Origin of the sequence: Brevibacillus sp. FSL K6-6036 (assembly GCF_037964015.1) — a bacterium.
In the GTDB taxonomy this organism is placed as follows: domain Bacteria; phylum Bacillota; class Bacilli; order Brevibacillales; family Brevibacillaceae; genus Brevibacillus; species Brevibacillus borstelensis.
Genome location: NZ_CP150173.1, coordinates 1528871 through 1930000, shown reverse-complemented (window position 1 = coordinate 1930000; position 401130 = coordinate 1528871). Strand labels below are relative to the sequence as shown.

The following is a 401130-nucleotide window of genomic DNA, read 5'->3' as shown; positions in this document are numbered from 1 at the left end:
GCGGAGGGGGGCAGCTTTCAACAATTATTACCTTCCAAAGGCGTATAGACTATATCTTCGCGTCGCCTCACTGGAAAATCCATCAATATGAGACGATCCCGGTAAAATGGTCCGACCACCTGCCCATTCTTACTGCTTTGGAATTGCCACTCCAAGCTCCTGAAGAATAAAATCTTTTACATCGACCAAACGGGCCGGGGACAAAAAGTAGCGAGACGCTCCGGCAATTAAAAGCGGCACCAGAGAGTCACGCTTGTGCAGGGAACCGTGGCTTCCTCCTCCAAGATGCGTGGGTGCAGCTTCTGAAACAAATTCATACCCCTGTGCTGCTGTCAAGACAATAACAGGGATGCTTTGCGAAAAAAGCGAGCCATACAAACGCGAAAAGGCATCCGGGTATTCGTCAAAAAGGAGCCGATCCCCGTCAAGTTTGACATCCAGCACTTGCAGGTCTCCCTCAAAAGACCAGCTCTGTCCATAGATATCCTGGTACATTCCGCCCTTCCAGAAGGACAAGCTTTTGTCTGTCCCTCCCCGTCGGACTTTTACCCTGTCCCCTTCTTTCCAGGAAATCAGATCAATCCGCACATCCGAAGAGACAGCCTCGACAATCTTCATCAAGTCGTTTTCCCGCAGCGGGTACAAATACGTCATTCGTTCATTATTGCAAAGGACGATTTCGTCGTTTGCGGACACATTTGCTCCCAGCCGATGAATGGAAAAGGTGGACAACAGACTCATCAAATCGACGTTATGGTCAGTGCTTTCTCCGATCAATGTCTGTCCGTGGTCACTGATGAAAATACAGACGTTTTCCTCCAGAACTTGCTCCCAGGACGGGTAGGAATCAAGGAATCGCACCAGTTCCGCATCCACTTCACTCAAATGCTGAACAGCCTCATGCGGGGCACGATGAAGCTTGTGATCATTTTCAGGCAGATAGACCAAAGTAAAATCGGGCTGCTTGCCGCTCAATACAACTTCGATCAAAACATCGATTGCATGCGTATCATTTATTCCATACCCCCTCGCAGCAGATTGGGACCAATTCCACATGATCGGCCGAAACAAGCTGGGTCTTACCAGGGTACCGAGGCTCATGATAGTAGGACCGCTCACTTTTTCCCGCAAAGAAAAACCGGTTGCAGCATCAAGGGCGGGAGGCAAATAAAGCTTATGCCGTTTGTGACCGCGATGCGCAATTACATTGATGGAACCTGAGACAAAGCCCGCTTCTTCCAATTCCTCATGGATGGTTTTTACCTTTCGGCTTAAATGCCTGTCATTCAGGTCGTATAGAACATTCGTTGCGCATTGTTCCAACCCTATTTTACTAACCGGTACTGTGCCGTTAATGTAGTTGATCATTTTTTTGCTGTCGGGGTCGTACCAGACCAGACCGGGGATCTTGTGCTGATCCGGATATACTCCTGTTATCAATGAGCAGTCAATCGAGGCAGTCATTGTCGGAAACACGGTTACGCAATCCGGGATGTACTGTCCTCGTTCCATGAAGAACTTCAGTCCCGGCGCTTTTTCCGCGGCGATGCATTGCTCCAACACGTCAGGCATCATGGAGTCGATTAAAAAGAGGAGTACTTTCTTCATCCGTATGCCTTCCTTTTCCAAAGTTGTAGTCGTACTTGTTATTGTTTGCCGTTCCCATTCCGCTATGCGTCAAAAGAAAAAAGCCTCCCCTCTCTGGCAGAGAGCAGGAGACTTGGAATCTGTTTACCTTCCCGACACTTGATACGTTAATACAGGAGCATCCTTGTCAGTCGCCAACCGCAAAGTCGGATACTTTTGCAGATATGGCGTGATGTCTACGTAATCGTTTGCACCTAGCGACTCATCGCCGATTACACTGGAGAGAACTTTTGCACGGATAAGCCATTTTCCCTGTTCATCTTTCTTAAACAGAGGGTCAACAGCAGCAAAAGCAATCCCATTCACAACAGTGTCTCCATCCTCTGCTTCCAGCTGAAAGCTGTTTACGCCGATCGAGTGGAGAGCTCTTACGACTTGTGCCGCATAGTCTTCCTCTTTGACATCCGGTTCCAGCCCGACGTGATTCACCTTTGTATGCTTCGGCGTAAAATACTCATGCAAAGTGATTTTCAGCGCATCTCCCTCTGAAAGGGGAATAATCTGCTGAGCGCTGCCCTTTCCGAACGTCTTGGTGCCGACCAGCTTGGCGATGCCGTTATCCCGCAGAGCCCCGGCGAGCAGCTCTGAAGCGGAAGCAGTCCCTTCATTGACGAGAATGCGGACAGGATAGTTGACATCCCGGCCATTTCGCACCCACGTCTGCACTTCTACGCCATTGCGATTGGTCGTATACATCAAGAGTCCTTCTTCCATAAACAAGCTGGCAATATCCCGAGCGCTCGACAAGTATCCGCCGCCATTGTCGCGCAAATCTACCAGCAAGCCTTTTAATGAAGGCGATTGCTTCGTAAGCTGGTCGAGTTTGTCACGGAATTGGACGGCTGCTTCCGAACCGAATGTCTCCAGACCGATATAGCCAATCCTCCCGTCTTGGAAGAGACCCCCTTCCACTTCAGGAACAGTAATCGCCGCGCGCTTGAGCTTCACCTGAAGCTCCCGATTTTCTCCTGGCCGAAACACTGTCAAAACCGCTTCTGTGCCTTCTTCCCCTCTGAGCATCAGATATGCTTCTTCGGCGTTTTTGCCTTTCAGCGAAGCTCCGTCTACTGCCAATAGCTGATCTCCTTTTTTCAACCCGGAGGCTGCGGCAGGCGAATTCGGAATGATCTCTCTGATCAGCATCAACCCATTCTGAAAACGCATACGGAAGCCAAAGCCGACTAGCTGATTTTCAACACCTGCTTGAAAAAGCTCCAGATCATCTTTTGTAAAAAACATCGTGTGAGGGTCGTCCAGGGTTGACAGCATCCCCTCGATTGCCAAACGGTTTAACGTGGAAGCATCGAGCTTCGCCTTATCCTTCCACTCCGACAGGCGCCGCTCCAATTCTGCTAGCGTGTCGTCCTCAGCAGAATACTGCAAAGACAAGTTGCTCTCTTTTTCCGCCAGCTTCTTAATTCCCTCAAGAGCGCCTTGGACAAGCTGCTTTTCGCTAGGCCTGCTCAAATGATTGTCCAGCACTTGATGGTAGACCTCTGCTGTTTCCGCAAACGGTCCATCGGCAGCATGGACTGAAGAAACTCCAAATACGAGTAAAGCTGCTATTACCCACGAGAAGATCCGCTTCATCGCGCTGCCCCTTTCACGACCTCTCGCGGAATGGAAACCCGTACATCGACCTGGGTCTTGTACGTTTCCTCTCCCGCGTAGGCGACGTATTCTTGCGTATCATACACTTCTTCATAACGCCAAACGTGCTTCACCAACAGATCGGAGTCACTATCAATGTAGTACTTGTTCATGTAGACCGGTACGCTCTTGATCTTCCCGTGATTGAGCGATACGTTTTGGGCAGCCTCCACGATTTTGTCGCCTGGTATCCATTCGGTGATGATGTCGTATTCTCCAAATGATTGCTTGTAATATCTGGCCCCGAGGATACGAGCCCGGTCCTTGACACTCATACCGGCCACATAATCTGACATGAATTCCTGCTGGTCAACCCTGGAAGGCTCCCAGCTTTCGGAATCAAAATTGCGTTCATACTTGATGTTCTTTTCTGTATCCGTATAACTTTCCCATTTGTCGAGCACCAGCTTTTGCGGTGATTGATAAATTCCCGTCGCATGTCTAGCTTTGCTCAGACGGTCTACCTCTTCCGTATATTTCACCAGAAAGCCCCTCAGAACAGCTTCGCCTTCCGCCTTGTATCCCTTCAAATTCTCCATGCGGCCCATCGTAAAGCTCAGATCCCGCACAATGGATGCTTGCTCCAAGTCGATAGCCAATTCCTGCTGGAGGAGACGAGTAAGCTGGATGATTTCCACTTCTGTCTTTTTGGGTTGCAGTCCTGCAAGAAACGCCTCCGCTTCTGACAACTGCTCGTTTTGAACGAGATAGTAGACCAGGTTTTTCAAAGCTTCCTGGTGATGAGGAGCGAACGCACGATATATCTCCAGGGCTTTGTCCATATGGCCAACCTTCACTTCCAACGCCGCTTGGTAGATAGCCAGCGCTTCCGACTCTTTCGTATTTTTCCTGATTTTCTGCTCGTAGCCGTTGAGGCGTTCGAGAATCTTCTCGTACATTTTCGGGTCTGTCGAACCTGTCTGCAAAGCCATGTCATATACATTGGCGACTAACAGCTGAAGGGTGTCAGGCAAAACGATCCGATCATCGAAGTAGGCGTCGATCGCCTTGAAGGCATGCTCCAGATTATCTGCAATCTCGGTGTCAGGGTCCCAGCTAAGGTAATAGTGCACACCCACTTTATTGTCAAAGGTCCCTTCCGCCAGCTTGCGCAAAGCGCGGAAGGTCTCCTCGGAATCTTCATGAAACCGGATCGCTTCCGCAGCGTTGACGTATATTTGATCGTCCCCCGTCACCTGATCCGTGTAAGGGGCAAACAGCGGGAACATATCCTGAACCTCCGGAACCATCGGAAACTTCTGGCCGTCATAATCGAGCAGCGGCAGCATTACATCTCTCTGCAAGAACTGCACCAGACGGTCAAAAACAACCGCTGCCTCTCCACGTTTTAATTTGTCTGACGGTCTGCCTGTGAGCCATCCCCACTCATTGACCATGTTCCACGCCTTCTGTTGGTCCGTCTCCATTGTATAAATGGCGAGCAGTTTGGCCGCTTCTTCACGGGTGATTGGCTGATTAGGCGAAAAAAGCTGGCCCGGGAAAATCTCCTGGATCGCACCAGGACCATACAAGCGCTCCAACAGAACCGACATTCGCAATGTCGGGCCGTACATCCATGTCAGCCGGTCGACGTCCTTATATGGAAGATACGGCTCGTCAAAACCCTCTCCCTTTCCAAACTCATCATGCTCCGACAGAAAAGTGAGCGGGTACAAATGCTGCTGTCCGACAACGAAAACCCTGTCCATCAAGGCGACAAACTCTGCCCGCGTCAGCTCGCGGTTGGGATAAAACCGCTCGATCGAACCACCGGAAGCAAAAAGGCCGTACTGCGCCCCTCTGATAATCGACGATTTCGCCCAGTGCTTGCTGATATCTGAATACGGCATGTACGAGCTTGCAGCACTTGCAGCCGAGGGTACGAGCAAGCTGCAGACAAGCAGTGCGCAGGTTAATACTTTACTCTTTTTTTGCACGAAAATCCCCCTACACCAGTTTGGCTTGCATAGGCTTGTATGAGCAACGAGACCGCCGCTGCGCCATCTAGCCAGGGAGCAAGTCGGGCCCCCTGATGGGATCGGTATTTATCTCCACATCGAATTTTTATAAAAACTGATACGGATCTGTATGTACACGAGAAGCAATAACCTCTGTCCCGTATCCATTTTCCTGAAGCCGATCACGCAAAAAGGCTGCCAGCTTCTCTTTCATGATTTTTTCAATGTTGTGGCCGGCGTCGATAATGAACAAGCCCTCTGCCAGCGCATCATGGGCCGTATGATATCCGATGTCCCCTGTCACAAAGACGTCCGCACCGCGAAAAACAGCCTTGGAGACATACGAGCTGCCGTCTCCTCCTACAACGACTACTTTTCTGACAGGCGCATGCAAATCGCCAATGACGCGAAGCCCCTGCAACGAAAAGCGCTCTTTGATTTGCAGCGCCAGCTCCTGCAGCGTAACCGTTTCGGGCAGCTTTCCGATGCGTCCGATTCCCAGGGCCTGGCCGGTGTTGTCCAAAGGAATCAGATCATAGGCGACCTCTTCATACGGATGGGCAGCCAGCATCGCTTTGATCACGCTGGTTTGCCTTGAGGACGACACGACCGTTTCGATCCGAACCTCTTCCACTTTCTCCAGTTCGCCCTGTTTGCCGATATGCGGATCGGTGCCCTCTCTCGGCAGGAACGTTCCCGTGCCTTCTGCCTGGAAGGTGCAGTGGCTGTAATTGCCGACCCAGCCTGCACCAGCCTCGGTAATGGCCTGGAATACCGCATCCCGATGGGACTGTGGAACGTAGACGACCAGCTTTTTCAGCGTCTCGCGATAGTTCACGTCAAGCATCTCCACATTTTCGAGTCCGATGGCTTCTGCCAGCCAGTCATTCATGCCTCCTGCGGCTACATCCAGATTCGTATGGGCGGTATAAACGGCGATATCGTGCTTGAGCAGTTTTTCATACAATTTTCCGGCAGCCATATCCGTCCTCAGATGCTTCAGCGGCCGGTAGATGACTGCGTGGTGGGCGACGATCAGGTCTACACCCTCTGCGATGGCCTCATCTACGACAGATTCCAAAACATCCAGCGCCACCATTACCTTTTTTACCTGCTTTTGCAAGGTCCCTACATGCAGTCCAATCTTGTCACCCTCCAGAGCCATCGCTTTGGGTGCGAGCTTTTCCACATATTGAATTACGGTTTGTCCGTGGGCAAACATGCTATCACCTCATTGATCCATTCGAGTTCTTCTTTAATCTGCGCCGCACGTACGGCCGCCTCTTGTTTGTCCGAGCGACTGAGCTGCTCCAGCACCTTCGTCCACTTCTCACGTTCGCTCATCCACTTTTTTGCCAGGACGGGCGACTTTTCTTCCCAAAGAAAGGGACCGATGCGCAGCAATTCCTCAGGTGAACGGTCCTTGTTTCGATATGGGATCATTCCGTCTCCCTTGTCTGCTACCAGAATTTCATAAATGATCCCGTCTTCCTCCATGATTGTTTCCGCAGAGAGCTGCCAATTGTTTTCCACAAACCAGCGGCGCACATGCTCCTCCCCGACATTCGGCTGGAGAATCAGTCGGCTGACGCCCTCAAGCTTGTCTGCACCCGCAGATAGAATGGAAACGATCAGCTGTCCGCCCATTCCGGCGATGCAGACGACATCCACTTCACCCGGTTTCAGGACAGACAGGCCGTCGCCTTTGCGGACTGATGCCTTGTCCTCGGCTTGTATCGTATGTATTTGTTTCAGCGCTGCCTGGTAGGGACCTTCATTCAGCTCGCCTGCCACGACAAACGAAGCAATTTCTTCCCTAATCAAATAAGAAGCCAATAACGCGTGGTCCGATCCGATGTCGGCAACGCGGGCTCCCTTCGGGCAAAAACGGGCAATCGTTTGCAATCGCCTGGATATCATCCATGTTGTCATAAGCTCTTTCTCCTTCCAATGCCTTTATTCTACCCTATTTGTTCCTATTTTCCCAATGCAAAAAAACGCGAAAAGCCCCGTCTTTTGTCAAGACGAGGCAAAATTTTTGCGTGTTAACAGCCGATTTCACGTGCAATGACATTGCGGAGAATTTCAGACGTTCCTTCCCCGATCTCAAGCAAACGGGCGTCGCGGAAAAAGCGCTCGACCTGATACTCCTTCATATAGCCGTATCCGCCGTGAATCTGGATGGACTGATGGGTCGCGGACATGGCGACTTCCGAAGCATACAGCTTGGCCATGGCCGCCTCTTTGGTGAACTTGCGCTGGTTATCCTTCAGCCAGGCTGCTTTGTAAACCATGTTCCGAGCCAGCTCAATCTGCATGGCCATGTCTGCCAGCTTGTGCTGAATCGCCTGAAAACGGGAAATCGATTGGCCAAATGCAGTGCGCTGATTTGCGTATTGAAGCGCTTTTTCATAGGCTGCCTGCGCAATTCCGACCGCCATCGCACCTATACCGATGCGTCCGCCATCCAATGTAATCAGGAATTGCTTGAAGCCTTCCCCTTCACGTCCGAGCACATGGTCTTTCGGTATCCGCACATTTTCCAAAATGAGCTCGGTCGTGTTGGAGCTGTTCAAGCCCAGCTTCTCGTAATTGTTCAATACGGTGAAGCCCGGTGCGTCAGTGGGAACGATAAACGCCGTGATCCCCCGTGTTCCCTTTGCTTTATCCGTTACAGCAGTCAATGCGAGAAACTTGGCATAGGAAGCATTCGTAATAAAGCATTTGGCGCCGTTTATGATCCACTCGTTTCCATCCAGAACGGCCGTGGTTTTCGTCCCGCCAGCATCCGATCCCGCATTCGGCTCCGTCAAACCAAATGCGCCCAGGCTTTCACCGCTGCATATTTTTGTCAGGTACTCCTGCTTTTGCTGCTCGCTCCCGAACATGGCGAGCGGCGCACCACCCAAGGAAATATGAGCGGAGTAGGTGATACCGGTCGAAGCGCAAACCCGGCTCAGCTCTTCCACGACAATCGCAAAACTGATGCTGTCAGCCCCTGCACCGCCGTATTCTTCGGGGAAAGGAAGGCCCATCAGGCTCAAGTCCGCCATTTTCTCGAAAATATCAGTTGGGAAAGCCTTCGTCCGATCGCGTTCATCTGCCCCCGGCGCAACCACTTCCTCGGCAAATGACCGAACCATGTCTCTCAGCATCAGCTGTTCGGTATTCAAATCAAAATTCATCATTGATCCGCCCCCTTGAAAGCGTTTTTTCATTTGCTTGGACATAGATGGATAATTCCGACTGAGCGTTTGTTCAGTTTGCAATTCCATTATACACCATATTCCTTTGCTCTGTGTACGCCTTTTCAAAAAAATACGACAACTTCTTAAATAAGAAAGCACGCCTATTCATTGCGTGCTCCCATCAATATCGCTCCAAAGAATGAAGCTCCTCCCAGTATGTAACCTATGTTGTATGTCTTCATGCTTACGACCATCGCGAATGCTTCAAATCCGAAGAAAACCGCCGCCAGAAGAATCCCTGTCAGCACCCACATTTTTTTATTCAAAACTCTCACCCCGATGATTTACTCCACTCCACGTCTATTGTAGCAAGAATGCGCAGAAAAGGGAAAAGGCCCCTGCAGGAGCCCTCTATAAACGAAGCCATTGATACCAGTACCCGCGGGTAAAAAAGAAGAAAGCGGAGCTGAGAAATACCTTGATAAACAACAGCAATTGGATCAGATCCTGCCGGGCTGTCGGAATATAAAGAGATTGCACCTCTGCTCCAAAGAAAGCAATCATGCCGCAAATCGCAAAAACGCCTGCCCATTTTGGGTAGTTCTGGTGTACGAGGAAGCCTAATCCGACCATCAGACCGGCGATCGGTACCCAATACAGCTCTGATCTCCACCATGTATACCCGTCCCCTACCCGGTCCACCGTCGCTACTCCATATACGAGAGCCAGGGCCAAAACCCCGCAGTACAGAAGATAGGGAAACCCGAACAAAAATGCGCTGATGCACAGCAGTATGGAAATAATTGACAAATAGATCAGCATGACCGATAGCGGGCCGCCCAACTCGTGAATCATATAAAAACCGCCTAAAAGCAGTACTACAAAGGATAGTCCCAATAGCAAATGCGTGACAAGTGGCGATGATTTCCTAAAAGCGAATGCCAGTATATAGCAAATTAACGAGAAACAGGCAAAGATGGCAATTTGCATTAGGGGGGTAAAACGGTTAAAATGAAAAGCAAGTAAGATGATCCCAGCGATCAAAAAAGCGCCAATCAGCCAGGACAGAATCATTTTACCTGATATGGGAGCAGCACTTCCTGATACATACGGGGCCGTTGCTTTCGTCCCTCTTGCTACAGCTCCCTGTGACGTCGCTGCAACTTGCCCATAGCCAGAGGCAATACTTCCGCCGCTGCCCTTTCTTGCCATCTCTGACGATTGCGGCCTGTCTCCTTCCGTATACAAATTTAACAAGAAAATGCAGTAATGTTCGGGCAGCAAATGATTGCGCCGCCAGTTTTCGATTTCGGAAATGATGACACGCTTGCGCTGGTCGTCCAACGCGAGACCCTCCTTTGTCTTGACGGGTTGGCCTGAGATCGGAAAAAGAAAAGCCTACGCAGGCTAACGTAGGCCACATATTTCCTATATCGGTTATTCCAGAAAATCTTTTAAGCGTTTGCTGCGACTCGGATGACGAAGTTTGCGAAGTGCCTTTGCCTCAATTTGTCTGATGCGCTCACGCGTAACGCCGAACACTTTCCCTACTTCTTCCAGTGTCCGCGTACGCCCGTCATCAAGACCAAAGCGCAGGCGCAGTACGTTTTCTTCCCGATCCGTCAGCGTATCCAATACATCCTCAAGCTGCTCTTTCAACAGCTCATAGGCAGCTGCATCGGAAGGCTCCAGCGCGTCCTGATCTTCGATAAAATCACCCAAATGGGAATCGTCTTCCTCACCAATCGGTGTTTCCAACGATACCGGCTCCTGAGCAATTTTCATGATTTCACGTACCTTTTCAGGCGTCAAATCCATTTTTTCCGCGATTTCTTCCGGCATTGGCTCACGTCCCAGCTCCTGCAGCAACTGGCGGGAAACGCGAATCAGTTTGTTGATCGTTTCTACCATGTGCACCGGAATGCGAATGGTTCTTGCCTGATCGGCAATAGCGCGGGTAATCGCTTGACGAATCCACCAGGTCGCATACGTACTGAACTTGAAGCCTTTTCGATAATCAAACTTTTCCACGGCTTTGATCAAGCCCATGTTGCCTTCCTGGATCAAGTCGAGGAACAGCATGCCTCTTCCAACATAACGCTTGGCAATGGATACCACCAGACGCAGGTTGGCCTCAGCCAGACGACGTTTTGCTTCTTCATCACCCTGTTCAATGCGATTTGCCAGCTTAATCTCCTCTTCAGCGGAGAGTAGAGGAACACGGCCAATTTCCTTCAAATACATTCGCACAGGGTCGTTGATCTTGATACCGGGCGGCACGGAGAGATCGTCGAATTCGAACTCCTCGTTTTCCTCATCCTTCATGATCATATCGTCCACTTCTTCGTCGTCCTCGCTGTCATTGTTGACCTCGATTCCTTGATCGCCCAGATATTCAAAGAACTCATCCATCTGGTCGGAATCCTGCTCAAATCCCGAAATGCGATCAATGATTTCTTTATACGACAGCGCACCGCGTTTCTTGCCTAATTCGACCAGTTGTTCCTTCACTTGTTCAATGGACGCTGCTTCCATGTCTGAAGTGATGTTTTGTTTGTTCATCTACTATCCCTCCTTCCCCGGGAATGATCTGATGCTACCCTTCTTTTAAAGCATTTTCCAATTCAAGAATCTTCATCCCTACGACGGCAGCTTGAATTTCCAGTTCTCTACGCGCTTCCTCGCTGTCCGCTGCAGATGCCTTCATGTGAAGAGTTCGTAGTTCTTCACGCAGCTGCTCCAGCTCGGTGCGCTTCGGGTAGTGATTTACTTGCTTGATGTAGTCCCCGATCTCTTGATCAGATACGTCGTCTCTGCACTCCATCATGGCCAATCCCGAGGCTAATTGCTTTAACGGTTCGTCTTGCAGGTAATGTATAAACTGTCCAGGATCTTCCTGATGTCCTTCTGCGAAATATGCGTATAAATAGGCTGCCAATGCATCGTGTTCATCTACTTGGAACGAACCGGTACACTCAGCCTGAACCCGATCCGCGATATGCCGATTGCGCATCATATAGCCCAGCAGCATGCGTTCGGCTGTATGGTAAGCGGGGGGCAGTGTTTTTGCGAGCGTAACTTTGCCATTATTTATACTATTATTCCATGCTGGCGTTACTTTATCCCTTTGTCTGTCACTTTTTTGCTGTTTGTAAAGCCTTCGTGACTCCCACTTGATCGCTTCAAGGGTCAGGGAGTGTTCTTCCGCCAATTGCCGCAAATACAAGTCCCGTTCAACCGGACTGTCCAGCTCGTTTACGAGTTCAATCGCCTTTTCGATGAATTGCTTCTGATCGGTCTCATCCTGTATTACGTGCTTGTCACGCAAATGTTTCAGACGAAAAGCCGTGACAGGCATCGCCTGAAGTAATACCTGCTGAGAAAATGCTTCTGCTCCGTGCTGTCGAATGTAATCGTCAGGATCTGTACCGGGCGGCAAGGGAGCGATGCGGACAACGACCCCCGCTTCCTGCAGAATGTTGATCGCTTTCGCTGTCGCCTCTTGACCGGCAGCGTCTCCATCAAAGAGAAGCACAACCGACTCAGCATTGCGCCGGATCATTCTCGCCTGCTGCTCGGTCAAAGCCGTTCCCAAAGTAGCAATCCCTTGGGGAAAGCCTGCTTGCCATACTGAAATCACATCCACATATCCTTCGAAGAGCAACGCTTGTTTTCGCTTCCGGATATATGGGCGAGCGCGATGAAGGTTGAATAGTGTTGTACTCTTGCTGAAGAGTGGACTTTCCGGACTGTTTAGGTACTTGGCAGGCGCTGATGGGTCCAATGCTCTCCCACCAAAAGCGATTACTTTTCCCTGTGAATCGTGGATCGGAAAAATAACGCGCCCGCGAAACCGGTCGAAAATCTTGCCGGCTTCACTTTTTGCAAGCAACCCTGCTTCAACCATCAGGTCCAACGAGAAACGTCGATTTTGCAAAAATGAAGTGACGAAGTTCCAAGAGTCCGGGGCAAAACCGATCCCGTATTCATCGATCGTCTGCCGTGATATTCCCCGCTTTTGCAAATACTTCATCGCCTCATGGCCATACGGCGTTTCCGTAAGGACGTAATGGTAGAGCTTAGCTACGAGCTGATGGGCCTCGAGCATAATCTGCTTGGCCTTTTTTTCCGGAGCCGCTTCTTCCTCCTCTTGCGCCTGGGGCACCGCGATCCCGGCACGTTCAGCAAGCCTGTGGACGGCTTCGGGAAATGTCAATTGCTCCAGCTTCATTAAAAAGGAAAAGACATCTCCGCCTGCCCCACAACCAAAGCAATGAAAAAATTGTCGCTCCGCATTGACATTAAAGGAGGGTGTCTTTTCCGAGTGGAACGGACACAAGCCTAGAAAAGCGCGACCGCTTTTTCGCAGTTGTACATACTCTCCTACTACATCTACGATGTCAACAGCGGCACGGACTTGGTTCACAAAATCAGCTGAATTGGGACCAGCCATGTCTTTCCACCTTTTTTATAAATTACGCAATGAGGTTATTTAGTTCGTCAAAATTCGTCATTTTCCTTCTTGAAAACGCTACTCTTTTCTTCTTTTCTACTTTTCCACATTTTCGCAGGCGGTAAACGCCTTCCGAGCGCTCCTTTGAAAAGGAGGCAATTCTCTTTTATTCTACAAAAAACGTCAAAACCCTTCTTAAGACCTATGTTCTTTTCGAAGATTATTCTTGCGGATGATTTCCAAAATGATATTGGCTGTTTCCTCTACCGCTTTGTTGGAGACATCGATGACAGGGCAGCCGACACGTTGAATGATTTTCTGCGAATACGCCAGTTCTTCGTTGATTCTGTCCAGATTGGCGTAATTGGCTTGTGCGGTAAGACCGAGAGCCTTCAGCCTCTCCGTGCGGATGCCGTTCAACTGCTCGGGATTGATGGTAAGTCCGATGCAGCGTTCGGGCGGGAGCTGAAACAGCTCTTCCGGCGGTTCCACTTCTGGAACCAACGGCACATTTGCCACCTTCAAGCGCTTGTTCGCCAAATACATCGAGAGCGGTGTCTTGGACGTACGGGACACCCCGATCAGCACGACATCCGCACGCAGCAGCCCGCGGGGATCGCGGCCGTCATCGTATTTGACCGCGAACTCGATAGCGTCCACCTTGCGGAAATACTCTTCGTCCAGCCGCCTGACCAAACCCGGTTTTCCGGTAGGCGGTTCATGCAGCATCTCCTGCAGCGTTGTCAGCAGCGGTCCCATTACATCAATCGTACGGATGCCGTGCTTTTGCGCCTGCTCGACGATATACGTTTTCAGCTCTGGCACGACGAGGGTAAACACGACCATCGCATTCATCTCTTTTGCAGAGGCGATAATTTCATCGATTGATTCTTTGTCCTCTATGTATGGATACTTGTGTACATCGATGGAAAAGCGGTCAAACTGGCTGGCTACTGCGCGCACGACCAGTTCCGCCGTTTCGCCGATAGAGTCTGAAACCACATAAATAAGCTGTCCTCTTTGATCCATTGTATCGCTTCTCCTCCTACACTTTCGGCTCGCTGCCCAATTCGACAAATGCCTTGGCAATCGTCGTTTTCGTCACTCTTCCCAATAGCTCCCAATGCTTGCTGTCCTCTCCCTGTCCGGGACGAACTACTGGCAGCGAGTCGATTTGGAAGTCGATCAGTTTCTTCGCCGCCGCGTAAAGCGTCTCTTCAGGCCCGCAGGTGACAATATTGGGCATCCTGGTCATGATGATCCCGACGGGCACATCCTCAAGGGTCTTGTTTCCGAGCGAGGCTCGAAGCAGGTCCTTGCGCGAGAGTACACCGGCCAGGAAGCCTTTTTGGTTGACCACAAAAAGAGTGCCTACGTCCTCCAGAAAAAGGGTCACGATTGCATCGTAGGCAGAAGCCGATTCAGATACGACGATGGGCATCGCCTTGTAGTCTTTGACGAGAAGCTTGTGAAGCCGTTCACTAATGATCGAGCCAGCCGGTCTGCCCGCATAAAAATAACCGACGCGAGGTCTGGCTTCTAAATAACCTGACATCGTTAGGATGGATAAGTCTGGGCGAAGAGTAGCCCGGGTCAGATTCAGCCGCTCCGCGATCTGCTCACCGGTAATCGGCCCCTCATCCTTCACGATCTGTATGATGTGCTCTTGTCGTTTGGTAAGCTCGATGACCAATCACCCCGGTTCTGTCTGGTTACTACCCCTAGTATTACTCTATTCGACGAGATATTCCTTCTTTCCAAGGGAAAAAAGGTCGCCCCCGCGAGTGCTGGCGGAGGCGAATCTGTATGGTTATAATCAGGCAAACACAAGCTTGGAGAAATCAGCGTACCCGTAAATCAGGCGGGACAGGCGCAGCAACAGGCCCAAACGGTTTTGGCGAACCGCCTGATCTTCCGCCATGACCATCACCTTGTCAAAAAATGCCTGGATCGGTTCACGGAGAGTAGACAGTGTCTCCAGTACGCGCTTTTGATCATCCAGCCCGCTTACTTCCTGAGCTACGGACACGTACGTTTGATGCAGAGCCCGTTCTACGTCTTCTGCAAATAGGCTCTCGGAAACCGCGTCCGCTTCTGCCTTTTGGGCCAGATTGTTTACGCGGTTAAACTGCTCCACGGTAAACTTGAACGCTTCGGACTGCACGGCGTTCATCAGTGCTTTTGCTTTTTGCAAAAGTACAGGCAGCACATTCAAATCTGCGGACAGAACAGCATCGATCACGTCGTAACGGACGCCTTCTTCCTGCAGTACATTTTTCAGGCGCAGTGCGAAGAAGTCCTTGAGGTCCTGTTTCACTTCGTCACTCGTGCGTTTGGACACGCCTTGTTCGTTGTACGAAGAAAGCGCAGCATCCCACAGCTCATCGAGTGAGAGGGTCCAGTTCCGATCAAGCAGAATGGCCACGATACCGGCAGCCATCCGGCGCAATCCGTACGGGTCTTGGGAACCGGTCGGGACAATGCCGATCGAGAAGCAGCCGACGATCGTATCCAGCTTGTCGGCAATACTCGCAATCGCTCCGGGTGCGGACACGGGCAGCTGGTCTCCGGAGAAACGCGGGAGATAGTGCTCAAACACACCGTGCGCTACCGTTTCGCTTTCGCCAGCCTTGCGGGCGTAATCCTCACCCATCACGCCTTGCAGTTCAGGGAATTCGCCGACCATATTGGTGACGAGGTCAAACTTGGCAATCTCGGCGATACGGTCCACCTGGCGAGCTTCCTCTGCGGTGATGCCCAGCTTTTCAGCGATCAGGGCTGCTGTCTTGCGGACGCGGCGCACTTTGTCGCCGATGGTCCCCAGCTCTTCATGGAAAACAATCGTCTCCAAACGCTTCAGACAACTGTCAATCGAGAGCTTCTGGTCTTCCTCGTAAAAGAAGCGCGCATCGGACAGACGGGCCCGGAGAACTTTTTCATTTCCTTTGGCCACATTCTCCAGCGCATGGCTGTCGCCGTTGCGAACCGTAACAAAGTGATTCAGCAGCTGGCCGCTGGCATCCTCCACCGGGAAATAGCGCTGATGCTCCCGCATGGATGTAACCAATACCTCGCGCGGTATAGAGAGAAAATCCCGTTCAAAGGTACCGAACAGAGCTGTCGGATATTCGACGAGATGCACAACCTCGTCCAGCAGTCCTTCGTCCATCGGAATCCGCCAGCCGTTTTCTTTTTCCAAACGGCGGATTTGTTCGACGATCAGAGAGCGGCGCTCTTCTGCACTGACAATGACATGCTCCTCCGCCAATCGGCTCGCATATTCGGCAGGCGCTTGCAGGCTCACTGCCTGGCTGCCCAGGAAACGATGGCCACGGGTCACATTGCCTGTCTTTACGCCGGCAATTTCCATCTCAACCAGCTCTGCACCAAAAAGGGCAACGAGCCAGCGGATCGGCCGAACGAACTTCAGGTCATGGGCACCCCAGCGCATGTTCTTTGGAAAGTTCATGGACGTAATGACATCCGCAAGCGCTGGCAGCAGGCTGACCGTTTCTTTTCCTGCTTCCAATCTCCGTGCATGGACGTACTCTGCACCGTTTACTTCCTTGAAGTACAGCTGCTCTGTATCGACACCGTTGCTGCGTGCGAAGCCCTGTGCCGCTTTGGTCCAGTTGCCCGCTTCATCTACAGCGATCTTTTTTGCCGGCCCTTTTGCTTCCTCGTCTTTATCCGGCTGCTTTTCTGCAAGGCCGTGGATCAACAAAGCGAGGCGGCGAGGCGTTTCATAAGAATCGATCTTGTCGTACGGGATGCGCTGGCCCTCCAGCCAATTCTCGACTTTTTCGCGCAATTGCGCCGCTGCTCCGGCAATAAAGCGGGCAGGCATCTCTTCCGTACCAATCTCCAAAAGAAAATCTCGTTTACTCATTTGTGCTCACTCCTTCCTTGCTGTCAGCCGCGTGTTTCAGCATAGGGAAACCGAGGCGCTCGCGCTCAGCCAGGTAGGTCTGGGCTACTTCACGGGACAAATTGCGCACCCTGGCAATGTAACCGGTTCTCTCCGTCACGCTGATGGCGCCTCTGGCATCGAGCAGGTTAAAGGTGTGGGAGCATTTCAGCACGTAGTCATACGCAGGGAATACAAGATGTTCTTTCATCAACCGTTTGGCTTCGGCTTCGTACGTATTGTACAGGTTGAACAGCATGTCCACGTCAGACAGCTCGAACGTGTATTTGGAATGCTCATACTCCGGCTGCAGGAACACGTCACCGTAGGTAACGCCGTTCACCCATTCCAGGTCAAAGACGTTCTCCTTCTCCTGGATGTAGGAGGCAAGGCGTTCCAGGCCGTACGTAAGCTCGACTGCGACTGGCTTGCACTCCAGTCCGCCTACTTGCTGGAAGTACGTGAACTGGGTAATCTCCATACCGTCCAGCCACACTTCCCAGCCCAGTCCCCACGCACCGAGACCCGGGTGCTCCCAGTTGTCCTCGACAAAGCGGATGTCGTGCTCGAGCGGGTTGATTCCCAACTGGCGAAGGCTCTCCAGATACAGCTCCTGAATGTTGTCCGGAGACGGCTTCATAATCACTTGAAATTGATGATGCTGGTACAAGCGGTTCGGGTTTTCCCCGTAGCGGCCGTCAGCCGGGCGACGGGATGGCTCTACGTACGCCACATTCCACGGCTCCGGGCCGATCGAGCGCAGGAATGTCATCGGATTCAGTGTGCCCGCCCCTTTTTCCACATCATACGGTTGAACGACCAGGCAGTTTTGCTTTGCCCAATAATTCTGCAGTGTCAAAATGATGTCTTGAAACGTCATGCTCATGGACTTGTACCTCCCTGTTTTTTTCGGGCCAGCCTGTAGGGACAAAATAAAAAACCTCCCGCCGCCTACACTGTTGCCCAACAGTGTAGGGACGAGAGGATTTCCCGCGGTTCCACCCTACTTGACGACACGCCGACGCATCGTCCTCTTTCCGAAAAAAGCGTTGCTCCAGAATGCCCTTCGTCAGCTTGGTTACCGGGCTTTCACCCTCCCCGGTTCGCTTTGTCAGACCACCCGCACATCCCTTTTGCAGGTCCATCCGAAAAAACCAGCGGCCGACTACTCCTTTCTTTCACCGCAACGTATTTGAATTGGTTTTTATGATAGCGAAAAGTGTTCGGAATGTCAATCGCTCCCGGCGAGCGGCATTCGTTCCATCTGATCCAGGAAGGCTCTGCTCTTGAGCCGCAAATCAAGGTGCTCATCCATGAAGCTTCTGAGCACATGCTTGAGCTGGCTTCTGGTCGTCGGCTTTACCTCGATGTCCCCCAGACGCTCCAGATCAAAAACCTGGAACAGCCTGAGCAGCTTCCAGACCGACGGAGTCACAGCAATCGCATAGGCATCGCCGGCTGCACAAGCAGGGCACAGCAAGCCTCCCTGCGAGACGCTGATGACATAAGGCTCACGCTGCTCGCCGCAGTTGGCGCAAGCTGTCAAGCGTGGAGTGATTCCGGCTACCTGAAGCATTTTGGTTTCGAATATGCGGCAAAGAATCTCCGGGTCCCGTCCTTCGTCGAGGTGGCGAAAGAGCTGGTGCAACAACTGAAACAAAAAAGGATTTCCTTCTCCGTCTTCTGTCAGCCGGTCCAACAGTTCTGCTATGTAAGCGGCATAAGCCGTAGACATCAAATCCTGCCGCAGATCCCGAAACGAGTCAACGATCTCTCCCTGCGAGAGATCGGCCATACCGCTTCCGGGTCCCGTTTTACAGAGATAGTATCCGTGGGTAAAGAGCTGGGAGACGGCGCTCAACCGGCTCTTGGCCTTCTTGGCGCCTCGAGCCATGATCGCTACCTTGCCGCGCTCCCGGGTAAACAGGGTCACCACTTTGCTGGACTCGCCATAGTCCACGCTTCGGATGACGATACCTTCCCATTTTACAAGCATGCGTGTGTGTCACCCAATTCATCCTGGGCGAGATCAAACGGGGCCTCCTCACTGGCTCCTGACGTTTGAAGGTGCTCTCTGTAGAGGAGATAAGCATGGATATCACCGGTTGAAGCGAAATAACTCCAAGAAAACTCGTTGAGCATGGAGCAACATCCTTTCTGTTTTCGGCTAAATCCACTTCCTTACTTAGATTCACCTGTGCCCGTTATTCTATGCCTTGGAAAAATTACCTTCGATCGCCAAGCCGCTTGCCGCAAGCAAAAACGTCTTATTCCTCGTTGTAGAAGCCAAAGTTTCGCAGCATTCTTTCCTGGTTGCGCCAATCCTTTTTGACCTTGATCCACAATTCCAAAAACACCTTGTCACCCAGCAGCCGCTCGATATCCACCCGTGCGCGTTTGCCGATTTCCTTGAGCATCTTGCCTTTTTCGCCGATCAAAATGCCCTTCTGCGAATCGCGCTCTACATAGATTGCTGCATAGATATACAGCGTTTTGCCGTTTTCTCCCCGCTTCACTTCTTCGATCGTGACGGCAATCGAATGGGGAATCTCTTCGCGCGTCAGATGGAGCACTTTTTCGCGAATCAATTCAGCCATGACGAATCGCTCAGGATGGTCCGTCACCTGGTCGGCCGGGTAAAACATCGGTCCCTCTTCCATTTCATCAAAGATGGCCTGTACGAGAGATCCCGTATTATTCCCCTCCATTGCGGAGATCGGAATGATCGCTTTGAACTCGTACAACTGCCGGTACTCGTCAATAATCGGCAGCAGGGCTTCCGGATGGACCTTGTCAATTTTGTTGATGACTAAAAAAACCGGTGTCTTCACCTGTTTGAGGCGATCGATAATGTACTCGTCGCCCGCCCCGCGTTTTTCTGTCGCGTCAATCACAAAGAGCACCAGGTCGACTTCATTCAAGGTGTTTTCCGCCACCGAGACCATGTAGTCGCCCAGCTTTGATTTCGGCTTGTGAATGCCCGGGGTATCCAGGAAGATGACTTGGCCTTCTTCTGTCGTATATACGGCCGTAATTTTATTGCGCGTCGTTTGCGGCTTGTTTGACATGATGGCAATTTTTTGGCCAACAATGTGATTGAGCAAGGTTGACTTGCCGACGTTTGGTCTGCCCACGATCGAGACAAACCCCGATTTGAACGATGATTTGGTCTTGCGGTTATCCACGTAAATCCTCCTTGGTGAACGCCCCTGGCAGCAGGGCTGATACGGTTGTCTCCAAGACATCTCCATTCAGATTGGACAGAATGACAGGCATGTCAGGCGGGCATAATTCGGCCATGACCTGGCGGCAGGCACCGCACGGCGAGACGGGATCCGGCGTATCGGCTACGACGGCAATCGCCTTGTATTGTTTGTCTCCCTCGGAAAAAGCCTTGAACAAAGCTGTTCTCTCCGCACAGTTGCAGAGGGGAAACGCCGCGTTTTCAATGTTGCAGCCGAGATATACCTTGCCGCTTTCCGCTAGGAGCGCTGCGCCCACAGGAAACTTGGAATAAGGTACATAGGCCCGTTGTCTAGCTTCTTTTGCCTGCGCCAAAAGCGCTTGTTTATCCATATTCATCACTCTCTGTTCTGTGAAAAACGCTGAGGCGTTTTTCTTATTTTCGACTTCAAACACATACTTCTTGCACCGTTTTACGACTCCTCTGGTTGAATCAATGCGGTGGGCTCGCTAAGCCGCTCTTTTGGCGGAACAACACCGCCCGAGATGACAAATTTTAACCCATCTTCGATCGACATGTCCAGAAATGTTACCTCACTTCGCGGAACCAGGGCAAGCCAGCCATTGGTCGGATTGGGCGATTTGGGCAAAAACACGTTTACGTATTCCTTGCCCGTAAACTCCAAGGCCCCGCCCTGCGACTCTCCTGTTAAAAATCCGACCGTGTACACTCCCTTACGCGGATATTCCACCAGCACCACCTGCTTGAAGCTGGAGCGTTCATGCACCAGCGCTTGGGACACCTGCTGAACCGTAGAATACACGCCTCGTGCGACCGGAATGAACCCGAACAGCCGCTCCACCATGGAAAAGACATGCCTTCCGACCGGTGTACGGGCAATCCCCCCGATCAATAGCAGGATCAATAGCAGCAGCAAAACCCCGATGACCGGGATGTGGCCATGAAAAGGGACGCCAAGAAACCAGACGAGCTCCCCCTGCCTGGAGGCCAGTCCGGTTGTCAGCATCAGTTCTGTCAGCCATCCCCCGACAGCGCGATCCACCATGAAAAAAACCAACTGCAACAAGTAGACGGTTACAAACAACGGAAGCAATACCATGAAGCCAGCGAATACTCGTTGCCACACTGCAGTCATGCTCCTTTCACGCTGGTAGCCATGCGGACAATTTTTGTAGGATAGGAGGACCAAAGACGTACAATCCGACGATGACAGACAATACGGCCGCAACCAGTACAGATCCGGCAGCCGCATCCTTGGCTGCTTTTGCCTTTTCGTGTCTCTCGGGTGAAGCGAGATCCACTGTTGCCTCGATTGCCGTGTTCATCAGCTCTAATGAAAAGACGAGCGCGATAGAAAAAAAGACCAGCAAAACATCGTTGCGGGAAATCTCCAACCACCACGCCATCACCAGCGCCACGATGGCTGCTGCGACGTGAATGCGCATGTTTCGCTGAGTCTTCACGGTATGGGCAATTCCTGCAAAGGCGTACGAAAAGCTGCGAATAAAGCTGCTCCATGCACGCAAGGTATATCGCCTACCTCGTCAAGCCAATTTTCTGCAGTACTTCCTCTTGACGGGAAAACATTTCTTTTTCTTCCTGCTCGGTTTGATGGTCATACCCGAGGAGATGGAGAAAGCCATGGACGGCCAAAAAGCCCAGCTCCCGCTCCAGTGAATGACCGTAATCCCGGGCTTGCTCCTCAGCCTTTGGCAACGAAATGATGATGTCGCCAAGCATGTTGGGAAATTGGTCAAGCTCTTCTTCGTCGATAAAAATGTCCATTTCGCCTTCTCCCGCCTCGTTCATGGCGAAAGACAGAACATCTGTTGGACGATCGACATTCCTGTACTCGCGGTTCAGCTCGTGTATGCGTTCATTGTTAACCAATGTGACGACCACTTCTCCGCTGACTTCTTCCCGCTCTGCTGCTTCCTGCAGACAGCGGACGATAAGGGCTTCGAGCTGCTCGCCAATCGGTTCGATTTCTTCGTGAAGGACTTCTACAGATAACACGAATGCTTGTCTCCTTTACCTGGTGCTGTGTTCTACTTCGTCTTTGGCGTACGCCTCGATAATTTTTTGAACCAGGCTGTGACGTACGACATCCGCCTCCTGGAAGCGGATAAAGGCGACGTCCGGGATAGGGCCGAGAATCCGCTCAGCCTCTCGCAATCCGGACTTTTTGCCCTTCGGCAGGTCGATCTGTGTCACGTCACCCGTAATCACCATCTTGGAGCCGAATCCAAGACGGGTCAAAAACATTTTCATCTGCTCCGGAGTGGTGTTCTGGGCCTCATCGAGAATGACAAAGCTGTCCTCCAGCGTGCGGCCGCGCATATACGCAAGAGGCGCCACCTCGATCAGTCCCCGCTCCATCATTTTTGCCACCTGCTCTACACCCAGCATGTCGTACAGTGCATCGTACAGCGGACGCAGATAAGGATCTACCTTTTCCTGCAGGTCGCCAGGCAAAAAACCGAGACTTTCCCCTGCTTCTACCGCAGGCCGTGTCAGGACGATCCGTTTGACTCGTCCATTTTTAAGAGCGCTGACTGCCATCACAACCGCCAGATACGTTTTTCCGGTACCCGCCGGTCCGATGCCAAACACGATATCATGCCGTTTCATTTCGGATAAATAATGACGCTGTCCCAGTGTCTTGGCGCGAATCAGTTTTCCTTTCTGCGTCCGAGCCACTTCCTCCTCGTAGACATGGAGCAGCTGTTCAACCTCTCCATTTTCGAGAAATTGCAGCGCGTACGATACGTCACGCTCAGAAAGGGGGATGCCTCTGCGGATCAGCTGAAGCAAAACGGAAAACAAGCGAGACAGCTTATCCACCTCTGCCTTGTCACCAGCGATGAGGACCTCACCACTTCGGGAAATGATTTTTGCAGTTGTTTTTTCTTCAATGATTTTTAGATACGCATCGTGGGGTCCAAACAACAGTAGTGCTTCAGATGCATCAGCAAACGGGATTTTTACCTCTTCTTGTACGTGCAACAGGCTTCCATCTCCTTGCAGCAGTAATCATATGTTAGGGAGCTGGATCAGGCGAGGGCGGCGAGGCCACAATCGGCTGTTCCTCAGCAATATCTTCGATGACAGAAAAATGAATGCTCAAGTAAACTTTACCATTCTCTCTCTTGACGTGCAAAACTTTTTCGTCTCGAATGGCCGCATCCGCTCCCGCTTTTTGCAAGATATCCTCGCGTGCGATCTGTTGGGCCAAAGCGATTGCCTCCTCTTGGCTGAGCTCCTGCGCGACCGGCTCTACCTCCGCATGCGTAACGGTCTTCCAGCCGATGGGAATCGAGAACCCGGCTATCGAAGGCGAATATCTTTCTTCGGAGGACTCCGCTTTTGCAAATGGCTCGATTTGCCACGGCCAAATCTGCAGCGCGTATGGCCCGACCAGCAAGTACTGGTGTTCTTGCTTTTCCCCCGTGTAGCGGTATTGGGAACGGGTTAGCGGAACGGAGACGTTGCTGATATACCAGACTTCTCCTTTTACAGTCCCTTTGGCTGCCACTGCCTTTTGCCGTTGATCATTCCCGATGATCCCTGAAATGAGGATTTGTCCTTTATTGACAACCTGATTGACCGTCACCGCTTTCTTGCCTGCCTCTGGCAAAATGGTGGAAATGACCGCCCGCTTCTTTGCCACCAGATGGCGTGGCCCGATCGGATCAGGCAACTCCTGTTCCTCCTTCTCGACCACCTGGATGATCGCCTTCGTTCCCTGGATGTTCACCCATATCCAGGAGGCTTGCGGAATCAGCTTCATCATCTCCCGCCGTATTTCCTGCGGTTCTTTTAGTTTGGCCTTCCATACCCCTTCTTTAATCCCTACTTGTTCTGCTGCCTTGGCCACCATTTCCGGATGGAGCTTTTTGGTCCCCACTACCTCTATTTGCCAAACGAATGAGGAGAGCATGTACAATCCGAAGAAAAACAAAGCGACACCCGTGATAAAACCCGCTTTTTTCCGCAAACGAAACAGCCAAAACGGAAATCCCTCCCGCTTTTGCACATGCACCCGGCAGCCCGTCTCCTTTAAAAGCGGCCGCAAGCGAAAGTAATCCTGAAGCAGGATATCACAACTGCTGACCTCTGTACCGACCCTGCGAATGTTCCATACCTGTATTCCCTGTCGCACTGCCATGTTGAGGAACCTTTCAAAACGTTTGCCACGGACCGTAATCGTGATATGTCCGTTCATCCATTCCTGCAGTCCATTGCGCATGCTAGTCCCCACTTTCCTCGCGTATTCACCCTCATCCCCGCCGGGAATGGCAGACCACTGGCTCATCGGTGGCCCCCCATCCTTCCTGCGAGTCCGACTTACGTTTTCTCGAGAAATTTCACCCCGCCGATCCTGCCTTCCAATAGCACTTCTTCGGGTAAAATGGCGCGGATGACCAGTTGCTCTCCCGTCACAATCAGTTGACCGTTGGTTAACAGTAAACGGAGCTCCTTCTCACTGAAGTGGAGAACTCCGCGGTGGTTTTCAATATACATCTGCAAATGACCAATCATGGTGATGCGCGGGACTTCGAGAACCACATCCTGCGGCAAATCCAGCACTCCTACTGCCAGATTACGCAACCGGCGGCTCCATCGCCTCATGAGTAAGCCCCCCCCTTTCGCTGACGCATCTATGGAGTATGGAGAAAGAAAATCGTCAAAGACAAGACAGCATCGTGCCCGCAATTCTTCTCTTATAACCGTATGCGGCATAGCCGGAGGAACATGCAGAAAACTTCATGTCACAAACGAAACGATAGGCGAGAGGACCAAAAGGCAGCCAAAATAAAAAAAGCCCGTCACTCCATGCGAGGAGGAGCAGGCTAGTTCTATCATCCTTGATGAACGGGTTGTTTGGAACCCTTCGAGGATCGCGAGGCCGCTTTCCACTTTTTCAGTACACGCTTTACTTTTTCAGCCGTACAACCGCAGGCGATTGCTGTCTCGTAGATGGATTTTTTTTCATAAATCACCAGCCGAATCACTTTCTGTCGAAATCGGCTCATCCCTTCCAATGCCTGTGGATTCATCCTTTTCTACCCCTTATCTTTTCTAAATATTGTAATTCTTTTCCTTCTTTAAGAATAGGAGATGGATGCAATCGACACAAGTAGTGTTATTCGATATCTTTCGACAGCGAAATCTACCAAAGGGAAGCCTTCTATGGAAAAAAGAAGAGCTGCCCTGCATGCAGTCTCTTCTGCTTTACAGGACAGCCCCTGCGGCCAAAATAGGTTTACAAGCTTCTTCTCGCTGGAAGATGGGGAGTGCGCGCTCGAGGTGGGCCATAAATCATCGCCCACTTCATCCCTTCCCGAGGATCGAACGTATCGTGCTGCTCTTCCTCACGCGAAACTGCAGGAGCGCTTGCAGACTCTTTTCTCTCCAGCGGACGTTCTGCCTCAGCAGCGGTTTCCAGCGTCACCAAATGCTCCGACTCTTGCCACCCCTCAGTCTGTACGCTGCTTTCCATAGCAGGTGCCGCTTCAGGTCGAGGCTCAAGCGATGTGACGGTCCGCCTTTCTTCCTGCTCTTGCTCCCACGGCCATCCGCCGCCATCCGCTGGTGTAAGCACCGGGCGGGGAGCGGGTTTTTGATTCGGCTTTTTATTTCCTTTCAGACCTAACAGCTTATAGCCCAAGTAGCCCAGTATGACAAACCAGAACTTGCCGATCAGCGGAATTGCCCAACCCAGCAGATCAAATAAGAGCTCCAGGAGATCGTCCATGATCCCGGCCTCTACTTCTTGTCATCCGGCGGGGTAATCGGTTTCTGTTTTTCACCCGCATGACCGAATGATTGACGCATCTGGGTATCCGCTGAAATATTTTGCAGGTTGTAGTAATCCATTACGCCCATTTTGCCGCTTTTCAAAGCCTCGGACAAAGCGAGTGGCACTTGCGCCTCCGCTTCCACTACTTTTGCTTTCATCTCTTCTACGCGGGCTTTCATTTCCTGTTCGGTTGCGACAGCCATCGCGCGGCGCTCTTCGGCTTTTGCCTGGGCAATGCGTTTGTCCGCCTCTGCCTGATCGGTCTGAAGCTGTGCCCCGATGTTTTTCCCTACATCTACATCTGCAATGTCGATGGACAGGATTTCAAAAGCGGTACCAGCGTCCAACCCTTTGTTCAATACCGTTTGGGAAATTCTGTCCGGATTCTCCAGCACGTCTTTATGCGCCTCGGAAGAACCGATTGTCGTCACAATTCCTTCTCCTACACGAGCAATGATCGTCTCTTCGCCTGCACCCCCGACGAGTCGGTCGATATTGGCACGCACGGTTACCTTTGCTTTCGCTTTCACTTCAATACCGTTCTTGGCCATCGCAGCTACGATTGGCGTTTCGATTACCTTCGGATTGACGCTCATTTGGACCGCTTGAAGCACGTCGCGGCCAGCCAGGTCAATCGCGGCCGCACGCTCGAAGCCGAGCGGAATATCCGCACGCTGCGCGGCAACCAGGGCATCAACAACGCGGTCTACGTTACCGCCGGCAAGATAGTGGCTCTCCAGTTGATTGGTGTCCAGCTCAAGCCCTGCTTTTCTTGCCTTGATCAACGGATTGACGATCCGCGACGGGATAACCCGGCGCAGGCGCATAGCCACCAGTGTAATGATCCCGATCCGAACGCCGGACGCCAATGCAGATATCCAGAGCATGACCGGGACGAACGAGAAGAAGATGGACAGGACAACAATTGCCACTGCCACCATAAAAATAAGAGGAATTAATCCGCTTTCCAACATGTACAATCTACTCCTTTTGATCGATTTCCTGAACGACTACCCGAGTTCCCTCAACTTGGCTCACGACTATTTGCGAACCAGCGGCGATAAATCCGCCTGCGCTGACTGCGTCAATCCGCTTGCCATCAATCTTCACGACACCGGCCGGACGAAGCGGCGTCAGTGCCACACCGTTTTTGTTCAACAAATCGCGCTGGTCTTTCGGGGCGACGTATCCCGCTTCGTTTCGCTGAACCTCACCTAGGATAAACTTGCTGAAAAGGCCTTTTATCCCATACTTCTTGATGAGAATGAGCATGACGATAACCGTGACCAGAACGGCAATACCCAAAGACGCAAGCCCTTGCTGCGTGTCGTAAGCCGCCATGATCAAACCGGTGACGATACTGATAAAACCAATGGCTCCCACAATTCCGCCCGGCAAAAAGATTTCCATGATCATCAGCAAAATACCGAGGACGAACAGGGCGATGTGCAGCCAGGTGGCAAAACCTGCCACGTAATGCCCGAAGAAGTACAGGCCAAAGGCACACAGCGATATCGTCCCCGCCACACCAAAGCCTGGCGCAAACAATTCAACGACGATTCCGACCAGGCCGACAATCAGCAGCAGACTCATGACGACCGGACTTGTAACGACACGGGCGACACGCTCTCCCACTGTAGGCTCGATGGTCTGCAGGCTGTCCGCCTGAACACCCAGGTACGAAAGCAATTCTGCTTTGCCCGACACCACCTGATCGGCATATCCGAGCTCTTTGGCCCGTTCTGCCCCGAGCGAGAGGACGGTCCCCTTGCCTTTCAGCCCGGGATACTCTTTGTCGATCTCTACCATTGCACGGGCTACCTCTTCGTTTCGCCCGTTCAGCGCTGCTGCTTGGGCCATTTTTTCAGACCAGCCGGAAATGAGCTTCACGTCCGCCGCATTTCCTGCCAGATCGATTGGAGTGGCTGCCCCGATGCTGCTGCCGGGCGTCATCACAATCTCGTTTGCATTCAGGGCTATATAGGTTCCCGCAGAGAAAGCCTGATTGTCGATATAGGCGACTACGTGAACCGGGGATTGCCTGATCAGCTGCCCGATCGAATCGGCAGCTCCGATCTCGCCGCCCGGCGTGTTGATGTGCAGGACAATCAGGTCGGCCTGCTGGCTTTCCGCTTCGGCGAACGCTCTTTTTAGGAAACTTCCCAAGCCTTGCTCGATCTCATGCTCCACAGGGACCCAGTAAGCCTTGTGATAAGTTTTGGCATCGGCCAAATGTCCGGTGGTAAAACCCAAAATCGCTACAGCAATGCAAATGACTGACAGTAATAGCCGCAGAGGGTTCACCGTACGCCTCATTGAACGCATCCCATATACCTCCTTTCTTCGATTGCCTCAGATGTCAGCTACTAAGGGTATACGGAATACATCCCTAATCGTTTCATTTTTCCTTTGTTCATTGTCAGGATCGGCATTTTCACGCAAAATATCCCGCTTCTGGAAGCTTTTCGCTGCAAAAAAAGAAAAACCCAGTCGTTTGAAGACTGAGTTTTTCTGTCGTATCTATATGAGGTTGTTCCTTTTTTACGTTGGTAGTTCCTCAGATACTATCTTTTGCACGAGTGTACCGTCAGCTTTTCCCTTTACTTTTGGCATGATGACGCCCATTACCTTGCCCATCTCCTTTTTGGAAGAGGCACCGGTGGAAGCAATCGCTTCCCGGACAATCTCACGAACTTCGTTTTCACTCAGTTGTACAGGCAAATAAGCTGAAAGCACTTCAATTTCTTCTCGTGTTTTTTCGGCCAGATCCAAACGGCCGCCTTTTTCAAACTCATGGAGGGATTCACGGCGCTGTTTTAACTCACGGGTCAAGATGGTCAGCTCTTCGTCTTCAGACAACTGTCTACCTTTGTTAATCTCTTCGTTCTGGAACGCAGCTTTCACCATGCGAATAACAGAGAGTTTTAGCGCAGCTTTGTCCTTCATCGCTTGCTTCATATCTTGATTGAGTCGCTCCATTACACTCATGATGGGCCCTCCGTCAATTAATACTTGCGCTTACGAGCTGCTTCGGATTTTTTCTTGCGCTTAATGCTTGGCTTTTCAAAGTGGCGACGTTTACGCAGTTCCGCCATCACCCCAGATTTGGCGCTCTCACGCTTGAAGCGGCGAAGTGCGCTATCCAAAGACTCGTTTTTCTTGACTCGAATTTCTGCCATCTGTCTTCCCTCCCTCCGCTAAAACCGTGGGACACCTGTTACCAACAGACTGTCACACTTCATTATAGGACAGAAAACCAAGGCAGGTCAACCTTTCTTTCCAACTTATTCTTGGAAACCTGCCATAAAGTGATAGTGAATATGGAAAACTTCCTGTCCGGCTGATTTTCCGCAGTTGTTTACGAGACGGAATCCGTCCAGCTTCAATTTTTCCGCAAGATGCTGTGCAACCTTGTGAATATGAGCAATCAGCGGCAAATCCTCTTCCTTTGCATCCATCAACGTAGGAATCGGCTTTCTCGGAATGATCAGGAGGTGGACCTTCGCTTTGGGTGCGATGTCGTGAATCACGATCACCCTGTCATCTTCATATTCAAACCTGGCTGGAATTTCTTTATCCATGATACGCGAAAAAATGCTTTTTTCCATCGGGGAAATCTCCTCCTGCCCGCACATATTCTCATTTCAGAAGCTGTATGTATTGGTAAGATGCCGAGGCCTTCCTCCAAACTAGTATTATGATAGCCGAGTTCCTCCGGGAAATGCAATGTCCGCCCGCCAAAAGGTCGTTTATGCGGACAAAAAAGCCTTGCGGTGTCAGGACAGGAATGGTAGCATGGCTTCGTAGTTTTCCCCGGTATAGTCCGCATCTTTTTTCTATACCGTCCGTGGTCAACAGCGAACGCTGCGCTGCCATGAATTTCTCATCAGAGACAAACGTATCATCAAAGCGTGCGGTCGCCGTTGAGCACGGGAAAAATGTCGAGGCGTTTCGATCCCCGCGGAAATGGGGACATTATGCACGCAAAAAGGAGATTGTTTACATGAAGCCAATGAAACTGGAACAGATCGCCGTCATGGCAGAAGGTCTGGTTTTGTCAGGTGATCCCGCCCTCGCTCTGACCTCTGTTCATTTTGACACGCGGCAGTTGGATGCTGGCGCACTGTTTGTAGCGATTCAAGGTGTACGAGACGGACACGATTACCTCCTGCAAGCGGTTGAAAGGGGAGCACAGGCTGCCATCATCTCCAATCAGCAAAAAATCCCGGAGAATCTGCCGGAAGGCTTTGGACTGATCCTGGTCAACGATACGCTTCGCGCCTTTCAGAAGCTGGCCAAAAATTATCGCAGGCTCTTTCCGATTCCGATGGTTGCCGTTACAGGCAGCATAGGCAAAACGACGACAAAGGATATCGTCTCGCACGTTCTGGAAAGCAAGCTCTCGATCCATAAAACGTATAAAAATCTGAACAACCACCTGGGTGTGCCGTATTCCCTGCTGCAGCTTGCGGACAGCCATCAGGCCGCCGTTCTGGAGCTCGGCATGAATCATGCCGGAGAGATTGATCTGCTCGCCTCTTTAGTAAAGCCTCGCATCAGTGTCATCACGTACATCGGTGAATCCCATCTGGAATTTTTCGGTTCCCGGGAAAAAATCGCGCTGGCCAAGGCAGAGCTGCTGCCCCATACGGATCCCGACGGCTTTGTTCTGTTAAACGGCGACAATGAATACTTGCGCAAAATCGCTCATTTGTACCCTGGCAAGGTTCTCACCTACTCGGTCGAGGGTCCGGCGGATATTTGGGCGGAACGCATAACGGCGGAAGAGAACGGCATGGCATTTGACGTCTGTTTTCGGGGAGGAGACCGTTTTTCCGCATTCCTCCCGCTTTTCGGAAGCCACAATGTGTTGAACGCGCTGCCTGCTGTAGCGATCGCACGCCATTTTGGAATGACCGACGAGGAGATTATCCGGGCTTTGGCCGCTGTAAAGCTGTCCGCCATGCGCTTTGAACGGAAAAATTCCGTCACCGGCGCGGTTTATATCAGCGATGCCTACAATGCCAGCCCCACATCGATGGAAGCGGCTGTCTCCACCTTTGCTGACATCCTGCCAGATCGCACGAAAGTATTGGTATTGGGGGAAATGTACGAGCTTGGTCCGGACAGCGGAGAGATGCATGCACAGGTTGGCCGTTTTGCCAGCAAGCTGCGCGACCGGTTCTCGCTGCTGGTAGCCATCGGAGAGCTGGCCCGTCCCCTGTACGAGGCATACGAAGGCGAGAAGCGCTTCTTCGCTGCGAAGGAAGAAGCTGCGGATTTGCTGGCTTCCCTCTGCGACAGCTCGCATGCCTTTTTGTTCAAGGCCTCGCGCGGAATGGAGCTGTGGACGCTCCTGGAGGAAATCGAGAAGCGACAAGGATAAAAAAAGCCCCGGAATGGGGCTTTTTCTGTATCAACTATACAACTCTACTGTTCGACAACATGTCGGTATTCATTGAGTTTGTCAGGCGAAAACGCGGAGTAATACATAGAGGCCAGGTCAGCAACATAGACAGATTTTCCGTCTTGCGACCATCCGATTACCCGGATATTGTCAATGGCAGACAAGTAGGGACTCCATTTATTCTCTCCGATTCCTCCGAAAGGATAGAGAAAGCTGCTCGGCTCCTTTTGATAGCGGATCATCATGTAGCTGTCCTGGGCATTGGAGGGGCGGAAAAACCATTCCGCTGCGAAAGCATGCCCTTTCGGCGACCAGACAATCTTGTCGATGAATTGCTCCATGATCGGCAGATGGGACTGTTTTTGCTGCATTACTTTTTTGCCTGTTTGAAGATCAAGGAAATACTCCTCGTTCTGTGTTCTGACATACTTGTACTTCATGTCACTGGAATACGACGGAAAAGCACTTAGCTTGTGCTCGTATTTGAGCCCGGTCGGAAGGTCGAGCTCCTTGTAGGCGGCGTTCGTTTTATAAAACAGCTTGCGCGATGTCGGCATCCAGTACAGGCTTTGAACATCCCGGCTGTAGCTGGGAGTCATCGCAAACCGGTCATTTATTTTCATTTTCAGAGTGGGAACATGCTGCAGATACAAGTGATACCGCACCTGCTCATCTGTGCCTTTCAGGTCCTTTCGGATAAAAGCGAGATATTCTTCATCAGGTGCAACCAGGAAGTCTGTGATCGGATACGCAGCGGATGCGTGCACCAGAACCTTCTTTTTCCCTGTTGCAGGCTCGAACAGCACCAACTGTTCGTTTTCCAGCATATACAACAGATCTTTGCGGGGAGACCACTTGGCGAAGCCGGGGAGCTTCACCAGCTTTTTTGTCTGCAAGTCGTAGAGATACGGGACGGTTGCATCCTGTTTCGAAAAGCCGATTTTCTCCCCGTAAACGTAGCGGCCCGATGGGGAAATAGCGGCTCTGTGCATCGCCGGCATCTGACCTACAGCCTTGATTGCTCTGCCGTCACCGCTTATTTTGTAAATTTCTGTTGGCGGCTCCTGGGGTTTGGGGGATGGCTGAACGGCCGAGGCCGCGGGAATCGAACCGCCGAGCAGTAATGCCATTGTCAAATAAGTAAGCAATAATCGCTTCATGGCAGAGTGACTTCCTTTCTCGTTATGTGTATCGTTTTCCAGCTCTTTTATAGACGCCCTACTTCCCTGTTTGTTTCACTTCCACTGCAAAAAGATCTGGCAACGGCCTTCTCTGGTCGGCAGAACATAAAAAGAGCGCCTGTAGAGCTCTTTTTCATGCTTGTCTATTGATGTGACTGCCTGCTATTCCAATTCTTCGGCATCCACGATATTTCGTTGTTTGTCCGCATGCCGCTCCAGACCGAGCGTGACCAGTCTGTCGATCAGTTCGCTGTAGCTGATACCGGACTCCTGGAACAGCAACGGATACATGCTGAATGGCGTAAATCCGGGCATTGTGTTCACTTCGTTGATGTACAGGCGATCATTGGCTTCGTCCCAGAAGAAGTCAACCCGGGATAGGCCCGAACCGTCCAAGGCGCGGAATGCCGTTTTCGCCATTTCTGCCATCCGCTCGGCCACATGAGCGGGCACCTCCGCCGGTATCTGAAGTTCTGTACCCGCACCCTTGTATTTTGCTTCGTAATCGTAAAATTCTTTGGCTGCAATGACTTCACCTACCGCAGAGGTAAGCAGCTCCTCATTGCCGAGCACGCCGATCTCCAGTTCGCGTGCCTTTACAGCCTCCTCCACGACCAGACGGCGGTCAAACCTGGCTGCCAGGTTCATCGCTTCGATCAGTTGATCGCGGTCCTTCGCTTTGCTGACTCCCACACTGGAACCCATATTGGCCGGCTTCACAAAACAAGGGTAGCCCAGCTTCTCTTCGATCTGCCTGATAGTCTCTTCCTGCTTTTGTTCCCACTCGGAACGCAGCACGCCAACATAGTTTACTTGAGGCAAACCGGCCTGGGCAAACACGTTTTTCATCATCCATTTGTCCATCCCTACCGCAGATGCCATCACTCCGGCACCTACATAAGGGATATTTGCCAGCTCAAGCAACCCCTGAATCGTCCCGTCTTCCCCGTTTGGTCCATGTACGACGGGAAAAATCACGTCAATTTCCTGCCCGATCGAAAAGACGGATGCTGGACGAACGGCGGCTACAAGCTGCCCTTCCGCTGAATCTTCTGGCTGCTGACTGCCTCCGTCCGACAAGCGCAGCGAATCAACCGCTTCCGGCAATTGTCCGGACAGCGTCGCTCCTTTTACCCAGCTGCCGTCCAATTGTACGTAGACCGGCATGATCTCATATTTATCAGCATCAACCGCCTTCATAATAGACATGGCGGTTCGCAGCGAAACTTCATGTTCCGAGGACTTTCCTCCGTAGATGATTCCAAGTCGTATTTTGTTCCCCATGAACCTTTGCTCCTTTCGCCTCTGCGCGGGCAGAGAGCCTACCCGTATCTCATTCTCTCCCATGGTATGCAAACGCCCTATTTTCTTCTACTCACAAGGCTAATCCATCATCCAGCATACACAATCCCCCTCTCAAATACAAGGGACGTCACGAAAGCACCGCCTGACATTGCGCCTCATATTCTGTAACCAAACAGACATGGAGAATCCTTTACGGGAGGTATGTCCATGAGGGATTATCTGCTTTTTTGCAACTACTGCCGCATGTTTACGCTGCTCCACAGCTACAATCGGGAGACGGGCATGTTTTTAGGCGAGTACTCCCTTTTGCACAACGAGTACACCCGCAACAGCATCGTTCTGAATCGATTTTTACTGGCTCATGTCGGGCATGTGATGCGAGTGATCCCCTCCAAAACAGAGGAATTCCAGGAGATTATTTGCACGGCCGCCCATTTTCTGCAGGACGATATCGACAAGTTCGTCGAGGAAAGTCTGGCGCTTGAAAAATACAAGGAGAGAGATCGGCGAAGCGAACGGGAAATCGGGTTGGTCCAGTTGTATATACTGGAGCATCTGCTCGTACACGAACTGGAAAATATCACGGAGATTCGCGCTTCAACCCCGGCAGAAGGACAAGTTCTGCTCGGCAGGGAGCTCGGTCTGAAACGCGCCCTCGAGCTTCTCAGGAGCGCACTGGCGGAAAAACAGGCACTGGAGTAGGCACTCTTGCAACTTTGCCAGCTAGAGATACGTATAGATTGATAGAGAAATAGCCGCAGGGAGGTCGTGCCATGTTTGAATACAAGTTCGTCCGCGTCGAGTTGTCCCCTTTCCGCCGCCGTCCCAAGCAGGATTATCAGGCGATTGTAGCCGAGCACGCCAGACAGGGCTGGAGATTAGTACAGATTTTCGCTCCGGCAACAGGCGGCGAGGGTGCCGCCATGTACTTTGAACTTATCTTTGAAAAGCAAGCTTCCTCGTCTTGAGGTTCCGCTTTTAACGCTAAAAAGAGCGGGACATACGCTCCCGCTCAGGCTGTCGAGAAACCCCACAATATGTTGGAGTTTCTTCTTTCATAACAATAAAATTGAGCACGAAGTGCTGGAAGTCTTAGATAGCACCACACCTAACATGCCTTTGCAAGGTGGAGTGCTATCTTTTTTATATTTTGAACGGTTGCTGTCAGCAACGCTTGCTCTTGGACATTTTCACGTCCGCGCAACCTACAATAGCGAAGTCCATGCAGTTCTTTGGCATCTGCAAAACTTCGCTCTATCGTTTGGTATCTCAACCTGTATAGGTATTTTCCTGACTTACTTAAGCGGTTCTGTCGAACCCATTCTTTACTCTCTTCCCATACATGCCTGGTTATCACCTTTTGGTGATTTTTTGACCGTGTACACATAGTGAGCATCGGACATGCCTTACATATTTCTTTATTTGACTTATACATTCTGTATCCGTTACGGTCAGTTGTCGAATAAGCAAGCTCATGTTTTTGGGGGCAAATATAGACATTCTTTTCGGGATCATATTTAAACCGCCATTTGGCGATAAGGCCTTTAACAGGTGAAAAAGCTCGATGGCCAATGACGGCAAAGATATTTAGATCGTGCAGAGCCTTGCAGATTGGAGTAGTTAAATAGCCAGCATCCAATGCAACGGCTTCAATGGTATCTGTAAACCCAAACTTCTCAATTTGGTGTTGTAGCCGATCTACATAAGGAACAGAATCATGAACGTTACCCGCAGTCACGTGTACATCAGTTATGATATTGTACTTATGATCGACTGTCCGATGATCGAGATAGAAAAAGCCTTCAGGCTTTCCGTCACGAACCATGTAACCACTGTCCGGATCAGTAGTACTCACCTTGATTTCCTTTTCTTCCTTCACATCCTCTCTAGGCTTCAATCCTTTTTTCCGTGTGCTTCACGGTCTTCATTAATGGCTGCTTCTAAATCACTAAGGTAGGCTCGACTAGATTTTTCAATAACATGCTTCTTAAATTTACGTTTGTTCGCATTTGCTTTCAGATGAGTGGAATCACTTATCAAAACACGTCCGCCAACCATGCGATGTTGGATAGCAAGGCGAACGATTTCATCAAAAATCTCTTGGAAAACATTTGTGTTTTTAAAACGAGTTCGACGATTCCAACTGATGGTAGTGTGGTCTGGAACTCGATCTGTTAGTGAAAGGCCAAGAAACCAGCGGTAAGCGATATTCGTCTGAATTTCCTTTTCGAGTTGTCTTTCTGACCGGATACCGTAAAGGTATCCAATGAAAATCATTTTAAATAAAACCACCGGATCAATGGCTGGTCTACCGTTATCTTCACAATAGTATTGGCGTACTTTTTCTCGGATGAAAGAGAAGTCTACATGCTTTTGAATAACTCGTAGCAAATGGTCCTCCGGGACCAACTCATCAAGGCATACAAATTCATATTGCATTTGTTGCTTTTTTTCATTAGAGGAAAGCACAATAATCACCCGCCAGTAAATGTAATTACAAGAATATTATAACACATTAACGCGGTGTCGTCATAAAATACAGGGAAATAAAAATGGCTGTCGACTTTCTCGACAGCCTGAGCGGGACATACGCTCCCGCTCTTTTTTGTTGCCTACCGCATGGCTATTTTCGATCGCGCACTTCAAAAATGGCGAATTTCAAGTAATGGGCTTCTTCTGCGCCGCTGATTTGCGGATGGTCTTTTCCCGCTCCCCGCCATTCGATCAGCCGCAAAATTTTCTTCGCATCCACCGCCGCTTCTTGAATCGTTTCCAAAAAGAGCTCGGGAGACATGTGATAGGAGCACGATGCGGTCACCAGAAACCCTCCCGGCCTCACCAGCTTCATCCCATGCAGATTGATGTCTTTGTACCCGCGGCAGGCACCCTTAACCGCTCCCCGTGACTTCGCAAACGCTGGCGGGTCCAAAATTACGACGTCCCATGAACGCTTGGCCTCTACGCTCTCCCGCAAATAGTCGAAGGCATTGGCTGTGACAAAATCGACACGATGCAGGAAACCGTTCAATGCGACATTCCGTCTGGCTGTCTCAATCGCAAGTTCGGAAATATCGAGGGCCGTCACTTTTTTCGCACCGTGCTTGCAGGCGTTCAACGTAAAGGAACCGGTATGGGTAAAGCACTCCAGCACTTCCGCTCCATCCCAAAACGGATTTTTGACGATTTTCCCCCTGCGGTCTACAGGGATAAGCATCTTTTCCCCATCTACGTCCACTTCCTGCATCGTAATTCCGTGAGCCTCTCCCCAGCCTTTCATCAGAGGAGCGATTGCCGCACGATTTTCCCGTTGGTCGTAGAAAAATCCGGTTTTTTGTCCCTCTACGATATCGACTACATACTTTAATCCATTCTCTTCGATCGTCACTTCCCGCGGACATTTGCCATACATCACTTCTTTGCTTTGGGTCAGGCCCTCCAGCTCACGGACAGGCACGTCATTTCGCAAATAGATGCCCGTCGGCGCAAATACCTCAACCAATGCATCCCGAATCCATTCCCGGCGCATTTCCATCCCGAGCGAAAGAATTTGGACGACCAAAATGTCTTCGTAGCGATCGACGATCAATCCTGGCAAAAAGTCTGCTTCTCCATAAATCACCCGGCAGGCCCGCGGATTATCCACAAATCGGGTACGAAACTCGGCAGCTTGTCTGATCCGGCGCAGGAAAAAAGAATAGTCGATCGTTTCCTGCGGGTCGTAGCTGAGAATGCGCACGATCATTTGCGAGGAGGGGTTGATATATCCTTTTGCCAAAAAGTGACCTTTGTGGTTCGTCACTTCTACTATATCCCCCGGTTCGACCTCTCCTGCAATTTCCATTACCTCTGACTGAAAAATCCACGGATGTCCCGTTTCCAGCCGTTTTTTCCTGTGTTGATGAAGCTTCACTTGTGCCACTTGGTGATCCTCCTTGTCATGCTCGTCTCGGTACAGGCATAGCGTAATATATAACCCGACAGGTAAGGAGGATCGCTTGTGATCGGTGCTGTCCTCGCTCCCTTTACGTTTGGACTGAGCTTTTTTCTATTGGGTATGTACGCCATGCGAACCGGCTTTCAGAATCTGGCCGGCAAACGCATGGCTGATTGGCTAGCCCGTTTTACCCGTACTCCTGTGCACAGCTTTTGGGTGGGGCTGCTCTCCACCTTTGTCCTGCAGAGCTCCAGCGCGGTAACGGTCTTGACCATCGGACTTACGCACGCAGGCATGATCGGCTTCGCCCAGACGGTGGGAATCATTCTCGGAACAAACGTTGGGACGACCGTAACGACTGAATTGATTGCCCTTCGCCTCGAGTCTTTTGCCGTGCCGATGCTGCTGGTAGGCGTCGCCATGTGGCTTCTGCCGCGCCGGCTGCCGCGCTGTATCGGGCTGGTCGTAGCGGGCTTTGGCTTGATCTTTCTCGGCATTGACACGATGCAGGTCATGGCCGGACCGCTCCAACAGTCCGATACGTTTCGCGCCTTGTTTCTGGAAAGCAGCCATTCCATCTGGCTCGGTTTACTCACGGGTACGATTTTTACGGCGTTGATCCACAGCAGCTCGGCTACCACCGCAATTACAATGGGGCTGATGTCCCATCACATTCTCTCGATGGAGACGGCCTTGGCGATTGTGCTTGGGGCCAACATCGGCACGTGCTTTACCGCCGTGATCGCGAGCTTTGGAACGAATGCTGCGTCCAGACAGGTGGCGTGGTGCCATACCTTGTTCAACGTTGCCGGTGCTCTCCTGTTTTTGCCGTTTCTTTCTCAGCTTGCCCTGGTCAGCGCATTTTTAACGGACAGTCCCTCGATGCAGATCGCTCATTCGCAGACGATCTTCAATGTCATCTGCTCGCTGGCTGCCCTGCCCTTTACTCGTCAAATTGCTGCGTTCGTCAGGTGGATGGTCCCTGACAAAAAAAGGACGTAAACGCGTTTCTGGCGTAAAATCAGAGTGAGAAAGGAATTAAATAAATGGCGGTGACAACTCCGGCCATAATCATCGCTACACTGGAGGCAGCGGTCTGGACTTGGGAAACGCGGTTCAGACTTGCCGTTCCGATCGCATGTGCGCTCGTTCCGACGGCAATACCGATCGCCCAGTCATCTTTCACCCCGACTAGCGCAAGCAGCGGACGGGCAAAAGCGATGCCGACAATCCCGGTCAGCGCTGTAAAGAATGCGGCCAATGCGGGGACTCCGCCGATGTTTTTGCTCAGCTCAACCGCGATCGGTGTCGTGACCGATTTGGTCAGCATGCTTTTTGTCAGCACATCATCCGTTCCAAACAGCAAGCCCACTCCAAAGACAGTGAGTATCGCGACTGCGCAGCCAGCCCCGACGCCAAGCAGCACGCCCCGCCAGATGTGGGCAAATTCGCGTATCTGTTTGGCCAGGGGAACAGCAAGCGCCACTGTGGCCGGGCCTACCCAGAAGGAAATCCAGTCTCCCCCCAGCCGATAAGCATCCCAGTCGCCATTGATGACCCACCAGATAAACCAGGCGCAAACCGATGCCACCAAAACGGGCTGGATAATAGGAAAACGCGCAGCGGCATACATCGCCATCTTATAGGCCGCCAGCGTTACGATTATCGCAAGCAATGGACTAAGCATCCAGCGACCTCCTCTCTGCTTCTGCCGGGGTCGGAGCAGCCGTCTTTTCCCGTTTCCGATCCAGATACCATTGGATCACCTTCCCGGATACAATCATGACAAAAGCGGGCCCCAGCACCATCGCCAAAATCAGCGGCAGCGGATTTTGCGCTACTGTCTGTAAATAGGATGCGACTCCTACCAGAATCGGCACAAAAAACAGCATCATATGGCGAATCAGCAAATGACTTGCTTCTTCTACCCAATCCAGCTTGACAACCCCGGTGATCAGGGCAAGCGTCAGCAGGAGCATTCCCAGAAGGTTTCCCGGCAGTGGAATGTGAAGCCACTGGCTCGCCATCGTTCCGATCCCATAAAAGGCGAGCAGCAAAATGATGCCTTTGATGGTCTTCACGAAAACTCGCTCTCCTCTCTCCTTATCTAATCTCCCTATGACAAACAACTGTGCCCGGCTTAGGGCAAACACGCCTTGCCGGGCTGAAATTCCGTTAGATGGTGACATCTGTTGCAAAAGTATAACAGAAAACAGACTGCAGCAGCCTCGTAAAAGAATAAAAAAAGCCTGACCATCAAACGGTCAGGCTTTCCGTTGTTTAGTAGCCGCTTCCCGCTGCTTCCCCACCGTTTACAATCGCGATACCGGAGCTGGCGCCGATGCGAGTGGCTCCTGCTTCGATCATGGCAAGTGCTGCAGCACGATCACGGACACCGCCGGAAGCTTTTACACCTACTTCGGGCCCGACCGTTTTCCGCATAAGTGCGATATCTTCGACAGTCGCGCCGCCCGGACCAAAACCGGTAGAAGTCTTTACGTAATCTGCTCCTGCTTCGACGCACAGTTTGCAAGCCGTTACTTTTTCTTCCTCGGTCAAAAGCCCCGTTTCCAGGATCACTTTCAGGAGTACATCGCCACAAGCCTCCTTCACGGCGGCTACATCCTGCTTGACGGCCTCAAGATCACCTGATTTGAGTGCACCGATATTCAGGACCATGTCAACTTCCGTCGCACCGTTCGCAATCGCATCGCGGGTTTCCGCTGCCTTGGCTGCCGTCGAGTTTGCCCCGAGAGGGAATCCGATGACCGTGCACACCTTTACATCCGTTCCCGCCAGCAGTTCGGCAGAGCGTTTGACCCAGTAAGGATTTACGCAAACCGAGGCAAAATCATGTTCTCTTGCTTCCGCGCACAGCTTGTCAATCATCGCAGCGGTCGCATCAGGCTTTAACAGGGTATGGTCGATATACTTGTTCAATTTCATATTCCTACACCTCAATCCCGAAATGGTGCAAAGCTAGGCGAAGCACATTATCGTTGTTCCGGTACCCGCGCTTTTGCTGCAGCGCCCACGCCTCATCCGGAGAATGCCAATGGACAGCGTTGATCTCTTCCTCCTGAACAACGATCTCGGTAGAATACGCTTCTACCAGATAATAGTGGACCTCTTTATTGACCAGTTCTCCCGTGACAGGATGATGGTAGTCGTAATAGATGGTGTCCAGCTTTTCTCCCAGACGCCCTCTCACCCCAGTCTCCTCCAGTACCTCGCGGAGAGCTGTTTCCTCAATCGTTTCCCCTAGTTCCTGCTTCCCTTTGGCGAGTGTAACTTTTCCGTAGCGATCTTCTATCAGCATGATCAGCAGGTTGCTGTCTGTTGCTTGGTAGACGACGCCGCCAGCAGAGATTTCCTTCATCCCACGTGTTCCTTCAACTGCATCGGGATCGGTGTGTCCAGAACGCGGACAAACGTGCCTTTGCAGTATTCAGAGCCTGCTTCATCCAGCCGTACCTTGCAAATCTTGCCGATCATGGATTCATCGCCAGGGAAAACGAGATTGAGATAATTGTCCGAATACCCCATCAAGAGGCCGCTTTCGGGCGCTTCTTTGTAAGGACGCTCAGGAATAACCTCCAGGACCTCTCCGACAAATTGCTGGGCGTATTGAAGCGTCAGCTCTCGGTTCAGCCCCAGAAGCTGGGTTACGCGCTCGTGCTTGATTTCTTCCGGAATTTGATCGGTCATCCGTGCCGCTGGAGTACCTGTCCGCATCGAGTACGGGAACACATGCAGCTCGGCAAAGCCGATCTTTTGAATGAACTCGTATCCATTGCGGAATTGCTCGTCCGTCTCACCTGGGAAGCCGACAATCACGTCTGTTGTCAAAGCAACGCCAGGCAGCGCCTCGCGAACCTTGACCATTTTTTCATAAAACTCTGCCGTGGTGTATTTCCGGCGCATCCGTTTCAACACGTCATCGTCGCCGGCCTGAAGCGGTACGTGCAGATGGCGCACGACGCGGTCTGAATGATTGATTACGTCGATCACTTCATCCGTGATTTGGCTCGCTTCAATCGAACTGATGCGGATGCGCTTCAAGCCTTCTACCTGATGCAGGTCGACAAGCAGCTTGGCCAGGTTGTAATCTTCCAGATCTTCCCCGTAGCCGCCTGTGTGGATACCGGTCAAAACGATCTCCAGGTACCCCGCCGCAACCAGCTGTCTCGCTTGCTCAAGGACACTTTCCGGTTTGCGGGAACGCATCAGGCCCCGCGCCCATGGAATAATGCAGAAGGTGCAAAAGTTGTTGCAGCCCTCCTGAATTTTCAGCGAAGCCCGCGTGCGGTCGGTAAAGTTGGGTACGTCCAACTCCTCGAATTCGCGCGCTTTCATGATGTTTGCTACTGCGTTGATCGGCTTGCGCTCAGAACGGATCTGATCCACATACTCGATCAGCTTCTCGCGCCCCTGAGTTCCGACAATGATGTCTACTCCCGGAATTTGAGCGATTTCGCTCGGGGAGGTTTGCGCATAGCAACCGGTAACAGCGACAATGGCGTCAGGATTGCGGCGGATCGCACGGCGAATGACCTGACGGCTCTTCTTGTCTCCGGTGTTGGTAACTGTACATGTATTGATAACGTAAACGTCTGCCTCATCCTGTTCAAAATCAACCCGCTCGTAGCCACTGTTTTTAAACAGCTGCCAGATCGCTTCCGTCTCGTAGCTGTTCACTTTACAACCCAATGTGTGGAAAGCAACCGTAGACATTGCGCCTCCTCCTTTCACTCTATCCATAAACGATTGAAATTTTTTATGATTGGCCCAAGGTACGCTCAAACTGATAAGATGCCGCCGCCAGCACGTATTGGCAAGCTGTTTCCGTCCGCAAGATACGGGGACCAAGGGAAATGGACCGGATTCCGGCAGCTTCAGCCGCTGCTACTTCCTCCGGGGAAAAACCTCCCTCCGGTCCGATCAGGACCAGCAGCGAGTCGCCCGGCATCAGTGCCGGCAAAACCTCATGCAGTGTTGTACCGCCTTCTTTTTCGTATGCAATCACCGCACGGGTGTAGCGCGATGATTCCTCCACGATCTGTCTGAACGTGACTGGTGCCAGCAGCTCCGGCAAGATACTGCGATGCGACTGTTCCGCCGCTTCCTTGACAATCTTGCGCCAGCGGTCCAGCTTCTTCGCCTCTTTCTTGGCGTCCAGCTTGACGATGGTCCGCTCGGAGGAAAAAGGAAAAAAAGCGAACGCTCCCAATTCCGTTCCCTTTTGCAGGACCCACTCCATCTTTTCACCTTTTGGCAAACCCTGTCCAATCGTGATCTGCACCGGGAGCTCCCGCTGTTCGCGAAGCAGCTCCACAACAGTTGCCACTACTTCCTTGCCGGACAAGGAATCGATGCGAACAATCGCGGAACGTCCTGCTCCATCGCTGACGATGATCTCCTCGCCGCTTTTTGCCCGCATCACATTTACGATATGATGAACGTCATCGCCTGTAATGGTGACCTCTCGTTCGGAGAACAGGTGCGGCTCGACAAAATATCTTTGCATCCCGCTAACCTCACTATTTTATCTTTTTTTTGCTGTAATGGCTACCCAATCATCAATGAAAATGGTTTCCACGATCTCCAAACCGGATGCAGCCATCGCGTTTTTCACTTCTTGCGCTTTGGCTTCGATGATGCCTGAGGCAATGAACGTTCCCTCCGGCTTGAGTACGCGGTAGACGTCATCTGTAAAACGAACGATGATCTCAGCCAAAATGTTGGCGACGACGAGGTCTACCGGTCCATCGACGCCTTCCAGCAGGTTGTTCTGTCTGACCGTAATTTTCTCATCGACTCCGTTCAGCTCCGTATTTGCCTGTGCGGAACGGACAGCCACCTCATCCCAGTCCATAGCCAAAACGTGCTCAGCACCCAATTTGACCGCTGCGATGCTGAGAATAGCCGTACCGGTCCCGACGTCAAATACGCGGTCCCCCGGCTGCAGATATTTTTCCAAGGCCCGCAGGCAAAGAATGGTGGTAGGGTGTGTACCCGTTCCAAAAGCCATTCCCGGGTCCATCTCGATGATGACTTCATCCGGACTCTTTTGCTGATACTCTTCCCAAACCGGCTTGATCGTCATGCGATCGGAAACATGCACCGGCTTATAGTACTTTTTCCAGGCGTGGGCCCACTCGTCTTCGTGAACATCGTTTACGGCAATCGTGCCCTTTCCGATATCCAAGCCATAACCTGTCAACTCGTCCAGCTGCTGTTTCAACTCGCTCAGCATATCTCCGAGCGTACTGCTGTCTGCCGCCAGATACGCTTTGACGAATACGCCCTCGGCCGGAAAATCATCCGGGGATAGCTGGTAGATCTCACCAAATGGGGTATCCCAATCGCGATGCAGCACCTCCGGGTCTTCGATCACAACCCCGTTGGCTCCCATCTCGTATAGAAGATTGGACACTGCATCTACTGCCTCCGCTGTAGTATGGATACTAACTTCAGACCATTTCATGAACTACCAACTCCCCATTTACTCTTTTCCTTGGGCAAAACTACTCTCCGCGAAATGCGCGTTTCATTCTTTCAAAAAAGCTCTCGTTGTCTTCCGATGCCGGATGTCCAGGCGACTCGCCCGACAGCTCCGCAAACTCCCGGAGCAGTTCTTTTTGCCTGTCTGTCAGCTTTTTTGGCGTGACGACGCGCGCCTTTACATGCTGATCCCCGCGGCCGTTTCCGCGCAAGAACGGCACACCCTTCCCGCGCAGGCGGAAAAAGGTCTCCGATTGTGTACCAGCCGGGATCTTCAGCTTGACACGACCGTCAACAGTCGGTACCTCGATCTCGTCTCCCAGTGCCGCTTGGGCAAAGGTAATCGGCACCTCGCAGTAAATATCGTTCCCTTCACGTTCAAAAAACTCGTGCGCTTTTACCCGCAAGACGACGTACAAGTCTCCCGGAGGCCCCCCGTTGAAGCCAGGCTCTCCCTCGCCGGAAACGCGAAGCTGGGCACCGTCATCCACACCGGCCGGTATGTTGAGGTGAATTTTGCGGCGAATCTTGACCCGACCTGCGCCTTTGCAGGAGGTGCATTTCTCTTTGACGACCTTCCCTTTGCCCTCGCAGGTCGGACAAACGCGCCGGTTGACGATCCGTCCAAACGGCGTATTCGCGGCCACTTCCTGCTGACCCGTCCCCTTGCACGTATGGCAGGTTTCAACGCCGGAACCCGGTTTGGCTCCGGAGCCGTGACAAGTATCGCACTCGGCTTCTTTCGGAATCTCAACATCTGTCTCTTTTCCGAAAACGGCCTCCGTAAAATCGATGGACAGCCCAAACTGCAGGTCCGAGCCTTTGCGCGGAGCATTTGGATTGGCACGTCTGCCGCCGCCAAAGAACATGTCGAAGATGTCGCCAAAGCCGCCCATATTGTTCGCGTCGAAGCCGCCAAATCCACCGCCGCCGAAGCCCTGATTCGGGTCCTGGTGGCCAAAGCGGTCATACTGGGCGCGAGCTTGCGAATCGGACAGAACGTCGTACGCTTCCTTTACTTCCTTGAACTTCGCTTCGGCATCCGCCTCTTTATTCACATCGGGGTGGTACTTGCGAGCCAGTTTGCGGTACGCCTTCTTGATTTCCTCGGTATCCGCATCCTTGGAGACTCCCAGTACCTCGTAATAATCCCGTTTCATCTCCTGAATCACTCCCATGACAGTCAACTGTTATCATAGCATGTGACAGACTCGAAAAAAAGTCAAAGTCAGCGTTCCGTGACTTTGACTTCTTTTCTCGCTATCATTCGCTTACTTCTTGTCGTCGACAACCTCGTAGTCAGCGTCTACGACATTCTCTTTTTTCGCATCGCCGGATGCATCCTGGGCATTGGCTCCCTGTGCGGCCTGAGCTGCTTGTGCAGCCTGCTCATACAGTTTCACGGAGATTTGCTGAATGATCTGGGACAGTTCGTCCTTGGCTGTCTTGATCTCGTCCAGGTTTCCACCTTCGAGTGCCTTTTTCACCTTATCCTTGGCTTCATTCGCTTTATCGATTTCAGCCTGATCTACCTTGCCTTCTACTTCCTTCAAGGTTTTCTCGGTAGTGAACACGAGCTGGTCGGCTTCATTGCGGACTTCTACCGCTTCTTTGCGCTGTTTGTCGGCCTCGGCGTTCAATTCGGCCTCTTTTACCATGCGTTCAATCTCTTCATCGGACAGACCGGAGTTGGAGGTGATCGTAATGCGCTGCTCTTTGCCGGTACCCATATCCTTCGCGCGAACGTTTACGATGCCGTTGGCGTCGATATCGAAGGATACTTCGATTTGCGGGATGCCGCGAGGAGCCGGCGGGATATCGGAGAGCGTGAAGCGGCCGAGTGTTTTGTTGTCTGCCGCCATTTGGCGCTCCCCTTGCAGCACGTGGATTTCCACGGATGTCTGGTTGTCGGCAGCCGTAGAGAACACCTGCGATTTGCTGGTCGGAATCGTCGTATTGCGCTCAATCAGCTTCGTAAATACGCCGCCCAGCGTTTCAATACCGAGAGACAGCGGGGTTACGTCAAGCAGAACAACGTCTGTCACGTCACCGGTCAGAACGCCCGCTTGCACGGCAGCACCCAGTGCGACGACTTCATCCGGGTTGACACCTTTGTGCGGTTCTTTGCCGGTAAACTTCTTGATCGCTTCCTGTACGGCCGGAATCCGGGTAGAGCCCCCTACGAGGATAACGCGGTCAATTTCGTTTGCGGAAAGACCCGCATCCTGCAGCGCCTGACGGGTTGGGCCCATCGTGCGTTCCACGAGGTGAGCGGAAAGCTCTTCGAATTTCGCACGGGTCAGGTTGAGTTCCAAGTGTTTCGGACCAGTTGCGTCTGCTGTGATGAACGGCAGAGAGATCGTGGTCGTCAAAACGCCGGAGAGGTCCTTTTTCGCTTTTTCCGCAGCATCCTTCAGACGTTGCAGAGCCATGCGGTCTTTGGACAGATCGATACCGTGCTCCTTCTTGAACTCGCTCACGAGGTAATCGATAATCACCTGGTCAAAATCGTCACCACCGAGCTTGTTGTCGCCGGAAGTTGCTTTTACTTCGAAGAAGCCCTCTGAAAGCTCAAGAATCGAAACGTCAAACGTACCGCCGCCCAGGTCGTATACGAGGACAGTCTGGTCTTCCGTCTTTTCCATTCCGTATGCCAGTGCAGCCGCAGTCGGCTCGTTCACGATCCGCAGAACTTCCAAACCGGCGATTTTGCCGGCGTCCTTGGTCGCTTGGCGCTGGCTGTCGTTGAAGTAGGCTGGAACCGTAATAACTGCCTTGGTGACCGTTTCACCGAGGTACGCTTCCGCGTCGGCTTTCAGCTTTTGCAAAATCATCGCCGATACTTCCTGCGGCGTATACTCTTTTCCTTCCAGTGTCACCTTGTGGTTTGTCCCCATGTAACGCTTGACTGACATGACGGTGTTGTCTGGATTGGTGATCGCCTGGCGTTTCGCCGCTTCACCTACGATACGCTCGCCATTTTTGAAAGCAACTACGGAAGGTGTGGTACGGTTGCCTTCGGGATTGGGGATAACGACAGGCTCGCCGCCCTCCATAACTGCTACGCAAGAGTTTGTTGTTCCCAAGTCAATACCGATTACACGACTCATACTGTAAAATCCTCCTCACGACTTCACTCACTAGTTATTCATGCTTGCTGTATGACGCTAAAAAAAGAAAATCGGCTAGGCGTTCACTTTCACCATGGCAGGACGAATGACACGGTCCTTGAATTGATAGCCTTTTTGCAGCTCTTCAACAACCACGCCGGATCCGTACTCAGGATCCTCCGTTTGCATGACCGCCTGGTGAACATGGGGATCAAAAGGCTGTCCCTTCGCCGGAATGGGTGCAAGTCCTTCCTTTTCAAATACTTGAACCATCTGGCGGTACACCATATCGACACCAGTCAAAAGCGATTCGACAGTCATCGCCTCTTTGTCGGCAGAAAGCGCCCTTTCAAAGTTGTCCAGTACAGGCAGCAGCTCCTCCACCACTTTTTGCGAGGCGTACTTCGCCAGATCCTCTTGTTCTTTTCTCAGGCGGCGCCGCATGTTTTCCATGTCTGCCATCGCTCTCAACAGGCGGTTGTTGTTCTCTTCTGCCTGCGCTCTCCAGCGCTCCGCTTCCTGCTGCCAATCGATCTGTTCCGCTTGCTCGGAAGCAGGATCGACGGTTTGCTCCGCTTTGTCAGTCGTCTCTTCTGCTGCGTTGTCTGGTGAAACATCCTGGGTCATTTTTTCATCGTTCAAGATTCAAATACCTCCTGTGACCGCCGAGGCACTACGGCCGAGACGTTCCCATATTCCTATTTCTCAAATTCTGATGTCAGCATTTGCGAGAGACCTTCCGCCAGGTAATTCAACACGGTGATGACTTTGCTGTATTCCATTCGGGTAGGCCCAAGTATTCCAACCATCCCCACAGGCTTTCCGCCCAAAGAATAGGATGTCGTAATGATGCTGCACTGCTTGATGGCATCCAACTGATTTTCCTGCCCGATCCGGACAGTCAGCCCTTCCGCGGGCGCTCCGAACAAATGAATCAGCTGGTCATTTCGCTCCAGAAGCTCAAGAATATCCTTCACCTTATCGACATCGCGAAACTCCGGCTGGTTCATGATCTTGGTCGCTCCGCGCAAATAGACGCGTTCTTTTTCTTCCCGGGTCAAAGAGTCTTCCAGGATATGCAGCATCTCTTCGTACTGCTCTACGTGACGTCTCATCTCGCCTGCTATTTCCTGATAAAGGCGCTGCCGCAGCTGCCACAGCGGAACATCAGACAGCTTGGTGTTCAAGATGTTGACCAGCTTTTCAATCTCCTGCGGCCGGACGCCCTTTGGCAGATCGATCAGCTTGTTTTCCACACGACCAGTATTGGTCACCACGATGGCTACTGCCTGTTCTTCGTTCAAGGGAACGATTTGAATATGTTTCAGCCGATGCTCAAAGATCTCCGGACCGAGCACGATAGCCGTGTAGTTGGTCACATGAGAAAGAATTTGAGCGGTGTATTCGATCACCTGTTCAAAGTGATGAATACGCTCGGCAAACAGCTGCTTCAGCTTTCCCAATTCCAGGTCGTTCAATAAATGCGGCTGGATCAGGTTGTCTACGTAAAAGCGATACCCTTTGGTGGAGGGCACCCTTCCCGCCGAGGTATGCGGCTGTTCCAGATACCCCAGCTCTTCCAAGTCGGCCATTTCGTTGCGAATCGTCGCCGAACTAAAGCCGATGCCATCTTTTTTGGAAATGGTTCGGGAGCCTACAGGTTCGGCCGAATGAATGTAATTATCGACAATCGCATTGAGAATCAATCGTTGGCGGTCCGATAACATGCTGCCTTCGCCTCCCTGTTGTTAGCACTCAGATGTATCGAGTGCTAAATCTATTTATTAAGTTATCAATACGGGAGGAATTTGTCAATGTTTTCCCAAAAACGACTTCCCTTTTTCCTGTCTGCCTAATCGCCCAAAAAGCGGGCGAATACCTCATTCCCAAGCGGCAATGCCGTGCGAGTCAGGCGCAGCCGCCCGTCACTCCATTCGAGCATTCCTTTTGCTACTTCTTCTTCTATGATACGGCCGTATTCTTCCATGATGGTCTTTCCGAAACGGCGGCTGAACTGTTCCGCATCGATGCCCTCGCGCAGCCTGAGCCCCATGATCATGTGGTCCTCCATCGCTTCTTTCGGCGAAACCGCGAACTGTTCGACACGCGGCAACCCTTCCCGGCACATTTGCAAATAGATCGCCAGCGGCCCTGCATTGACATGCCGTTCATGATCGACATAGCCGTGCGCGCCCGCTCCCAAACCGTAATACTCCTCATTAAGCCAGTATGTCTTGTTGTGCCTGCTTTCAAATCCTGGCTTGGCAAAGTTGCTGATCTCGTATTGATGATAGCCGTGGCGTTCCATTTCCTCGATCAGCAGCAGGTACATATTCAGCTCTGTCTCTTCGGATGGAAGCGGCAGCTGATCCTTTTGGTACAAGGTATGAAAGAGCGTATTCTCCTCCACTTTCAGACTATATGCAGAGAAGTGGGTTGTGGGCAATTGAAATGCTTTTTGCAGGGTGTCCCTGAATATCTCTTCTGTTTGATCAGGCAAGCCGAACATCAGATCAATCGTCAAATTGTCAAACCCTGCCGCAACGGCATTATCGATGCTCTGATACACCTGCCCCACGTCGTGAATCCGTCCCAAACGCTTCAACAGGCTTTCATCAAACGATTGCACCCCGAAGCTGAGCCGATTCACTCCCAGCTCCCGCATCAACCGCAGCTTCTCTTTGTCCGTCGTCCCTGGATTTGCTTCCATCGAAAATTCCAGTTCCGGCGCTGCATACCGTCCCAGATGCTTCTCAACCATCTCGAGGAATCTGCGCATTTGCGCCTGATCGAGAAACGTCGGGGTCCCGCCTCCGACGAAAATCGTTTTTACTTGTTGGACTGGCCATTTGGCAAAGGTCAGCTCCATCTCTTTTTCCAGTGCGTCCAGATAGTCCCAAATCAACTGCGGATTGTTGGTGACAAACGAGTTGAAATCGCAGTAATAGCATTTATTCGTGCAAAAGGGAATGTGGATATAAACAGATTGGGGCGCCAAGATTCTTCCCCTCCTTTATTGGAAAAGTCAAAAGACCTGACATCACCGTCAGGTCTAGTATTCTGCAACATCTGCAAACTGCAGACCGGTTTGTTTCGGCCTATTTCTTGTCGTCCATCCGGAGAACAGCCATGAACGCTTCTTGCGGCACCTCGACGGAACCGACGGATTTCATGCGCTTTTTCCCTTCTTTTTGCTTTTCCAGGAGTTTGCGCTTCCGGCTGATGTCCCCGCCGTAGCATTTGGCCAGGACGTTTTTGCGCAGGGCGCTGATCGTCTCCCGCGCGACAACCTTGTGTCCGATCGCAGCCTGGATCGGCACCTCGAATTGCTGTCTCGGGATCAATTCCTTCAGCTTTTCGCAGATGATGCGGCCACGGTTGTAGGCGCTGTCGCGGTGGACGATAAACGACAGGGCATCCACGACTTCTCCGTTCAACAGAATGTCCATTTTCACAAGCTTGGACGGCTTGTAGCCTGCCAATTCATAGTCAAAGGAGGCGTAGCCTTTGGTTCCTGACTTCAGCAGATCAAAGAAGTCGTACACGATCTCCGAGAGCGGCATGTCGTACTTCAGCTGCACGCGATTTTCTCCCATGTACTGCATGTCGAGAAATTCTCCGCGCTTGCCCTGGCACAACTGCATGACATCGCCCACGTAATCCTTCGGCACCATTACGGTAGCCGACACATACGGCTCTTCGATCATTTCGATCTTCTGCACTTCCGGCATTTTCGACGGGTTGTCGATCTCGATGACCTCGCCATTGGTCATGGTCACCCGGTAAATTACGCTCGGTGCGGTCGTGATCAGATCGATGTTGAATTCCCGCTCAATCCGCTCCTGAATGATCTCCATATGCAAGAGACCGAGGAATCCGCAACGGAATCCGAAGCCAAGCGCCTGGGATGTCTCCGGCTCGAACTGCAGGGACGCGTCGTTTAGCTGAAGCTTTTCCAAAGCCTCGCGCAAGTCATTGTAATCGCTGGTGTCGATCGGGTACAGACCGCAGAACACCATTGGATTGATTTTCCGGTAGCCTGGCAGCGGTTCTGCCGTCGGGCGAGCTGCGTCGGTAATCGTATCACCGACCCTCGTGTCTCCTACCGTTTTGATCGAAGCGGCGACATACCCTACATCACCCACAGTCAGTTCGTCGACCGGGGTCTGACGCGGCATCGATGCTCCCACTTCGGTTACATCGAAGGTTTTGCCTGTCGCCATCATTTTGATTTTCATGCCTTTGCGCAGCGTACCGTTTACAACCCTCACGGAAGCGATTACGCCGCGGTACGGATCAAAGTAAGAGTCAAAAATCAAAGCTTGCAGAGGTGCGTCGGGGTCCCCTTCCGGAGCCGGCACCTTTTGCACGACAGCCTCCAGCACGCCTTTGATCCCGATCCCTGCTTTTGCCGAAGTCAGACAGGCTTCGCTTGCATCCAGGCCAATGACGTCCTCTACTTCCTGTTTGACCCGCTCTGGTTCCGCGCTCGGCAGGTCAATCTTGTTGATTACCGGAATAATCTCCAGATTGTTGTCCAGCGCCAGATAGACGTTGGCCAATGTCTGCGCTTCGATGCCTTGGGCAGCGTCGACGACCAAGAGGGCGCCTTCGCAAGCGGCAAGGCTGCGGGATACTTCATAGGTAAAGTCGACGTGTCCGGGGGTGTCGATCAAATGCAAAATATACTCTTCCCCGTCGTCTGCTTTATACTTTAACTGCACGGCATTCAGCTTGATCGTAATGCCGCGCTCTCTTTCCAGATCCATCGAGTCCAGAAACTGCGCTTCCATCTCCCGTTCTGACAATGCTCCTGTCAATTCCAGGATGCGGTCAGCCAAGGTTGACTTCCCGTGGTCGATATGGGCGATAATGGAAAAATTGCGAATGCGTTTTTGTCTTTCACGGCGATCCATGTGTTGTCAGTTCCCTCCCACGCCATCTGAACGTCGCCTGTTGGTCCACCTTCAGACCGCGTTCCGAAAAAATACACTAACGTCAATTATATCAAAGCGCGGTTATGCGAGCAACAATTGAGAATAAGGCGGTTCCCACGATTTTTCGAGGACCGATCCGAACCAGGATTTGAAGCAGGTGCGGCGTATAATGCTAAGGCTTCTTCCCTTCACTTAACCGCTGCAAATATTTCTCGGGAAACAGCTTCTTTAGACTTGGTTGATAGCGGCTTCCGTCCTCTGGCATACTGTGGCTGATTACCCGGTAGGCGCCGCCTTTGCCGTTCTTCTGTTCGTAGGCGATGTCCAGGACCATCGGGCAGCTTAATCCCGGAGACCCCTCCTCTGCCTTGCCTTCAATCCTTACCCAAGCATAGACACGCCGCTTTTCCGGAGCTTGCGTTTCTACCCCGATCAGTTCAATATGGACATCGCGATCTGCTCCCAGCCAGCTCAGGTTTCCCTGGGCCGTTTGCAAATACGCGGTGATCAGCGGAGTGACAAACTCCCGATTTTCGGGGGAGACACCTTTTTCGACCTGAACAAACACTTGCCCAAAATGCTCGCTGCCCGAGAGCACCTGCAGCTTCCAGACACCCGGATCGGGAAGGGCAATGCTGGACGAAAAATGGCCATCCGCATCATACTCGGGTCCCAGAACTTCATAAGAACCAAGCTTGATCCGCTTGCCCTCCGTACTGTAGGCGACCAGCTCCACCTCTTTTCCAAATGAACCGTTCAACAGAAATGAAATCCGCTGTGCCTGATCCTCGTACAGCCCAAATTCATCTGTCATGATGCGGACAGGCTTCTCCCCGAGGTAGCTGAAAACCTGATTTTCGCTGTGTATATCTGAACGTGGCGACGGTTTCCACAAATCGGGCGGATTCACAATAGTAGCGGGTAGCCAAGGCTTCTCTTGAACGGGTTGCCGGGCGTGTTCTCCCGGCCCTACACCGGTTATCGCAGTGCCTACGAGAGCAAGCAGCAGGACAGCGGCTGCTGCCGAGGCCCAAAGGCCCCATCGCCCCGGGGAAAAGGTCCTTTTTTTTCGCCCTGCCTCCTGCTTGATCGTTCGCCGTATATTCTCTTCCATTTCCGGGGAGAACACGACGTCATGGAGTACGCTGCGATCGGCTCGCTCTTTCAATCCTTTCAGCCATTGGTCTCGTTCCATTCCCATCCCTCCCCGGTATTCATTTCCTTTTTCAACAGCTGTCTCGCCCGATGAAGCCTCGTCCGAACAGTCCCTTCGGTCACACCTAGCACCTCAGCCACTTCCGCAATGGACATTTCCCCATAATAGTGGAGAGCTACCGCCTGGCGATAGAGTGGCGGAAGCAGCAAGACAAGCCGGACCAGCTCATCCCGGGCAGCTCGCTGCAGCACGATATTTTCGGTCGACGCTTCGCCATTTTTTTGTATCCACGCTTGCGGAAACAAATTTCGAAACGTCCACGACCGCAAATAGCCCTTGCATTCGTTGACGGCGATCCGGTAGATCCAGGTATGGATGCTGCTCTCTCCGCGAAAGCCGGAAAGGTTGCGGTAGACCTTCAAAAATACGTCCTGCGTAATGTCTTCGGCCAGGTCACGGTCCTTCACCATCAAGGTGACCAGTCGCAGGACACGCGTCCCGTATTCCTGCATGAGCCGATCCAAAGAAGCCTCTGGCGTCTGCTGAAGCTTATCCACGAAGACGCGCCCTCCTTCCTGTTTCACCTTGTTAGATGCAAGAAGCCGCTATTTGTTACAGGTTTTTTTCCGAGCAAACAGAGTCATTCGCGAGACATCCGCGTTGGTCCTCCCGTTTAAGCCCGCAAATGGGTACCCGCCCTCCGTCCACTTTTCCAAATCATAGTCGCCTCTCGCCGGCGATGATGGAACAGTATGGACGAGAGACAGACCTTCAACCGAATGGATATAGCCTGCCGGGTAGTCGATGATGTAGTTTTCGTGCATCGCCGTTACCTCCAATTGCTCCGACTCCAGCAGCAAGACCAGCTCCCCCGGGAGCATCAGCGCCATTTCCCGGTCCACCCGGTAGCGCGGCTGCTCCACGCTGTCGATAAAGGTCTCATAGGCAAGAGAGTAGCGGAATCGCTGGCGTGCGTAAGACGTTTCTCCCCGAACCTGTTGGTAGACCATCTTGTCGGGAAACACCCATTTTCGCTGTTCCGTTTGCCAATTTTCACCTGCAGGGGGCAAGAGGAGGTCAATCGCTACCAGACCGTCCTCGGTTAGATGCTCCTTGATCAACTGTAGAAGCCGCCTTTGTTCCGAGCGGAGCGTAAAGTGCTGGAGAAACCCCTCGGTCAAAAGCACATGAGTAAAGGTGCGATCCAGTTGCAAATGAAGCGCTTCTTGTTCCATGAGCTCCAGCAGGTGTTCTCTGCCTTTCCCCAACCGCCGCTTCTTCTTTTCCGCTAGCCCGAGCATGTCGGGACTGTTATCGATCCCGCAGACAGAAATACCCTGCCTGGCCAATTCCAGGGCGATTCTTCCCGTTCCTACTCCCAGCTCCAGAACTGCGGGCTGACGGTCGAAGGCTTGTATCCAGCCGCGGTAGAAAAGTATGCCCGCCTTTCCCGCAAACTGGTCGTAGTACGCTGCTTCCAGCCCTTTGTAAGGTGGACTGGGGAGCCGCTCGTGCCTTCCGCCCGACAGGCCGCAGGTAGAGCAAACCGAGCCTGTCAAACGCTGAAAAGGAATCCCCGGCGGCACGCCATTTTTACTGTCGCCGAGCCACTCATCATAGCGAAAACCGCATACTTTGCAGGAATAAACACTCATAGGGCCGTTGACACCTCCGCATCCTTCCGCTGTTCGCTCATTTCCATACCGGAGAAAAATACGATGTGCTTCTTTCCTGTCTTCGGATGAACATACACTTCTGTTTCGACACCGAACACTTCCCGGAGCATTTCGGGATTCAGCACTTGTTCCGGTGTGCCGGCGGCTGCAATCCGCCCTTCTTGGATCACATAGATCCGGTCGCAGTATGTCGCCGCAATATTCAGGTCATGCAGCGCTGCGAGGACGGTCAGACGGAGCGATTTCAGGAGGTCCATAATTTGCAGCTGGTAGCGAATGTCGAGATGGTTCGTCGGCTCGTCCAAAACAAGAAGCTTCGCCTCTTGCACCAATGCCCGCGCGATTAATACCCTCTGTTTTTCGCCGCCGGACAAGGACAAAAAGCTGCGCTCTGCGAAGGCTTGCATACCCGTTCGAGCCAGCGCCCTTTCCACGAGCGAAAAGTCTTCTTCCGTATCTGACTGAAATAATCGTTTATGTGCAGAACGGCCCATCAAAACAATTTCTCTAACGGTGAAATCGAATTCAACTGTGCCTTCCTGACGAACAACTGCCATTCGCTGCGCTGTTTGCCGAGGCGACAGTTGATAGATGTCTTCTCCATCTACTGTAACAAGACCCGCATCCGGCTTCCTGACCCGGTAAATGCTCTTTAGCAAAGTCGACTTTCCGCTTCCATTCGGACCGATCAGGCCGACGAATGTTCCCGGCTTAGCCTGCAGGTCGACGTGATCAAGGATTTCCTTTCCATCCAACATGACGGATACTTGCTCGGCGATGAGATTCATCTTCCGCCACCCCCAAACGAATACGAGCTTCGAAGCATGAGCCAAATAAAGAATGGCCCTCCGCACAGCGATGTAATGATACCGATGGGCAATTCCTCAGGAGCGAATGCCAGTCTGGCCACGACATCGGCCCAGATCAGAAAGCTTGCTCCCAGCAGCGCACTGACTGGAAGCACGCGGCGGTGATCGGTGCCGACAATGATGCGGACAATATGCGGCATCATCAGTCCGACAAAGCCGATTGCCCCGCTGATCGAGACGATGACCCCTGTGAGCAGCGCGGTCATAACGAGCAGCATTTTTCGGAAATGTTCGGTATTCACTCCCAGCGTCCTCGCGGTTTCCTCTCCCATCATGATCGCATTGAGCGAGCGATAATAAGTCATCAGCACGAACATCCCGGCCACTACCACAACGCCCGGAATGGTCAGGTACTCCCATTTGGCTCCCGCGAGGCTACCTTGCATCCAGAACAAAACTGTACGGATGCCATGCTCGTTAGGAGCTGAAAAGATAATCAGGCTGGTGATCGCCGAGAGTACAGCCGAAACAGCAATGCCGGACATCAACAAGCGCACGGTCGAGTTTTGCCCTCCAAGCCGCGAAAGCGCAAAAACAAGGACAATCGCCAGGAGCGATCCGGTAAAAGCCCCAATGGTCAGGGAATACTGTCCGTATAGACTGAATGCTCCGAAAAGAATTGTCAGTGTCGCTCCTACCGATGCACCTGAGGAAACCCCGAGCAAATACGGATCCGCCAACGAATTTCTTACAAGTGCCTGTATGGTCACCCCGACCACTGACAAGCCCGCGCCAACGATTGCCGCAAGCAAGACACGCGGAAAGCGAATCTGCCAAATAATCGTTTCTTCCGATTTTGACCAATCCGCCTGTATCCATTCTCCTATCAACGGAATATGGGAAAAAGCAATTTTCCAGATCGTGCCGGGCCGAATCGACACTGAGCCCAGCATGACTGCCAGGGTCGCACTGGCGATCAACACCAGAATCAACACGAACAGAACTGAGGCAAACCAGCCCCTGAAACTCCTGATATCTCTCTTGGCGATTTTCATCACCCTTCGTCCGGGGCTATCCGTGGCGGCCGAGCTCTCCAGTATCGTACGTTTCACAACTCTCACTCCTTCGGAAAAATCGACCGGTCTGACCAACGTGGAATGAATTGGTCCTGCCGTTAAAATTTCTCCGGATAAAGTCCTTCCGCGAGAGTTTTTAGTGCGAACGGCGCCCGAATTCCTTCAGCCGCTGCGGAGAGCGGCAGCACGACGATACGCTTGTTTTTAATGGCCGGCAGATCAGCCAATTCGTTTTTTGTCAAAAGCAGATTTCGTTTTTGTTCAACGGTTTTGTCTCCGTAATCAACGATGACGATCACTTCCGGCTTGCGGGCGACTACCTCTTCCCAGCTTACGCTTGTCCATCCTTTCGGGACATCGTCGAAAATGTTCTTGCCTCCTGCCAGCGCAATCAACCTGGTCATGTAGTTATTGGCAGCTGTGTACGGCTTGTCCTCTCCGCTGTCATAGACAAACACAGGAATCGGCCGTGCCACGTCTTTGATGTGATCGGTGATTTGCCTGATCTCCGTTTTCATCTTCTCGATCAGTTCATTCGCTTTTGGTTCGACTCGGAAAATGCGCCCGATATTTTGGATGTCGGCGTACACATCCTCAAGACCCGGTGCTGTCATATTGGAAGATTGCTGCAAATAAGCGTGAACGCCCATTTTCTCCAAATCCTCGACAGTCCCGACCGCTTTGTCGGTAAAGGCGCTCTTCCAGCCAGCGTACACAAAGTCCGGTTCAGCGGCAAGGAGGACTTCCTTTGATGGGTACTGCTTGGACAGCACCGGAATCTTCGCATATGCCTCCTGAAGCTCAGGCAAAATCTGATCATCAAGATAAGCAGTCCCGACCATTTTGTCTTCCAGTCCCAGAGCGAGCATGATTTCGGTAGTATGCTGACTGAGTGATACGGCTCTCCTCGGCGCTTCAGCAAAGGTGAGGGTTCTTCCATTGTTTTCGATTGTTACAGGAGACAAGGAACTTGTCGAATTCGCCGCATTTGCAGATTCTCCGCCTCCTGCTGATTGCGTTGAGCCATTTGTCGGGGCAACAGTGTTTGCAGCCGAATTCGACTCGGCTCCCCCGCATCCGGATAGTGCCAGGACAACTGCAACCCCGGCGAAAAACAAAAAGCCAAGACGTTTGTTGAAAGCTCTCATCCTTATTTCCTCCTTTTGTCATTCGCGTTTCATCGCACTTGCTTACCCCTGTATTTCAAAAAGAAAAGACATCCTCCGATCTTGCCGGGGGATGCCTTTGCGGGCAGCGGACAAAAGAAACACGGCAAAAGGATAGACCAATAGCGTCTGGCGCCGTTTCTTCGTCACACTGTCCCCATCCTCGTGGGTCGATCGTGTATGCTTTCTGGCAGGTCTCCTGGCTTGGGATCATCACGCCTTGCTCCCTTCCCATCTCGCGTTTAGACCGCGAAACAGTGGATACCAGCAAGGACACTCCCCTTTACAGTGGCGGGACCGCGTCGGGTTTTCACCGAACTTCCCTTTTAAGTGGCCGGGTACAAGAGACTACCCGGTTCACACCATAAAGCGTATGTATTCAGTTGATCGGCGATTGCGTGAGATCCTCCCGATCGTATCGGGATTCCGCCGTTGCATCAGCCTTTTCCGATTACCGTTAATTCTTTCGGATAGCGGGTCAGCACTTCGCATCCATCCTCCGTGACGAGCACGTCGTCTTCAATGCGTACGCCGCCTACCCCGGGAACATAGACACCCGGTTCGATGGTAAAGACCATGCCTGGACGCAGCTCCTCCTGGTTTTGCCCATGGACGGACGGGTACTCATGAACATCCATGCCGAGTCCGTGGCCAAGACGGTGCATAAAGTACTCTCCGTATCCTTTGGCTTCAATCACACCGCGCGCCGTTTGATCGAGATGGGCGAAGGTTACGCCCGGACGGACCTCTGCGATAGCCGCTTCGTTCGCTGCCAGAACGGTCGCGTAGATGTCCCGAAGCTGATCGCTGATATCTCCAACCGCAAAAGTGCGGGTAATATCAGATACGTAGCCATCAGCGGAAACGCCAATATCAAACAGCAGCAGTTCGCCTTCCCGTACGTCCCGGTCTCCCGGATTGCCATGAGGAAGCGCCGACTTTTCACCGGCCAACACCATCGAAGCGAAAGAAGGTCCCTCCGCTCCGAGGCGCTTCATCTGGTATTCCAGCTCGGCAACTAACTCCGTCTCGGTCACACCCGGCTTTACTTTTTTCACAGTTTCATCAAGAGCGTCTTCGACCAGCTTGACTGCGTGTTTGATCCTTGCCACTTCATCGGCTGTCTTGATCAGGCGCATCTCTCTGAGAGGCTCTTCGATATCGACATAGCTTCCGGCAGAGACGAGTGCACTCATCGCTTCGAAACGATCTAGGGTCATATGGCTTTTTTCCAGCCCGAGCTTGTTTAATCCGGAAGGAAGCGCTTGTTTCAACACTTCATACGGGTTATCGGTATCCGTATGGGTCAAGATTTGTTTGATGCCTGACGCTTCTGCGGCTGCTTCCCGGTCCAGTGCCGGAACGATCAAGGAAGGTTCTCCAGCGGCCGGAATAACCAGGCCCATGAAACGTTCGTGCGGCTCGGTTAAAAAGCCTGTCAGGTAGTAAACGTGCTTAGGCAGTGTAATCAAAGCAGCGTCTATCCCTTGCTTTTGCAAATAAGCAAGAATGCGCTGAATGCGTTCTTGATACAAACGGGTCAACCGCCTTTCTTTGGGTATCATACTGCGAGGATACCATTTCCTTGCCAAAAAAAGAAGCGAACGGACGAAAAAACTATGCACAGGTAAGGACAGGATAAAGGGGAGGTGAATGAAAAATGAGCGAAAATACAATCGTTCCAACTGCAAATAGCTCCAGGCTGGCTGTTCAGCTTTACGGCAGCGGCCAGCCGCTTGTATGTATCCATGCACCTGGCATCGGGATGATCAACTTTTCCCGTTTGCACGGGTTGGCCGAGCACTTTCAACTCATCCTGCCTGATCTTCCCGGTCACGGAGCGAGTCAACCGCTCTTTGTCCCCTTTACGATGGCCGATCTTAGCGAGACGCTGGAGGAGATGATTCATGCTCTTGGACATAAACGAGTCGTCGTAATGGGCTATTCCCAAGGTGCTTCTCTCGCACTGGATTGGTGCCTGCGCCATCCAGATTCCATCGCGGGCCTTGTACTTATCAGCGGTTTTTCCGAGGTGAATGAGCTGTACCTGCACTCCCGCTTTTATTTGGCCGAAGCCATTGCCAAGCTGGGAGGAGTGAGCTTGCTAGCCCGCTCGACGGCTTCCTCACACCTGGACAAGCAGGCAGATAAAGAACAGTGGATAAAGCATGCCAGCCGTACGGACGCCAAAACTCTTCATCACCTGTACAGGATCGGACATCACTATCGCTGTACAGAGCGGTTGCATGAGATCAAGCAGCCTGTGCTGCTCGTATACGGCCAGCAGGACAAGCACATGCATCCGTACGGCGAGCTTCTGGAAAAACATCTGCCCAAAGCCAAACTGGTTGCTGTCCCTGGCGTAAAGCACCAGATCGTGACTCGCACTGCCTCGTCTTTGAGTCGCCTTTGCAGAGAATTTATCGGTTCTCTCCCCGGTTCTTCGGTCTGATTGTCCTACGGGATAACATAACAATGATACGGGATTACACAAACCGGTATGGCTCCCTGCCCTTGATCACCGTCGCCGGCGTCTGTATACTGAGTCAACGCTTATCCGGGCCTAAGCGTCAGGTTCGCCGATAGGAAAAAACCCCGAATCAAGCCTCGCTTATTTCGGGGTTTTTCGTTACCGTGCTCATGGTAGCATCGTCTGCCAACCACAAAAACGATTGCTGCTCCTAGTTTTTCATCCGCGGATCCAGCGCATCGCGCAGCCCGTCTCCGATCAGGTTAAAGCCAAGTACAGTCAGCATGATGGACAAGCCCGGGAAAATAACTGTCCACGGCGCTTTTTGAATATACTGGCGGGAGTCGGAGAGCATCAACCCCCACTCCGGCTGAGGCGCTTGCGCTCCCAAGCCGAGAAAGCCCAAGGCTGCCGCTTCAATGATCGCGGTCGCAATTCCAAGTGTTCCCGTCACGATGATCGGAGCCAAACTGTTAGGGAGAATATGCTGAACGATAATATGTGAATGCTTTGATCCGATCGCCCTGGCGGCCATCACGTATTCTTCTTCCTTCAGACTAAGCACCCGCGAACGGACAAGACGTCCATAGGTGGGCACATTCACGATCGCAATCGCAAGCAAGGCATTCTCCAGAGATGGACCGAGTATAGCTACAATCGCAATCGCCAACAGAATGCTGGGAAACGCAAGCATAATATCAAACAACCGCGAAATGAGCGTATCGATCCATTTGCCGTAGTAGCCGGCTAACAGGCCGAGGAATGTCCCGGCAACGATGGACCCGATCACGGCAAACAGCCCTACTCGCAGTGAGATCTGCGCGCCGTAAATCACACGGGTAAAGACGTCCCGCCCGTTGTAGTCCGTACCAAACCAGTGTTCAGCAGAGGGAGGCAGGTTTTTATCAACCAGTTCTCCTTTGTCGTATTCGTACGGGGTGATAAACGGTGCCAGGATTGCGAGCAAGACGAAGAAAAGAATGATGCAGAATCCGAGAATGGCCATCTTGTTCTTGCGCAGGATCCTCCAAGCATCGCGCCACGGAGAGGAGATCGGCTCATTTATCTGCTTGACTGGTACCGTTTGCACATGGGTTTCTGCCATCTTACTGCCTCCTCAGCGATATTTGATGCGCGGATCGACGTAAGCGTACAGGAGGTCGACCACCAGGTTAATCAGAACAAAAATCGTTGCGATGACCAAAATTCCTGACTGAATAACGGGATAATCGCGGTTTCCGATTGCCGTATAGATGTATCTCCCAACACCCGGCCACCCGAAAATCGTCTCGGTTAATACCGCCCCCCCGATCAGGAGGCCTACTTGCACCCCCACAATCGTCAGTACGGGAATCAACGCATTTTTCAGGGCGTGCTTGTACACGACAAAAAACTGGCCAAGCCCTTTTGCCCTTGCCGTCCGAATATAGTCGGACCGCATTACTTCGAGCATGCTGGAACGGGTTATCCGTGCAATAATCGCCATCGGAATCGTTCCCAGCGCGATTCCCGGAAGAATCAAGTGCTCCACCACATCTCGAAAATGATCCCAACGACCTGCAAGAATCGAATCAATTATATAAAAATGCGTAATCTCAGCTACTGGATCACGCGGATTGTCACGTCCAATAGAAGGCAGCCACTTCAATTCCTGGGCAAATACCCATTGTTCCATCAAGCCCAGCCAAAATACCGGCATGGAAACTCCAATTAAAGCGATCAGCATGCAAGTGTAGTCAAACCACGAGTTCTGTTTCCAGGCAGAGATGATTCCCGCATTCACTCCGATAAAAACTGCGAACAGCATACTCACCAAAGTCAACTCAATCGTCGCCGCCAAGTATGGGCCCATTTCTACGGTAATTGGCGCTTTGGAGTGCAAGGAGACTCCCAAATCCCCTTTTAGAAGATTCCCCAAGTAATGAAAGTATTGCATATACCAAGGGTTGTTCAGCCCCAGCTGTTCCCGCAAATCCGCAAGAGCCTGCGGACTTGCCTTCTCTCCCAAAATCGTCAGTGCCGGGTCCCCCGGGATGGCGTGAATAATAGCAAAAACAATTAGCGACATTCCTAGTAACACTGGGATCAGCATCAACAATCTTCTAATGGTGTAGGCCAGCAATGCCATCTCCTCGCTTTCCTTGCGTCGTCCATCGTTGAACATAAAAGAGAAGGGCAAGAAGAAAGGGTTCTTCTTACCCTTGCCACACTTACTGAATGTCTACTTTTTCTACGCTCTCGCTGCCTTTTGGATGCGGCTGATAGCCGGTAACACCCGCTTTGGCCGCAATCGGCGGTGTAGAGTGAGCGATCGGAACGAGAGGCGCGTCGTTAAAGATCAGCTCCTGCGCCTTTTTGTACAGGGTTTCACGCTCTTTCTGGTCAGACGTGGACTGCGCTTTCAAAAGAAGCTGATGAACCTCTTCATTGGAGTAGCGAGGAATATTGTTTCCGTTAATGGTATTCTTGTCGAGCAGCGTGTACAGGAAGTTGTCCGGGTCGCCGTTGTCGCCGTTCCAGCCAAGCAGACACATCTCGTACTCGCCTAACCTTGTCTTTTCGAGATACGTAGCCCACTCCATCGTCACGATTTCCGTTTCGATGCCGATTTTCTTTAAATCCTGCTGAATCGCTTCTGCCATCTTTTTGCCGTCCGGGATATACGGACGAGGAACAGGCATGGCCATGAACTGCACCTTGAAGCCATTCGGGTATCCAGCTTCCGCTAACAGCTTTTTCGCTTGATCCAGGTTGTATTCGCGGTCCTTGATCTGGTCGTTGTAACCCCAAAGACTTGGCGGCATCGGGTTGGTAGCCGGTTCGCCAAGGCCGCTGTAGAATGCTTTCACCATCTCGGGCTTGTTGATCGCGTGGCTGATCGCTTGACGCACCTTTGGATTGTCAAACGGCTTTTTCTCCGTATTGAACGCGAGGTAACCGACGTTCATCGATGGACGCAGGAGCAGCTGCAGGTCCTTGTTTTCTTTTACCGCTTCCGCATCGTCCGGATTCAGTCCATCCATCAGATCGATCTCTCCGGACGTCAGCGCTGTCAGACGCGCTGTATTTTCCGGAATGACCTTGAAGATGACTTTGTCCAGCTTCGGATACCCCTTGTTCCAGTAGTCCGGGTTTTTCTCCAGGGTGATGATGTCATTGCGCTTCCAACCCGCAAACTTGAATGGCCCGGTACCTACAGGCTCATCTCCCAGCTTGCCTCCTTCAATCGCTTTTGGCGAAGCGATGGCAAACGGCGACATGCCCAGGTTTGCCAGGAACGGGGCTTGGGTCCTGTTCAAAACGAATTGAATCGTGTGTGCGTCCACAACCTTGATCTCTTTGATTACGTGATCAGGATCGCCTTTGTATCCCCCAAACATGTCATTATAGTAGGGGAATCCCTCTGGATTGTGGTATTTGTTGCTCTTGTCCATCCAGCGGTCGAAGTTGAACTTGACTGCTTCCGCATTGAAGTCCGTACCATCATGGAACTTTACGCCCTGGCGAAGCTTGAAGGTGTAGGTCAAGCCGTCCTCGGAAATTTCCCAGCTCTCGGCCAGTCCGGGTATAACCGTCGTGTTTGTATCCTCATAGCTCACGAGCGTTTCATAAATGTTTTCAGTCACCCTGAATGTTTCTCCATCCGTTTCCCGGATCGGATCCAGACTTTTCGTGTCAGCCCCACGTCCAATAATCAGCTGCTTCGGCTCGTTCTTTGCGGGCTCTGCTGGCGGCGTCTGCTGCTGAGCTTGTCCCTGGTCGCTCGGCTGTTGAGCCGGTTGCGAGCTTGAGCACCCTGCAAGGACCATGGAGAGTGCGAGCAGGCTCGTCATCGCTGCAGTAAGAACCTTCTTCTTCATGGATGAATTCCCCCTTTTCCATTTTCCGCACATCTCTTCTCTGCTTTTCTCACTCAACGTTGTCTTGCATCCCCCCTTTGAAAGGAATTCGCGAGGCAGCGTCATGCGTTGTACAGATGGCACGCTACGAAGCGGCCACCGCCGACGTCCCGAAAGTCCGGACGAACCTGTCGGCATTCGTCTGTTACATGCGGGCATCGCGTGTGGAAGGTGCATCCTGTCGGGGGGTTGGACGGACTGGGTACATCTCCCTGCAGGATGATACGCTCCCGTACCGCATCCGGATCGGGAGAAGGTACTGCTGAAAGAAGCGCTCGGGTGTACGGATGCAGCGGCTGGCGGTAAAGCTCCTCGCTCCGGCTAAGCTCTACCAGCCTGCCCAAATACATGACTCCGACACGGTCGCTGATATGCCGGACGACACTCAGGTCGTGGGCGATAAACAAATAGGTCAACCCCAAGTCTCTCTGCAAATCTTGCATGAGATTGAGCACCTGGGACTGAATCGAAACATCCAGGGCTGAAACGGGCTCGTCTGCCACGATCAGCTTGGGATTGAGCATCAGAGCCCGGGCGATACCGATCCGCTGCCGCTGGCCGCCGCTGAACTGATGGGGATATCGCGTCGCATGGTAGCTGGAGAGACCAACCACTTCAAGCAGCTCCCTGACGCGCTCTTTTCGTTCAGCCGGAGAACCGATCCCGTGCACCCGCAAAGGCTCCTCCAGAATCTTTTCAATATTATGACGAGGGTTGAGAGAAGCGAACGGATCCTGAAAAACAATTTGCATATTGCGCCGCATCTTGCGCAGCGCTTCTCCCTGCAAGCCGATGATGTCGGTCCCGTCGAACACCACTTCTCCAGAGGTGGGCTCGATCAGCCGCAAAAGGGAACGGCCCGTCGTCGATTTCCCGCATCCGCTCTCTCCTACCAGCCCAAACGTCTCCCCTCTCTTCACGGTAAACGAGACGTCATCTACGGCTTTGACGACGCCTACCTCTTTCCCGAATACGCCGCCTGTGATCGGGTAGTATTTCTTCAGATTCTTGACGATGAGCAGATCTTCAGCCACATGCATGCTCCTTTCGGGATTTATTTACGTCATCCAGCAGCGGGCACGATGATTGGCTCCCACTGTCTTCAGCTCCGGCATCTGCGTCCGGCACTTGTCGTCTGCCTGTTCGCACCGCGGCGAGAACCTGCACCCCATCTGTATCGAGCCGGGTATCGGGACGTTTCCGGGGATGGAATAAAGCCGTTCCTGCGATACTTCCAGCTTGGGCAAGGAGTTCAGCAGGCCGATGGTGTATGGATGCTTCGGTTCTTTCAGGATCGTCCGAACATCGCCCTCCTCCACCACATTGCCCGCGTACATGACGACAACGCGATGACACATTTCCGCTACCACGCCCAGGTCATGTGTAATCAGCAAAATAGCCGTTCCCGACTCTTTATTCACATGCCTCATCAAATCGAGGATCTGAGCCTGGATCGTCACGTCAAGCGCTGTCGTTGGTTCGTCCGCGATCAAAAGCTCCGGATTGCAGGCCATCGCCATCGCGATCATGACCCTCTGGCGCATCCCGCCCGAAAGCTGGTGCGGATATTCGCGGACAATTCCTTCCGCCCTCGGAATGCCTACTTTTTTCAGCATCTCTACAGCGCGCCCGAGCGCTTCTTTTTTGCCCACCTTCATATGCAAGCGAATGGCTTCCCCGATCTGGTCGCCTATCGTATAAACAGGGTTGAGCGAGGTCATCGGCTCCTGAAAAATCATCGCGATTTCGTTTCCGCGAATCTCTCTCATCCGCTTTTCGCTGGCCAACACGAGGTCCTCCCCTTTAAATTTGATGAAGCCTCCGACAATCTTTCCCGGGGGGTTGGGAACCAGTTTCATGACAGACAGGGAGGTTACGCTTTTTCCGCACCCGGACTCGCCGACGATCCCGAGCACTTCTCCCTTGTTTACGGTAATGGTGACACCATCGACCGCCGGTATTTGCCCGCGGTCTGTAAAAAAGTGCGTTTGCAAGTTTTCGATTTCCAATACTGGCTGTGACATGCAGGTGCACCTCTCTAACCTTTATATTCCATGGGACAAGATGACTAACTGTCAACATTATGCCATTAATCCAATTTTTTGGCAACATATTAAATTTAGAAAATTACAATTAGGCTAAACATATTAAATATTACCTATAACGGAACCAAATGAAGAAAAGCCCGCATGGCGGGCTTGTTTGCATCCTCTTGCTTTTTCGCCAATCTGTTTGTCCATAAACTACTCTTATGGGTCAAAAATACTGGCTAGCCACTCGATTGCGACCCTGGCGCCGTCTTTTACGATCTGCCCCAAGGATTGCCCTGCATTGCTCATGTAGTTGACCACCTGACCGGGCGCTGTCTGGACTTGCTTGCCCATTACGGCGATTTCCATTTTCCCGTTATCTATCTTTTTGATGGAAAAAGTCTGCGGCGGCTGCTCCGGCATTCCGCTCACCTTCTGGATGCCGCGCTCCGCCGTTTGCAAGCCCAGCACCACTCCGATCAGCAGGACGAATAAAAGTCCTGTCAGCTTTACCGTCACATTCATTCCCACTCACCCTTTCGCGGGCGGCCCTGTTTCGGGCTTCGTTACCTTCTCCGCCTGCCAATAGTACTCCGCGAATACGTCTGCGATCGCTTCTGCCGTATTGAGCGACTCCTGCAGCGTATTTTCCGTGCCTCCGATCTCTATTAACAGACTTCCCGGTGAAATGGACTGATTATACTCGCCGTGATCAGTTTTTGCCCCTTTTTCCAGCTTGCCGCGCGACAATCCCGGATACTTCTTCTCCATAATCTGATGAAGAGCGTCGGCAAAGGCTTCGTTTTTCTCGTAGTTTTTGTTGCGTTTGCCGACGACGAACAGCGTTCTTGCATACGTTTTTCCCTTGATGGTGACGGTCGTTTCCTTTCGCGGAAGCGTATCGCGATGAAGGTCGAAGAAATAGTGGAGCTCCCGGTTTTTTTCGGTTGCTGTCCGTATCGCTTGCAGGGATTCTGCGTAAGAATGCGTATAGTCTCTGCCTTTGTCCAGCAAACGCTGATAAATGTCATCCCGATTTACATCTGCCCCGATCCCGAGGTCGTTCAGCTTTTCGGCGAGATGCTCTCCTACCAGTGAAATATTTCGTTTTGGATGATTGACGGATGTCCCGACCTGCTTTGTCTCGCTTAGCCATGACTCGCGGTTGTGGGAGTGGTACACATAGACGATTTTTTTGTTGCCTGTCGTAGGTCTTGCTGCAGGATCTTTTTTATTGTCTTCTGCTGCCGGGGCAGTCGCTTCTACGGCCGGCTCCCCGTTGGCAGCGGGAGGAGATGCATCGATCACCTGCTTTGGAGCAGGCGGGTACTCGGCATAATGTTCGGCGAGCGCCGTTCCCTCTCCCGCATTGCCAAAACGCGGAGCTTCCCCTGTCAACAATCCGGGGATCTCTCGGCCCAGCAAGCTGCGCAAATCGCCCGGATTGATGCTTGTCGCAAGCTGAAACATGAAGCCAGTCACGCTGTTTGCCCCTCTGTCTGTCGAGGCGTGTACAGTATCAGTCAGGGCAGGAATCTCCTGGCCCATCCATTTCAGCATGTGCAAGCTGGACACGTGGGCGGCTGCCTGTTGAACCGCAGTCGAGACGATCATGACGCGATTTCCGCCGAGGGACATCAGTCCAGTCACTACAAAGAGAAAGGCGGTAAGTATGGAAAGGATAATAAATTGACGTTGTATCAGGGGTGCCATCTGTCTCCTCCTCATGCTGCGGCGTTGACAATCCAAGACGACCTGCTCGTCGACCGCTTGTCTATGCTTTAGCCTATGAGCGTCATAGAGACGATAGAACCCCTTCCTAGCTTTTCTCTCAATTGTGTTTTGCTTGCGTTTTTTTGCGGAGGTTGGGACTTGTCTGCTCCGCTTGTGTTCGCCGTTTACGCTCCCTCAATGCGTATATGCGGCACTGTTTTGACCGTCCACAGCACGGTGAAGAGCACGATTCAAACCGGTCGCGATCACGTTGGCGACCCCCTCGATAAAATCGTCTACCTCTTTTGGCGTAACTACCAAATCCTGACCAAGCGGGCGCAGAACTTCATGGATCAGTTGCTGCTTCTCTTGTTCGGGAAGCGAGCCTACCAATCCCATAAAGGTCTTCCTCGACTCCATGTCCGGCAGGTCCTCCTCGGTGTACGGTTCCTTCCGCTCGGGGAGCGAGCTCATCGCCAGCTTGTTGAATGCCCGGCTGCTCTCCTTCATGGATTGACCGAAATGGCCGAGCAGATACGTAATCGCATCGTTCACAATCGTCGAGGCAAAAACAACTGTCGGAACGCCGATCGCGATTACCGGAACACCAAGCGTCTGTTTGTCGATTGCCTTCCGCTTGTTGCCGACGCCTGATCCCGGATGAATACCGGTATCGGAGATCTGGATCGTGGTATTTACCCGATGGAGCGCCCGCGAGGCCAAGGCGTCAATGCATATGACGAAGTCAGGCTTGCTCTTTTCCACCACGCCGAAAACAATTTCACTCGTCTCGATGCCGGTAATGCCGAGTACCCCTGGGGACAAGGCGCTTACCTCCCGATACCCTTCCTCTACCGACTCTGGTGCAAGCGTAAACAGATGGCGAGTCACCAGGAGGTTCTCCACGACCATTGGTCCCAGAGCGTCCGGCGTCACATTCCAGTTTCCCAAACCGACGACGAGCGCCTTTTTGTCCTCCGTAATCCCCAGGCGTTCAAGAAAAGCGGCAAACTCTTTTGTAAAGCGCCGCGCGACCTGCTCTTCGACCGCTGTATCGTTGTCCCGCAGCTTTGGCACTTCGATGGTGATATAGTGGCCTGGCAGTTTCCCGATAGTTCTCCCCGCCTCCTCGGTTTCCACCTGCAGACGGGTAACCTTGATTCCCCGCTCGCTGTCATCCGTTTCAATCCGCACTCCCGGCATGACATCGGAAGCGCTCTGCTGCTCTTGTACCAGCTCATGTGCCTCCAGAGCAAGGTCTGTTCGTATAGCGTACCTTGACAAGTCGATATTGTGTTCCATCACCGTGACACTTCCTTTCCCCATTTTGTTCCTGCTACTAGCTTGCTTGAATCATCATTTTTTATTCCGAATCCTTTCTTGCAAATGGGTGAACTGCATGCTAGAATATGTTTTGTTGTATGTATTGCACGCCCATGGTCGTCTAAGGAGGTGACACACATGCCAAACATTAAATCCGCGATTAAACGCACCAAGCAAATCGAAAAGCGCCGCGCACAACGTGCTTCTCAAAAGTCCGATCTGCGTACTGCTGTGAAAAACTTTGAGAAAGCGGTAGCTGCTCAAGATGTAGATTTGGCGAAATCCACTCTTCTGGTGGCTGTGAAAAAGCTGGACAAGGCCGCTACGAAAGGTCTCATTCATAAAAACGCAGCAAACCGTCAAAAGTCTCGCTTGATGAAAAAGCTCAACGTTCTGTCTGCTCCTGTAGCGTAACGTTGAACCGGAAAAACCCGCGAACATTTCGTTCACGGGTTTTTTGTTTGAAAAAATTTGTCGCATCGCTGTTCTGAAGCTCGTTTTTTCTTCTGAAGCGACGCCTTTCTCTAGCAAACAGAAAGGCAGCGTCCTGGACGGACAAAAAGCCAAACGGTCAGGACCGCTTGGCTTTCATCCTTTCCTCAAATACGCGCGTCATAAACAGCTCCAGAGCCAGCCGCTTGTCCACCTGTCCCGACTTCATCCGGAAATCCTCTTCCGCCAAAATGGCAAGAAGCTTGCGAAGCGCCTCTTCTGAAAAATAGCGGGCCTGTTCTCCCGCCTTTTTCACTGCATATGGATGAACCTTCAGCATCCCGGCCAACTGCTGTTGCGAATAGCCCTTGGGCGCCCATTGCCGGACGTGCAGCAACAGACGAAATTGTCTGGCCATCAGCGCGAGCAGACGAATCGGCTCTTCTCCCGTCTTCAAACAGTCGTACAGCATGCGCAGCCCCTTGTCCAGCCTGCCTGCGGCGATCTGTTCGATCAGGGCAAAAACGTCTTGCTCCAATGTCCGAGAGGCCAGCTTCTCGATCACTTCGTCTGTAATCACGCCGCCCTTCCCGCCAACGTACAAAGACATTTTTTCCAGCTCTTTGTCAAGCAGGCGCAAATCTCCGCCGATCCGCTCCGCCAGCTTGGCTGCGAGCGATCTCTCCATACTGGTTTCGTATTTCTGGGCTTGACGCTCGATCCATGCGTACAAATCCGAATCTCGCAGGTGCGGAAACGGGATTACCCTCGCTTTTTGCTGCAAGCTTTTCACCAGTTTTTTTCGTTCGTCCAGTTTATCTGCATCCGTGTACAGGATCAGTGTCGTGTATGACGGCGGTTGCTCCAGATAAGGAATCAGGACATTCGGATCGCTCTCGTGCTTCGTCTGCGGCTTGCTGCCTGTCAAAAAATACGCTTGCTTGGCGATAACCAGGCGATGCTCCCCCAGAAAAGGCAGCGTCTCCGCATCCTGCAATATGTGAGACAGCGGGGTTTCCGTACAGTCGTACACGCTCAGGTTCAAATCCGCGTATGCCGGATCGATCATTTCCCGCTTTGCTAGAGTCATGAATTCCTCAGCGAGAAAGGACTCGGGTCCGTAAAGTACATAAATCGGAGCGAACTGTTTTTGTCTGATCTCCCGAATTGCCGAAAGAAGCGGCATGATGTCCCCCCCCTAAGGTCGTATTCGGTGTAATTATAGCATAGACGTGCACCTGCAAACGAAAAAACCGCAACCCATCAGGTCACGGTTTTCTTCCGTTGGCACCTCTATGTAAACGTTTTGGGGAGAAGCCCCGGGATACCTCCTCCCGAAACGGTAAGCAGGGGGTGCTTGATACTTTACTATACGCATCCCTTGCCGGATCGGTGCCAGTACACTTGTCATCATTTGCTTTCGACACGAGGGATTCCTAGTCAATCCTCATCGTCTTTGTCCTTGTCTTGACGATCATCTTGATCATAGTCGTCATCTTTCTTCTTGTCCTGCTTTTCCTTTTCTTTTTCCTTTTTTTCTTTTTCCTTCTTCTTCTCTTCTTCATCCGGTACTGCTACACCGTACGGAAAGGCAGGCTTCTCGTCCTGACCTTTCACGGCCGGCTTCGGTGGGGGCTTGGGCACGTTTGGATCAGGCTTTTGCGTTTTTGCTGGAACCTGTTGCTGCTGTTGTTTTACTGGCGTTGTCTTTTGTTTTGGAGTCTGTCGTTTAACCGGTTGTTCTTTCTGGGACTGCTCCTTCTCCTCCTCAGGTACGATAGGTTGAGATGGATTATTGCTGGGAGGGGGAGTGGGCGGCCCCACTACAGCCGGTTGGACCTCTTCTGGAGGCTGGACCGACGTTCCTTGCCGGTATTCGTCTTCATCCGGGGAACTTGCGGGATTCCCCATTACTACAAGGCCGATCAACAAACTGGCAGCAACAACACCGCTTCCGATCCGCGCCGTCCACAGGGTGACGCGGTTCCACTTTCGCCGCTCATGCACGGGTGATGTTTTCGCTGTCAACTGCTTTGGCTCCAGCTTCGGCAAAATCTCCTTTTCCGAGCCGGCTGCGGCAGCTGGCCGGACCTTCTCGGACTCCAGCTGCGGCAAAATCGTGTCGACAATACTAAACCTCGGTGTCACAGGGGGAAGCTGTTCCAACTGCTCGGATACTTTTTTCAAACGGTCATACATGAGCTGCATGCTTGGCTTCTTTAGGAGTAAGTCATGAAGCTGCCGCTTCTCTTCCGGTGAGAGATCTCCATCCAGATCCCGCTGCATGCATTCCCAAATTTCTTCGTCGGTCATCAACCTATCCCCCCTTTCTCGTAGTCGTGCAACAGCTCTTGAAGCTGTTGTCTGGCCCGAAACAAGTACGACTTGACAGTGTTTAGCGGCAATTCCAGCGCTTCGGCAATCTCCTGATAAGAGAAGTCCTCCAGATAGCGCAGGACGACTACCATGCGATACTGCTTTGGCAATTTTCCAATTGCCGCTTTTATATCTTGCGACAAACTGTTGAGAAGGATTTCGTCTTCCACGTTGTTACGATCAGGAATGATTAACTCGTGCTCGTCAATCGAGACCGTCTCTTTCTTCGCGCGAAATTTATCCATGCAGACATTGCTCACGACCCGCTGTACCCATGTGGAAAATTTCGCCTTCTCCTGGTACGTATCTATTTTACGATAAATCCTGATCAATGCTTCTTGTGCGGCATCGAGAGCATCCTGTTCATTGCCAAGGATGTAAAAGGCGCTACGGTAGACAGAGGTCTCAATTGTGCGGAGGAGCTCTACAAGCGCTTCATGATCCCCGGATTGCGCTTTCCTGATTAACTCTGCTTCTCCCATATTCTCCTCTCCCTCCTACAGACGGGGCGCTGTTAAAAAAGGTTGCAAGTATTTATGTATCGGAAATTTGCGTCTCCCAATAGATGGAGTCTTTCCGGATCACGAGTGTGATCGCTCCCTGCAAATCGGTTCGAAATACCTTTGCACCCGCTTCATGTAATCTTGTTAGTACCGCAGGCGAGGGATGCCCGTAGCGGTTTTTTTGTCCGGCAGAAATGACGGCGTTTTTCGGTTGTATGGCAGCCAGAAAATCGGCAGTAGTGGATGTGCGACTGCCGTGATGGCCTACTTTCAAAACATCTACAGACGGAGACAGCTTCCCCGCCAGCAGTTGATTTTCCCCTCTTTCCTCCAGATCACCGGTGAAGAGTACGGTCTTACCGTACGCGGTAAGCTGGAGCACAACAGATGCATCGTTGCCCGTCTGTGTGCCGCTCCCATCAGGATGAAGCCAAACCCACTCCACCCCCGGACCATCCGTCCAGGCTAGATCAGGCCTCCCTGTCAGTACCGGGATACGGCGCTCGCGGAAACGCGCAATCAGGCTCTCTTCTTCTTCACGGGGAGATGAGCCATTTACTAGTACGGCACCAATCGAAAAGCGCGATACGAGTGCTCCCATCCCTCCGATGTGGTCGTGATCCCCGTGCGTCATCACCACATAGTCGATCCGTTCTATTCCCCTTGCCCGTAAAAACGGGGCTACGATATCTTTACCTACCTCAAACGGATCGCGTTTTTTCCTCCAGGAGTCCCTGTTCCGGTACACAGGTGTCCCTCCCGCATCAATTAAGTATACCTTCTTTTTACCAATCTCGACAACGATAGAATCCCCTTGCCCTACATCCAGGAAGGTAATTCGTACTTCTTCAGTCCCTGAAAACGGCTGCCTGGCTAGGATGAGCAAGAGAAAATAGACCGCTACGTAGAGCCAAAAATCCCTGCGCCGATGGTAGCCGTTTTTCCATAATATCGGGAGCAAAACCAAAAAGACGGCATAGGCAATCATCCACCACAAATCCGGATGCGGCCAATAAGAAAACGGAACATTTGTCTGATGGAGTCGAAATAAGGGATCGTGCAGCCACTCCAGTATCCACGATGCCAAACCTGATGGCAGCACGGCCAGAGCAGGATGAAGCAAGCTGACGAGCAATGCTGCATACCCTGCGGGAAGCACTACGAGGGATAGGATCGGGACGGCGACGAGATTGACCAGCCAGGATACAGAGTGTGACTGATGAAAGTGATAGAGCAGGAAAGGAAACGAAACAGCTTGTGCGGCAAAGGTGACGCCTAGACTTGCCCGCAGCCAGGAAGGTCCAAACCGTATGCACGCCAGGCTGATCGGGACGTAAACGAGCAAGCCGAGCGTGACGGCAAAGGAAAGTTGAAAGCCGATATGCCACAGTTGATACGGATTGACAGTCAGCATACCGATCAAGGCCCAGCCCCACAGTTCTTTTCCATCCATTTTCCGGCTCATCGCCTGGTACAACAGGCCGATGCCTCCCATGATCCCGGCACGCACGGCAGAAGCGCTGGCTCCGACCAGAAGCACATACCCTGCGAGCATCCCGATCGTGCAAACAAGCGCTGTTTTTCGCGGAACGCCAAGACGTTCGATCCCCCACAGGAACATGCCGCTGACGAGCGTAACATGCAGGCCGGAAATCGCCAGAACATGGCTGATCCCCAGATTGGCGTACATTTCCTGCGTCTCCGGGGAAACGCCGTCAGTTACCCCCAGCAATAGCGAGCTCATATAGCCGGACGTTTCGTCGTCTCTGAATACGCGGTCCAGCCGTTCCTTGGCATCGTTTTGCCATTGATGGAACAGCCTCATCACCCCGGTCCTGGCCTCTCCCCTGACGAGCTCCCCATATTCCGCCTCACCTGTGACGTAAACTCCCTGCCATCTCAGGTAGCGCGCGTAGTCAAATGCGTGCGGATTGCGGGCTCCTGCGGGCAAGCTCAACAGCATCTTGCCCGCAATCCGGTCACCCGGAAGCCATTGCTCGATGGCCATTGCCTCCTGCTCTTGCTCTAATCCAACCCGAAACGCAATCCGCTCTGCGCCGGGCAAATCCTCCATTTGTTCCCTGCTGACCCCGACGCTCTCAACCAGAAGAAAAAAACGTGCCGAATCGCCGTCACGCTTGACAGGTGTCGCAATCTCTCCGCGAAAATGGATCAGCGATTCCTCCGCAGCCGGGACACGCAAATAGGATTGATGCATGCTATCATAGACATGAAAATAAAATCCGCTGCCAATACAGATCAGACTGACGAGGCTCAGCTTCTTTCCAGCTTCCTTGGGAATAAACACGCACACTGCAGCAAGCAGCCCTGCAAAGAGAAACAGCCAGGCAATCGACAAATAAGCTCCGGCAAGTACCCCTGCCAGATACGATAGACTAGCCCCAAAAGCAGTCAAGATATCCCCCTCCCGGATCAAGCATCGGAGCAACCAGTGTACACCGCTTCTCCGGGACAAAAAAAAGACCCTGCTTTTTGTGAGGGCAAAAGCTGCCTGACTGTCGCCCTTCCTTTCATAGAAAAGCGTCTGTTGCCACGGCTGGCACAGCTTCTTGGGCAATTGGAAAGATTGCTTTGACCGTCAATCCGTGATAGAGTTAGCTAGAGCAATCTGAGTGAGAGGAAGAGTCATTTCATATGTGTGGAATCGTATCACTCTACAACAAGCGGCAAGCGCCCGTCCTGCAAGAGACGATTGGCGCCATGACCCGTGTTATCCTGCACCGCGGTCCAGACGATGACGGTTTTCATCTGGAAGACAACATCGCACTGGGCTTTCGTCGTTTAAGCATCATTGACGTGGAAGGCGGCCATCAGCCGCTGTTTAACGAAACACGAGACATTTGGATCATCGGCAACGGCGAAATCTACAACTACAAAGAATTGCAGCAATGGTTGAAGGAGTGCGGTCACGTATTCCATACGGATTCCGACATCGAAACGATCCTGCATCTGTACGAGGAAGTCGGAACCGACGCGCCCAAGCATTTGCGGGGCATGTTTGGCTTCACGATTTATGATTCACGCAATAAACGCCTGTTCGGAGCGCGCGATCAATTCGGGATCAAGCCTCTCTATTATGTTGAGACAGAGGATTCGATTGCTGTTGCAAGCGAAATCAAAAGTCTGTTGGAGCTCCCCGGTGTCAAAAGAGAAGTAAATCCAACCGGCTTTTACCATTATTTGACATTCCAATACGTACCTGACCCGGAAACGATGTACCAGGGCATCTACCGCATCCCGCCTGCTCATTTCTTCATCATCCAGAACGACCGGATTCAGTTGGAACGTTATTGGGACGTGGAATTCAAGCCAGATGAGAGCAAGCCTTTTTCTTACTTTGTCGAAGGCACCCGCAGCATCATGCTGGAGTCTGTTGACAAACACCGGATCAGTGAAGTACCCCGCGGCGCGTTTTTGTCCAGCGGAGTGGATTCCAGCAGTATCGTCGCCATGCTGCGGACTTTCGAGGATGTCAAAACCTTTTCTGTCGGTTCCGACATCCCTGGATACAGCGAGCTGGACTACGCCCGCAGGACCGCACAATTTTTGGGAACCGAACACCACGAGCTGGTGGTAAACGCCCAGCGCTACATGGACGAGTTGCCCAGACTCGTCTGGCATCAGGATGAGCCCGTAGCCGATCCTTCGGCGATCCTGCTTTATTTCGTAGCTCAAATGGCCAGCGAACACGTGACAGTCGTTCTCTCCGGCGAAGGGGCAGACGAGTTTTTCGGGGGTTACAACATCTACCGGGAGCCACATTCCCTGCGCATGTTCTCTCATATGCCCGACTGGATGAGAAGCTCCGTCCGTTTTTTGGCAGAGAAACTGCCTGATCAGGTGAAAGGGAAAAACTTCCTGATCCGCGGCTCCAAAACGGTAGAAGAACGCTTTTTTGGAAATGCCCTGATCTTCAGTGAAGAAATGAAGGAACGCGTGGTCACACAGGATATCCTGCACTCGGAGTCATATCGGACCCCATGGTCGGTCACGGAGGAAATTTACAAGCGTGCGCAATCACTTGACGATGTGACCAAGATGCAGTATCTGGACATCCATACCTGGCTGCGCGGCAACATTTTGATGAAGGCAGACAAGATGACAATGGCCAACTCATTGGAGCTGCGCGTGCCTTTCATCGATACAAAAGTATTTGAATTTGCGGCTACCATCCCGACCAAATACAAAATTGCCAACGGCACGACGAAGCATGTTCTTCGCGAAGCCATGAAAGACTTCCTGCCTCCGGAAATCAAGACGAGGAAGAAGCTGGGCTTCCCAGTCCCTACCCGTCACTGGCTGAAAAATGAATTCTACAAATGGGCCAAGGAGCTTATTTTTGAGTCCAAGGTAGATCATCTGATCAACAAGGCGTACGTTCTCTATATGCTCGATGAACATCGCGAGGGCCATGCCGACTACAGCCGAAAAATCTGGACCATCCTGATCTTCATGCTGTGGCATCAGATCTTTATTGAGCAAAAGCATCAGTTTGGCCCTTACGTCAGTCCGAGTGTGGAGATTCGCCGAAAAAAGGACTCTCTGGAGAGGATCGGCTAACAGACTGAGGCGGATTGGCTAAGCGAAAGGCTTGCAAGTAACACCCGCTTTCGCTGCTGCAGTCGCAGCGTATTCAAAATCATTACAGGCTTCGCTCGTCGTATGACGGGCGGGCCTTTTTCTTTTTCCCGGGAATTCTCCCTTAGCTTTCCTATACTCGCAGCATTTTTCCTATAATCGCTCCAATTTTCCGATACTCGCTTCATTTTTCCGATACTGGCTGCATTTTTCGAAAAATTTGCGTACTCCCGCTGTCATTTCGTAGGATGCCTGTAGATGCAGGCAGTCCATCAAATATGCCTGCATATCACGGAGGTGTTTACATGCTGTATGACTTGTGGGAGCGCTATCGCCGGTACATACTCATAAGTCTCGCGGTTATCTTTGCAGGAGTAAGTTTTTGGATCTACAGAGCACAACAAAATACGGTGCACGCGGGCAGTCCGTTTCAGGAGGTGGCGTCGGCCAACGAATCGGATATAACGCTTGCTTCATCCGAGTCGTTACTGCCTGCTGCCGTCTCCAATCCCCAACAGCAAGGCGGAGTTGTATCAGAAATGGGGGTGAACCGGGCAGGCAGTCCATACACGGCGTTATCGGGTGCTGGTGCTTCGTCAGAAGGTGTCTCTTTAGGCGGCACCTCTTCAGGGAGCGTTTCTTCTGGCGGTGCTTCTTCTGGCAGTGCTTCCTCCAACGTCAGCGGGAGGACTGGCGCTTCCCCTCCTCTCCTCTATGTAGATGTCAAAGGAAAAGTAAAGCACCCCGGGCTTTATGCTTTGGAGCCGGGAGCAAGAGTGGCGGACGCGATCGAAAAAGCAGGAGGAACACTTCCCGACGGAGACGTGGAACGAATCAATCTTGCGGAAAAATTGACTGACGGAAGCGCCATTCTCATTCCTGTAAAAGGAGCCGCCTCTGCTTGTTCACAACAAGATGTGGCTTCCGCCGTCTCCCCCTCTGCCTCCGCTTCCGCTTCGGGCTCAGGCTCCGGAAGCGCCTCTCCTTCCGCCGCCGGCAAGGGGGTCAATGTGAATACGGCCACCCTGGAGGAATTGATGACGCTGCCAGGTGTCGGTGAATCTCGCGCAAAGGCCATTTTGGAATACAGAACAAAAAAGGGAGGATTCCGCTCTCCGGATGAGCTCAAGCAAATCAGCGGGATCGGGGCGAAAATCTACGAGCGGATGAAGGATCAGATCCGCATCCAGTAAGAAGGAGCATGAACGGGCTCGTCATCTCATAGAATGGGGGGAGAATGAGTAGAGGGAGGAAATTCCTATGGAAAGGATCGGCGTTGTTGGAACGGGCAGCATGGGCAGTCTATTGATCGATGCCCTGATTGCGGCCAAAGCCTTGTCTCCCAGCCAATTTATCGCTTACAACCGGACGGTCGCCAAAGCAGAAAAAATTGCCGACCGTCACCCCGGTCTGGTCGTCGCCACGAGCAATGCCCAAGTGGCAAAGGAAGCCGCCGTGCTGCTGCTGTGCATCAAGCCGTCTGAATACAGCAAGGTCCTTGTTGAACTCCGCGATTGGTTGACTTCGGATCATCTTTTAATCACCATCACGAGCCCTGTTTCATTGGAGCATTTGGAGTCGCTCGTTCCCTGCCCGGTTGCCAGAGTGGTCCCCAGCATTACCAATGCCGCAGGCAGCGGCGTCAGTTTATGCGAATTCGGCATGCGCATTACCCCCGAGTGGCGTGACAAGATCCTTCATCTCTTTTCTAGCATCAGTCAACCGGTAGAGGTGCCAGAGCCATTTTTGCGGGTGGCCTCCGATATTACCAGCTGCGGCCCGGCTTTTGTCAGCTACATTCTTCGCCATATGATTAATGACGCTATGGAAGAGACCGGCATTTCGGAAGAAGCTGCCTCCCATTTGGCCATGCAAATGATCATTGGAATGGGGGAGTTGTTTAAAAAGGAGATGTTCTCCTTCCAGGCTCTCGAAAAGCGTGTTTGTGTACCCGGAGGGATTACAGGCGAAGGTCTTATAGCCCTTCAGAACGGCATTCCCGGCGTTTTTCGCGAGGTATTCCGACGCACCCATTCCAAATTTGCAGAAGACGTGGAAATGGTGAAAATCCAGTTGCGAACAGTACCGCCAGCCAATGGCAACGGCCTCCCTTCGTCTTGAAGCATAGAAAAAGGAACGAAGCCTTTTGAATGGCTCCGTTCCTCTTCCTTGGCACTTTCTTAACGAACGACGATATTTACCAGTTTTCCTGGTACTGCAATTACTTTGACGATTGTCTTGCCTTCGATCAGCTCTTTGATCGTCTCATTGTTTCCAGCCATTTCTTCCATTTGCTCTTTGGTCGCATCAGCTGGAATGAGCAGTTTTTCCCGGTTTTTACCGTTAATTTGCAGGACGATCTCCACTTCATCCTCTACCAGCTTGGACTCATCATATTCTGGCCATGGCTCGTAGGACAGTGTTTCCTTGTGGCCCAGTTTTTCCCACAGCTCTTCACAAATGTGAGGAGCAATCGGAGCCAACATCTTCACGAAGCCTTCCATATAGGTTTTTGGCAGAGCTTCAGCGCGGTACGCTTCATTGATGAAGACCATTAGCTGCGAAATACCGGTATTGAAACGAAGGTTCTCGTAATCCTCCGTCACTTTTTTCACAGTCTGATGATACACCCGCTCAAGCGGTTGCAGGTCAGCCTTTGGAGAGATTTTCGTGTTCAGCGCGCCATTGTCATCTACGTACAATCTCCAGACGCGGTCAAGGAAGCGGCGTGCGCCGTCGAGCCCTTTTGTCGACCAAGCGATAGAGGCGTCGAGCGGACCCATGAACATTTCGTACAGGCGCAATGTGTCGGCACCGTGGCTGTGAACGATTTCGTCCGGGTTGACGACATTGCCTTTGGATTTGCTCATCTTCTCGTTGTTTTCACCCAGAATCATGCCCTGGTTGAACAGCTTCTGGAACGGCTCCTTCGTCGGCACAACGCCGATATCGTAGAGGAATTTGTGCCAGAAACGAGCATACAGCAGATGAAGAACCGCGTGTTCCGCACCGCCGATGTAAATGTCGATCGGGAGCCATTCCTTCAGCTTTTCCGGATCGGCAAATGCCTTGTCGTTGTGTGGGTCGATAAAGCGCAGGAAGTACCAGCAGCTTCCTGCCCACTGTGGCATCGTATTGGTTTCCCGACGGGCTTTCATCCCCGTTTCCGGATCGACGATGTTCACCCACTCGCTGATGTTGGCCAGCGGCGACTCGCCTGTTCCGGAAGGCTTGATTTCCTTCGTCTTCGGCAGGACGACCGGCAGCTCTGCTTCCGGCACTACCTTCATCGTTCCGTCCTCCAGGTGGATGATCGGAATCGGCTCTCCCCAATAACGCTGGCGGCTAAACAGCCAATCGCGCAGGCGGAAGGTTACTTTTCGGTTTCCTTTGTTGTTCTCCTCCAGCCATTCAATCATTTTACTGATTGCCTGTTCCTTGTTCAATCCATCCAGGAAGCCGGAGTTGATGTGCTCCCCATCGCCCGTATACGCTTGCTTGGATACATCTCCGCCGCGGATTACTTCCTTGATCGGCAGATTGTATGCTTGCGCAAATTCATAGTCGCGCTCATCGTGAGCGGGAACAGCCATTACAGAACCGGTACCGTAACTGATCAGGACGTAGTCGGCAATCCAGATCGGCAGTTTTTCTCCATTTACCGGATTGATTGCGTACGCACCTGTAAACACGCCCGTTTTTTCCTTGGCCAGGTCTGTACGCTCCAAATCGCTTTTCCGTTTGGCTTGCTCCAGGTAGTCTTCAACTGCCTGCTTTTGTTCCGGTGTTGTAATTTTCTCCACCAGCTTGTGCTCCGGAGCAAGCACTGCGAAGGTAGCGCCGTACAAAGTGTCCGGGCGGGTCGTGAAGACAGTGAAGGTCTCGTCGTGGCCGTCAACGGAAAAGACAACCTCAGCGCCTTCAGAGCGGCCAATCCAGTTGCGCTGCATTTCTTTGATGCTTTCCGGCCAATCAAGCTCCTCCAAATCTTCCAGCAGACGATCAGCATACTTGGTGATTTTCAGTACCCACTGTTTCATCGGACGGCGTTCTACCGGATGTCCTCCGCGCTCACTTTTCCCGTCAATTACCTCTTCGTTGGCCAGAACTGTTCCCAATGCTGGGCACCAGTTCACGGCAACTTCGTCGATATACGCCAGGCCATGCTCATACAGCTTGGTAAAAATCCACTGTGTCCATTTGTAATAAGCAGGATCGGTTGTATTGATTTCACGGTCCCAATCGTAAGAAAAACCAAGAGATTTAATTTGACGGCGGAACGTATTGATGTTGCGCTCCGTAAACTCTGCCGGGTCGTTGCCCGTGTCCAGCGCATATTGCTCAGCAGGCAGCCCGAACGCATCCCATCCCATCGGGTGCAGGACATTGTAGCCTTGCATCCGTTTCATCCGGGACAAAATATCCGTCGCGGTATAGCCTTCCGGGTGTCCTACGTGAAGGCCTGCTCCGGATGGATACGGGAACATGTCGAGAGCATAAAACTTCTTCTTGCTCGGATCATCCAGCGTTTTAAAGGTTTTATTCTCTTCCCAATACGTCTGCCATTTCTTTTCGATTTCCTGATGATTGTAAGCCATGATTTGCACTCCTATCGTAGATTCATGAAAACAAACAAATGCTTCGCCCATTAAGAAGAAGAGGGCCACTTCAATAAAAAATAAAAACCTCCCGCCCCCAATCGCGAAACGAAAAGGGACGAGAGGATTATATACGCTCCCGCGGTACCACCCACATTGGTGAACAGACGGCACACCGATCATCGCTTTGCTTCACAGAAAGCAGAAGTCCTGATGCTTGCAATCATAAGCTCACCCGCTTGAAAAATCCGTATCGTGGATAGACGCTCCCCCTTACGCAACCGCTCCTACTGGACGGTCTTCAGGCAGAGTGCTTCGAGGCGAGTTCGGAAAGGGACGGGTTGACTTTCACCTGCCGTCAACTCTCTTTTGCCGTTTCACTTTCGTACTACTCCTCATCAACGCATTCCTTGTTTGTGGTTGTACTTTCGATTATAGACAATCAATGCCAATGCTGTCAATCTCGCGGACGGCAAGCCGAGAAAAACAAACGCTCACTCGTCTCTTGCGGTGGCTGGCCGCTAAAATCGGCCGTTATTTCCACATCGACAAAGCCGGTCTCCATCAGCCAGCGAGCAAGCTCATATGGCTGATACGCCCTCTGCTCATGCACTTCCTCGATACGTTCGTACAAGCCGTTTTCCTGCCGCAGAAAAAAGGTCAGTTCATGCGCTACCTCGAGCCGCAGCGGATCGCAGAAACATTGCCAAATGTACGAAACTTCCTCTTCGGCCAGAGTAAAGGTCTGGTCTCCAAAACCGTGCAGGATTTTGTATGGACTGTGCACGTCGAACAAAAAGGTCCCGCCTGGATGCAGATGCTCGAAGACGAGAGAAAATGTCCGTTTCACGTCCTCTTCTTCCGTCAAGTAGCTGAGCGAGTCGCAAAAGGACAAGACACTGTCTGTCTTGGGCAATGCCAGTTCGCGCATGTCCTGTTCGACCCATTTGACTTGGGCCTGCTCCCGCCTCATCTTGTCGTACGCTACTGCAAGCATGTCAGCAGACAGATCAACTCCTGTCACCTGATACCCTCTTTTTGCCAGGGGAATGGCGATGCTTCCGGTCCCGCAGCCGAGGTCAATGACTTGACGCGGCTTCCCTTTCCTGGTCCAGACACCCTCTGCCCAATCGAGCCACTGATCGTAAGGGGAGTCGGTCATCAGCCTGTCGTAGACAGCCGCCATTTGCCCGTACGCCATTTACCTCAGCCTTCCTCTCCAAATTGGACGATAGGGGCTTCGGCCCACAGCCGCTCGAGATTGTAAAACTCGCGGTCTTCGCGATGGAATACGTGGATGACGACATCCTCCAGGTCGACAAGCACCCAGCGTCCTTCGTCTGCTCCCTCAATGCCGCGTACCTTGTAACCGTTCTTGTGAGCCTGATCACGGATCTCGGAAACGATTGCTTGTACTTGCCGTTCATTGTTCCCGTGGCAAATCATGAAATAATCCGCAATGACGGACAGCTTGCTGATGTCCATGATGATCAGATTTTCCGCCTTCTTGTCCTCTGCCGCCTTTGCCACCAGTCTTGCCAGGGCTTCTACTGTTTTAACCATGAAACTCCTCCTTATGTATCCAGTCCGGATACGAGATCGTTATATGCCAACAGTGTCAATGGATACACCGTTTTTTTCTGCTGGATCAAATGTTGAATCGTACTGCCGAGAGCTTGCGCCAAAGCTTTATCCAGATCTTGCGACGCCAAGCTGCGAATCGTTTCAACACCGGGAAAGATTCGGTTTGGTTCTATATAGTCTGCCACACAAACGATTTTTTCTAACAGCGTCATCCCGTCCCGGCCCGTTGTATGGTAGCGAACGGCCTGGATGATGTCCGGGTCGGAGACATTCATCTCCGTCTGGATGACGATTGCTCCGGCAAATGAATGCCACAGCTCCTTGTCCCCGTTCAAAAGGTCGGCGGGGAGATCGTGACGAATGAGAACGTCACGCATCCTTTCAACCGGCCAGCATTTGCAGTAGTCGTGCAAAAAACCCGCCAGTTCGGCCTTATCGGGGTCTGCCCCATACTGAAGCGCCAGCTGTCTGGCAGTTTCGGCCACGCCCAGCGTATGCTGATACCGCTTCTCGTGCATTTGGGCGCGGACTTGGCTGAGAAGCGCTTCCCGATCATTCAACCAACTCATATAGTCCGTACTCCTTTATATAACGCTCGACAGCCGGGGGTACGAGGTAACGAATGCTCTTGCCCCGGGCTGCTTTTTCCCGGATCAGTGTCGAAGACAAATCCCACGCCGGCATCTCCACCAAGGTCACAAAATCGCGATATTCACTTTCTATCAGCTCGGCCCCTGGACGCGAAAGACCGATGAACCGCACCATTTTGACCAAGTCGTCTATCCGATACCATTGCCGTAGTGTTTTTACCATATCTCCGCCAATGATAAAAGAAAACTGGCAATCCGGATACATCTCAACGAGACTTCGCATCGTGTCGTAGGTATAGGATGGACCGCCACGTTTGAGCTCTATGTCGATTGCCCGAAAGGCAGGGTGATCCGCCACAGCAAGCTCTACCATCCGCAGCCGATCGCCGGCTGGGGTCAATCCTGCCCGTTCCTTGTGCGGCGGAATATGTGCCGGCATAAACCAGACCTCATCCAGCCCCGCTTGTTCCCTTGCTTGCTCAGCGGCCAGAAGGTGACCGGCATGGATGGGATCAAATGTGCCTCCCATGATTCCGATTTGGATTTTTGACTGTCCCATCGGTTATGGCAGTTTGATTGTTTTGTTCTCCCTGGACTCCTTGTACAGCACGACCGTATGGCCAATGAGCTGCACCAGCTCCGCTTCTGCTCCCGCCGCCAGAGCTTCGGCTACTTCATGCTTGTCGTCCAGATTGTTTTGCAGAATGGCCACCTTGATGAGTTCGCGGACCTCCAGCGCCTCTTTGATTTGATTCGTCATGTTTTCATTGACGCCGCCTTTGCCCACCTGAAAAATCGGGGTAAGGTGATGGGCTTGTGCCCGTAAAAACCGTTTTTGCTTGCCGGTCAGCATGTACATATCTCCTTTTGTGTATATCTGTTGTTCTTGAAGTGCGCTTTCTTTATTTTAACTCATTTGCAGACGCACGACTGATTCTTCCATCATTTATCTGTGCAGCGTGCTTCAGGTCGCTTTGCTTAGCTGCTGCAGGACAATTTCCCGCATCGTCTCAGTTGGAGCCGCTTCTCCTGTCCATAATTCGAAAGCGAGTGCGCCCTGATTGACAAACATGCCGATACCGGAATGAACCTGAGCGCCTCGGGAGCTCGCCGCTTTTAACAGACGCGTCTCCAGAGGGTTGTAGATCAGGTCGCTTACGATCAGTCCGGCATGGAGCCATTCCTCTTGCACCGGCATCTCATCCACTTGCGGATACATGCCGATGGACGTGGTGTTGATCAGCAGGCTCGCATCCTCAATGGCTTCCTTGCCTTCGGCCGGGTCGATGACAGCCGTAGGGACAATCGTTCCTACGTGTTCCGCCAAAAGCGTCGCCCTTTCGCGGGAACGGTTGATAATCCGGATCTCCTTCACCCCTCGCTCCGCCAGCGTAAAAGCGACTGCACGGGCAGCGCCGCCAGCTCCGAGCATGGTCACTGTCTGTTGTTCCAGCGTAATCCCTGTCGTTTCCACCAGTGAGCGTACGTACCCCAGACCATCTGTGTTGTAGCCGACCAAATAGCCATCGCGGTTTACTACTGTGTTCACGGCACCAATGCGCGCTGCAAGCGGATCGATTTCATCAAGCATGGGCATGATCGCCACCTTGTGCGGGATCGTCACATTTACACCCTTTATTCCAAGTGATCGAATCCCTGCCACCGCTTCAGACAGACGCTCGGGAGCCACATCAAAAGCCATGTATACATAGTCCAATCCCGCTTCTGCAAAAGCGGCGTTGTGCATGAGCGGCGATTGCGAATGCGAGACCGGATGACCGAACAAACCAACCAGATGTGTTTTGCTTGTTATCATGAAGCCGTTCCTTCCCCTCTGCTCTCTCTATCTAGCTTATGGCAAGACAGCCAAAACGCGTCAGATCAACGCTTTTCGCATGCCTACACTGACGCCCTTCGGAGCGTGTACGACGACGGATGCCTCTTCTTTACCCTGAAGGCTCACCCAGCCCAAACCCGAAATGACCAGGTCCGTTGTGCCCGTTGGACGAATTTTAAACGAATGTTTGACAAAAGCGGGCAGCTGTTCTGCGGCTTCACGGCCTGTCGGCGGAGCGAGCATTTCCCCGTGGTGCTTCTGAAACACTTCATCGGCATTCTCCAGCTTCGTGCGGTGGATGTATATATCGTTCGTTACATACACAACAAACGGCTGTCGCGTGCCGCGTACAAAATCAATCCGGGCCAAACCGCCGAGGAAGAGGGACTGGCCATCGTTTAATTGATACACTTTTGGATTGATTCGAGAGGTCGGCGTAATTTTCCGCAAGTCTTGCGGTGTCACCATATGGCCGATCTGATCCCGGTTGATAATTCCTGGCGTATCGAAAATAGAACGGCCGTCCTCCAATGGAATCTCAATCTTGTCCAGTGTCGTCCCCGGAAACGGTGATGTCGTAATTTCCAGATCAGCCGATCCGTAATCGTGCAGAATGCGGTTGATCAACGTGGATTTGCCGACATTCGTCACACCGACGATGTAGACGTCCCGTCCCTTGCGCAGTTCCCCGATACGTCCCAAAAGCTCATCGATGTGCAATCCTTTTTGGGCACTTACCAATACGACATCGGCCGGCCTGAGTCCGCGTTCCTTGGCTTCGTGCTGCATCCAGTTGCGGACGCGATTCAAATTGATATTTTGGGGCAAAAGATCCACTTTGTTGCCCACCAGCAATATCGGGTTGTTCCCGACAAAACGAGGCAATCCCCGCAGCCAGGAGCCATGGAAATCAAAAATGTCGACAACCATGACGACGAGACTTTGCGTCGATCCGATCCCATCCAGGATTCGGAGAAAATCGTCATCTCCCATTCCTACAGGAGCTACTTCATTATAATGTTTAATCCGGAAACAGCGTTGGCAAATCACTGTCTCGCGCTTGAGCGCGGAAGCAGGAGCGTATCCCGGCCGCTTTTGATCCTCTGTCTGGATCGCGATGCCGCATCCTGCACATGTCCCCAAGCTTTGCTCCATCATGCTTTTGTCTTCCACGAAATCATTCCCTTTCTACGCATCCAATAAAGAGCCATACGCTCCATCCTGCGGTTGAACCGCGTCCAAAAACCATCCGTCTGGGCTACCGGAACGACGAGGATCGTATGAAATCCAAGCCGGTTGCCGCCCAGCACATCGGTAAACAACTGATCACCGATGACGACCGTCTCCTGAATCTTTACGTTCATCTCGGCAATCGCTTGCATAAATGCCCGGTTGGTCGGTTTGCGGGCCGCAGAGATAAATCGCACACCCAGAGGCGTGCAAAACTTGTCTACCCTCTCGCGGTTATTATTGGATACAACGGTTACCTGAATCCCTTCATCGCGCAAACGCTTCAACCATTGTTCCACTTCCGGCGTTGCATACGGCCTGTCCCACTCCACCAGAGTGTTGTCCAGATCCGTAATGACAGCCTTGATTTTCTTCTCCCGCAGTTGATCTATATCAATATGGTGGATCGACTCCACGTACTGATCTGGCATCAGCTTTTCAAGAAACACGGGGCACCTCCAAGCAGTGTGTACGAGAACCGCGATTTCGGCACCTACTATACCATAATCAGCCACTCCCTTGCAAAAGAAAAAGAAGAGGCCCGCGGCCCCTTCTCGTTTTGCTGCTGCGAATTGGTCAAACCCGGTTGTTGCGCCGTTTTTTTGCAAGAATGGTGACATCGGCCTGATTCGCCGCCAAAGCATTTCCCGTACGTGATTTTGCTGTTGCCGCCTGCGTGATTTTGACAACAATGACGGTATTCTTGCCCACTTTGTACGAGTACGTCCTGACATTGTTCCGTTGCATAGGTAAGCACCTCCTTCAGGAATAGATGTACCGGTACGAATCTACTTCCTACTCCTTACAGAGGGCCATTCGCCGCTCCCTTGACCTTGATGTGGAAAATGCTTGCATCCGCCTGGTTTATCGCTGCTGCATTTCCGAATTGGGATTTGGCTTTTGCAGCTTGCGCGATGAAAACCTTGCTTTTCCCTTTTTTCGGCCACTTTCCGAAGTTATATGCCGCTTTTGCCATGTCTCGTACCCCCTTTCAATCAAAGGATGGTACATACTATGGCGAACCTGTCTGACCCGAAGCCACGTTTCTCCCCTATCATTCGCGTATTTTGCTAGAAACTCAGGCTCTCGTTTCTCTTTGTATCAACCGCTGTACCTGCTCTTTCGGCTCCCAGCATTGAAATTGATAGGTAGGTTTGGTCTCGTAGGTGAGTCGAGAGCATCGATAGACAATGCCGCCTGCTTCCTTTTCCACGCGAAAGTGAACGCAGGTGGCGCAGCAATGAAACCGGTTTACGCCTGTCATTTTGTATTCTCCTCTCGACTGAACCTCACCATTGCATATTCCATGAAAACAGGCTGAGTTGCTCGTACCTTTCTTCATCGGGCGATGCAAAATTGGAAAAACCGACGCCGACCAGCCGGACACCCGGGCTATAATCAAAGGCATCCAGGAGTTCTTCCAACAGATCTCTCCATGCTGCACCGTACTCTTTTTTCCGCTGCTTGCTTCTGATCGTAAAATCAGCAAACTTGATTTTCAGCGTGATCGTCCGGGGGATGACACCCTCATCTTGTATATCCTGCTCAACCTCCTGCAAAAGCGAGAAGGCTACCGAGGCGATCTCGTCACGCTGGTACAAATCATAGGCGAGTGTCGTCTCCCTGCTTAAAGACTTGGGCGAGCGCTCTGTTACGATTTCCCTGTCGTCCTCTCCGCGTGCTCGAAAATACAAAGCATGACCAAGTTTCCCCAGCATATTCACAGCTTCCTCCAAGGAAAGCCGCCAAAAATCCTCAACCGTGCGAATTTCTTTTTTCGCAAGAAGCTCCTGCGTTTTTTTACCGACACCGTGCAGTGTTCCGATCGGCAAATTCCGGAGAACATCAAGCGATTGCTCGGGACGAATCACCACGAATGCATCCGGCTTCTTCAGATCACTGGCAATTTTGGCGAGTGACATATTATAGGAAAGACCGACACTGCAAGTAAGACCGGTTTCCCGGCGAATCCGCCGTTTGATCTCCTTGGCGATCGGAACGGCATTTTCATATCCGGATACGTCGAGATACGCTTCGTCGAGCCCAACTGTCTGATAGCGGTCCGTAAAGGAGGAAAAGATGGCACGAATCTCTGCCGACTTCTCCACGTACCGCTCGTAGCGGACAGGCAGAAAAATCCCCTGAGGACATTTTTTCCGCGCCAATGCGACCGGCATCGCCGAACGAACACCATATTTTCTGGCTTCATAGCTGCACGTCGAGACAACTCCCCGATTGCTCATGCCGCCTACAATAACCGGCAGGCCGCGATATTCGGGCCTGTCGAGCTGTTCTACACTGGCAAAAAACGCATCGATATCGACATGTAAAATTTTTTTCATCGATATGACCACCAAACATACATTCTCATCCCTATTATCGCCGCTTCTTTGACCGGTTGCAAGCATGCGTTCCTTCCTGCCTGCCTCGCTCCTTTATTGCCAGCGTCTCGGCGTTCCCTCTATCCTCGTTACTATTCAAGGTGCCCATAGTCACTGTGGTCGATTACGAGATATGGTTCATAACCTGGAGCAGTTCCGTTACTGCAGGATTTCCTTTTCTCGCATAGGCAATCATTCCGTGCTTATCAATGATGTATACAATCCGTTGTTGGAATAAAAATCCGAGAACCTTTCCTACCCCGTATGCTTTTCGTATGGCATGGTCCCCGTCGGCAATCAAGGGAAAATCGTATCCGAACTTGCCTGAAAAAGCCCGGTGGCTCGTCAGGTCGGCCGGATTGATTCCGATAACAACCGCATCAGCCGCTTCCAGATCACTGTACCGATCGCGGATCGCGCATAGCTGCTTTGTGCAGACAGGCGTGTCATCTCCCGGATAAAAAATGAGGACTATTTTTTTCTTTCCGATAAACGTTTGAAGGTCGATCCGCCCCTTTGTGCTCTCGGCAGCAAACAAAGGCGCTTTCGTTCCGACTGTCAGCATCGCGACACCCCCACTCCAGTATACCAGAATCGAGTAGGAGGGGGCGACTAACCCCCGTCCTCTCACACCACCGTACGTACCGTTCGGTATACGGCGGTTCACCAAGCTTGACGAATTTGAGAATATCGTTGCACTAAGCTTTTCAGCCCTTGTTGTTGCCAGTAGGCAATGCCGAGGGCTTTGTGTATATGCGGAGATTTTGTGGTACGCCATGCACCCTTGCGGGTATTTGCAATTTCAATGGCTTTTACGTGAGATATGCCAAGAGAGCGAAGTTCTCGATATCTGGTTCTCACGCGTTTCCACTGCATCCACAAACAAAGACGGAGCCTGCGCCTTGTCCATTCCTCAATGGATTGTAGAATGCCCTTCGCGTCTGCAAGGGCGAAATATCCAATCCAGCCCATGAGGTACTGATTTATTCTTTCAATCCGCTTCTCCATCGAGATGCTCCACACCGGATTCGTGATCGTGCGGATTTTCTCTTTTAGCTTGAGGAGGGATTTGGGGTGGATGCGAATCCTTGTCTGTTTTGCAAAGGTAAAACTAAAGCCCAAGAATTTTCGTTTCCATGGTCGGTCTATCGCGCTTTTCTCCTCATTTACTTTTAGCCTTAGTACCTTCTCCAAGTGGTTTTGAATACTCTTCTTTACTCGTTCCCCTGCCCGTTTTGTTTTCACGTAGATATTACAATCGTCTGCGTAGCGGCAGAAACGGTGGCCTCTCTTTTCGAGTTCCTTGTCCAAATCATCAAGTAGGATATTTGCCAAAAGTGGGCTTAACGGCCCACCTTGCGGTGTTCCTTCACTTGATGTTGTACAGACGCCATTTATCATGATCCCCGCATTCAAGTAGGAACGAATCAGTCTTAAAATTCTCTTGTCCTGAACTTTTCGAGCCACACGGCTCATTAGAATATCATGATTTACGCGATCAAAGAATTTCTCTAGATCGATGTCCACCACGAAACGATATCCTTCGGAGATATACGCTTGCGCTTTCCTTACTGCCATGTGAGCGCTACGTTTTGGACGGAACCCATAGCTAGATTCCGAGAAGGTGGGGTCGAAGATCGGCGTTAACACTTGGAGGATGGCCTGCTGAATAAAGCGGTCTACCACGGTGGGAATGCCTAATAACCTTACACCACCGTCAGGTTTCGGGATTTCGACTCTGCGAACAGGTGAAGGTCTATAGGTTCCCCTTTCCATCTTCTCGCGGATGGCTTGCCAGTGTTCACGTAGATAATCGCGTAGTTGTTCGGTTGAAACACCATCGACTCCACCGACACCTTTGTTTTCCTCCACTCGTTGGAGTGCCATCCGTAAGTTTTCCCGTGATAAGACTTTTTCCAGCAAATCCATAATGATGTTCCTTCCTTCGCACATGCGGACTCCGTGCTTGCTGTACGATACTCAGCCCTCTTTTGTACCCTCGGGGCTTCACCCCTGCTCTTCAAAAGTAGTTCCTTGACAGAATTCTGCTTCGACGTACCGTATCAAAAGACATGGATCGCATGCTGACTTGATGTTCGGCCCTTCCCCATTCAAGCGTCCTCTACTCGGGTACTATGGCCTCTGCTGACTTCTGCATGTTCAGCGTCTCCTTACGGAGACGGTTACCAACAGTTGAAGGCGTTTCATGCAGACCTCCCCAGGTAAGAACGATAACTTTCATCCCATGTACCTGCCCAAGTTTACTACTGTATCCCTTGGCTGTATGGGGCTTTGTCTTGTTTGGCAGACTCGCCCGGATACAACAGCCTCAAATTGGGTTCGTGTACCTCAGGTCGGGATTTTGCCGCCGGCTTCCTTCAGATTCGACCTCGCGGTCGACACCCTTGCCTTGAGCTAACGGTTGGTACAGCCAACCCCCGTTCGGGACTTTCACCCTATAGCTATCGCCCATGCTGGGCGCACCAAAAAGACCGCCCCCCATAAAATGGGAGAGCGGTCCTTTTTTACAGCGATTGCATTTTCAATTGCTTGCATTTGCCCACAAAGGCTTCCGCTATTTTCAGCATATTGTCATCATGGGCCCACATCCGCTCTGGATGCCATTGCAGCCCTACATGCAGCCCGTCGAGGCTCTCGATAGCCTCAATCACCCCGTCAGCCGCGACTCCTGTCGCCCGAAACCCGGGAGCTACGTCTTTCACCGCCTGATGGTGGGAAGTATTGACGAGAATCTCTGTTTTGCCCAGCGCCTCTGCGACGACGCCTGGTTGCAGTGTCACTTTGTGCGCTCCGTATTGGCGGGAACCTTTTTGAGCGTGCTGGAACGCGCCCGGCACCTGACTCGGAATATCCTGTATCAAAGTTCCGCCTGCGGCCACATTGAGAATCTGCATGCCGCGGCAAATACCGAGGATAGGCTTTTTCATTTCCAGCGCCAGTCTGATCACTTCCAGCTCTGCCAGGTCCCTCTCGTACTCTACCTCACCCAAACCTTGCAACGGCTCTTCCCCGTACAAATGCGGTGCCGGATCATCTCCACCCGTCAGGATCAAACCGTCCAGCGATTCAATCATGGCCCGAAAAGGAGCATCCTTCACTGTCAAGAGCGGAAAAATGTACGGAACGCCGCCAGTACGGGCTACGCCGTCCACATATCCGGAGCCGACATAGAAATACTGATCAAGGTTGTTGTTTGGAAAGAACATCTTGGTACACGCCACGCCAATAATCGGTTGCACGAAAGTCACTCCCTGCTATTTCTTTTCATTCGATGCGTATTTGAAGTCGATGAAGCCCAATGCGTCAATGACGACATCTTTTACACTGTCCTGCTTTACCCATGTGTACGTGAAGTAGTAGATCGGCAAGGCGGGCATTTCATCCATTACAATGGCATCGGCCCTCTTCAGGCTCACGTTGCGTTTGGCTTCGTCTCCTTCTGTGGCGGACTTAGCCAGCATATCAAGGAACTCCTTGTGTTCCCATTTGGACGTGTTCAGACCGCCTTTGAACACTTCCAGGAAGTTGATCGGATCGTTAAAGTCGCCAATCCAGCTCGCCCGGCCGATATCGAAGTTGCCCGCTTTCATCTGTTCACGGTGAACCTTGTTCTCTTTGTTTACCAGCTTCACTTCGATGCCGAACGCTTTTCTCCACTGATCCTGAATAACCGTCGCAATGCGTTGGTTCACTTCTGTCGTATTGTAGGCGAGGGTCAACTCAGGCAGCTCGCTGATACCGAGCTCCTTCATGCCCTGTGCCAACAGTTCTTTTGCCTTTTCAACATCGTTGTCCTTAAAGTAGCCTTCCGGTTTGAAGGCCATCGTCGGAGGCAGGATGCCCAGGGCAGGCGTGCTCTTGTACGGAACGACGCTGTCGGCAATTTCCTGGCGGTTAACGGCGTAAGCGAACGCCTGACGAATGTGCTTGTTGTTGAACGGAGGCTTCGTCGTGTTGAAGATGTACCAGTACGTTCCAGCGGTCGCCTGCGACTGCATTTTGCCGGAGTCCTTCAAGGAATCGAGCGCGTCGAGCGGCAGGTCGCCCAGCGGAGAACCCGCCCAGTCGAGCTCGCCCTTTTCAAACATCGCCAGTTCGGTATTGGCGTCCTCGATCATGTTGACGGTCAGCTTGGACAGCTTCACACGATCTTTATCCCAATAGTTTTCATTTTTTTCCAATTCGATCAAAGATTTGTGCTCCCACTTCTTGAGGACGAACGGCCCATTCCCTATGTAGGTTTCAGGTTTTGCCGCCCAATCCTTGTTGCCCTCGACAACTTTTTTGTTTACAGGAAAGTAGGTGACGGAGGCCACAAGCTGCGGGAAAAACGGAGCCGGGTTTTCCAGGGTGACTACCAATGTTTTCTCATCCGCAGCTTTGACGCCAACATCCTCCGCTTTTGCCTTTTTGGCATTGTACGCCTCGCCGTTTTTCAGGTAGTACATCTGATAGGCGTAGCCGGATGCTGTCTCGGGGTTGAGAACGCGCTTCCAGGCGTACTCGAAGTCATGGGCCGTCACAGGGTCGCCGTTGGACCATTTTGAATCACGCAGATGGAAGGTGTAGGTCAGGCCATCCGGGGAAACCTCGTATTTTTCCGCGACCGATTCCTTGATCTTGCCGTCTACGTCAAGACGAAGCAAACCGTCAAAAGCGGCGCGGGTAATCGACATGGAAGGAATGTCCTCAGCCAAGCCCGGATCGATTGTATTTGGTTCTCCCGTATTCAGGTTGATCCGCATCTCCTGTGGTGCTGCTGCTTGTTCTTGTGCTGCCGGTGTCTCCGCAGGCTTTTGTTCTGCAGGCTGACTCGCTTGTCCCCCACAGCCCGCAAAGGCCAGACTGCTTAGCATCACAAAACAGAGCGACATCTTTTGAAGCGCTTTCATGGAAAACCCCCTCTTGAAACTTTTTTTCTTGATTATACGATGCATGATTAAATAATATTATCTTACGAAAATTTTGTCTACAACTATGTAAAGTGATAAAGGAGCTGGTCATGATGTTAGCGTCATTGGAAAATGCTCTCAGCACATTGCTTGAGAAGAGTGGCGGGCAGTGGGGAATCTACCTCGAAGATTTACAGACAAACGAAATCTGGGGCAAGGGTCATGATGACCGCTTTTACGCCGCCAGCGTAATCAAAGTCCCGATCATGGCCGCTGTGTTTGCTGAAGCCTACGCAGGCAAGTTTGCTCTCGAAGACAAACTGACTCTCAGACAAGAGGATCAGGTCGGCGGAGCAGGCATTCTGCAGCATATGACGCCAGGCACAAAGTGGAGCATTTACGATCTGACAACCCTGATGATCATTCAGAGTGACAACACGGCAACCAATATGCTCATCGATCTTGTCGGGGCTGAGGCGATCCGTTCTGTCATGAACAAAACAGGAATGGTCAACAGCCAGTTTCACAACAAGCTGATGATCGTCCCTGCGGAGCTGGAAGGCTACAATGAGGTGACCGCGGCAGATCTTGGCAGCCACCTTCGCCATTTGGCTACAGGAAAAATCATCTCGTACAACAGTTGCCTCCACATGATCAACATCATGAAAAGACAGCAGCATCGCGACCGCATCCCCTATCACCTGCCTGATCCGGACGGCGATGTGATCGGCATGCTGCCGAAATGGGAGCTGGCCAATAAAACAGGGACAGTCACTCGAACGACTCATGACATCGGAGTGATGTACATCGGCAACCGGGCAGTGACGATCTGCTTGTTATCCAAAAATATCGAGACCGTCGCAGCCAATGACGTGATGGCGCAAATCGGCCGGATGGTATACGATCTGTATACGAAGTAGAAAAAAGGCCTGTCCGTTGTTTTGGACGGGCCTTGCTCATACAGTCGGGTCCTGTACGTTCGGGTCCCATACCTAGGGTCCATGCATTCGGTCCCTTATGAGCTCCATTCACCCGTTTGCACTGAAGTTCGCTGCCTTCCGCTTGACGATTGCAGTGACGATCGGAAGACCCATCAACACGATCCAAAGTGAATTGACTCCTGCAGGTACAACTGCCCAGTAAAAAATAGAGACATCCGGTTTCCCTGTCAGGATGTCCATTCCTGCAGCTCCGACGAGACCGATCAGATTGCCCGCGATTCCCCACAATGCCATCCAGACGTAATGGCTTAGCGAAACTTTTCCATTCCTCAGATCAAATTCCTTATGTAAATAGGCAAAGCCCGAGAACAGCCCGATGACGCCATTGCCAATAATCCAGCTCATCCACAATTGCCCGGAGAGAACATCTGACAGGAGAGTTCCCAAGGCACCGAACAGGAAGCCTGTCAGCGGGCCAAAGCAGGCTCCTATAATCGTAAGAATGACGATGGCCGGCCGCAAACTGCTGCCTGCTATCGGAATATAGTCGGTGATATAACTGAGGAAGCCGTAAAGTACAACTCCCATTCCGATTACTCTGACTTTTTCGCCCTTTCTTGCGGCGGCAGGACAGATGTCCATCTTGGTGGCTCCTTTTTGTAGTCTCTGGACATCCTCAACATAGCATCCGAAAGCCCCGCTGTCAAAACGGAATATTCTGGATATGCTTATTCTATATAGACAAAGGAAAAGGCGTCCTTCCTTTGCAGGAAAAACGCCTTAATGGGCATCGATGCTGTCTCTATTTGGAAAGGATCAGCTTGCTTACTTCGTACGCGCTGGAGAAAGACAGCTCGGACAATTGTCCTTGGCCTTCACACCAGTCACCCGCAAAAAACAGGTTGCGGTAATCTGGCAAGCTGATTGGCAGCGCCTCCTGGTTCATCGTCCACTTGATTTCCTGGACGACGGCACGGGTGGAAACGCGGGGCACCACGAGTTCCTCCCGCCAGCCTGGGAAGTGCTTGTCGTACAGTTGTTCAATCTCTTGCTTGCGCTGCTCGACGACTTCTTTCACGCCGACTTCGGACTGACGCAGATAGGCGGTCGCCTGCAGTAGCTGTCCGCCCTCTGGGACGCAGGTCTTGTCGTAATACGAAATATCCGTAATAAAAATGTTGTTTTGCTTGTCATAAATATAGGTGTAAGGGACATCGATACGCTGCTTGAGACCGATATCATACACGACGACAACCGTCGGCTCGTATGTTGCATACTGTGCGATAGCATGCTCCAGCTTTGTATCCTTAAACACCTTTGTCATTTCTTTTGGAGGGATGCAGCTGATGAATTCATCTCCGGTAAATTCAGCTTCCGGTGTGACAGCGGCAACCACTTTGTCATTTTCGACACGGAAGGATTCGACCTTTGTTTTGGTCATGATCGTGCCGTTGTTGGCTTCGATGACACGGACAAATTCCTCGATCAACGCCTGCCACCCGCCTCCGATGTAGGCAACCGGCTTATTCGTCGTAAAGATCCGACGATAGTAGGTGAAGAACACATCAGACGGAATTTTTTCCGGCTCACGGGTAAAGAAGTTGGAGGATGCCAATGTCAGCATCATTTCCTTTACTTCCTCACTTACATTTTGCTTCTCCATCCACTTCTGGATCGACAGGTGCGGGTGACCCGTCTCCATTTTCAACATGGTTTTCAAGATTTCAAAGGTAAACAGAACTTTGTCAAATCCCTTGACCAGCTTCGTACGGAACAATCCCTGCACATTTGCGGGAACCGCTGTCAAATCGTCCCCCAAATCATAACGGGCTTTATTCGGATTGAAATCCTGCCAATCAATGTTCAAACCCAATTCTTTTTCAAACGTTTTCAAAACCGATGTGTCACGCCCGTAAATGGCATGTGCACCGAAGTTAAAGTTAAAGCCTTTGATCTTCAGCGTGACGGCACGGCCGCCCAGGGCTCCGCGCTCGAGAAGCACTACCTTTTTGCCCTTGGAAGACAGATAGGCTGCAGCAGAAAGACCGGCGAGCCCCCCGCCAACGATGACGACGTCATAGTGGTTCGTTGTCATAACAATCTCCCTTACATACTCACGATGTATGAAACCTCAATCATCCTATAGGATAAGGGATGTACAAGGTAGAAGTCAACCATAAATGAACTGTGTCTATTGTTATACTGATGATACCATTTTTTGGCTTTTCCGTTTCCCCTCGCTCTTCCTTCTGTTTCCTGTCAACCTATCTTATTATGACCATAAAAGCATGACAATTACCCCTGCCTGCACTCATCGTTCCGTAGTGATCGACAGGGGTAAAAATTCAAGTTCTCGTCTCAGGAGCCTTGTTGTTCGTTTCTTCTCGTCATCTGCTGCCAAACTGTACCGCTCGCCGCTTCTCCGCGCTCGATGCGCTCAACAGCCATTTGAATTTGCAGACGAACCTCAAATTCCGGATCGTCCTGGGCCGCCCGCAGAGCTTCCAGCGCCGAGTCGTCGCCTACCTCGTACAGGAAACGGGCTGCACGCCAGCGTACGAGCTTGTTCGGGTCCTTCAGGGCTTCGCACATCGCTTCACTTGCTCTCGGGTCCCCCAGATCGGACAAAGTATCTCCTGCCGTCCTGCGAACAGATACAGAGGGGTCACGGAGCGCTTCGTAGAGCAAAGGAAACACCTCATCGCCTCCCACCATTCCCAGGTAGACGACTGCCAGCCGACGGATGGAGCCCTTTTCGTCATGAAGCGCCTTTCTCAGAACAGGCAAATCTTCGGCAGTCGGCTCCATGCGATCCAGCGCAGCATACCGCTTTTGCCAATCAGGATCATCGAGCATCTCCAGCGTGACGACTTTCTTGACCCGCTCGGGCTGGGGCGGGGCTTCTCCCACTCCAAGCTGCAGCGCCTGTTGAACAAGCTCTTCCACCCGTTCTGGCGGATACGCCGCATCCACCTCGCTGGCCACTTCTTCCCCGATCTCGCGCAAATCGCCGTAGCGAACGTCTTGCTCTACCCATTTGCGCTCCATGATTACATTCGGTGAAGCGGAACCCGCCTTCATGGCCGCCGCTCCGAATCGTTCGGGCAAGGCGGCGCGTATCTGCTCGGTTCCCATCGTTACTTTTACCTGCATGGGAATGCCGCGGAACATCTGGATGTACACCTGCGCTTCTCCCCACGCTTCCCCGGACTCTTCATTCGTCCAGGCTGGCATGGAGGTCTCCGCCCCCGCTCCGAAAACCTCCCGGGCATGGGTCAAAATTTGCTGCCAGTCTGCTTGCGATTTTCGTTCCAAGGCATAGAAATCAGCCGTATGAAAAATCGAGGTCACGCCTTCAATCGCCAGTAGCTGCTTCACCAATTCCGGCATTTGCGCCCCGGACTGCTTGTTGTATACCCGCTGAACGCCGTCAGGCAAGCGCTCGTCCACATTCAGCTTCATGACATTTGGACTGGGTGTCGGTTCTATCGACAACAGTTTCATGCCGAGTCACTCCTTTTGTTGCCTATTCTCTCGTACCGCTATGGTACCATGTCCGCGGCGTCCATGCCATTTTTGAAGTGCAGCGGGAACCTGTAGTAATCATTGGCCGATTTGACCCGGAATCCGCAAGACTCATAGAGAGACAGGGCATTGCTGTTTTCCGTGGCTACCTCCAGGATCATTTTGGGAAAGCCCTCGTCAGACAACAGGGCAATTGTTTTTGCCAACGCTTCTTTACCATACCCTTTTCGCTGATGATCAGGGTGAACGGCAAACCCGTAGATAAAAGCATGCTTCGGCTGACGGGAAACGCTAATCCTGCCAATCGGCTCGTTTTGGTCATGCGTGATCAAATAATTGGTCTGGGCAGGGTCTTGTCCCATATGCTCGAACATCTCTCTGGCGAGTGTCTCCTCCAACTGAAACCCTGCCATGCTAAGTTGAATCAAAATCTCCTTATCGTCTGGGGTTGAAGCCCTGAGCTGAATTCGCCCATCCTGTTTCGGCAATTCTTCGCCTGACTCCTCCCGCTCCATCCAATACTCGGAATACTCATACCGCGCAGCCACTTTCTCCATATACCCTTTTCCTGTTTTGGACCCGCGCTGGACAATAAACAACAGCTCTGGAATTTTGCGCAACCGGCATTCTTCTTCCATCAGCCACTGCAAATGCCGGAATATCCCCTTTCCCCGGTAATCGGGGTGCACCATGCCGGTTGCCTCCGCTTCTCCCTGATGGAAAACGTGCAGCCCTCCGTATCCGACGAGCTTCCCGCGGTCATAGCAAAAAAAATCGTTGGTGTCGGTACCCGGACGCTTTTCCAGCATGTCGAAATTCAGCTTCAGATTGATCTGTTCGAAGCCATTGCAGACTGCTGCCAATCCCCGGATATGGTCCAATTCCTCGGCTGTCGGTTTTGCTTTGGTGACATATGTAAAGGCTGTCATTCATACTCTCCCTTTCGTTCCTAAAAATAGTGGCGCCGCAGCTCCTGCACGACCTCCTCCAGATTGTTTCCCACCTGAGGAATGCCATAGCCGACATAGAGCGGCGAAGCGACAAAGCGCGGGACAACCTTGACGATTATCTGCCCGTCCCATTGGTAAAAAAACAAATTGTAGCTTTGGCAGATGCGGTTTACGTGATGAAGGATCCAATGTGTCAAAATTTGGATATAGTCCGCCATCCTGTTTAAGCTTCCCGACTCAGACAAAATCACATTGTATTCAAAAAATCCCGCGCGCGGCTTCGTCGAGAGATTGCACGTAACCCCCGCATCCCGATCGATGACAATCCCCTCGAAATGCTCTCCCTCCACATCTTTCAGGTAATCGTAATGTTTCAACCCGACGATTTGCATATGCGGGTGGCGGATGCTCCCCCCGGAATAAGGGCCATGGTTTTTAAAAAACAGTACAGAGCGATAGGAGCCGCTCTCCGTCATCTCCAGCCATTTTTCCACGCCAAATGCAAACAGGGCATACAGGTGGTCCTTTTCATAGACGGACAGTTCGCTGTCACATTGACTCGTCTCGATCACCAGCGTTTGAGTGGCATCCTGCAAAACCGGGTATTTGTTTTTTAGCCAGATCATTTCTCCTCTTTGCTCCAGAATACCGTCCAGCTCATCCGGAAAGCAGAAGGGACAAGCCGCCTGCCGGTTCCTGATGTTCTCCGGCTTTTGTCGGCCGATGTGCATATCAAAATGCAGATGCGTCTGCGACATTTACTCGGGTCCTCCTTCAACGATTTGTCCTTCCTGAACAATTCCCTATCGAAAAAGTCCATTCCTTCTTTGCCGGACACTTGCCCTCACTCTACAAAAGTAATTAACTCACTCTACTCTATACGTATTCCAGGTGAGGACCACCGCGCATTCAACGGATAGTATGAAAAGGCAAGGACAACTGCAACTAAACGAAGAGGCCACACTCCAGAAGCGAGATCCAGCCAGACTAACCGAGACGCCCAAGCTTTCACTCACAGCACCTGCGGATACTTTCTTTATGCTCATTGATTTGCCGTAGCCGAACCAGCTTGCAATCTCATTCAGGGAGCAACCCCTTCAAAACAGAAAAAAGGATCACTTTCCCTCAAAAATGGGTGCAGTGATCTTTTTTTATCTCATTTTAATCCGTTACACTTACGGAAGTGACTTCGAAAAAGGAGTTGGCCGTTCATGGAGAAAGCGCAGTTCATGGAAAAATCGTTTTACTACCCGGTCAGTTGGCTCGAAGCCCAGCAGTATAAATATCAACTGGATCAAGAGGGGATTCCCTACTCGATACAGTCCCCGCTTGACCTTCCTGTGCTCGAGGAAGGCAAACTGGCAATTGTCTTTCCCTCCATTCCTCTGCGGGTTTACGTTTGGGTACGCTCATTGTTTTACCGGGATGGTCTCCGCTATCCAGACTTTTCGTGAAGGCATGGTTTGAGCATCCATACAGAAGCGTGACAGCCCGCCTTGATTTTTTTATGATAGTGGTATGCAGTAAAGGTGGTGAATCCTTTGAAAAGTATAAAACCCGGCCGCGGCCCTTCCGCCATGGGGGCAGCTGGAAGCATTTTCGCCGTAATCTTCGGTATATTTTGGACCATCATGGCATTTGTCATCACGCAGGACTCCCCTTTTCCCGTAGTGGGCATAATCTTCCCTGCCTTTGGCCTTTTATTTATCGGGATGGGAATCGCACAAGCCGTCTACCATTACAAAAACGCGACAGGCAAAGAGCGAATGTCCTTGTTTGACATTACGGATTCCAGAGAAGAAGGCGACCCGTTACACCGCCATTTCAGCTCTACATCCTCTGTATCGGAGCAGAATACTGGACGATTTTGCCCCTACTGCGGAGAACCAGTCGAAGCCGAGTACCGCTTTTGTCCCAAATGCGGGAAAAGCATGCCTTCCTCCGGTTAATCTTTAGCCCTCTTCCTGATTCCCGAATAACCCCTCTTCCTTCTTGTCATTCTAAGGAAGAAGGAGGGAGCATCCATGGATTCTCACAAGACCCGTCCGGAAGTGGAGCCATCCGTCGCTCCGGGAATGAACACACATGATCAGTTGGAAGAAAAAGCATCTGAGCAGGAGGTAAACAGCGGCGACTCTACCACTGTTACCCGTCTCTTCCTCGACCGAACACCGGATGAATAGATGCGATATATGCTGGAATGCGACATGTTCGCCCATCAGATTTCGCTTCGCGATCTGCTGTGCTATAATGGATGCGGCGAAGTCTTGGCTCCCTCACGCAGGGAGCTATTTTTTTGAGGAATGGATGGTTTCCTCTCTTTTACAAAACAATTATAATGTAACGGATAACCTGTCTTCTTCGTCCTATAGTGACAACAGATTTTTCAACGACACAACTGGAGGGTAAGCATGAAGAAACTTCTGTCAATCCTACTGATAGCCGTGTTGCTGCAAGGCTGCACTTCTTCCAAAGAGACGCCTTCGACTGGCACACCGGCGCAACCCCCTGCCACAGAACAACCGGCACAGCAGCCTTCTGACTCCGTTCAACCGGAAACGCCGCAGCCTGGCACTTCGACTCAGCCAACAGACGATCAAGATAAAAATGACGAGACGTACAAAAACGATATTTTTCAAGTGGCCTCTGTAGAAAAAACGGGCGAAGACACCTTTACGATAAAAGGCAAGGCTCGCGTGTTCGAAGGCAACTTTCAATATGTAGTAGAGGATGGTCACAACGAGCTGACCAAAGGAAACGTCCAAACCTCGGCAGGGGCTCCTGAATGGGGAGATTTCGAATTCACAGTCAAGGTAAAGAAAGACCAGCCCAATTCGACCTTGACTCTGGTTTTGTTTGAATCCAGCCCCAAGGACGGGAGCCGGAGAATGGAATTGCCCATTGCCCTGCCCTAAAGAAGTGACCGGATACGGCATGATCTGACCCAATGAAACCCGCCGCGAAATCAACGGCGGGTTTTCGCTTACGTTTATCTATTTTTCCCGCTCACCGTGAAACCGTGTCCCTCACGGAAACCGTTGTGTTTTTCCGCGAAACGGCAACTTAATAGTTGCTCCCCTCTCCGGCATATACTAGCGTTGAGGAGTGTGATGATGTTGGAAAACAAATCCGTCTACTACGTAACCAGTTGGGATGATGCCGCTGTCTATACACGGGCATTGGAAGCCATGAATATTCCGCACGCTGTGGAATCTCCCGGCAGCCCGCTCGATCTCAGTGAAGGCCAGCTGGCGATTGTCTTGCCACATTTGCCTGCCAGGACCCATTCCAAGGTTCGCGAGCTGTTCCAGGGCGAGGGCGAGAGGTATCCGGATTAAGAAGATGACTGGTGTACTCATCGCCGCGGGCATCATCGGCTCATTTCTTTTGTCCGGTTATTTCATGACCAAATGGGAAAACGAGGTGTTCCCGGGCAATCAAGACACACAAGCAGACAACGAAGAAAAGTCCGTCAAATGACAGAAAGCATGGTCACATACGAGACTGCTTCGGACCGAAGTCCTTGCAGACGGCATGCGGACCATGCTTTCCTGTTTCTTGATATTGGCGCAGCTTTGCTACTTGCATTCGCTTCTCTTGCTGCGGTCAGGAAGCCGCGCTTTTTTCGGCGGAGGTGAGATACACATTCTTGCCAGCCCCCAAGCCGACCAGGAATAGCAAGAAGGCTACGATGAGCAGCAGGAAGAGCGGCATCGTCCAGCCTTGTGTCACGTCATGGATAAAGCCAAAAAGAGTCGGGCCGAGCGCAGCCAGCAGGTACCCGACCGATTGGGCCATCCCGGACAGCTCAGCCGCTTCGGCCGCACTGCGTGTACGCAGCGAGAAAAACATGACTGCCAAGCTGAAGCTGCAGCCGCCAGCGATACCGATCAGAATAATCCAGAGCGGCATGAGCACCGTATTTCCAGCCAGCAAACCCGCGTACCCTATGAACATGCATCCTGTCGTTATGGCCACGAGCAGACGCTGATTGGATACTCTCCCTGCAAGCACTGGCATCAGGAAGCTGCCAGGCAGACTGGCGAATTGCATCAGGAACAGCATCCACCCCGCAGCAGAAGGACTTACACCTTGATCCTGAAGAATCTGCGGAATCCATGCTATCCCCACATAAAACACCAAGGACTGCAGCCCCATAAACAGTGTCACTTTCCACGCAAGCGGAGATTTCCAAATTGCCCCTGCAGTCGAACCCGCTCTAACCGAAACTGCCGTTTGTGCGTTTTTGCGCAGCTGTGGCACCCATACGGCCAATGCGATAAAAGCCAAAATGGCCCAGCAGATGAGCGAGCCTTGCCACCCGAACGAAAGACCGTGAGCAATCGGGATGCTCACCCCCGAAGCGATGGCAGCGAACAAATTCATCGCCATGGAGTAAGCACCGGTCATCACTCCTACCTTTTGCGGAAAATCCCGCTTGATCAAGCTTGGGATCAGCACATTGCCGAGAGCGATAGCCAAGCCGAGCAAGGCGGTCCCGATAAAAAGCAGCCAGACCGAGTGGAGGGAGCGGAGAACGATTCCTGTCAGCAGGACAAGCAGGCTGTACATAATCGTCTGTTCCATCCCGAACCGCCGCGATATTTTCGGGGCGAGCGGTGAAAGCAGGGCAAACGCGAGCAGCGGCAGGGTGGTCAGCAGACCGGCGACTGTATTGCTAATGCCGGTATGATCGCGTATCTCCCCAATGATAGGACCGACAGCCGTTATCGGTGCCCGCAGATTGGTGGCAACAAGTATAATCCCGAAGGCGAGCAGCCATATGCCGGCCCGTGCTCCTTCACGGGATAAAGCTTGATCTGTATTCATTTTGCATCTCCCCGTTCTTGATCCTCGAAAGCCTGCTGCGCTGCTTCAATATGAGCCCGGACAGCGAGTATTGCCTCTTCCGGTCTGCCCGCGACAATCGCATCTATCAGCTCTCTGTGGATTTTTTTATGCAGGGCGAGTCGCTTGGACGCAGCCGAGAAAACCACTTTGTCTACCGTCTCTCCAATGGACTGCTGGATCGACTCAGTCATGTGCTCATAAAGCTCCAACAGGATGCTGTTGTGCGCTGCTTTTACGATAGACATGTGAAGCTGCACGTCTGCTTCAATATAGGTCTGGGCGTTATCGGCTACCTCGCTTGCAGTCAACCAGGTCTTCATGGCTTCCACGTCTTCCGGCGTTCTCCTGAGCGCAGCAAGGCGGGCGGCATCCTGCTCCAGTGCAGAACGCACCTCCAGCGTTTCTGTCAAGGCAGAGCGCTGAAACCGACGCTGCAGAGCAGCACCCAGTTCACTGGAAGAGCAAACATAGGTGCCGTCTCCCTGTCTTGTTTCCAGCATACCTGTATGCACCAAGGCCCTGACGGCTTCCCGTACCGTGTTGCGGCTGACCCCCAACTGATTGACCAGCTCCGGCTCTGGCGGAATTCGCGTGCCAACCGGCCAGTCCCCTGACTGGATCAGGGAATAGATCTGTGCTACAACCTGCTCCACCAGTGTCATTCTCCCTGCCTGTTTTAATTTCATAATTCTCACTCACCACCAAACGTAGGATGATTGGATGTTTTTGATTATAACATAGGCGAATGGTGTGTCAACCCATCAACTCTTTTGAAAATAGGATTATAGACCCTTGCTCCCGTTATTAAAGATGGGCTTTTTTAAAATTTTTTACAAAAGTTACAGGAAAACAGTAAAAAAGACCTACCCTTCTGACGATAAAGGTAGTAGACGCTTTTTCATTTTTCACCTGACCAATGATTGGTCAGGCTTTTTTTCTGTTCCACAAAAAATCCCCCGTCCATGCATTCGTCCGGGGGCCTATACCTATTCCTTTTAGCTCCTGCTACAAACCAATTCGCGGTTATATCATGCACTCGTTTTCTGATATCACCAAAGGGATTCCGTTCTCCCCAAAAATACGTACTACGCGGATATATTGATGTACAGGGAGGTCCGGGAACATAAATGCAATTTCGCCGCTCGGAAAAGACGTGACGATGTGCGGGATGGAATCGGGTATCTTGGCCAGCTCGCGCCGAAAAGCAGCGGCCTTTCTCCACGGTACTTTAAAATAGAAGGAAGGACGAATCACGGGCAAACACGCTCCTTATTTGTTTCATTTCTGTATCGGAGAGTGCCGGGGCATCGAATATATGAAAAAAGCTGCGATATCGAGCTATAGGCATGATAATTTTGACGGGACTTTTGTATTACTTTTGCTCTCTGTTTCATTCATGAATAGCTTCTTACACCAATGCTCTGTATCTTCCGTTTACTTTGCAATACCTACAAAATGAGACTCCTCTTTTCCGTTGCGGACCAATTCACAAACGATCGCACTATGATTGGACAAAATTTTCCATGCCAGTAGCAACTCATTTTCGTTTGTCCTGTTGTGGCATTTTTTACATGCCGATCAACCCTTCGATCAGAGGCCAAATTAACACTATTTGCGTTTCCCTGCCAATGAAATAGAAAAAGCCCCTTCCATTTGCCCGTAAAAGACAATGAAAGAGGCGATTATGTATCGGATAAAAACGTCGATATGGCGAGCATTTGATGAAAAATGATGCCCCCACGCGGAATCGAACCACGAACTGATCATTACGAGTGATCTGTTATACCGTTTAACTATAGGGGCAGGTTCAAGACAGTTTCTCTTTTTCTGCCTGGTAAAATAATACCCAGCCGTTTTACAAAAATTATTCTAGTAAAAAGAAGGCTAAAAATCAAGAGGAAATTTTAATGTTTCCACTCGATTTCAGCCTTCCGCAAAACGTCGCCAATCGGCGCATCTTGTATCAACAGATCGGCAATACCGTCGAGATGGGTAGCATCCCGATTGATAATGACCAGCTTCGCCCCTCTTGCTTTCGCCTGCTCTGGAAACCAGTTGGCCGGACTTACGGCAAGCGATGAGCCCAGTACAAGGAACAGGTCTGCCCGCTCTGTCCATTCCACCGCTTGTGCAAAGGCGGCTTCCGGAAGCGATTCTCCAAACAGCACGACAGAAGGACGCAAAAACCCGCCGCACTCGCACGCAGTCCCCCCCTGATCCAAATAGCGGGCAGACTCGTATTTGTTTGTACAGCGCATGCAGGTAAGCGTGGCTAGTGTCCCGTGGAGCTCCGCAACACGCCGGCTGCCGGCACGCTGATGAAAGCCGTCCACATTTTGCGTAATGATCCCCTTGATCTGTCCCCGCCGTTCCCATTCGGCCAAAATCACATGCCCCTGGTGAGGCTTACACGACAGAAGCCCTTCCACTCTCATCCGGTAAAAGGAGACAAATTCCTCCCGATTGTTGCGAAGAGCATCTGTGCTGGCGAGTCTTGCCGGGTCTTTTCCCTGCCACCATCCCGTCCGTGCAGAACGGAAATCAGGCAGTCCGCTTTCCGTTGACATCCCGGCTCCCGTGAAAACGATGGCGTGGCGGGCATCCTTGAGCAGCTTGTTCAATTCGTCCAAAGCCTTCCCCTCCTCTCACGAATGCATACAATTGTTCATATTTTATAGGAAGTCAACGACAAAGTACACGGGGAGGAGCAGTCAAGATGAACATCTATCTCGTCTCAGACATCCACGGTCAGTATCAAGCGCTTCGCGAAGCCTTGCAGCGGGTTTCCTTTTCCCCGGAACGCCAAGACAGCCTCTACGTAATCGGAGACATGGTCGACCGCGGCCCCCAATCAAAAGAGGTACTGGAGTATTTGCTCAGTCTGAAGAATGCTTATCCGGAGCAGATTTTCTTGCTCAAGGGAAATCATGAGCAGATGTTCGAGGACTGGCTGAAGGGGAATATGGATCCCACTTTGTATTTGCTGATGAATGGCGGAGATGCCACCGTGCGCTCGTTTTTGGGGCGACAGGCATTGCGCCGCGCCTTTCTTGGCGAAGTCCCCCCCGTCGAAACGCAAAACGCAGCGCGCGAAGATATTCTTGCCCGTTACACGTACTTGCTCCCCACTCTCGAATCGCTGCCTCTCTACCAAATGCTGCCTGCCAATGAATCCACCGGAGGGCAGCCGCCGCTGCTCGTGCACGCAGGCATTCGGCCGGGCATCCCCCTTTCCAAACAACGTCCCGAGGACCTCCTCTGGATTCGAGAGCCGTTCTACGATCATTACAGGGGAGAAGAAATGGTTATCTTCGGTCACACGCCCGTCCCCAGGCTTCCCGGGTATACCGGACAGGGCCCTTGGCACCACGGGAACCTGATCGGCATCGACGGCGGAGCGGCGTCCCCGCAAGGCGGCATTCTCCTCGTCAACTGGCCTTCCCTCCGGTATGTTTATGTTCCGCTCAGAGGTCTGCAATCGGCTCCCCGGGTACGCCTCACTTAACGAATGATCGGCGGGGGAGTTGCCGAGAGCAGACCCGCCAATATCAAGGCCGCCAAGACAATGATGAGCTCAAGGCGCAGCGTCCAGGACAGCTTCTTCGCCAAGCGGAGAGCGTCTTTTTCCTGCAATCCGGAAAGCACGGTCAGTCTGGGCATTACCCGTCCGCGATGGAATGCGGCGATGAGTAGCGCCAGCAAAAACGCGCCGATCTTGGCGGTCAGGATGAGCCCGTACGAAGTGGTCGCCAGCTGCTGGAGCTGTGAGAAGCGGAGCAGCCCGAGGACAATGCCTGTCCCGGAAATGACTGCGACCGAATACAGTGCCAACTGGGCGAATTGGCTCATCAATTTGTGCATGGCAATCAGCCCATCGGGATTCATGGCGAGCCGGAATGACAATACCGTCAATCCAGACAAGCCCCCCATCCAGATGACTGCCGCCGCCATATGGAGAACGTCAGAGGTCATCGAAGCAAATCTCTCCTGTCCTGCCATGGCGTGACCCGTCAATGGGAACGTGCAAAACAGGGCGATGACTGCTATCGTACTTCCCCACCGGAAATGAGCCGTATAGCGCACTGCCAGAAGAAGCAGGAAGCAGAGCAGGGGCCGAATCCATCCGATCGTGCCTGTCATCGTTTCACGAAGCAGCGTCAGCATGTTTTCCCCAAAGCCTCCCGGCAAGCGAAGCATGTCAGCCAAAAGGCAGATTCTTACGGCACCGCTCACCGCAAAAAAGAGCATGGCCAGCCAGATGATCAGCTTGACCTTTCTGCTGTGGAGCCACTTGGTGTCGATGGCCCGGACAAACCCTTCCCACCTGGAGAGAAACACCAAAATGCCTAAGCCTCCCGCAACAAGCACATCTGCCATCCGCAGCCATCTGTTCCATGCCTCATGAGCCTCGTGGTTATGGTCTTCCGGGGAGGCAAACTTGTCGGCGACAATTTCTACGCCGCTTTCCCCTTTTGTAACCTGGGCATCCGAGGAGCCATTTCCTTTTCCAACGGTTACGGAAGGCTGCTGTCCGTTATTTGCCTGAACCCCCGAAATGGACACCGATGGGGCTTGACCGGCTTCGTCGGCGGGAGATGTCTGTTCCGCTTTTACGGAGTTTTTATCCGCTTCCGCTGAAGAGGACTGCCCTGCTGTACCCGGGGCTGCAAGCTGTGAAGATCCTGTATTTTGCGATTGCCTGGCATCTTGGCTGTCAACAGGAGCTTTTTTCACTTCTTGTTGCGGGCTGGCAGCCTTTGGATCGGCGTAAGGAGCGGCCTTCTCTTCACTTTTTGAGCCTTTTGTTTTTTCCGTCGCTGCCGAAGCGCTCTCGTTTTGTTTAGCCGGTCCGTTTTTTGACTGATTCAAAGCTTCCTGTTCCTGTGCCGGAAGAGCAGTGGGCGGCGGAACAGCAGCTTCAGTCGTCTCGTCCCCGTCCAGGGAGACCGTATCAGCCGGACGATGTTTGGGCAGCGGTACTCCTACAGCGAATCGGAACGAGCCTTCCGTAACATGAGTATCTACCGACAACACTTGCCATTCCACACGGTATATACCGTTTTTCAAGGAAGAGACCGGCATCACGAGCGTCTTTTTTCCCTCTGCCCGAAACGTACCCGGTACGACCTCTCCCTGCTCTGTTTTCAAAACGAGCGAGCTCACATTTGCATTGATTTCCTCCGTGAAGGATATCCGTATCTCCTTCGGCGAGGTTTGCAGCTCTGACTCCTGCTGTGGCGAGGATTGATCCACATTGGCATGAGCGTACACAAATGACGGAACACTGCACACCATGCATACACACAGACAGAAGTAAAGGAGCCATCTTTTCATACGTTGTTCCCCTTTCCATTTGCCAAGCCCTTTCGCCGCCGAGAAATAGCTTCCGGCAGAGAAGACGACTAGAAAGCCGCCGAAAAACTTTCGACGGCTTTTTCCGATTGGCTATCGCTGCTTATTTCTTCGTGATGACAATCGCTTCCGGCAAAGTGCCGATCGGTGCCAATACTTCGACTGTCGCTCCTGCTTCCATTGCGGCTTTCCGCAAATCCACCTGGCCGGTTCCCTGATAAGCAGGATTCAAAGCCGTTTTCACGAATGTAGCTGGTACAGTCGTCTTCCCGTCAGCCGATGTCAGCCCGGACACGTCAGTCAGCTTGCCGTTGATATAGACGAGCGGCTGCGCACCCTTCGCCTTTTGCGCCGGGAGGGAAAACTTCCCGTTCTGGACGGAAAAGGTCATGGTTGCCTCGTAATTGGTTGTATCGTATTGACCTGCCACTTTTTCATCGGTAGCCGGTTTCGCCCGGAGCAGATAATAGTCAGCCGGGCCAGTCGTAAAGGCAATCGTGCCATTTGCATCTGTCTTGTAGATGGCCGCATCACTGGTGCTGCGGCGGATCAGGGTAATTTCCGAGTTTGCAAGCGGCTTCCCTTTTAGCAGCAGTTGAACAGACACCTTCTGATCAGGTGTAACCGCTGCCGGGTTGAACTGCGGCACCAGCTCCGCCCGATCCAGGCTGACCGGACGGCTGAAGCCCTTCAGCTCTTTTACTCTTTCCAAAGAAGGGATATCGCTGACGGCGACGAAGGATTTAGCACTGCGCAATGTCCGGCTGGAGACCTCGGCATTTTGAAAGAGACTGTCTCCTTCCACGGACACGATGTATGCACCCGGGGTGGAAGCGGAAAAAGAAGCTACGTAATAGTTGTTTTTCCCCGGCTCTGTCACTTCTTTCTCTTCTCCCGTATAAAAGAGAGTCGTGGTAATATCTGCTTTGCTTCCATTCGGAGAGGTAACGTATACTTTGGTAGAATCGGTACTCCACTTGCCCTCGATGCGATAGCTGCCATGATGGTTGGAGTGGTTTCCGAACAGCAACTCTACGTACGAAACCTCGCCAGCCGAGACAATCGGTGTATTGGTTTGCGACCAGCCGTCATGTGCCGATGCCGGTACAGCGAGCAGGCACGCCAAAGCGAGAGCAGGAATAAGCGTCATTCGTTTTTTCATGGTTGAGTTCCTCCCGATCGATTGTTTTTCCTTTGATATCCAGTCTCAGTATATGGCTCGTCCGCTGGATTGAGTATGACTCAACAGGGCTATCTTTGAGGGGCCAGGGTTGAACGATATGTGAACGTGGGTGAAAACAGGCAAGTTCAAACAGCGTTCACAAGTTGTTACTTAACATAAGTCACTTCCTTTATGTAATTATGGTAAGATAATGGGCGAGGTGTTGATATGAGACGAGAGAGTATAGTGGAGCAAGCGCTCTTTGCAGCCTGGGTGGTTTCCCTGGTCGCAACCGGGGGCAGCTTGTTCTTCTCGGAAGTGCTGAAGTACATTCCGTGCGAACTGTGCTGGTACCAACGAATTTTTATGTATCCGCTGGTCCTTTTGCTCGGGATCGCTTCCGCAAAAAAAGATTACGGAATTGCGCGATATGCCCTGCCTCTGTCTATTATCGGGGGAGCCATTTCACTCTATCACTATCTGGTACAGAAGGTCCCCGCTCTGCATGAGCTCGGCAACGCGTGCGGAATCATCCCGTGCAACACGGACTACATCAACTGGCTAGGCTTTATCACCATTCCGTTCCTGGCGCTCATCGCTTTTCTTTTGATTACCGTACTGCTTATTTTCATTCGTACCAATGGGAAGGAGAAGTAAAGCATGAAAAAGATCATTATCCTATCCGTCATCGCTGCTGTATTTCTGATCGGAGCCGTCGTGTATTCGGATATGGCCAACAAGCAAGCTGCAGAAGGAAATCCTTTCGGCAAAACAAATCTGAATCCGGCTACGATCGCTCAATTGGATGACCCCAATTACGGAAATCAAATTCTCCCTGACGAATTGAAAGCAAAGCTGGAAGGGAAAGAAGAGCTGTTCATTTACTACTACAGTCCGACTTGCGAACACTGCCAGCGAACGACACCCGTCCTGGTTCCGGTTGCCGATGAGCTGAAAGTGGATGTCAAGAAGCACAACCTGCTCGAATTTGCATCCAGCTGGGATGCGTTTGCCATTGAGTACACCCCTACTCTCGTCCACTACAAAGATGGAAAAGAAGTATCTCGTCTGGTCGGCGAACAGACAGCCGATGAATTGAAACAATGGTTTCAGGAACAGAAAAAATGACTTGCTGCCTCCCAATTTACGGGAGGCTTTCCTGTTCTGGCATAAAAAAGGTGGCGTTTATGTGAACACTCTTGTAAATCAACAGGGAAATAGCCCGTTTGAGTCATCTTTTTCTCCCCCTTTTTGCCTATAATGTTGTGGGAGCAGGAAAAGACTTTTCACACCGCCGGGCAGGATACTTGCCCCAGCGAAAAGAAACCGTCCGCTTTTTGATGCAATTTGACAAAAGCAGGGGTTTCTCGTAATTGTGATGACAGAAAGTGAGGATGTACAAGTGAAACGACATATATGGACAGTGATTGCCTCGCTCGCCCTGATCGTGGGCGCGGGCTGCAGCAAAGAAGAGAATGCCCTCCCCTCTGGGTCTCCTATTGAGGTAGCCTTGACGATTGAGCCGCAGGAGGTCGTAGCCAATGAAGCGGTAACCTTCTCGATAAAAGTGACCCAAGACGGTGCTCCTGTCGACGATGCCAGGGAAACGGAATTCGAAATCTGGAAGGATGGACAGGAACAGCACGAAACCATCCCGGCGACACTCCAAAAAGAAGGAGTCTACACCGCCCAAAAAACGTTTGCCGAGCCAGGAGCATACAACGTGATGTACCACGTGACAGCCCGCGATTTTCACAATATGCAAACACAGACCTTTACGGTAAAAGGCGCCGCTGATCAAGCTGACGGCTCTCATGCAGCGCACGAGCACGATCAGGCTTCCCAGCCGGAACATTCGGCTGCGCATGAACACGGCAGCTCTCACGGGTCAGAGGAACACCATCACGGTGCCGTTGTCAATATGCACTTTCAGCCGGCTGAGTCAATCAAAGCAAATGAAGCTGCTTCCTTGACGGTTCATGTGCAAAAGGACAACCAGGCTTTGACGGAAGCTGCGGTCAAATTTGAAATCTGGCGCGAAGGCGAAGAGAAGCACCAGTATGTGGATGCCAGCGAAAAACAGCCTGGCGAATACACGACGGCAAACGCCACTTTCCCTGCTTCGGGTACGTACACCGTCAAGGTGCATGTGGAAAAGGGAGAGATCCATGACCATAAGGAATTCTCGGTAACCGTACAATAAGCCTTGCCATTCGAATGTTTGCGACAAGCCCCGCCCACTAGTATGAGCGGGGTTTTTTACGGCTTGGGCAGCCCGGCCGCTTTTCCGGTTTTCTTAATATTTTTACATATCCACAGAAACTTTCATCTTGCAGAAATGTCCATGGACTGATATAAGAATCGAGTAGAGAGAAGTTGGGAGAGGATACGATGAAAAAGAACAAACGATCATTTTTGCTTGCACTCGCCTGTTTTGGCATGTTGAACGGACTGGTACCTTCTGCCGAAGCCGCGACAGCTCCGTCCGCCCCCACGATATTGCTGGATGGGTATCCGCTGACCTTTGCCGCTGAACCCAGACTTGTTGAGGGCAGAACCATGGTTCCTTTCCGTGTAATCGCGCAAGCGTTGGGAATTGACGTACAGTGGGACGGCAAAACGCGAACGATTACGGCGGACAAGGACGGGAAGCACATACAAATGCAGCTGGATAATCCGCAGGTTATGGTGAACGGCGTGGCCACGCAGCTCCCCGTCGCCCCCTTTGAGCAAAACGGGCACACCTTGATCCCCCTGCAGTTTTTCAGCACGCAATTCGGTGCCCAGGTAAACTGGGAGCCTGCCACACGGACCGTTTCGATTGCTTCACCGCGCCAGAAGCTGCATACCACGGCGTTTTACGCGATTTCATCTTATTCGCAGCGGCAGTATATCCCGGCGTTTGATGCAGTCGCGTTTGGTTGGGCCCGGATCGACGGCAATGCTCAGCTTACCCTTGAGGGGAAGGATTTTTATTGGCCGAAGCCGGCAAATGACATCACTCCCGAGAAGATCATCGAAGCCACCAAAGAACAAGGGACGGCTCCCTCTCTCATGGTGTTTGCCACAGACGGCACCGGAGAGCTGACGCGCCTGCTGTCTGAACCCGGTCTGCGTGAGCGTGCGATAGCTGAAATTGTCTCGCTTGCCAAGGAAAAAGGGTTTGCCGGTGTGTCACTAGACTTCGAAGGTCTTGGACTGAGCGGCGATATCGCATTGGCCCGCCAGCAATTTACCGAGTTCGTTCAGTTGTTGGCGAAACCTTTGCATGAGTCAGGCATTTCGCTTTCGCTCGTGCTTCATCCCCTCAACAGCTCCTATCAGGGGTATGACTACGCCTCTCTTGGCAAGGTGGCCGATGAGCTCGTATTGATGGCCTACGCGTACGAGGACGAAAAGCGTCCCGAGCCGATGGGTAAAGTAAATGAAGCAATCACGATGGCACTGGCACACGTGCCAAAGGAAAAGCTGCTGCTCGGAATTTCAGCAGCCAGCGAAGACGAGCAGTCAATTGACAGCAAGGTCGGTCTGGCCAAACGCCATGGATTGAAGGGCATCGCTCTATGGCGCCTCGGACTCATCACCGAGGCCGAAAAGGCTCGCTTGGCGCAATCCATCGAAATGAAAGAAGCTGCTCCAGCCTTTCTTCAATAATCCCATGACGATAGCAACGCGAGCTCCATAGACTCATTGGAATCCCCCGTATCCGCCAAGGACACCGGGGGATATTTTGTTGTGTCTGCTTTTTCAAGGAGCCTGTGCCAACTGGAAACGATGTTGTTTTTTTCTAGGATTTAGGTAAAATGAAAGTATGGTCCCCTGCATATGGAGCAAGGGGCCACCTTTTATTATATGGGGGGATTATGCATGAAAATGAGGCGAACACCGTGGCGACTCGCAGACTTTGCTGACCGTTGGTTCATTCCAATACGAACAGGAGATGAATACGATGAACCGTAGTACCCTGCCTAATTCCATGCACCGCCGTTTGGTGGAGCAGTTGGTTTTCTTTGACGAACAACGCATTCCTTTTTTAGATCTTCATTTTGCCGGTAAACACAACGAACGCCAAAAAGCCAATCAGTGGCTGGACCAATATGTTTCTACTGTGGAAACACTGCTGAAGGAAACGAAAGATCAAGAGACTTCCCTATTGCCCAAAGTGGTGATCGGATCGCAAGTTGCTTTGCAATACGTGGATGACGGGTTGGAAGAGTCCCTGACGATCTGCTTTCCGGAACATACTGACCCCGATCTGGGACGAATCTCGTTCCTATCGCCTATAGGTCGACAACTGCTGATGAATCCTGTCAATGAGCCGGTCCGTCTGGAAATGCCCATGGGGACGCAGGAGGTCATTGTCCGCTCGATTCGTTTTGTCGACTGGTAACGTTGAAAATAACAGCAATCCCTTTTCCGTACTGTGCGATTGCCTTCACAATACACGACAGAACCGCGGCCACCCGACAGGGAAGGACCGCGGTTTATGGTTTTCCCCTAAAAAAAGAGCCGCTTTCGCAGCGGCTCTCAGGCTGTCGAGAAAGTCGACAGCCATTTTTATTTCCCTGTATTTTATGACGACACCGCGTTAATGTGTTATAATATTCTTGTAATTACATTTACTGGCGGGTGATTATTGTGCTTTCCTCTAATGAAAAAAAGCAACAAATGCAATATGAATTTGTATGCCTTGATGAGTTGGTCCCGGAGGACCATTTGCTACGAGTTATTCAAAAGCATGTAGACTTCTCTTTCATCCGAGAAAAAGTACGCCAATACTATTGTGAAGATAACGGTAGACCAGCCATTGATCCGGTGGTTTTATTTAAAATGATTTTCATTGGATACCTTTACGGTATCCGGTCAGAAAGACAACTCGAAAAGGAAATTCAGACGAATATCGCTTACCGCTGGTTTCTTGGCCTTTCACTAACAGATCGAGTTCCAGACCACACTACCATCAGTTGGAATCGTCGAACTCGTTTTAAAAACACAAATGTTTTCCAAGAGATTTTTGATGAAATCGTTCGCCTTGCTATCCAACATCGCATGGTTGGCGGACGTGTTTTGATAAGTGATTCCACTCATCTGAAAGCAAATGCGAACAAACGTAAATTTAAGAAGCATGTTATTGAAAAATCTAGTCGAGCCTACCTTAGTGATTTAGAAGCAGCCATTAATGAAGACCGTGAAGCACACGGAAAAAAGGATTGAAGCCTAGAGAGGATGTGAAGGAAGAAAAGGAAATCAAGGTGAGTACTACTGATCCGGACAGTGGTTACATGGTTCGTGACGGAAAGCCTGAAGGCTTTTTCTATCTCGATCATCGGACAGTCGATCATAAGTACAATATCATAACTGATGTACACGTGACTGCGGGTAACGTTCATGATTCTGTTCCTTATGTAGATCGGCTACAACACCAAATTGAGAAGTTTGGGTTTACAGATACCATTGAAGCCGTTGCATTGGATGCTGGCTATTTAACTACTCCAATCTGCAAGGCTCTGCACGATCTAAATATCTTTGCCGTCATTGGCCATCGAGCTTTTTCACCTGTTAAAGGCCTTATCGCCAAATGGCGGTTTAAATATGATCCCGAAAAGAATGTCTATATTTGCCCCCAAAAACATGAGCTTGCTTATTCGACAACTGACCGTAACGGATACAGAATGTATAAGTCAAATAAAGAAATATGTAAGGCATGTCCGATGCTCACTATGTGTACACGGTCAAAAAATCACCAAAAGGTGATAACCAGGCATGTATGGGAAGAGAGTAAAGAATGGGTTCGACAGAACCGCTTAAGTAAGTCAGGAAAATACCTATACAGGTTGAGATACCAAACGATAGAGCGAAGTTTTGCAGATGCCAAAGAACTGCATGGACTTCGCTATTGTAGGTTGCGCGGACGTGAAAATGTCCAAGAGCAAGCGTTGCTGACAGCAACCGTTCAAAATATAAAAAAGATAGCACTCCACCTTGCAAAGGCATGTTAGGTGTGGTGCTATCTAAGACTTCCAGCACTTCGTGCTCAATTTTATTGTTATGAAAGAAGAAACTCCAACATATTGTGGGGTTTCTCGACAGCCTGAGAGCCGCTTTCGCAGCGGCTCTCATGTTCTCATTTTAAAAGCAAGTAAAGGATACAATCCGATTTAAAGCTAAGCCGAAGTATTGCCATGTGAAGCCGTTCCATCGATAGCCTGCAACTGTGGTGCGGCTGACGAAAACGGGATAAAACCAGAACGACCGGCCGTTGCGCAGCCAGACGAACGTAAAGCGGAACAAGCATCCTCGGAACGATCCGCGGTCTACGCGGAACTGCTGCCCGAAGGAACGAGGAGCGCTCGGTATCCTGCTAGGCGGCGGTACAGATGGCGGGGGCGGGAAGCCTCCGGGAGGGAATGCGCTGCTTCCAGGCGGCTGACTGCTGCTGCCGGGGGGAAAACCACCACTGCCAGGGGGAAACGGAAAACTCATGATCGTTACACCTCCTACAAGTTTCCCTATATAGAAATGCAGAAAAAGGCAGAAAGGCATGTGCGAATGCCGCTGGTCAATCATCCATTTTTCCGCGACTGCCGTCTGGCTCATGTCCTTGCTTTCTGTTTTAAGGGGAAATAAAAAGAGCGGTTGCACTGCAACCGCCCTGGTGATGGCTATTTCGGATGTTCATTTGATGCTTGCTCTGACTTACTCGACGTGCGATTAATACGGACGCCCGCCCATGATAAAGCGGTATTCCCAGTGGGTATCAGAAAAGTTGGTTATTTTCACACCGCCCGATTCTTTGGAAAACGTTTGCAACAGCTTGTCATCTCCCATGTAGATGCCTACGTGGGTAATGCTTTGCTTGAGGGGATCGACTCCTTTGTAATCCGACTCTTTCCAGCCGCGATAGCTCATGAAAAAGACGAGATCCCCTTTCTTCAACTGTTTCATGTCATAGGTATAGTGACCGTGCTGCTTCACATAATTCGCTTGCGAACGGGCACCGCCTCGTCCCATGTCGATTCCCAGACCATCCCGGTACGCCCACATCGTAAATTCTGAGCAGTCCATCGTATCTTTATTGGAGCGGGTAGAGCCGTATTGATACGGTGTCCCCAAATATTTTTTTCCAGCCTCGATCACCTTGTCTCCTTTGGACTCGGCATCATTGTTCACTGGTGGTTTCACAGGGGCTGGATTACTTGTGCCTGTCCCATCCGTCAAAAAGGAACGCACCCCAACCAGTTTGCCTGTATAGGCGGACAGACGTTTTTCCACGACCTCGTCTTCGCCTTGCGAGGAATAGATGAACCGGTCATTCCCGACATAGATCCCCATAAAATTGGGATTGCCGGTCCCCTTGCTGGAGAAAAACAGCAGGTCGCCCGCTTTTACCTGATCCTTGCTCACTGTTTTTCCGGAACGATACAATTCAGCGATGGTGTCCTCAATGGTTACGCCTACTTTTCCAAATATGTACGTGGCCAAACCTGCAGAACCGAACTGAGTCGGGCCTTCCGCTCCATATTTGTAATCCTTTCCCAAAAGCGATTGGGCCAAGGCCGCTACCTGCTCCGCTTTGCCGGAAAGTTGCGAATCATCAGACGCTGCGGCTGCTTGTCCATTTTCTGCGAACATCAGCAGGGATGTACCAAGCATGACGGCAACCGTAGACTTCTGTATCCAATCTCGTTTCGTCACTCGCATTCTCCTCCTAGCTGTGTTTTCCCAACAGATTGGGTACGCAACCAGTTTAAAGCAAAAAGGGCGCAGCCGATAAGGCTGTAAATCTTTCCAACAGTGGATTTGATTACATAGTCCGAGGACAATAGCCCTATTTTTCCTGTATATATAGCAACACACAAAACAAAGCGAACCAGCCTCGAGCAACATTCGAGGGGGAGTGGTTCGCGCAGCTATTCTTATCCGTTTTGCTCGGAAATCGCGGAGGCTTTTCTGCACAAAAAATCGACCGTCCGGTTCATTCGCAGGCGGTGAGAGCCTTTCACCAAAAAAGAAGTATCCGGACGAATGTGCTCATGCAGCATTCGATGCAGCTGTTTTTTGCTTCTGCAAAGGATTACCCTCTCGGGCGGAAAACCTGCCCGAATCGCACCTGCAGCGATATAACGGGCATGCTTGCCTAAAGCATACAAATAATCTACTTGTTTTCTGCAAGCATACTTCCCGACAAAAGAATGTCCTGGAACTGTGTACCTGCCCATTTCCAGCATACTGCCAAGGATCGCGATCCTGGTGCCGGTTTCAAGCTCCTCCAAAACATCCAATGCCGCTTTTACCGCCTGTGGATTGGAACTGTATGTGTCGTCGATCACATTGACATTGGGTCCGACATTCATGGTTGTCAATCTTCGGTTCTGCGTCTGGAATTGCCGCAACCCTTTTTCGATCCCTGAGACGGGAACTCCCAGTTGATGACTGACTGCGATGGCAAGCAGCGCATTGGAGACATTATGCTCACCTCTGACCGGGACAAAAAACGGAAATCGCTCTCCATCGATCGAACAATGAAAGCGGATGCCGTCCCCCTCCCGCTTGAGGCCGCTCGCCTGATAATCCGCTTGGTGCTTGATACCGATGGTGAAAAATTCCCCCTGGAACCTTCCACGAAAAGGCTGCTGTGTGAATTCGCGAGAATACGAGCAGTCCACATTGAGAAACACTTTTCCCTTTGGATCCATCGCACGTATCAATTCGGACTTTGCCATCGCCAGCGCGCGTATATCGCTCCCGACATTGCCGACATGCGCAGAACCGATGTTCGTAATCACAGCGTACCCAGGCTGAATGATTCGGCAATGGCGGGTGAGATCGCCTTTGTACAGCAACCCGTATTCGAGAACTGCGACCTGATGCTCGGGTCCAATCTGCTGGGCATGAGCCTTCAAGTTCCCCAAATAATTTCGGTTCCCTCTAGACTTGTAGATCGTAAATTGCGTACTCAGGATGGATGCGATCATCTCTTTGGTCGTGGTTTTGCCAGCACTCCCTGTAACCGCGACGACTGGCAGATGAAGCTGCACAGGCTGTTTGGCTTTTGCCCTTTTTCCACCCAAACGCCTCAATGGGCATCTCTCCTTTGGTTTCCAGGTCCACTTCCGCGTAACTATCCTATGAGCGTTCGGGACAGCCCGTATAGACCTCTAACCAGCCAAGCAGTTCCGCAGTCGGCTATTCTCTACCATTTCCTCTGGATCTGGATCAAGGAGAGAACAAATGACTTTATTTCTACTTGGCGCTCCGGCAACGAGGGAAGCCTGCCCTTCCCCGTCACGATCATCGGGGCCAGAGAGTCTTCGCGGTGCAAAGAACCGTGATTGCCTCCGCCCGGATGATTCGGGGACCGGTTCACATGAAGCTCCGTTCCCGGCATTGCAGTAGCTACGAGAAATTCTCCCTGGTGAGAATCGAGCGAACCCTTCAACGCATCCGGGTATTCTGGCGACCCGATTCTCCGCTCTTTTCCGTGGACCGCAAGACCGAGCACGGACCAATCGCCCTCCACATCCCACAACTTCCCGAATTCGTCCCGGTACGCCTGCCCCTCCCTGTAGCGAAGCCACCGCTCCGAACCTCCCCGCCTCACATAAATCCACCCTTGCTCCTTCCACGCGACCAAATCAATCCGCGGATCGCTTGCAAACAGAGACACCAGCGCTGCAAGCGGGGCACGCTGGGACAAGGAGTAGACGTAGCACATCCGCCCGTTCACCGCAATTGCCACATCATCGTCAGGAGCGGCTGTCCTCCCCAGCGGTGTGTTGCGGTAACCTCGGGCCTGCATCAGCTCGTCCAGATCGATAACTGCCGTTTTTTTCTCCGCCACTGTCGCGGTAACGCCGCTGTCCCCCAGCAAAATAAATACGTGATCACGGAGCGCACGTTCCCAATCGCCGAATGCGTTCAGCAGCCGCTGCAGCCGTTCGTCCACCTCCAGCACCCCTGATACATCCGCCGGGCCTTTTTTATGCAGTTTTCCGTCCAAATCCGGAAAGTAGGCAAAAGTCACATCAGGAAGTGTTCCTTCTTTTATGAGCTGAAGAAGGCTTTGAAGCGTGTATTCGTCATGAAATCCATAAGCATGGGCGGGCCCCGTCGGCAACGGTGCCGGACTCACCTTTGACAAGGCGCCAAATCCAAGCAGATTCGGTCCCATCACATTCACCCGGCTGCTGCCCATCACCAAGCGAAGCAATTCGTTCGGGAAGACAAGCTGATGGGGAACATTCCCCCGATAAATCAAGCCGTTAATGGAAGCGGAAGTAAATCCGGCCTGGTGCAGCTCCTCGTGGAGAGTGCGAACGCGCTTTGAGAGATGAACCTGGTTTAAGTTCATCAAGGTGTCTGTCAGCAAATTAACTGGCCCCTGCTGCCATACCGCTCTTTGCCCGTCACCGTAGTTGACGATCCTTCTCTCAGAAGGGTGAAACCATAGTAGGCCAGGGATATTGTGCTCATCCGGATACGTTCCGGTCAACATGGAACTGTCTATGGTGACGGACATCGTCGGGAATGAGCTGATTACATCTCGCTTGTACACCCGTTCTTGATCAAAAAGCCGATTGCCGGCAGCTTGTTTGCTTGCATCAATCGGTCTATCGCTGCCGATTGGAGCGAATCGACGAGCAGCATGATCACCTTGGGACGGCTGGCAGCAGACCGATTTTCTCCAGACAAAGGCAATTCTTGTTGGATGTGCGGCTTGGCGCATGCAGCTATCGCGCTGAGCATCAGTACGAAGCTGAGCGCTAGCAATAGAGACTTTCGTTTTACCGGCACGTTGTGTTCCCCTCCGCGATGTTTCGATCAGGCAGTATTTGTGTATGGTTAACATTTACACTCCCCAGCCGGAAACAACATTATCCCATCTGTCCCACGACGCCTGTCCCTTTAAATCAAAACAGCCCTGCTAAGCAGAGCCGCAACTTGTGCCGGGGAAGCCACGCCGTCCGGTTCGCGGAGGCGCAAAAATCTGTGTAAATGTTCATTGCTTGAGAAAACTGTTACAAACAATACTTGTTTGCGTTACAATAAAAGATGGTTGGCTTTTCCACTTTGCCGCCGAAAAGCAACTCTCCAAGCCAGGCGTCAGGCCAGCCCCTCCCAGGACGAATCCAGCTCTTTTACATAGACAGTCTTCCAGATTCTCAGAAAGTAGGTGGCTCTTTGGAATTTACGACAGACAGCATTATTTTGCTCTTTGCCATCCTTTTGGTTGTCGGTGTTCTGACCACGAAGTTTTCCTCCCGGATCGGCTTGCCCTCTCTCGTATTCTTTATCGCCGTCGGCATGTTCCTCAATCAAATCATTTATTTTGACAACGCCGCCCTGACCCAGCTCTTCGGCATAATGGCGCTGATCGTCATTCTTTTTGAGGGCGGCATGCAGACAAAGTGGAGCAAAGTGCGCCCCGTGATTGCTCCGTCTTTATCGCTGGCTACGCTGGGAGTTGTCTTGACCACGCTGGTTATTGGCGTATTTGCCGTATTCATTCTCCAGCTCTCCTGGCTCGAGGGGCTGCTGTTTGGCGCTATCGTCGGTTCTACGGACGCCGCCGCCGTATTTGCCGTGCTTGGAAACAAGAACATCAAAGAGCGGATTACCTCGCTTTTGGAGGCAGAGTCGGGAACAAACGATCCGATGGCCGTTTTTTTGACCGTCTCGTTCATCCAAATGATCCAGGAGCCCGAAGCCAGCTTCTTTACGATGATCCTTTCCCTGATCTGGCAAATGGGCTTTGGCCTCGTGATGGGATTGCTCCTGGGAAAAATCTCGGTCTGGGCGATCAACCGGATCAATCTGGATTCGTCAGGGCTTTATCCCGTGCTCGCCTTATCCCTCGCCGTGCTTACTTACAGCGGAACTGCCCTGCTTCACGGCAGCGGCCTGCTCGCGGTGTACGTCATGGCTATGGTTGTGGGCAATTCCGATTTGACCTATCGCCATTCGATCTTCCGCTTTAACGAAGGCTTCGCCTGGATGATGCAAATCCTGATGTTTATTCTGCTGGGGTTACTCAGCTTCCCGGACGATCTGCTGGTGATCGCGTGGCAGGGGCTTGCTCTCTCTGCACTGCTCATGTTTGTTGCCAGACCGATCGGCGTTTTCATCAGTACCGCCCTCACTCGCTATTCGCTAAAAGAAAAGATGTTTATATCCTGGGCGGGCTTGCGTGGAGCCGTTCCGATCGTTCTGGCCACGTACCCGTTGCTCGCTGGACTGGACAATGGGATTCTCTTCTTTAACGTCGTCTTCTTCGTCGTGTTGACATCGGCTCTGATTCAAGGTGCGACGCTCTCCCCGCTCGCTCAGAGATGGGGGCTCACCAGTGCACAAAAGCCGGTGATTCCGCACAGCCTGGAGCTGGTCTCGATCGGCAAGACAAACTCGGAAATGATGGAAATCGAGGTAAAGGCCGGTACCCGTGCCGAAGGACAGGACCTGCAGTCTCTCACACTTCCGGAGAACACCTTGATCACAGCCGTCATTCGCCAAACAAAGTTGATCACTCCGCAAGGCTCGACTACACTTAAAGCAGGAGACATTTTGTACGTGCTCTGCGAAAAGAAAATGCGCGAGAGCGTGAAATCGGTCTTCCTGGAGCAGATGCCGGGCAAAGAAAGTGAGCAGTAGCACGGTCAGCGGAACCGTCCAAATTCCATCTCCACACTCAATCGCGAGATCTTCGGAAAGCGGTGTATGAAAGCCTTTTGTCCGAAGATCTTTTTTACTTCCCTCTTTACAGACCGACCATCGGTTTGTATACTTTAACATGTAACACTTCCAGGGAATTTTTTCTTCCCCTCGAAAGGATGATCTGTTGATGATATCGCGAGCCAACGATTCCCCCAGCTTTCGTCTCCTGCTGGAAACGACCGCAGCGTGCATTCGGGAAAAAGGCTGCAAAAAAACAACGCTGCAGGAGATTATGAACCGGTCCGGGCTCTCCAAGGGAGCCATTTACCACTATGTGCGAAGCAAGGATGAGCTGTTCGGTCTCATCCTCAAGAACAAGCTGGAATCATTGAGCGACAGCTTTTATCAAACGGCGTACGCGAAAAAAGATTTGCATCATCCGATGGAAGTCATCGCTGCCAGTGTCCGGCCTTTTGCCAATCCGGATGACGTGACTACTCCTATTTTGTTGTATTTGCTCAGTCAACAGGACCAAGCATCTGTAAGAAGCATCCTGGAGGACGTGTACCGTCATTCAGAGGAGAACTCGATCAAGTGGATCGAGCTTGGAAAAGAGGCTGGTGTCATCCCTGAACACATCGACGCTCGCAAAGCAGTCCGGCGGTTTATCACGTATTCGTATGGACTTCGCGTCAGAAGCGTCATCAGTCCGGATGAAATGGAAGAAGCGATTGCGGACTACTATGAGCTGATGAAGCGCGAACTGACGAAGCCCAACACCTAAGGGAGGATTCATTATGGCGGGATTTGAATTATTCAGGATTATTCATATCATTGCAGGCTTTCTTGCGTTAGTTGTCTTCTGGATTCCGATCGTTACGAAAAAAGGAGGAAAGGCGCATAACCGCGTCGGCTGGGTGTACGTCATCTCCATGGCCGCCGTCGCTGTGTCCGCCCTCTATATGGGGGTGTGGCGCATCGGCTTTGACCCGGACCGGACCTTGGCTTCGGTCTCTTTTGCCTGGTTTTTGATCTATATCTCCCTGCTCAGCTCGGCGACGGCCTGGTACGGCATGCGGGTGCTGCGATTTAAAAAACGCGTTTCTGCTCACCGCAACCCGTGGGATTTGCTGTTTCCCGGCCTGCTTTTCATCTCCAGCTTTTTTATCGGGGGCTACGGCTATCTGATCGACTCGCCGCTGCTCAACTGGTTTCCGCTCGTCGGCGTATTTCTCGGCGGCACTCAGCTCAAGTATTGGCTTCGCCCGCCTGCTACAAAAATGCACTGGTTTTTTCAGCACATGTCGGGCATGATGGGCTGTTGTATCGCAACGATTACCGCCTTCACCGTGTTTGGAGCGCCCCGTCTGCTTCATCTGGAGAGTGTAAATCCGATCATCTGGTTTTTCCCTACAATCGTGATAACCCCGGTTATTGTCGGCATGAGTGTCTATTATCAAAAGAAGTTCTCGAAAAAACCGATATCGCCAGGCAAGTAAACAGCCAAAGGAAGGCAGAATGGGATGCCTTCCTCTGTTGCCGTCTTCAGCCTACTTTTTCTCAGCCATTTCGCCAAATCGCTTAACCAGCTTTTCCTGATGCGCTTTCATGATCTCCTCTGGCCCCACACCGTACTGCTCGGCAAGCAGCACCAGATTCCCCAGTACATCACCCATCTCCTCGATCAGCTCGGCACGAATTTCTTCAACAGAACGATCCCCTTCATCCGGCCGGTCTCTTCCGATCTCCGTCGTCCGTACAGCACGTGCCAGTTCGCCCACTTCTTCCATTAAAAAACCGACCCGGATAAAGGGCCCGTACTTTGTCCAGCCGCGTTCTCCGTAAAAATCATTGACCCATTTTTGAAAATGATCCAGATTCATCGATCTATCCTTCCTTCTTCCAAGATTCACCTGTATACTATACCTTGGCAAAAGTCCGGTCAACTGCCGTCTTTAGCGAAGGAGGAAGAGCAATGAAACGAATTTGTGTCTATGCTGGCTCCAATCCCGGCACCAAACCCGTTTATACCGAGAAGGCAAAGGAATTGGGAATGGAATTGGCCAAACGGGGTTTGGAGCTCGTATACGGCGGGTCCAACATGGGTCTGATGGGAAGCACAGCAAACGCCGTCCTGGAAGCCGGAGGAGCCGCGATCGGGGTCATGCCTCGCGGGTTGTTCCGCGGAGAAATGGCCCACAGCGGGTTGACCCAATTTTATCAAGTGGAAAATATGCATGAGCGTAAGGCAAAAATGTCTGAGCTCTCTGATGCGTTCATCGCCCTGCCCGGCGGCTATGGAACCTTTGAGGAGCTGTTCGAAGCGCTCTGCTGGGGACAAATAGGCATTCATGAAAAGCCGGTAGGCGTCTTGAACGTCGATGATTACTACTCCCCGCTGATTCAGCTCGTCGAGACTGCCGTCGCAGCCGGCTTCATGCCTGCTACCCATAAGGAATTGCTGATCGTCGACAGCGAGCCTGTAAAACTTCTTGACAAGCTCGCTACGTACAAGCGTCCGAATCTGACAAATAAATGGAACGAACCGGATCAGTCATAATCAGACAGGGGCATTTGACACGCTTCTACAGACAATCCGTTTCGCCCAGCCCAGCCAGGAAAATCCTGCAAGCGGTTCCCAGACTTTCTAGCATCTTGGGCCTTCCTCCTGTATAATAGGGGCAACTTACGTACAAAAAAGGAGGTTGCCATTTTGAACATTTGGGAATCCGATTTGCCAGGAATCGGACGTAAATTTCAAATGGAGACCCGAATGGGAGAAAAGCTGGTTGTTGTCATCCATGACAGCGGCAGAAGAGAATTGTACTTCTTCGATGCCGGTGATCCGGATGAGTGCACATCAACCATTACGCTTGAAGACGATGAAGCCATGCAGGCAGCGGGAATTCTCGGCGGCATGAGCTACAAGCCGAAAGCGCTGGAGACCGTGAATCTCTCCCTGAACGATCTGGTTATCGAATGGTTCAAAATTCCTTCTGGGGCTGCATGCATCGGCAAAACGATAGGAGAAGTAGATGTCCGGCAAAAGACCGGTGTCACGATTATCGCCGTCATTGATCGGGAAAAGAAAAAACAGATCAACCCGGGTCCCGAGCACGTATTCATGGCGGATACGCAGCTCGTTGTGGCCGGCGAACGGGATCATTTGAAAAAACTGAAGGAATTGCTGCAACACGGCTAAGCTTTTTTACGAAAATAAAAGGGGCAGGTATCGATCATACAGATACCTGCCCCTTGCTTTTTTCAACCCAATGGTACGATCAACCTGTTCCATCGCCCTGCTGTTTTCGCCTGCTGAAATTCCCCGACACTTTTTCCCAGAAGTTGTAGATGGTTTTTGATTCTTTGGTCAATAGTGGTCCCAGAACAGCCAGGATCAGAACATACAGCACAGCGAAGGACTGAACGACCGGGTCCAGGCCTCCTGCCTTCCCGATGTTTGCCATGATAATGGAAAACTCGCCGCGTGATGCGAGCGTAAACCCGATATTGAAGGAAGCCCGCTTGGATATACCTGCCGAGCGTCCCCCCATCATGCCTGCGAAAATATTTGCCACAAGCGTGAGGACAACAGCCACGATCGTGATCCACACTGCTCCTCCAAGCGACATCGGATCAATTGTCAGCCCGAAGCCAAAGAAGAAGATCGCACCGAAAAAATCCCGGAACGGCAAAACCAGATGCTCGATTCGCTTGACATGCTTGGAATCCGCCAGCACAAGCCCCACCAAAAGCGCCCCGATCGCCTCTGCCACGTGTAGCGTTTCGGAAAAACCCGCCACCAGGAACAGAGCCGTAAACACAAGGATGAGGAACAGTTCGGTCGATTTGATGTCGAACAAGCGATCTACATACTTGATAACGTATCTTCCCGCGATCAGGAAGAACAAAATGAAGAGCAGCGCCGATAACGAAGTCATCAAAACACCTGTAAATGAGGTAGCTCCGCTCAAGACCAGGCCGGACAATATGGACATGTGTACGGCGATGAACAGATCGTCAAACATGATCATGCCCATGATAATCTCCGTCTCCGGGTTGGCTGTCCGTTTCAGATCAACGAGAACCTTGGCTACGATCGCTGTGGAAGAGCTGGTCATGATTCCCGCGACCACCAGCGTTTCCTTTAACGGCAAGTCCATCATCCATCCAAGCAGCAAGCCAGATACAAAATTGAGCGCGACGTAAAAAATACCGCCGACGAGGATTGATTTTCCCGACTTGATCAGGCGACTTACGGAAAACTCCAGGCCCAGGTAAAACAACAGGAAGAGCACGCCAAGACGGCCCATGAACTCGATAAACTCCGAGCTTTCAATAAATCGCAAATCAAGGATTCCAAAATGAGGTGCGTGCGGTCCTACCGCCATCCCTATCAAAATGTAAAATGGTATGACCGAGAAGCGCAGCTTTGTGGAGATCAAGCCGACGATTGAAATTAAAGCAAGGGCAAGCCCTATCTCAAATATTACGGTATCCATATGTTCCTCCTTTTTCAGTCTTTTTCATGAGTTGCTGATGCACAGCTTCCATCTTTTTTGCATCCGAAAATCAGTGGAATGCATGCAAATGGAATTTCTCTTGATTGCTTTCCAGACTGGGAAAAGGAGTACGCTAATCGCGTCCACCGAGCAAATACGCCTTTAAAGCTTTGAGATGCTGCCTCTCCCCTGCGACGATGAGCGTCGAGTTGGCAGTGAAGACATAATCGGGTCCTGGATTGATATGCTTCGTATGGTCTTTTTCTACGACAGCGATGATGGAGGCTCCCGTTTTCTGGCGAATCTCCAGTTCTCCGATCTTTTTCCCGATGCACTTTGCGCTGGCTTCGATTTTGTGCCACTCGATCACCAGATCGTCAAGGCTGATGTCAATCGACTCGAGCGCCTTCGGTTTATACGCCATCCCGCCAATAATGCCGGCAACCTGTCGCGCCTCTTCGTCATCGAGCGCCACCATCGAGACGCTGCTCTCAGGATCATCCTGGTCAAAATGGTACAGTTCGCGCCTTCCGTTATCGTGAATCACAACTACAAGCTTATCTCCGCTTTGGGTATCCAGTTGAAATTTTTTCCCGATTCCCGGCAAATGAGTTTCACGTACATTCATGAAAAATACCTCCAAGTTCGTTTTTGGCCATAACAAAGAAATCCCATCTGTACACTTAGTATTTTGGCAATCGCAACTCCCTTATCTGTTTTTCGTGAACAACAAAGCCGACTGTGCACGCTTTCGCGTCGTTTTTCCATTCAGGCTAACGCAGTGTTCTGCCTCCGAGTAAGTTCTTGTATCATCGTTTTGTTCTGCCGAGTAAGTTCCTCATTGTTGTCCACAACAAAAATAGGAGTCGCTTCCTTTTTGCCAACAACATTCCTGTCAACTACATTGTGATTTATTTCACAATCGTGAGAATTTATTTACTAAACGACCTTGGCAAAATTTATTTTCATCCTTTATTCGAACGATTCAGGGATTTTTATACAATTTTTATTCAATGGTGTGGTCCGTGCCAGACAGGCTAAAAAAATCATAGCTGTCGAGCTATCGGGAGGTGTTTGGGAGAAAAAACGTCGAGGTGAATTTAATAGGCATCAGAAAGAGACTTTTCATTTTAATGGGAATGAAAGTCCGATACGTAAACCGAGGTATAGGAGTAGCGCGAAGGAAAAGCAGCGGCAGCACAAGGATCAACAATGCTTCTCTGATAGGCGCATATTGAAACTTGATCGGAGATGCCTTGCGGAAATGAACGAAATGCTTTTCGTACGGATTCGCGGAAATTTGCGGAGAATCTTCTTCCATGGACTGAGCGTCTGCATTATACAAGGGAGCGGATGCAAAGACGATAAGGATTAGCACGCTAAAAATGAAAAACGGGATGCCCCTGCGACTCGCTTTTCTATTCAATGCGTGCACCTCCTTTCCAGATTTTTGTTCAGTGTCCCTGTCCTTGCGACGTTTGCCTCGCTCTCATCATCCAGGATTAAAAAACAAATAAACGCATAATAATTTTCTTATATTATGTATACATAAAAAGGGTATCATTTTGAAACAATTAAGTCAAATCAGATGCTTGTCTGCTTAGCTTGAAAACGCTCTCACTCGTTATTAAAAGGAATGCTCAAAATCCACTTTATGGTAAATCATCATTGAAAAGAACATAAAAAAAGCGGCCCTTTTCGCTGTGAAAAGAGAGCGCTGTCTGATAAATGATTGCTTTCTCTACCCTTTCATCTCTTTCTCAATTTGCTTGAGCTTTTTCTTTTGCTTGCAGGCTTTCTCCTGTTCACTGGACCATGGGGTGTCACTCAGTTTCTGCAATTCATCGATAAGCTTCTTGTCTGAGGTAACATGGATCGCAGAATCGGGAAACTCCTTTTTTAATTTCTCCCCAACTTCTTTTTCGATCGACTCCAATCGGAAGCGATTAAAGTTGCTTACTCCAATGGCGACGTCCAGCTCCTTGTCGATGTGAACAGCGACAGCTTTATCGATTCCATGTACTTGTTCCGTAATGGACTTGGCTTTCTGTTCCTTGTCAAAGAAACGAACCGGCGTCGGCTTGCACAGAGGATCTTCTGCCGCGGATTTTGTTTTTGCCTGTTGATTTTGATTGGCTTGCGGATTGCAGCCTGTGGCGAAAAGAACCAGAGACACGACTAGTACTATGGTACGCAAAAGAAAACCTCCCACTAAATAGCGTACCTTTAGCGTTTCCTAACATGGGTTTTCTATGATATGTAATTTGTTCTGTCGCCAGTACGGATGTTCTGAATTTGTATAGAAATCAAAAAACGCGAGAAGGACACTTTCTTAAAATGTCCTTCTCGCGGATGACAGCACATACCTGACACACGGTAAGTGCTATCTATTCTGTGCCTGTTTTGTCCGGTAAAACTCATTAAACAGCTTCATCAGCGCCCGCTTTTCGATCCGGGAGACGTAAGAACGGGAAATGCCAAGCTCGCGTGCGATTTCCCTTTGCGTTTTTTCTTTGTCCTGATCCAGGCCAAACCTGCCGATTATCACTTCTTTTTCGCGTTCATCGAGAATGTGAATGTGCTGGTAAATCTTATTCGACTCCAGCTTTAGCTGGACAGCATCCACGACCTCGTCTGTTTCCGTGCCCAGGACGTCGATCAGCGTGATCTCGTTGCCCTCTTTGTCCGTACCGATCGGATCGTGCAAAGAGACATCTTTCTTGGTTTTTTTCAGGCTGCGAAGATGCATGAGGATTTCGATTCTAATGTCAATAGTGGCGCATCAGAAGGTGTAGAGCTCGATGTTATTTTCGTATACCCGTATCTCTCTTACTACATGACGAATGAGTTCTCGCTTATCCTCAAATGTAAGTTCATCCGGTTTTTTGGACAGATAATACTTTGCCGCTTCTTGGAGTAAATCTCGGTTGTAGCCACTTTCCTTCATACGCTGGGCTTGCTCTTCGAGTTCTGTGAGCTGTTGAAGCAGCCTTTCTTCCCTCGCTTTTAGATCACGCAGCTCTTGACGGATCTCCTCTTCGCCCAAGTCCTCTTCGCCTGAAGAAAACAGTTTTAATAACCGCTTTCGGCCATTCCTCGTTTTCTCCAGCTCCTTTTGCAGCCGTTCTACCTCTGCCAATTCGTAAGGTGCCTCGCTTCTTTCTTCGACGGCAGCAGCAATCTCATCTGGATTGTCCAGCCAAGATCGAACCGTTTCCCAGACTTCTTCATCCAGTTCCTCACACTTAATTTTTCGGCCACATCCATGATTTTGGGCACCAGCGGTGTTTTTTACATCGGTGTATTCGAAGACATGCTTCCCCCAATTTTTAGATTTCCGGCCGGTCATCGTGTTGCCGCAGTCTCCGCAACGAAGCAATCCACTCAGCAAATACTGATTTAGACTCCTGCCCGCCCAACGCCTTCTTGACTCTTTCAAAAGCTTTTGTGCATGCTCAAACTTTACTTCATCGATAATGGCAGGGCAGCTCAGTTGTATCCACTCTTCTTGCGGACGTTGACGCATCCGAACTTTTTCTTCGGAATTCCGGAATTTGTTTCCGAGCATGCCTTCCGTATTCCAACGATTCTGATAAAACCTCCCGATATACGCTTCGTTCATCAGCAATTGACGGACAACCTGGCGATGCCACACTCTGGCCCCGCGTTTGGTTGGAATGCCTTTTTCCGTTAGATACTTGGCAATCCCATTCATACCTTGTACCAATTCGTTTGGCTGCGTAAACAGGTCAAAAATCAATCTGACAACTGCCGCTTCCCCTTCATTTACAATCATTTGTTCTTTTTCCGGGTCATAGCTGTATCCATATATCTGAAAATCACGCAGGACACGACCTTGCCTTGCCTTCTCTCTTCTGCCACGGCTCATCCGTTCATTTATTTTTGCTTTTTCAAACTCCGCGATCGCTCCACGCATGCTATAAAATAGTTGTCCCTCAGGTGTCTTGGCATATTCCCCGTTTACAAAAACGAGCTCAATCCCACGCTTATCGAATTCGTCAGTAATAAGCAGCTGGTTCATGAGTTTTCGTGATAATCTGTCTGGATCGAGGCAGATGATTTTTGTTATAACGCCATCTTTTACATCTTGTCGTAATTTCGTGAGAGCGGGACGGTCCAGAAATTCACCTGACATATCGTCTACATACTCAACAACGTCAAGCGTTCCCGCCTTCTTCCGACATTCCCTGATCTGGTCATCAAGGCTGAAGCCGCTTTTTGCTTGTTCCTCGGTGCTTACTCGCGCGTAAATCCCGACCATCCAGCTTCTCCTTTCTGTACTTTCTCAGCAGATATCGGTAGCAGTCAGAACGAGCCTTGTCAGTCGTACTTCCGGGTATGATTCTTACATGCATCGTTCATCCCTCCCTGATCAGAGGGTATGCATATACTGCTTGTCAAAAGTCGTCATATAGAAAAAAGCCCCCAGTAAATAAAAGAGGCTTTATCGAAGAGCGTCCGGGTTTACATCGAGAAGGGAACGGCGACGGAGCCAATTGAAATCAAAGGATTCGGGGGTGCGTTTGATTGATACCTCTACCTCGGTGGCTCCCTGCTCGTGGACAAGGATTTTGAACTGTTGATGACCTCCAACGAGATTCCCGGTTCGTTCATTCCACACGATCGGTTCTACATACCCAAATTCTTCGATGGAGTATTTCAGTTTTTCATATTCCAGGTCGCCCGGCTGCAGTTCAATCCTTGGATTGTACGGGTTCAGGTTGATCATCGAAACAGGTATTTTTCGTAAGTCCAAGCTGGATTTCTCTTCTTAGTGGCGATAGATATAAGAATAAAGAATATTGCCAGCGCCAAAATCGCTGTAAGCCTTGATACAGGTGGGCTGGTGGCAACTTTTTGAGTGATGCGAAACGACTACTATTTACCTGAAAAAGTATACGTTTTGTATCACCGCAAAAAACAACGGTTGTGCTTAGAGCGTCAAGGCTTTAAGGCCTGTCTGCTTCTGGCGACCCCCTATTCGGAATTCGGGTCCTCCCCAGCTTCCGTGATCTCCCATTTGAAGAGTTGCAGGAGCGATGTTTCAGCTGACTTGCCGTTGAACGAATAAAGTGGATTGATCGCAAGCGCTGTCCTGCCGTCGCTCTCCACGCGCCGAAGAATTCGCTCAGCGATGAACGCCCGGACGATCTTGCGGGCGGTCGGATAGGAACAGTCTGCGATGCAGGCAAGGTCCTTTACCGTAAGCGGTACACCTCTCTGGCCGCGCTCGTTATCGCCCTCAAGGAGATTGGTTCCCTCACTAGCATACGGCGTGATCTTCAACAAAAAGCCAGCCTCGGCGAGTGACAGCTTCCTGAGCCGTCGCTTTGCCTTCTGGCTGGCTTTGATCTTTACGAATTTTGAGCTGCGGCCGACTGGACGAAATACTTTTACTATCTCATCCGAAAACCGCAGCACTTCCTCGGTGTAAAATATTTCTCACGTATCTGAGTCAACAAACTGGCGCATTACATGATCATCACCATTGCTTCAATTGATGTGCGGAAATGTATAATCTAATTTGAAATTGTTACTTTCTTTATTTAAATTTCAATGATAAAAAAGGACAGCATATCGCTGTCCCTTTTCTTTCTTATTTTCCTCCCCCTAGCGAGTCATCGTCAGAGACATCCTCGTCGCTAGAGTTTAGCCCATCGTTGATACTTTCAAGAACTTGTTCAGAACTGTACTTGGTTCCGGGACTAAGATCAAGTAGCTTCGCTGCTCGTTCTTCGAGCCATATACCTTCATTTCCATTTGGATCAACCGCTACAAAAATAAAACCACCTGCGTAGTCCAAATATTTCACTTGAACATCTTTACCATACTCCTGAATGATATCCTTGTACATTTCATACAATTCCGGCCCTGTTTTTTCGAGACCTGCTTGAATTGGCTCAGTATCCGTTGCTATAACTATGCCTTTAGCTTTATCTCCCTCCATAATAAACCACAGTTTTTCATCTGAAGGTACTAGTAAATCAGTAATACTAGAGCCTTTAAAAGATTTTATTGCTTCTGAATCAGGTAAACGAGCACTGTCGATTGAATAATCAGACAAATGAGATTCGTTCACATTATTTTTTTGGGGTGTTTTAGTTTTATTATTGCCTGCTGACTCGAATTTTTTATATGCATTAAAGGCATCCTTTTTCCCTTCATTAATTGCCCCGACAGCAGAAAACGAAAACATTACAGCAAGAGTTGCTATTCCCAAAACCGCAAATGTAATCTTCTTCATGTTTTACCTCCTCAATTAATTTTCCTCGAATCCATATATGGTATGGGTCCACTCTTGACCCGAGCTATCTACAAATCTGTCATAAGTCATAATAGAATATTCACCTTTATCAGGATCCATATACCTTAGATATTTAGTTGAGCTGTTTGTGTAGCCATCAATAACAACCATATGACCAATAGCTGTATTTCCCGTTTTCCATTTTATGCGTGCTAATACAGGTATATCATTGTTTATTTCCCTTACCGTCTCCTTAAAAGTTAATGAGTTATTCTCTCGATAACTTTGAAGCCCATAATGATCGAGTCCATCCATGACTTCACTAATATTTCCCGATTTATTCGAAACCTCACCTTTTACATATTCAACAAAATCGGATTGAGTAACTTTAATACCAAAATAATCTAATACAGATACTGAAGATGCTGCCCAGCACCATAACTCTGCTGCTTGAGTGACTTTTTTTACTCCTAAAGTTACAGTTGTTGAAGCAGCGTGTGATGGACTACTTACAGTTGCCAAAATTGACAAAGAAACTGCTGCAACCCCTAGTACAAAAAATTTTTTCATGCTTTTTTTATACACAGCAAGTCCTCCTACAACAAATATTATTGTGTACTGTCCACATTATAATGAAAATTACCATATTTTTGAATTAATGTCAACCTATTTCTAGAAACAATTCATATAATTGGAATTTCACTTCTTTCAATAATCTAACTTTTACTTCAAAAAGATGAGTGATACTGGACAGGGGGCGAGGGGCAGGAGCCGTCTCTCGCATTTAGCTCTGGTTCCTTGCTCTTAATTCAAGGTTACCGATCCCGTATGGAAAAAACGTCCATGATTTTTTTGTCCCTATTTTGTCCTGCTTTTTGTCGGGTTTTTGTCGGGAAAATAAGAAACGGCACTCAAATGATGCGGAGTGCCGTCGCGATTTGAAATATTGCTTCATTCTTTTTAATGTAATACTGATCCTTTGTCAGCCCTAAGTCCAGGTATACGTTGATGTCATTTACTCTGACCGGACTAGGTACTTTTCTTTAATGATTTTTCTTTCTGTTTCATCCAGTGAATACTGTAAAGCCCGCTCGATCTGCCTTGCTTTCAATTCGTTTTTTGTCTCTGAATGCTATAGCCGTGGAAAGAGTTGATCAATTCCCTCTTCCGCTTGCTCTTGTTTATTTTGAACAGCGACTCGGCGTTGTTAAGCCAGTTGTACCATACTAGAATCGTCTCTATACCACAGTTGGCAACCCCAACTCTCTGCCCCTGAATTTAAGTCTGTTGTGACTTCTGAGCACCATTTTTCCCCGTTTCTAAACCACGGCCCTGGAGTAGCTAGGTCACACATCTGTAGGTCCTTTTCTGCATCTCGTTCCATCACTTCCCCACCTCCAGCAGCTCCGGGTTTTCATAGATGTTGCCGATGACTACGTATTCAAACATACTCGGGATTCCCCCCCAACCAATCCCGTATCCAGTTTCATCTTCGCCGATCCATTCAACAACCACCGGCTCTTCCCCAAACAGATCGCTACCTTTGTTGAACAGCAGACATACATCTCCCTCATAAATCTCCTTGCCGTTCTTGTCGCACCAGCCGGTGAATTGCATCAAGGTCGAATAATGACCATCTTCTACGTTGTGGATCAGAAACTCTGACAGATCAGGAGCATTCACCAGATGCTTCCACTGCAGCATGAGATTGTTAATTTTATCCTATATCCGTAACTTGATCTCACGTCCTTGCATCCCGTTCCCCTCCTGTTATTCGATCACGTCTTCTGGAATTTTCACTTTGCATTTTTCGCACGTTACCCGTGACCTACCCGACCAAGCAAAGTTCCCTTTCATTCCGTGCCTATAACCACACAACGCTTTTGGCGATCTTTTGTCCGTAACCGCGTGAACCGTACCAGAGCCACTTTTAATAATGCCGATCAGCTTGGACATTTCTCCACCTCTTTCCACAAGTAATGTTACTGTAGTGTTTTGATTAGTTTTGTTCTTTGATCAAAGGACTACATGCTTTTACGCGTAAGTCTTTAATTCATTGTGCAGACACTCCTTTTAGGCGGGTATTTTGGAGGGCGTAGCCCACACGGGAGGTGTCGCAGGTAGATTGCGAAGCAATCTACCGAGAAAATCTTTTCATATCTTTTCCACAGAATTAAACTAAATGATACCGATGTATCTCTGAACAAAACGTGGGCACATCCTCGGTTGTAGCTCTGCGTAATGTTTGGGAACATCGGCCTTTGCAGGAATAACTCTATTTCCTAACGAATCTTTTACGTTGCCAATGTATTCCTGAACACAATGTGGGCACTCCTGATGGATAGAGCTCTACTAACTATTTGGGAACATTGGTCTTGCAGGAGTACACTCGCTCACTAGCGAATCATATATATTGTGCAGTGACCTTTCATGGTTTTACCTACCATATTAGGATTGGGGCTGATAGATTTCAGACCTCTGATATAACACTGGGGCACTCCACGTGTATTGGCACTGCACCCATGTCAGCGTTTAACCCGTCCTTTGGCGGGTTTTTTTGTTTTCCAAAATTAACTAAACCAGAGCAGGAATTTTCTCAGAGGTAACGTATAAGTTTTTTAAAGTCTATATAACGGAAAATTGTACTCCATATAAAGTAAAGCAATTGAAACCCTTCAACGTTTGGGGCTAACTTGCGTTAGACCTCTTGAGACAATTTGGGTACAGATCACCTGGCGCTATAATCCTGACATGCTACATTGGGCAAATGAAGCTCTCACAGTAACTTGGATAGTCAGGTGTATTACATATTGCTTAATAAAAGGAGAACATAACTTATGAAGGAAGATCAGTTAATGACTTTTAGTGTCACTCAAACCGATGGGCAAAAAGAATTCGTAAGACTCTTTTATCCAATATACGTTGGTGTCGATATTGGAGCTGATTTTCATGTGGCTACCTGCATTACTCCCGAACAGTTTCGTGATGGAAAATGGAAAAGGGCCAAAACAATGAAATTCGATGCCGATAGTTTGGGTATCTCTGATTTCTTGAAGGCCCTTCAAGATGTACAGGAGCATCTAGGATTAAAACCAATCGACTTTTTCGTATTAATGGAGCCGACAGGTGGGCATTATTCCTTTCTTCTTCAACAGGTATTATTAAAAGCTGGTTACTCACTTCATATGGTTGAAAATGCCTCTGTTAAAAAATTTCGGGAAGAGACTCTTGGTATTCAAGAGAAATCCGATGCTATTGATGCTAGAACGATGGCCTATATGGGATGGCATAAATCGCTCCACCCCGATATGAAAGCTGTACGACTAGCGAGTCCAGCCTCAATGTCACAGTCTATCGTCCGTACTCTCATGCGTGATCGCTGGTTACTTACCACTACCCTGACACGCAGGAAAAACCAGGTGCAACAGTTATTTCAAATCACTCACCCTGACCTTAAAAGAGCATTTAAGAAGCTTTCAAGCCCTTCTGTGTTACGCCTAGCGTTAATGTATCCAACTGCTTTGGATATGAAGGGTCTCTCCGAGATTGAACTTCGAGAAGCAATAACCAAATGCGGTGCTAAAGCTATTGCAAAGAAGGCAGCCAGCGAATTAGCTCATGTTTTACCTAACACCGTTGCTCTGCCATTGGTCCATGTTGTCGATCGACAAAGTTGGCTTATCCAAGAAGCCTTGCGCATTGAAGAAAGTTTAAGCAGTATTGACGCAAGCATCCATGAGTTATTACATGGTAATGCTGAAAAAGGAACTTCCCCACACCCATATACCAATTTGCTCTTTTCTTTACCTGTCATGAGTGATAATTGGGCTTGTACTCTCATTGCTGTAATAGGGGGTAGTACCAGCGTAGCTGACACCACCCGCAAATGTATGGGTTAAACTGGAAAATTGTTAATAACCTCGTTATACTCAAACTGCGCATCAGTGATCGCCAGCTTTGAATATACCTCAAGTGATTTACGACTTTCGTGACCGGAATAGGGCTGAATCAACGCATCGTCAATGCCTTGCTTTTTCAACCAAGTCAGCAGAAAATGCCGAAGCTTGTGCGGCGATAAATTTTGAGCGAGTCCGGCTTCCTCGGAATACTTGGCCAAAATCTTACGAATTCCCCGATCTGTGTATTTTTTCTTCCAGGAGGATTCAAATACATAGACAGCCTGCTTCTTTTTCATCGAATCCGCGTGCATGGCCAGCAGCTCTTTAAAGGTCTGTGGGAAAGGAACAATCCGATCCTTGCTGCCCTTTCCTTTGTTGATCCGGATTTGGCAGTAGTGAAAGTCGATATCCGTCAGCTTGATGTTGATTAACTCGCTAACGCGGACGCCAGTATACATCAGCGTTTTCACGATCATCATGTCCTGAAAATTCTTTGTCTTCCAGACTACTTCGTAGTATCGTTTTAACTCTTCTTCAGTCGGGACATAGGGTAATTTTTTTGATACTTTCGGTACCTCTATTTCAAGCTCATCCCTTAGGTGCTGAAACAATCTTTTTAGGTAAGCATAGTCCGGACGTTCAGCCCGCAGGTATTTTGCCAGCTCGCGGGCTTTCTTTTTTGCAGATACACGTTTTTCACTCATGCCAATTCACCTTCTAGTGGAAGTCGTTCCTTCATGTCCAAACGGAATGTACCATACGGATTCACGTGGGTATAGATTAACGGGGTTAAAGCCCGGAAATCTTCCGGGGTCATAAGGTCAAACCATTTTTTCTCAGATAAAATATTTTGAAACATGATGGTGTTGATGTACACCAGGCAGTTTTGTAACAAATGCAGGGATAAAACGGCCATTTCCTGATCTTCCATGCGATTCGTGGCAATTTCTCCGCCTTTGCCATAGAAGATAAAGCTGTTGGCTGAGTTCCAGTTCTCTACGACATTCAATCCTTCGTTAATTTCGAGGCGCAGCTCCTCGGAGTGCAAATAGTTACAGAGGAAAATGGTTTTTACTGCCTTTCCCAGCTCTCCTAAAGCTTGATATGGAGGATGCTTAAGGTTATTCCGAGTGAAGCGTTTCAGGATGGCTTCGGTTTCTGCGGTACCCAAGCGTAGAGCTGTCGCATATTTCACCATTTGGTCATACTGCTGCCGGATTAGCTCCCAGTTTATCGGACGTGTCAGTACCGGTTGTAGATGAGGATAAGCATCTGTCATTCCTGGCTCCGGACGATACAGTTTTTGTGAGTGGATTGCTTTTAGTCGCGGCATGAGCTGAAAGCCCAGCAGATGACAAAAAGCAAAGGCGACTTCGCTTTGGCCGTGAGAATCCACATAGTTTTTCTCTACTTCCATATCAGTACAATGCCGGAGCAGCCCTTCGATCATGGCGGCAATCTCAGATGAAGAACATGATTTGAGTTGTGAATAGATGCACGTTGAATTTTTCTCCACATGCCAGTAAATCATCACGCCGCGGCCACGGTAACGGATATGCCACTCTGTCATAAGATTCTGATCCCAGGCCCCGAACTTTTTCGAGTCGGAGGCACAAGAAGTTGTTCCTTCTCCCCATATTTCCTGCATCCGCACCCGAAAGATCGCATTTACTACTTCTGCAATGGCATTACGTAGGTTGTCTTTGTGAATGAATTTACGCCGCACATAAAGAAGATCCTTATAGCTTTCGATATGATCACCAGCACTGACCCGTTTTAAGCCGGTATTGGTTCCAAGACCGTAAAGGGAAAGAATCAATCGTTTTTGCAGCGTCTCCCGATCTAAAATCTCGCGGTTAGCTACCGTTTTAAATTGTTCTGTAAATGAAATGCGCAAGTCCGTCTCCTTCAAAATGTCCAGCAGGCTGGTCATCGGCCAGCGGCGTGCGATTTCGGCTTTCACCCGAACCAAATTTAATGGCTCTGGCTGTGGTTCCAATGGAGAGACGGAGATCCAGCCGTTGCCTCTTTCCGTAATCCGTACTTTAGGGTTTTTTGGCATACCAGCGTGCAGCTTTTCTAGTCCTTGGATCATCTCTTGTTTAAGTGCAGCAATAAACGAATCCGCATCTAAGGGCTGATTCAATGCCTTATAGTTTTCTTCTCGTCGTTCCTCAAAATCAGACGGGAGGTCCTCGTCCGGATTCCGGTACCGGTTAGACCCAGGTACCCAGATTTCTTTGCAACGCAATTTATCCCGTAGCATCTGCAAGGCGCTGATCTCGTAATTGATTCGGTTAATCCGTTCCTGTCCTTTGTCATCTTTTTCGATAATAATTTCTTTGTACGCGGTACGAATGACACCATCGATCGGAATGTCATTGGCTAAAGGGAAATAATGCAGTCCAGTGTTCGCGTATTTTTTGATCAATTCCAATGCCCGGATCACTGGCCGATGAACCTCGTTATTGGAACGAAAATCTAGAATGCTGAGAATTTCCGGAACCATCCGCCGGTAATGGCTTCCATAGGAGGCACGAATGACGGTATGGACTTTTTCACGGTAAGCTGGGCCGGTATGTTTAAATTCTTTGACGAGATCCTTCAAGGTTTGTTCGTTGACCACTGGGTATAATACCTCTTTAATGATTCCATCTGGATGGTTGATAGCTGTTTGGGCTAGGTTGAACAAGCTTCCGTACTTGTTGCTGACTCGCCGTAAATCCTTCAGGATTTCCTTTTCTACCTTGCGTTCTGCTCGAACCCCAATGCGATGAATGATCTGAATAAGAAGATCGACCAGGTTGTCCGATATTTCCATGCTGCGAAGCCAGAAAAAAGCAGACAGCAACGTATACCGAATCGGCGCAGGATGGCGGCGCAACTCCCGAATATCCTCTGTAGCCACACGCTGCCGATATTTCTTCAGCACCTTCTGGGGGATATCTTTAAACAGATCGTCCGGAAGTTCCAAATTTCGAATCGTGCGCAACTTATTGATTTCTTTTAACACACTCTCAAGCCCTGCTCGTCCAGGATCGGCTTTCAATTCATGAAACGATAACTGACCATTCTCTTCTCCGGAAACTTCTTCGTCATCTATTTCCAAATAGGCGATGCTATTAATCAAGGAATCTATCTTGGCTAAGGTTGAGGAAGGTAGCTTTTGATATGCAGTTTGGAAAAAATTCTCTTCGTAGGTGTGAATGGCGGAACGAATGAGCCGTTCGATGCGGTCTGGGGTGGGAGGTACGATTTTCAGCTCACGAAATCGACTGTACACGTGTTCCTTTAGGTGCTCGACATCATGATCATGATACAGGACATGTTGGCATAACCATTCTGTCATTTCATGTGCGTCCTCTAGCGTATCCTCGCGGAAACCAAAGAACTCACGGATCTGTGTTCGATGGTAAGTGATTGAACGACCAGTCCAATCGTATCTGGCATACAGTTCCGGATCGGAAAAAATCTGTTTGGCAATGTAGGCAATCACAGCTTTGGGTACCTCGAACTTATGCGTTGGAAAACGAGCCTCGTTTTGGAAAAACTTGAATAGCACCGCAAATCCAATTCTGGTTTCTCCCGTTTTATTTTCGATCAACTTCATTTCGTTCGGGAGTATTGTAAAATGCTCAATCAACTCATCCAGTTCCCAATTTCGCTTCACATGATCCCCTCCAGATAAAGTTCCTATTATGGTGAGAGTCGGCACTTTGTATCCTTTTGAGTATAACAATAGACCGATCATTGTATGAATAAATGCGCAAAAATACTTGAAGTTCTAATACCAAAACAAAAATCGGAACTTTTAAGCGCACCATATCCAAATTAGATTTATCTGCACTTAGCATATTAAATATTACTTACCGAAAAGCATGGCAGAATGAAATGTAGTAATCCCCCTTTTCTTCGAATTGACAATGAGTACATTGAGGCGTACTATTTATGTATCTTCAAATAATCAAATATTCAAAAAGAAGAAGGGTTAAAAACATGAAGTGGATAGGAAGATTTGAAGACTACAACGTGAAATCATTCCAGAAAGATTGCATTTCAGGATTGATTGTTGGGATCATTGCCATTCCTTTAGGGATGGCATTTGCCATTGCATCGGGCGTAAAACCGGAATATGGCATCTACACCACGATTATTGCAGGTATTTTGATTTCCTTGTTTGGAGGCTCCAGATTTCAGATTGGAGGGCCAACTGGTGCTTTTATTCCCATTCTGTTCGGGATTGTCATGCAATACGGCTATGAAAACTTACTCATTGCTGGTTTAATAGCTGGAATTATGCTCGTCTTGATGGGGATTTTTAAGTTGGGCGCACTGATTAAGTTTATTCCTCGACCAGTCACCATCGGATTCACCGCAGGGATTGCCATTATAATCTTCTCCGGACAGATTGGTAATTTTCTTGGTCTTAGCGGTCTTCAAAAACATGAGGATTTTCTTTCCAATATGAAGGAAATTTGGGTGCACATTTCTACAACAAATCTTTATAGCGTAATTACGGCTTGTATTTGCCTGTTCATTATTTTGGTTACACCACGAGTGTTGCCAAAAGTACCAGGTTCACTGATCGGACTTGTGATATCAAGTATTGTAGCTTCGTTGTTGTTCGAAGGTAAAGTTGCCACAATTGGCTCTACGTTCGGCACGATACCTAGCACTCTACCCAGCTTTCATTTCCCTGAAATAACGTTGCAACGGGTTCAACAATTGCTAACCCCTGCATTTATCATTGCAATGCTTGGCGGCATTGAATCTCTTTTATCTGCAGTGGTTGCAGACGGGATGACCGGGCATAGGCATAACAGCAATCGGGAATTGATTGGTCAAGGAATTGCAAATATCATAACCCCTTTATTCGGGGGAATACCGGCAACCGGAGCAATAGCGCGGACAGCTACCAATATTAAAAATGGTGCGGTATCTCCTATTTCCGGTATCATACACGGACTTGTGGTGTTACTCGTATTGATACTGCTTGCTCCTTATGCATCACATATACCGTTGGCAAGCATGGCTCCCATTTTGATGGTTGTAGCCTGGAACATGAGTGAACGTAAAGAATTTGCTCATGTTCTCAGGACTAAGACGAGCGATTCAGCCGTGTTATTGATTACTTTTCTTCTAACAGTTTTTACGAACTTGACAACTGCTGTAGAGGTCGGTTTGATTCTTGCGGTGATTCTGTTCGTGAAACGAATGAGTGACATCTTGACTGTAGCCAAAGTGCTTCCCGATCCTTCGGTTAAACATGGGAAGGTAAAACCTCAAATGGTCACGGAGGGCCACGATTGTCCTCAAATCAGTATTTTTACCGTTGAAGGAGCTTTATTTTTCGGAGCAGCTGCCATGTTTGAACAGTCCATTATGAACACGATTCAATACCGTCCCAAAATATTGATCCTACGAATGGGGAAGGTTCCTTTCATGGATACCACAGGTGAGTCTAATCTGGCGAGTGTGGTTCAAGATTTTAAAAATCATGGTGGGCTTGTACTCATTTCCGGCATTCAACCTCAGCCCAATGAAGTACTAAGACGTACCGGACTTTATAAATACATTGGGCATCAACATTTCTTTGAACATACGGGAGAAGCGATTGATTTCGCCCTTACCCAATTGGAACATAACAAATGTTTAGGTTGTAAGAACTTTGCCTTCCGGGAATGTGCTCATTTGTCGGCTCCAGATCAATCAAAAATGCAAACGAAACCTGAGTTAAGTCCAGCTCATAGAGCATAGCAAGTGAACAGCCGTATAGGTTTTTACTGTTTATGTTTCTTGATTACGGTCACATCAAGAAATCGTAGATGTTGGTTTTACACGATTCATGAAGAATGGGGGATTTTTGTTGAATCTTGAGTTGCAACAATTCAAAGCAGATTTTTTTAAGGCATTGGGCCATCCTTTACGGATTCGAATTCTAGAGTTGCTATCTGATGGTGACAAAAACGTCAATGAGTTGCAGGTGTTAATAGGAAGCGAAGGCTCCGCTGTTTCCCAGCAACTTGCAATCTTACGGAACAAAAACATTGTGTACGGAACCAAGGATGGAAATAAAGTCACATACTCGCTTCGTGATCCTATGATCATCGAACTCTTAGCAGTCGCTCGACAAATCTTTAATAATCATTTGATTGATACGATCTCAATGCTCGATCGATTTAATGAGGAATAACAAGAAATGTCCGTAGGAAAGGAGAATCTATGTCTGGCACACGTAAAACATGTAGAAAAGCTAATCATCCCACAATTTCAAGTGAAAAAAAGGTAGAGTTTGAAAATCGTAAAGATGGGAAGTGTGTCACAACAAGAGAAGATGTGATTCAGTTTGGGATTAAGTACCTTGAAGGAATCGGTTCATCATATATTTGTCAAGTCTGTATCTCACATGGAGGGTCTTGTTGTTTGGATTGTCGCCATTTGAAATACGGGAAAGGATGCCAGCAGCGTAATACCAGTTGTACGGCGTGGTTATGCGGTTTTTTAAAGTTTATTTTCTACGAAGCAGGACTTCTTCAAGAATGGAATCAGTTTTGGGATCAAATACCGGGACAAGATTTCAGAAAGGACCATACTCCGCCTGTTTTTGTCATACAAACATGGTTAGAGGTACCCAATGTCCAGCTATTAAGCCAAGCATTTGCACAAGATTTAACTGACTTAGTTAAGAAAAATGATAACCCGTATTATATCAGTGAATTGAATAACGAAATTGACTGGTACGTAACGAGGTCGTTTTCTTATCACGATCCTGAAGTATTACGAGTCGTAAGGAAAAAATTGAAGAAAATAACAAGGGATTTTTGCCATTTTCAATCTGCAAAAGAAAGATAGAGAAAGGATAGTATCTTACCCTGCATGAAACCAGCCCCTGTGTCCACCTATCGGCAGCAGGGGCTTTTAAAGCAACTCCAAAAAATCTCATTGTGGTCGACAGAAGGGCTGCAAAAGTTTGGAGGGATTAGTGGAATATGGTCATTCAGTCATTTCAATTAGCAGATTATGCAGGAGTGTCAAGACTATTAACGAGTATTCTACCTGCGGAGTGTTTCGAGGAAACAAGGAGGGCTTTTGTCAACCAATTGTCACTCGATCACCATTTAATCCTTGTAGCATCGAAGAATGGGGAGATGATGGGCGTTGTCATTGGAACAATTGCTCAACACCGCGGCATTATTTATAGAGTCGTAGTCAAGCCAATTTATCGACATCAAGGCATTGGAACATCGTTGTTACATACTTTACATGCGCGCTTTACCCTTCGTCAGATCACGGAAATTGTAGTTGCAATTGACACTTATAATGTAAGCATCATGAGCTTTTTCGAATCAGTTGGTTTTAAAGACAAGACCATCATTACTTCTATAGACTCAAGGTAACTACAAGATCGTCCAGATCATAACTGGCAGTCATGACTCATCTTGTTCAAAAGGTGCAATTGATCACCGAACGAATTGATTGTTTACAGAATCATACACAGGAAAAATAATCACTTTCGTCCCTAGAGCAAGAAAAAGGAGTTAGAGGACATGGATAGACGTGTATGGAGTAATATTTTCCACTAATTTACATACGTTTGCGGATGGTGACAGCTACGCTGGTATTGGGCCAATAGGTGACATTCATCGGTTTAGTACCTATAAAGAATTTAAAAAATACCTTGGTGTATCTGCCGAAAATAAGCAGTCTGGGACTTCTGTAAAAGGCACTCGCCAGACGTTCAGTGGTGTTCGCGATACACGCAGGGTCATGTTTCAGATGGCTCTAATACTTATTGCCCAAAGAGGTGGTCCTAATGTGTTTGCGGCATATTACGAGCGCCTATTGGCACGTCAAATGCCAAAAATGAAAGCTATAGGACATATGTCTGGAAAAGTTGCAAAGATTATCTACAGTGTTCTAAAAACAGGTGTCCCCTACGATCCCAAAAGACACGCAGCAGCCTGTGGTGTTCCATGGAATGAGCAGTATAAGGAAAAGTCTTTAGATATCGATATAGAGCCATTTGAAACTGAAGCTAAAATGCTTGCCGGAATCTCAGATGAATCAGTCGACATTGAGATTGATGAAGAATAGTGCAACCTATGTGCTATTCTTCATTTCCATTCACTGTCTCAATGCTTTAATTCTGCCAAAATAGCGCGTTTTTATCGGAAAATGAAGCAATTTGTTATAAAAGACCTTACGGTTTTTTTCTGTTAAGCACTACGCTACATTTTGTTAAATATCATGGTTGGGGAAACTTTTTTCGAGGTGATCGTTCATGTTAGTTCTGAGCAGTATTATCCTGGCACTCATTTTCCCCAATAAAGTTGCACCTGACCAAATAGTTACATTTCAAAAGCATGCTGAAATATTACACGTCTCAACTGATTTACCTAAGATAGGTAACTGGTGGAGAGTGCCAAAAGGCGTTGATGAGATGACCATTTTTGTTAAAGCCAACAATACTGAAACAGTGCTGTTCTGGTTGATCCCAACCGGTACCCAAACATGGGGTCAAAGAGAACTAATCGGTTATGACAAGGACGGAAGTGATGGATGGACATTGACATGGAAGTTTGGAAATCGCGTTCTTCATGATCATATCCACGTACAAGCACTTGGTGATCAAACATTGTCTAACTCCTCCATTAACATAACAACAAGCTTTCCTTAATTACCGATTTTTTTAAATCAGCCTTTCAATCCACGCTTAACAATTAGACAATGATCGTATTTCGCCCAGTGAAATGACTTCCCATCTTCCCCAAATCATCGAACATACACCGACTTTCCCGATAACGAGATATCATCGACAATTCCATGATTCAAGTGCTTCCACTTGCTCCGATGGCAATTTGATTTGCGTGCTCGACTATATCGCCTTTTTTCAGACCATTTAGTGCTTCAGTTCGCATGCTGCTGTCCCTCCTCATTCGGGTTCATGTCCGCCAAGCGCGGAGCGTAGTAGTCGCTCAAGGTACTTCTCCCGCTTCGCGGAACCTCGACCAGCGAGCGCCGGTTAAGGCTGGTTCGTTGTCCCTTCAACCGGCTTTTCGGAAGTTCCGCCGGTAGGAAATCGGTGGCGTCATCATCCGGTCCCAAGAATGCAATCAAAATGCCACGCTTTTCTTTCCAGCTCCCCTTGGCCATCGGAATTAATTGAGAACGCTGTCGATCCAGATTACAGCCAGATAAATTTCTCCAAGTGGAAAAAAGGAACAAAAGCTGAACTCGTTTTTTGTGAGAAAGGCGAAGAAATTCTCACCACATATCATTTTGACGAAAAAGAATATCTACAGAAAGTTGTTATGTTGGAGTTGGTCGTGAAAGCATCATCTACGACAGAGAAAAAGAGATTGCTTCAATTATGGAGGAACTCACAGAGGCAGTGCGTAATGAATAGTTCCCAAAGATTCAAAGCACATAACAAACAAAGGAGAGCTTAGGCTCTCCTTTGACATTAATATCTCGTTTTCAATGCACCGCGCTGCATACGTCGCCAGCTTTGTCCCCTTATCCACCTGGTAGCTCTCGATGGCCTTGATCAGCCCAATCGTTCCGATGGAAATGAGGTCTTCGCTGTCCTCGCCGGTGTTTTCAAATTTTTTCACAATGTGGGCAACCAGCCGCAGGTTGTGCTCAATGAGCTTATTCCGGGCGATCGGGTCGCCTTTGGCCATCAGCCGGAGGTACTTTTCCTCTTCCGTGTCAGGCAGCGGTTGGGGAAAAGCATTGTTTTTGACGTAGGCCACGAACAGCATGATTTCCTTGATAAACAGAGAAAGCGCCGCAAAGATGCTGGACACGCTTGCCACCTCCCACGAAGGATATGCGCTTATTTCTATCCTTATGTGGGCGATTGCCTACTCGTGCATGTACAGGGAAACCGCAGGGAAAAATGATCGTTTCCACTTTGCTTGCACCTACGACACTTTCTTCGCCAAGCACTGATGAGTCACTGTGCAAAGGAGGATACGCATGTTCAGACATGGTGAGAATATCATCATCATCGAGAATATATGGTTTATTTTGGTTCCCTTGCTACTTGGGATTATCGGTTTGTCTTGTCTTCTTGTCGGAATCGTAAGGAAAGACAAAATAAGCCTGCTTGTCAGTACTGTCTGCTTTCTGTGTCTCTTCCTTTTTGCCACTGCTTGTCATTTCTTAATTCCACCGATAACCGGTTAATCCATAGAGCTGACGTCTCTTTCTGGATCGAATGCGTCAATTCGCCGTCGCCTTGCGGTAGTATCCCTCGGCCTTGCTCTTGTAGCCGTTTAAGATTTTATTCGCTGCCGCCAGCTCCTGTTTTGCTTTCCCGAGCGCTTCCTTTCCGGCTTGAGCCACTTCGTTGTACTTTTTCGTGCGGTTTTCTTTGTCGGCGATCTGCTCTTTTACCTGACTCCACAATACCTCAGCCTGATTCAAATCGCCTTGCATAATTTCGATAATATTGCTGATCGACTTGGCCTTTTGCCCTATGCTTGCATCGAGCACATGGATACCATCCATAACTGCGCTCATGCTGGCCACCATGGATGACTTTACCTCTGACATGCCTGTGTCTTGACCCAAAGCCGCTATTTCCTCCGAGAGCGCCTGCAAATCTGCGAGGTGCTGTTCGTAAATGGCCTGATCCTCGGAAACGTTCAAATCGGACAAATACTTCACATTTTCAGCGATATCCGCCTCCAGCTTTGTCAGCTGCTCCACTTTTTTTGCCAATTCCGCCGCTTCCTTCGCTTTTTGCTCGGCCCGCTGCTTTTTGATATCCTCCGCTCTCTCGCTGACCCGCTGATTCAAAGCCACAAGTTTTTCATTGTAGGCCGTTGTTTGTGTCGCCACAAGCTTCGTTTCCGGTTCATACTGCTCCAGCCATTGCCCATGGAAGACGAGCTCGTCCGGCGTCACTGCTGCGGCAACGGCTTGCCCCTGTTGTGTAGTCAGTGACAATTTCCCCTCTTCCAAAGAGCCTGTAAAAATATAGGTGGTGTTTGTCACTGCCGGGAGATCGTCGATCGTCTCAACCTTCGCTTCCTGTAGTTCTACGGTTACGTTCTCTTTTCCCGGAATGACCTTGGCGTGCAGGACCCGGTTCTCCTCTTCGTACACGTACCCCTCCGCGAGCCGAACCGCGGTAAAAGACCATACGGCAAAGCCGGCCGCTATCAGTATCAGTAAAGCAGCGATGATGACCACATGTTTCTTTTTCACTTGTACGGCGACCCCTTTACTTCCTTTTTTATTCGCGTCGGCACATCTATGACATATGCCGCAGCGCGCTTCTATCATTCTACCATATCCTGCCTCTGTGCCTCCTCATAGATCCCCAGGTTCGTTCCATACTACCAGGTCTTGTGAGGGAGTTTCTTCTCATTGTGGGGCCTACCGACTAGTTCTTCTTTTCACCAATGTCCCTCAGTTCGGTTACCTGTTCTGGATGGACATTTTGGGCCGGCTGTGAAATTCAGTTATGAACGATGGATGCGGCTGAACAAAAAGAGAGGACCCTTCGCGCGTATCGCAAGTGTCCTCTCCTGGTGGTACTCTATATACGCCTTCAGGCTTTTCGCTTAGCCTGATGCGGCCTTCTGCCTTTGAATGCTACGACACCCGAAACCTCGAGACCAGCGTTCGCAGCTCCTCTGCCATTTTCTCCAACGCCCCGGCAGACGCCGCAATTTCCTGCATGGAGGCGAGCTGTTCTTCGGAAACGGATGCGACATTTTGCGAATTGGCTGCCGACTCCTCCGCAATTCGGGCCATCTCCTCGATAGACGCCTTGATTTGTTCGGAGCTGGCGGTCATCTCCTCGGCGACTGCGGTCACTTCCTGAATTTGCGCAGAGGTTTGCTCGACTGCGTGGAAAATGCGCTGGAAGCCTGCTCCTGTCTCTTCGACAATCTCCCTGCCTGCGGCTACTTCCTTCTGTCCTTGTTCCATGGCAGCAACGGCATGGGACGTATCAGATTGAATCTCACGGATCAGATTGGCGATTTGCTCGGCAGAGTTCTTGGACTGCTCGGCCAGTTTGCGCACTTCATCTGCCACGACTGCAAAGCCTCTACCGTGCTCTCCCGCCCGTGCCGCTTCAATCGCGGCGTTCAGAGCAAGCAGGTTGGTCTGATCGGAGATGCCGGTAATGACCTGGATGATCTCATCGATTTGCTTGGATCTTTGCTCCAGCCGCTTGACCACTTGGTCAGTTTGCCCGACGGCATCGCTGATCGTCTGCATCTGGTCGATAACCCTGTGAATCATTTCATTGCCGCGCTCGGTTTCTTTCGACGTCTCGACGGAAACCTCGGCTACGTTCGCTGCTGTTTGTGCTACCCGCTGGACGCCCAAATTCATCTCGGTAATGAGACGGACACTGTCTTCTACGCTGCGGCCCTGTACCTCGGCTCCATGAGCGACTCCCTGAATAGCAGACGCGATCTGGTTGGTCGCCTGAGTGGTCTGCTCTGCACTGGCAGTAAGCTGCTCGGATGAAGCGGCGACCTGCTGCGCATTGCCGACTACTTCCGTCACCAGCGTGCGGAGATTTTTCACCATCTGCCCAAAGGCCTGCGCCAGTTTGCCCAATTCGTCACGATTTTTGACGCGCCCGATCGCAACTGTCAAATCGCCGGCTGCGACCCGCTCTGCCGCAGCGGTCAACTGAACGATCGGCTTGGAAATATGGCGGGAGAGCCAAAAGCCGACGACGATCGCTGAGGCAATGGCGACCAAGCTGATGATCTTGATTGTATTGCGTATCTGCTCAACCAGCTCGCTGTTTTGCAAGGTCTCCGCTTCCATCAGCTTCTTTTCATTGTCCACGAGCAAATTTGCCAAATTTCTGATTTCGCGGGAGACTGGCATGGCATCGTTGAGAGCGACCCGCTTTGCGTTCTCCCAATCATTGGTGCCGATCAGCTTTTCGACTTGGACAGCCTTTTCCTTATACTGGTCATTCAAACGCTGCAGGCTTTCCAAAAGTGTTTTTTCTTCCTCCGTAGAAACCAATTCAACAGTCGATTTGATCGTGGCATCCAGAGTTTCAATCGCTTCGTCCATAGTACCGGCCGAATTCGCTTCGGCCAACAGAACGGCCCGTAGTGTGGAAATTTCCCGTGAAGCACTGTTTTGGATTTCTTTTGCATTTTCCAAAACCTGGACCCGTTTGCCAAGCAGTTCCGCATAGGAATCATTGAGCTGCTTGATAAATAAATAAGCAACGCCATTTGTAATCCCAAACATGAGCACGATACCCAAGAATCCCAGCAATAACTTGTTGCGAATAGACAGCGACAAATTCATCATCCTCCGTATATCATGCAAGATAAACCCCTACTCCATAGTACCCAATTATCATAATTTTCACAAGGAAGATAGTACCAATATATTGATAGATAAAACAAAGCCCCCGTGATCCTGCAGGAAAATCGGGGGCCACGTCCTTTGCATGAACGTCCTAGATCGGGACTGCCAGCATTTTGACCATATGATCGTACAAATGCCCGCTGACCATCAACGAGCCATCCGTCTGATACCCGATATGCTCGTATAACTGGCGTGCGCGAACATTGTCTTTTTCCACCAGCAGGGCTGTCCGTTCATACCCCTGCCGTATCGCTTCCTCTTCAAAACTGGCCAAAAGCCGCGTGCCAATGCCTTTTCCCCGATAATTCGGGTCGACGACAAGCGTATCGAGATAATATTCGTCTGAGCGTGCTTCTTTGACGATGATGGGAGCTGTTCCGGTTAGTTGTTCCAAGCGCTTGGCAAATGGCCTGTCCAGCTCCTCGGTTCTGCTCCCGTGATAGCTGATCAAAAGGCCTGCCGGTTTCCCTTCGGCTACGGCGATCATGCAATTTTCATGGCTGATCCGGTTCTGTTTTTCCCGGAAAAACTGCTCCATGACTTTAATGGCCTCATCCTGTTTATCCGCTCCGGTCAATGTGTGGGCAATATCCCCGATTGCTTCATAGATCAGAGGGGCCGCCCAACTTGCGTCCTCTGGTGCCGCGTATCGTATCATGTTTGCCTCCTTGCATTCCCCTGTCAGAACTCTGTGTTCTGTCTACGTATAGACATACTATACCATTTTGCCATAACAATGAAAAAAGGTCGATCCCATAGAAAAAAGACGCTCTTTCAAAAAGAGCGCCTCCTTGCTGGCGAATGCCTATACAATCATTTTTTCAATGGTGAGCGAACGGTGGTTTCGCAGATCAACAAATTCCTTTTTCCTGCGGACCAACGGCCTCATCGGTTCATCTTGATGAATGAGAATGATTTCGACCTCTTCCCCGTCATTCAGCCTTGCCCTGGCCCCGACGTACAGCTGCGCAATGTAGCGGACAAACACGGTAACAATTTCAATGTTGAGCAGCCCCTCACAGGCCGATTTCCACAGAAGTTGGGCCGCTTCAAAGGGCGATGTGCGGGTCTTGTACACACGGTCTGAACAGATCGCGTCAAACATGTCGGCAACGGCAAGCACCTGGCATTCAATCGGAATATTCTCCTTGGTCCTTCCTTCCGGATAGCCGGAGCCGTCCAGCCGCTCATGGTGAAGCAGAGCACAAAGCAAGAGAGTTTCACAGCATCCTTCCATCTCGTTGATCAGCTCATAGCCATAGACGGTGTGCTGCTTCATCTGGGCAAATTCTTCGTCCGTCAATTTCCCCGGCTTGAGCAAAATCTCTTTGGGAACCTTCATTTTTCCGATATCGTGCAAAAAGCCAGCAGCTCCCATGATCTTGACGCGCTCGTCGTCCCACTTGAGGAGCTGGGCTATCAAGGTTGAGAGAATGCCGACGTTTATGGAATGGCGGTATGTATAGCTGTCAGCTCCCTCAAGTACATACAGGGAGCGAAACAGTCCCATTCGCTTTTTGGTGCAATTGGCGACTTTGTGAAATGCTTCTGTAAATTCCTCCAGCCGAGGCATTCGCTCCAGCTCAACGCTTTCGAACAAGCGGCGCGTATCTTCCATCGCTTCCAAATAAAATGCCACGCTTTCCTGATCCGTCCCTAAATCCATCAGCTGATTAGAAATTTCTTCACCGTTCCCCTCGGACCAGGTGCGATCCGTAATATGCACATGATTGATCCGCTGTTTGCGAAAAAGCTGTACATGCGTTTCCGTGAGAACCGTTCCTTTTTGCAGCAGGAGGATCCCGCTATGCGAATACAAATCCTTTTCGAGGACGCGTCCAACCAACAAGAGATTAACAGAAGCCAATGGCATAGGATCAAAACCTTTCCTGCAACACTCTTTTCCTAAATTATAGGAAAAGCGCCTTTTGACTTACAACCCTTTTTTTGCCTTACATGGGTAATTGACCCGGGTCACCTGACTTGATCTCGTCATATGATAGGAGGCGGCCTTTATAAAAAGCATCGGATTTGCAGCGAAGGAGGTTTTCCTGCGATGGCTTCATTGTATCTCACACCAAAGGTATGGCGGCAGATTGAGCAAGCCGTACGAAAAAACCCCTATCTGGAGACGGGCGGCGTCCTGATGGGGTATCCGATAAGCGAGGATAGAGAAGAATGGCTTGTGACCTATGCCAGCGGACCTGGTCCCAAAGCCATTCATCAGCCCCACTCGATCATGTTTGACGACCAGCATTTGCGCAACCTGGTGAGAAAACAGCGAAGACGCAGACCGTGGCAATACATTGGAGATTGGCACAGCCATACGGTTCGCCGATTGTCCCCGAGCAAAGAGGATCGACGGACCATTTGGGAAAAGGCATCACAGTCTGTATACATGTCCACTTCCCCTTTCATGCTGATCGTCGGTCTAAACAAGCGCAATCAGTTGCAGGGCAGAGCCTACAGTCTTGGCGATACCCTTTCCGAGGTAAAGGATCTCAGAGTGATCGACCGGCAATTTCTTCAACAACGTCTTGAAAAATCTCCATAGCCCTGTTTCCGGTCGACACCGGCTGATTTTCGGCAACAACACAAATGGCATAGCGCGGGTTGTCAGCCGGAGCGTAGCCAGCAAACCACAAATGGTTTCTCTCGTTATGCCCGGCTCCCGTCTGAGCCGTTCCGCTTTTGCCGGCAATCGGCCATGAGCTGTTGTTCAAAAGCTTCCCCGTACCGCTCGTGACCACAAGTCTCAATAACGTTCTCAGCTTTTTGGCAGTCACATAATCAATTCCCGCTTCGTCCAGGGACTGAACGGGAAACCGAAAAAACGATTGGCCGTTTTTATACGTGATTTCCTGTACAAGCCTTGCCTGGCCCGGCTGTCCCCCACGGGCGATCGTCGCCATCATATTGGCAATCTGCAGCGGGGTCATTCGGACATCTCGCTGTCCGATTGCTGTCTGAATCAATACGCCTTCGTCTTTTCGCGACACGTCATCCAAATAGACCCGCCCTTTTTCCTCGCCGTCTATTTGGCGAAAGCCTTCCAGTTTGAACAGATGAGCTGTACGATGCCCAACCTGTGTCAGCAATCCCAATCGCCGGGCATACTCCTCCAGCTTTTCCCCGCCTACCCGCTTGGCGATCTCTGCAAACGCGATATTGCAAGAGTGGGCAAATGCCTCGTCCATTGTCAGCGATCCGTGACCTTCCTTTTTCCAGCAGGAAAATCCGTATTTGCCGTAGCTGCCGCTGCAGTGAAACCGTTCCGTCGGCGAGATGATCCCCTCCGAAAGAGCGGCGGCAGCCACTACGGTTTTAAAAACCGAGCCCGGCGGAAGCTGCTTGACCGCACGATTTTGCCAATCCCCTTTCTCTGCCTCCACCCTGGACTGATCGTAGGCGGGGCGGCTCGCCATCGCCAGAACATCGCCAGTGGAGACGTCCAGAACGACTACTGAACCTACGTTCAGGCCTCGCTGGTCGATAATCCGCTCCACGCTCCGCTGCATCTGGGCATCCAGTGTCGAAAGCAGCGAAAGCGGGTAGTACTCGTTTTGCTGACTCGTATAGCGGATATCCAGACCTCGCAGCGGGTTCCCTTCTCCATCCACGTAATAAGACAGGACAGATGGCTCGATTCCTTGCAAAAACCTGTCAAAGCTCCTTTCAAGACCCGATGCCCCTACCGTAGTCTCGGCATTTTTCTTCCCTTGCTTCCATTCATCCGGGTAGAGCGATTGGACCAGCTCCGGGTTCCGGTGGATATATCCGATCACATGTTTGGCAACCTCTTCGCTCCGATACCGTTCCGTTACTGCCAATGAGACAATCCCGGGGATCGCCAGCTTGTTGATCCTCTCCGCCTGCTTTTCCGAAAGCGCCACCAGGCGTTTGGACGTATCTCTCAGCATCACAGGAGCCTTTGCATTTTTCATCAGGTCATTCAGCTGCTCTTCGCTCACACCTGCAATCGAAGCGACCTGTTTTAATCCGTCGGTCCCTTTCAAGCTGCCGCGGGCCAGTGGAAACAGGATCAGCGCCAGCTGCTCTTCTCCTGTGAACCGGTAGCCGTTTCGATCCAGGATATCTCCCCTGCCGCTGTGAAGGACGATGCTCTGTTGCCTCTGTTTCACCGCGTTTTTCACCAGATCGATGCCTCTCTTTGTAAAGCGGTGAGCCGCCCCCACCTGAATCCACCACAGCCTCGCGACGAGGCCGAGCCATAGAACAGTCATTCCCAGCAACAAAATGAATTGTCTTCTTTTCATCCTCCGCTCCAGCTGCATCCCTCATCCCTCCAGCCTTTTCCATCCAGTATGTCCCGAATGAAGGCGGCGGAAACAAAAAACACGCCTCATGATGGGCGTGTTCTGCACGTCGTTTTCGTTTCCGACATTCGTTTTCAGCGATTTGCCACCTGCTGCTTTTCCAGCAGGATATCGCGTATTTTCGTCGACAATAAATCAAGGGCTACCCGGTTGTATCCGCCTTCAGGGACGATCACATCAGCGTACCGCTTTGTAGGCTCGATAAATTGCAGATGCATCGGGCGGACAACCTCCAGATACTGGCTCACGACAGACTCGAGAGAGCGGCCCCTCTCTTCGATATCCCGTACGATTCTGCGGACAATCCGCACATCGGCATCCGTATCGACAAATACCTTGATGTCCATCAGCTCGCGAATCCGGGGGTCCTCCAAAATCAGCATGCCTTCCAAAATGATGACATCCTTCGGTTCGACCCGTACCGTTTCCTGCTTGCGGTTGTGCACCTTGAAGTCGTAGATGGGCTTTTCGATTGCTCTGCCTTCGATCAACTCTTGCAACTGGGCCAGCAGGAGGTCATTGTCAAACGCAAACGGATGGTCATAATTGGTGAGCACCCGCTCCTCCAGGCTCAAGTGGCTCTGATCCTTGTAGTACGAATCCTGCTCAATCATCGTGACGCTGTCATTTTGAAATTGTCGGTACAATTCTCTTGCTACTGTAGTTTTGCCGGAACCGCTGCCCCCAGCTACCCCAATCACAACGGGGTGACCCATGATTCATATCCCCTTCCTCATGCAGCCCTCTTCAACAGTTTTGTTCGAGGTTATCTTTGTCGCTTGTTATCTTTTTTTAAAACTGACAGCCAGACCGTCTCCGACAGGGATAAACGCAGTTTCCAGGTCGGGATGCTGGGCCAGATAGTGATTAAAGCCAATCAGCTTGTCCACCATGGGACGCAGTCTTTTCCCGGCTTCCTCCGGAGTGGCAACAAGACCGCGGAACAAGACATTGTCTGTCAGCACCATGCCGCCCGGCCGCAGCAGCGGCAGATACAGGTCCAGAAACGCACGGTACTGTCCCTTTGCCGCATCGATAAACAGACAATCGAAATGATACGAATCCGGAAGGCCGGTCGTAGCGTCTTTGAGAAGAACCTCTACCCGGTCTGCAACGCCTGCCTCGCTCAAGTTTGCTCTCGCTCTATGCAGTCTTTCCTCGTCGATGTCCATCGTCACAATCCGCGCTTGCGGTGCCGCTTCGGCCATCCAGATCGTCGAATACCCGATCGCCGTTCCGACTTCGAGGATTTGCTCCGGGCGGTGAAGCTGCAGATAAGACCGCATCACCTGGGCAGTAGGCAACTGCACAATCGGTATGCCTTCTGCCTGCGCCTCTGCTTCCATGCGCTGCAGCAATGGAGAACGCGGGGGAACCAGTCCCGATACATATTCGTCGATCGCAGGATTGGTTATCATCACGTCACCCCCTTTTTTACAACCGAATTATTATATCACAAAGCCATTGCAATAGCAGAATACGCTGCTATTTTCCCCGGCTCTTTTTATCCAGTGCGTTGTGCTCTGCCAGCGTTTTGGAGAAGTAATGCTCCGAGGTGCCGTCCTTTTTCGTGACATAGAAAAAGTAATCATGGCTCTCCGGCGATACGGCAGCAGCGAGCGACGCTCTGCCCGGATTGGCGATCGGACCGGGAGGCAGGCCTGGGTGCAGATACGTATTGTACGGACTTTCTACCTTCAAGTCGTCATACGTAATTCTGTCCCGCTGCTTTCCGAGCACGAATTGGACAGTGGCGTCCGCCTGCAGAAGCCAGCCTTCCCGCATCCGGTTGTAGTATACGCCGGCTACGATCGGACGCTCCTTGTCGACGACGACCTCTCTTTCAATAATGGAAGCGAGGGTAACCGCCTCATCGATGGTCATTTTCCGCTTCGTGAGCTGCTGTGTCCATTCCGGCTTCCACTCTTTCTGGAACTGGGCCAGCATCCTGGAAATAATCTCGTGCTCATCGGCTTCCTTCTTGATCTCATAGGTTTCCGGAAACAGGTACCCCTCCAGGCGATGCTTGCGCCCTTCCTTTTGCGGTATCGCAGCGACGAACGGAAACTCGGGGAAGCTGCCCTGGTTTACCTCCTGCAGAAACTTTGCTTTGTCTACCAAGCCTTTCTCGGCCAGGTGATCAGCGATCTGTTCTACATTCCAGCCTTCCGGGATCGTAAAGCGCATCGCATTGACGACGGTTTTTCCCTCTTCCATCGCTTGCAGCATCTGATCGATCGTTTGCCCTGTCTGGAACTGATAGTCTCCGGCCTGCAAGCGGGAGCCTGTCCCTTTGTACTTGACATAGTATGCGAAAAGATCGGGATTCCGTATCAATCCATTCTCATGCAAAATGCGGCCAATCTGTTTTACGGATGAACCGGACGGAATTTGCACTTCTTTTATAACGGCTTCTCCGGCCACTGGCTGCAAGCCCTGATACACGTAGTAGATCAACCCTGCTGTACCGAGCAGCACCAGCAGGAATAAGATGACGACTGTACGGAAAAAACGGCCTCCCCTTCTCCGCTTTTGCACCGGCGGCCAATTCGATTGGTCGTCGTGTTTGATTGACATAGGATTCACTAAAAGAGTCCTCCTTCTTGGTGGCGCCTTTCTCCATTTTGCGGCAAGCCACACTCGGGCGATCGGGTAAAAGGTAACCGCCCATTATCTGTTTCATTATACCGAAGGCATGTCTACCTTGTCATCAACTCCTGAGCAGAAGCATTTTCCGGGAAAAAAGCAGGATTTCCCCTAATAAGAATGGAAGAAATAAACAAATAATTAGGAAGGAATTTTGCAGGATGAAACGCTTTTTCACCTTTCTGGAATGGTTCTTGGTTATTTGTCTCGGGGGGCAAGTCCTTCTTCTCTTGATCGCCTCGTTCACGGTGCTGTTTGCCAACGCAGATGAAATACGTTCTGCCAAAAAGGAGGGCACGTTCTATCCAGGTCCCGGCATCTCCCAAACGTATTATAACCGGGAATTGACGGTGGACGGAGTCAGGTACGACGGGAGCACGCTGAAGGTTTATATGACGAGCCGCGGTTCTGGATCGGCCAGTCTTCCCAGCTTTGTAAATATTGCTTCCGATACGGGTCAAGATCTAGACGTTAGATCAGGGGGACAATCGATCAGTTGGTTTGTTTCCAAAGGGTACTACCTGATAAAAGAAGCTCCATCCGATCTGCAATCCATCCGCATATATGCCGAAAGCTACGGCCAATCCTTCTCCTTTACCGTTCCCCTGGCCAAAGGAGGGATGGAATAATGCAAGAGCGCTTGCTAATGCGGGAACGCAGAAACCGCTTGATCCGCTGGTTGATTATTGCCGTATCCGTGATGATCCTGTTTCCGCTTTACTACCCAAGCCCGTGGTCGCCAAAAACCGCTGTTCGGCAGACCCTTGAAGGAATGGCCTTACCTTCCGATACCATCGAGGTGGTATCCATGATTCAAACAGGAAGCATGCACTCTGTCCTTTTTTACGATGAAGAGCATGAGCTTTACCACCATTTTTTCATGGACCGGCCGTTCGGCGTTCTCTGGCGAAACAGCGGCGGAGGCGGTGGGTATACCTTTGACCCGAACGAAATCCTAAAAATGAGCTGGGGCGGACAGCGGGAGGATGACAACTGGTACAGCTACGCTGTCGACCAAGTCAATGACCCGCGAATCCGCACGCTAACCGTCGAATGGAGTGACGGGGTCAAGCAATCGATGCAGCCGATCAAAGGCTTGTATCACTTTGCCCGTGTATTTGGAAAGGACGAGAAAGCAGCCGCCGTTCTTCTGGCCTATGATGCAGAGGGCAGGCTGATCTACCGTTTGGATGAGAACCAGCCGGCAATTCGCAAACAATAGATATGGTTTCATAAAAAAACGAGAGGGAAATTATCCCTCTCGTCTTCTCTCCTGGAGCTTTTCAGATTTCCTACAGATCTTCCTTCTCCAGATCGGTGATCAGGGTCTCGAATGTCGCTTCTACCTGCTCCCACTCTTCGTCGTCTTCGATCGGCTGGAGCATATCCGTGCCTTCGTAGCGGAGGAAGTGAACCTCGTACTCTTCTTCTTCCTCTTGATCGACAGGGACCAGGACCAGATACGAACGATCCTCGATGTCAAAGATATACATAATGCGGAAATCGCGAGGATCGTCGCTTCCTTCCTCGGTCAGCGCAATCACATCGCCTACTTCAAACTCCTCAAACAACTCTTCACTCATGCTCGTCACCTCGATTTCGCGTCCAAATAACCCTGCAGGATTAATACGGCCGCCATTTTGTCGATTACTTTTTTTCTTTTTTGCCGGCTGACATCGGCGGAAATCAGCATGCGCTCAGCGGCCATGGTCGTCAGACGCTCATCCCACAGGTGGACGGGCAAAGACGTATGTGCTTCGAGCTTGCTGGCAAAAGCTTGGCAAATCTCGCCTCGCGGGCCAATGGTGCCATTCATGTTCTTTGGCAAACCTACGACGATTTCACCCACGTCATACTGGGCGATCCACTCATCGAGGCGGGCAAAGTCCTTCTCTCTTGACTGCCGTCTGATCGTTTCCACGCCTTGGGCCGTCCAGCCCAGCTCATCACTGACGGCGACCCCGATCGTTTTGTCCCCGACATCCAAACCCATAATCCGTTTCATCCGACTCGCCTACTTACGCTGTTCTGATTAGATAACTCCGGCTTCGCCCGCATGTGGGCGAAGCCAATTGTACGACACACGGGATATGCGAATACCGCGGTACAACGGGGTGTTGCGTTTTTACCGACCACCTTTTGGCAACAGGGATGATTACTTATCCCGATCGACCAAATAAACGGTTACCAGCTCTTCGATAATCCGGTCACGCTCAATTTTTCCGATCAAACTTCTAGCATTGTTATGGCGGGGGATGAAAGCCGGGTCTCCGGACAGCAGGTAGCCGACAATCTGTGTAATCGGGTTGTACCCCTTTTCCTGCAGGGCCTGATACACCTCCGTCAAGGTTTCCCGCACTTCCTCTGACTTATTCTCTTTGGGCACCGTGAACTTCATGGTTTTATCCATCGAACTCACGATCAACACCTCGATTCATTGAGACTCTTCCGCTGGTTGCTTTGCCATTCCTTGTGTACTTCGCTTCGAACACACTCATTTCCTTGTTGTTTCTGCACTTTTCCACAAAAGTTGGCGAAAGTTGACGGACAGAGGCGGTATTACTTCGCCGCCAACTGTCCTTTTACCAGCTCATATACCAACTCAAGCGCTTCCTGCAGCTTGGACGGGTCTTTGCCGCCAGCCTGGGCCATATCTGGACGTCCGCCGCCGCCGCCACCGCAACGAGTCGCTACTTCTTTAATAATTTTGCCGGCATGCAAGCCTTGATCCATCAGGTCCTTGGTCACCCCTGTAACGAGGTTGACCTTTTCTCCATCGACGGAACCGAGCACGATTACGGCTGACCCGAGCTTGTTTTTCAGCTCATCGACCATACCGCGCAGGTTATCCATATCGGATGCAGATACACGTGCCGCCAGCACCTGCACGCCGTTTACCTGCTGGAGCTTGTCGGTCAAGGAAGCCGCTTCGATGTTTCCAAGCTTGGCGCGGAGGGATTCATTTTCGCGTTGTACGTCCTTGAGTTGCTGCTGGAGACTCTCTACACGGGCAGGTGCTTCTGCCAGCAGCGGGGCCTTCAGTGTTTGCGCCACTTCCTTCAAAATGCCGAGCTGTTCGTTCAGGAATTGGTAAGCGCCGCGTCCGGTCACCGCTTCGATCCGGCGCGTACCCGCTCCGATGCCGCTTTCGCTCAAAATCTTGAACAGACCGATCTCTGCCGTGTTGGCAACATGGCATCCGCCGCACAGCTCAAGGCTGTACTCGCCCACTTTGACGACACGAACGATATCGCCGTATTTTTCGCCGAACAAGGCCATTGCACCCATTGCCTTCGCTTCGGTCAACGAGCGATTCGAAATCTCGACAGCCAGATTGGCCCAAACTTTTTCGTTGACGATCTTTTCGATCTGCTCGAGCTCCTCAGGGGTGATCGCGCTGATGTGTGTAAAGTCGAAACGAAGCCGTTCCGGAGCCACCAGCGAGCCTGCCTGATTGACATGCGTTCCCAATACGTCTTTCAGCGCCTGATGGAGCAGGTGAGTAGCAGTATGGTTCTTCGTGATGTCGAGACGGGCTTCACGGTTTACCTCGGCCCGGACCTCGTCACCAACGCGAAGTGTGCCCGCTTCCACCGTCACCGTATGGATGTTTTGACCCATCGGCCCTTTTTGCACGTCGCTGACTCGTGCTTTGACGCTGTCGGAGATGAGTTCGCCTTCATCGTTGACCTGACCGCCGCTTTCCGCATAGAAAGGAGTGCGACTCAGGATGACCTGAACTGTTTGTCCTTCCTCCGCTTGATCAACCAATTGATTTGCTGACACAATCGCTTCGACTTTACCAGTCGCTACCAATTCAGTATACCCAACAAATTCGCTCGTAACCGTCAAATCGGAAAGCGGACCTCCCTGGATCTGCATGCTGTCCACGTCCTGACGGGCATCGCGGGCGCGCTGGCGCTGTTCCTCCATCGCTTGTTCAAAGCCGTCGCGGTCCACGGACAGACCTTGCTCACCCGCGAAATCTTCGGTGAGGTCGACCGGGAAGCCATACGTATCGTACATCTTGAACACTTCAGGCCCGGAAAGCTGGCTTTTGCCTTCTGCTTTCGCGGCTTTTACCATCTCGGACAAGATAGCAAGTCCATCGTTCAAGGTTTCGTGGAAACGCTCTTCCTCGGCGCGAATAACTTTTTCGATGAAAGCGCGCTTCTCCACCACTTCCGGATAAAACTCGCCCATCATGCTGCCGACTGTTTCCGTCAGGCGGTACAGGAACGGCTGCTCGATGCCCAGCTTTTTGCCCATCCGTACTGCACGGCGAAGCAAGCGGCGGATGACATAGCCGCGGCCCTCGTTGGACGGCAGGGCGCCGTCGCCGATAGCGAATGTGACCGTACGCGAATGGTCGGCGATGACTTTCAGGGCCACATCCAGTTCAGGGTCTTGTTTATAGGCTACGCCGGAAATGCGGCTGGCTGCTTCAATCAGCGGGAACAGCAGGTCTGTCTCGTAGTTGTTGTCCACTTCCTGAATGATCGAAGCCATCCGCTCCAGGCCCATGCCGGTATCGATGTTTTTCTTCGGCAGTGGCGTGTAGGTGCCGTCCGGATTGTGGTTGAACTGGGAGAATACGAGGTTCCACACCTCCAGGTAGCGCTCGTTTTCGCCGCCCGGGTACAGCTCCGGATCATTCGGGTCATTGCCGAAGCGCTCGCCCCGATCGTAGAAAATCTCTGTGTTGGGACCACTCGGGCCTTCCCCGATATCCCAGAAGTTTCCTTCCAGCCGGATAATCCGCTCTGCAGGAATGCCGATCTGCTTGTGCCAGATTTCGTACGCTTCCTCGTCCTCCGGGTGAATGGTGACGGAGAGCTTCTCCGGATCAAAGCCGATCCATTCCTTGCTTGTGAGGAACTCCCATGCCCAGTGAATCGATTCTTCCTTGAAGTAATCGCCGATGGAGAAGTTCCCCATCATTTCAAAGAAGGTATGGTGGCGCGCAGTGCGTCCTACGTTTTCGATGTCGTTGGTGCGAATCGATTTTTGCGCGTTGGTGATGCGTGGATTCTCAGGAATGATGCGGCCGTCAAAATATTTTTTGAGTGTGGCTACGCCGCTGTTGATCCAAAGCAGGGATGGATCGTCCACCGGCACCAGGGGCGCACTCGGTTCGATGCGATGGCCCTTTTGCACGAAAAAATCAAGAAACATTTTGCGAATTTGATTACCTGTCAGCTTCTTCATAAAAACTGCCCTCCTATTATGATGAAGTATGAAAATAAAAAAGTCCCCATCCCCTCAGGGACGAGAACTTGTCTCGCGGTACCACCCTGCTTACAGGCATCGTGATTCTGCGCATCCATGCCTGTCGCTCGATTAAGGCCGTAACGGTGCCTGGCCGCCGGTTTTTTCCCGGTCTTGGGAGTAGCCTTCCGTCGCTCTTCTTCTGGCCACTCTCTCAACCTGCGGAGTGTCCTCTCTGTAGAAGGGCTGCAACGTACTCGTTCCTTCATCGATCTGCGGGGTTATCCCCGTTACTCTTCATTGTCCGTATTATAAATTTTTTTACCGATTGCTGTCAACTTTCATGCATGATCAGAGCGATCCGGCTTATGACCACCTTGCAGACTGCCAAGACCGGGACAGCCACGATCAAGCCGATAATCCCGCCGATTGCCTCCCCGGTTAGTAGTGCGAGGATGATAAGCAGCGGATGCAATTGCAGGGAGCGGCCGACGACATTGGGCGAAAGAATATTTCCCTCCAGAATCTGGATGACCCCATTTACGGCCAAGACCAGCAAGGTCATCTTGAACGATATGGTCAGCGAAACGACGACGGCAGGGGCTGCGCCGATGATCGGGCCGATATAGGGAATGACGTTGGTCAGGCAGACGAAAGAGGCCAGCACGAACGGATACGGCATTCCGATAATCCAGTACCCGATATACGCGCACAGTCCCACGATGAGCGCGACGATCATCTGACCGTGTATGTAATTCCCCAATGACTCGTTGACATCTCGCAATACGGCAAGCACCTGTTTGCGGTAGCGGGCCGGTATGATCGCGATTCCCGTCCGGTGAAGATCTTTCATGTCCTTCAACAAATAAAAAGCGATAAACGGCACGACCGCATAGGCAAGCAGCTTTCCGAGCGTATTGCGGGCGTTGTTCACAAACTGCGTAATCGAGTGGGACATTTTCTCCTGTGACTGGATGATGACCCGGTCCACGCCATGTGAAATGCTGTCCGGCAAAAAGTATTTGTGCGACTCCCATTCACTCATCCATTTGTGATACCATTCGGTCAGTCTGGGAATATCGTCGGAGAGCTCGATCAACTGCGTCGTAAAAATGGGGATGGCGTTGACGACTGCGATAGCGATGATCAGTACGAACGAAGCATAGATCAACAGCACTGCCATCAGCCTCGGTACCCTGCGCCTCTCCAGCAACTGGACGATAGGATGCAGCAAATAAGCGATCAACAGCCCTACGATAAAAGGCAGGAGAATTTCTGTCAGCAGATGGTACCAGGCGCTAATCACAGGGCGCAGCAGCCAGAGCAAGTTGCCGATGATCAGCAGTACGATCAGCCAAATCGCAGCGGCAAACAGGCGGCTGTTGCGAAGTCCTTCCACGGCTGTGACCTCCTCTACGCAAATTTCGTATGGATTAGCATGTGTCAATTTGAAAAAAACATGTACATGGGTGACAGTTGCTTATTGACACATCTTGAGTAGCAGGTGTACGATATAAACACAAATGGATATTCTCCAAAGGGGAGTAGCTTTTTCGCAGCAAAGTCGTCATTACGGGAATTTTTTCCCCGGCTTTGTTGGCAACGTCACGTTCGTTGTAAGCAAGACCTTTGCCTGATTAGGTAAGGGTCTTTTCTGTTTTTTTCGACCTTTGCCTGTTAGGGTAAAGGTCGTTTTGTTTTCCTCATCGTGACACAGACTACATAAAAAGTGTCAAGCAGATTTGGAGCAGCGGCCTTTAGAGACATCCACAAAAAAGGAGGTTGGAGAAACATGGAGATGTTGTTTACACCTGCATTCTGGTCTGCGCTGCTTGCCATCATTGTCATCGATCTTGTGCTGGCGGGAGATAACGCTATCGTTATCGGGATGGCTGCTCGCAATTTGCCTGCCCATCAGCAAAAGAAAGCGATCATCTGGGGAACCGTCGGGGCGGTTGTCATTCGGGCAGCGGCGACTCTGGCTGTGGTCTGGCTGTTACAAATTCCGGGTCTTTTGCTCGTCGGCGGTTTGATGCTGATCTGGATCGCCATGAAGCTGCTTGTACAAGACGGAGGACATGAAACAGTCAAAGCAGGCTCCAGCCTGGGTGCGGCCATTTGGACGATTGTCGTCGCTGACGCTGTCATGGGACTGGACAATGTGATTGCAGTTGCCGGGGCAGCACACGGAAGCTTTCTGTTGGTGGTACTGGGCTTGATCATCAGTGTTCCCGTCATGGTCTGGGGCAGCACACTCGTGCTGAAGGTCATGGACCGCTACCCTGCCGTGATTTACATCGGATCAGCCGTACTTGCCTACACTGCGGGAAGCATGATTACAGGCGAGCCATTCCTGAAGGGCTTCTTTGTCGAATACCCGATCCTGAAATGGGCATTGATTGCCGTAATCGTTGTTGGCGTCCTGCTGATTGGCCGGATGAAAAATCAGGCGCAAAAACGGATGGCCGAACAATCGTAAACAAGAAACAGGCTTCGCCAGTTGGCGAAGCCTTCTTTGTTTGGTCATATCCCGTCGTTTACTTGCCCTCAGTCTTTCATCATCTATGAAGTCTCAAAAAACGGATAAAACTGCTGGATGCTCTCGTCGTACTGCTTGATTCGCCGCTGTACGTTGTTCCGGTCTGCCTGGACAACGCCGCTGACCAATACGTTCAACAAAGAAAAAATCGTAGCCATTCCTTTTAACGCTGTAGGCGAAGGAGTGCTTGCTTTGATCAGCACATCAGCAATCGGTCCGATCGGAGACAGCTCATCGTCGGTAATCGCCAGTATTTTTGCTCCCTTGTCCTTGGCTGCCGTGGAAAAAATGATCGTCTCTGACGTATAGCGGGGGAATGAAAAAGCAATCACCAGACTTTTGGCATCCACTTCCGTGATCAAGTAATTGGCATCATCAATCTGCCCTCGATACAGGTATGTGTTTCCCTTTACCACGTTTAGCGTGGAAGCAAGCCAGGTAGCGGGTCCGTGTGAGCTGCGGAACCCGACGACAATCAGCTTTTTCGCTTTCACAATCAGCTCCACCGCTCGCTGAAACTGCCCCGGATCCAAGGCGTTCATAGTCTTTCGAATATAGGCGATGTCCTGCTCCATATGGTAGGCGACCAGATCAGTCTCTCCTGCCACGTCTGTTGAGTACTGCTCCAACAGCTTGTCTTGTTTGCCCGAAAGCAGCATCAACTCGCGAATCTCATTTTGCAAAGCGGTATATCCGGAGTAGCCTAATGTATAGCAAAGTCGGATGACAGTGGTTTCGCTCGTTCCCGTAAGCGAGCCGATTACCCTTGCCGGATGGAGCGCGACTTGCTTTGGCTCGTCCAGGATAAGCTTGGCAACCAATTTTTGCTGGTTGGTCAAAGTGTGGTAGTGCTTGCGGATCTGTTCGTTTACAGTGTCCATCTTTTCCTCCTCAACGCATTCTGACAGATCATCTTCTGTTCCGGCTGGCGGCAAAATTCGTCCCGCTCCCCGTCTCATCCATCTATCGATAAATGGGTATAGATTTTTGAAGAGAAAACTGCTCAATTATAAAATTTACGAAGCATAAGCACTGGCGTAGCCATTATATGGGACTAATCGTTATTTTACCAATACTTTTAAAATAATCTTTATTCCATTATGTGTATGCAAAAAAACCGGACGCACCTTGATCGCGTCCGGCTGATAGCTTGCCTAGCATGCTAACGAGCAAAAACTCGCATCAGCTTCTGGCTTGTTTTCATCATTTTTCTTACATCCCGCATGGAGACCGGCCAACGATTGATGTTCAACGCAAAACGTTTGCGGCGGCGCGGAGCCATCATATATCCGACAGCAGCCACGATGCCGCCTGCAGCTATAATGCCAAGCAGGTTTCGAGCAATCATTCGCGACACACCTCCGGTTTTGGATGTCTACATGCTTAACTGAGTCGGTACGATCTGTTCTTCGATAAACAGATCATTGAGCGAATGCAGTGAGCCGTCTTCTTCCACCTGGTAAACGGAAGCGATCTGCTCATTGGCTACGCTCATTTCAATAAAGCAGTTCCAGCAATAGTATTGATTGGTACCAATTTTGCCTATGTCTTTGGAACTGCAGTTCGGGCAAATCACACGCATCTATCTTTTCCTCCCTTTCACGCCTGGCTGCGAACCTTAATCCGGCACGATCAGGTTTTCTTCCCCAATAATGACGGACGGAGGAACGGACAGGCGTTTACGTCCTTCAGTAACGTCCGCCAGCCAACCGTTCGATAATTCGTACCCTACAATTTTCTCCCAGTCCGCAGAGAAGTAAACATCTTCCAATCGCCCGAGCAAGTTCCCCGAAGCGGAAATCACGGATTTCCCCTTCAGTTTCAGCTTCCCTGTCAGGACACCTGTGGGTTCCGAAGCGGCCAGTTGATCCAAGGAGGTAATTGCGTCTTTGCCCGAAACAGTGAGACAGGACTCTCCTACCGCATGAATGCGGCCCAGGGGAATATAGGTGCCGGATTGCAGCCAGCCCTGTTCGCTCAGCAAGACTCCTGCGACCTGCCAATTGTCGGAGTCAAAGAGAATGTCACGGATAACACCGATCTCTTCGCCTGTATCCAGGCAGACGACCGGCATGCCCACTACATCCAATGCCTTGCGCATAATGGGATTTCCCCCTTCCGCCTCTTTAGTATCGGGCGGATGGAATCGTTCCATACAGCGACAAAACAGGTTCCAACATCATCCTTGTTTCAGGCGTTCCTCCAGGTAGCTGTATCGTACGCCCTCTTCGTCTGTCTGGACGGCGATACGAAACGCTTCCGGCTCTCCACACATGATGAGAAATGATTTACTGCGCGTTATTCCTGTATACACCAGCTTCCGTCGCAGCATCCTGTGGTAATTTTTTACAAATGGCATGACGACGATTGGAAACTCGCTGCCTTGCGACTTATGAACGGAGCAGCAGTAGGCCAGCGTCAGCTGATGGTATGCAGACCGCTTGTACATCACTTCACGGCCATCAAAGGAGACGACGATCATTTCTTCATTCTCTGCGTTTTCATTTGGGTAAAAAATGGCGACAATCTCACCCATATCACCGTTGAACACGTGTTCTTCGGCGTTGTTTACAAGTTGAAGCACTTTGTCCCCCGTCCGAAATACGGTGTCGCCAAACGTCACTTCCCGTTTTTGGCCGGTCTTTGGATTAAACAGCTCCTGGAGCTCTTCATTCAACCGGTTTACACCCGCATTTCCTTTGTACATGGGCGCGAGGACTTGTACATCTTTTGCTGTATATCCTTTCTTTACGGCTCCCGAGCAAATTTGTTTCACAGCTTCGTTTACATCTTGTGGCGAACTTGTGAAAAATCTGCGATCAGGGGAGGAATCCAGCAGATCGGACGGGACAATTCCTTTCCGCACATCATGGGCGAGGCGAATAATCGACGATTCTTCCGCTTGCCGATAAATCTCCGTAAGCTGTACGCGCGGCAATAGCCCGGAACGAATCATGTCCTGCAAAACGTTCCCCGGGCCGACAGACGGAAGCTGGTCCGGATCGCCAACCATGATGATTTGCATGTCGCTTGGCAGCGCTCTGAACAATTGATTCGCAAGCCAAATGTCCACCATCGACATCTCATCTACGATCAACAGCTTTCCACGGATCTGGTGTTCGGCATCATGTTCAAAGCTGTCGCCTTTCCAGCCAAGCAGCCGGTGAAGCGTCATGGCGGGCAGCCCGGTCGTCTCCGCCATTCTCTTTGCCGCTCTGCCCGTAGGCGCGGCCAGCAGGATGGGAAAAGGATTGCTTTCGTCATATTTTTTCAGATCGAAGGAAATTCCATGCAGATGTGCAAATACACGACATATCCCCCGGATGACAGTAGTTTTCCCTGTACCCGGCCCACCTGTCAGCAGCATCAAGCCAGAAGTGATCGCCTGTTCGATCGCATCCCGCTGCGTCTGTGCATACGTAATATCCAGCTCTTCTTCGACTGCACCCATGGCCTGGTACAGCTCAGACACCGGAAAGGAAGCAAAGTCATCGCGGTCGGCAAAAAAACGAAGCCGCTTGGCCAAGCCGACCTCGGCAAAAAAGAGGCTTGGCAAGTAAACCCGCTCCTCGTCCCACATCACTTTGGAGGCGACAAACAGCGCTTCAATCGCCAGTCTGACCTCTTCCGGCGTAAAGGCATGTCCGCCGCACTCATGAAGCAAGCGCAGCGTTTTTTCACACAGCTCTTCGATCGGGAGAAAAACGTGGCCTTCGGCATAAGAAGCTTCCTGCAGCGTAAAAATAGCTGCTGCCTGGACCCGCTCCTCCGAGGATGCCGCGATCCCGGTTGAACGAGCGATCTCGTCCGCACGTTTGAAACCGATCCCCTGCACATCCTCGATCAGCCGGTACGGCTCCTCCGAAAGCACCTTCAAGGTCTCCAGCTTGTATGTCTGGTAGATGCGCAATGCGAGCTGCACTCCGATCCCGAACTCGTACAAAAACACCATAGCCTGTTCCAAAGAACGATGTTCCATCACCGATTCATAAATCTGCTTGGCACGTGCTTCCGATATCCCAGGCACCTCCGCCAACGACTCGGGACGGTCAGCGATAATCGACAACGCGTCGACTCCCAGATGCTCTACGATTCGTTTGGCCATCTTTTTGCCAATTCCCTGGAACAGGCCACTGGCCAGATACTTTTCTACGCCAGCCACCGTTTTCGGCGTTTCGCGCTCATAACGGGAAGCCGCGAATTGCTGCCCAAACCGGGGGTGTGTTTTCCATTCTCCGTAAAATGTGTACAGCTCTTCCGGATGAGGACGGGGGAAGTTTCCCACGACAACGACGTCATTCTCCTTGATCGCTTCCGAGGTCTCCTCTACTTTAAGACGAATAACTCCATACCACGTTTCTTCATTGTAAAAAATTTCTTGTTCCACATAGCCGCGAACGAATGGTTCAGCAAACAAAGGGAGTGTTTCCTGCGACATCATAGCGCCCCCTCGAAAGACATACTGGTTTTACACCTGCTGATACAGAAAAGAAACCCACCCGCAGCAGGAGCATCGCGGGCGGGGTCTACGCAATTCAGGAACCGTTCGTCAACGGGTCGACAAAACGGTCTGCCGATACTGATGTTTAGATTGTAAAACGATTTACTTGTTCTGACAACCGCTCCGCCATTTGAGCCAATTTCTCCGCAGCTGCTTTCATTTCCTCTGTCGTGGCCGTCTGCTGCTCGGAAGCGGCGGCAACCTCTTGGGTGTCAGGCGGAAACATGGCATGAAAAGCAGTTCTAGTGCCCTATTCTACATGTTTGTCCGCTGCCAATCCATCCACAATTTGGTGAAGAAGAGAAACAATGAAATCATTTGCCGGATATTGACAATGCAAATGGCTGATCGGCCTTGGGCTGTTTTCCGTGATGGTCAGCAGCATTCCGACTCTTTTTGTCTATCTCCTGGGTTGGCTTCTCACTTTTCTGGGAGAAGCCGCGCTGCTTCTCCTCCTGCGGCGGCAGCGTGGAAAGCTGCGGGAAGCGCTGATGTACACTGCCGGCATCGGTCTTGTTGTTCTTTGGTCTGTCCTGTAAATGAAAAGAAACTCAAGAGAGCATGCAAAAAACCAACGGATACACGCACCGTTGGTTTTTATCGTCTGTTCAACTCTTCGTTTCAGTTGAGCCACACTCGTTCGTAAACGGTTACCGTTTCAGCCGATGTACGATCTGGGCCACCTTCCGGGCAGCCCGCTCTGCTTCCTCAACCGTATTGGTGATTCCGAAGCTGAACCGAATCGCCGATTGGGCTACAGGGTCATCCAGGCACATCGCTTCGAGCACATGCGACAGCTCCAGCGAGCCGGACGTACAGGCGGAGCCGCTCGCGGCTGCCACTCCCTCCAGATCGAGGTTCATCAGCATCGTTTCGGTATGGACACCGGGAAAGCTTACGTTCAGAATATGCGGGAGGTGTTTTTCCGGATGCCCGTTTACCTCAAAAGAGATGCCTTCCTGCTGCCAGCACTGGAGCATTGTGGTGCGCATCTGCCGGTACTTGGCTACGCGCTCCTCCATTTCCTCCTGTGCGATCCTGGCCGCTTCGGCAAATCCGATGATACTCGCCAGATTTTCCGTACCCGCCCTGCGTTTGCGCTCCTGCGAGCCGCCGTGCAGGTAAGGGGTAAACGGCACCTTACGTCCCAAGAACAGCGCCCCGACTCCTTTGGGGCCATTGATTTTATGGGCGGAAACAGACAGCATGTCGACAGGCAGCTTGCTGACGCTGATCGGCAAAACGCCCACGGCCTGCACGGCATCCGTGTGAAAAACGATTTCGCGCTCGCGTAGATAGCTTCCCATTTCTTCGATCGGCTGAATCGTTCCGACCTCATTGTTGCCGTACATGATCGATACGAGGATTGTATCCGGCCGTACTGCTTTTTTCAGCTCGTCTGTGCTGATCAAGCCCGTTTTGTCCGCAGGGAGATACGTTACTTCAAAGCCGAGCTGTTCCAGATGCTCGCAAGCATGCAGAACGGCATGGTGTTCGATGCTGGACGTGATCACGTGGCGGCCACGCTCGCGCTGGGCCATCGCTCCGCCAATGATCGCCATATTGTCCGCTTCCGTGCCGCCGCTCGTAAAGACCAGGGTCTGCGGATCGGCATCGAGGAAGCGTGCGATCGTATCGCGGGCTCCTTCCAGAGCTTGTCTCGCTTCACGTCCAAAGCCGTGGACACTCGAGGGATTTCCGTACACTTCTGTCAAAAATGGATGCATCGCTTCCACCACACGGGGATGTACCGGTGTCGTGGCAGCGTGGTCCAGATAGATTCGCTCTCGCACTAATGTCACCTTCTATATATAGAACATGTAGCCGTCAGAATGGCCTTCATCCTTATAACTGATCAAATCCTGCAAGGATGTGGAATCGAGTACTGCGGAAATGCTGTCGCGGATACGCAGCCAGAGGTAGCGCTTGGCCGGGTCTTCCTCCTCGGCAAACTCGACCGGGCTGATCGGTCCCTCCAAAACGCGGATGATGTCTCCCGCAGAGATTTCCTCGGGCTGTTTCGCCAAGACGTAGCCGCCGTACGCTCCGCGAATGCTTTTTACCAATCCTGCGTTGCGCAGCGGCGCGACGAGCTGCTCCAGATAATGCTCAGACAAATCGTGGCGCTGGGCGATACTTCTCAGCGAAACCGGCCCCTCTCCAAAGCGGTTGGCCAGCTCCATCATGATCGTGAGGCCGTAACGTCCTTTCGTAGATATTTTCACAGTAACAACTCTCCTCTATCTGCAGTATTCCCCGCAAACCAGTTTCCCCGTCTCTTACATTTCTCGGCTCGTCGGGGACACACTAGCTTCCAGGGGGTGAATGCACGATGGCAACGAACAAACGCTCGGAGAGAGGGCGCAACCATCCCTCCGACACGCTTTACGACCAGCCGGCCGGTACCATTGCCCACAAAGCTCGTTTTGGCGCCAGCGAACAGAGCAAGCAGCCAAATGAAAACGGCGATCTGCCCAACAAACCGGGCGGAAATGTGCGAACCTAAGCGATGCTCCCCCGTACCTTGGGGGAGTTTTTTATACGATATCAGCTTTGCGAATCGTCTGTTACCTTGTTTCGCTCATTTTGCAGGCGGCCGATTTCCTGTTCGTAGCCGATCGGCTTCGGCCGGTAAAATGCATAGTCCACCCCGTCCGGCAAATATTGCTGCTCAACATAGCCGCCAGGGTAGTTGTGCGGATACAAATATCCTTTTCCATGACCGAGGCGGGAAGCCCCTTTGTATGCGGAGTCGCGCAGATGGATCGGAACCGGCTTGTGGCCGTCTGTCCGAATCGTCTCTAGCGCCTGATTAATCCCGTTGTACGCCGCATTGCTCTTTGGAGCTGTCGCCAGATAGGTCGTCGCTTGGGCCAAAGGAATCCGTCCCTCCGGCATGCCGACCAGCTCCAGCGCCTGGAAGCAGGATACGGCCACGGTAATTGCTTGCGGATCGGCATTTCCGATGTCTTCGGAAGCCGATATAATCAGGCGGCGGGCGATAAACCGCGGGTCTTCCCCAGCGTCGATCATCCGGGCAAGCCAATACAGGGCCGCGTCCGGATCAGAGCCGCGGATGGATTTGATGAAAGCAGAAGCCGTGTCGTAATGGTTGTCACCGCTTTTGTCGTAACGAACAGCACGCCGCTGGATCGACTCCACGGCCACATCGAGCGTGATGACGATGCGTCCGTCCGGTCCGGGAGGCGTTGTCGTTGCAGCCAGCTCCAGCGCGTTGAGCAGTCTGCGCGCATCGCCCTCGGCGTATTGGATCAAGTGATCCCTCGCCTCCGGCTCAACCTCCACATACAGCTCCGCCAAGCCGTTCTCTTCATCTGTCAAAGCCCGCTGTATCACCTGTTCAAGGTGTTCATGCGTCAATGGCTGGAGTTGGAAAATTTGCGACCGCGAAAGCAGTGCCGGATTTACCTCGAAAAACGGATTCTCCGTCGTCGCTCCAATTAGCGTAATGGTGCCCTCCTCCACATACGGAAGCAAGGCATCCTGCTGCGATTTATTGAAGCGATGGATCTCATCCACGAACAGCGTTGTCCGCTGGCCGCCCATAACCAGCCGTTCCTTCGCCTCGTCGACGACTTTGCGAATGTCAGCCACCCCTGCCGTTACGGCATTCAGCTCGGCAAAATGCGTCCGTGTCGTGCGGGCAATCACCTTGGCCAAGGTCGTTTTGCCTGTTCCCGGCGGCCCGTAAAAAATCAGCGAAGAAACCTGGTCAGCCTCAATCGCCCGGCGCAACAGCTTCCCTTCTCCAAGAATATGTTCCTGGCCGATCACATCGCGGATCGTCTGCGGTCGCATCCGGGCAGCAAGCGGCTTGCTTTGTCCCTTGTCGTTTGCTTCATGGGCAAATGAAAACAGATCCATGTCGCTCTACCCTTTTGCCGGCTGCCAGTCCAACAGATCGCGGACGACAACACTCGCTAGAATAAGTCCTGCTACGGAAGGGACAAATGCATTGCTGGCCGGGGGCTGACGCACTTTGCTGATCGGCGAATTCGGATCGGTTACGATCTGTTCGCGGACATCGGTGCGTATGGTCACCGGGATCTCCTTGGAGTACACCACTTTTACACCCTTGTAAATGCCGCTTTTTCTCAGTTCGCGGCGGATTACCTTGGCAATCGGATCGTAGCTGGTCTGGGAAATATCGGCCACTTCAAACTTTGTCGGGTCCATTTTGTTGGCCGCTCCCATGCTGGAGATGATCGGAATGTTGCGTCGTTTCGCTTCCAGTATCAGGTGCAGCTTGGCCGACATCGTATCCATCGCATCGACGATGTAATCAAGCTCATGGGCAAACAGCTGATCGGCCGTTTCCGCATTGTAAAACATGTTCAGCGTGACAACCTCGCAAGCCGGGTTGATGGCGGCAATCCGCTCTTTCATCAGTTCGGCTTTCTTTTGACCGATCGTATTGAGCGTAGCATGAATTTGGCGATTGATATTGGTAATGTCGACGACGTCCTTGTCCACCAGTACCAGCTTGCCTACGCCGGTGCGGGCCAAAGCTTCGACCGTGAAGGAACCGACACCCCCTACACCGAGTACCGCTACTGTGCTGTTTTTCATTTTTTCCAAACCTTCGGGACCGAAGGCCAATTCGCAACGAGAAAATTGATGAAGCATCCACCGTCAACCTTTCTGATCAAAGCATGACAATTCTTGAGGAACAAATCCAATCCGTTTATCGACTGGAAGGAGCATAAACGATATGCAATCGGAAAAGTAGGAATGTCAGACAAAAAAGGAGCCCCAAAATGCCGTGCTGCTCCTACAGTTTTGAACCTGCTCATCGCAGGTGGGTGTCTTGCCCAACCGTCCCGGACGTCCACTCGATGGAGGCATGTCCTCGCGATTGCGGACGAAAAACTCCCTAAAAAGACTTTGTGGCTCAAAACTATCGGAAGTCACGTACATCGCAGGGCTATTTATCAGTATTACCAATGTATCAAACGCTCATGCGACTGTGCAAGCCCGCTTATTCGGCTTCTTCGTCTTTTACCGTCGTCATGATGTTCAGCTCAGCCAGCTGCTTGTCGTCCACCGGACCTGGCGCATCTACCATCAGATCGCTTGCGCTCGCTGTTTTCGGGAACGCGATCACTTCACGCAGGTTGCTGCGGCCGGCCAGCAGCATGATCAAGCGGTCCAGACCGAGTGCGATCCCGCCGTGAGGAGGCGTACCGAAGTCGAATGCGTCAAGCAGGAAGCCGAACTTTTGTTTTGCTTCTTCTTCGGTCAGGCCGAGTGTACGGAACATTTTTTCCTGTACGTCGCGCTTGTAAATCCGCATCGAACCGCCGCCCAGCTCGTAGCCGTTGAGCACCATGTCGTAGGCCTGCGCCCGGACTTGGCCAGGATCGCTTTCCAACAGGTGCAAATCTTCGTCTTTTGGACGGGTGAACGGATGGTGCAGAGCCAGATAGCGCTGCGATTCCTCATCCCACTCGACCAGCGGGAAGTCGACGACCCAGAGGAAGGCGAACTGGCTGTGGTCGATCAGGCCAAGCTCGGCACCCAGCTTGGAGCGAAGCGCGCCCAAGGCATCGGCCACGACTTTCGGCTTGTCGGCCACAAACAGGAGCAGGTCTCCCTCTTCTACGGCCAGTCGTTCTTTCAGGCTGTTGATTTCTGCTTCGCCAAAGAACTTGGCGATCGGCCCTTTGACTTCGCCGTCCTTGAAGCCCATCCACGCCAGGCCTTTTGCACCGTAGCGGGACGCGAACTTGCCGAGATCATCCGCTTCTTTGCGGGAGTAATGTCCGCAGCCTTTCGCGTTGATCGCCTTTACCTGGCCACCGCCAGAGACGACGCTGGCAAACACTTTGAAATCGCTGGTTGCGACGAGGTCGGACACATCGGTCAGCTCCATGCCGAAGCGTACGTCCGGTTTGTCGGAACCGTAACGGGCCATCGCCTCCGCATACGTCAGACGCGGGAATGGTCTCGGCACGTCTACGCCGATCGTCGTTTTGAATACATGGGCAATCATTTCTTCCATCATCGGCAGCAGCTCTTCCATAGACAGGAACGAGGTCTCGATGTCCACCTGGGTGAATTCAGGCTGGCGGTCCGCACGCAAGTCTTCGTCACGGAAGCAGCGGGCGATCTGGTAGTAGCGCTCCATGCCGGATACCATCAGTAATTGCTTGAACAACTGCGGAGATTGCGGAAGCACGAAGAATTCGCCTGGATGCACGCGGGACGGCACCAGATACTCACGCGCTCCTTCCGGCGTGCTCTTGGTCAGCATCGGTGTTTCTACTTCGACAAAGCCCTTCTCGTCGAGGAAATCGCGGAATGCTTTGGCTGCCTTGCTGCGGAGAATCAGGGAGCGCTGCATTTCCGGTCGGCGAAGGTCCAGGTAACGGTATTTCAGGCGGACCTGCTCATCTACGTCGATGTCATCCTCGATTTGGAACGGAGGCGTTTTGGCGTCGTTCAGGATGATGATTTCGCTCACGATCACTTCGACTTCGCCCGTTTTCAGCTTCGGATTGACAGCCTCCGGTGCGCGCTTGACGACGGTCCCCTTTACAGCCAGCACGTACTCGCTGCGTACTTTGTCTGCCACTTCCCATGCGTTCTTGTTGTGCTCCGGATTAAAAACGATCTGGAGGATACCTGTTCTGTCGCGGAAGTCGATAAAGATAACGCCGCCGAGGTCGCGACGCTTTTGCACCCATCCGTTCAGGATGACTTCCTGTCCTACCTGTTCAAGTCCAACCTCTCCACATTGCACGGTACGATATTGCCAACTCATTTTTGATTTCCTCCACTCATTTTTCTGATGTCGATCTTGTATTTATCCCAAGCGGCTTGCGATGACAGCCGGCAGCTCATCCAGCTTGATCTCCTGCTGCTCCCCAGTGGCCATTTCTTTCAGAACCGCTGTTCCGCTGGCCAGCTCGGACTCGCCAATAATGACGGTAAATCTCGCAGCCAGCCGGTCCGCTTGTTTCAACTGCGCTTTCATCTTGCGGTCGAGATAGTCCAGCTCAGCCGCCACACCTGCGCTGCGCAGACGGTCGACGAGGCGGAAGGCTGCCGACTTCGCATCCGGCGTCTGAATCGCCACGAAGCAGTCGATGCCGACGGACACCGGCAGTTGGACCCCCTGCTTCTCGAGAGCGAGCAGAAGCCGCTCGATACTGAGGGCAAAGCCGATTCCCGGCATGTCGTCGCCGCCGAGCTCTGCCACCAGCCCGTTGTAGCGTCCGCCGCCGCAGAGCGTTTCTACGGCACCGATTTCTGCCATTTTGATCTCGAAGGCAGTCTGGGTGTAGTAGTCGAGACCGCGAACCATGCGCGGGTTTACCGTGTAGGCGATTCCCAGCTCGGTCAGGTACGCTTTGACCGCTTCAAAATGCGCGGCAGACTCATCGCTCAAATACTCCAAAATAGAAGGAGCATCTTTTGTCAGCGTTTTGCAGGTTTCGTTTTTGCAGTCGAGCACACGCAGCGGATTGCGGTCAATCCGGGATTGACAGTCTGGGCAAAGCTGATCGCGCACGCCGTTCAGATGTTCGAGCAGGTGCTTGCGGTGGTTCGCCCGGTCCTCCAGCGTGCCCACGCTGTTGAGCTCGACACTCAGTCCTGTCAGCCCAAGCTCTTGATAGAGCCGCATCGCCAAAGCGATCACTTCCGCGTCAATCGCCGGATCGCTGGAGCCGATCGCTTCCGCTCCGAACTGGACGAACTGCCGGTAGCGTCCAGCTTGCGGGCGCTCGTGGCGGAACATCGGCCCGAGGTAGTACATCTTGACCGGCTGATTGGGCGAGCCGTACAGCTTGTTCTCCACGTAGGAGCGGACTACGCCAGCCGTTCCCTCCGGGCGAAGCGTCAAGGCGTCCTCGCTGCGCGGATTGGAGACGTTGTACATTTCCTTCTCGACGATGTCCGTCGTTTCTCCGACACCGCGCTGGAACAGCTCTGTGCTTTCAAACAGCGGTGTGCGGATCTCGTGATAGTTGAACCGTCTGCACAAGTCGCGCGCTTTGGCCTCGATGTAATGCCACAGTTCAACCGTACCTGGCATAATATCCTGCGTGCCGCGAGGAATTTGAATCTTTGCCATCTGTTAACCCTCCATCTTTGCTTCCTGCCGGAAACTAGTTCAAACCAAAACAAAAAATCTCCCGCCTCTGACATGCCGCTTGATGCAAACATGTCAGGGACGAGAGATCGGTTTTGCTCCCGTGGTGCCACCCTGCTTGGACTCCATTTCTCATACCGGAGCCCCACTTTTCCAGTCGTTAACGCCGACTTACGCCTGCCAGTTACTAAAAAGGGCAAAAAGCCGCTTCGTTCACTGCGGTCTTCGGGGATGTCATTCACCAAGTCGTCATAGGGAAATGCTCTCAGCCGCGGCAATTCCTCTCTGGCTATCCGTTTCCTGGGTACTTGTTCCCGTCATTAGATCGTTGTAAAAAAGGTCCTTTGAAAATCTTAATGCAAATCATAGCAAACGGCGAATCAGGCGTCAACAGGCACCGGATAAAACTTTTTTGACTGCGCCAAATTGACCAGCCGCACCTTACTTGCCTGCTCCGGCCTTTTCCACTGATGCTTGCGTGGACATTCCCCCGTACACCTGGTCGAGATCGCGGAGCTTCTCTTCGGTCAAAGTCCGGTACGTCTCGTTATACGTCTTCGGGTCCTTTGGATTCGGCCACCTGACAAGCTTGCCGCTGCCGGGGGCCATCAGCTTGGAGACGGCTCCGCAGCCGAGTCCGAGGATGGTCTGCGCCTCTTCCATGATCATGATGTTGTAGATGCTCTCCTGTCCTTCGAGAGCGTAGCCGACATTTTCCAGATTGCCCAGGATGTTTTTCTGGCGGTAAAGGTAGTAGGGATGATAGCCTTTTTCCCTCGTCCAACGGGAAGCAAGCTCCATCATCCGGCTCACTTCCTCCCGGCTGGCCACCTGGTAGCGCTCCTTGTTCTGCGTCATTTCGGAGGCCCGCTTGAATGAGAGGGTGTGAACCGTCAAGGAAGTAGGCATCAGCTTTTCTACTTCCCGCAGGCTGTGCTCCCATTCCTTCAGCCCTTCACCCGGCAAACCGATGATCAAATCCATATTGATGTTGGTCAAACCCATTTCCATCGCCAAATGGTATTTCTCAATCGTTTCCTCCACCGTATGATGACGTCCGATCGCCCGCAGCGTTTCCTGGGTGAACGATTGCGGATTGATGCTGATGCGGTCAACCTCCCACCGCTTCATCACGTCCAGCTTTTCACGGGTAATCGTGTCGGGCCTGCCTGCCTCCACTGTCAGCTCGCGTACGCCATCCATATGCGGAAAGGTCCGATGCATCGTCTGAAACAACTGATCCATGTCATCTGCCGTAATGCTCGTCGGCGTCCCTCCGCCAAAATAAATCGAGGTGATCCGCATATCCCGTTCCGTGAGCCATTGGCCCATTCGTTCGATCTCGTAGTGCAGCCCTTCCAGAAAAGGATTCACTGACGCTGTATGGCTGCGGATGGCGTATGCCGGAAAGGTGCAGTACGCACACTTGGTCGGGCAAAACGGAATCCCGATGTATACAGAAAGCTCCCGGTCGATCTGGTAAAAATCAGGAACGACTTTCAACTGCCTGTCGACGATCTCCTGAAGCAAGGAAAGCTTGTGGGGCCGAACCATGTAGTCCTTTTGCAAGCGGCGGTGAACGGCTTCCCGCTCCGCTCCTGACGAAAGCAGGCTATGCATCAGCTTGGTAGGCCGGATGCCGGTGAGCACGCCCCAGCCTTGCTCGATGCCCGTCAGTTCTTCCAGAAGTTGGAGCAAAACATAGCTGACAGCACGCTTGGCGATTTTCCGCTGTTCCTTTTCCTCCAGGACCGTGTACGGACGCTCCACCATCCGCTTTTCATGCCGGTCTCCTGCATGCAATTCTCCTGTGGCACAGACGCCATCTCCACGCTCCTCCAGGGAAAGCCGGATGCGAAGGCTGTCTGAGCCTTTCCATTCCGATACATATACAATTTCCGGGTCTTCATAAAACAAGGCGAGAATCAAACCGATTTCCCGCTCGAATTGATGTCCTTCACACTTCACCTGAATCATGGGTTCACCTGCTTTTCAGTCTGCCCCTTCATCTTATCCGACAAAAAAAGCGTGGTCAACCTGGCGAAAGCACCCGGAATTTCGTTCACCGGCGCAGCTTTCTTCTGAGCTCCTGCACATCTCTGATGCTGATGTGAAACTCCCTGGACATCTCCACGTCGTTCAATGTCGATTCCTTTTCCAGAAAGTCGTGAAAATCGACGGAGAACAACCGTCTGTTTGCCTCTTGCGCAAATGCTTCCTTGTTGGACTGCCTCATCTGCGTGCCTCCTTCTCTCATCCGTGCTGGTTGTATCCTAGTATGGCCCGCAGTGCAAAAAAGCATAAGGGACGCCCGGTCATCACGGAAATGGCTATCGCTGACGATGCTGTTTCCGGTTATGAAGAAAGCAATTTCAACCATAAAAATTTGGTATTTTATAAAGAAGTTTGTCGGAAAAAGCAGGAAAAGAAGAATGAGAGGACGAAAGAGTACTTTTGGTAAATTCCACTAAAATTCGGTACTTCACATCTATAAAACTGGAAAGGGTGTCAAATTCGTGCGTTTTCGTCAACATCTCCTGCGGACACTCCTTGCTGTCGCCTGTGCCGTTACCTTGCCTGTCACTGCCGCCTTTGCAGCTGGAACCATCCAGGTTACGGTCGATAATCTCAACGTTCGTTCCGGTCCCAGCACACAGGATCAGGTAGTCACTACCCTGCCGATCAAAACGGTACTGCCTGTCATCTCTGAAAAGGGCGATTGGATCCATGTGCGTCTGCCAAACGGGAAAACCGGTTGGGTGGCCAATTGGCTGGTCACAAAGTCGGGCACAAGCACAAAACCGGCCCCACAGAGTGGCGCTCAATCAACAGCACCGCAGGTAGAGAGCACTACCGACAATGTAAACGTTCGCTCGGGTCCGGGACAAAACTATTCTGTCGTCCAAAAGATTAATCCCGGCAAAAAATACACGGTTACGCAGCGCAGCGGCGAATGGGTCCAAATTCAGCTGTCTGCAAGCGCCAAGGGCTGGGTCGCAGGTTGGCTCGTTACTGAGCACAATGCCGGAAAGCCAGCCGGTCAGCCGAGCACAACTCCTGCCGGAGGAAATCCGCCTGCGGCGCCAGCCCATTCTGGCGGCTCTGCCGGGGCTGGACAAGCAGGATCACAGGGCAATTCTTTGACGCTTGAATACAATCCGTACATTTACCCGTCACCGGATTTTTCATTGCCCGCCATCGGACAGCTTCATTCCGGGTACACCATTACCGTCACGAAAAAGCAGAATGGCTGGATCCAGTTTCCATACGATGGCATACAGGCGTGGATTCCCGAGGAAGGAACCACCCAGCCTGGCACCGGACAGGCTAACGCAGGCAGCGGAGCAGCCAACCAGAACCAGCAGCCACCTGATGTACAGCCTCCGGCAAACAACGGAAGCACGAATACACAGCAGCCTGCCAAGCAGACAGCAACCGTACAGACCGACGGGTTAAATCTCCGGGCCGAGTCGAGCACAGCCAGCGCTGTCCTCGGTACGCTGAAGGCGGGCAGTACCCTGACGGTGCTGGAGAAAAAAGAAGACTGGTACCGGGTGCAAACGCCGGACGGCAAAATTGGCTGGGTCGCAGGCTGGCTCGTAACTGTCCAACAGCCTGTCATGCCCGCTCCCCCGGGACCGCATGTCACTGTCCTCAACCCGGATACGAATGTCCGTTCTGGCCCTGGAACGAATCACCCCATCCTCAAGCAGATACAGCCGGGTGAAAAATACTCGATCATCAAGCGCGAGGGCGACTGGTTCGAGCTCAAATTCACGGATGGTTCCACAGGCTTTGTAGCCGGCTGGCTGGTATCCGCGACAGGAACGCCGGCAGTTGTAAAAACAAATGCGCTGGTCGGCAAGGTGATCGTTGTCGACCCGGGACATGGCGGCAATGACAACGGCGCTACCGGCTCCAGCTTCTCCACTTTGGAAAAAACCGTGAACCTTCAGGTCGCCCTGCTATTGCGGAATAAATTGGAGGCTGCCGGGGCCAAAGTGATCATGACCCGCAGCGACGATCGGAAGCTGACGCTCCAGCAGCGTGTTGATGTGGCGATTCAGAACAACGCGGACATATTTGTCAGCATCCATCACAACACGCATCCGAATTCAACGACGAACGGAACGATCATTTTCCATTACAACAAAGGGAATTCAAGCAAGCTGGCCTCCCTTGTGCAAGCAGAAGTCGTGAAAGCGACGTCCTACAAAGACTTGCAGTCCCGCTTCGGCAACTACTACGTTCTGAGAGAAAATCCTGTAACCTCGATTTTGGCGGAGATCGGTTTCCTCTCCAACTACAATGAAGAGCTCCGGCTTCGCTCTGAGAAACAGCAGGATTTAGCTGCAGAAGGCCTCTTTAACGGGATTTTGCAGTACTTCTCATCGCAGAGCGTACAAGAAGGATAACCGTCAAACCCTTGTCTTCCAATGTGAAGACAAGGGTTCGTTTATTTTATAGGCTTGACGTTGCATTTTTGGAATCATATACTATTCGCATACTATTTGGTATGTAATCCGCATTATATTTCGTTATACTGAGGTGCAAGCAATGAAATCGAGTCAGCAAATACGGGCAGCGGCTTTACATCTGAGTGAGAAACGTCCTTTCGACAAGATCAGCTTTGCCGATGTGGCGAAAGCTGCAGGCGTACATTGGACGGCAGTACGACGCCATTTCGGCTCCAAGCAGGAAATGAGGAAGTGGCTGGAGGCGCAGCAAGCTGCCAGCGGATCTTCACTTGCGGATACGCGGACGAAAATTTTGGATGCCGCAGCCCGCGTATTCTCCAAGCACGGGTTTTCCGGGACGTCTCTGGACCTGGTAGCAGCAGACGCTGGCATGACCAAGGGCGCTGTATACTGGCACTTCTCAAGTAAAAGCGACTTGTTTGCGGCTCTTTGCGAACACCAGTTAAGCCAACAGTTGAAAGTCCTGCCGCAAACAGGTCGGATGGCGTTTGGCAACGGAAACAGCATAGCCGCAGTGAAGGGTCTGGCAGCTATGTTAGCAGCCCAATTCGAATGCTTCGAGCCGGATTCCCACGCACCCATGCTCTTTTTTGATTTCGTCACTGCTTCCCGTGATCCACTCGTGGCCGATGCGCTTCGTTCCGCCTACGGCCAGATTATTGAGGGGACTGCCGCGATGATAATAGAGTGGCAGAAGGAACAACTGCTTGCTGATGACGTTGACCCGCAAGCAATCGCCATTCTGTTTCAATCATTGATCAACGGTCTGCTTCTCGGGTTGCTTATCGATCCAAAGCGTGTCCAATTGCCTTCGATCACATCACAGCTTGCTCAACTTCTCTGGCAAGGGATTCAGCATAAAGGCAAATAGAAGAAAAACCCGTCCTTGCAAAAAGACGGGATCATTAATGCCATCAACATACCAATCAGTACGTGATTAACACACTAGATAGAATTCATATAAGGAGGTTGGTTTTCATCTATGAGCTTCCATATGAACCTGATGTTTATTCTGACCGCTTTTACTTTTGTTTTACTCTTGCTCCTCTGTTTGTATGTGCACAACCGAAGACTCGACCGCACCACAAGGAAAGCTTTCCCGCCGGCCGGAGAATACGTAGAGGCAGAACATATCCGGCTCCATTTCACCTCAAAAGGAACCGGTCGCCCGATCGTTTTTCTCCATGGAGGCATCTTGTCTTCCCGCGATTTTTCTAACGTTGTCAGCGAAGCGGCTTCCCGCGGGTTCCGGGCGATTGCCTTTGATCGTCCAGGATACGGGTACAGCGAACGGCCAAAGACCGAATGGGCGACCCCCCGCGTACAGGCGCGACTGCTCAAGGAAGCCTTGCGCAAACTGGACGCAAAACAGCCTATTTTGGTCGGGCATTCCTGGAGCGCCTCGCTCGTTCTCGCCTACATGCTGGACTACCCCGGCGAGCTTGCTGGAGCGGTTCTGGTCGCTCCCGGCGCATATGGTGGAAAAGCATATCCCGCTGGAGCGATAGACCTGTTCCTCGGCCGACTGCTGCGCGTACCCTTTTTGGGCAGCCTGGCCGCTCATACAGTACTGCCTCCCCTGGCGAGAAAGCTGACCTCAACCATGCTGCAATCTACGTTCTCGCCGGACAAAGTTCCAGACGGCTATCAGAAAATAGCGAATGCTCTATGGTCTCGTCCAAGTCAATTGCGTGCCAATCGCGAGGATATTCTCGCATTTGCGCAAACTATTCCCGCCATGGAACAGCATTATTCCCGGATACAGACCCCGACAGTCATTGTTTGCGGCGAAAAGGATCCATTTAGGCCCGACCTGCATGCGTACCGGCTCCATCGCGAGATTAGCCATTCGCGCTTGATCGTTTTGCCGGATACCGGACATATGATCCCGGCCTTGAGGCCAGCAGCAGTTGTCGACGCTGTTGAGCTTCTGATCCGCGAAATGGAGGATTCACTCCATGTAAAATAAAAACGGTGTCCGCCATGGTTCCTTTCTGCTACTAGAGGCGGCTAATAAAATACGAAAAGGAGCCGAGATGTCTCGACTCCTTTTTCTCTGTCAAGTGGATAGGGCCATCCACGAAAGCGACCTGATGTTTATGTTTCCACGATCAGCGTAACGGGACCGTCGTTGACGAGACGCACGTCCATCATCGCTCCGAATCGGCCTGTTTCTACTATCAAGCCTTTTTCCCGCAGCTTGGCATTGAGCAGATCGTACAGCGGCTCGGCCTTTTCGGGACGGGCGGCAGCCATGAAATTGGGGCGCCTGCCTTTGCGGCAATCGCCATACAGGGTGAACTGGGAGACGGACAGGATTTGACCGCCTGTATCCAGCACCGAATGGTTCATTTTTTCTTCGCTGTCTTCAAAAATGCGCAGGTTGGCAATCTTGTCGGCAATGAACTCTACGTCTTTCTCTGTATCCTCATGCGTAATCCCGACCAAAAGCACAAGGCCGTGGTCAATACGGCCGACCACTTCGCCTGCCACGGTGACACTTGCTTCGCGGGAACGTTGGACTACTACTCGCACAGCAGCAAAAACTCCTTCCAGATCATTCATCTTGCAGTACCAAAGGCTTGTCTCGATGGTATCTTTCTAAATTGCTCGCCCGTAGCGCTGGGTACTGTCCTTTGCTTACACCAGAACGAAACAAGAACACCCGATCTTGTGGGATCAGGTGCTGAGAATCCGTCGGACGGAATAAATGTCCTTGATGCGCTTGATGCGCTCGACCACTTTGTGCAGGTGATCGATATTGCTGATAGAAATCGTCATGTGAATGGTGGCTACCCGATTTTTGTCTGCTTTGCCGCTGACCGCAGAGATATTCGTTTTCGTCTCTGCCACGACCTGCAAAACATCGTTCAGCAGGCCGCTTCGATCCTGACCGGTAATCTCGATATCCACATGGTAGTTATGCTTGAAGTCGGTATCCCACTCCACATCGATCAACCGTTCCATGCACTCTTCCGTCAGGACGTTGGGACAGTCCTTGCGGTGAACGGAAACGCCTCTGCCCCTGGTGATAAACCCGATGATCTGATCCCCAGGGACCGGCGTACAGCAGCGGGAAATCCGCACCAGCAGATTGTCGACGCCCTTTACCTTGACGCCCGACTCGCTGCGGCCTGTTGACTGCGCAGGAGCTGGCTTGTATTCCGGCACAGGCGGATTTTGTTCCTCCCGCTCTTTGCGCAGCTTGTCGATCAGCCTGGTGACGATCTGGGAGGCTGTGATTCCGCCATAGCCCACAGCGGCGAACATGTCCTCATGGCCCTGAAAGTTGAAGCGGGTTGCAGCTTCCTTCAAATTCGCATCGGTCATCGCATCCTTGAGATCGTAGCCTCTGGCCTTGATTTCGGCCTCGACCATCTGCTGTCCTTTGGCTACATTCTCTTCCCGCTTTTCCTTTTTAAACCACTGCTTGATTTTGTTTCGGGCGTGAGCCGATTTGGCGATCTTCAGCCAGTCCTGGCTCGGGCCGTACGAGTGCTTGGACGTCAAAATTTCCACGATGTCGCCCGTCTTCAGCGAATAGTCGAGCGGCACAATTTTGCCGTTTACCTTCGCCCCGATCGTCCGGTTGCCGACGGCGGAGTGGATGCGGTAAGCGAAATCGAGCGGCACAGAGCCTTTCGGAAGCTCGACCACGTCCCCTTTTGGAGTAAAGACAAACACCGTGTCGGAGAAGAGATCCTGTTTCAAGGACTCCATAAACTCCTGGGCGTTTGGAGCCTCCTCGGAGCCCCCTTCAATAATCTCCCGCAGGTTCCCGAGCTTCTCGGCAAAGGAGCCCTGGACGACACTTCTGCCTTCCTTGTAGGCCCAGTGCGCTGCGATCCCGATCTCCGCCGTCTGGTGCATATCCCATGTGCGAATCTGCACTTCCAGCGGCTCGCCTTTCGGACCGATGACAGTCGTGTGCAGCGACTGGTACATGTTTGCTTTCGGCATTGCGATATAATCCTTGAAACGGCCGGGCATCGGCTTCCAGAGCGTGTGGACGATCCCCAGAACCGCGTAGCAGTCGCGAATGTCATTGACGATGATGCGAAGCGCGAGAAGATCGTAAATCTCGTTGAACTGCTTGTTTTGCTTCGTCATCTTCTTGTAGATGCTGTAAATGTGCTTGGGACGGCCGGATATTTCGGCTTCGATGTTCAGTTCCTTCAGCTTATCCTTGATTGTGTCTGCAGCTTCGTTGATGTAGGCTTCCCGTTCGGTCCGCTTTTTCTGCATCAAATTGACAATGCGGTAGTATTGCTGTGGATTGAGATAGCGGAGCGATGTGTCTTCCAATTCCCATTTCACGGAAGCGATCCCCAGGCGGTGAGCCAGTGGAGCAAAAATCTCCAGTGTTTCATCTGAAATTTCCCGCTGCTTCTCCTCTGACATATGGCGGAGGGTCCGCATGTTGTGGAGGCGGTCAGCCAGCTTGATCATGATCACACGGATGTCCTGGGCCATCGCGACCAGCATCTTGCGGTGATTCTCGGCCAGCTGCTCCTCCTTTGACTTGTATTTGATTTTATCGAGCTTGGTCACGCCGTCAACCAACAAAGCTACTTCTTGGCCAAATTCGCCCTGAAGATGTTCGAGCGAAACCTCGGTGTCTTCCACTACATCATGCAAAAAGCCGGCAGCAATCGTTACCGCATCCATGTGCAGCTCTGCCAAAATGCCAGCAACCGCAATGGGATGCATGATGTAAGGAACGCCCGATTTGCGCACCTGGCCTTCATGGGCTTTCTCTGCCAGCTGGTACGCGCGCGTAATCAGATCCAGGTCCGCTTTGGACAAGTAACTGCCTGCTTTTGTGAGTACTTCATTAATGCCGGTGCTCATAGTTCCTTCCCTTATCCTCTCATTAGAAAACCTGGCTGAGCCAAGCTTTTTTTGCGAAGCCTTAGCCTGCGAAGTACGGGACGTGCGGGTGTACGGCATAGGGCAGGAGTGCGCTCTTTTTCGCTGCTCATGCCGATAACCGGTAACAATCTTGATACGTCCGATCGTATAAAAAAAGCTTCATCGGAAGCTCACGGAGAAGCTGACGTTATTACGTGCCGCTTGTGCTCCCTCACTGTTGCACAGAGGGGAAAAGATGAAAACTGTCTATTTATCCTATTATCTTGTATGTCCATTGTAATGTAAAGGTGATTCTCAAGGGAAAGTTTGCAGGATGGCCAAAAAACAAAAAAACGGGCATTGCGCCCGTCTTTGCTTAATACTGTACAAGGGTTTTGACTGGAATGTCACCCAGTTTTTGGCGGCCATCCAGATAGGAAAGCTCGATGAAGAAGGCTGCACCTACCACGATTCCTCCCAGCTGCTCAATCAGTTGAATCGTCGAGGTGATCGTTCCTCCTGTCGCCAGCAAATCGTCGGCAATCAGCACGCGCTGCCCGGGCTGGATCGCATCCACGTGAACGGCGAGCGCATCCTTTCCATACTCCAGGTTATACTCTGCCTTGATCGATTCGTACGGCAATTTGCCCGATTTGCGGACCGGCACAAAGCCGACACCAAGCGCATACGACAGCGGAGCACCGACGACAAAACCACGTGCTTCCGGACCCGCGATCACTTCGGCATTCACTTCCTTGGCAAAAGTGGTCAATTCCTCAATCGCCGCTTTATAGGCTGGGCCGTCCTTTAACAACGTAGTGATATCCTTGAAGCGAATACCCGGTTGTGGATAATCAGGAATCACGCGAATGTACGATTTAAAATCCATGAAAAAATTCCTCCTACGCGGTGGTCGCTGCCACCTGCTGTTGAAAATGAGTTACCAGTGAATCGTACGAAGAGAGCAGCAGTTCCGTTACCAATTCGCTTTCTTCTTTCCACTCCATATACAGGCGGGAGCTGTCGAGCGGACGCTTCGCTGCTTGGGCGTTGAGCCTGATGGCCTCTTCCTCCATTGTAATGAAGTCCAGCTCTGCGAATACGGCGAGCATCCCTTCCAGTACATCCCGCTTCAGCTTCAACCTGCGTGCCATCGCATCCAGATGAATTCGCTGCACCAGGGGAACCTGCATGAAAAATTGATAGACGAGTTTAAATTGTTCGCGGCCCGGACAGGAGATCCGCTCAAGTCCGAGGTCAGGGTCCCCGAACAAACAGTAAATCCGCTCCGCCCGCTCCAGATACGCCACCGCACCAGCGAGATCGCTGCGGGTCTTGGGCAGATCGTAGAGAATCACATTCGATCTGGCGGCGGGATTGGCAGCGTGGTTCGGCGAGAGGTACAACAAGCTGTCTGTGCTGCCTCCGAGCGCAGCGACGGGGAACAGCTCCTCGTAGCTTTCCTGCCGAAACATGATCGTCAATGTCTCGCTGCTCTCCTGCAGCTTCCGCCACTTGTCGAGCTTATCTCTGCAGCCGCGCCAATCAAAAATTTGACGGTGAGGCACAGCGATATCCCGGATGGTGATTTGCGGCTTCCGGTTTCCGTTCCATTCATTTACCGACATCTCGCCTAGCACCTGGTAACGTGCTTTCGGCGTCACCTGGGAAACAATATGGGCCCAGTTGAAGCCGATCGCATCGATCTGGCAGGCATCCTTCACCAGCGAGCACTTCAAGTGGGTATCGTCCCGCCCGATCGTGCGCATGCCCGAGGCCTCCACATCGTTTACCAGCACCAGCGGCGTCGGATTGCCCATCCCGAACGGGGCCAGCAGCTCCAATTGTTCGGCAGTCTCCAGTGTGATTTCCGGCATTTCCAGGGCGACATCCACTTTCGTCAACGGAATCAAATCTTCGTCCGTCAGCCATTCGAATGCCAGTTTATTTAGCTGTTTGCGAAAAGCCTCCAGGTTATCCACAGGCAGTGTCATCCCTGCTGCCATGGTGTGCCCGCCGTAATGGGGAAGCCACTCTTTGCAGGCTGTCAAAGCCTCATACATGTCAAAGCCGGCAATGCTTCTCGCCGAGCCCTTTGCCGTCCCTTTTTCCGGATCGATCCCGAGGACGATTGTCGGTCGGTAAAATTTTTCTACCAGTCGTGAAGCCACAATCCCGACTACCCCTACATTCCAGCCTTCCTTGGCGACGACCAGCACCCTGTTTTCATCCAAAGGGTACTTTTCCAAGACCATACTGATGGCTTCATCGGTCATTTTCTGGACAAGCTCCTGCCGCTCCCGGTTCAACTCATCCAGCTGCTGGGCTGCCTCTTCCGCTTCCTGACCATCCTCTGTAGTCAAGAGCTTCACGGCCGCTTCTGCCGTCTCCAGACGTCCTCCCGCATTCAGTCTCGGTCCCAAGGCAAAGCCGACATGGCCGGCTGTGAGCTTTTCGGCATCCGCCAAGCCGCTTACTTTAATCAATGCCTGCAAACCCGGATTGCGGGTATGATTCAAGCGCTGCAGACCGAGTCTTGCCAAAATCCGGTTCTCATCCACCAGCGGCACCAGGTCGGCAATCGTCCCGAGCGCAGCCAGATCAACCAGATCGAGCGGCGGCTCCTCCAGCAATGCATGGGCCAGCTTGAAAGCGACGCCCACGCCTGCGAGCATGTCAAACGGATAAGTGCATGCAGGCTGCTTCGGATTGATCACGGCAAATGCCTCCGGGATAACCTCCGGAGGTTCATGGTGGTCCGTCACAATGACGTCCAGACCGAGTTGTTTGGCAAAGTCGACTTGCTCCACGGCACTAATACCGGTATCGACGGTAATGATCAGCTTGAAGCCCCTCTCGTGAATCTGAGACATGGCCTCCTTATGTAAGCCGTATCCTTCCGTGAAGCGGTTGGGAATATAGTAATCAAACACGGCGCCCATCCGTCTCATCAAATGAACCATGAGCGATGTCGAGCTGACCCCGTCTGCATCGTAATCTCCGTAAATACAGATCGGTTCCTTGCGCTCGATGGCCTGACGGATTCGATACACGCTGCTCTCCATCCCGTACAGGGCAAACGGATCGTGGAAGAGCTCGGGGCCCGCTTGCAGAAATTCTTTCGCACGCTGGGGAGAATCGATTCCACGAATCGCGAGAAGCTTGGCTACCAGCGGAGCCAAACCACACTCACGGGCGATCAACTCTGCCAGCTCATTATCGTACGCAGCCAGTTGCCAGCGTGTTTTCGCTCTCAGCATAGGCCTTCCTCCAATCCTCATTCATTATAGAGGAAAGTGTGGGAGGCTGACAACAACAGAAAGCGCTTTATTCTCTCATGCCTACCGTACGGTCTGCGGGCTCGGGATCGTATGGATTTACATGAATGAATACATCACGGACATCGGGAAAGCGGGAGAGCAGTGATTGCTTCACTTCTTTCCCAATCCTGTGTCCTTCTTCCACCGTGATGTGAGGGTCGACACCGATCTTTACATCGACAATCTGATAATGGCCGTGCTCTCTGGCGCGGAGCGAGTCAATCCGCATCACTCCCTCGACCGCTTCGATGGCGTGGCGCAGCTCGACGGTCTGGTCTTCGTGGAGAACGTGATCCAGCGCGTTGTGAATAGACTCGCGCATGATCTCGTAGGCCATTTTCAAAACGAGGATGGAAACAAAAATACCGGCAATCGGATCGAGATACAGCAGCCAGGGAAGATCGAAGCGTCCACCCAGTATCGCTCCTCCGATGCCGACCAATGCAGCAAAAGATGAAAACACATCGGATCGGTGCTCAAAGGCATTGGCAATCAAGGAGGGGCTGTTCAATTCTTTTCCCAGCTTGTATTTGTAGCGGAACATCCATTCCTTAACCAGCATAGAGCCTGCCGCCGCCCAGACTGCGATGAAGCCAGGGGGCTCCAATGGCGAAAAAAGCGACTTGACCGATGCAGACCCGATTTCAAAGCCGACCACTGCAAGCAGCACCGAAACGATAATCGCGGCGATCGATTCCGCTTTTCCGTGTCCGTACGGGTGATCCTCGTCAGGCGGGCGTTCTGCCGCCTTCAGGCCGATCAGAACAGCCACCGAACCGACGACGTCAGATGCAGAGTGTACAGCGTCAGCGACGAGAGCTTGCGACTTGGCAGCCATGCCGATGACCAATTTGGCAGCAGCTAATGCAATGTTGCCGATGATTCCGACCCACGCGCCAAACTGGGCTTTCGCCAAACGATTGTCCATTCCCTACTGCCTCCCGTTATGGGGATTTGTCTTGAGAGTAAAAAACCGCGGGGGGATTCCCCGCGGTATCATTCAATCAGCTCTCTGTTGGAGCCGGAGAAAGACGTTTTTTTGCCAATTCCCGTTTTTTCAAGGTAACCCATACTTGTGCAGCCACGAAGATGGAGGAGTACGTACCGCTCACCAGACCGAAGATCAAGGCCAGGGAGAAGTTGCGAATGCTCTCGCTACCCAATACGGCAATGGCGACTGCAGTCAAGAAAACTGTCCCTACCGTAAAGACGGAGCGGCGCATCGTCTGCCACAGGGAGACGTTGACCAGATGCTCCAGATCCTCAACCGTTTTGGACTTCATTGTTCTTAGGTTTTCCCGAATCCGGTCAAAAATTACGATCGTATCGTTAATCGAGTAACCGACGATCGTCAAAATCGCCGCGATAAACGTCAAGTCCACTTCCAGACGGAATACCGAAAACAGCGCGATCGGGATGAAAACGTCGTGGATCAGACCGATGATGCAGGCGATCCCAAAGAGAAACTGGAACCGGATCGCGATGTAAATGATAATGCCGATCCCGGCGACGGCGACGGCAATCGCCGCTTTTTGCACCAGCTCTCTGGCGATGCTCGGGTCAACGGTAGCCTCTTGCTTGGATACCTGGTCGCCGTATTTCGCTTTCAATGCGCTCTCCAGCTTCTGCAATTGATCGGCCGGAATCGTGTGGTCAAAACGCGTTTGCGCCTGATCCTGCTTGTCTCCGTATTTGGTTACTGGAGTAAATACGGTGTTGGGCACGTTTTCTTTAATAAGCGTTTCGATGTCGGCAGTCTGGAATTCCTTACCAACGTAAATATCCAGACGTGTACCGGATTTGAAGTCTACGCCGAGGTTCAATCCCATAACCAGCATGCAAATCAAACCGACGATCAAAATCGTTGCGGAAAGCATGTAAAATTTGCGTCTATTCTTTACGATGTCAAACTTGATGACATCCTCGTGTTGTCGTTTAGAGCTCACCGATTTCACTCTCCTTTACACCGAACCAAACAGGCTTTTTAATCAAGTTGGCTCGGACGAGCAGCCCCAGAAGCAAACGGGAGCCAAATACGTTGGTCAGCAGGCTGACGATAATCGTCATCGCAAGCACGACCGCGAAGCCTTGGATGGAGCTTGTACCAAAGTAGAAAAGAACACCGGTAGCGATCAGCGTCGTAACGTGTCCATCGAGAATGGTAATCAATGAACGGCGTTCACCCGCACGGAATGCAGACAAAATCGTCTTGCCAGTGCGAATCTCCTCTTGAATACGCTCGTAGGTAATGATGTTGGCGTCGACCGCCATCCCTACGGACAAAATAAAGCCGGCAATACCAGGCAAGGTGAGCGTGGCATCCATCCAGTCGAGCACGACGATACTCAAATAGGTAAACGTCGCCAGCATGATATTGGCAACCAAGCCAGGAAGGCGATACACCACAAGCATAAAGACAAAGATCAAAGCCGCGCCTACATAGCCGGCGTTAATTGTTTTTTGCAAAGCGAGCTTACCGAGAGACGCACCTACAGAAGTAACCTGCTTTTCAACCAGTTTCGCAGGCATTGCGCCGGAGTTCAGCAAATCTGCCATTTCCTGTGCCGATTCCACTGTGTAGTCGCCGGAGATTTGTGCACTGCCGCCTGTAATGACGGTTTGAATAACCGGATTGGTCATCATCGTCTCATCCAGGTAAATCGCCATATGTTTATGCAGATTTTCCCGTGAGATTTGTTCCAGCTTTTTCGGATCGGAGATCTTCAGGGTGACGACTGGACGTTTCAGTTCATCATAGCCAACCCCTGCACCGCCGGGAGCCAGGTCGCTACCCTTCAAAATAATCTTGCCCTGCTCATCGCGGAACGTCAGTACTGCCGGTTTTCCGATCAATTCACGAAGCTTGTCCTGATCGGCAGCCTGTGACGCGATCTTTACGCGAAGGCGGTTGGGAAGCTCGGTTTCAATGACGGGTTCCGCCACTCCCCCGATGTTGATCCGCTTCTCGACCATACGCGCGGTCGCTTTCAACAGCTCGATATCCACCTTTTGGTTAGCCTCCATCGGCTCTACCACGTAGAGGATCTCAAAGCCGCCCTGCAAGTCCAAACCAAGTGTGATCTTGCCTGCCACCTGTGTAGTTGTCGTGGTCATCAATGTTGCCAATACCCCCACGATAACCAGGAACAGGAGGAATCTTCCCCATTTAATCATGTAGTAATACCCCTCTTTCCTTCCAGGGTTCCGTCGGTTGACGCGAAACCAATATGCCCATTATAGCGAAGTAAGAAAAAACGTGTCAATTTTTGTAGGAAAGCGGAACCATGGTAACCAACCCCTCGTTTAGCAAATAGGTTCCTATTTGCACATCCGCAATGAAGGGTTCGCCGAACGGACTGCCGTGTCAGGACCTGTTACACATTGCTTTCTCCCTCTACGAATAGACAGCAAAAAAGTTTCATTAGGAATTTTTGTACATCTGCACCATCAGGTAATTCATGTATTTATTCGGCTTTAAAGACAAAATGTCATTTACCAGCTGATGCAGCGGCGGCTCCTGCTTGTACGTGCTGACTACACACTCCCAGATGTCCTTTGGCCCTACATTTTCATACCCCAGAAGTCCGAATTCCTCTGCCTTGCTCTCGCATAGGCTGGCTACCTGCGCATACCAGTGATGCATCTCCATCTGCAATCCCCCTTTAAAGTAGTCATGCCGCTGGCGGCACGTCCATATTCTTATAGTGCACACTGTTCTTGAAATTTCGGCGGTAAAGGAGCCTGCCATGAGACAGTCTTTCTTATACGGAACCATTATCCTGATCATTGCCGGCGGCGTCACCAAATTGCTCGGTTTCGCCAACAGAATCGTGCTCTCCCGCATAATCGGGGCGGAAGGGATGGGGCTGTACCAGATGGTCGTCCCGCTGCTCTACTTCTTGATCACCTTGACGACCTTCGGCATGCCGGTTGCTATCGCAAAGCATGTGGCCGAGACGGAGGCGGCGAGCGACTCCCGCCAATCCAGGCGCTTTCTCATGCTTGCACTCGGTGTAACCGGAGCGATCAGCCTGGTGTTGTGCATCATTCTGTTCGCCTTTTCCGGCCCGATCGCCCGCCTCTTTTTTACGGATCCGCGAGCACATGTAGTCTTGCTGGCTGCCATACCGGTCATTCCCATCTCAAGCATCTCCATGGTATTGCGCGGCTATTTTCAAGGGAAGCACAACATGACGCCTACAGCTGTCTCCCAATTGGTCGAACAAATTTGCCGCATGGCGCTGGTCGTCGTCATGACCATCTCTTTTATGCCGCTGGGGATTCAGTATGCTGCCGCTGGTGCGGTAGGAAGCATCGTCTTTGGCGAGGCAGCAGGCTTTTTGTACATCCTCTGGCAGTATCGGCGGGCTACACAGAAAACGGCCGCACAGGTATGGGAACGCCCTCTCCTGGCAGCCATGGTTAACAGCCGAAACAGTTTGCGCCAACTGTTGCACGTTTCGTTTCCTGTTACGATGAGCAAGCTGATCGGCTCGATCGCCTATGTGATGGAGCCGATGATCGTCCCGTTTGCCCTCGTCTTGGCCGGGCTCTCTACCTCAGCCGCCACCGGCTTGTACGGACAGTTTGCAGGAATGGCTGTGCCGCTGCTGCTGTTTCCCACTTTTCTTACCTATTCCTTGTCCGTGTCGCTCGTTCCTGCTGTCGCAGAGGCCGCCTATCAAAAAAATGCTCCGCTCGTGCATCGCCGCATCTACCAAGCGATGCGGATTTCACTGGTGATCGGAGCACCTTGTACTGTCTTGCTGTTTATTTTTGCCGAACCTCTTTCCGGACTGCTCTACGGTAAACATCAATCGGAGGTTGGCATCTTGCTGAAGGAATTGGCCCCGTTTTCCGTGTTTCTCTTCTTTCAGGCGCCTCTGGCCGCCGCCCTGCAAGGACTTGATTTTGCCCACGTCGTGTTTCGCAATACACTGATCGGAGCTGTCGTCAAGACCGTGGCGATGTTTGTCTTTACAGCCAGACCCGAGTTTGGAATTCATGGCGCTGTCATTGCGACTAATATCGGCATTACACTAGTGACATTTCTGCACATTGCCAGCCTGGTAAAGAAAATCGGGTTTACGGTAGACATTGTAGAGATGGGCAAAATCGTCACGGCTATGTTTGCGATGGGCTACGCCGGCTCCTACATGGCTTCGCACTGGTTTGCCGACGTTTCCGTTGGCCGCCTGCTGTTGATCTGTTCAGTGGCCAGTATGCTTTTATACCTTTTGCTGCTTGTCGCTTTCCGGATTTTGGGGAAGCAGGACGTACGCCGCATTCCGTGGATCGGGGAACAACTGGCCGTCTTTTTTCCACGCCGCTGACACACGCGTTGGCGGCTACTGTTTTTTCTGCTTGTCTTTTTTATCCAGGTACATGATGCCCCGCTCGTCGATACTGCAAAATGAGACATCCCGGATATCCTTGATCCCGTATTTGCGAATCTCCCGCTTCAGCCAGAGCTCGTTTTGTCCGATTTTACGCAGAGCTTCCACACGTACTTTGCCGTCCAAAATAAGCGGTATCGGCAGTCCGGTGAAGGTTACGGGGCCTTTTGGCGGCGGATCGGGCAAGTTCAGGTCCTCGCGGGTCAACGGGTGCTTGGACTGCTTGGGAAAAACGCTCATTTGGCCGGTCGGCTCCATCACAGCAAACTCGACATCCGCCAGATTCTTGATATTTTTTTGCCGCAGATGCACCATCAGATCGTCAAAGTTGAGCCGATTTCTCCTCATGGCATCCTCGCGAATTTCTCCGTTCTCGATAATCAGATCGGCAGAGCCGTCTATGACATCCCGGACTTTTTTGCTCTTCAGTGAAAGCCAGGAGATTACGATCTCCAGCAAGCAAATCAACAGCATCGGTATATAGAACAAACTGGCCTGTTTGTCAATCTGTTCAATAGACAAGACAGCCATCTCCGCCAGCATGATGGAGATGACCACATCGAATACGGAGAGCTTCCCCAGTTCCCGTTTTCCCATCAGGCGAAGCAGAACCAAAATGAAAAAATACGAGAACATGGTGCGCATGAGCGCCGTTGGCAATTCTTCCATGGAAGTCGACCCCCTCACGCAGAGATTTGTCTATAGTCTCCGCGGGAGGTTCATCAACTATAAGCTCCAAATTTGGCTAATGCCCTACAGCCACTTTCGCTTGCGGAAAATGTGCAGCATGACAAAGGTCATCGCAATCATGACAGTCAAAGCTACAATCAGCATGTACGGCTCGGCCGCTTCACCAAGCCAACTGAACGTATTCATTCCGAAAAGGCCGGTAATAAAGGTCAGCGGCAGGATGATGGTCGAGATAATGGTCAAAACCCGCATCGTCTCGGTTGTTTTTGCGCTAATGATGGTGTAATAGGTATCGAGTGCACCATTTACCAAATCGCGAAATGTCTCGGTAGAGTCTGCGATCCGCTCCAGGTGGTCAGTCAGGTCAGTGTAGAACGGAACGTTTTCCTCGGAGATGTCAAACGAATAGCGCCCATTGACATTGGCAAAAATTCGTTTCTGCGGCAGAATCACACGGCGGATCAAAATAATTGTCCGCTTCAGCGCCAGGAACTCCTCCGTGATCTCCTCCATCTGGTGGTCAAAAATTTCGTCTTCCAACTCGTCAATACGCACGCTGATACGATCCATAATCGGGAAATATTCATCGGTAATCCCGTCGACAATGGCATACAGCAAATAATCCGGACCGCGATTCAAATAGGAAATATTGCGGTGACAGATCGAAGCGATCCTTCCAATCGTATTCATCGGCGACTTGTGGATCGTGACGATATAGTTGGGCCCGAGAAACACGTTCAGTTCTACCGTTGTAATTTCGTCGTCGCTTTCTTCATTGTATCGCAGAGCGTGAAACACGAAGAAGTAATAATCATCGTATTTATCCACCTTTGCACGTGGGCTTACGTGCAGGCAATCCTCAATAGCCAGCGGGTGAAACTCAAAAATTTTGGCGATATACTGCAGCTCGTTGTTTCCCACATCGTACAGATCGATCCAGAGCAGATCCTCCGGCGATTTCAGGAATTGGTCTTTCTGGCTGAGGTCCACATCATGAAACATCTTCTGTTCCGAGTGGTTGTAGAAATAAGTTTTGATCATGTTTTCTCACCCCCGTCTGGTTCCTCATCCATTCTACGAAAATTCTTCATGATGTTCAACGCGAAGATGAATACCCGGGTCAAGCCTTTCATATAGATAATACAAACGTGACGAGTAAGGAGGGTTATCCTTGCGGAGTGCTTCCACTTCAGTCTTTGCTGGTCTTTTGTACACGCTTGGTCTGGTCTTGCTGGGCGCCTTGATGGCTGCCTTACTTCTCTCTTTCACATCCATACGCGAAAGCTCCCTGCCCTATTTCACTTATGTGATCAATGCGATCGGGCTTTTGGTCGGCGGATACGTCACCGGACGCCGTTGCGGCGGCAAAGGCTGGTATTATGGCGGTCTGACAGGACTCTTTTATTTCCTGCTGGTGATCCTGATCGGATTTCTCGGTTTTGATGCCCCGATGCAATGGGGGACCTTTTTCTACCTGATTGGCGCTTTTCTGCTGGCATCCTTTGGCGGGATCATGGGGGTCAACTCCACCTCGAAGCGGTAAAATGGCTTGCATGCATAAAATGGCTTGCATGCAAACGAAGGCGCAAAAAAGAGGGCAGCTCCACGTCTTGTACGGACTTGGAGTACCCTCTTTTTCCTTTGCCATCTATGCTTTCGACTCTTCCTTCGCTTCCTTGGACTCGGAAGCCGGCTCATTGCTGCTGGATACCACGTTGTTTACGGCGCCGCGGTCAAAAGTGACATGTACGTTGTGCGCGATACGCAGTGTAACGGTGTCGTCAGAGATATCCTGAATCGTTCCGTGCACACCGCCGATTGTCACAACCTTGTCCCCTTTTTTGATGGAAGCAAGCATCGCATTACGCTGTTTTTGCCGCTTCTGCTGCGGACGAATCAGCAGGAAATAAAAAATCACAAACATGATGATAAGGGGTAAAAATTGTTGTAAACCTTCCATGGGAGTCCTCCTTAAAAAGATCTATCTTCACTCAATCCATATTGAGCGAAAAACTGGTCTCGAAAATCGCCGAGGCGGTCTTCGGCAATCGCCTGGCGAACCTCTTTCATCAGGTTCACCAAGAAGTGCAGATTGTGATACGTAGTCAGCCTGATGCCAAACGTCTCTTCTGCCTTCACCAAATGACGGATATAGGCGCGGGTGTAGTTCTTGCAGGTGTAGCAGCTGCAATTCGGATCGAGTGGCCCGAAGTCCCGGGCATACTTGGCATTGCGGATCACAAGCCGTCCCTGGCTCGTCATGCATGTCCCATTTCGCGCAATCCGCGTAGGCAGAACGCAGTCGAACATGTCAATGCCTCGCATCGCTCCCTCGATCAGGGCATCAGGTGAGCCTACCCCCATCAGATAGCGAGCCTTGCCAGTCGGCAGCAGCGGAACCGTATGCTCGAGAATCTCATACATCAACGGGAACGGCTCACCGACACTCAGTCCCCCGATCGCGTACCCGGGAAAGTCCATCGATACGAGATCGCGAGCGCTTATCTCCCTCAGATCCTTGAACATGCCGCCTTGCACAATCCCGAACAGGGCTTGCTCATTTGGGCGGGTATGCGCTTTCAGACAACGCTCAGCCCAGCGGCTCGTTCGTTCCATTGATTTTTTCACGTAATCGTACTCGGCCGGATACGGGGCACATTCGTCAAATGCCATGAAGATGTCGGCACCCAGGGCATTTTGAATCTGCGTGGCCTCCTCCGGACCGATAAACAGCTTTTCTCCGTTCAGATGGGAACGGAAGGAGACGCCTTCCTCCGTAATCTTGCGCAAATTGCTCAGACTAAAGACCTGAAAACCGCCCGAATCGGTCAATATGGCGCGATCCCAGTTCATAAAGCCGTGCAATCCTCCTGCTTCCCTGACAATTTCATGTCCGGGACGCAAGAAAAGATGGTATGTATTGCTGAGAATAATACCGGCCCCGAGCTCTTTCAGTTCCTCGGGACTCATGGTTTTTACGGTCGCTTGTGTACCCACCGGCATAAATACAGGAGTGTCGATGGTCCCATGCGGCGTATGCAGCTTCCCGAGGCGGGCCCCCGTTTGCTTGCAGGTTTTGATTAGTTCGTAGCGGACAGCCAAATTATGTACACTCCTCAAGAATGTAATTCCTTCCTATTATATAGAAACTGGCTCCTGAGCACAAGAAAAACCGGGCTTTCCCCGGTTTTAAATCAGCAGCATGGCATCGCCGAAGCTGAAGAAGCGATACTCCTCTTTGACAGCGGCCCGGTAGGCGTTCATGATATGATCCCGTCCTGCCAAAGCGCTGACCAGCATGACAAGGCTTGATTTGGGCAAATGGAAGTTGGTCAAAAGACCGTCGATGATTCGGAAGCGGTAGCCCGGGTAAATAAAAATGTCCGTCCATCCCGATTCGGCAGCAAGCTTGCCGTCATGAGCCTGTCCGACCGTCTCGAGCGTCCGGCAGGATGTCGTTCCGACCGCGATCACCCGCCTTCCTTCCGCCTTGGCGGCATTGACGATTTCAGCAGTTTTTTGCGGAATCTCGTAGTACTCGCTATGCATGACGTGTTCTTCCACGAGATCGGCTGTCACCGGACGAAAAGTGCCTAAACCGACATGAAGCGTAATGTATGCGATTTGCACTCCCTTTTCTTCCAGCCGTTTTAGATACGCTTCCGTAAAATGCAGCCCTGCTGTCGGAGCCGCTGCCGAGCCCCGCTCCTTGGCATAGACTGTCTGGTACCGCTCCTGGTCGTCCAGTTGGGCGTGGATGTATGGCGGGAGCGGCATCGAACCGAGCTGATCCAGGATCTCGTAAAAGATTCCCTCGTAATGAAACCGGACGATTCTGCCTCCCGTCTCTGTCACGTCCTCGCACACACAGCGCAATTGCCCGTTGCCGAACACAACCTCCGTGCCCGGTTTCACCCGCTTGCCCGGCTTGACCAGCGTTTCCCAGCGGTCTTCTCCAAGCGATTTGAGCAGCAGGACCTCTATTTTTGCACCTGTGTCAGCCTTCTCCCCGATCAGGCGCGCAGGGAGGACACGACTGTCGTTCAAAACGAGCACGTCTCCCGGATTCAGGTAGTCGATCAATTGGGTGAATTGACGGTGAGCCAGCTCTCCTGTTCGCTTGTTCATGACGAGCAGGCGCGAAGCAGTTCGATCCTCCAGCGGATGCTGGGCAATTAATCGTTCAGGCAACTCAAAGTCAAATTGTTGTACGTCCACAAGCTCTTACTCCTCGTTTGTCAGTTGTCGTATCTATTCTAGTACTGTTCAATCGAAATGTCTTGGTAGTAGTGTTGCAAGATTTGCCGATAGTCATACCCGCTCTCGGCCATCGCTTTGGCACCGTATTGGGACACGCCCAGACCGTGTCCATAACCGGTCCCGCGGAACAGGAACATCTGCTGCTTTGTCGCGACCCGCCACTCATTTGAACCGTTTAAAATGAGGAACTGGTCATTGTATCCATTGGCAGACGAAGCGTAGCCATCGGCTCCAATCGCCATGACGCTCCCGTATTTGGGATAGGCAGTAGTTTTGCCGCCAGCGCCCAACACTGTAAATGTCCCCGTCTCTTCCACGTCGAACTTTGTGCTTCTCAATGCCGCTCCGCCTTGCTGGAAAATGGAACGGTGGGCATCCGGGGAAGAGACCTTCAGCGGGCGGCCGTTGGCTTCCATTTCCAGCACCCTGCCGGATGGTCCGCGCTCTGTAACACGCAAGGTCTGTACGACACCGCTTATGCGCGGCCCTTTGTTTTTGTCCTGGCTGGCATTGATCATTGCGGTCACCTCTTCAGCCGTGTAAGGCCCCCGTGTCCAGCTGTAGGCATTTTCCTCCGGTTCTTCTGTTACGATTGTAACGCTTGTCCCTGCGGACAGGGAGGTCAACACCCGGTGATAAGCGGTACTCGGGCCGGAGCGCAGGTTGATGCCGTCACCAGTCACGACAGCCTCTTTCAGCCCCAGTGCGTTGGTTAAGCCGGTTTCCCGGACGAGATCGCTGCGGATAAACCCGAAGGTCCCGTCACCGAGCGAAACCTGGTACCATAATGCCGCCTTTTCCAACGGTTCCGTATCATCGCTCATGACCGAACGAATGTAAGGAACCTCATTTCCCCATACTTCCGTGCCGTCAGCGGTCAAACCTCCGGCATTGGAATAAAAGAGCGATTCGGCCACCTTGCCTTTATAGGTAATGACCTCTCCTTCGGTTTCGTCCACAGCTTTGCGGATGTCTTTGGACTCTTTGTCAAATCCGTAATACGCCTGCTCAAAGACTGTATCAGAAAGGTTCGCAATTCCGTACTTGTTCCCCTGGCCGACCGCTCTCGTCCGAGCCAGGACGGCCTGTGTTTTCAAAGCCTCCAACGGCCAGCCCGGCGCCATCTCCGAGCCAACTACGCCGTATAGATATTGCTCCAGAGGCAGTTCGTTGACAACCGCCATATTGCCTTTGTATTCCGAGAGTTCAATTTTCCCGCGATACTTTCGGCCATCCCGCTCCTCCACCTCGATTAGCGATTGGGAGCCCCCTTTCTCCGGCTTTACAGTCAGTGACGCCTGCGGAGAAAAAGCGTATTTCCAGACTGCTTCCGAGCCAAGCATGTCTTTTTTCAGAACGACATAGGACTTGCTGGCCGCCTCTTGATAGGAAAACCCGGGAAATGCGGATGCGGCTTTATTCGCCAGCTTTTGCACCGCATCTTTGCTTACCTCGTCCCCCAACCAAACGGCGTAGGACAGCTTGCCGCCATCGAGCAAAATGACCGGATAGGCGGATATCCCGGTAGAGGACAGGGCGGTTTGCCAGTCCTGCGCTTCTTTCAAACTGCCGAATCTCCCTGCTTCCACTCGCATCGGCCCTTTTACCACCGGCTGCTGACCGGTAGCTTGCGCGATTGACTTGGCTTGCGCCGAGGCCGCTTGCAAGGTGTCGTAGGTGCCGCTGACTACTTGGTACATCCGTTTGCCGCCTTGCTCGCTTTGCTGGATGGCGGCGTCTATCTTTCGCTGACTCAGTTGCTGAGCAACCTGCTGAGCCCGGTTGAGATCGCTTGTTTCGATTGCCTGCACATGATATTCATCTACCCGTACCCTGGCTGTATCTCCTGTCAAGGCCGGCAGTTTTGCAGCCCCGTCTTTTGTTCTCATGGATACTTCCAACCCGCCAGCCGCTGTCAATGTCACCGAAGGAACCACTCCCCGGTATCCCTGTCCATTATCAATAAACAGCGCAACCCGTATCGTATCCCCGGCTGCATCGGCCGGTATCTGCACCGCCAGTAGCGAAACCGATAACAGGCCCGCTGAAAGGACTTTTCCAATCTTCCGCTTCCACATGACGTCTTGTCCTTCCTCTCACCTGAATTGTTGAAAAGTCGAATTTTGGCATGAACTCCCATGTTTTTCGACAAAAACAGGCCATTTCCTGCCCAGACTGTACAATTTAGGTCCTCGGATGCAAGTCATGCGTGCATCTGCACATAGCAATGAACCCGCGTCAACGAGAACGCGGGCTTTTCGCATCTATTCCTCATTTAAACAAGCGAAACAAATAGGAAGCCAATGTTAGCACGATACTGATCACAATGCAGGTGACGACCGGAAAGTAGAACTTGAAATTCTCTTTTTCGACCACGATGTCTCCAGGCAGACGGCCCAAAGGCAAAAATCGTCCCCCGATTTGCCACAAAAGGCCAACAACAATCAGTACAGCCCCTCCGATGATGAGCAGTTTGGCTACCGGATTCATGTTTTTTTCATCTCCCGACCGAAATGTTCATAGGCGGCTGGTGTGGCGACGCGCCCTCTCGGCGTTCGCTGCATGAAGCCGATCTGGAGCAGGTAGGGCTCGCAGACGTCTTCAATCGTTTGGCTTTCTTCCCCGATCGTAGCGGCGATCGTGTCAAGGCCGACCGGTCCTCCATCAAATCTGTCGATGATGGCGAGCAGCAGCTTGTGATCGATATGATCCAGCCCGCAGGCGTCCACCTGCAGCCGCTCCAGCGCTTCCATGGCGATCTGGGCCGTCACGACGCCGTCGCCTTGTACTTGTGCAAAGTCCCGGACACGTTTTAACAGGCGATTGGCCACACGCGGGGTTCCACGTGAGCGCTTGGCAATCTCGGCGGCCCCCTCCTCGCGAATCCCGATCTGCAGGATATCGGCGGCCCGGCTGACGATAAACGTCAATTCCGGCACTGTGTAAAATTCCAGGCGGTTTACCACCCCGAAACGGTCGCGCAGCGGTGAGGAAAGCATCCCGGCACGTGTGGTCGCACCCACGAGCGTAAACGGAGGCAGATCCAGGCGGACACTGCGGGCACTCGGCCCCTTCCCGATAATAATATCGAGCGCAAAGTCCTCCATCGCCGGGTACAATACCTCCTCCACGCTTCTGTTGAGGCGGTGGATCTCATCGATAAACAGCACGTCGCCTTCCTGAAGATTGGTCAGGATTGCCGCCAAGTCTCCTGGCCGTTCAATCGCCGGTCCTGACGTTGTCCGGATGCTGACACCCAGCTCGTTGGCGATAATCTGTGACAACGTCGTTTTCCCCAAGCCCGGCGGCCCGTAGAGCAATACGTGGTCAAGCGCTTCTTTGCGCATCTTGGCCGCTTCGATAAACACCTTCAGATTATCTTTCGCTTGTTGTTGACCAATATATTCATGCAAATAACGAGGGCGAAGACTGAGCTCTGCCGCATCCTCCTCCCAGTTCATTTGTGTCGTAATGATGCGCTGGTCCACTTCGCTACCCCCTCATAAACAAGGCAAGCCCCTGTTTGATTAATTGCTCGACCCCTGCGCCATTTTTGGCCGCTTCCGATAGCGTTCCGCGCACTTTTTGGATTTCCAGGTCTGAATAGCCCAACGCCTCAAGCGCATCCACTGCCTCCTGCAGAGCAGAAGCGGCTGTTTCCCCGGCCTTGAGCTCTGTCGCAGCTACTGTCTGGAAGGCGGAAGGTGTAAAGGCGGTGAGCTTATCCTTCAGATCGAGGATGAGCCGCTGGGCGGTTTTCTTCCCAATCCCCGGGAATTTCGTCAAATAAGCGACATTTTCCTGTTGGACTGCCATGACGATTTGTTCAGGAGTCGCTGCGGCCAGAATCGCAAGGCCGCCCTTGGGACCGATCCCGGAGACATCCAGCAGCTTGCGGAACAGGTCCCGTTCCTCCCTCGTAGGAAAGCCGTACAGCAGGATGGCATCCTCACGAACATGATGATGGGTGTAAAGCTTGGTCCTCGCCCCCTCGAACCGAACAAAATGATAGGGGTTTGGACAAAACAGGCGGTAACCGATCCCCCCCGCTTCCACCACGACAAAGTCAGTATCCAGATAGGCAAGCGTGCCCTCCACAAAATCAATCATTTCCGTACTCCTTCCGCAAGGGAAATAAATGTTCGAAATTGCGCATGGGTAATGGCAATTCCCAAAGCATCGGCCACGTCGTCCGGTTTTGGCGTTTCCTTCAATCGAAGCAGCATTTTGGTCATCTCCTGTATCTGCTTCTTCTCTGCTCCTCCGTATCCGGTAACAGCCTGCTTTACCTGCATCGGCGTATATTCGTATACCGGGATACCCGCCAACTCGGCCGCAAGCAGGATGACTCCCCGCGCCTGGCCTACTGTAAAGGCCGTCGTGACATTTTTGTTGAAGAACAGTTTTTCTACTGCCATCTCATCCGGTTTGTATGTATCGAGCAAGGTTTGCATGGCCTCAAAGATTTGCCTGAGTCTGAGCGGAACCGACAAGCCCGCCTCTGTCTGGATGCTGCCGTATTGAACAGGCTTCAACTGATTGCCTTGTTTATCTATCACCCCAAAGCCGACAATCGCAATTCCGGGGTCAATCCCGATGATGTGCATGGCTCACAACTCCATGTAGTTTTGATTTCTGTCTTTTACTGTACCATAAAGGACGGAAAAAGCGAACGTGCATTTCCATCTTGGTCTGCATTCGTCACACGAAAAAATCCGCCCCGGTCTGGGGCGGACTTTGCGGCGGCAGCTAGTGTTTGTTCATTCCAAGCGCATCAGCCTCGTCATGCTGCATGTGTGCATATTCATCCACATCATTTCGCATCTGTTCCTGGATCTGGTTGATCTGACGATAGTTCAGCTTGTTGTGCCCCTGGTTTAATTGAACGTACAAACGCTGATGGAACTGGTCTTTGTAGCTTCCTCTCGGCATCGAAGACATGCTGAAAGACTCCTCCTTGACCGCCGCTTGACATCAGTATGGGGAAAGATGCCTCTTGTTATGATGGCAAAAATTTGTCCCTGCCTCGCTTGCAATGGATGCACACTCTTATCCTCTCTGGCGCAAACTAAGACAAGAAAAGGAAAAGCTTCTCGCCTGGAGGTGGCCAACCTGCTTCGTTCTCTGCTGTTTTTGCTTTTATCCCTAGCTTTATCCTTTACTCAGCCTGCCGCAGCTGCTGCCAAAAAACGCAACGAAATGACCATCAGCGTCAGCGTCTCGCCAAACGCCGCTTTTGTTTCCCGGCTCGACGTTGAACAGAAGAGCGGGTTGGCTCGGGCAATCACGCATAGTCCGACAGGCAATCCTGCCCAGGAGCCTTATCCTGTACGGGCTACTGTGCAAATTGGCGCGGATTCGTACCTGCTTGGCTTCGACGGCCTGTTCTACGATCGGAAGCGAAAAAGGGCTGTGCGTCTCTCCCCGAAAACGTTCGGGCAACTCGATTCATATGTATCCCTGCTGGAAGCCAGGCACTATGGAAGACCGACGCCCTGGAGCGAGGCTCGCCAAGAATTCAAGCGCATGAGCTATGCGACTGTGATTGATCTGGAGACCGGCAAGAGCTTTCGCGTACAGCGGCGGGCAGGAAGCAGGCATGCCGATGTGCAGCCCCTTACCCGTGAAGACACACTGATCATGAAACAGATTTATCAAGGGAAGTGGAGCTGGAAGAGACGGGCCATTCTGGTCCGGGTCAACGGAAAGCACTACGCGGCTTCCATGCACGGCATGCCTCACGGAGCAGGAGGGATCCCGGGAAACCAGTTTCCTGGCCATTTCTGCATCCATTTTCAAGGAAGCTCCACCCATCGAAAAACCGAACCGGATCCGGGTCACAGCTTGATGATACTGAAAGCGTCCGGAAAGCTGTACGAAGCCATTCAAACAGCCGACCCGCGGCAATTGGTCGATTATTTTCTGACCTCCTTGCACGAGCACGACTTCTTTTCCCTCAAAGTAGCGGCTGGTCCATACCCGCTGCCTCCTTTTTTGGAGAACATCGACTCCATCAAGCGGCAAAATGAGCTTGATCAGTGGCATGACGATGCCTCGCTTACTGCCGAAATCCCTGTTCGCGTCTCCTTTTTTTACCGGCAAGGACCTGAACAAAAAGAACTGTGGACCTTTTCGCTGGTCCGCTTGTCTCCGCTTGACCCGTGGCGAATCTGCAGCATAACAGCAGAATAAGCTTCCCGCATTTCCTCCCAGAAGAAAAAGAAGGCTCCCCTTGTTGCAAGGGAAAGCCTTCTACTCATTTCCTGCACCGATCTGGAACTCGCCAAAAGTGGACAGGACGCTGTTGTACTCAGCCAGGTCGCGGACGCGGATGCCTTTTTTGAGTGAAGCCACTTGTTCTTTCGACAGCCTTGCCTCCATCTTTTCCGTATTAATCCGGTAAAACGTCTGGACGACTTCCGCCTCCTCTGGCAAGCCGTTGAACAGCGTTAGCATCCCGTCCTTGGATATTCCGAAGTGGCCGTTCTCCTTGCACTCGGGCGCAATATCGTTCTCGCGCTTGTACAAAATCAGCTTGTCCGCCTCGGCCGCCACGATCTCCGAGCCATTATGCGCAGCCAAGGTTTGCGCCAGCTCGTTTCGCGGAATCTGGGAGACTTCTTCTTTTTTGACACCGCACAGATACGTTTTCGCCAGAACGACCTGATAGCTGTTGCTCATCGCCCCTACGCTTTCGGACGATTTGAGAAAAAGCAGTCCGTCCTGCTGTTTTCCAAACATATTGTCAAGCAAAACGCCTCCTGCCAAACCAGCTGCCAGAGCAGCAGCCCACGACGTGTAGATCATCCACTGCCGTCTCATTTTTCCATAGAACCCCTTCTGCCTCGTTTTCCTACCATTTTGGCCGAAATGGAAGAAAAGCATACCCTCATTCCCCAACATTCCCATCTTTACGACAAATTCACAAAGGAATTTCTACCATTTCCTTTCATTCGATGATAAACTGGCTGTGATTGTCATATTTTTCTTTATTAATGGAGGAATGCTAATTTATGAAAAAGGTGAGCACAGGCAAGCTTGTCGGTTGTTTACTGACTGCATCTCTAGCTGTCGGCGTACTGTCCTTCCCGTACAATACGGTAAGCGCAAATGCGGAAGCTACGCTTAAACTGCGTCTCCTGGAAACGACTGACCTTCATACCAACATCGTCAACTACGACTACTACCAGGACAAGCTGACGGATGAATTCGGACTGGCAAAAACCGCAACACTGATCAAAGCAGCTCGTGACGAAGCAAAGAACTCCATGCTTTTCGACAACGGCGACCTGATCCAGGGCAATCCTCTTGGTGATTATGTAGCCAAGATTGAGCCGCTGAAAGATGGACAAACCCACCCTGTATACAAAGCCATGAATCTGTTGAACTACGATGCGGGGAATATCGGAAACCATGAGTTCAACTTCGGGCTTGAACACCTCCAGCGCAGCCTGAAGGGCTCCAAATTCCCGTATGTAAATGCAAACGTTTACGTAGATGACAAGGACAAAAATCCTGACAACGACAAAAACTACTTTACGCCTTACCTGATCCTGGACCGCACCTTCAAGGATGAGGCCGGCAAAGACGTGAAGCTCAAGGTCGGCGTGATCGGTTTCGTGCCTCCGCAAATCATGAACTGGGATAAAGAGAACCTGCAAGGCAAAGTGATTGCCAAGGACATCGTGGAAACTGCGAAAAAATTTGTTCCGGAAATGAAGAAAAAGGGTGCCGATCTGATCGTCGCGATCCCTCACTCGGGCATCGGACCGGTAGAAGCGGGCCCTGACCTGGAGAACGCCAGCTACCAATTGACCAAAGTAGACGGCATTGACGCCGTTCTGTTCGGCCACTCCCACTCTGTATTCCCGGGAGCCGGCTTTGAAAACATCCCTGGCGTAGACAACGAAAAAGGGCTGATCAACGGAAAACCGGCAGTCATGCCCGGATTCTGGGGCAGCCATCTCGGTGTGATCGATCTCACGTTGAAAAAGGAAAATGGCAAATGGACTGTAGCTGAAGCTACTACCAAAGCGGTGCCTATCTATGACAAAACAGAGAAAAAATCGCTTGCTGATGCAGACCAGAAGATCGTCGAAGCGGTGAAGGAAGATCACGATCACACGGTCGCATGGGTGCGCTCTTCGGTAGGTACCACAACCTCCCCCATCTTCAGCTATTTCGCTTTGGTACAGGATGATCCGTCCATCCAGATCGTGACCAATGCACAGAAATGGTTCGTAGAGAAAAATATCAAAGGAACGGAATACGAAAACATCCCTGTCCTGTCTGCGGGTGCACCGTTTAAAGCAGGCGGCCGCAACGGAGCCGCTTACTACACGAACATCCCTGCTGGTACGATCGCGATCAAAAACGTGTCCGACCTGTACATTTATCCGAACACGCTGAAAGGCGTACTGGTCAACGGTGCCCAATTGAAGGATTGGCTGGAGCGCTCCGCCGGTCAGTTCAACCAGATTGACGTGAAGAAAACAGAAGAGCAACCGCTCATCAATGAAGCATTCCCGACTTACAACTTTGATGTGATCGACGGCGTAACCTATCAAATCGATGTAACCCAGCCGTCCAAGTTCGACCTTGAAGGAAAAGTGGTCAATCCGAATGCAAACCGCATTAAAAACCTGCAATACGAAGGAAAGCCAGTCAAACCGGAGGATAAATTCATCATCGTCACCAACAACTACCGCGCGAATAACGGCGGGAAATTCCCGGGCGCTGATGGTACCACCATTGTCATCGACTCTCCTGACGAAAATCGTCAAATCGTGATCGACTATATCCTTAGCCAAAAAGAAATCAACCCGGCTGCGGACAACAACTGGTCCTTCGCTCCGGTGAAAGAAAAGGTAAACGTAACCTTTACCACCTCTCCGGATGCAAAACCATTTGCGGAAAAAATGCCTCATCTGAAATACCTGAACACCTTGGAAAGCGGATTTGCGAAGTTCAGCATCGATCTTTCCAAAGCAGGCTCCAAATAAGCAGGAGCGGCTTTTATACGGCACCTTCGACATGAAAAAAGCTGATGGCATAGACCATCAGCTTTTTTCTTTACCCGACAAAATGATACTCCCCCCATGGAGAATGACGGAAGAGATGTTCCCCCGATTGCAGGAAGCTTTGACGCGCCTCGCGGAGTCTGGCTTCCATCTGTACCAACTGCAGTACTCCTCGTACATGATAACCTGGGCGATTGCCGTAAACACCCGTTACTTCACGCAGCAAGTTGTCCGGGTAACCGAGCAGCTGGTGGATCATCCAGATTTGCGTGTCGCTCAAATACTGAATGCGGCAGTAGGCCTCAATCGCTTCAATAAAGGAAGACATTCGGTATTCTTGAAGAAGCAGCATTCTCCCCATGAATTGGACGAGGTCAACAAGCTGCATATCCTGCCCGACTGTATCGAGGTCGATTAAGTAGCAGCTGCCGCGGGGAGTCAGCAAAAAATTGTGGCTGGCCACATCCCGGTGTGCTAGCGTGCCTTGTTCCATAGACGCGTAGAGCTCCGCTGTCAGCGGCAATTTGTAAGCAGCCTGGAGAGTGCCTCGCCCTTCGCGAATTGCATCTTCCGCCATTTCTGAAATCAGCTGTTCGAGCCGATTTTGCGGTTCTTTCTGCTCGATATGCCAGGTGATCTTTTCGAAATGCTCCAGTCTGCTTTCCCATTTATCGATCAGCGCTGGCTTTCCATCAAACGGAAATGGCTCCGCCAGCGGAAAATCACGAGCGGCCTGGTGAAATCTGGCGAGGGTCATCGCCGCTCTCTTGACATCGGAAAGAGAAGCGTTATCCGATTCACGTCCATCGATCATATTCATAATCGTATAGTACTTCCCCTGAAAGGGAAAAATCTTTTCTCCCTCATAGTCAGACACGTACTTAACGGTATGGGTAAATCCTTTATCCCGGAGTATCTCTGAAAGCTTTGTCACCCACTCTGCTTTCTCTCGCTGTTTATACCCTTTCAAAATCCAATGGCCCCGATCCGTTTTCAGGTAATTCACGTTCCGACGAGGTTTTACCCCGTAAATACGGCAGCGGAATGCTTTTTCAAGAGACGGAACAATGGATTTGTTCATGTCCGGGGAATCAGGAAGAAGATTCGTCATATCCCGTTTCCCAATCAGGCCACACTTCCGGTGCTGGGAGAGCCGGCTTCTCTTTGGAATCTGGATATGACTCTTGGTAAGCTATATGCTGGTATCCGCGGCCGCAATCATCGGAATCGGGCGTTATGTGATGACTCTCCCCCCTGCGTCTTCTGTGACCAGATGAGCTGGAAGAGGATTCAACATACGTTCTTCTTCTTCTCTGTTTACGAGAACGGGGATAACTTCCATACGGTTCCTCTGGCGAGTGATAATAAGGGTAAGCAGGCGGCATCATGTTCGGCAAGTGGTCCGGCATAAAGTCCGGCATTGCGTGTGGCATCATATTCGGCATGAAGTCCGGCATCGTATGTGGCATCATATTCGGCATAAAGTCTGGCATCGCATTTGGCATCATATTCGGCATAAAGTCTGGCATCGCATTTGGCATCATATTCGGCATAAAGTCTGGCATCGCATCTGGCATCATATTCGGCATAAAGTCTGGCATTACATGCGGGATCATTGGCGGCATCATATTCGGATACGGCATGGGTGGACAAAACGGCATCATTTCCGGGAGTACCTCTGCCTGCACTTGCGGCATTGGGATAATCGGTGGCTGGCCGCACGGCGGGCATGGTCTCACAAAATCATGGTAAGGCTGCGGCGGCTGATATGGGTAGTAAGGCTGCTGCGGTATCGCTGGGCTCACCTGGGTTGGCGGTTGCATTGGTCTTCTTGGAGTGGGACGGAACGGCTGCTGTTGGCCTTTTAGTGTCGGCGGCACGGTCGGCTGCAGCGGGCTGACTTGTGTCCTCGGCATTGGCGGCTGCACTGGTCTTACCTGTGTCTTCGGCAGCGGCGGCTGCAATGGACTTGCTTGTGTCCTCGGCAGCGGCGGTTGCAGCGGACTCACTTGTGTCTTCGGCTCCGGCTGCTGCAGCGGATTCACTTGTGTCTTCGGCTCGGGCTGCTGCAGCGGGCTTACCTGCGTCTTCGGCCTAGGTGTTGGCAGTGGACTGGTCTTTTTCGGCGTAGGCGGCATGATCGGACGTGGAAGGACAGGAGCTTCGGCCAATGGTGAGACTCGCTGCGGCGGACGAGGCTGTGCAGGCGGCAGTGGCGGGAGGGCAGGTGGCATATTATTATCTGGGATAAAGGGGAGTGCCTGAGGTGTTTCGATCTCGGATTCGATCTCCATGCTTTCTTCCCTGTCGAAGTCTTCTTCCGATTCAATATCAATGTCCTCAGGTATATCCTCTTCCATCTCCGGCTCTTCCTCCGTGGGCTCCATCGGGCGTGTCTCAATCCGCTCCGGCACTTCCGGCACCGGCTGCGGTGCTGGCTGCGGTGCTGGCTGTGGTTCCGGCTGCGGCAGCGGAGCCTCCTTTTGCTCTTGGATTGGCCGTTCCTTTACCAGGGGAGATTCGGCTGGCTGCTGGATCGGGCGCTCTTTTACCCGGGGAGATTCCGTTTCCCCAAAGATTTGACTTTCACTTGCCTGAGGAGATTCACTTGATGAAAATGGTCTGCTTTGCTGCGGACGGACTGGAATCCCCATTGACGGGATTTTAACCCTCAAGCCGGGGTAGATGAGATCGGGATTTTTAATTTGACTGTTCAGGCGAAGCAGTTCTTTAAAGTCCACTCCATATTTTTTTGCGATTTTCCACATGGTATCGCCTTTTTGAACTACATGGATTCTCACTGTTTCTCCTCCCTCTCGGAAACTCCCTACCATGGTATGCACCCATGGGCGTTTTGCTCACCCGGTTAAAAAAGGGTTGACGCCCATCTTTGTCACCCGGTTTTTGGACAATAAAAAAGCCACCTGCTCAGGTGGCTTTGTACATGTAAAACGGATACGTGCCAAGCTGTCTGACTTGACAGCCCAGCGCCTCAATTTCTGCAAAGGCTCCAGGCAGCAGCACATCATCCATTTTTTGTTCGATATCGATTACAAAATAGTAGCTGCCCAACCCTTTTTTCGTCGGACGCGATTCAATCTTTGACAAGTTGATCTTGCGCCACGCAAAGGCAGCCAAAACCTGATAAAGCGCTCCGGGAAAATCCTCTGGCAGTGTCACCAGGATGGTAGTCTTCTCTTTGGAGGAGGAGGGCAGATCCAACGGCTCTTTGCCGATGAGCAGGAATCGGGTATAGTTGTTGGAATAGTCTTGAATCTCCTGCCACGCGAAAGAAAGTGGGTAAATTTCCGGATTTAAACGGGTTCCAATCGCAGCCCATGGCTCTTCCGGATGCTCACTGACAGTCTGCGCAGCTTTTGCCGTGCTGTTCGTATACTCGATCACAGCCTGGGGCAGATGCTCCCGAATAAAATTATGGCATTGGGCGATCGCATGCGGGTGTGACAATATTCGTTCAATTGCGGACAATTCCAGCTGCTCTTCCCGCTTGGCTACCAATAGATGCTGGGAAATAGGCAGCGCCAGCTCCCCCATGATCGGCAGGTCCACTTCGTGAATCAACCAGTCCAATGCTGTATTCACGGTGCCCTCAATCGTGTTTTCAATCGGAACGACACCGTAGTCGACTTCGCCTTTGTCAACAGCGACGATCACGTCAATAATGCTTGGATACGGCAGACGTTGAATCTGCAGCCCGGCGGTCAATGCCAACGCGGCTTCCTCGCTGAAGGTTCCGTGCGGCCCAAGAAAAGCAAGTTTCTTCTCCATGGCAGTACTCCTATCCGTATTTATCTCTCTTCGAATACCACCTGTGCGCCATGCTTATCCGGTTTCAGCTGCATCGCTCGATAAGAAACGCCATGTTTGCTCATGACAGATTCTATAAATCCGCTGAGGTTGTGCAAATCCTCCTCTGTTTGATAAAAGCAGAGGATAGTGGGGCCGGCACCGCTAAGAGTAGCACCCAGAGCACCGCTTTCAGCCGCTCCTTCCAGTATTTCAGACAAGCCGGGTACCAGTTCGGCGCGATACGGCTGATGCATCCGATCCTTCATCGCCTGGCTCAACAGGTCAAGTCTGCCTTGCGCCAATGCGGCCACAAGCAAACTGCTATGACCAACATTATATATGACATCCTGCTTGCTGTACATCTGGGGCAGGACATTTCGCGCTTTTTCCGTGGAGAGCGGAAAATCCGGGATGATCGCCAACGTTTTGAGCTCGTCGGGCGGATCGAGCCGAACATACGGAATGGCTTGATGCTTCTCTTCAGGCATGGTAGCAACTACCACTCCGCCAAACAAAGACGCCCCTATATTGTCCGGGTGTCCCTCCAGCAAAGTCCCCATCCGGAACAGCTCGTCACGCGTATACGGCTCGCCTAAAAGGTGGTTGGCAGCCACCAGTGCACCAGCGATGGCTGCCGCACTGCTCCCTAAGCCCCTGGTCAACGGAGCATCGCTCGCGGTCCGGATATACAGCTCCGGGGCGGACTGTCCTGCTTCGCGAAACAGCCCGGCAGCTACTTCATACAGCAGATTGCTCTTGTCGGCAGGCAGCCCTTGCATGTCAGGTCCGATCAGTTCGATTGCGGTCGTTTCAGCTACCGCCATTTCCACCGAGGAGTACAATTGAAAGGCCATGCCGATCGTATCAAAGCCTGGGCCCATATTGGCCGTACTCGCGGGTACATTCACCCGAACTTGCGAACGACTTTCCATCATGCCATCCCTGCTTTCTCGGCAATGAACGACATCACCGCTTCACGGGTGGCCGGGATCGACCGCGGCTCTTCGCCGACCAGCTTCAAAGCAATGTTGGGATCCTTCAAACCGTTTCCGGTCAAGACACAGGCAATCTGTGCGCCATCCGACAGCTTCCCTTGCCTGCGCAGCTTGATGATACCCGCGAGCGACGCAGCCGAAGCCGGTTCGCAAAAGATGCCTTCATGCTTGGCCAGCATTTGGTACGCTTCCAGAATCTCGTCGTCCGTCACGCTGTCCACCAGACCGTTTGACTCGGAAACGGCCTGCAGCGCTCCTTCCTTGCTCGCCGGGTTGCCGATACGGATGGCCGTAGCGATGGTTTCCGGATTGGATACGGTTTCCCCCAGTACGAGCGGAGCCGCTCCGGCCGCTTGAAAACCGTACATGTTTGGCAGGCTGTCGATCAAGCCGAAATCACGATATTCTTTGAAGCCTTTCCAGTAAGCGGTTATATTTCCTGCATTCCCGACAGGGATAGCGAGAATGTCCGGCGCTTTTCCCAGCGCGTCGCATATTTCAAACGCCGCGGTTTTTTGTCCTTCGATCCGGTACGGATTGACGGAGTTCACCAGCGTAATCGGCTGTGACGCGGTAATTTCGCGGACGATTTGCAGAGCTTCGTCAAAGTTGCCGTCGATCGCGATAACCTCCGCCCCATACGCGATGGCCTGAGCCAGCTTTCCGAGGGCGATATTGCCATTTGGTATCAATACGATGCAGCGAAGTCCAGCGCGGGCTGCATAAGCAGCGGCAGCGGCAGACGTATTTCCCGTGGAAGCACACATGATGGTGCGGCTGCCTTCTTCTACAGCCTTGGCTACTGCCATGACCATGCCCCGATCCTTGAATGAGCCTGTAGGATTGAGACCTTCATACTTAAAGTGAAGCTCAACGGCCAGTCTCTCGCTCAGGTTCGGTGCATGAATGAGCGGCGTGCTTCCCTCGTGAAGACTGATCAGCGGGGTGTTTTCCGTCACTGGCAAAAAGCTGCGGTACCTCTCCAGGATGCCGGTGTGCCGTTTGATCATGTTCGGTGATGGTGCCTGGTCCATGTTTATTCTCCTCCCTCTACCCGGTAGCAGCTTTTGATTTCATGAACGATGTCCATTTCTTCCATGTAGGTGAGTACCGCGTCCATGTCGCCTTTGGCCGCCGAGTGAGTCACCAGGATGATTTCAGCCTGCTGACCGTTGTTGTACGGCTGCTGAACGACTTGCTCGAGAGATATATTTTTCTCCGCTAAAAGCTGTGTGATCTGAGCAAGTACACCCCGCTTGTCTGCCACTACCATGCGGAGGAAGTACTTGGACAGCTTTTGACTGTCTTCCTTCAGGATTTTCTCCTTGTATGGAGCTACCATGCCGCGGCCGTTTACGCCGAGCTTCATGTTTTTCACCACTGTCACGAGGTCGGAAACTACCGCTGTTGCCGTCGGCAGCTCGCCTGCACCCGGTCCGTAAAACATCGTCTCGCCAACCGCTTCCCCGTGCACGTAAACCGCGTTGAACACACCGTTTACCGATGCCAGCGGATGACTTTTGGCCACCATGGTAGGCTGTACGCTTACTTCGATGGCTTCTCCGTCGCGACGGGCCAAACCGAGCAATTTCACCTCGTAGCCGAGTTTTTTTCCGTAGGCGATGTCCTCTTTGGATACGCGGCTGATCCCTTTTACATCTACGTCTTCGAGCTTCATCGGAACGCGGAAGCCGAGCGTTGCCAAAATCGCCATTTTACGGGCGGCGTCAAAGCCTTCCACATCGGAGGTGGGGTCTGCTTCCGCATAGCCCAAAGCTTGGGCCTCCTTGAGCACTTCCGCGTAATCGGCCCCTTCCTGGCTCATTTTGCTCAGGATGTAATTCGTCGTTCCATTTACAATTCCCATCATTTTGGTAATTCGGTCGGATGAGAAGCCTTCCACCAATGCGCGCAAGATTGGAATGCCGCCCGCGACGCTTGCTTCGTAAAAGACATCACAGCCTTTTTCCTCAGCCTTTTGCAGGATTTCCCCTCCGTGCAGCGCCATCAAATCCTTATTGGCCGTGACCACGTGCTTGCCACGATCCAATGCAGCCAATATGTAATCTTTAGCCTGCGAGATGCCGCCAATGACTTCCACCACGACATCAATGCCTTCGTCATCCAATATATCGTGAACATCGGTGGTAACGATTTTTTCCATCGAAGGGATGCTGCGGGATTTTTCCGCATTCTGCACGAGAATTTTGCTGATTTCAATGCCAAGCCCAGTCTGCTTTTGCAGATCCTCCTGGTGGGCTTGAATAATCCGGACTACCCCTGTTCCAACCGTTCCAAACCCCATCAATCCTACGCGTACCGTTTGCTTCTCCATGTGAACTCCTCCCAAATTCGGCGACTTATCCGCGACCTACAATCATCGCTCTTCGCACGCCGTTTATCTCTTGCAACCCTTCCAGAAACTCTGTGCTCGGCACCTTCAGGTTCGCCATATCGACGGACAAGGTGATATTGGCAATTCCCTGCAGCGGAATCGTTTGGTTAATCGTCAGTACATTGCCGCCCAAGTCTGCGACGAATTGCAGGACTTTTGACAATAAGCCGGATCGGTGCTCCAACGCGAAGGTGATCGTCATAATTTTTTCACTCATCATCGCGTTGAACGGAAAAATACTGTCCTTGTACTTGTAAAAGGCGCTCCGGCTCAGTCCGACCCGTTCTACTGCCTCATTGACCGTATCGACTTCGCCAGAATCCAGCAATTTTTTCGCTTCAATCGTCTTGGCGATTGACTCGGGCAGGATGTCCGACCGTATCAGATAGAACTTTTCTTCCCGCTTCACTTGCTATGTCCTCCTGAGAAAAACAGTTGTTTTTACATAGAGGACATTATAGCCCATATCTTTTGATCTGACAATCCTTATCCGACATTTTTCTCATTCCAGCGGTTCTCGGGTTCACAGGTACATGCAGACTAGCCCCTTGGCGCAGACTAAAACGGATCACGTACGAAGCGAGGTGAAGCAGGATGGCAGGACGAGGCAAAACGGACAAGTCGGAACGTCGCAATAACCACCCCGCTGGCAAGCCAAGCTCCTTGGATCAATTCGGGGATAACCTCCGTGGGAAAAAGATGGCGCAATCGCCGCATATTACAGAAGATCCGAGCGGCAATGGATAGTACAGACAGCGCTTGAGCGAAATCATCTAAACGCAAAAAAAGTATGCCCTTGTCCCGGGCATACTTTTCTCTTCACTATGACGGTTTGCAAGACTCTGCGGCTAAATGTACAAAGGACCGCTATACGCGTAATTCCCTTTGGTTTCGGCTCAAAAAAATACCGCTCCTCAGGAGGAAGCGGTTTGTGCCAGTTGGTGATAGTAATCGCGAATGACCTTGTGGTATTTTTCATCGATATCGGTAAAGATCAGCTTCACGACGGCTTTTCCATCTTGAAACGTTTTTTCCACGACTTTGGCCATCGCCACCAGCTCCTGCTTGACCGAGGGGATCTCAAAGGATAGGTGCAGAAACTCCCCGACCGCGACATATCCTTCCGTACTCATGACGAGCCTGGTAGGTGAGAAGTATAGCAGAACCCCTTCTGCCTTCTCTTCGATAGGGCGGGCCCCCATTACTTTATACGGAATCTTTACCGTAACGTTGGGCTGGAGTAATTTCAATTCACCTTTTGTGGAAATTTCAATCCCGACCGGAAGCAGTCGAGCCATTTTCACCGGCCAGATTGTCTCTTCCTGAATGACTTCCAGATCCAGCGAAGTAACGGTCGCATCTGTTTCCCAGCGCAGTCGAACCCGGGAGCCGACAAGCGGCGGGCGCTGCTCTTTTTCCTGCGAATAAGACACAATAAGGTATCCTGCTTGAACGTGCTCGACCATCACTGTCAGAGACCCTTGCGGCTGCTTGGCAAGGATCATCTGCAGGACGGCACCGCGATGCAATCGATTGTCAGCGAGAAAAGACGCCAGGGAAACTACGTCAGCCATACCATTCATCACTCCACGAATTCAAACTCAAAATCTCCGATCCGAACGGTATCTTTATCCCGCGCCCCATGCTTGCGCAAAGCGTCATCAACACCCATATTCCGCATCATGCGGGCAAAACGCTGGACCGAATCATAGCTGTTCAGGTTCGTCATGCGCACCAGCTTTTCGATTTTCTCTCCACTGACCACAAATACGTCTTCTTCCTTGGTAATGAAGAATGGATCAGGTTCTTTCTCGGCACGAAATACGACGCGCTCCTCGACCTCTGCCACCTCTTCGACTGTCAGCTTGTCCGGCAGCGTATCCAGCAAGTCCGCCACGGCGTACATCAATTCCCGAACGCCTTGACGAGTCGCTGCCGAGATTTCGAAAACTGTCACATCAGGAAGTTTTTCCTTGAAGCGCTTCAGGTTTTCCTTTGCCTCTGGCAAATCCATCTTGTTCGCTGCGACGATCTGATGACGCTCTTCCAGCCGCAGGTTGTACAGCTTTAATTCCTTGTTGATCTGAATGTAATCCTCATAAGGGTCCCTGCCGTCCACTCCGGCCATGTCAATGACATGAACGATCAATCGGGTACGCTCGACATGCCGCAGGAATTGATGGCCTAGTCCCACACCCTGGTGGGCTCCTTCAATCAGACCGGGCAAATCGGCCATGACAAAGCTGCGTTCACCCAAGTCCACGACACCCAAATTGGGCGTAATGGTCGTGAAGTGATATTCGGCAATTTTCGGTTTCGCTGCCGTCACAGAAGAAAGCAGGGTGGATTTCCCTACAGAAGGGTACCCAACCAGCCCGACATCGGCCATTACCTTTAGTTCCAGCGTAATGTAGCGTTCCTGTCCCGGTTCGCCGTTTTCGGAGATATGCGGTGCCGGATTGGCTGGCGTAGAAAAACGCATGTTTCCGCGGCCTCCACGTCCTCCTTTGGCGATTACAGCCCTTTGGCCGTGCTCCACCAGATCCGCAATGACCTCTCCCGTATCATCGTCCACCACCGTTGTTCCCGGGGGTACACGGACGATCAAATCCTCGGCACCAGCTCCATGCTGCGCCTTGTTGCGGCCATGCTCGCCGCGCGGCGCCTTGAAATGCCGCTGGTATTTGAAATCGACCAGTGTACGCAGTCCTTCGTCAACGACAAAGACGACGTCACCGCCACGCCCTCCATCACCGCCAGCCGGTCCGCCGAGCGGCACGTATTTTTCCCGGCGGAAAGAGACGGCTCCGTTTCCACCGTCCCCCCCTTTTACAAACACTTTCGCTTGATCGACAAACATGATGTCACCTCTATCCTTCCGCAACCGGAACTACCAGCTCCAGTATCCAATCCTCATCTGTATGTATCCATTCGGTGACGATCACCGGGCCCTGCATTCCTTCACGTACCAGTTTTTCCAGTTCGACCATTCCGGATGCACGAATTTTCCCTGCCAGATCGAACCGGAAGTGAATCCCCCGCTCGCCTTTAAACAAGGATATTTGCATGCTGGCTGGTTCGAACATATTTTTTTCCAAATGCTTATTCACTGTACATACAATACCTGACACCGTGTCAAACAAAGCCTTTTCATCCAGGACCGTCAACGCCAAATCTACATGGCTGCACACGTCCACTTCCATGAGCATGTCTTTGTTCAGCGCGTTAAAGGTCAAGAAGAAGACGGACAACATCGAGCTGTTTAGCCGGGCCAGCATACTTTCCTGCATCGCGAGTTCAGAGACGCGCTTCAGGTATGCTTCCCCTTCCTCAGGGCGGCCCAAACGCAGATAGCCAAGCAGTACCTGAACATGATTCAGCCAGTCATGACGCTGCCGATTTAATACGGTCAGCAGTTCGTCTGTTTGCTCTGTAAACAGCTTCCGCTCGTCTATCATTTTTCCCACCCAAACCGATAAGAATTTCTTTCTTGTACCTATTGTAACACATGAAAACGTAGACATAAAGAAAACCCAGCAACAAGGCTGGGTTTTTCGTTTCCGTATTTACGCTTGGGAAGCGACCGGCTCGATCACCACTTGTTTGCGATCGCGGCCCAGACGCTTGAAGCGAACAACACCGTCTGCTGTTGCAAACAGAGTATCGTCGCCGCCTTTCATCACGTTTTCACCTGGGTAAATTTTCGTACCACGTTGGCGAACGAGGATGTTACCGGCTTTTACGAATTGACCATCGCCGCGTTTCACGCCAAGGCGCTTGGAGATGGAATCGCGACCGTTCTTGGTAGAACCTACCCCTTTTTTGGAGGCGAAGAACTGAAGGTCTACAGTAAACAGCATTTTCATTGTGAGGCACCTCCTTGCCATTTGTCATCTTGTACCGAAACGTATGATCCGTACTGCTCCGCAACCGCCAGCAAGGATATGACCATGCTCTCCGCCAGTAGCTGCTGTTTCTCGTGGAGCTCTGCATCCTCCAAGGATGAAATGCTCCAGCGGAGAAACCCGCCGTCTTTTGGAGCCTGCGAAACTTGAGGAACGATGCCGAGCAGAGGGTGAATTGCATTCAAAATGCCAAAACTGATCGCTGATACAGCAGAACATACAATGTCCGAGCCATAGGCAGCCGCATTGGCATGTCCGGAAATGCACACCTCTTTAATCCCGTACGGCGCTCGATTCACGATCACTTCAATCATGGCCGATCACTTACGCGTTGATCTTTTCGATCACAACTTTGGTGAACGGTTGACGGTGACCTTGCTTGCGACGGTAGTTTTTCTTGGATTTGTATTTGTACACGATAATTTTTTGGCCTTTACCGTGTTTTTCTACTTTACCAGTTACCGTTGCGCCAGCTACAGTAGGAGCTCCTGCTGTAACCTTGCCGTCTTTGCTTACAAACAGTACTTTGTCGAAAGTAACTACGTCACCTTCAGTAGCAGCCAGTTTCTCGATGAAGAGAACTGCTCCTTCTTCTACTTTGTACTGTTTTCCACCGGTTTCGATAATAGCGTACATTGTGTGCACCTCCTATACTCAGACTCGCCTGTGCAGGTGCGCCGCGAAGGGCGACTTGAGAACCTGATCCGAGCGGTTACAGTATGCCGAGGCATAACTGTATGACAACCACTAGGATACCATATGGTGATTCGCCCAGTCAAGAATTTTTCGCATGAGAAAGCCAGAGCCGCTCCGCTTCTTGCCGACTTCCGGCATATAAAATCCGATAGCGCCCGCCCGACAGCTCTTCTGCCTTGCGGACGTACAGAGTGACCGGCCATGCCGATCCGTCTGCCTGTCCATTCTGCCAGTATTCAAACAGCCGATCGGACAGCTCCACGAGAGCAGCCTCCGCATCCTGGACTTTGGCCAGAGCTTCAAGATCTTCCCTGAGGTATCGGAAGCACTCCTCTATTTTCAGCATGCGTCCGCCGCCTTCACAGCACGGACACGGCTCTGTCAAACGTTCAGCCAGACTTGCTCTCGTCCGCTTTCTCGTCATCTCCACCAGACCGAGGGACGTCATGCCCAGCACGGACACCGGTACCGGATCGGCTTTTAGTGCACTCTCCAAAGCCTTGAAAACGCGCTCCCGGTTTTTTTCCTCGCGCATGTTGATAAAATCAACGATGATCATTCCTCCGATGTCCCGCAAGCGAAGCTGGCGGGCAATCTCATCGGCCGCTTCCAGATTCGCCGCGGTGACTGCCTGTTCGCGCTGCTGTCCGCCTCTGCCCGAAAAAGCTCCGGTATTGACATCAATCACGGTCAGCGCTTCGGTCCGGTCGATCACGATATTGCCGCCGCCTGCGAGAGGCACTTGCCTTTGAAGCGCTAGAGCGAGCTGCTCTCTGACACCCCACTGCGCAAACAGCGGCTCCTTTTGCCGATGCCAGCGAAGCTTTGGCAGCTCTTCAGGGAACATGGCTTCCATCAGCTTGCCAACCTTGCGAAAAAGAGCCGCGTCCTCAACGATCACTTCCTCTGCGCCATCGGCCAAAAAGTCCCGCAGCGCCGCTTCGATGAGACTGTCGTCCAGCAATAAACGGCACGGGGCCTTCTTGCCTTGCACCGCTTGCCAAGCGTCCCGCCAACGGCCGCGCAAATACGCCCATTCCCGCCTGAGCTGCTCTTCATCCGCTTCGGCCGCTTCGGTACGGACAATCACGCCCTCCTCCTTTTCCAAAAGCGAGGACATGAGCGTGGTCAACCGCTCCCGTGCGTGTTCGTTCCTGATTTTGCGGGAAACGGACACCGGCTCCTCACCCGCGCCCAGTCCTTCCGCCGGCAAATAGACGAGCAGCCGCCCCTGCAGGCTGACCCGCGCTGTCACTCGGGGAGCTTTCGTTTCCGTCCCTTCCTTGATCACCTGAACGAGCAGAGACTCGCCTTCACGCACATAGGCACTAATGGAACGCCCTGCTTTTTTGCCAGAGATCGGAGCTGCTTCGTCCACATACAAAAACGCTTGTTGATCATACCCGATATCGATAAATGCCGATTGAATGCCCGGCACTACCTTGGCCACTTTTCCGTAATAAATATCCCCTGACAGCGCCTCGCTCGCTTCCGCCTGGGTTCGCCATTCCACCAGCTTGCCCTTGTTCATGAGCGCTATGCGCAGCTGTCCACCAGCATTACTGATCCCCGCGCTTTTCAACAGACTGCCTCCTTGCCGATGCCCTTGATTATTCCCCCGTCCGGCCTGCTCATTTTGAGCAAAACACTTTCCGGCTTGCCGGCAGGATAATCATGCAGCGATCGAGTAATCTTTCATGATCCGTCCAAGACAGCTCCTTCAGAAGTAATCTAGCATAGCTGCGCGGGAATGAAAAGGGAAGGAGGATCGTCCAGGATGGTATCACATTCAGCAAAATAGGAGGGCCCCTGATGAGAGAAGAGAGGCAGCTGGGCATTCGCAAGCTTGCCCCGGAAGATGCCGTTCACTTGCGCGTGTGGCTGAATGACGAGCGTGTGCTGACTTATTATGAAGGGCGGGATCGGCCACATGACGACGCGATGATCCGTGCGAATTTTTTTCCGGAAGACGATGAAGGTGTCAGCCGTTTTCTTGTACTTTTCGGAGAGGAGCCAATCGGCTACGTACAATACTACCCCGTCGATAGCCAGGACAAGCTGGCATACGGGTACTCCCCCGATGAAGCCATCTACGGCATGGACCAGTTTATTGGCGAGCCGGTGTATTGGAACAAGGGACTTGGAAGCCGTCTCGTCTCAAGCGTAGTGCAAGCGCTCAGCACGGAAAAGCATGCTACCCGGGTGATCATGGACCCGCAAGCATGGAACAGGCGAGCCATCCGCTGCTACGAGAAGTGCGGATTTCGCAAGGTGAAGCTGCTTCCCCGGCATGAATGGCACGAGGGGAAAAAACGCAATTGCTGGCTGATGGAATGGCGTGCAGAAGACTGATCAGACGGCAGAAACGCCCGCTTGCTCAAAGCAGCTTGCCAACAGCTGTGTCGTGCTTCTTTTCAAACAGCATCGCATGCAGTAGCTGCTGCTCCGGCAACAGCCCCGTCCCTTTGACGTAGACCAGATGGGTATAGCCGCGGCATAACAAGTAGGATACCTCGATTACTGTCGCGGTCGGGGGTACTGTCAAAGCACGCACAGCCTGCTCTTCTGCAGAGCGGACGTATTTCTCCATCAAGAAACGGATGAACTGATAGGGGAAGCGCAAAAATGTCTGAATGTTGATGGCCAGAAGATAGACCGCGACAATGGCAACATTCAGTTGCAGCGAGAGGCTGGCCATTCCCAGCATGAAGGCAGCAAGCAATGTGCTTGCCGCTATTGAGGAAACTGCCGCTTTCCGGTACGGAAGATACCAGCATAGCAATGCCTGGAGTATCCGTCCTCCGTCCAAAGGCCAGATCGGCAAGAGGTTAAAGCCGGCGATGATCAGATTGCTCGTCAGAAAAAAGCGGGCCCACTCCTCTGTCCATAGGCCCAGTGTCCAACAGCCCCAAGAAAACGCCATCATAACGACATTGAGAAAAGGGCCGGCAAGAGCCACAACGATTTCATCCAAGGGATCGGTCGCATACGCCTCTTCCATCGTTGCCACGCCGCCAAACGGCAGCAGCTGCACCTCCGTAACCCTCCATCCCAGCTCTCTGGCAACAGCCACATGTCCCATCTCATGAATGCAGACAATGATAAATAAAGAGAGTACTTCTGTGAACAAGCCCATGACCACTGAAAGGCCGATCACGAACCAAAAGAGCAGATGGATGCGAATACGGATGCCAAAGAGGCGCCAATCATTCAAAGGTGATCACTTCCAGCGGGTTGCTCGGTTGCTCCTGCACCTGCAGTCCTACGTATAGATGCCGTACTGTTTCATTGACCGCTCTCGGGACACCCACCACCTGCCCTGCCCCGAGAAAATCGTCGACCGCTACCTGGACCGTCTCCATGTTGCCAAACCAAAGCTCCCTCCCCTTCGCCAACCGAACAACCACTGTCTTTCCGTACCCAGGCTTGTCGCCGATGAAAGTCACCCAGCCTGTCTCTCCCATCACAACATTCCCGTCCCCTTCGGTGCTCAGGACGACCTTTGTGCTTTTCGGGTCGAAGGGCTTAGCCACTCTCCAGTCCGCTGACCATTTCCAGACGTTCAAGGTCTGCGGCGTGCTTGCGGGAACGGCTTTTGTACCGGATAACGACGGCAAAAGGGTCGGCAGGGAGCCAAACCGGGCCTCGTACCAACCCGCCACACCGGAAAAATTAAAATCGCGCGTCATGACTTCGCGCGCTTGGTTTTTCCAGGAAGATGGCAGCAGCGATGATTGAAACAAAACATAGGCCAGACCAATCAACAGCAGGGACGCAACAATCTGCATGCTCCATTTTTCTTGTGGCGGCAGCGAGGGAAAGCTTCCTTTTTCTCCGCGGGATGTCGTCGGAAACAAATCGGAATCCGTCTCGATCGGGTCCTTCCAGTCATCCACAAACGGGGCGAAGCTGTCTCTTGATTGGGTGCGAATCCGTTCTACCCGCTCTCGTCTTCTCTCTTTCACACCATCTACTTTATCGAACATGTACATCCCTCCGAAGGCCAAGCTTTGGTACATCTTATGACTTGTCTCCTGGCAATATTCGCAGGCTTCAGAGGGTCCATATACATGCAAAAAAGCAGTCCCTCAAACGAGAGACTGCTTTTCGTATCTGCCAATATTTACAGTTTTGCAACGTTGGCAGCTTGAGGACCACGGCTACCTTGAACGATTTCGAATTCTACTTTTTGGCCTTCTTCCAGGGTTTTGAAGCCTTCTGTCTGGATTGCGCTGTAGTGTACGAATACGTCATCTCCGCCTTCTACTTGGATGAAGCCGTATCCTTTCTCCGCGTTGAACCATTTTACGATACCTTGTTGCATGAAACAAACCTCCCTAAACATTGCGCCCATGAGGCGAGAAAGTGTACCGTTAACCTGTTTTTACAGAGAAGTTTTCTTCAGTATGGAAAAAAGTCATACCCTGGCGAGATTTGACCACATGGTGGTGTCTTCTCTTCGAAGGTACGACCCACAACCAATCCATCAAATCACTACAGCTAGTAAAAATGGTTAACTTAGGTTGAGTGTATCACATTCGGATGAAATTGTCACGCATTTTGAAATGTGTGTGAACAACTCTTTTTAATCAAATCTGAGCTTGTCTTTGCGCATCCCGATATTGAGCACGACTCCCATAATCAGAAAATTCGTGAGCAGTGAGCTCCCTCCGTAGCTGATAAATGGCAACGGAAGACCGGTAATCGGCATAAGCTGAATCGTCATTCCGATGTTTTCAAAGACCTGAAAGGTAAGCATGCCTACAACGCCCGCGACGACGTACGAACCAAACGGATCTTTGGCCTCCATGGCGATCCGGATCATCCGGTAAATCAGGAAAAAGAACAGGATCATCAGCAGACCCGCTCCGACAAAGCCCAGCTTCTCGGCGATGACGGTGAAAATAAAGTCGCTTTCCCCTACTGGCACCCAGCCGAAGCTTGCCTGCGTCGGCGTGTTTACTCCTTTGCCCAGCAATTGACCGGAACCGATGGCAATCAATGACTGTTTCAGTTGAAAGCCTTTTCCCATCGCTTCCAGATCGGGATCCAGCCAAAAGACGATCCTGTCCCACTGGTACGGCTTGATGATCTTGAAGAAAAGCGGCTGCTTGTACATATAAATAAGCGCCATCGCTCCGAAAAAGCTGACGACCAGCGTACCCAAGTACAGGACGTGCTTGAGCCGGATTCCGCCTACGATCAGCATGGTGACCAGAATTCCGCAGTAGACAAGCGCACTTCCGAGGTCGGGCTGCACGAGAATGAGCAGCAAAGGTACGGCCACGATCAAGCCTACGGGAATGAGCTGATAAAAGTAATAGAACCGATTGTTGTCTTCCGCATGTTTGGCCAAAAGCCTGGCCACCGCGAGAATCGTAAATAATTTCATCGGTTCGGAAGGCTGAAATAGGATGACCCCCAAATTGTACCAGCTGGTCGCATTGTTGATCGGCTTCGTCTCAAAGACACCAATCAGCAGAATAATTCCGATCGCATAAAAAACGTATGCCAAAGAATGATACAGCCGATAATCGAACAGCAGTGTAACGGCGAGGACAACAAAGCCGATCGAGTACCAAAGCACTTGTTTCATGGCAGCATCCACGCCCTTGGCGGACCCGCTTATCCCGATGTAGCTGAATGCGCACAAGCCAAGCAAAATGACGAGAATAGCCCAGTCTATCTGTTTTAAATGTCGTTTTTCCAGGTCCATGGTTATCCTCCTAGAAAACCTTTCTCCCCTGTCAACAGACGGGGCTTTTGCCTCTGTTCATGATGTGTAGACGAAAGGAAAGAACAGGAGTGCTCCTGTTCTTTATCTATGTGCCATCATCGGTTTATTTAAAACCAAAGAATTTCCGGACTTTTTGAAACACCCCTGCTTTTTGTTCCAAAGGCTGCAATGGAACCGCTTCACCCAGCAGGCGGCGAGCAATGTTGCGGTAGGCAATGGCAGCACGCGACTCATGATTCATAACCGCCGGCTCACCTTGGTTGGCAGATTTGATGACATGATCATCATCTGGCACAACGCCCACCAAGTCAATGGCTAGCAAATCCAGAATATCTTCCACATCCAGCATATCGCCATTTTTCACCAAATGAGGGCGCACGCGATTGATGACCAGCTTGGGCATCCCCATTTTTTCCCGCTCCAAAAGCCCAATAATACGGTCCGCATCGCGTACAGCGGCTTTTTCCGGAGTGGTAACCACAATCGCCTGGTCAGCCCCGGCGACCGCATTGCGGAAGCCCTGTTCAATGCCTGCCGGACAATCAATGACCACATAATCGAATTCACGCTTTAGCTGGGTTACAATTTCCTCCATCTGCTCGGGGGAAACTGCCGATTTGTCTTTTGTCTGTGCAGCCGGCAGCAAGGACAGATTTTCGAACCGTTTGTCTTTGATCAAGGCTTGCTGCAAACGGCAGGACCCTTCCGCGACATCAACCAAGTCGTAAATGATCCGGTTCTCCAGACCCATCACCACATCCAGGTTGCGCAGCCCGATATCGGTATCCACCATGCATACCTTTTGGCCCAAAAGTGCAAGAGCCGTTCCCAGATTGGCGGAGGTGGTCGTCTTTCCCACGCCGCCTTTTCCTGATGTTACGACAATTCCAATACCCACATCCGTTCCTCCTTCAACTACGTCGAGTACCACATTTCACATCTGTATCCCGAATCGGCAAATTCTCTCCTAGTCGTCTCAATGTTTCCGTTCTCCCAGCTCTGGACGAATGCGGGGCAAATAGTTCATCTTGGCTACTAGCATCGTCCCATCTTCCAGGTACGCGAACTCGGTGCCGCCCGAACTACTGGCCCACTCTTCTCCCGGCTTGCTAATGACATCCGCAATCCTCAGTTGGGTAGGAGCCATGACCGCAGCGGCAATGATGGCCTGTGTATCTCCTTTGAATCCCGCGTGTACATAGCCGCGAAGATTGCCCAGAATGTAAATGTTACCGGTAGCACGAACAGTACCACCGGGATTGACATCACCCAACAGCAGCAGGTCTCCTTCAAACTCCAGCACCTGTCCGGAGCGAACCGTATGCACCTGAATGGAGAACGTTGATTTGAGGCGCTCGGCAAACGCTTCTTCTTTGCTAATGACATCCGCATCGATCGTATGGATGACAAGGTTCCCTTTTTGCCGAATGATATCCGTCAACTGCTCCTGCTGTTCAGGAGAGCAGTACCGCTTCCCCAGCTTGAGAGAAACGCGAATAAGCGGGCCTGACAGGATTTGTTGATGGCTGTGCTCTATTTTTTCACGCAAGTCGGTCAGCAGTTCTTCAAAGGAACAGGTATCGTCCATGAAAAAAACGAGTCCCTCTTTTGTCCCCTTGATCGTGACCTTGCTTTTTGCAGTCGTCACCTGTTTCACCTCGACCGATACCATTCGCCATGATGACAAAAGATTCCTGCTCTGCGTGAAAAAAATGCCGAATCGGGTCGGCAGCCCGGCAGCCCGTCTACCTGGTGGTAGACTGTTGGGATCCAGTAGCTGCCGTTGCCGTTGTTTGTGAACGCTCGGTTGTAGTAGTCGCAGTTCCAGATGGTGGTGCCGGAGTCAAAACTCCTGGATTCAACTCGTTATAGGCTTCAAGCAAACGACGGGCAACAGGTCCGGTAGCATCGGAACTCGAAGTCCCGTCACGCAAGCTGTTTGGCGCAACGACGACAAATACGACTTGGGGATTTTCATAAGGTGCATAGCCGACGAGAACGGCGTTTTCTGCTCTTTGGCCTGTTTGTGCGGTACCGGTCTTGGCCGCGACCGTAAACGGCAGGCCTGCAAACGTGCGATAAGCCGTACCTCCCGGCTGGGTTACCATTCGCATCCCTTCTTGCGCCACTTTAATGTACTTGGGATCGATTTCCACCCGGTTCAGAACCTGTGGCTCAATTACAGTCAGCGTTTGGCCGGGTTGTTTCGGATCAGTCGTACCGCTGCGGATTTCTTTTACCAGATGAGGACGCATCCGATAGCCGCCGTTGGCAATAGTTGAGACGTATTGTCCGATTTGCATCGGCGTGAACAGGTCGTACTGGCCGATCATGGCGTCTGCAAGGTTTCCGTAGAACAAGTTGGAGTTTTCCACTCCCTTTCGCTCTCCCGGCAGATCGATTCCTGTTTTCACGCCCAAGCCAAATTGGGCATTGTAGTAATCGAGAATGGAGAATTGCTCGGACCAGTGTGTCTTCGCCCGATTGGCCAAACGAATGGCCATTTCGTACATGTACGTGTTATTTGATACTTGCAGGGCACGCCGGGCGTTGACAATCCCATGGCCTCCCGGCTTCCAGTTCCGCTTGTACGACGTTCCGACCTTTAATCCGCCTCGGTCGTTAATCGATTCAGTTGGCGTGGTCAGCCCTTCCTGCAGCGCAATCATCACCGACAGCGGCTTATACGTAGAAGCCGGGGGATAAGCTGCATAAATGAAGCGATTTGATTCATTCGGGAGAATTTCTGTCGCGTATCTCTTGTTGAACTCTTTCCGGTCATAGTAAAGGTTCAAATCGTAATCAGGATAGCTGGCCATCGCCAGCACTTCGCCTGTATTCGGATTCATCACCAGCACATGGGCATCCTTGAATTCCTTCGGCGTGCTCGGTTTTTTCTTGAATGCCTCTACTTCTTCCTTCAAAATCGCCTCTACCTTGCTTTGGAAACGCCAGTCCAGCGACAGAACGAGATCGTCACCGGGCTCTGCGGGACGCCGGGGATTTCTCTCCACGGTTTCCGAATTTTTATTGACGTGCACCTCTTCAACGCCGTCTTTTCCCCGCAAGTAGCGTTCGTAGTAGCTCTCCAGACCCGTCACGCCTACCCGGTCGAATGGATTGTAGCCCTGTGCCTGGTATTCCTTTAGCTGTTCCGGCTTGATCGCGTTGGTGTAGCCGAGAATATGCGTAGCAAAGCCAGTACCGTCGGGATCCCGGAAAATTTCCCGGACCGGCTCGAGAACGACGGAGATTCCCGGCAGTTCAGACAGCCTTTCTTCAATCTTGAACCGCTCGTTGTCCGTGATATTTACCTTTACACGGCGGGGAATGTAGCTTGGCAGGTGGGACGAGCGCATCTCTTTCAACAGAGACAGCTTGTGCCATTGAAACTGGCGTTGCTGGTCATTCAGCTTCAAATTGATTTCCAGGCCAAACAGCGAAGCATACCGCAGTAAATCCATGTCGGATTTCGTGCCCAGCTCTGCCGGAGACGGCAGCTTCTCCAGCTGGTATTTTGTCTCTTTGACCAGATCGCTGCGGTCGTCCTTGTCCAGCGTCAGCTTCAACGGTACATTGGCAGCAATGGCGCTCTTCAATAGCTCCGTATCCGACATCCCGTCAAACGCGGACGACTGTCCTGGAGCACTCATCTTTGCTTTCAGCGCGTTCTGAACCGTCTTCCGCTCCTGATCGGTGAACGGAGATCGTACGCGCAAGCCCACGTAAAGCGCTGTTTTTACCAGATCCACATCGGACATTCCTTCCACTTCGCTTACCTTTGGCAGCTTTTGAAGCTTGGGAATGAGCTTGTTGATCAGCTCTTCCGTTTCTTTCGGCCCGAAGGCAACCGGCAATGTGGAATTCAGCTCGATCGTTTTTTTCAGCAATTCCTCATCCGTGCCCATCTTTTCCGCGTCTACAGTCAGGATTCGGGCCAAACGGTCGGCTACCTGTTCCTCATCAATGTCCTTTCCTTCCTCTTCCACATACGTAACGGTGTATACCGGTTTATTGGAAACGAGCACGGCTCCGTTCGTATCCAGAATTCGACCGCGGGGCGCAGGAATAGGCAGCTCTCGAATGCTGAACTTCTCCAATTCGTGCCGGTACTGTTCCCCTTCAACCAGCTGAACGTAGGCCAGTCGGAGGATGACAGCTGCAAAGAGCAGAAACACGATGATAAACAAGATGTTTAGCCGTACCGGAATATGCGATTTCTGTTCCTGGGTTTCACCCACGATCCTTCTCCTCCTCTCAGGGTGAATCGTCATACCAATGATTTATTCCAGCGGCACTTCCCGTTTGGAGATGACAGCCTTGCAGATGGTCTTCATCGGGAGATAAATCAATAGTCCAAACAGGATATTGAGAACCGTTGTCGGTATGATTTGCCAATTTAACATCCAGCGAACATCCAGCGGTGCAGTCGCAAATAACCGATGAGTGCTGTACAAAAGCCATTCGTGGCCAAACAGGATCAGGCTGCATGTGATGAAGACCATCGCAAAGCCGCGCTGAAACAAGACGACGATCAGCCCTGCGAAATAGCTGGCTACCATCATCGTCATCATGTACAGTCCTACAACCTGTCCATAAAGAACATCGTGGAGCAATCCGATGGCCAGGCCGTAGTACAATCCCTCACGCCTTCCCAGAAACATGGACACGAGCAAGGTACCTACAAGCGCAAATCGGGGTACTGTCATCCAGGACAGACCCCATGCGGAAGGCGACACAAACTGTATAACCGTTCCCTCAAGAACAAACAACAGCAGCAGCGTCAACGTCAGCAATAACCGAGACATTATTGTCCACCCCCGGCAGCCGGCGGAGCGGGTGGTGTCTGTGTCTGCTGGTTGGGAACCAATTCGCCTGTAGGCGTGAAGGTAAAGCTCCGTTCTACCACCATCACTTCATTTAATTGGGAGAAGTCTGCGCTGGGCTGGATGTAGGCCGTCTGCGTCAAACCGTAATCATCCGGCTCTACCCGGACAATATACCCGATCGGCAGATTTCGCGGTATCACCCCGCCCAGGCCGGAAGACACCACCTGCTGTTTTGCTTCAATTTTCTGTCCCCAAGGAATTTTTCGCATGATCAACAGACGCTCCTGAGGATCGTATTCTTCAATGACGCCGCTTACGGTTTGATAGGACGTCGTGCCGTTGGCCGCCTGCAGCTTCACCTGGATATAGGCAGATATGTGGTTTCGCCGCTCGTAGCTGGTCAACAGCTCGACTGTCGAAGAGAAATTGGCTACGCTCTGTACTCGTCCGATCAAGCCTTTGGCTGTCATCACTGCCATATCTTTTTTGATTCCGTGCTTTAATCCTTTGTCAATCGTAATCGTATTGTTCCAAGTGTCTGGATTTCGCGCCACTACCTCTGCGAAGCGGAGATCGTATGATTTTACCAGATTATCCTTCGCCTGCAGGGCGGACCGCAAACGTTCATTTTCCGCTTGCAGGTCGTGCAATTCGGCTGTCATTCTCGCGTATTGGTCCATACCAGCTTTCAGTGCACGATTCTCCTCGTAAACATCATACGCATCGCCAATTCCCTGAAAAAAGCCGGAAACAGCCTGGGCAGGGCGATAAAAAAAGCCCTGCACCACGCTGAATGTATCCTTCAAAAACATTTCCGGCCAGCTGAGTTTAGACCGTTCCCGGGAAGTGAAACCCACGATCGTAATGAGCAAAACCAGGCCCACAAGGACAATGATCAGTCGCTTATTCCCGAAAAACGACATGCCGCAACCTCCGTTTATCTACCGCGTTTTTGTCGGGAAGAGGTTATACCGTGCTTTGACTTGAACAAGTGCAGGTTCTCCAACGCACGGCCGGTTCCGATCGCTACACAATCCAGTGCGTTTTCCGCAACGTGAACCGGCATGCCGGTTTCTTTGCTCAGAAGACGATCCAAATTGCGGAGCAAGGCCCCGCCACCGGTCAGTACAATCCCTCTGTCCATAATGTCCGCAGCAAGCTCCGGCGGACTTTTTTCCAACGTAACTTTTACAGCTTCCACAATCGCCGCTACCGTCTCGGCCAGGGCTTCGGCGATCTCCGTACTGCTGACGCTCAGCGTCTTCGGCAATCCCGTTACGAGGTCGCGTCCGCGGATTTCTACCGACTCTACTACTTCCGGCGGAATGGCAGAACCGATCTCCAGCTTCAGTGTCTCCGAGCTGCGCTCCCCAATCATCAGATTGTACTTCCGTTTGATGTATTGAACGATCGCCTCGTCCATCTCGTCCCCTGCTACACGAATCGAGCGGGCAGTGACAATTCCGCCTAGCGAAATGATGGCAACCTCAGTCGTACCGCCGCCGATGTCCACAACCATGCTGCCAGTCGGCTCCCATACAGGCAGATCAGCCCCGATGGCAGCGGCAAAAGGTTCTTCGATCGTGAATGCTGCTTTTGCACCTGCTTGGGTAGTCGCATCTTCCACAGCGCGCTTTTCAACCGCTGTGATCCCGGATGGAACACACACCATCACATTTGGACGGCGGCTGAACAGCCCTTTGTTCTTTTGCGCCTGATTAATAAAGTATCGCATCATAGTGGCGGTTGTTTCAAAATCGGCGATGACACCGTCCTTCATCGGACGAACGGCGACGATATTGCCCGGTGTACGGCCGATCATGTTTTTCGCCGCGTTACCGACGGCCTCAATGGTATTCGTATCGGTACGGATCGCCACGACAGACGGCTCACGAACGACGATTCCTTTCCCTTTTGCATAAACGAGTGTATTGGCAGTGCCAAGGTCAATCCCCATGTCACGAGAAAATCCACCAAACATAGAAAAACTCCTTCCGCTAAGTTCCAAATGCTAGTAAGTATTGTAAGTCATTAGCGAAACAGGGGGATTACAAATATCCCTGCTCCTTTAGGCTGACAAAGCTGCCGTCACCGATGATGATATGATCGAGCAATGAAATGCCGATCAGTTCACCGGCCTCCTGCAGTGTCCGCGTAACGGCAATATCCTCCCTGCTGGGTGTAGGATCGCCGCTCGGATGATTATGCAAGCAGATGACCGAAGCACTGCTGCGCCTGATCGCTTCTTTGAAGACTTCTCTGGGGTGCACGATCGAAGCGTCGAGACTCCCGACAAAAATAGTCTGTTTTCCGATCACGTGATTTTTTGTGTTTAGAAACAAGCAAACAAAATGCTCTTGGGTCAAGTGCCTCATTTCCGGAAGCATCAGCTTGGCGACGTCACGCGGCAAGCGAATCGTTGTGCGCTTTTCGGGGGAAGAAAGGGCAACCCTTCTGCCCAGCTCGAACGCAGCCTGCAATTCCACCGCCTTGACGGTGCCTACTCCCTTGATCCTTGTCAGCTCAGCATGAGAGGCTTGGGCCAATTCGCCGATGTCGCCGAAGGTGGCCAACAAGCGCTGCGCCAGTTGAAAAACCGTCTCTTGTTCTCTTCCCGTACGGAGCATAATGGCAATCAGCTCGGTGTCCGAAAGGTAAGCCGCTCCCTCCCGAAGCAGTCTTTCCCTTGGACGGTCATAGTAAGGGACGTTTTTCATGTGCATTTTGTTACACTCTTTTTGCGCCAATTTTTACCGCCTCCAGCTTCCATAGGAAGGTTGTGCGAGTAACGGCTGGCGATGAAGGCGTTTCAAGTGCTGTGTGGCCGTTGCCGCGTTTTCTTACGTTACAACAAGGAAATCCCGAAACGGGAAAGCATGTTGGCCGTCAGACAAAGAGGCAGGCCAACTACAGTAAAATAGTCGCCTGTAATGCTTTCTACCATGGTTGCACCTATACCTTGAATGGCGTAGGAACCAGCCTTGTCCATCGGTTCTTTGGTACGAATGTATGCGTGAATCTCGCGATCGGTCAGCGCTCGAAACCGCACTTGTGTCTTGCTGTGCTTTACTTCGGAGCGACCGGTTTCGGCATCGATCAGAGCAACCCCGCTGTATACGACGTGCTCCCGTCCTTGAAGAGAAGAAAGCATCTGAAACGCCTCCTCTTCGTCAGCAGGCTTGCCCAAAATGATGTCATCCAAAACCACAACCGTATCGGAGCCCAAGACAATACCCTTCTCTACTCTGTCTGCCACAGCCCTGGCTTTTCGGTATGCCAATTGTTCGACTACTTCGTGGGGGAGCAGCCCCTCCTGCGTGGATTCATCTACGTCACTGGTCATGACCGTGAAGTCGAAGCCCACTGTCTTCAGGAGTTCGCGACGGCGAGGAGATGAGGATGCCAAAATGAGAGATGTACTGGTTTTCATGTCGTCTCTACCTACTTCATTCTTCGATATATCCAGAACGCGAGGGCAAGCCCTCCAATACTAGCCAGATTTAGTTTTACCTGAAGGTTCAAGTCGTACTTCAAAATTTCTAAATCGGCTGCTGGTGACCATGTTATCTCTTTGCTCTTCGTCAGAAAAGGGACCCATGGCCCCAAAACTTCTCCCAGGATGCTTCCACATAACAACCCGGAAATTAAAAGAAAAACAAGTGTAAGCGTTTCTTTCCCCTTCATCAATTCTCCACTCCCTTTTTAGCAAGGGAATCTATTTTTGCCAACCATAAGTGTAGCAAATGGGACCACTCGAAACAATCCCTGATTGCTCCTGGTACTTACTGTATAAAAAGAAAAGACTTCCAGCAAGAATATATGCCGCAAGTCCCGTGTCCATTTGTCTATCTTTTGATGTTTTATGTCGGAGCAATAATCTGCCGCAAAGGGAGCGTCATGAGGCGTATGAGCGATAAGCAGGCTTCGTTAGGCTAGCTGTTTTTTTGAAGCTGGGCTACCCAGTCGGAATAGGATTCCCAGAAGGAGAGCACGCCAGTCTGTACTTGCCAGGCATATGATTCTGCGCTGGCCTGTTTCTTTGCCGCCGCTGCTTCTGCCATTTTCCCCTGTGCGGTCATCGCCTGATTAATCCCGTTCACCATGCCGTTGATCATGGGCTGCCATTGCTCAGAGGACTGCAGCAATCGACTCTCCTCCAAAAACTGACGGTGCTGCTCTTTTAGCTGAGCCTCCTCTTCCTTTGACAAAGGCGGCTGGGCCGTGCTGACAACCGCACCGGATTGAAGAGACAGAGTCTTGGCTATTTTCCATCCGTTCTGCAAAAACCCGTTTACATCCGGCAGCTTCTCGCCAGTTGTCGCCGCTTGCAGGGAGACTGCCTTGTCAATTCCCGGGAAGGTCATTTCCTTTACATACACATCGATGCCCTTTTGCTTCAATATGCTGGCAAAGCCCAGTACAGCATCCCTGTTGGGAGAACCTGCTGCAAACAAGTACTGCTTATCGCTCCCCTTGTACAGAAGATGCGGAAGTCCCGCATCCTTGAGCGGCATGACTACGTCCTCTCTTGGCACGTTAGGCTGAAATGCACCGGCCTGAGCGACAAACAGCTTTTCATCGGGCAGCTTCAATTTTACCTCTTGTCCCGGGGCCTGTGTCTGGGATGAGACGGGCTTCGTCAAAGCTGCTCCCGGGTCTGTCGCTGATTTCGGCTCCGGCTCCTGTGCAGTCAATGTATGAACGGTATCGCTCAAAACGGCTTGGTACGATTGCGTTACCTGCTCCTGGTTGAATACAGTCAAAACCAGCAAGCCAAACAGCAAGCCGATGGCTACTGCTCCTCCTGTGCTCAGCAAGGTTTTCGCCCACCCTTGATCACGCACCCAATCTGGCACAATGATGGGCCTTCTGCCACCTGGAGTGTGGTGCTCATTTCCACCTTCATCCACTGGCAGAATCACGTCTTGTCGCGGCTCTTTCGGCTCCGTCTGCGACGTGGCGCGAAGCTGGGCCAGCCGTGACCAAGCATCCTCGTTTCGGACCGGCTTTGCCACAGGCGCCTGGCTTTGAACCGAATTCCAACGCATCGGCTGCTCTGCTTTTTTCTCCTTTTCCGCTCTCTTTCCGTTCCACCGCTCCCCGTTCAGCCTCACCGTAACCTTGCTCTTGTCTCTTTCCCCGTTCACGATAAACGCCTCCTCCACCCAGGCTACTTTGTATCAGCATACGTCTGGGAGGGACAGGTTATGACTCTCGGGGCGGACGTGTTTACGGGTTCCAGGAAAGCAGCAGCCCGGCGTGCACCAGCCCTCCGCCGAAGCCGTACAGCAAAAGCGTATCTCCCGGTTTCACCCGCCCGTCCCGGATGCCCAGATGCAAGGCTAGCGGGATCGTTGCTGCAGAAGTATTGCCATAATATTTCAGGCTGTAGAGCGTCTTTTCCATCGGAAACCCGCTCTTCTCACAAATCGACTCGATCATCCGCAAATTGGCACTGTGCGGGATAAACCAATCCACATCATCCAGGCTTTTGCCTGCCTTCTCCACGACAGCCTGCATTCCTTTGGGAACGGTGGTTACGGCCCATTTGTACACCTCTCTGCCGTTTTGCACGATCAAGCCGTTCCCGGCAAGCTCGTGGTCACCCATCCGGCTAGACAGTCCTGATCGATAGACGTGAATGCCCCCTTCTCCTTTTGCCCCCACGTTTGCGGAGAGGAACGAACCGTGGCCCGGGGCCGCTTCCACCAGCATAGCGCCCGCACCATCCCCAAACAGAATGCAGGTGGTGCGATCCGTGTAGTCTGTAACTTTCGACATCGTTTCTGCTGCCACGACAAGGATGCGGCGGTGCAAACCCGCGCTGATCATGCCATCAGCCAGATGCAGGGCATAAGTAAACCCGGCACATGTCGCATTCAGGTCGAGCGCTCCCGCATGAGTCATCCCGAAATGAGCCTGCAGTTTGCTCGCTACACTGGGAAACGGATAATCCGGCGTCGTCGTCGACACCAGGACCAGATCGACATCGGAGACGTCCTTGCCCCAGGTCTGCATCAGGTTTTCTACCGCAGCAATCGCCAAATCGCTCGTGTATTGATCTTCCGCTGCAATTCTTCGCTCATGGATTCCTGTGCGCTGCACAATCCATTCATTGGATGTATCCACCATTTCCTCCAGATCGGAATTGGTCATAATCCGCTGAGGCACATACGTCCCGATTGCCGTTATTCTCGCTGAGGATTTTCTTTCCAAAGACATATTGCAGCCACCCCTTTATCACTTAGTATTAGTACCTGGTACTAATTATATGGATTTTTGCTCCTTTTGACAAGAAAAAAAGCCCGGACTGTCGTCCAGGCTCCCATGAATATCTGTCTTGCTTTCATTTGCACGCGTTATTTCACCAGTTTTTCCGCCAGCCAGTGCGCCGATTTCCAGATGTCCCCGGCTCCCATTGTCAGCACGAGGTCGCCCGGTTTGAGCGATCGCGCGAGATGATCCTGCACGAGCTCCTTGGTCGGAATGTACTGGGCGCGCGGATGGCTGTTGGTGCGGATTTTTTCAACCAGCACCTCTGCCGTGACGCCTTCGATCCGCGCTTCTCCCGCAGGTGAATAGATGTCTGTAATAATGACTTCATCTGCTTCCCCGAAGGCTTTGCTAAACTCATCCATCAAAAAGTACGTTCGGGTATAGCGCTGCGGCTGAAACACCGCAATTACGCGACGGCCCGATGCCCGCGCGCCATTCAAGGTCGCCATAATCTCTGTCGGATGATGGGCGTAGTCATCTACCACCAAAATGTCCTGTGCATCCCCGATGATCTGGAAACGCCTTTTGGCTCCGCTGAATGAGGTAAAGGCGGCTGCGATCTGTTCAAACGCAAGACCAGCCTCGAGGCATACGACAACTGCCGCCAATGCGTTGGCGATGTTGTGTTTACCCGGCACAAACAGCACGAGCTCTCCCAGCAAGACATCCTTGCGGTAAATTTTGCAGTTGGTCCGCCTGTCTCCGCAAACGATCTCCCTGGCACTGAAATCTGCCTGATCCACATATGCAGGCTGAATGGAGTACGTGATTGCCTCTCCCGTCATGTCTGCCATCAGTTCCCGGATATGCGGGTCATCCAAACAGAGGACAGCCTTTCCTCCCGGCTTCAAGTGGCTCAGGAATTTGGCATAGGCACGCTTCAGGTTGGCAAAATCGCCGTCAAAATGCTCCAGATGATCCGGTTCGATATTGGTTACAACTTCATAAACCGGCCGGTATTCCAGAAATGAGCCATCGCTTTCATCGGCTTCGGCAATGACGAGGTCGCTTTTGCCTGCTTTCGCGTTGGTTCCTGCGCTCATCAGCTCGCCGCCAATGATGAACGTCGGATCAACACCGCATTCCTCGAGCACATGGGCAATCATCGAGGTCGTCGTCGTTTTACCGTGTGCGCCAGCTACAGCCACACCCGTACGCTCATTCAAAATACTGGCCAGCATTTGGGAACGGTGCAAAACCGGAATCCCTCTTTCCGCCGCCGCAACCACCTCCGGATTGTCCGGGGAGATGCTGGTGGAATATACAACCTTATCGCATCCTGCAACGTGACTGGCGTCGTGTCCAATATGCACGACAGCCCCACGCTGTACTAGTTTTTTGGCCAAGTCGTTCATTGCGACATCGGAGCCGGTTACCTTGTAGCCAAGGTCGATCAAGACGCGGGCGATGGCGCTCATGCCATATCCGCCTATGCCCACAAAGTGGACGTGTTGGGCCTGATCCACCCTATTCACCTGCCTCTTCTACAGTAGTGGGAAAGAATGTGCGCACTTGGGCGATGAAATAGAGCGAACCGCAGACAACCAACCAGTCGTCGCCGTTTGCTGCTCGGTTGTCCTTCACCCAAGAAGCGAGAAACTGGCGCCAATCGGAGACAATATCCAAGCGTGCAGCTTCCCAGCCTCCCGCAAGAAATGCCTCTTGCAATTGACCAGTCTCCGCGGCGCGGGGGAAGTCAAACTTCGTCAGTCGAACGGTTTCTACGTTTGTCTGCAATCCTCTCAGCGCTTCGGCCATCCTTTTCAGCGGCTTATCCGCCAACCCGGAGAACAGCAAATGCAGCCGGGTATTTGGCGTCGTCAACCGGTTCAAGCTGGCAACCAGCGCCTCGATTCCTTCCTGATTGTGAGCCCCATCCAACATGACCATTGGTCTTGGCGAGACTACCTCTAGACGCCCAGGCCAGCGAGTTTGTTGCAGTCCGCGCACAATTTCTTCTTCCTCCAGGAGATAAGACAGGTAATTGCGCAGAACGTCGATGGTCATCAGCGATACCGCGGCGTTTTCTGCCTGATGGGGGCCATTCATTGCCAGCCGGTATTCTGACTCGGCCCGCCGGAAAATGCTCCGGTAGCGGATCTGTTGTTCACCGATCCGCTCCTGCAGCTGCTCTGCATCAAAATGGGAACCGATGCGATACAGCGTACTTCGCGACCTGTCTGCGGCCTCCTGCAGGACCGCGAGCACTTCTGCCCGCCTTTCACCAGTGATGACGGGTACCCCCGGCTTGATGATCCCCGCCTTTTCCCGGGCAATCTCGGGAAGGCTGTTTCCGAGTACGTCCATGTGATCCATGCCTATGTTCGTAATGACGGTTGCGATCGGGAAAACGACATTGGTCGAGTCCAGTCGTCCGCCCAAGCCCGTTTCCCAGACCACGACTGCCGGTCTTGTCACGTTGGCAAAATAGAGGATGGCAATGAGTGTAATCACTTCAAATTCGGTAGGAGAGCCAAATCCTGATTCTGCTTCGCAGCGCTCCACAAGAACCCTTGCCTGTTCCACCAATTCGACCAAATCGGCTTGCGGAATCATCGCCCCGTTGTATCGAATCCTTTCCCGGAAATCGATCAGGTACGGGGAAGTGAACATCCCTACACTGTATCCGGCCTCCATCAGCATATGGCTCAGATAAGAGCAGGTAGAGCCTTTCCCGTTCGTACCGGCGACGTGAATAAAAGCAAGCCGTCTCTCGGGATTCCCCAATTGCCCCAGCATCCACTGCATTCTTTCCAGTCCCGGCTTTTGGCCAAACCGAAGCAGTCCGTGCAGCCAGTCTAGCGCTTTTGTGTATCCTTCCAATCCTTCAGCATTCATGCCGCATTGCTCCATTCTCAAAAATATGCGAAGGTACGGCGGTTCATTCGCCTTTTAGCTCAGATAGGCGGGCCATTACTTTCTCGCGTTTTTCCATGTAACCGGCCATCTTCGCCCGTTCCTCTTCGACTACTTTTTCCGGAGCCTTAGCCATGAAGCCCGGATTGTTCAGCTTTTTCTCGATTCGCTCGACTTCTCCGTGCAGCGTCGCCAGTTCTTTTTCCAGACGCTTCACTTCTTGGTCCAGATCAATCAATCCCGCCAGCGGCAAGAAAAGCTCCGCGCCTGACACGACTGCGGACATCGCTTTGTCCGGTGTCTTCAGCTGCTCGCTGATCTCCAGGCGCTCCGGATTGCAGAAACGGACCAGGTACTCTTCACCGCGTTGGAGACGTTCCAGCGTGAGAGAATCGCCCGGCTTGATCAAGAGCTCGATTTTCTTGGACATCGGCACATTCACTTCGGCCCGGATGTTGCGGACACTGCGAATGACTTCCACGAGCAGATTCATTTCTGCCTCTGCGTCCGGGAAAATCAATTGCTCATTTACTGTCGGCCAGGCTGCAACCGTGATGCTTTCTCCCTGATGCGGCAGTGCTTGCCAAATTTCCTCGGTCATGTAAGGCATGAACGGATGCAAGAGACGCAAGGTCTGATCGAGTACAGTGACCAGGACGGATTGGGTCGTCTTTTTCGCTGCCTCGTCATTGCCGTACAGCGGCAGCTTCGCCATTTCGATGTACCAGTCGCAAAGGTCATCCCAGATGAAGTTGTACAGGACGCGGCCAGCTTCGCCGAATTCAAACGCATCCATGAGACGGGTAACGTCTTTGATCGTCGCCTGCAGGCGGGACAGAACCCATTTGTCCGGTGTGGACAGGTTTCCACTAAGATCGATGTCCTCGTAGCCAAACCCTGTCAGATTCATCAAAGCAAAGCGGGACGCATTCCAAATCTTGTTGGCGAAGTTGCGGTTCGCCTCTACTTTTTCCCAGTAGAAACGCTGGTCGTTACCCGGCGAATTTCCCGTTGCGAGCGTAAAGCGCAGGGCGTCCGCTCCGTACTTCTCGATTACTTCCATCGGGTCAACCCCGTTGCCCAGCGACTTGGACATTTTCCGTCCTTCGGAGTCCCGAATAATGCCGTGAATCAAAACGGTGTCAAACGGATTTTTACCGGTAAATTCGAGTCCGCTGAAAATCATCCGCGCTACCCAGAAGAAGATGATATCGTAGCCGGTAACCAGTACATTGGTCGGATAGAAGTACTTCATATCCTCTGTCTCTTCCGGCCAGCCCAGCGTCGAGAATGGCCAGAGCGCCGAGGAGAACCAGGTGTCGAGAACGTCCTGATCCTGCACTAGCTGATGGCTGTGGCAGTGCGGGCACTCACCTGCATCTTCGCGGGAAACGATGGTCTCGCCGCAATCCTGGCAGTACCAGGCCGGAATCCGGTGGCCCCACCAGAGCTGGCGGGAGATGCACCAATCGCGGATATTCTCGATCCAGCGCAGGTAGTTTGTCTTGAAGCGCTCCGGCACGAATTTGACACTGTCCTCGCTGTACGCGTTGGCAATCGCCGCATCTGCCAGGGGCTGCATTTTGACAAACCACTGGGTGGACAGATACGGTTCAACCACGGCATCGCTGCGTTCACTGTGTCCAACCTGATGGATGTGCTCCTCGATCTTGAACATGACGCCTTGTTCGGTCAAGTCCTTGATGATTTGCTTGCGGCACTCAAAACGGTCCAGCCCTTTATAGCCAGCCGCATTTTCGTTCATCGTCCCTGATTCGTCCATGACGACGATTTGCGGAAGCTGATGTCTTTGACCGAGCTCAAAGTCGTTCGGGTCATGGGCCGGTGTAATTTTTACGGCACCGGAACCAAACTCAGGGTCTACATAGTCATCTGCCACGATCGGAATTTCCCGGCCAACGATCGGCAGAATGACGGTTTTGCCGATCAGATGCTTGTAACGCTCGTCTTCGGGATGAACGGCTACTGCCGTATCACCAAGCATGGTTTCCGGACGCGTCGTCGCCACTTCGATGTAGCCGCTTCCGTCTGCCAATGGGTAGCGCATGTGATGCAGGGCGCCCTTTACTTCTTTATAGATGACCTCGATATCGGACAGGGCCGTGCGGGCAGCAGGGTCCCAGTTGATAATCCGATTGCCGCGGTAAATGAGTCCTTTTTCATACAGACGTACAAATACCTCGCGAACGGCACGGGAAAGTCCTTCGTCCATCGTAAAGCGCTCGCGCGAGTAATCAAGGGCAAGACCGAGCTTTTCCCACTGCTCGCGAATATGCTCGGCGTAGATGTGCTTCCATTCCCACACCTTCTCGAGGAATTTTTCACGTCCCAGATCGTGACGGGAGATGCCTTCCTCGCGCAGCGTCGCTTCTACACGAGCTTGCGTCGCGATACCGGCGTGGTCCATTCCCGGCAAAAACAGCGCACTGTATCCCTGCATGCGCTTGGTTCGGGTGATGATGTCCTGCAGTGTCGTGTCCAGGGCATGGCCCAGGTGCAGCTTTCCCGTTACGTTTGGCGGCGGGATAACGATTGTAAACGGACGTTTCTGGGGGTCTCTCTCTGCTTTGAAAAAGCCTTTTTCGATCCAGTACGGATACCATTTGGATTCGGCTGCCTTTGGATCGTAGTTTTTCGGCAGCAGCTGATCAATGTCATTGGTCGCTTGTTGATTCGACATGGCAATGCCTCCTTAAGAAAATAAAAAAACCTTCCATCCCAAAGGACGAAAGGATTGTTTCGCGGTACCACCTTTGTTAATGCAAGCCTTCGCATCCATTGCCGAAGTGCCGCATTCACTCTGACAAGATAACGGTTGTTAGCCGGTCGCGGCTACAGCACAAAATATGTGCATTCACCGAAACAACTCCCGGGCGACCTTCGACCAATCCCTTCCTTAGAGAATCTCGCAGCTACTGATTCTCCTCTCTGCCAAGGCGTCCTGGTCTACTCTTCCCGTTCACAGCAATCACTTTGTTTCATTTCATGTCAATCGTATTATATACAATCCAGGTGCAGCCCGTCAAACCCGGTTTCACCTGGCTAATTCACGGTGATTCCGAGCGCTTCCGCAAATCCAAGGACGTGCAGGATGTCCATTATTTCTTCGCGTACATTGATGATCTCTACCCGCTTTCCCAAAGCGAGCAAATCTTTCGTCGTAAAAAACAGATTGCCGATGCCGGAAGAATCGACGAACGTCACATCCCGAAAATCAACCGTAACCGAGCCGTTTCTTTCTCCGTATTCGCGCAATAGATTGCCGACCTTGTCGCCTACAGCCATGTCCAATTCACCGGCAAAGTAAAGGGTAGCCTGTCCGTTCGTTTCTGTTGCCTGGAAGTCCATGCACACATACTCCTCTCACGCTTTCATTCTTTATTTATGTAACGAATTACCCCGTTATCAAGTTACCCAAGTTTTTCTATTTCCAAACATCGGAATTAACCGATCATACACTCTAAAATCAACCTCGTACCAGATGGAGAGGTGCCCAGACATACCCGGTCGCAAAACTGGAGCATGGCGTGAAAGCCAACCCCCAGCGAATGCTTGCTCGAGTAGCCTTGTCGCAGTGTCGCTCTCGGCAGCTCCTCCAGGAGAATTCCGTTCCCGTGATCATGTACAATGACACGTACTGTATTTTCCGCAGATGCGAGGTGGATGGTCACGGTCCCGCCGGTGCCATGCTTCAACGTATTCGTCGCCGCTTCATTGACAGCCACGACATACTGGAACTTCCGCTTTTCCTCTACCTGGAGCGCATCCATGATCCGCCTGCACTCCGTTCTGAGGAATGCCAGGTCTTCCGCCGACTGGATCAACACCGTTGCCAGCTTCAGTCCGTCTTCGGCCAGTACCGTCAACTCCGCATCTGTCAATAAAACAAGCTTGTCCTGGGTGACTGCCCCCAAGACCTGCTTGTACATGTCCCATTCTTTTTGCTGGCGCCGACGCTCTTCGGCAATGGCCTCTGTCACATCGATCAACGCCAGTCCACAGGTCTGATCCGGCAGAGGGGAGGCATACATTTCGTACATCTTGCTGCCATCGGACGAGACCAGCTGCTCCCTTACAGAAGTGCCGCTCTTTATGGCCTCTAGAGCTACTCGCCTCATGTCCCCTTCCATCAATTCTTCTGTCCGCTGGGCTCCAATCGGTCTTATGTCTCCATTCTCCATTACGTACAAGTAAATGCTCTGCACCTGACGCAAGATAGAGAGCTTTTGCAGCTCTTCCTTGATGAGGCGGTGCCGTTCATCCTCTGGCTCTTTCAACTCGGCCAGCATGTCTGTCGGTTGCTTTTCCGCACTATGATGCCATTGCAGGAATTCCTCCATGAGCAATCGCCCCAAAACCTCTTCCCGGCGAAGCACTTTTTCGATATCCAGCACATAGTAGGGAACATCGTGAATTCCTTGGAAAGCGTTCCCAATAATCCGGAAGTCGGACGCCAATTCTACTTCGACCCGATCTGACAGCTTTTGTTCATGACAGAACAGACCGATTGCGGTCCGGCAGATAGCGCGGAGTTCAGCCGATGCGACTTCGCCGGAATCCAGCTTCACCCTGACTGTGCGGGCAGGTATCACTTTTTGTCCTGCTCCTGCCCGCAATGCAGCTAGACAGTTCTGACACGCAGGATTCTGCGGGCACTCCTCACACAACATCATCGTTTCCTTTCCTCCTGTTCCGTACCTGATTGAAACCGCAGGATTAACAGGGATATATCATCGGACTGCAGACCCTCTTTCGTCCTCGCCCAGACATAGTTCTCCACCAACGCAATACTGTCGGTTTCACCCGACCGCTTTTCCTCGCTTAGCAAGCTCGAAAATCCTTTCAACCACGTTTGCAAGCATTGCTGGGAGTCTTTTCTGCTCATCTCCAGCAAACCGTCTGTATAGGCTAGCAGCATGCCGTCTTGGTCCAGGGGTACTTCGTCTGAAACGTAGACGCTATTCGGGAGCAACCCCAGACCCAGGCCGCCGCTGCATGGAAGGAGCCTTGCCCCGGAGCCGTCCAATATGAACGGCTGCGGGTGCCCGGCACGACTGATCGATAATGTGTGGTCTACCGAATCGTAGACTGCGATCAGCATCGTAATAAACGAGCGTGTTTTGCTCAAATCTTCGTAGAGCAATTTGTTCAGTTGATGCAAAATCAGTTCAGGTTTCCAATAGGTTTGCGTCACGGCCCGGACAGCGCTGCGGATTCCTGTCGTCATCAGGCTGGCTGGCAGGCCGTGGCCCGAAACGTCGGCCACCACAAAGCAAGTAAAGCGCTCATCGAGCATCAGGTAGTCCACATAATCTCCGCCCACATAGGTATAAGGGAGGAACACAGCCTTGGCTTGAAGACCGGGCAGGACAAGCCGTTCTCGGGGAATCAGCAAAAACTGGATTTTTTGCGCCAGTTCCATCTCCTGCTCCATCAAGCGCAGCTCCAGCAGCTGATTTTCCTGCAAGCATCTGAGGATCAGTCCGCGCACGTTTACGACCAGCAATTGAAAAAAGGATTGCTCCAGTTCAAGTTCTTCCACGCTCTCTGTAGTGCTTTTCGCCAGCATGACTACATACCTGGGTGCCAGCGGCGTATCCCTCTGTTCATCTACCACAATTTGTTCCGATATGTCTCTCTGGATATAGGGATGGTTGGGATCTCCCCTGACCACTTCATAATAAACTACACCTTCCTGCGATTCCAGAGAAATGCGCAAGTAAACGAGGTTGTCCATTTTGGAAAACCAGGCATCCACCAGCTCTTCGATCACCTGCTGCAGATTTTCATAGCTGACCTCGCGCAAGCTTTGTTCATTGCTAGCCAGCAAAATTTTTTCATAGGTTTGCTTGATGGCAAGGATTTGCGAGAGTTGATCATTCTTTCGTTGAATCTGATCCATATGTTCGGTAAATTTTTTCTCCAGACTGCTTGCTGTGTCCATCATCTGACGGACCAAGGATTGATTCCAACCTTTTGTCAGGAATAATCTGAAAACAGTGATAAGGGCACCAATTCCAATCCCGATTATATGGATGCGGGAATCGGGCCAGGTAAACATCGCGACTACCTCTACAAACAGCAATACCTGCATGGAATTCGAGTCAAGAAAGCTGAACCTCAACTGTTCATGCAAATAGCCATATTCGTTCATCAGTCGCCCTTTTGAAGGGTTGCGTGGAAAACGAATGTGAGCCCACAGCAAGATGCCAAGCGACAGTGAACCCATGATCATAAAAAGCGCCGTGGGCATGATCGGTTGAAACATGACAGCCACCGTAAACAGCAAAGTCGCAACCAACAATTTCGATTCTTTTTCTTGTTTACCGTGTACCAGCCCGTTTGCCAGAAAAACGGTTGTCCACGGAGCCAGCAGCAGAATGCCGCTCAGGATGTGCAGCAGGACAATCATCATACCCGCATCCTCTTGGTACAGCCATGAGCAAAGGGCCATCGCGCCGTAAACCGCTACAAATGCCATTGCATCCAGAATACTCTTCCACCGGTCATAGTAGATATGCGGCGCCAATGGGTACGCATGTATAGACATGAGAAAAAACAGGTAATACAGCATATCAAAGGGGAGGCTTAGTTGCTGGATGAGAATGTCGGGATGGTTTACCATCAGATGTGACAATCCCCAGGCGATCAAGCCGGCACCTTGTAAAAACGAAAGGTCGTACCAACGCTTTATCGATACCAATTGACGGGAGAGAAGCATGATGTATACGCCTGCCCCTATGCCGCTCGCGTAAAGCAACGCTTTCCATACCATTACGGATCACCTTTTTGCATTTGCATGTCTCTGCTACCCCTCTGCATTCTGTTCCCCGGTAAGGGCAGGTCCAAACGTCGGTTTTTTCATTATACAGCATCCGGCTCCGTTTCGAGCAGGGGGTTTCGAGAAAGCAGACACTGGCCTTTCGTCTTGTGCATATACTGGAGCTGAGAGGTGATCGCGATGTCTCGCTGGAAATACCACCCCACTTACTTGCGGATCAAATTCGGCTGCAGGCAAATTCTCCTTCCGTTGATTGTGTTTCAATTTATTCGCACGATATTCGTTCCTACATCCTTTGATGTCATCCTGCTGGGACTGCTGGCTATCCTGTACGTCGCCATTCTTCTTGAATGGCTCTGATAGCTGGTGCATGTACGCAAAAAAACGCCCCACCTGGTGAGACGTCTTTTGTGTCTAAAAAGCTTGCTGCACCCAGCGTTGCAGGCGTATCAAACGGTCCATATCCTTCTCCAGTCGTTTGACCGCGTACAATTCGCTCCACTCATTTTTCTCGCTGTAATAGGTACTGATATCTCGCATGATTCTTTCCGGATAAGTCAGAAAAGCGGCAAGCAAATTCGTTTCTTCCGGCCGCAGCGGAAAGATCTCTGAATAGTGCCGGTAAAGCTGACTGGCACCCGCCTCATCTCCGGCCAGGTAAAAATACGTCCGGTAGAACATGGCCAAGTCTCGGGTCGGGGTATCGAACACAGCCCGGTCAAAGTTCAGCATCCGTACTTTTCCGTTACGATCAGGCAAAAAGTGGGCTGGCTGTGGCGAACCGTGGATGAACGACAAGCGAAAATGAGCATGAGTCCGATGCCTTTCACGCCAGTCCCGCAGCAAGCCGATCGCACTTTGAGCCATCTCCTTGACGTAAGCGTGGTTGGCCAAAAAAACGACATCGAACGGGGAAGGATAGAGACGATGTCCTGCCGCCTCAGCCGCTCTTTCCGTCATATGCAGCATCGAGTCCCACCTGCGGAGCAAGGAATCGATCAATGGCTCCACTTGTCTCGGATCATCGAAACGAAAGTTCTGGGTCAGGTGATGAAGCTCTGCCAGGCGCTCTACAGCTGGCTTCGCCCAGGCTAACGGCTCTTCCTCCCACTTCTCTGCCCCCGGTTGCCAGGCGGTTAGATAATACGTATCTTCACCATGCAGAACATACGGTTCGTCGTATTTTGTATGAAAAAATGGGACAGCCCCATCCCACCCCTTTTGCTCCAGGTGACGGAGAACTCCGCTGACCAAATGCAAGCGCTGGGGAGCGGCTTGTGTCCTTTTGCAAATAAACGATCCATACGGAGTGATCGCTTTGTACACATTCGGGGCCTTCACCACGTCAACGGTCTGTGCGAACATGTCATATTCCTGAAACAGCGGAAAGATATCGTCAAAGCGACTCATGCTTTTGACTCACTCCTCGTTTCCTCGGCCCGTTCGGCTATATATTTCAAGAGCTGATCAACCATCTGCTGGCGGTTGACAGCCTGCTCGATTCGCGCCAAACGCGCCTCTCCCGGCTCGCGATACACCTCAATGCTAGACTGCACCATATGCGATATTTCCTCTGGATAGGCCATGAAAGCCAACAGGAGCGTGTAGTCGGTTTGACCAAGCGGCCGAATTTCCTCGTAACCACTTAAAAACGCTTCGATCAGTGACAAATCCTCGTGGCGGACAAACAGATCTCTCAGGTACCCGGCTGTATCCCGCTGAGCGACCGATAAAACCGGCTGGAAAAAACCGCGCAAAAACAGCTTGTCGTTTACCAGCCCCCAATTGTCCGGGCGCAAAGTGCCGTGGGAGACAAAGAGCTCTTTCTGATCGATCCTGGTACTCAAAAGCATGTCGGTGCAGCGCTCCATTCTCTCCAAAAGGGGCGGAAATAGCCAGCTATAAAAACGATGATCCCTGCCTGATTGTCTGCCGCGATAACGGAGAGATTCCCAAAAATCTTTTACCCTTCTCGTTGTCGCAGCCATTCTCGCCTGTTCTCGTTCCCAAAAATCGGCGGGGTGAAAGATACTGCCGTCCCGCTGGGATTCATGCATCATCGCAACGATCTTGCCGCATTGACGCATGGTATCCGTTCCCAGTGGTATCGATTCGATGCGGCGAAGATGATCTGTGAGCGTAATTCCGCGTTGGCCTACCACCAAATACGGCTTTGAATCCTTCGTCCGAATAAATCTCTCCAAATCGCGGAAACCTTGGCGAACCATTCGTTCACGCCATGCAAACGACCAACGCATGATGTCTACCCGTGGCCATATGCGCAGCTCTTTCGGACCGCGGTTTGTCTCCAACAGATGGCAATCGTTCAGCGGGGTGATGTGGATTACCCTTGCCCGATACCGTTGACACACTTCGGACAGATTGATTTTCTCCACGGCCCCCCGCTCCTCACTGTGGAATATAGAGTATTTGCCCGGCCACGATCTGGTCTGAACGCAGGTTGTTTACCTCCAGAATCCGAGACTGAGGAATGGCATAACGCTGACAGATCGTTTCCAGCGTCTCGTCGCGTTGAATGATGCACAACTTTAGCCGGCTTTGCTTTTCCTCTTTGCTGCGGACAAAGGAAGTGAGATTGTGCATCGTCTCGATCGAAGCCGAATCTGCTTCAAAGGAACCTTTTCGCGACGCCTGTGAAGAAGACTCTTCTTCCATTTTGGCCTCTTGCTGCACCCGGGTCGCTTGCGAAAAGATCGACGTGAGATTTACCTTGCCGCCTTCTTCACGCGCCGGTTTGCCCGATATCGCTACACGCACTTCCTTCTCTTCCACTGCCTCCTGAGGCTGCTGGGCAATGACCTCTACCGCCTCCTCGTCTGCTGTCTCCTGTGCTGCTGCTTCTACAGCGGCTTCATCCGCATCCGCTGTGGCCGGCTCAGCTTGCGCTTCCTCCCTGCTTTCATCGGAGACTCCCGTCGCGACGGTTTCTTCTTGCACAGCCTCCGGTTGGGTGCGAGGAGTCTCGGTCGACTGTGAGTCTGCCACCTCCCGCAACTCCAAAGGCGGTGCGGGCAGCGTCTCTTCGGATTGCTTTTCCGGTCGGGAATGAACCGGTTCAGCCGCCTGTGACTCTGCCACTTTGCCCACTTCCAAGGACGGCTCGGGAGCTATATCCCCGAATTTTCTTTCCGGTTGGAAGCGAACCGGTTGGGCCGCCTGCGACTCTGCCACCTTCCGCAGCTCCAAGGACGGCTCGGAAGCCGTTTCCTCGGATTGCCTCTCGACATGCGATACGAACTTCTTCTCGGGGGCCATCCCTTCGTAGAGCGCCGGATTCGCTTCAGGCTCATTCCATGACACCTGTTCGATAGAGGGGCTGCTATCGCGATCGGAGCCTTTTCCTTGTTCTTTGACCGTGAGCGCCTCGGTTACATCCCCAAATCCTAGACTTTCATTTTCTGTCCGGTTTGAAGTCCCCTTGTGCTGAGAAGCTTCAAACATCGCTGCAAACCCGCTCGGGCTTTGCTGTGCGGCTGGGGTCTGTTGCATCGCGTGGGTCTGTTGCATCGCGTGGGTCTGTTGCACCCCGTGGGTCTGTTGCACTGCGTGGGTCTGTTGCACTGCGTGAGTCTGCTGTGCTTCCTCCAGCGGGATTTGCCGATGCAATTCACTTTCCAGCTCCGCCAGCTTCCGCTCGATGTCCTCTAGCGAGATAGGCTGTGCAAGTTCTTCTGACTGATCTTGCGAAGCATGGGCAAATTGCCACTCTCCGCTAGAGGGAACTTCTCCATAGGAGACTGGTTCAGGATTGCCCGCAGGTTGTCCTGTCTGATAATTGGTCTCGGCAAACTTGATGCCCGCGATTTTCAGATCAGCCTCTATCATCACCTGATGGGGAGAATCAAGCTGGTAATCAAAGCTGTCGACAACTGCGTAAATATCCTCTATTTCAGCGATTCGATTCAAAGGAATCGTGATGTTTAGCGGAATCCTGTGGTGCAGTTGTTCCTCCTGGCCGTACAGCTGCCCGTCTGACCCGCCCGGCCGAAAAGGTGAAAAGGTCACCGCCTCAACCAAGGATTCCGTACCGCCTCCAGCTGTCTCAGAGGTGTCCTTGATCGGCTTGTATTTCCCGAATAATTGCAGGCAACCGGTGATGGAGATCGCTGACTCTGTTTCCAGCACCTCGACATTAGGAAACAACTCCAATTCTCTCCACTCGTCTATTCCGGCTTTATCCGATGAGAGGAAAATGGTTTCCTTGATGGCAAACGAAAGCAGTCCATCCTGTAGCGCCATCCGTGCTCCTCCTTTCAAGTGCAGGACATTTCTTTACACTATATGGGGCAGACGAGCCTTTTAGCACCGGAAAATTGGGTTTGGAAGAAGTCGCCTTGATTTTCAACCGAGAGTAGTAGGCAGTTACGTTGGAATACCCCCCCGTTTAAAGCTGCTGTAGCGGAGAGAAGCCTGTTTCCATTCTCCGCTCCGGTCTACGCTCCGCATGGAAGCGAACACTGTCCGCTCCGCAATGCTCCCGAGGGAATCGCAAAACGGCGCGCAGCTTTGAAGTGTAGTCATAGGTTGCGATTCTGTTTCCTCGGGATCATTGCGGAGCTGGGTGGGACTTCGCTAGTCGCTCCGACTGGAAACAGGCTTCTCTGGCGATCTGATCTGCTTCTGCGAGCTTTACAAAGCATGTGGGAGGGTTCAGGTTGTCTGTAGTTTTTCGCAGCCTTTATCAGTAGCTGTAGAGATGAAAAAGGAGAAAACGGCGAAGGTCTTTGGGACACTACCCAGGCGGAATGGAAAAAGCAAAACACGTTTTCAGCGTCCAACTCTGAGACGCTGCCTTGAGCAGACTGCTTTTGGACGCGGTTTTGCTTTTGGAATGGAGCCGGACAGTACAGCCCCCAGCAGTGTCCCACCGAACCTGTAGCCGTTTTCTCCTTTTTCATCTCCTCCACCAAAGCCTGTCCAACCGCTAAAATAGAAAAGCTGCGGCGGAAGAAAATCTCGGTTCTTCGTCATAAGGAGCAAGGGCAGCACTTATCAGAACCAATCCGAGGGAATCGTACAACGTAAAAAAACCAGGGTATCAGCTCCCTGGTTTTTGCGTCCAATATTCCAATAATTCCTGTACAGTCTGTTTTGCCTGGTCAATACAGTCCGGCACCCCGACACCTCCGTAGGAACCGCCGGTCAGCCATACACCGGGCAGATGCTCCTTCATCTTGGCGGTGGCCCCTTTGAGCCATTGCTTGTGGCCAACCAAGTACGGCAAGCCCCTGTTCCAACGGGTAACCTTGTAAAATTCGGGATGGTCATCGATCTGCATGACTTTCTGGAGATCGCGGACGACCACGTCGACGATTTCTTCATCAGAACGGTCTACAATCTCTTCGGCGCCCGGCTTGCCCACGTAGCAGCGTACAAGCGCCTTGCCTTTCGGCGTCGTATGCGGCCACTTTCGCTGAGTCCACGTGCACGCCGTGATCGTAAACTTTTCCTTGCGAGGGACGACAAAGCCTGTCCCTTCTTTATCGATCCTTACGCCTTGCTCGGGATAGGCGAGAGCGACTGTCGCCATAATCGTAGGCGTGGCGCCGCTGATCGGCGGTATATCGACATGCTCCTTGACAACTTCCCTGGCCAAATGATGAGGGATCGCTAAAATAACAGCGTCGGTATCAAAAACCTCACCATGAGCCAGTTCGACGCTATATCCGTCCTGGCGCTTTTCCAAGCGCTTGACAGCCGTGCTTTTCCGGACCGAGTCAGCAGGCAGCAGTTCTTCCAGTCGATCAGCGAGTGATTGCAAGCCGCTGGTCAAGCTCACGAACATTCCCTTTGACTTTGGCTGTCCCTCGGACTGTTTGCTCTGCTTAGGGCGAGAATTCCTCATCGCCATAATGAGGCTGCGGTGCTTCTGTTCCATCTGGGCGTATTGCGGAAAGGTGGAGAGAAGACTCAATTTGTCGATATCGCCACCGTAAACGCCGGAGATCAAAGGCTCGATTACATTCTCGATGACTTCATCTCCAAGCCGGCGACGGAAAAAATTCCCAACAGACTCGTCTTCGCCAGTTTGCGCCCCCGGCAATATCAAATCTGCCGCCGCTCTGAGCTTGCCCAACGGAGAGATAAGCGGTGTCATGGCAAAAGGCATCAGCTTGGTCGGTACACCCATCACGGCTCCCTCTGGAATCGTGTACAAACCGTTTTTATGCAGAATATACGCCTGACCCGCGTTGTTGTTTACCAGCCGATCACCCAGGCCGACATCTTTGATGAGCTCGGTTGCGCTCGTTTTTCGTTCCAAAAAGGAGTCTGCTCCCAACTCAATGGTAAATCCCTCGTGCTTCCAGGTCTGAACCTTCCCGCCGGTCCTGTCGCTTGCTTCCAGCAATGTGAACCGGACTGGCAATCCTTGTTCCCGCGTCCATTTCTGCAGGTAGTAGGCAGCCGTAAGTCCAGTCATACCGCCGCCTACGATCGTGACATGCAGCTGTTTTTCGCTCATTTGCTATTTCCCCATTGCCGGCAGCTTTTTCCCGATTACATCAGCCAGACAGGAGATAAAAGCAGGTCTGGCATTCGGCATCGGGGGCCGGTAGTAATTGGCTCCGAGTTCATCGGTTACCGCTTTGCATTCGATGTCATTGTCGTAGAGCACTTCCAGATGCTCTGCGACGAAGCCGACCGGGCAGTACACGAAGGTTTGGTATCCATGAGCGTTGTGCAGGTCGCGGGTCAAATCCTGCACGTCCGGTCCGAGCCATGGCTCGGGTGTATTGCCTGCACTCTGCCAGCCGATAGCGTAGTGCGAAATGCCCGCTTCTTTTGCGATCAATGCAGCCGTTTCCTCCAGCTGATGGGGATACGGATCACCCGATTGGAGGATTTTTTCCGGGAGACTGTGGGCAGAGAAAATCACCACGGCTTTGTCTCGTTGCGCTTCCGGCATCGATCTGAACGTATCCTTGATCGCATCGCTCCAATAGGAAATAAACCCGGGCTCCGTATACCAGCTCTCCACTGAATGGATTTCAGGGCCGCCGATGCTCGCTGCGTGTTCCTTTGCCCTGCCGTTGTATTCTTTTACACTGTAGCTGGAATAGTGGGGAGCCAGCACCAAGCTGATCGCCTTTTCGATGCCATCGCGATGCATTGCCTCGACTGCATCCTCCACGAAAGGAGCGATGTGCTTTAGACCAAGATAGCCGACAAATTCCTTATCCGGAAAACGGCGGTTCATCTCCTGTTCAAGCTGGCGTACCTGCTCGTCCGTAATTTCGGCAAAGCGATTGACGCCACCCACCGCTTCATAGCGGGCTGTCAGATCGTCCAGCAATTCCTGCGAAGGCTTGCGGCCCCGGCGAATATGCGTGTAATAGGGTTCAATCTCTTCCTTCTTGCGCGGTGTTCCGTACGCCATCAGGAGTAATCCGATCTTTTGCTTGGACATAAGTAGCACCTCCGTATTACGCGTTCCGGCGATAACTGTGAATGAAGCTGGTCAGCTTTTGCAAGGTTTCTACTTTGGCGTCTGGGAACACTCCATGACCCAGGTTAAAGATATAGCCGGGCTGCTGCGTGCCCTCGTCAAGTATTTCCTTTGCTTTCGCCTCCAATTTTTCCCAAGGAGCCAAAAGCAGTGTAGGATCCAGATTTCCTTGCAAGGTTTTGGTGACGCCCAGCTCACGCGCTTTTGTGATCGAAGTCCGCCAGTCGAGGCCGACCACATCGACCGGCAGCTTGTTCCACTCCTCAAGCAGGTGACCACAGCCTACGCCGAAATAGATTGTCGGCACGCCCGTCTCCCGCAGCGACAGCAAGATGCGGTTCATGACCGGAGCGATAAATGTCCGGTAGTCTTCATCGTTCAGGGCGCCTACCCAGGAGTCAAATACTTGGACAGCTTGCGCGCCTGCGGCAATTTGCGCTTTCAGATATGTAATGGTCAACGTGCCCAGCTTCTCCATCAGCTTTTCCCAAGCTGCCGGCTGCGTGTACATGAACGATTTGGTTTTGTGATAATGCTTGGAAGGACCTCCCTCGATCATGTAGCTGGCAAGGGTAAACGGAGCTCCTGCAAAACCGATCAGCGGTACAGAGAGCTGCTGGCGCAAAATTTTGATCGCTTCCATGATGTATGGCACGTGCGTATCCGGGTCGAGCTCGCCCAGGCGATGGACATCTTCGAGCGATCCAATCGGGTTGGCAATGACAGGTCCGATCCCCGATTCAATGTTTACATCGACCCCGATCGGCTTGAGTGGAGTCATAATGTCAGCAAAAAGAATCGCAGCATCCACCCCGAGCTGCTCAACCGGCAGACGGGTTACTTCCGCGCAAACTTCGGGTATATAGTTCATTTCAAAAAATGTGTGCTTGGCACGGATAGCCCGGTATTCGGGTTGATAACGCCCCGCCTGGCGCATGTACCATACCGGCACATGATCTGTCGGTTCCTGGCGACAAGCTTTTAAAAACGTATCGTTAAACGGTTTTGCAGTCATGAATAAACCTCGCTTTACACGGTAATATTCCTTATCCTTATGATACCACTCGGCAATCGACAAAAAATGCATTGATTGTGTCAAAATCGTTATCGTTTCAACCGCTGTTCTCCTGGTACCATTGTTTCCCAAAAGCTCAGTGACGAATACGAATATCCCCTGTTGAGCTGCTGACAGTCAGCGCCGGACCTTCCGTGCCTACCGATCCCGCTACTCTCTGCTCCCCTTTTTCCGAGTAAGACATTTCCGGCCAATCGGCTTTTATATCTCCCGTATCCGTAGCCAGTTCCATCTTTACTGCTTCGGGCAGTTTTAACAAGGATACCGTGATGTCTCCTGTATCCGTTCGGACATTTACGTCGTGCTTCATGTCTTTCAGTTGCAGCGAATCGATATCACCTGTACTGCTGAAGGCATCCACTTTTGCACTGACGGAGGATATGTCCATGTCGCCTGTATCTGTTCTCAGGGTGAGTGTTTCTCCTTCAAACCCCGCCAACTCGATATCGCCCGTGCTCGTTTTCAGCGTTCCTTCCTTTGCTTTGATCGCATTGATACGGAAGTCTCCCGTGCCGCTGTTCACGGCTATTTTTTCGTAGACCGCTTCCGGAATCATCACCTGGAGCTCCAGGTCTACCCGTTGATGAAAGAAAAAGCCGAACTGCATTTCAGTTGGTTCCTTTATCCTTACCTGCAGAATTCCGTCAGGGGTGACTTCCGTCGTAAACTTGATTTTGTCCAATCGCTTTCTATCAACCTCCCCGACCATTCTTGCAGTCGCACTGGACAAATTGCTCGTAGTCAACACGACGTCAGCGATGTCCGTTTCCACTTCGACACCCTTGATAGGCTGGTCGATTGTACGCAGTTCACTGACTGTCTCCGTGTCTCCCTTAAAGTCGGGGTTCAGTTTGAACTGCCAGACAAATCCGATCGCTCCAACGAGAAACAACAGACAGAAAAAGACGAACAAGACATTTATCATTCTTCTCATGCTATTTCCCCCTAATCATGCGGACATTAAAGTTCAGATAACGCAAAAATTGCCGATACAGCCATCGGCTCAAGCGGGCCAACCCGATCGCAAGCATTCCGCCCAAACCAAATGATGCCATCCCCGAGAAGAGAACCAGATATTGCTCATCTGCGTTTCCCGGAATTCCGTACTTCAAAAACAAGCCAATCGGTGTAAGCAGCAATGCCAGAGCGACGGCAAACAAACCGATAAGGACAGCAATCAGTCCGACAAATGGGCCCAATACGAAAACAAGGTTAAAAAAGCCCAAACTGACGGTCGCCAAAACAGCTCTCGTCATATTACTGATGGATGCGTTCGATTGTGCCTGATGAATGCGGTATCCGGCTAATATCTCGCGGGCAAGAACCCTTGGACTGCCCAGACTGTCGGCAATCTCCTGTTCGCTTTTCCCCCTGTCCACTCCGATCAAGAAATGTTCGGTATAGTCTGCCAATATGTCCAGGCGATCCTTGTCGGGCAATTCGCGGAGAAGCCCGTCAAGCTCATCCATAAATTCGCGTCTCGTCATAAACCGATTCCCTCCTCGATAATCTGGTTGACCCCGCGCGTAAATATTTTCCATTCCAGCACGAGGTCGTTCATATATCTGCGCCCTTTATCGGTGAGCTGATAGTACTTGCGCGGCGGGCCTTCCTGCGATTCGGCCAAGTAAGTAATAAAAAAGCCTTCCGTGGTCAACCTGCGAAGCAGGGGATAAACGGTTCCTTCTGCGATGTGAAATTTCTCTGAGATGCTGGCCACCAGTTCGTACCCATATCTGTCTTTTTGGGCAACAAGCACCAGTACGCAAAGTTCCAGTACGCCTTTTTTAAATTGAACGTTCACTTAGCATCACCATGTTAGATCTTACCAGAGCACTATTATACAATGCAAGGTACTTTATAAAAATAGATAAATGCACACGGGTAAAAATTGTGCAAAAAGGGCCCTCTTCCCTCAAAGGGAACAGGGCCCGAATGATCCGCTTTCCTTATATGCCGGAATGCAATGATCAAATCCTATTCGTTTACTTCGACGATGCGACCTTCTACTTTCGGATTAACCGTCTTGCGTTTGATCAGCTCTTCTTCCACAATGCTGTAGAAAGTCAGACCTGTATTGAACGCAGGTTTGTTAAAGCTCTCATATCCGTCTCCGCCTGTTGCCAGGAAGTCATTGGTTGCGACCTTGTACGTCTTCTTCAGGTCGAGCGGCTGACCGCCTACCTTTACCTCGACAACGCGCTGACCCGCAGGCTTGCTTGGATTGTAGGTAAAAGACATGCCGCTGATTTGCGGGAAGCGTCCCTCTCCCGTCTCCACCTTGCTTACACCGCTTTCCAGCGCTTGACGCAGCTCTTCGCCGGTCACCTCGATCACGACCAGGGTATTCGGGAATGGCAGCAGGGTGTACAGATTTTTCTTCGTGATGTCGCCCGCCTTTAGCTGTGTACGGATACCGCCTGCGTTGGTCAGCGCAACGTCTGCTTCATGCCCCGGGATGGATTTCGTGCGCTCCAGCATGATGTCGGCGATCAGGTTTCCTACGTTTGTCTCCTTTTTGCGAACCAGCGCTCTGTCGCCATCAAGGTCTACCTCAGACTTGGCGATGACCACGTCCATGACTTCGTCGATTTTCTTGACGATCTCTTGAACCATTTTCTCTACCTCAGGATCAGCTTGAACGGTTTCGTCATACGCTTTCAAACCGCCGCTGAACGCAACCAGCTCCTTGCCGAGGTAGTACAGGTCTGCGCGTCCGAGAGACTTGCCGTACTCCCAGTCCTGTACGATGTACGTGCCGTTCACCAGCTCCGGCTTTTCCAGCGGCGTATGGGAATGTCCGCCGACGATCAGATCGATGCCCGGTACGTTTTTCGCGATCTCACGGTCAACATCCACGCCGACGTGGGAAACGACGATTACATGGTCAACCTCTTTTTTCAGCTGTGGCACGACGGTCTTCGCCACTTCTACAGGGTTTTTGAAGGTAAGGCCTTTCACGTTGTTCGGGTGGGTGAGGATCGGTGTATCCTCCGCTACAAAACCGACGAAGGCAAACTTTTTGCCGCCGATTTCCGCCTTGAAGGTAGGTACGAGCAGTTCTTTTCCATCCGCTTTGAACACGTTTGCGGAAATAACCGGGTGCTTCAGCATGTCGCGCAGCTTCAGCAGCTGTTCATAGCCAAAGTCAAACTCGTGGTTCCCTGCCGCCATTACGTTGTAGCCCAAGTAATTGAGGATCGGTACGACAGACTCCCCTTGGAATTGGTTGACGTAGACGGTGCCCTGGAAGGTATCACCCGCATCAAGCAGGAGGAAGTTGTCGTTCTCCTCACGCCAGTCCTTCAGCAGCGTGGCGATCTTGGCGTAACCGAATTCCTTCAAGTTTTTATCTTCTGTAATATGTCCGTGCGTATCATTGGTATGCGCGATCGTAATGTGTGTAGTAGCCGCATCCCCGAGCGCCTGGAAGAAATCGCCGCGGGTCACTTGCGCCTTGTTTTCCATTTCAATGGTGTAGCCCAGCTTTTTGGCGACCTCTGTCAATTTTGCCGAAGAAAGAACTTGTGTCGGGTTTTTGAAGTCATCCTGCATAATTGCTCCCTTGGTTTTTGCCCAAGCGAGGTAAGGCGCAGACCAATGCGCCCCTTTGTCAGGAGCAGAAATTTTGCTTCCGCCCAGTTTGGCAAAAACGACAACTGCTTCCGCCAAAGTCACGTTGCGCTCAAGGGCAAGATCACCGTTTGCTCCCGGAGATACGATGGATTTCTTTACCATCCAGTCTACGTGCTGAACCGGATGCAGCGGTGCTGCCAGGACCGATCCGGCCATCAGGGACGAACAGATGGCAGCTGCCAGAGCGGCCAGGGTAATGCGACGTGCTTTTTTCATTCGCGCTTCTCCTCCCGTTATGTAAAAAATAAAAAATAGGACATCTCTGATTATAGCAAATATTTCTGGATAGATGTTCAGCTTCCTGCTAGATATTGGACAGGAATTGCTTGATCGCATCAGCCATTTTCTCGGGGGTTTCCAGCATTCCCATGTGACCAGCCTCCGCAAGCAGTACCCGAGTGACATTCGCCCCATCTGCTGTAAAGGTTTTGTCTGCCGGAATGATCTGGTCTTGTTCCCCTGCGATAAGCAGGACGGGACAAGCAAGCTTTCTGAGGACATGCTGCCGGTCTGCTCTTTCCCGCATCGCTTCCAATGTCCGGATCGCGCCGTCTGGCGGTGTTTGCAGGCCGACCTGTTTGACCCGCTCCCATTCTTCCGGATAACGGGATAAAGCGCCAGGGGCGAACAGCTTGGGAACCAGCGCCTTGATAAAGGGCTCTATCCCGTTTTGACGGATGCTCTCCATTCCTTTGGTCCGGTTTTCCTTTGCCTGCTCATCATCGGGAAACGCGGTAGAATGGATCAGCCCCATCGCACTCAGCCTGTCGGGGTAGCGCTCGGCAAAAGCCAAGGCGACATAACCGCCCAAGGAATGTCCGAGGAGCGTCATCTTTTCAATCCCGGTCTCATCCATGAAAAAGGCAAGATCCTCTGCCATTCTCTCCACGGTGTACGTTTCATCCGGAACCGAACTGCCTCCGTGGCCGCGCAAGTCGGGAGCAAGCACCCTGCTTGATTGCTCCAGTCTCGGGATGAGCTTTTTCCAATATGCCGAGCTTCCGCAAAAGCCGTGCACGAGACAGACGGCGTCTCCCGTCCCCCTGTCTTCGTAAGCCAGTTCGACTCCATTTTGCAATACCGCTTTTTTCATCTACTTCTCCTCCTTTTTCTATAGTCTCGCCATTTTTTCCAACATTTTTTCCCAACCAGGTTTACAATACAGGTAGAATTCTGGAGCCTGCCTCCCCGCAAAAGAGGGACGTTGATGCTCCAGGACGTACAGGCCGTCGTCCGGCATGTGCTGGCGGATCAGCCCCGCAAGCAGCTTCTGTTTATCGGCAAATCGATCGGCACGCTCCCCATTGTCAGCGGATTTGGCGAGTCCATGCTTCCCTCCGAGGCCTCCGCTATCCTGCTCACGCCGCTATTGAATCAGGAAGGATTTGCAGAGAGCTTGCTGGCCTGCAAGCAGAACATGTATCTGGTGACCGGCACGGCGGACCATTATTACCACAGCGAGACGATCGAACAGATTCGCGACAAACACGCCAACATCGAGTTGGACATCGTGCCGAACGCCGATCATTCACTGGAGATTCCTTTTGATACGACAGTGTCTTTGGAGACACTGCAGCAAGTTTTCTCCGGCATCAGCCGTTTTACGTCGGACACGCTTCGCTCGGACAATTCCCGCTAAGCGAGCGGGATCAGGATGTCATAGGCGTTTTCTTCCCGCTCTGCAGCATGACGGGGCGGGAGATATCGCTCATCGTACCGCTCAAGGCGAAGCGCCTTTTCCTCTACCGCAAGCCCCTGGCGCTTTATCCAGTCAAAAGCGCGATGATACGTTGACTGAACTTGGTCCATGGGGCCCTGATGAGTGAACAGGGCGTAGCTTCTTGCCGGAATCGTAAATCCGACCATTCCTTCCGGGACGCGGTCAAATTTTGCTACTTCAACGGAAATGTACTCCGTGAACAATTGATAGGAACCGACTTTGCGTTCATCACTGACACCGTAAAAGCATAGCGGGTATTTCAGATTGCCAATTTCGTTCACCCTCTGCGAAAAAACGTCCCACAGCTTCGGCATTTCCACTCCCAAGCTTTGAAAGGGACCGGTAAAGCTTGCGCCTACCATCCACATTTCCGGCAATTGAACGATCGCTCCCTGCATCGCACACAGCTCCTTTTCTATCAATTTGGCTGGCATTTCCCTTTTTGCTATCTTAGCATGAAAGGCAGCTATTTTTATCTGCATGACATCCTCTTTTTGGAACAAACTATCATTAAACTTCTATCTCGATGCCTGCAGGGCGTCTCCCTTTCCTTTTACCCAGATCTGTCCCCCGCCCCATTCACGGTCCTGGTCAATTCGACCCCTTTTTGCCTGGAAACCTTCTTCGCTATTATCAACTCTTCCAGCCCTACCGATATGAGTAAGGTATATCGTTATTGAGGGCAGTGCTCAATGACATCAGGAGGATACACGATGAAGCAGTTTTCGCGTACGGCACTTTTCTTTCTCATGTTCCCCGCTTTATTTCTGACCGGCTTTTCGTCGGGAGAAAAACCGGTAAAAGCTACTTGGCTGTGGCAAACATACCAGACTGCGTCAGCCCCTGATCAGATCGTTGCGTTTGCAGCGGCAAAAGGGGTAAACCTGCTGTATCTGAAGATCGACACTTCGCTGAGACCTTCCTATTACCACACTTTTATCCAGAAAGCCCGCGCCAACGGAATGGAAGTACACGCACTTGGCGGCAAATCCGGCTGGGGACTGGAGCGAAACCGCCCGGAAATTTTGTCTCTCGTAGACTGGGTAGGCCGCTACAACCAGACGGTGGAGACGGATGCAGCCATAACCGGTATCCATCTCGATATCGAGCCGTATACACTCCCCGAGTGGAAAAGCGATCAAAATGAAGTGATCCGGCAGTGGATGGGCAATGTGAATGCTTACGTGACGAAGGCAAAAGAGCTGGACCCGTCCCTCCAGGTTGGCTGTGACATTCCTTTTTGGCTGGACAAGACGGCCTTGCCCGATCAGCCTGTTGTCTCGATTAGCGAGTGGCTCATCTCCAGGCACGATCATGTTACAGTCATGGCATACCGCGATCGGGCGGAAGGCCCAAACAGCATTTCGGCCCTCGTCACGCAAGAGCTGGAGATGGCGGACCGACTTGGTAAAAAAGTAATCGTCGCTGTAGAGACAAAGGAGAGCAATGAAGGCAATTTTGTCAGCTTTTATGAGGAGGGAACCGCTCGGATGGAAGACGAGCTAAGCAAGCTGAGTGAACTGTTGGCAAGCCATCCTTCTTTTGCTGGAGTCGCAATTCATTCCTATGAGTATTGGAGTGTATTAAAAGAGTAGTTCAAAAGAATAGTTTCAGAGAGCAGCGAAAACTCTTTTAGCCGCGGGCAGTAAAAACTCCGCCGTCGACTTGGCGGAGTTTTCGTGCTTTCATTCGACTGTTCCGGCGAGCTCGCTGGCCATGGAGATAAGCAGCTTCGTTCCCTCGCGAAGCTGCTTTTCACTGATATACGAGTAGCTAAGACGAAGCCACGACTTTGTCTCCTTTAATGGATCGCATATAGAGCCCGGTACAAACGAGATCGACTGCTCGATGCTTTTGGCAAGCAGCGCCTCCATGGAAAGGGATTCCGGCAGCTTGACCCAAAGGTTCAGACCGCCGGCAGGACTGTTCCATCTCCAGGCAGTAGCGGAGAGCTCCTCTTCCATAATTGTTTTTCGCACATTCAGGGCGGTTCGCAGCTTTTCAATATGCTGCTGCATGCGGCTGGAGGAAAAGTAATGGAGGAAGATTTTCTGATTGAGCAGCGGGCTCCCATTATCCGCCAGCGACTTGACCGTAAAGAAATGGCTCACCAGCGAAGGATGAAGGCAAACAGCGGCAATCCTCAATCCGGGCGCCACGTATTTGCTGAAGCTGCGGATATACACGACGTAGCCTTCCACGCTGTAAGAAAAGAGAGGCGGGGGCGGTTCGCTCTCAAAATACATGTCACGGAACGGGTCGTCTTCGATCACAAAACAGCGATACCGCTCGGCAAGCTCTACAAGCTGCTTTCTCTGCTCGGCCGGTACGGTGTAGCCCGTCGGGTTGTGATAGGTCGGGTTCAGGTAAAACAGACGCGGCTTGTACCGCTTCATATAAGCTTCAACCTGATCCAGATCATAGCCGTTCGGATGAATCTCGACGGGGATAAGCTGGGCGCCAAGCTGCCTGAAAATATCAATAGCCGCACTGTATGTCGGACGCTCAATCAACACAGCGTCCCTCGGCTGGACAAGCATCCGCGCGAGCAAGTCTATGGCTTGCTGGGAGCCGGACGTAATCATGATGTCCTCTGGCGAGAGGTGAAACCGGTGCTTGTGCATGAAGTATCGGCAAAGCGCCTCCCGCAGCTCCTCATCTCCTTGCACAGTGGAATAGGAGCTGAGCACCTTTGGATACAAGTCAAAAATCTCTTTTACGTATTCGGAAAAAAACCGGTTCGGCAACAGGTTGGGGTCGATCAGCGCATAGGAAAACTGATAAGTGACCGGCACTTTGTGAATTTCGGATAAATGGCTTTTTTGAACATAGGAGGAGACAATCGGCGAATCCAGATTGTCCAATGGCATCGCACCGCCGGGATGCACATAGTAGCCCGACTTGTCTTTGACATAGACTTTCTTTTCTTCCTTGAGCAACTGATACGCCTTGAATACGGTCAGGCGGTGGACGTTCAGCTCGGCTGCCAGCAGGCGGACGGACGGGAGCTTTTCATGCTCCTTCCACTCTCCGCGCTGGATTCGCGTCCAGATGTATTCATACACTTGTGCAAACAGCGTTTGGGTACTTGCTCTTGAAGAAAAACGGACGTCCATGCTTGCCTGCCTCCTTTGCCCTTATGTTTATCTTATACAACCATTTCAGAATCTGTTCTGTTGTTTGAAAACTGTTCTATTCACCTCTTTTTATGATGATACCAAGGAGGCGTTACTATGGTCATCATCAATTATGTCGTGATGTGCTTGGTGTTTGGAACAACGTTTTTGGCGATCAAAATCGGGATCGATGCGGGAGCACCTCCCTTTTTCTCGGCTGGCCTGCGTTTTTTGGCCGCAGGTCTCCTGCTTTTCATTTGGATGGTCTTGAAAAAGCAAGCCCGTTTTTCTTTGCTTTTGCACAAGGAAATGTGGATTACCGGCCTTTGTCTGACATTTGGAACGTTTTCCACGCTGTATTGGGCGGAGCAGCATGTCACGTCAGGAGCGGCAGCGATTCTTTCCGCGACCGGTCCGATCATGATATTGCTGCTTCAGGCGACTGTCCTGCGAGAGCGGGTAACGGGCAAAGCGCTGCTTGGCTGCCTGCTTGGCTTTGCCGGTGTCGTACTCCTCGTCTTCCCGCAGGTTTCGATCACGGTCAGTCTGTTCTGGCTGCTCGGGTGTGTCGCTATTTTGATCGGAGAGCTGTTTTATTCCAGTGGCGCCCTGTATTCGAAACGCGTCATCCAGCGTTTTGCAGACGCATCGCCGATCGCCCTGAATGCAGCCCAAATGATTTACGGCGGTACCGCTCTGCTTGTACTTTCGCTTTTTACGGAGAAGATTCACCCCGAGACAATGCTTGCCCCAAGCGCCATCGGTTCGCTCTTGTATTTGATCGTGTTCGGCTCGATGGTCGGACATACGATTTTTTACTGGCTGGTCGCCAAAACCAATCCGGTGTTTCCCTCCACCTGGCTCTACATTTCACCGATCATCGCCATGGCCCTGGGGGCGATCCTGTACCGGGAAGCTGTATCCTGGCCGATGGCCGCAGGGGCCGCTACGACAATTTTGGGGATTGTTTTCATCAACGCTGATACGCTGCGGCAGATGATGAAAAGACCTGAAAAAGCCAAAGAGCTTGTTTGCCCCGTCCAATCCCGAACATAAACAAAAAAGTCCCCAACCGGGGACTTTCTTTGTTATTTACAGCCTTTTCATCGCTTTGTAGCTGGCGTCGATTGTCCGCTCGATATCCTCTTCCGTATGAGCAAGGGAAACGAACATTCCCTCGAATTGGGACGGCGGAATCATCACGCCTTCCTCCAGCAAATAGCGGAAGTAGGCAGAGAATTTGTCCAGATCGGCAGTCTTGGCCGTGTCGTAATTGACGACAGGCGTATCGGTAAAGAACAGGCAAACCATGGAGCCAACGCGGTTCAGCGTATGCGGAATACCGAGTTTGCGGGCATTTTCCGCAAGTCCCTCCGCCAGGCGGGCAGAGAGCGCCTCCAGTTTTTCATAGGCTCCCGGCTGTCCCAGCTCCTGCAGGGTGGTCAGTCCGGCCGCCATTGCCAGCGGGTTGCCCGAAAGCGTACCTGCCTGATAGATCGGTCCTGCCGGCGCGATTTGCTGCATGATCTCCCGTTTGCCGCCATAAGCGCCGACCGGAAGTCCGCCGCCAATTACCTTGCCCATGGTCGTCAGATCCGGAGTGATGCCGTACAGCTCCTGTGCCCCGCCACGGGATACACGGAAGCCGGTCATGACTTCATCAAAAATCAGCAGTGTGCCGTGTTGCTGCGTAATTTCACGCAGCGCCTCCAAAAAGCCCGGCTGCGGCGGCACAACACCCATGTTTCCGGCGATCGGTTCCACGATCACGGCAGCCAGGTCAGCGCCGAAGTTTTCAAATGCCAGCTTGACGCTTTCCAGATCGTTGTACGGGACCGTAATGGTGTTGACTGCTGTCGCTTCCGGCACACCTGGGCTGTCAGGCAAGCCGAGCGTAGCTACCCCGGAGCCGGCCTTGATGAGCAGGCTGTCGGCATGACCATGATAGCAGCCTTCAAACTTCATGATTTTATTGCGCTTCGTATAACCGCGGGCGAGTCGCAGAGCGCTCATCGTCGCTTCCGTTCCGGAGTTGACCATGCGAACAACCTCGACAGACGGTACGATTTCACAAACCAGCTTGGCCATTTCCGTTTCCCGTTCGGTTGGAGCGCCGAAGCTTGTTCCCAGCACAGCCGCTTCCTGAATGGCCGCCAGCACCTTTGGATGAGCGTGGCCCAAAATCAACGGACCCCAAGAGCCGATGAAATCGATGTAGCTGTTGCCGTCGACGTCTGTAATCCGCGAGCCTTCGCCTTTCGCGATGTAGACAGGGTTTCCGCCGACACTTTTAAAAGCGCGCACCGGGCTGTTTACGCCGCCCGGTATGTAGCGCTGGGCTTCTTCAAACATGCGGGACGAATTGTCCATTTTCATTGTCTACTCACCTCGCAGCCATTTTGCCACGTCTTTGGCATGATAGGTAATGATCAGATCGGCCCCGGCGCGTTTGAAGCCGAGGAGCGTTTCCATCACGATCTGCTGTTCGTTGATCCAGCCGTTGGCAGAAGCTGCTTTGACCATGGAATACTCTGCGCTGACGTTGTACACCACGAGAGGCAAATCGAAGCTTTCCCGCAGTCTCAGCACCATGTCCATAAAAGCGAGGCCTGGCTTCACCATCAAAAAGTCTGCTCCTTCGGCTACGTCGGAAGCCGCTTCCCGCAGCCCCTCCCGCGCATTGGCCGGGTCCATCTGATAGGTTTTGCGATCACCCGATTTCGGCGTGGAGTGAGCTGCATCGCGGAATGGACCGTAAAAGCTGGAGGCGTATTTGACTGAGTAGGACATGATCGGAACATGAACGAAGCCAGCCTCGTCCAAACCTTCGCGAATCGCTGCGACAAACCCGTCCATCATGTTGGAAGGCGCGATTATATCGGCTCCCGCCTTCGCTTGAGACACAGCTGTGGCTACCAGAAGCTTCAGAGACTCGTCGTTGTCGATCTCTCCCTCGTGCAAAACGCCGCAATGCCCGTGATCGGTATACTGGCACAGGCACGTATCGGCGATCACGACCATATCCGGGTAGGCTTCCTTGATCTGGCGGATCGCCTGCTGTGTGATCGCGTTGTCATTGTAAGCCTCGGAACCACAGGCATCCTTGTGCTCGGGCACCCCGAACATCATCAGCGATTTGATCCCCAGCGAAGCGATTTCGTCCAGCTCTTCGCGCAGCCTGTCGAGAGAAAAGTGATACACGCCAGGCATGGACGGAATCTCTTCTTTTACATTCGTTCCTTCCACCACAAACAGCGGGTAAATCAAATCTTCCAGACGAACATGGTTTTCGCGAACAAGATCGCGCATACCCGCGCTTGTACGCAATCTGCGATGACGATCAAATGAAATGGCCATTTCCATTCCCTCCCCAATATGCTTTCAATGCTTCCAGCAAGCCTTCGACGGTGTACTCGCGGGCGACGACATCTGCCTGCAAGCCGTGCGCTCTTGCCGTATCGGCCGTGATCGGGCCGATGCAGGCAATGGATACGCCCTCCAGCAGTTGTTTCCCCCCATAAGGGGCCATCGCTTCCATAAAATACGAAACGGTCGAAGAGCTCGTAAATGCGATAACGTCAATCAAGCCGTTCCGCAGGCGCTCCGCCGCTTCCGGAGCGTCCTTTGCATCGATCACGGTATGGTACACATCCACCTCCGTGACATCCAGGCCCATGCGGCGCAGCTCCTCCGGCAAGGTTTTGCGGGCAATGTCAGCCCGCGGCAGCAGCACGCGCTCGCCGGGCTGAAGCCGATCTTTCAGACTGGCGAGCATGCCCTCCGCCACATAATCGGAAGGTATCACCTCTGCTTTCAGCCCGTGCAAGGCGAGCTCTGCCGCTGTCTTGGGACCGACCGCAGCGAGGTGCCCCGTCAGCCTGTCGATCCCGATTCCGAGCTGCCGCATCCGATCAAGAAAAAAGCGAACCCCGTTTACGCTGGTAAACATGACCCAGTCAAAGCTGCCGATGCGGGATAAGGCTTCATCCAAACGGCTGCTGTCTTGCGGAGGCACCATTTTCAATAGCGGAAACGCATACGCTTCCCCGCCCAGAGCTTCCAACTGACTGATCAGCTCCCTCGCCTGCCCCCGCGATCTGGTCACCATCATGCGTATGCCGGCAAGCGGCCCCACATGCCCGCCTTCAACCGAGTGAATCATGCCTGGCTCTCCCTTTTCACCTGCTCCAGAACCTCTTGTGCCCCTTCTGCCGCCAGGACGTCAGCCACTTCGCGTCCGAGAGCAAGCGGGTCAACACCCGTAGCCGTCCGCTTGAACACACGCTTGCCATCCGGCGTAGCGACGAGACCGGTCAATGTAATGACAGGCTGCTTGCCACCCGCGTCGGAGACGGTCGCGTAGGCGCCGATCGGCACCTGGCAGCCGCCCTCCAGGCGATGCAAGAAGCTCCGCTCTGCCGTCACGGCAAGACGAGTTTCAGGATGATCAAACTTGCTCAGCAGCGCCAATGTCTCTTCGTCATCAGCTCGGCACTCGATCGCGAGCGCCCCTTGCCCGACGGCAGGAAGGCTGATCTCCACCGGCAAAAATTGGCTGATCGTACCATCCCAGTTCACCCGCTCCAACCCGGCTGCCGCGAGAACGATGGCATCGAAGTTTCCTTCGTTCAGCTTGCGGATGCGCGTATCGATATTGCCGCGCAAGGATTCGATCTGGATGTCGGGCCGGTACGCCAGCAGCTGAGCCGAACGGCGCAAGCTGCTCGTTCCTACCAAAGCCCCATGCGGAAGCTCGTCAAGCGTCTTTCCGTCTTTGGAAAGAAGCACGTCACGAGGATCGACACGTTTCGGAATCGCTCCGATGACCAGCCCCTCCGGCAGCTCGGCCGGCATATCCTTCAGGCTGTGGACGGCCAGATCCGTTTCTTTGTCCAGCAGAGACTGCTCGATCTCTTTTACGAACAGTCCCTTGCCCCCGACCTTGGATAAAGTGACGTCCAGGATGCGATCCCCTTTCGTCACGATTTCGTGAAGCTCAAATGACGCGCTTTGATCAAGCTGTTTCAATTGGTCGACGACCCAGTTCGTCTGCGTGAGCGCCAGCATGCTGCGGCGCGTTCCTACTTTCCATGTTCTCATGGTAGCCTCCTAACATAGCCACTCGATTATAGCCAGTTATGAAATTTCGAAAAATCGGTAGCCAGAAAATTGATCAACACCAGCCCGAAGCTCGCCAGATTAAACAGCGCCAGACTGCGCATTTGCCATGTGTCGCTGTACCGTTTGTAGAGCCCGAACGAGTACACGCCCAGGACGACGAGCGACCATACAACCTTGGCATCCAGCCAAAACTTTTCGGGCAGTACCAGTTTTCCCCAAATGATGCCGACCAAAATGGCCAGCAGCAGCATAGGGACGCCCAGCATGTTCATTCGGTACGCGTACCCCTCCAACACATCCAGACTTGGCAGCCGGCGAAGCATCGGCGTCCAGCGCTTCGCTTTCAGCATGTTGTGCTGCAGCAGATACATGGCCGAGAAAACCATGGAAAGCGAGAAAGCCCCATAGCTGAACATCGCCAGCGTGATGTGAACCAGAAGCAGCTCCGACGTCAATGGACCGGATACGGCGTTCAGCGGCGTCTCAGGCAAGAACATGGACAGAACCAGCACGACAAACCCGATCACATTGGTAAAAAACACCAGCAAATCTATGCGAAAAAAATAGTTGATCACAAGCGATAACGTAACCAGCACCCACGAATAAAAGAACAAAGTCTCAAATAAAGTAATGACGGGGAAGTATGCCTTTTCCGCCATTTGCGAGACAAAAAAAGCAGTTTGCAAGGCCCAAACGACAGCAAGCAACCCGAAAGCCAGTCGATTGACTTTCCGGTTGCTTTGCAAGAAGTCGTTGAAATAGAAGAGAACACTTGCAGCGTAGAGAAAGATCGTCAAATCATAGATCCATCTCGCATCGGCCATGTACTCTCTCCTCTCTTTCCGTATCGGTATCTACTCAGGGATCCGGGATGCGAGCACCTGTTCACGCGCGGAAGTCTGCTTTGCTTTTTCTTTTTCCCAGTTCGCTTCCCGCTCGGCCCGCTCCAGAATCTCTTCGAGTGCAAAAATCGTAGAGAACATGTCCAACACATCGGGGCCATCCTTCTTGGCTGCCAGCTCCTTTAGGCGAACGACCGGATCGTGCAATAACTGATTAATCATTCCTTTGGTCGTCTTGCGGATGATGTGCAGCTCTTTTTCTGTCAGGCCGCTTAGCTTGTTCTCCATCTTGCGCATGCCTTCGCTGTGAATATCAAACGCTTTTTCACGCAAGGCTGCAATCAGAGGAGAAACGCCCAATGTCTGGTACCAGGTCGTAAAGGCGACAATCTCCTCGGCAATCATGCCTTCCAGTCGTTCCGCTTCTCTGGAACGCTCTTCCAGGTTGCTGGCGACAATGCCTTCGAGATCGTCGATGTCGTACAGGTATACGTTGTCGAGATCGTGCAGGCTCGGGTCCAGATCCCGCGGTACCGCAATGTCGATCATAAACAGCGGGCGATGCCTGCGCTGCTTCATGATCGGCTGCAGCTGCTCCTTGGTGATGACGTATCCCGTCGCCCCCGTCGAGCTGATGACGATGTCTGCTGTGAGCAGTGCCGATGACAACTGCTCCATCGTACAGGCGTCCCCTTGGAATTTCTCGGCAAGCAGCTGTGCCCGCTCCAGTGTCCGGTTGGCTACACGAACATGTCCCGAACCATTGGCATGCAGATGTTTGGCAGTCAGCTCGCTCATTTTTCCCGCTCCGACGATCAGCACTTCTTTGCCGGAAAACGATCCGAAAATCTTTTTCCCCAGCTCGATCGCCGCGTAGCTGACAGACACAGCATTCTGTCCGATGGCCGTCTCTGTATGCGCCCTTTTCGCAAAGGTGATCGCCTGCTTAAACAGCATATTGAATACGGTTCCGGTCGTCTCCTGCTGCTGCGCTTGTGTAAAAGCATCGCGCACTTGACCGAGTATCTGCGTTTCTCCCACCACCATCGAATCCATGCCGCAGGAGACGCGGAACAGGTGCTCGATGGCTTGTTCGTTCCCTTTTATATAGAGATGTTCCTTAAAAGATTCCTTGCTCACACCAAACCATTCCGCCAAAAATCGAAGCGTGTAATCGCGACCGACGTTCAACTGATCGCAAACCACGTAAATTTCCGTGCGGTTGCAAGTCCCGAGGATCACGCATTCCGCGATGCTCTTCGTCTGGGAGAGGAGATAAAGAGCCCGAGACGTGCCGTCGTCGCTGAAAGTAAACTTCTCGCGAATTTCGACAGGTGCCGTTTTGTAGTTAAGACCCAGCAAAAGAATATCCATAGCGTCCTCCCGGTCATACATGCCAGTCAATTCTCTAATAAATGCACTATCATTATATCATTATGTCCTGAACGGGTCAGTTGTAATTGTGAAAAGTTTATTAACGGCCGACACTTTGGCGACAGAGCGCGCGATATTCGTCGAAAGGCAGCCCCATACGAAACCGTTTTGCAATCCGCTTCAGGGTGTTCGGTAAGCTTCTGACGACAATGTCCCTTCTCTATCCCCATCCTCTAACCGGATAAGCCAAGTCCGGGTTTTCTTTATTTTCAGACACCTTGTCAAAAAGGCAAGGCACAGGCAAAGTTTTTCCCTTGCTTTCCCGCTTTCTATCCCTTATCATGCTTGCAAGATCATTTGAACGTTTTGAATCATCTGATGATGGTGGAAGGAGAGAAGATGCCTTTGAAAAAACCGTGGATGGCGGATGTGACCCTGTTTTTGATCGCATTTGTCTGGGGAGCGACGTTTCTCGTCGTCCAACAAGCGATCTCAGCGCTGCCGCCGAACGCTTTCAATGCCATTCGCTTTACGATCGCCGCCCTGTTCCTGCTCGTGATACAACTCCTGTTCTTTCGCAGCCAGTGGAGGGCATGGAGCGGCGCCTTGCTCAAAGCCGGCTGTATCATCGGGTTTTGGCTTTGCCTCGGGTATGGGCTGCAAACAGTAGGGCTGTTGTATACAACGCCGTCCAAAGCCGGATTTATCACCGGCCTGTCCGTTGTGCTGGTCCCTCTTTTCGCTTTTCTGATCCTGCGCAGCCGCATCAAACCCGCGGCAATCGTCGGCGTCTTGCTGGCCGCGATTGGTCTGTATTTATTGACCCTGAACCAGACGCTCAGCTTCAACATCGGGGACCTCCTTGTATTTGGATGCGCGATCTGCTTTGCGCTGCAAATCGTCGTCACCGGCAAGTACGCGCCGCAATTTTCGGCTTTGCCGCTCGCCATCGTGCAGCTGGCAACAGTAGCGGTTCTCAGTTGGGTCTATACCTTCTTGTTTGAAGACTGGAGCAGGGCATTTAATCTGGAGATTCTTTTGATTCCGGAAGTCGCACGAGGACTGCTCATCACCTCGATATTTGCGACTGCGCTTGCCTTTCTCGCACAGACGGCTCTGCAAAAGCAGACCAGTTCTACCCGTGTCGCACTCATTTTTGCTCTCGAACCCGTATTTGCCGCCCTTACCTCTTATCTGTGGATCAATGAGGTGCTTACCGGTCGTCAAATCCTGGGGGGCTTGCTCATTTTCTTCGGAATGATCCTGGCTGAGCTTCCGATTGGCCAATGGCTAAAACTATCGCGAAGCCGACGCGAGAGCGAGGAAGAAAACAGAAGTTCGGCTTGAGAAAGTTCGGAAAGCGTGAGATCGGCATTTGATGATTGGAACGAAGACTGAAACGAACTATCGAACAAAAAAAGGAGCGGGTCTGTCTCGTACGTACGAGAGCCCCGCTCCTTTTCATTTCTATGTCGCCTTTTTTACTTCCTGCAATAGCGCTTCGACAAAGATGGGCATCACCTGACCGCAAACCTTTTGCGGCAGTCTTTCGGTCCGCTTCAGCCATCTTTTCAGGCGGAGCAAATGATAGGCCGCTTGTGGCACCCTGCCACTGCTGCCAGCATCGATCAAGGCAATTGCCGTCTGTCCTACCTTGGCCCAGTGCCAATACTTTTCGACCCATGGGCGTATTTCTGCAGACAGCTTCTGATTCTGCATACCCGTCAGCAGATGATTGGCTGTTTCCTCCATCTCGGCGAACAATCGCCTGAGCTCCTCGGTACCCTGCCTTTTGTCTCCATACAGAAAATGGAAACGAAACTGCATAAATGTCTCCATCAGAGCTGGGGACTCTGTTTCGTTCAAAAATGAGCTTTGCACATTGTCGGCAAAACGGAGAAAAGCTTCCGCATCGTCGGCTCCAGCCACTTCCTCCACTGCCCGCCTCCACGACTGAACGGGATCGTAGCCCTCCGGGTCGTTCAAGTAATCCGCTACCGTGATCAGCGGTATCTTGGAGCTCTCCGCCCACTCCATCGCATTCGCCACATAGCCTGCGGAAAGCCGGCCCAAACCCGGATCTCTGTGCCGCAACGGACCGATATGGAGCTCGTTTGCCATTGCAAGGTCATTTACAGGGTAGTTGTCCCAGTACAACGGGCGATGTCCTGTGTATTCCCGGAAGCGGACAGCGTCCCCTTCTGTAAGAAAAGGGGAACAGACGAATCTTCCTGTCCAAAACAGATCGATCTCATCAGGCAAGAGCTGCCCCAGTGTCGTAATGTATGGTTCATTTCCCATGCCGGAATACTGCGTCGGACACAGCACCAATTTGACAGGCTCCGGCCAGCTTGCCATCTGCTTGTACAGCTGCAACGCCGTTTCCGCATGAGCCTCCGCCAATGTGCCAAACTTCCTCGTATCCACTTCATGCAAGAGAGCCAGCGGAATATCGTCAAACTGGAGAGCGAAGTGCCTGACTCCCCTCTTGTACATAAACCGGTATTTATCCAGCAGTTGATCGGCATGAGCGCGGTTCGCGTACTCCATGTTCAAGCCGGGACTCAAACAGTAATAGAATGACAGCTTCGCCTTATGTGCTGCAGCGATGAGTTGATCGATTTGCTCCCGTTCAACTGGAGGATGGTACTCCTGCCACCTCTCACGGAGAAACGGATCGTCCTTGGGAGCGTAAAAGTACGCATTAAACTGATGCTTGCCTAAAAAATCAATCATGTCCAAGCGCTCTTCATGGGTCCATGGCTTGCCATAGAACCCTTCGATGACACCCCGTATGGGAAAGCGTTCGTGACACGTCACAAAATGGCCTCCTCTCCCGTCCGGCGTATACCAGCTTGCTATTGCGCCTTGCCTTCTGCCTGTTCGGCAGAGGAGGGAACCTTCTCTTCTTTCGCCTGTTCTCGCTTGGCCTCTTCGTATTCATAGAGGCGCCGCTTGATCTCAGACCATAATTCGTCCCGTCCTTGTCCCGTCTCGGACGAGAAAATGAGGATCGTATCGTCTCCGCGCATATTCAGATGCTGGCGGATCACTTTTGTATGCTGCAGCCAGCGGCCACGGGCAATTTTATCTCCCTTGGTGGCGACGACAACGGTCGGAATGCCGATCTCCTTGCACCATTCATACATGGCGATATCGTCCTTGCTTGGCGCATGGCGAATATCGACCAGCTGGATGATGAACCGCAGCTCCTTCCGCTGCTTCAGATACGTCTCGATCATTTTTCCCCATTGGCCTTTGATCGATTTGGCTACTTTGGCATAGCCGTAGCCGGGAAAATCGACAAAGTAAAGCTGCTTGTTGACTTGAAAATAGTTAAGGGTTTGCGTTTTACCCGGTTTTTGACTGGTTCTGGCAAGCCCTTTGCGATTCATCATTTTGTTCAGCAGCGAGGATTTGCCGACATTGGATCGACCTACCAGAGCAATCTCCGGTAGGCCGTCAGTCGGATATTGATTGGGGCCGACAGCGCTGGTGATAAATTCGGCAGAGGTAATCTTCATTCGTGATCACCAACCGTCTTTTTAACGAGCGCGTGGCGAAGCACTTCATCCAGGTGCTCGACAGGGATAAACTTCAAATCCTTCCGTACGCTCTCTGGAATATCGTCAATGTCTTTTTCGTTTTCTTTTGGCAAAATGACAGTCGTCAAACCTGCGCGATGTGCAGAAAGCGACTTTTCCTTCAGCCCGCCGATGGGCAGGACGCGGCCACGCAGTGTGATCTCCCCGGTCATCCCTACCTCTTTCCGAACCGGAATCCCGGTCAGAGCCGATACAAGAGCAGTGGCCATCGTAATGCCTGCGGAAGGACCATCCTTTGGTATCGCACCCTCGGGAACGTGGATATGAATGTCGTTCTTTTCATGGAAATCGGGGTCGACGTTCCACTCGGCAGCCCGCGAGCGAATATAGCTGAATGCAGCCTGAGCGGACTCCTTCATGACATCCCCCAATTGGCCTGTCAAAGTAAGCTTCCCTTTTCCAGGCAAGACCGTTACTTCAACATTCAGCGTGTCGCCGCCCGCTTCGGTCCAAGCGAGACCCGTAACCGAGCCAACCTGATCCTCTTTTTCAGCAAGTCCATAGCGATAGCGCGGCTTGCCGAGAAGACTTTCCACTGTCTTCGCCGTTACGACCACACGCTTCTTGTCGCCGGCAACGATCAGTTTGGCTGCCTTTCGACACACATTGGCCGCCTCGCGATTCAGATTCCGCACACCGGCTTCACGGGTATACTGACGAATGATCTTTAGCATTGCTTCTTCCTGCACTTGCAATTTATCCTTGCCAAGACCGTGGTCCTGCATTTGTTTCGGCAACAGATAGCCGCGCATGATATTCAGCTTCTCCAGCTCGGTATAGCCGGAAATGGAGATGACCTCCATGCGGTCCAGGAGCGGTCGGGGAATTGTATGCAGGCTGTTGGCCGTTGTGATAAACATGACATTGGTCAAATCGTACGTCTCTTCGATGTAGTGGTCGCTAAACTTGTCGTTCTGATTCGGGTCCAGCACTTCCAGCAGAGCGGAAGCAGGATCGCCGCGGAAATCGGAAGCGAGCTTGTCGATCTCATCGAGAAGGAACACCGGATTGACTGTGCCAGCCTGTTTCATTCCCTGGATAATCCGGCCTGGCAGGGCACCTACATAGGTCCGGCGATGGCCGCGAATTTCCGCTTCGTCACGCACGCCGCCCAGGGAGATCCGCACGAATTCCCGCTCCAGCGCACGGGCGATGGAACGAGCCAATGAGGTTTTCCCTACCCCCGGAGGTCCGACCAGACACAGAATCGGGCCACGCATGGAATTGACCAGCTTCTGAACGGCCAGATACTCCAGTACCCGTTCCTTTGGCTTTTCCAGACCGTAATGATCCTCGTTCAAAATGTCTTCCGCATGCTTGATGTCCAGATTGTCTACCGTTTTTCTCGTCCAAGGGAGCGCCAGCAGCGTATCGATGTACGTGCGAATGACGGACCCTTCTGCGGAGGTCGACGGCATTTTTTCCAGACGTTCCAGCTCTTTTTCGATTTTGTTCTTGATCCGTTCAGGAGCGTCCGATTTGTCCAACTGGGCACGCAGCTCGTCTACTTCTCCCTGCCGTCCGTCGCGGTCGCCGAGCTCCTTTTGGATCGCTTTCATTTGCTCGCGCAAGTAGTATTCCTTTTGCGTCCGCTCCATCTGTTTCTTGACGCGGCCGCTGATCTTGCGCTCCAGCTCCAAAACCTCTCGCTCGTTGTTTAAGATGTCGAGGAGAATGTTCAGGCGCTCCTTGATGTTGGTCGTCTCCAGAATTTCCTGCTTGTCGCGCATTTTCAGCGGCAGGTGGGAGGCGATGACATCCGCCAGACGACCTGGTTCTTCAATATCTGTAACCGAGCTGAGCGTCTCTGGAGATACCTTCTTGGAAAGCTTGATGAACTGCTCAAAGTGGTTGAGTACGGCGCGCATCAGCGCTTCCACTTCGTTTTCGTCTCCGCTTTCCTCCTCCAGATACGTAATGGTTACCTGAAAGAAATCTTCCTGGCGAACATACTCTTCAATTTTGGCCCGTTGCAATCCCTCGACCAACACCCGGATGGTCCCGTTTGGGAGCTTCAGCATCTGTTTGACGCGGGCTACGGTGCCGACATTGTAAATTTGTTCGGCCTCAGGTTCTTCTATATGGACTTCCTCCTGCGTTGCAAGCAAAATCTTGTTGTCATCCACCATGGCCTGCTCCAGTGCACGGACAGACTTTTCCCGTCCGACATCCAGATGCAGCACCATCGATGGATACACAAGCAGCCCACGCAGCGGGAGGAGCGGAATCTCTCGTTTACCGGAACGATCGCCCAATCTTATGCACCTCTCCTTGATCTGAACAGTCTCTTGCAGTTTTTGTGTGAAAAAGCGGGTTAACCATGCTTGCCCAAAATGAAAGACTTGGTCGGACCGCCTTTTTTATACAAGCAAAAACGGCTCCTGAACAGCCGTTTTTGGTCACCAAGACACGCTGCTTTCTCCCTTCTTTTGGAGAAAGTCGAAGCTTCTTACCATTGTAGCGCAAACACATTCCGATGTCTAATTTCAAGGTGCGATCCTTCTTTACAAGGAGAGTGGCGAGGACGCCAGGTCTTCTGCAGGCAGCTGCAGCGTAAATCCGGCACTTTCAACCTCCGGCTCGGCATGATCCTTAAAGGCCAGCTCCAAAACCTGCTGCACAGTTGAAACAGGAATGACTTCGATCCCCTTCATGTCGGAAAACAGGCTTTGCCAGTTCTCTTCCGGGATAAACACACGCGTCGCTCCTGCTGCGCGGGCAGCCTCCACCTTGGCCACTACTCCGCCGACAGGCTTCACCTTTCCGTGAATGCTGACTTCCCCCGTCATCGCCAGCAGATTATCTACCGGAATTTCCTTGATCGCAGAATAGATGGCTGTCGTAATCGCGATACCAGCAGATGGCCCATCTACAGGCACTCCGCCAGGGAAGTTGATGTGGAGATCGTAATTGTAAGGGTGGATGCCCAAGCGGTGCAGCACTGTCAGAACGTTGTCGATCGAACCCTTGGCCATGGACTTGCGCCTGATCGTTCTGCTTCTGCCGCCGATTTCCTCCTCTTCGGCGAGGCCGGTCGTCGTGATGCGTCCGTTTCCTGCGATCGCTGCACGTGTCGCAGTTACTTCCAGTTCCATTACGCTGCCCATATTCGGTCCGTAGACGGCCAGACCGTTGACCAAACCGACCTGCGGAGTGGAGTGTACCTGCTTTTCCTGTCTCGGCGACTTTTGACTGCTATGAACGACCCATTCGACATCGGAGGACTGTATAACTTTTCTCTCCTCCGTCAAGGCAATCCCTGCGGCGATCTGCACCGTATTGATCGCTTCCCGTCCATTGGTCGCGTACCGCTCAATCACATGTACAGCGGCATCCTCCATCGTCATGTCCATTTTCGAAACAGCCGTACGAACGATGCTGCCGATCTCGGCCGGTTTGAGCGGACGGAAAAAGATTTCCAGACAGCGGGAACGAAGAGCGGCAGGCAATTCCTCCGGCATCCTCGTCGTTGCTCCGACCAGGCGAAAATCAGCCGGGAGCCCGTACTTGAATACTTCGTGTATATGCGAAGGAATCTGCGTGTTTTCTTCGCTGTAGTAGGCACTCTCCAGCATGACTTTTCGGTCTTCCAATACTTTCAGCAGCTTATTCATCTGAACGGGGTGAAGCTCCCCGATCTCATCCAAAAACAGTATGCCTCCATGCGCTTTGGTCACGGCTCCGGGCTTTGGCTGCGGCACCCCGGCTTGGCCCAAGGCACCCGCCCCCTGGTAAATGGGATCGTGGACAGAGCCGATCAACGGGTCGGCGATGCCTCTCTCATCAAAACGGGCAATCGTGGCGTCTATTTCGACAAATTTGGCTTCCGAATTGAAAGGCGACATCTTGTTTTTCTTCGCTTCTTCCAATACTACCCGCGCAGCAGCCGTCTTCCCAACGCCCGGGGGTCCGTAAATGATCACATGCTGCGGATTGGGACCGCACAGAGCTGCGCGCAGCGCTCTCAGGCCGTCCTCCTGCCCGACAATTTCTTCCATAGCAGCAGGCCGTGTTTTTTCTGACAGCGGCTCGGTCAAGGCAATCATGCGCATCCGGCGCAACTGATCCAGATCTTTGCGCGATTCCTTTTCGGTTGAGGTCTTGTTGGCCCGCTGGGTTCGCAGCAAATTCCAAAAGTAGGTTCCTATGATAATCCCGACAATCACTTCAATGCAGGCAATGACTAGTGTCGTATAGTTCATCCGCAGTCCCTCCCATGCTCACTGGCAACTATTTAGCAGGCTGTCCGTACTCGTCGGCGTTACTATCCCAGAACGGCCTTTCGTTCGCGTCTCTTGAACTATAATGAGTAGTATTGCCTCGCAGTGCGGGACATAAACTCAAAAACGAGCAGGTCCCGTCTATTGCCGTGATGCAGAAAGCCGGATTGGAGATTAGATCTGGACTTGGCCGTGAAAAAGAAAAAAGTCCGTCCCCGACGAAAAAAACCACCTCGGGTTGAGGTGGTTTCTGCGCATTAGTATGAATCAGGCGCTCTCGTGCTTTCGCTCCTGGCCTTCCTTTGTCAAAAGCTGGGGCTTCACTTTATCGCGAACCGTTTCTTCCGTGATGACGCATTTGCTCACGTCTTCACGAGACGGCAGCTCGTACATCATATCCAGCATGATCTGCTCGATGATGGCACGAAGTCCGCGCGCACCCGTATTGCGCTTGATCGCTTCCTTGGCGATCTGGCTCAATGCCCCTGCATCGAACTCCAGCTCGACGTTATCAAGGCTCATCAGCTTCTGGAACTGTTTGACCAACGCATTTTTCGGCTCGGTGAGAATTTTCACCAGCGTCTCTTCATCCAGCGGTTCGAGCGTGGCAAGAACCGGCAGACGGCCGACGAATTCCGGGATCAAGCCAAACTTCAACAAATCCTCCGGCAAGACGTACTTCAGGTACTCGCCTTGCTTGAGGTCGCCTTTTACGCCTTCGTTCATATCTGTGCCAAAGCCGATTACTTTTTTGCCCAGACGGCGCTTGATAATCTGTTCAACACCGTCAAACGCACCGCCGCAGATGAACAGGATATTGGAGGTATCGATCTGGATGAACTCTTGATGCGGATGCTTGCGGCCGCCTTGTGGCGGAACACTTGCAACCGTTCCTTCCAGAATCTTCAGCAGGGCCTGCTGTACACCTTCACCGGATACGTCGCGGGTAATCGACGGATTTTCCGATTTGCGTGCGACTTTATCGATCTCATCAATGTAGATTATGCCTTTTTCGGCCTTTTCCACATCGTAATCTGCCGCCTGAATCAGTTTCAGAAGAATGTTTTCCACATCTTCGCCCACATAACCCGCTTCGGTCAGCGATGTCGCATCAGCGATGGCAAACGGAACATTTAAAATCCGCGCCAGTGTTTGGGCCAGCAGCGTTTTACCGCTGCCCGTCGGTCCGATCAGCAGGATGTTGGATTTTTGCAGCTCCACATCCTCGATCTTGGCACCGGAATTGATCCGTTTATAGTGGTTGTAAACCGCAACCGAGAGAGATTTTTTCGCCATGTCCTGCCCGATCACATAATCGTCGAGGATGTTGCGAATTTCCATCGGCTTCGGAATTTCTTTCATGTCGATTTCTTCTTCGGTACCCAGCTCTTCCTGAACGATTTCATTGCACAGCTCGATGCACTCATCACAAATGTAAACGCCAGGTCCAGCAACGAGCTTCCTTACCTGCTCCTGGGATTTTCCGCAGAACGAGCATTTCAGCTGTCCTTTATCATCATTAAACTTAAACATGCGCGTATCACCTCACACCGGGTCAGTTTTTCCGTTCAATAATGGCATCGATCAATCCGTAGGCTTTGGCTTCCTCTGCGCTCATAAAGTTGTCACGATCGCTATCTTTTTCCACGCGCTCATAAGGCTGACCGGACCGGTCCGCCAAAATCTGGGTCAGCTGCTTCTTTGTTTTCAAAATCCATTCGGTATGAATCCGAATGTCCTCTGCTTGACCGCGGACTCCGCCCAGTGGCTGGTGAATCATCACTTCACTGTTGGGCAGGGCGAAGCGTTTTCCCTTTGCGCCGGCTGTCAGAAGCACGGCTCCCATGCTTGCAGCCATACCGACGCAAATAGTGGAGACATCGGGCTTGATAAATTGCATCGTGTCGTAAATGGCAAGTCCCGCAGTCACGGAACCGCCTGGAGAGTTTATGTAGAGACTGATGTCTTTTTCCGGATCCTCTGCTTGCAAGAAAAGCAATTGTGCGACTACGACATTGGCCACTTCATCGTCAATTTCACTGCCGAGAAAAATAATCCGGTCCTTCAGGAGCCGCGAATAAATATCGTATGCGCGTTCTCCCCGATTGGTCTGTTCGATTACCATTGGAATTAACATATGTATTTCCTCCTCTGTCAGCAAAAGAGGTATTGCAGCTTACCCTGGCGGTTTTTTGGCCGCCGGCCGGCTGCAGATGAAGCATTTCCCGCTTGTACGGCGGGACGGATACAAAAAAGAAACGCGATGGTGAAAAACAAGGCACGAGGGTATCGTGCCTTGGTATCGAAGGTTCGGGAACGAAAATTCGCCCCCGAACGATCATGCGGTCTTCCTAAGATTATGCACTAACTTTGCTTTCTGCAACCAGGAAATCGACTGTTTTGCGAGTTTGCACATCACGGTACAGTGCAGCCAGTCCGTCTTGCGCAGTGAAAATTTTGCGAAGCTCGTCAGCTGGACGGCCGTAAACGCCAGACAGTTTTTCCAACTCAGCAGTTACATCCTCTTCACTGACTTCGATGTTTTCTGCTTTTCCGATTGCTTCCAGCACCAGAGAAGTGCGAACACGGGAAGTAGCGTCAGCGCGCAGTTGATCACGCAGTTGGCTTTCATCCATGCCGGAGAATTGGTAGTACAGATCCAGAGTCAGACCTTGGAATTGCAGGCGTTGTCCGAACTCATTGACCATTTGATCCAGTTCGTGTTCGATCATGACTTCTGGAATATCGATTTCAGCGTTTTCAGCCGCTTTCAGAACGAGCTGCTCGCGCACGTATTGTTCCTTGTCCTGTGCAGCTTTCTCTTCCAGCTTTTTCTTGGAGTCTGCTTTCAGTTCGTCCAATGTATCGAACTCGCTTACGTCCTTGGCAAACTCGTCGTCCAATGCCGGCAGGTTTTTGCGCTTCAGGCTGTTCAGCTTCACTTTGAAAACAGCTTCTTTGCCAGCCAGGTTCGGAGAGTGGTACTCTTCCGGAAATGTTACGGTGATCTCTTTTTCCTCGCCGATGTTCATGCCGACAACCTGCTCTTCAAAACCAGCGATGAACGTTCCGGAACCGAGCTCCAGAGAATAGTCTTCCGCTTTGCCGCCTTCAAATGCCACTCCATCCTGGAAGCCTTCGAAGTCGATCATTACGACATCGCCGTTTTGAGCTTGGCCTTCTTCTACAGCAACCAGCTCGGCGTGACGCTCTTGCATGCGCTTCAGTTCAGCGTCTACATCCTCGTCAGTTACCGCGAACTCTTTCGGCTCGATGGTCAGGTTTTTGTATTCGCCCAGTTTTACTTCCGGCTTAACAGTAACTGTCGCCTTGAAGATCAGGCTTTTGCCTTTTTCCATTTGTTCTACGTCTACTTCCGGACGGTCCACAGGCTCGATGCCCGTTTCGCGAACAGCTTGTCCGTAAGCGGTTGGAAGAATGATATCAAGCGCATCCTGATAGAGAGATTCCACGCCAAAACGCGCTTCGAACATTTTGCGCGGTACTTTTCCCTTGCGGAAGCCTGGTACATTAACCTTTTTTGAAACTTTTTTGAACGCCTGGTCAAGTGCTGCATCTACTTGCGTAGCGTCTACTTCTACCGTCAGGACTCCCTGGTTATTCTCTAACTTTTCCCATTTTGCTGCCACGTAAACTTCCCCTCCTAGATTGATTCAAGAGAAACACGCCTGTCGGGTCTGGCAAGGACCGTGATGACAGGGCGGTGCAATTCTAGCCATTATAACCATTCAAGTATAGCACATATTCTCCATTTTTCAAGAAGTCAGCTCCGCAGGGAAAAAGTTCCCCCCAGCTTCGGAGCTACCTTGCCCTTGTGGTCGTAGTAGGTTACCTGAACGACCACGGCCGACTCTTTTTGCTCGACTTTTTTCAAAATCGCATACGTCGGGACATCATACCCCCGCGGAAGCTGCAGGCTCCCCGGATTCAAAAAAAGGATGTCGCGCTCAACTGCGCATCCCGGCACGTGGGAATGACCGAACAGCACTACGTTCGCCCCTGTTTCCTCTGCTCGGTAATGAAGGCGCAGCAGCGAGCTTTTCACGCCAAACAGATGTCCATGTGTCTGGAGGATCGTAAGTCCCTTCCAGGAGGTCTTCCTCTCTGTCGGCACGTCCGAAGGGAAATCGCAATTTCCCTTGACCAGCTTCATGCCCGAAAACGGCTCGCGCTGATGGTCGACGCAGTAATCGCCGCAGTGAAAGACCATCTCCGCCTTGTGTCTTTCGACTACTTCCTTTACTTCACGGACCAGTCCATGGGTATCGCTCAGGATGAGAATGCTCACTTTTCCTCACTCTCCTTGCGTACACTGAATTACTCGCCGGACTTTAAGGTCGTCAGCAAATTCTGCATGGCCATGGCGCGGTGGCTGATCTGATTTTTTTCCTCGGATGTCAGCTCGGCCATCATTTTCTTTTGCTGCGGCAGATAAAAAACCGGGTCGTAGCCGAAGCCGTTGGTGCCTTTTGGTTCGCGGGCGATCACACCCTCGCAGGAGCCCGCTGCCACTACCGGCTCCCGTCCCGGCTCCACGAGGGCGAGTACGCAGCGAAATCTCGCCGTCCTCTGCTCGTCCGGCACGTCAGCCAGCTCGCCCAGCAGTTTTCGCCAGTTGGCTTCATCAGACGCATTCTCGCCGGAGTACCGGGCGGAGTAGACGCCGGGACGGCCGCCCAGCGCATCTACCTCCAGACCGGAATCGTCACCGACTGCCGGCATGTTCAAGTATGTAGAAATGGTTACAGCTTTTTTCAGTGCGTTGGCTTCAAACGTATCGCCGTCCTCCACCACTTCCGGAACGCCTTCGAACGCATCCAGGCTGATTCCTTCCCATCCCAATTCTGCAAAGAGCTTGTTAAACTCCTTCACTTTTCCTTTGTTCCGCGTAGCGAGTACGACTTTTTTCGGTTCAGACATGATTTTCCTCCGCCTCTTTCTCCTGATCGCCTTCGCCTTTGTTCTCAAAAGAGAGCGTCAGCTCGGACAAGGCCTCCCTTTGAGCGGCAAATAGCTGGTCAATGCCCTTTTTCGCCAGTGCAAGCACCTCCTGCAGCTGTTCTACGGAAAAAGGAGCCTCTTCCCCGGTGCCTTGCAGCTCGACGAATTTTCCTTCCCCGGTCATCACGATGTTCATATCGACCGTCGCTGTCGAGTCTTCCTTGTAGTTCAGATCAAGCAAGACTTCCCCGTCGATAATTCCGACAGATGTCGCTGCAAGAAAATCAGTCAGCGGGTACTGTTTCCACGTACCGTTTTCGACGAGCTTTGACATTGCTTCTACCATCGCCACGTAGGCTCCGGTAATCGACGCTGTCCGGGTGCCTCCGTCCGCCTGGATTACGTCGCAGTCCAGCCAGATCGTACGTTCACCCATCGCTTCCAGTTGAACGACAGACCGCAGTGCCCGACCGATCAGACGCTGGATTTCCATGGTTCGCCCTGCCACTTTCCCTTTGGAAGACTCTCGGGCATTGCGTGATTCCGTAGCCCGGGGGAGCATGGCGTATTCGGCTGTAATCCATCCTTTGCCGCCACCGCGCATGAACGGCGGAACGCGGTCCTCCAGCGTCGCCGTGCAGATTACTTTGGTGTCTCCCACCTCGATCAGGCAAGAACCTTCCGCGTGCTTGATGTAATTCCGCGTAATCTTAACAGGACGCAGTTGGTCATGGGTGCGGCCATCATTTCTCATTCCATGTTCCTCCTAGTGTACTTTCATCAACTCCGCCCATTATACCAGAGAGACAAAACCACTTGCCACTCTGCACGGGGTTTGACTTGCGCCAGGTGCGTTGAAAGTTTGCCGGCCGACTTTCGGAAAAGCAAAACCACGCCGGGACCAGAGGCGTGGAATGATATCCTTCCTTAATATTGGATCGGGTTGATGTGAACGGACCGGCTGACCGGCTTGCTGAAATCAAAGCTTCCGCTCTTGAGCGGCTTGCCTTCCACCATGAGCTGAACATTTTTCGCTCCCGTACTGTCGGAAAGCGACAACACCAGCGATTCCAAAGCCTCCGGACTCGCTTCCCTGCCGTCATCGTATTTCAGGATATCATCGCTCAGATTGACAGTGACCAGCCCGTTTTCCTGGCGAACATCGAGAACGCGGGTCGTCTGCAGCAGCGAGCTGAAAAGAGGCGAGCCTTCTTTTGGTCCCTTGATCAATTCCTCTACAGCTGCTTTGGCAAGGTTCTCTGTTTCTGGCACCAGCCTCGTCACCGGTACAAAATACGTCCGTTTGTCATCGAGCTGCCCCTGAAAATAGACGGTGACCGAGGACGTTTTCCCGGGTACCGCCCCCTCTCCGAGCTCCACGTTGACTCCCTGATTGCGGTCGAGGTACGTGGTTGGCGTATTGCTTGCCGGCATTTCCGAGAGCGGCGTGCCGTTTACCCAGATCTGTACCGATTTTACGTTGCCAAACTCAGTGAGTGCCCGCGTCACCGCATCGACAATCTTTTTTTCCTGCTTTTCGTCGTACTTCTTAAACTCCTTGGAAAAGTCGACCGTAGCCACACCTTCCTTGATGACAAGCCCCTTTACCTCTGTCCCTTTTGGCAGGACGGCCGAAAAACCGCTGGGCAGCATGCTCTCTACCGGACCGCCTTTCACCATGTAGGTCAGTACCTGCTTTGCCATGCCTTCCACCTTTGGCAGCGTCAACGATACAGGTACGACGTATCCATTATTATCAAGCAGATAAACGGTTCGGTCGACCGATTCCTGTGTTGCCGCCACTGTCTCTCCGGCTGCAGCGTCTGCGGGGGTTTGGGTACCTGGCGTCTCCACCGCCACTTCCGACAACGGGGGCGGGTCGATGCTGGTCGCTTCCTTTTCCGGCCCAAACAATCCGCACCCTGAAAGCAGCAGGGCGCTAACCCCGATCACGGCCGTCATTTTGCCGATGCGTCGTATTTCCATGTTATCCAGCCTCCTCCAGACACTTTGTACTAACATGTATACGAGCATGGCTTGGGTTTATGCGTTGTTTGTCCGCAAAAAGGAAGGTTCTTTCGCGTCAATCAGAGAATGACTGACGAAAAAGAACCTCCTGCGTTTATTTGCCGACTCAGGATTGATACAGCTTTTCCAGCGACCTGCTTTCAACCTGTACCGGAAAGCCCAGCCATTCTTCCGCTATTCGCTGGAAGGAAAGCGCATTTCCGCTCGTGTAAAAGCAGTGTCTGGGAGGATCTGCAGGTCGCTCTTTTCCCCGCGCCAAACCGTTCGTGACGTCTCCCAGCAACCGGCTTACCTCGCGTGCCGTTTCCTCCGCCGAGCTGATGAGGGCAACCCCCGATCCGACGGCTTTCTGAATCAATGGCGCAAGCAGCGGATAGTGCGTGCACCCGAGAATCAAGGTGTCCAGTTCGAGACCCTGCAACGGCTCAAGGGTCCGCTCCACCTCTTTTTGCGCTTCCTCTGAATGCTGACAATGCGTCTCCACCAGAGGCACGAAGGCAGGACAAGCAAGTCCGACTACACATGAATCGGGTCTCAATCGCTTGACAGCCTGCTCATATGCTTTGGTGCGGATCGTGGTTTCTGTTCCGATCACCCCAATCCGGTCTGTTTTCGTTACGCTGATCGCTGCCCTTGCCCCCGGCTCGATTACCCCAATGACCGGCAACGGAAGCCTTCTCCTCGCTTCTTCCAGCACCACCGCTGTCGCTGTGTTGCAGGCAATGACGAGCGCCTTGATCGGAAACTTCGAGACAAACTCAATCATCTGAAAACTGTAGGCACGTATTTCTTCCGGCGTCCTGGACCCATAAGGACAGCGGGCATTATCGCCGAAATAGAGAATGGATTCACCGGGCAACTGCCGCATGACTTCTTTGGCAACAGTCAGCCCCCCCACTCCGGAATCAATGATTGCAATGGATTCATGGTCGCTCATCGGTGTGTCTCCCCTGTTGTGTTGTCCATACCTAATAGCATACCACTTCCTTTTATTTTCGCTACTACCATATGCGCTGGATATTTACCATGTACTCCGCGAATGCCGCACATCCGCTGGGCTTCTGTCATACCTTGTAGATGAGATTGCAAGCGAGGAGGAAAACCATTGCAGGAGCATACCCGACACCTGTCCAACTGGAGCCAGTGGGGCATTCAATGGATTGAGCATCTCCGCCGCCAGCATCGCTTCAATCGCGAACTGGAAAGGCATATGCACAAATTTGAAGAAGCCTTTAGCCAAATAGGCCGCAGTGCGAATTCACTTAAAAATGAGGAATCCGCAACAGCCATTCCTGCACTTATGCAACAGGCAGAAGCTGTACAGCAGCAATTCCACCAGTTCCTGCGTCTGATCCAGGACCGCGAAAAACAGGAGCCCGAAGTCAGCCAGTCGGTCTATCCGCCTGCTCGCCAACCGGCACCGATACCCATCGCTCGCCCTGTACCTATAGGCAAGCATACATTGCCCCCGATTCCCTATGCCTACGATGCACTGGAGCCGTATATCGATGCCGAGACGATGCGCATCCATCACGACAAGCTGCATCGCAAGTACGTAGAGGATCTCAACAAGGCGGAGAGTAAGCTTGCGGAAGCTCGCGCCAGAAACGACTTTGAGCTCGTCCGTCACTGGGAACGGGAGCTGGCCTTCAACGGAGCCGGACATTACCTCCATACGATTTTTTGGAACGTAATGAGTCCGGAGGGCGGCGGCGAGCCGACAGGAGATCTTGCGCGACAGCTCGCCCGCGATTTTGGCTCATTCGCCGCGTTTCAAGCCCATTTCTCCCAGGCCGCCGAAAAAGTAGAGGGTCCGGGCTGGGCCATTCTCGTCTGGTCCCCGCGTGCACAGCACCTGGAGATTTTGCAGGCCGAAAAGCATCAGAATCTGTCACAATGGGATGTCATCCCGCTGCTCGTCCTCGATGTCTGGGAGCATTCCTATTTCTTGCGGTACAAGAACGACCGGGCCCACTACGTGGAAAACTGGTGGAAGCTGGTCAACTGGCCCTATGTCGAGGAGCGGTTTCAACAAGCGAGAAATCTTCGCTGGCAGCCATTTTGACAAGGAAACCTGTAGAAACCAAAGCCTATCCAAAAGCTGCTTCATCAAAATATCCCCGGCCGGAGCTTGCGGCACGGGGATATTTGTTTGGCCCTCCACACTCGCCGCCTATCATATTGATGAAAGGCTTTTACAAGTTTCCTAAGCTTCCAAAGGTTTAGACACAAGAGAGCGGAAAAATACGTTATCATAGGATTATGGAAAAATGAATCCGTTCAACCTCACTGTACAAAGGACGTGGATCACACCATGGGCAAACGGCTTACATACCTGCTCCCCGCGGTGCTGCTGCTCGCACTCGCCGCAGGCTTCCTCTTCTCTTCGCAGACGCTCCTGGGGCTGATCAACCAAAGCTTTCTGGCGGGACTGTTCTTCTTGCTTCTCGGCAGCATCTCTCTGGTGCTTCGCTCCGGCTTTTTTACTGTCTTCCTCCAAGGCTTCAAGCAAGTAAAGCTGCTTTTTTTCAAGCGGCCCAGAATCATGGAAAGTGATTGGTTTCAGGAAAAAGACCCGGTATTGCAAAAAAAGACAGAGACGCTGATCCGAATCTGCACGTCTCTGTCATTATGGGCGGGGGCTGCCCTGCTGATGTTTTCGGTTGTGCTGACTTGCTTCTATCTCTATCAGTCGTAAAGGTGGCAGGCTACCCAGTGGCCTGCCTCCGCTTCTTTCCAGACAGGCTCTTCCAGCGCGCAGCGCTCGGTCGCCTTCGGACAGCGGGTACGGAAACCGCAGCCGCTCGGGCGGTTGGCCGGACTTGGCAGGTCTCCCTGCAAAATAATTCTCTCCCGCTTGACGGTCGGGTCTGGCACCGGCACCGAGGAGAGCAGCGCCTGCGTATACGGATGCAGCGGCAGCTTGTACAATTCGTTGCTGGTTGCAAGCTCTACCATTTTCCCCAAATACATGACGCCGATGCGCGTCGAGATATGCTTCACCATCGACAGATCATGGGCAATGAACAGATAAGTAAGCCCGCGCTCCGCCTGCAAATCCTCCAGCAGATTGACCACCTGCGCCTGAATCGAAACGTCCAGGGCGGAAATCGGCTCGTCCGCAATGATAAATTCAGGCTCCACCGCAAGCGCCCTGGCGATGCCGATCCGCTGCCGCTGACCGCCGCTGAATTCATGCGGAAAACGGGAAGCGTGTTCCTTTCTCAGGCCGACGAGCTGCAGCAGCTCGGTAACGCGCTCCCGGCGCATTCCCCTGGCGAGGCCGTGGATGTCCAGTCCCTCTGCAATAATGTCCTCCACCGTCATCCGCGGATTCAGACTCGCCTGCGGGTCCTGGAAGATCATCTGTACATCCCGGTTGAACTGGCCCGCTTCCTTCCCTTTCAGGCGATGGACGTTCTTTCCTTTGTACAGCACTTCTCCGTCCGTATTTTCGTAAAGACGGATGATCGTCCGCCCCAATGTCGACTTTCCGCAGCCGCTCTCTCCCACCAGGCCGAGCGTCTCGCCCTGCCTGATGGAAAATGTCACGCCGTCGACCGCCTTCAAAAGCTGGCCGTTTCCGATATGAAAGTGTTTCTTCAGGTTGTTTACTTCTACCAAGTTGTCTTTCATTCTCCCTGCCTCCCTGCTGCAACCAATTCCTCGATACGCGGCGCACGCGGATCATGCAGCCAGCAGGCAGCCTGATGTCCCGGCTCGAACGTGCTGATCTCGGGCATTTGCTGATTGCAGATTTCCATGGCGTAATCGCAGCGGGCTGCAAAAGGACAGCCCTTCGGCGGGTTGAACAAGTCCGGCGGCGTTCCGTCGATCGGGACAAGCCGCTGCTTTTCCTCTCCGTCAATTCGCGGCAGAGAACGCATCAGGCCCCATGTATACGGGTGGCGTGGCGCGGCAAACACGTCTTCAACGGTTCCCGTCTCTACAACGATCCCTGCGTACATGACGACCATGCGGTGAGCGATTTCAGACACGACGCCCAGATCATGGGTAATGATGACGACAGAGAGCTCCTGCTCCTCCTGCAGACGCCGCAGCAGGTCGAGAATTTGCGCCTGAATCGTCACGTCCAGCGCTGTCGTCGGCTCGTCTGCGATGACAAGCTGGGGCTGGCACGCCAGTGCGATCGCGATGACGACACGCTGGCGCATCCCGCCGCTGAATTGGTGCGGATACTGGTCGACCCGTTTTTCCGGATCGGGAATCCCGACGAGGCGCAGCATCTCGATCGCGCGTTTCTGCGCTTCCTCGCGGGTTACCTGATGGTTGCGGATAAATCCTTCGACGATTTGCGTTCCGACCTTCATCGTCGGATTGAGCGCAGTCATCGGGTCCTGGAACACCATCCCGATCTTGGAGCCGCGGATTTGCATCCACTCTTTTTTCGTCAGATGGGTGATGTCGCTTCCCTCAAAGACGATATTACCGTCCACGATCCGGCCCGGAGGATTGGGAATCAGGCCCATGATCGCCTGGGCGGTTACGCTTTTTCCGCAGCCGCTCTCGCCGACGATCGCCAGCGTCTCCCCTTTGTCCACATGGAAGGATACGCCACGAACAGCTTGTACTTCGCCGCCGTATGTCTTAAAGTTCACTTTCAGGTTGTCAATCGTTAGCAGATGTTTTTCCATCGCGGTTCCTCCCTCCAGTCCTACTCGCGCAGACGCGGATCAAGTGCATCCTGCAAGCCGTCTCCAAATACGTTAAACGCAAACATCGTCAGTGAAATCATCAGGCCAGGGAAGAAAAGCCGCCACCAGTCGCCTGTCAAAATAACCCCCATCGCATCGTTGGTCATGGTTCCCCAGCTTGCGTCCGGCGCTTGCACGCCCAGGCCCAGGAAGCTGAGGAATGATTCCGCGAAAATCGCAGACGGAATCGTAAAGGTCAGGTTGACGATGATGACACCGATCGTATTGGGAATCAGATGTTTAAACAAAATTCGGGAAAACTTGGCTCCCAGCACTTGAGAGGCAAGGATGAACTCCTGGTTCTTCAACTGGAGGATTTGACCGCGCACAAGCCGCGCCATCCCTGTCCAGCCGGTAGCCGAGAGCGCGATGATAATAGTGAGCATCCCCGGTTCCATCACGACCATCAGCAAAATGACGACGAGCAGATACGGCAACCCGTACAGTACCTCGATCACACGCATGATGATGGTGTCGATCCGCTCACCCCGCTTTCCTCTGCCGGCCATGTAACCGGCAATACCGCCGACGGTCACGCCGATAATCAAATCGATCAGAGCGGCAACTACGCCAATCGTGAGGGAGATGCGGGCTCCGGCCCAGGTACGGGCGAACATGTCCCGGCCGAGATCATCCGTTCCGAACCAGTGCTCTGCCGACACCGGCTTGTTTTTCGTGAGCAGGCTTTGATCCGATGCGCTGTAAGGCACCAGATGGGGACCGATGATTGCCATCACCACGAGCAGCAGGATGATCGCAAGACCGAGCATGGCCAGTTTGTTTTTTACGAGTTTGCGCACCACTTGCTGAACATTTGTCAGACTGGGGCGCATGGATATGTCATGGGCTTCCGACTGCTTGGAAAGCGGTCGGAACAGCGGATCGATACGTTGTTCCATCGCCACTGGTTATCCCTCCTTGTTCGTCAGCTTAATTCTCGGGTCAATCAGGGTGTACGCCAAGTCGATCAGGAAGATCGTTACGATCAGGATGGAGCTGTAGAAAATCGTCGTTCCCAAAATTACCGGGTAGTCGCGGTTAAAGATTCCATCCACAAAGTATTTCCCGATGCCCGGAACGGCGAAGATTTTCTCCACCACGAACGTTCCCGTAATCAACGAAGCGATAAGCGGTCCCAAGAAGGTGACGACCGGCAGGATCGCGTTGCGAATGCCGTGCTTGACCACAAGCGCAAAGGTAGGAACACCTTTGGCTTCTGCGGTGCGAATGTAGTTCTGGTTCATCACTTCGATCATGCTGGCCCGCATGTAACGGGTGATGATCGCCAGCGGCCCGAAAGCCAAGGCGAGCGACGGCAGAACCGTATGCATCCAGGTGCCCCACGTTGCGACCGGAAAGATCGGAAACTTGATCGCAAAAAAGTTGATCAGGAGCGGCGCCATGATAAAGCTCGGAATGGCAATGCCTAGGACGGCTATCGCCATCGCAGCGTAATCAAGCCATTTGTTTCGGTTCAGCGCTGCGATGATTCCAAAGGTGATCCCGAAAAATATTGCAATGACAATCGCTTGCGCCCCCAAGGTAGCGGAAGCGGAAAATCCGTCGGCGATCATATCGTTTACGCCGCGCGTGTCTGACTTGATCGATGGACCGAGGTCAAGCATGACGAGGTTTTTCAAATAGAGCACATACTGTACGGGCAACGGCTCATCGAGGTTGTATTTGGCGCGCAGGTTGGCCAAAATTTGTTCCGGGAGCTGATCCGATTCGGAAGCAAACGGATCACCAGGGATGGCATGCATCAAAGAAAACGTCAGCGTCACGATGATCCACAGTGTGAGCAGCATCATCAGAACGCGTTTTACGAGGTAATGGGACATGGCTCAACCTCCATGATGTTATTTCGCCAGTTCGTACATGGCTTCCGCGTAGATAGCCATCGCCCTGAGCAAGTCGTCAATCTCTGCGTACTCATCGGTGAGATGAGCCATCGATTTCTTTCCGGGGAAGAGAGGGCCGAATGCGACTCCTGCTTTCAGCGATTTGGCATAGGTTGCACCGCCGGACGAAAGCAGTGTCGCTTCCTCTCCCGTATGATTGGTGTAGACGCGGGAGAGTGTTTGGATGACCGGATGATCCTTCGGTACGTAATGGGAGCGCGACGTCCTCAGGCTGGCTATCGTGACGTCCAGCTGCGGGGCCCGTTCCTTCAGTTTTTCAACGTACTCTTCCGGATTAATCGTCGCAGGGTAGCGAATATTCAGTCTGACAGAGCCGCCTTCGTTGCGGTCATAGGTCAGGATGCCGGCATTGACGGTCAAGCGCCCTGTAGCTTCGTCGGCGCAGGCAAGACCGAGCTTTTCTCCGTAGTAGTCCTCATGCAAAACATCGGACAACAGATTCAGGAAAGTTCGATCAGATCCGGCGAACGGCAGGCGATTGAGGAAGCTTGCCATAATTGTCCCCGCATTTTTTCCCTTGAACGGCTCCATGCCGTGGGCAGGCAAGCCTTTGGCAAAAAAGCGAAGTGAACCGTCGCCGCCCGGAATCACCTCTCCTGTGGCTCCATGTGCGAAAAGATGCTTTTGAAAGCTCTCTTGCAGATCCCGAATGGCTTGTTCGTTATCCGCGGCGGCCGGCAGAGAAACGATGGCAACCGCTTTTTCCGGTACGCTGTTCCCCTGGTCGCCAGAAGCAAACGAGAGCAAATTCCAAGACGACGAGTCATTAGACGCAATGCGCGGCGCAATCGCCAGCGTCGGATTGATCTGTCCCTTTTCCGCGTGAATCATAGGGAAGGATGCATCCGGGGAAAAGCCTACCTCCGGCAGCTTTTCTACCTTGGTGTAATGCTGCATGCAGAGCCAGCCACTCTCTTCATCCGTGCCGATAATGAGGCGAATCCGTTTGGATATCGGGAGCCCGGAGTCCTTCAACAGCTTCAGGGCAAAATACGCAGCCAATGCGGGCCCTTTGTCATCAATTGCCCCCCGGGCGTAAATTTTGCCGTCCCGAATGTCGGGCTCAAACGGCGGCGTCGTCCATCCTTCGCCAACCGTTACAACGTCGACGTGCACGAGAACGCCGATTTCCTCTTCGCCCTCGCCGTACTCCACATATCCGGCGTAGCCATCCAGATTTTTTGTGGCAAAACCGTCCGCTTCGCCCAGCTTGAGCAAGTATTCAAGCGCCTGAGCGACACCCTCGCCGAACGGCTTGCCCTCAGATGCGGTCGTCAAATCCTCAATGCTGTTGATTGACAAAAACGGAATCAGCTTGTCCAGATAACTCTCTTTCTGCGCTACAGCCGCTTCTTTCCAGTTTCCGCTCATCTCGATTCCTCCCTATCCGGTAGCTTTACTTGCAAAAGGCGAGAAACGCTTCTCCCTTTGATGAGATACTGCTGCCCTGCCGGCCCTTGCCGACACGGATCAATTCATCCTGCTGAAGCATTTTCAGACGGTAGCGCAGCTGCTGCGTGGTCAAGTCGATTCCTCGCTCGCGCAGCTGCTCCTGAAGTGCGTATCTCCCGCCTCCTGCCGTGGACAGCTCTTGAAGAATGGCGGTCATTTCGAGCAGAAACCCGCGCTTTTCGTACGCCTGATAGACTTCTTCACATTCATGCTGCAAGCCATCTGCTTCCAACGGGACAACGGCTGCAGTCTGCAAAAAGGGCAGATGATACGCGTAAACCTCTTCCTCCACCACGTGTGCCAAATACTCCACGACATTTTCCAGCTCGCGGATATTTCCCGGCCAGTCGTACGCCTGCATGGCGTTCAAAGCTTCGCGCGACAGGGTAAAAGGAGGGCGTCTCAAATCTACACAATAACGACGGATAAATGCGTCTACCAACCACGGAATATCTTCCGCCCGTTTTCGCAGCGGCGGCAAATGAATCGGCAAAATATTGAGCCGGTAATACAAGTCGGCCCGAAACCTTCCCTCTTTGACCATTTGCTGCAAATCCTGATTTGTGGCGGCGATGACCCGGATGTTGATCGGGATTACCTTGTTGCCCCCTACGCGCATGATCTGCCGCTCTTGCAGCACCCGCAGCAGCCGATTTTGGATCGCTCCGCTTGCGTCCCCGATTTCATCGAGAAAAATCGTCCCTTTGTGCGCCAATTCAAACCAGCCGATGTGTCCGCCCTTTCTCGCCCCGGTAAAAGCTCCCTCCTCGTAGCCGAAGAGCTCGCTTTCCAGAAGCGATTCGGAAATCGCGGCAAAGTTTACGCCGACGAACGGCTCCCGTTTTCGCGGGGAGGCATTGTGAATGGCTTGTGCCAGCAATTCCTTGCCTGTTCCCGTTTCGCCGAGCAGCAGCACGGTGGAATTGCTTCTGGCAATTTTTTTGGCGATCTGGATGACCTGTTGAAAGGACTGGCTTTTGCCGTAAATTTCGTCAAAGCTGTACTTGGCGATCAAGCCTTTGCTGTACAAGCGCAACCGGTAGTCGTGCTCCATCTTTTCGATCTCCGCTGCCTTCCGAAACAACAGCAGACTCCCCAGATAGCGTCCTTCCATGACGATGTGCATTTTTCGGAAAAAGTAAGTCCGGCCTGCCCAGTCCACGAGCACTTCTTCATTTTCGTCGCAGTCGCGAACCGTCTCCATAAAGTCTTCCGGCAGACAAACGGCCGCTTTCTCCCCTTGGACACCCGGTCCGTGCAAATGAAGCGTATCGATGGCTTTCTGATTGATAAACCGGATGACTTCTTGCTCGTCCAAAGCGATGACTGCGTCTTCAATCCGGTTGACAATACCCTCCAGATACATTTGCAGCAGGCGGGCATGAAGAATTTCATTGTTCAACTGCTTCGTGATGTAAATGAGCGACTGCATGGTGCGGGCTGTTACCTTTTGGAAATTCCCGTTGTCAAAATGGGCGTAAATCTCCAACCACGTAGACAAGTCGATGACCCGAAAGCCGATGTCGACGACCTTGCGAATCGTCGGAGGAACATGCTCGGCCTCGCCCGGCGTTACGGCGATGTCAATGTCCAGCGGATAATCAGATCCGGGGTAATACGGATACAGCTCAAAGTCCATCCCCGATGCGATCAAAAGCCTCATCGTTTCGTCCACCGTCTCGGCCGTATCGCTGACGAGCAGTACCTTCACACCTCTTGGTATCTCCAGCATTTCCCGCAGGTTGTGATAGGGCAGCATCCGCTTTGCCACGATCGCCCTGGAGTCTTGCGGCAAATACGGCTCCACCTGTTCGTAGATGCTTTTCGTGGAGAGTACAACCAGTGAACCTTCGGCAATCGGCCGGTAAGGCAGCTGGTCGACCCGCCGACCTTCGATATGAAAGTCTTGCGAGATGCCCAATTCATGGCATTGACTAACCACGGATTGTAAAAATTCGTCCATCTTCGCAACAAAGGTTACAGTCTTTTTTTCCATGAGTACCCGCTCCAAGATGTATAGTGAGGACAAGGGCGGGATTGCAAGCCCTTGTCCTCACTATCGTACTATTTTTTCGAAATTTCGGCCCACTTGAAGTCAAGCGTTCCAACAGGGTGACGGATAATGCCTTTTACATTCGGCTGATCCATGAACACTTTGGTACCAAAGTAGATCGGCACAAGCGGCATATCGTCCATGAACATCTTCTCGGCATCGTGCATCAGCTGGAAGCGTTCTTTTTCGTCAGCCGTATTGCGGATTTTTTCTACCAGCGCATCGTACTCTTTGTTGCTGTAGTTGATGCGGTTGCCAGGATGATCGGTCACGAACAGCTCCAGGTAGTTGAGCGGATCGCCGTAATCAGCCGGGATGGTGGAACGGGAGATTTGCAATTGACGGGCGCGCTGGTCGGCCAGGAACACTTTCCATTCCTTGTTCTCCAGCTTTACATCAACACCCAGGTTTTTCTTGTACATTTCTTGCAGTACTTGCGCGATCTGCTTGTGGGCGTCGCTTGTGTTGTACGTCAAAGTAACCGGCGGAAGAGTCGTGTAGCCTTCTTCTTCCATCCCTTTTTTCAACAGCGCTTTTGCCTGTTCTACATCGTTGTCCTTGATGAAATCGCCGCCGACTTCACGGAAATCGCGGCCGTCCGGTTCAGGGAAGCCGACCGGGATATGCGCCAGTGCCGGAAGCTGTTTTCCTTGTGCCACGTTGTCGATCAGAGCCTGACGGTCGATCGCCAGTGCAAATGCCTTGCGGATGTTTGCGTTTTGGAACGGCTCCATTTTGACGTTCATCCGGTAGTAGTAGATGGATGCTTCCGGTTCCACTTTCGCTTCGCCAGAATCGATCAGTTGCTTTTTCATATCGTTTGGCACGGTTTGGATCATGTCCAATTGGCCTGTTTTGTACATTTGGTATTGGGTGTTTTCGTCGTTTACCATGACCCAATCGATGCCCGCGTATTTCACGGAATCCTTATCCCAGTAGCCTTCGTTCTTTTCTACTTTGACGGATTGATCATGTACCCATTCGGTGATTTTGAACGGTCCGTTGCTCACGAGAGTAGATGCTTCCGCAGCAAAGTTCGGATTGCTTTCTACCACTTTTTTGTTAACCGGGAAGAAGGTTGGCTGAGTCAGGATGTGCAGGAAAAATCCCGCAGGAGACTTCAGCTTTACTTCCAGTGTCTTCTCATCGATTGCTTTGACTTTTACGCCGTCGGCTGTGCCTTCGCCCTTGTTGAACTCCTCGGCTCCCTCGATGTAGTAAGCCAGGAATGCGGACGGGAATGCGTTCTTCGGATCGACGATGCGCTTGAACGCGTATTCAAAGTCTTGCGCCGTTACCGGATCGCCATTGGACCATTTGCTGTCGCGAAGCGTAAAGGTGTATGTTTTTCCGTCTTCGCTCACTTCCCACTTCTCGGCCATCGCCGGCTGCGGCTTGTGATCCTTGTCCAGGCGGGCAAGGCCCTCCATCGTTGCGTTCAGCACTTCGTTGGAGGTGCTGTCAAACCCTTTCGGCGGATCGAGAGAAGGCGGCTCCGTCTTCAGGTTCAACCGAAGCTTGGCCGAAGCGTCTGCTTGTCCTCCCGTTTCCCCCGCTTGCTGCTTGCCTGGATCTGCCGGTGCTGCTGACTGGCTGCAGCCTGTCAGCACCAGCGAGAGCAGCAAAGCGGAAGTGCTCAGTACTTTCCATCCTTTGCGCAAATTCATCGCAGGATTTCCCCCTTTTTTATGCTTGTTGTATATATGCGTAAACGGCTGTCAGGAAGCAACGAGCCTTTACACGCCCAGTGGAGTGTTGCTTGCGTGCAGGGTAAAGGCAGTTTCAATACGGCCTACTGCCTTTCCGCTCATGTTCTTTACGATCGGGTTGGTGTACTCTGCGAGCTTCTCAAGCGGACCGTCCGTGCCGATGCCGAGCTGGCGAAGCACTTCATTGACCACCGCGTATATAGCGCGCGGTCCACCGTCCTCGATCTTCACAGCGATGCCGATGCCTGTTTGACGGTCGCCCAGGCAGTATACGGACTCTGCACCTGCCTTGCCAAACACTCGTCCGGCAAAGGCCGTCATCAAATCGGTACAGTAGCGGTTATTGCCGCCGACCATTTCCGGATGCGCAATCATCGCATCGGTGATCCGGGCAACCGCCTGACGGCGAGTCGGATTTTCGATCACGTCGGGCCTTGCCATTTTGGCGTACGCCCAGGCGTAGTGGGCCAGTGGCAGGCGGTGAACAGGAACGCCGCAACCATCCGTTCCCAGAACGATTTTGCCTTTTGGATAGGAAGTCAGATCGACAACTGCATCCAAAATGCGCTGCTGCACGGGGTGCTCAGGCAGATGGTACGTGGCTACTTCTTCTCCCATGTGTACAGCTGTAGCGATCATCCCTGCATGCTTGCCGGAACAGTTGCTGTAGATCGGGGTCAATGGCTTGCCCGCACGGATCAGTTCCTTATAGCTTTCCTCGTCGCGAGGCACATGGGTTCCACATTGGAGCATTTCTTCCGGCTGTCCGGCGCGTATCAGCATTTCCATCGCCCGCGAGCGGTGACGCGGCTCGCCGCTGTGTGAAGCGCAGCAGAGAGACAGATCGGCTGGTTCCAGTCCAAACTTGTCCGCTGTTCCCGTCTCAATGACCGGAATCGCCTGGATCGGCTTCATGCTGGAACGCGCGAAGGTTTGGCGATGAGGATCACCGTAGGAATAAAGCAAGTTTCCGTTTGCATCGACGACAGCTACATGACCGAGGTGTGTGCTTTCTACCGCATCCCCCCGGTATACGTTGGCTACCAGGTTCATGACTAATCTCCTTTGGTGTTGAAATATGGAGTTGCTATATAAACGAGTTATTGCAAGATGCGTGCCAACCATTCCGACAAGTCGAAGGACGTTGAATTTTCGCTTAATTCCTACGCTTCAGGCTGTTCCATAGATTGTGACCAATTAGTATTAGGTTACCCTATTTTTATTAATAGGTGAACAATTTGTTTAAAATAGGTGAAATAAATTCTAACAAAAATGAAAAGCACCCCTTTTCCCCCAGCACCGGGGAAAAAGGGGCACCCATTGGCCCAGTTATTCGGTTGCTCCTTCTTTGCGCAGGCATTCGGCCTTCTCCAAGCTGACGAATGTATCCTCCCACATGACCAGATACTGCTCTCCCTTTATGTCCAGGATGATTCCCCTCGCCCCGTCACCCGCGTACGTCACGACTTCGTCCACTTTAAACATCATCCATCGCCTGTTACCCCAATCTGAAGATGATGCCGTGTCCGCCTTTGGGGTATACCCATTTGATGTTTTCATGTGGACAACCGATCCGGCAGCTTCCGCATTCGTGACACCCTTCGTATCCCACATGCATTCGCACCTCTTCCCACTTGTACACTTCTGCCGGACAAAAAATCGTACACAGCTTGTCGGGACATTTTGTGGCACATACATCCGTATCCAATACGTGCAGGTGCGACTCCGTATCCGCCTTGAAGCGGACCAGGTACTGCTTTTCCTCGATCGATTGACCTTTGGGCAGTTCCTTCATCACTTCATCACCCTCCAAGCCTGCATCAGATCGCGGGCCATTTTCCACTTTTCTTTGGCGGAGCCAAGCTCCGTCCAGATTTTCTTTTGCTTCTCCCACTTGGAGCTGCCATCGACGGTGAACATCTGGCTGGCGGCCCTGTTCATGAGCGGAATGTAATTCTCGAAGTAATGCGGGTACTTTTCAAAGTGGTGCGTGGCATCCTTGTATTTTTTCATGTCCTGTCCAACGAAGCTGTCCATCAGCCTCTGCCGGTAAGAGTCGAGCATGGAAGCCGAAAAGTCTCCCGCAGCTTTAGCTTCGAGGATGGCCTCTGCCGCCAGCACCCCTGAAGTCATCGCCATATTGGAGCCTTCCCGGTGAATCGCGTTGACCAGTTGAGCCGCGTCCCCCACTACAATCACGCCATCGCCTACGACCTTCGGGATCGAGCGGTAGCCTCCCTCCGGAATCAGATGCGCCAGGTATTCCTGCTGCTCCGTTCCCTGAATGTACGGCCGGATGATCGGGTGCTTCTTGACGTAATCCAGTAGCTGATGCGGCTTGATCTTGTTCTTGATCAGGCCGGACAGCATCGCGCCGACGCCGATATTGAGGCTGTCCTTGTTGGTGTAGAGCCAGGCTGTTCCGAGAATTCCTTTGGTCGCGTCGCCGAAGATTTCAAACGTGCAGCCCTGGTCCTGCTCCAGGCTGAAGCGGTCTTCGATGATTTTCCGGTCGAGCTTGAGCACTTCCATGACCGCCAGCGCCACCTCGTCCGGGCGAAACTCCTTGTGAAAGCCGAGCGATTTGGCCAAAAGGGAGTTTACCCCGTCAGCCAGCACGACCACATCGGCAAACAGATCGCCGTCCGGGCGGTCTGTCCTCACCCCGATGACCTTCCCGTTTTCAACCAGACACTCAGTCACAACCGTTTCATTGACGAGCAGGGCTCCCTGCTGAACCGCCTTTTCTGCAAACCACTGGTCAAACTTCGCCCGAAGGACGGTGAAGTTGTTGTACGGCTCCTCTCCCCACTCCAGGCCCTTGTAGCTAAAGGTGACGGCGGATTTTTCATCGAGCAGCATGAACCGCTGCTCCACGATCGGCCGTTCGACTGGCGCTTCCTTGTAGAAGCCGGGGATAATATCCTCCATCATTTTGCGGTACAAGACGCCGCCCATCACGTTTTTGGAGCCCGGATACTCGCCCCGCTCGAGGAGCAGGACGTTGACACCCGCCTTTGCCAGCGTATACGCGCAGGACGTACCGGCCGGCCCCGCTCCCACGACAATGACATCAAATTTTTCCGCCATACTGTACCTCCTTGCCAGCCGTCACCTGGAACGCGTCGATCAGCATCGGAACGATCTCGAATGCATCCCCGGCAATGCCGTAATGACAGGATTGGAAAATGGGTGCCTGCGGGTCTTTGTTGATGGCAATGATCAGGCCGGAGTTCTGCATGCCGACCAGATGCTGGATCGCTCCGGAAATGCCAATGGCAACATACAGCTTGGGCGTGACTGTCACCCCGGTTTGGCCTACCTGGTGGGCGTGATCGATCCATCCCGCCTCGACGGCATCCCGGCTCGCCCCTACAGTGCCTCCGATCGCCTCGGCCAGGCGATGGATGAGCTGAAAGCCTTCCTTGCTGCCGAGCCCCTTGCCCCCTGCGACGATAATGTCAGCCTCGTCCAGGCGGATTTTTGTCTGCGTTTCCCGGACGATCTTCAGCACCTTGGTCCGAATGTCTTCCTCCCGCAACGGGATGGATTCCTCGATGAGCTCTCCTTTGCGGCTGGTGTCGATCGGGAGCGCTTTCATGACCTTCGGCCGCACCGTGGCCATTTGCGGCCGGTGCTTTTTGCAGAGAATCGTGGCCATGATGTTGCCGCCGAATGCGGGCCGGCTCGCTTCCAAAAGCCCTGTCGCCTCATCCACATCGAGCATCGTCGTATCCGCAGTCAGCCCTGTCTCCAGATCGGTGGCAACCGCGCTGGCGAGGTCCTTGCCCGTCGAGGTCGCACCGTACAGGATCGTTTCCGGCTTGTGCTTTTCTACGCAAGCAATGACTGCACGCATGTACGATTCGGTCCGGTAATCCCGGAAAACGGGATCATCGTAGAGATAGACCGTATCGGCACCGTAGTGAAACGCGGTCGCGGCCAACTGCCGAACTCCCTCTCCAATCAGTATGCCGGCCAGGGGTACTCCCCGCTTGTCTGCCAGCTTTCGCCCCGCTCCCAAAAGCTCCAGGGAGACAGGCACGATTTTCCCGTCCTGGTGTTCGAGGAATACCCACACGCCTTTGTACTCGTCCAGATTCATGCCCGTGCCTCCTTCCCTGCAAAGAGCTCTTGTTTCTGCTGCAAAATTTCCATCAATCGCTCAACCTGCTGCTGTGCCGATCCCTCCAGCATTTCGCCGCCTTTTGGCTTTTCCGGAGGCCAGACCTTGGCCACAATCGTCGGGGAGCCTTTGAGACCCAGCAGCGTCCTGTCGACGTCCTCCAGATCGCTGACCGCCCAGATTACGGGCTGGTAGCGTGCGGCGCGAAGCATGTTGGGCAGCGGCGAATAGGGTACCTCGTTGATTTCCTTTTCCACCGAAAACAGGCAGGGCAAAGCGGACTGAATCACTTCATAGCCGTCCTCCAGCTTGCGGTGGACGATGGCATAGCCTTGCTGCTTGTTTACCTCGACCACCTTTTTCACGCTGGTCAAAGGCGGGATGTCGAGCCGTCTGGCAATGCCCGGTCCTACCTGGCCAGTATCCCCGTCGATCGTCATCTTTCCGCAGATGATCAGGTCGATCGGCTTTTCCTTGGCGATTTTTTCGAGGGCTTTCGTCAGCGCATAGCTGGTGGCCAGCGTATCTGCCCCGGCAAAGGCCCGGTCGGTAATCATGTACCCCTCATCCGCACCGATCTCGATGCATTTCCGGATCGCTTTGACAGCGGGCGGAGGCCCCATGGTCAGGACGGAAACTGTTCCCCCGTACCTTTTTTTCAAGCGGACAGCTTCCTCCACGGCATGCGCATCGTACGGATTCAAAATGGCAGGCGCGCTGGAACGGTCCATCGTATTTGTCTTCGGGTTCATCTTGATGATCTTCGTGTCCGGCACCTGTTTGATACAGGCGACGATATGCAGCATGAAAAACTCCCCCCTTGCAGCCCGGCGGGGCATCGTTTCGATGGCAGCTCTTGCACAGGTTGTCTCTTTTTGACACGACGCTTCGGGCGGCATGTTCATCATTGATATAACGTATTGCTCAGCGCTGTCGAATAGACCAAGAACTGCCAGAAGCGGGGGATCGATCAATTTTTTTCAATCCATTGACAAGCTCGCTTCGCTCCTTATAATTGATTTATAAATCACATATCGTTCGGATGAACCATTCAGGAGAAGACAGATGTCTACCGACGGGGCAAGGGAACCTTCCCGAAACTCTCAGGTCTAGGAAACTAGTAAAACTGCATGGGGACGAGCCTCTGGAGAGACTCCCTCTTTTTTCAAAAAGAGGATTGGGCACCGAAGGAGCAAATTCGCCGCGGCGAATAATCTCTCAGGTAAAAGGACAGAGTGGACGCTTGGACTTATACAAAAACGGTTAGTAATTTGTCGATAAAAAGCTTTGCTGTCAGTTCTCTCGAAGATATTCGTTCTTCGTATGACGAAGTTTTTTATGTGTTGCAGAAGGTTGAACATTTTACATGTTGCTAAACTTTTCTGCGCCCATCAACAAATGCGGTTTGCCGCCGGTTTTTTGTATTCTTATTTACGTAATTTTGTACGTCCTGCGACCGTCTCCAGAGAACATTTCATTTTCGGGTGAAATGTTTTTTCTTTTTCTCTTCAAAAACAGCAAGGGGGAAACCGAGATGGACATGCTTATGCAATGGTTGGAAATGGTGAATGGATTTGTGTGGGGACTGCCTACGCTGATACTGCTCGTCGGCACTGGGGTAATGCTGACGATCCGCCTTCGAGGGCTGCAGTTCAGAAAGCTGTGGTATGCGCTGCGCCTCGCTTTTGGGAAGCAGCAGGAGCAAACAGCGGCTGGGGACATCAACCACTTTCAGGCGCTGATGACCGCGCTTGCGGCAACGATCGGGATGGGAAATATCGCCGGGGTGGCCACGGCTGTCGCGGTCGGCGGACCGGGTGCTCTGTTCTGGATGTGGATCACAGCTCTGTTCGGGATGGCGACGAAATACGCCGAAGCGATTCTCGCTGTCAAGTACCGCATCCGGCAGGCTGACGGCACTTTTTCCGGCGGACCGATGTACTATTTGGAGAAAGGGTTGAAGCAAAAATGGCTCGCTGTTTTGTTCGCCCTGTTTGGAACAATGGCTTCCTTCGGGATCGGAAACATGGTCCAGTCCCATTCCGTCGCTGAAGCGGTACAGTTGAACTTCTCGATCCCTCCGGTCGCAACGGGGATTGTGCTGGCTGCCTTTACCGCCTTTGTCATCCTCGGCGGCGTAAAAAAGATCGGACAGGTCACCGGCGTCATGGTGCCGTTTATGGCCCTTTTCTATATCGTTGCCGGAATCATTGTCGTGCTCTTTCATGCGGGGCAAGTACCGCAGGCATTGGCAGACATTGTACACGGAGCGTTTAACGGCACTTCGGCTGCAGGCGGCTTTTTGGGAGCGACCGTAGCCATGGCGATCCAAAAAGGGGTTGCCAGGGGTGTCTTCTCCAACGAGGCCGGTCTGGGCAGCGCACCGATCGCAGCCGCGGCGGCAAAAACAGACGAACCGGCCAAGCAGGCGCTCGTTTCCATGACAGGAACGTTTATCGATACGATTCTCGTCTGTACGATCACAGGGCTTGCTTTGGTCACTACGGGAGCCTGGTCCACCGGTATGTCTGGCGTGGAAGCGACTACCTACGCCTTCCAAAGCGTCTTCGGTCAAGCCGGCAGCTACGTGCTGGCCGTTGCCATCATCCTGTTTGCCTACTCCACCATCCTCGGGTGGGCGTATTACGGCGAGAAATGCTTTGAATATTTGTTCGGCAAAGGCTCTGCCAAATACTACCGATTCGTCTGGGTAGTCATGGTCGCTGTCGGAGCAACGATGAAGCTCGATCTGGTCTGGACGCTCTCCGACATCATGAACGGCTTGATGGCAGTGCCCAACCTGATCGGCCTGATCGGACTCTCCGGTGTGGTCGTTGCCGAGACGAAGCGCTTTTTGAATGGGCCTCTGGAGTCGAAGCTGTCACAGTAAATATGCTCGCACCCCAAAATTTTCCCCTCATAATGAGGGGGTTTTCCTATTTCTGCGGGATTCGTTTTGCGGGACGAGCGCACTTGCGGAGCGGATGCTCCCCCCTCCTCGTGACATTACCGGACTTGCGGAAAAAAGTGTGTATAATAGAAGGCATATCTTCTATGCACGGATCAAACCGGTTGGAGGGCATTGTCATGTTGGAAACATTCGGATTTTCCCATTACGAAAGCAAAGTATATGAGACGCTCGCGGCAAGCGAGTCTCCCATGGATGCCACAATGATCGTCAAGCATTCCGGCGTTCCCAAAGCGAAAATTTACGAAGTGCTGACCCGTCTGGTAGACAAGGGCCTGGTCCTCGATTCTGTGTCGGATAAAAAGAAATGGTATACCGCTCTGCCGCTAAACAGCCTGATCGACAAGCTGACCAGTCAATTTCAGCACGACGTGGAGCGGCTCAAAACCTCTTTGGCCAGCAAGCAGGTACGGGATGACCGGATTTGGAATCTCAAGGTCGACTCCTCCATACGCGCTGAAAGCAAGCACTTGATTCAGCGAGCCGTCAAGTCCATCCGCATCTTCGCCTGGAATGACGATTTTGCCGGATTTATCCCTCTCCTCGAGGAAAAGGAACGGGAAGGCGTAGAAGTGGAAGCGCTGGTGGTCGGAGAGATACAGACAAACCTCAAACGGGTCCACGTCTTAATCCCTTCGGACGAGCACGAGGGATTGGAACGCTTCCAGCTCATCGTAGCGGATCAGGAGGAGATCATGTTTGCCGGAGAAGAAGACGGCAACTGGCAAGCTATTCAGACGAGAGCACAGCCGTTTGTCAAATTCTTCGCCGACTTCTTTTTCCATGACGTAGCATTGGCCCGCATTACGCAAAAGCATTACGACCTGCTTTTTGGAGACGAAGAGATACGGCGCATGCTCATCCGGCTCCGTTACTAACATCATCCATGATTTTTTTCTTGAATGCGCAGACCAAAAAGGTTACCATCATAGTGGTAACCTTTTTTTAGGTGCAGAAAGGAGCTCTTCTGTGTGAATCCTCGCGTTTTTATTCTTGCTATTGCAACCTTTGTGGTCGGGACGGTGGAGCTGATCATCGGCGGGACGATGAATCTGATCACCGCAGACCTGAATATTCCGCTTAGCGCCGCCGGGCAGTTGATTACAGTGTTTTCCCTGTCGTTTGCCGTTTCAGCGCCAATCCTAATGCACGTCACTCGAAAAATTGCCCGCAAGCGCCTTTATTTGCTGGCCCTGTTCGGCTTTTTTCTGAGCAATGTGCTAGCCGCGCTCAGTCCGGTGTACTCGGTCCTGCTCATCGCCCGGATTCTTTCCGCCTCCTGCGGGGCCCTGCTGACCGTCTTGTCCATTTCAATCGCCACGCAAATCGTCGAGCCTGCCTACCGGGGCCGGGCATTGGGCATCATCTTCATGGGGATCAGCGGCTCTTTGGTGCTCGGTGTCCCGATGGGAATGACACTCGGCAACGCATTTGGCTGGCGTGCTCCGTTTTGGCTCATCGCCGGACTTAGCCTTGTGGCGATGCTCTGCCTCAGCATTATGCTGCCCAATGTTCAAACGCCTCCGGCGATACCGCTGCGGCAACAGCTCGCTTCATTGAAAAGCGAGAAGATCGTCAGCGCCCAGTTGATTACGATGCTGATGCTGACCGGCCATTTGACGCTGTATGCGTACTTTACTCCCTTTTTGCAGGAAACGATGCAGTTGGAAGGAGCCTGGCTCAGTTTTGTCTATCTGCTGTTCGGCGTCGCTGCAGTCATGGGCGGGGGCGTAGGCGGATGGATTTCCGATAAATGGGGGCCGCCCAAATCAATCCTCGTCATCGTTTCGGCCTTCGGGCTGGTGATGGCATCCCTGCCCTTTACCACCGGATCGCTCTACGTATTTTTGATCGTGATGGTGGTGTGGAGCGCACTGAGCTGGGCCATTTCACCCGCCCAGCAGAACTATTTGATCCAGACCTCTCCCCGGACAGCCGACATTCTGCTTGGGTTGAACACCTCTGTCCTGCACGTCGGGATCGCGCTTGGATCGGCTGTCGGAGGCATCGTGATCGAGAAAGCCTCGGTTCAGTACAACGCGTGGGTCGGCGCCTGCTTCGTCCTGGTTTCGCTGGGGTGTGCGGTCTTTTCCATTACCCGTCCCGGTTCCGAAAAGACGACTGCAGACGCTGCTTCAACTATCGACGCCTGAATCGCCAATCAACAAATCAGATCGTCCACAGCCGGCCCGTCCGGCTGCCCAGAAAAAGGCTTTGCGAGCGATGGCCCCGCTCCCGAAGCCTTTTTCTCGTTTCCAGCCGAATCTGGACGGTTCGGCTGGCCCCCTATTGGCATCTTTTCTGCCGAGAAAGCTTCCTGTGCCGGACAGACCGACCTCTTATTCCAGACCATTACAAAAAACGTAACTTTCCATCCTGTCATTCGTATCGATTTATGGCAGATTAAAAAATTGCCAAATATGGTGAATACCATTAAAAAGGGAGCAAGTTTGCCATGCAGCAAAAAAGGACTATAGCCGTCTTTTGACGGTCAATAAGCTTTTGCTACCGTCGAACAATGGATGCCAGGGAAGGAAGCGGATTGCCTTGATCCAGGCCTGATCCGGCAAGCGGGGGAATGGCTGGGAGCCATGCATCGCCTCTCCGCAGAAGACGCCATTCCGTTTACTTCTTTCAGCCCGTGGAGCATGTTCGGCCCAACTGACGATCTCGCTGAAGACGTCTGCACCCTCCAAAAAGCCGTGCAAGCCAGTGAAGCGAATCAAAGCTTGTGGCAGGAGATTTACGCGTTATACGAGAAAAAACGGGCGTTTCTGGAGATATTGTGGCCAGATTTCCCCGCAGAAGCGGTACAAGGGGATTTTTCTCTGAATAACCTGCTCGTGGATGATGACGGCAGCCTGTGCAGCATCATTGACTTTCACCTTGCAGGAAACGATGGTATTCTCTGTCACTTCGCCGGTGAAGCAGCGTTCTTGGCCTACGAAGCGGACCGGAAGGATGATGACTCCGAAGAGACGGGAGATCTGTACTTTGGCGCATTTGCCGCAGGATATTTCAAAAACCGGCAGCTCCATGATCTGGAACGGGACTGCTTGCAGGATGTGCTCAGGATAAAAAGAGCGTTTGCCTGTCATCAAGTGGACGATGTGCTGGACAAGTTCAACGCCGGAGAAATCGGCCAGGTTGACATGGCACTGGAAAAGATCCGATTTTGTTTAACGAAAACACTTCCTGTCTGATTGCTCATTTGTGAAGGGAGACGAATGGAAAATGACTATCCGTATCGAACAAGCATCACATGATCATTTTACCGACATCATCAAGCTGTGGAATGAAAATTGCAAAGAAGTAGCAGAAAGCGAACTGTCTGCCGAAGAACAGGAGAGTATCCATGACCAGCTCGTGCAATACACCCAATCCCGTTTCGGCGTGGTGTATGTAGCGCTCGACAGCGCTTCCAGACTGATCGGCTATGCTCTTGCCTCTCTGAAAAAAGATTTGATCGAAGACATCTTCCTCGGCCAAATCGACGAAGTATACGTTGTGCCGGAATATCGCAGACAGCACACGGCAAAAGCGCTTGTGGCAGAAATGAATGACTGGTTTCAGCGCCAGGAGGTCTCAGCCGTTTCCGTACTTGTCGATGTGGAGAACACTTCAGCGCAAAAATTCTGGGAGAAGATCGGCTACGGCAAGGAGTTTTTCGTTATGTCCAGCGATGAGTGATTGGGACGAAAGAAGCTGCCCTTAAAAAGGGGCAGCTTCTTAGAAATATTCATCTCTTCTTCACAGGCAAACGAACCTGAAACCTCGTGACTCCGTTCGCCGATTCGACGTCAATTTCTCCTGCGTACTTCCTTATGACCTCCCGGACGATCGAAAGACCGATGCCTCTGGGCGGCTCGCCATCGCGCCGTTTCGTGCTGACCCCCTCCTGGAAGATCGCCGTCAGTTGACGGGGCGGGATTTCGGGGCCGGTATTTTCCACCGTAAACCGGTACGCCGAATCATCCTCCTGGCAGCACAGCCGGATTCGCTTTTCTCCTTCCGCCTCCTCGGCCGCCTCAATTGCATTGTCCAGCAAATTGGACAAAATCTTGATCAGATCAACGGAAGGAATCTGGTCAAACGGGTGCTGGCTGACCTCCAATTGCATCAAAATTTGACGTGTCCGTGCCTTTTCCCATTTGGTATGCAGCAAGACCATCAACGCCGGATTTTGTATCCGTACGGACAGATCGAGTACTTTGGCCTCCCGAATCAGGGTCCTGATGTACTCATGCGCCTTGTCGTAATACCTGCATTCGATCAAGCCGTACAGAACCTGCATATGATTGACAAAGTCGTGGCGGATCGAACGCATCGAGGCAATCACGGAACGGATCTCGTCCTGATACGTTCTCTCCGTATCCCCGACGGCCGCTTTCAGCTCGCGACGGTACCATTTTTGCAGCAAGAGGAAAATTGCCGCCAGCAGCGCGACAAACAATGCATGAAAGACAAAAGTGTATGTGCTGCTGCGCAACACTTCCCGGCCGATGCTGTACATATTGTCCGCGCTGACATCCACACCGAGAATGCCGATCACATGTCCGGCTTCGTCGTAGATGGGTGCCCCTGCCGACACGTACTCCCCATAAATCGGGTCTTTGATGACATCGGAATAGTAGCTGTAGCCCTGTTTCACCTGCCCGATTTGCTGTTCCGTCACGTTGCAAATTTGTCCAGGCGGAAACGAAAGCGGCGAATCGGGCGGGTGGGCGGTTACAACGGTTTTGGCAATTTTTTGGCGATCATCGATTTGCATCGTATAGACGTACAAAGCACCTGCCATCTCACGAGCGGCTTGCAGCTGCTCCTGAATTCTGGCAAAGGCGGCTTGATTGCTTGCAGGCGCTCGCAACAGCGTCCTGTAGGCCGATACGTCCAGTTTCCCGGCAATATATGCTGCTTCCTGCATGCTTTTAGATGCGAGGGAGATGTGCACGGATTTCATCGTGTTTCGATAGGAAACGGCCACATTAACGGCTGTCAGCACGAGCAGTATAATCGCGGCTATCCATAACACCAGCATGACACGGGGTTTTTTATATATGGTTACAAACATGTTCTCTACCCCATTGCGGACCCTATGGCATCCCCTTATCTTACAGCCATTTGTCTCCAGTCTCGGTCACGTTCATTCTAGTACACCTGCAGGGACGTGTCTATATTTACTTCGTTTCCGATCAGCTTGCGGATGACCAGATCGGTTAGCTGCGGAACGATTTCAGTCGAGAACGCGATTTCCATCCGCTCGTATTTTTTGTGCGCGTCATACCCATAAGGGCCGATATTAATGGCAGGAACATTGAGGTCGCGGATGTCTTCGTAATTCACATAGTGCTTGGTCCCCCAACCCGGGTTGTTGTCGCTTACGGCGCGAATCCCTGCTTCGTCATCACGCAAGCAAACCATGCTCATGTCGCAAATATAAGGAAAGAAATTTTTTGCTACGATCGGATGGGCATAGTTCGGTTGAACGGCTTCGACTGCCTCCTCCAATGCACGCAGCAGCTGCCTCTCCCGTTCGTCTTTGCCGCTCAAATCGATCGGCGGTGAATACAGCGAGGAATAAAACAGGATGATCGCCGGGCTTTTGTCCCTCATCCAGCTCCACTCTTCTTCTACCACTCTCGCGGCAAACATTCTCGTATCCAATGTCTTGTCTTGCATAAGCTCCTCTTTGAAGGCTTTCATATGAAGGGCGAAGCTTTCCCCATGCTCCTCCAGCAGCTGCCGGTGCATCTCCTCGTAGATCATGACCCGGGGCTTCCACGGCAGCGGCTGATACGCTTCATTGCAGCGCTCGCGGTAACGGCGGTAGCGGTCTTCCAAAACACAGAGCGCATTGGCAAAGGCAATCTCCGCCTGCTCCTTCAACTTGTCCAGCACTTCCTTCGGCGACCAGGAAACGGTGAAAAAGTTGTAGTACACATAGGCTGACAGCGCGGTTTGAACCGTATAGGTCGGCTTCAAATCCATTTGCTTCAACGAAACCGGCGGTACCGGGATCTCACCCAACGCCTCGTCGCACAGCTCCGGATTGTAGCTGATCTGCCGCGTCAGCTCGGCGGCGAGAAAATTCGGGTCCAGGCCTTCAAAGCAGGAGCCTACATGCGTCTCCGCTCCCGTGATGAAAAAGGAAGGCAGGAGTTTGCCAATCGTCCCCTTGTAAACATAACGGTTTTCGTCTCCCTCATAAAGCGGCGCCACAAAATCCGAATTGATCAGCGCAATATATTCGAAGCCATGCTCTTCCTTCCAGCGTTTCAAGTCTTTGATGCCGGACAGTACTCCATGCGAACTGTCTTCTTCATCGCATTCAGCCAGCAGCACCAGGTTGCCCGCCAGCTCGTCGGGGTGCTCGGCGTAATATTTCAGCAAATATACATGGCTGGCCACCCCGCTTTTCATATCCAGCACACCGCGCCCGAAATGCCACTCGCCCGACTCCAACTGTTCTTTTACCAGAGGTGGCAGCGATTCCTGTCGAAGCGCTTTCATAAGTTCCTGCGGATGGCAAGCCTTGTCTTTCAAATGGCCAAAATCTTCGATGCCGACCGTATCGGTGTGTCCCATCAAAATGACGGTTCGACTGTCAGCAGCCTTGGTTCCCTTTACGAAGGCAAGCACATTGTACCGCTCTACCTCATCGTCTACGGTACGTGAAAGGAGCAGTCTGTCCGGATGTTCCTGAAAATAGGGCAACGAGGATAACAGCTCATACAAGGCTCGGGCGACATCGATCTCTCCCGGCGTGTTGACCACACTCTCTACCTTCACCAATTGATCTGTCAATTGCAACACCACTTCACGAGAGGACAACATCTGAACACTCCTTTTCGCAAATCGCGGATCTGGAATAGAAACGGCCCGTCATGCTTTACCCAGGTCCATCTCCCTACATAACCCATTCGTCAGACGCATGGTTCATCCTGCCGATGGTCTTGATTTTTTCTGGCAGCTACCCTTTGCAATCATATGCTTTATAAGGTGATATTGCGAAAATTCGGTAAATTTATCTATACTAAAAGTGTTTCTTCATCTCTACATGCCCCGGCGTTCGTTGAAAACTATGGAATGGGAGTGAATTGCATGCGTGAACAATTATTTGCCCGGCTTCAAGAGCTGTATCCGGAAATGGTGAGCCTGCGGCGCGACCTGCACATGTACCCCGAGCTTTCTTATGAAGAAGTAAACACGGCAAAAAAAGTGGCAGATCGACTGGCGTCACTCGGCATCGAGGTACGTACCGGCGTTGGCGGCATGGGGGTCGTCGGGCTGCTCAGGGGCGGCAAACCGGGGAAAACGGTTGCTTTGCGGGCCGACTTTGACGCCCTTCCGATCCAGGATGAAAAAGAGGTTGCGTACAAATCCCGCGTCCCTGGCGTCATGCATGCCTGCGGCCACGACATTCACACCTCCGCCCTGCTCGGTGTCGCACAGGTATTGTGTGAAGTCCGTGATGAGCTGCCGGGCAATGTCGTATTCATTCACCAGTTCGCAGAGGAGCTGCCTCCCGGGGGAGCGCAGGCCATGGTGGCAGATGGCTGTCTCGATGGGGTGGACGTCGTATATGGCGCCCACGTCGCTTCCGACATTCCTTGCGGCGTCGTCGGGATCGGGAACGGTTTTGTCTCCGCCGCATCCGATCAGTTTGAGATTGTCGTCTCCGGCAAGGGCGGTCACGCTGCCCATCCCCATCAGGCCATCGACCCGATCGTCATCGGCAGCCAGATCGTGATGAATCTGCAGCTCATAGCCAGCCGACGAGTAGATCCGCTGGAGCAAATCGTCGTGTCCGTCTGTTCCTTCCAGGGCGGGGATGCTTTCAACGTCATTCCAGATTCCGCAAAACTGAAGGGAACTGTCCGTACATATAATGAAGAGGTTCGGGAAATGGCCGAAAAAGCGATCTTCCAAATCGCGGAGGCCGCTTGCCAGGCTTCGGGCGCAAGCTGCGAGGTCGTCTACCGGCGCGGCTACCCGGCCACCTGGAACCACCCCGAAGAGACACAAGCGCTATTTGATGTCGCCAAACAAATCTGGGGCGACAAAGAAGTCATGGAAGTCCCGCCGGGCATGGGAGGCGAAGACTTCGCCTACTACGTCAAGGAAAGACCCGGTACATTTTTCAACGTAGGCGGACAAAACCCGGACATTCAGGCGACCTATCCGCATCATCACCCCAAATTTGACGTCGACGAGCGCTCCATGGTCCGCATCGGGCAAGTATTCATCGCCGCTCTGCTCGACTATCAGGAACGGCATCAATAGCGGAAAATACGTTCTCCAAACGCAAGTCAAGCTGATCGGAGGCCCTAGCGAAATATTGAATGCAGGGCCTCTTTTTTTGCAACGTTATACCTCATGCCCCACGATCCAATCGAGCCGCTTGCTTTGCAGGCGAGCCGGAATCATCCTCATGGCAAGATTGCGAACAGCGAGCGCCAACGGATTTTCCAGCTGGACAATCCTGCCTATCATGCGCGAGCCTCGTACAATCGCCTTGGTGCGCTTGAGCCGCAGCAGCTCGTATCGCTGGCATGCAGCCTCTATGCCTGAAGCAGTTACCGCGTTTTCAGCAGAATTAGCGGCGTTTTCCCGATACTTGGACAAAGACAAGCACCGGGCCAACACCAGCGCGTCTTCCATCCCTTGTCCAGCTCCCTGTCCCAAATTCGGCAGCATCGGATGAGCCGCGTCCCCGGCCAGTGTCACCCTCCCCGCGCTCCAGGACTTTAATGGCTTCCGGTCATAGATGTCGTTCCATAGCATGGCAGACACATCTGTGGCCGCGATCACTTCGCGTATTGGTTCGTACCAGCCTTCAAAGCGTTTCAGGAGGTCTTCCTTGTTTCCGGCAAAACGCTTTTCCGCGCCCTCCGGCGCATTGATCGCCGCAAACCAGTGAATCCGCCCGTGGCCAATGTGCGAAAAACCAAACCGAACCCCTTTTCCCCACGCCTCAAACCCGCCTCCCGTCTCCACGGGGTAGCGTTCATTCCTGTAGACAGCAATGCCCCGGACAGCCGTATACCCGGAATATCGCAGCAGCTCTTCGCCAAACAACTGCTTTCGAACGTTCGAATGAATCCCGTCCGCCCCGATCAGCACATCGCCGCAAGCCGCCTCGCCGTTTTCAAAAAACGCCCGAACCCCGTTCTCTTCCGTCTCAAAACGGCTGAACGAATGCCCCAGGCAGATCGACTCCTTGCGTATGCACCCAAGCAAGGCCTGCTGGAGGTCAGCGCGGTGGATCATATAGCTGTCCGCCCCGCATCTCTGCGCTTGCTCCCTCACCGGCAGCCTGACGAGCAGCCTACCCGTCCAGTCGCGAATCTCCGCAGTCCGGACAGGGGCGCCCAATGCCCGGACTCGTTCTCCGGCTCCCAGCCTATCGAGCGCCTTCATCGCATTCGCGGCCAAAACAATACCGGCCCCGATCCCTTTCAATTCGCGTGCACGCTCATAGATGACTGCCTCCCAGCCGATCTGCTCCAGGGCAATCGCTGTACACAGGCCGCCGATCCCCGCGCCGATGACGATCGCTTTTCCTTGTTTGCCAAATCGATTCTGCATCCCGGCTCCTCCACTTTCCGCTTCGTCTGTGCTTCCTTGCCCTTAGTCTACGGGCTTTCGGCATCGGCGTCCAGCTTCTTCCCTTGTGGGCAACTCTTTGCAAGTCTTACAGCTCATTAGCATCTCTCCCCTTCGCCCTTCTACTTAGGAACACAGAAAACCTCCTTTTGCCCATGGGGCATAAAGGAGGCCTGGATTTGTACGGAATGAAGTCAAGCGTTTATCTGCACCCGCGTTCTTTCCAGGAGCAGCGCCTTGACTTGCTCCTGACCCTCCAGCTTCAGGGCGGCTTCCGCGAGCTCCTTCATCTCTTCGAAGGACAGCTGATTGATCAGCTCACGGGCAGCCAGCACAGACGATGCGCTCATGCTGAACCCGTCAAGACCCATGCCCAGAAGCAGCGGGATAGCCAGGGGATCGGAGGCCATCTCACCGCACATGCTTACACGGCGGCCGTATCGGTGAGCGGCATCGATCACCTGCCGGATCAGACGCAGAACGGCTGGATGAAACGGCTGATACAAGCCGGATACTTGTTCGTTCATCCGGTCGCAGGCGAGCGTATACTGGATCAGATCGTTGGTCCCGATCGACAAAAAGTCGGCGTCCCGGGCAAACAGCTCGCTGGCCAGGGCCGCTGCCGGCACTTCGATCATCAAGCCTACCTCAATGGCAGGGTCAAACGGAATCCCCGCTCGGGCAAGCGTTTCTTTTGCCTCCGCCAGCAACCGGTTCGCCGCCCGCCATTCTTCCAGCGTAGCGATCATCGGGTACATCAGCTTGACGGAGCCGTAGTGCGAAGCGCGGAGAATCGCCCGCAGCTGGGTAAGAAACAATTCCTCCCGATCGAGACACAACCGGATCGCGCGATAGCCGAGAAAAGGGTTCAGCTCGCTTTGCAGGTTCATATACGGCAGCTCTTTGTCGCCGCCGATATCCAGCGTCCGGATGACGACCGGCTTACCATTCATGTCTTGCGCGACCTGCCGATACGCCTGGAACTGCTCTTCTTCATCCGGCATACTTGCCCTGTTCATGAACAAAAACTCGGAGCGAAACAGTCCGATCCCCTCTCCGCCAACCTGCTGCACAGCCCGACATTCATCCGGATGGCCGATGTTTGCTCCCACTTCGACACGATGCCCATCCTTGGTCACCGTGGGCAGCGCTGCCCAGCGTGCCTGCCTGTTTTTTTCCCGCAACCAGTCGGCGCGCTTTTGTTCGTAGAACGCAAGCTCCTCCTCGCCCGGTCGCAGACAGAGCAGTCCTGCTGTCCCATCCAGCACGATCAGGTCCCCATCCTCCACCTGCTCCAAAGCCTGTCCGAGGCCGACGACTGCCGGAATCCCAAGAGCACGGGCCATAATGGCGGAATGCGAGGTGCCGCCTCCGATTTGTGTGGCAAAACCCTTGATCAGGCCGGTATCAAGCTGGGCCGTATCGGATGGAGACAAGTCATGTGCGACAACGATGACCGCATCAAGCGAAGTTCCTTTCTCTTCCCGTGCAGTTCCTTGCAGATTTCCCCATACAGCTTCTTGCAGACAGGACAGAAGACGCTGGCCCACATCCCGAATATCTGCCGCGCGCTCCCGCATGTACTCGTCTTCCAGCGATGAAAATAAAGTCGCCAGCTCGCCGGTCGCTTGCTGTACAGCCGCTTCCGCGTTTATGTTTCCTGCTGCCAGCAGCACCTCGATTTGACCGATCAGCTCCGGGTCTTGCAGCAGCATCATATGAGCCTGAAAAATATCGGCTTCCTTCTGTCCCAGACGTTGCTTTGTTTGTTCATGCAATGTCGCCAGCCCGCTCAATGCCTGCTCGCTTGCTTTTTTGAAACGAGCCAGCTCCTGTTCAGGCGATTTTACTTCCTGACCGATTATTTGGTCCTGCTTTTTCCACACCTGTGCTCTGGCGATCGCGATTCCGGCGGATGCGCCTATCCCATGTACGCGTATGGTTCCCATGACTACTCGGCTCCTTGTTCCAGAAAGGCGGCCAGCTTATCCAACGCTTCTTCCTCATCGGAACCGTCGGCGGTCAGCTTCACGGTTTCCCCGTTTGCCACGGCAAGCGACATCACGCCGATGATGCTTTTGGCGTTTGCGCTTTTGCCCCCCTTGATCAAACCAATCTCACTGGAAAAGGAAGTGGCCGTTTTTACAAACAGCGTAGCCGGCCGGGCATGCAGGCCCTGGGGCAGTTGAACAACGACTTGCTTCTCTCTCATCTCGCTTCACTCCTATCTCGATTCGTTGAAAAGCTATACGGCAGGCAAGGCGGCAAGCAAATCTTCCACCTGATCGAGCCGCGTCAGCCCCGTCTCCCGGTCCACAATGGATGTATAGACGTGCGGGATGACCTCTTTTACCCCTTGCTCCAGGCAGGTTTCCACGATGGGGCGGATCGATTTTTCATCAATCCCGCCCGTCGGCTCGAACACGGGAATGCCGTAGCGGACGGCTGCTTTTGCCATCATTTTGACTTCCTCCAGCTTTTCGGTTCCGCAGACCGGATAAAATTTGACCGAATGAACGCCGATCTCGGCAAGCATGGCGGCAGCGGCATCGCAGGATACCAAGTCTTGAGCCTGCCCGCTGAGCGGACCAGTTGCGACAATGACCTTTCCCGGCGTGCCGCTGGGCGCTATCAGGGCATTGACCAGCGTGTGCCGGCTGTCAACCGCCTGCAAGGCACCCAACGTATAGCCGGCGGCAGGAAAAACCTGATTGACGTGATCGGGCTTCGTGAGCACAGCGGTCTCGGCGACCTTTTTCCACTGGCTTGGATCACCTGCACCAAGTCCTACAGACACGGGAATGCTTGCCTGCTGGTATGCTCTGATCGTTTCCGCAGCTGCCTCCACGGAGGGGTAACCCTTGACCATAATGCCGATCAAAACGCGACCCTCTGCCGCATCGACGATCTGTCTGGCATTGTCCACATCTCTGGCCAGTACGTTTAAACGGATGACTGGTTGGATCGTCACGACTTATCACTCACTTTCTGTTGTCCCATATCTCTTTGAAGCGTGCGGCAATGACCTTCTCCTGGCCTTCATGGAGCGGGCGGGGATCGAGGAAAATCACTCCCGTATTGGCGTAATGGTTTCGCGTGAAAATGGCGGGATCGCCCTTTTCGAGGAGCCGGATCACTTCCTTTGCCGAATATCCCGACTCGCGTTCATCGATCCGTACTTGTGTCCTGTAGATGTCCCGGCCAGCTTCGTCCTTGACCACGCTGGCTGAGAGTCCGGGCAACTGGTTCAATTCCTGGGCGAGCCGTTCTGCCCGATCACGCCATTCTCCGCCATGGCCTGCTGCCTGACTGTACCTGGCAAGAGCGGAGAGCAGTCCGACGATCGCCTCCTTGCCCGTTTTCATGGCGCGCCCCACGCCTTTATACTGGGCCCGGCACGCTTCGATCAGGTCTTTGCGGCCGGTGATAAAGCCCGATGTCGGTCCGCCAATTGCTTTCCCCCCGCTGTATATGACCAGATCGGCCCCCATCGCCACATAGCGGCGCAAATCCTCTTCCGCAGCGGCATCGACAATCACCGGGACCTTGTGATCGCGTCCGAGCTGTATCATCGTCTCAAGCGACTGCATGCCTTTTTGCACCGCATGATGGGATTGCACGAACAAAAGCGCCGCTGTCTGCTCGTCTATCTCCGCACGCAAATGCGCTTCCTCCACGTGATTCGCATGACCCGCTTCGATGGCCTGCCCCCCTCCGAGGGCAACCATCTGCCGCAGCGACGCTCCAAAATGCACCGCGTGTCCTTTTTGCAAAATGATTTTGTTTTTCAGTCCTGCCGAGTCTGGCAAACGTTCGATCAGACGCAGATCGGTACCGGCGATGACAGCCGCCACGCTGATCGCGATCCCCGCTCCCGCTCCCGCCGTCGGACAGCCGTCCTCGCCGCCGGTAGCCTCCGCGATCAGCTTTCCCGCTTTTTCGATCAGTTCGCTGATCTCTACGTAATCCATCGCCGCCTCACCCATGGCCCGGGCTACCTCCGGATGGACGGCGCTTCCGCCTAGCGCCGTCATTTTTCCGCTTGCATTGATGACTTGCTTCAGCCCTAGCTGCTGATAGATGCCCATATCTCATATCCCGTCCTTCCTGATTCTGTTTCCGACCCCCTGTTTACTGGGTAGGAATGGGGAAAATCGCGCCGAGAACCATGGCTCCGATGATCGCTCCTCCGGCGATCGGCTTATTGAAGTAGTAAAAGATGGCCGCTCCTGCCGTTGCACCGATTCCAACCGGAATGGAGGCCATGATGGCGGAAATGACGATGAGCGGACCGAGATAGCGTCCTGCGGCATTCCCTGCACCCATCATGACATCGGCTCCAAAGGTAGAGTTGACCGAATTGATCGTAAATTTGCGAATCAAAATAATTACCGTTCCAATCGCCAAACCCAATACCGCCCCCGTCGTCAAAGCCAAGGGAAAGGAAATCAGTGGCGCAGTAAACCCGGCACCCAGCATCAGAGCCGGAACGCCGATTCCGATACCTGTTTGCAGAGAACCGCCGATGTCGAGGATGCCGACCAGCGGCCCCTCCAAAATCCGGGCAAACAGAAAGCTTGCGCCAAACGCGGCCGCAGCTCCGTATCCGCCTCCCTTGATACCCGCCTCGAGCATGGCGACAATCGCGATGTCGTTAAAAGCACCTACGTGATAGACGTAATACAGATGAGTACCGGCAAAGATTCCCGACGAGAGGCACGCGACAAAGAGGGCAAACGCCCATTCCGAATACCAAAATCCTTTTGCTTGCAGCTCATTCATTATTTCTTCACCGCCGATCCAAATGTTTCGTGAAGCTCAACCAGCCATTGCGGAATTTCTACTTGCAGACTCTTCAACAAAGCGACATCAAAGGCACGGAAGAAGCCGCTCAGAACAAACAAGAGTGCGACAGCCACGACCATCGTTTTTGTAATTCGGTTCCAGCCGCTGTCGTCCAGCCCTTTTCCGATCAGGATACCGAGCACGATGCCAGGCACGGCGTTGCCCATGACCAGGTGGGACATCCCGCCCAATACGGTGCCCCAGATTCCTGTGCGCTTCCCCGCATCCAAGGCCGCCATCCAGAAAACAATCGGCATGATCGGGTTGATCAGCCAGTTGGCGGCAGGGACCAGCACTTTTGTCGCCACCAGCTGCATCGATTGGGGAATGGCGGTTGCCGTCGAGTTGAGCAGCGTCACAACGACGACACCGACGAGTGCTCCGGCGAACGCCATCCGCTTCGGATTGTGCAGCGTTTCCTCGACGTTTTTGTTTTTCCAAAGAAGGATCGCAGCCGCCCAGTTCGGGATGACCCGGTGATCGACGTCCTGCGTCAGAGCTCCCGCCCCGACCACGGAAGCCCATGAGTTGAACAAGAAGCCAAGTCCGAACGAAAAATGGGAAATCGGATCTCCGGCGCAAGCATTCAGTTCTCCGAACGTGCGAAATGCCCCCATCCCCTGGACGTTCGGCGCGTGAAACATGCGAGCGGCACCCGCCCCCACGCCGAAGCCGACCAATGCGCCAATGACAATCGACTTCAAAACGATGATGATCGTTACCATGAACCTTCCCCCCTTTACTATCTATCGCTGACTTGCCACCTGTCCCAGCCTTGCTGTCTGTTCTGTCTGCGTTTGAAACGGAATGCTTGCCACGTCCACCACACCCAGCCGCACCTGGATATCTACGGTGATGTCGTACCTCGTTCGCGTGCGCGGGAAAAACAGGCCGAACAGACGCTCTTTGTACATGCTCTCTGTTGCTGATACGACCTCGATGCGGACCGGCTCGATACGAACGACGAGATCACTTGTCTGTCTGGCCACGACGTGCTTGATCTGTCCGAAGATCCTGTTAAATGCTCCTTCCTTCGTATCCCCGCTGCCCGTCAGCCGCAAGCTCTCGATCCTCTCTCTGTACATGGCTTACTTCCCCCTCAGCTTTATGCATTCTTCGGTCATTCTTCTGCCGAGTTCCTCTGTATCCATAAAGCCAAAACCGATTACTTTCTTGCCGCTGCGCAGGGCTGTAATTCCCGCGTCCACAGAGCGCAGGCCATATTCGACGGGATAGCCGTACTTTGTCTTGGCCGTCAAAGCGCCTGCTCCTCCGCTGCCGCAAAACGACAAGCCGAGATCGGCCCCTTCCTGCATCATGACATCTCCTACTTTCATGTCAGCCCCTACCCCAGAAATAACAATCGGGATCCCTCCGGCAGCCTCCACACCTTTGGCGATGTTCTGTCCCTTTCCCAAACGATCTCCGATGACGATCTTTACTTTTGTCATCCTTTCAGCCTCCCTTTGTGCAATGGTTTGCAGGTTTGTGTTCATTTCCCCTGGTTTGCTCGTATCGCCTCAAAATGGACAGCGAGCAGAAACACTTCCGTTCCGTCTTCCTGCGAGCACGTTTCCTCGCCAAACAGGACGCGGCTAGACAGCGACAACATTTCTGGGTGAATCTCCTCGAACAATTCCGCTTCGACCTGCGGCAGCTTTTCACCGCTTGCCATCCGGCGGACGAAAGCGAGCAGATGGGCGCAAATGGCCAGCCATCGATCACGCGGTATATCGATTTTTTTCTCCCGCATTTCCGACTCAATCATTCGCATGAGTCGTTTGCATTCTGAATATTCCGACATATTTTCATCTGCTGGTCCTGCTACTTCTCTCACAATCTCCTCAATCATGTGCATGTCAAAACCTTTCCTGATGAAATGACCTGTTGGGCAAACACGGTTTCTTTGGCAAAGATCGTTTCCTGTTCCGAATCGGTCAAAGCGGCGGGCACCTGTTCCTTTTTCAAGATTGTGACATCCGCATGGGCTCCAGGCGCTAGCGTCCCGATCTCCCGCTCAAGCCCCAGAACCTTGGCCGGGGCGGCAGTGCAAGCCGCTACTATGTCATACAAGGTGTAGCCCAGGGCGAGAAATTTGCTCATCGTATGCGTCAGGCTGTGGACAGGACCGTTCAGATTGCGCACATGGACGTCCGTGCTGATGGAGTAAGGGGCGATTCCCAGCGCTTTTGCCTGCTGCATGGTGCGAAAGCTGAAGCTGGCTTCGCCGTGCCCGACATCAAACAGCACTCCTCTGGCGAGAGCGGACTCTGCTTCCGGGATAAGCTGTCCCTGTTCATCCAGGATGCCTCCTTTTTTTCCATGGAACGCGTGCGTTACCACGTCCCCCTTGTCGAGCAGGCCGAGCACATCGGAAAGGGCTGGCGGAGCATTGCCGATGTGGACCATCAGCGGCACCCCGGCCTCTCGGGCAGCCTGCTTTGCCACCACCAAGGGAGCGAGGCCGTTCGCTTTGACCACAGACGCGCTCATCCTCGCCTTGATCCCGCGGATTGACGGCTGCTCGGAAATGAGCGTTACCGCGTCCTTCACTGCCAGTCTGGACATGTCGGACAGTTCGGCTCCGCCTTTGCACAAGCCGTCGCCTGAAATATTGAGAAACGCCAAAACACGTGTGACAGATGGCTCCACCGCCTCCTTCAGGAAAGCGTCGAATGTCCATGCCCCGGCGCTGCCCGCGTCGACCAGTGTGGTCACTCCCTGCTCAATGCCAACGGAATCAGCCCTAACCCCCAGCTGCGTGCTCTCAGGCATGACATGAGCATGCAAGTCGATCAGCCCCGGCGTAACAAAACATCCGGCGGCATCTATCGTTTCCCGCGCCCCAATAGGCTCTGTTGCCTGCCCCTCATCGGCCCTCTCGACGTCGAGGATGCGTCCATCTGAAATGACGATATCATATAATCCATTCAGCTTCTGGGAAGGATCGATCACCCACCCGTTCCGAATCAGCAAATCAGCACTCATCGTCTCCCCCCTCCTTTTTCGCAAGATAACGCAGGATGGCCGTTACTTCACTTTGCGGAACAATGATTCCCGCTTCCTGCATAATTTGGTTGATGCGACTGCGCCAAGCGGAATGCGCTGCGCTCTCTTCCCCGCCATGTACGTCCCATTCGTCATAGGAGGAACCGAATGCCAGCCGGTTTACCATCAGCAGCACATGGAGCACAAGCCCGCTTGCCGTCTGCTCCGTCAGTTGGCTGCGGAAGGCTTCCGTCAGCTTGCAGCTGATCTCGTATCCTTTTACAATCACATCCTGGGAAAGCCTCTCCACCAATGGCAAATCCCGCGGACTTATCTCCGTTGTCTCTATCGGCATCCAGGTATGTGGCGACTTCGCTGAGCTTTTCCTCACTCCGTCTGTTTCCGGCTCCAGCTCGAGCGCTTCCAGACAGGCATGGATGCGGCTGATGTCCTGACGGGTCGGCAGCGGATTCACGATGACCACAGGCACCTCCGTTTTCACAGGCAGCACACTGATGATCACGTCTACTTTGCGAGTAGCCAAATACTTTTCTACCTCCATGGTGGAACAAAGGCCGACGACCCTCAGGGAACGCACTTCGCTCTCCAGATGGGTCTTCAGGAACCGGGACGTCCCTCGCCCCGTACCGCAGACGACAAGCGCACATGCTTTTTTCTTGTCTTGCCAGCGGTCGTAGCCGGCCTGGAAATGCAGAACGAGGTAGGCGATGTCCGCATCCATCAAATAAATCCCGTAGGGCCAGAATACTTCTTCACACGATCGTTTTACCGCATCAAACATGCGCGCGTAGGAACGGCGAATCTCCTCGGTCAACGGATTGGGATAGAGGACGCCTTGCATATACCGGGTCATGCGGTCATTTACATGGGCGAAAAGGTGTTCACTGAGCTCCGGATCATCCCACAGCGGCGTTCGTACCATCTCCCCTACCTTTTTGATCAGCTCCCGGGTCGCCACATAAACGTCCAACGGCTGCCTGCTGGTCCGTCGCTTCAGGTGCACCTGTTCCGCTTCGAGCAGCGGCAGAGAGGAATAGGCAATTTCATGCTCGGGCATTTCCATACCCAAACGCGCGCACATCTCCCGCACTGCCCGCGCGTACAGAGAATAACTGCCCCACCCAGCCGCTTCCGCCATATCTGCCTCGTCCATCGAGACGATTTGCCCTCTCTTGACGCGGTTGACGACCATACACAATCGGATCATGATACTGATCAGCGTCCGATCCGGCAGGCTTTTGTCCAGCTTCGCCACGAATCCCTTGGTTAACCTGATGATTTCATCCAGCTCCGGCGGACTGATGAGCCACCTTTCCAAAAGCGGCCCTGCTCCGGTGCCGGGACCATGCTCCGGCAGGACCCCCTGGACCAAACGATACATGACGCTGCCATCCAGCAAATCATGTGTCAAACACTCGAGGGCATAGCGCTTCTGGCGTTCGCTGCCTTCCACCCGGATACCGTATCTCTGCTTGGAGACCAGCTCCAGGTGCAATCCGTCGAGCAGTTTCTCCGTCTCTTTTACATCGGCGATAACGGTATTGCGGCTCACCCCCACATGATCGGCCAAATCGTTCAGACGCTGGTAGCCGTCGGACAGGAGCAGGATAAACGCCAGATGTTTGGCCCGCTCTTTTTGGTGAAGGATGACGTCCTTGCTGCCGTGCTCATTGAGCTTGTGCCGCAGCTTTTGCAGGACCTCCTCGGCTTCGCTGATCCAGATTCCTTTATTCGGTTGGGAATGAAGAATAATGTTGCGGTCTTTCAGCCATTGCCTGATGTTCTCCAGATCGTATTTGATCGTCCGCTCGCTCACTTGAAAATCGTTTGCAACCTCGCGGATTTTCAGCGGGTTGGAACTGTCCAGGATCACCTTCAAAAGTGCTTGGGAACGCGATGTCAGCAGCATTCTTTTTCTCTTCACCCCCGTTGTGATCGACATTGATCTAACCCGAGTTCATTATATGAAACCGTTTTCTTGCGGTAAAGAACGATTCCTTTCCCCATTGATTGGTGCAATTTTTGCAATAGTCAGCTAAATGTTGGACTAATGGCTCTTTTCCTCTTGGACTAGTGATTTCTCGAACGAACTCCGTGAGCACAGAAAAGCCGCTGAACGACACAGCATCCAGCGGCGATGATTCCGTTTTAGAAAAAATTCATGCTCAAATAGCGTTCCCCCGTATCCGGTGCGATGCAAACCACACGTTTGCCCTCCCCGAGCCAAGCAGCCACCCGGATCGCCGCAAAAACGGCAGCTCCGGCAGACGGTCCCACGAGGATGCCTTCTTTGGAGGCGAGCGCCCGCATGCTCTCCAGCGCGTCTTCATCGGCGATCTGCATGATCTCGTCGTAGATCGCGGTATTCAGGATTTTTGGCACAAAGCCCGGGCTTGTGCCCACCAGCTTGTGCGGTCCCGGCTTTCCACCGGACAGGACAGGCGAGCCTTTTGGTTCCACAACCCCGATATACAGCTGTGGCAGCTTTTCTCTGAGCGCTTCCCCGGTACCCGTGATCGTGCCCCCTGTTCCCGCTGTGGCGATGAAGGCATCCAGCCGTCCTTCCATCTGCTCGTAAATCTCGCGGGCTGTGGTCACACGATGGATATCGGGGTTCGCTTTGTTTTCAAATTGATGGGGAATGAAGCTTCCGGGAATCTCTTTTTGCAGCTCCAACGCTTTGGCGATCGCCCCCGGCATCCGCTGCTCGCTCGGCGTGAGCACGACTTCTGCTCCGTATGCCTTGAGCAGATTGATCCGCTCTTTGGACATATTGTCGGGCATCACGAGGATCGCTTTGTACCCTTTCGCTGCCGCGTTCATGGCCAGTCCGATGCCCGTGTTGCCGCTCGTCGGCTCAATGATCGTGTCTCCCGGCTTGATCAGCCCCTCTGCCTCGGCGGTGGCGATCATGTTGTAGGCAGCCCGGTCCTTCACACTGCGGGAAGGGTTGTACATTTCCAATTTGACAAAAACATCTGCCGCACCCCCGGGCACGATCCGGTTAAGGCGAACCATTGGAGTATTGCCGATACAGTCTGTTATGTGTTGGTAAACGTTCATGAAGACCTCCTGTGTGGGAGCGGATTTTAATGTTTAGTATTACACTAAGAATACTACACTTTAACGATTTGCACGAGATTCTTTTCACCCTCTCCGCTGTTCCCAGCATGATCGTCGATGCGGGAACGACAGCCCCACACTTTCATTCGAGTTAAAGCCCGTTTTCCTCGTCTGGAATGAAACCCTATCTGGCAACAAGCAGACAAAAAGTTATTCCTTTGGATATCCCTCATGTATAATTTTTTCCATAAAGCGATTCCCGTAAAAAGGAGTGGTGCAAATATGAACCCGCACAACCAATTGCTGACGGCCTATAAACAGACCGCTTATCCACTGGTTGGGCATGGAAAAAGAAATCTTCATGTGCTGAAAACTGTCTTGAATGAAATGGACGGGGATATAGAAAGCGATGCGTATGGTACAGGCGCGGTGATCGAAAACTTTCAAAAGAAACTGGCAGACTACTTAGGCAAAGAATCCGCCGTATTTTTTCCGAGCGGTACCATGGCCCAGCAAATTGCCATGCGAATCTGGTGTGAGCAAAAAGGGCTGAATAAGGTGGCCTATCATCCCTTATGCCATCTGGAAATTCATGAAGAAGACGGGTTGAAAAAGTTGCACCAGATCGAACCAGTCCTGCTTGCGGATGAGAACAGATTGATTCGATTGGAAGATGTTCTAACGATGCAGGAGAATATCGCGTGCTTGCTGCTTGAGCTGCCTCAGCGTGAAATTGGCGGGGAATTGCCTGAATATACAGAGCTTGAAGCCATTTCCGCCTATTGCCGCGCAAATGGAATCAAGCTGCATCTGGATGGCGCTCGCCTTTTTGAAATACTGCCTTATTACCAAAAATCGGCCGCTGACCTTTGCCGGCTTTTTGACAGTGTGTATGTTTCTTTTTACAAAGGAATTGGGGGAATTGCAGGAGCCATTCTTGCAGGCGAAGAGGATTTTACAAAGGAAGCAAAGGTGTGGAAGAGACGCCACGGCGGCGATTTAATCAGCCTTTACCCTTATATCGTCAGTGCCGATTATTATTTCGATCAACGATTGCATAGCTTCCAGCAGTATTTCGAGGAAGCGAAAGAGCTCGCTTCGCTCTACAATCAGTGCCACGCCGTCGAAACAAGGCCGCTCGTTCCCGTATCGAATATGTTTCATGTTCATGTTCGTTTGCCAAAAGAGCAGCTTGAGCCCGTATTGCTTTCCATTTATGAGGAAACAGGGGTTGGGCTCACTACACATCTAAAGAAAGTCGACGAGAGATTGTGCTCTTTTGAAGTGTCAATCGGCGATCAGTACGCGCAAGTCCCGAAAACAGCGCTTCGTAAAGCATTTCACATGCTGGATGAGAAAATAAGAGAAATCGTTTTTCGGGAAGGAAAAGATTGATCGCGGTGATAGAGGGCTGCCCCCTTCTGAACCATCCAGTGTTTTTTGGAGGGGGCAGTTGTTTACATTGTATTCCTTATTCCATCTCAAAATCCTCTCGTGCCTCTTCTCCCGTCGGGGTAAGCCGATACTGTCCTTTGCGCTCCGGATGCTTCTCGGCCAAGCCTTTTGCAATCAAGGCCTTGAGCGGTTGGTTGACGTAAAGGGAGCCTTTCGTTTCGACGATATGGGGATGCAGTCCCGGCAGTTTCCTAGCAATCCTGGTCGGGGTCTGCCAATCTTTGGTCAAAACAAGCAAAACGCTGAGTTGCTTTTCAGAGAGCGTTACGGCATGTTTTGCGGCATGTTTTTTTGGTACAGCTCCGTTTGCTTTTTGATTTGTCCCTCCCGGAAGGCCTGTCTCCACGTCCCGGAAACGGAAATACAGCTTTCCAGCCTCCTTCTTTCTCTCGCACCACCCCGCTTCATATTCCAGAAGCGCTTTCGCCAGTGATGCACGCGGACTGGCATAATGCGTTTCGCAATGGTCCAGGATTTCCTTGATGCTGCACCAGTCTCCTGCCCTTTTCAAGAAGTGTTTGACCTTGTTGATGGTGATCCGGTACGGAGTGATGTATCCGCCTCCGCTGTGGCCGCCTTTTATCCCGGAAGTCTGGTGATGTTCGGTCAGGGACTGTTGCAAATGAGGGACCGTCCGACGCATGAACCGAGCCTGCCCCTCCGTCCATACAGTTCCATGCTTGCTGACAAAGAGGACCCCGATCCCGTAATCCCGCAGCACCATGTTTACAAACTGCCTGTAGCCATTTTTCCGGTATGGAATGGCGATCCAAATGTAGTTGGCAAACCCGCGCCAGCGAAGTGCCTGATCAAGTAAATCCAGCGAAAGGGATTGCTTCATTTCCACAACGCCGACGAGCGGGCCACTGGTCACGACGATATCGGCTCGTCCACCGGCCCGGCGGCATTCCACCTCCGGAAAAACCGTAAATCCCCGCTCTTCCATCCATTGCTTGATTGGATCGTATAAATCTGATTCTTTCACGTACTGTTCTCCTTTTCGGGGCTGGCTGTTCCTCCCGATACTCTTCCTGTTTGGCTCCGAACGAAAGGAATGTAATGCAAGCCGTCCGGACAAATTAAGCATGAATGCAAAGTCGAAGAGAAAGGGAGCTGCCGATCCATGACAAAGAAAGATTATGTAGCAAGTATTATCAAAAATATTCAAAAGCACAACGACATTATCCCTTCCCATTTGCAGGAGCTGTTGCAGGAAGTGAGCAGGAATGTAGAGACGGTCTCCTCGCAATCGTTTTTTATGCAGACAAATCACGTCGTGACTGAACCTGCTTCGCAGCGGACCTACAACCCGAACGAGCCCCTCTTTCGATTGTCGGAAGGATATCGTGAGCTTAAGACATTGGCGGAGACGAACAGAGCGTCAAGGCCTGATTTAAAATCGGCAGTTGACCAGCTCGAAGGGCTATTGGGCACCTCCGAGAGCTATTCCCCTGAATAAAGGGGCGTACTCGGATTTTCGGAGACAGGTATTGGTCGTAAATCGGATATTTTATGCGGAGGGCATGCCCTTTTCTTTGGTGTTTTATTGGAAGCTCTTCCAGGTAATATCAATACTCAGGTACCCTACAGGAGCTTCCTTCAGCGTTGCCTTTTCTTTTGTAGCCAGCTCCGGCTTGCGGAAACAGACCAGGTCTTTGTGAAAGCCAAACATACGGCAAATTTCAGGCCGAACAGCATGAATTCCACATTGGTCTTTATCCAGGTCGTAGAAAATGCACGTTCCGAAAAATCTCGGCTGATTTTCTAGCTCTTCGCGGATCTTGCGCGGCATGGATGCAACCTTCTTCTGAATTTTTTTCAATTCTCTCTCCGTTACGGGAACAGGGCCGCAGCATAAACCTTTGCAACCTTGACAAGGCAAAGTATCCATCTAATGTACAACCTTTCTAAATATTCTTGATAGATGTTTCTCCAAGAACATTATGTAAGGTTTTAATCTTTTTGTAAACAAGTCAAATATTTTACAATAACATAAAAAATATTTTTTGTCAAGAATAATCCGAAGGTCAATGGTTTTTACAATCTCCCGATAGGCGGAACTGTGTCCCCTCAAAATATACAACGAACCTGTTATGCCATCTGGTCTATTGTGTAAAATTACCTTCATAACTCTTCGTCCCTAGGCACACCCTAACATCGGGTTAAAAGAACCAGCAAGGAGACCCTACATGGACTTGAAAACTTTAATGAATTCCGGGAGGGCATTAATGGGAATCCTGAGTGGCAATCCACAAGATGAACCGATGCACTATGGTGAAGTGTTTGGAGTATGGAGTTATCTTTCGGCTTCAAAAGGCCTATTGGTGACGTATCAAACGTTTATCAATCACACCGGTGACAAAGATCTAAAAGGTTTTCTTGAAGATCTCACACGGGCGATGCAGCAAGAAATCCAGCAGGTCGAAAACCTGCTGAAAGCAAATGGAGTTGCACCTCCGCCTACCCCAGCCGAGCGTCCAGTCGCATCACTGGAAAGTATTCCGGCGGGTGCACGTTTTAACGATCCTGAAATTGCTGCAGGTGTCGGACATGATCTTGCCGCTGGACTGGTTGCGTGCAGCCAGATCATCGGGCAATGCATTCGGGAAGACATTGCCATGATGTATTCGCAATTCCATTCGGCAAAGGTTCAATTCGGTCAACGGTTGTTGCGGATCAGCAAAGAGAAAGGCTGGTTAGTGCCGCCGCCTCTTCATCTGCAGACACCCGAGCTCGTACATGCTTAGTTTTGTCGATAAGCGCTGCCGCAAGGGCAGTGCTTATCAGCTTTTATCTACATGAGATGGTTATTGACGATTGAGGGAGGAGGCCCGTTTTTTGAAAACAACATGTATAGGAGCCTTTTTGTTTGGGGTCGGCATGATCGGCATGCTCGATGGGATTGTTTTTCACCAAATACTGCAGTGGCATAGTGTGAACATGCATACGGATCGATTTCACCAGATCATGAGCGACGGCCTTTTTCATTTAATCGTAACGCTATTTATATTCATTTCCGGTGTTTTGCTGTGGAAAGGAGACCCCAAGGTCGGGGCAAGCAAATTTTGGGGCTGTTTCTTAGTAGGGGCTGGCGTATTTAATCTCATCGAAGGAATCACCAACCACCACATCTTGCAGGTCCACCATGTCAAACCGGGACCCAGCCAGCCTCTTTACGACATTTCATACGATCTGTTCGCCTTGCTGCTAGTGGTTATAGGCTGGATATTGCTGCGCCGGAAAAGCGCAGCGTAATTTTTTCGTTGCTGTATTCAAGTCGTACTAATTGTCTGCACACCCGCAACAACCTTCCCGAATGCTCGTCATATATTTTAGGATCATCCCCATTCAAGGAGGGCCCATCTTGTTTTCGTTTCATGCGGCCTTTGTGGCTTTTGGCTTTTGTCATTGGCCCGTGCCTGGTCTTGCGAAGGGCTGGGGTGATTTACCCGTTTTCACCGTTTTCACCTTTTTCTCTTGCTTCTCTTTCCGGAAGCAGGACTGATTTCATGATTCACCTTTTTAAACCTTTTGAATCATCGGCTTGGGAAGCAAGACTGCGTTGATGATCCAGCTTTAATACTTTTTTGAATTATCGGCTTACGAAAGGATGGTTCTATGTTAATCTTTATCGCTTTCATCGGGGCGATCTTCATCTTGATGTTTCTCAATACAATTGCATACATTGTTCATAAACCCAAAAAATATATACCCCCAGCTATCATTACAGCCATTCTGGGGGCGCTTTTGATTTCCTTCATTCTTTTAGCATTAAAATAGTTAGCATCTGTTGCCATTCATAAAAAAAGTTGCGTTTATTTCTGCAAAGGGGCGACCGGCAATAATCTGAACTTCGTTTTCATATCGTTCGGCAGTGTCCGTGACAGCAAGCAGTCTTCCCCAAATTGCTGCGTCTTTCATTTACTTCACAATTCCAAGAATGAAGCCATCATAGCCTTTACTGCCGACTGTTTGCACTGCCGTCGAATCTATTCGGGTATCTTCGGACAGCAAATCGACGAATTGACGGATACCTTGGACGCTTGCGTCTTCGGGATCGATGACACGCCCCTTGCGAACGACGTTGTCTGCAATAATAACGGTTCCTGATCTTGAATAATTCAACGCCCATTTCAAATAATGGGGGTAGTTTGGTTTATCAGCGTCGATAAAAATAAAATCGAAAGCGGTGAACCCTTTTTCTTTTAGAGTTGGCAGGGTATCAAGGGCTGGGCCGACAATGACTTCCACTTTGTTTTCCAACCCTGCTTTTCTTATATTTTCTTCGGCAACCTTGGCATGATGCTCATCAAGCTCAAGTGTGACCAGACGCCCTCCCTCCGGCAATGCACGTCCAAGCCATATACTGCTGTATCCTCCGAGTGTGCCCAGTTCTAATATATTTTTTGCCCCTGCGAGCTTTGCGAGCAAATAAAGCAATTTGCCTTGATTGGGAGCAACATCTATAGCAGGCAGACCCGCTTCCGTATTTGCTTTTAGGATGGAATCCAGTACGGGATCGGACGTGTGAAGTTTCGTTTTAAAATAAAGATCAATGTCATTCCATTGTTCAGGTGTACTCATCTTTTTCCTCCTTGGATATGTTTCGGCAAGCTTCTTGTTTTCTCAAGTCTTTTTTGGAAAAATATAGGTATGTAGGGAGGACGAGGACATCCGATAGCTCCCTGTCAGCCTTTGTCCTTGGTATCGTCATCAGGCGGAGCATCCGATACTTTATTGGGCTCCTCATCCGAAGCCGCGAGCTCATGTAGGCTATGGTGAAGATTGATCATGATTTCCTTAAACTGGGATGCCTGTTTCGAGTCAGGGGTTTCCCGTGCCATCCTGGCTGCTTTGACCATCAGGGTAAATACATCTGGCCAATCTTCGATGAGCTTCTTTACATCGCGCTTCTCAATTGCCCGGTGGCTGCCTTGCCAATTCCAACGATCCTTTTCCTGTACCGCCCGGGTTCTTCTCTCCTGAAGATACTCGCCACCCTTATCCGTAATATGATACAGCTTTTTGCCATCTTCCTCGCTCGATACGACAAGCTCCATTTCTTCAAGCAGCTGCAAATTAGGGTAAATGGAACCCGGACTCGGGGAGTATAAACCACCGGTTTTCTCTTCCATCGCCTTAATCAGCTGATATCCGTGCATGGGAGCTTCTGATAGAAGTTCGAGTAAAGCGAATTTGAACTCACCTCGTTCAAAAAAACGCCGCTTACCTTCACCGCGCCCCCCAAAACCACCTCCTGATCCACCATGACGATGTCTCAGGTATGGTTCCGACCGCCCCCCTTCCATGTGTGAACCTCCAAATCCTTTCCATTCATGATTATGTCCCCATCGATTTCGTTGATTACAAAATTTCAACATCGGCACTCCTTATTTGTTTCAATACGATATATCGTGACAAGTCGAGTTTAATACGATATATCGTATTGTGTCAACGAGAAATTCGCTAGATGAACCTTTTATTCCCGCTGCCTTTATCCCTCCGTCTATTTTCGATTCATGAAAACTCTCGTCCAATCAAAAGGGGGATTTTGGTAGTACACTACTTTAGATCGTTATAAGGAGGGAAGATCACTTGAAAAAGAAAAGATCGAAAACCAAGGCAATCAAGAAAGCAAATGTTCGCTTGGTGCATTATCCCACTCAAATAACCGGTTGTTTTCGGTGTTGCGGGCGCGGTTGGTGCGGTTGGTGCTGCCCAGAGCAAATTATGTGACCGCATCAGGAAATAACATTTGATTGCCAACAGGCACTCCCTATTCATTCGGGAGTGCCTGTTTTATGAGCTATTTACTATCTTTGGTTTCAAAGAAACGTGCTTCGCTGCAAAAAAATACGTTGTGTCGATCCGCTGCTCATTCACAAATGAGTGAGACAATACCCTATTTGTCATACCCATTACTAGAAAAATAGGTAATTCCACTCAACTTCTCCCCAAGCATCAACTGCTCCTCGGAATAATCTGTACAAAACAGAAGGAGTGGTGGGGTCAAATGAGTAAGTTTTCTTTTACCGGGTCGTTTAGCTATCGGAGCGCTGGTAAAAAGTTTTTACTTTTTGTTCCAAAAGGGGTAGGCGGAACATTCGCAATCTCCAACAACAGCCGGAGATCTTTTGTTCTCATTTTGGATGGCATCAAAGAGTTTTCCGTAAAGCCATATAGCATAGCCAGAATTGGTATTGCATCCCCAGGGTTCCCGACAAGAATTTCCATACAAACTCGCGGAGCAGCCAGAGGATCATTTATCTATCAACAAAACCAACAAAAATAACAAAGCGAATGCAGGATCTGCTGAATAAGCAGATTTTTCTTTTTGCCTCTTGTCATGAGTCGTTTTTCGCCCGTCGGTCAAGAGCCAATTATAAGACGTGCGTGAGAACAGTCCACCCCCCTGCTTGCATCCGAGCATAGTTTACAGAAGTTCAAAATTAGGGAGGAATGGAACAATGCCTCAGACCCAACTTCGTCTGCCGAGACTAACACTTTTTGATGATGAAAACTATCGTGGAAGGAGCAGAGTTTTCCGCGGCAACGTAGCAATCCGCAATGTGGAAAGAATCTTTGATGAACCGGAAAGTTTACGATTTCGTTCAAATGGCAGAGGTGCAACTTTAGTTTTATTCTCAAGAAATAATTTTAAAGGTGCTTTTCGAATCATTCGCGTCAGCAGAAGTATAGCTGATGTCGAAAGAATCATCGGATTCGATTTCGAAGCCAACTCCATTATCATGACAAGCAGACGATTGACACTGCAACAAGTATTAAATATTCGGAGAACCGGAAAACTCCCGAGTGGAATTTTTTAATAGTGGATCATGTAAAACGGTCTATTTAGCATAAGGCGATCTATTAATACCACTCTGTTATGAGTGAAGTGACCTATAAGATGGTCACTTTTTTTAAAGTTTCCATCAAGAGGGGCGCAGTCCAGTCTGCTGATGAAGCAGACTTTTCTATTGCCTATTTTTGGTTAAGTTGGTTCTCTTTGGCTATAAGTCTAACTACTTACGTTGCAAATTAACGTAGCATAAGTTAAGCCATGATGTGGAGGTGTCTGCATGCTATGCCGACGATCAAAAGGGGCTGAAAAAAGAAACAGGAAAAAAATAAAGTGCTTACGTCCTCGCAAGAAGAAGTGTCCGAAGAAAAAACAAAAAATTGTTTGGGTTAAATGTCCGCGTCCAAAAATTATTGTACACACTCCTGCTGGGCCTCCTGGGCCCCAAGGAACACAAGGACCCCAGGGATTCCGTGGACTTCCAGGACCTCAAGGACCTGGTGGATATGAAGGCACCATAACAATCCTTCCAGAAGTATACCGATATTTTTATATTGCACCCGAAGATATTCAATTGACCCGCACAGTTACAATTGCCGCAACCCATTTCACGGACAATCAGAGAAATTTGGCAACAAGTTTTAGAGGACTAAGTCCCAGCAGCTACATCAGCCTCTTCGTAAACGGGATTTTGCAAGAGTCCAGTTTGAGTGAGATCAGTGAAAATGAACTGACACTCCTTGGAACAGGAGACACTATTTATTCAGGAACTCCTATTATTCTTGAGATCGTTAAATTCTCTGCTATAATCACCCCTGAAAATGAGGAATTCAACGGAGTCGATTAGCACTTACAAACTTCCAAAATCTTGCATTTGCTAAAAGCGAAGGAGGTGATACCAGATGCCAATCGTAAAACCCTTTATTGCAGGCAGAAGGTTCTCAGTCGGCGTTGTTGTTTTTTTATCCTCAAAGAGCCGAAATGTATTGTTAACGCTCCTTATTCCTCCCCATAGTTTGCAACCATAACCACATTCATTTGAAATCAGACGTAAAAAATGACCGCTAAAGCTTACCTAAGGGTGGTTAATCGATTGTTCAACAGTGTATGTTGAAGCTCCATCAGTCAGGTAACTGCAGAACTAGTTGCCGAGAGCTCCATTGACTTCAGCCCATGAATGCAAAATTGTACGGTAATACCTTGCTTCCCATTTCTTGAGACGGAAACCGATCAGCATAAATAAAAAGAAAAAGGTTCATAAAGTACCCTTAAACTCCTTTACGGAGCATCTATACAGCTTAGAAATAATAAATTTCTTGGCAAACACGTTGGGCATAACAACCTTGTGGTTCAGCCGCAAAGGCAGCACCTGAGACAGACATAACCATCATGATTGCAAAAGAAATAGCCAATCATTATTTCATAGGTATCACCTCCTTAATAGTAGATTATGATAAACAAGTTTACATACTTGCCATTTGTTTTAAAATTTTTGGTGTACGGGTGGCGAGCGTAACCAGATATGCTTCAGCCTTACTCATGCCTCGCATCGCAGCGCCGAGAAGGAAGAACTCATTAGAACAAGAGAAATCGTACCAGAGACGGTAAAGTTGGGGCCGGATTTTCCAAAAAAGACCTTGATGTTTGAATGAATTTTGGCACCCCCCGTAACTTCTCTACCCAAAATTGATTCACCGGTCGTAGAGTGGCTAAACTCGGACGATGCAAAGCCTGTTCTCCTGAATTTGGGCAAAAAAAAATCCTCCCTTCCATCGCAAGGGAAGAAAAGGGAGGCTGGGTGGGCTGGGTTCAAATCTCTAACTCACCAAGTCGAACGAGTTCGACTACTGCTTGAGATCGACCTTTGACACCTAATTTTTGCATGACATTGCTGATGTGATTGCGTACGGTTTTTTCACTGATGAAGAGTTGTCCGGCAATCTCTTTTGTTGTCTTATCCTGGACCAAGAGTTCAAATACTTCTCTTTCTCGATTTGTCAACAACGGCTTGGTTTGGTCGCTCCCCTTCAATCGTGCCACCCCTCCTTGTGGGCTCTACAGGAACAAGGTTGAGGGATTACAGAGTCACCTTATCCTATGTAGGGGGGTGGGTGGTGGTGCCGGAATTACGGGGATTTTAGGCTTTTGCCTTACATCCTATTCAAAAAATGGGCGATGGGTTCCGCCGGGAAAGCCCCCTTTCCCAACTAAATAAACGGTGTCCGTTGATACGTTTCCTGAAACCGGTCGCGAAGCCCCTTTGCCAGGAGCGAAAAGGAACCGATGGCAATGATAAAAGCAGCCAGCGGGATCATAAAAATCCAGGCGTTGTTCCCGTAGACAAACCCTCTGTACGAGCCGAGCAGACCAGCCCACTCGTTCGTAACGGAGTGATAAATGACCGGATCGTAGGTGACATAGGTGCCGCCCACAAACAGATCAAACATACCGAGCAGCCCCATCAAGGCCATGATGGAAATCATCTCGGTGACGGCGATCAGGACAAGCTGTTCTTTTAGCTGCGGGAGGACATGACGAAAAATGATCTGCTCGCGTCCGGCCCCGAGAGAGACGGCAGCCAGCACATACTGCGTTTCCTTGATCTGTTCGGTCTTTTGCCGGATCGAAGACGCGACGCTGGGGGCGCCAAGCAGTGCGACGAGGCCGATAAACAACAGCACCAGGGTGCCGATGGCCAGCTCCGAGTTCCGATTCAGCCCAACGAGTAAAAAGTACACCGGCAAAAAGAGAGGCATGTATCCCCAGGCGTTTTCGATCGAGAGCCACCACTTTTGCGGCTTGTCCTGAATGCCGATATAAAGGCCGATGATCGTACCGATCAAGAGGCGTGCGACAGCGGCGAGCATCGTGACGAACACGGTGTACGGCGCTCCGTGAAGCAGCTTTGTCAACAGATCATAGCCCCATTTGTCGGTGCCAAGCCAGTGCTCGCTTGAGGGGGAGAGCGGCGGGGAGATGATGACGGTCTTTCCATTCACTTCGACATTTCTCACTTTTTCTTGATGTTCCAGATCGTAGGGAGCGATATAGGGGCCAATGATCCCGAGAACGATCAGGAGCATCACAAGCACCGCTCCGACCCACAGGGATACATTCACTCGACGCTTCTGCATGGCAAAACCTCACTCTTTTTTACACTCTGCTTATTTGTAGACAGCAATCCGTTCAAACAGATACAAAATAGCCCGAATCAACAGGTACACCAATATGGAAAGCAATATAATGCCCATCAGACCCATTACGGCCGCGTTAAACTGATAAATGCCATTTTTGGAAAAAATGAACCGGGTCAAGCCCACTACATTTAGAAGATATTCCACGATGAACAAGTTGGCCACCGTAATCGCGATGGTCTTCTTCAGATCCGCCAGCAGAAACGGCTTCACATTTTTATACACATGGTGAACGAGAATATGCCAAATGCCCATCCCCTTTGCCAAAGCGGTCTTGATGTAGTCCTCACCGCCGATTTGCCCGTATTTGAGACTGATTACCTTCATCAGGAAAATGGTCGGACCGATCGCCAGCATCGTGAGTGGGAACCACATGTTGCTGGAGTCACTTGTCGGGGAAAGTGTAATAATCCGAATATTTGTCCACTTGTAAAACTGAATCGCCGCCAAAATGGATAAAAATATCAGTACAAAGTCAGGAATCGTGGAGAGCAGATTCAATAGTTTTTGAAAGTAGCGAACAAATGCAAACCGCTGCAGGAACAGCCCGAATAACAAACTTGCCAAAACAGCGATCAATACACTGTAAAACATCAGTTCAAAGGAGTTGATCGCAAAAGGAACGATATCCTCCGCAATGCTCCGTTCATCATTTCCCGAGTAATAAGTACCCAGTGATCCTTCCCCTATCTGCTGAAGCAAATAGACGGTGTATGTGACGACTCTTTCCGGCGCAAAATGCACTTCCTCTTTCTCAACATAAAGCATGTACGGGCCGCCGCAGACAATCACAACGAGGAAAAACATCCCGATTAGCTGCCTAATATATGACAAACATTCATTCCCCCTTACTATCTCAAACAATACACGATCTGGAAAAAAACGGCCAGACAATCAAAAATATTTTATCTTTTTTTATTATTCCAACTCTTGCACAGATTCGTCAACCCTTCGCGAACCGAAAAAAAGGCGTTCTGCCAATGCAGAGCGCCCACCTTCCTACTTTCCTACCAGGACTTGGATTTCCATACGGCCCATGTCGCTTAAGTCAAGCGGGACTGTATATGCGGTCCGAGAACCCCATCTATTCTCCTGTGCCTGAATAAACTGCGGCGGAGTAATATCAATCACTACGCCTTGATTGTAAAGCATTGTGCTGGCGTTGCCGGAGATCATATTCCCGAGTTCCGATATAGCGCTTTTCCCGATTTCATCAAGTTCATTAACGGGGAAGCCCCCCATCATCGCTGATACAAGACGCAAGGCGAGGTCGTTTTGCAAGCCGAAAAACACGTCGCCTTCCAATTGACCGGTCATTCCAATGCGGATCCAGGTATGATCGTCCCGATAGTACCACTCTGTCATCTCCAATTCTCCCCGTTTGATCGTCACGTTGCAAAGCTGTTCAATCACAAAGGAAGCCGAATCCAGAAACGGATTGAGGTACTGGACGTTCATCTTCATTTCCTTCCTTCCCGTACGAATTTCTCCTCATGAGGCCCATTATAATGTCGAAAAATGGCAGAGACAAGTCGTTATCCAAAATATTTAAGGACTTTCGGTGTATAAAACAGGTACATCCGGAAAGAGAACCTGTACATTAGCACTAGTTTCTCTTGTGAAAATGAGACTGCATTTGCGCAAGTCAAGCACCTCGACTCCCACTTCATGACAGCTCAACTGCCACAAAGGGCTGCTTACTTCCTTAAAAGCAAAGACCGTATCTCCAAAAGCCAGACATTCTCTAATGCAGCGCTCTGCCGGAAAATCCGGCCCCTCCTCCAGCAAATGAACGGGCTCCACGCCAAACTGCTGCAACAGATGAACCCTGTCAGCGAGCTGCTCAGGGCGCTTTCGCGACACGTTTCTTCGCGGTGAAAGCAGCGGATATTCCTTTTTTACATATACCCAATCAATTCCATGATAAAACACGTTCACTCCTCCCTGCACAAAACATTTCAGACCTCGAAACAGAGAAAAGGATGCCGGCTGGCACCCTTATCTCTTTTTCCCTACGATGACCATCTCTGCTTTTGTTTCGCGCCCGAGGGCATCGACTGCCACTACGGACAGCTTCTGCTTGCCCTCCTTGACGCTGTTTACAAGCGCACGGAATTCTCCTCTGTCATTCACATCGACGAACACATGCTGGTCTGCATAATCCAGATGCATCCGTACGGTCCCCGGAGCATTCACTCTCCCGGAAATCTGCATGCTTTCTCCCGCATATACCTCTTTGTTCTTCTCTTCTATATGCAGTGCCGGCGCCGGCAAAGGCTTCGCCTGATACGTGTAGCGCTGCTCGGCGTGATGCATCACGAGCGAACCGGCCTGGGCATCCACATAAGCGTATACCGTCATAGAGGACTCATTGCCCGCGGCGTCTTTCCCCTCAAGCAAAATACGGTTTTCGCCGTGCTGAAGGGGGAGCGTCTGGGTGAAGTTTTTCTGCACGGCTTTCTCCAGGTGATCTTCCTCCCAACTGGAGACGATCTGTCCGTTGATGCTTACCTGGCCTTTGTATGTCTGATCGCGATACGCAAACTTTACGGGTACCAGCATTCGTTTGGTCCCTGCATCAAACCAGATTGTCTCGCTGCCGTCGTTGGTCAGCTGAAGCTGCGGAGGTGTCGTGTCTACGATGATCCGCTGCGTAAAATGTCTGCTGTTCCCATGCATGTCCTGGGCATGATAGGGAACGTAATTGAGCCCTTCCGGCAGCTTCAGGATGGTTTTAAATGAACCGTCCGTCTCGACCTGGACCGGATTTTTATTGATTTGCAGACGCACTCTGTCCAGCATGTCTTCACCCGCAATCCTGCCGTTGACCGCTACCTCAGGCTGACGGGTGACCAGCACCGAGGTGTACAGGTCATTGGGAAACTGGACAAACGGAGGGGTGACATCGCTCTTTCCATTGATGTTGACAACACTCATATTTCCCGCATAGTCATACGCCACCAGGGAAATCCGTTTGTCCGGCTGACTGACAATGGTGCTGGTTATGCTCGCAGAATAGGGTCCGCCCACTTTTTTCCCGCCTACATACAACAGGTAGCCTTGAATGTCCTTGTCGCGGGAGCTCCAATGTACTTTGTTCCCGGACAGGGAAGCAGTGACGACCGGGGCTTTTGTGTCTACTTTAATCGGAAGAGTCAGCGTGTGCCAATTGGCATGACGGCTGTCGATGCGGGCCCGGACGACGAATCGGTAGGCTCCATCCGGGACGGTTTCATAAACGCCCTTCTCGGGATTGTACTTTTTCCCGTCCCAGCTCCATTCTTCCCGCTCCGTATAGTAATAAGGGGTCCCCAGCTTTGATTGATCAAATTTGCTGATTTTCTCATCGCGTGACAGCGACCGGATGATTGTTCCTCCGCTGTCCACCACATCCACCGTCACTTGGCGGGCATTGCGCAAAAATGTAATCGAAGGAGCTGCAACATCATAGTGTCCGTCTCCATTTGGCGAAAATGCAATCTTGGCCGGATCGACCTGTACATGTCCGTCCTCGCTCACGCCAGTGACACCAAGGTAATCGCGGTATTTCCACTTGTCATTTTCCTTGTCGTGATACCAGGTCGTCTTGACGCCTGTACGGTGCTCCTGGCTCCCCGGGTCCCACATCGGCTGATCCATTACGCGCGGTTCATCCCATTTTCCGTAAAACCCGTAATAAGGCACCCGCAGCACAGGAATTTCGGAGTCGGTCGGCTGAAAAACAACATATCCCTCGGCAAAAATATTGCGGGGAGCGTTTTTCGGAATGTGCAGCGTTACCTTTACTTCTGCCCGCTGTCCGGGCTGAACGGTGACCTGCTGAGCGGAAAATCGCAATGCGGCCCCCTGCAGTGCTGTATCGGTAAGCATGTTAATCCCGTCCTGCCGCTTGTCCGTCAAGACCCCGAACTCATCCTTGACCTGATACGTGACCGGCTTTTTTCCGAACTTGTTCTCGACAAACAGGGAAAACGTCGTCGTTTCTCCAACCTCGCCCAGCGATACGCCAGCTTTCCCCTTGGCATCAGTGATAATGCTCGGGGTTTTAATCGCTTTGGCGATCTGCATCACGCCCGCACCTTGCACGCGCGGACTGTACGGCACTTTACCCGTCATCCCGCCGCTTGCCGTGCTTGCAGCACTGCGCGGGTCGAGTACCGGCTGCGCCGTATTCATTGCCGCGGCCTTCATCGTTTCAACCAGTTGTCGTCCGGACAACTGGTAGCCCTGTTTTTGGTAGGCCTGCTTCAGAAGAGCCATCCCGCCTGCCACATGAGGGGTAGCCATGGAGGTTCCGCTCTTGACGGCATAATCGGTTTCGCGGACGAGCGACAAAATGCCTCCGCCTGGGGCGGCAATCTCCGGCTTGAATTGCAAATCCGGCGTCGGTCCCCAGGAGGTGAAGGCGGAAACCGTTCCCCCATCCGGATACGGCATCGAATTTTGCGCGAACTGACCGTCAAAGTTGATTTTTACTTTTTTTCCCTTTTTCAACGCCTGCGTCAGCATTTCCCCCGTTTGCTTCAAAATCGAGACAGCCGGCAAGGCAGTGGTGGTCTCGGCGGAAATGATGAGCGGCCCCGGCTGATTGTTGTAGATCACAGCCCCTGCCGCTCCTTTCTCCTTGGCCAAACGCAGCTTCTCGTCAAAGGAAATGTCGCCTCTCTCCAGAAGGACCACTTTCCCTTTTACCGAGACGTTGTAATCCTCTTTTTTCCCTTTGCCCATGTACATCAGTTCGTACTGCTTCATCAGGGCTTGCACGGGATTCAACGCTTGTCCGCTGGCTGCGTGCCCATGGAGATACACGACCCTTTCGAGGCCCGGCACTCCCTCGACGGCGAAGCTGAGACCGGCAAGCGTGGTCGCATTTACAGACGCAACAGAGAAGGCGTCAGGAGCGAGACCCGGAGAGCCGATCATCGAGACATCCGGATTCTGCGCCTTTACCTTGTCACTGCCAAAGTAGGCGTCATTTCCTGCCGCGGCGACGACGATGACTCCGTTGTCGACAGCCCGTTTGACAGCATACTGCTCGGTATTGGTTTCATCTACATATCCTGCTGACGAGCCCAGACTGAGATTGATCACATCCGCTTTTTTGGCGATGGAATCATTGATCGCAAACAAAATAGACTCGCTCAGCCCGGGGACCTCCCCCTGGTAATTGCTGAAAACCTTTTGGCTCAAAAGCTGTGCTTCAGGAGCAACGCCTTTTATTTTTCCGTTGGCAGCCACAATGCCAGCCACATGAATGCCGTGTTGGGACTCGCCTACATCCTCTGTAATTTGATTGCGGTCTGCCCAGTTGTACCCGGGTATTACTTTTTTCGCTACTCCTGATTTTTGCTGTGCGGAACGCTTGTCCCGCGGGGCAGGCAAATCGGGATGCTTTCCGTTAATTCCTGTATCGATCACAGAGATGAGCATGCCTTCTCCCTTGACCCCGATCTCCTCCCAAGCCTTCTTCGCTTCGATCATATCCAGGTTGGAAGTGGGGGGATCCGCTACCTGCTCCCCCATCAGCACATGTTCGGCACGCGTCCATTCATCTGCAGATGCAGACTGGACTGTACCAGCATGAATAGCGCTTTGCATAGCTGGACTTGTCTGTCCGTCGTCAGGACGCAAATCGGACCAGACCTGCTGCTTGGTAATGGCGGCTACGGCTTCAGGAAAGTCGCCCTTTGCGCTCCAGGTGCCCGCCGTCGTTGACGGAAGCAAAACCAACGATAACCCGATGTAAAAGACCTGTTTCTTCATCGTTTGCCCCCTTCCTAAAAAACACCGAATACCATAAGTCTTCCATGGAAAGCAGACACCTATTCTCAAAAGGGAGATTTCACCTGTCTCGAGAATGCGGGATCTGCGGGCATACTACTGGGAAGAAAAAGACCGTGGCATCCGCAGTACGCCTATGGACAGGAGAGATACACGATGGAAACGCAAAAAAATAGAGGATTGTTGATTACTGGCCTGCTCGTCGCGATGTTGTTCGCCTCTCTTGACAATACGATTGTGGGAACAGCAATGCCGCGGATTGTCGGTGAGCTGGGGGGACTGGGGATTATGACCTGGCTGACCACCGCCTACATGCTCAGTTCCACTACGGTTGTCCCTATCGCCGGCAAAATGGCCGATCTGATCGGTCGGAAAACGGTTTATGTAACGGGCCTGATCATTTTCATGCTCGGCTCTGCGCTTTGCGGTATGGCTCAGTCCATGACCCAGCTCATCTTTTTTCGCGCTGTGCAGGGAATTGGCGGCGGCGTTATGATGCCGATGGCGATGATTATTATCGGGGACATTTTTACAGGGGAACAACGGGCCAAATGGCAAGGGGTGTTTGGAGCTGTATTCGGTCTGTCTTCGATCATCGGTCCGCAGGTGGGCGGTTGGATTGTAGACGCATCCAACTGGCGCTGGGTTTTTTACATCAACATGCCGGTCGGAGTACTGGCTACCATCCTGATCGCCATTGCGCTTAAAAACCGCCAGCAAACAGGTCCGGTCACCTTTGATATCTGGGGAATGTTTACGATGGTCGGAGGAGTCGTCAGCCTCCTTCTGGCGCTTACCTTCGGGGGCAAAAATTACCCCTGGCTCTCTTGGCAGATTCTTTCTCTATTCGCCTTGTCCGCCGCCTTCATTACCGGATTCATATGGATCGAAGGCCGAACAAAAGAGCCAATCCTGCCGCTGCGCCTGTTTCAAAACAGAACCTTTTCGCTTTTGAGCGGAATTGGCTTTCTGATGTCGGTCGGGATGTTTGGCGCGATTATGTTCGTCCCGCTGTTTATGCAAGGTGTCGTAGGCATCAGTCCCTCGGAATCCGGAACCGTCATGGTGCCGATGATGCTCTCGATGATGGCTGCCAGCATGCTTGGCGGGAGAATCGTCAAGTTTTTGGGAGTGCGGCTCCAGATGATTATTGGCATGGTCGCGATGGGCGCCGGCTTTTGGCTTTTGTCGACGATGGGCATGGAGACAACAAAATATACGACGATGGTGCATATGGTCGTGCTCGGGTTGGGAATCGGGCTGGTCATGCCGATGATTACCATTGCCTTGCAGGAGTCCTTTCCCAAATATCAGCTTGGCGTAGTGACTTCCTCCAGTCAGTTTTTCCGGCAAATTGGCGGGACGTTCGGGATGACGATCCTCGGTGCTGTAATGAACTATCATTCGACCAATTTGCTTACAGCAAGCTTGGTACCGTATCTGGAGCAGCTGCCGCCTCAGGCCCACGATATGGTCGTCCATTTTGAATCGATGATCAGGACGAATCCACAGGGGATGTATTCGATGCTTCTTAGTCCAGAGGCCCTGTCCCAAATCCCTGCGGCCATCCAGCAAACGCTGCTGCCCATCTTGAAAGTCTCGATGGTCGAATCCCTGCACCATGTGTACCGATACGGGCTGCTCTTCGTCCTGCTGGGAGCGATTTGCACGCTTTTCCTCGGCAACATCAAACTGTCCACCACACAGAAGAGTGAGGAAAAAAAGCCAAACAGACGTCCGGAGCCGGAGACACAACAGTGATAGGGACGATTTACAACAACAAGGCCCCTGTCGCAGAGCCGGTAGCATCCAACTCGCGGCAAGGGCCGTTTATCAATTCCCATCGTATGTACACCGGGTTTCAGCAATACCTCTTTACAGCTCGACAAGCTCGCCGGACTCACCATCGTACATGCAGTCACAGTCAATGACGTAGACAGGAATCGCTTTCTTTCTGCCGCGTCCGCTAGGGTCCGGGTAGTGGGGATCAAACATGTATCTCAGTTTGACAGTTACTCTGCCCTTCAGCGCATCCCAGGCTTCCGCTCTGGTTCGCAGAGCTTTCCGGAAATGGTCGTTTCCTGCGATTCCTTTCTCTTCGGCATGATCGCCTTCTCCCGCTTTGACACTCCGCCAGAAATCCAAAGCGTCCATAATCTGAACGAGTTCCCATGTATCTCGGTCAAAAAAGAAACGGATGCCTCCCCCCATCAAGAGCGGTATGCCGTGAATCATACGATGTACGTGGACGACTACCCGATTTTGGGGGAAGCTCTCGACAGCTTCCTGATCCGGTTTGCGGGTGTAGACGTACTCAAATGGATCGTCAGCATAGGCGGTGGATAAGTACGATCGGACAAGTTCCTTGGCAAGCTCTTTTTCCTCCATCGCAAGATCAGGGAAAAGCGGATGGGGCGCGTCGATCGCTGCTTCTGTCACGTGGTCGGAAAGACGCAGCTGCTCACGGTAGTCCTTGGTCCAAATCGGCTGTTCGTTCCATTTCACTGGCTTTGCGTCCGCTTCGTTCTGATACAATGCAATTCGCTCCAGCACCACGATTTCATCCGAAAACAGAAGTTCCCCCGTTTTGGCGTGAATGACATGCTCATGGCAGACATAGAACGGTTTTTCCAGCGAAAGGACCGGAAGATAGCCCAGGGACAATTGTTCTTCCGTGAGCTTTGCCAAAAGATTGCCGTCCGATATCCGTTCTTCGCCCTCTTCAAACTCGCAGTCATCCCATCTGCAATACAGGTGAAGAAGCTGATTATCATCTGCGTCCAGCCTTATGTCAAATTGCTGGTAGCTTCGGAATGGAATGCCGGCGCGGGCCCGGGAAAAGCTGAGCTCGTACCATTTGTCTCCGCATAACCGCTTTTTCCGGACTACAAGCTCGCCCAGATCAATCGGCAATCCGAGCTTTTCTATCCATTGGATGATGTGCCCCGAGACCTTCCTGTACATCTCATCGTCCATGTCCTCTACATCAAGATTCTCAGCCGTCTGGTCACTGCCATACCGATAGAAGGCAGTCAGCTTTCCCGTGCACGCATCCAGCACGGCGAGTATCGTATTTTTGTTTACCAGGCCTTCCTCATCCAGCTCCGGCTCTCCTCTTTTGTTCCACATCACTTCCATTGTATAGAAGGGCGTCTGGTTCTGTTCGCTATTTCGATAGATGCCGCTCGTTATGACTTCATGCGTACACGGTATGTCTGTCCACTGCTCTATTCTCTTGATCGCTTCTTCAACGGTTATCAGCTTCAAGGGCCATTCCTCCAAAGTACAAAAAATACACCTCTCTTTCAGTACGTGTGAAGAGCCCTGGTGGTTTCCTGAAAAAAAAGCGTACATCCCAGAGCGGATGCACGCTTTTTGAAAGCTGTGTTTCTTCTTACGAGAAGAAGAAGCGTTTCACAGCGTATTTGGTTGTTTCTTTGTTCATGTGAGCGATCGAAGTGGTGAGCGGAATACCTTTCGGGCAAGCCTGCACGCAGTTTTGCGAGTTTCCGCAGTCACCGATACCGCCGTCCTCCATCAATGCTTCCAGACGCTCATGCTTGTTCATTGCACCAGTCGGATGCTGGTTGAACAAGCGCACTTGCGAGATAGCGAAAGGACCGATGAAGTCGGATTTTTGGTTGACGTTCGGGCATGCTTCCAGACAAACCCCGCACGTCATGCACTTGGACAGCTCATAAGCCCATTGGCGCTCTACCTCAGGCATGCGCGGACCCGGTCCCAGATCGTGGGTACCATCGATCGGAATCCATGCTTTGACGCGTTTCAGGGCGTCAAACATGCGGCTTCGGTCGATAGAGAGGTCGCGCTGAACCGGGAAGGTGCTCATCGGCTCAAGACGGATTGGCTGCTCCAGCTTGTCGATCAGAGCGGAACATGCCTGACGCGGCTTGCCGTTAATCACCATCGAACAAGCGCCGCACACTTCCTCCAGACAGTTGGACTCCCAGTTGACCGGGGAAGTCTTTTGTCCTTGTGCGTTTACAGGGTTGCGCTGAATCTCCATCAACGCACCGATCACGTTCATGTTCGGACGGTACGGGATTTTAAATTCTTCCACATACGGAGCGCTGTTAGGGCTGTCTTGACGAGTGATTTTCAGATGAATAAGCTTTTCTGCCATGATCAGTTCCCTCCCCTCTTACTTCTTCTTCTTGTCAGACGTATAGTCACGTTTACGCGGCGGAATCAGGGAAACATCCACGTCTTCGTAGTAAATTTCCGGTGCAGTCGTCTCCGGATTGTACTTGGCCATCGTTGTTTTCATGAAGTTCTCGTCGTCGCGCTCTGGGAATTCAGGCTTGTAGTGAGCGCCGCGGCTCTCGTTGCGGTTCAATGCGCCGAGCGTGATCACGCGGGCGAGCACAAGCATGTTCCACAGGTGACGAGTGAAGGATGCGCCGGAGTTGCTCCATTTGCTCGTATCGTTGATGTTGATCTTCTTGTAGCGCTCCATCAGTTCCTGAATTTTTTCATCCGTTTTTTGCAGACGGTCATTGTAGCGCACTACCGTTACGTTATCGGTCATCCACTCACCCAGTTCCTTGTGGAGGAGGTATGCGTTTTCAGTGCCGTCCATCTTGAGGATGTTGTCGTACTTCTCTTGGTTTTGCTTGGTATAGCTGTCGAAGATCGCAGAAGACAGATCGTCGGCAGACTCATCCAGACCGTTGATGTACTCGATCGCTTTCGGACCAGCCACCATTCCGCCAAAGATCGCGGACAGAAGCGAGTTCGCACCCAAACGGTTTGCACCGTGCTGGGAGTAATCGCACTCACCTGCAGCAAACAGACCAGGAATATTGGTCATTTGGTTGTAGTCTACCCACATGCCGCCCATCGAGTAGTGAACAGCCGGGAAGATTTTCATCGGAACTTTGCGCGGGTCATCCCCGACAAACTTCTCGTAGATCTCAATGATTCCGCCCAGTTTTACGTCGAGCTCTTTCGGGTCTTTGTGAGACAGGTCCAGATATACCATGTTCTCGCCATTGATACCCAGCTTCATGTCTACACAGACGTGGAAGATTTCGCGGGTCGCAATGTCGCGCGGAACGAGGTTTCCGTACGCCGGGTATTTTTCCTCAAGGAAGTACCACGGTTTTCCGTCTTTGTATGTCCAGACGCGGCCACCCTCACCACGAGCGGATTCAGACATCAGGCGCAGCTTGTCGTCGCCAGGAATCGCAGTCGGGTGAATTTGGATCATTTCGCCGTTCGCGTAAATGACGCCCTGCTGATAAGCCGCAGACGCTGCTGTACCCGTATTGATGATGGAGTTGGTGGATTTACCGAAGATGATACCAGGTCCACCGGTAGCCATAATGACGGCATCTGCGCGGAAAGAGCGAATTTCTGCAGAGCGCAGGTTTTGTGCCGTAATCCCCTTACAGGTGCCTTTCTCATCCAACACGACACCGAGGAAATCCCAATATTCGTACTTGGTCACAAGACCTTCCGCTTCAAAACGGCGAACTTGCTCGTCCAGAGCGTACAGGAGCTGCTGACCGGTTGTCGCACCAGCAAAAGCGGTACGGTGATGCTTGGTTCCCCCGAAACGGCGGAAGTCCAGAAGTCCTTCTGGTGTACGGTTGAACATGACGCCCATCCGGTCCAGCATGTAGATGATGCCGGGAGCGGCGTCACACATTGCTTTTACAGGCGGCTGGTTGGCCAGGAAGTCTCCCCCGTATACGGTGTCGTCAAAGTGTTCCCAGGTGGAGTCGCCTTCCCCTTTTGTATTAACGGCACCGTTGATACCGCCCTGCGCACATACGGAGTGGGATCGCTTTACCGGAACCAGGGAGAACAACTCGACGGGAACGCCTTTTTCTGCTGCTTTAATGGTAGCCATCAAGCCGGCCAAGCCACCACCGACAATGATCAGTTTACCTTTTGCCATGTATGAGTCCCCCTATCCCTATTGAATGAACGCTGCCATCGCGCTTAAGCCGATGAACGAAACGATAACGAAAATACCCATGGTTACGTAAGTGGCAATGCGTTGGGAACGCGGGCCGACAGTGATTCCCCAGTGAACGAGGAAAGACCAGATACCGTTGGAAAAGTGGAACACGGTGCTGAGAATCCCGATTGCGTAGAAAATGATCATTACAGGACTGCTCAGGATATTGGCCATCATGTCATAGTTGACTTCGGCACCCATCGCTTTTGGAATCCGTGTCTCAAATACGTGCCATGCGATAAAGATGAGCGTGATAATACCTGTCAGGCGCTGCCACAGGAACATCTGGTTCCGGAATTGACTGAAGCTGCCGACGTTGTGCTTTGCTTGGAAAGCAATGTAGATCCCATACACAGCGTGGAACAGGATGGGAATGTAGATAAAGACAAATTCCAAGACAATCAAAAACGGAACATGTTCAATCAATCCTACGACCTCATTGAACGCTTCCGGTCCTCGGGTTGCCTGATAGTTCGCTGTCAAGTGGAACAAGAGAAACAGCCCGACTGGGAACAAACCGAGTAATGAGTGAAGCCTGTGACTCAAAAAGCTATGGCCTTTCGCCATACAGTGGTCCCCCTTTCAATTATATGTCGCGTCCTTTTCATAGAGCTTTTCTCCACTATCCTAACCCATTGCCACCATGGTTACACATAATCGAAGGGCGACTTTCTCCCTGGGCGTGGCAAATTGTGTCGGAATACGGAAAAAAGTTGGGCAAAACGTTGACCAAAACCAATTGTACTCCTGTCTTTATAGAGCGTCAAGACAATGAATAGACTAATTCTATTTTTAGAATGGACTAAAAAAATTTGCTATTTTCTATGAATCTGTCATATCCCGCTTCTCTTTCTCATACTACTATATCAAGTAACAAACCAGACCGCATTCTCTCGCAGGCCTCGGTGCAAAACCTTTGCAAAAAGGGACAAGCACCGGCCGCCTGTGCTAGAAAAGGAGGCATCCCGGTGAAAGAACAGGAACAACTCGGGGCACTGCTCCCCTCCCGTGTCATTACCGACATCGAACGCATTCACATGCCCTACCTGGGCTATCATCTGCTTCGCGAAAAACTGACAAGCACTCTTTTGGGAGAAAGCGAGCAAGCCATTCTCCACTGGCTGGGAAAAGACATTGGCCGTCAGATTCCGATCCAGTCCGCAGCGGGCCTCGTCATGCCTTTTATCAGGCTGGGCCTCGGCAAGCTGGATGTCCTGGAGGAGGGAGAGCGTCATTATCGATATCGATTGACGCACACGATTTTTTCATACATGCCGCCTGAACGAATTTTGCGCTCTCTGGCCCTGGAATGCGGAATCATTGCCGGAGCCGTCAACAGGTGGCAGGGCAGGGAGCCGGAGGTGCGAATGGAGCTGGCCGAGAAGGGGAGCGTCTTGATCTCTTTGGCTGTTTGAATGCGTGATTCTTCTGGTGCCATCACCTGAACAAAAGTCCCGGATCAGCTTCCCTATATTTATATAGAAGAAACAGGAAAATGGAATCAAATGCGCCTCGCTGCAATGAACAGCCAGACGGTCATATTTAACCCCCCTCTTCAACGAAAAGGGGGGAGGCGACTCTTGTATGTGGTTGTGCTTACAAACTGTGCACCACGGCTTCTTCGCTTACGTCCAAGCCGTAGGCCGTATGCAAGCTGCGAACTGCCAGTTCCGTAAGTTCTGCGGGAATCACGCAAGAAACCTTGATGTCGGAGGTGGATACCATTTTGATCGTGATGTCCTGCTCGGCCAAGACGCGGAACATCTCGGCGGCAACCCCCGGATTGTTCACCATGCCGGCACCGACGATCGATACCTTGGTCAGGCCCTCTTCATGATCGACTTTTTCAAAGCCAAGCTCTGCCTGATTGGAGGAGAGGGTTTCCAGCGCTTTTGGCAGGTCGCTGGCAGCCACCGTGAACGAGATGTTCGTCACGTCCGCATCATAGGAGCTTTGGATAATGATGTCTACGTTTACCTGGTTGTCAGCCAGCGTATTGAAGAGGCGGGACAGGGTTCCCACTCGCGCAGGCATGCCCACGACCGTCAGTTTTGCCACATCTTCATCATGTGCCACGCCGCTTACTACTCTTCCTGTTTCCATATTGGCAACCTCCTCTACGTACGTACCTTCTTCAGCCGTAAAACTGGATCGGACGACGAGCCGCACTTTGTATGTTTTGGCCGCTTCCACAGAGCGCGGGTGAAGAACACCGGCCCCCAGATTGGCCAGCTCCAGCATTTCGTCATATGAGATACTGTCCAGCTTTTGCGCGGACGGAACGACCCGCGGATCGGCCGTATACACGCCGGCCACATCCGTAAAGATCTCGCATCTGTCGGCATTCAGGCCGGCTGCAAGCGCTACGGCAGAAGTATCGGAACCGCCTCGTCCCAATGTGGTTATTTCTCCTTCGGCACTGACCCCTTGAAACCCTGCCACAATGACGACACGTCCCCGGGCCAGTTCCTTTTGAATCCGCTCGGTTTTGATTTCCGTGATCCGCGCTTTGCTGTGGATCGCTTCTGTTGTGACACCAGCCTGCCAGCCGGTGAGAGAAATGGCGTCATAGCCGCGCTGATGCAGAGCCATGGACAAAAGTGCGATGGAGACCTGTTCACCTGTCGCCAAGAGCATATCCATCTCGCGCTCCGAAGGGTAGGCGGAAATTTGTTTGGCCATATCCACCAGCACATCTGTCGACTTGCCCATCGCGGATACGACAATGACCATATCATGGCCCGCTTTTTTATATTCAATAATCCGGTCTGCTACTCGAAAAATGCGTTCAATGCTACCAACGGAGGTCCCTCCGTATTTCTGCACGATCAACCCCATGCGGCTTCTCTCCCTTTTCCTTGAATAGACCAATGTCTCTATGGATATTCTCTGTCGAAACGAAACGTTGCATGAGTCTTTTCCTTATCAAAAAAGGCAACGACAAGGAAAATACCTGCCGTTGCCTACGTAATAGACAATATCGGTTCCTCCTTCCCTGGACCACGCAAGCCGCTGGCACAAAGCATGACAGTACAGCCCCTGTCATCTACACGCAGCAGACTCGTGAGATAGCTCTCCATCCGGCAATGGGGTATTGCTCGGATGACAGTCCTGTATTTGTTCAACACAGGCCCAGCACGCAAGGAAGCGGGTCTTCCCTCCGTACTTCGGCGAATCCCCCTTTCCGCTACCCGTCAACGATCCCGATCTCAGGGTGGTACTCATGGTTTTCGCGCCTCTACCTCACTCCAATAAAGGGAAGTGAGGTTACATATTCTGTTTGAAAGGGATTATATCACGCAAAAGGCAACGGTTCAAATATTATTTTGAACAATTTCTCAGCTCACATCTTCCTGAGATGGGCGATAATCTCCCGGGCCAGCTTGTCGCCAATCCCGAGCTGCCTGAAATCCTCGACAGTCGCCTCTTTCATCTTTTTCAGCGAACCAAAATGCTGGAACAGAAGCTTGCGCCGTTTTTCGCCGATGCCGGGAATGTCGTCCAACTGGGAAGAGAGCATCGTCTTTGTCCGGGCCTGCCGGTGAAACGTAATCGCAAATCGGTGGACCTCATCCTGCACGCGCTGGAGCAGGTAAAACTCATAGCTGTCCCGCTTCAGCTCGACCGGCTCGGGCGGATTCCCATAGAGGAGCTGGGCAGTCTTGTGCTTTTCATCCTTGGCCAGACCGCATACCGGGATGTAGAGCCCCAATTCATTTTCCAGCACATCCATCGCAGCGCTGATCTGTCCTTTGCCTCCGTCAATTACGATCAGGTCGGGCAGCGTCTGGTTTTCCTTCAGCAGGCGCGTGTACCGGCGCCGGACTACCTCGCGCATCGAGCCGTAGTCATCCGGCCCCTCGACGCTTTTGATCTTGAATTTCCGGTACTCTTTTTTGTCCGGGCGTCCATCCGTAAACACGACCATCGCAGAGACCGGCTCTGTCCCCTGAATGTTGGAGTTGTCAAACGCTTCGATCCGGTGCGGGGTTCCGATCCCGAGAATATGGCCCAGATTGTGCACAGCCTGAATCGTCCGGGCATCGTCCTTGGACATGAGCGCAAATTTCTCCTGCAGGGCGATGCGGGCATTCTCGCTGGCCATCTGCACCAGCTCCCGCTTTTTGCCGCGCTTCGGCGCATGCACCTTCACGCCCAGCCACTCGGCGAGCAGCTCCGGATCGCTTTCCTCCGGCAGCAGGATTTCCCGGGGGAGGGCATTCTGCTTGTCAAAGTAAAACTGGCTGACGTAGGACATGAAATCCTCTTTTTCGCCGCCGTAGTAAGGAAAAGAGGTCGTATCCCGCTCAATCATTTTGCCTTGCCTCATATAGAAAACCTGGACGCACATCCAGCCTTTCTCTACAGAAAATCCGATGATGTCGCGGTCGACCGTATCGGTGAAGGTCACCTTTTGCTTCTCCATGACCGCCTCGATGCTGCGGATCTGGTCACGGTACTCCTTGGCCCGTTCAAACTCCATATTCTCCGCCGCCTGCTGCATTTTCTCCGTCAACTGCTTTTTCATTTCCTCGTGGCCGCCGTCGAGAAAACGGGCAATCTCCTCGACCAGCCGCTGATTCTCCGCCGCCTCTACCTCGTACACACAAGGCGCCAGACATTGTCCCAAATGGTAGTAGAGACAGACCTGCTTCGGCATCGTTTTGCACTTGCGCAGCGGGTAGAGTCGATCCAGCAGCTTTTTCACCTCGGAAGCCGCGCCCGCGTTCGCGTACGGACCGAAGTAACGTGCCTTGTCCTTCAGCACTTTGCGGGTAATCTCCAGCCGCGGCTGCGCTTCGTTGGTGATCTTGATGTAGGGGTACGTCTTGTCGTCCATCAGTTTGACATTGTAGCGCGGATTGTGCTTTTTGATCAGATTGCACTCCAGGATGAGCGCTTCGATCGCTGAAGAGACGACGATGTATTCAAAATCGGCAATCTCGCTGACCAACAGCTGCGTCTTGCCGTCATGGCTTCCGGTAAAATAGGAGCGAACGCGGTTTTTCAGCACTTTGGCCTTGCCCACGTAAATAATTTCGCCCTCTTCGTTCTTCATCAGGTAGCAGCCCGGCTTATCCGGCAGGACTGCCAGCTTGTCTTTCAAGGAGCTGTTCACGGCTGCTCCCTCCCTTTCATGTACTCTCTACTCTCATAGACCGCTTCTGCGGTGCTGGGCAAGCGGTTGTTCCAGTGTATAAAAATCATCCTCCAGAGCGCTCATCCGCTCCAGCATCAGCTTGCGGCAATCCTCACAAAAAAATCAAGCATCTGCTCTGCGGCCAGACGCCCCAGCTCTTCTCCCCGCTCATCCTGAAAATACAACTGAACCTGGTTGATCACATGCTCTCTCTGTTCACGTGGAAACTTTGTCATTTTCACCTGAGTTCCTCCTCCCGCTCATTTGTCACACGTTTCTTTCATAAAAGATTTTGCAGGAAAACCATGTATGGCAATCTCGGTACATCGAGGTGACTGGCTCAAATTTGAAATGCGCACCGAATTCCCCCGCACACATCTGAAAAAAGCAGATTGAGGGAACATACGTTGTCCTTCCATGTTACCATGTTTTCAGTGAAAACTCGACGGAATCTCTCCCCATCCGTTTGAAAAAGCACCGTATCCATCCTTGGCCAAGCCGAAAAAAGCAGCACCCGCCATTGGCGAATGCTGCTTTTTATAGACCGTATTGCAAGGCTTACAGGTGTTTGCCGACAGTTCCCATGAGGGCTTCCTTCGGTTGGAAACCGATCACTTTATCTACCGGTTGACCGTCTTTGAATACGATCAGGGTAGGGATGGACATGACGCCAAAACGGCCTGCAGACTCCGGATTGTCATCGACGTTTACTTTCACGATTTTGAGCTTGCTGCCTACTTCGCTGTCGATTTGCTCCAATACAGGTGCGATCATTTTGCAAGGGCCGCACCAAGGAGCCCAGAAGTCAACCAGGACAGTTCCGCCTTGCTCTACTTCCTGGGAAAAGGTCTGATCGGTTGCATTAACGATAGCCATGGAATATTACCTCCTTAAATTCGGTACGGAAAAAGGTTCCACACGCCACTCAGTATACCATCCCCCGTAAAAAAAGACTACGTGCGGCGACACTTTCTGACATGTCAAAGTATAGTTTGTCCGAAGCGCCCGTTCCCTATCGCCTTCTTGGGCTGCCTCCGCAAAAAACAGCCTCGCTTCAGAGGAAGCAAGGCTGCAGATGTTCGTAAGCCAAGGGTTACACCAAAACCTTTTTAAATTCTGCAGTCAGCAGCGGAACGACCTCAAACAGGTCTCCCACGATACCGTAATCAGCTACTTGGAAAATTGGCGCTTCCGGATCTTTGTTGATCGCGACAATGACTTTGGAATTGGACATTCCCGCCAAATGCTGAATCGCACCGGAAATGCCGCAGGCGATGTACAGGTCCGGCGTCACCACTTTTCCGGTCTGGCCGATCTGCATGGAGTAATCGCAATAGTCGGCATCGCAGGCCCCGCGGGACGCTCCTACCGCCGCTCCCAGCACGTCAGCCAGCTCATTGAGCGGCTGGAAGCCATCCGCGCTCTTTACGCCGCGGCCGCCGGAGACGATGATCTTCGCTTCTGAAAGGTCGACCTTTCCGCTCGTTTTGCGAACGACTTCGCGCACGATGGAACGAAGGTCTTTGATCTCGACTTCAAATGGCACGACCGTCACGGTTTTGCCTGTGTCGGCAGTACCTGCGGCGATGTTGTTCGGACGGATCGTAACCATGATTTTTCCGTCTTCAAAACGGCGCTTTTGAAACGCCTTCCCTGCGTAAATCGGCCTGACGAAAACTGGACCCGCTTCGAGCGCGGTAACATCCGAAACCAGTCCCCATCCAAGGCGTGCAGAAACGCGAGGAGCCACGTCACGGCCGATCGCCGTATGTCCGAGGACGACTGCGTCAGGACCGACAAACTCGATCAACTGCTTCAGCGCCTGGCTGTAAGCATCTGGTGTGTATTGTGCCAGATCGGCGTGATCAACCACATAGACCGTGCCCGCTCCATGGTGTCCGAGAGCTTCGGCATGTGAAGCCGTATTCGGCCCGAACAGTGCAGCGACCACTTCTCCTCCCTCTGCAAGTATCCCTGCTGCGGCGAGTGCTTCCAGAGAGACATTGCGCAATTGTCCGTCACGTACTTCTGCTACTACCAGTACTTTTTTCATCAGAATCTCTCCCTCTCGCTTAGATTACTTTTGCTTCATTTCGCAGCAATTGCACCAATTCGGACACTTGTGCCGGGATTTCGCCGGCAAGGATGCGGCCTGCTTCCTTCTTCGGCGGCAGTGTCTGATCGACAACCTGTGTCTTCGGCGCAACATCTGCGGCAGAAAGGCCAAGATCGTCAGCAGTCAGGCGCTCCAAAGGCTTTTTCTTGGCCTTCATGATGCCTGGGAGAGAAGGATAGCGAGGCTCGTTCAGCCCTTGCTGTGCCGTGATCAGAACTGGGAGGCTCGTCTCCACCACTTCCGTATCCCCTTCGACGTCGCGCTCCACGCGAACGGAGCTGCCGTTGATCTCCAGCTTGACCGCTGTGGACACATGGTTGATGCCCAGCTCCTCCGCAAGACGAGGACCGCCTTGTCCTGCTCCCGAGTCGACCGCCATTTGTCCGCCCAGGATCAGGTCGTAGCCGGTTTTGCGAGCTACCGCGGCCAATACCTTCGCCGTCGTGTACTCGTCGCCGAACAGCGACTCGTCATCCACCAGAATGGCTTTGTCCGCTCCCATTGCCAATGCGGTACGGAGTTCTTTTTCCACGCGATCCGGACCTACCGAGACGACGGTCACTTCGCCCCCGTGCTCTTCCTTCAGCTTGATCGCTTCTTCAATGGCGTATTCATCGTATGGATTGATGATAAACTCAACGCCGTCATCCTGGATTTTGCCGTCTTGAATCACGATTTTTTCCTCGGTATCAAACGTTTGCTTCATGACAACCAGAATATTCACAAGAATACCTCCCTCATAGTGACGCTGCTGCCTCACGTATGCTGCTGCGGCGAGCTGCATCCTGGTGCCCCCCCGGAAACGCTGGGCAACGAATCCCTTTACCGTGCCTTCCATGTAGGTTCTAGCGATCGGCGAATTGCGGCTTTCGCTTTTCCAGAAAAGCGGCAACTCCTTCTTTTATGTCCTCTGTCCCGAATGCTTGGCCAAACAGCTTTGCCTCCTGTTCGATACCGGCAACGGGACCGTCTGTCATTCCTGTATGAATCGCGTTCAAAGCGAGCTTCATCGTGACGGAGCTCTTTTGGGCGATGACCGCAGCCAGTTCCTTTGCTTTTGCGAGCAGTTCATCGAGCGGGTACACAGCCTCCACCAGTCCGATCCGCAGCGCTTCTTCGCCGCCGATCATCTCCGAGGTGAGGATCATCTGTGTCGCTTTTCCTCGTCCCACCAGCCGGGGCAGTCTTTGCGTGCCGCCGTAGCCCGGGATGAGTCCGAGGTTCAGCTCCGGCAGACCCAGCTTCGCTTCCGGAGCAGCCAGTCTGATGTGGCAAGCCATGGCCAGTTCGAGGCCGCCGCCGAGGCAGGCTCCGTTGATGGCCGCTATAATCGGCTTGGGAAAGCTCTCCAGACGGTCAAACAGCTTCTGGCCGCGCTTCGCCATTTCTTCCGCATCTGCCGGCGAAAGCTCGGTAAACTCTTTAATGTCAGCGCCGGCGATAAAGAAGCGGCCTTCCCCGGTAACGACAATCGCCTTTACGAGCGCGTCATTTTCCAGTTCATCCAGGAGCGCTGCCAATTCCTTCAACGTCTCGTGGCTGAGAGCGTTGGCCGGCGGGCGGTTCACGGAAACGACCGCGATCCGTTCTTCCTTATGGACATTCCAATGAGAATACATCCTCTCTCCCCCTCTTCCTTTTCCCAAAAATGAAGGGCGCTGCTATCTGAGCGAACGCTCAGTCTTGCTATTCCCATTGTAACAAACGGACTGTCTCAACAAAAGCGTTTTCTTTCTCATTTGCCCTTCAAGCCAAATTGGAAGAGGTTATGAATGGGATCGACATGAGAAAGCAGGTCGTACTTGCATTGTTTCATGACCCAGGACGTCGTCACTTCATCCAGCGTGCCAAAAATCATTTTTCGAGCCAACCGGACATCGAGGTCGGAACGGAATACACCCTTTTCGATTCCTTCTCTGATCAACTCTTCGATCAGGTCGAAATACTGCTTCATGACCGCACCGATGCCCTCGCTGATTTCCTGATTGGATTGACGCAATTCGATCTGCGTCACTTTTGCCAGCTCCTGGTCGCGCGATAATTGGCTCAGATGAGTGTGAACAAGGATGTACAATTTTTGTTCGATGGATTCTGCCTGTGCCAGGCGTCCTCGGCCTTCCTCGATAAATGCTCCCATCTTCTCGTTGAAGAGCGAGATGAGGATGTCATCCTTGTTCTCAAAGTAGAGGTAGATCGTTCCGTCCGCTACCTTCGCCTCTTTTGCAATTCTGGATACCTGGGCGTTGTGATAGCCCTGCCGAGCGATGACGCGAACAGCCGCATCAATGATGGCTTGATACTTTTCCCCCGTTTTTTTCGCCATGATTCCCTCCACATTGATAGACAAGTCATTGCAACTGAATGACTATTCATTCATATTTAGTGTATGACAGTTCCCCTATTCTGTCAATCCAAAAGAAATGGCCTTCCTCCACGGAAGACCGCCAATCTGTCAGCTTGTTTTTTCCTGTTCATGCTGCTCTCGCCGAGCTTTGTCCTCCTCCTGGAGTTGACGGCGGAGAACCTTGCCGACGATCGTTTTTGGCAGTTCGGAACGCACCTCGTATTGCCTGGGTATTTTGTAGGCAGCCAAGCGCTGGCGACAGTACTGTTCCAGCTCGCTTTCGGCAACCTGCTGTCCTTCTTTGAATACGACAAAAGCCTTCACCGTTTCCCCGCGGTAAGGATCAGGCACTCCGATGACGGCCGCTTCCTGTATCGCCGGGTGCTCAAACAAAACTTCCTCCACCTCGCGAGGATAAATGTTGAATCCTCCCGCGATGATCATGTCTTTTTTTCGATCGACGATATAAAAATACCCATCCTCGTCCATATAGGCCATATCGCCCGTCAACAGCCAGCCGTCGCGCAGGACAGCCGCTGTTTCCTCCGGTCTGTTCCAATAGCCTGTCATGACTTGCGGTCCTTTGACGGCCAGCTCGCCAATCTCTCCCTGCGGCAGCTCCTCTCCCGTAGCAGGGTCGATAATTCGACAGTCCGTGTCCGGCCACGGCAAACCGATGCTGCCGTTCCTCCTTTTTCCCCAGATCGGATTGGAATGCGTGACAGGGGACGCCTCTGTCAATCCGTAGCCTTCCACCAGCTTTCCTCCGGTCAGCTCTTCGAACCGGGTCTGCACCTCCACCGGCAAAGCCGCGGAGCCGCTGACGCATGCCTCGATCGACTTCAAATCGTATTTGGGCAAATCCGGGTGATTGATCAAGCCGATATACATCGTCGGGGCGCCGGGGAAAAGGGTCGGCTTCTTCTTGTCGATCAGGCTCAGGATCTCCTTGACGTTGAATTTCGGCACGAGAATCAGTTCTGCCGCGATTGAAATTCCTTGATTCATCACGGTTGTCATCCCGTACACGTGAAACAGGGGAAGCGCTCCCAGAATGCGTTCCGTTCCCCGCTTGGTTTTATACAGAACAGCTTGGCACTGAATCGTGTTGGCGATCAAATTTTTGTGGGTCAGCATGACGCCTTTGGCTACTCCTGTCGTTCCCCCGGTGTACTGCAGCAAAGCCAGATCATGCTCCGGGTCGATATCAGGAGAGACAGGCGTGACAGCGCTTTCTTTCAACACAGAAAGAAAAGCCTCAACATCGCTTCCATAGGTGATTTGCGGATTGTGGCCTTGTTTTTTCTGTACGAATGGGTATATCCATCTTTTCACTGTCGGCAAAAAGTCGCCAATACTCGTAATAATCAGACGTTTTAAAGGCGTGGAAGGTCTTACGCCGGCGACGCGCTTGTACAACAGGTCCAATGCAATGATCGTCTCGGCACCTGAATCATGCAGCTGGTGAATCAGCTCCCGCTCGGTGTACAGCGGGTTGGTCATGACGACAGTGGCCCCCGCGAATAAGGCTCCGTAATAGGAAATCACGGCCTGCGGACAATTGGGAAGCATGATGGCCACCCTGTCTCCTTTTTTGACGCCTCGCTTGATCAAAGCGTTGGCGAACTGGTAGGACATCGTCAACAGCTCACGGTAGGCAATCCGTTTCCCCATAAAAAAAAGGGCATTTCTCTCGGGAAAATCTGCTGCCGCCTGCTCCAGAAAATACGTCAGCGGAACACGGGGGTATTCCAGTGACGGTGCGGTTTCGGGCGGGTAACTAGCAATCCAAGGCTTGGCAATAGACATGGGCATTCCCTCCAGTCCCATATTGACCTTACCTCTCCCGTACGATCCACATTCATAACCTCTTCCACCTCCATTCTATTCCAAAGATAAGTAATTTTCCAACAAAATTTACAGAACGCAACCATATTCTCGGAAAAAATAACAAGAGATGTATCCTCTGTACTGATCAGATACATCTCCTCTCTCCATTTTACAGGCGCCCTTCTAGGCAGTGGTCAGGGAGCGAGCCCGGAGAGGATTGCTTGTTTGACCCGCTGCCGTTCCTGCTTGGGAACGAGGTGGTACCAGCCCAGCACGCCGTTGTGCCAGATCCGCTCATCGGAGCCGGTCAGCGTATCCGATTGGATTGCGTTTGGCGTCGGGTCGCTGTATGAGAGCAGCAGGGAAGCAATCTCTTTCTCCGTCAAATCGGTTTTCACATGCTCGCCGAGTATTTCCATCAGGGTAAATGCCTTGGCAAACGCTTCTGCGGACGTACCCTTTTCCGCCAATGCCTGAACGATCTCCTGCTGCCTGGCGATGCGTTCGTAGTCGCTGTCCTCTTTGCCCAGGTCGTTTTTGCGGTAGCGGGCGTAATCCAGCGCCTGATCGCCGTTTAACGTTTGCAGGCCGGGCATAAGGTCGATATGGGTATCATCGCTTGGGTCGGTATACTTCATTCGCTTTTTCACCTGGATCGGCACGCCGCCCAGCTCGTCCACCACTTTTCGAAAGCCGTCAAAGTCAATGGTCACGTAGCGGTCGATCTTGACGTCGAGAAACTTTTCCAAAGATTGCACAACCAGCTTGGGGCCTCCGTACGCCATGGCATGGTTCAGCTTGTCGTAGCCTTTTCCCGGCAGCTCCGTGTAGCTGTCTCGCGGGATCGACAATAAATAGACGCGCTGCTTTTCAGGGTGAATCGCAGCCAGCATCATCGTGTCCGACCTTGCCCGTTCACCGTCCCGGCTGTCGATCCCCATCACGAGCAGGACAAATGGCTTCAGCGGCTTCGTCCCGGCTAGCAATTCAAGCGGGGCAACAGCGGAAGCAGGCCGTTCGACGGTTACTCCCGGTTTTGTGTCCAGCGGCGCATACCACCCTCTGGTCATTTGCTTGAACTGATAAGCGCTGTATCCGACGGAAGCGATCAGAAAAACTGCCAGGCTGAACACCGTGTAGCGGAGAAGCTTCTTCCCGTGCTTGCGGATGAAGGAAAAGAAAGTGATCATGTGCGAACCCCCTTTGACGTATCCCGAACGGTCGACAGACGCGTATTGGCAGATGGAAATTGCGTTGCGGCAAAAGCTGCTGCAAACGACGCAAATGGCAAACTGGGCCGTTCATGGCACCAGCAGGCTGTCGTGTACGAAAAAACCCCATCTTCGCGGCGCTTGGATGGGGTCTTGCTTTCCATTTTTAACAGGGGATTCGTTTTTTAAACCTGCAATCGCTTGTTTTTATGGCCTTTCCACAATCATCGCCATGCCCATGCCGCCACCGACGCAAAGGGTAGCCAATCCGTACCTGGACCCTCGGCGCTTCATCTCGTGGAGGAGGGTGACAACGATTCGGCAGCCTGTGGATCCGACCGGATGACCGAGGGAAATGCCGCTACCGTTTACGTTGGTGATCGTACGCGGCAGCTCCAACAGCTTTTCCACTGCCAGATACTGTGCTGCAAACGCTTCGTTCACCTCGATCAGCTCGATGTCAGCCAGAGTCAGTCCTGCCTTCGCCAATGCTTTTTTGACGGCTGGCACAGGGCCATAACCCATCAGATCCGGCTCCACCCCGGCCCATGCATAGGAAACGATGCGGCCGAGCGGTGCAAGTCCGGCTTCGCTTGCCCTGCGCTCACTCATCAGGATCACGGCGGACGCACCGTCATTCAATCCTGATGCATTCCCCGCTGTCACCGTACCATTCTCACGGAAGCTCGGCTTTAGCTTGGCCAGACCTTCTCTCGTCACCTCTCGTCTCGGATGCTCATCGGTATCCACGAGTACGGTTTCCCCGCGTTTTTTTACCGGGACAGGGATGATCTCCTCCTGAAAAAGTCCCCCGTCGATGGCGCGGATGGCGTTCTGCTGGCTCCTCAGAGCGATTTCGTCCTGCTCTTCCCGGGTGATGCCGTAAAGGTCTACCAGGCGCTCGACTGTTTCACCCATTAAAACGCCATGATGCGGGTCGGTCAGGAGCTCCCACATGGAGTCGGTCATCTCTCCGTGTGTCAGCCGCTTGCCCCAACGGGCGTTTTTCAGCACATACGGGGCGTTGCTCATGCTCTCCACTCCGCCTGCGATGACGACCTCCGCCTCGCCAAGCATGATTTGAGACACTCCACTGGCGATTGCCTGCATCCCGGACGCACATTGGCGCTGTACCGTAAATCCGGTCACTTCTTTTCCCAATCCGGCATCCAGGGCTGCCACGCGGGCGATGTTGGCCTCATCCGAGCGCTGGATACAATTGCCGAAAATGACTTCATTGATCAGTGCCGGGTCGATGCTTGCCTTGTCGATGACACCTCTGACGGCTGTCTCCGCCAACTTGCGAGCGCTTACATCTTTCAGCGCACCGCCAAACGTACCGATAGGTGTACGCCCGGCAGCCACAATGACTACTTGATCCATCCGACATCTCCTCCTCCGCCAACTGCGGTTGATCTGGCCTTCTTTCTCCATTTTGACACAGACCTGTTACAAGCGTGAACGAATATTTGCCGCAGGCGGTTTGTTAACCGATTTTCTCCATCATCACAGTCACCCACTCGTCGCTGGTCGACTCTTCCATGCATCGATAGCCCGCCTGCTCATAGGCGGCAATGACCTTTTCCCTGTTCCATACTACGATCCCGGAGAGGATCACATGCCCTCGAGGCGCGAGATGCCTGTCCACTACAGGAAGGATGGAAACGTCCTCGTCCCCCCCGATATTGAGCAAAATGAGATCTACCTCTTCCGGCAGCTCCGCCTCTACTCCAGGGTCTGCGATATCACCGATCACGATTTTCACGGCGTGTTCTCCAAGCTGATTGTTTGCTGCGTTGACGCGAATCTGATAATCGCTCTGCTGGTTGATATCCACCGCCCAGACCGGCATTTCGGCTCCGTTTTTCACACAGAAAAGGGAAAGGATGCCCGAGCCTGCTCCGATGTCCAGTACCCGTTTGCCGGACGGGGACCATTTTTGCAGCAATCTCAAAATATCCTGTGTCGTCCCGTGATAGCCTGTTCCAAAAGCTGCCCCCGGATCGATCCAAAGGACGCGATCTGCTTTTAGCACCTCTTCAGCCGTATTCCAGGACGGCGCAATCCACCAGTCTCCCACGCGCACCTCGCGGAATTCATCCTTCCACGAATCGTTTTCTTCGGCTACCTGTTCGACCTGCTGAAGTCGCACGGCCTCTCCCCAACGGCTGATATAGGCTTGGAGCTTCTCCACTTGTCCGGCCGCGCTCTCTTGAATCGGTTCAAATAAATAGACGATGACCGGGCCATTGGTGTTTTCCGCGTAATCATACCCGTTTTCCGTGGTCAAGACCTCGATTTGCGGCTCAACCCATCCAAGCGTATACGGACTTTCCAAAACCTCCCCCACAAACAAATCTTCCATTTCTCTGTCTACCAATAGGGTGTACTTATGCCATGTCGATTCCATTTTTTCAAGCTTGCTCCTTCCTCGTTTTTCAGCTTCGCTTGTCTTCTTCAAATAGCCAGAAACGGTAGTTTAATGATATGATACAATAATGGACTCATATCCACTCTGGAGGTATTCAGATGTTTGATGAATTTTTCTACCGCCGTCGGAAAAACAAAACGATGCTTGTCTTGATGATAGGCTTGATTATCCTGGGGATCGGCCTGTTTGCGATGGGTTTTCTGTATATGTTCTAAGGCCGCTTTACTTCCCCTTGTTTACTCGATTATACTTGAGAATGTGTTTTTCCTGTACGTTTGATATAGAAAGAAGGTTCACACCATGTCGCGTATACTCATCTCCGGGTATTACGGTTTCAACAATGCCGGAGACGATGTAGTCCTGTACGGCATCATCAGCGCGCTCAGGCGGGAACAACCGAATATATCGCTGGCCGTGTTGTCCAATCAGCCGGATCGGACAACCTCCCTGTTTGGTATCCCGGCGTACAACCGCTGGAGCCTGCCTGTCATCATGCGCGAGTTGATGAAAAGCGACATGCTGGTGATGGGTGGCGGAACCCTGATGCAGGACGTCACGAGTCCCCGCAGCGTTCTCTACTATCTGGGCATCGTGACGATCGCCAAGATGCTGGGCAAGCCGGTCGTTTTTTACGCCCAGGGGTTTGGCCCGATCCTCAAGAGAATCAGCCGCACCCTGATCAAACGGGTCGTGAATCGCGTCGACGTAATTACGGTTCGCGACTACGAGTCGGGCGACGACTTCAAAGCCTGCGGGGTGACAAAAGCTCCGATATATGTAACGGCCGATCCAGCTATGACAATCTCGCCAAGCGATGTATCCGACGAGCGGGGGCAAGAGCTGCTTCGCGGTTTATTTCCCGACCTGACAAAGCCGCTGGTCGCGATCTCGGTTCGTGACTGGAAGCAGGAGCAAGCCTTTAAACAGGTCATCGCCCGCGCTTCCGACATGTTCGTTGAAAAAGGATGGAACGTGCTGTTTTTGCCCATGCATTTTCCCAGTGATCTCGCCCCTTCGCGCGAAATTATCGGGATGATGCGTAGCGCTGGCGCACAGCTTCTGGACGCGTCTGTCACCTTTCACGATATCATGTCCGTGCTGAAACAGTGTGACTATGTCGTCGGCATGCGCCTGCACTCGTTGATTCTGGCCTGCATGCTGCAAACGCCGTTTACCGGTATTTCCTACGACCCGAAAATCGACCGATTTGTGGAACGCGCAGGCATGCCGAGCGCCGGACACATTACCCATCTGGATGAATCCTTCCTGCTGCCCCTGCTGGAGGAGCGCATTTCGCAGCTCGACCGGGAAAGGGAAATCATCAAGGAGCATTCCCGGATACTCGCCCAGGAAGCTTCCAAAAGCAGCGAGCTGGTGCTCAAAGCTTTGCGACGTTCATAAATATTCGGGCCCTGCCGGGACGTTCAGTCTTTGCGGGGCTCTTTTCCGAATGCACGAAAGGAGGACTTTCCGTGTCCCTATCCTCTCAGCTGTTGCTTTCACTAAATAAATTATTTCCTCTTCCCGTCCATCCGTTCAATCTCGCCAATGACGGGCAGATGAGCTACACCGAATGGCAGTTTCAAAAAGGGGAGCAGACGATCCAATTTTTTCTCGACTACCATACCCAGGACCAGATGTTCCGCGATAAAACCGTACTGGACATCGGCTGCGGCGGTGGCGGAAAGACCTGCTATTACGGTACCTTTGGACCAAAAGAAATGATCGGTATCGACATCGTGCCCCACTACGCGGAAGAAGGCAATGCCTTTGCCCGCGAAAAAGGGCTGGATGACCGCGTACGCTTCATGACAGCCGACTCCGCCGAGCTGCCTTTTGCAGACAATACCTTTGACACGATTATCATGAACGATGCGATGGAGCACGTAGACCGGCCCGAGCTCACGCTGGAAGAGTGCTTCCGCGTACTCAAGCCCGGCGGCCATCTGTACATCAATTTTCCTCCTTACTATCATCCCTACGGTGCCCATTTGTCCGATGCGATCGGCATTCCCTGGGTCCATGCCTTTTTCTCCGAGCAAGCGCTGATCGACGCATACAAGCAGCTGGTCCGCGATTTGCCGGACGGACAAGACCGGATCTCTTTCCGCTTTGGCAAAAAGCCGGATGGCAGCGATACGATCGCCTACATCAATCAGATGACGATCAAGCGCTTCCGGCGAATCCAGCAAGGCGTCTCCCACCCTGCTGTCTACCAGCGCGAAGTACCGCTGCGGGAAGTGACCGCGGGTCTGGCGAAACTGCCGCTTTTCCGGGAGTTTTTCGTCAAGATGGTCGTCTGTGTGTACAGAAAGCAGGGATAGGTCCCACGCTGGGCAACATTGTGGAAAAAGCAAGGATTTCCCCCGTACACGCGAGATATATTCTCGCGTGCTTTTTTTATAAGACGGGGCTTTGCGTTTGTCATCTTGACCCTATTAGTCTCGCCCCCTGCAAACTTGTGCACGAATTGTCGGATGGGTTCCGGCAGCTTTTGCTATCCTCTAAGCCATGGGAGGTCATGAAAGATGGATTGGCTTGATAAAATGAATGCTGCCCTTCGTTATATTGAGGAAAATCTGACGGAGGATATTGATTTCGCTGAAGTCGCCCGGCTGGCCTGCTGCTCCCAGTACCATTTTACGAGGATGTTTGCTTTTATCGCGGGCGTTACACTGTCGGAATATATTCGACGCCGGCGCCTTACCTTGGCAGCTTTTGAGCTCACAGACAAAAACGTCAGGGTCATCGATGTGGCGATCAAATACGGGTACAGCTCGCCTGACTCGTTTACCAGAGCCTTTCAAAGCTTGCATGGCGTAACGCCGTCAGAAGCGAGAAACAGCGGCCATTCGCTCAAAGCGTATCCTCCGATGACCTTTCATATTTCAATCAAAGGAGGAAGCAGTATGAATTATCGCATCGTGGAAAAAGAGGCATTTCGTATCGTCGGGTACAAGAAAAGGGTTCCCCTGATTTACAACGGGGTGAATCCGGAAATTGCCTCCATGTGGGAAGCTCTGGATGAAAGCAAGATCCAGCTATTAAAGCAGCTTTCAACTGTCGAGCCAAAGGGCCTGATCAGCGCATCGACGAATTTTTCCGAAGGGCGGCGGGAACACGGGGAGCTCGATCATTACATCGGCGCGGCAACGACGCTGGACGGCCCCGATGACCTGGCTCAGCTTGAGGTACCGGCATCCACATGGGCTGTATTCGAGTCTGTCGGACCGTTTCCAGACACCCTCCAAAGCATCTGGGGCCGCATTTATTCCGAATGGTTTCCGTCCGCAAGCTATGAACTCGCGGAAGGCCCGGAAATGCTGTGGAATGAAAATAAGGACATTGCCTCTCCCACGTTTAAAAGCGAAATCTGGATTCCCGTCGTCAAAAAGGATCGCTGAGTCTGCGGCCTGAAATGGTTAAAAGACAGGAAAACAGTGCTGGCCCCTCATGTGTTCGTGAAAACGAAACTCATTGTACCAACAAAGGCTCTTATCCCGTGAGGATAAGAGCCTTCTTTTTGACTACCGCGCATCTGAAGAAGAGGACTGTTTCTTGCGCAGAGCGTTCATCAGCATGCGGAGCTTGTTGCCGCCCGGCAGCCATTCCAGTTCCTTCTCGTGAATGAGCGGAATAATGAGCAAAAGTCCGAGGTAGACGATCAGCCCGACGCCGACACCAGCCACGGTCTCTGCTGCCCCCAGAAGACGCGCTTTCCAGTGAAGCAAATACCCGACAGCCTCTGTCGTCCCCCAAGCCAAAAGCAGCATCAGATTGGACACCAATAGCGGGTACAGCGCATCGATCTTCCAGTTGATCTCCACCCGAACGTAGCGGGCGATGATCCGCATATTCAGCAGGCACACAATCGACGTAGCCACCAGCCAGGAAACGGACAGGCCTTCCATTCCCATGATTGATGTAAACAACAGCGTCGCGGCGATTTTGATCAGCACACCCCAGACGAGGTTCAGCGCGGGCAGCTTTTCTTTGCCCAAGCCCTGCAGGATGCCATTGGTCGCCAATAGGAGCGAGAGCGGGATCGCACTGACCCCGAGAATCGCCATCGCCTTCGTCCCTTCCACATCTCCGTACAGAGCGAGATTGGCGCCTTCGGCAACCGCAGTCAGCCCAAGACCAGCGGGCAAACCGATCAGCCAGGCGAAGCGCATCGACAGCTTGGTCAAGGTTTGCACGCGTTCCTCGTCTCCCTGACGCTTCGCCTCTGCGATGGCAGGAACAATCGAAAGGGCAATGGACGAGCCGAACAGGCTGGCGAGCTGCAGGAGCGGACCGCCCCGGCTGTAAATGCCGAACCAGGTATCAGCCGTCAATCCGTCTACCTGCCAGACGTAGCGAAAAATATTGATCGCCAAAAAGGAGTCTACCAGGCTGAAGATCGGAATGACCAGGGCGCTGATGCAGATCGGCCAGGCGATCCGCCACATGGACAGGAAGAACTTCCGGTCATACCACCAGTCCAGCCGCTTCCAATCGCCGCCGATTGTTCCCGGCTGCTTGCGCTTGTGCAGCCACAAAAGCAACGCCAGAAAAACAAGACTGAGCATTGTACTGATCATCGTGCCGAAATTGACGCCGGTAATCACCGTATCCGTGTCTTCCCCCAGGGAGACCAGATACAAGGACGCGATCAAAATAAACGCCACCCGCAACGACTGCTCCACGATCTGCGACAGGCCTACATACATCATCTTTTGATGACCGTAAAAGAACCCGCGAAGAACCGCAATAAGCGGAACGAACAGCAGGGAGAGGGAAATCGCCCGTATCGGTTCGATCAGATGCGGATTCCCCATCATCCTGGCGATCAGCGGAGAGCTCACGTACAAAATGGCAAACAGGACGAGACCGATACCGCCCATCAGCACCATGCTGCGGGCGAGAATTTGGCTGACCGTCCCCTGCTTTCCCTCGGCCAGCGCTTCGGCGATCACACGGGACAAAGCGACAGGGACGCCGGCGGTGGCTAAGATCAGGAAGGTCAAATAGAGCGGATAAACCTCCTGATAAAGCCCGAGGCCGTTGTCTCCCACGATCTCCTGCAAGGGGATGCGGTAAAACATGCCGATTACTTTTGACAAAATCCCCGCCATCGCCAAAATAAAGGCGCCGGCGAGAAAACTATTTTTCACCATGGGAAGCTCCTTGTACAAACGTGGTAAAGGTTGAAATCCACTCTCTATCGTACTATCAATCGGCTCTAGTGGCAAACAGGTATAGGGTCCCAATTCGGCAGGAATACTGAGGGAATAGAAACCAAGGCACAACTTTGAATTATCTGCCGAAAAAGGAGGATTTCCTATGCCCCTGACCGGTTCTTTGATTCGAAACGTTCAATGGCCGCTAATGGAGCGTTTCAAGCAAAATCGAACACGTGTCTATATGCATGACCTGCGCGAGGCGCAAGCCCTCTCCGTTGAAAACCTAAAGTCTCGCCAGTTGGCCAAGCTGAGCCGGCTTCTGGAACACGCTGTTCATCACGTCCCTGCCTATACCGAGTTTGCCGAGGAATGGCATGCGGCAGGGAATAGCGAGGAGCCAGCCCGATTCCTGCAGCGGCTACCCCAGCTTGAGAAGAGCCGTTTTCGGGAGCAGGCCGACCGTTATTTGACGATAGGGGCCAACCCGGGTGAGCTGATCCCCAACCGGACAGGAGGCTCGACCGGGGAGCCGACCCGTTTTTTCCTCGACCGGCCTACGGTGGAACGCTACGAGGCTGCCCGTTGGCTCGGATTGTCATGGTACGGCATCCGGATCGGCGACCCTTCCGTGATGATCTGGGGCTCGCCGATCGAGCTGAACCGCCAGGACGCCCGCCGCTACCAGCTAAAGGAGCGCTGGCTGAAAAACAGGCTGATGATCCCCGCCTACGATTTGGACCAATCCCGAATCGAAGAGCATGTGAGGACAATCCGCCGCTTTCGTCCCGTCTACCTTTACGGTTACGCTTCCGCTCTTGCCTTGTTCGCCGAACTCATGCTGCAAGCCGGGCTCAGGCTGGGGTTTCCCCTCAAGGCGGTCGTCTCTACCGCAGAAACGCTGCATGATCACCAGCGCGCAGTGATCACAGAAGCATTTGAAGCTCCCGTCGTCAATGAATACGGCGCGAGAGACGGCGGGATCATCGCCTACCAGTGTCCGGCTGGCAGCATGCATGCGTTCAGCGAAAACTGCTATCTGGAAGTCGTCGACCCTGTTACCGGAGAGCCTTTGCCCGTCGGGGAAGTCGGCGTGCTGCTGGTGACCGACCTGCACAATCGCGTAATGCCGCGCCTGCGCTATCAACTGGGCGATATGCTCGCACTCTCGTCACAGAATTGCACATGCGGCATCAATTATCCTGTGCTTCAGGAAATCGACGGCCGGGTCGACGATATGTTCGTTTCCATGCGGGGCTCCTTTGTCCACGGCCATTTTATCAATCACATCATCCGCAATATGGAGAGCTTCCGGACGTTTCAGCTCGTCCAGCACGAGCCTGACCGATTGACGCTCCGTCTGGTCAAGCACCCTGAGCGGTTTCGGGCTGATGACGAAGAAAAAGTTCTCCAAGGCATACGCTCTGCCTTGGGTGACGCCAGTATCCGATTAGAATACGTGGAGCACATCCCTCCAACGCCGTCTGGCAAAACCAGATACGCCATCCGGGAATGCCCGCTTACTGTGTCCCCCCGGCCGGAGTAGACCGCCTTTTCAAGACCTTCTGCAGCAACTCCGAGACGAGCGGCTCCCTCAGGATGGTCAGGACGGCAAAGTACACGACTACAGCGCCGCCAATTCCTGTCAGCATGTAGAGCCAGAGCGGCATAGCTGACAGCCAGGGGTCCACACCGATCAAGACTGCTGCCATGACCACGCAGCCAGCCAGCGTTTTCAAGACCGTCAGCAGGAAGCTTTTCTGTACCAGAACGCCGATCCTGCGCCACAACAAAATAAACAGCAAAATCGCTTGGCTGAATGCGGAAATGGCCGTTCCCAGGGCAATTCCTCCGTGATCCAGCACAGGAATCAGCAAGTAGTTGGCGACAGCGTACACGCCGATCCCGACCACGCCGATGAGCACTGGTGTCCGCGTATTTTCCAAAGCGTAGAACGCCCTCGTGATCAGGTCCCGGGCAGCCAGTCCGTACAGAGCCAATCCGTAGAAAGGGAGCGCCCAGGCCGTCAGCATGACGGAACGCTCGTCAAAAGCGCCTCTCTCAAAGGCCAGCCTGATAATCGGCTCGGCGTAGACAATAAAGCCGACGCTGACGGGCAAAAGCAGGATGAGCAGGTAGGCCAGCCCCTTCTGCAGGGTGCTTTTCATCTGGTCCATCTCCCCCCGCTTCACAAAGCTTGCAAGCAGCGGAAACAGCGGCAGTGTAAAAGCGCCGACGAAAATCGCCATCGGCATTTGGACGAGCTGATTGGCGTTGGCAAGCGCACTGAGCTTGCCCCCTTCCAGGCCGTTGGCAAAGCCTCTTTCCAGGAACGTAGTCGCCTGGGCCACGACGGCCCCGATCAGGATCGGAATGACGCGCTCGCCCATGTCCCGCAAAGCGCGGTCTTCTCTCCAGTGAAAGGCGAGCCGGTGACTGTAATCAAATTGCTTAAGCGTAACGAGCATCGGCAGCATGGCAGCGAGATAACCGAGTGTCGTCGCGATTGCAAGGCCTACCGGGCCGTAATGCGGCACCAGCAAGTACATCCCCACGATCACCACGGCTCCGTTCGCTACGGCGGAAACCGTCGGCGTAAAAAAATGCTGGTGTGCGTTGCTTACGCTGGACCACAATCCCGTCAGCCCGATAAAGATCGCCGACGGCCACATCCAGCGAAGCATTTCCGCCGTGAGCGCCAGGGTGTCGCCTTTTGTTCCCAGCAGCATCGCGATCGGCTCCGCAAACAAAATGCCGAGCACCGCGATCAGCGTGAATACGACGAGTACAATCGTCAGCATTTTGTGGTAAAGCTCACCGGTTCGCTCCTCTTTTTCCAGCATCCCCCGCATCGTCGGGATGAGTACGGCGTTAATCGCGCCAGGTATGACCAGAAACAAGGCAAGCGGAATCGTTGCCGCCGTGTTGAAGGCGTCGGTAAGTTTATCCGTTCCATACAGGCTGTTTACGTAAATGCTGCGAAAGAAGCCCAGAAGCCTGCCGACCAATGTCAGCACGATAATCATCGAGGCTGTTTTTAGCAAACTCATAAAATCGATTCTCCCATCTCTGCGACCAAATACATCTGCAACAGGCAAATACACCTGCTATCATATCGCATTTCTCTCAATCCTACCAATCTCTTTCCCCGCCGCCTTGCGACAACGAACGTCAATTCATTATAATGGATGAGTTAATCCAATGTAGGAGGATTTAAAAACAAATGAGAGAGACTGTGTTGAAGTGGGGGAGCCGCCCTATTACGTGGTTGTCTTTGCTTATGGCCTATCCCCTTATCGATTACGTCTTGCGCAAGTTCTTGCCGATACCTGTCGTATCATCGCTATGGGATGAGGGGCTACTGATTGTCCTCCTGCTGTTTGCGTTTGCCGCCTATTTCAAAGGCGCACGCAAGCTGCCATCCATCAAGCACCCGTTTATCGCGTTCATCGTCTTTGGCATCGCCCTGATGGTAACCGATATGACCAACTGGGATGCGAGTGTCGAGGGCTTTCGCGCCGTCTATCAGTACATGATCGCCTTTTTCATTGGTTTTTATCTGCTGGCGGACAGACAGCAGATGGCCAATATGCTGAAGGTTTTGTCGCTGATCGGTTTTATCACAGGTTTGTACGGGATCGCCCAGGTGATATTGGGTGTGGAAACGCCGATGGGCTGGGTCCAGGAGGGCGAGTCGACCACAACCCGGGCCTTTTCATTCGTCACCAGCCCGAACGTTCTCGGCAGTTACATGGCCTTGATCGCACCTATTTCTGTCGGACTTGCCCTGTATGTAGATAATGGAAAAGAACGGCTGCTCTGGATCGTCGTCGCCCTGTCTTCGCTTTTGGCGCTGGTCCTGACCGGATCGCGGGGTGCGTGGATCGCTCTGGCCGCCGCGCTGTTTGCCTGCTTTTACATTTGGAAGAAGCGCTGGGCTGGCTATCTGGTCCTTGCCGGAATCGTCGGAGTTCTCGCTCTCTATTTCGTGGTGCCTGAATCCGTACCGCTCGTCGGAACGATCAAAAACCGGATTTTCACGCTGTTTACTCCGGAGTACATGGAAGCTAGTGCACAGGCCGGACGACTCAAGCGTTGGGTTGATGCCTACGACAAAATGAGGCTGGAACCATTGTTTGGCGTCGGTCTGGGTCACCATGGCGGTGCCGTCGGGTCACGTCACTTCGGAACGATTTACACGGACAGCTATTTGTTCAAGAGCATTGCGGAGCTTGGCCTGATCGGGGTCGGCATGCTGATCGGCCTGATCGTCATGATCCTCCGCTACGCGGCTCGCGTGGTCCGCTCCCTGGTCAACAAGCCTGAGTTTTTCATGGTCCTGGGACTGTTCGGAGGCCTTGTCGCAGTCGTACTCCACAATACCGTGGAGAATATTTTCGAAGTGCCGTTCATGTCACTCTACTTCTGGCTGTTTGGCGGCTTCCTGGTAGCGCTGTACGCCGATCAAACGAACGAGAAAAGGTGGTGAGCTTACGCCCATGAAACGAAATGGAGCTTTGTCTGCAGTGAACTGGGCCTTGTACGCCATCGCCCTGTTCCTGATCTATCATATTTTGGTGAAGCCGGCGTTCCTCGACTTGTCCTGGATCGCATTGGTTATATTGTTGCCGCTGCTCGCCCTCTGCTACTATTTGCCGCATCCGGACGAGCGCAGGCAGATTGTCGTCTTTTCGCTGGGCTTTCTGCTCCTGGATCGGTCATTGACCCAGCTTGATGTCAAATCGATGGTCGCAGTCATCGTTGGCGGCGCCGTTGCGATCATCGTGGTTGCCGCTTTGGCGAAGTGGTACGGACGCCTGAGCTGGAAAGCCGTCGGCGCACTCGTGCTGATCGCCGTCATTGCAAACACGACGTTTTATCGCGATAACCTGTACGCACTCAGTCACTTTACGGTGAAATACGAGTCTGATCGCCTGTACAACGGAAGCTGGGTCGATTATTTCCCGATCGCCCTTCATGACGTAGACGGCGACGGCAAGCAGGAAATTATTACGTACGGCAATGCCGATGAGCTTCCTCTCCCGGATGAAGAAGCGCCGAAACCGGAGACAGAGGAAGAGAAAAAGGCGCTGGCTGACAAACTGCTTCACCTGCAGGCTGAGCCGCTCTCTCTGTACGTGATGAAGTGGCAGGACGGCAAGCTGGTTCGGATGCCAAATGATCAGATTCCGGCCGAAACATTGACAGCTGTTAAAGAAAAACTGCCATCAGATTTTCCGGGATTCCCGTACTATACGATGAAAGATGACCAGCTGGTGCCAAATGTTCAGCGTCAATCCTTTGCGGAAGGCATGCTGCAGATCGGCACCGCCCCGTATCGTGCCCTCTTGCTGGACCTGCAAAACATCGGGGACAAGCTGGCCGAAAATAACGGCAATATGGATGGCAGACTCTCTTTGGGAACGAAGTTCAAGGATCTCAGCATCCGTGAGGGTTTGCTGAGCGGTACGTACGAAGGCAAGCCTTTTGCCGCTACGACGAAAGCAACGAGAATTCTCGACACGATGAAGCTGCCGGACGGACGCGAGGGTCTCATGATCATGGGCGAACACATGAGTGTATTGGCTGTAGAGCCGGATGGTACGACTGTCGAAGCATACACATTGACTCGCAAGGAGACTGCACTGGCGACTGCCCGATTCATTCCGGCCGATGTGGACAATGACGGTGCGGATGAATTGCTGATCGGCAACAAGCCGTCTTACATCCTGAAAGCGATGCCTGATGGAAAATGGGACGTTTTGTGGTCGAGTCAGGAAGGCGACGAAAGCTTCAGCTTTACCAACTATGCCAAAGTGGGCAATGAAGACCAACCGGAGCTCATCGCTCAAGCGAAAAGCTGGGTCAGCATGAACAAGACCCGCTATCTGTCCGGTTATACCTATACACCGGAAGGATTGGAGCATAACTGGCGCATTTACATGCCTCTGCTCAACATTCAAATCGGCGACATCGACGGTGACCAATCGAACGAGATCGTTGCTTCCATCTATGACCAGCACCGCATTCTCGTATTCAAACGCCACAATGTACCAGTCGTTCCGCTCGTCAGTCTCTTGTTCATCGGATTGATTGGATACGGGATCGTAAGGAGGGTTCGCCATGCGTAAACGGACCACCGCGCTGCTTGCTCTGTCTGCTCTCGTTTCCGCTTCGCTGTTGACAGGCTGCACCTATGAGTCGGGTCCAAAGTCGTTCGCGCTGACCAATTACGGGGCTACGGACAGTACTCCCGCACAGACGGAATCTGCGACTGAATGGCTTCAGACAGCGCTGGAAAAAGGAAAAACCGATCCGAATGCACAGAAATATTGGTACAAGGGACACGTGATCAACTACATCATGGCCCGCACGACAACCAGCATGTTTAACGGCGCTGTCCGCAACCCTGACGGTTACAACGTGGACGCCCGGATCGCCCGTCAGGACTACCAGTACTACCGCATCGGAGACAAGAACTATGTTCGCGTCAAAGACGCCTGGATGACGGCGCGGGAGACGCCTCTCGAGTTTGATGTACTCAAAGGCTTTGACGACTGGCTCCCGTTCCTGGATCAAGCCGTGCAGCTCAATGACGACAAGGTGTACGGAACCGTCTGCGTACCCTTCCAGCTGAAGATAACCGGAGCTGAGTGGCTGGAAAAGAGCAACAGTCCGCTCTTTGAGTCTTTGAAAAAGCAGTTGGGAGATCGGCCCGACCTGGACTATATTTTGAAGGAATCAACCATTAAAACGACGTTCTGGATCGGCAAGGATGACCGCCTGCTCCATCAGTACGAAACCTGGATCATCCTGCCGATGCCCGAAGGCGGCACGATGGACCAGCAAATCTTCTTCCAGATGTTCAAATACAATGACTCTGGAATCGAAATTAAGGATCCAGAAGAAGTCGAGAAGTACTTGCTCTATTAACGCACGGGAAGAAAATCAGCGTTTCATCTTAAAGGAAGAGGCCGCGGCCAGGCAGATATCTGCTTGGGCCACGGCCTCTCTATTTATTTCTGCACCGATGAGAATGACTGCACTCGCTCTTTCGGATCATCATTTTTGCCCACAGCCCCATAGCTATTGGGTGCCCTCGCTCGGTTGTCTCTTCCAAAGCATCACGCTATACAAGCAACCCAACACCGAGCAAACCGCCATCACCTGATACAGCGCAGCTCCGCCCCAATGCTGAAAGACCCAGCCGCCTCCAAACGACCCGATGATGCCGGAAATGCCGAAGAAAATAACGGCAAGCACCGTCTGTCCTGTCGCCTTCCATTCCTCCGGGATAATCCGGTACAAGTACTGAATGCTGGCGGTGTAAAAAATGACAAATGTGATCCCTTGCATAAGCTGGAGAAACACCACCAGCATCGGGCCTGAGAAAGCTGCACAAAGAAAATACCGGATGGCGTAGATGGCCGATGCCAGAGTGATCATCTTGATCTCGTTTCCGTTTCGCAGCAGGCGCGGACTCAGCGCGAAGAAGGCCACCTCGCTGATCGCTGCCACAAACCAGGCCAAGCCTACCATGCCCGTATTTCCGCCCAAGCTCTGTACATATACGCCGAGAAAGCTGTCATTCGTACGATGAGGAATGGCCGCAAGCAGGACCAGGAGAAAGAAGCGCAGAGTCGCCGGATAGGTGAGAAACCGGCGAAGATCGGCCACTGAAAGCCGCTTGCCGCTGACAGGTGCATCGGGAACAACGAGACACAGGAGATAGGCAAGCCCTCCATACGCGGCGTATACCCAAAAAAGGTTCTCCATCCCGATTCTGTCCACGGTAAAACCGATGATCAGCGAGGCAGAGGCATACCCGATCGCGCCGAAGGTCCTGACCGATCCAAAGTGGATGCCGTGCTGCTCAGCTACGCGGTAATTCAAGCTCTCCGTCAGCGGATCGGTCGGAAGCATAAAGAAATACATCGCTCCCACCAAAACAAACAGCAGCCACAGCTGTGAAGACTGGAGCAGGGTGAATCCCACGACGAGAGACAAGCCCAGCGTTACGAGGATCACCCTTTTTATCGTCTTGCGCCTGTCGCTGACCATGCCCCAAAATGGTTGCGACAATATTCCGATGAACGATCCCATGCCGATCAATATTCCGATTTGCGCAGGACTTACGCCGCGAAATGCGAGATATACCGGCAGAAACGATATAAATATGGACAACAGCGAAAAATAGAAAAAGTTATAAGCCCTTAATGCTTGAATTGCCATCATATGCTCGTTTTCACTCACTCTCCCGTAACCGCTCCCTGCACAAAGCAAAGGACGCACAACATACATACCACGATTTCCCTGCAACGGTCAATTCTTAAGATGTACAGCCCCGCCAGGTTGTCGGACGGGGCTGTCATTTTATTTTGTCTTATCCTATCCTTGTTTGTCACTTGGCCAGCAGCTCACTCATTAACTGCGCCAGTTGACGTGCTTGCTCGCGTCTCTCGTAAGGCTTGACCCGTTCGGCAAACTCCACGCCACGGTCAGCCGCATCGATCTCACCTTGTTCCTTCCATGCCTGATACAGCTTGAGGTATGCCTGTTTCATCGCATCCTTGTCCTCCGGGTCGGCAACTTGTCCCAAGTGGAACGTTTCGATGATTCCGGTAGCTTCTCCGGCTTTGTTCAGAGCCAGGATCGACTTGCCGATTCCCATGTATTCATACAGCTTGCCCGGGATGTACGCTCCGGCATCGGGCGAGACATCGCCGATGAGCAAAAGGGCGTCCGCCCCTTTCATGAGACCAAGCGCCTCTTTATGCGGCAGATTCCCCAATACCCGGACAATATCGCCGAGGCCCAACGCTTCCACGCAATCCCGATTTTCCGAATAACCCGGATAGTCGAATACGCCGGCAAAACTGAGCAAAAGGTCTTTTCGGTCAACCTGCCCTTCCTCAATCAGCTCGTGGATCGCTTTCAGCAAAAGGCGCGGATTTCGCTTCTGGTACAAAATGCCCGCATAAACGGCATGAAACTTCCCTGGTACGGTATGCTGTGGAACCAATCCCTCAAAATCGGCCTGGTCAAACCCGTTATAGATGAGCTCCATCCGCCGTATACGGTGTCCATGCTTTGCCTTGAAGTTTTGGGCAAATGTCGCTGTCACAGTTGTAATCGCATCCGCCCTTGCCATAACCTTCTCTTCCATCCGCTCTTCCAGGCGCTCTCTCCAGGCGATTCCCGAGGTATGCATATTTTGTGTCCACGGATCGCGGAAATCGGCGACCCACTTGCATCCAAACTCCTCGGCCAGCCTCTGGGCAATCAAATGATTGGTCACCGGGCCCGACGTCGAAAATATCGCGTCTATTTTTTCCCGGCGCATAATCTCACGGCCCAGCTTGAGTGCCTGCGGGAGCCACAAAATCTGGTCGTCAGGGATCAACAGGTACGGTTTTACTTGTTTCAACATTTGTACAATGCCTTGCCTTAGTTTGCTCTTCAGACTGGTTCGAACCACCGCCGGTTCCGTGCTCGCAGCCGCCTTTGCTGCACCTTTCTGTCCCGCAGAAGCTCCCCCGCCTCTTCGCGGCAAGATCTGCAACTCCTTCGCCCGATGAATCTTCACATCATCCGGAAGTTGAGCCAGCAGGGACGGGTCCAATGTCGCATGGTAAACGGGATCGACTGTCAGCACATGTACATTCCAGCCGAACTCTCCGAGGTATTTCGCCATTTTTAACGGCCGCGGCACCCCTCCGCCGCCAATGGGCGGAAAATAATAGCATATGAGCAGCACGCTGTGAGTTTTCATCAGCAAACCTTCCTTGTATCGTCGTTTTTCTCCTTCATCAAGATACCACAAGTCCCGTGTTATTGCGAATAAACCAGTCATCTGCTATAGTGAGAATGGTTTTGTTTTTATTGGACGATCGGGATTTTTCCTGTTTTTGATACGAGAGAGCTTCGGTGAGAAGCTTTTTTTTACGAAGGTTCGGGTGGAGTTGTCATGAATAAACTGCGAGTCCTCCATGTTATCGGCGGAGGAGAGTTTGGCGGAGCGGAACAGCATATCCTCAATTTATTGTCTTCTCTTCCTGCGGATGAAGTGGAGACGGCCGTCGTCTGCTTTTACGACTCCCTGTTTGCCAGCGAGTTGCGCAAAGCAGGTGTGCCTGTCATTGCCCTGGACCGATTCGGGCGTTTTGACGTACGGCTTCTACAGGCGTTGCGAGAGGTATTTCGTTCCTTTGGGCCACATCTCATACATACACATGGCGTAAAAGCCAACTTCTTTTCCAGACTGGCCTCCCGGGGAAGCGGAGCGACACTGCTGACGACCGTACACAGCTCGCTTCGCTATGACTACGCCCATCCGCTGGCCTATGCGCTCGTATCCTTGATGGAACGAGGTACACGTCGATGGAACCGGCACTACATCGCGATCAGCGAGGCGATTGCGGAGATTTTGCACAAGGACGGCGTTCCACGAGAGCAAATCAGCGTCATTTACAACGGAACAGACCTTTCTCCATACAGACAGACACATCTGCGTGCGTCAGACCGGGCCTCCCTTCGAGCAGAATGGGGAATTCCAGCCGATGCCTTTTTGTTCGGGACGGTCGCGAGATTTGTGCCTGTGAAAGGACTCCCGCTTCTGGTGGATGCATTTGCTCAATTGGCGAGGGAGATGCAGGAAGGTCCGATCCCTTATCTGGTCCTTGTCGGAGACGGTCCGGAACGTGCCGTCCTGGAGGCGAAAGTCCGTGAGCACGGTCTGGAAGAAAGGGTCCGCTTCGGCGGGTTCCGCCAGGATATCCCGGCGTGTCTGCATGCATGTGACGCCTTTGTCCATTCTTCCTTGTACGAGGGACTGGGGTATACGATCATCGAAGCGATGGCCTCTGAAGTGCCTGTCGTAGCCAGCCACGTCGGCGGAGTCAAAGAATTTGTTACACACAAACAAACCGGTCTTGCCGTATCGCCCGGTGACGTGGCAGGATTGACCGAAGCGATGAAAACCATTTTGCAATCGCCGGATTTGCGGGAGCGGCTCGTCCACAATGCCCTGACTTTAGTGGAGCAGACCTTTACAATCCAGCACATGGCTGAACAAACACTGGCTCTGTACCGTCGCCTGCTTTCATAAACGCTGCTGGCAGCCGAGCAAAGCAACACTGGGATTATGGCAAAAAAACCATGCGATTTACAGATAAAAGCACGGCGTTGGCTTTAGCGGGCCCCGTGCTTTTTTCGTTGACTTCGGTTTTGGGCCTGTGCATTCGCTTTTTGGCCATGTGCATTCGTTCCTTGCATTCGCTTCTTACTTCCGTTCTGCATTCCCTTGCTGTTTTTTGTGTCGAGCATTCCCTTCTTGCTTTTACCATTCGCTTTTGCTCCAACTGTTTGCAACGTTTTTCCATTTTTCTGTTGCCTGTATGGAAACAATCTGTTTTGATAAGAAAGAATGATTCAGAATTGCTAGAAAGGACGGCGAATGGCTATGAAACTGTTTCTTTCCGTAGACATGGAAGGAATCTCCGGTATTGTCGACACATCTTATATCAATCCAGACTCAGGCATGAACTATGCACGAGGCCGTCAATTCATGACCGAAGACGCCAATGCAGTGATCGAAGCAGCGCTGGAGTGGGGAGCTACAGAGATCGTTGTAGCCGACAGCCACAATACGATGAATAACATCCTCTGGGAGTCGCTGCATCCCGAAGCGAAGCTTTTGGCCGGCTCACCACGCGATTACTCCATGATGCAGGGCCTGGACCAGAGCTTTGACGCCGCTTTTTTCATCGGCTACCACACACGTCAGGGCGTCCCGGGCGTACTCAGCCACACGATGTCCGGGGTTGTTCGCAACATGTACATCAACGGACAGGTCGTAGGAGAGTTTGGCTTCAACGCCGTCTATGCCGGTATGTATGGCGTTCCGGTCTGTCTTGTTTCCGGCGATGACTTGATTGCAAAGGAAGCCAAACAGCTCATCCCGGAAATCAGTACGGCTATCGTAAAAACAGCAGTTTCCCGCACCTCTGCTCTCTGCCTCTCCCGTGACGAGGCCACAGCGGAATTAAAACGCCAGACCAAGCGGGCTCTTTCCCGAGTAGCACAAGTAAAGCCCGTGGAATTCGCTCAACCGCTTGAGCTCTCGATTGAATTTTCGCATGCCGGACAAGCCGAAATGGCGGCGATTGTGCCAGGCGCACGCTACGATGCGGAAAAAGGGATCGTTTCCTACACGCCGCAAGATCAGCACGACCTTTACAAAACGATGCGGGCTATGATCAATCTCGCATCTGGCGCAGAATTTTTCTAACCAATTTGGCTTATCAAGTACCTTCGATATGAAAAAGGCTCCTGCCGGCTGGAAACCGGCGGAGCCTTTTTCATGCAAACCCGAACCTTTCTTCGGTTAGATTCGGACTACAGTCACCTGCTCGTCAAGCGAGCGCGGGATGCGGTTTTTGGTATCAAACAAAACAGGAGACGAACTCATCAGACTGATCACTTTGTCCCAATCCAGCTCGGCAAATTCCTTCTGGATAGCCGTCAGCATGATGGCGTCTGCTCCGCGAACAGCTTCTTCGACCGTCTCTTTCTTGTGGTCGTAGCGGTTTGGTACGGCCGGGTCGTAGGAGCGAACGTCGACTCCTTTGGCCTTCAATGCAGTAATCAGATCATGGACCGGACTTACCCGGTCATCGTTGGAAAAGTCCTTCATCGCCAGTCCAAACACAGTCACACGGCTCCCTGCCAATGTTTTGCCGGCATTCTGCAGCGCTTTATCCAGCATGTCCACCAAAACGCCAGGCACACTGTCGTTTGTCGTGCGGGCCAACTGCAAGAGCGGGAGCGGAACACCCAGCTCTCTCGCTTTCGGCTGCAGGTAGTACAGGGCGTTTGGAAGGCAGAAGCCGCCCACTCCAGGTCCCGGTGTCAGCAGGTTCACGCGCTTGTGCGTGTTCGCGATGCGAATCAGCTCAAACGTGTCGATCCCGAAAGACTCGGCAAAACGGGCAAATTCCTGAACCATCGCGATGTTCACGTCACGCTGAATATTTTCAATGACTTTCGCCGTTTCAATCACACGAATATCAGAAATAGTGATTTCCGTTTCACTGATCACGGAAAGCAGCTGTTTCCCCTTCTCTGCACTCTCCGGGTTGATCCCGCCGAGGACCAGAGGCATATGAATGAACTCCTCGAAAGCTCGTCCTTCGGCAATGCGTTCGGAGCAGTATGTCAGGTAAAAATCCGTTCCGGCTTGAAGTCCGCTTGCTTCTTCCAGGATCGGTTTGATCACTTCTTCTGTCGTCCCCGGAACGACCGTGCTTCGGATCATCACCGAATCGCCCTTCTTCAACACTTTCCCGAGCGTTTCCGCACAGTTTTTGAGCGGTCCCAGGTCAGGATCACCATTGAAGACCGGCAGTCCAACCGTCACGATATAATTCGTAACCTCGGCTGCAGCTTCTTCATAGGAAGTGGTCGCACGAAAGCGGCCAGCGGCGATTTGCTCCCGCAGAATCTCCGCCAAAGTTTTGCCTTGGTAGGATTCCAGGTGATGGGAATGCCCTTTGTTAATCTCATCTACTACATGCGGTACGACGTCCACACCGACGACATGTGCCCCTTTCAGGGCGTAAGTGAGCGCAAGCGGCAGTCCGACAAACCCTAATCCGACAACAGCAACGCGTACTGGCTGAGTCATTGAGTATCTCCTCTTTCATATTCTCTGGTTATAGGTTGAGTGCATTGCCTACGACAGATAATAAACCCCTGCCGCAATAAACACTACACATAATGCGATGAGGACCTTGTACAGCGTTTCCAAGGCCATGCCTCCTCTTCCCTAACTCGTTACATTCTGCCAAAGTCTAATTATACTCTCCATCGGCAAATGGTTCAACGGGAAACGTCCCTAGCCATTCGTGGGCAAATAGACGGTCAGCGGGCCTGTGACATACACTTGACAGCTCAGCCTCAGTCCGGCTGCAAAGTCCGCTCCCAAACGATACCGCTCTGTAGGAGAGGGTTCGCTTGCTGAACCAGGGGGAATTTCCATTCGCAATCGGCAAGTGGCGCACTTTCCCGTAGTACAAGCAAAATCTACCGGAAAACGCTCCCGCACCATGGCCAACAGCAAATTTCCCCCAGTCCTCACTGACAGATGGCTGCGCTCTTCTCCCTGAACGACGGTAACTGTCACACACCCTGACTGATCCATTCTTCTCGCCTCCCGTTATCTCGTCAAACTGGCACCGATAACAAAGGAAAAACCGACAGAAAGCACCATCGCAATAAAACCGATCGCCCGGTTGTCATTGCCGATCTCTTCATCTACATTGAAGCTTGGAGTCATAAATTCAAAAATAAAATAGCTGCCCAGCAAGAGAAAAAAACCGAAAGTTCCCCAAATCAGCGCTTGCCCGATGGAGTCATGGTGCTGGATCGAATAGCTGAAAATATTGGCAATCCCGAACATCTTTCCTCCAGTAGCCATGGCGACAGCGAGGTTCCCCCGTTTTAATTCCTGCCACACCTGATACCGGGTCACAAGCTCAAACAAGGAAAGAAAAACGATCATCGCAAGCCCGGTAACGGTATAGTAGGCAAACGTCCCCAAATACTGATTGTGTAACAACTGTTCCATCCAGAACCTCCCTGCACAAAAGAAAATCAGGACAGGCTAGAGCCGACGTTCAACCCGTCATCCGGTTATCTCAGCTCGACGATCGTTGCTCCGACGCCGCCCTCCCCCTGACCGCCTAAGCGAAACGATTTCACATTGCGGTGCTGGCGCAAATACTCGTGCACCCCTTTTCGCAGCATCCCTGTGCCGTGTCCATGGATAATCGATACAGAGTGGAAGCCGGCCAAGAGCGCTTCGTCCAGAAACTGGTCGATTTCCCGAATCCCGTCCTCGACATTGTATCCACGCAGGTCGAGGTCCAGCTTGGCAGTGCCTTTGCTTCGCTTTACAGCGGTGTACTCCACGGCTTGCTGAGGGGCTTTGATGGAATTGAGGACGTTCATGTCGTCCCGCTTGACCTTCATTTTCATAATGCCGATCTGGACGAGGAACTCGTCTCCCCCGACCTTTTCCAACACAGTTCCCTTTTGCCCAAAGCTTGTTACCATGACTTCGTCGCCGACTTTGACCTGCGTGGCCCGTACCGCTTTTGCCGGTTTTTTCACCTTTTCCTTCTCAAGCTCCATGACGGCGCTGCCCAGCCGTTTTTTCGCCTCGATCAAACGGTGCTCTTTAATTTCGACGCCTTCCTTCATCATGCTCCGCAGCTCGCGGATAACGGCTTCGGCTTCCTCTTTTGCCAGTTGAACGGCGATGCGTGCTTCTTCCTCCGCTTCCTCCAGCCGTTTGTTCTTCTCTTCGGCGAAGCGAGCCCGCTCTTCTTCAAGCTGCTGGCGCAGACGTTCGGCTTCGCGCCGCAGCTCTTCGGCAGTCTCCCTTTCCGCTTCAGCCGTTTTGCGGTTTCGCTCCAGGGAGGCGATCATGCTCTCGACCTGATTGTCCTCTTCGCTGATCGAGCCTTTGGCAATTTCGATGATTTCCTCTGGCAAGCCGAGCCGCTTGGCAATCGCAAACGCGTTCGACCGTCCCGGGACACCGATGAGAAGTCTGTAGGTCGGCCTGAGCGTCTCCACATCAAACTCAACGCTCGCATTGATCACGCCCGGTCTGTCATAGGCGTACGCCTTCAGCTCGCTGTAGTGCGTAGTGGCGATCAGCCGGGCTCCGCGTTGGATGACGTGATCGATAATCGACATCGCCAAAGCTGCACCCTCGGTCGGGTCCGTTCCTGCACCCAGCTCGTCAAATAACACAAGACTCCGCTCATCCATCGAAGCGAGAATGTGAATAATATTCTTCATGTGACTGGAGAAAGTCGAGAGGCTCTGCTCGATTGACTGTTCGTCTCCTATGTCGGCGAAAACAGACGAGAATACGGTAACCTCGCTCTCTTCCTCCGCAGGAATATGCAATCCTGCCATCGCCATGATCGACAAAAGTCCGACTGTCTTTAGCGATACCGTTTTCCCGCCTGTATTGGGACCAGTCACTACAATTGCGCTGTAAGCTCCGCCCAGCTCCACATCAACCGGTACGACGGCATTATGGGGAATCAACGGATGGCGGGCCTTTTTCAGGCGCAGGTACCCACGGTCATTGAGTTTCGGGCATACAGCCTTCATCGCTCCAGCGAGCTGAGCCTTGGCAAACATAAAGTCGAGCTCGGCCAATGCATCAATATTTTCCTTCAGTTCCTCTACGGACTGCGCGACAAGCTCTGTCAGCGTATAGAGGATGCGCTCTACCTCCCGCTCCTCGCGAAGACGAAGCTCGCGAAGCTTGTTGTTCATCGTCACGACTGCTTCCGGCTCGATGAACAAGGTAGCGCCCGATGCCGATTGATCGTGCACAATCCCGCCAAATACATGGCGATATTCCTGTTTGACCGGAATGACAAAACGGTCGCCGCGGATTGTCACGATATTTTCCATCAGCATCTTTTGGTAGGAGCTTGATCTCGTCATCTGGTCCAGCTTTTCTCTGACGCGTGCTTCCAATTGGCGGATTTCCTGCCGAACCTGGCGAAGCTCCGGACTCGCACTGTCAACCACCGCACCGTCGTCATCGATACAGCGCCTGATTTCCGTCTCCATCTCGCGCAGCCCTTCAATCCGTTCTGCCTGGAACTGCAGCATCGGGAGCGGCTCATTTTCACAAAGGTCGAGCAGGAAATGGCGCAAACGGCGTCCAGCGCCGATCGTTCCTGCTATGTCCAACAATTCCATGGGAGCGAGCATGGCATTCAAACGCGCCCGCTGAATCGGTGCGCGAATGTCGCGGATGCCTCCGAGCGGAACACTTCCCTTCAGCCGAAGCGCCGTCACTGCCTCGCTAGTCGCCTGCTGCGCGGACCGGACTTCTTCGATCCGCAAGAACGGCAGCAGCGCTTCCGCTTTTTCTCTCCCGTATATGGACGTCGCCTTTTCCATTAAAAGCGCGACGATCTTTTCGTATTCCAAGGTTTTTAAAACCCGTTGTTCCACAAGTGGTGCCTCCTTTATCGCTTGGAAAAAACCAATCATTCGTATTATATCACGGAGCTTGCGGCAAGAATAATTTAACGCGATTTCCACGGCATAGTTCCCTTTAAAATCAGCCAAAATGAGAAGGAATCAACATCTGCAAAGGAGGATCACACGTATGACGATTTTACGCCACGTTATCCGTTTTGTGGTTGCTGCTGTCGTACTGATGTTCGTCGGGTTTCTCGTACCCGGTTTTTCGGTTAACAACTTCTGGACCGCTCTCATTGCGGCAGTAGTTATCGCACTGCTGGGATGGGTAGTTGAGGCATTCTTTGGTGATCGCATCTCTCCATACAATCGCGGGATTGTTGGTTTCCTTGTAAGCGCAGTCGTGATTTACCTGACCCAATTTGTCGTTACCGGCTTCTATGTGACCATCCTCGGGGCTCTGCTCGCTTCCCTCGTGATCGGAATCATCGACCTGTTTATTCCGATCAAGACACATATGGATTTGCGCAATGGCGACGCCGGAAACAGACAAGAAACCTGAGTTCGTATAGTGCAAGAGCCAACCATCGGGTTGGCTCTGCTTTCGGTTTTATGAAGACGCCGTTTGTCTGTGGATCATTCCTGCCAGGTAGCCGGCTCCAAAGCCATTGTCAATATTGACGACAGCTACGCCGTTTGCACAGGAATTCAGCATGGACAGCAGGGCTGCCATACCTCCAAAATTCGCTCCGTAGCCGACGCTGGTGGGAACGGCAATGACCGGTTTGTCTACGAGTCCCGCCAGAACGCTTGCCAATGCTCCCTCCATGCCTGCGATGCAGACAATCACAGCCGCAGCGCGAATCTCATCCAGCCGCTGAAACAAACGGTGAATCCCCGCTACACCGACGTCTGCGATGACTCTGGCTTCACTGCCGAAGCAGCGCACCGTCCAAGCCGCTTCCTGCGCAACTGGCCAATCGGAGGTACCGGCAGCCACGATCGCTACATAGCCTTCGCGGACGGGCTTCAGCGGACTTTTTGTACTGATCAGCAGCCTGCCCTCTCTTTCGTACCGAACGTCCGGCCAATGCTTTTGCACCGCTTCCGCCTGCTCATCACTGACGCGTGTAGCCAGAACCAATTCCTGGTGCTCTCTCAATCGGGCAAATATTCCAACGAGTTGCTCTGCGCTTTTGCCTGCCGCGTATACGACCTCGGGAAAACCGGTTCGTTTCTTTCGATCAAGATCAAGGGTCGCATAATCCAGACGGCTGCTTCCTTGAACAAGCTCTAGCGCATGTTCGACATCAATCGTGCCTGCTTTCAGCTCTTGAAGAATTTTTCTCAAGTCATCCATGGGTCTGTTTCACTTCCGCTTGCAGTACGGCATTCATGCTGCCAGTCTTGTATCCGAACAAATCGAGGGTTACGTACTGAAACCCGATCGCCCGCAGCTCGCGGTCAATGCTTTCCCGATGCTCCAGCAAGCGCGGAAAATCGTCCGGACTGATCTCGATTCGTGCAATGGTCTCGTGGTGGCGCACCCTGACCTGATGAAAACCGAGGCTCATCAAGAAGCCCTCCGCCCGATCGATTTGATCGATTTTTTCCAGTGTAATCTGCGAACCGTACGGAACACGTGAAGACAGGCAAGCAAAAGACGGCTTGTTCCAAGTGGACAGCCCCATTTGCTTTGACAACTGCCGAAGCTCTTCCTTGTAAAGTCCGGCTTCCTGCAGCGGACTGCGCACGCCCCGTTGAACGGCTGCTACTCTCCCCGGGCGGTAATCGCCCAAGTCGTCCATGTTGGCGCCGTCACAAATAACGGCATTCCATTCATTTTTTTCAGCCAATTCCCCTAAATGCTCATACAATCCGTCCTTGCAGTAAAAGCAGCGGTTGACCGGATTTGCCACAAAATTGGGGTTTTCCATTTCGCGGATTTCAGTCGTGACAAATCTGGCTTTGAGCTGCTTTGCCAGCTGCTTGGCGGCCTCAAATTCGCGTGTCGGGAACGTTTCCGATGCTGCTGTGACGGCAATCGCGGACTCCCCCAATTCTTCAACGGCGCGGGCCAGCAAAAAGGTGCTGTCCACTCCGCCCGAAAAAGCGATCAGGACACTGCCCATCTCGCGAAGAATCTCTCCCAGCTTTTCGTTCTTTTGTTCCAGAGTCAGCTGACTTGCAGCCTCCACCAACGCTTCTTTGCTCATCAGTCGCGCTCCTCTCCGTTCGTGATTGTCAAGCTTGCGACAATAGGGAAAAGAGAGGCAAAAAGCCCCTCTTTCCAAACATCTATGATGGATCGTTCGCATCCTCCTGAAGCATCTTCAACAGCGCTTCGTACTCAGTACGCAACCGGAAGTATTCGTCAGCGATGTTTACTGCGGTAAGTACGGCAATTTTGGCCGTGTCCAGGCGATGGTTGCCTTTTCCGATTTCATTCATTTTATCGTCTACGAATCCGGCTACCATGCGCATATGGTTCACACTTGCCTTTCCACTGAGCCGATACTGCTGACCATATATATCTACTGTCAACCGATTCTTACCATCACCTTGCACGAAGGCTTCCTCCTCCAAAACAGCTCTGAGACTTCCGTACCATTGTATCTCAGATTAGGTTACTGAAAATGTCAGGTTTCGTCAAGTTCTCCTTACATCCGCAGCTCAGCACCCGTCTCTGTCCGCAACGCTTCGACGACGGCTTGCGTCACCTGCTGGACCTCTTCGTCCTGCAGTGTCCGGTCAGAGTGACGGAATACGAGGGAGAAGGCCATGCTCTTTTTGTCGGTTGCGATACGTTCACCTGTATACACATCAAACAGCGTCAGCGATTCCAGCAAGTCTCCGGCGGCTTTGCGGATGACGGACTCCAGCGCATGCGCGGGCAGATCGCGGTTGACAACCAGCGCCAGATCCCTCGTAATAGCAGGGTATTTCGGAAGCTGGTTGTAATGGCCCACAGGTGCAGCCGCCTTCGTCAGCTCTTCCACATCAAACTGGAAGACGTACGTTTCAGCCAGATCATGCGCTTTTTCCGTAGCAGGATGGACCTGCCCGAAGTATCCGAGACGACGGTCAGCTACCCATGCCTCTGCCGTGCGGCCCGGATGCATCCCGGCCAGATTCGCTTGGGCGCGGTATTCCACGCCGGTGATACCAAGACTTGCGAACAGCGATTCCACCAAACCTTTCAGCAGGTAAAAATCAACCGCTTGCGTCTGTCCCATCCAGTTCGTCGGCAGCCATTGGCCAGTGAGTGCACCGGCCAGGTAAAGGGGCTCTTCCGGAAGCTGTGTCAGCTTTTCCTCCGTGCTCAGGAACACGCGTCCCAGCTCAAAAATGGAGACATTGTGATTCTGTCTGTTCTTGTTGTAGGAGACGGTCTGCAACAGGCTTGGAATCAGGCTGATGCGAAGCACACTGTGCTCTTCGCTCATCGGCATCGCAAGCGGGATCGGCTTGGCAGCGATCTCATGCAGTCCGGCGACCTCTTCTGCCTTTTCCGGGTGGAGAAGCGCATATGAAATCGCTTCGTTCAAGCCTGCTCCGATCAAATGACGGCGGATCGTCCGGCGAATTTTTTGCTCATATGTCAACTGACCCTGTGTGGTCATCCCTTCTGGAAGGGTGGTCGGAATGTTGTCATACCCGTAAAGGCGGGCTACTTCCTCCACCAGATCCTCCGGCAGCATGATATCCCCCCGTCTCGTCGGAACGGTAACGGCCCATTCTTCGCCGTTTTGTTCATAAGGGAACTGGAGGCGGTCAAAGATTGGCGTAACATCCGCTGCGGACAGAGCGGTTCCCAGATGCTGATTGATTTTGCTCAAGGTGACCGATACGGCGGCCGCCTTCGGCTCGCGGACCGTCGCTGTAGCCTGGCCCTTGGAAACCGTAGCGCCGGAAAGCTGCTGGATGAGGTACGCTGCACGTTCTCCAGCCTCCTGCACGCGCGCTTGGTCGACGCCCTTTTCCCAGCGGACACAGCCCTCTGTCCGCATTCCCAGCTTGCGAGATGTACGGCGGACTGTCTGCGGCGTGAACCAGGCAGCCTCCAGGATAATTTCCTTGGTTTCCGGTGTAATTTCAGAGTTGGCTCCACCCATGACACCTGCGATAGCCAGTCCTTTTTCGCGATCGGCAATCAACAGCGTTTGACTATCCAGCTCGCGCTCCTGATCGTCCAGCGTTACCAGTTTTTCACCCTCTTCCGCGAGACGGACCACGATGGAGCGGTCTTTTACCATCGCCGCGTCAAATGCGTGCAACGGCTGTCCGTACTCCAGCATAACGTAGTTGGTGACGTCCACGACGTTGTTGATCGGACGGATACCTGCTGCCATCAAACGGTTTTTCATCCATTGCGGAGAGCTTTTGATCACGGCATTCGTAAAATGGCGTCCTACGTAACGATAGCACTCGTCCTCTGCTTCAATCTCCACTGTAACCGGATTGTCTTCGCCATTTTCGACGACTGCAATCTCCGGAAGAATCACTTCACGGCCGAGAATGGCGGCCACCTCATAGGCGACACCGAGCATGCTCAGACAGTCGGAGCGGTTTGGCGTCAAGCCCAGCTCCAGCACGTAATCGTCCATGCCCAAATAGGAAACGGCGTCCATGCCTACTTCTGCATCCTCAGGCAGAACCATGATGCCTTCCTGCTGGTCCTTGGCAAGCAGCTTGTCATTGAGGCCCAATTCTTTCGCCGAGCAAATCATTCCCTGCGATTCTACGCCGCGCAGCTTGGAGCGCTTGATATGCAGGTCTCCAGGCAGCTTGGCTCCAATCAGAGCGACGGGAACCTTTTGTCCCTGAGCGACGTTGGGAGCTCCGCACACGATCTGCAGATCCTCTCCCTGCCCTGCATCCACGATGCATACATTCAACCGGTCAGCATCCGGATGCTTGCTCTTTTCCTTTACATAGCCGACTACAACTTGGGAAACTCCCGCATTGCACGGTTCGACCGCATCCACTTCGATTCCGCTGCGGGTCAATTTCTCCGCCAGCTCGTAAGGTGTGATGTCATGCAGATCGACGTATTCCGATAACCACTGATAAGATACCTTCATGACTCTTTCGACTCTCCTTTCTAGGACCGGTTAAATTGTTTCAAGAAACGTACGTCATTTGTATAGAAATGGCGAATGTCTTCGACGCCGTATTTCAGCATGGCGATCCGCTCAACACCCATCCCAAAGGCGAATCCGCTGACTTCCTGCGGATCATAGCCGGCCATCTCCAGAACACGCGGGTGCACCATGCCGGAGCCGAGAATTTCGATCCAGCCGGTTTGTTTGCAAACGCGGCAGCCTTCTCCACCGCACTTGAAGCATTGCAGGTCGACTTCCGCGCTCGGCTCGGTAAACGGGAAGAAGCTGGGACGCAGACGGACCTGCTGATTCGGTCCGAACATCTGACGGGCAAACGTGAGCAGCGTTCCTTTCAAATCGCTCATCCGGATTCCCTTGTCGACTACGAGCCCTTCAATTTGCGTGAATTGATGGGAGTGGGTCGCATCATCGTCATCGCGGCGATACACTTTACCCGGGCAAATAATCTTGACGGGTGTTTTCCCCTCTTTTTTCAGCATCGTGCGAGCCTGTACAGGCGATGTATGAGTCCGCATCAAAATCTCTTCCGTCACGTAAAACGAGTCCTGCATGTCGCGAGCCGGGTGGTCCTTGGGCAGATTGAGCATCTCGAAGTTGAAGTGATCCAGCTCTACCTCCGGCCCCTCGGCAATGTCAAAGCCAAGGCCGATGAAAATGTCCTCGATCTCCTCGATGATGCGGGAGAGCGGATGCATTGTACCTGCCGGGATCGGGCGTCCCGGCAGAGTAACGTCCACCGACTGGGAGGCGAGCTTGGCTGCGAGCTGCGCCTCTTCCAGCGCTGCCTGTTTGCCGGCGAAGGCTTCCTCCAATGCACTGCGAACCTCATTGACCAATTGGCCTACGACAGGACGCTCTTCCGGGCTCAGGCTTCCCATTCCTCTCAGGAGCTCTGTCAGCTCCCCCTTTTTGCCAAGATACTTTACACGCAGCTCTTGTAGCTGCGCCCCATCCGCGACCTGGCTGATCTGGGCCAGGGCAGACTGTTTCATTTCCTGTAACCGCGTTTGCACGTCATATCGCTCCTTTACTGATTTTGGTAAAAAAAGAAAGACCCGCCCCAAAAAGGGACGAGTCATTACTCGCGGTACCACCCTTGTTAAACAGAGCCATACGGCTGCGGAGACACGATCCTGGTCCTCCAGCCCTCCATACGGCTTTGCTTCACTCGTTCATGATAACGGGTTGCCCCGGTTACCCCCTACTTTGTTCCTAAAATACTGTTCAGGGGCCAGCTCGAGAGTGAATTCGGCAGCTATAGTGTGGGATGCTTTCAGTCAGCGGCATCTCCTCCCTGAAAAACTATAGGTCCTGCGTACTAGTCTCTGTCATCGCTTTGCGTTATAATGCAGTTGTAGGAAAATTATAGCGCAACCTAAGCTAACTTTCAATTATACAAATGTTGCATGATGATTCGGCCCGGCTCCTACGAAATACCCTCTTTGGGAAGGGGACTTCAGACATGATCGACCAGGTTTCCGCTCTCTATGACAAGAAAATAGCTTGCCTGCATTGCCAATCCACCTTTACATCAAAACGAGTCCGCAGCGGCTCTCTTTCCATGTTGAAGCGCGACAGTGATTTTTGTACATACTTCAAGGAGCAATCGCTGAACCCGATCCTCTATACGGTCAATGTCTGCCCGTCCTGCGGTCTTGCCTTTAGCGACCAATTCAAGCAGCACCTGACTCCCTCGCAAAAAAAATTGGTGGGCGAGCTGATTTCCGCAAAATGGACGCCCAAGGAATTTGGGGGGATCCGCAGTCTGGAAGCAGCATTGGCCGCTTACAAACTGGCGATTTACGCAGCCGAGCTGACCGATCAGGTGCATTCCGTCAAAGCTGGCCTTTATTTGCGTCTGGCCTGGCTCTGCCGTTTCCAGGAAAACCAAGCGGAAGAAAAACGTTTCCTCCACATCGCCGCAAATGAATACGAGCAATCTTTCATCCATTCTGATTATACACAAGGCGAAAAAGAGATGTCGGAAGTTCGCGTCCTGTACCTGATCGGCGAATTAAAGCGACGCGTTGAGCAGTATGACGAAGCGATCCAGTATTTCTCGCGTACGCTGGAATACAGAAATCGCACGATTGAAACGGGCATACTCAGCATGGCCCAAGACCAATGGGCACAGGCTCGGGAAGATTACAAAGCAAAAAAGCAAAAGCAAGCGGCGAAGATCAGTTGACGGCCTGACCGATTCTCTTCCGTTGGGCCTCGTACACCAGTATGCCGGCTGCAACAGCCGCATTGAGCGATTCAGCCCGTCCGTACAAAGGAATGTGTACATAGCCGTCAGCAAGACGAGCCACCTGCTCGGAAACTCCCCGCCCTTCATTCCCGATCACGATTACCGCTTTTCCGCGATAATCAGCCTCGTCATAGGCGAGGCTGTTTTCTTTTAGCGAGGAGACGAGTACGTTGGCCCCCTGCTGTTGTAAAGTCTGAATTGCCTCGGGCAGGGAACGCAGAAAAACGGGCAGGCGGAACAGGGCTCCCATCGTAGCACGAACGACTTTTCCGTTGTACAGATCGACGCTACCCTCGCCCAGAACGACGCCATCCACCCCTGCGGCTTCGGCTGTGCGCAGAATCGTCCCGAGATTTCCCGGGTCCTGGATTTCATCGAGAACAAGCAGCAGGTAATCCCGCTCCGATGCTCTTTCTATCCATTCTGCCCAGTTTTCCGAATCTATTTTCACCTCAGCGACAATTCCCTGCGGAGATTTTGTCTCTGTCAACTTGCCAAGAACCGCAGAAGACACAGCGATCACCTGTACGTCTGTCCCCCGCTCGTCTAACGCCCGCAGGCATGCCGGATCAATCCCTCGACTCTCATCGTAGAGAACGGTAACCACCTGTGCCCCGCTGTTCAGCGCCTCCTCTACGAGATGGGCGCCTTCCACCAGAAAACGGTTCTGCTCCTCGCGCCCTTTCCGGTTCAAGAGCTGGTGCAATCGCTTGACCAGTGGATTTTGTACGGACGAAATCACTTCATGACGCATTTAGTCTTGCTCCTCAAATGTTTTTAGATGCTTGTTGTTTCCGATCACGACGAGGACGTCGCCAAACTGGATCACCTCGTCCGGACTCGGGGCGATATTGAACTTGTCACCGCTTTTAATTGCGATGACGTTTACCTCATAGCGTGCCCGGATGTCCAGCTGGCGCAAGGTTTTCCCCACCATTTTCGAGGACACTACGACCTCCGCCACGCTGTAATCCTCAGCCAGCTCGATGAAATCAAGAACATTGGCCGAGATCAGATTGTGTGCGACTCGCACCCCCATATCACGCTCCGGGAAGACGACCCGATCCGCGCCTACCTTGTAGAGCACCTGTCCGTGCCTTTCATTTTGCGCTTTGGCGACGATCTTTTTGACGCCCATTTCCTTTAGAATCAGCACGGTCAAGATGCTGGCCTGAATATCGGCTCCGATCGAGACGACGACGACATCAAAATTGCGGATGCCAATCTCGCGAAGCGCTCTCTCGTCTGTAGAATCGGCTGCAACCGCATGGGTCACGTACTGAATATTTTCATTGATTCGCTCTTCATCCTCGTCGATCCCCATCACTTCGTATTCCATTTCATACAAGGTGCGGGCTACACTGGATCCAAACCTGCCCATGCCAATGATAGCGAACTGCTTGGACATTCCTTCCACTCCTTCTTCATTCCTGCCTGCTGTTGGGTTAAAAAGCCCATCCCATCATTCGCAGAAGACATCCTCGGATAGTTGAATACCAAGCATTATAACACAAGGATTTACCCTGCTACAAAAGCAGGTATGAGCTTACCTGGAAAGACGAATACTAGGGGGGCAACCCATATCGAAAAAGGGGGTGTCCGTCCGTCATGAACATCGCTTCTCTGAACCTTCGTCAGGCGATTATGTACAAAATGCAGGGCTCTGACGCAAATGCCGTCGAAGATACCATCAGTGACGCCATTTCCACCGGTCAGGAAAAAACGCTTCCGGGATTGGGCGTGTTGTTCGAAGTGCTGTGGCAAAACAGCGATGCCTCGAGCCGTCAGGAAATGGTGCAAACGATTGCCGAGCATCTGCCGAAACAGGCTGACCGTCCGATTTAATCGAGAAGAGAGGGAGGGACTTCGTGGTCTCTCCCTTTTCACTTAGTGCATTTCCATGCCAAGTCGCCGCAGCTTTATCGTGTATTTCACCTCAATCGGGAATTGCTTGAAGTCTTTGAACCAGTCATGCTTTCTCCAGTAATCCGCATAATGATGGCCGCGCATGGCGAGACCGAGTTTGAGGATGTCGCTGTTGTACTGCTTCTGCAGGATATCAAGCATTTTCCTGGCCCGTTTTTCCATTTCTTTTTTGATGAGTTTCTGCAGCATCACGATCACCTCTTCCGGCGACCCTTCAACGTTTTTGGTCATTTCGATAATGTCCCCCTGTATCTCGCATAAGTACGCAACGCCATGTCCGCTATGGTTATCCTGTCCCGTCGCATGCGATCCTTTCATTTCCAATTTCGTTCTGACGAAGTGAGGACGAAAGGAGATGTACCCTCCTCCCTTACCCGGGAGCGGTACGATGACATCTCCTCCCCTTTTCTCATCTCTCAGCTGCAAAAGTGCCCACGTATGGATATCATTGAGCGAGCCGACCATTTTTTGATCCCGAAAAACAGCTACCCCTTTCCATTTGACGTCATCCTTATAGGCCTGCACATAGTTTAGCATCGGCTGCAAGGTCTCATTGGACGTCTGAATCAAGTATTCGCCCATCGTTTGGTCAGGGATCGTGCCCATTTTCGTTCCATTTTCGATGAGATCCATTAAAAACACGACGGGAATCTGGATCAAGCCGGGTTTCATCTCCAGCAAATCGGCTGCTCTCCCTTGAACGACGACAGGCCACATCAGACGTCGTATTTGAGGGTCCCGCCGAAAGCTGTCAATGATGTCATCCATTCCTCTTCTGGCCACGTCTTCACTGATAGCGAGCACACGCGTATGCCCGAGGAAAATCCGCTGATTCAGACGCTGCTGAAGATTGTTGACGGCATCAGTTACGGTTTTCCCGGTAACACTCATAATTTTTACCGCGTCCTTGTTTCCTCCCCCTCCCTGCCCGCTGCTGCCGACAATTTTGATCGGAATCGGAATTTGTACAGTCAATTTATATAAGTTCTGCCTGCCCTCGACCAAGTCGATGCCAAGCGCGATAACGGATGTTCTCTCCTCCAGTTCGCGCCGATCCCAGCAGCCTGTCAAAAGCGTCATAAAGAGTAATAAACAGCATAGGGAAGCCCAGGCTTTACCCATGCGCATCACTTCCCTTTTCCCTTTTTCTTCCCCGGTCGCGATAGAGCATGATCAGCCAGTGGATCAAAGGTGAGACGACGCTGATCCAGACGATTGTATATCCGATTAAAGAGGTCATCTTAAAGAGCTCCACGATGTTCTGCGGTCCAATCGCAACGAAAAAAAGGGGAAAGATCAAAACAATAGATGCAATCCGCTGGAAAAGCATTCCCTTCTTCAGAAGCTGGCGCAAGCCGTAGATTACTGCATAGTATCCATTAGCTACGGTTGTAAAAACAGCCGCTACCCAGACAGCGAGAAAAGCCGATTCCAGCCGTTCCAATATCAATCCGGGCACTTGCGTCGACTTGACGAGCTCCAAGGTCGGCCAGGTTACCCTTTGCAATTCCTCATGGCCAAAAACGACGATCCCCGCGAGGACGATCAATGTGTATACAAAAACAGAGATCCCGATACCGTAGAACCCTGCTTTGACTTTTCCCGTATTTTCGTGTGCAAAAGCGAAAAAGATCAGCATGATCTCGTAACCTTGAAATGAAAAATTGGTCTCAAACGCCCCCGTGATAATGGTCTCCCAAGGCACCCTGATCAGTGGGAGTATGTTGTTCCATTCCGCTTTTTGAAAGGACGCAAGCGCAATAAACAGAATCGGGAACAAAATGAGCGGAAACAGGATTTCATTGACCCGGGCAAGGGTATCGATCTCGTGCAAGCAGAGAATCACAGCCAACACGAACATCGAGACAATAATGACCTCCAGTGGCGTATCCATCAATACAGCTGTAACGACCACCTCACCAAAAATACGGGATGTTATGGCCGTGGTCACGAAGAGAGCAATGAGAAACATCATAATCCATGGCAGGCTGAGCCAAAACCCCAAACGGGATTGCTCGTGTCCCCCCCACACAATCCGACTGTACTGGATAAATGTCAGTCCAGGGAAACGTCTGCTTAAAACCGCGATCAACCAAATCGCAAAAAACGTCAGAACCGACCCCAAAATCGGAGCCATCCAGCCCGCTTCAAACATCTTTTCAGTGGTTGTTCTCGGCAATGTCAGAACACCTACGCCAATCAGCGTGCTGGTAATGAGCGAAGTCATCTGCCACAGGGAAAACGTATTGTGCTGCGGATCTTTCCCAAGCTGGCTCATGACTTCTCTCCCCCCTTGCGGATCTCGTCCTGAGGATGGAACATGGTGGGGCGCCTTGTCAGCCACCTGAATGGCATGCGAATGACCATGTCCCTCATCGCGACCAAATTAATCGGGCTGATCGGTGTCAAGTAAGGCACGCCAAACGACTTCAGGGACGAAAGATGGATCAGGATAATGATGATAAACAGCATAATCCCGTACAAGCCAAACATCCCCGCCAATAGCATCAACGGGAATCGCAGCATCCGAATGGCGATAGCGGCACTATAGCTGGGGGTTGCAAAGGAACCGATCGTGGTCAGCGCGACGATGATGACCATGATCGGACTGACGAGGCCGGCCGAAACAGCGGCTTCACCGACGACAAGCGCTCCAACGATTCCGATGGTAGGTCCAATGGGGCCAGGCAGACGTACGCTTGCTTCCCGCAAAATCTCAATCGCCGTCTCCATAATTAATGCCTCCATCACAGACGGAAAAGGCACAGTTGAGCGTCCGGCAGCCATGGCTATAACAAGCCGGGAAGGGATCATTTCCGGATGAAACGAGCTGAACGCGATGTAAAGAGACGGCATAAGCAGCGCGATAATCATGCTGACTCCCCGAATCATCCTGATAAAGGTTGCGATATAAAAGCGTTCATAGTAATCTTCCGGGCTCTGATAGAACTGCGAGAAGACAGCCGGTGCGATTAGGGCAAACGGAGTGCCATCAACCAGAATCGCCACCTTTCCTTCCAGCAGGTTGGCGACCACCTTGTCCGG

General features: G+C 52.0%; 383 protein-coding genes, 1 tRNA gene, 1 other RNA gene, 1 pseudogene, 3 riboswitches and 3 other annotated features (2 of these 392 only partly in view). Of the genes and pseudogenes, 85 read left to right on the top strand and 301 right to left on the bottom strand.

Annotated features, from left to right (window positions below; all coding sequences use genetic code 11):
• Nucleotides 1-170: the 3' end of an endonuclease/exonuclease/phosphatase family protein gene (locus NST37_RS09620; protein WP_003390574.1), read on the top strand. 511 nt of this gene lie to the left of the window's left edge; the window shows 170 of its 681 coding nt (coding positions 512-681); its start codon lies beyond the left edge, outside the window; its stop codon occupies nt 168-170.
• On the opposite strand, the gene NST37_RS09615 is transcribed toward NST37_RS09620, so the two are convergent.
• The 31 genes from NST37_RS09615 to NST37_RS09465 all read right to left on the bottom strand — a co-directional run bounded on the left by NST37_RS09615 (nt 130) and on the right by NST37_RS09465 (nt 29419).
• The gene (locus tag NST37_RS09615) at nt 130-1608 is read right to left on the bottom strand and encodes an alkaline phosphatase family protein (RefSeq protein ID WP_339186616.1); all 1479 of its coding nucleotides are present in this window, start codon (nt 1606-1608) and stop codon (nt 130-132) included. The two genes, NST37_RS09620 and NST37_RS09615, sit on opposite strands and share 41 nt — an antisense overlap.
• A 123-nt stretch (nt 1609-1731) precedes the next feature.
• A complete protein-coding gene (locus NST37_RS09610; RefSeq protein ID WP_339186614.1) occupies nt 1732-3237 on the bottom strand; it encodes a S41 family peptidase in 1506 nt (501 codons plus the stop codon).
• On the bottom strand, nt 3234-5234 hold the full coding sequence (locus NST37_RS09605; RefSeq protein WP_003390581.1) for an S-layer homology domain-containing protein: 2001 nt from the start codon (nt 5232-5234) through the stop codon (nt 3234-3236). Before NST37_RS09605 ends, NST37_RS09610 begins: the two co-directional genes overlap by 4 nt.
• Nucleotides 5235-5361: 127 nt before the next feature.
• A complete protein-coding gene (locus NST37_RS09600) occupies nt 5362-6477 on the bottom strand; it encodes a Nif3-like dinuclear metal center hexameric protein (RefSeq protein WP_339186613.1) in 1116 nt (371 codons plus the stop codon).
• Nucleotides 6453-7187, bottom strand: a complete 735-nt coding sequence (locus tag NST37_RS09595) for a tRNA (adenine(22)-N(1))-methyltransferase TrmK (RefSeq protein ID WP_003390586.1) — start codon at nt 7185-7187, stop codon at nt 6453-6455. The genes NST37_RS09600 and NST37_RS09595 overlap by 25 nt, the downstream gene beginning before the upstream one ends.
• Nucleotides 7188-7300: 113 nt before the next feature.
• Nucleotides 7301-8440: an acyl-CoA dehydrogenase gene (locus tag NST37_RS09590; RefSeq protein ID WP_003390588.1), complete on the bottom strand. Its 1140-nt coding sequence runs from the start codon at nt 8438-8440 to the stop codon at nt 7301-7303.
• Between the two features lie 164 nt (nt 8441-8604).
• Nucleotides 8605-8769, bottom strand: a complete 165-nt coding sequence (locus tag NST37_RS09585) for a hypothetical protein (protein ID WP_155808002.1) — start codon at nt 8767-8769, stop codon at nt 8605-8607.
• 85 nt (nt 8770-8854) lie between these two features.
• Nucleotides 8855-9787 carry a hypothetical protein gene (locus NST37_RS09580; RefSeq protein ID WP_003390592.1) on the bottom strand — a complete coding sequence of 311 codons (933 nt, stop codon included), beginning with the start codon at nt 9785-9787 and terminating at the stop codon, nt 8855-8857.
• Nucleotides 9788-9880: 93 nt separating this feature from the next.
• Nucleotides 9881-11005 (bottom strand): RNA polymerase sigma factor RpoD, encoded by a 1125-nt coding sequence (gene rpoD, locus NST37_RS09575; protein ID WP_003390594.1) that lies wholly within the window; start codon nt 11003-11005, stop codon nt 9881-9883.
• A gap of 34 nt (nt 11006-11039) precedes the next feature.
• Nucleotides 11040-12896: a DNA primase gene (dnaG, locus tag NST37_RS09570; RefSeq protein WP_003390596.1), complete on the bottom strand. Its 1857-nt coding sequence runs from the start codon at nt 12894-12896 to the stop codon at nt 11040-11042.
• Between the two features lie 195 nt (nt 12897-13091).
• Nucleotides 13092-13925, bottom strand: a complete 834-nt coding sequence (locus NST37_RS09565) for a pyruvate, water dikinase regulatory protein (protein ID WP_003390598.1) — start codon at nt 13923-13925, stop codon at nt 13092-13094.
• A 16-nt stretch (nt 13926-13941) separates the two neighbouring features.
• Nucleotides 13942-14589 (bottom strand): helix-turn-helix transcriptional regulator, encoded by a 648-nt coding sequence (locus NST37_RS09560; RefSeq protein WP_003390601.1) that lies wholly within the window; start codon nt 14587-14589, stop codon nt 13942-13944.
• A gap of 123 nt (nt 14590-14712) precedes the next feature.
• Complete coding sequence (gene glyS / locus NST37_RS09555; protein WP_171506856.1) at nt 14713-16785, bottom strand: glycine--tRNA ligase subunit beta; 2073 nt, start codon at nt 16783-16785, stop codon at nt 14713-14715.
• A complete protein-coding gene (gene glyQ, locus NST37_RS09550; RefSeq protein ID WP_081607812.1) occupies nt 16778-17689 on the bottom strand; it encodes a glycine--tRNA ligase subunit alpha in 912 nt (303 codons plus the stop codon). Before glyQ ends, glyS begins: the two co-directional genes overlap by 8 nt.
• Nucleotides 17690-18034: 345 nt before the next feature.
• Entirely contained in the window at nt 18035-18799 is a 765-nt protein-coding gene (gene recO, locus NST37_RS09545; protein ID WP_003390610.1) for a DNA repair protein RecO, read from the bottom strand.
• Nucleotides 18790-18945: a YqzL family protein gene (locus tag NST37_RS09540; RefSeq protein WP_003390612.1), complete on the bottom strand. Its 156-nt coding sequence runs from the start codon at nt 18943-18945 to the stop codon at nt 18790-18792. The genes recO and NST37_RS09540 overlap by 10 nt, the downstream gene beginning before the upstream one ends.
• A 125-nt stretch (nt 18946-19070) precedes the next feature.
• Complete coding sequence (era, locus tag NST37_RS09535; protein ID WP_003390614.1) at nt 19071-19988, bottom strand: GTPase Era; 918 nt, start codon at nt 19986-19988, stop codon at nt 19071-19073.
• A complete protein-coding gene (locus NST37_RS09530) occupies nt 19981-20442 on the bottom strand; it encodes a cytidine deaminase (protein ID WP_161785208.1) in 462 nt (153 codons plus the stop codon). Before NST37_RS09530 ends, era begins: the two co-directional genes overlap by 8 nt.
• A 17-nt stretch (nt 20443-20459) precedes the next feature.
• A complete protein-coding gene (locus NST37_RS09525; RefSeq protein ID WP_194247095.1) occupies nt 20460-21143 on the bottom strand; it encodes a DUF502 domain-containing protein in 684 nt (227 codons plus the stop codon).
• Between the two features lie 7 nt (nt 21144-21150).
• Nucleotides 21151-21534: a diacylglycerol kinase family protein gene (locus NST37_RS09520; protein ID WP_003390622.1), complete on the bottom strand. Its 384-nt coding sequence runs from the start codon at nt 21532-21534 to the stop codon at nt 21151-21153.
• A gap of 10 nt (nt 21535-21544) precedes the next feature.
• Nucleotides 21545-22024, bottom strand: a complete 480-nt coding sequence (ybeY, locus tag NST37_RS09515; protein ID WP_003390624.1) for an rRNA maturation RNase YbeY — start codon at nt 22022-22024, stop codon at nt 21545-21547.
• Nucleotides 22025-22039: 15 nt separating this feature from the next.
• Entirely contained in the window at nt 22040-23014 is a 975-nt protein-coding gene (locus NST37_RS09510; protein WP_003390627.1) for a PhoH family protein, read from the bottom strand.
• 34 nt (nt 23015-23048) lie between these two features.
• Complete coding sequence (gene yqfD / locus NST37_RS09505; RefSeq protein WP_051567410.1) at nt 23049-24323, bottom strand: sporulation protein YqfD; 1275 nt, start codon at nt 24321-24323, stop codon at nt 23049-23051.
• Nucleotides 24324-24355: 32 nt separating this feature from the next.
• Complete coding sequence (yqfC, locus tag NST37_RS09500) at nt 24356-24640, bottom strand: sporulation protein YqfC (RefSeq protein WP_003390630.1); 285 nt, start codon at nt 24638-24640, stop codon at nt 24356-24358.
• 230 nt (nt 24641-24870) lie between these two features.
• Nucleotides 24871-25068 carry a sigma-70 family RNA polymerase sigma factor gene (locus tag NST37_RS09495; RefSeq protein ID WP_003390632.1) on the bottom strand — a complete coding sequence of 66 codons (198 nt, stop codon included), beginning with the start codon at nt 25066-25068 and terminating at the stop codon, nt 24871-24873.
• A 206-nt stretch (nt 25069-25274) separates the two neighbouring features.
• Nucleotides 25275-25766, bottom strand: a complete 492-nt coding sequence (locus NST37_RS09490; protein ID WP_003390635.1) for a hypothetical protein — start codon at nt 25764-25766, stop codon at nt 25275-25277.
• 11 nt (nt 25767-25777) lie between these two features.
• Nucleotides 25778-26785, bottom strand: coding sequence for a flotillin-like protein FloA (gene floA / locus NST37_RS09485; protein WP_003390637.1), 1008 nt, complete (start codon nt 26783-26785; stop codon nt 25778-25780).
• Between the two features lie 7 nt (nt 26786-26792).
• Complete coding sequence (locus NST37_RS09480; protein ID WP_003390638.1) at nt 26793-28136, bottom strand: nodulation protein NfeD; 1344 nt, start codon at nt 28134-28136, stop codon at nt 26793-26795.
• Between the two features lie 216 nt (nt 28137-28352).
• Complete coding sequence (locus tag NST37_RS09475) at nt 28353-28799, bottom strand: GatB/YqeY domain-containing protein (protein ID WP_003390639.1); 447 nt, start codon at nt 28797-28799, stop codon at nt 28353-28355.
• A gap of 17 nt (nt 28800-28816) precedes the next feature.
• Nucleotides 28817-28990 (bottom strand): 30S ribosomal protein S21, encoded by a 174-nt coding sequence (gene rpsU / locus NST37_RS09470; protein ID WP_003390641.1) that lies wholly within the window; start codon nt 28988-28990, stop codon nt 28817-28819.
• A 105-nt stretch (nt 28991-29095) separates the two neighbouring features.
• Complete coding sequence (locus NST37_RS09465; RefSeq protein WP_003390643.1) at nt 29096-29419, bottom strand: histidine triad nucleotide-binding protein; 324 nt, start codon at nt 29417-29419, stop codon at nt 29096-29098.
• Nucleotides 29420-29814: 395 nt separating this feature from the next.
• Here NST37_RS09465 and murF (NST37_RS09460) point away from each other — a divergent pair, with 395 nt between their 5' ends.
• Nucleotides 29815-31197, top strand: a complete 1383-nt coding sequence (murF, locus tag NST37_RS09460; protein WP_003390645.1) for a UDP-N-acetylmuramoyl-tripeptide--D-alanyl-D-alanine ligase — start codon at nt 29815-29817, stop codon at nt 31195-31197.
• Between the two features lie 44 nt (nt 31198-31241).
• On the opposite strand, the gene NST37_RS09455 is transcribed toward murF (NST37_RS09460), so the two are convergent.
• Both NST37_RS09455 and NST37_RS09450 read right to left on the bottom strand, forming a co-directional pair.
• Nucleotides 31242-32378 (bottom strand): hypothetical protein, encoded by a 1137-nt coding sequence (locus tag NST37_RS09455; protein ID WP_003390647.1) that lies wholly within the window; start codon nt 32376-32378, stop codon nt 31242-31244.
• Between the two features lie 183 nt (nt 32379-32561).
• A complete protein-coding gene (locus tag NST37_RS09450; protein ID WP_024984570.1) occupies nt 32562-33683 on the bottom strand; it encodes a D-alanine--D-alanine ligase in 1122 nt (373 codons plus the stop codon).
• A gap of 228 nt (nt 33684-33911) precedes the next feature.
• Between NST37_RS09450 and NST37_RS09445 the strand changes: the two genes are divergently transcribed.
• Nucleotides 33912-34406 (top strand): hypothetical protein, encoded by a 495-nt coding sequence (locus NST37_RS09445; RefSeq protein ID WP_003390653.1) that lies wholly within the window; start codon nt 33912-33914, stop codon nt 34404-34406.
• Between the two features lie 71 nt (nt 34407-34477).
• Nucleotides 34478-34672 carry a DUF4177 domain-containing protein gene (locus NST37_RS09440; protein WP_003390655.1) on the top strand — a complete coding sequence of 65 codons (195 nt, stop codon included), beginning with the start codon at nt 34478-34480 and terminating at the stop codon, nt 34670-34672.
• Between the two features lie 140 nt (nt 34673-34812).
• On the opposite strand, the gene NST37_RS09435 is transcribed toward NST37_RS09440, so the two are convergent.
• Together NST37_RS09435 and NST37_RS09430 are read right to left on the bottom strand one after the other, a co-directional pair.
• Nucleotides 34813-36143, bottom strand: a protein-coding gene (locus NST37_RS09435; protein ID WP_122958896.1) for an IS1182 family transposase whose coding sequence is annotated in 2 segments (ribosomal slippage) — nt 34813-35603 and nt 35603-36143 — 1332 coding nt in all. Because the reading frame shifts where the segments join, the coding sequence is not laid out codon by codon here.
• A gap of 184 nt (nt 36144-36327) precedes the next feature.
• On the bottom strand, nt 36328-37623 hold the full coding sequence (locus NST37_RS09430; RefSeq protein ID WP_003390657.1) for a class I SAM-dependent rRNA methyltransferase: 1296 nt from the start codon (nt 37621-37623) through the stop codon (nt 36328-36330).
• A gap of 78 nt (nt 37624-37701) precedes the next feature.
• Here NST37_RS09430 and NST37_RS09425 point away from each other — a divergent pair, with 78 nt between their 5' ends.
• Nucleotides 37702-38640: a Na/Pi symporter gene (locus NST37_RS09425; RefSeq protein ID WP_003390659.1), complete on the top strand. Its 939-nt coding sequence runs from the start codon at nt 37702-37704 to the stop codon at nt 38638-38640.
• Between the two features lie 19 nt (nt 38641-38659).
• On the opposite strand, the gene NST37_RS09420 is transcribed toward NST37_RS09425, so the two are convergent.
• The 21 genes from NST37_RS09420 to NST37_RS09320 all read right to left on the bottom strand — a co-directional run bounded on the left by NST37_RS09420 (nt 38660) and on the right by NST37_RS09320 (nt 59607).
• Nucleotides 38660-39325: an LrgB family protein gene (locus NST37_RS09420; RefSeq protein WP_024984571.1), complete on the bottom strand. Its 666-nt coding sequence runs from the start codon at nt 39323-39325 to the stop codon at nt 38660-38662.
• On the bottom strand, nt 39318-39719 hold the full coding sequence (locus tag NST37_RS09415) for a CidA/LrgA family protein (RefSeq protein ID WP_003390663.1): 402 nt from the start codon (nt 39717-39719) through the stop codon (nt 39318-39320). Before NST37_RS09415 ends, NST37_RS09420 begins: the two co-directional genes overlap by 8 nt.
• 199 nt (nt 39720-39918) lie before the next feature.
• Nucleotides 39919-40584 (bottom strand): deoxyribose-phosphate aldolase, encoded by a 666-nt coding sequence (gene deoC, locus NST37_RS09410; protein WP_003390664.1) that lies wholly within the window; start codon nt 40582-40584, stop codon nt 39919-39921.
• 4 nt (nt 40585-40588) lie between these two features.
• Nucleotides 40589-41017, bottom strand: coding sequence for an NUDIX domain-containing protein (locus tag NST37_RS09405; RefSeq protein WP_031932413.1), 429 nt, complete (start codon nt 41015-41017; stop codon nt 40589-40591).
• Nucleotides 41014-42372 carry a tRNA (N(6)-L-threonylcarbamoyladenosine(37)-C(2))-methylthiotransferase MtaB gene (gene mtaB / locus NST37_RS09400; protein ID WP_031932412.1) on the bottom strand — a complete coding sequence of 453 codons (1359 nt, stop codon included), beginning with the start codon at nt 42370-42372 and terminating at the stop codon, nt 41014-41016. Before mtaB ends, NST37_RS09405 begins: the two co-directional genes overlap by 4 nt.
• A gap of 43 nt (nt 42373-42415) precedes the next feature.
• Nucleotides 42416-43165: a 16S rRNA (uracil(1498)-N(3))-methyltransferase gene (locus NST37_RS09395; RefSeq protein WP_003390671.1), complete on the bottom strand. Its 750-nt coding sequence runs from the start codon at nt 43163-43165 to the stop codon at nt 42416-42418.
• Nucleotides 43166-43183: 18 nt separating this feature from the next.
• The gene (gene prmA, locus NST37_RS09390; protein WP_339186609.1) at nt 43184-44125 is read right to left on the bottom strand and encodes a 50S ribosomal protein L11 methyltransferase; all 942 of its coding nucleotides are present in this window, start codon (nt 44123-44125) and stop codon (nt 43184-43186) included.
• A gap of 40 nt (nt 44126-44165) precedes the next feature.
• Complete coding sequence (dnaJ, locus tag NST37_RS09385) at nt 44166-45302, bottom strand: molecular chaperone DnaJ (RefSeq protein ID WP_003390675.1); 1137 nt, start codon at nt 45300-45302, stop codon at nt 44166-44168.
• 111 nt (nt 45303-45413) lie between these two features.
• Entirely contained in the window at nt 45414-47252 is a 1839-nt protein-coding gene (dnaK, locus tag NST37_RS09380; protein ID WP_024984575.1) for a molecular chaperone DnaK, read from the bottom strand.
• A 75-nt stretch (nt 47253-47327) separates the two neighbouring features.
• Complete coding sequence (gene grpE, locus NST37_RS09375) at nt 47328-47894, bottom strand: nucleotide exchange factor GrpE (RefSeq protein ID WP_003390680.1); 567 nt, start codon at nt 47892-47894, stop codon at nt 47328-47330.
• A gap of 56 nt (nt 47895-47950) precedes the next feature.
• Nucleotides 47951-48979: a heat-inducible transcriptional repressor HrcA gene (gene hrcA, locus NST37_RS09370; protein WP_003390682.1), complete on the bottom strand. Its 1029-nt coding sequence runs from the start codon at nt 48977-48979 to the stop codon at nt 47951-47953.
• 125 nt (nt 48980-49104) lie between these two features.
• The gene (gene hemW / locus NST37_RS09365; RefSeq protein ID WP_003390684.1) at nt 49105-50250 is read right to left on the bottom strand and encodes a radical SAM family heme chaperone HemW; all 1146 of its coding nucleotides are present in this window, start codon (nt 50248-50250) and stop codon (nt 49105-49107) included.
• A gap of 100 nt (nt 50251-50350) precedes the next feature.
• Nucleotides 50351-52168, bottom strand: coding sequence for a translation elongation factor 4 (gene lepA / locus NST37_RS09360; protein ID WP_339186607.1), 1818 nt, complete (start codon nt 52166-52168; stop codon nt 50351-50353).
• 193 nt (nt 52169-52361) lie between these two features.
• Nucleotides 52362-53384, bottom strand: a complete 1023-nt coding sequence (locus NST37_RS09355; RefSeq protein ID WP_339186605.1) for a hypothetical protein — start codon at nt 53382-53384, stop codon at nt 52362-52364.
• Nucleotides 53363-53902 carry a sigma-70 family RNA polymerase sigma factor gene (locus NST37_RS09350; protein ID WP_003390690.1) on the bottom strand — a complete coding sequence of 180 codons (540 nt, stop codon included), beginning with the start codon at nt 53900-53902 and terminating at the stop codon, nt 53363-53365. Before NST37_RS09350 ends, NST37_RS09355 begins: the two co-directional genes overlap by 22 nt.
• Nucleotides 53903-53950: 48 nt before the next feature.
• Nucleotides 53951-55000, bottom strand: a complete 1050-nt coding sequence (locus NST37_RS09345) for a methyltransferase domain-containing protein (RefSeq protein ID WP_003390694.1) — start codon at nt 54998-55000, stop codon at nt 53951-53953.
• The gene (locus NST37_RS09340) at nt 54997-55809 is read right to left on the bottom strand and encodes a heme ABC transporter ATP-binding protein (RefSeq protein ID WP_024984579.1); all 813 of its coding nucleotides are present in this window, start codon (nt 55807-55809) and stop codon (nt 54997-54999) included. The genes NST37_RS09345 and NST37_RS09340 overlap by 4 nt, the downstream gene beginning before the upstream one ends.
• Nucleotides 55806-56885, bottom strand: coding sequence for an iron ABC transporter permease (locus tag NST37_RS09335; RefSeq protein WP_171506873.1), 1080 nt, complete (start codon nt 56883-56885; stop codon nt 55806-55808). The genes NST37_RS09340 and NST37_RS09335 overlap by 4 nt, the downstream gene beginning before the upstream one ends.
• 119 nt (nt 56886-57004) lie before the next feature.
• Complete coding sequence (locus NST37_RS09330; RefSeq protein ID WP_024984581.1) at nt 57005-58054, bottom strand: ABC transporter substrate-binding protein; 1050 nt, start codon at nt 58052-58054, stop codon at nt 57005-57007.
• 42 nt (nt 58055-58096) lie between these two features.
• On the bottom strand, nt 58097-58222 hold the full coding sequence (locus NST37_RS09325; RefSeq protein ID WP_264484490.1) for a hypothetical protein: 126 nt from the start codon (nt 58220-58222) through the stop codon (nt 58097-58099).
• A 21-nt stretch (nt 58223-58243) separates the two neighbouring features.
• Nucleotides 58244-58454: riboswitch (cobalamin riboswitch) on the bottom strand.
• Between the two features lie 55 nt (nt 58455-58509).
• Nucleotides 58510-59607 carry a Xaa-Pro peptidase family protein gene (locus NST37_RS09320; RefSeq protein ID WP_024984582.1) on the bottom strand — a complete coding sequence of 366 codons (1098 nt, stop codon included), beginning with the start codon at nt 59605-59607 and terminating at the stop codon, nt 58510-58512.
• Between the two features lie 125 nt (nt 59608-59732).
• On the opposite strand from NST37_RS09320, the gene NST37_RS09315 reads away from it, so the two are divergent.
• Nucleotides 59733-60524 (top strand): alpha/beta hydrolase, encoded by a 792-nt coding sequence (locus tag NST37_RS09315; protein ID WP_003390703.1) that lies wholly within the window; start codon nt 59733-59735, stop codon nt 60522-60524.
• A gap of 229 nt (nt 60525-60753) precedes the next feature.
• Here the strand turns inward: NST37_RS09315 and nikC are convergent, their stop codons facing one another.
• The 8 genes from nikC to gpr all read right to left on the bottom strand — a co-directional run bounded on the left by nikC (nt 60754) and on the right by gpr (nt 69486).
• Complete coding sequence (gene nikC / locus NST37_RS09310; protein WP_003390704.1) at nt 60754-61647, bottom strand: nickel transporter permease; 894 nt, start codon at nt 61645-61647, stop codon at nt 60754-60756.
• A gap of 12 nt (nt 61648-61659) precedes the next feature.
• Complete coding sequence (locus tag NST37_RS09305; protein WP_031932405.1) at nt 61660-62670, bottom strand: ABC transporter permease; 1011 nt, start codon at nt 62668-62670, stop codon at nt 61660-61662.
• Nucleotides 62671-62752: 82 nt separating this feature from the next.
• Nucleotides 62753-64402, bottom strand: coding sequence for an ABC transporter substrate-binding protein (locus NST37_RS09300; protein ID WP_003390708.1), 1650 nt, complete (start codon nt 64400-64402; stop codon nt 62753-62755).
• A gap of 101 nt (nt 64403-64503) precedes the next feature.
• Nucleotides 64504-65475 carry a dipeptide ABC transporter ATP-binding protein gene (locus NST37_RS09295; RefSeq protein ID WP_311315133.1) on the bottom strand — a complete coding sequence of 324 codons (972 nt, stop codon included), beginning with the start codon at nt 65473-65475 and terminating at the stop codon, nt 64504-64506.
• Between the two features lie 24 nt (nt 65476-65499).
• Complete coding sequence (locus NST37_RS09290) at nt 65500-66465, bottom strand: ABC transporter ATP-binding protein (protein WP_339186602.1); 966 nt, start codon at nt 66463-66465, stop codon at nt 65500-65502.
• Nucleotides 66466-66690: 225 nt separating this feature from the next.
• Entirely contained in the window at nt 66691-66996 is a 306-nt protein-coding gene (locus NST37_RS09285; protein WP_003390715.1) for a DUF3679 domain-containing protein, read from the bottom strand.
• Nucleotides 66997-67002: 6 nt separating this feature from the next.
• On the bottom strand, nt 67003-68184 hold the full coding sequence (locus NST37_RS09280; RefSeq protein WP_339186601.1) for a stage II sporulation protein P: 1182 nt from the start codon (nt 68182-68184) through the stop codon (nt 67003-67005).
• Between the two features lie 195 nt (nt 68185-68379).
• The gene (gene gpr, locus NST37_RS09275; protein ID WP_003390721.1) at nt 68380-69486 is read right to left on the bottom strand and encodes a GPR endopeptidase; all 1107 of its coding nucleotides are present in this window, start codon (nt 69484-69486) and stop codon (nt 68380-68382) included.
• A 159-nt stretch (nt 69487-69645) separates the two neighbouring features.
• Here gpr and rpsT point away from each other — a divergent pair, with 159 nt between their 5' ends.
• Entirely contained in the window at nt 69646-69921 is a 276-nt protein-coding gene (gene rpsT / locus NST37_RS09270) for a 30S ribosomal protein S20 (protein WP_003390724.1), read from the top strand.
• A gap of 157 nt (nt 69922-70078) precedes the next feature.
• Here rpsT and holA read toward each other — a convergent pair whose 3' ends face one another.
• The 4 genes from holA to NST37_RS09250 form a co-directional block, all read right to left on the bottom strand.
• Nucleotides 70079-71125, bottom strand: coding sequence for a DNA polymerase III subunit delta (gene holA, locus NST37_RS09265; RefSeq protein ID WP_003390726.1), 1047 nt, complete (start codon nt 71123-71125; stop codon nt 70079-70081).
• Between the two features lie 254 nt (nt 71126-71379).
• Nucleotides 71380-72252, bottom strand: a complete 873-nt coding sequence (locus NST37_RS09260; protein ID WP_339186599.1) for a hypothetical protein — start codon at nt 72250-72252, stop codon at nt 71380-71382.
• Nucleotides 72252-72797: a sigma-70 family RNA polymerase sigma factor gene (locus tag NST37_RS09255; protein WP_003390730.1), complete on the bottom strand. Its 546-nt coding sequence runs from the start codon at nt 72795-72797 to the stop codon at nt 72252-72254. Before NST37_RS09255 ends, NST37_RS09260 begins: the two co-directional genes overlap by 1 nt.
• Before the next feature lie 52 nt (nt 72798-72849).
• Complete coding sequence (locus tag NST37_RS09250) at nt 72850-75234, bottom strand: DNA internalization-related competence protein ComEC/Rec2 (protein ID WP_339186597.1); 2385 nt, start codon at nt 75232-75234, stop codon at nt 72850-72852.
• A gap of 239 nt (nt 75235-75473) precedes the next feature.
• Between NST37_RS09250 and asnB the strand changes: the two genes are divergently transcribed.
• From asnB to comER, 3 genes are all read left to right on the top strand, one after another.
• Nucleotides 75474-77399: an asparagine synthase (glutamine-hydrolyzing) gene (gene asnB / locus NST37_RS09245; RefSeq protein ID WP_024984586.1), complete on the top strand. Its 1926-nt coding sequence runs from the start codon at nt 75474-75476 to the stop codon at nt 77397-77399.
• A 323-nt stretch (nt 77400-77722) separates the two neighbouring features.
• Nucleotides 77723-78610 carry a helix-hairpin-helix domain-containing protein gene (locus tag NST37_RS09240; RefSeq protein ID WP_339186595.1) on the top strand — a complete coding sequence of 296 codons (888 nt, stop codon included), beginning with the start codon at nt 77723-77725 and terminating at the stop codon, nt 78608-78610.
• Nucleotides 78611-78677: 67 nt separating this feature from the next.
• Nucleotides 78678-79538, top strand: a complete 861-nt coding sequence (gene comER / locus NST37_RS09235) for a late competence protein ComER (RefSeq protein WP_003390740.1) — start codon at nt 78678-78680, stop codon at nt 79536-79538.
• A gap of 59 nt (nt 79539-79597) precedes the next feature.
• On the opposite strand, the gene leuS is transcribed toward comER, so the two are convergent.
• The 17 genes from leuS to NST37_RS09150 all read right to left on the bottom strand — a co-directional run bounded on the left by leuS (nt 79598) and on the right by NST37_RS09150 (nt 94550).
• Nucleotides 79598-82015, bottom strand: a complete 2418-nt coding sequence (gene leuS, locus NST37_RS09230; protein WP_251247213.1) for a leucine--tRNA ligase — start codon at nt 82013-82015, stop codon at nt 79598-79600.
• 111 nt (nt 82016-82126) lie between these two features.
• Nucleotides 82127-82426: a binding site (T-box leader), on the bottom strand.
• 46 nt (nt 82427-82472) lie between these two features.
• Nucleotides 82473-83216, bottom strand: coding sequence for a class I SAM-dependent methyltransferase (locus NST37_RS09225; protein WP_003390743.1), 744 nt, complete (start codon nt 83214-83216; stop codon nt 82473-82475).
• A 5-nt stretch (nt 83217-83221) separates the two neighbouring features.
• A complete protein-coding gene (gene rsfS / locus NST37_RS09220) occupies nt 83222-83578 on the bottom strand; it encodes a ribosome silencing factor (RefSeq protein WP_003390745.1) in 357 nt (118 codons plus the stop codon).
• Between the two features lie 11 nt (nt 83579-83589).
• A complete protein-coding gene (yqeK, locus tag NST37_RS09215; RefSeq protein WP_003390747.1) occupies nt 83590-84168 on the bottom strand; it encodes a bis(5'-nucleosyl)-tetraphosphatase (symmetrical) YqeK in 579 nt (192 codons plus the stop codon).
• Nucleotides 84152-84748, bottom strand: coding sequence for a nicotinate-nucleotide adenylyltransferase (locus NST37_RS09210; protein ID WP_243014389.1), 597 nt, complete (start codon nt 84746-84748; stop codon nt 84152-84154). Before NST37_RS09210 ends, yqeK begins: the two co-directional genes overlap by 17 nt.
• A gap of 3 nt (nt 84749-84751) precedes the next feature.
• Nucleotides 84752-85042 carry a ribosome assembly RNA-binding protein YhbY gene (gene yhbY, locus NST37_RS09205; RefSeq protein WP_003390752.1) on the bottom strand — a complete coding sequence of 97 codons (291 nt, stop codon included), beginning with the start codon at nt 85040-85042 and terminating at the stop codon, nt 84752-84754.
• 111 nt (nt 85043-85153) lie between these two features.
• The gene (locus NST37_RS09200; protein WP_003390754.1) at nt 85154-86005 is read right to left on the bottom strand and encodes a shikimate dehydrogenase; all 852 of its coding nucleotides are present in this window, start codon (nt 86003-86005) and stop codon (nt 85154-85156) included.
• Between the two features lie 60 nt (nt 86006-86065).
• Nucleotides 86066-87184 carry a ribosome biogenesis GTPase YqeH gene (gene yqeH, locus NST37_RS09195; RefSeq protein WP_003390756.1) on the bottom strand — a complete coding sequence of 373 codons (1119 nt, stop codon included), beginning with the start codon at nt 87182-87184 and terminating at the stop codon, nt 86066-86068.
• Nucleotides 87181-87705: a YqeG family HAD IIIA-type phosphatase gene (locus NST37_RS09190; RefSeq protein WP_003390758.1), complete on the bottom strand. Its 525-nt coding sequence runs from the start codon at nt 87703-87705 to the stop codon at nt 87181-87183. Before NST37_RS09190 ends, yqeH begins: the two co-directional genes overlap by 4 nt.
• Nucleotides 87706-87832: 127 nt before the next feature.
• On the bottom strand, nt 87833-88003 hold the full coding sequence (locus NST37_RS09185; RefSeq protein ID WP_003390760.1) for a hypothetical protein: 171 nt from the start codon (nt 88001-88003) through the stop codon (nt 87833-87835).
• Nucleotides 88004-88058: 55 nt separating this feature from the next.
• Nucleotides 88059-88232, bottom strand: coding sequence for a hypothetical protein (locus NST37_RS09180; RefSeq protein WP_155808003.1), 174 nt, complete (start codon nt 88230-88232; stop codon nt 88059-88061).
• Nucleotides 88233-88334: 102 nt separating this feature from the next.
• Nucleotides 88335-88520 (bottom strand): hypothetical protein, encoded by a 186-nt coding sequence (locus tag NST37_RS09175; protein WP_003390762.1) that lies wholly within the window; start codon nt 88518-88520, stop codon nt 88335-88337.
• A 25-nt stretch (nt 88521-88545) separates the two neighbouring features.
• Entirely contained in the window at nt 88546-89598 is a 1053-nt protein-coding gene (locus NST37_RS09170; RefSeq protein WP_003390764.1) for a DNA polymerase IV, read from the bottom strand.
• A gap of 163 nt (nt 89599-89761) precedes the next feature.
• Nucleotides 89762-90202: a peroxiredoxin gene (locus NST37_RS09165; RefSeq protein ID WP_171506872.1), complete on the bottom strand. Its 441-nt coding sequence runs from the start codon at nt 90200-90202 to the stop codon at nt 89762-89764.
• A gap of 98 nt (nt 90203-90300) precedes the next feature.
• Nucleotides 90301-91566, bottom strand: a complete 1266-nt coding sequence (ltrA, locus tag NST37_RS09160) for a group II intron reverse transcriptase/maturase (RefSeq protein WP_024985202.1) — start codon at nt 91564-91566, stop codon at nt 90301-90303.
• A 596-nt stretch (nt 91567-92162) separates the two neighbouring features.
• Nucleotides 92163-92897, bottom strand: coding sequence for a gamma-glutamyl-gamma-aminobutyrate hydrolase family protein (locus NST37_RS09155; RefSeq protein WP_003390768.1), 735 nt, complete (start codon nt 92895-92897; stop codon nt 92163-92165).
• A 15-nt stretch (nt 92898-92912) separates the two neighbouring features.
• Complete coding sequence (locus NST37_RS09150) at nt 92913-94550, bottom strand: peptide ABC transporter substrate-binding protein (protein WP_003390770.1); 1638 nt, start codon at nt 94548-94550, stop codon at nt 92913-92915.
• A 110-nt stretch (nt 94551-94660) separates the two neighbouring features.
• Here NST37_RS09150 and NST37_RS09145 point away from each other — a divergent pair, with 110 nt between their 5' ends.
• The gene (locus NST37_RS09145) at nt 94661-95470 is read left to right on the top strand and encodes a serine hydrolase (RefSeq protein WP_311067613.1); all 810 of its coding nucleotides are present in this window, start codon (nt 94661-94663) and stop codon (nt 95468-95470) included.
• 108 nt (nt 95471-95578) lie between these two features.
• Here the strand turns inward: NST37_RS09145 and NST37_RS09140 are convergent, their stop codons facing one another.
• The 5 genes from NST37_RS09140 to NST37_RS09120 form a co-directional block, all read right to left on the bottom strand.
• Entirely contained in the window at nt 95579-96133 is a 555-nt protein-coding gene (locus tag NST37_RS09140) for an ECF transporter S component (protein WP_003390776.1), read from the bottom strand.
• Between the two features lie 160 nt (nt 96134-96293).
• Complete coding sequence (locus NST37_RS09135) at nt 96294-97616, bottom strand: NAD(P)/FAD-dependent oxidoreductase (RefSeq protein WP_332309939.1); 1323 nt, start codon at nt 97614-97616, stop codon at nt 96294-96296.
• 233 nt (nt 97617-97849) lie between these two features.
• Nucleotides 97850-98995 (bottom strand): virulence factor, encoded by a 1146-nt coding sequence (locus NST37_RS09130; protein ID WP_003390780.1) that lies wholly within the window; start codon nt 98993-98995, stop codon nt 97850-97852.
• A gap of 38 nt (nt 98996-99033) precedes the next feature.
• Nucleotides 99034-99945 (bottom strand): GNAT family N-acetyltransferase, encoded by a 912-nt coding sequence (locus tag NST37_RS09125; RefSeq protein ID WP_003390782.1) that lies wholly within the window; start codon nt 99943-99945, stop codon nt 99034-99036.
• A 20-nt stretch (nt 99946-99965) separates the two neighbouring features.
• Nucleotides 99966-100724, bottom strand: a complete 759-nt coding sequence (locus NST37_RS09120) for a DUF4931 domain-containing protein (protein WP_003390784.1) — start codon at nt 100722-100724, stop codon at nt 99966-99968.
• 471 nt (nt 100725-101195) lie between these two features.
• On the opposite strand from NST37_RS09120, the gene NST37_RS09115 reads away from it, so the two are divergent.
• The 6 genes from NST37_RS09115 to NST37_RS09090 all read left to right on the top strand — a co-directional run bounded on the left by NST37_RS09115 (nt 101196) and on the right by NST37_RS09090 (nt 103446).
• Nucleotides 101196-101420: a hypothetical protein gene (locus NST37_RS09115; RefSeq protein WP_024983697.1), complete on the top strand. Its 225-nt coding sequence runs from the start codon at nt 101196-101198 to the stop codon at nt 101418-101420.
• A gap of 87 nt (nt 101421-101507) precedes the next feature.
• Nucleotides 101508-101915: a zinc ribbon domain-containing protein gene (locus NST37_RS09110; RefSeq protein ID WP_003390787.1), complete on the top strand. Its 408-nt coding sequence runs from the start codon at nt 101508-101510 to the stop codon at nt 101913-101915.
• Between the two features lie 75 nt (nt 101916-101990).
• Nucleotides 101991-102149, top strand: a complete 159-nt coding sequence (locus NST37_RS09105; protein WP_003390789.1) for a hypothetical protein — start codon at nt 101991-101993, stop codon at nt 102147-102149.
• A gap of 228 nt (nt 102150-102377) precedes the next feature.
• Nucleotides 102378-102881, top strand: coding sequence for a Gmad2 immunoglobulin-like domain-containing protein (locus NST37_RS09100; protein ID WP_003390791.1), 504 nt, complete (start codon nt 102378-102380; stop codon nt 102879-102881).
• A 195-nt stretch (nt 102882-103076) separates the two neighbouring features.
• Nucleotides 103077-103304, top strand: coding sequence for a hypothetical protein (locus tag NST37_RS09095; protein WP_339186591.1), 228 nt, complete (start codon nt 103077-103079; stop codon nt 103302-103304).
• Between the two features lie 4 nt (nt 103305-103308).
• Nucleotides 103309-103446, top strand: coding sequence for a hypothetical protein (locus NST37_RS09090; protein ID WP_161785207.1), 138 nt, complete (start codon nt 103309-103311; stop codon nt 103444-103446).
• 126 nt (nt 103447-103572) lie between these two features.
• Here the strand turns inward: NST37_RS09090 and NST37_RS09085 are convergent, their stop codons facing one another.
• The 4 genes from NST37_RS09085 to NST37_RS09070 all read right to left on the bottom strand — a co-directional run bounded on the left by NST37_RS09085 (nt 103573) and on the right by NST37_RS09070 (nt 107447).
• Nucleotides 103573-104796 carry an MFS transporter gene (locus NST37_RS09085; RefSeq protein ID WP_003390795.1) on the bottom strand — a complete coding sequence of 408 codons (1224 nt, stop codon included), beginning with the start codon at nt 104794-104796 and terminating at the stop codon, nt 103573-103575.
• Nucleotides 104793-105503 carry a FadR/GntR family transcriptional regulator gene (locus NST37_RS09080; protein WP_024983694.1) on the bottom strand — a complete coding sequence of 237 codons (711 nt, stop codon included), beginning with the start codon at nt 105501-105503 and terminating at the stop codon, nt 104793-104795. Before NST37_RS09080 ends, NST37_RS09085 begins: the two co-directional genes overlap by 4 nt.
• Before the next feature lie 1046 nt (nt 105504-106549).
• Nucleotides 106550-106620 (bottom strand) — tRNA-Thr (locus NST37_RS09075).
• 101 nt (nt 106621-106721) lie between these two features.
• The gene (locus tag NST37_RS09070; protein WP_003390802.1) at nt 106722-107447 is read right to left on the bottom strand and encodes an NAD-dependent deacylase; all 726 of its coding nucleotides are present in this window, start codon (nt 107445-107447) and stop codon (nt 106722-106724) included.
• Nucleotides 107448-107533: 86 nt separating this feature from the next.
• Between NST37_RS09070 and NST37_RS09065 the strand changes: the two genes are divergently transcribed.
• A complete protein-coding gene (locus NST37_RS09065; RefSeq protein ID WP_003390805.1) occupies nt 107534-108322 on the top strand; it encodes a metallophosphoesterase family protein in 789 nt (262 codons plus the stop codon).
• On the opposite strand, the gene NST37_RS09060 is transcribed toward NST37_RS09065, so the two are convergent.
• Complete coding sequence (locus tag NST37_RS09060) at nt 108319-110151, bottom strand: copper resistance protein CopC (protein ID WP_172920823.1); 1833 nt, start codon at nt 110149-110151, stop codon at nt 108319-108321. The two genes, NST37_RS09065 and NST37_RS09060, sit on opposite strands and share 4 nt — an antisense overlap.
• Before the next feature lie 121 nt (nt 110152-110272).
• Nucleotides 110273-111331 carry a DUF4198 domain-containing protein gene (locus tag NST37_RS09055; RefSeq protein ID WP_003390809.1) on the bottom strand — a complete coding sequence of 353 codons (1059 nt, stop codon included), beginning with the start codon at nt 111329-111331 and terminating at the stop codon, nt 110273-110275.
• Between the two features lie 228 nt (nt 111332-111559).
• On the opposite strand from NST37_RS09055, the gene NST37_RS09050 reads away from it, so the two are divergent.
• The 6 genes from NST37_RS09050 to NST37_RS09025 all read left to right on the top strand — a co-directional run bounded on the left by NST37_RS09050 (nt 111560) and on the right by NST37_RS09025 (nt 117330).
• Nucleotides 111560-111988, top strand: a complete 429-nt coding sequence (locus NST37_RS09050) for a disulfide oxidoreductase (RefSeq protein WP_024985450.1) — start codon at nt 111560-111562, stop codon at nt 111986-111988.
• 3 nt (nt 111989-111991) lie between these two features.
• Nucleotides 111992-112459, top strand: coding sequence for a thioredoxin family protein (locus tag NST37_RS09045; protein ID WP_003390813.1), 468 nt, complete (start codon nt 111992-111994; stop codon nt 112457-112459).
• 274 nt (nt 112460-112733) lie between these two features.
• Nucleotides 112734-113534, top strand: a complete 801-nt coding sequence (locus NST37_RS09040) for a FixH family protein (protein WP_031932394.1) — start codon at nt 112734-112736, stop codon at nt 113532-113534.
• Between the two features lie 188 nt (nt 113535-113722).
• The gene (locus NST37_RS09035; RefSeq protein ID WP_031932393.1) at nt 113723-114985 is read left to right on the top strand and encodes a stalk domain-containing protein; all 1263 of its coding nucleotides are present in this window, start codon (nt 113723-113725) and stop codon (nt 114983-114985) included.
• A 295-nt stretch (nt 114986-115280) separates the two neighbouring features.
• Nucleotides 115281-115721 (top strand): GreA/GreB family elongation factor, encoded by a 441-nt coding sequence (locus NST37_RS09030; protein ID WP_003390819.1) that lies wholly within the window; start codon nt 115281-115283, stop codon nt 115719-115721.
• A 278-nt stretch (nt 115722-115999) separates the two neighbouring features.
• A protein-coding gene (locus tag NST37_RS09025) for an IS1182 family transposase (protein ID WP_122958896.1) occupies nt 116000-117330 on the top strand; the annotation gives its coding sequence in 2 pieces (ribosomal slippage) (nt 116000-116540 and nt 116540-117330; 1332 coding nt in all).
• A 130-nt stretch (nt 117331-117460) separates the two neighbouring features.
• On the opposite strand, the gene NST37_RS09020 is transcribed toward NST37_RS09025, so the two are convergent.
• From NST37_RS09020 to NST37_RS09000, 5 genes are all read right to left on the bottom strand, one after another.
• On the bottom strand, nt 117461-117814 hold the full coding sequence (locus NST37_RS09020; protein ID WP_003390822.1) for a hypothetical protein: 354 nt from the start codon (nt 117812-117814) through the stop codon (nt 117461-117463).
• 228 nt (nt 117815-118042) lie between these two features.
• Complete coding sequence (locus NST37_RS09015; RefSeq protein ID WP_238986206.1) at nt 118043-119032, bottom strand: C40 family peptidase; 990 nt, start codon at nt 119030-119032, stop codon at nt 118043-118045.
• Nucleotides 119033-119247: 215 nt separating this feature from the next.
• Complete coding sequence (murF, locus tag NST37_RS09010; protein ID WP_339186587.1) at nt 119248-120411, bottom strand: UDP-N-acetylmuramoyl-tripeptide--D-alanyl-D-alanine ligase; 1164 nt, start codon at nt 120409-120411, stop codon at nt 119248-119250.
• 113 nt (nt 120412-120524) lie between these two features.
• Nucleotides 120525-121886, bottom strand: coding sequence for an alkaline phosphatase family protein (locus NST37_RS09005; RefSeq protein WP_339186586.1), 1362 nt, complete (start codon nt 121884-121886; stop codon nt 120525-120527).
• Complete coding sequence (locus NST37_RS09000; protein ID WP_339186584.1) at nt 121868-122125, bottom strand: hypothetical protein; 258 nt, start codon at nt 122123-122125, stop codon at nt 121868-121870. The genes NST37_RS09005 and NST37_RS09000 overlap by 19 nt, the downstream gene beginning before the upstream one ends.
• Before the next feature lie 387 nt (nt 122126-122512).
• On the opposite strand from NST37_RS09000, the gene NST37_RS08995 reads away from it, so the two are divergent.
• The 3 genes from NST37_RS08995 (at nt 122513) to NST37_RS08985 (ending at nt 125481) form a co-directional block, all read left to right on the top strand.
• Nucleotides 122513-123979: a potassium/proton antiporter gene (locus tag NST37_RS08995; RefSeq protein WP_003390831.1), complete on the top strand. Its 1467-nt coding sequence runs from the start codon at nt 122513-122515 to the stop codon at nt 123977-123979.
• Nucleotides 123980-124169: 190 nt separating this feature from the next.
• Nucleotides 124170-124766 carry a TetR/AcrR family transcriptional regulator gene (locus NST37_RS08990; RefSeq protein ID WP_003390833.1) on the top strand — a complete coding sequence of 199 codons (597 nt, stop codon included), beginning with the start codon at nt 124170-124172 and terminating at the stop codon, nt 124764-124766.
• A gap of 13 nt (nt 124767-124779) precedes the next feature.
• Nucleotides 124780-125481 carry a DUF2306 domain-containing protein gene (locus NST37_RS08985; RefSeq protein WP_003390835.1) on the top strand — a complete coding sequence of 234 codons (702 nt, stop codon included), beginning with the start codon at nt 124780-124782 and terminating at the stop codon, nt 125479-125481.
• Nucleotides 125482-125532: 51 nt separating this feature from the next.
• On the opposite strand, the gene NST37_RS08980 is transcribed toward NST37_RS08985, so the two are convergent.
• A complete protein-coding gene (locus NST37_RS08980; protein WP_003390838.1) occupies nt 125533-125865 on the bottom strand; it encodes a MazG-like family protein in 333 nt (110 codons plus the stop codon).
• 92 nt (nt 125866-125957) lie between these two features.
• Between NST37_RS08980 and NST37_RS08975 the strand changes: the two genes are divergently transcribed.
• Both NST37_RS08975 and NST37_RS08970 read left to right on the top strand, forming a co-directional pair.
• Nucleotides 125958-126542: a TIGR00730 family Rossman fold protein gene (locus NST37_RS08975; RefSeq protein WP_003390842.1), complete on the top strand. Its 585-nt coding sequence runs from the start codon at nt 125958-125960 to the stop codon at nt 126540-126542.
• Nucleotides 126543-126695: 153 nt separating this feature from the next.
• Entirely contained in the window at nt 126696-127184 is a 489-nt protein-coding gene (locus NST37_RS08970) for a cation:proton antiporter regulatory subunit (RefSeq protein WP_003390843.1), read from the top strand.
• A gap of 79 nt (nt 127185-127263) precedes the next feature.
• Here the strand turns inward: NST37_RS08970 and NST37_RS08965 are convergent, their stop codons facing one another.
• From NST37_RS08965 to NST37_RS08920, 10 genes are all read right to left on the bottom strand, one after another.
• The gene (locus tag NST37_RS08965) at nt 127264-128484 is read right to left on the bottom strand and encodes a cation:proton antiporter (protein WP_003390846.1); all 1221 of its coding nucleotides are present in this window, start codon (nt 128482-128484) and stop codon (nt 127264-127266) included.
• 133 nt (nt 128485-128617) lie between these two features.
• On the bottom strand, nt 128618-129112 hold the full coding sequence (locus NST37_RS08960; RefSeq protein ID WP_003390849.1) for a cation:proton antiporter regulatory subunit: 495 nt from the start codon (nt 129110-129112) through the stop codon (nt 128618-128620).
• A gap of 1113 nt (nt 129113-130225) precedes the next feature.
• Nucleotides 130226-130681 carry a YhcN/YlaJ family sporulation lipoprotein gene (locus NST37_RS08955; protein ID WP_031932388.1) on the bottom strand — a complete coding sequence of 152 codons (456 nt, stop codon included), beginning with the start codon at nt 130679-130681 and terminating at the stop codon, nt 130226-130228.
• A 186-nt stretch (nt 130682-130867) separates the two neighbouring features.
• Nucleotides 130868-131233 carry a sigma-70 family RNA polymerase sigma factor gene (locus NST37_RS08950; RefSeq protein WP_003390856.1) on the bottom strand — a complete coding sequence of 122 codons (366 nt, stop codon included), beginning with the start codon at nt 131231-131233 and terminating at the stop codon, nt 130868-130870.
• A 33-nt stretch (nt 131234-131266) separates the two neighbouring features.
• Nucleotides 131267-132766, bottom strand: a complete 1500-nt coding sequence (locus tag NST37_RS08945) for a recombinase family protein (RefSeq protein WP_003390858.1) — start codon at nt 132764-132766, stop codon at nt 131267-131269.
• A 183-nt stretch (nt 132767-132949) separates the two neighbouring features.
• Nucleotides 132950-133261 carry a ParB N-terminal domain-containing protein gene (locus NST37_RS08940; protein ID WP_003390861.1) on the bottom strand — a complete coding sequence of 104 codons (312 nt, stop codon included), beginning with the start codon at nt 133259-133261 and terminating at the stop codon, nt 132950-132952.
• Nucleotides 133262-133482: 221 nt separating this feature from the next.
• Complete coding sequence (locus NST37_RS08935; RefSeq protein ID WP_339186583.1) at nt 133483-133926, bottom strand: hypothetical protein; 444 nt, start codon at nt 133924-133926, stop codon at nt 133483-133485.
• Between the two features lie 175 nt (nt 133927-134101).
• Nucleotides 134102-134749 carry a hypothetical protein gene (locus NST37_RS08930; RefSeq protein WP_339186582.1) on the bottom strand — a complete coding sequence of 216 codons (648 nt, stop codon included), beginning with the start codon at nt 134747-134749 and terminating at the stop codon, nt 134102-134104.
• A gap of 15 nt (nt 134750-134764) precedes the next feature.
• Entirely contained in the window at nt 134765-135334 is a 570-nt protein-coding gene (locus NST37_RS08925; RefSeq protein ID WP_003390867.1) for a C39 family peptidase, read from the bottom strand.
• Between the two features lie 798 nt (nt 135335-136132).
• Nucleotides 136133-136453, bottom strand: coding sequence for a YopX family protein (locus NST37_RS08920; RefSeq protein WP_024985457.1), 321 nt, complete (start codon nt 136451-136453; stop codon nt 136133-136135).
• Between the two features lie 1133 nt (nt 136454-137586).
• On the opposite strand from NST37_RS08920, the gene NST37_RS08915 reads away from it, so the two are divergent.
• Nucleotides 137587-138648 (top strand): transposase, encoded by a 1062-nt coding sequence (locus NST37_RS08915; protein WP_339167702.1) that lies wholly within the window; start codon nt 137587-137589, stop codon nt 138646-138648.
• Here the strand turns inward: NST37_RS08915 and NST37_RS08910 are convergent.
• Nucleotides 138645-139352: a tyrosine-type recombinase/integrase gene (locus tag NST37_RS08910; protein WP_339167701.1), complete on the bottom strand. Its 708-nt coding sequence runs from the start codon at nt 139350-139352 to the stop codon at nt 138645-138647. The genes NST37_RS08915 and NST37_RS08910 overlap by 4 nt on opposite strands.
• Entirely contained in the window at nt 139349-142318 is a 2970-nt protein-coding gene (locus NST37_RS08905; protein ID WP_339167699.1) for a Tn3 family transposase, read from the bottom strand. Before NST37_RS08905 ends, NST37_RS08910 begins: the two co-directional genes overlap by 4 nt.
• 326 nt (nt 142319-142644) lie before the next feature.
• Here NST37_RS08905 and sulP point away from each other — a divergent pair, with 326 nt between their 5' ends.
• The 6 genes from sulP to NST37_RS08875 all read left to right on the top strand — a co-directional run bounded on the left by sulP (nt 142645) and on the right by NST37_RS08875 (nt 147325).
• A complete protein-coding gene (gene sulP, locus NST37_RS08900; protein WP_339167697.1) occupies nt 142645-144405 on the top strand; it encodes a sulfate permease in 1761 nt (586 codons plus the stop codon).
• A gap of 109 nt (nt 144406-144514) precedes the next feature.
• Complete coding sequence (locus NST37_RS08895; RefSeq protein WP_339167696.1) at nt 144515-144841, top strand: metalloregulator ArsR/SmtB family transcription factor; 327 nt, start codon at nt 144515-144517, stop codon at nt 144839-144841.
• Between the two features lie 29 nt (nt 144842-144870).
• Nucleotides 144871-145500, top strand: a complete 630-nt coding sequence (locus NST37_RS08890; RefSeq protein WP_339167695.1) for a hypothetical protein — start codon at nt 144871-144873, stop codon at nt 145498-145500.
• Nucleotides 145501-145637: 137 nt separating this feature from the next.
• The gene (locus NST37_RS08885; RefSeq protein WP_339167693.1) at nt 145638-146045 is read left to right on the top strand and encodes a GNAT family N-acetyltransferase; all 408 of its coding nucleotides are present in this window, start codon (nt 145638-145640) and stop codon (nt 146043-146045) included.
• Between the two features lie 160 nt (nt 146046-146205).
• Nucleotides 146206-146742, top strand: a complete 537-nt coding sequence (locus NST37_RS08880; RefSeq protein WP_339167692.1) for a transposase — start codon at nt 146206-146208, stop codon at nt 146740-146742.
• Nucleotides 146743-146929: 187 nt separating this feature from the next.
• Complete coding sequence (locus tag NST37_RS08875) at nt 146930-147325, top strand: hypothetical protein (protein WP_051925459.1); 396 nt, start codon at nt 146930-146932, stop codon at nt 147323-147325.
• A 230-nt stretch (nt 147326-147555) separates the two neighbouring features.
• Here the strand turns inward: NST37_RS08875 and NST37_RS08870 are convergent, their stop codons facing one another.
• From NST37_RS08870 to NST37_RS08845, 6 genes and pseudogenes are all read right to left on the bottom strand, one after another.
• A complete protein-coding gene (locus NST37_RS08870) occupies nt 147556-147765 on the bottom strand; it encodes a hypothetical protein (protein WP_141334276.1) in 210 nt (69 codons plus the stop codon).
• A gap of 344 nt (nt 147766-148109) precedes the next feature.
• A pseudogene (locus NST37_RS08865) lies at nt 148110-148457 on the bottom strand (sigma-70 family RNA polymerase sigma factor); the annotation flags it as partial.
• 418 nt (nt 148458-148875) lie between these two features.
• Complete coding sequence (locus NST37_RS08860; RefSeq protein ID WP_003387516.1) at nt 148876-149865, bottom strand: hypothetical protein; 990 nt, start codon at nt 149863-149865, stop codon at nt 148876-148878.
• Nucleotides 149866-150255: 390 nt separating this feature from the next.
• Complete coding sequence (locus tag NST37_RS08855) at nt 150256-151974, bottom strand: methyl-accepting chemotaxis protein (protein ID WP_141334278.1); 1719 nt, start codon at nt 151972-151974, stop codon at nt 150256-150258.
• 133 nt (nt 151975-152107) lie between these two features.
• Nucleotides 152108-152674, bottom strand: coding sequence for a GNAT family N-acetyltransferase (locus NST37_RS08850; RefSeq protein WP_122959057.1), 567 nt, complete (start codon nt 152672-152674; stop codon nt 152108-152110).
• 147 nt (nt 152675-152821) lie between these two features.
• A complete protein-coding gene (locus NST37_RS08845) occupies nt 152822-153889 on the bottom strand; it encodes an HD-GYP domain-containing protein (RefSeq protein WP_024983693.1) in 1068 nt (355 codons plus the stop codon).
• 183 nt (nt 153890-154072) lie between these two features.
• On the opposite strand from NST37_RS08845, the gene NST37_RS08840 reads away from it, so the two are divergent.
• Nucleotides 154073-154570 (top strand): Mov34/MPN/PAD-1 family protein, encoded by a 498-nt coding sequence (locus NST37_RS08840; protein WP_339186579.1) that lies wholly within the window; start codon nt 154073-154075, stop codon nt 154568-154570.
• On the opposite strand, the gene NST37_RS08835 is transcribed toward NST37_RS08840, so the two are convergent.
• The 4 genes from NST37_RS08835 to mltG form a co-directional block, all read right to left on the bottom strand.
• Nucleotides 154518-156311, bottom strand: coding sequence for a penicillin-binding protein 2 (locus tag NST37_RS08835; RefSeq protein WP_003387524.1), 1794 nt, complete (start codon nt 156309-156311; stop codon nt 154518-154520). The two genes, NST37_RS08840 and NST37_RS08835, sit on opposite strands and share 53 nt — an antisense overlap.
• Nucleotides 156312-156427: 116 nt before the next feature.
• Nucleotides 156428-157069 (bottom strand): uridine kinase, encoded by a 642-nt coding sequence (udk, locus tag NST37_RS08830; protein ID WP_003387525.1) that lies wholly within the window; start codon nt 157067-157069, stop codon nt 156428-156430.
• Between the two features lie 66 nt (nt 157070-157135).
• On the bottom strand, nt 157136-157771 hold the full coding sequence (locus tag NST37_RS08825; protein ID WP_003387526.1) for an O-methyltransferase: 636 nt from the start codon (nt 157769-157771) through the stop codon (nt 157136-157138).
• A gap of 67 nt (nt 157772-157838) precedes the next feature.
• Nucleotides 157839-158930, bottom strand: coding sequence for an endolytic transglycosylase MltG (gene mltG / locus NST37_RS08820; RefSeq protein ID WP_051567355.1), 1092 nt, complete (start codon nt 158928-158930; stop codon nt 157839-157841).
• A 230-nt stretch (nt 158931-159160) separates the two neighbouring features.
• Here mltG and NST37_RS08815 point away from each other — a divergent pair, with 230 nt between their 5' ends.
• Nucleotides 159161-159628: a hypothetical protein gene (locus NST37_RS08815; RefSeq protein ID WP_024983691.1), complete on the top strand. Its 468-nt coding sequence runs from the start codon at nt 159161-159163 to the stop codon at nt 159626-159628.
• On the top strand, nt 159628-160221 hold the full coding sequence (locus tag NST37_RS08810) for a hypothetical protein (RefSeq protein WP_031932380.1): 594 nt from the start codon (nt 159628-159630) through the stop codon (nt 160219-160221). The genes NST37_RS08815 and NST37_RS08810 overlap by 1 nt, the downstream gene beginning before the upstream one ends.
• 70 nt (nt 160222-160291) lie before the next feature.
• On the opposite strand, the gene NST37_RS08805 is transcribed toward NST37_RS08810, so the two are convergent.
• The 5 genes from NST37_RS08805 to NST37_RS08785 form a co-directional block, all read right to left on the bottom strand.
• Entirely contained in the window at nt 160292-160582 is a 291-nt protein-coding gene (locus tag NST37_RS08805) for a DUF1292 domain-containing protein (RefSeq protein WP_003387530.1), read from the bottom strand.
• Between the two features lie 5 nt (nt 160583-160587).
• The gene (gene ruvX / locus NST37_RS08800) at nt 160588-161004 is read right to left on the bottom strand and encodes a Holliday junction resolvase RuvX (RefSeq protein ID WP_024984956.1); all 417 of its coding nucleotides are present in this window, start codon (nt 161002-161004) and stop codon (nt 160588-160590) included.
• Nucleotides 161005-161154: 150 nt separating this feature from the next.
• A complete protein-coding gene (locus tag NST37_RS08795; protein WP_003387534.1) occupies nt 161155-161418 on the bottom strand; it encodes an IreB family regulatory phosphoprotein in 264 nt (87 codons plus the stop codon).
• 140 nt (nt 161419-161558) lie between these two features.
• Nucleotides 161559-164207, bottom strand: a complete 2649-nt coding sequence (gene alaS, locus NST37_RS08790; protein ID WP_003387536.1) for an alanine--tRNA ligase — start codon at nt 164205-164207, stop codon at nt 161559-161561.
• Between the two features lie 334 nt (nt 164208-164541).
• Nucleotides 164542-165606, bottom strand: a complete 1065-nt coding sequence (locus NST37_RS08785; RefSeq protein WP_003387540.1) for an AI-2E family transporter — start codon at nt 165604-165606, stop codon at nt 164542-164544.
• Between the two features lie 393 nt (nt 165607-165999).
• Here NST37_RS08785 and NST37_RS08780 point away from each other — a divergent pair, with 393 nt between their 5' ends.
• On the top strand, nt 166000-166686 hold the full coding sequence (locus tag NST37_RS08780; RefSeq protein ID WP_003387542.1) for a TerC family protein: 687 nt from the start codon (nt 166000-166002) through the stop codon (nt 166684-166686).
• 83 nt (nt 166687-166769) lie between these two features.
• On the opposite strand, the gene NST37_RS08775 is transcribed toward NST37_RS08780, so the two are convergent.
• The 5 genes from NST37_RS08775 to NST37_RS08755 form a co-directional block, all read right to left on the bottom strand.
• Nucleotides 166770-167627 carry a MurR/RpiR family transcriptional regulator gene (locus tag NST37_RS08775; protein WP_122958167.1) on the bottom strand — a complete coding sequence of 286 codons (858 nt, stop codon included), beginning with the start codon at nt 167625-167627 and terminating at the stop codon, nt 166770-166772.
• Nucleotides 167628-167908: 281 nt separating this feature from the next.
• Complete coding sequence (locus NST37_RS08770; RefSeq protein WP_003387544.1) at nt 167909-168094, bottom strand: hypothetical protein; 186 nt, start codon at nt 168092-168094, stop codon at nt 167909-167911.
• Between the two features lie 27 nt (nt 168095-168121).
• Nucleotides 168122-168328 (bottom strand): hypothetical protein, encoded by a 207-nt coding sequence (locus NST37_RS08765; protein WP_003387545.1) that lies wholly within the window; start codon nt 168326-168328, stop codon nt 168122-168124.
• Between the two features lie 36 nt (nt 168329-168364).
• Complete coding sequence (locus NST37_RS08760) at nt 168365-168847, bottom strand: PRC-barrel domain-containing protein (protein WP_003387546.1); 483 nt, start codon at nt 168845-168847, stop codon at nt 168365-168367.
• A gap of 78 nt (nt 168848-168925) precedes the next feature.
• Nucleotides 168926-171187: an ATP-dependent RecD-like DNA helicase gene (locus NST37_RS08755; protein ID WP_024984957.1), complete on the bottom strand. Its 2262-nt coding sequence runs from the start codon at nt 171185-171187 to the stop codon at nt 168926-168928.
• A 428-nt stretch (nt 171188-171615) separates the two neighbouring features.
• Here NST37_RS08755 and NST37_RS08750 point away from each other — a divergent pair, with 428 nt between their 5' ends.
• Nucleotides 171616-171786, top strand: a complete 171-nt coding sequence (locus NST37_RS08750) for a hypothetical protein (protein ID WP_157211799.1) — start codon at nt 171616-171618, stop codon at nt 171784-171786.
• A gap of 111 nt (nt 171787-171897) precedes the next feature.
• Here NST37_RS08750 and NST37_RS08745 read toward each other — a convergent pair whose 3' ends face one another.
• Nucleotides 171898-173040 (bottom strand): cysteine desulfurase family protein, encoded by a 1143-nt coding sequence (locus NST37_RS08745; RefSeq protein ID WP_024983958.1) that lies wholly within the window; start codon nt 173038-173040, stop codon nt 171898-171900.
• Nucleotides 173041-173052: 12 nt separating this feature from the next.
• Entirely contained in the window at nt 173053-173472 is a 420-nt protein-coding gene (locus NST37_RS08740) for an Rrf2 family transcriptional regulator (protein WP_003387550.1), read from the bottom strand.
• A 107-nt stretch (nt 173473-173579) separates the two neighbouring features.
• On the opposite strand from NST37_RS08740, the gene NST37_RS08735 reads away from it, so the two are divergent.
• Nucleotides 173580-173753 (top strand): hypothetical protein, encoded by a 174-nt coding sequence (locus NST37_RS08735; protein ID WP_170208318.1) that lies wholly within the window; start codon nt 173580-173582, stop codon nt 173751-173753.
• Nucleotides 173754-173794: 41 nt separating this feature from the next.
• Here the strand turns inward: NST37_RS08735 and NST37_RS08730 are convergent, their stop codons facing one another.
• The 7 genes from NST37_RS08730 to NST37_RS08700 all read right to left on the bottom strand — a co-directional run bounded on the left by NST37_RS08730 (nt 173795) and on the right by NST37_RS08700 (nt 181599).
• The gene (locus NST37_RS08730) at nt 173795-175132 is read right to left on the bottom strand and encodes an AAA family ATPase (RefSeq protein ID WP_024983959.1); all 1338 of its coding nucleotides are present in this window, start codon (nt 175130-175132) and stop codon (nt 173795-173797) included.
• Nucleotides 175133-175138: 6 nt separating this feature from the next.
• On the bottom strand, nt 175139-175894 hold the full coding sequence (locus tag NST37_RS08725) for a tRNA threonylcarbamoyladenosine dehydratase (protein ID WP_003387554.1): 756 nt from the start codon (nt 175892-175894) through the stop codon (nt 175139-175141).
• A 119-nt stretch (nt 175895-176013) separates the two neighbouring features.
• Nucleotides 176014-176196: non-coding RNA, 6S RNA (ssrS, locus tag NST37_RS08720), on the bottom strand.
• A 50-nt stretch (nt 176197-176246) separates the two neighbouring features.
• Nucleotides 176247-178031 (bottom strand): aspartate--tRNA ligase, encoded by a 1785-nt coding sequence (aspS, locus tag NST37_RS08715; protein ID WP_031932378.1) that lies wholly within the window; start codon nt 178029-178031, stop codon nt 176247-176249.
• A gap of 42 nt (nt 178032-178073) precedes the next feature.
• Entirely contained in the window at nt 178074-179345 is a 1272-nt protein-coding gene (gene hisS / locus NST37_RS08710; protein WP_003387557.1) for a histidine--tRNA ligase, read from the bottom strand.
• Between the two features lie 459 nt (nt 179346-179804).
• Nucleotides 179805-181340 carry a coproporphyrinogen III oxidase gene (locus tag NST37_RS08705; protein WP_024983960.1) on the bottom strand — a complete coding sequence of 512 codons (1536 nt, stop codon included), beginning with the start codon at nt 181338-181340 and terminating at the stop codon, nt 179805-179807.
• A gap of 85 nt (nt 181341-181425) precedes the next feature.
• Nucleotides 181426-181599: a hypothetical protein gene (locus NST37_RS08700; RefSeq protein ID WP_003387560.1), complete on the bottom strand. Its 174-nt coding sequence runs from the start codon at nt 181597-181599 to the stop codon at nt 181426-181428.
• Nucleotides 181600-181879: 280 nt separating this feature from the next.
• Here NST37_RS08700 and NST37_RS08695 point away from each other — a divergent pair, with 280 nt between their 5' ends.
• From NST37_RS08695 to NST37_RS08685, 3 genes are all read left to right on the top strand, one after another.
• On the top strand, nt 181880-183778 hold the full coding sequence (locus NST37_RS08695) for an SH3 domain-containing protein (protein WP_327955736.1): 1899 nt from the start codon (nt 181880-181882) through the stop codon (nt 183776-183778).
• A 142-nt stretch (nt 183779-183920) separates the two neighbouring features.
• On the top strand, nt 183921-184712 hold the full coding sequence (locus NST37_RS08690; protein ID WP_122958164.1) for a TetR family transcriptional regulator: 792 nt from the start codon (nt 183921-183923) through the stop codon (nt 184710-184712).
• A 111-nt stretch (nt 184713-184823) separates the two neighbouring features.
• On the top strand, nt 184824-185810 hold the full coding sequence (locus tag NST37_RS08685; protein ID WP_003387565.1) for an alpha/beta hydrolase: 987 nt from the start codon (nt 184824-184826) through the stop codon (nt 185808-185810).
• Nucleotides 185811-185938: 128 nt separating this feature from the next.
• Here NST37_RS08685 and dtd read toward each other — a convergent pair whose 3' ends face one another.
• The 8 genes from dtd to NST37_RS08645 all read right to left on the bottom strand — a co-directional run bounded on the left by dtd (nt 185939) and on the right by NST37_RS08645 (nt 195661).
• Nucleotides 185939-186376 carry a D-aminoacyl-tRNA deacylase gene (gene dtd / locus NST37_RS08680; RefSeq protein WP_003387566.1) on the bottom strand — a complete coding sequence of 146 codons (438 nt, stop codon included), beginning with the start codon at nt 186374-186376 and terminating at the stop codon, nt 185939-185941.
• A 144-nt stretch (nt 186377-186520) separates the two neighbouring features.
• Nucleotides 186521-188692 carry a bifunctional (p)ppGpp synthetase/guanosine-3',5'-bis(diphosphate) 3'-pyrophosphohydrolase gene (locus NST37_RS08675; protein WP_003387567.1) on the bottom strand — a complete coding sequence of 724 codons (2172 nt, stop codon included), beginning with the start codon at nt 188690-188692 and terminating at the stop codon, nt 186521-186523.
• Nucleotides 188693-189068: 376 nt separating this feature from the next.
• A complete protein-coding gene (locus NST37_RS08670) occupies nt 189069-189581 on the bottom strand; it encodes an adenine phosphoribosyltransferase (protein ID WP_003387568.1) in 513 nt (170 codons plus the stop codon).
• Between the two features lie 13 nt (nt 189582-189594).
• On the bottom strand, nt 189595-191952 hold the full coding sequence (recJ, locus tag NST37_RS08665; RefSeq protein WP_031932375.1) for a single-stranded-DNA-specific exonuclease RecJ: 2358 nt from the start codon (nt 191950-191952) through the stop codon (nt 189595-189597).
• A 67-nt stretch (nt 191953-192019) separates the two neighbouring features.
• Nucleotides 192020-192940 carry a cation diffusion facilitator family transporter gene (locus NST37_RS08660; RefSeq protein ID WP_031932374.1) on the bottom strand — a complete coding sequence of 307 codons (921 nt, stop codon included), beginning with the start codon at nt 192938-192940 and terminating at the stop codon, nt 192020-192022.
• Between the two features lie 76 nt (nt 192941-193016).
• On the bottom strand, nt 193017-193958 hold the full coding sequence (gene secF, locus NST37_RS08655) for a protein translocase subunit SecF (protein WP_003387571.1): 942 nt from the start codon (nt 193956-193958) through the stop codon (nt 193017-193019).
• Nucleotides 193948-195186 (bottom strand): protein translocase subunit SecD, encoded by a 1239-nt coding sequence (gene secD / locus NST37_RS08650; RefSeq protein WP_003387573.1) that lies wholly within the window; start codon nt 195184-195186, stop codon nt 193948-193950. Before secD ends, secF begins: the two co-directional genes overlap by 11 nt.
• Nucleotides 195187-195433: 247 nt before the next feature.
• Entirely contained in the window at nt 195434-195661 is a 228-nt protein-coding gene (locus tag NST37_RS08645; RefSeq protein WP_003387574.1) for a post-transcriptional regulator, read from the bottom strand.
• Nucleotides 195662-195758: 97 nt separating this feature from the next.
• Here NST37_RS08645 and spoVB point away from each other — a divergent pair, with 97 nt between their 5' ends.
• A complete protein-coding gene (gene spoVB / locus NST37_RS08640; RefSeq protein ID WP_024983965.1) occupies nt 195759-197345 on the top strand; it encodes a stage V sporulation protein B in 1587 nt (528 codons plus the stop codon).
• Nucleotides 197346-197360: 15 nt separating this feature from the next.
• Here the strand turns inward: spoVB and NST37_RS08635 are convergent, their stop codons facing one another.
• Together NST37_RS08635 and corA are read right to left on the bottom strand one after the other, a co-directional pair.
• Nucleotides 197361-198077, bottom strand: coding sequence for a DUF421 domain-containing protein (locus NST37_RS08635; protein WP_031932372.1), 717 nt, complete (start codon nt 198075-198077; stop codon nt 197361-197363).
• An 84-nt stretch (nt 198078-198161) separates the two neighbouring features.
• A complete protein-coding gene (gene corA, locus NST37_RS08630) occupies nt 198162-199139 on the bottom strand; it encodes a magnesium/cobalt transporter CorA (RefSeq protein ID WP_003387578.1) in 978 nt (325 codons plus the stop codon).
• 130 nt (nt 199140-199269) lie between these two features.
• On the opposite strand from corA, the gene NST37_RS08625 reads away from it, so the two are divergent.
• Nucleotides 199270-199641 carry a TIGR04086 family membrane protein gene (locus tag NST37_RS08625; RefSeq protein ID WP_003387579.1) on the top strand — a complete coding sequence of 124 codons (372 nt, stop codon included), beginning with the start codon at nt 199270-199272 and terminating at the stop codon, nt 199639-199641.
• Between the two features lie 105 nt (nt 199642-199746).
• Here NST37_RS08625 and yajC read toward each other — a convergent pair whose 3' ends face one another.
• The 9 genes from yajC to NST37_RS08580 all read right to left on the bottom strand — a co-directional run bounded on the left by yajC (nt 199747) and on the right by NST37_RS08580 (nt 207299).
• A complete protein-coding gene (gene yajC / locus NST37_RS08620) occupies nt 199747-200058 on the bottom strand; it encodes a preprotein translocase subunit YajC (RefSeq protein ID WP_003387580.1) in 312 nt (103 codons plus the stop codon).
• Nucleotides 200059-200069: 11 nt separating this feature from the next.
• Complete coding sequence (gene tgt / locus NST37_RS08615) at nt 200070-201200, bottom strand: tRNA guanosine(34) transglycosylase Tgt (RefSeq protein ID WP_003387581.1); 1131 nt, start codon at nt 201198-201200, stop codon at nt 200070-200072.
• Between the two features lie 87 nt (nt 201201-201287).
• Entirely contained in the window at nt 201288-202316 is a 1029-nt protein-coding gene (gene queA / locus NST37_RS08610; protein ID WP_003387582.1) for a tRNA preQ1(34) S-adenosylmethionine ribosyltransferase-isomerase QueA, read from the bottom strand.
• A gap of 38 nt (nt 202317-202354) precedes the next feature.
• A complete protein-coding gene (locus NST37_RS08605) occupies nt 202355-204436 on the bottom strand; it encodes a SpoIID/LytB domain-containing protein (RefSeq protein ID WP_031932371.1) in 2082 nt (693 codons plus the stop codon).
• Nucleotides 204437-204629: 193 nt separating this feature from the next.
• Entirely contained in the window at nt 204630-204848 is a 219-nt protein-coding gene (locus tag NST37_RS08600; protein WP_003387584.1) for a DUF2905 domain-containing protein, read from the bottom strand.
• Entirely contained in the window at nt 204845-205846 is a 1002-nt protein-coding gene (gene ruvB, locus NST37_RS08595; RefSeq protein WP_339186574.1) for a Holliday junction branch migration DNA helicase RuvB, read from the bottom strand. Before ruvB ends, NST37_RS08600 begins: the two co-directional genes overlap by 4 nt.
• A 4-nt stretch (nt 205847-205850) precedes the next feature.
• Nucleotides 205851-206468, bottom strand: coding sequence for a Holliday junction branch migration protein RuvA (ruvA, locus tag NST37_RS08590; RefSeq protein ID WP_003387586.1), 618 nt, complete (start codon nt 206466-206468; stop codon nt 205851-205853).
• Entirely contained in the window at nt 206465-206965 is a 501-nt protein-coding gene (ruvC, locus tag NST37_RS08585; protein ID WP_003387588.1) for a crossover junction endodeoxyribonuclease RuvC, read from the bottom strand. Before ruvC ends, ruvA begins: the two co-directional genes overlap by 4 nt.
• 142 nt (nt 206966-207107) lie before the next feature.
• A complete protein-coding gene (locus NST37_RS08580; RefSeq protein ID WP_003387589.1) occupies nt 207108-207299 on the bottom strand; it encodes a hypothetical protein in 192 nt (63 codons plus the stop codon).
• A 60-nt stretch (nt 207300-207359) separates the two neighbouring features.
• Here NST37_RS08580 and NST37_RS08575 point away from each other — a divergent pair, with 60 nt between their 5' ends.
• Nucleotides 207360-208550 (top strand): hypothetical protein, encoded by a 1191-nt coding sequence (locus NST37_RS08575; protein ID WP_152562209.1) that lies wholly within the window; start codon nt 207360-207362, stop codon nt 208548-208550.
• Nucleotides 208551-208610: 60 nt separating this feature from the next.
• Here the strand turns inward: NST37_RS08575 and NST37_RS08570 are convergent, their stop codons facing one another.
• The gene (locus tag NST37_RS08570) at nt 208611-209180 is read right to left on the bottom strand and encodes a BofC C-terminal domain-containing protein (RefSeq protein WP_003387591.1); all 570 of its coding nucleotides are present in this window, start codon (nt 209178-209180) and stop codon (nt 208611-208613) included.
• Nucleotides 209181-209371: 191 nt separating this feature from the next.
• On the opposite strand from NST37_RS08570, the gene NST37_RS08565 reads away from it, so the two are divergent.
• Nucleotides 209372-211360 (top strand): bifunctional 2',3'-cyclic-nucleotide 2'-phosphodiesterase/3'-nucleotidase, encoded by a 1989-nt coding sequence (locus NST37_RS08565; protein ID WP_003387592.1) that lies wholly within the window; start codon nt 209372-209374, stop codon nt 211358-211360.
• Between the two features lie 70 nt (nt 211361-211430).
• Here NST37_RS08565 and NST37_RS08560 read toward each other — a convergent pair whose 3' ends face one another.
• The 7 genes from NST37_RS08560 to NST37_RS08530 form a co-directional block, all read right to left on the bottom strand.
• A complete protein-coding gene (locus NST37_RS08560; protein ID WP_003387593.1) occupies nt 211431-212489 on the bottom strand; it encodes a phosphotransferase in 1059 nt (352 codons plus the stop codon).
• The gene (gene safA, locus NST37_RS08555; protein WP_339186571.1) at nt 212470-214179 is read right to left on the bottom strand and encodes a SafA/ExsA family spore coat assembly protein; all 1710 of its coding nucleotides are present in this window, start codon (nt 214177-214179) and stop codon (nt 212470-212472) included. Before safA ends, NST37_RS08560 begins: the two co-directional genes overlap by 20 nt.
• Nucleotides 214180-214306: 127 nt before the next feature.
• Nucleotides 214307-215167: a prephenate dehydratase gene (pheA, locus tag NST37_RS08550; RefSeq protein ID WP_003387595.1), complete on the bottom strand. Its 861-nt coding sequence runs from the start codon at nt 215165-215167 to the stop codon at nt 214307-214309.
• Nucleotides 215168-215187: 20 nt separating this feature from the next.
• Nucleotides 215188-216120 carry a homoserine kinase gene (gene thrB / locus NST37_RS08545; RefSeq protein WP_031932368.1) on the bottom strand — a complete coding sequence of 311 codons (933 nt, stop codon included), beginning with the start codon at nt 216118-216120 and terminating at the stop codon, nt 215188-215190.
• A complete protein-coding gene (thrC, locus tag NST37_RS08540; RefSeq protein ID WP_203421446.1) occupies nt 216120-217217 on the bottom strand; it encodes a threonine synthase in 1098 nt (365 codons plus the stop codon). Before thrC ends, thrB begins: the two co-directional genes overlap by 1 nt.
• 2 nt (nt 217218-217219) lie before the next feature.
• Nucleotides 217220-218518, bottom strand: coding sequence for a homoserine dehydrogenase (locus NST37_RS08535; RefSeq protein ID WP_003387598.1), 1299 nt, complete (start codon nt 218516-218518; stop codon nt 217220-217222).
• A 25-nt stretch (nt 218519-218543) separates the two neighbouring features.
• Nucleotides 218544-218987: an ACT domain-containing protein gene (locus tag NST37_RS08530; RefSeq protein WP_003387599.1), complete on the bottom strand. Its 444-nt coding sequence runs from the start codon at nt 218985-218987 to the stop codon at nt 218544-218546.
• 185 nt (nt 218988-219172) lie between these two features.
• Between NST37_RS08530 and NST37_RS08525 the strand changes: the two genes are divergently transcribed.
• Nucleotides 219173-219325, top strand: coding sequence for a hypothetical protein (locus NST37_RS08525; RefSeq protein ID WP_170208321.1), 153 nt, complete (start codon nt 219173-219175; stop codon nt 219323-219325).
• A gap of 167 nt (nt 219326-219492) precedes the next feature.
• Here NST37_RS08525 and NST37_RS08520 read toward each other — a convergent pair whose 3' ends face one another.
• From NST37_RS08520 to NST37_RS08490, 7 genes are all read right to left on the bottom strand, one after another.
• Nucleotides 219493-220152 carry a PilZ domain-containing protein gene (locus tag NST37_RS08520; RefSeq protein WP_003387600.1) on the bottom strand — a complete coding sequence of 220 codons (660 nt, stop codon included), beginning with the start codon at nt 220150-220152 and terminating at the stop codon, nt 219493-219495.
• A gap of 8 nt (nt 220153-220160) precedes the next feature.
• Nucleotides 220161-221438 carry a GTPase ObgE gene (obgE, locus tag NST37_RS08515; protein ID WP_024983973.1) on the bottom strand — a complete coding sequence of 426 codons (1278 nt, stop codon included), beginning with the start codon at nt 221436-221438 and terminating at the stop codon, nt 220161-220163.
• 10 nt (nt 221439-221448) lie between these two features.
• Nucleotides 221449-222036: a Spo0B domain-containing protein gene (locus NST37_RS08510; RefSeq protein ID WP_003387602.1), complete on the bottom strand. Its 588-nt coding sequence runs from the start codon at nt 222034-222036 to the stop codon at nt 221449-221451.
• A gap of 108 nt (nt 222037-222144) precedes the next feature.
• Nucleotides 222145-222438: a 50S ribosomal protein L27 gene (rpmA, locus tag NST37_RS08505; protein WP_003387603.1), complete on the bottom strand. Its 294-nt coding sequence runs from the start codon at nt 222436-222438 to the stop codon at nt 222145-222147.
• Nucleotides 222439-222440: 2 nt separating this feature from the next.
• Nucleotides 222441-222797 carry a ribosomal-processing cysteine protease Prp gene (locus NST37_RS08500; protein WP_003387604.1) on the bottom strand — a complete coding sequence of 119 codons (357 nt, stop codon included), beginning with the start codon at nt 222795-222797 and terminating at the stop codon, nt 222441-222443.
• Between the two features lie 10 nt (nt 222798-222807).
• Nucleotides 222808-223119 (bottom strand): 50S ribosomal protein L21, encoded by a 312-nt coding sequence (gene rplU / locus NST37_RS08495; RefSeq protein ID WP_003387606.1) that lies wholly within the window; start codon nt 223117-223119, stop codon nt 222808-222810.
• 10 nt (nt 223120-223129) lie between these two features.
• Nucleotides 223130-223207 (bottom strand) — a sequence feature (ribosomal protein L21 leader region).
• Between the two features lie 51 nt (nt 223208-223258).
• Nucleotides 223259-224761, bottom strand: a complete 1503-nt coding sequence (locus NST37_RS08490) for an Rne/Rng family ribonuclease (RefSeq protein WP_243014543.1) — start codon at nt 224759-224761, stop codon at nt 223259-223261.
• A gap of 230 nt (nt 224762-224991) precedes the next feature.
• On the opposite strand from NST37_RS08490, the gene NST37_RS08485 reads away from it, so the two are divergent.
• Nucleotides 224992-225531 (top strand): GNAT family N-acetyltransferase, encoded by a 540-nt coding sequence (locus NST37_RS08485; RefSeq protein ID WP_003387609.1) that lies wholly within the window; start codon nt 224992-224994, stop codon nt 225529-225531.
• Between the two features lie 25 nt (nt 225532-225556).
• Here the strand turns inward: NST37_RS08485 and NST37_RS08480 are convergent, their stop codons facing one another.
• The 21 genes from NST37_RS08480 to NST37_RS08380 form a co-directional block, all read right to left on the bottom strand.
• Nucleotides 225557-226393 (bottom strand): M50 family metallopeptidase, encoded by an 837-nt coding sequence (locus NST37_RS08480; protein ID WP_024983976.1) that lies wholly within the window; start codon nt 226391-226393, stop codon nt 225557-225559.
• Nucleotides 226386-227165: a M23 family metallopeptidase gene (locus tag NST37_RS08475; RefSeq protein WP_035989406.1), complete on the bottom strand. Its 780-nt coding sequence runs from the start codon at nt 227163-227165 to the stop codon at nt 226386-226388. The genes NST37_RS08480 and NST37_RS08475 overlap by 8 nt, the downstream gene beginning before the upstream one ends.
• A 137-nt stretch (nt 227166-227302) precedes the next feature.
• Nucleotides 227303-227503 carry a cold-shock protein gene (locus NST37_RS08470; RefSeq protein WP_003387612.1) on the bottom strand — a complete coding sequence of 67 codons (201 nt, stop codon included), beginning with the start codon at nt 227501-227503 and terminating at the stop codon, nt 227303-227305.
• 261 nt (nt 227504-227764) lie between these two features.
• Entirely contained in the window at nt 227765-228895 is a 1131-nt protein-coding gene (rodA, locus tag NST37_RS08465) for a rod shape-determining protein RodA (protein ID WP_003387613.1), read from the bottom strand.
• Nucleotides 228896-229019: 124 nt separating this feature from the next.
• Nucleotides 229020-229814 carry a septum site-determining protein MinD gene (gene minD / locus NST37_RS08460; protein ID WP_003387614.1) on the bottom strand — a complete coding sequence of 265 codons (795 nt, stop codon included), beginning with the start codon at nt 229812-229814 and terminating at the stop codon, nt 229020-229022.
• 78 nt (nt 229815-229892) lie between these two features.
• On the bottom strand, nt 229893-230564 hold the full coding sequence (gene minC, locus NST37_RS08455; RefSeq protein WP_024983978.1) for a septum site-determining protein MinC: 672 nt from the start codon (nt 230562-230564) through the stop codon (nt 229893-229895).
• A 97-nt stretch (nt 230565-230661) separates the two neighbouring features.
• Nucleotides 230662-233157: a penicillin-binding transpeptidase domain-containing protein gene (locus NST37_RS08450; protein WP_024983979.1), complete on the bottom strand. Its 2496-nt coding sequence runs from the start codon at nt 233155-233157 to the stop codon at nt 230662-230664.
• A 42-nt stretch (nt 233158-233199) separates the two neighbouring features.
• Nucleotides 233200-233724 (bottom strand): rod shape-determining protein MreD, encoded by a 525-nt coding sequence (mreD, locus tag NST37_RS08445; protein ID WP_003387617.1) that lies wholly within the window; start codon nt 233722-233724, stop codon nt 233200-233202.
• Nucleotides 233724-234668, bottom strand: coding sequence for a rod shape-determining protein MreC (mreC, locus tag NST37_RS08440; RefSeq protein WP_003387619.1), 945 nt, complete (start codon nt 234666-234668; stop codon nt 233724-233726). The genes mreD and mreC overlap by 1 nt, the downstream gene beginning before the upstream one ends.
• 14 nt (nt 234669-234682) lie before the next feature.
• Nucleotides 234683-235726, bottom strand: coding sequence for a rod shape-determining protein (locus tag NST37_RS08435; RefSeq protein WP_003387620.1), 1044 nt, complete (start codon nt 235724-235726; stop codon nt 234683-234685).
• 67 nt (nt 235727-235793) lie between these two features.
• Nucleotides 235794-236468 carry a DNA repair protein RadC gene (gene radC, locus NST37_RS08430; RefSeq protein WP_170208322.1) on the bottom strand — a complete coding sequence of 225 codons (675 nt, stop codon included), beginning with the start codon at nt 236466-236468 and terminating at the stop codon, nt 235794-235796.
• Between the two features lie 122 nt (nt 236469-236590).
• Entirely contained in the window at nt 236591-237175 is a 585-nt protein-coding gene (locus NST37_RS08425) for a Maf family protein (protein ID WP_003387622.1), read from the bottom strand.
• An 11-nt stretch (nt 237176-237186) separates the two neighbouring features.
• Nucleotides 237187-237429 (bottom strand): DUF4321 domain-containing protein, encoded by a 243-nt coding sequence (locus tag NST37_RS08420; RefSeq protein ID WP_003387623.1) that lies wholly within the window; start codon nt 237427-237429, stop codon nt 237187-237189.
• Nucleotides 237430-237677: 248 nt separating this feature from the next.
• A complete protein-coding gene (locus NST37_RS08415) occupies nt 237678-238892 on the bottom strand; it encodes a hypothetical protein (protein ID WP_031932364.1) in 1215 nt (404 codons plus the stop codon).
• Between the two features lie 82 nt (nt 238893-238974).
• Nucleotides 238975-239967, bottom strand: a complete 993-nt coding sequence (locus NST37_RS08410; protein WP_031932363.1) for a ketoacyl-ACP synthase III — start codon at nt 239965-239967, stop codon at nt 238975-238977.
• 137 nt (nt 239968-240104) lie between these two features.
• Nucleotides 240105-241487: a UDP-N-acetylmuramate--L-alanine ligase gene (gene murC / locus NST37_RS08405; protein WP_003387626.1), complete on the bottom strand. Its 1383-nt coding sequence runs from the start codon at nt 241485-241487 to the stop codon at nt 240105-240107.
• A 1-nt stretch (nt 241488) separates the two neighbouring features.
• Complete coding sequence (locus NST37_RS08400; RefSeq protein WP_003387628.1) at nt 241489-242859, bottom strand: folylpolyglutamate synthase/dihydrofolate synthase family protein; 1371 nt, start codon at nt 242857-242859, stop codon at nt 241489-241491.
• 43 nt (nt 242860-242902) lie between these two features.
• Nucleotides 242903-245578: a valine--tRNA ligase gene (locus NST37_RS08395; RefSeq protein WP_003387629.1), complete on the bottom strand. Its 2676-nt coding sequence runs from the start codon at nt 245576-245578 to the stop codon at nt 242903-242905.
• A gap of 38 nt (nt 245579-245616) precedes the next feature.
• Nucleotides 245617-245870, bottom strand: a binding site (T-box leader).
• 70 nt (nt 245871-245940) lie between these two features.
• Nucleotides 245941-246246: an STAS domain-containing protein gene (locus NST37_RS08390; RefSeq protein ID WP_003387630.1), complete on the bottom strand. Its 306-nt coding sequence runs from the start codon at nt 246244-246246 to the stop codon at nt 245941-245943.
• 95 nt (nt 246247-246341) lie between these two features.
• Complete coding sequence (locus NST37_RS08385; RefSeq protein ID WP_024983982.1) at nt 246342-247571, bottom strand: ATP-binding protein; 1230 nt, start codon at nt 247569-247571, stop codon at nt 246342-246344.
• Entirely contained in the window at nt 247568-249673 is a 2106-nt protein-coding gene (locus NST37_RS08380) for a PP2C family protein-serine/threonine phosphatase (RefSeq protein ID WP_003387632.1), read from the bottom strand. Before NST37_RS08380 ends, NST37_RS08385 begins: the two co-directional genes overlap by 4 nt.
• Nucleotides 249674-249859: 186 nt before the next feature.
• Here NST37_RS08380 and NST37_RS08375 point away from each other — a divergent pair, with 186 nt between their 5' ends.
• Nucleotides 249860-250039, top strand: a complete 180-nt coding sequence (locus tag NST37_RS08375) for a hypothetical protein (protein ID WP_003387633.1) — start codon at nt 249860-249862, stop codon at nt 250037-250039.
• A 54-nt stretch (nt 250040-250093) separates the two neighbouring features.
• Here NST37_RS08375 and NST37_RS08370 read toward each other — a convergent pair whose 3' ends face one another.
• The 11 genes from NST37_RS08370 to NST37_RS08320 form a co-directional block, all read right to left on the bottom strand.
• Nucleotides 250094-251089 carry a hypothetical protein gene (locus NST37_RS08370; RefSeq protein WP_003387634.1) on the bottom strand — a complete coding sequence of 332 codons (996 nt, stop codon included), beginning with the start codon at nt 251087-251089 and terminating at the stop codon, nt 250094-250096.
• The gene (locus NST37_RS08365; RefSeq protein ID WP_003387636.1) at nt 251086-252075 is read right to left on the bottom strand and encodes a hypothetical protein; all 990 of its coding nucleotides are present in this window, start codon (nt 252073-252075) and stop codon (nt 251086-251088) included. Before NST37_RS08365 ends, NST37_RS08370 begins: the two co-directional genes overlap by 4 nt.
• A 13-nt stretch (nt 252076-252088) precedes the next feature.
• On the bottom strand, nt 252089-253939 hold the full coding sequence (locus NST37_RS08360; protein WP_339186568.1) for a LysM peptidoglycan-binding domain-containing protein: 1851 nt from the start codon (nt 253937-253939) through the stop codon (nt 252089-252091).
• A gap of 799 nt (nt 253940-254738) precedes the next feature.
• Nucleotides 254739-256163 carry a protoporphyrinogen oxidase gene (gene hemY, locus NST37_RS08355; protein ID WP_039069875.1) on the bottom strand — a complete coding sequence of 475 codons (1425 nt, stop codon included), beginning with the start codon at nt 256161-256163 and terminating at the stop codon, nt 254739-254741.
• A 3-nt stretch (nt 256164-256166) separates the two neighbouring features.
• Nucleotides 256167-257108, bottom strand: coding sequence for a ferrochelatase (hemH, locus tag NST37_RS08350; RefSeq protein WP_003387639.1), 942 nt, complete (start codon nt 257106-257108; stop codon nt 256167-256169).
• A gap of 16 nt (nt 257109-257124) precedes the next feature.
• The gene (gene hemE, locus NST37_RS08345; protein WP_024983986.1) at nt 257125-258162 is read right to left on the bottom strand and encodes a uroporphyrinogen decarboxylase; all 1038 of its coding nucleotides are present in this window, start codon (nt 258160-258162) and stop codon (nt 257125-257127) included.
• A 136-nt stretch (nt 258163-258298) separates the two neighbouring features.
• Complete coding sequence (locus NST37_RS08340) at nt 258299-259156, bottom strand: DUF4097 family beta strand repeat-containing protein (RefSeq protein WP_031932359.1); 858 nt, start codon at nt 259154-259156, stop codon at nt 258299-258301.
• A 1-nt stretch (nt 259157) separates the two neighbouring features.
• Nucleotides 259158-259709, bottom strand: a complete 552-nt coding sequence (locus NST37_RS08335) for a DUF1700 domain-containing protein (RefSeq protein WP_031932358.1) — start codon at nt 259707-259709, stop codon at nt 259158-259160.
• The gene (locus NST37_RS08330) at nt 259706-260026 is read right to left on the bottom strand and encodes a PadR family transcriptional regulator (RefSeq protein ID WP_003387643.1); all 321 of its coding nucleotides are present in this window, start codon (nt 260024-260026) and stop codon (nt 259706-259708) included. The genes NST37_RS08335 and NST37_RS08330 overlap by 4 nt, the downstream gene beginning before the upstream one ends.
• Before the next feature lie 173 nt (nt 260027-260199).
• Nucleotides 260200-262074 carry a 5'-nucleotidase C-terminal domain-containing protein gene (locus NST37_RS08325; protein WP_003387645.1) on the bottom strand — a complete coding sequence of 625 codons (1875 nt, stop codon included), beginning with the start codon at nt 262072-262074 and terminating at the stop codon, nt 260200-260202.
• Nucleotides 262075-262162: 88 nt separating this feature from the next.
• Nucleotides 262163-262951 carry an alpha/beta hydrolase gene (locus NST37_RS08320; protein WP_031932357.1) on the bottom strand — a complete coding sequence of 263 codons (789 nt, stop codon included), beginning with the start codon at nt 262949-262951 and terminating at the stop codon, nt 262163-262165.
• A 114-nt stretch (nt 262952-263065) separates the two neighbouring features.
• Here NST37_RS08320 and NST37_RS08315 point away from each other — a divergent pair, with 114 nt between their 5' ends.
• Entirely contained in the window at nt 263066-263497 is a 432-nt protein-coding gene (locus NST37_RS08315) for a hypothetical protein (protein ID WP_003387648.1), read from the top strand.
• Here NST37_RS08315 and NST37_RS08310 read toward each other — a convergent pair.
• Nucleotides 263494-264060: a GyrI-like domain-containing protein gene (locus NST37_RS08310; protein ID WP_227277842.1), complete on the bottom strand. Its 567-nt coding sequence runs from the start codon at nt 264058-264060 to the stop codon at nt 263494-263496. The two genes, NST37_RS08315 and NST37_RS08310, sit on opposite strands and share 4 nt — an antisense overlap.
• 231 nt (nt 264061-264291) lie before the next feature.
• Here NST37_RS08310 and NST37_RS08305 point away from each other — a divergent pair, with 231 nt between their 5' ends.
• Nucleotides 264292-265173, top strand: a complete 882-nt coding sequence (locus tag NST37_RS08305; RefSeq protein ID WP_003387650.1) for a hypothetical protein — start codon at nt 264292-264294, stop codon at nt 265171-265173.
• 90 nt (nt 265174-265263) lie between these two features.
• Here the strand turns inward: NST37_RS08305 and NST37_RS08300 are convergent, their stop codons facing one another.
• Nucleotides 265264-266694, bottom strand: coding sequence for a PLP-dependent aminotransferase family protein (locus NST37_RS08300; protein WP_251237774.1), 1431 nt, complete (start codon nt 266692-266694; stop codon nt 265264-265266).
• A 117-nt stretch (nt 266695-266811) separates the two neighbouring features.
• On the opposite strand from NST37_RS08300, the gene NST37_RS08295 reads away from it, so the two are divergent.
• Complete coding sequence (locus tag NST37_RS08295) at nt 266812-267750, top strand: EamA family transporter (RefSeq protein WP_327955719.1); 939 nt, start codon at nt 266812-266814, stop codon at nt 267748-267750.
• Between the two features lie 36 nt (nt 267751-267786).
• Here the strand turns inward: NST37_RS08295 and hemL are convergent, their stop codons facing one another.
• From hemL to hemA, 6 genes are read right to left on the bottom strand one after another with little or no spacing between them, the layout of a single operon-like run.
• Nucleotides 267787-269070, bottom strand: a complete 1284-nt coding sequence (hemL, locus tag NST37_RS08290) for a glutamate-1-semialdehyde 2,1-aminomutase (protein ID WP_122958150.1) — start codon at nt 269068-269070, stop codon at nt 267787-267789.
• 3 nt (nt 269071-269073) lie between these two features.
• On the bottom strand, nt 269074-270051 hold the full coding sequence (hemB, locus tag NST37_RS08285; RefSeq protein ID WP_003387655.1) for a porphobilinogen synthase: 978 nt from the start codon (nt 270049-270051) through the stop codon (nt 269074-269076).
• Nucleotides 270035-270856, bottom strand: a complete 822-nt coding sequence (locus tag NST37_RS08280; RefSeq protein WP_031932350.1) for a uroporphyrinogen-III synthase — start codon at nt 270854-270856, stop codon at nt 270035-270037. Before NST37_RS08280 ends, hemB begins: the two co-directional genes overlap by 17 nt.
• Complete coding sequence (gene hemC, locus NST37_RS08275) at nt 270853-271794, bottom strand: hydroxymethylbilane synthase (protein WP_339186564.1); 942 nt, start codon at nt 271792-271794, stop codon at nt 270853-270855. Before hemC ends, NST37_RS08280 begins: the two co-directional genes overlap by 4 nt.
• A gap of 26 nt (nt 271795-271820) precedes the next feature.
• On the bottom strand, nt 271821-272639 hold the full coding sequence (ccsA, locus tag NST37_RS08270; RefSeq protein WP_003387660.1) for a cytochrome c biogenesis protein CcsA: 819 nt from the start codon (nt 272637-272639) through the stop codon (nt 271821-271823).
• A gap of 30 nt (nt 272640-272669) precedes the next feature.
• On the bottom strand, nt 272670-274031 hold the full coding sequence (gene hemA / locus NST37_RS08265; RefSeq protein WP_003387661.1) for a glutamyl-tRNA reductase: 1362 nt from the start codon (nt 274029-274031) through the stop codon (nt 272670-272672).
• A gap of 405 nt (nt 274032-274436) precedes the next feature.
• Between hemA and NST37_RS08260 the strand changes: the two genes are divergently transcribed.
• Nucleotides 274437-275378 carry a DMT family transporter gene (locus tag NST37_RS08260; protein WP_024984474.1) on the top strand — a complete coding sequence of 314 codons (942 nt, stop codon included), beginning with the start codon at nt 274437-274439 and terminating at the stop codon, nt 275376-275378.
• Between the two features lie 120 nt (nt 275379-275498).
• Here NST37_RS08260 and NST37_RS08255 read toward each other — a convergent pair whose 3' ends face one another.
• From NST37_RS08255 to racE, 12 genes are all read right to left on the bottom strand, one after another.
• On the bottom strand, nt 275499-276851 hold the full coding sequence (locus tag NST37_RS08255) for a protein O-GlcNAcase (protein ID WP_003387663.1): 1353 nt from the start codon (nt 276849-276851) through the stop codon (nt 275499-275501).
• A 38-nt stretch (nt 276852-276889) separates the two neighbouring features.
• Entirely contained in the window at nt 276890-277555 is a 666-nt protein-coding gene (yihA, locus tag NST37_RS08250) for a ribosome biogenesis GTP-binding protein YihA/YsxC (RefSeq protein ID WP_024984473.1), read from the bottom strand.
• Nucleotides 277552-279891 (bottom strand): endopeptidase La, encoded by a 2340-nt coding sequence (lon, locus tag NST37_RS08245; RefSeq protein WP_003387665.1) that lies wholly within the window; start codon nt 279889-279891, stop codon nt 277552-277554. The genes yihA and lon overlap by 4 nt, the downstream gene beginning before the upstream one ends.
• Before the next feature lie 249 nt (nt 279892-280140).
• Nucleotides 280141-281838 (bottom strand): ATP-dependent protease LonB, encoded by a 1698-nt coding sequence (lonB, locus tag NST37_RS08240; RefSeq protein WP_003387666.1) that lies wholly within the window; start codon nt 281836-281838, stop codon nt 280141-280143.
• A 285-nt stretch (nt 281839-282123) separates the two neighbouring features.
• On the bottom strand, nt 282124-283389 hold the full coding sequence (gene clpX / locus NST37_RS08235) for an ATP-dependent protease ATP-binding subunit ClpX (RefSeq protein ID WP_003387667.1): 1266 nt from the start codon (nt 283387-283389) through the stop codon (nt 282124-282126).
• Nucleotides 283390-283411: 22 nt separating this feature from the next.
• Entirely contained in the window at nt 283412-283993 is a 582-nt protein-coding gene (clpP, locus tag NST37_RS08230) for an ATP-dependent Clp endopeptidase proteolytic subunit ClpP (RefSeq protein WP_003387668.1), read from the bottom strand.
• 220 nt (nt 283994-284213) lie between these two features.
• On the bottom strand, nt 284214-285506 hold the full coding sequence (gene tig, locus NST37_RS08225) for a trigger factor (RefSeq protein ID WP_003387669.1): 1293 nt from the start codon (nt 285504-285506) through the stop codon (nt 284214-284216).
• Between the two features lie 134 nt (nt 285507-285640).
• Nucleotides 285641-286165, bottom strand: a complete 525-nt coding sequence (locus NST37_RS08220) for a metallophosphoesterase (protein WP_003387671.1) — start codon at nt 286163-286165, stop codon at nt 285641-285643.
• Between the two features lie 29 nt (nt 286166-286194).
• On the bottom strand, nt 286195-286797 hold the full coding sequence (locus tag NST37_RS08215) for an XTP/dITP diphosphatase (protein WP_024984471.1): 603 nt from the start codon (nt 286795-286797) through the stop codon (nt 286195-286197).
• Entirely contained in the window at nt 286790-287572 is a 783-nt protein-coding gene (gene rph / locus NST37_RS08210; RefSeq protein WP_339186561.1) for a ribonuclease PH, read from the bottom strand. The genes NST37_RS08215 and rph overlap by 8 nt, the downstream gene beginning before the upstream one ends.
• A gap of 173 nt (nt 287573-287745) precedes the next feature.
• Nucleotides 287746-288804 carry a GerMN domain-containing protein gene (locus tag NST37_RS08205; protein WP_003387674.1) on the bottom strand — a complete coding sequence of 353 codons (1059 nt, stop codon included), beginning with the start codon at nt 288802-288804 and terminating at the stop codon, nt 287746-287748.
• A 148-nt stretch (nt 288805-288952) separates the two neighbouring features.
• Nucleotides 288953-289783, bottom strand: coding sequence for a glutamate racemase (gene racE / locus NST37_RS08200; protein ID WP_243014758.1), 831 nt, complete (start codon nt 289781-289783; stop codon nt 288953-288955).
• Nucleotides 289784-289951: 168 nt separating this feature from the next.
• Between racE and NST37_RS08195 the strand changes: the two genes are divergently transcribed.
• On the top strand, nt 289952-290911 hold the full coding sequence (locus tag NST37_RS08195) for a superoxide dismutase (RefSeq protein ID WP_339186559.1): 960 nt from the start codon (nt 289952-289954) through the stop codon (nt 290909-290911).
• 249 nt (nt 290912-291160) lie between these two features.
• Entirely contained in the window at nt 291161-291544 is a 384-nt protein-coding gene (locus NST37_RS08190) for a DUF3899 domain-containing protein (RefSeq protein ID WP_339186557.1), read from the top strand.
• Here NST37_RS08190 and NST37_RS08185 read toward each other — a convergent pair.
• The 13 genes from NST37_RS08185 to NST37_RS08125 all read right to left on the bottom strand — a co-directional run bounded on the left by NST37_RS08185 (nt 291535) and on the right by NST37_RS08125 (nt 305629).
• Nucleotides 291535-292482: an oligopeptide/dipeptide ABC transporter ATP-binding protein gene (locus NST37_RS08185; RefSeq protein ID WP_031932345.1), complete on the bottom strand. Its 948-nt coding sequence runs from the start codon at nt 292480-292482 to the stop codon at nt 291535-291537. The two genes, NST37_RS08190 and NST37_RS08185, sit on opposite strands and share 10 nt — an antisense overlap.
• Complete coding sequence (locus NST37_RS08180; RefSeq protein WP_339186555.1) at nt 292479-293501, bottom strand: ABC transporter ATP-binding protein; 1023 nt, start codon at nt 293499-293501, stop codon at nt 292479-292481. Before NST37_RS08180 ends, NST37_RS08185 begins: the two co-directional genes overlap by 4 nt.
• Before the next feature lie 20 nt (nt 293502-293521).
• Nucleotides 293522-294466, bottom strand: a complete 945-nt coding sequence (locus tag NST37_RS08175) for an ABC transporter permease (RefSeq protein WP_003387683.1) — start codon at nt 294464-294466, stop codon at nt 293522-293524.
• Between the two features lie 3 nt (nt 294467-294469).
• Nucleotides 294470-295402, bottom strand: a complete 933-nt coding sequence (locus NST37_RS08170; RefSeq protein WP_024984465.1) for an ABC transporter permease — start codon at nt 295400-295402, stop codon at nt 294470-294472.
• Between the two features lie 18 nt (nt 295403-295420).
• Nucleotides 295421-296854, bottom strand: coding sequence for a dipeptidase PepV (pepV, locus tag NST37_RS08165; RefSeq protein ID WP_024984464.1), 1434 nt, complete (start codon nt 296852-296854; stop codon nt 295421-295423).
• Nucleotides 296855-296879: 25 nt separating this feature from the next.
• A complete protein-coding gene (locus NST37_RS08160; RefSeq protein ID WP_024984463.1) occupies nt 296880-298931 on the bottom strand; it encodes a sigma 54-interacting transcriptional regulator in 2052 nt (683 codons plus the stop codon).
• A 68-nt stretch (nt 298932-298999) separates the two neighbouring features.
• A complete protein-coding gene (locus NST37_RS08155) occupies nt 299000-300655 on the bottom strand; it encodes a peptide ABC transporter substrate-binding protein (RefSeq protein WP_003387689.1) in 1656 nt (551 codons plus the stop codon).
• Between the two features lie 69 nt (nt 300656-300724).
• Complete coding sequence (locus NST37_RS08150; protein ID WP_039069887.1) at nt 300725-301750, bottom strand: asparaginase; 1026 nt, start codon at nt 301748-301750, stop codon at nt 300725-300727.
• A 276-nt stretch (nt 301751-302026) separates the two neighbouring features.
• On the bottom strand, nt 302027-302185 hold the full coding sequence (locus NST37_RS08145) for a hypothetical protein (protein ID WP_339186552.1): 159 nt from the start codon (nt 302183-302185) through the stop codon (nt 302027-302029).
• A 10-nt stretch (nt 302186-302195) separates the two neighbouring features.
• On the bottom strand, nt 302196-302492 hold the full coding sequence (locus NST37_RS08140; protein WP_003387692.1) for a 4Fe-4S dicluster domain-containing protein: 297 nt from the start codon (nt 302490-302492) through the stop codon (nt 302196-302198).
• Nucleotides 302492-303787 carry an FAD-dependent oxidoreductase gene (locus NST37_RS08135; protein ID WP_339186551.1) on the bottom strand — a complete coding sequence of 432 codons (1296 nt, stop codon included), beginning with the start codon at nt 303785-303787 and terminating at the stop codon, nt 302492-302494. Before NST37_RS08135 ends, NST37_RS08140 begins: the two co-directional genes overlap by 1 nt.
• Nucleotides 303771-304802: an electron transfer flavoprotein subunit alpha/FixB family protein gene (locus NST37_RS08130; RefSeq protein ID WP_003387695.1), complete on the bottom strand. Its 1032-nt coding sequence runs from the start codon at nt 304800-304802 to the stop codon at nt 303771-303773. Before NST37_RS08130 ends, NST37_RS08135 begins: the two co-directional genes overlap by 17 nt.
• Nucleotides 304799-305629 (bottom strand): electron transfer flavoprotein subunit beta/FixA family protein, encoded by an 831-nt coding sequence (locus NST37_RS08125; protein ID WP_003387698.1) that lies wholly within the window; start codon nt 305627-305629, stop codon nt 304799-304801. The genes NST37_RS08130 and NST37_RS08125 overlap by 4 nt, the downstream gene beginning before the upstream one ends.
• Nucleotides 305630-305957: 328 nt before the next feature.
• Nucleotides 305958-306067, top strand: a riboswitch (glycine riboswitch).
• Nucleotides 306068-306357: 290 nt separating this feature from the next.
• On the opposite strand from NST37_RS08125, the gene NST37_RS08120 reads away from it, so the two are divergent.
• The 5 genes from NST37_RS08120 (at nt 306358) to NST37_RS08100 (ending at nt 311481) form a co-directional block, all read left to right on the top strand.
• Nucleotides 306358-307713, top strand: coding sequence for a sodium:alanine symporter family protein (locus NST37_RS08120; protein ID WP_024984461.1), 1356 nt, complete (start codon nt 306358-306360; stop codon nt 307711-307713).
• A 197-nt stretch (nt 307714-307910) separates the two neighbouring features.
• Entirely contained in the window at nt 307911-308669 is a 759-nt protein-coding gene (locus tag NST37_RS08115) for a helix-turn-helix domain-containing protein (RefSeq protein WP_339186550.1), read from the top strand.
• Between the two features lie 93 nt (nt 308670-308762).
• Nucleotides 308763-309944: an MFS transporter gene (locus NST37_RS08110; RefSeq protein WP_024983876.1), complete on the top strand. Its 1182-nt coding sequence runs from the start codon at nt 308763-308765 to the stop codon at nt 309942-309944.
• A 369-nt stretch (nt 309945-310313) separates the two neighbouring features.
• On the top strand, nt 310314-310994 hold the full coding sequence (locus NST37_RS08105; protein WP_339186548.1) for a phosphotransferase: 681 nt from the start codon (nt 310314-310316) through the stop codon (nt 310992-310994).
• Nucleotides 310995-311025: 31 nt separating this feature from the next.
• Nucleotides 311026-311481: an N-acetyltransferase gene (locus tag NST37_RS08100; RefSeq protein ID WP_003387704.1), complete on the top strand. Its 456-nt coding sequence runs from the start codon at nt 311026-311028 to the stop codon at nt 311479-311481.
• 49 nt (nt 311482-311530) lie between these two features.
• Here the strand turns inward: NST37_RS08100 and NST37_RS08095 are convergent, their stop codons facing one another.
• Nucleotides 311531-312862 (bottom strand): ATP-binding protein, encoded by a 1332-nt coding sequence (locus NST37_RS08095; protein WP_003387705.1) that lies wholly within the window; start codon nt 312860-312862, stop codon nt 311531-311533.
• A gap of 77 nt (nt 312863-312939) precedes the next feature.
• Nucleotides 312940-314625 carry a M20/M25/M40 family metallo-hydrolase gene (locus tag NST37_RS08090; RefSeq protein ID WP_024983878.1) on the bottom strand — a complete coding sequence of 562 codons (1686 nt, stop codon included), beginning with the start codon at nt 314623-314625 and terminating at the stop codon, nt 312940-312942.
• A 267-nt stretch (nt 314626-314892) separates the two neighbouring features.
• On the opposite strand from NST37_RS08090, the gene NST37_RS08085 reads away from it, so the two are divergent.
• On the top strand, nt 314893-316074 hold the full coding sequence (locus NST37_RS08085; RefSeq protein WP_279041831.1) for a M20 family metallopeptidase: 1182 nt from the start codon (nt 314893-314895) through the stop codon (nt 316072-316074).
• Between the two features lie 84 nt (nt 316075-316158).
• On the opposite strand, the gene NST37_RS08080 is transcribed toward NST37_RS08085, so the two are convergent.
• The 13 genes from NST37_RS08080 to cysK all read right to left on the bottom strand — a co-directional run bounded on the left by NST37_RS08080 (nt 316159) and on the right by cysK (nt 328314).
• Nucleotides 316159-317379, bottom strand: a complete 1221-nt coding sequence (locus tag NST37_RS08080) for an FAD-dependent monooxygenase (RefSeq protein WP_024983880.1) — start codon at nt 317377-317379, stop codon at nt 316159-316161.
• Nucleotides 317380-317591: 212 nt separating this feature from the next.
• Nucleotides 317592-319346, bottom strand: coding sequence for a phosphoenolpyruvate--protein phosphotransferase (gene ptsP, locus NST37_RS08075; protein WP_339186544.1), 1755 nt, complete (start codon nt 319344-319346; stop codon nt 317592-317594).
• Between the two features lie 2 nt (nt 319347-319348).
• Nucleotides 319349-319609: an HPr family phosphocarrier protein gene (locus NST37_RS08070; protein ID WP_031932336.1), complete on the bottom strand. Its 261-nt coding sequence runs from the start codon at nt 319607-319609 to the stop codon at nt 319349-319351.
• A 33-nt stretch (nt 319610-319642) separates the two neighbouring features.
• Nucleotides 319643-320368: a KDGP aldolase gene (locus tag NST37_RS08065; RefSeq protein WP_339186542.1), complete on the bottom strand. Its 726-nt coding sequence runs from the start codon at nt 320366-320368 to the stop codon at nt 319643-319645.
• A gap of 10 nt (nt 320369-320378) precedes the next feature.
• The gene (locus NST37_RS08060) at nt 320379-321485 is read right to left on the bottom strand and encodes a DgaE family pyridoxal phosphate-dependent ammonia lyase (protein WP_327969939.1); all 1107 of its coding nucleotides are present in this window, start codon (nt 321483-321485) and stop codon (nt 320379-320381) included.
• A gap of 43 nt (nt 321486-321528) precedes the next feature.
• Nucleotides 321529-322179, bottom strand: a complete 651-nt coding sequence (locus NST37_RS08055) for a DUF4310 family protein (protein WP_003387714.1) — start codon at nt 322177-322179, stop codon at nt 321529-321531.
• The gene (locus NST37_RS08050) at nt 322179-322967 is read right to left on the bottom strand and encodes a DUF4311 domain-containing protein (RefSeq protein ID WP_003387715.1); all 789 of its coding nucleotides are present in this window, start codon (nt 322965-322967) and stop codon (nt 322179-322181) included. Before NST37_RS08050 ends, NST37_RS08055 begins: the two co-directional genes overlap by 1 nt.
• A 21-nt stretch (nt 322968-322988) precedes the next feature.
• Nucleotides 322989-323327, bottom strand: coding sequence for a DUF4312 family protein (locus NST37_RS08045; RefSeq protein WP_339186540.1), 339 nt, complete (start codon nt 323325-323327; stop codon nt 322989-322991).
• A gap of 3 nt (nt 323328-323330) precedes the next feature.
• Complete coding sequence (locus tag NST37_RS08040; protein WP_339186539.1) at nt 323331-323693, bottom strand: SFCGS family glycine-rich protein; 363 nt, start codon at nt 323691-323693, stop codon at nt 323331-323333.
• Between the two features lie 41 nt (nt 323694-323734).
• Complete coding sequence (locus NST37_RS08035; protein ID WP_003387718.1) at nt 323735-324100, bottom strand: hypothetical protein; 366 nt, start codon at nt 324098-324100, stop codon at nt 323735-323737.
• Nucleotides 324091-325230, bottom strand: a complete 1140-nt coding sequence (locus NST37_RS08030) for an amidohydrolase/deacetylase family metallohydrolase (protein WP_003387719.1) — start codon at nt 325228-325230, stop codon at nt 324091-324093. The genes NST37_RS08035 and NST37_RS08030 overlap by 10 nt, the downstream gene beginning before the upstream one ends.
• On the bottom strand, nt 325220-327160 hold the full coding sequence (locus NST37_RS08025) for a transcription antiterminator (RefSeq protein ID WP_003387720.1): 1941 nt from the start codon (nt 327158-327160) through the stop codon (nt 325220-325222). The genes NST37_RS08030 and NST37_RS08025 overlap by 11 nt, the downstream gene beginning before the upstream one ends.
• Nucleotides 327161-327399: 239 nt before the next feature.
• Nucleotides 327400-328314: a cysteine synthase A gene (gene cysK, locus NST37_RS08020; protein WP_003387721.1), complete on the bottom strand. Its 915-nt coding sequence runs from the start codon at nt 328312-328314 to the stop codon at nt 327400-327402.
• Between the two features lie 282 nt (nt 328315-328596).
• Here cysK and NST37_RS08015 point away from each other — a divergent pair, with 282 nt between their 5' ends.
• Entirely contained in the window at nt 328597-329709 is a 1113-nt protein-coding gene (locus NST37_RS08015) for a beta-eliminating lyase-related protein (RefSeq protein WP_327955704.1), read from the top strand.
• A gap of 76 nt (nt 329710-329785) precedes the next feature.
• Here the strand turns inward: NST37_RS08015 and NST37_RS08010 are convergent, their stop codons facing one another.
• Nucleotides 329786-330754, bottom strand: a complete 969-nt coding sequence (locus NST37_RS08010; RefSeq protein WP_251247454.1) for a hypothetical protein — start codon at nt 330752-330754, stop codon at nt 329786-329788.
• A gap of 138 nt (nt 330755-330892) precedes the next feature.
• Between NST37_RS08010 and NST37_RS08005 the strand changes: the two genes are divergently transcribed.
• Entirely contained in the window at nt 330893-331228 is a 336-nt protein-coding gene (locus NST37_RS08005; protein ID WP_003387725.1) for a hypothetical protein, read from the top strand.
• 84 nt (nt 331229-331312) lie between these two features.
• Here NST37_RS08005 and NST37_RS08000 read toward each other — a convergent pair whose 3' ends face one another.
• The gene (locus tag NST37_RS08000) at nt 331313-331660 is read right to left on the bottom strand and encodes a YkgJ family cysteine cluster protein (RefSeq protein ID WP_031932331.1); all 348 of its coding nucleotides are present in this window, start codon (nt 331658-331660) and stop codon (nt 331313-331315) included.
• 298 nt (nt 331661-331958) lie between these two features.
• On the opposite strand from NST37_RS08000, the gene NST37_RS07995 reads away from it, so the two are divergent.
• Nucleotides 331959-332516 (top strand): DUF3231 family protein, encoded by a 558-nt coding sequence (locus NST37_RS07995; protein ID WP_051567372.1) that lies wholly within the window; start codon nt 331959-331961, stop codon nt 332514-332516.
• Between the two features lie 91 nt (nt 332517-332607).
• Nucleotides 332608-333024 (top strand): DUF2243 domain-containing protein, encoded by a 417-nt coding sequence (locus tag NST37_RS07990; protein ID WP_031932330.1) that lies wholly within the window; start codon nt 332608-332610, stop codon nt 333022-333024.
• Between the two features lie 666 nt (nt 333025-333690).
• On the opposite strand, the gene NST37_RS07985 is transcribed toward NST37_RS07990, so the two are convergent.
• On the bottom strand, nt 333691-334353 hold the full coding sequence (locus tag NST37_RS07985; protein ID WP_031932329.1) for an O-methyltransferase: 663 nt from the start codon (nt 334351-334353) through the stop codon (nt 333691-333693).
• Nucleotides 334354-334457: 104 nt separating this feature from the next.
• Nucleotides 334458-335078 carry a PadR family transcriptional regulator gene (locus tag NST37_RS07980; protein ID WP_024983890.1) on the bottom strand — a complete coding sequence of 207 codons (621 nt, stop codon included), beginning with the start codon at nt 335076-335078 and terminating at the stop codon, nt 334458-334460.
• Between the two features lie 704 nt (nt 335079-335782).
• Between NST37_RS07980 and NST37_RS07975 the strand changes: the two genes are divergently transcribed.
• From NST37_RS07975 to NST37_RS07965, 3 genes are all read left to right on the top strand, one after another.
• Entirely contained in the window at nt 335783-336061 is a 279-nt protein-coding gene (locus NST37_RS07975; protein WP_003387731.1) for a hypothetical protein, read from the top strand.
• Nucleotides 336062-336236: 175 nt separating this feature from the next.
• Nucleotides 336237-336596: a hypothetical protein gene (locus tag NST37_RS07970; RefSeq protein WP_003387732.1), complete on the top strand. Its 360-nt coding sequence runs from the start codon at nt 336237-336239 to the stop codon at nt 336594-336596.
• Nucleotides 336597-336848: 252 nt separating this feature from the next.
• A complete protein-coding gene (locus NST37_RS07965; protein WP_339186535.1) occupies nt 336849-337415 on the top strand; it encodes a DUF4183 domain-containing protein in 567 nt (188 codons plus the stop codon).
• 962 nt (nt 337416-338377) lie between these two features.
• Here NST37_RS07965 and NST37_RS07960 read toward each other — a convergent pair.
• The 6 genes from NST37_RS07960 to NST37_RS07935 all read right to left on the bottom strand — a co-directional run bounded on the left by NST37_RS07960 (nt 338378) and on the right by NST37_RS07935 (nt 345525).
• Nucleotides 338378-338599: a response regulator transcription factor gene (locus NST37_RS07960; protein ID WP_003387736.1), complete on the bottom strand. Its 222-nt coding sequence runs from the start codon at nt 338597-338599 to the stop codon at nt 338378-338380.
• Nucleotides 338600-338775: 176 nt separating this feature from the next.
• Nucleotides 338776-339702, bottom strand: coding sequence for an ABC transporter permease subunit (locus tag NST37_RS07955; protein WP_003387737.1), 927 nt, complete (start codon nt 339700-339702; stop codon nt 338776-338778).
• 30 nt (nt 339703-339732) lie between these two features.
• Nucleotides 339733-340596: an ABC transporter permease subunit gene (locus NST37_RS07950; RefSeq protein ID WP_024984218.1), complete on the bottom strand. Its 864-nt coding sequence runs from the start codon at nt 340594-340596 to the stop codon at nt 339733-339735.
• A 165-nt stretch (nt 340597-340761) separates the two neighbouring features.
• Complete coding sequence (locus NST37_RS07945) at nt 340762-341220, bottom strand: chemotaxis protein CheX (protein WP_003387739.1); 459 nt, start codon at nt 341218-341220, stop codon at nt 340762-340764.
• Nucleotides 341221-341310: 90 nt separating this feature from the next.
• Nucleotides 341311-341694 (bottom strand): hypothetical protein, encoded by a 384-nt coding sequence (locus tag NST37_RS07940; protein ID WP_024984219.1) that lies wholly within the window; start codon nt 341692-341694, stop codon nt 341311-341313.
• 66 nt (nt 341695-341760) lie between these two features.
• Complete coding sequence (locus NST37_RS07935; protein WP_327956563.1) at nt 341761-345525, bottom strand: S8 family serine peptidase; 3765 nt, start codon at nt 345523-345525, stop codon at nt 341761-341763.
• Between the two features lie 174 nt (nt 345526-345699).
• Here NST37_RS07935 and NST37_RS07930 point away from each other — a divergent pair, with 174 nt between their 5' ends.
• A complete protein-coding gene (locus NST37_RS07930) occupies nt 345700-347304 on the top strand; it encodes an MDR family MFS transporter (RefSeq protein WP_039069951.1) in 1605 nt (534 codons plus the stop codon).
• A gap of 114 nt (nt 347305-347418) precedes the next feature.
• Here NST37_RS07930 and NST37_RS07925 read toward each other — a convergent pair whose 3' ends face one another.
• The 4 genes from NST37_RS07925 to NST37_RS07910 form a co-directional block, all read right to left on the bottom strand.
• On the bottom strand, nt 347419-348810 hold the full coding sequence (locus NST37_RS07925) for a hypothetical protein (RefSeq protein WP_339186533.1): 1392 nt from the start codon (nt 348808-348810) through the stop codon (nt 347419-347421).
• Between the two features lie 127 nt (nt 348811-348937).
• The gene (gene sdhB / locus NST37_RS07920; protein ID WP_003387745.1) at nt 348938-349687 is read right to left on the bottom strand and encodes a succinate dehydrogenase iron-sulfur subunit; all 750 of its coding nucleotides are present in this window, start codon (nt 349685-349687) and stop codon (nt 348938-348940) included.
• Between the two features lie 18 nt (nt 349688-349705).
• A complete protein-coding gene (gene sdhA / locus NST37_RS07915) occupies nt 349706-351466 on the bottom strand; it encodes a succinate dehydrogenase flavoprotein subunit (protein WP_003387746.1) in 1761 nt (586 codons plus the stop codon).
• Nucleotides 351467-351484: 18 nt separating this feature from the next.
• A complete protein-coding gene (locus NST37_RS07910; RefSeq protein ID WP_003387747.1) occupies nt 351485-352096 on the bottom strand; it encodes a succinate dehydrogenase cytochrome b558 subunit in 612 nt (203 codons plus the stop codon).
• A 401-nt stretch (nt 352097-352497) separates the two neighbouring features.
• Here NST37_RS07910 and NST37_RS07905 point away from each other — a divergent pair, with 401 nt between their 5' ends.
• Nucleotides 352498-352944, top strand: a complete 447-nt coding sequence (locus NST37_RS07905) for a DUF2507 domain-containing protein (RefSeq protein WP_003387748.1) — start codon at nt 352498-352500, stop codon at nt 352942-352944.
• A gap of 181 nt (nt 352945-353125) precedes the next feature.
• Here NST37_RS07905 and NST37_RS07900 read toward each other — a convergent pair whose 3' ends face one another.
• The 12 genes from NST37_RS07900 to NST37_RS07845 form a co-directional block, all read right to left on the bottom strand.
• Nucleotides 353126-354367: an aspartate kinase gene (locus NST37_RS07900; RefSeq protein ID WP_003387749.1), complete on the bottom strand. Its 1242-nt coding sequence runs from the start codon at nt 354365-354367 to the stop codon at nt 353126-353128.
• Nucleotides 354368-354590: 223 nt separating this feature from the next.
• Nucleotides 354591-354778: riboswitch (Lysine riboswitch) on the bottom strand.
• Between the two features lie 94 nt (nt 354779-354872).
• Nucleotides 354873-356648, bottom strand: coding sequence for an excinuclease ABC subunit UvrC (uvrC, locus tag NST37_RS07895; RefSeq protein ID WP_003387750.1), 1776 nt, complete (start codon nt 356646-356648; stop codon nt 354873-354875).
• A gap of 116 nt (nt 356649-356764) precedes the next feature.
• Complete coding sequence (locus tag NST37_RS07890) at nt 356765-356905, bottom strand: DUF2164 family protein (protein WP_339186772.1); 141 nt, start codon at nt 356903-356905, stop codon at nt 356765-356767.
• A gap of 322 nt (nt 356906-357227) precedes the next feature.
• Nucleotides 357228-357545 (bottom strand): thioredoxin, encoded by a 318-nt coding sequence (trxA, locus tag NST37_RS07885; RefSeq protein ID WP_003387752.1) that lies wholly within the window; start codon nt 357543-357545, stop codon nt 357228-357230.
• A 217-nt stretch (nt 357546-357762) separates the two neighbouring features.
• Nucleotides 357763-358722, bottom strand: a complete 960-nt coding sequence (locus tag NST37_RS07880) for an electron transfer flavoprotein subunit alpha/FixB family protein (RefSeq protein ID WP_122958128.1) — start codon at nt 358720-358722, stop codon at nt 357763-357765.
• Between the two features lie 19 nt (nt 358723-358741).
• Nucleotides 358742-359509, bottom strand: coding sequence for an electron transfer flavoprotein subunit beta/FixA family protein (locus NST37_RS07875; protein ID WP_003387754.1), 768 nt, complete (start codon nt 359507-359509; stop codon nt 358742-358744).
• A 121-nt stretch (nt 359510-359630) separates the two neighbouring features.
• Nucleotides 359631-360404 (bottom strand): enoyl-CoA hydratase, encoded by a 774-nt coding sequence (locus NST37_RS07870; protein WP_339186532.1) that lies wholly within the window; start codon nt 360402-360404, stop codon nt 359631-359633.
• Between the two features lie 116 nt (nt 360405-360520).
• A complete protein-coding gene (locus NST37_RS07865; protein ID WP_024984375.1) occupies nt 360521-361108 on the bottom strand; it encodes a TetR/AcrR family transcriptional regulator in 588 nt (195 codons plus the stop codon).
• A gap of 129 nt (nt 361109-361237) precedes the next feature.
• Complete coding sequence (locus NST37_RS07860; RefSeq protein WP_035989340.1) at nt 361238-362938, bottom strand: AMP-binding protein; 1701 nt, start codon at nt 362936-362938, stop codon at nt 361238-361240.
• A gap of 215 nt (nt 362939-363153) precedes the next feature.
• Complete coding sequence (locus NST37_RS07855; protein WP_024984377.1) at nt 363154-364146, bottom strand: LCP family protein; 993 nt, start codon at nt 364144-364146, stop codon at nt 363154-363156.
• A 231-nt stretch (nt 364147-364377) separates the two neighbouring features.
• Nucleotides 364378-365553: an acetyl-CoA C-acetyltransferase gene (locus tag NST37_RS07850; protein WP_024984379.1), complete on the bottom strand. Its 1176-nt coding sequence runs from the start codon at nt 365551-365553 to the stop codon at nt 364378-364380.
• A gap of 103 nt (nt 365554-365656) precedes the next feature.
• Nucleotides 365657-366580, bottom strand: a complete 924-nt coding sequence (locus tag NST37_RS07845) for a 50S ribosomal protein L11 methyltransferase (protein ID WP_003387763.1) — start codon at nt 366578-366580, stop codon at nt 365657-365659.
• Nucleotides 366581-366901: 321 nt separating this feature from the next.
• Between NST37_RS07845 and csaB the strand changes: the two genes are divergently transcribed.
• The 3 genes from csaB to NST37_RS07830 all read left to right on the top strand — a co-directional run bounded on the left by csaB (nt 366902) and on the right by NST37_RS07830 (nt 370005).
• Entirely contained in the window at nt 366902-368002 is a 1101-nt protein-coding gene (csaB, locus tag NST37_RS07840) for a polysaccharide pyruvyl transferase CsaB (protein ID WP_339186530.1), read from the top strand.
• A 71-nt stretch (nt 368003-368073) separates the two neighbouring features.
• A complete protein-coding gene (locus tag NST37_RS07835; protein ID WP_003387765.1) occupies nt 368074-368925 on the top strand; it encodes a class I SAM-dependent methyltransferase in 852 nt (283 codons plus the stop codon).
• A 204-nt stretch (nt 368926-369129) separates the two neighbouring features.
• Entirely contained in the window at nt 369130-370005 is an 876-nt protein-coding gene (locus NST37_RS07830; protein ID WP_031932320.1) for an AraC family transcriptional regulator, read from the top strand.
• Between the two features lie 123 nt (nt 370006-370128).
• Here NST37_RS07830 and NST37_RS07825 read toward each other — a convergent pair whose 3' ends face one another.
• Complete coding sequence (locus NST37_RS07825; RefSeq protein WP_024984384.1) at nt 370129-371760, bottom strand: polysaccharide biosynthesis protein; 1632 nt, start codon at nt 371758-371760, stop codon at nt 370129-370131.
• A gap of 166 nt (nt 371761-371926) precedes the next feature.
• On the opposite strand from NST37_RS07825, the gene NST37_RS07820 reads away from it, so the two are divergent.
• Nucleotides 371927-373309 (top strand): phenylacetate--CoA ligase family protein, encoded by a 1383-nt coding sequence (locus NST37_RS07820; RefSeq protein ID WP_339186529.1) that lies wholly within the window; start codon nt 371927-371929, stop codon nt 373307-373309.
• Here NST37_RS07820 and murJ read toward each other — a convergent pair.
• Nucleotides 373284-374813 (bottom strand): murein biosynthesis integral membrane protein MurJ, encoded by a 1530-nt coding sequence (murJ, locus tag NST37_RS07815; RefSeq protein WP_003387770.1) that lies wholly within the window; start codon nt 374811-374813, stop codon nt 373284-373286. The genes NST37_RS07820 and murJ overlap by 26 nt on opposite strands.
• Before the next feature lie 173 nt (nt 374814-374986).
• Between murJ and NST37_RS07810 the strand changes: the two genes are divergently transcribed.
• The 3 genes from NST37_RS07810 to NST37_RS07800 are packed head-to-tail and all read left to right on the top strand — an operon-like array spanning nt 374987 to nt 378696.
• The gene (locus tag NST37_RS07810) at nt 374987-376252 is read left to right on the top strand and encodes an O-antigen ligase family protein (protein WP_003387771.1); all 1266 of its coding nucleotides are present in this window, start codon (nt 374987-374989) and stop codon (nt 376250-376252) included.
• A gap of 10 nt (nt 376253-376262) precedes the next feature.
• Entirely contained in the window at nt 376263-377894 is a 1632-nt protein-coding gene (locus NST37_RS07805) for a hypothetical protein (protein ID WP_003387772.1), read from the top strand.
• Nucleotides 377887-378696 (top strand): hypothetical protein, encoded by an 810-nt coding sequence (locus tag NST37_RS07800; RefSeq protein ID WP_003387773.1) that lies wholly within the window; start codon nt 377887-377889, stop codon nt 378694-378696. The genes NST37_RS07805 and NST37_RS07800 overlap by 8 nt, the downstream gene beginning before the upstream one ends.
• Nucleotides 378697-378849: 153 nt before the next feature.
• Here the strand turns inward: NST37_RS07800 and NST37_RS07795 are convergent, their stop codons facing one another.
• On the bottom strand, nt 378850-380016 hold the full coding sequence (locus tag NST37_RS07795; protein WP_227277575.1) for an MFS transporter: 1167 nt from the start codon (nt 380014-380016) through the stop codon (nt 378850-378852).
• Between the two features lie 148 nt (nt 380017-380164).
• A complete protein-coding gene (locus NST37_RS07790; protein WP_122958123.1) occupies nt 380165-381535 on the bottom strand; it encodes a glycosyltransferase family 4 protein in 1371 nt (456 codons plus the stop codon).
• Between the two features lie 195 nt (nt 381536-381730).
• Between NST37_RS07790 and NST37_RS07785 the strand changes: the two genes are divergently transcribed.
• Together NST37_RS07785 and NST37_RS07780 are read left to right on the top strand one after the other, a co-directional pair.
• Entirely contained in the window at nt 381731-382870 is a 1140-nt protein-coding gene (locus tag NST37_RS07785; protein ID WP_003387776.1) for a glycosyltransferase, read from the top strand.
• A 354-nt stretch (nt 382871-383224) separates the two neighbouring features.
• Nucleotides 383225-384052: a M55 family metallopeptidase gene (locus NST37_RS07780; RefSeq protein WP_024984389.1), complete on the top strand. Its 828-nt coding sequence runs from the start codon at nt 383225-383227 to the stop codon at nt 384050-384052.
• 96 nt (nt 384053-384148) lie between these two features.
• Here the strand turns inward: NST37_RS07780 and NST37_RS07775 are convergent, their stop codons facing one another.
• From NST37_RS07775 to NST37_RS07760, 4 genes are all read right to left on the bottom strand, one after another.
• Nucleotides 384149-385447, bottom strand: a complete 1299-nt coding sequence (locus NST37_RS07775) for a nucleotide sugar dehydrogenase (RefSeq protein WP_327956569.1) — start codon at nt 385445-385447, stop codon at nt 384149-384151.
• A 210-nt stretch (nt 385448-385657) separates the two neighbouring features.
• Nucleotides 385658-385963 carry a 2Fe-2S iron-sulfur cluster-binding protein gene (locus NST37_RS07770; RefSeq protein ID WP_122958121.1) on the bottom strand — a complete coding sequence of 102 codons (306 nt, stop codon included), beginning with the start codon at nt 385961-385963 and terminating at the stop codon, nt 385658-385660.
• Between the two features lie 15 nt (nt 385964-385978).
• Nucleotides 385979-386389 carry a DUF350 domain-containing protein gene (locus tag NST37_RS07765; RefSeq protein WP_003387782.1) on the bottom strand — a complete coding sequence of 137 codons (411 nt, stop codon included), beginning with the start codon at nt 386387-386389 and terminating at the stop codon, nt 385979-385981.
• A 65-nt stretch (nt 386390-386454) separates the two neighbouring features.
• A complete protein-coding gene (locus NST37_RS07760) occupies nt 386455-388812 on the bottom strand; it encodes an endonuclease MutS2 (RefSeq protein ID WP_003387783.1) in 2358 nt (785 codons plus the stop codon).
• Between the two features lie 157 nt (nt 388813-388969).
• On the opposite strand from NST37_RS07760, the gene NST37_RS07755 reads away from it, so the two are divergent.
• Nucleotides 388970-389344 carry a phage holin family protein gene (locus tag NST37_RS07755; protein ID WP_003387784.1) on the top strand — a complete coding sequence of 125 codons (375 nt, stop codon included), beginning with the start codon at nt 388970-388972 and terminating at the stop codon, nt 389342-389344.
• Between the two features lie 48 nt (nt 389345-389392).
• On the opposite strand, the gene larB is transcribed toward NST37_RS07755, so the two are convergent.
• From larB to pheS, 5 genes are all read right to left on the bottom strand, one after another.
• Nucleotides 389393-390142 carry a nickel pincer cofactor biosynthesis protein LarB gene (gene larB, locus NST37_RS07750; protein ID WP_003387785.1) on the bottom strand — a complete coding sequence of 250 codons (750 nt, stop codon included), beginning with the start codon at nt 390140-390142 and terminating at the stop codon, nt 389393-389395.
• Complete coding sequence (gene larE, locus NST37_RS07745; RefSeq protein WP_024984392.1) at nt 390135-390998, bottom strand: ATP-dependent sacrificial sulfur transferase LarE; 864 nt, start codon at nt 390996-390998, stop codon at nt 390135-390137. The genes larB and larE overlap by 8 nt, the downstream gene beginning before the upstream one ends.
• 82 nt (nt 390999-391080) lie before the next feature.
• Complete coding sequence (gene zapA, locus NST37_RS07740; protein WP_003387787.1) at nt 391081-391350, bottom strand: cell division protein ZapA; 270 nt, start codon at nt 391348-391350, stop codon at nt 391081-391083.
• Nucleotides 391351-391442: 92 nt separating this feature from the next.
• Nucleotides 391443-393866 (bottom strand): phenylalanine--tRNA ligase subunit beta, encoded by a 2424-nt coding sequence (pheT, locus tag NST37_RS07735; protein ID WP_243013980.1) that lies wholly within the window; start codon nt 393864-393866, stop codon nt 391443-391445.
• Between the two features lie 20 nt (nt 393867-393886).
• Nucleotides 393887-394921 carry a phenylalanine--tRNA ligase subunit alpha gene (pheS, locus tag NST37_RS07730; RefSeq protein WP_003387789.1) on the bottom strand — a complete coding sequence of 345 codons (1035 nt, stop codon included), beginning with the start codon at nt 394919-394921 and terminating at the stop codon, nt 393887-393889.
• A gap of 449 nt (nt 394922-395370) precedes the next feature.
• On the opposite strand from pheS, the gene NST37_RS07725 reads away from it, so the two are divergent.
• The gene (locus NST37_RS07725; RefSeq protein WP_024984394.1) at nt 395371-396096 is read left to right on the top strand and encodes a DUF2225 domain-containing protein; all 726 of its coding nucleotides are present in this window, start codon (nt 395371-395373) and stop codon (nt 396094-396096) included.
• On the opposite strand, the gene rlmB is transcribed toward NST37_RS07725, so the two are convergent.
• The gene (gene rlmB / locus NST37_RS07720; RefSeq protein WP_003387792.1) at nt 396089-396913 is read right to left on the bottom strand and encodes a 23S rRNA (guanosine(2251)-2'-O)-methyltransferase RlmB; all 825 of its coding nucleotides are present in this window, start codon (nt 396911-396913) and stop codon (nt 396089-396091) included. The two genes, NST37_RS07725 and rlmB, sit on opposite strands and share 8 nt — an antisense overlap.
• A complete protein-coding gene (locus NST37_RS07715; protein ID WP_003387794.1) occupies nt 396914-397567 on the bottom strand; it encodes a TrkA family potassium uptake protein in 654 nt (217 codons plus the stop codon).
• A gap of 200 nt (nt 397568-397767) precedes the next feature.
• On the opposite strand from NST37_RS07715, the gene sspI reads away from it, so the two are divergent.
• Nucleotides 397768-398004 (top strand): small acid-soluble spore protein SspI, encoded by a 237-nt coding sequence (sspI, locus tag NST37_RS07710; protein WP_003387795.1) that lies wholly within the window; start codon nt 397768-397770, stop codon nt 398002-398004.
• A gap of 42 nt (nt 398005-398046) precedes the next feature.
• Here the strand turns inward: sspI and NST37_RS07705 are convergent, their stop codons facing one another.
• The 3 genes in view from NST37_RS07705 to NST37_RS07695 are tightly spaced (each overlapping or abutting the next) and all read right to left on the bottom strand, a layout consistent with a single transcriptional unit that may run on beyond the window.
• Nucleotides 398047-399207 (bottom strand): Ger(x)C family spore germination protein, encoded by a 1161-nt coding sequence (locus NST37_RS07705; RefSeq protein WP_327956574.1) that lies wholly within the window; start codon nt 399205-399207, stop codon nt 398047-398049.
• Nucleotides 399200-400363: an endospore germination permease gene (locus NST37_RS07700; RefSeq protein ID WP_172920939.1), complete on the bottom strand. Its 1164-nt coding sequence runs from the start codon at nt 400361-400363 to the stop codon at nt 399200-399202. Before NST37_RS07700 ends, NST37_RS07705 begins: the two co-directional genes overlap by 8 nt.
• Nucleotides 400360-401130: the 3' portion of a spore germination protein gene (locus NST37_RS07695; protein ID WP_327956576.1), read on the bottom strand. The gene runs 762 nt beyond the window's last position; the window shows 771 of its 1533 coding nt (coding positions 763-1533); the start codon falls outside the window, past its right edge; it ends in the stop codon at nt 400360-400362. Before NST37_RS07695 ends, NST37_RS07700 begins: the two co-directional genes overlap by 4 nt.

Excerpts from the sequence above, each read along its gene's own strand:
- NST37_RS07845 (WP_003387763.1), bottom strand. The coding sequence starts at position 366,580 with ATGGAATCGACATGGCATAAGTACACCCTATTGGTAGACAGAGAAATG.
- NST37_RS07965 (WP_339186535.1), top strand. The coding sequence starts at position 336,849 with ATGCTATGCCGACGATCAAAAGGGGCTGAAAAAAGAAACAGGAAAAAA.
- NST37_RS07770 (WP_122958121.1), bottom strand. The coding sequence starts at position 385,963 with ATGGATCAGTCAGGGTGTGTGACAGTTACCGTCGTTCAGGGAGAAGAG.
- NST37_RS08845 (WP_024983693.1), bottom strand. The coding sequence starts at position 153,889 with ATGCCATTGGCTTCTGTTAATCTCTTGTTGGTTGGACGCGTCCTCGAA.
- NST37_RS08105 (WP_339186548.1), top strand. The coding sequence starts at position 310,314 with ATGCCAGGGAAGGAAGCGGATTGCCTTGATCCAGGCCTGATCCGGCAA.
- NST37_RS09540 (WP_003390612.1), bottom strand. The coding sequence starts at position 18,945 with ATGCTCAACGAGTTTTCTTGGAGTTATTTCGCTTCAACCGGTGATATC.
- sulP (WP_339167697.1), top strand. The coding sequence starts at position 142,645 with ATGAAGTGGATAGGAAGATTTGAAGACTACAACGTGAAATCATTCCAG.
- NST37_RS09315 (WP_003390703.1), top strand. The coding sequence starts at position 59,733 with ATGAGCGAAAATACAATCGTTCCAACTGCAAATAGCTCCAGGCTGGCT.
- NST37_RS08730 (WP_024983959.1), bottom strand. The coding sequence starts at position 175,132 with ATGGATCTGTTTTCATTTGCCCATGAAGCAAACGACAAGGGACAAAGC.
- NST37_RS08215 (WP_024984471.1), bottom strand. The coding sequence starts at position 286,797 with ATGTCTGAACCGAAAAAAGTCGTACTCGCTACGCGGAACAAAGGAAAA.
- NST37_RS09200 (WP_003390754.1), bottom strand. The coding sequence starts at position 86,005 with ATGATAACAAGCAAAACACATCTGGTTGGTTTGTTCGGTCATCCGGTC.
- NST37_RS08335 (WP_031932358.1), bottom strand. The coding sequence starts at position 259,709 with ATGACGAGACGCGAATTTATGGATGAGCTTGACGGGCTTCTCCGCGAA.
- NST37_RS08360 (WP_339186568.1), bottom strand. The coding sequence starts at position 253,939 with ATGGCGCTACAGGATGGACTGCTTTCGTTTGCCATCAAGGAAACCATT.
- larE (WP_024984392.1), bottom strand. The coding sequence starts at position 390,998 with ATGAGCAAAGAAGCGTTGGTGGAGGCTGCAAGTCAGCTGACTCTGGAA.
- murF (WP_003390645.1), top strand. The coding sequence starts at position 29,815 with ATGAAGCCAATGAAACTGGAACAGATCGCCGTCATGGCAGAAGGTCTG.
- NST37_RS08605 (WP_031932371.1), bottom strand. The coding sequence starts at position 204,436 with ATGTGGAAGCGGAAGATTGGAAAAGTCCTTTCAGCGGGCCTGTTATCG.
- NST37_RS08690 (WP_122958164.1), top strand. The coding sequence starts at position 183,921 with ATGAAATCGAGTCAGCAAATACGGGCAGCGGCTTTACATCTGAGTGAG.
- glyS (WP_171506856.1), bottom strand. The coding sequence starts at position 16,785 with ATGAGTAAACGAGATTTTCTTTTGGAGATTGGTACGGAAGAGATGCCT.
- NST37_RS07860 (WP_035989340.1), bottom strand. The coding sequence starts at position 362,938 with ATGTCTATTGCCAAGCCTTGGATTGCTAGTTACCCGCCCGAAACCGCA.
- NST37_RS08045 (WP_339186540.1), bottom strand. The coding sequence starts at position 323,327 with ATGTACAGAGAGAGGATCGAGAGCTTGCGGCTGACGGGCAGCGGGGAT.
- trxA (WP_003387752.1), bottom strand. The coding sequence starts at position 357,545 with ATGGCTATCGTTAATGCAACCGATCAGACCTTTTCCCAGGAAGTAGAG.
- thrC (WP_203421446.1), bottom strand. The coding sequence starts at position 217,217 with ATGGACCAGGCACCATCACCGAACATGATCAAACGGCACACCGGCATC.
- NST37_RS09260 (WP_339186599.1), bottom strand. The coding sequence starts at position 72,252 with ATGACCGACGAAGAAATTTGGGAATGCATGCAGCGGGATCTGGATGGA.
- NST37_RS08185 (WP_031932345.1), bottom strand. The coding sequence starts at position 292,482 with ATGAAAGACAACTTGGTAGAAGTAAACAACCTGAAGAAACACTTTCAT.
- NST37_RS09565 (WP_003390598.1), bottom strand. The coding sequence starts at position 13,925 with ATGGATCAAAGAGGACAGCTTATTTATGTGGTTTCAGACTCTATCGGC.
- NST37_RS09170 (WP_003390764.1), bottom strand. The coding sequence starts at position 89,598 with ATGAAAAAAATTTTACATGTCGATATCGATGCGTTTTTTGCCAGTGTA.
- obgE (WP_024983973.1), bottom strand. The coding sequence starts at position 221,438 with ATGTTTGTCGATCAAGCGAAAGTGTTTGTAAAAGGGGGGGACGGTGGA.
- NST37_RS07865 (WP_024984375.1), bottom strand. The coding sequence starts at position 361,108 with ATGGCGAAAAAAACGGGGGAAAAGTATCAAGCCATCATTGATGCGGCT.
- dnaK (WP_024984575.1), bottom strand. The coding sequence starts at position 47,252 with ATGAGTCGTGTAATCGGTATTGACTTGGGAACAACAAACTCTTGCGTA.
- recJ (WP_031932375.1), bottom strand. The coding sequence starts at position 191,952 with ATGCTGAGAGCGAAAACACGCTGGCAACTGGCTGCGTACGATAATGAG.
- aspS (WP_031932378.1), bottom strand. The coding sequence starts at position 178,031 with ATGAGTTGGCAATATCGTACCGTGCAATGTGGAGAGGTTGGACTTGAA.
- NST37_RS08370 (WP_003387634.1), bottom strand. The coding sequence starts at position 251,089 with ATGAGTCGCTTTGACGATATCTTTCCGCTGTTTCAGGAATATGACATG.
- NST37_RS08470 (WP_003387612.1), bottom strand. The coding sequence starts at position 227,503 with ATGCAACAAGGTATCGTAAAATGGTTCAACGCGGAGAAAGGATACGGC.
- NST37_RS08090 (WP_024983878.1), bottom strand. The coding sequence starts at position 314,625 with ATGTTGTCCTCTCGTGAAGTGGTGTTGCAATTGACAGATCAATTGGTG.
- NST37_RS08510 (WP_003387602.1), bottom strand. The coding sequence starts at position 222,036 with ATGATAGACGAGCGGAAGCTGTTTACAGAGCAAACAGACGAACTGCTG.
- NST37_RS08095 (WP_003387705.1), bottom strand. The coding sequence starts at position 312,862 with ATGTTTGTAACCATATATAAAAAACCCCGTGTCATGCTGGTGTTATGG.
- NST37_RS07755 (WP_003387784.1), top strand. The coding sequence starts at position 388,970 with ATGACGATTTTACGCCACGTTATCCGTTTTGTGGTTGCTGCTGTCGTA.
- lepA (WP_339186607.1), bottom strand. The coding sequence starts at position 52,168 with ATGGATCGCCGTGAAAGACAAAAACGCATTCGCAATTTTTCCATTATC.
- rph (WP_339186561.1), bottom strand. The coding sequence starts at position 287,572 with ATGAGAAATGATGGCCGCACCCATGACCAACTGCGTCCTGTTAAGATT.
- gpr (WP_003390721.1), bottom strand. The coding sequence starts at position 69,486 with ATGGAACACAATATCGACTTGTCAAGGTACGCTATACGAACAGACCTT.
- NST37_RS08145 (WP_339186552.1), bottom strand. The coding sequence starts at position 302,185 with ATGATGTTTAAAGTGGACGAAGTCGTGACGTACGCGGGTGACGGGGCG.
- NST37_RS09240 (WP_339186595.1), top strand. The coding sequence starts at position 77,723 with ATGCTGTATGACTTGTGGGAGCGCTATCGCCGGTACATACTCATAAGT.
- ruvA (WP_003387586.1), bottom strand. The coding sequence starts at position 206,468 with ATGATTGATTTTGTGGAGGGCACGCTTGCCTATCTGGATACTGACTTT.
- rpsU (WP_003390641.1), bottom strand. The coding sequence starts at position 28,990 with ATGGCAGAAATTCGAGTCAAGAAAAACGAGTCTTTGGATAGCGCACTT.
- NST37_RS08725 (WP_003387554.1), bottom strand. The coding sequence starts at position 175,894 with ATGCTTCATCAATTTTCTCGTTGCGAATTGGCCTTCGGTCCCGAAGGT.
- hemA (WP_003387661.1), bottom strand. The coding sequence starts at position 274,031 with ATGGATATTCTTTTGCTGGGTCTTAACTACAAAACGGCACCTGTCGAA.
- NST37_RS08810 (WP_031932380.1), top strand. The coding sequence starts at position 159,628 with ATGCAAGAGCGCTTGCTAATGCGGGAACGCAGAAACCGCTTGATCCGC.
- NST37_RS08835 (WP_003387524.1), bottom strand. The coding sequence starts at position 156,311 with ATGCAGCTGGAGCGGAGGATGAAAAGAAGACAATTCATTTTGTTGCTG.
- NST37_RS08560 (WP_003387593.1), bottom strand. The coding sequence starts at position 212,489 with ATGACGAATCTTCTTCCTGATTCCCCGGACATGAACAAATCCATTGTT.
- hemH (WP_003387639.1), bottom strand. The coding sequence starts at position 257,108 with ATGTCCAAGCAAAAGATCGGATTACTCCTGATGGCGTACGGAACACCG.
- NST37_RS09035 (WP_031932393.1), top strand. The coding sequence starts at position 113,723 with ATGAAAAAGAACAAACGATCATTTTTGCTTGCACTCGCCTGTTTTGGC.
- NST37_RS09420 (WP_024984571.1), bottom strand. The coding sequence starts at position 39,325 with ATGCTTAGTCCATTGCTTGCGATAATCGTAACGCTGGCGGCCTATAAG.
- NST37_RS09355 (WP_339186605.1), bottom strand. The coding sequence starts at position 53,384 with ATGGAACGAGACCAATGGCTGAAAGGATTGAAAGAGCGAGCCGATCGC.
- NST37_RS08885 (WP_339167693.1), top strand. The coding sequence starts at position 145,638 with ATGGTCATTCAGTCATTTCAATTAGCAGATTATGCAGGAGTGTCAAGA.
- NST37_RS08670 (WP_003387568.1), bottom strand. The coding sequence starts at position 189,581 with ATGGATTTTAAATCGTACATTCGCGTGATTCCTGATTATCCACAACCG.
- NST37_RS08295 (WP_327955719.1), top strand. The coding sequence starts at position 266,812 with ATGGTCATCATCAATTATGTCGTGATGTGCTTGGTGTTTGGAACAACG.
- spoVB (WP_024983965.1), top strand. The coding sequence starts at position 195,759 with ATGAGACAGTCTTTCTTATACGGAACCATTATCCTGATCATTGCCGGC.
- NST37_RS09480 (WP_003390638.1), bottom strand. The coding sequence starts at position 28,136 with ATGCGTTCAATGAGGCGTACGGTGAACCCTCTGCGGCTATTACTGTCA.
- NST37_RS08070 (WP_031932336.1), bottom strand. The coding sequence starts at position 319,609 with ATGAGAGAGAAGCAAGTCGTTGTTCAACTGCCCCAGGGCCTGCATGCC.
- NST37_RS07910 (WP_003387747.1), bottom strand. The coding sequence starts at position 352,096 with ATGGCGAAAGGCCATAGCTTTTTGAGTCACAGGCTTCACTCATTACTC.
- NST37_RS08300 (WP_251237774.1), bottom strand. The coding sequence starts at position 266,694 with ATGGACGTCCGTTTTTCTTCAAGAGCAAGTACCCAAACGCTGTTTGCA.
- NST37_RS07890 (WP_339186772.1), bottom strand. The coding sequence starts at position 356,905 with ATGACAAAGTTTCCACGTGAACAGAGAGAGCATGTGATCAACCAGGTT.
- NST37_RS08825 (WP_003387526.1), bottom strand. The coding sequence starts at position 157,771 with ATGATAACCAATCCTGCGATCGACGAATATGTATCGGGACTGGTTCCC.
- NST37_RS08575 (WP_152562209.1), top strand. The coding sequence starts at position 207,360 with ATGATGGCAAAAATTTGTCCCTGCCTCGCTTGCAATGGATGCACACTC.
- NST37_RS08875 (WP_051925459.1), top strand. The coding sequence starts at position 146,930 with ATGTTAGTTCTGAGCAGTATTATCCTGGCACTCATTTTCCCCAATAAA.
- NST37_RS08520 (WP_003387600.1), bottom strand. The coding sequence starts at position 220,152 with ATGGCTGACGTAGTTTCCCTGGCGTCTTTTCTCGCTGACAATCGATTG.
- NST37_RS07970 (WP_003387732.1), top strand. The coding sequence starts at position 336,237 with ATGCCTCAGACCCAACTTCGTCTGCCGAGACTAACACTTTTTGATGAT.
- mltG (WP_051567355.1), bottom strand. The coding sequence starts at position 158,930 with ATGTCAATCAAACACGACGACCAATCGAATTGGCCGCCGGTGCAAAAG.
- NST37_RS08915 (WP_339167702.1), top strand. The coding sequence starts at position 137,587 with ATGAAGGAAGATCAGTTAATGACTTTTAGTGTCACTCAAACCGATGGG.
- NST37_RS09440 (WP_003390655.1), top strand. The coding sequence starts at position 34,478 with ATGTTTGAATACAAGTTCGTCCGCGTCGAGTTGTCCCCTTTCCGCCGC.
- rpsT (WP_003390724.1), top strand. The coding sequence starts at position 69,646 with ATGCCAAACATTAAATCCGCGATTAAACGCACCAAGCAAATCGAAAAG.
- NST37_RS09090 (WP_161785207.1), top strand. The coding sequence starts at position 103,309 with ATGACTGGTGTACTCATCGCCGCGGGCATCATCGGCTCATTTCTTTTG.
- NST37_RS07955 (WP_003387737.1), bottom strand. The coding sequence starts at position 339,702 with ATGCAGAAGCGTCGAGTGAATGTATCCCTGTGGGTCGGAGCGGTGCTT.
- NST37_RS08120 (WP_024984461.1), top strand. The coding sequence starts at position 306,358 with ATGGACATGCTTATGCAATGGTTGGAAATGGTGAATGGATTTGTGTGG.
- NST37_RS08580 (WP_003387589.1), bottom strand. The coding sequence starts at position 207,299 with ATGTCTTCGATGCCGAGAGGAAGCTACAAAGACCAGTTCCATCAGCGT.
- NST37_RS07980 (WP_024983890.1), bottom strand. The coding sequence starts at position 335,078 with ATGGAAGGGGGGCGGTCGGAACCATACCTGAGACATCGTCATGGTGGA.
- hemY (WP_039069875.1), bottom strand. The coding sequence starts at position 256,163 with ATGAGCGAAAAACAGCTGCATGTCACGATCGTAGGCGGCGGTATGACT.
- hemL (WP_122958150.1), bottom strand. The coding sequence starts at position 269,070 with ATGAAAATGGACAATTCGTCCCGCATGTTTGAAGAAGCCCAGCGCTAC.
- NST37_RS08420 (WP_003387623.1), bottom strand. The coding sequence starts at position 237,429 with ATGAAGGGGAAAGAAACGCTTACACTTGTTTTTCTTTTAATTTCCGGG.
- NST37_RS08565 (WP_003387592.1), top strand. The coding sequence starts at position 209,372 with ATGAAAAAGGTGAGCACAGGCAAGCTTGTCGGTTGTTTACTGACTGCA.
- floA (WP_003390637.1), bottom strand. The coding sequence starts at position 26,785 with ATGTTGGAAAGCGGATTAATTCCTCTTATTTTTATGGTGGCAGTGGCA.
- rsfS (WP_003390745.1), bottom strand. The coding sequence starts at position 83,578 with ATGGTTAAAACAGTAGAAGCCCTGGCAAGACTGGTGGCAAAGGCGGCA.
- rpmA (WP_003387603.1), bottom strand. The coding sequence starts at position 222,438 with ATGCTGTTTACTGTAGACCTTCAGTTCTTCGCCTCCAAAAAAGGGGTA.
- clpP (WP_003387668.1), bottom strand. The coding sequence starts at position 283,993 with ATGTTAATTCCAATGGTAATCGAACAGACCAATCGGGGAGAACGCGCA.
- NST37_RS08485 (WP_003387609.1), top strand. The coding sequence starts at position 224,992 with ATGAGAGAAGAGAGGCAGCTGGGCATTCGCAAGCTTGCCCCGGAAGAT.
- NST37_RS09455 (WP_003390647.1), bottom strand. The coding sequence starts at position 32,378 with ATGAAGCGATTATTGCTTACTTATTTGACAATGGCATTACTGCTCGGC.
- NST37_RS08100 (WP_003387704.1), top strand. The coding sequence starts at position 311,026 with ATGACTATCCGTATCGAACAAGCATCACATGATCATTTTACCGACATC.
- NST37_RS08125 (WP_003387698.1), bottom strand. The coding sequence starts at position 305,629 with ATGCTGCATATCGTCGCCTGTATCAAACAGGTGCCGGACACGAAGATC.
- leuS (WP_251247213.1), bottom strand. The coding sequence starts at position 82,015 with ATGGCTTACAATCATCAGGAAATCGAAAAGAAATGGCAGACGTATTGG.
- NST37_RS09255 (WP_003390730.1), bottom strand. The coding sequence starts at position 72,797 with ATGGGAGAAGCAGAGTTAATCAGGAAAGCGCAATCCGGGGATCATGAA.
- NST37_RS08500 (WP_003387604.1), bottom strand. The coding sequence starts at position 222,797 with ATGATTGAAGTGATCGTGAATCGAGCGCCGTACGGGATTAAAGAGGTG.
- NST37_RS08675 (WP_003387567.1), bottom strand. The coding sequence starts at position 188,692 with ATGAGCACCGGCATTAATGAAGTACTCACAAAAGCAGGCAGTTACTTG.
- NST37_RS08115 (WP_339186550.1), top strand. The coding sequence starts at position 307,911 with ATGTTGGAAACATTCGGATTTTCCCATTACGAAAGCAAAGTATATGAG.
- NST37_RS09175 (WP_003390762.1), bottom strand. The coding sequence starts at position 88,520 with ATGACAGGCGTAAACCGGTTTCATTGCTGCGCCACCTGCGTTCACTTT.
- NST37_RS07800 (WP_003387773.1), top strand. The coding sequence starts at position 377,887 with ATGCGTAAACGGACCACCGCGCTGCTTGCTCTGTCTGCTCTCGTTTCC.
- recO (WP_003390610.1), bottom strand. The coding sequence starts at position 18,799 with ATGCTTGTAAAATGGGAAGGTATCGTCATCCGAAGCGTGGACTATGGC.
- NST37_RS08135 (WP_339186551.1), bottom strand. The coding sequence starts at position 303,787 with ATGGCGGAAAAATTTGATGTCATTGTCGTGGGAGCGGGGCCGGCCGGT.
- NST37_RS09600 (WP_339186613.1), bottom strand. The coding sequence starts at position 6,477 with ATGTTTGCCCACGGACAAACCGTAATTCAATATGTGGAAAAGCTCGCA.
- NST37_RS08945 (WP_003390858.1), bottom strand. The coding sequence starts at position 132,766 with ATGGTCGGGATTTACGCGCGAGTAAGCACCGAGGAACAAGCAAAAAGC.
- murJ (WP_003387770.1), bottom strand. The coding sequence starts at position 374,813 with ATGAGTTTGCTAAAAACAGCCTCGATGATTATCGTGCTGACATTGGTC.
- NST37_RS08025 (WP_003387720.1), bottom strand. The coding sequence starts at position 327,160 with ATGCTGCTGACATCGCGTTCCCAAGCACTTTTGAAGGTGATCCTGGAC.
- NST37_RS09180 (WP_155808003.1), bottom strand. The coding sequence starts at position 88,232 with ATGGCAAAAGCGGCATATAACTTCGGAAAGTGGCCGAAAAAAGGGAAA.
- rplU (WP_003387606.1), bottom strand. The coding sequence starts at position 223,119 with ATGTACGCTATTATCGAAACCGGTGGAAAACAGTACAAAGTAGAAGAA.
- NST37_RS07705 (WP_327956574.1), bottom strand. The coding sequence starts at position 399,207 with ATGGGTAAAGCCTGGGCTTCCCTATGCTGTTTATTACTCTTTATGACG.
- NST37_RS08325 (WP_003387645.1), bottom strand. The coding sequence starts at position 262,074 with ATGAAAAAAGCACGTCGCATTACCCTGGCCGCTCTGGCAGCTGCCATC.
- NST37_RS07785 (WP_003387776.1), top strand. The coding sequence starts at position 381,731 with ATGAATAAACTGCGAGTCCTCCATGTTATCGGCGGAGGAGAGTTTGGC.
- NST37_RS09125 (WP_003390782.1), bottom strand. The coding sequence starts at position 99,945 with ATGACAGCCTTTACATATGTCACCAAAGCAAAACCGACAGCCGAGGAA.
- NST37_RS09525 (WP_194247095.1), bottom strand. The coding sequence starts at position 21,143 with ATGACTGCAGTGTGGCAACGAGTATTCGCTGGCTTCATGGTATTGCTT.
- NST37_RS09085 (WP_003390795.1), bottom strand. The coding sequence starts at position 104,796 with ATGAATACAGATCAAGCTTTATCCCGTGAAGGAGCACGGGCCGGCATA.
- NST37_RS08705 (WP_024983960.1), bottom strand. The coding sequence starts at position 181,340 with ATGATTCAGGTGAAGTGTGAAGGACATCAATTCGAGCGGGAAATCGGT.
- ltrA (WP_024985202.1), bottom strand. The coding sequence starts at position 91,566 with ATGGATTTGCTGGAAAAAGTCTTATCACGGGAAAACTTACGGATGGCA.
- NST37_RS08780 (WP_003387542.1), top strand. The coding sequence starts at position 166,000 with ATGGAGATGTTGTTTACACCTGCATTCTGGTCTGCGCTGCTTGCCATC.
- NST37_RS08980 (WP_003390838.1), bottom strand. The coding sequence starts at position 125,865 with ATGAATCTGGATCATTTTCAAAAATGGGTCAATGATTTTTACGGAGAA.
- NST37_RS08645 (WP_003387574.1), bottom strand. The coding sequence starts at position 195,661 with ATGGAGATGCATCACTGGTATGCGCAGGTAGCCAGCCTATGCGAGAGC.
- NST37_RS08085 (WP_279041831.1), top strand. The coding sequence starts at position 314,893 with ATGCGTGAACAATTATTTGCCCGGCTTCAAGAGCTGTATCCGGAAATG.
- NST37_RS08030 (WP_003387719.1), bottom strand. The coding sequence starts at position 325,230 with ATGAGTGCTGATTTGCTGATTCGGAACGGGTGGGTGATCGATCCTTCC.
- thrB (WP_031932368.1), bottom strand. The coding sequence starts at position 216,120 with ATGGAAAGTCGTTCGCAAGTTCGGGTGAATGTACCCGCGAGTACGGCC.
- NST37_RS08140 (WP_003387692.1), bottom strand. The coding sequence starts at position 302,492 with ATGAAGGAACTGCCCAAAGGTCAATCGATCGAGGAAAAGCAGTACCTG.
- NST37_RS09105 (WP_003390789.1), top strand. The coding sequence starts at position 101,991 with ATGGATTCTCACAAGACCCGTCCGGAAGTGGAGCCATCCGTCGCTCCG.
- NST37_RS09495 (WP_003390632.1), bottom strand. The coding sequence starts at position 25,068 with ATGAATCCACAGGCATTGGAAGGGATGAGCCGATTTCGACAGAAAGTG.
- NST37_RS08375 (WP_003387633.1), top strand. The coding sequence starts at position 249,860 with ATGTCTCGCTGGAAATACCACCCCACTTACTTGCGGATCAAATTCGGC.
- NST37_RS09050 (WP_024985450.1), top strand. The coding sequence starts at position 111,560 with ATGAGACGAGAGAGTATAGTGGAGCAAGCGCTCTTTGCAGCCTGGGTG.
- NST37_RS09405 (WP_031932413.1), bottom strand. The coding sequence starts at position 41,017 with ATGAAGGAAATCTCTGCTGGCGGCGTCGTCTACCAAGCAACAGACAGC.
- NST37_RS07700 (WP_172920939.1), bottom strand. The coding sequence starts at position 400,363 with ATGAGCCAGCTTGGGAAAGATCCGCAGCACAATACGTTTTCCCTGTGG.
- NST37_RS08635 (WP_031932372.1), bottom strand. The coding sequence starts at position 198,077 with ATGGAAGAATTGCCAACGGCGCTCATGCGCACCATGTTCTCGTATTTT.
- NST37_RS07900 (WP_003387749.1), bottom strand. The coding sequence starts at position 354,367 with ATGGGGTTGATCGTGCAGAAATACGGAGGGACCTCCGTTGGTAGCATT.
- alaS (WP_003387536.1), bottom strand. The coding sequence starts at position 164,207 with ATGAAGAAGCTGACAGGTAATCAAATTCGCAAAATGTTTCTTGATTTT.
- NST37_RS08080 (WP_024983880.1), bottom strand. The coding sequence starts at position 317,379 with ATGCAGAATCGATTTGGCAAACAAGGAAAAGCGATCGTCATCGGCGCG.
- NST37_RS07935 (WP_327956563.1), bottom strand. The coding sequence starts at position 345,525 with ATGAAGAAACAGGTCTTTTACATCGGGTTATCGTTGGTTTTGCTTCCG.
- NST37_RS07820 (WP_339186529.1), top strand. The coding sequence starts at position 371,927 with ATGCCCCTGACCGGTTCTTTGATTCGAAACGTTCAATGGCCGCTAATG.
- NST37_RS09045 (WP_003390813.1), top strand. The coding sequence starts at position 111,992 with ATGAAAAAGATCATTATCCTATCCGTCATCGCTGCTGTATTTCTGATC.
- NST37_RS09590 (WP_003390588.1), bottom strand. The coding sequence starts at position 8,440 with ATGAATTTTGATTTGAATACCGAACAGCTGATGCTGAGAGACATGGTT.
- NST37_RS08155 (WP_003387689.1), bottom strand. The coding sequence starts at position 300,655 with ATGAATTTGCGCAAAGGATGGAAAGTACTGAGCACTTCCGCTTTGCTG.
- NST37_RS08765 (WP_003387545.1), bottom strand. The coding sequence starts at position 168,328 with ATGCGTGTGATTTGCCCGAACTGCAGTTCCAAAGACATAGGCAAAATT.
- glyQ (WP_081607812.1), bottom strand. The coding sequence starts at position 17,689 with ATGAGCATGACGTTTCAAGACATCATTTTGACACTGCAGAATTATTGG.
- NST37_RS09165 (WP_171506872.1), bottom strand. The coding sequence starts at position 90,202 with ATGCTGACAGTCGGAACGAAAGCGCCTTTGTTTGCTGCCGAGAGCACA.
- NST37_RS07985 (WP_031932329.1), bottom strand. The coding sequence starts at position 334,353 with ATGAGTACACCTGAACAATGGAATGACATTGATCTTTATTTTAAAACG.
- sspI (WP_003387795.1), top strand. The coding sequence starts at position 397,768 with ATGAACATCGCTTCTCTGAACCTTCGTCAGGCGATTATGTACAAAATG.
- NST37_RS08395 (WP_003387629.1), bottom strand. The coding sequence starts at position 245,578 with ATGTCGAATCAACAAGCGACCAATGACATTGATCAGCTGCTGCCGAAA.
- pepV (WP_024984464.1), bottom strand. The coding sequence starts at position 296,854 with ATGAGCGGAAACTGGAAAGAAGCGGCTGTAGCGCAGAAAGAGAGTTAT.
- yqfC (WP_003390630.1), bottom strand. The coding sequence starts at position 24,640 with ATGAGGCGATGGAGCCGCCGGTTGCGTAATCTGGCAGTAGGAGTGCTG.
- NST37_RS09115 (WP_024983697.1), top strand. The coding sequence starts at position 101,196 with ATGGAAAAATCGTTTTACTACCCGGTCAGTTGGCTCGAAGCCCAGCAG.
- secD (WP_003387573.1), bottom strand. The coding sequence starts at position 195,186 with ATGATTAAATGGGGAAGATTCCTCCTGTTCCTGGTTATCGTGGGGGTA.
- NST37_RS09210 (WP_243014389.1), bottom strand. The coding sequence starts at position 84,748 with ATGGGACAGTCAAAAATCCAAATCGGAATCATGGGAGGCACATTTGAT.
- NST37_RS09015 (WP_238986206.1), bottom strand. The coding sequence starts at position 119,032 with ATGCGAGTGACGAAACGAGATTGGATACAGAAGTCTACGGTTGCCGTC.
- mreD (WP_003387617.1), bottom strand. The coding sequence starts at position 233,724 with ATGTCTCGGTTATTGCTGACGTTGACGCTGCTGCTGTTGTTTGTTCTT.
- NST37_RS08340 (WP_031932359.1), bottom strand. The coding sequence starts at position 259,156 with ATGAGAAGAATGATAAATGTCTTGTTCGTCTTTTTCTGTCTGTTGTTT.
- NST37_RS07995 (WP_051567372.1), top strand. The coding sequence starts at position 331,959 with ATGGACTTGAAAACTTTAATGAATTCCGGGAGGGCATTAATGGGAATC.
- sdhA (WP_003387746.1), bottom strand. The coding sequence starts at position 351,466 with ATGGCAAAAGGTAAACTGATCATTGTCGGTGGTGGCTTGGCCGGCTTG.
- hisS (WP_003387557.1), bottom strand. The coding sequence starts at position 179,345 with ATGGCAAAGATTCAAATTCCTCGCGGCACGCAGGATATTATGCCAGGT.
- NST37_RS08920 (WP_024985457.1), bottom strand. The coding sequence starts at position 136,453 with ATGCTGCAGTGGAAGCATCTGGTGAATGCTCCTGATCTGTCAGAGTTT.
- NST37_RS08425 (WP_003387622.1), bottom strand. The coding sequence starts at position 237,175 with ATGAAAACCAGTACATCTCTCATTTTGGCATCCTCATCTCCTCGCCGT.
- cysK (WP_003387721.1), bottom strand. The coding sequence starts at position 328,314 with ATGAACGTTTACCAACACATAACAGACTGTATCGGCAATACTCCAATG.
- NST37_RS09280 (WP_339186601.1), bottom strand. The coding sequence starts at position 68,184 with ATGGCACCCCTGATACAACGTCAATTTATTATCCTTTCCATACTTACC.
- NST37_RS08660 (WP_031932374.1), bottom strand. The coding sequence starts at position 192,940 with ATGGACAATCGTTTGGCGAAAGCCCAGTTTGGCGCGTGGGTCGGAATC.
- NST37_RS09285 (WP_003390715.1), bottom strand. The coding sequence starts at position 66,996 with ATGAATGTGACGGTAAAGCTGACAGGACTTTTATTCGTCCTGCTGATC.
- NST37_RS08190 (WP_339186557.1), top strand. The coding sequence starts at position 291,161 with ATGGGCAAACGGCTTACATACCTGCTCCCCGCGGTGCTGCTGCTCGCA.
- rlmB (WP_003387792.1), bottom strand. The coding sequence starts at position 396,913 with ATGCGTCATGAAGTGATTTCGTCCGTACAAAATCCACTGGTCAAGCGA.
- NST37_RS08435 (WP_003387620.1), bottom strand. The coding sequence starts at position 235,726 with ATGTTTGGTGGATTTTCTCGTGACATGGGGATTGACCTTGGCACTGCC.
- NST37_RS09095 (WP_339186591.1), top strand. The coding sequence starts at position 103,077 with ATGATGTTGGAAAACAAATCCGTCTACTACGTAACCAGTTGGGATGAT.
- NST37_RS08320 (WP_031932357.1), bottom strand. The coding sequence starts at position 262,951 with ATGAAAAAAGCGGTATTGCAAAATGGAGTCGAACTGGCTTACGAAGAC.
- NST37_RS08755 (WP_024984957.1), bottom strand. The coding sequence starts at position 171,187 with ATGATGTCGCAGGAAACACTCCCTTTGTTTGCTGAACCATTCGTTCGC.
- NST37_RS07850 (WP_024984379.1), bottom strand. The coding sequence starts at position 365,553 with ATGGATCAAGTAGTCATTGTGGCTGCCGGGCGTACACCTATCGGTACG.
- NST37_RS09615 (WP_339186616.1), bottom strand. The coding sequence starts at position 1,608 with ATGAAGAAAGTACTCCTCTTTTTAATCGACTCCATGATGCCTGACGTG.
- yqeH (WP_003390756.1), bottom strand. The coding sequence starts at position 87,184 with ATGATGGAGCAAAGCTTGGGGACATGTGCAGGATGCGGCATCGCGATC.
- NST37_RS09290 (WP_339186602.1), bottom strand. The coding sequence starts at position 66,465 with ATGTCACAGCCAGTATTGGAAATCGAAAACTTGCAAACGCACTTTTTT.
- prmA (WP_339186609.1), bottom strand. The coding sequence starts at position 44,125 with ATGAAATGGTCTGAAGTTAGTATCCATACTACAGCGGAGGCAGTAGAT.
- dnaG (WP_003390596.1), bottom strand. The coding sequence starts at position 12,896 with ATGGCTGGTCCCAATTCAGCTGATTTTGTGAACCAAGTCCGTGCCGCT.
- NST37_RS09465 (WP_003390643.1), bottom strand. The coding sequence starts at position 29,419 with ATGGAAAAAAGCATTTTTTCGCGTATCATGGATAAAGAAATTCCAGCC.
- larB (WP_003387785.1), bottom strand. The coding sequence starts at position 390,142 with ATGGATGACTTGAGAAAAATTCTTCAAGAGCTGAAAGCAGGCACGATT.
- NST37_RS08960 (WP_003390849.1), bottom strand. The coding sequence starts at position 129,112 with ATGAATGTACGTGAAACTCATTTGCCGGGAATCGGGAAAAAATTTCAA.
- NST37_RS08775 (WP_122958167.1), bottom strand. The coding sequence starts at position 167,627 with ATGGACACTGTAAACGAACAGATCCGCAAGCACTACCACACTTTGACC.
- yqeK (WP_003390747.1), bottom strand. The coding sequence starts at position 84,168 with ATGAGTTGGTTGAATGATCGGGAAGCGCTTCTCAGCCAAGTCCGCGCC.
- NST37_RS08950 (WP_003390856.1), bottom strand. The coding sequence starts at position 131,233 with ATGCATCTTCGCAGCCTGAAAAAAACCAAGAAAGATGTCTCTTTGCAC.
- NST37_RS08735 (WP_170208318.1), top strand. The coding sequence starts at position 173,580 with ATGGCAACGAACAAACGCTCGGAGAGAGGGCGCAACCATCCCTCCGAC.
- NST37_RS08760 (WP_003387546.1), bottom strand. The coding sequence starts at position 168,847 with ATGCGCAAGGCATTGGATGTAGTGGGCATGCCGGTCGTCTGCCTGGAT.
- NST37_RS09120 (WP_003390784.1), bottom strand. The coding sequence starts at position 100,724 with ATGTCGCAGACGCATCTGCATTTTGATATGCACATCGGCCGACAAAAG.
- hemC (WP_339186564.1), bottom strand. The coding sequence starts at position 271,794 with ATGAGAACATGGAAAGTAGGAACGCGCCGCAGCATGCTGGCGCTCACG.
- NST37_RS08805 (WP_003387530.1), bottom strand. The coding sequence starts at position 160,582 with ATGAGTGAAGAGTTGTTTGAGGAGTTTGAAGTAGGCGATGTGATTGCG.
- NST37_RS08180 (WP_339186555.1), bottom strand. The coding sequence starts at position 293,501 with ATGGAAAAACATCTGCTAACGATTGACAACCTGAAAGTGAACTTTAAG.
- hemE (WP_024983986.1), bottom strand. The coding sequence starts at position 258,162 with ATGACTGCAAAACCGTTTAACGATACGTTTTTAAAAGCTTGTCGCCAG.
- sdhB (WP_003387745.1), bottom strand. The coding sequence starts at position 349,687 with ATGGCAGAAAAGCTTATTCATCTGAAAATCACTCGTCAAGACAGCCCT.
- NST37_RS08060 (WP_327969939.1), bottom strand. The coding sequence starts at position 321,485 with ATGGGCATCTATCAGCAGCTAGGGCTGAAGCAAGTCATCAATGCAAGC.
- NST37_RS08850 (WP_122959057.1), bottom strand. The coding sequence starts at position 152,674 with ATGATACGATACGCGGCACCAGAGGACGCAAGTTGGGCGGCCCCTCTG.
- NST37_RS08015 (WP_327955704.1), top strand. The coding sequence starts at position 328,597 with ATGAACCCGCACAACCAATTGCTGACGGCCTATAAACAGACCGCTTAT.
- NST37_RS07945 (WP_003387739.1), bottom strand. The coding sequence starts at position 341,220 with ATGAACGTCCAGTACCTCAATCCGTTTCTGGATTCGGCTTCCTTTGTG.
- NST37_RS09060 (WP_172920823.1), bottom strand. The coding sequence starts at position 110,151 with ATGAAAAGATGGCTCCTTTACTTCTGTCTGTGTGTATGCATGGTGTGC.
- ptsP (WP_339186544.1), bottom strand. The coding sequence starts at position 319,346 with ATGGGAACCATACGCGTACATGGGATAGGCGCATCCGCCGGAATCGCG.
- NST37_RS07930 (WP_039069951.1), top strand. The coding sequence starts at position 345,700 with ATGGAAACGCAAAAAAATAGAGGATTGTTGATTACTGGCCTGCTCGTC.
- NST37_RS08005 (WP_003387725.1), top strand. The coding sequence starts at position 330,893 with ATGACAAAGAAAGATTATGTAGCAAGTATTATCAAAAATATTCAAAAG.
- NST37_RS08170 (WP_024984465.1), bottom strand. The coding sequence starts at position 295,402 with ATGTCCCATTACCTCGTAAAACGCGTTCTGATGATGCTGCTCACACTG.
- NST37_RS09595 (WP_003390586.1), bottom strand. The coding sequence starts at position 7,187 with ATGACAACATGGATGATATCCAGGCGATTGCAAACGATTGCCCGTTTT.
- NST37_RS08390 (WP_003387630.1), bottom strand. The coding sequence starts at position 246,246 with ATGGACTTCCAGGCAACAGAAACGAACGGACAGGCTACCCTTTACTTT.
- NST37_RS08380 (WP_003387632.1), bottom strand. The coding sequence starts at position 249,673 with ATGGTATGGAAAGCGTTGCTTTACGCGAGCGGCATAGGGGCAGGCGTA.
- NST37_RS07870 (WP_339186532.1), bottom strand. The coding sequence starts at position 360,404 with ATGTATTCTCATTGGAATGTCCATAAGGAAGAACGGATCGCGGTCGTT.
- NST37_RS09330 (WP_024984581.1), bottom strand. The coding sequence starts at position 58,054 with ATGAGAGCTTTCAACAAACGTCTTGGCTTTTTGTTTTTCGCCGGGGTT.
- clpX (WP_003387667.1), bottom strand. The coding sequence starts at position 283,389 with ATGTTTAAGTTTAATGATGATAAAGGACAGCTGAAATGCTCGTTCTGC.
- NST37_RS08930 (WP_339186582.1), bottom strand. The coding sequence starts at position 134,749 with ATGAAGAAGATTACATTTGCGGTTTTGGGAATAGCAACTCTTGCTGTA.
- deoC (WP_003390664.1), bottom strand. The coding sequence starts at position 40,584 with ATGAAATTGAACAAGTATATCGACCATACCCTGTTAAAGCCTGATGCG.
- racE (WP_243014758.1), bottom strand. The coding sequence starts at position 289,783 with ATGAGCGACCATGAATCCATTGCAATCATTGATTCCGGAGTGGGGGGG.
- radC (WP_170208322.1), bottom strand. The coding sequence starts at position 236,468 with ATGCACATGAAAAACGTCCCTTACTATGACCGTCCAAGGGAAAGACTG.
- hrcA (WP_003390682.1), bottom strand. The coding sequence starts at position 48,979 with ATGTTATCGGACCGCCAACGATTGATTCTCAATGCGATTGTCGATAAT.
- rpoD (WP_003390594.1), bottom strand. The coding sequence starts at position 11,005 with ATGAACAAACAAAACATCACTTCAGACATGGAAGCAGCGTCCATTGAA.
- NST37_RS08035 (WP_003387718.1), bottom strand. The coding sequence starts at position 324,100 with ATGCACATGATTGAGGAGATTGTGAGAGAAGTAGCAGGACCAGCAGAT.
- NST37_RS08570 (WP_003387591.1), bottom strand. The coding sequence starts at position 209,180 with ATGAGACGGCAGTGGATGATCTACACGTCGTGGGCTGCTGCTCTGGCA.
- NST37_RS08525 (WP_170208321.1), top strand. The coding sequence starts at position 219,173 with ATGGCAGGACGAGGCAAAACGGACAAGTCGGAACGTCGCAATAACCAC.
- NST37_RS08700 (WP_003387560.1), bottom strand. The coding sequence starts at position 181,599 with ATGAGGCAGTCCAACAAGGAAGCATTTGCGCAAGAGGCAAACAGACGG.
- mtaB (WP_031932412.1), bottom strand. The coding sequence starts at position 42,372 with ATGTCTACGGTTGCTTTCCACACATTGGGTTGTAAAGTGAACAGCTAC.
- yihA (WP_024984473.1), bottom strand. The coding sequence starts at position 277,555 with ATGAAGATTACCTCTGCCGAATTTATCACCAGCGCTGTCGGCCCCAAT.
- NST37_RS09445 (WP_003390653.1), top strand. The coding sequence starts at position 33,912 with ATGAGGGATTATCTGCTTTTTTGCAACTACTGCCGCATGTTTACGCTG.
- NST37_RS08685 (WP_003387565.1), top strand. The coding sequence starts at position 184,824 with ATGAGCTTCCATATGAACCTGATGTTTATTCTGACCGCTTTTACTTTT.
- NST37_RS09610 (WP_339186614.1), bottom strand. The coding sequence starts at position 3,237 with ATGAAGCGGATCTTCTCGTGGGTAATAGCAGCTTTACTCGTATTTGGA.
- NST37_RS08205 (WP_003387674.1), bottom strand. The coding sequence starts at position 288,804 with ATGGAAATACGACGCATCGGCAAAATGACGGCCGTGATCGGGGTTAGC.
- NST37_RS08990 (WP_003390833.1), top strand. The coding sequence starts at position 124,170 with ATGATATCGCGAGCCAACGATTCCCCCAGCTTTCGTCTCCTGCTGGAA.
- NST37_RS07880 (WP_122958128.1), bottom strand. The coding sequence starts at position 358,722 with ATGAAAAAAGTACTGGTAGTAGCAGAAGTACGTGACGGACAATTGCGC.
- pheA (WP_003387595.1), bottom strand. The coding sequence starts at position 215,167 with ATGGAGAAGAAACTTGCTTTTCTTGGGCCGCACGGAACCTTCAGCGAG.
- pheT (WP_243013980.1), bottom strand. The coding sequence starts at position 393,866 with ATGAAGGTATCTTATCAGTGGTTATCGGAATACGTCGATCTGCATGAC.
- NST37_RS07825 (WP_024984384.1), bottom strand. The coding sequence starts at position 371,760 with ATGGTGAAAAATAGTTTTCTCGCCGGCGCCTTTATTTTGGCGATGGCG.
- nikC (WP_003390704.1), bottom strand. The coding sequence starts at position 61,647 with ATGGCAGAAACCCATGTGCAAACGGTACCAGTCAAGCAGATAAATGAG.
- NST37_RS09395 (WP_003390671.1), bottom strand. The coding sequence starts at position 43,165 with ATGCAAAGATATTTTGTCGAGCCGCACCTGTTCTCCGAACGAGAGGTC.
- NST37_RS08000 (WP_031932331.1), bottom strand. The coding sequence starts at position 331,660 with ATGGATACTTTGCCTTGTCAAGGTTGCAAAGGTTTATGCTGCGGCCCT.
- NST37_RS07975 (WP_003387731.1), top strand. The coding sequence starts at position 335,783 with ATGAGTAAGTTTTCTTTTACCGGGTCGTTTAGCTATCGGAGCGCTGGT.
- dnaJ (WP_003390675.1), bottom strand. The coding sequence starts at position 45,302 with ATGAAACGGGATTATTACGAGGTACTGGGAGTCTCCAAGGATGCGGAT.
- NST37_RS08385 (WP_024983982.1), bottom strand. The coding sequence starts at position 247,571 with ATGATGTTGTGTGAGGAGTGCCCGCAGAATCCTGCGTGTCAGAACTGT.
- NST37_RS08305 (WP_003387650.1), top strand. The coding sequence starts at position 264,292 with ATGAAGCAGTTTTCGCGTACGGCACTTTTCTTTCTCATGTTCCCCGCT.
- NST37_RS08965 (WP_003390846.1), bottom strand. The coding sequence starts at position 128,484 with ATGGATACCGTAATATTTGAGATAGGGCTTGCCCTTGCTTTAATTTCA.
- NST37_RS08050 (WP_003387715.1), bottom strand. The coding sequence starts at position 322,967 with ATGGTAACGATCATCATCGTTTTGAAGTCGATTGTCATTGGCGCATTG.
- NST37_RS08910 (WP_339167701.1), bottom strand. The coding sequence starts at position 139,352 with ATGAGTGAAAAACGTGTATCTGCAAAAAAGAAAGCCCGCGAGCTGGCA.
- NST37_RS09475 (WP_003390639.1), bottom strand. The coding sequence starts at position 28,799 with ATGAGTGTAATGGAGCGACTCAATCAAGATATGAAGCAAGCGATGAAG.
- mreC (WP_003387619.1), bottom strand. The coding sequence starts at position 234,668 with ATGTCGTTTTTCGGGAATAAGCGACTGATCATTGTCCTTGTGGGCCTG.
- NST37_RS09055 (WP_003390809.1), bottom strand. The coding sequence starts at position 111,331 with ATGAAAAAACGAATGACGCTTATTCCTGCTCTCGCTTTGGCGTGCCTG.
- NST37_RS07780 (WP_024984389.1), top strand. The coding sequence starts at position 383,225 with ATGAAACTGTTTCTTTCCGTAGACATGGAAGGAATCTCCGGTATTGTC.
- NST37_RS07805 (WP_003387772.1), top strand. The coding sequence starts at position 376,263 with ATGAAACGAAATGGAGCTTTGTCTGCAGTGAACTGGGCCTTGTACGCC.
- hemB (WP_003387655.1), bottom strand. The coding sequence starts at position 270,051 with ATGGCCATTTCATTTGATCGTCATCGCAGATTGCGTACAAGCGCGGGT.
- NST37_RS09335 (WP_171506873.1), bottom strand. The coding sequence starts at position 56,885 with ATGAAAATCGCCAAGAGAGATATCAGGAGTTTCAGGGGCTGGTTTGCC.
- comER (WP_003390740.1), top strand. The coding sequence starts at position 78,678 with ATGGAAAGGATCGGCGTTGTTGGAACGGGCAGCATGGGCAGTCTATTG.
- NST37_RS07765 (WP_003387782.1), bottom strand. The coding sequence starts at position 386,389 with ATGGAACAGTTGTTACACAATCAGTATTTGGGGACGTTTGCCTACTAT.
- NST37_RS09100 (WP_003390791.1), top strand. The coding sequence starts at position 102,378 with ATGAAGAAACTTCTGTCAATCCTACTGATAGCCGTGTTGCTGCAAGGC.
- NST37_RS09065 (WP_003390805.1), top strand. The coding sequence starts at position 107,534 with ATGAACATCTATCTCGTCTCAGACATCCACGGTCAGTATCAAGCGCTT.
- NST37_RS07810 (WP_003387771.1), top strand. The coding sequence starts at position 374,987 with ATGAGAGAGACTGTGTTGAAGTGGGGGAGCCGCCCTATTACGTGGTTG.
- NST37_RS08815 (WP_024983691.1), top strand. The coding sequence starts at position 159,161 with ATGAAACGCTTTTTCACCTTTCTGGAATGGTTCTTGGTTATTTGTCTC.
- asnB (WP_024984586.1), top strand. The coding sequence starts at position 75,474 with ATGTGTGGAATCGTATCACTCTACAACAAGCGGCAAGCGCCCGTCCTG.
- NST37_RS08310 (WP_227277842.1), bottom strand. The coding sequence starts at position 264,060 with ATGCAGATAAAAATAGCTGCCTTTCATGCTAAGATAGCAAAAAGGGAA.
- NST37_RS08600 (WP_003387584.1), bottom strand. The coding sequence starts at position 204,848 with ATGAATCCGGTAGCCAAACTGCTCATCATCGGAGGGGCTGTACTGATT.
- NST37_RS09345 (WP_003390694.1), bottom strand. The coding sequence starts at position 55,000 with ATGAGTGTTTATTCCTGCAAAGTATGCGGTTTTCGCTATGATGAGTGG.
- NST37_RS08890 (WP_339167695.1), top strand. The coding sequence starts at position 144,871 with ATGTCTGGCACACGTAAAACATGTAGAAAAGCTAATCATCCCACAATT.
- NST37_RS09185 (WP_003390760.1), bottom strand. The coding sequence starts at position 88,003 with ATGCAACGGAACAATGTCAGGACGTACTCGTACAAAGTGGGCAAGAAT.
- NST37_RS08130 (WP_003387695.1), bottom strand. The coding sequence starts at position 304,802 with ATGAATCTGGACGAGTACAAAGGCGTGTGGGTATTCCTCGAACACCAG.
- NST37_RS09225 (WP_003390743.1), bottom strand. The coding sequence starts at position 83,216 with ATGGCGTACGGGCAAATGGCGGCTGTCTACGACAGGCTGATGACCGAC.
- NST37_RS08475 (WP_035989406.1), bottom strand. The coding sequence starts at position 227,165 with ATGTTCGATAAAGTAGATGGTGTGAAAGAGAGAAGACGAGAGCGGGTA.
- NST37_RS09130 (WP_003390780.1), bottom strand. The coding sequence starts at position 98,995 with ATGAAACTGTTGTCGATAGAACCGACACCCAGTCCAAATGTCATGAAG.
- NST37_RS08280 (WP_031932350.1), bottom strand. The coding sequence starts at position 270,856 with ATGATTCACTCGGTTGAAGGCGGGCATGTGGGGCCGCTTGCCGGCATA.
- holA (WP_003390726.1), bottom strand. The coding sequence starts at position 71,125 with ATGCCGCTTCTTTCGGCAATTCGGGAGATCAGACAAAAACAGTTCGCT.
- NST37_RS08770 (WP_003387544.1), bottom strand. The coding sequence starts at position 168,094 with ATGATTGCTCGAAACCTGCTTGGCATTATAGCTGCAGGCGGCATCGTG.
- yajC (WP_003387580.1), bottom strand. The coding sequence starts at position 200,058 with ATGGAAGGTTTACAACAATTTTTACCCCTTATCATCATGTTTGTGATT.
- NST37_RS08055 (WP_003387714.1), bottom strand. The coding sequence starts at position 322,179 with ATGAATGAGCTGCAAGCAAAAGGATTTTGGTATTCGGAATGGGCGTTT.
- NST37_RS07775 (WP_327956569.1), bottom strand. The coding sequence starts at position 385,447 with ATGACTCAGCCAGTACGCGTTGCTGTTGTCGGATTAGGGTTTGTCGGA.
- NST37_RS09340 (WP_024984579.1), bottom strand. The coding sequence starts at position 55,809 with ATGAATCTCATCGCCGAGCAAGTATCCGTCATGTTGGATGGAAAGGAA.
- corA (WP_003387578.1), bottom strand. The coding sequence starts at position 199,139 with ATGATCAAAACTTATTTCTACAACCACTCGGAACAGAAGATGTTTCAT.
- NST37_RS09490 (WP_003390635.1), bottom strand. The coding sequence starts at position 25,766 with ATGGACGATCTCCTGGAGCTCTTATTTGATCTGCTGGGTTGGGCAATT.
- NST37_RS08315 (WP_003387648.1), top strand. The coding sequence starts at position 263,066 with ATGCTCCAGGACGTACAGGCCGTCGTCCGGCATGTGCTGGCGGATCAG.
- lonB (WP_003387666.1), bottom strand. The coding sequence starts at position 281,838 with ATGAACTATACGACACTAGTCATTGCCTGCATTGAAGTGATTGTCGGG.
- NST37_RS09450 (WP_024984570.1), bottom strand. The coding sequence starts at position 33,683 with ATGGGGAACAAAATACGACTTGGAATCATCTACGGAGGAAAGTCCTCG.
- ruvX (WP_024984956.1), bottom strand. The coding sequence starts at position 161,004 with ATGAAACGGATTATGGGTTTGGATGTCGGGGACAAAACGATCGGGGTC.
- NST37_RS09300 (WP_003390708.1), bottom strand. The coding sequence starts at position 64,402 with ATGAAGAAGAAGGTTCTTACTGCAGCGATGACGAGCCTGCTCGCACTC.
- NST37_RS07830 (WP_031932320.1), top strand. The coding sequence starts at position 369,130 with ATGGATTGGCTTGATAAAATGAATGCTGCCCTTCGTTATATTGAGGAA.
- NST37_RS09305 (WP_031932405.1), bottom strand. The coding sequence starts at position 62,670 with ATGGCATTGCTGGCCTACACCATTAGAAGATTGTTGATGCTGATCCCA.
- NST37_RS07715 (WP_003387794.1), bottom strand. The coding sequence starts at position 397,567 with ATGTCCAAGCAGTTCGCTATCATTGGCATGGGCAGGTTTGGATCCAGT.
- NST37_RS08150 (WP_039069887.1), bottom strand. The coding sequence starts at position 301,750 with ATGAACCTGGTAGCCAACGTATACCGGGGGGATGCGGTAGAAAGCACA.
- NST37_RS09145 (WP_311067613.1), top strand. The coding sequence starts at position 94,661 with ATGATGTTAGCGTCATTGGAAAATGCTCTCAGCACATTGCTTGAGAAG.
- NST37_RS09150 (WP_003390770.1), bottom strand. The coding sequence starts at position 94,550 with ATGAAAGCGCTTCAAAAGATGTCGCTCTGTTTTGTGATGCTAAGCAGT.
- NST37_RS08160 (WP_024984463.1), bottom strand. The coding sequence starts at position 298,931 with ATGGAAAAAAAGACTGTAACCTTTGTTGCGAAGATGGACGAATTTTTA.
- NST37_RS09030 (WP_003390819.1), top strand. The coding sequence starts at position 115,281 with ATGAACCGTAGTACCCTGCCTAATTCCATGCACCGCCGTTTGGTGGAG.
- ccsA (WP_003387660.1), bottom strand. The coding sequence starts at position 272,639 with ATGGCCGATGCGAGATGGATCTATGATTTGACGATCTTTCTCTACGCT.
- ruvC (WP_003387588.1), bottom strand. The coding sequence starts at position 206,965 with ATGCACATCATCGGGATTGACCCCGGAATTGCGATTGTCGGCTTTGGG.
- NST37_RS09020 (WP_003390822.1), bottom strand. The coding sequence starts at position 117,814 with ATGAGTTTTCCGTTTCCCCCTGGCAGTGGTGGTTTTCCCCCCGGCAGC.
- NST37_RS07790 (WP_122958123.1), bottom strand. The coding sequence starts at position 381,535 with ATGAAAACTCACAGCGTGCTGCTCATATGCTATTATTTTCCGCCCATT.
- NST37_RS08040 (WP_339186539.1), bottom strand. The coding sequence starts at position 323,693 with ATGACAAAAGTAAAGATCGTCATCGGAGATCGTTTGGGAAAGGGACAG.
- csaB (WP_339186530.1), top strand. The coding sequence starts at position 366,902 with ATGTCGCGTATACTCATCTCCGGGTATTACGGTTTCAACAATGCCGGA.
- NST37_RS09080 (WP_024983694.1), bottom strand. The coding sequence starts at position 105,503 with ATGAAATTAAAACAGGCAGGGAGAATGACACTGGTGGAGCAGGTTGTA.
- NST37_RS08840 (WP_339186579.1), top strand. The coding sequence starts at position 154,073 with ATGGCTTCATTGTATCTCACACCAAAGGTATGGCGGCAGATTGAGCAA.
- udk (WP_003387525.1), bottom strand. The coding sequence starts at position 157,069 with ATGGGTCACCCCGTTGTGATTGGGGTAGCTGGGGGCAGCGGTTCCGGC.
- NST37_RS07725 (WP_024984394.1), top strand. The coding sequence starts at position 395,371 with ATGATCGACCAGGTTTCCGCTCTCTATGACAAGAAAATAGCTTGCCTG.
- NST37_RS08975 (WP_003390842.1), top strand. The coding sequence starts at position 125,958 with ATGAAACGAATTTGTGTCTATGCTGGCTCCAATCCCGGCACCAAACCC.
- rodA (WP_003387613.1), bottom strand. The coding sequence starts at position 228,895 with ATGGACCTGGAAAAACGACATTTAAAACAGATAGACTGGGCTATTCTC.
- NST37_RS08985 (WP_003390835.1), top strand. The coding sequence starts at position 124,780 with ATGGCGGGATTTGAATTATTCAGGATTATTCATATCATTGCAGGCTTT.
- NST37_RS08535 (WP_003387598.1), bottom strand. The coding sequence starts at position 218,518 with ATGGAGAAGCAAACGGTACGCGTAGGATTGATGGGGTTTGGAACGGTT.
- NST37_RS09140 (WP_003390776.1), bottom strand. The coding sequence starts at position 96,133 with ATGGACATCTGTCCTGCCGCCGCAAGAAAGGGCGAAAAAGTCAGAGTA.
- yhbY (WP_003390752.1), bottom strand. The coding sequence starts at position 85,042 with ATGCTGACCGGCAAGCAAAAACGGTTTTTACGGGCACAAGCCCATCAC.
- NST37_RS08400 (WP_003387628.1), bottom strand. The coding sequence starts at position 242,859 with ATGAATGCTGAAGGATTGGAAGGATACACAAAAGCGCTAGACTGGCTG.
- NST37_RS08410 (WP_031932363.1), bottom strand. The coding sequence starts at position 239,967 with ATGTCTTTGGAAAGAAAATCCTCAGCGAGAATAACGGCAATCGGGACG.
- yqfD (WP_051567410.1), bottom strand. The coding sequence starts at position 24,323 with ATGAGCCAGTGGTCTGCCATTCCCGGCGGGGATGAGGGTGAATACGCG.